Source organism: Microbacterium sp. GQ128 (assembly GCF_059758615.1).
In genome coordinates, this window is sequence record NZ_JCAXDY010000001.1 from 228,612 (window position 1) to 679,155 (window position 450,544).

The window sequence follows — 450,544 nt, forward strand, 5'->3', positions numbered from 1 at the left end:
GATGCCACGGAGGGCTGGAGCTTCGTCGGCACGGGGGAGCGCTCGTCCCTGCCACGGGAGGTGGCACTGGGTGGCGCTCCGGCCGATCGGACCGTTCCGCCGTTCTCCGGAGGATGGGTGGGCTGGCTCGACTACGAGTCCGGAGCCGCGGCCGCCGGTGCCCCGGTGAGCGGGCGCGTCGACGAGACCGGCGGCGCCTGGCTGCGGGCCACGCACGTGGTCGCCTTCGATCACGCCGCGCGGCGCGTCTGGGCGCTCAGCGCCGACGGCGACCTCCCGGCCTGGGCGGCTCGAGTCTCCGCTGTCGAGGACGCGCCGGACGAGACTGTCTTGCAGGCGCTACCCGACGGCGACTCCCGTGTCGCCGAGGGGCGACACGACCCGCAGGAGTACGCCGCGCTCATCGAACGCTGCCGTGATCTGATCCGCGCCGGCATCGCGTACCAGCTGTGCCTGACGACGCGGTTCACCGTGGTCGGCCCGCATGATGCCGTCGGCGTCTACCGTCGCCTGCGCGCTGCGACGCCCGCGCATCACGGCGGATTTCTCCGGATCGGCGACCGCACGCTGCTCAGCGCCAGCCCGGAGCAGTTCCTCCACGTCGACGGCGGCGTCATCCGCACCCGCCCCATCAAGGGCACCCGTCCCCGCAGTGACGACCCGGCGGAGGATGTCGCTCTGGCCGCAGAGCTCGCACTCGATCGGAAGGAGCGCGCGGAGAATGTGATGATCGTCGATCTGATGCGCAACGACCTCTCCCGCGTGTGCGAACCGGGAAGCATCCGGGTGGACGGGCTGTGGGTGGTCGAGAGCTATCCCGCCGTGCATCAGCTCGTGAGCACGGTGAGCGGTGTCGCTGCGGCCGGGACGACCGTCGGTTCTCTGCTCGACGCCGCCTTCCCCGCCGGCAGCATGACGGGTGCGCCCAAGCTCTCGGCGATGACGAGACTGCACGAGCTGGAAGGCGGGCCGCGCGGCGTCTACGCCGGCTGCTTCGGCTACATCGGGGCGGATGGTGCGCTCGACCTCGCGATGGTCATCCGCAGCGTCCTGATCGACGGGGAACGGGCGGTCGTCGGCGCCGGGGGAGGGATCACCTGGGGTTCCGTGCCGGCGGCCGAAGTCGCCGAGGTGGCGACGAAGGCGCGAGCGCCCCTCGCCGCGCTCGGTGCGGAAATGCCTGCGCTCTGGCGTTCCGATATCCTGAACTGATCCCGCTTTTTCCTTCAGATTGGTCGTGCGTTCGTTGTCTGAGAACCTGTCCACCGCTCCCGCCGACGACGAGGCCCCGTCGGCGCACGCCATCCAGACGAAGTGGCAGAAGTACTGGGCGGAGAACGGTACGTTCCTCACCGGCGGCGACGAGGACACCCGGCCGCGGCGATACGTCCTCGCGATGTTCCCCTACCCCTCGGGCGACCTGCACATGGGGCACGCGGAGAACTATCTCTACTCCGACATCGTGGCCCGTTTCTGGCGCCACCGCGGGCACAACGTGCTGAACCCGATCGGCTGGGACTCCTTCGGTCTGCCCGCCGAGAACGCGGCGATCCGCCGTGGCGCCGACCCCCGCGAGTGGACGTATCAGAACATCGCGCAGCAGAAGGAGGGGTTCCAGGCGTACGGAGTCTCGTTCGACTGGACCCGCGTGCTGCACACGTCCGACCCCGAGTACTACCGCTGGAACCAGTGGCTGTTCCTGAAGATGCACGAGCGCGGCCTGGCCTATCGCAAGAAGAGCCCGGTCAACTGGTGCCCCAACGACCAGACGGTGCTCGCCAACGAGCAGGTCGTCGACGGTCGCTGCGAGCGCTGTGGTGCCGAGGTCATCAAGAAGAAGCTCACACAGTGGTACTTCCGCATCACGGACTACGCCGATCGACTGCTCGACGACCTGAACCAGCTCGAGGGCTTCTGGCCGCACAAGGTGCTGCAGATGCAGCGCAACTGGATCGGCCGCTCGATCGGCGCGGACGTCGATTTCGTGATCGAGGGTCGCGAGGAGCCGGTGACGGTCTTCTCGACGCGCCCTGACACGCTGCACGGCGCCACGTTCTTCGTCGTCGCCCCGGACTCCGACCTGGCATCCGAACTCGCGGCCGACGCGCCCGACGAGGTGCGCCAGCGCTTCCAGACGTACCTGGAGCAGGTGCAGAAGGAGACCGACATCGACCGGCAGTCCACGGACCGCCCGAAGACCGGTGTCTTCCTCGAGCGCTACGCGATCAACCCGGTCAACGGCGAGAAGCTGCCGGTGTGGGCGGCCGACTACGTGCTGGCGGACTACGGTCACGGTGCAGTCATGGCCGTCCCGGCGCACGATCAGCGCGACCTGGACTTCGCCCGCGCGTTCGACCTGCCGGTCAAGGTCGTCGTCGACACGACCGCTCCCGTCACCGGCGCGATGCCCGTGATCGAGGTCGACGAGGAGGGCGTGCCGATCGACACGGGCGCCGCGCTCGAGGAGCAGAACCCGGCATCGACCGGCATCGCGTTGACCGGCGATGGCCGCATGATCAACTCCGGTGCGTTGAACGGTCTGTCCAAGCGCAACGCGATCGCCCGCGCGATCGAGCAGCTGGAGTCGACCGGAACCGGCCGTGCGGCGAAGAACTACCGGCTGCGTGACTGGCTGATCTCGCGCCAGCGGTTCTGGGGCACGCCGATCCCGATGCTGCACGCCGAGGACGGCAGCATCATCCCGGTCCCCGAGGACAAGCTCCCCGTGAAGCTGCCGAGCGTCGAGGGACTCGACCTCAAGCCCAAGGGCACGTCGCCGCTGGGCGGTGCCGAGAGCTGGGTGCGCACGACCGATCCGGCGACGGGTGACCCGGTGCTGCGCGATCCCGACACCATGGACACGTTCGTGGACAGCTCGTGGTACTTCCTGCGGTTCCTGTCGCCGAACAGCGACACCATGGCGTTCGATCCCGCTCAGGCGGCTCGCTGGGCTCCGGTGGACTCGTACATCGGCGGCGTCGAGCACGCGATCCTGCACCTGCTGTACGCGCGCTTCATCACCAAGGTGCTGTTCGACATGGGCCTGATCGACTTCACGGAGCCGTTCTCGAACCTGATCAACCAGGGCATGGTCATCCTCAACGGCACCAAGATGTCGAAGAGCAAGGGCAACCTTGTGCTGTTCCAGGACGAGCTCGATGCCCACGGTGCCGACGCGCTCCGGGTCGGACTGGCGTTCGCCGGTCCGGTCGAAGACGACAAGGACTGGGCCGACGTCTCCACGACCGGCGCTCAGAAGTTCCTGGCGCGGGCCATGCGCGTCGCCGGCGAGGTCTCGAGCCCCGTGGACGTGGTCTTCGACGGCGGCGATGCGGCACTGCGTCGTGCGACGCACAAGCTGCTCGCGGAGGCTCCCGCTCTGGTCGAGCAGACGAAGTTTAACGTGCTCGTCGCTCGCCTGATGGAACTCGTGAACGTCACCCGTAAGACGATCGACGGGGACGCCGGTGCTGCGGACCCCTCGGTGCGCGAGGCCGCCGAGACGATCGCCGTGATGCTCGACCTGATCGCCCCGCACACCGCGGAGGAGATGTGGGAGATGCTCGGTCACGAGCCCTCCGTCGGCCTCGTGACGTGGAGGTCCGCCGATCCCGCACTGCTGGTCGAGGACACGGTCACCGCCGTCGTGCAGGTGGGCGGCAAGGTCCGTGCACAGCTCGAGGTCTCGGCGCGTATCGGCGAGTCCGAGCTCGAAGCCCTGGCTCGTGCCGACGAGCGGGTGATCCGCTCGATCGGCGACCGCGAGATCGTGAAGGTCGTCGTGCGCGCGCCGAAGATCGTCAGCATCGTCGTGAAGGGCTGATCTCCTCTCGCCGCGGATGGCTTCCGGCCCCTGGTGCTCGCTTCGGTGAGCGCCAGGGGCCGTCGCCGTCATCCCCGTCGGCCGTGCTGCGGAAATGTGCGGGCCGGCCGCTCTGCACCCCCTGCACGGGGGTAGCGGTTGTCCACGACTCGGGTCTTCGGTGCCCGGGGAGTCCGTTTACCGCGCCTGGCTTGGCCGGATGGCATCCCCGCAGGCACCACCCCCGTCACGGCCTCGCATCCGTGCCGTTGCCGGATGAGAGGTCGACCGCCGGTGTTCCGGGGAGGACACGATCCGGGAAAGAAAAGTCGGTGCGCGAGTTGACAGGGATGGAGCGCCAGTGTCTAATCAGAGGGGAGATGAAACGTCTCATTTGCCTCGAGGGGCCAGGCTGTCGGTCGACGGCCGTGGCGCTGAAGCTCTGCACCCACACCTCTACAGACAAGGACGTGACGAAGTGGTCACAATGAAATCCCGCTGGGCACGGATCGCCGCCCTGAGCACGATCGTCGGTCTCACCGCGAGCATGGCGGCGTGCAGCGCCGACAGCGGCGAGGGGAGCACGTCGCCGGTGGTGATCGGCATGAACTCGGGTCTCGTTCCCCAGTTCGAGGCGTACGCGAAGGTGTACAACGCCACCAACCCCGAGGCGCCGGTCAAGGTCAAGGCCATCCCGGATGGACAGGACGACTACATCCAGCAGCTGGTGACCCAGGGTCTGTCGTCGACGCTGCCTGACATCGTCTTCAACTACGACAGCCTCAACCAGACTCTCGTCTCCAACAACCTGCTCCATGACCTCGGCCCCTGGCTCGACGAGGGCAAGGACGGCTTGAAGGGGGACAGCTTCATCCCCGCCTTCCTCAATCAGTACCAGGCAGAAGGCGCGGACGGCCCCACGACAGGCATCCCGGTGAGCGCGGACTCGACGATGCTCTTCTACAACAAGAGTCTCTTCGAGAAGGCAGGCGTCACCGAGCTGCCCACCGAGGAGTGGACGTACGACGATCTGTACCGTGTGGCCGAGCAGATCACGAAAGCGAGCGGCGGCGCCTACTGGGGTCTGCGAACACCCGCTGCAGCCGGCGGTCTGCTCTTCGTGGACTATCCCATCCTGAGTGCATACGGTTCGGAGATCTACGACGCCGAGGCGAACGAGTTCGTGTTCGCCGATGAAGCCGGCCTCGAAGCGTGGGAGACCATTCTGGCTCCGTACGTCGAGGGATGGGGGTCGCCGTACCCGACGGCGAGCGGGCAGGACGGGAACTACTTCGCGGCCGGCCAGGTGGCGATGTCGCTCGACACCCGCCCCGCGGTCTCGCGTTACCGCACCGACCTCGCCGACGACTGGGACGTCATGAACCTCCCGACCATCGATGGCAACCCGACGGTCGGCGGCGGTTCGTACGGTCTGTCGATCGCCGAGAAGTCGGACAACAAGGAGGGTGCGTGGAAGTTCATGGCCTGGTTCTACTCCAAGGACGGCGGCATGAAGGAAGCCGAGCCCAACGGGGTCATCCCGGCCACCGTCGACGGCCTCGAGAACGGTTCGTGGCTCGATGATCCCAACCCCGTGCCCGCCAATCTGATCCCGGCTACGCAGTACGCGGTCGCCAACGCTCAGCTGCCGAACGCCATCCCCAACGAGGTTCAGCCCAAGCTGGTGCCGGCTCTCGAGAAAGCCGCGCAAGAGGTGCTCGTCGGTGGGAAATCCATCGAAGAGGCATACACCGCAGCCCAAGATGAGCTGAACGCACTCCTCGAGAAATGAAAGGTGGGGAGGTCGGTGACGGAACGTGTCACCGACCCCCTCTGATCCATGAATACACACCGTCGTTTCTCTCTGCGTGACTCGCTCGCAGCCTGGGCGTTTCTCACACCAGCCCTTCTCCTCTTCGCCGTGTTCATCGTGGTGCCCACCATCGCAGGCATCGGACTGAGCTTCTTCTCCTGGAACTTCTTCAACACTCCGACCTTTCTCGGCATGGACAACTTCGCACGGTTCTTCTCCGATGCCGAAGCGTGGAAGGCACTCGGCGTCACGATGTCGTTCGTCGTGCTGGGCGTCATCCCGACCGTGTTCATCGGCTTCATGCTCGCCGTTCTCGTCAGCGCGAACCTTCCGGGGATGGGCGTCGCCCGCGTTCTCTACTTCGTGCCGGTCGTCCTGTCCGTGGCGGTATCGGCTGTGCTCTGGATCTTTCTTTACGACCCGAGGCAAGGACCGATCGCCGCGCTGCTGCGCGCCGTCGGAATCACCGCCCCCAGTTTTCTGCAGGACCCTGTCTACGCCTTGCCGGCCCTCGTCGTCATGATGATCTGGCTCGCTCTGCCGATCGTGATCATCCTCTACCTCGCCGCCCTCCAACGAGTGCCGGATGACATCTACGCTGCTGCGGCACTCGACGGTGCGGGGCCGTGGCGTCGCCTCTGGTCGATGACCTGGCCGAACGTGATGTCGACGACCCTCGTTGTGGGGGTGCTGCAGACGATCAACTTCGTCGCGGCGTCATTGGATGTCTCCTTGATCATGACCAACGGTGGCCCCATCAATGCGACGAGGTCGCTGAGTCTCTACGCGTACCAGCAGGCCTTCATCAATCAGGACGTCGGATACGCGAGCGTTCTCTCGGTGGTGCAACTCGTCGTCATCGTCGGAATCGTCGTCGTCGGCCGCGCCGTGACCAGCCGCTTGAGCAAATAGGAGACGCACATGAAACCGAATCGCCTCCGCCTCGGCCGGTACACGACCGTCATCGTGTTCGGCGCGATCATCGCGATCCCCCTGTTCTACCTGCTCTCGGGCTCGCTCATGTCGGCGCAGGAGATCGTGCAATATCCTCCCCGACTGTTGCCGAGCACCCCGGTGTGGGACAACTTCGTGAAAGCGATGGAGTACCTCGAGCCCCGCACGATCCTCAACACCTTCGTCTTCGTTCTCGGTGTGCTCGTCATCCAGCTCGCCATCTGCCTTCCTGCCGGATTCGCGCTCTCGAAGATTCCGTTCCGAGGAGCAGCGATCATCCTCGCGGTGTTCGTGGTCCCCATGTTCATGCCCACCAACCTGCTGCTGATCCCGACCTACGTCGTCACGTTCAAGCTCGGGCTCGTCGGGTCCTTCTGGGGCATGATCCTGCCGGTCGCGGGCCAGGCCTCGCTGGGAGTGCTGCTCTTCCGGCAGTTCTTCGCCACGCTGCCACCGGGGCTGATCGACGCCGGCCGCATCGACGGCGCCAACTGGTTCCAGATCTTCACCCGCATCTCCCTGCCGCTCGCGAAGCCGATCATCGCGTCGTATTCCGTGGTCACGTTCCTCACCGCATGGAACATGTACATCTGGCCGCTGCTGGCCGCACCCGGCGAGGATACGAAGGTTCTGACGCTCGCGCTGGCGCCCCTCGCAAGCGGTCAATTCGCCTACATCCCGCCTTCTGTGACGTTCGCAGCAGCGGTGATCGGCATGCTCCCCGTACTGGTCGTCTTCGTCGTGTTCCAGAAATGGTTCACGAAGGGCGTCGCGGGTTCGGGACTCGAGTAGATCGTGAGCGTGCCGCATACCACCGTGCAGGGGAGCGTTCGCGCGGAGCATCTGGCTCCGAACCTTCCCGGGGTGACGAACTCATCGACCCTCGTCGGCACCGATCGACCGCGCCTTTCCTGGCAGTACGCGTCGACTAACCCGCAGTGGCGTCAGCAACGGCGTGAGTTGCAGCTCACGCGGGCGAACGGGGCGGTCGAGACGCACACGGCAGCGGATGCCGAGCAGGTGCTCGTGGAGTGGCCGTTCGAGCCGCTTTCGTCGCGCGAGCGGGCGACCGTCCGAGTGCGGGGCGGGGATGCAGACGAGTGGACTCCTTGGAGTGAGCCGGCAACGATCGAGGCGGGGCTGCTCTCTCCCACGGATTGGAGCGCCTCATGGGTGACACCGACGGATATCGTCGGCGTCGACGACCCGGCGCCTGTGCTGGGCACGGATTTCGTCGTGGGCCCCGGCATCGTGACCGCTCGCCTCTACGTCTCCGCACTCGGGATCATGGTCACGCGCATCAACGGTGTTCCCGTGAGCGAGGACCACTTCGCCCCGGGGTGGACGTCGTACGATCACCGGATCCGATACCAGAGCTATGACGTCACCGTCCTGGTGAGCGAGGGGAACAACTCGTTCCGCACACTTCTCGGCAACGGGTGGTATCGAGGTCGAATAGCGTCGTTCGCGCTGCATCGTGGTCGGCCGTACGGCGACCGACTCGCCCTTCTCGCTCAGCTGGAGCTGCGTTATGCCGATGGCAGAGTCGAGCGCGTCGCCACGGACGGGTCCTGGAGAAGCGGCGCATCCGGGGTGCTGCTCAATGACTTCTACGACGGCCAATTCACGGATCTGCGGGTCGCCGACGACGCGGCGCTCGGCGGAGGCGTGACCGTCGTGCCCGCGCCCTCGGCGAGCCTCGCAGCCCCTGAAGCGCCCCCCGTGCGTGCGATCGAGACGACGGCTGCGGTGTCTGTGAACACGACGCTCGACGGCAGACACATCGTCGACTTCGGTCAGAACCTCGTCGGCTGGGTCAGGCTGCGCGCTCGAGGTCGCCGTGGCTCGGAGGTGGTCGTCCGGCACGCCGAGGTGCTCGAGGAAGGCGAGCTGTCTCTGCGACCCCTGAGGTCAGCCAAGGCCACCGATCGCTATCTGCTCGCCGGAACCGGCGTCGAGGTCCTGGAGCCCCAACTCGTGTTCCATGGCTTCCGCTACGCCGAGATCACGGGCGTGGCCGAACTGACGACCACCGACATCCAGGCGGTCGTCCTGGGAAGCCAGCTCGATCGCACGGGATGGTTCTCGTCATCCGACGCCGCTCTGAATCAGTTGCACGAGAACATCGTGTGGGGAATGCGCGGCAACTTCCTCGATCTGCCGACCGATTGCCCCCAGCGAGATGAGCGTCTCGGCTGGACCGGCGACACACAGGTCTTCGCCCCGGCGGCATCCACTCTCTTCAACGTCGCCGGGTTCCTCTCGTCCTGGCTCAGCGACCTCGCGGCTGACCAGCTGCCCGACGGGACGGTTCCTGCGGTGATCCCGCGGGTCTTCCGTGACGTCAAGGCCTTCGCCGGCTGGGGGGACGCGGCCGTGGTCGTGCCCTGGGTACTGTACGAACGATTCGGCGATGTCGGCATCCTCAGACGCCAGTACCGCAGCATGTGCCGGTGGGTCGATCGGGTGGCTGAACTGGCGGGCCCCACCCGTCTCTGGTCAACAGGGGAGCAACTGGGGGATTGGCTCGATCCTCTCGCTCCGCCCGACGACCCGGCAAGAGCGCAGGCCGATCCCGCGGTCGTCGCTACGGCCTATTTCGCCCGCTCCGCGCAATTGCTCGCGCGGGCGGCAGCCGTGGTCGGCGAGCCCGCCGACGCGCGTCGCTATGGGATCCTGGCCGAGCAGGTGAGGCAGGCGTTCTGTGCGGAGTACGTCTCATCGAACGGACTGATCCGCAGCGACTGCCAGACGGTGTACGCGCTGGCACTGCATTGGCGCCTCGTCCCCGAGGGGCCAACACGCACTCGTGCGGGATCTCGCCTCGCCGAACTCGTGCAGCAGCAGAGGTACACCGTGGCAACCGGCTTCCTGGGTACCGCGGTCATCCTCGATGCACTGTGTGCCTCCGGCCGTCGGGATGCGGCCTACCGCATGCTGCTGACGCATGAATTCCCGTCGTGGCTCCACGCCGTCGACCTGGGCGCGACGACGATCTGGGAACGCTGGGACAGCATGCTGCCGGACGGCAGAGTGAACGAAGGGGAGATGACGTCGTTCAACCACTATGCGTTCGGTGCGGTCGCAGACTGGATGCACCGTGAGATCGCAGGGCTTCAGCCGACCGCGCCCGGCTATCGGGAACTGCGTCTGGCACCAACGGTGGGGGGCGGCCTCACAGCCGGCAGCGCTCGTCACCTGTCGCCCTACGGCGAGATCGCGATCGAATGGCACCTCGATGGCTCTCGCTTCAGCCTCATGGCGCGGGTCCCCGTCGGTGTCACCGCGACGGTCGTGCTGCCCGACGGCTCCGAGATACCCGACGTCTCCCACGGCGAACACAGATTCGAGCTCGAGCGCTTCGTCACCGATGCCGCGATCGACGGCGATCGCGTGCACGTGAGAGCCGCGTCCGAGGCGCTGCGGGGCCACTGAGGGGGTGCTGTTCCGTCATGTACGCCGCGGCACGCGGTCTTGCGGGTCCATGCGGTGATCCTCACCACGTGCGCGCGCTGCTGGTCCAGCCGACCAGGCCGACCCGCATCGCGAGGAACCGCTGCATATCCGACAGGGGCACGAACGGTCCGCGCCCGACGTCGTGCTCGTCGTGCCAGCGAACCCCGACGTCGACGGCGACGACACTCGAGCGGCCGGCCCAGTCGGACAGTTCCACGCTCACACGATTCCAGGCGATGGGGAGCGGGCGTGCTTCCGCAACGACACTCGTGCCGTCCGACGAGGTCAAGCGCAGGAGCACCCGCACGACGCGACCGGTCAGGTAGGGGCCGTCGATGTCCACATGCGCGAAGGCGAACGAAGCGGCCCTCAGATCGAGGGGAGCATCGGGATGGAGGGTGACCCATCGTTCGTCGTCCGGCTTGAAGTTCGCGATCGATATCGAGAGCGTGGGCGCGGGTATCGGTTCGTGGAAGACGGGGGAGCAGACGACGACCTCGTGTTCCATCTCCACCGATGTATCGGGCCCGACCGGACGCCAGGCGGCAGATTTCCATATCTCTCCCGGGCGCGGGGCGCGGGGCTCGACCCTATTCACCACCGGAGTGAGGAAGGGGATCGCACGCCGCACGCGGTGGTGTCCGGAGTCGAGGGTCACGGTCTCTCCGCCCGGTACGACGATGTCGGCAGTGGTGCCGACGGGGACGGTGACGTCGCAGACGAACACGCTGTCGTGCGCGGTCCACGCGACGTCGATCATGCCGTGGCGGGTCATCCGTTGCACCGTCGCCGATGAAACCGACGCGGTGAGTCGGGGCTCGACCACAAACCGCCGAAAGCCGGGTTCCTTGGCACGAAGACCGGCCACGAACTGCCACGCCCACGCCGCGAAAGGAGCTCCGAGGCCGATGTGATCAAGCGAGGCGACGCCGACATTCTCGTCGTCTATCCACCAGGCCTCCCAGAAGGTGCCCGGTCCCTCGACCAGCATCGACCCGATTCCCGGCTGTTCCTCCTGGTGGACGGCAGCGAGCAGCGTGCTCCCGCCGTCGTACTCGGCCAGTGCGCGCACCACCGCCTTCGTCCCGGCGAAGCCGCTGCCGAGCCGGTTGCCGCGATCAACCACCTGCTGGGACAGTCGAGTCTGCAAGCGTACGCGTTCGTCGTCGGTCGCCAACCCTGTCACCAGGGCCAGGGCGATCGAGGCCTGCGAGTCGTTCGCCCAGGTGGCGTCGAGTTCATCGTGGAGGACCCGGGTCGCGGTCGCCGCCAGTTCGTCCGCCTGAGATCGCCTGATCATCGCCTCATCGGTGTGCCCGGCGGCTTCCTCGAGGTCTGCGAGCGCACGCAGCGATCGGATGACGGCTGCCGTCTGAAGCATCACCGGGGGAGTCTGCTGCAACGCGAGCCAGTCGGCACCGTAACTGATGTCCGCGTTGCGGACGACTCCGCCCTCGACGGTGCCGAGCTGCCAATCGGCCCACGCGCGCATCGCGGGGAGCAGCGCACGAACATGGCCGATGCCACCGGTGGCCCACCATTGCTGCCAGGGGATCTCGGTCAGGGCGGCTCCCCACACCGGATCAGAGGGCTGCAGGTGGCCTTCCGACTGGACATGAGGCGAGACGCCGAGGACTGCACCGTGGCGGGCATCGAGCGCGACGTCGACGAGCCAGTTGTTGTAGACCGGCGACAGGTCGAGGTGCGCCAAAGCTGCTTCGACCGATGCCGCGGCATCCCCGGTCCACCCGGCCTGTTCGCGGGTCGGACAATCCTCGGGCAGTCCATGCGTGTTGTTGAGTTGAGTGCGCATCGCTATATCGACGAGACGGTTCAGCTTCGGCTCGCTCGAGCGGAACCAGCCGGTCTGCTCGACTGCGGAGTGCAGCACGCCGGCGGAGACGGTGATCCTCTCGTTCGTGAGACCTCGCACCTCCACATAGCGGAAGCCGTGCACGGCGAACCACGGCGAGATGATCTCGGGTGATGCCGTCGAACCCGCAGTCGTCCAAGCCAGCAGTTGGCGTTCGCGGTCACGGTCGGAGGGCAGGCGGATGTTGGTGCTGTCGACACGTCCGTGACCGTCGAGCTTCTCGCCGTGCGCGACGACGATGCGTCGGTCGGCGTCGCCACTTTCCAAGACGACTCGCACGCGCCCCGCGAGGTTCTCGCCGAGATCGAACACCTTCACGCCAGGAGCCGGCTGGCCGATGAGCGCGGCTTCGACCTCCCGGACGACACGCACAGGGGGGCCGGCGTCCGGAGTCACGACTGGTGGTGTCGGGAGAGTGTCCTCAGCGAGCAGAGCGACGGGATCACCCCCGGCACGTCCGTACTCGTCGCGCCGCGCGTCGTGTTCCTCGAGATAGAAGGGTTCATCGGCGATGAGCTGGCTGGGTGAGCACCGCCACTCGCTCGACGTCGCCACGACGTGTGTCGAGCCGTCTTCGAGTTCGAGATGCAGTTCGGCCAGCACGCGCGGACGCTCGAGCACCTGTCCGTAATGCCCCAAGGTCGCGACCATGCTCCAGGTATGAATGGTCGCCGTGGGGTCGAGGAAGGGCGTGGCATCGTAGCTCCGCGACACGGCGCGCGTGAGCGACGAGTCCGTCGGGTCGAGCGCGTCCGGGTTGATCGCGGTGTCGTCGATCACGGCACGCACCACGCCCGCTGCGGCGAAATGCACAGTGGCACGGATGACGGCTCCGGGGATGCGGAAACGGGTGCTGGCGGAATAGGCAGGGGGAAAGGTGATCCATTCCCCCGTCCAGTCCGCCGCGGTGAGGGGACCGGTCACGAGCGGCGCAGGCGTCGCCCAGTCGGAGACGACGCCGAGTTCGTCGGTCGTCCGGACCGTCCACAGAGCGTGGGTGTGCGGCTGCAATGGAGCCCCGGCCCAGTCGACATCGGAGTTCGCGGAGGTCCCGACGGGACCGGAATCCCAAAGGTCCCCGCGCACACGCGGGTCACCGGTCGCGGAGGCTCGCACATGCCATGCCGTCTGGGCTTGTCCGGTGTGTTGGAGGGGGACCACCCACCCCAAGCGGGGAGTGGCGGAAGTGGCTACGGTGAGGGCGATCCCCGCAGGAGCGTCCTCCGCAAGACGGTCGTCCACCATGAGGCGAAACGGTGCAGCCAAGATGAAACCTTTCAGTTGCGTCGACTCTAACGACGTGTGGATTCGATGGCAAGCAATGAACATGATGAACAGTGGACGTAGACTCATGGCAAGCACTCACCCTCAGGAGCACGGTCGATGAAGAAGCCAATCGGTATCCGCGACGTGGCAGCGCATGCAGGTGTCTCCGTGGGGACTGTCTCTAATGTGATCAATCATCGACCGACCGTCACGCAAGCCAACCTCGAGCGTGTACATGCATCGATGGCCGAACTCGGTTTCGTGCGGAACGATCTCGCACGGCAACTGCGCATGGGAGGCGGGACCACGATCGGTCTCGTGGTGCTCAATGTCGCGAACCCCTTCTTCGCCGACCTCGCACACGCTCTCGAGGCGGAAGCGGAGATCAACGACCACACGATCATCCTCGGGTCGAGCGACCAGGATCCCGCACGCGAAGATCGTTACATCGATCTGTTCGAAGAGCAGCGAGTGCGGGGAATGCTGATTGCTCCGCTGGACGGGATCACCCCTCGACTCGCCCGTTTGAGATCCCGCGGAGTCCCGGTCGTGCTCTTCGACAGCACCATAGACCCTGAGCTTTTCTGTTCTGTGACGTTGGACGGCACGGCAGGGGGGTATATGGCGACCCGGCACCTCATCGAGACGGGGCGCCGGCGGATCCTCTTCGCCGGAGGCCCCCTGTCGCAGGTTGCCGAGCGGTTGGCCGGCGCCAGCCAGGCGGCGCGGGAGAGCGGCAGCGCCGCCTTGTCGCTGATGGAGACCGACGATCTCACCGTCGCCGAGGGGCGAGCCGTCGGCGACCACATTCTCGGACTGGCGCCCGGCGACCGACCAGACGCCGTCTTCGCTGCGAACGATCTGCTCGCGGTCGGAATACTCCAGTCACTGATACTTGCGACCGACCTGAAGGTTCCTGAGGACATCGCCATCATCGGCTATGACGACATCGACTTCGCGGCATCGACGATCGTGCCGCTGTCGACGATCCGTCAGCCGCGGGAGCTCATCGCTCGTGAAGCGCTGAGGCTGATGGAGGAGGAGGCGGCCTCTTCCGAGCACGTGCACGCGCGCCTCCTCTGCCCCCCCGAGCTCGTCGTGCGGGAGAGCACCCGGCCGGTCGTCCGGGTGTGAGTCGCCGGATCTGCTCCCGCCCCTGATGCGACATCGGGGTGAGCGATCGTTGACGACTCCGCGCGATCCGTGATAAGCAATGAGCGTCGATTTAACGTTTCATCAGGAGATGCAAAGGAGCATCATGACGACGAATGGCACCATGACGAAGAAGAGGAGCAGGAAGCGATCCACTGCGGTCGCCGCCGCAATCGCGGTGGTGCTCGGTATCGTCGCTCCCTCTCTCACGGCTACTGCGGCGGTCACCTCGTCCGGCCCCGTGTTCACCCACGCCGGGTACGACTACGCGCCGACGGTCATCGAGGAGAACGGCGTGCGCAAGATGTGGTGGTGCGGAGAGGCGACCACGGACGGCTACCTCTCGGATGCGATCTTCTACCGGGAGCAGAACATCTCCACGGGAAGCCTGTCGCCGATCCAGCAGGTACTCACGCCCAGGCCCAGCATCGCCACGTGGGACAAGTCGTATATCTGTGACCCGTCAGTGGTCAAAGGCTCTTTCACCAATCCGGACGATGGGAAGACCTACACATACGCCCTCTACTACACCGCGACTGATCGCGGTCCCGGCAACCCTGCGTACTACGGCACCCACCTCGATGGCACGAACAATCGCATCGGAGTGGCCTGGTCCAATGACGGGGTCATCTGGAAGAAATACTCGCAGAACCCCGTGATCTCCCCTCGTGTGGTCAACACGGACGCGTATGGTGCGGGGCAGGCGACGAGCTACAACGCGGGCGGGAGCTCCGTGCGGGTGACCTACCACGACAACTCCACAGCCGGGACCAGCCTCTACACGCGAACGAGTACGAACGGCCGCACGTTCGGCGCGGAGATGTTGGTGTCGCTGACAGGGCTGGCACCCTCGGGGCAGCTCAGCTACGGCTCGAACTTCGATGTGGCGTACAAGCCCAGCGAAGGCATGTGGTACGGAACCTTCCCGTTGCCCAGACGCGATGCGGGCGATCGTGAGACGTATCGCATGGTCATCGCGAAGATGCCTGCGGCGTCGTTTCCCTCCGGAACCTGGCAAAAGCTGGGCTTCATCGACTCCAACAGGACCGGGGCCTATCTCAATCACAGTCCGGGTATCGCTCGGACAGGGGCGGGCGAAGTGAGCACAGCCTCATCGGGACTGACCGTGTTGTACTCGGGCGGGGCGAACAGCCCGGGCACGTGGGATCTGCGGATCGCCAAATGGTCGGCGACACCGGCGACAGCTGCCCTCAATCGGTACTACAACGCTGCGGCGGTCCGCCATCAAGTCACCACGGGGCCGCCGACCGGCGGAGGCGTCTTCGAAGAGACTCTCGGCTACCTGCCGCAAGCGCCGACAGGCTCGGCGGTTCCGCTATACGGGTGCAAGTTCTTGGGTGAGGACTACTTCGTGGCGCTGGATGAGAACTGCGAGGGGCACAGCGAGCTCGGAATCAACGGTTACATCTACCCGACCGCGCCGGCGGGCGTCGCCTCCAAGCGCATTTACCGCTGCTACACGGGGCAGGACCACTTCGTCTCAGACGAGTCCAACTGCGAGGGCGTGAAGGTGGAAGCCGCTCTCGGCTTCATCCTGGTGAACCCCTGACCAGATGGTGGGTGCGGCGCGAGCCGTACCCACCATCTTCGCGTTGCCCGCTTGGCCCTGTGCCTCCCACGCTGAAACGCTCTGCACAGCGTGAACCTGATCGCGGTTGTCCACGGCTCAGGTGTCCGGTGCCCGGGGAGTCCGTTTCCCACGCCTAGCTTGGCCGGATGGCATCTCCGAAGGCACCACCCCCGCCACGGCGTCGACTGCGCCTGAGTATCGGAGCCGGGGTCGTTCTCGCGCTCGTCGTGCTGTCTGCCGCCGTTGGCCTCGGTCTTCTGCGCGGCCAGGCATCCCCGACCGCATCCGTGCCGTTACCGGATGAGACGTCGACCGCCGGTGGTTCGGGGGAGCTGTACGTGCACGTCCTGGGGGCGGTCGCCCACCCCGGCATCTACCTGCTGGACCTGGATGCACGTCTGGTTGACGCATTGGCGGCGGCGGGCGGCGCGAACGACGAAGCCGACCTGGCCGCTGTCAATCTCGCGAGGCTGCTGGAAGACGGCGAGCAGATCGTCGTCCCGACCGCGGGGTCGGCGGCCGCTGCGCCGGGAGCGGGACCGCCGGGAGACGACCGCGTCGACCTCAACACCGCCGATCAGGCCGCTCTGGAGACGTTGCCGCGCATCGGTCCGGCACTGGCCGAGCGCATCATCGCCTGGCGCGATGAGAACGGGCGCTTCGGCTCCGTCGACGACCTGCTCGCCGTGCCCGGTATCGGTGAGAAGCTGCTCGCCGGCCTGCGCGATGGGGTACGGGTGTGACGACGCGCTCGCTCGCGAACACGGTCTTTCAGTATTCTTCGAACATCGAAGCGCGATTCCTCCCCTTCTCGGTCGCGCCTTCGGTCGCTGAGCAGCGATGAGGATCCAAGCGAGGAGCGGTATGAGGAAGGCCGTCCGGAATGGTCGTACCGGCTCCACCATGTGAACGTGAGGGGACCATGCGGACGCGTCGATTCACCCCAGATGAAGTGCGTGTTCACGCATCGCACCTCCTTGAGCTTCAGCACGCGGCGTATGCCGTCGAGGCCCAGCTGATCGGTGATGACCGCATTCCGCCGCTCCACGAGACGGAGTCCGACTTGCTGTCGTCCGGCCTGGACTGGCTCGTCATCATCGATGAGAACCATCAGATCGCGGCGGCAGCGGGATACGCGATGGAGAACGACGTCGCCGACCTCGACCGTCTCATGGTCGGCCCCGCCCATCACCGACAGGGCCTCGGCACTGCGTTGGTGATGGAGGTCATGTCGCTTGCGCCCCAGACGGTCGTCGCGACCGGGCGCGACAATGCGCCGGCCCGAGCGCTGTACGAGTCCCTCGGCTTCGTGCACCAGTCGGATGCTGAGCCGGTTCCCGGCCTCTGGATCAGTCGATACTCTCGCGTCCGAGCGTGAGGCGAGCGGCGATCTTTCGTTCCGCCAGCCTTCGGCATGACGCCGTTCTGGGAGGACGGCATCCTCGCCGCGGTTGACGCTCATGAGTCACCGTTGCGGGCTACAGCGCCGTAATCTCGGTTCAGTCGGACAGGCGCTGGTGTCGAGAAGCCGCTCACCGTGCTGCTCAGCCCAGGCGGCCAGCGTCTGCAGCGGCCCGTCGTGGAAGCTGCGGCCCAGGGGAGTGAGCTCGTAGCGATTGATCGGCGACGACCCCGCGTCCTGCCGACGCGCGACGAGGTTCGCGGTCATCAGGCGGGAGAGCGCTTCGGTCAGCGGCTTGTCCTTGATCTGCCCGATGGCCGCAAGAAGCTCCACGCGACGTCGAGGTCCTGCGCCGAGAGCGGCGAGGACGACGCCGTCCCAGCGGTGGCTGAGGACATCGGTCGCCGCACGCACGCGGCAATCCGCCACGCGCTCATCGGCGTCTCCGGTTCTCGCGACCATCCCTCTATTGTCTCCGATCGGTACGCACCGTCCGGTGCGTAGGGGCCTGCGTACGGTCGAGACATGCCAGCTACGACCCCCGTTGACTCCTCCTCTCTCCGTATCGCGCTCATCGGCGCAGGCAACGTCGCGCGCGCCCTCGGCTCCAGGTGGGCTGACGCGGGGCACCAGATCATGATCGCCGAACGATCGAGCGGCAGCGCCCGGCACCTCGCTGATCAGATCGGTCAAGGGGTGACCGTGGTGGCGCCCTCTGACGCGATCCAGGCGGCTGACGTCGTCCTTCTCGCTGTGCCCTGGCGGAGCATCGACGATATGATCGCGCGCACCGGAGCCGTGGACGGCGCCCTGGCGGGCAAGGTCGTGATCGATCCGACGAACCCGGTCGAGCACGGCGTCGGACGTCACCTCCTCGACCGCGGATCGGCAGCCGAGCACATCGCACAGCGTGCTCCGGGAGCTCGCGTCGTGAAGGCGTTCAACGTGTACCCGGCCGATCGGTGGGAAGCAGCAACGGCACACGATGTCGTGGCGCTGGCCGGCGACGACGATCTCGCGCTCGATACCGTGGGCCGCCTCGTACGGGCCGTAGGAGCAACCCCGCACACTGTCGGCGGACTGCACCGTGCGCGTCAGATCGAGGAGCTGGCCGGCATGGTGATCGCGCTGGCGTTCGCGGGGATCGACCCCCGTTCAACCGTCCCAGGAATCGGCTGAAGCGGGGTCGGCTCGTCGCCGCCGACACCGTTCCGGGCTACGCGCGGTGTCGCCAGCGGTGGAGGCCGATGCCGACGAGGACGACGGCGGCGCCGAGGAGCAGGAGGGGAGATTCGAAGACGAGTATTGCTGCGGCGCCCGAGAATGCGGCGAGAAGCAGGCCGTCGATTGACCAGGCCAGTCGCACGGCGGCGCCGAGGTCGCCCATCGGCGACGGGATCGGGGTGAGCAGTGCGGGTGGCAGCGGACCCTTCATCGCGTCGCTGATTCGGGCGACGAGGGTGAGCAGCCCGAGTGCGATCGAACCCGTGATCGGTCCTGCCGCCGCGAGCCCCGCCGCGGCCGCGCATATGACGGACGCCGCGAGCAGCACGATGATCAGCACGGCCAGCGGGAAGAGCGCGTGCCTGGCGAGCAGCTGCTCGTCGCTGATCCCGTAGAGCGGGATATCGGACGCGATGCTCGCGGCGTGCCGGATGCCGTCGGTGAGGGGTCCGAGTCCGGCGAACAGGATCACTCCGGCCGCTGCACCCAGCGCCCAGCCGGGGGTGGCCGGGGAGAACGCGAGTGCGGTCAGTGCGCCAGCTGCGGCGAGAGTGAGGACACCGACGGCGAGGCGGCCGGGGGTTCGGACCGCTCCGATCGCATCGCGGACCAAGAAGGTCACCTCGTGTCGTCGGAGCGGTCGGACGGCGCGGAAGCGGCGACCGAGCTGAGGTCGCCGCTGGTAGATCGTCGCGGCAGCGCTGAAATCCATGCCCGTCGCGTGTGCGGTCGCGGAGTCCCACCGCGCGGCCTGGACCATCAGCTCGGCGAGGCCGAGCCGGTTCATCAGCACCGGCGTCGAGGTCACGAGCATCGCACTCAGCGCGATCAGCGCGATCAACGCGGCGGGTGAGTGCGGCGATCCGCTGCCCGGATAGGCGAGTCCGACCCACCCCCAGGGCGTGAACGCCAGCATCGCGGGGACGGAAGCGGTGATCACCCCCAGCGCGGAGACGCCGATGGCGAGCGCCACCGCAGCGCGAGAGAGCACCTGGCCGGCGAGCCAGGCGACGGTGGTGATCACGCCGACGAGCGCGCCGACGGCGACGAGCGCGACCGCGGCGAGGGGAGCCACCGTCCCGCTCGATGCGAGCGCCGCACCGATCAGCGCGGCGATCGCGGCGGTCGCCGCGGACACGAGTGAACCGGCGCGCAGCATCGGGCGCCGGAATGCGTCGCATCCGGCCAGTGCGCTCGTGGCGAGAGCATGCGTCAGGAACGGGGGATACAGAGCAGGACCGCGGTCGCGACCCAGCAGCAGCGCGCCCGACCACAGCCCCGCGGCGACGAGGACGGTGATCTCCGTCGAGGTGGGCGAGGAGAGGAGCGAGATGCCCTCCGTGCTCGTCACCGTCAGCCAGGCGGCTCGTACGACCGGCGCCACAGCTACCAGTGCGACCATCAGGAACATGTAGACCGCATAGCCCCGGTCGCCGCTCGTGCGGGTGTTCCTGGCACGCCAGATCCGGATCGCCGCGGACGCGCGACCGGTCATGCCGCGGTATCCAACCAGAGTGCGCGGTCGGCGAGTCCGTCGGCGAGGAGCGGGCTGTGGGTGGCCACGATGACTGCCGCGCCCTCGTCGCGTCGCGCGCGAAGCACCCGGATCACCGATTCGACATGCTCCGGGTCCAGACGCTGCTCCGGCTCATCGAGGATCAGCACGTCGAACGGCCGAGCGAGCACCAGGGCGATGCCGAACAGCTGGATCTGGCCCGACGACAGCTCGTGCGGGAACCGCTGCCCGAAGGCGGTCAAGTCCAACTCGGCGAGGACACGACGGGCGAGCGCGGTCGCCGCATCCGGATCGTCCAGCCAGGTCGTCGCCACCAGCAGGACGTGATCGGACACAGTGAGGTCCGGAGCCATCGGGGGCAGTCCGATCATGGCGGCGACGCGGCGCCGGAAAGCCCGGTCACGCGGAGCCACCGCTTCTCCGGCGATCCGAACCATCCCACTCGACGGCTTCTGTGCCCCGGCGAGCACCCGGAGCAGGGTCGACTTGCCGGTGCCGTTCCTGCCGCGGATCACCACTGCCTCACCCCGCGTGGCCGTCATCGTCACGGGACGCAGAAGCGTCACCTCGCCCGCGGACACCGTGACCTCATCCACCTCGATCATGCGAATCATCCTCGCAGGTCGCCACGGAAGAGGAGGCGTGTCGACCCGACCGCGTCAGCATCTGAAGTTGGACCACGAGGTCGCGCACCGTGCGTGCACTCAGGGCGGGAGTGCTTCACTGCACCAGCGGCGATTCGCTGCGGTTGTCCGCAGCTCGCGGGCTCGCGGTGATGTCTGGTCGTTGCGCGCTCGTAGCGTGGCGGGATGTCGCAGCCAGGGACCCGCGCGGAGGAGCCGAGACCGAGCCTGAAACGGCGCGATCTGCGGCTGCTGCCGTTGCTCGGGGCGGTGTGGGCGGCGGCCCTGCTGTGCGTCTTCGTGCCGCAGTGGTCGTGGTGGGTGGTGGGCGGCTGCGGCGCCGGCGCGGTGCTCGTGGTGCTCGCGATGTGTCGGGGACGGGCACTGCGGTTTCACGGCGGCGGGGGTCTCGCCGTGCTGCTCCTTGCGGCGATGGCAGCCACCGGCCTTGCTGTCGCACTCGCCCTTCCCGCGCGTGCGCAGGCCGCCGACTGGTCCGGGCGAGTGGCGGAGGTGAGTGCGGAGGTGACTTCGTCGGCGTCGATCGGTCGGGACGGACGACTGTGGTTCGATGCGCAGACGGTGACCATCGGCACCCGAGATCGACCAGCCGCGCTGTCTGCGCCGGTGCGCATAGGGGTCGAACCGGGTGACGGCTTCGATCTCGGTACTCGGGTTCGAGTGGTCGGTCAGGTGCAGGCGACCGATGCGGGTGAACGGTCGGCTCTCGTCGTCTTCGCGAGCGAGACCGAGGTCGTCCTGCCCGCCCCCGGCGTGTTCGCGGTCGCGGCTGCCCTCAAGCGCGCTTTCGTGGAGCGGTCGCTACGACTCCCCGAGCCCGGCGCGGGCCTTCTCCCGGGCCTCGCCGTCGGCGACACCCGCGCGGTCACGCCCGAGCTCAACGACGACATGCGCACCAGCGGCCTCAGCCACCTCACCGCGGTGAGTGGAGCGAACTGCGCGATCGTCGTCGGTGGTGTCTTCTGGTTCGCCGCGCTGTGCGGAGCCGGACGCGCACTGCGGGTGGTCCTCTCCGTGCTGGGTCTGGCCGGGTTCGTCGTCCTCGTCACCCCGGAGCCGAGCGTGATCCGCGCGGCGGTCATGGCGGCGGTCGGGATGCTCACCGTCCTGCTGGGCAGACCGAGTGCCGGCGCGGGCATGCTCTCGCTGTGCGCCGCCGGGATTCTCGTCGCCGACCCGTGGTTGGCGGCGACTCCGGGGTTCGCGCTGTCGGTCGCCGCGTCCGGTGCTCTGGTCCTGCTCGCGCGACCACTCGCCGGCGGGATGGCGCGGATCATGCCGGGACCTGTGGCCCTTGCGCTCGCGGTTCCGCTCGCTGCGCAGTTGGCGTGCGGGCCGATCATCGCCCTCTTCGCCGAGCAGCAGTCGCTCATCGGCATCGCCGCGAATCTCATCGCCGCACCCGCGGCGCCGATCGCCACCGTGGTCGGCCTGCTGGCCTGCCTGGCTGCTCCGCTGCCGCCTCTCGCGGATCTGCTGGCGTCGTCCGCCTGGCTGCCGTCAGCGTGGATCGCCACCACGGCGACCACCGCCGCACGGCTGCCGGGTGCGCAGCTGCTGCTGCCCGCGGGAATCGGCAGCGCACTGCTCGTGGGTCTCGTGAGCGTGTGTATCGTGGTCGTCGGCATCAGATCCGGTCGACAGAGCAGGGAAGCGGCGACCGGGCGTGGGGGACTCATCGTGCAGCGGGCCGCGGCCGCGGTCCTGATCGTCGTGCTCTCACTCGGCGGCGCCCGGGTGCTCCTCGACGGGCCCCTCGCGACGGCGACGACACCGGACGGATGGTCGATCGCGGCGTGCGACGTCGGGCAGGGCGACGCGCTGCTCGTGCGTACGGCGACGCGGGTGGCGCTGATCGACACGGGGCCGGCTCCGGAGCCTCTGGCGGCGTGCCTGAGATCGCTCGGAATCGGGCACATCGATCTCCTCGTCCTCACTCACTTCGACCTCGATCACGCCGGCGGCGTCGCCGCCGTCCGAGGGCGGGTCGACGCAGTGCTGCACGGTCCGGTCGCAGAGGAAGGCGATCGACGTCTCCTCGCCGACCTCGCCGGCTCGGGCGCACAGGTCGACGAGGCGTGGGCGGGGCAGCGCGGCTACCTCGGTGATGCCGCCTGGCGCGTGCTCTGGCCCGTGCGGGGTTCGGCCGCCTTCCCCGACGGCAACGATGCGAGCGTGGTCATGGAGTTCGACGGGGGAGAGGTGCCCCGCTCCCTCTACCTCGGCGATCTCTCTGCGGCCCCTCAGCGGATGCTGCTCCGCACGGCACGGCTGGGTCACTACGACGTCGTCAAGGTCGCCCATCACGGCAGCGCAGATCAGGATGCCGGAGTGTACGAGGCTGCGCAGGCTCGCGTGGCGCTGTTCAGTGTCGGAGCGGACAACGACTACGGGCACCCCCGCATCGAGACCCTCGACCTCGTCTCGGCGGGCGGAGCTCAGGCGCTGCGCACGGATCAGCACGGACGCATCCTTCTCGGCGTCGGAGACGGCGAGCTGCAGGTCTGGACCGACAAGGCCGCTCCGTGAGTGAGCGGGCAGCGGTGTCGGCGACCGCCGGTAGTCTGGATCCATGGCAGCTTCGCGTCCTCCTTCCCGCGGTGGTGCGAAACCCACGAAGATTCCTCAGGTCTCCTGGCGAGAGCCTCATCCCGCTCCCATCGTGCTCGTCGCCGGGCCGGAAGAGGTCTGCGCCGAGCGCGCGATCGCCGGCGTCCGCGACTACCTCCGTGCCGAAGACCCCGCCCTCGAGGTCAGCGACGTGCGGGCCGACGACTACGCGCCGGGGACCCTGCTGTCCCTCACGTCTCCATCCCTCTTCGGCGAACCGCGCCTCGTGCGCGTCTCCGGCGTGGAGAAATGCTCCGATGCTTTCATCCAGGAGGCGGTGTCGTACCTCGACAATCCTCAGGAGGGGGCGACGGTCATCCTGCGGCACACGGGGGCGAGCGTGCGGGGCAAGAAGCTGCTCGACGCCGTCCGAGCCGGAAACGGCGGGGGAATAGAGATCGCCTGCCCGGCGATCAAGCGCGATGGCGACCGCGTCGACTTCGCCGCAGGCGAGTTCCGCACGGCCAAGAAGCGCATCGCGCCGGCGGCCCTTCGCGCGCTGGTCTCCGCGTTCGCCGATGACCTCACCGAGCTGGCTGCGGCCTGCCAGCAGCTCATCGGAGACGTCGAGGGTGACATCTCCGAAGAAGTCGTCACCAAGTACTACGGTGGCCGGGTGGAGGTGTCGGCGTTCGTCGTGGCCGACACGGCGATCGCCGGCCGCTACGGCGAGGCACTCGTCGCACTCCGCCATGCGCTGTCGTCCGGAGCCGATCCGGTGCCGATGGTGGCGGCCTTCGCGATGAAGCTCCGCACCATGGCTCGGGTCGCCGGAAACCGGGAACCGAGCAGGCAGCTCGCCCAGCGCCTGGGCATGAAGGACTGGCAGGTCGATCGTGCCCGCCGCGACCTCGCCGGGTGGAACGAGCGTTCGCTCGGGATGGCGATCCAAGCCACGGCGCGCGCCGACGGTGAGGTCAAGGGTGCGGCCCGCGATCCGATCTTCGCGCTCGAGCGCATGGTCACGGTGATCGCCACTCGTCGTCCGTTCGGCGAGGAGTAGCCGCGCGTCCTCACTCCGCGGATCGCCCGGCGCTCCGGAGACACGAAGAAGGCCCGCCCCGATAACGGGACGGGCCTTTCTCAGAAGCTTCCGCTCAGAGAGAAGCGACCTGCTTGGCGAGAGCCGACTTGCGGTTCGACGCCTGGTTCTTGTGCAGGACACCCTTGCTGACGGCCTTGTCGAGCTTGACGGCGGCCTTCTTCAGCGCGGCCTCGGCTGCTGCCTTGTCGCCGGCGGAGACTGCCGTGCGAGTCGTGCGGATGACCGTCTTGAGCTCGCTCTTGACGGCCTTGTTGCGCTCGCGCGCCTTCTCGTTGGTCTTGTTGCGCTTGATCTGCGACTTGATGTTTGCCACGTGTGGACGCTTTCTGTACAGGAGTGTTCGGAATGCCGGCAGCAGAAGAGGGCTGCTGCACAGCGGTCGTGAGGGAAGAACCCACACGCAAGCCAAGAGTCGAGTCTACCAGCAGAGGGGGTGATCGCGCGAAACGGCCGACGGCTCACGATACTCCGTCGCGGATCTCCTGGAACCGGGTGCAGAATCATCTCTATCCCGACACCGCTGTCAAGGAGCCACATGACCCCCGAACACGTTCCTCCGTCCGTGCCCACAGGCCTCCGCTGGTCCGCAGCGACGTCCGCCTTCCAGATCGAGGGGTCGCGCCCGACTGGCGCCGTCGGCCGCTCCATCTGGGACGACTTCCTCGAGAGACCGGGCGCGATCATCGATGGGTCCACCGCGGATCCCGCATGCGACAGTTACCGGCATCCCGAGGCCGATGTGGCTCTCGCCGCCGGGTTGGGGCTGGACCGCTACCGGTTCTCCATCCCGTGGGCGCGCGTGCAGCCGGACGGCCGGGGTGCGGGGGACGCGGGCGCGCTCGACCACTACTCGCGGCTCGTGGACCTCCTGCTGGAGGCGGGCGTCGCACCGTTCCCGACCCTCTTCCACTGGGAGATGCCGAGTGCGATCGAGGCCGACGGCGGATGGCTCGAGCGCGACACCGCCGAGCGCTTCGCCGAGTACGCGACGATCGTGGCCGACCGTCTCGGCGATCGCGTGCGGCAGTGGTACACGATCAACGAGCCGGCGATGACGACGCTGCAGGGGTACGCGGTCGGCGCGCTCGCCCCGGGACGGCAGCTGCTCTTCGGCGCGCTGCCGACCGCCCACCACCAGCTGCTCGCCCATGCCCGCGCCGCCTCGGTGCTGCGGGAACGAGGTGCCTCCGCCGTCGGTCTCGCGAACAACCACACGTGGGTGCGGCCGCTGCACGATACGGCCGAGGACCGCGAAGCCGCCGCCATCTACGATCTGCTCCACAACCGAGTCTTCAGCGCACCGCTCCTCGACGGCGCGTACCCGGACCTCGAGTCGCTCGGGCTCCCCCCGATGCCGGTGCGCGACGGGGATCTCGAGGAGATCCGACAGTCGATCGATTTCTACGGCATCAACTTCTACAACCCCACGACCGTGACGGCTGCCGCTGCCGGGAGCCCCGTGCCGTTCGACATCGTGCCGACTCCTGGCGTTCCGGTCACCGGCTTCGGGCCGGAATGGCCGATCATGCCCGCAGCCCTCCGCGACCTCCTGATCGACCTGCAGGCACGGCATCCGCATCTTCCGCCGGTCGTCGTCGCCGAGAACGGAGCGTCTTTCCCCGAACCCGCTCGCGCGGGCCGCATCGACGACACGGACAGGATCGAGTATCTGGCCGGTCACCTCGCGGCTGTGGGGGAGGCGATGGACGCCGGAGTACCTGTGGAGGAATACACGGTGTGGTCGCTGCTCGACAACTGGGAATGGGCAGACGGCTACACCCAGAGGTTCGGGCTCGTGCACGTCGACTTCGAGACGGGCGAACGCACCCCTAAGGCCTCCTACGACTGGTATCGGGACGTGATCGCGAGTTCACGCGCAGCGACCGCGACGGCGGTGGCGAGTTGAGCGAGACCACCGGCACCCGCACCGTTCGAGCAGGAACACGATGGATGTCGCTGTTCACGCTGGCGTGGCTCGCGATCTGGACCGTGCAACTCACACCCGTGCAGCTGCTCCTTCCCCTGCAGCTCGACACCCCGGAAGACGACTGGATCCGCGGTGTCGTCTCGTCCGGGCTGGTGCTCGGAATCGGTGGGCTCGCCGGCATCATCGCCGGCCCTGCCGCCGGCGCGCTCTCCGATCGCGCGGCTGCGGGGCGCCACCGCCGCCGTCCGTGGGCGCTCGGCGGAGTTCTGTTCACCGCGGTCTGCCTCGTCCTGACCGGCTACGCCGGGGGTCCCTGGGCAGTCGGCGCCGGGTGGGTGGGAGTATCCATCGGCGTGGCCGTCTCGTCCGCAGCCTTCACCGCCCTCATCGCCGACCAGCTGCCGTCGACGCAGCGCGGTGCGGCCTCGGCGGCAGTCGGTTCCAGCCAGGCGGTCGGGATCGTGCTCGGGGTCGGACTGGTCGTCCTCCTCGGTCTCGGCATCCGCGATGGCTACCTGCTGCTCGCCGGAGTGATCGCGGTCGTCGGATCGGCGGCCGCGCTGCTCCTGCCCGACCCTCCGAGCATCGAGGTCGTACGACCGAAGTCGGCGGGTCGTCGTCGGCTGGCGTCCCTGCGCGACCGTGATTTCGCCTGGATGCTCTCCGGTCGCCTGGTGACGAACATCGGCAACGCGCTCGGGACGGCGCTCTTCCTGTTCTTCCTGCTGCACGGCCTCGGCCAGCCGAGTGCCGTCGCGCAGGACAACCTCCTGCTGCTCATCGTCGTGTACACCGTGTTCGTGGTGATCGCGTCCGTGGTCACCGGCATCGTCTCCGATCGCACGGGGAACCGGCGCACGCTCGCGGTCGCCGCCACCGTGGTGCAGGCAGCATCCGGCGTCGCGATCGCGCTGGTTCCGACGTTCGAGATGACGATGGTGGCCGCGGCCCTGATGGGCCTCGGCTACGGCGCCTTCTCGACGGTGGGCCTCGCATTCGCCGCCGATCTGCTGCCCGACGAACAGGACCACGCGCGCGATCTCGGGATCGTGAACGTCACGGCCGCCCTCGGCCAGCTGATCGGACCGGTCCTGGGGGCAGCGCTGGTCGCTCTGGTCGGCGGGTTCTGGCTGGTCTTCATCGCCGCGGCGGTGCTGTCGCTGGTCGGCGGGCTGCTCACCGCGTTCGCCCGGGAGCCGAAGCGCTCATGACCGTGGTGGCTGCTGCTCCACCGTCGCGATCGCCAGCTGCAGCACCGCGTTGAAGATCCGCGGTCGCATGGCCGTGACGAGATGCGTCGTGCGCGGGACGACGATCAGCTCGGCGTGCGGGGCGAGGCGACGGAAGACCGTCTCGTTCAGTCGCAGCTGGTCGTACTGACCGTTGACGAACCAGAGGGGGATCGTGATCCGGGGGACGGCCGTGGCGATGTCGAGGGTCGCGAGGCTGCGGAGCGCGGCATCCTGCGTGTCTAGTGCATAGCCGCCCGCGGCGAAGTCCGACCGCGTCTCGGCGGGGATGGTGGCCTCGAGCATCCGCGCCGTGAGCCACATTCCGCGGTCCGGCAGCGAGTCGACGGCCCTGGCGAACAGGCGGTAGGCCCGGAGGCCCGCGCCGCGGGGGAGCGAGGTGCACGCTGCGGCGACCAGAGCGGCGACCGGCGGCGTGTCCGCCCCGCCGGCATAGGCGAGGCAGAGCAGGCCTCCCATCGAGTGACCGACGAGCACGACGGGCCCCTTCTCGGCGGCGGCTCGAACCGCGGCGTCGATCGTGTGCAGCGCCTCATGGAGCGTGAAATCCTCGCCCATGCGGGTGCCGTGCCCGGGCAGGTCGACGGCCGTGGCGGCGTAACCGTGCGCCTCGAGATAGGCGAGTTGCGCGCGCCACATCGTGGCGGACGTGCGGATGCCGTGCACGAGGACGATCTGTGCGCTCACGCGTTCAGCATAGGATCTCGGGGTCCGCTCCGAGACTCTCCTTCAGAGAAGCAGTCCTGCGGCCGTCACCCCGAGGGCCAGGGCCAGGGCGAGGGCGAGGAGCGGTAGCCAGGCGATGCTCACGGTCCGCGAGTCGGTACCCGTCGGTGCACGGCCGACGTCGTCGCGCGCCCGGTCGATGGCCTCGACGACCCCGACGAAGGCGTGGGATCGGTTCGGCGTCGACGCGTCGGCTTCCCGGTCCCGGCGCGGCTGGACGGTGGGTGAACCCCAAGCGCGGATCGTGGTGCCGTCCGTCAGCTCGACCACGAGCTGGTATCGCACCTGCAGCTCGGCCACCTCGTGCCAGGGGATGGTGTGCGTGCGGAAGACGTTGACCACGGTGAGCGTGGAGGGCGCGACGATCAGGCAGGGCCGGATCAGCAGCATCCAGCACACCAGCAGGACGAGGCACATCCACGGCAGGGAGAGGAGGACGATCGTCCACTCCGCGCGAACGGCCGCGTCGATGAGGAGGTACGCGAACAGCGCTGCCAGCACACCGCTGATCCACCAGCCCGACGCGCCGCGGATGACGATGCGCTCCGTACCGCGCCCGCTGGCGCCACGACGACCGATCACGCGGTCTGCAGGATGTCCTGCTCCGCCCAGTGGCAGGAGACGTCGCGTCCCTCCACGGGCCGCAGCTCAGGCGACCTCGTCTCGCACTCGGCCTGCTGCTCCGGAGGGAGGATCGCGTAGAGCGGGCACCGTGTGCGGAACGCGCACCCCGTGATCGTCTCGGTCGGCGACGGCAGGTCTCCGGAGAGGAGGATCCGTTCGCGCGTCCGCTCGATCTGCGGGTCGGGGACCGGCACGGCCGACAGCAGCGCGCGCGTGTACGGGTGGCGCGGGTTGCTGAAGATCTCGTCGACGTCGCCGTACTCGATGATGCGCCCGAGGTACATCACCGCCACGTCGTCGGCGATGTGACGCACCACGGCGAGGTCATGGGCGACGAACAGGTACGAGAGCCCGAGCTGCTGCTTCAGGTCTTCGAGCAGGTTGATCACGCCGGCCTGCACCGAGACGTCGAGCGCCGAGACGGGCTCGTCGAGGACGAGGATCTTCGGCTCGACCACGAGGGCGCGGGCGATGCCGATGCGCTGGCGCTGACCTCCGGAGAACTCGTGCGGGTAGCGACGGGCGTAGCTCGGCTCGAGACCGACGAGCTCGAGCATCCGGCGCACGCGGCGCGAGATCTCCTTCGCCGGGACGTCGTGCACCGTCAGCGGTTCGCCGATGAGTTCCTCGACGGTCATGCGCGGGTCGAGTGAGGCCGCCGGGTCCTGGAACACGATCTGGATGTCGGTCCGGAGCGCGCGACGCTGGGCCGGAGAGAGCGAAGCCGTGTCGATGCCGTTGACGGCGACGCGCCCCGACTGCGGCTTCGCGAGCTCCATCACCTCCATGACGGTGGTCGACTTGCCACAGCCGGACTCGCCGACCAGGCCGAGGGTCTTGCCGCCCTCCAGCTCGAAGCTGACGCCGTCGACCGCACGGACTGTGCCGATACGGCGGCGGAAGACGGTGCCCTTGGTGAGCGGGAAGTGCCGCTTCAGGTCTTCGACCTTGAGCACGGTGCCGCGGGTCTCGACCTCGCGCACGACCTCTTCCACCGGCGCCGGCGGGGAGAAGACCTCGTCGCGGGGGAGCCGGCCGTCGACGATCTCGGTCGCGCGGATGCACGCTGCGGCCTGCATCGGGGCAACCGGAACCAGGTCCGGCTCGATGTCGTGGCACGCCGAGATCACCGCGGGGCAGCGATCGGCGAACGGACAGCCGGTAGGGATCTCGGTGAGCAGCGGCGGGCGTCCCTCGAGCGGTACCAGCCGCGCCGACCGCTGGTCGACCATGTTCGGCATCGACCGCAGCAGACCGATCGTGTACGGCATGGCCGGGCGGGCGAACAGGTCGTCCACGGGGGCGGTCTCGACGATCTTGCCTGCGTACATCACGGCCACGCGGTCCGCGTTGCCGGCGACGACGCCGAGATCGTGCGTGATGAGCACCACGGCGGCGCCGGTGATCTCCTTGGCGGTCTGGAGCACATCCAGGATCTGCGCCTGGATGGTGACGTCGAGCGCGGTCGTCGGCTCATCGGCGATGATCAGCTTCGGGTCGTTGGCGATCGCGATGGCTATCATCGCGCGCTGGCGCATGCCGCCCGAGAACTCGTGCGGGAACGACTTCACGCGTCGGCGGGGCTCCGGGATGCCCACGATGTCGAGCAATTCGACCGCGCGGGCCTCCAGAGCCTGGGTGCTGAGTCCCGGCTGGTGCAGCTTGAGGCCCTCGATGATCTGCTGACCGATCGTGTAGACCGGGGTCAGCGCCGAGAGCGGGTCCTGGAAGATCATCGCGATGTCGGAGCCGCGCATCTTCGACAGCTGTCGGTCGGTGGAGCCCAGGAGCTCGGTGCCGTCATAGGTGATCGAGCCGGTCACCTGGGCGGTGCTCGGGAGAAGGCCCATGACCGCCATCGACGACACGGACTTGCCCGAGCCGGACTCGCCGACGATCGCCAGGAACTCTCCCCGGTTGACCTCGTAGTTGACGCCGCGCACCGCGTGGACGGTGCGGGCCTTCGTCTCGAAGGTGACGTTGAGGTCGCGGACGCGAAGCAGGGGTTCAGGCACGGTTGTTCTCCGAGGTCGGGTCGACGGCGTCACGCAGGGCATCTCCGAGCAGACTCGACGCGAGCACGGTGGCGACGAGGATGATCGCCGGCGGGATGAAGAGCCAGGGACGGGTGGTCGCCGCGGCGCTTCCCGCAGCGAGCAGCGTGCCGAGCGACACGTCGGGCGGCTGGATGCCGAAGCCGAAGTAGCTGAGTGTGGTCTCGGCGAGGATCGCGGCGCCGACGCCCAGCGTCGCGTCGATGATCAGCAGCGAAGCCACGTTGGGGATGATGTGCCGGCGGATGATCGTGAAACCGCCGACACCCATGAAGCGCGCCGCCTTGACGTAGTCGCGCTCGCGCAGCGACATGGTCTGACCGCGGATGACCCTCGCGAGCACCATCCAGCCGAAGAGGGGGAGGAACACGACGAGCGCCACCCAGGCCAGGTCCTTGAAGAGCGGGCTCAGCAGCACCAGGATGTAGAAGCTCGGCAGCACGAGGAGCAGGTCGATGATCCAGACGATCACCCGGTCCCACACGCCGCCGACATACCCGGCGATCGCGCCGACGAGGCCCGCGATGATGGCAGTGAGTGGACCGACGATGAGGCCGATGAGCAGCGACTTCTGCAGTCCGGCCATCGACTGGGCGAAGATGTCCTGCCCGATCGTGTCGGTGCCGAACCAGTGGTCGAGGCTCGGACCCTTGTTGAACGACAAGTAGTCCTGGTCGGTCGCGGACCACGGGTAGAGCAGCGGGCCGACGTACGCCAGCAGGAACATCAGCACGAGCACGCCGGCGCCGATCCAGGCGCGCTTGGTCGAGAACGTGCGGACCAGGATCAGGCGCCACCGGGGGATCGACGGAGACTCCTCGTTCTCCGGCTCGAGCGGCGGAGCTTCGAGCTGTGTGGGATCGAGCGTCATGTCACATCCTCACTCGGGGGTCGAGGGCCGCGTAGAGGACGTCGGCCAGCGTGCCCGCGATGAGCACCAGGATCGCGGCGAACAGGATGGACCCGGTCGCGGCGTTGATGTCGTTGTTCGACACGGAGTCGATGAGATATTCGCCCATTCCGTGCCAGCTGAAGATCTTCTCCGTCACGGCCGCGCCCGCCAGGATGGTGCCGAACGAGTAGGCGAAGAAGGTCGACATGGGGATCAGCGCGACGCGCACGCCGTGACGCATGATGGCGGATCCGCGGGTCCGCCCCTTCGCGCGCGCCGTACGGATGAAGTCCGAGGAGAGCACGTCGAGCATCGCGCTGCGCTGGTACCGGGAGTAGGAGGCTGCCGCGGTCACGGTGAGCGCGATCGTGGGCAGCAGCAGATGCGCTATTCGATCGCCTATGACGGGCCAGAACCCGGTGACCCCGACGCTGTACTCGCCGGTGAAGTTGATGAGCTGCTGACCGGACGCGTTGTTGACCCAGGTCGCGCCGATCATGAGGAGCACCGCGATCACGAAGATCGGCGTCGCGAGCACCGTGAACGACGCGTAGGTGATGATCTGATCGCTTGCGCGGTACTGCCGGATGGCCCCCCACACACCGAGCAGGATTCCGAAGACCGCGCCGAGGATGGTGCCGATGATGAGCAGTCGGAGGCTCGTGCCGGCACGTTCGATGATGTCGGCCGTCACCTCGGTGCTGCGAGTGGAGATCCCCAGGGAGCCGGTGGTGACGAACTGCACGAGCCAGTCCCACATGCGCTGCAGCAGGGAGACGTCGGGGTTGACGCCCATCTTGTCGAGCGCCGCGTCGATGCTGGACTGCGGTACGGGGGGATTCTTGCCGAGGAATCGTGCCGCCGGCTGAAGAGTGGTGGAGACGAGTGCGTAGCCGGCCAGGGTGGCGATGACGGTGAGGATGAGATAGTTCACCAATCGCTTGGCGATGAATCCGATCATGGAGCTCCTTCGGCGCGGGATCGCCGCGCACCCGACATCTGTTGCGGCCTCGCTACTCTAGGCACCCGAGACCGTCTTTCCAAAACGCCGGCATATCCTCTTCGATCGCCGGCAGGCTCCCCATGTTGCCATGTTCACGGCGGTCGGGCCGACGCGACGCGATGTCAGCCGCGGCGCGACCCCGTTTCACCCCGCACGATGATGCGGTTTGAACGACAACTAGGTAACGATCCGGACAACACGGGCCTGACATGCCGGTGTACGGGGCGATCATCGATGATGTTGCTCCATAGCCGGTCGCTGTGTTTCGGTCTCCGGTTCGGACGAGTCCTGTGCAGTATGCACGAAACGATAGAAGGGGGAGATCGATGAAGTCGAACTCCAAGAAATGGGCGGGCCTCGCCGGGATCGCCGCGGTCGCGCTGGCGCTCTCTGCGTGCGCGCCCGCCACGAACGGCGGAACCGAGGGGGACGGCGGTTCCTCGCCCGAGGCACTTCCCGCGACCGGCTGGGTCGCCGCTGACCGCGACGCCATCAAGGACGGCGGCACGCTGAACCTGCCGCTCGACGAGACGCCGGCCAACTGGAACCTCTACAACCTCGATGCCGGAACCGTCGACGACAACACGATCTCGAGCCTGTTCACCCCCGGCTTCGTGGTCATCAAGGAAGACGGCAGCTGGGAAGCCGACCCGAACTTCGCCACGTCGGTCGAGCTGAAGAGCGAGGACCCTCAGGTCGTCGAGGTCAAGGTCAACCCTGACGCCGTCTGGTCCGATGGCACCCCCATCGGTGTTCAGGACTTCCAGGGCCAGTTCAACGCTCTCAACGGCAAGAACGAGGCGTACGCCCCGACCTCCACCAACGTCTGGTCGGACGTCGCCTCCATCGAGGCCGGTGAGAACGACCAGGACGTGGTGATCACGTTCGCGAACAAGAACGCCGACTGGCCTTCCATCCTCGGCACCGGCACGATCTACCCCCGCTGGCTCACTGCGACCCCGGAGAGCTTCAACACGGCGTGGGCGAACGGTCCGTTCGCTGCCGACGGCTCGACCTACGTCTCCGGCGGTCCGTTCATCGTGAGCAAGTTCGACGCGACCGGCAAGACGATCACGTTCGAGCCGAACCCCAAGTGGTGGGGCGACAAGCCGAAGCTCGACACGATCAACTACAAGGCCACGGACCGCTCGACGGTCGGCCAGGCGTTCGCCAACAAGGAGTTCGACGCGATCCCGATCAACTCCAGCGTCGACACGCTCGAGTCCGCGAAGGCACGCTCCGACTCCCAGATCCTGAACTCGAAGGGTGTGACGTACAGCCACGTCACGCTCAACGGCACGGCCGGCGTGTTCGAAGACGTCGCCGTCCGTCAGGCATTCGCGAAGTCGCTCGACCGCCAGATCATGGCTCAGGCCGTCATCGAGCCGCTGGGCGTCGAGCCCGAGGTGCTCAACAACCTCATCTTCCTCAACGGTCAGAACGGCTACGAAGACGACAGCGCGGACATCGCGTTCGACGTCGACGCCGCGAAGAAGCAGCTGGAAGACGCCGGCTGGGTCGAGGGCGACAAGGGCATCCGCGAGAAGGACGGCACCAAGCTGACCGTTCGCCTCGTGATCCCCTCGGAGACCCCGAACTCGGCGATCCTCTCGCAGCAGATCCAGCCGATGGCCGCCAAGGCGGGCTTCGACGTCAAGATCGACACCGTCCCGTCGGCCGACTTCTTCACGAAGTACATCACGACCGAGACGCGTGACTTCGAGGCGACGATCTTCGCGTGGCAGGGTACGCCGTTCCCGATCTCCTCGACGGAGTCGATCTTCAGCCCGGCGGACTCGGGCCAGAACTTCCCCGGCGTCGCGGATGAGCGTCTGGAGGGTCTCTGGACGGAAGCCAACGCTGAGCTCGACCCCGAGGCACGTCTCGAGATCGCCAAGGAGATCGACAAGATCATCATGAGCGAAGCCGTGACGATCCCGCTGGCGGCACGTCCGAACCAGTACGCGATCGCCGACGGTCTCGTGAACTACGGTCCTTCGCAGTTCGAGTCGACCACCGGCACGAACTTCTGGCAGAACGTGGGCTGGGCCAAGTAAGCCCCGTTCGCACCACACACTGGGCGGTCCCCTCGGGGGGCCGCCCAGTGTGCTTTCCCGGCGGAGCATCACGCGAATCGGGGTTTGCCGCCGCCTGACCGTAGAATCGAGGGGACATGTCCCCACGCGCTCTCACACCTCTTCAGCCTGCCTCGACGCCGGCTGCGCAGATCCGCAATTTCTGCATCATCGCCCACATCGACCACGGCAAGTCCACCCTCGCCGACCGGATGCTCCAGATCACCGGTGTCGTCTCGGATCGTGACATGCGGGCGCAGTACCTCGACCGGATGGACATCGAGCGCGAGCGCGGCATCACCATCAAGAGCCAGGCCGTGCGGATGCCGTGGGAACTCGACGGCCAGACCGTCGCCCTGAACATGATCGACACCCCTGGCCACGTCGACTTCACCTATGAGGTCTCGCGCTCGCTCGCGGCCTGCGAAGGCGCGATCCTGCTCGTGGATGCGGCGCAGGGCATCGAGGCCCAGACGCTGGCGAACCTCTACCTGGCGCTGGAGAACGACCTCCACATCATCCCGGTGCTGAACAAGATCGACCTTCCGGCCGCCGACCCCGAGAAGTACGCGAAGGAACTCGCCTCCCTCATCGGCGGCAAGCCGGACGACGTCCTCCGCGTCTCGGGAAAGACCGGGGTCGGTGTCGAGGAGCTGCTCGACCGGCTCGTTCAGGAGATCCCCGCCCCGAAGGGCGATGCGGATGCGCCGGCGCGCGCGATGATCTTCGACTCGGTCTACGACGCCTACCGCGGTGTGGTCACCTATGTGCGCATGGTGGACGGCAGCCTCTCGCCCCGCGAGCGCATCCAGATGATGTCGACCGGAGCGAATCACGAAGCGCTCGAGGTCGGTGTGTCGAGCCCGGAGCCGACCCCGACCAAGGGACTCGGCGTGGGCGAGGTCGGCTACCTGATCACGGGCGTGAAGGACGTGCGCCAGTCGAAGGTCGGCGACACGATCACCACATCGCGCAAGCCCGCCTCCGACGCCCTGCCCGGCTACACCGACCCGAAGCCGATGGTGTTCTCGGGTCTGTACCCGATCGACGGCAGCGACTACGCGGAGCTGCGTGAGGCACTCGACAAGCTGAAGCTCTCGGACGCGTCGCTCGTGTACGAGCCCGAGACGTCGGTGGCGCTCGGGTTCGGCTTCCGCTGCGGCTTCCTCGGACTCCTGCACCTCGAGATCATCACCGAGCGGCTCGCGCGTGAGTTCGATCTCGACCTCATCACGACCGCGCCCAGCGTGATCTACGAGGTCCTCACGAGTGACACCGGCGAGACCGTCACGGTGACCAATCCGAGCGAGTATCCGGACGGACGCATCGGCTCGGTCTCTGAGCCGATGGTGAAGGCGGCGATCCTGCTGCCCAAGGACTACGTCGGCACCGTCATGGAGCTGTGCCAGTCCCGCCGCGGAACGCTGCTCGGCATGGAGTACTTCTCGGAGGAGCGCGTCGAGCTGCGCTACAACATGCCGCTCGGCGAGATCGTGTTCGACTTCTTCGACCAGCTGAAGTCGAAGACGCAGGGGTATGCCTCGCTCGACTACGAGCCCTCCGGACAGCAGGAGGCCGACCTGGTGAAGGTTGACATCCTCCTCCAGGGTGAGAAGGTCGACGCGTTCAGCTCGATCGTCCACCGCGACAAGGCGTACGCCTACGGCACGATGATGGCCGAGCGGCTGCGCAAGCTCATCCCTCGCCAACAGTTCGAGGTTCCGATCCAGGCCGCGATCGGTGCGCGCATCATCGCCCGAGAGACGATCCGCGCGATCCGCAAGGACGTGCTCGCCAAGTGCTACGGCGGTGACATCACCCGCAAGCGCAAGCTCCTCGAGAAGCAGAAGGAGGGCAAGAAGCGCATGAAGATGGTCGGTCGCGTCGAGGTCCCCCAGGAGGCGTTCATCGCCGCGCTGTCGGGTGACGTCGAGGGCAAGGACAAGAAGTAGCACGTGCCGCTGCCGGCGTACGAGCGCGGGATGACACGTCATCCGCTGGTCGCGGTCCCGGACGGCATGCGATCCTCCGAGAATTCGATCGCGGTCGCGCCGGAAGCGCGCGACGCGGTCGCCGCGCTGGTGAGTTCGTGGGAGTTCAAGCGCCGCGCTGGGTTCGAGGTGCCTGACACTGCACCCGCGCCTGGGCTCGAGGGCACGCTCGCGAAGCGTCTCTTCGGCGTGCGCTTCGTCGAGCCGGTGAGGGTCGTCTGGGCGGATGAGAGCGGGTTCGGGTACGAGACGCGTCCTGGGCATCCGATCTACGGAGAGGAGTCGTTTTGGATCGATGAGAACGGCGTGTTCACTGCGCGATCCATCTCGTCTCCGTCGACCTGGTTCTGGAGTCTGCTCGGCCCGGCGCTGCGCATGGTGCAGCGGGCCACCCACGCGCGCTACGTGCAGATCGTCCGGGATGCAGCCGCCGCGTCCCCCTCCCTGGGGCGCTGAGCTTCCCCCTCCCTGGGGCGCTGAGCTTCCCCCTCCCTGGGGCGCTGAGCTTGTCGAAGCGTCAGGTCGCGTCCCTGGGCTGCTGAGTTTCCGTCTCCCTGTGTCGCTGAGCTTGTCGAAGAGTCCCGACTCCGGTTGACCTCGACAGGGCGGGTAAGTCATGCCCACGGTTTTCGATGAGGGCCAGCTTCTTGCGGCGACTCCATCCCTGGAGTTGTTTCTCCCGGAAGAACGCCGCATCGACCGTCTCGAAATGCTCTGCGTACACGAGCACGACAGGTCGCCTTCGTCGCGTGAACTCTGCGGCGAACTGATCGTCGTCGTTGTGCTCCCAGACGCGCGCTTCCAGATCGCCGTTGGTGCTCCCCGTATAGAAGCTGTCGTCAGTGCACCTGAGGATGTATGTCCACGCCATGATCCATGGTCGCGCGCACCGTGATTGCCCGCGACCGGGTGTGGATAACCGTGGCCCTTCGACAGGCTCAGGGACCCAGGGGCGACAGGCTCCGAGACCCAGGGGCGGGAGGGTCCGAGGCCCAGGGGCGGGAGGGTCCGAGACCCAGGGGTGGGAGGCTCCGAGACCCAGGGTCGGGAGGGGCAGGGGTCGAGGAGCGACGGGCTCGGGCCGACGATGTGTCGCCGTGCGGCGCGTGGGGGTGTTCGCCCAGGTAACGGGAAGTAGGCTGGAACTCATGCGGCGCGGGACTTTCCGAGACGACACGGTGGACTATGCGGCCGTGGGTGCGACCCACGCGCCCGATCTGATGCAGTACCCGCCGGAGCGCAGCATCCCGGCGGAGGAATCCTGGCGGATCGGCAGCGGCCTCGAGCGCTTCCAGACCGCCGGTGACGCGCTCCTGTCCTGGACGGCTCAGCGCGCGGCCGGACTCTCCGTCGAGGACGTGCGACCGGCGCCGGGTCCCGCCTATGCGGGGGTGAGCTTCGACGCCGAGGGCAACCCGATCGCGCCGAGCAAGCGCGACGTCGAGCCTCGCTACGACGCGGAGGGAATGCCGTACGTGGGCGCGGGGATGACGCTTCATCTGCGTGGCCGCGTCGGAAGCATGCGTGCAGACGCGGAGCTTCGCGTGATCTCCGTGACCGAGGAGACCCGCCGCATCGGCTTCGTGCTCGGAACGGTCGGCGGATCGGTCGTCCGCGGCGAAGAGTCGTTCGACGTCGACTGGCGGGAAGACAACGACGAGGTCTGGTTCACCGTCCGCGCGTTCGACGCTCCCCATGCGCTTGCTTATCGCCTGGTGCCTGCGCTCGTCAAACGCCGCCGTCGTGAGCTCTTCGCGCGCTACCTCCGCGCGATCTCCCCGCTGTACGCGACCCCCCTGTGATGGCGGGACCGCTTCCTCTGGGAGACCCTGCGCCGGCGGACGGGCATCTGCCTGACGACCTTCCCGTCGACACGAGCGTGCCGTTCTCGGCCTACCTGCACATCCCGTTCTGCACGGTGCGCTGCGGATACTGCGACTTCAACACGTACACCTCGACCGAACTCCGCGGCGCCAAACAGGAGGACTACGCGTCGACGCTGATCTCCGAGATCGGCCTCGCCCGCCGGGTGCTGGCAGACGCGGGAGCGCTACGGCCGATGGACACCGTCTTCTTCGGCGGAGGGACGCCCACGCTGCTGCCGGCCGGCGACCTGGCTCGGATGCTGGAGGCCGCGACCTCAGCCTTCGGATTGGCGGAGGGCGCGGAGGTCACCGTCGAGGCGAATCCCGATACGGTGACGCCCGCGGTCGCGCTCACGCTGGCCGCCGCCGGTGTCACGCGGATGTCGGTCGGCATGCAGTCGGCCGTGCCTCACGTGCTCGCCTCCCTCGACCGCACACATCGGCCTGAGAACGTGACCACCGCGGTCGCTGCGGCGAAGGATGCCGGTCTCGCCGTCAGCGTCGATCTGATCTACGGGGCGCCGGGGGAGACGCTCGCGGACTGGGAGGCCTCGCTCGACGCGGCGCTCGCGCTCGAGTCCGACCACATCTCCGCGTACGCGCTGATCATCGAGGACGGGACGAAGCTCGCCCGCCAGATCCGCCGCGGAGAGGTTCCGACCCCCGATGACGATCTGCAGGCCGACATGTACGAGCTCGCCGATGCGCGTCTCGCGGCGGGTGGCTTCGACTGGTACGAGGTCAGCAACTGGGCGCGTACGCCCGAGCAGCGCTCGCGACACAATCTCGCGTACTGGCGGGGGAGCGACTGGTGGGGGTTCGGCCCCGGTGCGCACAGCCACGTCGCCGGGCTGCGCTGGTGGAACGTGAAGCACCCCGCGGCGTACACACAGCGGCTCGCGGCGTCCGAGTCGCCCGCAGCAGGAACGGAGCGGCCGGATGCCGAGTCGCGGACGCTGGAGCGCATCCTGCTGCTGAGCCGCATCCGTGAGGGGATCGCGGTCGACGAGGTGCCCGCCGCGAACCGGAGTCGCGTCGCCGGGCTGATCGCCGATGGGCTCGTGGACCCGTCCGCCGCCATCCGGGGCCGTGTCCAGCTCACGCTGCGCGGTCGACTTCTCGCGGATGCCGTGGTGCGGGAGCTCACCGACTGATCCCCTGATCGGGGGCGGTTCAGCCCGGGAGCAGATCCATCCCCGTCGTTCGGCGCTGTGGCAGCGTCGCACTCGTGGCATCGAAGATCCGCGTCCGTCGGCCGGAGCCGTACACCGGCCAGCCCGGGTCGCCGTTCGTGACGAATCCGATCCAGGCCGCGTTCATCTCGTCCGCGAGCGCCTGTGGCGCGCCCGGGCCCGCCAACCGCACCGTCTCGTCGTCCGTGAGGCGATCGAACACGAACCCGAGCTCCAGTGCGTGCGCGGCGCGCAGATCGCGAACCGGGCTCGGCCACGCGAACTCGTACACGTGGGTGAGACCCGGCCGTGCGGCTGCCAGGCGGCTCAACGGCGCCCGCAGCAGCATGTCCGTGACGAGCTGCCCGAACACCTCGCCCGTGCTCGCTCCGGGGAAGGCCGAGCGGTACTCCCGCACCGCACGTCGCGGGATGCGGGAGAGGATCCGCGCGGCCTGCAGCTTCAGCTCGCCGATCCCGGCCAAGGCTTCGGGTGGGAACCACAGGCGGTACTCGTCGGTGTTGCTGCCGATCAGGATCGGTGTGTCGATCTCGCCGAGCACCTCCTGCGGAGAGCGGGGCAGGCTCTCCGGGTCGATGGCGAACTGGAAGCCGGGAGCTCCACCCAGCGGAGAGGATCCGGCGGACTGCGCCTTCCTGGCAGCGAGCAGCTGTTCGGGCGAGACCTCGGCGAACGCGGCGCGGTCGGCGCGGACCCCGAGTCTCTTCGCGAGCTGCGCGGTCACCCGGCCCGCCTTCTTCACCGGTTGCGCAGCGAGCGGCCCGGATTCGATGATGGCGCGATGGATCAGCGCGCGGGAATCCTCTCGCGCGAGAAGCCCGGCGACGATCGCCCCGCCGGCGGATTCTCCCATCGCGGTGATCTGCGCCGGATCGCCGCCGAAGGCGGAGATCTCGCGATGCACCCACGCCAACCCCGCGGCGGCGTCGCGCAGGCCCAGGTTCCTCGGCGCATCCTCGAGCACCGAGAATCCCTCCGATCCCAGACGGTAGTTGATCGAGACGAAGACGATCCCCGCCTTCGCGAACACCGTGCCGTCGTAGAGGGGCAGAGCGGCGGTGCCGCGCTCCAGCGCGCCGCCGTGGATCCACAGAAGCACCGGTGCCGCCGAAGCCCCGATCGGCGCCCAGACGTTGGCCGTGAGGATGTCGTCGCCGTCGATGCGCACCGAGCCGAGGAGCTCGCCGATCGCGCCGGCGTAGGGGAGCTGCGGAGCAGTGGGGCCGAACTGCGTCGCTTCACGGATGCCCTCCCACGCGCGTGCCGGCTGCGGCGCCCGGAACCTGTTCTCGCCGAACGGCGGTGCGGCAAAGGGGAGGCCGAGGAAACGGGCGACCCCCTCCTCTTCGGAACCGCGCACGGCGCCGGTCGACAGCGTGGTCTGAGGCGAGGAGGTCATGAGCGTCATCCTAGGGTCGGGTGTCCGCGGTACGGAGAATCCGGAGCTGCACGGGGTAGGATTGGCACTCTGAACGTCCGAGTGCCAGCGGAAGGGAAGGGCGATGGTCACAGAGCGAGGACTCCAGGTTCTCCGCGCGATCGTGCAGGACTACGTCGAGACCCACGAGCCCGTCGGCAGCCGCTCCATCGTCGACCGGCACTCCTTCGGCGTCTCAGCGGCGACGATCCGCAACGACATGGCGCTGCTCGAGGACGAGGAGCTCATCACGGCTCCGCACACCTCGTCCGGTCGGGTGCCGACCGACAAGGGCTACCGCGTCTTCGTGAATCACCTGGCGCAGTTGCGGCCGCTCTCGTCGGCCCAGCGCTCGGCGATCGAATCGTTCCTCGGTGAGCCCGCCGACCTCGACGATCTGATGGTGCGCACCGTGCGGGTGCTGACGCAGCTCACCGGTCAGGTCGCGCTCGCGCAGTACCCGTCGTTCGCGCGGGCTCATGTCACGCACGTCGAGCTGGTCGCACTGGCGCCCAACCGACTCCTCATCGTGCTGGTGACGGACGCCGGCGGTGTGTCGCAACGCGTGGCGCTGCTGCCGGAGGCCATCGACGAGGCCGAGATGGCGGTGCTGCGTGCACGCATGGCCGCCTTGATCACCGGCCACGGCATCGGCGAGGCCTCCGACCGGCTCCAGACCCTGCTGGCCGCGGAAGACGCTCCGAAAGACCTCGTGCTGCGCGCGATCGCGAGCGTCGTCATGGATGAGCTCGGCGGGTTCCGACAGGAGCGTCTGGTGATGGCAGGAGCGGCCACGCTGGCCCGCCGTGAGCAGGACTTCCGCGGCAGCATCCATCCGCTCCTCGAGGCCATCGAGGAGCAGGTGACGCTGCTGCGGCTGATGAGCGAGATGGTGACCGACGAGCACGGGCTCGCCGCCAGCATCGGCACCGAGAATGCGCCGTTCGGTCTGGGCGAGGCATCTATCGTCGCAAGCAACTACGCCGCACCCAGCGGCACCGCGCGCGTCGGCGTGATGGGGCCGACGCGGATGGACTACCCGAGCAACCTCGCTGCGGCGCGGGCCGTCGCCCGCTACCTGTCGCGGATGCTCGACGAAGACGAGGCCGGCCGCTGACGCGGTCGCGCCGGAAGACACACGCAGAAAGGCGATTGTGGCGGACCACTATGAGGTTCTCGGGGTGTCCCGAGACGCTTCCACCGACGAGATCAAGAAGGCGTATCGACGCCTCGCGCGACAGCTGCACCCGGACGTGAATCCCGGTGAGGATGCGGCGGAGAAGTTCAAGCTCGTCACGCACGCGTACGACGTGCTGAGCGACGACGAGTCACGGCGCCGCTATGACATGGGCGGGGGAGACGGCGCTGCCGGCAACTTCGGCGGATTCGGCGGTTTCGGCGACATCTTCGAGACGTTCTTCGGCGCGTCCCAGGGCGGCGGTCGCGGGGCGCGACCCCGCTCGCGCAGGGAGCGCGGCCAGGACGCGCTCGTCCGTGTCACGCTCGACCTCGGCGACGTCGTGTTCGGTGCGCACCGCGACATCGACGTCGACACCGCGGTGCTGTGCGAGACGTGCAACGGCTCCTGCTGCCAGGAGGGGACCTCCCCGGTCACCTGCGACATCTGCGGCGGCTCCGGTCATGTGCAGCGCCAGGTGCGCAGCCTGCTCGGCAACGTCGTCACCTCCCAGCCCTGCGGCACCTGCGAGGGCTACGGCACCACCATCCCGTTCCCGTGCGGCACCTGCGGCGGCCAGGGTCGCGTGCGTTCGCGTCGCACGGTCTCGCTCGACATCCCAGCCGGCGTCGAGACCGGTCTGCGCCTCCAACTGCCCGGCTCGGGAGAGGTCGGCAAGGCGGGCGGCCCCAACGGCGACCTCTACGTCGAGGTCACGGTCAACGCCCACCCCGCCTTCAGCCGGGAGGGCGACGACCTGCTGGCCACGCTCGAGGTGTCGATGACCGACGCGATCCTCGGCACCGAGACCACGATCCAGGGACTCGACGGCGAGGTCGATCTCGAGATCCGTTCCGGCGTGCAGTCCGGGGACGTCCTGACCATCAAGGGGAGGGGCATCACCCCGCTCCGCGGCACCCAGCGCGGAGACCTCCGCGTGGGCGTGCAGGTGCTGACACCGACCAAGCTCGACTCCGCGCAGCGCGCGCTGATCGAGGACTTCGCGAAGAAGACCAAGGCACCGGATCCGCAGCTCGCGCAGTTCCAGCCCGGGCTCTTCTCGAAGCTCCGCGACCGTTTCCGCAGCCACTGATCATGGCACTGCACTTCCTCGTGGAGTCCTCGGCGGGTGCCGGAGTCGGCGATCTCGTGTCGCTGACGGGCGCGGAGGCGAAGCATGCGGCCGTCGTGCGGCGGCTGCGCGTCGGCGAAGCGGTCACGGTCGGCGACGGCGCGGGTGTGTGGCTGACCGGTGCGGCCGAAGAGGTCTCTCCGACCCGTGTCGAGGTGCGCATCTCCGACCGCGTCGAGCATCCGGCTCCGAGCCCGCGAATCATCCTGATCCAGGCGCTCGCGAAGGGCGACCGCGATGAGCTGGCCGTGCAGGCGGCGTGCGAGCTCGGGGTCGACGAGATCGTGCCGTGGCAGGCGAGTCGCAGCGTGTCACGGTGGGAGGGTCCGAAGGCGGTGAAGGGCCGCGAACGGTGGGCGACCATCGTGCGCGAGGCCGCGAAGCAGGCCCATCGGGCCTGGGTGCCCGAGGTCACCGCCCCCGTCTCGACGAAGCAGCTCGCCGAACGGGCGGCTTCGCAGCGGATGCTGCTGCTCGATCCGACGGCCTCCGTGCGTCTCTCCGAGATCGAGGCTGACGGTCGTGATCTGGTGCTGGTCGTGGGGCCGGAAGGCGGGATCGCCGAGGAGGAGCTCGACCGGCTGACGGCGGCGGGGGCGGAACGCGTGCTCCTCGGAGACACGGTGCTGCGGACGTCCACGGCGGGCCCGGCGGCGATCGCCGTGCTGTCGGTGGCGCTCGGCCGCTGGTGAGCTCGGTTCCGGCTGTGGAGGCCCCAGGGCGCCACGGACGCCGCGATCAGTAGACTTGAGCGCATGACGGAACCCTCGATCTTCACGCGCATTCTGAACGGGGAGATCCCTGCCGAGATCCTCGGCGAGACCGATCGCCTGTTCGCGCTGCGCGACATCGCCCCGCAGGCGCCGGTGCATCTCCTCGTGGTCCCGAAGACCGCGGAGTACCGCGACGTCACAGAACTCGCCGCGGGGGATCCGTCGCTGCTGGCCGAGATGGTGGCATTCGCCGGGAAGCTGGCCCAGGAGCACACCGACGACGGCGACTTCCGCCTCGTCTTCAACACCGGCGCGAACGCCGGACAGACCGTTTTCCACGTCCATGCCCATGTGCTGGCCGGGGGATTGACCGAGAAGAGCGTCGGTGCCTGACAACAACGAACCGCAGGAGCGCAGCCTGGGCGGTCGACCGCCCGAGGCGGTCGAGAAGATCTATGCCGACGGCGTCGCCATGGTGCAGCTGCTCGGACCACAGGACCGTCTGCTGCGGATGCTCGAGAAGGAGCACCGCGATGTGCAGGTGCTCGTGCGCGGCAACGAGATCACCCTCGGCGGAGACGCGGCTGCGGTCGCGAAGGCGAAGGCCCTCGTCGAAGAACTGCTCGCCATGACGAGAGCCGGCCATGATCTGGCTCCGAGCGACGTCTCCAGCTCTGCGCGCATGCTGCGCCAGGAGGGCGGTCCGCGGCCGAGCGAGGTCCTGGGCGAGGCGATCCTGACCACGCGCGGCAAGGTGATCCGTCCGAAGACGCTCGGGCAGAAGGAGTACGTCGACGCGATCGAGGAGAACACGATCGTCTTCGGCATCGGCCCTGCCGGTACCGGCAAGACCTACCTGGCGATGGCGAAGGCCGTGCAGGCGCTGCAGCGCAAGGAGGTCACGCGCATCATCCTCACCCGTCCGGCCGTCGAGGCGGGCGAGCGGCTCGGGTTCCTTCCCGGGACGCTGACCGACAAGATCGATCCGTATCTCCGACCGCTGTACGACGCGCTCAACGAGATGATGGACCCCGAGATCGTGCCGCGCCTCATGGCGACGGGGACCATCGAGGTCGCGCCCCTCGCCTACATGCGCGGGCGCACGCTCAACGACTCGTTCGTGGTGCTCGACGAGGCGCAGAACACCACGCCCGAGCAGATGAAGATGTTCCTCACGCGCCTCGGCTTCGGCACGCGCATGGTCGTGACGGGAGACATCACCCAGGTCGACCTCCCGCAGGGCTCCTCCGGACTCCGTCTGGTCACGCGCGTGCTCGACGGAATCGACGACATCCACTTCTCCCGACTCACCAGCGACGACGTCGTCCGCCACTCGCTGGTCGGACGCATCGTCGACGCATACAGCGAGTACGACGAGAAGCGCACATCACAGCGATTCGAGCGCGAGCAGGCGGCGGAGTTCGCCAACCGCGCCGACCGCAGGGGAGCGCAGCGCCCCGGACCACGCGACCGCATGCCGAAACGAGGACTCTCATGATCGAGATCAACAACGAGTCGGCCATCGACGTCGACGAGACCGTGCTGCAGCGGCTCACGGACTACAACCTGGCGCAGCTGCACGTCAGCCCGGATGCCGAGGTCGCGATCGTCCTCGTCGACGAGGGTGCGATGGAGGCCCTCCACGTGCAGTGGATGGACGAGCCCGGTCCCACCGACGTGCTCAGCTTCCCCATGGACGAGCTGCGTCCGGGTACGGAGGACCGCCCCACCGCTCCCGGACTCCTCGGCGACATCGTGCTGTGCCCGCAGGTGGCGGAGGCGCAGGCTCAGGCCGCGCGTCACACCCTGATGGATGAGCTGATCCTGCTCACCACCCATGGTCTGCTGCACCTTCTCGGATTCGATCACGCCGAGCCCGACGAGGAGCGTGAGATGTTCGGACTGCAGAAGGAACTGATCCAGGGCTTCGCCGCGGCTGAACGTCGCCGATGACGGCCGCCCTCCTTCTCGTCGCCGCCGTCCTGTTGGTGGCGTTCGGCGGTCTCATGGCCGCGATCGATGCCGCCTACGGGGTCGCTTCCCGCGCGAATCTCGCGGACATGGCGACCGAGGGGCGCCGGGCCAAGGCACTGGGGCGCATCGCCGCCGACCTGGACGCGCATGTCAACGCGGTCGCGTTCATCCGCGTGCTCGCCGAGGTGACCGCTGCGGTGCTGGTCACCGTCGCTTTCACGATGCTCATCGACAACAACTGGTGGGCGATGCTCGCCGCCGCGCTGCTGATGACGGCGATCACGTTCGTGCTCGTCGGCGCGAGCCCTCGGTCTTTCGGTCGTCAGCACGCGGAGGGCATGATCCGCGGCACCGCCTCGATCGTCCGCGGACTCCGCATCTTCCTCGGACCGCTCGCCCAGGCACTCGTCGTGCTGGGCAACAGGGTCACGCCCGGCACGGGCCGCAGCTCCTTCGCCAGCGAGGACCAGCTGCTCAGCATGGTCGATGAGGCCGCGTCGAACGACCTCATCGAGGAGGACGACCGAGACCTCATCCACTCGGTGTTCGACTTCACCGACCAGTTCGTCCGCGCCGTCATGGTGCCGCGCACCGAGATGGTGACCGTCGATGCCACCGCGACCACGGACGAGGCGATGTCGCTGTTCCTGAACCGCGGCGTCTCCCGGATGCCCGTCGTGGACGATGACGCCGATGACGTCGTCGGCGTGCTCTACCTCAAGGACCTCGTGCAGTTCGCGTATCGCGACGACAGTGCCTGGCGCGCCGCGTCCATCCGGCCGATCGCGCGACCGGCGACCTTCGTGCCGGAGTCGATGCGGGCCGAGACGCTGCTGCAGCAGATGAAGCGCGACGCCGTGCACGTATGCCTGGTGATCGACGAGCACGGCGGCATCTCGGGCCTCGTGACGCTCGAGGATCTGATCGAGGAGCTCGTCGGCGAGATCTCCGACGAGTACGATCAGGTATCCGCAGAGTTCGTCGATCTCGGTCACGGACGTTACCGCGTGAGTGCCCGTCTCTCCCTGGAGGACGTGGGCGATCTCTTCGGCCTCGAGCTCGAGGACGAGGACGTCGACTCGATCGGCGGTCTGCTCGGCAAAGCGCTGGGACAGGTTCCGCAACCCGGGGCGACGGCGACGGTGGAGGGCCTGGTCCTCACCGGAGGAGCCTCTCGCGGCCGTGGTCGCGGGATCGCGACGGTGTTCGTGGAACGTGCGGCAGGAGACCCTGACGCTTCGCAGGATGAAGGAGATCGACACGATGACTGACGACACCCGAAGCGGATTCGTGACCTTCGTCGGCCGCCCCAACGTCGGAAAGTCGACGCTGACGAACGCGCTCGTCGGCGAGAAGATCGCCATCACCAGTGAGAAGCCGCAGACCACCCGTCGCGCCATCCGCGGCATCGTGAATCGCCCCGAGGGACAGCTCGTCATCGTCGACACGCCGGGCATCCACAAGCCGAGGACACTGCTCGGCGAGCGGCTGAACGACCTGGTGGAGCAGGTGCTCGGCGACGTCGACGTGATCGGCTTCTGCGTACCGGCGAACGAGAAGGTCGGACCGGGCGATCGCCGTATCGCCGCGTCGCTCGACGGCTATCCGCGCGCCAAGAAGATCGCGATCGTGACGAAGACCGATGTCGCGGCCCGCGACGAGATCACCGAGCGTCTGCTGGAGGTCGATGCGCTGCGCGAGGACTGGTCCGCGGTGATCCCGCTGTCCGCACTGACGAGGGATCAGCTCGACGTCCTGTCCGATGAGATCCTGCTGCTGATGCCGAAGGGCCCCGCCCTGTATCCGGAGGGCATCACGACCGACGAGTCGCAGGAGGACCGCATCGCCGAGATGATCCGCGAGGCGGCTCTCGAAGGGGTCCGCGACGAGCTGCCGCACTCGATCGCGGTCGTGATCGACGACATCGCGCCGCGCGAGGGCACCGATCTCACCGACGTGCACGCGTCGATCGTCGTCGAGCGCGACAGCCAGAAGGCGATCATCATCGGGCACAAGGGCAAGCGGCTCAGCGAGGTCGGCGCGCGTGCCCGCGTCGGCATCGAGGCGCTGCTCGGCACCCGTGTGTTCCTCGGTCTGCATGTCAAGGTCGCGAAGGAATGGCAGCGCGACCCGAAGCAGCTCGGCCGGCTCGGCTTCTGAGATGAGGCCCGGTCACACGTCGATGGCGGCGGGAAGGCTGCCGACCCCGCAGACATGAGCTTCCGCAGCGATGACCCGAATCCGCTGCGGAACGAGGTCTTCACACGAGTCTTCGACGCTCACTGGGCGGCGGTCCGGCACCACGTCGAGGGCGTCGTCGGCGACGAGGAGGAAGTCACCGAGATCGTCTCCGAGGTGTTCCTGCACGCCTGGTCGCGATTGCGACCGGCGCGACCGCCCGGTCGCGTCTGGCTGCTCCGCGCCGCTGATCGACGTCTGCGCTCTCGCTCGCGTCGTTCTTCGACGCCGAACTGCGCCGTCGACGCCGTGCACGGTGGAGTGACCGACGCCGACGAACAGCCGGGACCGGCAGGTCGCTCGGAGGTCGTTCGTGCTTTGGGTGTCCTCACTCCAGCCCAACGGCGTATCATCATGCTCACGTACTGGGATGGACTCGCGGTGGGGGAGATCGCGGAGTTGTTGCGCGCTTCTGAGTTCCGGGTACGCAAGACGCTGGGCATCGCGCAGAACCGTCTGCGCGATGAGCTGGGCCTGGAGGGGCTGATAACGGGTGATGACTGACAACGCCGTGCTCGAGCGGATGCTGATCGAAGCCGACCCTGCGCCGACGCCCCGTGATGCGCCACCCGATGCCCGTGCTCTCGCGACCCGCGACCGCATCCTCCGAAACGACGTGGCACCGAAGCGCCGGCGGGCGCAGACACTCGGCTGGGCCGGCGGGCTCACGGCCGTCGCCGCCTCCACCGCTTTGGTGATCGGGGTGCTCTCTCCGCAGGGTGCCGCCGTCGCGGGCACCCCCGCACCGCTCGAATTCAGTGGATCGAGCACGGTCGCTCAGATTGTCGACGACGCGGAGACAGCTCTCGCCGAGACGCCGGGGCCGACAGCGCCGATGCGAACAGTCAGGACTGCCTCCTGGGGCTTCCAGGTCGACGTCGACGCGAAGACGACGACGGTCGTTCCGCAGCTCTCGACCCTCGTGTGGGAACCGGACGGCTCCGGGCGGATGACCATCGTCGCGGGAGTGCCGTATGACCCTTCCGACGCGGTCGCCAGCAATGCCGCCGAGGTCTCGAGCAGCGGCGAGGTCGTCACCGATCTGGTGATGGAGCCGGGGGATTTCGATACTCCTTGGACGACGGTGCCCGGCGAGACACGTGACGACATGGTGGCGATGCTTGAGGCGTTCGGGATGCCGGCGGATCCCACCGCGTACGACGTCGGGCTGGCGCTCACGTCGGTCCTCGATCAGTGGACCCTGACCGACGCCCAGCACCAAGAGCTGCTTCTCCTGCTCGAGGAGGCCGCCTCCGGTGAGGCTCTCGGGAACACGACCGACCGACTGGGGCGTGCGGTGACCGGTGTCCGGGTCCAGTCCCCGGACGGCGCCGTGAGCGACCTCGTCCTGGTGTCGCGCGATACCGGGCGGATCGTGGGCGTCGAGCGCACGGTGTTGAAGGCCGATGACATGTTCCCCGCAGGCGCGATCATCTCGTATCAGATGTGGGATCTCGATGAGGAGACCGTGCGATGAGACGCAGCTCTCTGCTGGCGGTCGCCGTGCTCGGGATGGTCATGACGCTCGGGACAGTCCCCGCCATGGCCGCCGTTGAGGACGAGCGCGAGGTCGATCCCCTGGTCGCGGCGGTACTCGATGAGGTGCCGGGCGGGATCCTCATCGACGGGCGGCACGCGGTATGGCCCAAGCTCGGCATGGAACTCACCGTCCCCGCCTCGTCGGGGATGGCAGCGTGGTCGGTGGGCAGCTGCACCACCGGCAGGATCTGCGCCTACAACAGCACGTCGCTCGGTGGAGCGGCTCTCACGTTCGGCACCTGCGCCGTGCACACGATCCCGTCGAGTTTCGCGGTCAAGTCCGCTGCCAACGCGCGCAGCATCGGATACGTGCAGGTGCGCAACGGCTCGACCGTCCTGAAGACCGTGCCCGCCGGGAGCTGGAGCAACGTCTCCGGCACGGTCACCAACCTGCGCTGCCTCCTCTGAGCGGTGTCGCCGTCGATGTCGTCGGGAGAACTGCCGCTGGCGAAGCACTGGGTGGCGACCGCGCCGGGCCCGCCGGATTCGTGGGAGTTCGTCGAGGAGCGCCTGTCGGCACCCGGGCGCGGTGAGGTCACGATCCGGGTGTACGCGGCCGGCGTGAATCCTGCGGACGCGAAGCACGTCGCCTCCCGCCGCCCCGGCCTCGAGTTCCCTGTGCCGATCGGGTACGAGGTGTCCGGCGTGCTCAGCGCGGTCGGCCCGGACACCCGGATCGGCTCCGGTTCCGCGGCGATCGGAGACGAAGTCGTCGCGTTCCGGGTGCGCGGTGGTTACGCGACAGAGGTCACGGTCCCGGCGGAGAAGGTGTTCGCGAAGCCGTCCACGCTCACGCACCCGGAGGCGGCGAACCTGCTTCTCGTCGGCACCACTGCGGCCGAGATGCTGGCGGTCACCGGGGCAGCGCCGGGGGAGACCGTCATCCTCCACGGCGCCTCGGGGGCCGTCGGCGTGAGCGTCCTGCAGCAGGCTCGGCTCCGCGACATCCGGGTGATCGGCACCGCGAGCAGCGATCGGTTCGACGAGGTACGGCGGTTCGGGGGAGAGCCCGTCCGCTACGGTCCGGGGCTCGCCGACCGGGTCCGGATGGTCGCGGACGTGCCGGTCGTCGCGGCGCTCGATGCCGTCGGCACCGACGAGGCCGTCGACGTGTCCCTCGACCTCGTCGCCGATCGCCGTCGCATCGTCACGATCGCCGCGCTGGGGCGCGCAGAGGCCGAGGGGATCCTGGCGATCGCCGGGTCGATGCCCGCCAGTGCCCGGTTCCGCGACGAGGTGCGCAGCGAGCTGATCGCGCTCGCGCAGAACGGCGACCTCGTGGTGCCGGTCGCCCGGACGTTCCCCCTCACCGAGGCACGCGACGCCCATCGACTGCTGGCGTCCGGCCACCCCGGCGGAAAGCTCGCCCTGATCCCGTAGGTCAGTCGATCTCGCGCAGGGTCGACTCCACGACCACCACACCGTCGCCGTACTCGGCATCCATCGCATCCTGGATCGTGCCGTCGTCCCAGATGACCTGCAGCCAGACGTATCCACGCTCGGTCCAGACGGTGAGTGCATCCGCCCCGAGGCGGGCGGAGATGTCGTCCTGGACCCTGGTCAGCTCGTCCTCCGGCGTCGAGCCTTCGACGCCGCCCGTCGGATCCTCGGGAGCGACCGTGTCGTACAGCGCGAGCATGATCGGCGGGTCGGTCCGGGTGAGCCGCTCGCCGTCGTACGTGGCATAGACGGCGTATTCGCCCCACGTCGTGTCACCGCTGGTCTCGCTGCCATCCACACCGTCCCAGGTCCACTCGTCCAGCGGCACGCCGGAGCACTGCGGTGGGTAGGACTCCATGACCGCCCCCGTGCACAGCGCGACGTCGCCCGCGTCATCCAGCACGGTGCCCACCGCGATGACGCGCCCCTCCGGCGGCTCGGGATGCGCGTCCTCGAGGCGCTGGTCCGAGGGGACGGTCGTGCTCGTCGGGGCCGCCGAGCTGCCGGGTCCCGCCGTGCAGGCACTCAACGTGAGGAGTCCGACGGCGGATGCCACGGCGAGGATCAGGCGACGCTGCGATGTGCTCATACGGGGGAGTGTCTGCGAGCGCCTGATCGTCTCAGACACGTCGAAACCGCCCGCATATGCCTGCTAGCATGACCACATGCCTTTCGGCGGTCTGCTTCTTCTTAGCTGCCGCGACGAGTCCTAAAGCTAGGGCCTTCCTCGTCGCGGCGCTTGTGTTGGCCCGTTCATCTTGACGAAGAGAAGAAGCCCCATCATGCAGAACACTCAGCGCCCGTCCGCGATGCCGATCCACAAGTACCGGCCGTTCCACGAGCAGATCTCCGTCCACCTGCCTGACCGCACCTGGCCCGACGCCCGCATCACCGAGGCGCCGCGGTGGTGCGCCGTCGACCTCCGCGACGGCAACCAGGCTCTCATCGACCCCATGTCGCCCGAGCGCAAGCGGGTCATGTTCGAGCTGCTCGTCAGCATGGGCTACAAGGAGATCGAGGTCGGCTTCCCCTCGGCGAGCCAGACGGACTTCGACTTCGTGCGCCAGCTCATCGAAGAGAACCTGATTCCCGACGACGTCACCATCCAGGTGCTGACCCAGGCGCGCGAGCACCTGATCGAGCGCACCTACGAGTCCATCGCCGGCGCCAAGCAGGCCATCGTGCACCTGTACAACTCCACGAGCGTGCTGCAGCGCGAGGTCGTGTTCCGCACCGACAAGCAGGGCATCGTCGACATCGCACTCGAGGGCGCGCGCCTGTGCCGCAAGTTCGAGAAGACGATCCCGGACACGAAGGTCTACTACGAGTACTCGCCCGAGAGCTACACCGGCACCGAGCTCGAGTTCGCCGTCGACATCTGCAACCAGGTGATCGAGGTCTTCGAGCCGACCCCCGACCGCAAGGTGATCATCAACCTGCCGGCCACGGTCGAGATGGCTTCGCCGAACGTCTACGCCGACTCGATCGAGTGGATGAGCCGTCACCTGAACCATCGCGAGAACATCATCCTCTCGCTGCACCCGCACAACGACCGCGGCACCGCCATCGCCGCCGCCGAGCTCGGCTACATGGCGGGCGCCGACCGCATCGAGGGCTGCCTGTTCGGCAACGGCGAGCGCACGGGCAACGTCGACATCGTCGCGCTCGGCATCAACCTGTTCACCCAGGGCATCGATCCGCAGATCGACTTCAGTGACATCGACCAGGTCAAGCGCACGGTCGAGTACTGCAACCAGCTGCCCGTGCCCGAGCGCAGCCCGTGGGCCGGCGACCTCGTCTTCACCGCGTTCAGCGGATCGCACCAGGACGCCATCAAGAAGGGCTTCGAGGCGATGGAGGCCCGGGCGAGCGCCGAGGGCGTCACGGTCGACGAGATCGAATGGGCGGTCCCGTACCTGCCTGTCGACCCGAAGGATCTGGGTCGCTCGTACGAGGCGGTCATCCGCGTCAATTCGCAGTCCGGCAAGGGCGGCGTCGCGTACCTGCTGAAGTCGGATCACGCGATCGATCTTCCGCGCAAGCTGCAGATCGAGTTCTCCGGTGTCGTGCAGGCCAAGACGGATGCCGAGGGCGGCGAGGTGACGTCCGACCAGATCTGGTCGATCTTCAACGACGAGTACCTGCCCGCCGACGACTCTGCGGCCAAGTGGGGGCGGTTCGAGCTGCTCGCGACCCAGACCCGCAGCGACATGTCCGGTGACGTGGTGCTCGACGTGGTGCTGCGCGACGACGACCAGCAGGTCTCGGTGTCGGGCAACGGCAACGGCCCGGTGGCGGCGTTCGTCGAGGTGCTGCGCGGTCAGGGCTTCGACATCACGGTGTACGACTACGTCGAGCACGCTCTCAGCGCCGGCGGCGACGCGCAGGCGGCCGCGTACGTCGAGCTGCAGGTCGGCGTCCAGCGGCTGTGGGGCGTCGGCATCGACGGTGACATCTCGACGGCATCCCTCAAGGCGATCGTCTCGGGCGTCAACCGCTCGATCCGCGCGCGTCAGCCGGAGCTCGCAGCAGTCTGACGGTGCGCATGCGAACGCCCCCTCGGTGACGACCGAGGGGGCGTCCGTCGTCACCTGCTCACACCCACTGGACGAGCTGCCAGACGAGGCCGTTCGGGTCGGCGAACTGGCAGTAGCGCTCACCCCATGGCTCGGTCTCCGGCGGAGTGATGACGCGTGCGCTCGTCGCGATGCGGGCGAACTCCGCATCGATGTCCTCGACGACGAACACGAGCAGTGTGCCCTGCCCTGCCGAGCCGGCGATCTCCTGAGGCCGGAACGTCTGCAGCCCGGTCTGCAGGAAGATGAGGTTCGGCGCGTCCGGGTGCTGCAGGGAGACGAAGCCCTCGGCGGACATGGCCTCCTCGAATCCGAAGTGGGTCTTCGCGAAAGACGCCGAGGCGGCGACGTCGGGGACGTTGAGCGAGATGGCGGTCTGGATGATGTTCACGGTGTCTCCTGTCTAAACTACGTACAACGTACATGGTTAAGTCGCCGCGTGAGAGGATTATTCCGACATGGCCAAGAATCTGGTGGATCTCCTCTGGCGGGATGACTCGGCTGCCGCCGGCGGGCGGCGCGGTCCCCGGGCGCGGCATTCGACGGCGGAGGTCGTCTCGCGCGCGATCGAGCTCGCCGATCGCGGAGGCCTGGCTACCGTGACGATCCGCGCCCTCGCGCAGTCGCTCGAGCTCCCGCCGATGTCGATCTACACGCATGTCAACAGCCGCGATGACCTGCTGGTGCTGATGGTCGATCAGATGCACGCACGGATGATCGTGCGGCCGGTCGTGGGAGCCGGATGGTCCGATCGCGTGCGCGCCGTGGCCGAGGACAACCTCGATCTGTTGCGCGGGCACACCTGGTTGGTCGACATCGCGGACCAGCGTGCCGCGCTCGGACCCGGCACGATCGCGAAGTACGACCGCGAGCTGCACGCGTTCGATGAGACCGGGCTGGGGGACGTGGAACGCGACGCCGCCCTGTCGTTCGTCCTGGACTTCGTGCGTGCCGCGGCGAGCCGGATGCGGGAGAACTCCGAGAAGGAGCAGCTCGGCGCTTTCTGGGCGGAGGCGGGACCGCGTCTGTCGACCCACCTCGGGGAGGAGCACCCGCTCGCGCAGTCCGTCGGTCGGGCCGCGGGCGAATCCCTGGGCGCCGCCTACGACGCCGATGCCGCCTGGGAGTTCGGCCTGGCCCGGGTGCTCGACGGCCTCCGCACCCTCATCGAGGAGCGGACTGGGTCCTGATCCCGAGGCTCAGCTGTCGGCGCGGGGCTTGACGATCGCGATGGCGCCCGTCTCGGCCGCGACCTTGCGTCGATAGATGCGGCGCTGCTCCGGGAGGGAGACATCGAACGTGACGGCGAGGATGCGGATCACGGTCGTCACGGCGATGCCGACGACCGCGGCGATCGTGATGGGCATGCCCAGCGCCACGGCGATGACGATGAACGTGCACCCGGCACCGGCCGCGACGGCATAGAGGGAGCCGACGTGCATGATCGCGGTCGGCAGCCCCATCAGCATGTCGCGGAGCACGCTGCCGCCGACGGCCGCGCAGACCCCGATGAACACCGCGGGCACCTCGGGGATGCCGAAGGCCAGGGCCTTGCTGGTCCCGAACGCACCGAACATCCCGATGACCACCGCATCGAGGACGACGATCGCGGTGTTCAGGCGGGTGAACAGACCCGCGAGGAGCATGCCGAGGAGTGCCGCACCCGCCGCCGTGACGAGATACCACTGGTTCTGCAGGGTGGCCGGGGTCTGCCCGAGCAGGATGTCGCGGATGAGACCGCCGCCCATCCCGATCATGATGCCGATGATCGCGACGCCCAGCCAGTCGAGGCGTCGTTGGCCCTGGAACCCCGATGCGAACATCGCGCCCTGGACCCCGCCGAGGCCGACGCCGAGCAGGTCCGCCCACAGCGGAATGGTGAAGAGCGGTTCGGTCACCCGACCATTCTTCCGTACGGAGGATAATCGAGGGGTGCCCACCTACCGAGACGAAGCGGTGATCCTGCGCACTCACAAGCTCGGTGAGGCGGATCGCATCGTCACCATGCTCTCGCGGCGCCACGGCAAGGTCCGCGCGGTCGCGAAGGGGGTGCGCCGCACGTCGTCGAAGTTCGGCGCCAGGCTCGAGCCGTTCATGGTCGCCGACGTGCAGCTGTATCAGGGGCGCTCGCTCGACATCGTGCAGCAGGCGGAATCGCTCGGCTCCTACGGCACGGACATCGCGGCGCACTATGACCGGTTCACCGCGGCGAACGCGATGGTGGAGACCGCCGACCGGCTGAGTGACGCCGAGGCCACCCCCGATCAGTACCTGCTCCTCGTGGGCGGGCTGAGGGCGCTGTCGCGCGGAGAGCACGTCGCGCGCAGCATCCTGGACTCCTATCTCCTGCGGGTCATGTCCCTCTCCGGATGGGCGCCCTCCCTCGATGAATGCGCGCGCTGTGGCACGCCGGGCCCGCACTCCCGGTTCGTCGCGCAGCTGGGCGGGCTGGTGTGCACGAACTGCGCCCCGGCCGGCAGCCCGCGCGTCGCCGAGAAGACGCTGACCCTGCTCCGTGCCTTGATCTCGGGGGAGTGGGACGTCATCGACGCGTCCCCGCACGCCGACACGGCAGCCGCGTCCGGACTCGTCTCCGCCTACGCCCAATGGCACCTGGAGCGCGGCATCCGCTCGCTCGCCCATGTGTCGGACATCTCGTCGGAAGGACCACGATGAGCCCGAAGCCCTACACGCACAAGGATGCGGTGCCCTATCGCCCGCTGGATTGGACGGGCGTGCGCCCGCCGGCGTTCCGGGCCGTGCCTGAGCACGTCGCGATCGTGATGGACGGCAACGGGCGCTGGGCCAACCGTCGGGGGCTCAACCGGATCGAAGGGCACAAAGCGGGCGAGGAGGTGCTGCTCGACGTCGTCGCCGGTGCCATCCAGGCCGGTGTGAAGCATCTCTCCGTGTACGCGTTCTCGACCGAGAACTGGGCGCGCTCTCCCGAGGAGGTGCGCTTCCTCATGGGTTACAACCGCGATGTGCTGCACCGCCGCCGCGACCAGCTCAACGAATGGGGGGTGCGCATCCGCTGGGCCGGCCGCAAGCCCCGTCTCTGGGGCAGCGTCATCAAGGAGCTGCAGCACGCGGAGCAGCTCACCCGCGGCAACGACGTGCTCACCCTCACTATGTGCGTCAACTACGGCGGCCGGGTCGAGCTCGTCGACGCGATGCGGGCCATCGCCGAGGACGTCGCCGCCGGTCGGGTGAAGCCGAAGGCCATCACCGAGAAGATGATCCGCCGGAACCTGTACGTGCCGGACATGCCCGACGTCGACCTGTTCCTGCGAAGCTCGGGGGAGCAGCGCACCTCGAACTTCCTGCTGTGGGAGTCGGCGTACGCCGAGATGGTCTTCCTCGACACCCTGTGGCCGGACTTCTCGCGGGAGGAGCTCTGGCGCGCGATCGACATCTACCTGTCGCGGGACCGTCGCTTCGGCGGGGCGATCGACACCCCGGACGCTCCCGCCTGAACCCGGAGCCACCGCTCGGTCTCGCGGGGATCCCGGAGTCGGACGACCGTGAGGTGCGGGAAGCGCAGGGTGTAATCCGGCATCCGCTCGGCCCAATGCCCGAGGGTCTTGGTCTGCCACGCCAGGATGTTCTCCTCGGGATCTCCGCGGAACATCTGCCAGACGGGCTTCTCGACATTGCCGTTCCACATCCGCGTGCGGAGGATGCTGCGCCTCAGTGTGCGCCGCACCAGGCGGGACCGCACCACGCGGTACGGGTAGTCCAGCCAGATCGCGAGGTCGGCACGCGGCGTGATGATCTCGTCGGTGCCCTTGCTCGTGTACTGCCACTCGGTGACCCAGCGGTCCTCGGACGCGAAGGAGCGGACGTCGTCGAGGAACTCGGGCCGCGGAGTCCAGTCCGGCCCGTGGAACAGGCCGTCGATCTCGACGTGGCGCAGCCCCCACACTCCGGCGACGCGGCGCGCGAGAGTCGTCTTGCCGGAGCCCGTGACACCGGCGATCAGGACCCGCTCGGGCCGGAAGGGAAGCGGGTCGGCGGCGGTGAGCATCCGAGAATCCTACCGATGTCGCCCCCGCTGCCTCGGAATAGCTCGGAGGCGCATGCGGTTGGATGAAAGTGTGACTGAACCCATCTCCATCGACATCTGGTCCGACATCGCCTGCCCCTGGTGCTACATCGGCAAGCGCAACCTCGAGAAGGGTCTCGAAGCGGTCGCTGCCGACGAGGACGCGCCGCAGGTCAACATCACCTTCCACTCGTTCGAGCTGTCGCCCGACACCCCGGTCGACTTCGACGGAGACGAGATCGACTTCCTCGCTGGCCACAAGGGCATGCCGCGGGAGCAGGTCGAGCAGATGCTGTCGAACGTGACCGGTGTCGCGGCGAACGCGGGGCTCGAGTACCGTTTCGACATCCTGCAGCACACCAACACCGTGAAGGCGCACGAGCTGCTGCACTTCGCGAAGGCCGAAGGGCTGCAGCACGAGATGGAGGAGCGGCTCATGTCCGCCTACTTCACCGAAGGCAAGCACGTCGGGCGTATCGACGACCTCGTAGCCCTCGCGGCCGAGGTGGGGCTCGACGCCGACCGCGCCCGCACCGCGCTCGAGAGCGAGCAGTACCTCCCGGCCGTGCGTCAGGATCAGGCGCAGGCACGGGCCTACGGCATCCAGGGAGTGCCCTTCTTCGTCGTCGACGGCCAGTACGGCATCAGCGGTGCACAGCCGCCCGCCGCGTTCGAGAACGTGATCCGCGACCTGTGGGCCAAGAGGGACGAACCCGTCGAAGCCTGAGAGCCACGGCACGCTCCACACACGACGCCGGGGACCCGAACGGGTCCCCGGCGTCGTGTGTGTGAGGGTCAGACCCGCTGCTGGCGCGGGGCGAGGGGCAGTGGCTCCATGGGCTGGTCGTTCGCCGTGAGGTCGATGCCGAGTTCGCGCGCGTAGACGACGCGGGTGGCGATCGTCACCTCGTCACCCGCCTCCTTGAGCTCGAACACCCGACCGCCGCGCATGCGGTTGCGCTCTGCGCCATCGAGACCGTATGCGCCGAAACCGGTGCCGGGGGCATAGCCGAGCATGACGCCGTAGTAGTCGCCCACGTAGTCATTGATGTGGTCGTGGCCGACGAACACGCCCTTCACGTCGCCGCGCTCGAGGATCGCGTTGAACATCCCCGAGTTGAACGGACCGGGGCACTCGTCTTCGTTGCGCTCACCGACGATGGCGTGCCGGGCCCTGCCGCGCGCGGCATCGGCCTCCGTGCGGGTGTCCACGCCGCCCCACCACATGAAGCGGTGCTCCCACAACGCGATGTGCAGGAACATCAGCCCCGGCACCTTGCGCCCGCGACGCTGTTCGAGACGCTGCGACTGCTCGCGGTACCAGGCCACCTGGTCCATCCGCAGCCAGTCCCAGGTCGGGTATCCGGCGAAGTCCTGGCCATCGATCGTGCCGGGGGCGTAGCGCCCCGAGTCCATCAGCCACAGCGCGAAAGCCTCGCGGTTCTTCCGGGCGGCCGAGCCGATCGACACGATCGTGTTGCTCGTGCCCGTCACGCCCCGCGTGCTCTCGGCATTCACGTTGTACTCGTACGAGCGGTAGATCTTCAGCATCCCCGCCTCGTCCACGCCCGACTGCGGGAGCGAGTCCTCGTCGTGGTTGCCGTACGTGACCGCCCAGGGGATGCGCCGGGATTCCATCGGCGTGACGACGTTGTTGATCGCCTGCTTCACGGCGAGCCGGGTCTCGCAGCCGCCGGTGATCACATCGCCGTTGATGACGACGAAGTCGGGTTTCTCCTGATCGAGCACCTTCTCCATCAGTTCGACCGTGCGGCGGTCGGTGAGTTCATCGTCTTGCGTGTCGTTGAACTGCACCACCTTGAAGGTCCCGTCGGCGCGGAACCGCAGACCGCGGCCGGCTCCGGCGCCCGCCGGGGCGATGTCCGGGGCCGCGGCTGCGGAGGCGGTACCGAGGGGCAGGGCGGTTCCGAGAGCGCCGAGCGCTCCGGCGGTGAGGACGGTGCGCCGGCTGATCGGCAGACGGTCGGGCATGCGTGGTCTCCTTCGTCTTCGGGCGATGTTCGCCGCGGTGAGACTAGGGAGGCCAGATGGCGTCGGGCTGACGCGGAGGTGAACGAGCCCCGTGTTCGCCCGCAGATCAGGGGAGCGCGCGGCTTACGCGGAGGTGAACCGCGCCGACCCCGCTCTCGCTCCGTCGTGACTTAGCGGGTCAGTGCTGCTTCGATCGCGCTGACGATCTCGGGGGCGTCCGGCTTCTGCTTCGGACGGAAGCGCAGGACGTCGCCGTCGGGCAGCACGAGGAACTTCTCGAAGTTCCACTCGACCCGCCCGGCCTTGCCGCCCTGGTCCGGGGTCTCCTTGAGCGCCTTGTAGAGCTCTGACGCGTTCTTGCCGTTCACCTTGACCTTGTCGTTGACGGGGAAGGTGACGCCGTAGGTCGTCGAGCAGAACTCGAGGATGTCGTCGACGGAACCCGGCTCCTGGCCGAAGAACTGGTTGCAGGGGAAGCCGACGACGGTGAAGCCGCGGTCCCCGTACAGGCGCTGCAGCTCCTCGAGCTGCTCGTACTGCGGGGTGAGTCCGCACTTGGACGCCACGTTGACCACCAGCACCACGTCGGCGCCGAGATCGTCGAGCGTCTTCTCCTCGCCCTTGGCGTCGGTGAACGGGATCGAACGGAGCGCGGAATCGGTCATATTCACAGCTTAGGTCGCCGCATCCCTCCGGGCTCCGCGTCTGGGAGAATGGAGAGGACATGACTCTCGCCACCGCCCCCGCCCGCCCCCTTCGCATCGGCCCGATCGACCTCGACGTGCCGGTCGTCCTCGCACCCATGGCGGGTATCACCAACACCGCCTTCCGGCGCCTGTGCCGCGAGTACGGCGCCGGACTCTACGTGAGCGAGATGATCACCTCGCGCGCGCTGGTCGAGCGCAACGAGACGACCATGCGGCTGATCCGGCATCACGAGTCCGAGACGCCGCGGTCCATTCAGCTCTACGGTGTCGACCCGAAGACGATCGCCGAGGCCGTGCGCATCATCGTCGCGGAAGACCATGCCGACCACATCGATCTCAACTTCGGATGCCCGGTGCCGAAGGTCACCCGCCGCGGCGGGGGAGCAGCGCTGCCGTGGAAGTCGAAGCTGTTCGCCGACATCGTCGACCAGGCGGTCAAGGCAGCGGGTGACGTGCCGCTCACGGTGAAGATGCGCAAGGGAATCGACAAGGATCACCTGACGTTCCTCGACGCCGGGCGCGCGGCGGAGGATGCCGGTGCAGCCGCCGTGGCCCTGCACGCGCGCACCGCGGGCGAGTTCTACTCCGGGCACGCCGACTGGAACGCGATCGGCGAGCTGAAGCAGGCCGTCACGAGCATCCCCGTGCTGGGCAACGGCGACATCTGGTCCGCCGACGATGCCGTGCGCATGATGGCGCAGACCGACTGCGACGGTGTCGTGGTCGGACGCGGCTGCCTCGGACGCCCGTGGCTGTTCGGTGAGCTCGCCACCGCCTTCGGTGGCGAGGGCAAGACGGTCGACGCCACGCTCGGGTTCGTCGCGAACGCCTTCCGTCGGCATGCCGAGCTGCTGGTCGAGTTCTTCGAAGACGAAGATCGCGGGTGCCGTGACATCCGCAAGCACGTCTCCTGGTATTTCAAGGGATACCCGGTCGGTGGTGACATCCGCACCGGGCTCGCCACCGCGTCCAGCCTCGCGGAGATCGACGACTTCCTCGGGCGACTCGATCACACCGCTCCGTATCCCGGTGCGGATGCCGAGGGGCAGCGCGGACGTTCCGGGCACCCGAAGCGGACGGCACTGCCGGACAAGTGGCTGGAGTCGCGGGAGCTCGCCTCGTCGGCATCGGAGATGATGCGTGGAGCGGAGATCGAGAACAGTGGCGGTTGATCCTCAGGTCGGCCTGCGCGCCGACGGTTACGACGCGCGCGACGCCGAGCGCTTCTTCGCGGAGACCCATCGTTCGGAGCGCAACGACTTCGCGCGCGATCGTGCACGCGTGCTGCATTCCGCGGCTCTGCGTCGGCTCGCCGCGAAGACACAGGTGCTGAGCCCGGCCAGCACGGCCGACTTCGCCCGCAACCGCCTGACCCACTCGCTCGAGGTGGCGCAGGTCGGACGGGAGCTGGCGGTCGCTCTCGGCGTCTCGGCCGATGTGGTCGACACCGCCTGCCTGAGCCACGACCTGGGCCACCCGCCGTTCGGACACAACGGCGAGCGGGCGCTCAACGAATGGGCGGAGCCGATCGGCGGCTTCGAGGGCAACGCCCAGTCGCTGCGCATCCTCTCCCGGCTCGAGGCCAAGGTGCTCGACGACGATGACCGATCGGTCGGACTGAACCTGACCCGCGCCAGCCTGGACGCGACGTGCAAGTACCCGTGGACGGTCGACAGCCCGGTGCCCGACCCCGGCGGGCGGCTCAAGTTCGGCGTGTATCCCGAGGACGAGGCCGTCTTCCGGTGGATGCGCGAGGGAGCCCCCGGACGCCTGCGCTGCATCGAGGCCGAGATCATGGATCTCTCCGACGACATCGCGTACTCGGTGCACGACTTCGAAGACGCGATCGTCAACGGATACGTCGACGTGGCGCAGCTCGCCGATCCGAGCGCTCATGACGCGCTCCTCGGCCGCATCCAGCAGTGGGTGGGATACGACTTCACTCGCGACGAGCTGGCGGATGCGCTGTACCGCCTGTCGTCCCAGCCGATGTGGCTGGCGTCCTTCGACCGCTCGCGGCAGGCGCTCGCCCGGCTCAAGAACCTCACGAGCGACTTGATCGGCCGATTCGCCAAGGCCGCTGTCGCCGCCACCAAAGAGGCGTACGGAAGCACGGCTCTGGTTCGCTACAACGCCCACGTGATCGTGCCCCGGGTGATCGAGGTCGAGATCGCCGTGCTCAAGGGCATCATGGGGCAGGCCATCGTCACGATCGAGGCCCGCAAGGGGGTCTACAAGGAGCAGCGGCGTGTTCTGACGCGGCTCGCCGAGGCGCTCTGGTCGACCGACGCTCTGTGGTCCGCCGGATCCGACGTGCTCGAGCCCGCGTTCGCTGCCGACTTCATCGCGGCGGAGAGCGATGCCGAGCGTGCCAGGGTGGTCGTCGATCAGATCGCGAGCCTCACCGACCAGAGCGCGATCGACTGGCACAACCGGCTCGTGGGAGAGATCGATCCTGCCGAGGTCGGCATCTGGACTCCTCGTCATGCCCGACCCGGGGCTCGGGCGCACGCCGAGAGGCGGCCCGTCGCCGAAGGGGCGCACTGATGCCACGCATCCGGCAGGCCGACGTCGACGAGGTCAAGGCGCGCACGAACATCGCCGACATCGTCGGTGAGCGCGTCGCGCTGAAGTCGGCGGGCGTGGGTTCGCTCAAGGGGCTGTGCCCGTTCCACGACGAGAAGAGCCCGAGTTTCCACGTGCGCCAGCAGGTGGGGTACTACCACTGCTTCGGCTGCGGCGAGTCGGGTGACGTGTACTCGTTCCTGCGGGAGATGGACCATGTCAGCTTCACGGAGGCGGTCGAGCGTCTCGCCGGCCGCATCGGGTACACGCTGCACTACGAAGACGGGGGAGCGGCACCCGAGACCAGTGGGCGCAGTCGGCTCTATGCCGCGAACACCGCGGCCGCGGAGTTCTTCCGCGCGCAGCTGCTCACACCGGATGCCGAGGCCGGCCGCCGCTTTCTCGGGGAGCGCGGCTTCGATGCCGGAGCCGCCGCGCATTTCGGTGTCGGCTTCGCGCCGCGCGGCTGGGACGGCATGCTCAAGGCGCTCACCGCGCAGGGCTTCACACGTGAAGAGCTCAGCAACGCCGGCCTGGTCTCGACCGGACAGCGCGGCGTCTACGACCGGTTCCGCGGACGCCTGGTGTGGCCCATCCGCGACGTGTCGGGGCAGACGATCGGCTTCGGCGCGCGCAAGCTCTTCGACGACGACAACGGCCCGAAGTACCTGAACACCCCTGAGACCCCGATCTACAAGAAGGCTCAGGTGCTCTACGGGCTCGACCTCGCCAAGCGGGACATCGCGCGGGGCGACCCCCGCCGAGTCGTCGTGGTCGAGGGGTACACCGATGTGATGGCCTGTCACCTCGCCGGTCTCACCACCGCCATCGCGACGTGTGGCACGGCCTTCGGCACCGACCACATCAAGGTGCTGCGGCGTGTGATGGGTGATGACAACGCGTCCGGCGAGGTCGTCTTCACCTTCGACGGCGACGAGGCCGGCCAGAAGGCCGCGCTGCGAGCGTTTACGGAAGACGATCGGTTCAACGCGCAGACGTTCGTGGCGGTCGCGCCCGACGGGCTCGACCCGTGCGATCTGCGCCTCCAGCGCGGCGATGCGGCCGTGCGGGGTCTGATGGACACCAAACAGCCGATGTTCGAGTTCGCGATCGACCGCAAGCTGGGCGGTTTCGACCTCGCAACCGTCGAGGGGCGCGTCGGTGCGCTGAGGGCCGCGGCGCCGATCGTGGCCGAGATCCGCGATCAGCTTCTTCGTCCGGGGTACGAGCGTGTCCTGGCACGGCGACTCGGGATGGATCCGACGGAGGTGCGCAGCGAGGTCGAGCGGGCGGCGCGGGGCGGCTCCACGCCGCAGCATCCGCGTCGCGAAGTTCCGCAGGTCGATCCCGCGACCGGCGCGTCCGTCGTGGCGCCGGTCACCCTCGCGAGCCTTCCACGCACCCCCGATGTCGCCGTCGAGCGTGACGCGCTGATGGGCGCTCTGCAGTACGGGCATCAGGTCGATCAGGCACTCCTGAGCCGAGCGCTGGGCATGCCGTTCCGCACCCCCGGTCTCGACGCCGTGCGCGAAGCCGTGGCGTCGGCACCCGACCGCACCAGGGCCGGCTGGGTGACGGAGGCTGTCAACAGCGTCCGCGAGCCTTACCGTTCGCTGGCGGGTGAGCTGCTGATGACGCCTTTCCCCGCTCGCGACGAGGAGCGCGCCGTCGCTACCGTCGCCGACCTCGCCCGACGACTCGTCCTGCGTCAGCTCGAGCGTGACAAGCAGGAGCTTCTCGGCGCCGTGCAGCGGGTGCCGGCCGATTCCGACGGTGGCCGTGCGTTGCGGATGCGCCTGCGCGACATCGATGCCGAGCGCCAGAGGTTCGCCGAGTCGTAACGCCGACCGGCACCGCGAAGAAGGCAGGATGGACACATGTCCCGCAGGCCAGAATCCACGAACGCGATCGATTGCTCGGATCTGGTGATCGACCGTATCGGACACGGGATGCCGAACCGCGCCGTCGACGGCGTCACCTTCGCTCTCGCTCCCGGGGGACTGATCTGCGTCGCCGGTCCCACGGGATCCGGGAAGTCGACGCTGGTCGCCGCTCTCGCAGGTTCCACCGACCCCTCGGTGAAGGTCGTCGGCGGAAGCGCGCAGGTGTGCGGCGTCGATGTGCGCCGGCCGGGACGCAAACACCGCATCCTCACCTACCGCACCGGCTTCGTGCCGCAGGGGGCGGGGGCCGACCTGCCGCCGCGCTTGACCGTGAACGAGGTCATCGCCGAGCCGATCCTCGTCCGCGAGCGCAAGGTCAACACCAAGGCGCTCTCGATCCGTGTGGCGACGCTCCTGGACGAGTTGCACCTTCCCCTCGGCACCGCGGCCAAATTCCCGTACGAACTCAGCGCCGGGATGCGTCAGCGGGTCGCGATCGCGCGATCGTTCGTCCTGGAGCCGAAGGTTCTGATCGCCGACGAGATCCTCGCGAACCTCGATCTCGAAGTGCGGCCGGTGGTCTTCGACGCCATCACCCGACGCCGGAAGGAACAGGGGATGGCAGCGCTGCTCGTCACCAACGACGCGGACTTCATCCGCGAGCTCAACGCCGAGACGCTCATGCTGCGCGCCGGTCACGTGGTCGCCCGCGGCGTCGGACGCGACCTGCTGTGGGTGCCGAATGCGGAGTCGGATTCCCGCCGCTGAGAACGACACGCCCGGCATCCGCGAAGGGTGCCCCGGTGTCATGAAGTCGGTCCGGAGTTTGCTAAGCTTGTCGAGTTGCCCGCTGAGCGGGCACATTCCTCGGTAGCTCAATTGGCAGAGCAGCCGGCTGTTAACCGGCAGGTTCTTGGTTCGAGTCCAAGCCGGGGAGCCAACGAGAAAACCCCCTCCACGGAGGGGGTTTTCTCGTTCCCGGCGGGTCGAGCGGCCGATGCGACGAGAAGAGCCCCTTCGATCGAAGGGGCTCTTCTCGTCAGCGGAGAGGCGGGCTCAGCCCACGCCCTCCATCGCACTCGTCTCGGTGTTGCCGATCCGCGCGATCACGTCGGGCCGACGTCGCGCCAGGTAGAGGTACCGGGTCAGCGCGAGGGCGACGGTCGCGAGGAAGATGTACGGGATCACGTTGTACGGGAACGCCGGGACGGGCCAGACGTTGGCGAAGAACACGTACGCCATGGTGACGACCGCGATGGTCGCGCACACCTTGACGAGTCCGTTGCGCATCGTCGCCCGCTGCGTGTAGACGACGCAGGCGATCGCGACGAGGGCATAGGCGACCATGTAGCCGTATGTTCCCCAGGTGTTGACCCAGACGAGGATGTCGCCGGTGGCCGCGCCGGAGAGCAGCAGCACGATGTCCACGGTGATCGCGGCCGCGCCGGCGATGATCAACACGCGGTGCGGGGTCAGGTGCTGCTCATGGGTGCGGCCGAATCGCTCGGCGACCACGCCCTCCTTGCCCATCACGTACACGATGCGCCCGATGACGTTGAGTGGAGCGACGACGACCGCGAAGAACGAGGCCGAGACGCCGATCGTGAGGGCGGCGGCGAACCAGCCCGGCATGCCGATGAGAGCCGACATGCTCTCCAGCGGGGTGGCCGAGGTGGCGAGGTCGTCGCCGAGAACCGTGATCTGCGTGTACGCGGCGAACACGTACAGGACGCCGACGCCGAGCGCGCTCCACATGATCGCCCGCGGGATCGCCTTGTACGGCTCCTTGGCCTCGCGACCGAGTGCATCGGCCGAGGAGAACCCCACGAAACCGAGGATGCCGAGCACCATGCCCGATGCCACTCCCTGGAACGAGGAGCCGGTGGCGAGCACCTGCGCGGGATCCCACGCGGCCGGTCCTGCCCAGATGAGCGCCGCGACCAGCAGCACGAGGATGATGCCGACCGAGACGAGCTCGAGCACGAGCGAGACCCGAGCCGACAGACGGATGCCGCGGATGGTGAACAGCGTCGCCAGCCCGCCGAGGATCACGGCGAGGCCGATGTCCCATCCGAGTCCCTGGGCCGGAAGGCCGAGCATGCGGAGGAACTGCGCCATGTAGCTGACGGAACCGCTGAGGGAGGCGGCGGCGATGCCGAAGCACCCGATCAGCAGGGTGACGCCGGCGAGGAAGGCACCGAACGGTCCGAGCCCCTTCGAGACATAGGTGTACAGCGATCCGGCCGAGGCGTGCTTGCGAGCGAACACGACCACGCAGTAGCCGACGCACAGGATGACGATGGTCGCCAGAGCGAAGGCGTAGATGGTGCCGTTTCCTGCACCGAGGAAGATCGCCGCCGCGGTGAAGGCGATGACGGCGCTGGGGGCGATGTTGGCGATGGCCTGGGCCGCGAGTTCAGGCCCGCTCATGACGCCGGTGCGAAGACCGGCATCCTTGGGCGCGCCGGGTGGGGCGACGACGGTGTCAGACATGGGTTCTCCTGGATTCGGGTTTCAGGGGCGAGGGGCCGCGGTGCGCGGTCAGGGGATGAGGAGGGTGCGGAGTGCCGACCCGGTCTCGAGGTCGTCGAGCGCGGCCGCGGCCTCGGACAACGGGCGCCGTCCGGAGATCAGGGGGTCGATCTTGAGCTGACCGTCCATGTACCGGTCGACCAGAGCGGGAACGTCGATCGAGGGCCGCACGGATCCGTAGTTCGATCCGAGGATGCGCTGATCGGCCTCGGCGAGCACGAGGGGCTCGAACGAGGCGCGGGCGCCCGTCGGGGGGAGTCCCACGATCACGGCGGCGCCGCCGAGTCCGAGCATCTGGATCGACTGCTCCGTCGTGCTGGTGCGTCCGATGGCATCGAACGCATAGTCGACCCCGTCGGAGATCAGTTCACGGAGCTGCGCGACGGCGTCACCCTGCGAGGCGTCGATGCGATCGGTCGCGCCGAACTGCAGCGCCAGCTGGGTCTTCTCGGGTCGCACGTCGATCGCGACGATGCGTTCCGCGCCGGCGAGTCGCGCCCCCTGGACGACGTTGAGGCCCACGCCGCCGCACCCGATCACCGCGACGGTGGAACCGGGTTCGACCGCGGCGGTGTTGAGCACGGCGCCCACTCCCGTGGCCACGGCGCACCCGACGACGGCGACGACGTCGAGCGGTGCGTCGTCGCGGACCTTCACGGCACCCGACGCGGGTACGACGACCTCTTCGGCGAAGGAGGAGACGCCGAGATAGTGGTGCAGCGTCTCGCCGTCGCGGCTGAGACGCGAAGTTCCATCGAACAGGACCCCGAGCGGTGCGACCACCGTCGCGACCTTCTGGCACCGGGCCTCGTGGCCGGCGCGGCAGTACCGGCACTCGCCGCACGGCGGCACCCAGCTCAGAACCACGTGATCGCCGACAGCGAGCGTGGTCACGCCTTCGCCGAGTTCGGTGACGACACCGGATCCCTCGTGCCCCATGACCAGGGGAGCAGCGGCATCCCATTCGCCGCGCTTGACGTGCAGGTCCGAGTGGCACACGCCGGCGGCCGCGATTCGCACACGGACCTCGCCGGCGCGCGGCGGCGCGAGGTCGACGTCGACGAATTCGATCGGTGACTGCGGATCGCGGAAGACAACAGCTTTCATGACATCCTTCGGGTGGAGAGGGGATGCGCACGATGCTAGGAGAACGCACGCGCTCAGGGCATCCGACAAAAGTGTGAAGCGCGTCGCCCGCTCTCGACATTTCGTATGATCGAGACATGGTTCGTGATGTCGTCTCCGTGGCGCGGTACCTGGATGGCGAGCTCCTGCACGGGGAGGTCCCGAGCGCACGACACGTGAACTCGGTCGTCGCGATCGACGCGTTCGGCGTCCCGACCGACCGGCTCTTCACGACGCTGGTCACGACGGACGAGCGGGCGGTCCTCGCGCTCGTCGACGATCCGGAACGCATAGCCCTCCTGCGCGGCATCGTGCTCGTCACGAGCGCAGACACACCTCCTCTCCGCCAGGTGCTCTCCACGGCGCGGATCACCGCGATCGTCGGGGCGCGGACGACGCAGGAGCTGCTCATGCCTCGGCTCACGGCACTTCTCGCCGTCGACCAGGCTGCGGAGGCGCGGGCGATCACCTCCGCGATGCGGGTCCTCACCCTCGCGGCGCGACGCAGCGGCATCACGGGTGTCATCGCCGAACTCGCGCACCGGATCGACGGGTGGGCCGTGCTCCTCGACCGGCACGGCGAGGTGATCACGACTGCCGGTGCGGGGAGCCTCCACATCGACGACGCGATAGCGGTCGCGATCGGTCGGCCTGTCCGGGTTCGTCATCGAGCACTGCAGGTTCATCCCGTGGGCCCCGGACAGGACATCACCGCACAGCTCGTCACCGCTCCGCGCAACGACAGCTCCGGTCGGGGCCGGGAACTCAGCTCGCAAGCCGCAGCGCTGCTCGATCTGCTCATGAGGACGCGCGACAGCAGCCATCTCGAACGACTCGGCCGATCGATGATGCTCGAGACGGTGCTCGAGGGGGGCGACGGCGCCACGCGTCTGCTCCGCCGCTGGGGCGTGCACGAACGGAGTCTGGTCGGGTTTGCTCTGGCATCGCGCACGAGCGGCGTCGACGTCGAACATCTGCTCGCTGTCTGGCTGGACGAACTGGGTGCCGAGCATGTCTTCACCTCCCAGCGAGGGCTCTTCCAGGGCCTGCTGAGAGAAGAACACGCCGAGGAGATCGCGCATCGCGTCGAGGCGTTCGCATCGACGCTGTACCTCGGTCTGGGGCGCCCGGCCGCAACGGAGTCACTCGCCCGGAGCGTCGACGAGGCGCGTCAAGCGTGTGAGACGGCACGCACGGGTGGCGACCGCGTCGCTCGCTACACCGCGATACCGACCGTGTCCTTCGTGCTCGGTCAGCTCGATCGGGAGCAGGTGGGCAGAGTCGGGCGATTGCTCGATCCGCTCCGTGCGGGGGATCAGGGGACCGAGCTCATCGAGACGCTGCGGGTCTTCCTCGCAACGAACAGCGCGTGGGGGGAGAGTGCCAGCCGACTGCGGATCCATCGGCAGACCCTGACGGCACGCATCCGACGGATCGAGGATCTGATCGGTCTGTCGCTGGCGGACCCGGACGATCGTGTCGCCGCGTGGCTCGCGCTGCGCGCATCGGACGGCTGAGTGTCACCGACGACGGAGTTCGCTCAGCGCGCGGCGCCCTCCAGTGTTCCCTCGATCTGTCCGGCAGGGTCGAACAGCACGCAGGAGAGGACGCGCCCGTCGGGTCCGTCCCACGTCTCCTCCGTCGGGGGAATCTGGTACACGCCGAGCGCGGACTCCTCCCTGGCCACGCCGACGAAGGCCGTGAACGCATCGCCGACGCACTCGGCGGAGGAGGCTTCGACGGCCTCCTGCGAGTAGGCGCCCTCGGGCAGCTCGACCTCGTGGAAGATCTCTTCGTCGTGCGGTTCCGCGCAGGGGACGACCTCTGCGTCTTCGGGTAGGCCGCTGGAGGCTTCGAGGCGACAGTCACCGACGGCCACAGCGGGAGCCTCGCTCTTCGTGACACCGCCGCCATCGTCGGTCGGACTGCGTTCCGCCGCGGGCTCAGCGGTCCCGCAGCCGGCCAGGGCGACCGCGAGCGTCAGGGCGCCCGCGGCGAACAGCAGAGAGGGTCGTCGGTACAGCTCCATCGTGATCTTCCTTCGTGCCTTCGGGGACACGATCTCCAGTCGGGGTTCGGCTCAGCCTTCGAGGTCGTCCACGCCGGGCATCCAGCTCGCCCCCGGACGGCCCCATCCGCGCTTGCGTGCGATCTTCTGCACGGTCTTCCAGTCGCCGTCGGAGAGTCGGTCCACGTAGAGGATGCCGTCGAGGTGATCGAACTCGTGCTGCATGATCCGTGCGCGCCAGCCGTCGACGTCGATCGTGACCGGTCGACCGTCCAGGTCGGTCGCGGTCACGTGGACCCGCTCCGAGCGACGCAGCGGGAATCGTTCGCCGGGGAACGAGAGGCAGCCCTCTGACTCGAGGTCGGGGTCGGGGTCGCCCGGTTCGAGCGGCACCATCCAGAGCTCGGGGTTGATGAGCACCCCGCGCCACGGCTGATCGTCGTCGTCCACATAGGCGTAGGTGTAGATGCGCAGGGGGACGCCCACCTGCGGGGCGGCCAGCCCGACTCCCGGGGCGCTGTCCATGGTCTCGAACATGTCGGAGACGAGCGTGCGGATGTCGTCGGTGATCTCGTCGACGGGGGACGCGGGGGAGTGCAGGACGGGGTCGCCCATGATGCGAATCGGAAGTACAGCCACGTCACAACCCTAGTCGGCGGCGCTCGCCCGGTAGGCTCGTACCGTGACTGCTGGGGTATGGATGAACGGGGCCGAACAGGTCGGCGATCAGCTCGTCGGAGCCTTCCAGGACCCCGGCATCCTGCTCGGGATCCCGCTCGCCCTCGCCGGCGCGGTGTTCATGTCGCTCGGCGCGCAGTACCAGCACCGCGGCGTCGAGAAGGTCGAGCGTCTCAGCGGCGCAGATGGCGCGTCGGGACTGAGCTTCGACCAGCTGAAACGGCTGCTCACCCGGCCCTCCTGGCTCGTCGGCACGCTCATGCTCGGGCTGGCGGTGGTCTGTCAGCTCGCCGCGCTCGTCAAGGCCCCGCTGATCGTCGTCCAGCCCCTCGGAGCGATCGCCCTCGTCATCACGACCCTCCTGAACGCCAGAGTGTCGGGTCATGCCCCGACGAGACAATCGCTCACGGCTATAGCCTGCTGCGTCGGCGGCATCTTCCTCTTCGTCTTCTTCGCCGCGATCTACGCCACGGAGCAGGAGGTGACCGAACGCGAGCTCTTCGTGATCCTCGCCCTCCTGCTGGTGGTCATCATCGTGCTCGGGGCCTGCTGGCTGATACTCCGTCACCGCATGCGGGCGCTGTTCTACGTGGTCGGCGCCGGTGTGCTGTACGGCTTCGTCGCCACCCTCGCTAAGGTCATCATCAAGCGCATCGAGGCTGGTCAGTTCGAGTGGATCACCGCGATCTGCGTCGTCGCGCTCCTCGCGGCAGCCGCGGTCGGCGGGTACTTCGTGCAGACCGCGTACAGTTCGGGACCTCCCGACCTGGTGATCGCCGGCCTCACGGTCGTCGATCCGCTCGTCGCGGTTCTGATCGGCATGATCGTGCTCGGCGAGGCCGCAGCCGCGCCGCCGTGGGTCATGGTCATCTTCGCCATCGCCGGCGCCATCGCCGTGTGGGGAGTGGTGGGCCTCGCCCGCTACCACCCGCAGGTGCTCAGTGACAGCCAGGAGCTGGGAATCGAGCGTGGGAGCAGCCCGACCGCGCAGGACCAGGGACCTTCGGCAGAACCCTCCTCGCAGACGACGACCGTCGATGCTCCTGAACGTCCGGAGAACCCGGACGACGGGGACGCACCGCCGCGGCGCTCCGATCCCACACAGCAGCCGTAGCGGCTCGCGCGGGTTCAGAGCGACGCGACGGGTCAGTACGCCTGATCGATGAGGTCGGGTGAGACCTCGGAGGCGGCGGCCTCATCCACGAAGAACACGGTGCGCTTGCGGCCCTTGGCGCCGGCCGCGGGAACGCTCGTGTAGCTCGCGCCGGCGAGGGCGAGTCCGAGGGCCGAGGCCTTGTCGGCGCCGGTGAGCACGAGCCACACCCGCTTCGACGAGTTGAGCACCGGCCGCGTGAGCGTGACGCGCTCGGGCGGCGGCTTCGGAGAATCGCGCACCGCGAGCACAGCGGCATCCGTGACGGTGACCTCTTCGCGGTCCGGGAAGAGCGAGGCGATGTGTCCGTCCGGTCCGACACCCAGGAAGCAGACGGCGAAGGACGGCCACGGGTGCTCGTCGGTGCCGAATCGGGCGAGATCGGCAGCATAAGCAGCGGCCGCCTCGTCAAGCGTGACTCCGGTCTCCGGACCCGCCACCTCGTGCACGTTCTCGGCGGGCACGGGGATGTGGTCGAGGAGCGCCTGGCGCGACTGCAGCGAGTTCCTGTCGGCGTCGTCGCGTGGAACGAACCTCTCGTCACCCCACCAGAAATGCACCAGCGACCAGTCGATCGCGGCCGACCGCGGATCGTCGGCAGCAGCGCGGAGCACGGCACCGCCCATCGAGCCGCCGGTCAGGGCGATATGGGCCAGACGACCGTTCCGTGTGCGCGCGCGGACACGCGTGAGGAAACGATCTGCTACTCGGGCGGCGAGGGCGGCAGGTGTGGGTTCCACCACGACCCGCTTCTCTGCGGACGATACCGGCATCGACGTCACTCTCCAGTCTCGGGCGGACCCAGCTTCTCCCAGCCCTCGGTGATGACTCGACCGTACAGGACATCGGGGTCGAGCCTGCGCAGCTCCTCTGCGAGGCATTCGCGGAGGGTGCGGCGCGGCAGGTGGAGATCATGGTTCGGCTGATCCGGCTGCGTCAGAATGGCGATGCCGGGCGACGGGCGCTCGAGCAGGATGTCGCCGGAGGCACGGGTCAGACGGACCGACTTGATGCCCTCCTGCCAGTGCTCCGGATTCTCGTACGACCAGCGCACGCGAACCCCGAGAGCCATCTGCAGCCAGGCGGCGAGGAGCGCGGTCGACGGGGAAGCCGAGCCGCCGCGCACCTCGACGGCCGTGATGGGCTCGTACGGAGGCTGATCGAGCACGGCGGCGAGCTGCTCGCGCCAGTGCGTCAGGCGCGTCCAGGCGAGGTCTGTGTCGCCGGGCGCGTGGGTACGGCCGAGCAGCGCCAGCCGGTCGCGAACATCGGGGGAGGTCGCGGCGTCGGTGATGCGGCGCTGGGCGATGCGACCGAGCGGAGACGTCGCCGGCGAGGTGGGAGCGTCCTCCGGCCACCAGGCGACCACGGGTGCGTCGGGAAGGAGAAGGCCGGTGATCAGGCTCTCCTCGTTGCTCGCGGCGTCTCCGTAGGCGCGCAGCACGACGACCTCGCTCGCGCCGGCGTCGCCGCCCACGCGGATCTGGGCGTCGAGACGGGACTCGCCGTCGCCTGTGGTGATGACGATGACGCGCATCGGGTGTTCACGCGATGCGTCGTTCGCCGCGTCGATGGCCGCTTCGGCGACACCGTTGCGTGCGGCGATGACCAGGGTGAGCACACGACCGAGAGCGACGGCGCCGCCCTCCTCGCGCACCTTGACGAGCTGCTTGGCGACCTGACTGACGGTCGTGTCGGGAAGGTCGATGATCACGGGCGTCTCCAGACTCGTCCGTCGCGGGCCAGCAGGTCGTCGGCGGATGCCGGACCCCACGAGCCCGGAGCGTACTGCTCCACCGGGCCGCCGACGGCCGCCCAGTACTTCTCCACGGGGTCGAGGATCTTCCAGGAGAGCTCGACCTCCTCGTGCCGCGGGAACAGCGGCGGGTCGCCCAGGAGGACGTCGAGGATCAGACGCTCGTAGGCTTCGGGGCTCGCCTCGGTGAAGGCGTGACCGTAACCGAAGTCCATCGTGACGTCGCGCACGTTGGTGCCGCTGCCGGGCACCTTGGATCCGAAGCGGATCGTCACACCCTCATCCGGCTGCACGCGGATGACGAGCGCGTTCTGCCCGAGTTCGGAGGCGTTGCCGCGTCCGAACAGGTGCTGCGGGGCGCGCTTGAACACCACGGCGATCTCGGTCACGCGGCGTCCGAGGCGCTTACCGGTCCGCAGGTAGAACGGCACGCCGGCCCAGCGGCGGGTGTCGATCTCGAGCTTGATGGCCGCATACGTCTCGGTCGTGGAGTCGGGGTTCATGCCCTCCTCGTCCAGGAAACCGGTGACCTTGTCGCCGCCCTGCCATCCGCCGGCGTACTGGCCGCGAGCCGTGGCGAGGGAGAGGTCGTCCGGCACGTGCACCGCGGCGAGCACCTTCTCCTTCTCGGCGCGCAGGTGCTCCGCGGAGAGGCTGATGGGCTCCTCCATCGCGGTGAGCGCGAGCAGCTGCAGCAGGTGGTTCTGGATCACGTCGCGCGCCGCGCCGATGCCGTCGTAGTATCCCGCACGGCCACCCACGCCGATGTCCTCGGCCATGGTGATCTGCACGTGGTCGACGTAGTTGCGGTTCCAGATCGGCTCGTACAGCTCGTTCGCGAAGCGCAGCGCCAGGATGTTCTGGACCGTCTCCTTGCCGAGGTAGTGGTCGATGCGGAAGATCGAGTCCGCGGGGAACGCGACCTCGAGCGCCGCGTTGAGCGCGCGGGCGGACTCGAGGTCGTGCCCGAACGGCTTCTCGATCACGACACGGCGCCAGCGCTCGTCATCGTCGCTGTTCTCGCCGACGAGACCGGAGTCCTTCAGCTGCTTCGCGACGAGCGGGAAGTCCTTCGGCGGGATCGACAGGTAGAACGCATGGTTGCCCATCGTGCCGCGTTCCACGTCGAGCTTCTCGATGGTCTCGCGGAGCTTGCGGAACGAGTCGGGGTTGTCGAACTCGCCCGAGACGAACCGGATGCCCTGGAGCAGCTGCGTCCAGGTCTCCTCGCGGAACGGGGTGCGGGCGTGCTCCTTGACCGCGTCGTAGACGACCTGGGCGAAGTCCTGGTCCTCCCAGTCGCGGCGGGCGAACCCGACGAGGGCGAACCCCGGGGGGAGCAGGCCACGGTTGGCGAGGTCATAGACCGCGGGCATCAGCTTCTTGCGTGACAGGTCTCCGGTGACGCCGAAGATCACGAGGGCGCTGGGACCCGCGATCCGGTTGAGTCGGCGGTCATCGGGGTCACGCAGCGGGTTGTGCCCGCGCGAGATGGGAACAGACATGGGTGGGGGACTCTCCTGCTGTTACTTCTGTGCGGCTTCGAAGAGGGCGAGCACATCGTCCGAGGACTCGGTGATCGTCAGCGTGACGACCGGGCGGCCGTGCTCTGCGAGAACGGCGGCATCGCCGGCGGCTTGCGCCTGGATGAGCTGCCCGAACGTGAACGGGCGATCCGGGATCTCGAGATCGACGTCGGTGCGCTCCAGGATCTGGAGGAACACACCCTGCGCCGGTCCGCCCTTGTGGTACTGGCCGGTCGAGTGCAGGAACCGCGGACCCCATCCGAACGTGGTGGGTCGGCCCGAATCCGCTGCGACGAGTTCACGCAGGCCCTGGAGCTGAGGGACCTCGAGGCGGTTGACGTATGCCTGGATGGAGACGTAGCCGTCCGCGGGGAGTTGCGCCCAGAGAGCGTCCAGCACTCCTTCGACGGTGCCGGAGGCGGCGAGCGACGCGTCGGACACGCGAACCTCGACACCGTTCTCGACGAATGCCGGAGCGGTGGGTTCCGGGCGGGCGTCGAGGAGGCCGCGGGCGGCGATCTTCGCCGACTCGACGTCGGGCTGATCGAACGGATTGATCCGGAGCAGATGTCCGGCGATCGCGGTCGCGTACTCCCAGACGATGAGCTGCGCACCCAGGGTGCCGCTCACGAGGATCTCGCCCTCGTGGCGCTCGTGCAGGTGGAACTCGTTGGCGTCGTCGACCAGGCGGACGATCTGCAGGTCGGCGGGCACCGGGTCGAGCTCGGGAGAGACCGGGAGCAGCACCACCGGGAGGATGCCGGTGCCGTCCTTGCCGGTGGATTCGGCGATGAGCTGCTCGATCCAGTCCGGCAGACCCTTGATGTGCGTGCCGTCGGTGATCAGACCGAGCTTGTCGCGTCGCGGGTTCGTCGCGGCGATCGCTGCGCCGAGGCGAAGTGCGGGGTTCTCGGCGGAGTCGACGGCGACCTCGAGGGACGAGGCCTCGGCCTCGTTCAGCAGCTCGTCGATGTCGACGCCCGCGAGGCCCGAAGGGACCAGTCCGAACGCGGTGAGCGCCGAGTAGCGGCCGCCGACGTTCGGGTCGGCGTTGAAGATGCGGTATCCCGCCTCACGGGCCGAGACATCGAGCGGGGAGCCGGGGTCGGTGACGACGACGATGCGTTCCACAGGATCGATTCCGAGGTCGCGGAACGCGGCTTCGAAGGTGCGACGCTGCGAGTCGGTCTCGACGGTGGAGCCCGACTTCGACGAGACGACCAGCACGGTGTCCGTGAGGCCTTCGTCGAGCGCGGCGAGCACCTGGCCGGGGGCCGTGGAGTCGAGGATCGTCAGCGGCACACCGGCCGTCTGCGCGATGACCTCGGGTGCGAGGGAGGAGCCGCCCATGCCGGCGAGGACGACGCGGGTGACACCCTTGGCGTTCAGCTCGGCCCGCAGTGCGACGATCTCCGCGACGAGTGGGCGGGAGACCGAGACGGCCTCGACCCAACCGAGACGGACGGCGGCCTCGGCCTCGGCGGCCGCGCCCCAGAGGGTGGCGTCGCCGCCGGTGATGCGCGACGCGACGAGGTCGTGGACCAGGCTGGGCACGGTCTCATCGATGGCGGCTCGCGCCGCGCCGGACGTGTGGATCGAGAAGGTCATCGCTGGGACTCCAGAGCCTCGGCCACCTGACCCAGCAGGTCGTGCCAGGAGTCGATGAACTTCGAGACGCCCTCGTCCTCCAGCACCTGGGTGACGTCGGTGAGGTCGATGCCGACGGCGGCGAGGTCGTCGAACACCTGGTGCGCCTCGGCGTACCCGCCCGTGATCGTGTCACCGGTGATCACTCCGTGATCGAAGGTGGCCTCGAGGGTCTTCTCGGGCATGGTGTTCACCACACCGTCGGCGACGAGCTCCGTGACGTACAGGGTGTCGGGGAGGGCCGGGTCCTTGACGCCGGTGGAGGCCCACAGCGGACGCTGCAGGTTCGCTCCGAGCTTGATCAGGTCCTGTGCGCGCTTCTCCGCGAACTTCTGCTCGAAGAGCTCGTAGGCGAGGCGTGCGTTCGCGAGCCCGGCCTTGCTCTTGAGCGCCTCGGCCTCGGGGGTGCCGATCGCCGACAGTCGCTTGTCGGTCTCGGTGTCGACGCGCGACACGAAGAACGAGGCGACCGAGTGGATGCTCGACAGATCGAAGTCGGCGCTGTGCGCGCGCTCCAGACCGGTCAGGTAGGCGTCGATGACCTCGGCGTAGCGCTCCAGGCTGAAGATCAGCGTGACGTTGACGCTGATGCCGGTCGCGATCGCCTCGGTGATGGCCGGGAGTCCCGCCTTGGTGGCCGGGATCTTGACGAGGAGGTTGGGGCGGTCGATCTTCGCCCACAGCTCCTTGGCCTGCGCGACGGTGCCCGCGGTGTCGTGGGCGAGGTCGGGGGAGACCTCGATCGAGACGCGTCCGTCGACGTGCCCGGACGCCTCCCACACGGGCCGGAACACGTCGAGTGCCGCGCCCACGTCCTGGGTGGTGGCAGCGAAGACGGCCTCCTCGGCGCTCGCGCCGGAGGCGGCGAGCTCGGTGACCTGCGCGTCGTAGGACGTGTTGCTCTTGTCGGTGATCGCGTTCGCGAAGATGGTCGGGTTCGTCGTGACGCCGACGACGTTGCGCGACGAGATCAGCTCGGCGAGGTTGCCGGAGTCGATGCGGGTGCGGGAGAGGTCGTCGAGCCAGATGCTGACACCTGCGGCGGCGAGCTGTGCGGTGGGGGTGCTCATGCGTTCTCCTTGGTGCTGTTTGCGGCGATGGTCTCGCGTGCGGCCGCGATGACGGCCTCGGTCGTGATGCCGAACTTCTCGAACAGGGTCTTGTAATCGGCGGAGGCGCCGAAGTGGTCGATGCCGACCGAGCGGCCGCGGTCGCCCACGATTCCCCGCCAGGAGAGCACGGAGCCCGCCTCGACGGAGACACGAGCCGTGACGGAGGCGGGAAGCACGCTCTCGCGGTACTCCTCGTCCTGCTCGTCGAACCACTCCAGCGACGGAGCGGAGACCACGCGGACGTTGACGCCCTCGGCAGCCAGCGCCTCGCGGGCGTTCACGGCGAGCTGCACTTCCGAGCCCGTCGCGATGATGATGACGTCGGGCGTGCCGTTCGGCGCTTCGGCGAGGACGTAGGCGCCCTTCGTCGCGTTGTCCGCCGAAGCGAACGTGTCGCCGGAGGCTGCGCCCTCGCCGCGCTCGAACACCGGGATGTTCTGGCGGGTCAGGGCGATGCCGGCCGGTCCCTCGTGGCGGCGGAGGATCTCCAGCCAGGTGGCCGAGGTCTCGTTGGCATCGGCGGGGCGCACGACCGTGAAGTTCGGGATCGCACGGAGCGTCGCGAGCTGCTCGATCGGCTGGTGCGTCGGTCCGTCCTCACCGAGGGCGACGGAGTCGTGGGTCCAGACGAAGATGCTCGGGATGTTCATGAGCGCCGCGAGACGGACCGAGGGACGCATGTAGTCGCTGAAGATCAGGAACGTCCCGCCGAAGGCGCGCGTCTTGCCGTGCAGCACGATGCCGTTGACGATCGCGCCCATGGCGTGCTCGCGGATGCCGAAGTGCAGCACCCGTCCGTAGGGGTTGCCCGACCACTCATGGGTCGACCACTCGGCAGGGATGAACGACGGCGCGCCCTTGATGGTGGTGAGGTTCGACTCCGCGAGGTCGGCCGAACCGCCCCACAGCTCGGGGAGTTCGGCGGCGAGGGCGTTGATGACCTGGCCGGATGCGGCGCGGGTCGACACCTCCTTGCCGGATTCGAACACGGGGAGCGCGGCCGTGATGTCGGCGGGAAGCTCCTGCGCCTCGAGACGGTCGAGCAGCTCCTTCTTCTCGGGGTTCGCTGCGGCCCAGGCGTCGAAGGACTCCTGCCAGGTGGCCCGCGCCTCGGCGGCACGATCCGCGAGCCCGCGGGTGTGGGCGAGCACGTCGTCGGCGACCACGAAGCTCTGCTCGGGGTCGAAGCCGAGGACCTTCTTCGTAGCGGCGAGTTCGTCGGCGCCGAGAGCGGAGCCGTGGATCTTGCCGGAGTTCTGCTTGCCCGGCGACGGCCATCCGATGATCGTCTTGAGGATGATCAGCGAGGGCTTCGAGGTCTCGCCCTTGGCCGCCTCGATCGCGGCGAACAGCTCGGAGACGTCTTCGACGTACTCGCCGGTCTTCTTCCAGTCGACGACCTGCACCTGCCAGCCGTAGGCCTCGTAGCGCTTCGCGACGTCTTCCGTGAAGGCGACGTTCGTGTCGTCCTCGATGGAGATCTGGTTGGAGTCGTAGATCGCGATGAGGTTGCCGAGCTGCTGGTGACCCGCGAGCGAGGATGCCTCGCTGGTCACGCCCTCCTGCAGGTCGCCGTCGCCGGCGACCACGTAGACGAAGTGGTCGAACGGGCTGGTGCCCGGTGCGGCCTCGGGGTCGAACAGGCCGCGCTCGTAGCGGGCGGCGTAGGCGAAGCCGACGGCGGAGGCGAGGCCCTGGCCGAGCGGGCCGGTGGTGATCTCGACGCCCTTGGTGTGGCCGTACTCCGGGTGCCCCGGGGTGAGGGAGCCCCACGTGCGCAGCGCCTTGAGGTCGTCGAGCTCGAGTCCGAAGCCGCCGAGGTAGAGCTCGACGTACTGCGTGAGCGAGGAGTGTCCTGCGGAGAGGATGAAGCGGTCGCGGCCCAGCCAGTCGACGTCGGTCGGGTCGTGGCGCAGCACGCGCTGGTAGAGGAGGTACGCGGCCGGAGCGAGGCTCATGGCCGTGCCGGGGTGACCGTTGCCGACCTTCTCGACGGCATCGGCCGCCAGGATTCGGGCGGTGTCCACCGCGCGTCGATCGATCTCATCCCACTGCAATTCCGACACGTTCATGCCCTTTCCGACAGTTTCGAGGGCGCCCTTATTCCCTGGCGCATCCGCAACTTCCCTGGCGCATCCTGCACCGTCGCGGAGACAGGTGGAGGGGTGTGCGCAGCGCCGGGCGCGCGAGTGCTCTCAGCATAGCGAAGACGACTGTCGTGCCACGCGAGACGGCGGCGCGGACGACGTCATCCGGTGTCATAGACTGGAGAGGTTGTCCGGTCACATGTGCGGAGGAGGCGATCGAAATCTCGACGATGTCTGATCAGACCGTGAGGGAGTCGTCCGTCGGTCGCACGGTGAAGGCCTACATCACGCTCACCAAGCCGCGTGTCCTGGAGCTTCTGCTCGTCTCGACCGTTCCGGTGATGTTCCTGGCGCAGGGCGGCCTGCCGAACCTGTGGCTGGTGCTGGCGACCGTCATCGGCGGCTCGTTGAGCGCCGGTTCCGCCGCCGCGTTCAACATGTACCTCGATCGAGACATCGACGCGCACATGCATCGCACCGAGAATCGGCCGCTGGTCACGGGCGAGGTCAGCCCGCGCGGTGCGCTGATCTTCTCCTGGACGCTCGCGATCGTCTCGACGGTCTGGCTGCTGGCCACGACCAACTGGCTGACCGCCGCGCTGTCGGCGACGGCGATCTTCTTCTACGTCGTGATCTACACGATGATCCTCAAGCGGCGCACCGAGCAGAACATCATCTGGGGCGGCATCGCCGGGTGCTTCCCCGTTCTCATCGGCTGGGCCGCCGTGACCGGCTCCCTCGACTGGCCGGCGTTCATCCTCTTCCTCCTGATCTTCCTCTGGACGCCGCCGCACTACTGGCCGCTGTCGATGAAGTACAAGGACGACTACGAAGACGTCGACGTGCCGATGCTGGGTGTCACCCGCAACGCCTCGCAGGTCGGTCTCCAGGTCATCCTGTACGCGTGGGCGACCGTGGCGTGCTCGCTGCTCCTCGTCCCGATCGCGAACATGGGCCTGGTCTACACCGTCTCCGCGACGGTCTTCGGCGGATGGTTCATCTACGAGTCGCACCGGCTCTACAACCGCGCCGTCCGCGGCACCGAGCCGCGGCCCATGCGCGTGTTCCACGCCTCGATCACCTACCTGACGCTGATCTTCGTCGCGGTCGCGATCGATCCGCTGCTGCCTTTCTGACAAGACGCTTCTGAAACGACGGAGCGGCGCCGATTCCTCGGCGCCGCTCCGTCGTTCTTTTCCGCTCGGTAGATCAGCGGATGATCGTCGAGTCGTCCGGCTTCGCGTCGGAAGGGGCAGCTGCGTCGTCCGCGTCGGCGGCGGGCACCACGTCGACCGCGGCGGCCCCGGATGCCGGCGCTGCCGCGGAGGATGCGGCGGTCTCGGACGTTGCGGTCTCGAGCGGAGCCTGCTCCGGCGCCGCGGTCCAGTCGATGGCCTCGACGACGGCCGGGGCCGGGGCGGGCACGAGCGAGCGAGCGGCGACGAGCCCGAGAGTGAGCAGGATGCCGACGATTCCGGCCGCGAGGACGCCTGCGCCCACGACGACGAGCGACTGGCCGACATACACCTCGACGCCCGTGGCCGTGCCGTCGAGCAGCGTGGTCGTCATCGTCCCGATCTGACCGGAGATGAGCCATCCGCCGACTGCCGTCGTGGCGAGGGACACGACCAGGAGGAGCCAGAATCCGATGCTGCGTGAGAGTGACTTGTTCATGTCGTCCACGATCGCGGACGCGCTGATGAGTCGGCGATGTGCGAGCTGTGGATCGCCTGTGCGGGATCAGTCCTCGACGGGGACGGCGCGCTTCAGGTGCAGCACGACCACGGTGTATGTCGCGGCCGAGAGAGACGCGAGCACCATGTGGATGCCGACCAGCAGCGGTGGCAGTCCTTCGCGCGCCTGCCAGACCCCGACGCCGACCTGCACCAGGATCGCGAGCACGAGCACGAGCAGCCAGCGCCGCGGTTCCAGGCGCAGCGCCCAGGCGGCGACCGTGAGGAACAGCACCAGCGCAGCGAGGATGTAGCCGGGCCACGAATGCACATGGGCGAGCACGGTCGCGTCGAAGCCGTGCCGCAGCACATCCGCGTCACCGGAGTGGGGCCCCGATCCGGTCGTCAGCACACCGAAGACGATCGTCACGGCGAGTGCGAGGCCGGTCACGTGGGTGACGGCCGCGAACCACGCGGGAACCGCGCGCTCACGGCGTCCGCCGTCCTGCTTCAGGCGCACCAGGAACGCCGCCGTGATGCAGACGAGCAGCAGGGACGACGTGTAGTGGAAGCCGACGATGAAGGGGTTGAGACCGGTCAGCACGGTGATGCCGCCGACGAGCGCCTGTGCCACCACACCGATGAGCACGAGCCACGCGAGTAGGACGAGGTCGCGTCTGGAGGGAGTCGTGCGGACCGAGCGGACGGCCGCCGCGATGACGGCGATCAGGAGCACACCCAGCGCGATGGGGGAGGCCGGGAAGTGCAGGGGGGCGGCGATGGCGAACGCGGCGACGGCCGCGACGATTCCGCCGGCGGCGTACCAGAGCGCGGTGACCAGGCCACGCTTCCCGCTGAAGAGGTGCAGGACCAGCAGCACGACGGCCAGCGCGATGATCCCCACCACGCCCGTCATCAGCCGGTTGCCGAACTCGATGATCCCGTGGATGCCCTGCACCTCGAGGATCGGCACAAGGGAATCGGGCGTGCACAGCGGCCAGTCCGAGCATCCGAGACCGGAACCGGTGAGGCGCACGGCGCCGCCCGTGCCGATGATGATGGTCTCGCTGATGAAGGAGAGCCAGGCGAAGACCGTCAGCACCCGTCCCCACGGAGCAGAACGGGGTGGAGCCGTCCGCGTCGGAGTGGAGGCGGGGATCGTCGTCTCGGGCATTAGTCCTCCGGACCGCGCTGGAACCGGCGGGCATGGCCCGTCTGTCAGGCGGAACCTGTAGAATCGGATTGTTGCGATGAGCGCTGACAGCGCTGCAGCATCGTCAACAGTTTAGGCGCGATGGAAGCGCCGGTGATGAGGGCCCACCAACGGCACCCGCTCCCGCAGACTCGACGGGGATCAGGTGTGTCGGGGCGGATGACACCGTTTGGGACCTGTGAGGAGAGTGTTGGATGTCGGATGTACTGATCGACCGCCCGGAGCTTGACGGTCTGGGGGTGTACGAATTCGGCTGGCACGATGAGGACGCCGCCGGCGCCATCGCCAAACGCGGGATCTCGGAAGAGGTCGTGCGGGGGATCTCCGCCCTCAAGAACGAACCCGAATGGATGCTGAAGACCCGTCTCAAGGGATACCAGCTCTTCGGCCGCAAGCCGATGCCGACCTGGGGTGCAGACCTCAGCGAGATCGACTTCGACAACATCAAGTACTTCGTCCGCTCGACGGAGAAGCAGGCGCAGACGTGGGAAGACCTTCCCGCCGAGATCCGCGAGACCTACGAGCGCCTGGGAATCCCCGAGGCCGAGCGTCAGCGGCTCGTGGCCGGCGTCGCGGCTCAGTACGAGTCCGAGGTCGTGTACCACCAGATCCGCGAGGACCTGGAGCAGCAGGGCGTCATCTTCATGGACACCGACACGGCGCTACGCGAGCACCCCGAGTTCTTCGAGGAGTACTTCGGCACCGTCATCCCCGCCGGCGACAACAAGTTCGCGGCGCTGAACACGGCCGTCTGGTCGGGCGGCTCGTTCGTCTACGTCCCCAAGGGCGTGCACGTCGAGATTCCCCTGCAGGCATACTTCCGCATCAACACCGAGAACATGGGTCAGTTCGAGCGGACCCTGATCATCGCCGATGAGGACAGCTACGTCCACTACATCGAGGGCTGCACCGCCCCGATCTACAAGTCGGACTCGCTGCACTCGGCCGTCGTCGAGATCATCGTGAAGAAGAACGCCCGCGTTCGCTACACGACGATCCAGAACTGGTCGAACAACGTCTACAACCTGGTCACCAAGCGCGCCGTGGCATACGAGGGCGCGACCATGGAGTGGGTCGACGGCAACATCGGCTCCAAGGTGACGATGAAGTACCCGTCGATCTACCTGATGGGCGAGCACGCCAAGGGAGAGACCCTCTCGGTCGCCTTCGCCGGTCCGGGTCAGCACCAGGACGCCGGCGCGAAGATGATCCACATGGCTCCGTACACGCAGTCGTCGATCGTCTCGAAGTCGATCGCCCGCGGCGGAGGACGTGCCGGGTATCGGGGTGAGGTCCGAGTGGACGCTGCGGCCCACCACTCCGCGAACACGGTGCGCTGCGACGCTCTGCTCGTCGACACGAAGTCCCGCTCCGACACCTACCCGGCGATCGACATCCGCGTCGACGACGTGCAGCTCGGCCACGAGGCCACGGTCTCGAAGGTGAGCGAGGAGCAGCTGTTCTACCTGCAGTCCCGTGGCATGCCCGAGGACGAGGCGATGGCGATGATCGTGCGCGGCTTCATCGAGCCGATCGCGCGTGAGCTGCCGATGGAATACGCCATGGAACTGAACAAGCTCATCGAGATGGGCATGGAAGGATCGGTCGGCTAGTGACCGCCGCTACGACAGCGCCTGCCGAGGCGCAGCACACGAACGCGCACATCGACCCCGCAGCCCAGGTCGCCGCAGCCGGATTCGTCCCGGTGCAGACCCGCTCCGAGCGTCCGCACTCCTTCGAGCCGTCTGACTTCGGCGCCCCCACCGGGCGCGAGGTCAACTGGAAGCACACGCCGGTCGCGCAGCTCACCTCCCTGTTCGAGGTGGCCCCGCAGAACGACGGCGTGAGCTACACGGTCAACGCGGGGGAGCAGTACATCGCCGCTCCGCTCGCGATCGGCGCCGCCCCCCGCGGCGAGGTCTTCCTCGCGGAAGACGTCACCGCCGCCGTTGCCTGGCAGGGAGCTGCCGAGGCCCTGCACGTGCGGATCCCGCGCGAGGAGGAGGTCGCCGAACCCGTCTTCGTCTCGATCGCCGGTCTCGGCGCCGATCGCCGTGCGGACGCGCACATCGTGATCGAGGCGCTCGAGCACAGCTCGGCGACGGTCGTCCTGCAGCACACCGGGTCCGCCCAGTACGCGCAGAACGTCGAGATCATCGTCCGCGACGGTGCGAAGCTCACGGTCATCAGCCTGCAGCAGTGGGCGGATGACGCGGTGCACACGGCCGCGCACCAGGCGCGGGTCGGTGCGGACGCGACCCTCAAGCACTTCGTCGTCAGCTTCGGCGGCGGCGTCGTGCGCGTCAACCCAAACGTCGAGCTCGCCGGTGCCGGCTCCGAGGGCTACCTCTACGGCCTCTCCTATGCCGACGCCGGGCAGCACCTCGAGAGCCAGGTCTACCTGCACCACAAGGGACCGCACACCAAGGGCGACGTCCTCTACAAGGGTGCGCTGCAGGGTCAGGGTGCTCACAGCGTCTGGATCGGCGACGTGCTGATCGGAGCCGACGCCACGGGCACCGACTCCTACGAGGCGAACCGCAACCTGGTCCTCACCGAGGGTGCCCGCGCCGACTCGATCCCGAACCTCGAGATCGAGACGGGCGACATCCTCGGAGCCGGGCACGCCAGTGCGACGGGTCGTTTCGACGACGAGCAGCTGTTCTACCTGCAGGCGCGCGGTATCACCGAGGAGGAGGCGCGGCGACTCGTCGTGCTCGGCTTCCTCACCGACATCGTGCAGCGCCTCGGCATCCCCGCCCTCGAGACCGAGCTCCTGGCGGCGATCGAGGCGGAGCTGGCCGAGGTGAGTGCATGACCGCCGAACGCGTCTGCGGAGTCGCCGACCTCGAACAGGACATGCCGTTGCGTGTCGACCCGGGCGGCGTGCCCATCACGGTGATCAAGGACGGCGAGGGAGTCATCCACGCCATCGGCGACACCTGCACCCACGGCGACATCTCGCTGTCCGAAGGCTTCGTCGAGGGCGACACGGTGGAGTGCTGGGCACACGGCTCCGCCTTCTCGCTGCTCACCGGCAAGCCCCAGAATCTCCCCGCATATGAGCCCGTCCCGGTCTACGTCGTCCAGATCGACGGCGACGACGTGCTCATCGATCCGACTGTGATTAAGGAAGTTTGAAGAATGTCTGTTCTCGAGATCCGCGACCTGCATGTGACGGTCGAGACCGATGCGGGGACCACCCCGATCCTCAACGGAATCAACCTCACCATGAACACCGGTGAGACCCACGCCATCATGGGCCCCAACGGCTCGGGCAAGTCGACACTGGCCTACACGATCGCCGGTCACCCGAAGTACACGGTGACCTCCGGTTCCATCACGTTCGACGGCCAGGACGTCCTGGAGATGACGGTCGACGAGCGCGCCCGCGCAGGGCTCTTCCTCGCCATGCAGTACCCGGTCGAGATCCCCGGCGTGACGGTGACGAACTTCCTCCGCACGGCGAAGACCGCACTCGACGGCGAAGCGCCGGCGATCCGCGGCTGGACCAAGGACGTCAAGGCGGCCATGTCGAACCTGCGCATGGACCCGAAGTTCGCGCAGCGCAACGTCAACGAGGGCTTCTCCGGCGGTGAGAAGAAGCGCCACGAGATCCTGCAGCTCGAGGTGCTGAAGCCGAAGTTCGCGATCCTCGACGAGACCGACTCCGGTCTCGATGTCGACGCGCTCAAGATCGTCTCCGAGGGCGTCAACCGCGCGAAGGAGTCCACCGGACTCGGCGTGCTCCTGATCACGCACTACACCCGCATCCTCCGCTACATCCGCCCCGACTTCGTCCACGTGGTCGTCGCGGGCAAGATCGTCGAAGAGGGCGGCCCCGAGCTCGCAGACCGGCTGGAGAACGAGGGATACGACCGTTTCCTCGACCCTGCAGCCCCCATCGAGGCGTAGGCTGATCGCATGACAGCGACCCTCACGGACGAGAAGTACGATGCGGTCACCGAGGCTCTCAAGGACGTCATGGACCCCGAGCTCGGGATCAATGTCGTCGACCTCGGCCTCATCTACGACCTCGCCTGGGATGACGAGAACGATGCTCTCGTCATCCACATGACGCTGACCAGCGCGGGCTGCCCGCTCACCGACGTGCTCGAGGACCAGACCGCTCAGGCTCTGGACAGTGTGGTCGACCGCTTCCGGATCAACTGGGTGTGGATGCCACCGTGGGGTCCGGAGCGGATCACGGACGACGGGCGCGACATGATGCGTGCGCTCGGCTTCGCCATCTGACGAGCGCCAGATCGCTGCCGCAAGGCGGCACGACGATGCGCGCGTCGGAACGGATGACACGTCGACGGCGCGTGTCGGGACCTCGGGAGGTCGAATGCTTCAGGTGAAGGCCCTGCCTCTGGCGGAGCTTCGCGAGCGCAGCAGCGAGAAGTGGCGTGAGTACCCGGCCGATGTGCTTCCGCTGTTCGTCGCCGAGACCGACTTCCCGCTCGCGCCGGCGATCTCCGCCGCGCTGCGGCGGGCCGTGGAGATCGGCGATACCGGGTATGTCGCATCGCGGACGCCGCTCGCCGAGTCATTCGCTGCTTTCGCGGACCGCCGCTATGGCTGGCTGCCCGACCCCGCGAGAATGCGGAGCACCGCGGACGTGAGCATGGGGATCGTGGAGATCCTCCGCCGCGTGACCCAGCCGGGGGAGCGAGTCGTCGTGACCCCTCCGGTGTATCCGCCGTTCTACGACCTGGTCGCCGAAGCCGGGGCAGAGGTGGAGCGAGTTCCGCTGCGTGACACGGGGACACGCTGGGAGCTCGACCTCGACGGCATCCGTGCCGCCTTCGAAGACGGAGCGACGGCGATCCTGCTCTGCAACCCGCACAATCCGACCGGCACGGTGCATGACCGCGACACCCTCGCCGCTCTGGCCGAACTGGCGGATGAGTTCGGCGCGGCCGTCGTCTCGGACGAGATCCACGCCCCGCTCGCCCAGCCGGGGACCGGATTCACTCCGTTCCTCGCGGTGAGCGATGCGGCCGAACGCGTCGGCTATGCGGTCGTCAGCGCTAGCAAGGCCTTCAACCTCGCGGGTCTGAAGTGCGCCCTCATGGTCACCGCCGACGACGCGACGACCGAGGTCGTGCGTGGACTGCCCGTCGAGGTGGAGTGGCGCACCGGGCAGTTCGGTCTGCTCGCTGCCGTGGCGGCGTTCTCGGAAGAGAGCGACCCCTGGCTCGACGGGCTGCTGCGCACCCTCGATGAGAACCGTGTGCTGCTCCAGGACCTGCTGGCCGCGCACCTCCCGGGTGCCCGCTATCGCATCCCGGACGCCGGCTACCTCGCGTGGATCGACCTCTCCGCACTCGGCTGGGGCGACAATCCCGCGCGACGCATCCTGCGCGATGCGAAAGTTGCCCTGCACTTCGGACCTGCCTTCGGCACCGAGGGCGCGGGTCACGTGCGCCTGAACTTCGGCACCAGCCCGGAGATCATCACCGAGGCGATCGAGCGCATCGCGGCGCTCGTGGGTCGATGACGACTCCGGCAGACGCCGCGACGATCTGGGACCGCCAACGCATCTGGGTGACGCTCGGCGCGGTCGCGCTGATCTTCCTCGCCGCCGTCGAGGCGCTCGCGGTGACGACGGTCATGCCGATCGTCAGCGAGGCTCTGCACGGCGAGGCCCTCTACGCCGTGGCGTTCGCCGGCACCCTGGCGACGAGTGTGATCGGCATGGTCGCCACGGGCGCATGGTCGGACACCCGCGGACCGCGCGGGGCCCTGTACGTCGCCGTCACGCTCTTCATCCTGGGTCTGCTGATCTCGGGCTTCGCGGTGACGATGGACCAGTTCCTGATCGGTCGACTCGTCCAGGGCCTGGGTGCCGGCGGACAGACGGTCGCGCTCTACGTCGTCGTCGCGAGGCTGTATCCGCCGCACCTGCACGGGCGCATCTTCGCCGCGTTCGCAGCAGCCTGGGTCGTGCCTTCGATGGTGGGGCCGTTCCTCGCCGGCGCCGTCGCTGAGTACCTGGACTGGCGGTGGGCGTTCCTCGGTGTCGCCGTGCTCACGGCGGCCGCCTTCGTCATGATCGCGGTCCGACTGCGCGGTGTCGATCTCGGTGGAGGCGAGCCGCAGGACCGGCGCGCGCTCGTCGTCCGGCTGGTGCTGGCGGTGGTGGTGGCGGTGCTCGCCGTCGTGGTCGGCTTCTCGGCGAAGCTGGCCCCCTCGATCGGGTGGCCCGTGGCGCTCGGCGCCGTGCTGGCGATCGGCTTCGCGGTACTCCCGTTGCTGCCGCGACGCACCCTGCGGGCGGGCCAAGGACTGCCGAGCGTGGTGCTCATGCGCGGTATCGCGGCGGGCGCGTTCTTCGCGGCCGAGGCCTACATCCCATACCTGCTGATGAAGAAGTTCGACTTCAGCGCAACGTGGGCGGGGGTCGCTCTCATGCTCGCCGCGCTGGCGTGGGCGGGAGCCTCGGCGCTGCAGGGACGGTTCGGTGAGCGGCTGGGGAACCACCGCATCACAGTGATCAGTCTCGGCTCACTGCTCGTCGCGATGCTGTGCGTTCTCGTCGCCGCGCTCTTCGACGTCTCAGCGGCCGTCGTGGTGCTCGGCTGGGCGTTTGCCGGCGGCGGGATGGGACTGCTCTATCCGCGACTGACCGTCCTCACGCTCGCGTACTCGGACGAGACGAATCAAGGATTCAATTCCTCCGCGCTGTCCATCTCGGACGCCACGGGCTCAGCCGTCGCCATCGCGCTGGCCGGGCTCGCGGTGGCCTCTCTCGGGGGCCAGGCCAGCGCGTTCGGGGCGGTCTTCGCGTTCTGCATCGGGCTCGTCGTGCTCGCGTCGGTTCCGGGCCTCAGGCTCGGACACGCGGCGGAGTCGCCGGTGCGGTGAGTGTTCCCGCGAGCGCGGAGACCCCGAGGTCGAAGATGCGGTCGAGTCCGGCCGTGACGTCGATCTCGTCTGCGCGAGGGAGGGCGCCGTGGCTGTCGGCATGCATGCGCTGCTGCACGAGCGTGGCGTGGCCGAGGACGAAGTGCAGGATGGCGGCGGCCCTGTCCTCGGCGTCGGTCGCACCCTGCGTGCGCAATGCTGCGGTGAGCACCGACTGCGCGTGGGACGAACCGAGTTGCAGGGCATACGTGCTGAGCACCAGCTCGGCGCCGTCGCGGTAGGCGAAGAGGGCATCGCGGATGCTCCGAGCCGTGGTGAGGACGTCGGCGGTGTGCTGGGGGATCGAGGACGTGATCCGGTCGGCGAGTTCGGCGAGGAGCTCCTGCTTGCTGGAGAAGTGCCAGTAGAGGGCACTGGGCTGCACATCCAGCCGGGCCGCGATACGCCGCATCGAGAGATCGGCGAGCCCGACCTCGTCGAGGAGAGCGAGCGCGCTCCGGGCGACGCTGTCACGGTCGTGTCGTGCCTGATTCGTCTCCGGACTCATCCTCCGATTATAGTGAACGACGTTCAGGTGAACGGTGTTCAGGTCGCGTCGCTCGGAGGGATCCCGCATGGCAATCACCCGCGAGGCAGGTATCGGGACGATCGACGTGGATGCGGTCTCGGTGCTGCTCGACGGACGCCCTGTGCTGCGAGATGTCTCCGTGGCCCTGACGGCTCCGACGATCGCGGTGATCGGTGCGAACGGGTCGGGGAAGTCCACGTTCGCCCGGCTGCTGAACGGACTCATCCCCCCGAGCACGGGGAAAGTGGCGGTGCACGGCCTCGACACGGTGCGCGATCGTGCGGCCCTGCGTCGCCGGGTCGGATTCGTGTTCACGAACCCGGATGCGCAGATCCTCATGCCCACCCCGGCCGAAGACCTCGCGCTGTCCCTGCGTGGTCGGACGAAGGCGGAGGTCGCCCAGCGCGTCAGAGACACCCTCGCCGCCCACGGGCTGGCAGAGCACGCCGATGTGCCCGCATCCAGCCTCTCGGGAGGCCAGAAGCAGATGCTCGCCCTGGCCGCCGTGCTGATCGCCGAACCTCAGCTCATCGTCGCCGACGAGCCGACCACACTCCTCGACCTGCGCAATTCTCGGCGCATCGGCGACCTGCTTCTCGCGCAACCGACTCAGGTCGTCCTGGTGACGCATGACCTCGAGCTGGCCGGGCGGTGCGAGACCGCGATTCTGTTCGAGGAGGGGCGAGTCGCGGCCGCCGGAGAGCCGTCCGCCGTGATCGCCGCATATCGTCGAGCGTGCGGATGATCGCGCTCTACCGTCCGGGGAGCAGCATCCTCCATCGCGCGCCGGCCGGGCTCAAGCTCGCGGCGCTGGCGGTCGGCGCACTCCTCCTGTCGCTGTATCCCCATGACGCGGCGAGCATCGCCCTCTCGCTCCTGGGCGTTCTCGCGCTGTACTGGCTCGGGGCGATGCGCATCCGTGTGCCGTTGCTCGAGGTCTGGCGTCTGCGCTGGCTCATCCTCGTGCTCGCTCTGGCGCTCGTGATCTTCGTCTCGCCTCTCGCCGCGTGGATCAGCACCGGGCGCGTCGTGGCGATACTCCTGCTGGCGAGCCTGCTGACGCTCACGACCCGGATGGCGGATCTCGTGGCGGTGATGCAGCGGATCGTGCGGCCGCTCCGTCGATTCGGTCTCGATCCCGCCGCGGTGGCGCTGACGATCTCGCTCACGATCACGACGATCCCCGTGATCGCCGGATTCGCTGATCGCGTGCGGGACGCTGCACGGGCTCGCGGTGTGCGGTTGGGCGTGCGTGGGGTCGTGCCGCTGCTCGTCCTCTCCCTGCGGCACGCCGACGAGGTCGGCGACGCGCTGGCGGCACGGGGCCTCGGCTGACCCTACGCGGGAACAAGGGTGCGCGCGCCGACAGGCGGCAGCGGCATCGTGCGCGACGAGAGCCGGAGTGCCGCGAGGATCAGGGCGACCGCGATCAGGGCCGTCGCGACGGACGTGCCCAGCACCAGGAGCATCAGGACGCCGATCAGGCCGCTCAGTGCTCCGACGACGAGCCGCGGCACGGAACCGGTGGCCTGCGGCGCCGGCTGCGACTCGAAGCGGGTGAAGGCAACGGCGACGACCGCGGACAACGCGAGCGCCATCGCGAGCCAGAGCGGGCGGCCCGCCCACCAGTCCGCGCTGTCGAGCGCCGGCAGCGTGACGCCGGCGACGAGGGCGTAGACGGCGGTGGCGCCGGCCATCACCAGCAGGACAGGCATGTGCCACAGGTAGATCGTCATCGTGCGCACCGTCACGAACGCCGTGAACGCGGCGACACGCGGCCGACGGCTGAACCGCTCGATGCGTTCGCGGTGCAGGGAGAGCAGGCTGGTGTGCGCGACGCCGACGAGGAGGAGGGCCGCGGTCGGCGGGTTGATGTTCGCGATCAGATCGGGGGAGTAGACCCCGGTCAGGAACGTCGCGACGAGCAGGAGCAGAGCGGCGATGCCCGCTGCCGCACGCACGCGGCGGCTGAGACGCCCGATGCGTCCGTCGGCGAGGAAGAACCCGAGCTGCTGCAAGGTCATCCACACGAAGGCGAGATTCAGGAAGCCGAGTCCTTCGAGCCCGGTCGCGGCGCGCAGCACGTCGATGGCGATCGACGCGGCGACGAGAACGCCGATCGTGCGGTACGGGGCGCGCGCGTGGGCGGCGGCGAGTGCGGGCAGCAGCGCCTGGCACAGCAGGAAGACGCCGAGGAACCAGAGCGGCTGTCCGTACCGGAACCCCGCGGTCGCGATCAGATCGGCAGGCACGCCGAAGACCGTGAGCAGCGCGAGTCCGATGCCGACGATGGCGATCGTGAAGACGGCGGGCCGCAGCAGGCGATGCAGTCGTCCGGCCACGAAGCCGACAGCGGTCCCGCCGCGCTCCCGCATCCGTCGGTAGGCGAGGAGTCCCGAGAAGCCTCCGATCACGAAGAACAGCGGCATCACCTGCAGGAGCCAGCTGAGCGGCGCGATCCACGCTGTGCCGTCGCTGGCGTTCGTGAAGACGGGACCGGACGCGTCGACGGTGACGCCCACCATGATCGAGTGGAGCAGGACGACGCCCAGGACGCAGAGCGCCCGGACGAAGTCGATCCCGGTGTCGCGGGACGCGCGTTGCGGAGGCGCGATGATGCCGACAGTGGGTGCCTGGACGGTGGTCATGAGTCCTCCTCGGGAGCGGTGTCCCAGGAGACTATGGACGCGGTGTCCGCTGATGCATCACCCTCGGGTGCCGTTACGACCCCCTACGAGGGTGTGAGTCAGGAAGACGGCTCGACGAGTCCGGTGTCGTAGGCGAGGATCACGGCGTGCACGCGGTCGCGTAGGTTCAGCTTGGCGAGCACCTTGCCGACGTGCGTCTTGACGGTCTGCTCCGCGATGAACAGGTCGGCGGCGATCTCGGTGTTGGAGCGCCCCTTCCCGATCAGGACCAGCACTTCGCGCTCGCGGTCGGTGAGCTCGGCGAGCGTGGTGGCCGAGCGCGGTGCGCGGGGCCTGCGACCGGCGAACTGCTCGATCATGCGTCGGGTGACGCTCGGCGCGAGGAGTGCGTCCCCGTCCGCCACGACGCGAACCGCGTGCACGAGCTCCTCGGGCAGCGCGTCTTTCAGCAGGAATCCGCTGGCGCCGGCCTCGAGGGCGTCGTACACGTAGTCGTCGATGTCGAACGTGGTGAGCATCAGGATCCGGGGGACATGGGCGGCCGGATACGACGGACCGAGAATCCGCCGAGTGGCTTCGATCCCGTCGAGTTCCGGCATGCGCACGTCCATCAAGATCACGTCCGGATCCAGACGCGCCGCCAGGGTGACGGCCTCGGCGCCGTTCGCCGCTTGACCTGCCACCCGGATCCCGTCGTGGGCATCGAGCAGAGCGGCGAAGCCGGCACGCACCATGGCCTGGTCATCGGCGATGAGGACGCTGATTGTCACGGATTCTCCTTGTCGAGCGAAGTGGCCGTTTCTACGCCGGAGTCGTCGGCGCTCAGGGGGAGCACAGCCTCCACATCCCAGCCGTCATCGGATGCGGGGCCGGCCGAGAGGCTGCCGCCCAGGATCTCGGCACGCTCGCGCATGCCACGCAACCCGTAGCCGCCGCCGGGGCCGTCGGAGGCACGGGGCGGCGCTCCGTTGTGCACCTGGATGCGGATGCTGCGAGCCTCCGCGTGCAGCCGTACGGCGATGCGGGCACCGGGAGCATGTCGCACCGCGTTGCTCAGCGCCTCCTGGACGATGCGGAATGCGGCGATCTGCACCGAGGCCGTCGCGGCGGCAGCGGCTTCCCCACCCTCGAGCACGAGGCCGACCTCGACGCCGGCTCGACGGATGGTATCGACCAGCGCCGGGATGTCGTCGATGCCCTGCTGGGGAGCGAGTTCGGCGGTCTGATCCTCGGTGCGCAGCACGCCGAGCATGCGCCGCATCTCGGTCAGCGAGCTGCGGGCGGTCGCGGCGATGTCATCGAACTCGGCGGTCGCCGCGTCGCTGAGCGCCGGGATGCGGTACTTGGCGGTCGACGCCTGCACCTGGATCACGGACATGCTGTGCGCGACCACGTCGTGCAGCTCCCTCGCGATCCGCGTGCGTTCCTCCACGAGCGCACGACGGGCTTCCTCGAGAGCACTGTGCTCCTTCTCGCGCGTCAGCTCGGCCGCGACGCGGACACGCCCGGCGACGAGCGCGGCGATGAGGAAGGTCGCGGAGGCCACCGCGGTCGTGACGATGAGGTCGGCCGTGGCGCTGGCGGACGACGCGGGCACGGCCACCATGTCGGGGCGGAGCATGGGCGCCAGCAGAGAGGCGATCGCTCCGAGGATCAGTGCGAAGGCTCCGAGTCGAGCGCCGTGGAGGAACGTGACCACGCCGACGAAGAGGGCGAACGTGAGGAGTGCGGGGACGGACCAGGGCCACGGCGACTGGATCGCGAGTTCCGGCACGACCGTGAGCGGCAGGATGAGCGCCCCCGCGGTGAACAGCCCGATGGCCCATACCGGGCGGCTGATCGCGACAAAGGGCGAGAAGCACAGCACCGCGCCGAGGATGAACGACAGCGGCAGTGGAGTGCCGGACAGGATGGTCTGGAGCGGCACGAGGATCGAGTACAACGCCACGACCGCCCCACCCAGCGCCCAGAGGGCGAAGGTGCGGCGGCTGATCCGTTGGCGCAACGGTGTGCGCTGTCGTCGGCGTGCCATGCCTGTCATCCTGCCAGTTGCGGCTCGGGTGCGCGGCGGCGCCGGGCCGCGGCGATGCGGTCGATCACGAAGCCGATCACCAGTGCGATGACGATGCCGAGACCGGCGCTGAGCAGTGGCTGGTCCTTGATCCAGGCGCCGGCGAGCAGACCGATCGCCAGGCTGAAGATGCTCCAGCTCGCGCCGGCGATCAGGCTCAGAGGCAGGAAGCGCCGCCACGGGAACCCGAGCGCCCCGGCGGACATGTTGACGGCCACGCGTCCGACCGGGATGTAGCGGGCCCCGAGGATGAGGGTGGCGCTGCGCCGATCGAGGGCCTGCTGCGCGTACGCGAACGTCGCAGCCACGCGGGGGCGCCTCATCCAGGCGAAGCGGGTGGTGCCGAGACTGCGGCCGATCACAAACGCGATGTTGTCGCCGATCGTCGCGCCGATCGCGGCGACTGCGCCGAGGAGCAGGAGGTTCCCGTCGCCCGTCGATGCGGCGACGGCCGCGGCGGCCACGAGCACCGTCTCGCTCGGCACCGGCGGGAAGAAGCCGTCGATCACGGTGACCGCGAACAGGACCAGGTACAGCCATGGGGAGGCGATGGCCTGCATGATGAGCTCGTTGAGGATGTCCACTCCTGCACGCTATGCAGCGCGTACCCGGGCGGTCATCCCTCTGCGGTATCGCCCGCCTCACTCTCCGGGCTGATCTTGCTGACCGCCGCTCCCGGCCACGGCGCTTATACTGGGAGGCTGGCCGATCGGCCGAACACCCTCCCTGAAAGAACGGACGTCCGCTGTGCTTGCCGTGCACGACCTCGAGATCCGCGTTGGCGCGCGCCTGCTGATGGAGAACGTCTCGTTCCGCGTCGCCGACGGAGACAAGATCGGACTCGTCGGCCGCAACGGGGCCGGGAAGACCACGCTCACCAAGGTGCTCGCCGGTGATGTCCTGCCCTCCGGCGGCAGCGTGACGCGCTCCGGCGAGCTCGGCTACCTGCCGCAGGACCCGCGCTCCGGCAACCCTGAAGACCTCGCGCGCACGCGCATCCTCGATGCCCGCGGACTGGGACAGCTGAACCTCGGCATGACCGAGGCGGCACTCGCGATGGGCTCGGACGATCCCGCCGTCGCCGACAAGGCGATGAAGCGCTACGCCCGCCTCACCGAGCAGTTCGAGGCTCAGGGTGGATATGCGGCAGAGGCCGAAGCAGCCTCCATCGCGAACAACCTCTCACTCCCGGACCGCATCCTCGACCAGCCGCTGTCGACGCTCTCCGGCGGTCAGCGTCGCCGCATCGAGCTCGCCCGCATCCTCTTCTCCGATGCCGAGACGATGATCCTCGACGAGCCCACCAACCACCTCGACGCGGACAGCGTCGTGTGGCTGCGTGAGTTCCTCAAGGGCTACAAGGGCGGACTGATCGTCATCAGCCACGATGTCGAGCTGGTCGGTGAGACCGTGAACCGCGTGTTCTACCTCGACGCGAACCGCCAGATCATCGACACGTACAACATGAACTGGAAGAACTACCTGCGCCAGCGGGTGGCCGACGAGGAGCGCCGCAAGAAGGAGCGCGCCAACGCCGAGAAGAAGGCGACGACCCTGCAGCTGCAGGCGGCTCGCTTCGGCGCCAAGGCGTCCAAGGCCGCGGCGGCGCACCAGATGATCGCGCGCGCCGAGAAGCTGCTCGCCGGACTCGACGAGGTCCGTCAGGAAGACCGGGTCGCGAAGCTGCGATTCCCGAAGCCTGCGCCCTGCGGCAAGACCCCGATGATGGCGAGCGGCCTGTCGAAGTCGTACGGTTCGCTCGAGATCTTCACCGATGTCGACCTCGCCATCGACCGCGGCTCCAAGGTCGTCGTGCTCGGCCTCAACGGCGCGGGCAAGACCACTCTGCTGCGCATGCTCGCGGGCGTCGACAAGCCCGACACCGGGCAGCTCGAGCCGGGCCACGGCCTCAAGGTCGGCTATTACGCGCAGGAGCACGAGAACCTCGACGTGAACCGCTCGGTGCTGGAGAACATGGTCTCGGCCGCGCCCCACATCACCGAGACCGAGGCGCGCAAGGTGCTCGGCTCGTTCCTGTTCACCGGCGACGACGTGCTGAAGCCGGCGGGAGTCCTGTCCGGTGGCGAGAAGACGCGTCTGTCGCTCGCGACGCTCGTCGTCTCCTCGGCAAACCTGCTGCTGCTCGATGAGCCCACCAACAACCTCGACCCCGCCTCGCGCGAGGAGATCCTCGGTGCCCTCGCGCACTACGAGGGTGCTGTCGTCCTCGTCTCCCACGATCCTGGCGCGGTGCAATCGCTCAACCCCGAGCGCGTGCTGATCCTGCCCGACGGCGTCGAAGACATCTGGAGCCAGGAGTACCAGGACCTCATCGAGCTCGCCTAGCAGGGGGCGCGGGCGCGTGTCGGTGACCCGTTGTAGCGTGGCGGCACGAGTATGGGTCACATCCGCGCCGTGTGCTGGGACTGGAACGGCACGCTGCTCGACGACGCGGAGATCTGCCGTCAGGTGATGAACGCCGTGCTCGAGGAGCACGGTCTCGATCCGCTGACCGATGAGCACACGTACCGATCGGTGTTCCGGTTCCCGATCCGCGACTTCTACGGCTCCGTCGGACTCGGCGACGACAGGTTCGTGGCGGCCGCGACGACCTACCTCGACCTGCTGGCGTCGCGCGTCGGCGAGGCGCCGCTCCACGCCGAAGCGAGTGCCACACTCGAGGCGCTCCACGCACGCGGCATCCGCCAGGTCCTCGCCTCGGCGACCCTTCCCGAGGCGTTGGCGCAGCAGATGGCCCCGTACGGTCTGGTCGATGCCTTCGAGGACGTCCTGTCGATCGACGACCCGTATCGAGCGTCGAAGCACGACGTCATCGCGCGGTGGCTGACGGCATCCGGCCTCCCGCCGAGCGAAGTACTCATCATCGGTGACACCAACCACGACCGGGAGATCGCCGACGACCTCGGCACGGAGTTCGTCCACTTCGACGGCGGACACCAGAACTGGTCCGGCGACACCCGTCGGATCGCGACGCTCGGCGAGCTGCTCGACCTGCTGACCCCGATCGCCGATCATCGCGCACTGAGGGAACTCGCCTGAACGATCCGGCGCGTGACCGCTGGTCCCGTGGCATAGTCGGGAGCATGTCGACAGAGCGGGATCTCCTTTCGTCAGAGCTCAGCCGGTGGCTCCGGGCTCAGCCCGCGCTCACCGGCGCGGCTCCGCAACTGGCACTCGCCGATCTTCCTGACGATCCGGTGTCGCTCTTCCTCGACTGGATCGGGACGGCCGCCGGCGCAGGCGTTCCCGAGCCGCACGCCGCCACCCTGGCGACGGTCGATGACGACGGCGTGCCGGATGCGCGCACACTCATCCTCAAAGACGTCGATGAGCGTGGATGGGCCTTCGCCGGACCACGGTCGTCTCGAAAGGCTGCGCAGATCGCCGCGCAACCTGCGGCGGCGTTGAACTTCTGGTGGCAGCCGCTCGTGCGGGCGGTGCGGGTCCGCGGACGGGTCCAAGAGGGGTCAGCCGCGGAGAGCGCCGCAGACCTCGCCGCGCGCTCCGCGGCCGCCCGTGAGGGTGTCAGACCAGGGGAGTGGGTCCTCTGGCGGATCGTCGCCGCACGAGTCGAGTTCTGGCAGGGTTCGCCCGAACGCGATCACTCGCGGATCGTCTACGAGCGCACGGAGACGGGGTGGACCTGCGTGGTGACCGGGCGAGGGGCCGACAGGCGAGAGAACGTGAAGGAGCCCGCATGAGCAGTTATCAGGTGGTCGATATCGGAGCGCTCGATGAGTGGCGCACGCACCACGGCGGATTCGATGCGGCGCGGTCGCGGGATGGTCGCCGAGTCGTCGACCATGAGCTGACCATGCAGTACATCGGCATGACCGCGAATGCGCTCGAGCCCGGCGAAGAGGCCGGCTACTGGCACGTGCACCGGAAGATCGAAGAGGTCTACGTGTTCCTCGACGGTCGTGGCCAGATGGGGCTGGATGACGACGTCGTCGAGGTGGGACCGGGCACGGTGATCCGAGTGGGGCAGGGCGTCGCCCGCACCTGGCGTGCGCGGCCGGACAGCATCGGCGAGCTGCGGTGGCTGTGCATCCGCGCGGGCGGCGAGGAGCTGCCCCGCCTGCCGGACGACAGTTCCCGATTGCCCGAGCGGCCGATGCCCTGGACGGACTGACACCGCGCGAGTCGGTCAGCGGACGTCGAGCAGCTCGTCCTCGACGTCGGCGTCGTGGTCCTTGCGCCGCGGAGTCTTCACGGGGGCCGGCGCGCCTTCGACCTCCTCGCGGTGCTTCACGATCTCGGTACGGATGATGTAGCCGATGAAGATGAACCCCATCAGCGCGAACAGGATCCACTGGATCGCGTAAGAGAGGTGGGGGCCCGGGTCGTCGGTGGGGGAGTCGAAGCCACCCAGCGCGCCGGATCCGGCCGGCTCCTCGGACACGACGCGGCCGTAGGCGCTGGTGATCACATCCCCGTCGGTCAGCGCGGCGATCGAGGGCAGATGGATGGTCGGCACCTGTCCTTGCGGCGCGCCGCGACCGGATGCGGGCAGCTGTTCTCCGGGCCGCAGGCGCACCGTCACCTCGGCCTCGCCCGGCGGCGGCGACGGCACCGAGTCGGGCTCAGCACCCTCGCCCGGCGCCACCCAGCCGCGATCCACGATGAACACGCGTCCGTCGGCGTTGCGGAACGGCACCAGAACCTCGAAGGCGCTCGTCCCGCCGTGCGGGCGGTTGCGCACCAGGAGCTGCTGGTCGGCGAGGTACTCGCCCTGCAACGTGACCGGGCGCCATTCGTCGGAGGGATCGAGTGCACCGTCCTCGCCGATGACCTCGGCCAGCGGAACGGGATCCGCATCATAGTTCTGCTCGACGAGTTCGATTTGCGCGGCACGGGTCTCGTTCCGCTCGAACTGCCAGTTCGACAGGAACACGCACGCGATCGCGAAGCCGATCGCGATGAGCACATACACCGCCCACCGGGTCAGACGCCGGCTCATGCGGGAACACCGTCGCGGACGGTCACCGGGAAGTCCCGTGCGGCCAGGTAGTCGCGGAGGAAGTCGACGTGGTCGTCACAGGCCAGCCAGACCTTCTCGCGGTCGGCGGCATGGATGCGGGGATTTCGCCACACCACTTGTCTGGTCGCCGCGCTCCGGCAGCCGGCGCGCGAGCACTCGAGGTCTGTCATCGCTCTTTCGGGCCTTCGTGGATCGTGAACACCTGCGGGGCAGGTGCCTCGGACTCGATCGGGGCGGGCTCCGAAGCCTCCAGCTCGCGCAGAGGCGACTCCGCGGTGGTCTCGTTGCTGTCGCTTCCGGCGTTCGCGAAGACGACGGCGATGTACGGCAGCACGGCGGCCGCGATCCCGAAGACCCAGGTGTACCAGCCATACGGCTGCACGAGGACCATGAGCCCGAAGCACACGATGCGGATGGTCATCGTCAACGCGTAACGGCGCACACGATGATCAGCCTCATCCCGCGGAGACTGCGGCAGTGAGGTGACGGCCGGGACTTGACGCGCGTTCTTCACGATGCCCCAAGCCTACGCCGGTGCAGCCCTCCCGGCGTGCCGTTCGGTGACTCAGCTCGAGAACAGGAACGGCAGGCTGAAGACCCCGACGAACAGGAAGCTGATGATGGTGCTGACGATCGTGAACGCGCCGATCGCGACCACCGCGTAGCCGAGGATGAGCCCGGCGATGGCGAGTCCTCGTCCTCCGATCCCCGGCTGTCGCTTGATCTGCCCGAGAGCCATGTGGCCCGTGATGACGGCGGCGATCGATGCCAGCACCGGGATGATGGCCCAGATCAGGACGACCCCGGCGATGCCGCAGATGAGCGAGGCGACCGCCAGCGGGCTGGTGGGACGGGTCGCGGCGGCCGGAGACCCCGCGCTCGGGTAGGCGCCGTAACCGGGCTGCACAGGCGGCGGGGCATAGCCGGGCTGAGTGGGCGCCGCGCCGTAGCCGGGCTGTGCCGAGGGCGGAGCGTAGCCGGGCTGCGGAGAGGCCGGGGCGTATCCGGGCTGTGCGGGTGGGGGAGCGTATCCCGGCTGGGGCGCCGCAGGCGCCGGGGCGCCGGATGCCGGATATCCCGGAGGTGCGTAGGTCGGCGCGGCTCCCGGGTGGCTCTGCGTCGGCTGTGGGGCGGGCCGCACCGGGTCGGCGGGAAGTGCCGGAGTGGCCGCGGGCGCGGCGGGCGCGGACGGCGGTGTCAACGGCGGCTCGCCACCGGGAGAGGGGATGCGGTTGTCGCTCACGATGAAGCCTTTCGTCTCGATCAGGGTTCCAGCAGCGTTCCCGTCTGTCAAACGCCAAGACGCGGCCGACCCGGGCGCCCGGGAGCAGTCGGCGGCGGCATGGTCGATAGGATCGATGACGGCCCGGGACCGCGGGCCGACCGGCCAGATCAGGAGTGTCCCCCCATGAGTGCTGAGCGCGTCGTCCTCGTCACCGGCGGCAATCGCGGCATCGGCCGCGCCATCGCGGAGCGCTTCGTGCGCGACGGCTACCGCGTCGCCGTCACGGCCCGCAGCGGCGAAGGCCCGGAGGGGACTCTCACCGTCCGTGCCGACGTGACGGATGCCGCAGCTCTCGACGCGGCGTTCACCGAGGTGGAGCAGCAGCTCGGCCCGGTCGAGATCGTCGTCGCGAACGCCGGCATCACCAAGGACACGTTGCTCCTGCGCATGAGCGAAGACGATTTCGACAGCGTCGTCGCAACGAACCTCGGCGGCACCTTCCGGGTCGTCAAGCGGGCATCGAAGGGCATGCTCCGCGCACGTTTCGGCCGCATCATCCTGATCTCGAGCGTCGTCGGGCTGTACGGTTCCGCGGGGCAGGTCAACTACTCCGCGTCGAAGAGCGCGCTCGTCGGCTTCGCCCGTTCGATCACCCGCGAGCTCGGCGCGCGAGGCATCACAGCCAACGTCGTCGCCCCGGGGTTCATCGAGACCGACATGACGGCGGAACTCCCGGAAGAGACGCAGAAGCAGTACAAGGCGAACATCCCGGCCGGACGGTTCGCCACTCCCGATGAGGTCGCGGGTGTCGTGACCTGGCTCGCCGGCGACGACGCCGGGTACATCTCCGGAGCGGTCATCCCCGTGGACGGCGGCCTCGGGATGGGGCACTGACCCCACCCTGCACCGTCAGCGGGTGATCGCCCCGTCGAGCAGTTCGGCGAGACGATCGGGAACGGTGAACTGCGGCCAGTGGGCGGAACCGATCCGGATGACCTCGGCGTCTTCGATCGCGCGGTACTCCTCGGCGAACGGCCCCCACTGGTCGATCATGCCCTCGAATGTCGCCTGGTCGAGGTCTCCCATGAGCAGTGTCACCGGCACGCGGTAGCGCGCGGGGTCGGTGAGGGAGACGCCGTCGGTGGGCACTCGTGCGGGGACGCTGGATGTGAGCGGCGCCGTGCGCGCGCGTGTGGCCTCATCGAGGTCGTGCACGTCTTCGTCCTCGAAGAAATCCCAGCCGGGAAAGGGAACGACCCCGTCGACGATCGGGAACTCGCTGATCCCGTTTCCGGGCGGCGGGGGGACGGTGTCGACGAAGATCACTTGGCTCACGCGGTCGGGGCGCGCATCGGCGACACCCCATGCGACGTTGCCGCCTCCGCTGTGGCCGACGACCACGACATCGCCGTCGACCTCGTCGACCGCGGCGACGGCGGCGTCGACCCAGTCGGCGATGCCGATGTCGGAGGTGACAGCCGCGGGCTCACCGAGCCCCGGCATGGTGAGGGCGTGCACGCGGTGCCCCGACCGTTCGAGAGCGGGGATCACGTCGTCCCAGCTCGAGGCGTCGAGCCAGAGTCCGGGGATGAGGATGATGTCCATGTGCCGACGCTAGCGGCGGGGGCGGACATCCACCAGAGGCCCGGACGACGGCAGGAGTGCGATGACCTCGGACAGGTCCTGCGGTCCGATGACGAGACTCGCGGCCTCGCGGACGGCGGGCTTGGCGTTGAAGGCCAGACCGAGTCCGGCGACCCCCATCATCTGCAGGTCGTTCGCCCCGTCGCCGATCGCGATCGTCGCGTGCGGGGGCACGCCGAGTTCCGCTGCCCACTCCTGGAGTGAGGTGGCCTTGGCCGCCCCGTCGACGATCCCGCCGTCGACACGACCGGTGAGTTTCTCGTCGGCGATCTCGAGACGATTGGCGCGCCACCGGTCGACGCCGAGTCCCGGCGCGACATGGTCGAGGATCTCGTGGAAGCCCCCGGACACGACTCCGACGACGCCCCCGCGGTCGTGGACGGCCGCGGTGAGCTCGCGTACTCCGGGCGTCGGTTCGATCCGTGCACGCACCCGCTCGAACGCCGAGACCGGCACGCCCTGAAGAGCGGCGACGCGGGAGCGGAGGCTCGCGGCGAAGTCGACCTCGCCGCGCATCGCCGCCTCGGTCGCCGCCTGCACCTCGGCGCGGCGACCTGCCTCGTCGGCGAGCAGCTCGATCACCTCGTTGCGGATCAGGGTGGAATCGGCATCGAGGACGACGAGGAAGCGCGCGGCGGTCACCCGTCGAGCCTATCGATCACCGGGCGGTCCGAAGCGCCGCGTGACGCCGTCAGCGCTCGATGAAGACGCCCTTGCCGACGACCGTGATGCCGGAGTCCGTCACGGTGAAACCCCGTGCGAGGTCCCGCTCGCGGTCGACGCCCACCGTGGCCCCGTCGGCCAGCACCACGTTCTTGTCGAGGATCGCCCGGTGGATGCGCGCACCCTGTCCCACGTGGACGTGGTCGAAGACGACGGAGTCCGTGATTGTCGAGCCGCCGCCGGCGAGCGTCCAGGGGCCGACCACGCTGCGCTCCAGGTGGGTGCCGGACAGCACCGACCCGAGCGAGACGATCGAGTCGATCGCGTTGCCGATGCGGCCGACCGAGTCGCGCACGAACTTCGCGGGCGGGGAGTTGACCGCCTGCGAGTGGATCGGCCACTCCATGTTGTAGAGATTGAAGACGGGCAGAGTCGAGATCAGGTCGCGGTGCGCGTCGAAGAACGAGTCGATGGTCCCCACATCTCGCCAGTACGAGCGATCGCGCGGCGAAGACCCGGGGACGTCGTTCTGCTTCATGTCGTAGTAGCCGGCCTCGCCGCGGTCGACGAAGTACGGGACGATGTCGCCGCCCATGTCGTGCCCGGATGTCGGTGACTCGCCGTCGGCCTCGACGGCGGCGATGAGCGCGTCGGCGTCGAAGATGTAGTTGCCCATCGAGGCCAGCACCTCGTGCGGGGAGTCCTCGAGGCCGGCGATGTCGGTCGGCTTCTCCAGGAACTGCTTGATGCGCCCGGATTCGGCGTCGGCGTCGATCACCCCGAACTGCGAAGCCAGCGCGAGGGGCTGACGGATGCCGGCGACCGTCGCCTTCGCACCGGATTCGATGTGCGCCTCGAGCATCTGCCGGAAGTCCATGCGGTACACGTGGTCGGCGCCGATGACCACGACGATGTCGGGCTTCTCGTCGTTGATCAGGTTCATGCTCTGCAGGATCGCGTCGGCGGATCCGGAGAACCATCGCTTGCCGAGTCTCTGCTGCGCGGGGACCGAGGTCACGTACGAGTCGAGGAGTGCCGACATGCGCCAGGTCTGCGAGATGTGCCGGTCGAGGCTGTGCGACTTGTACTGCGTCAGCACGACGATCTGCCGGAGCCCGGAGTTGATGAGGTTCGAGATCGCGAAGTCGATCAATCGGTACTGTCCGCCGAAGGGCACTGCGGGTTTCGCGCGATCCGCCGTGAGCGGCATGAGGCGCTTGCCCTCGCCGCCGGCGAGGATGATCCCGAAGACCTTCTTTGGAGCGGACATGGCTCCACCATAGATGCGTTCGCGGCCGCTGTACTAGCGTTCAGACATGCGAGTCGAAATGATCACGAAGGAGTACCCGCCCGAGGTCTACGGCGGTGCCGGAGTGCATGTCGCGGAACTCGTCGCCGCGCTTCGAGAGCACGTCGACGTGCGGGTGCGCGCGTTCGGCGCGACCCGCGACGAGCCCGATACCTTCGCCTATCGCACGCCCGCGGAGCTCGCCGGAGCGAACCCCGCGCTGCAGACTCTGGGCACGGATCTCGAGATCGTGTCCGCCATCGCCGACGCCGACCTCGTGCACAGTCACACCTGGTACGCCAACTTCGCCGGTCACCTCGCCTCGCAGCTGCACGGCATCCCGCACGTGCTCACCGCGCACAGCCTGGAGCCCCTCCGTCCGTGGAAGGCCGAGCAGTTGGGCGGCGGGTACGCGATCTCCAGCGGCATCGAGCGCCTCGCGTACGAGAACGCCGCCGCTGTGATCGCGGTGAGCGCCGGCATGCGCGCCGACATCCTCCGCAGCTACCCCCAGGTCGATCCTGCGAAGGTCCGCGTGATCCACAACGGCATCGACGTCGAGCGCTGGCGTCCGGTGCAGGACGCGGCCTTCCTCCAGTCGATCGGGATGGACCCCGCGCGACCGTCGGTGGTGTTCGTCGGTCGGATCACGCGGCAGAAGGGGCTGCCGTATCTGCTGCAAGCTGCCCGGCTCCTGCCGCCCGAGGTGCAGCTGGTGCTGTGCGCGGGCGCCCCGGACACCCCGGAGATCATGGCCGAGGTGCAGGAGGGGGTGCGGTTGCTGCAGGAGACGCGTGACGGCGTCATCTGGGTGGAGCGGATGCTGCCGCGCGATGAGCTGTCGGCCATTCTCACCGCCGCGACCACGTTCGTGTGCCCCTCCGTCTACGAACCGCTCGGCATCGTGAACCTCGAGGCGATGGCGTGCGGTGCGGCGGTCGTCGGCACCGCGACCGGGGGCATACCCGAGGTCGTTTCCGACGGTGTCACGGGTCGGCTCGTGCCGATCGAACAGCTGCAGGACGGCACCGGTACGCCGGTGGATCCGGAGCGCTACGTGGCGGATCTGGCTACCGTGCTCACCGAGGTGGCCATGGATCCGGAGCGGGCACGGGCCTACGGCGAAGCCGGACGCGAGCGCGCACGGGACGACTTCAGCTGGGCCGCCATCGCGGAGACGACGCGCGCGCTCTACGCGGAGCTCACCGCCTGAGCCGATAGGCTGGAACCATGCCGAGCGCTCTGGAATTCACCGACGTCGTCGTGCGCCGTGAAGGACGCAACATCATCGATCACGTGACCTGGGAGGTCGACGACGATCAGCGATGGGTGATCCTCGGACCGAACGGGGCGGGCAAGACCACCCTCCTGCAGCTGGCCGACACGCTCATGCACCCGACCTCCGGCACCGTCACCGTGCTGGGGGAGACCCTGGGTCGTACCGACGTGTTCGAGGTGCGTCCGCGCATCGGCTTCGCGTCGTCCGCCATGGCCAAGCGCGTCCCCCGTGACGAGACGGTGCTCAACACCGTGCTCACCGCGGCGTACTCGGTCCTCGGCCGCTGGAACGAGAACTATGAGGACATCGACGAGCGCCGCGCGCTCCGCGTCCTGGCGGACTGGCGCCTCGACCACCTCGCGGACCGCACGTTCGGCACGCTCAGCGACGGCGAGCAGAAGCGCGTGCAGATCGCGCGCGCCGTGATGACCGACCCGGAACTCCTGCTGCTCGACGAGCCGACGGCCTCGCTCGATCTCGGGTCGCGGGAAGAGCTGCTGGCGCTGCTCAGCGGCTACGCGTCCTCGCCGACGACGCCCGCGATGCTGATGGTGACCCACCACGTCGAGGAGATCCCGGTGGGCTTCACGCACGTGATGCTGATTCGCGACGGCGCGATCGTCGCGGCCGGACCGATCGCCGAGACGCTCACGGCCGAAGCTCTCACTGACACGTTCGGCATGCCGATCGTGCTCAGCAGTGAAGACGGCCGCTACGCCGCCCGCGCAGCATCCTGATCCAGGTCTGATAGAATCGACCCTTGGTGCTTCCGCACCGCAGACTTCCCTCGTCCCTGGCACAATCCAGGGCAGCAACTAAGGAATCCCATGAAGACTGACATTCACCCCGAGTACAAGGCTGTCGTGTTCCGCGACCTCGGCTCGGGCGAGACGTTCCTCACCCGTTCGACCGTGACCGGCGACAAGACCATCGAGCTGGACGGCGTGGAGTACCCCGTCATCGATGTCGAGATCTCGTCCGCGTCGCACCCGTTCTACACGGGCAAGCAGCGCATCATGGACTCGGCCGGCCGCGTCGAGAAGTTCAACCAGCGCTTCAAGGGCTTCGGCGGCTCGTCCAAGTAACGACTGCCACGAAGAAGGCCCCATGCTCCTCGGAGCGTGGGGCCTTCTTCGTTCGTCTGGCGCTTGGCTGGCGGTCTCAGACGTCGATGACGATGCGACCGGCGTCGATGCGGCTCGGCGGGTCACCGGGCGAGGGCGCCGGCGCCGTCCGCTGCGTCTGCCGGTCGCGCTCGAGCGCGGCCTCATATGCTGACGGCATCCAGATCGCATCGAAGGAGCCGCCGAACCCGCCGCCTGCGCCGTCGTACTTCTCTTCTACGGGCTTCCGGGAGAACGTGTGCGCGATGCCGAAGGCGACGAGACCCGGCCCTGCGATGAGGACGATCGCCACATAGGTCCAGCCGAACACCTCGTTCATGACGACAGCGTAAGCCAGATTCAGCGAGAGTCCATCCCCCTCAGGGTGGACATGCTCAGCGGATGCGGCGGCCCTGTGCGAGGTCGATGAGGCGCGACAGCACCGGCCCCGAGCGCAGCCCGTTGTGCTCGTGCTCGCTGGTCACCCAGAGCTTCACGTCGGGGAGCAGGCGTGCCGTCTCGAGGGAGAACTCCATCGGCACGTACACGTCGTCGACGTAGACGGCGGCGGCGCCTGTCGCCCCGGACGCGGCGATCGCCTCCGCGTCGTAGATGCTCGGCCATTCGTGTTCCGCGAGCGCGAGGGTGACGTCGCGCCACGGCTGGAACGCGGGAACCGTCTCGGTCCACTCGCGCCGGATGTGCTCGCCGGTGAAGAGCGTCGGGTCGTCGCGGAAGTCGGAGGGCTCCGTGCGCTCCGCCGACCATCGCGTGGAGTGGCCATCGGCGTAGCTCGACTCGTGGAACGCGAAGTACAGCGGATTGCGGCCGCCGAAGGGCATCGCGTGCATCAGGTCGTACCGGAAGGCATTCGAGGACGGGTCGCGCTCGAGCAGCGTCCAGACGGTCTGCCAGCCGTCGTTCGTGCCGAGGGCTGAGCCCATCGACCGCAACCGCGATCGGGACACGACCTCGCCGTCGGGGAGCACGATGTCGCCGGCATCCGCCAGGTCGACGAGCCGTCGCATGGCGTCGCGGTGCTCCGGGAACCGACGGTAGTACCGCTCGGACGTCGTGCGCATCTTCTCGTAGCAGAGCGCATACACATCATCGGGGTGGCGTCCGATCGCGCTGAGGCCTCCCGTGATGAAGACGTCCTGCAGCGAGGACGCGTCCGTCGAGAGATAGGCCAGCGTCGTGAAGCCGCCGAAGGACTGCCCGAGCACGCTCCAGGTGGCAGCACCCAGGTGTTCGCGGATCGCCTCGCAGTCGCGCACGATGGAGTCGGCGCGCAGATGGGTCAGGTGCTCGGCCACGGCCTCGGCGCCGCGGGCGAGATCGTGATCGCCGACCGGGGTCGATTGCCCCGTGCCGCGCTGATCGAGGAGCACCAGGCGGTAGTGGGCGAGGGCTTCATCCAGCCAGGCCGGCGATGTCGAAGAGTGGAACGGGCGGGGAGCCTCGTGCCCCGGTCCGCCCTGCAGGAAGACCAGATAGGGGAGGGACTCACCGCCTTCGCGGGCGACCACGCGCGCGAAGATGTCGATGGTGCGGGAGTCGGCGGGGTCGTCCCAGACGAGCGGGACGGTGAGCGTGTGCTCTTCGACGGTGAGATCCAGCAGCTGGCGGACGACGGTGGTCATGGTCACATCACATTCCCGATGTAGGAGTATTTGACGAAGACCTCCGAGGCGATGCCCGACTCCTCGAGCACCCCCTGCACGGCGGTCATCATGTAGTTGGAGTCCCAGCCCATGTAGAGGAAGTGGGATTCGTCGAGCTCGTCCCACTGGCCCTTCCAGGCCATGTCCTGGTAGATCGGTCCGCCGTGGGCGGCGCAGTAGGCGAGTGCAGCGGCCCTCGTGTCGGTCCATGCGCGCCGGAAGACCCGGTTGAAGAGATACTTCACGTCGGGTACCTCCCACCGCTCACCGCGGTACTCGACGTAGTCGAACTCGCCTTCCCAGCCGGTGGGCCAGCCGCGCCGGCGCACGGCATCCAAGATCGGGGTCAGGCCGTCGTCGTCGATCTCCGGAAGCGCGGGGCGCGCCCAGATGCGGATCAGGTCGGACGTGAGTGCGACTGTGCGCTGCGTGATCGCCGACGTGTTCCACGCTGCGACCTCGGACAGCTCGCGGGTCGCCGGCACCGCGCTGCGGGCGTAGGCCTCTGCACGCTTGACCGGGAACGAGGCTCCGAAAACGCGCTCGGTGAGCGGTTGCTCGAGCAGGGTCAGGTTGCCGAGAGTCGGGGCGAGCGCCCGGTGGCTGTTCTGCTCGTCCTCGGAGTAATCGCTCCAGAAGCGCTCTCCATCGCCCGACCAGGCGTCGCCGGGGACGGTGGGCACGATGTGCTCGACGTCGAACTCGTCGACATCGTCGACGCCCTCCAGGCGACCGAGCACATACGCGGGGTGGGGGAGTTCGCTGTACTTCAGCACGGCGCTCACGCGCTCGTCGGAGGGGGTGATGCGGGCGAAGGCGCGCGCGAGCGAATCGCGACCCTCGCGTCGTGCGCGGCAGAGTCGGGCGATGAGCCGCTCGGCGGGAAGGTTGACCAGCGCGCGGCGGAGGTACAGAGCCTGGATCCACTCCAGCGTCTCGATAAGCTCGGCACGATCGATGACTCCCCGGGCGTGGTCGCTGTAGACACTCATCACGAGGGGGTACGACGAGCGCCCGAAGGTGTTCACGTGCCGCAGCTGTCGCGCGATCTCGGGATCCTTTTCCCGCGAGGGATCGAGGAGTATGCCGTACACCTCGGCGTAGTGGCGCCACTCGGCCGCATCCGCCTGCAGGTGGTTGACGTCGACGCGGGGGAACGACTGTCGGAACGCGCTGTACACGCCGTGCTCGCCGTTCGCGGCCACCTCCCGGCCCGTGACGAGCACGAGATAGTGCCGCCAGAAAGCGCCGATGGCCTCACCGGTGTGGTGCTCGATCGGCACCCAGAAGCGGGCTTCGACATCGACCTGCTCCGCGTGGCTGAGCCCCATCAGGATGTAGTTGTGGATGAGCTCGTGGTCACGCAGCGGCTCGCCCGTCGAGTTCAGGCTCTCGAAGATCTGCTGGGCGTTCGCCTGGGCTCCGAGGGTGATCGACACGTGCTCGAGCTTCTGCAGCCCGCGCCAGATGAGCGGGACCTCATCCACATGGATCTGGCTGCGGAAGAAGGCGTAGTTGTCGTCGAAGCGGGACTCGCGATCGGCGTCGTCCCGACGGTCGAGCACGACGGACTCGTACAGGTCGGCCCACGCATCGTGCGGACGCAGCTTGGTGCGGCCGGGTGCGTCGGCACGGACGAGAACTCGTTCCAGCGCAGCGGCGAGAGCGGCATCGGTGTCGCGGATCGCGTGGTGCAGCGCGGCGACCAGCAGCATCAGCGTGGTGATGCGCTGCTGGCCGTCGATGAGGATCAGGTCGGAATCGGCCGATGTGCCGTCTTCGGCGGAGAGGATCGAGCCGATGAAGTGGCGGTGTGCGTCGTCCTCCCGCGCGACGGCGCGGATGTCGGAGAGGAGGCGCTCGCACCCGCCGATGTCCCAGCGGTACTGCCGCTGATAGACGGGGACGACGATGGTGGTGGTACCCGCCGCGAGCCACTCGATCGTGTTGACTGCCGTCGCCTCGACGTTGGTCGCGGTGCTCATTCTGGTGTCTCGTCCTCCCATAGCGACGGGTGCCGAGGACTCGCCGGGCGCCCCGATCAGTCTATTCGGTTATCCACGGCCGACCTCCGAAGGGCTCGCGGGCTTCGCTGTTAGGCTTGCCTAATCAGGGCCTGTTAAAACGTGCTGGCCCCCGATGAAAGGAACATGACTCGATCATGGGTTACATCAAGTCCGCTGCCCTCGAGGAAAAGGGATTCGTCGTCCTCGACAGCTACAACCAGGAGCTCGACCCCAAGGAATGGCTCGACATCGAGTACAACGACTGGAAGTCGTCGGGTGACACCCGCTTCGCGCCGCTCGCCAGTGCCTTCGGTGACATCGAGTGCAACGGCTTCTGGAACCACAAGCCGCCGCGCACCGACAAGGACGGCGTCTGGATCGACTCGCAGATCGAGAAGGCTCCGAACCTGACGCGTCGCGCGCAGGAGCCCGGCGCCAACGTCGGACGCTGCCGTGTGATCGAGCTGCAGCCGACCCCGTACGGCGAATGCCTCTACAACCTCCACCAGGACGACAACAACCGTCTGAACCCCGACGGCACCGGCTGGGTGGTCCGCGGCTTCTTCAACCTGACGGACGACAAGGACAGCTACTTCGTCCTGCGTGAGAACCGCACCGACCCGAGCATCGAGTACCGCATCGCCCTTCCGGCCGGTGCGCAGCTCATCGTCGACACGCAGCGTCTGTGGCACGCCGCCACGCACAACGGCACCGAGCCGCGCTACTGCCTCATCACGTCGTGGACCTCGGGCCCCGAGCTCGACGCCTACATCGAGAAGTACAACGGCACCGACGACGTGCCCAACTACGAGGTCGACCAGGAGACGCTGGAGTTCGGCTACGCCGAGCAGGCGCGCAAGGATGCTGCTCGCGCGGCCTACTACGCGGCAAAGGGCCAGCAGGTCAAGCAGGCCATGAGCGAGGCCTGATCCTCCTCTGATCACATCGAAGGCCCCGGTCCCCGTGACCGGGGCCTTCGTCGTGGAATCACATGCTTGTGATTTCCGTCGAACTCCGCGAGAATGGGCCCACAACCGCATATTCTCGCCACTTCGTGGTTCAGGTCGTTGGGGAAGACGCACCTGATGAAACGGAGAGATCATGGCGACGGCTTACGCACGCGGAGTGGTGTTCATCCACTCTGCGCCTCGCGCGCTCTGCCCGCACCTCGAATGGGCGGTGGGTCGCGCTATCGGGCGTGCGGTGAATTTCGACTGGACCGAGCAGCCCGTCCTCGAAGGTGCCCGGCGCGCCGAGTTCTACTGGGACGGCCCCGTCGGCACCGGTGCTGCTCTCGCGACCTCCATCCGAGGGTGGGAGCACTTGCGGTTCGAAGTGACCGAAGACCCCACGCCGCGCAGTGATGGCGGGCGCTGGCTGCACACGCCCGACCTCGGCATCCACTACGCGCAGACGGATGCCGCCGGCAACATCGTCATCGGCGAGGACCGGATCCGCTACGCGATGGAGATCGCCGCGGGGAGTGCGATCGAGTTGCAGCGCGAGCTCGACATCGCGCTCGGGTCCGCCTGGGACGAGGAGCTGGAGCCGTTCCGTCATGCAAGCGATGACGCCAGGGTCGTCTGGCTGCACAAGGTCGGCTAGCCGACACCACAGACCGGGAGCGGGGGAGGCGTGAGTATCGGATGCCGGTGAATCATCCCGGACGCTGAGAAGACGTATCCCCGCTTCGCACGACGAGGACCCCGCCCCGGAAACGAGGCGGGGTCCTCGTCGCGCGGAGGTGGGCCGCCGGTCAGATGACCGCGGTGTGCTGCAACTCGTCGGTGTGGGACCGCGCGCCGCCGCGCACATCGTCCCAGGCCAGTGCCAGTCGTTGCATGGCCTCGGCTGTCCGCTCCGGCGGGAGGGTGATGGGGATGCGCAGGCGACGTTCGAGTACTCCTCCGGTGGTGAAGCGGGGGCCCGGGGGCAGGATGACACCGCGCTCACGCGCCGCGAGCGACAGTGAGGTCGAGAGTGGCGCGCCGATGTCGATCCATGCCGAGAGGCCGCCCGGGGTCGGCGGCATCCGGAAACCGGGAATTCCGGAAACGCCGCGCTCCACCGCCTCGCGTCCGGCGAGCAACCTGCGGCGGACATGAGACGTCAGTGCCGGCATGTCGTCGAGCAGTTCCACGGCGATGCACTGTTCGAGCAGCGCGGTACCCAGCTCGAAGGAGGGGCGCACGGCGAGCAGTCGTGCGATCACCGAGCGCTCCGCGCGGATCCAGCCGATACGCATCCCGCCCCAGGCGATCTTCGACATCGATCCGACGGTGATGACATTCGGTCCGCTCGCGGCCATCGGCGCGGGTGTCCATCCGCGATCGATGTCGAGTTCCGCAGTCGTCTCGTCGACGATGAGGTGGGCGCCGACGTTCCGGGCCGTCGTGACGATCCGCGAGCGCTCATCGTCGGGCAGCGTCGCGCCGGTGGGGTTGTGGAAGTCGGGGATGAGGTATGCGATGTGCGGACGCGACCCGAGGAGTGTCTCGTTCAGATGGCGGGTGTCCCAGCCGTCGACGTCGACGGGCGTGGGCACCAAACGGTAGCCGTGCCGATGCAGCGCTTCGAGCGCGTGCGGGAACGTCGGCTGCTCGACCAGCGCCCGCTCGCCCCGACGTCCGATGGCCGTCAGGATCAGGTTCACCGCGTTGAGTGCCCCTGAGGTGATGATGATCTCGTCTGCGGAGGTCGGGGCTCCGCGATCGCGGAAGCGCTGCGCGATGGCCTCTCGCAGTTCGGGGAGGCCTCGCAACGAGTAGCCGCTGGTGCCGCGCAGGGCAGCGAGGCGGGGAAGGGAACGTACTGTGGCGTCATACAGACCTGGCGTCGAATCCATCGAGGCGATCGAGAGGTCGATGGCGTCGTCATCGGGTTCCGTACTCCCCGCAGCCTGACCGTGGGGGAGCATCACCCGGGTGCTTCCTCCGTGCAGGCGGGAGACATAACCATCGGTCTCGAGCAGTCCGTAGGCGCGAGTGATGGTCGAACGCGAACGCCGCAGCTCCAGCGCGAGGGCTCGTTCACTCGGCAGACGCTCGCCGACCGTGAGTCGACCGTCGAGGATCAGAGCCCTGATGCGATCGGCCAGCGCCATGGCCGTCGCGCCTGCGACATTGTTCGCCCCGAGCTGCTCGACGAGTCGTGATCCCATGCCTCCATCCTGGCGCAAAGTGGTCTGATGTGCGCATGCCACTTTGCGGCGAGTGGATTCGCCTCGGAGTCGGAGCGACGGGCCAGAGTGGAAGGATGCTCCTCCGCTCTGTGTTCCTTCCTGTGGCCGCCGCCAGCCGGCGTGACCTCGTCGAGAGGCTCGTACAGCTGCTCGTCGGCCTCTTCCTCTATGGCGTGGCGCTCGGCTTCATGGTGCGCGGCGGCATCGGGGTGGCGCCGTGGGATGTGCTGGCGCTGGGGCTCGCCGGTCAGACCGGAGTCGGGTACGGCGTCATGACCGTGCTCGTCTCGATCGTGGTGCTGCTGCTGTGGATCCCGTTGCGTCAGCGGGTCGGGCTGGGGACCGTTCTGAACGCGCTCCTGGTCGGCCCCAGTGCCGATCTCGCGCTGTTCCTGATCCCGCAGCCGGCCTCGGTCTGGATCGGCGCCCCCATGTTCGTCTTCGGTCTCCTCCTCCTCGCCTTCGCGACGGGTCTCTACATCGCCGCCGACTTCGGTCCCGGTCCGCGCGACGGCCTGATGACCGGGTTGGTCCGACGCACCGGGTGGGCGGTGTGGCTCGTCCGCACGCTGATCGAAGGCGGCGTGCTGCTCGTCGGCTTCCTCCTCGGCGGTCCTGTGGGCGTCGGGACGGTGCTTTTCGCGTTCGGTGTCGGCCCGCTGATCGGGTGGTTCCTGCCGCGCATCACACGCATCCGCGAAGCGCGCTCGCGCCGGCTCGGGGCGCTGCGCGCCTGACCGCGATCGGAACCAGGTCACGGGCGATCGACGGCCTGCAGACACGAAGAGAGGCCCCCGGAATCCCGAGGGCCTCTCTTCTTGTCTGCAGCGTCAGTCCGCGCTGGCGACGACCAGCACGGCGTTGTGTCCGCCGAACCCGAACGAGTTGCTGATCGCGATCTGCGGACCGTCGCCGAGCGGCGTGGCCTCGCCGGAAAGGCGGAACGGGACCGCCGGGTCGGGCTCGGTCATGTTGATGGTCGGCGGAGCGACGCGGTCGCGCAGGGCGAGCAGCGAGAAGATCGCCTCCAGGGCCCCCGTACCACCGAGCAGGTGACCGGTGGAGGCCTTGGTCGCCGACACGGGAATCTCGTCGATCCGGTCGCCGAAGACCTTCTTGAGAGCGACATACTCGTTCGGGTCACCGACCGGTGTCGACGTGGCGTGCGCGTTGATGTGGGTGACCTGGTCGGCTGTGACGCCGGCCTCTGCGAGCGCCTGCGTGACGGCCCGTGCTGCGCCGTTGCCCTCGGGGTCGTTCCCGGTGATGTGGTACGCGTCGGCTGTGACTCCGCCGCCGAGCACGTAGCCGTAGATCTTGGCGCCGCGAGCCTTCGCGTGCTCCTCGGTCTCGAGGATCAATGCGGCTGCGCCCTCGCCCATGACGAACCCGTCACGGTCGATCGCGCCGGGGCGTGACGCGTGGGCCGGGTCGTCGTTCCTACGCGACAGCGCCTGCGCCGACGCGAACGAGGCCATCGTGATCGGGTGGATCGCGGACTCGGTGCCACCGGCGATCACGACGTCGGCGAGGCCGTCCTGCAGGTGGTGGAAAGCGTGGATGATCGACTCCGTGCTGGAGGCGCACGCGCTGACGACGGTCTGCGCATAGGCGCGAGCCTCGAACTGCAGCGAGAGGTTGCCCGCAGCGGCGTTCGGCATGAGCATCGGGACCGTCAGCGGCATGACCCGTCGCGGGCCCTTCTCGCGAAGCGTGTCCCAGGCGTCCAGGAGGGTCCAGAGTCCGCCGATGCCGGTGGCGAAGTCGATGCCGAGGCGCTCGGGAGCGACTTCGGGGGAGCCGGCGTCCGCCCACGCCTCGCGGGCCGCGATGAGAGCGAACTGCGACGACGGATCGAGGCGCTTGGCCTCGTGGCGGGGGAGCACCTCTTCCGGGCGCACGATCGCCTCGGCGGCGAAGGTGACGGGCAGCTCGTACTGCTGAACCCAGTCGTGTTCGAGCGTGCGGGTGCCGGACATGCCGGCCAGCAGGTTCGTCCAGTTCTCCGGGGCCGTGCCGCCGATGGCGGACGTGGCGCCGATGCCGGTGACGACGATGCGCTTGGTCATGGGGTGTGGTTCCTTGTCGAACGTCGAAGGGGATGAGAGGGCAGGGCGGAGGATGCCACTCCCGCGCGGTGCGGGGGTGGCATCCTGCCGGGATTACTCCTGGCCCGCGACGATGAAGTTGACGGCGTCGCCGACGGTCTTCAGGTTCTTGACCTCGTCGTCGGGGATGGTGACGCCGAACTTCTCCTCGGCGTTGACGACGATCGTCATCATCGAGATGGAGTCGATGTCGAGGTCATCGGTGAACGACTTCTCGAGGGCGACCTCGGAGGCGTTGATGCCGGTCTCGTCGGTGATCAGCTCTGCGAGGCCTGCGAGGACCTCATCGTTGGTGAAAGCCATGTGGTCTTCCTCTTTCTTGCGGGTTGTATTCGGAACCGTGGAACAGTCTAGAGAAGGTCAGCGCATTCTCAGGGAAGGACGACGACCTGTGCGGCGAACACGAGTCCGGCGCCGAAGCCGATCTGCAGCGCGAGACCGCCCGAGAGCTCGGGGTGCTCGGCCATGAGACGGTGACTCGCCAGCGGGATCGATGCCGCCGAGGTGTTGCCCGTGGTCTCGATGTCCCGGGCGATCACCGTGGTCTCCGGCAGCTTCAGCTGCTTCGCGAACTCGTCGATGATGCGCATGTTCGCCTGGTGGGGGATGAAGGCCGCGATGTCGGAGGGCTCGACGCCCGCCTTGTCCAGTGCCTCCCGTGCGACCTTGGCCATCTCCCAGACGGCCCAGCGGAAGACCGTCGGGCCCTCCTGGCGCAGCGTCGGCCACGGCACCACGCCGTCGCGGAAATCGGTGAGCGTGCCGTTCATCCCCACCGCGTCGGCCTTGGAGCCGTCGGACCCCCAGACGGCGGGGGCGATGCCCGGTGTCTCGCTCGGGCCGATCAGCGCGGCCCCCGCTCCATCGCCGAGGAGGAAGGAGATGCTGCGGTCGGTCGGGTCGACGACGTCGGAGAGCTTCTCGGTGCCGATGACCAGGGCGTAGCGGGCTGCTCCGGCCTTGATCAGTGCGTCGGCCTGGGCGATCGCGTAGGCGTAGCCGGCGCACGCCGCGTTGATGTCGTAGGCAGCGGCAGGATTCGCGCCCACGCGGTCGGCGACGATGGCCGAGACCGAGGGGGTCTGCTTCGGGTTGCTGATGGTCGCGACGATCACCAGGTCGACCTGATCGGCCGGCACGCCCGACTTCTCGATGGCCTCTGCTGCTGCCGTGGTGGCGAGGTCGATGGCGTCTGTGCCCCTGTCGGCCCGGGCGCGGGTGATGATGCCGGTGCGCTGGCGGATCCACTCGTCGCTGGAGTCGATCGGCCCGATCAGGTCTTCGTTCGGAACGGCATTCTCGCCACGTGCAGCACCGTACGAGTAGATGCGCGTGTAGGCGGGGCCGGTGACCTGGGCGAGGGTGACGCTCATGCGGCTTCTCCGTTCAGCAGCGCGACGGCTGCATCGAGGTCTTCAGGGGACTTCACTGCGACGGTCGGAACGCCGCGCAGGCCGCGCTTGGCGAGCCCGACGAGAGCACCAGCGGGCGCGAGCTCGATCACGCCGGTGACCCCGGCGTCGGAGAACGACTGCATGCACAGGTCCCAGCGCACGGGGGAGGAGACCTGGTCGACGAGATAGCTGAGCGCTTGTGTGCCGTCGGCGACAACGGAGCCGTCACGATTGGTCCACAGCGTGATGTCGGGGTTCGCGGGCGCGACGTCGGCGACCGCGTCGCGGAGGGCCGAGACCGCAGAGGCCATGTAGCGCGTGTGGAATGCGCCCGCGACCTGGAGCGGGATCACGCGCGTGCCCTTGAGAGGCTCCTCGGCGAGAGCTGCGAGGGCCGGAAGCGCGCCGGCGACCACGATCTGACCGCCGCCGTTGTAGTTCGCGGGGAACAGGTCGAGTTCGGCGAGCCGTGCGAGGAGCGCTTCTTCGTCACCACCGAGGACTGCGCTCATGCCGGTCTGCTCCTGCGCGGCGGCATCGGCCATGGCGCGACCACGGATACCGACGAGGCGCATGCCGGTCTCGGCATCGATCACGCTGCTCCCGACGAGCGCCGCGATCTCGCCCACCGAGTGTCCGGCGATTCCGTCGGCGCGCCGCCCGGCCTTCTGCACCAGGGCGTCACCGGCGATCAGGGAGGCCGCGACGATCAGCGGTTGCGCGATGCGCGTGTCGCGGATCGTGTCGGCATCCGACACCGTGCCGTGTTCGCGGAGATCGACCTCTGCGGCATCCGAGTACGCGGCGAGGCGCTCGGCCACTCCGTCGAGCTCGAGCCAAGGAGCGAGGAAACCGGGGGTCTGCGAGCCCTGACCAGGGCATACGACGACAATCACCCCCCCAGTCTGTCAACGATTGCGGCGGAGCGGTGGATGATCCATCACAAGATTGCGAGAAACCCTTGTGTGTGGCGTACAGATCCGCCGGTCTCAGCGCTGCGGGCGTCGAAGCGGGACCCGTCGCCGCACCTGTTCGGCGGTCCCGATCGAGCCGAGGATCAGCGCTGTCTGCAGGATGAGCGCCTCGCGGGGACCGGTGGCATCCCACCCGATGACCTCGCTCACGCGCTTGAGTCGGTAGCGCACCGTGTTCGGGTGCACGAAGAGCTCGCGGGCCGTCGCCTCGAGGGAGCGGCCGTTGTCGAGGTAGCTCCAGAGCGTCGTGACCAGGTCTGTGGAGTGCGCCTGCAACGGACGGAAGATGCGCTCGATCAGAGTCTGCTTCGCGAGCGGGTCGCCGGCGAGGGCTCGCTCGGGGAGCAGGTCGTCGGCCTCGACCGGGCGAGGAGCGCTGCGCCAGGCGCGGGCCACCGCGAAGCCGGCGAGAGCGGCGCGGGCGCTCTGACTCGCGTCGACGAGAGCCGCGACGGCGGGGCCGAGCACGACGTAGCCCGGTCCGAACGACGGCTCGAGTCGGGTCGCGATCTCCTGGAACCCGAGCTCCTCTTCCTCCCCTTCGGCCCCTTCAGCGCGCGCACGCCCGAGGACGAGGACGAGTCGAGAGCCCTGCACACCGATGAGGACGTCGACGGCGAGCTTCCTGGCGGTTCGGCGGACGAGATCCACATCGAACTGCGGGGGTGTGGTGCCGACCAGGACGGCGACCTCGCCGTGGCCGTGCCAGCCGAGTGCCGCGATGCGGCTCGGCAGTTCCTCGTCGGCTTCGCCGGTGAGGATGGAGTCGACGACGAGGGCTTCGAGCCGGGCGTCCCACAGGCCGCGCGCCTCGGCGGCCCTCGCGTACACGTCGGCCGCGGCGAAGGCGACATCGCGCGAATAGAGCAGGATCGCCTCGCGGAGATCGTTGCCTCTGCCGGCGACGCGTTCCTCGGTGACCTCGACGGTCACCCGGATCAGCTGCAGCGTCTGCTGGAGGCTGACGCTCCGCAGCAGCTCACGCGGAGCCGCCGCGAAGATATCGGCCGCGATCCATGGCGTGGAGGTGGGGTCTTCGTACCACTGGATGAACGACGTGATGCCCGCCTGGGCCACCAGCCCGACCGCGGAGCGGCGGGCTGGTGGCATGTCGGCGTACCACGGGAGGGTGTCCTCCAGGCGCTTGATCGTCACCGAGGCGATGTCACCGGAGATCCGGCGCAGCCAGGTGAGCGTCGCGGCCTTGTCCATGCCGGAAGGAGAAGAACCTGTCACCGAGGGCTCAGCTTTCGCCGCCCGCGTTGCCGCTGGTTCCGGCGTTCACATCGTGCAGACGGTACTTCTCGATCGCCTGAGCCGCGAGCGAGCGGTCGACCTTGCCGTCTTCGGCGAGCGACTGCAGCGTGCGGACCACGATCGACGGGCCGTCGATCTTGAAGAAGCGACGAGCGGCTGCGCGGGTGTCCGAGAAGCCGAAGCCATCGGCGCCGAGCGTGGCGAAGCGGTTCGGGACCCACGGGCGGATCTGGTCCTGCACGGCGTGCATGAAGTCGCTGACCGCGACGACCGGACCTTCGGCGCCCTGGAGCTTCTGAGTGAGGTACGCGGTGCGCGGCTCGGCTTCGGGGTGCAGGAAGTTGTGCTCGTCGGCGGCGAGGCCGTCGCGGCGCAGCTCGGTCCAGGAGGTCACCGACCACACGTCAGCGATCACGCCCCAGTCGTTCTTCAGCAGTTCCTGGGCCTCGAGAGCCCAGGGGAGTCCGACACCCGACGCGAACAGCTGTGCGCGGTGGCCCTCGCCCTCGCCGACCGAGACGCGGTGGATGCCGCGGACGATGCCGTCCACGTCCACGTCCTCCGGCTCGGCGGGCATCACGAGAGGCTCGTTGTAGAGCGTGATGTAGTACATCACGTTCGGGTCTTCGTGGTTGCCGCCGTACATGCGCTCGAGACCGGAGCGCACGATGTGCGCGATCTCGTAGCCGTAGGCCGGGTCGTACGAGATCGTCGCCGGGTTGGTGGCGGCGAGCAGGTGCGAGTGGCCGTCGGCGTGCTGGAGGCCTTCACCGGTGAGGGTGGTGCGACCGGCGGTGGCGCCCATGATGAAGCCGCGTGCCATCTGGTCTCCGGCAGCCCACTGAGCGTCGCCTGTGCGCTGGAAGCCGAACATCGAGTAGAAGATGTAGACCGGGATGAGCGGCTCGCCATGCGTGGCGTAGGAGGTTCCGGCGGCGGTGAAGGCCGCGAGTGCGCCGGCCTCGTTGATGCCGACGTGCACGATCTGGCCCTGCGGGCTCTCCTTGTAGGCGAGGAGCAGCTCACGGTCGACCGACGTGTAGTGCTGGCCGTTCGGGTTGTAGATCTTCGCCGAGGGGAAGTACGCGTCCATGCCGAACGTGCGCGCCTCATCCGGGATGATCGGCACGATGCGGTGTCCGAAGTCCTTCGAACGCAGCAGGTCCTTGAGCAGACGGACGAACGCCATCGTGGTGGCGATCTCCTGCGTGCCGGAGCCCTTCTTGGGAAGCGCATATGCGGTGTCGTCCGGCAGCGACAGGCCGACGTGCGTCGAGCGGCGCTCCGGCAGGTAGCCGCCGAGTGCCTGACGGCGCTCGAGCATGTACTGGATCGTCTCGTCCTGGGGGCCCGGGTTGTAGTACGGGGGCAGGTACGGGTTCTCTTCGAGCTGCGCGTCCGTGATCGGGATGTGCATCGCGTCGCGGAACGTCTTGAGGTTGTCCAGCGTCATCTTCTTCATCTGGTGGGTCGCGTTGCGGCCCTCGAAGTGCGGACCGAGGCCGTAGCCCTTGACGGTCTTCGCGAGGATGACGGTGGGCTTGCCCTTGTGCTCGGTCGCTGCCTTGAAGGCGGCGTAGACCTTGCGGTAGTCGTGGCCGCCGCGCTTGAGGTTCCAGATGTCGTCGTCGGAGTAGTCCTTGACGAGGGCGGCTGCGCGCTCGTCGCGGCCGAAGAAGTGCTCGCGGACGTATGCGCCGGACTCGGCCTTGTACGTCTGGTAGTCACCGTCGGGGGTGACGTTCATCAGGTTGAGCAGCGCGCCCTCGGTGTCGCGGGCGAGCAGGTCGTCCCACTCACGGCCCCAGACGACCTTGATGACGTTCCAGCCGGCGCCACGGAAGAACGACTCCAGCTCCTGGACGATCTTGCCGTTGCCGCGCACCGGGCCGTCGAGGCGCTGCAGGTTGCAGTTGACGACGAAGGTCAGGTTGTCGAGACCTTCGTTGGCGGCGACCTGCAGCTGGCCGCGGCTCTCGACCTCGTCCATCTCGCCGTCGCCCAGGAACGCCCAGACGTGCGACTGGGACGTGTCCTTGATGCCGCGGTTCTCGAGGTACTTGTTCGACATCGCCTGGTAGATCGCGTTGATCGGGCCGAGGCCCATCGACACGGTCGGGAACTGCCAGTACTCCGGCATCAGGCGCGGGTGCGGGTAGGAGGGGATGCCGTGCGGCGCGTGCGACTTCTCCTGGCGGAAGCCGTCGAGCTGGTCCTCGCTCAGGCGTCCTTCGAGGAAGGAGCGGGCGTAGGTGCCGGGGGAGGCGTGCCCCTGGATGAAGATCTGGTCCGCACCGCCGGGGTTGTCGGCACCCTTGAAGAAGTGGTTGAAGCCGACTTCGTACAGAGCCGCCGACGAGGCGTAGGTCGAGATGTGACCGCCGACGCCGATACCAGGGCGCTGGGCGCGGTGCACCGTGATGGCGGCGTTCCACCGGATCCAGGCGCGGTAGCGGCGCTCGATCTCCTCGTCACCGGGGAACTCGGGCTCGTTCTCGGGAGCGATGGTGTTGATGTAGTCCGTCGTCGGGACCATCGGCACGCCCAGGTGCAGCTCCTTCGAGCGCTTGAGCAGGCTGAGCATGATCTCGCGGCCTCGGCCGTGCCCCTTGGCATCGACCAGCTCATCGAGGGACTGCTGCCACTCGCCGGTCTCCTCCGGATCGCTGTCGAGGGGGCCCTGGGAATAAGGATCCTGGTCGTGCACGGTCACGGGGCGAACCTTTCGTCAAGCTGGCAGGTCATGCCAAGGAAACGGGAAGCGACACGGGCAGCCTTGTCAGCTGTGCACAACGCGCGCCGCAATCAGCCTATCCCTCTTCTACGACACGGGTGCGCATCGGGTGGCCGATACACTGGGTGCACCAGGGCCTTTAGCTCAGCTGGTAGAGCGCCACGTTTACACCGTGGATGTCGTCGGTTCGATCCCGGCAGGGCCCACATCCTCACCTCGACCCCTGGTGGTCGCCGCCCTGCAGTCCTAGGCTCCCCGCATGGGTACCCTGACCTTCTGCATCAACGTCACCCTCGACGGCTGCGTCGATCATCGGGAGGGGATCGCCGATGAGGAGACTCACCCCCTCTTCACGCAGCTCATGGATGAAGCCGGCGCGATGCTCTGGGGGCGCACCACCTACGAGATGATGGAGAGCGCCTGGCCGGCGGTCGCCCGGGGAGACGTGGAGGCGGACGCCACGATGCGCGAGTGGGCGGTCGCGCTCGACGCCAAGCCCAAGTACGTGGTGTCATCCACCCGCGAGGACTTCCCCTGGGCGAACAGTCACCGCATCACCGGTGATCTGCGCGAGGGCGTGCAGAAGCTCAAGGACGACACGCCGGCCGGAGTGCTTCTCGGCAGCGCCTCGCTGGCGACCGAACTCGACCGGCTGGACCTGATCGACGAGTACCGGTTCCTGGTCCATCCGCGGATCGCCGGGCACGGCCCGACCCTTTTCGAGGCCGGTCTGCCGAGTACTCGGCGACTCGAGTTGGTTTCCGCGACTCCGCTCCGCAACGGGGCGATCATGACGCACTACCGACGGGCTGATTGACTCCCCGCAGCGAGAAGTGACCCGTAGTCGACCTACCTCGACCGAGTCCTCAGCGCAAGGCCTGCGGGCGCTCGCGTCTCCAGCGCGTACCCTCGGATGCACGGCAAGACTCGATGATCGAGGGACGGGGAGGTCTCACACGTGGCGCGACGCATCGTCATCAGCGGAGCATCGGGACTGATCGGTTCGGCGCTCGTGTCTTCGCTCCGCGCTGATGGAATCGAGGTGACGACTCTCGTCCGACGCGCTCCGCGAGCGGAGAACGAGACGCAGTGGGAACCGGGGGAGCGTGCCCTCGATCCGGACGTCCTCGCCGGAGCCGAAGCGATCGTCGCACTGGGTGGTGCCAGCGTCGGCCGTCTGCCGTGGACCAAGCGGTACCGTCGTGAGTTGGTCGACTCGCGTCTGCAGGCGACCAGGACGATCACGACCGCTCTCCGTTCCCTGCGGTCCGACGCCCCCGCACTCGTCTCGGCATCCGCCGTGGGCTACTACGGCTCCGCCCCGGGGGAGATCCTCACGGAGGACTCCGCCGCCGGTCAGACCTTCTTGGCGGACCTCACGGTGCGCTGGGAGGCCGAGGCCCGTCAGGCCGAGGACCACACCCGGGTCGCTCTGCTGCGCACGGCCCCGGTCATCCACCGGCGCGGCGTCCTCAAGCCACTCATCCAGCTGACTCGGTTCGGTGTCTCCGGTCCGCTCGGACGAGGGACGCAGATGTGGCCGTGGATCTCGCTCGATGACGAGGTGGCAGCGATTCGTCATGTGCTCGATCACAAGATCACCGGACCCGTGAACCTGACCGGACCCGCACCGGCGTCCGCCAACGACATCGGCCGTGCCCTCGCCGCTCGCATGCACCGTCCGTTCTGGCTCCCTGCACCGGCGTGGGCGCTCCGCCTCGTGCTCGGTGACGCCGCGGAGTCGCTGCTGCTGCCCGACGCAGACGTGCGTCCCCAGGTGCTGGAGCGCACGGGGTTCCGGTTCGCGCACGCGACCGCGGCTGCCGCCGTCGCGGCGGCGCTCTGAGGTTCTCACGGGACCACCCCTCCCGGAGCGGGACCCTCCACTGCAAGACTGAGCGCATGGAGATCATCGAGAACTCGAAGCTCACGGTCGTCGGCGCGGGGAGCGTGGGATCGAGTGTCGCCTACGCGGCACTGATCCGCGGATCGGCGCGCCACGTCGCGCTGTACGACATCGCGACCGAGAAGGTCGAGGCCGAGGTGCTCGACCTCGCGCACGGGACGCAGTTCACCGGTTCGAGCGACATCATCGGCGGCAGTGACATCTCGGTGGCGGCAGGCTCGCACGTCGTGGTGATCACCGCCGGGGCGAAGCAGAAACCGGGTCAGACCCGCATCGAGCTCGCCGAGGTGAACGCGGGCATCATCCGCCGCATGATGCCGAATCTGCTCGAGGTCGCGCCGAACGCGATCTACGTGATCGTCACCAACCCCTGCGATGTGCTGACGGTGATCGCGCAGGAGGAGACCGGGCTCCCGCCGGAACGGATCTTCGCGTCAGGCACTGTGCTCGACACCTCCCGACTGCGCTGGAAGCTGGGGGAGCGCGCCGGAGTGTCGACCGCCAGCGTGCACGCGTACATCATCGGTGAGCACGGCGACACGGAGTTCCCGCTGTGGTCGCGGGCGACCATCGGCACGGTCCCGATCCTGGAGTGGGAGACGCCGGATCACCCGCGATTCACCCTCGATGAGCTGCAGGACATCGCTGTCGACGTGCGCGATGCCGCATACAAGGTCATCCAGGGCAAGGGCGCGACCAATTACGCGATCGGTCTGTCCAGTGCGCGGATCGTCGAGGCGATCCTCCGCGACGAGCACGCGGTGATGCCCGTGAGCACCGTGCTGCGCGACTTCCACGGAATCGACGGCGTTGCTCTGTCCGTCCCCTCGATCGTGAGCGCGAAGGGTGCGATTCCGATCCGGAACACCTCGTTCTCGAGCGACGAGCTGGCGCTGCTGCGTCAGTCGGCGGATGCGCTGCAGGCGGCCGCCGCGGATCTGCGTCGCTGAGAGGCACCGGCGCGAACCGGTGCCTCTCGCTCTCACCGGCCGTGCGGATCCGTGCGGTTGAGGGTGGCGACGACCTGGCCGTAGTCACCCCGGGCCTCGCCGTACCGGAGGAACTTCACGCGCTCGACCTGGATCTCCGCCGCATCCGGTTGCGACTCGAGCAGCCCCATCACCTCGTCGATGAACTCGTCGAGCGGCATCGCGGCCTCGTTCTCCTCATGCCCGGGCATGAGGGCGGTGCGCACCGCCGGCGGTTCCAGTTCGAGAACCGACACCGTCGTATCCGCGAGCTGCAGGCGCAGCGATTCGCTGAGCATGTGGATCGCGGCCTTGCTCGCGTTGTACGTGGGCGTCACCCGGAGTGGGGCGAAGGCGAGTCCGGAAGAGACCGTCATGATCGTCGCGTCCGGCTGCGCGCGCAGGTGCTCGATGAACGCGGCGATGAGGCGGATCGGCCCGAGGATGTTCGTGGTGACCGTCTCCTCAGCCGTGGCGAGGAAGCTCGACGGGGCTGTCCAGTCCTCGGTGCGCATGACACCGGCCATCGTGATGAGCACGTTCAGTTCGGGGTGCTCGGCGCGTACCGTGCGTGACGCGTCGTCGATGCTGCCCGCATCCGCCGTGTCGATCCGCACCGTGTGGATGCCGGGATGCTCGGTGGCGATCGCCGTGAGGCGGTCCTGGCGACGCCCGCCCACGATCACCGTGTTGCCACGGTCGTGGAGGCGCACGGCGAGCGCGAGCCCGATGCCGCTGGTCGCACCGGGGATGAAGATGGTGTTTCCGCTGATGTTCATGTCCCCAGCCTCGGCGCCGCCCGGCTGCTGCTCCAGAGAGCGGTCATCCAGGGATCGGCGGTCCCTGGAATGTGCGCCGATGCCGGTGGATACTTCAGGAATGGATCGAGATGCTCTCGCCGAGTTCCTCCTCCGTCGGAGGGAGTCACTGACCCCTGCGGACGTGGGGCTCTCCACGGGCGCGCGCCGTCGTATCGCGGGGCTGCGCCGCGAGGAGGTGGCCCAGCTGGCGATGATGTCGACCGATTACTACACGCGCCTCGAACAGCGGCGAGGACCGCAGCCCAGCGTGCAGATCCTCACCTCGCTCGCCCGTGCGCTGCGGCTGACCGAAGACGAGCGCGACTACCTGTTCCGGCTCTGCGGACACAGTGCTCCTAACCGCGCCCGCGTGACCGACTATGTGCGGCCCGGCATCCTGCGCGTGCTCGATCGGCTGCACGACACCCCCGCCTTCGTCGTCTCGCTGCTCGACGAGGTGCTCGTGCAGAACGATGCCTCCCGCGCGCTCGTGGGCGACGCGAGCGCGCTCACCGGTCTCGACCGCAGCGGCATCTACCGGTGGTTCGCCTATCCGGACGATGAGCGGCGCCGGTATCGCGAGGTCGATCACCCCCGACAGGCACGCGCGCTCGTCGGGTCGCTGCGTGCGGCCCACGGTGTGATGGGGGCTCGATCACGAGCGGGAGAGATCGTCGCAGAGCTGACGGCCCGCAGCCCGGAGTTCGTCGAGCTGTGGGACGCGCATGAGGTGAGCCGCCGGTTCGAGCAGCACAAGATCATGGTGCACCCCGAGCTCGGTGAGATCGAGGTCGACTGTCAGGCGCTCTTCACCGAAGACGAGTCGCAGGCGCTGATCGTGCTCACGGCGACGCCGGGCAGCGAGGCAGCGAGCAAACTCGAGTTCCTGCGGGTGCTGGGGACCCAGAACGTCTGACCCGACGCCGGTCAGGACTCCTCGTGGGTCCTCGGGTCGGCGTCGAACAGCCGGCCGTCGGGGCGGCCGAGTGCGGTGATCGCAGACACCTCGGCGTCATCGAGCACGATCTCGGCCGCCGCGAGGTTCGCCTCCTGGTGCTCCCGCGACGACGCCTTGGGGATCGATACCGTGCCCCGGGCGACGTGCCACGCGAGGACCGTCTGCGCCGGGGTCGCACCGTGTGCTGCGGCGACCTCATGGATCACCGCCTCGTCGAGCAGCTCCTTGGCACGCCCGAGAGGGCTCCACGCCTCGGTGAGGATGCCGTGCTCGCGGTGGTACGCGAGCTGCTCCTCCTGCGGGAAGTACGGGTGCGCCTCGATCTGGTTGACGACGGGGCGCACGCCGGTCTCGCGCTCGATGCGCTCCAGGTGCTCCGGCAGGAAGTTCGAGACGCCGATCTGCCGCACCACTCCACGGGCCTGCGCATCGACGAGTGCTGCCCACGCCTGGACGTACTCGTCCTGGCTCGGGTTCGGCCAGTGGATGAGGTGCAGGTCCGTCGCGTCGATCCCGAGGCGCGAACGGCTCTCCTCGATGCTGGTGCGCGCCTTCGCGGACGGGTGGTGGCGTCCGGGCAGTTTCGTGGTGACGATGATCTCCGAGCGGTCGACGCCGGACGCGGCGACGCCTCGGCCGACCGATCCCTCGTTCTCGTAGTTGAAGGCCGTGTCGATGAGGCGGTATCCCGCTCCGATGCCCCCGGCGACGGCGTCTGCTCCGGCATCGCCGTTGAGCGCATAAGTGCCGAGCCCGATCGCCGGGAGGGCGAAGCCGTTGTGGGCGGTGAAGGTGGGGACAGTGGTCATCGTGACTCCTCCGGTGCGTTTCCTCCGAGCGTACGCTGAGGGAATGACAGCGGAGGCGGACATGGCGTCGGATGACATCGTGATCGAGGATGCGGCGCGATGCCCGTGCTCGTCGGGCGAGGTGTTCGGATCCTGCTGCGGTCCGCTGCTGCAGGGCGCGCCGGCTCCGACCGCCGAGCGCCTGATGAGGTCGCGGTACACGGCGTTCGGTCTGCGCGACGCGACGCACCTGCTGCGCACATGGCACCCGACGTCGAGACCGCGCACGATCGACTTCGAGCCGGATCTCGAATGGCGGCGACTGCTGGTGCTCGATCGTCTGGCCGGCGGTCCGTTCGACGACCAGGGTGTCGTGGAGTTCGAGGCCCTCTGGCGCCAGGGCACCGAGCGAGGGTCTCTGCATGAGCGCAGCCGCTTCGTCCGCGAGGATCGGCAGTGGTACTACGTCGACGGCGACGTGCGCTGATGGGCGGATGTCGCCGCAGCGACTAGATTTGAGAGCGTGAACGCCAGCCCCGAGAACCAGCGCACCCTGCTCGACATCGCCGACCTCGACCGGCGCATCGCGCAGGCCGAGCGCGCCCGCACCAAGCCGAGCCAGGCGGGGCGGATCACCGAGCTCGTCTCCATCCGTCAGGAGCAGCTCCGCGAGCTCACGACACTCACCGGTACCCGCGACGACGTGCGCACCGAGCTGAAGCGGCTGGAGTCCGATGTGGCCGTGGTCGAGGCGCGACGCAACCGTGACGCCGAACGACTCGCCGCATCGACCAACTCGAAAGACGCGCAGGCGCTCGAGCACGAGCTCGCCAGCCTCGCCCGGCGGCAGAGCGACCTCGAAGATGCCGCGCTCGACGTCATGGGACGGCTCGAAGAGGCAGAGGCCGCGGTCGCAGCACAGCAGGCGCTCCTCGAGACGACCACTTCCGAGGGGTCGGCCTTGACCGCGCAGGCCAAGGCCGATGTCGCCGCGGCGACCGAATTGGGAGCGCAGCTCGCCCGCGATCGGGCAGCCGTGGCCGAGGGCGTCTCGCCGGAGCTCCTGGCCGAGTACGCGCGTCGCGCGACGAACAGTGCCGGCGCCGCACTTCTCACCCGCGGCACCTGCGAGGGCTGCCGCATCCTGCTTCCCAGCACCGATCTGAACGACATTCGCCGCGCGGCGGACGACCTCGTGGTCTCCTGCCCCGAGTGCGGCTGCATCCTCGTGCGCACCGAGGAATCCGGGCTCGCATGAGCGGTGCCTGCGCCCGCCACCGATGACAGCGCCGGCGTCGGGCATCGAACGACGAATCGCGCTCATCTCCGTCGGCCCGCAGGAGTACGTCGCGATCGAGCTCGACGCGGATGACGAGGAGCAGAACCGTACGTCTCTGCGTGCCGAGGAGCTCCCGGGATGGGTCCGCTCCGCCGAAGACGCCGATGCTCCGCGGTGGATCATTCGCACCGCTGCGGAGACCTATGCCCTCCTTCTCGGCGACGGCGTGCGCATCTCTCGCAGTCACGATCTGGTGCTGTGCCACGCGATCCTGCGCGACACCTCCGCCGTGCCCACCCCGCTTCCGGGAGCGCACGAGTGGGAACGGCGCGAACCGACCGTTGCCGCGCCGTCGCTGTTCGACGTGTTCGATGACGCGAGCGGAGACGATCCGATCGGCACGATGCTCGATCAGTACCGAGCCCAGCGCGAAGTGATGGCCGCAGCGCCGGATGGACGCCTCACGCTGCTGTGCGCGGCGGAGTCTGCGGGCGGACTCATCGCGGAGGAGATGCGGGCCGCGGGATTGCCCTGGGACGAGGGCGTGCACGATGCGATCCTGACCGAAACGTTGGGCACCCGCCCGGTCGCCGGCGGGACGCCGAGCCGCATGGTCGAGCTCGGCGATCGGGTGCGGGAGCTCCTCGGCGACCCCTCACTGCATCTGGACAGTCAGCAGAAACTGCTCAGAGCGCTGCATCGCGTCGGAGTGCAGGTGGAGTCCACGAGCCGGTGGGAGCTCGCCGAGCACGATCACCCGGTCGTCGAACCGCTGCTCGCATACAAGAAGCTCTCCCGTCTGCTCAGCGCCAACGGCTGGGCCTGGCTCGCTGAGTGGGTGCACGAAGGTCGCTTCCGTCCCGTGTACATCCCCGGCGGCGTGGTCACCGGGCGCTGGGCCTCTGCCGGCGGAGGCGCGCTTCAGCTTCCGCGGAGTCTGCGCCCCGCGGTGCGGGCCGACCCCGGATGGACTCTCATCGTGGCGGATGTCGCGCAGCTGGAGCCGCGGATGCTCGCGGCCATGGCCTCGGATGAGGCGATGGCCCGGGCGGCGCGGGGGAGCGATCTCTACGCCGGTGTCGTCGCCTCCGGAGCAGTCGCCACGCGGGAGGAGGCGAAGTACGCCGTCCTCGGGGCGATGTACGGTGCCACGACCGGTGACAGCGGGCGGCTCGTCCCGCGTCTGAGGAAGGTCTACCCGCGCGCCATGGCATTCGTCGACGCGGCGGCGCGCACGGGCGAGGATGGCGGCATCGTGTCCACCTGGCTCGGCCGGTCGTCACCCCGACCTTCGGTGGAGTGGATGCGTCTGCAGGCGGATGCCACCGGCGCCGATGCCGATCCGGCAGTGGTGGCACTCGCCCGCCGCCGGGCCCGCGACTGGGGCCGGTTCACCCGGAACTTCGTCGTGCAGGGCACGGCCGCGGAGTGGTCGCTGATCTGGCTCGCCGAGATCCGTCATCGCCTGCGGCAGATCCCCGAGGGGTACACCACGGCCGCAGCATCCGGTCCCTTCGCGCAGGCACCGCACCTGGCGTTCTTCCTTCACGACGAGGTCATCCTGCACGTGCCGCAGGAACACGCTGAGACTGCTGCCGACGCTGTGCGTGAAGCGGCCGCCGTCGCGACGACCCGTCTCTTCGGCTCGTTCCCGATCGACGTGCCCCTGGACCTCCGGATCGCAGAGTCCGCCGAGAAGTAGGAATGACCTCCCGAGAAGTAGACTGGGAGTGCGAATGGGTCGACTGGACGGCCGCGTGGCGGGTGACCGCACCGAGGAACGTCCGGGCTCCTCAGGGCAGGACGGTGGGTAACGCCCACCCGGAGCAATCCGCGAGAAAGTGCCACAGAGAGTAGACCGCCCCGCGAGGGGTAAGGGTGAAAGGGTGGTGTAAGAGACCACCGGGGGCCATGGTGACATGGCCCGCCAGGTAAACCTCGTCCGGAGCAAGGTCAGACAGAGGATGATGACGCGGCTCGCCGAGTCCTCGGGTAGACCGCTAGAGTGCCACGGCAACGTGTCGCCGAGAGAGATGGCCGTCGAAGGGGCGAAGAACCCCGGAACAGAACCCGGCGTACAGGTCGGCCCATTCGCCTCAGGCAGCAGAAGGCCCCGATGACGTCACAGTCATCGGGGCCTTCGTCGTCAGGAGTGGTCGTGGTCTCTCAGTCGCCGGCGAGCGATGCCGCGCCGATGATGCCGGAGTTGTTGCGGTGGATCGCCGGGACGATCGGGGTCTTGAGGTCGAGCAGAGGGAGGAAGTCCCCGGCGTTCTTCGACACGCCGCCGCCGACCACGAACAGGTCAGGGCTGAACAGGAACTCGATGTGCGAGTAGAACGCCTGCAGGCGCTCCGCCCATGCGGCCCAGCTGAGGCCCTCGCGCTCGCGCGCCGAGGTCGCGGCGTACGTCTCGACCGACTCGTACTCGCCGAAGTTGAGGTGACCGAGCTCGGTGTTCGGCAGCAGCACGCCGTCGTAGAGGAAGGCCGAGCCGATGCCGGTGCCCAGCGTGGTCAGCAGGGTGAAACCGCGCACGTCCCTGGCCGCGCCGTGGCGGGCCTCGGCGACGCCGGCGGCATCCGCGTCGTTCACGAACACGATGTTGCGGCCGAGCCCGTCGCGGAAGAAGCGCTCCGCATCGAAGTCGATCCATTCCTTCGACACGTTCGCCGCGGAGAGCGTCTTGCCGCGCTTGACGATCGCCGGGAAGGCGACCCCGAGCGGAAGGGTCGAGTCGTGCACGTCGAGAGTCTTCAGAACGGTCTGCACGGCGTTCAGGACATCCTGCGGCGATGCGCCTTCAGGAGTGGGGACACGCACCCGGTCGGATGCCATGATTCCGTGCTCGAGGTCGACGATTCCTGCTTTGATTCCCGTGCCGCCGATGTCGACGCCGATCGCTTTTGCCATGGGCGATAGCTTAGCGACAGCGGTGCACGCCAGTAGGATCGATGACACCACGTGAAGAAGGGGCAGACATGTCTGACGGCGACCACAAGTACTGGTACAACTCCGAGACCGGCGAGGTCGAATTCGGCATGATCTCGCCCTCCGTCGACCGGATCGGGCCCTTCGACACGGAGGCCGAAGCCCGCCGCGCGCCCGAGGTGCTCCAGGAGCGCTCGCGCGCCTGGGCCGAGGAGGAAGCCGTGGAGCAGGGCTGGGACGTCAAGGGCTCTCAGAACGCGGGCGACGCAAAGGGCCAGGGCGCAGAGTAGCCATGGACAAGCAGAGGGACTTCGTCCTCCGGACGATCGAGGAGCGCGGCGTCAAGTTCGTGCGGCTGTGGTTCACCGACGTCATCGGCACGCTCAAGTCCGTGGCGATCGCTCCGGCCGAGGTCGAAGGTGCATTCGCTGAGGGCATCGGCTTCGACGGCTCGGCGATCGAGGGACTGACGCGCACCTACGAGTCGGACCTGCTCGCGCAGCCGGATCCGACGACGTTCCAGACGCTGCCGTGGCGCGGCGAGATCGATCCGACGGCGCGGATGTTCTGCGACCTGACGACGCCCGACGGTCAGCCGGCGGTGGCCGACCCGCGGCACGTGCTCAAGCGCACGCTCGCGAAGGCCGCGGATGCCGGGTTCACGTTCTACACGCACCCCGAGATCGAGTTCTACCTGCTCAAGTCGTCGTCGTTCGGACCCGACGGTCCCGTCCCGGTCGACTCGGCCGGTTACTTCGACAACGTTCCCGGTGGAACGGCCCACGACTTCCGTCGACGGTCGGTGCGGATGCTCGAAGACCTCGGCATCTCCGTCGAGTTCAGCCACCACGAGGGTGGACCCGGCCAGAACGAGATCGACCTCCGCTATGCGGATGCCCTCACCACGGCCGACAACATCATGACTTTCCGCACGGTGATCAAGGAGGTGGCGATCGAGCAGGGCGTTTACGCGACGTTCATGCCGAAGCCGCTCAGCGATCAGCCCGGCAGCGGCATGCACACCCACATGTCGCTCTTCGAGGGCGACCAGAACGCCTTCTACGAGGAGGGCGCGAAGTACCAGCTCTCCAAGACCGGTCGACACTTCATCGCGGGTCTGCTGCGACACGCGAACGAGATCTCCGCCGTCACGAACCAGTTCGTGAACTCCTACAAGCGGCTCTGGGGAGGCGACGAGGCACCGAGCTTCGTCACCTGGGGGCATGCGAACCGCTCGGCCCTCATCCGCGTGCCGATGTACAAGCCGAACAAGAGCCAGTCGTCGCGCGTCGAGTACCGCGGCATCGACTCCGCCTCGAACCCGTACCTCGCGTACGCGCTGCTGCTCGCGGCAGGACTCAAGGGCATCGAGGAGGGCTACGAGCTGCCGCCCGAGGCGGAGAACAACGTGTGGTCGCTGAGTGACGCCGAGCGGCGTGCGCTGGGATACGAGGCGCTGCCCGCGAGCCTCGATCACGCCCTCGAGTACATGGAGGCGTCCGAGCTCGTCGCCGAGACGCTGGGGGAGCAGGTCTTCAACTACGTGCTGCTCAACAAGCGCAAGGAATGGGAGGCCTACCGCGGCCAGGTCACCCCGTTCGAGCTGAAGAGCAACCTCGAACTGCTCTGACCCGCGCCGATGGCCCGACCGGACGACTCCGTCTCCCTCTCCGCCCTGGCCAGGCTCGGTTTCGCCGAGTTGAGCGAAGCGGCGGCATCCCTGTCCGAGTTGGCGGCGGTGCTCGGAATCCCGCGATCGTCGCTTCTCGAAGGAGCGGATGCTGCCGACCCCGACGCCGCGGTGCGGGGCATGGTCCGTGTCGCGCGTCGGGACGCAGGCCCGCTGAAGGCCCTGCTCGACAGCGCTGAGACGCGTCACCGCGTGTGGCGGGTCTTCGGCGCCTCGGAGGGGCTGGCCGACTTCTTCCTCCGCCATCCCGATCAGCTCTCGGTGCTGGGGGAGCCCCTCGACACGTTGCCGTCGCCGGAGTCGCTCCGTGCGCAGCTGCTGGCCTCGGTCGGCACCCGAGACGGCTTCGCGAAGTCGGCGGACGACGCGGCGGTCGTGGCCGTGCGTGTCGCCTACCGCCGCAGCCTCGCCGCCATCGCCGCCTATGATCTGACCCACCCCGAGCCGAAGACGGTGGTTGCCGCGGTGTCCGCCGCGCTGTCGGATGCCGCCGGCGCGGCATTGGAGGCCTCGCTCGCGATCGCACGCGCGCGTCTGAGCGAGACCACCCCGAAGGAGCAGGTGGCGGCGACGCGGCTCTCGATCATCGGCATGGGAAAGGCCGGCGCCCGCGAGCTCAACTACGTCAGCGACGTGGACGTGATCTTCGTGGGCGGCACCAGCGATGAGGAGGTCGTGACGGAAGCGCGCGCGATCGACATCGCGACGCGGCTGGCGCGCGAGACGATGCGCGGACTCGACAGCATCGAGGTGGAGCCGCCGCTGTGGGAGGTCGACGCGAACCTCCGGCCGGAGGGCAAGCAGGGCGCGCTCGTCCGGTCGCTCGCGTCGCACCTCGCCTACTACGACCGCTGGGCGAAGAGCTGGGAGTTCCAGGCGCTGCTCAAGGCGAGACCCCTCGCGGGCGATGCCGAGCTCGGTGCGGAGTACGTCGCGGCCGTGCAGCCGAAGATCTGGTCGAGCGCTGCCCGTGAGGATTTCGTCGAGAGCGTCCAGCGGATGCGCGAGCGCGTGACCGAGCACATCGATCCGGACGACGCTCCCTATCAGCTCAAGCTCGGCGCGGGCGGTCTACGCGATATCGAGTTCACCGTGCAGCTGCTTCAGCTGGTCCACGGCCTCACCGACGAGTCGATCCGCACGCGCGGCACGCTGGAGAGTCTCGATGCGCTCGTCGCCGGCGGCTACATCGGACGAGCGGATGCCGCGACGTTCGCTGACGACTACCGCATCCTGCGACTCATGGAGCACCGCCTGCAGCTGCGCGAACTGAGCCGCACGCATCTGCTTCCGCGCACTCCCGCGGGCCTGCGCGTGCTGGCGCGCGGCACGGCCCTCGCCGAGAGCGGCGACGGTGTGTGGACGCGATGGGAGTCGGTGCGCCGCGAAGTGCGCGAGATCCACACTCGGCTGTTCTACCGTCCGCTGCTCAGCGCCGTGGCCAGTCTCCCCGAGGAGGAGCGCACGCTCTCCACGGCGCAGGCGCATGACCGCCTGGCGGCCATCGGGTTCCGCGATCCCGCGGGTGCCCTGCGGCACATCGGCGCACTCACGACCGGGCTCAGCCGCAAGGTGACGATCCAGCGGGCGCTGATGCCGATCATGGTGCGGTGGTTCGCCGATGGAAGCGATCCGGACTACGCGCTTCTCGCCTTCCGCCGGATCAGCGAACGCCTCGGCGACACACCGTGGTTCCTCCGGATGCTGCGGGACTCGTCCGGCGCCGCCGAGAGCCTCACCCGGCTGCTGTCCACGTCGCGCTACGTCGGGGAGCTGCTGGAGTGGATCCCCGAGTCGGTCGCGTGGCTCGACAGCACCGACCGGCTGCGTCCGCGCGGGGCGGCCGCGCTCGACGAAGAGGCACGGGCGATCCAGACCCGTCACGAGACCATCGGCGACGCCCTTCGCGCGGTGCGGGCTCTGCGCCGTCGGGAGCTGCTGCGCACCGCGATGGGTGCCGTCCTCGGCGTGCTGACGATCGAGGAGGTCGCGGTCGCGCTCACCGAGATCACGGAGGCGACGATCCAGGCGGCCCTGCGCGCCGTCATCCGCGAGGTCGTCCCCGACGACGCCGCAGAACTCGATTTCGCGGTCATCGCCATGGGGCGCTTCGGAGGCGCCGAACTCGGTTTCGGGTCGGACGCCGACATCCTCTACGTGTACGACGCGAACGGGGTCGACTCGCAACGGGCGCAGAAGCTCGCCACGCAGATCGTGGCGGGACTCCGCGAGCACCTGACCGATCACCGGGTCCCGCTCGATCTCGACGCCGACCTCCGGCCCGAGGGGCGCAACGGACCGGTCGTGCGGTCGATCGCGGCGTATGCCGAGTACTACCGGCGCTGGTCGCTCTCCTGGGAGGCGCAGGCCCTGCTTCGTGCGCGGGGTGTGGCCGGGAGCGCGAAGCTGATCGAGCGGTTCACGGCCCTCGCCGACACGATCCGCTACCCGGAATCGGTCGATCTTCAAGGCACGCGAGAGATCAAGCGGATCAAGGCCAGGGTCGAGGGGGAGCGGCTACCGCAGGGCGCTGATCCGCGGCGCCATCTGAAGCTGGGCCCCGGCACGCTCAGCGATGTCGAGTGGCTGGTGCAGTTGCTCCAGTTGCAGCACGCCTATGCGATCCCCGGCCTGCGCACGACATCGACCCTCGGCGCGCTCGATGCCGCCGTCGCCGCCGATCTCGTGGAGGAGGGCGACGCCGAGCGGCTGCGGGAGGCGTGGCGCCTGTCCAGCAGGCTCCGTTCCGCGATCACCCTGCTCACCGGGCAGACGAGTGACCTTCTCCCGGCGGATCGGCGCCAGCTGGACGCGATCGGCAGCCTGCTCGGGTACCCCGACCGCTCGGCGACCGAGCTCGAGGAGGACTACCTCGGGGTCACCCGCCGTGCGCGCAAGACGTTCGAGGACCTGTTCTACGGATAGTCCGCCCCGTCGGTTTGCAGTATCGGGCGAGGTGTCCCAAGCTGACGATATGACCCATACGCGCATCGGAATCGTCTGGAATCCCTCCAAGGTCGAGAAAGAGGTTCTCCAGGACGCCGTGAGCGACGTGTTCGACGAGCAGTACGACATCCGCTGGTGGGAGACGACGCCCGAGGACCCGGGCCGCGGCATGGCGCAGGAGGCACGTGAGGACGGCCGGGGCATCGTCATCGCCGTCGGTGGCGACGGCACCGTCCGTGCGGTCGCCGAATCGCTCGCAGGAACGGAGACCGCCCTCGGAATCGTCCCGCAGGGCACGGGGAACCTGCTCGCACGCAACCTGGAGGTCCCGCTCGCCGATATCCCCGCCGCGCTCGAGCGGGTGCGGGATGCGGAGCCCCGACGTATCGATCTCGGCTGGGTGTCGTACGACGGCACCGAGCACGCCTTCGCTGTCATGGTCGGCTTCGGGATCGACGCGCAGATGCTGGTCGAAACCGACGACGACCTCAAGTCGAAGGCCGGCTGGTTGGCGTACGTCGAGGCGATGGGTCGGGCCTTGGCCGGTACCGAGATGACCGACATCACTCTGGCGATCGACGGCGAGAAGGCGGTCGCGGTGCGCGGTCACACGATGCTGATCGGCAATTGCGGGATGGTGCAGGGCGGCATCCGCCTGCTTCCCGATGCGGTTCTCGACGACGGCAAGCTGGATGTGCTGATGATCAGCGCCGACGGCGCACTCCAGTGGCTCGACACCCTGCGGTCGTTCGTCTGGGACAACGGGATCCGACGCATCTTCGGGGCGACGGATGAGGCCGTCAGCACCGATTCCGCACGTCATCTGCCCGTCGAGCACATCTCGGTGCAGTTGGACACACCCCTGGTGTTCGAGATCGACGGCGAGGAGATGGGGGAGGTCTCGCAGTTCGACGTCCGCGTGCAGCCGGGGGCCCTGCTCATCCGCTGAGACGCGTCTGCACCGCGACCTCCGCCGGAATCATCGTCACGGTACGGTGATCACCGGCGGGGCCTTCTTGCGGTCCTGTGTGGGGAAGACCACCTTCTGCACGATGATGATGATGCTCGCGGCCACCGGGATCGCGACGAGTGCGCCGAGGATGCCGCCGAGTGCGCCACCGGCGACCGCGGCGATGACGACCAGGGCTCCCGGCACAGCCACGGCACGGCTCATGATGCGCGGCGAGAGGACGTACGCCTCGATCTGCATGTAGACGAGGTAGTAGCCGAAGGCGATGAGCGCCGTCACCGGCGAGACGAACAGACAGATCAGGGAGTTGATGATGGAGGCCGTCAGCGTGCCGACGAGCGGGATCATCGAGCCGACGAAGGCGATGAGCGCGAGGAGTGCGGGCACCGGTGCGCCGATGATCGACAGGACGATCAGACTGAGGACGCCGTTGATGAGTGCCAGGCTCGCCTGCCCCATCACGTAGCGTCCGACCGCACCGGACACATCCTCCAGAAGCTCGCTGAAGGTCTCGCGCTGGTACGCGGGCACGAAGCGGCCGGCCGTGCGCTTCATGCTGCGCAGCGAGGCCATGAAGTAGAGCGTGAGTATCAGGACGATCGTGATGCCGGTCAGGCCCCCGGCGATGCCGGCGCCCACGGCGAACACGCCGCCTCCGATGTCGAGGAAGTTGTCGGGGTTCTGGACGAAGTCGAGCACTCCCTGGGCCGCGTCCTTGATGGTCGTGCCGAACTGGCCGCTCACATCCTTGAACCACTGGCTCTCCATGAAGTCCTCCACCATCTTCGGACCGTCCTTGATGAGGTTGCCGATCTGCTCGACCAGCACCGGGACGATCGCGAGGATGATGCCTGCGAAGGCGAGGACGACGCCCGCGACGACGATCGTCACGGCCGCAGCGCGGGGGAGCCGCTTCTCGATGAATCGGACGATCGGATCGAGGCCGAGAGCGAGGAAAAGCGCGACGCCGACGTACACGAGCACTGTGGCGAGCTGATCCACGATCCCGCCGATGGCGAGGGCGACGAGCACGCCGAGAGCCCCGAGGAGCCCGAACATGAACGGATTGGCGCGCGCGGCGGCCGCGGCGGTGGTGGTGGATCTGCGCTGGGCCGGGACCGTCTGCGGCTCGTTGGGCGCGATCACTCTCTTGCGGCGCATGGGCCCTCCATCTTTCAGACTCAGTCGATCATCCTCCACACGGGGTGCCCACGTGCTGAGCGACACCCGGCGGAGCCTGCGCGCCTCGGCGGGCGGGAAGGCCGGTCACGTCATCGGGAGAGCTTCTCGAGCCGTCGCCCCGCCGAAACGTCACGGTGTCTTTCGCACACGACCGGGTCGTGCGCCCGTATCGCTCGGCGCAGCTCGCGTGCTCCCATGCCCGTGTACCGGAGCAGATGGCATCGCAGCGTCGACGGGTCGGAGAACCCCGCGGCGACGGTGAGGTTTGCGACCGGGGTCTCCGGGGCGGCGAGCATCAGCGCGACCGCTGAGGCGACCCGGGTTCGGGCGAGGAGTTCCGTGGGACTCACGTGACCTGCGAAGCAGCGGTAGAGCTGGCGGACCGAGAGGTGGAGCTCATCCGCCAGAGTCGCCACGCCGAAGCTCGGGTCCGGCGCGCGCTGTCGGATGATGGTCTCGGCCTGCTCTCGTCGCTGGCGCGCGATGTCATGGCGGGACGGGGCCCACGGGACGGTGAGGCTGCTCATTCGACTCCCTCCGGAAAGGGCCGTCGAAGCAAACCCCCTCACCCGGTCAGTCGAGCGGCGACGGGAATCCTTACATCACGGGTGCCGCTCTTCGTTCAGCAGTACACGTTCGTGATCGAGGATCGGTACGAGACCGGCACGTTCGCGTACGAATTGGAGCCCGCCGAGGCCCTCACCGTCGTTCCCTGCCGCGCAGAGAGCACACCGGAGCGTCCGTTGGCGATGGAACCGACGCTTGCGAGCGCGGCGGTCGACTTCGAACCGCACGATGACCATGTGAGCTTCACGCCGGCCTGACCGGCGGCCGAATACGCGCAGATCGCGCCCGTGGCGCAATCGCCCACCGCGCGAGCGGCGACGGAAGACGTCGAGCCGAGAACATCCAGGCGCATTCCGATCTCCGGCCACACCGCGCTCGTGTCGGAGACGACGACTCCGCCCGGGCTGGCTGCGAGGGCGTACTCGAGCGCAGGGTCGAGGTCGGCCTGCGCCTGTGCGGGTGCTGCCGCGAACGGGCTCGCGACCAGGCCGGCGGCCAGAACGAGGGCGCTGAGGGTGCGAATCATGTGTTGTCCTCCCAGAGGATGTAGGCGATGACCGTTCCAGCGGGAACGGTCAGGGGGTGGTCGGCGCTCGTCACGGCGGTCTCGACACCGAGGATCCGGCCTGTCTTCGCCGACAGGAGTAGCGTTGCGGTCTCGCCCGGTGTGCTCGTTCCCGCCTGCAGGCCGATCACGTCTCGCCCGAGTCGATCCTTCGTCGTCCCGAGCACCGTGAGCTCCGGATAGTCCAGCAGCGCGCTGAGAAACCAGGCGTGCTGCTCGTTCGACAGGGTCCATTCGCCGAACACGTCGACCAATGCCCAGACGGCGTCACCGGCCGGCGATCCGCTGTCGAGCGGTGCGTACGCGTCGAGGAGTCCGAGGATGTCGGTTTCGTCCATGCTGTCGGCGTCCGCCACGGCCACGGGGTACTCGCCGGGACCGAAACGAGTCGTATCGATGACCGTGCCGGCCTCGACGTCTTGTTCGGCCGCGATCTCTCCGTCCGACGCGACAGGTGCTCCGGCCGTCACCTGTCGTGTCCCGGACAGATCCGGGTGCCAGGTGAGCTCCGTGACGACGGGCTCGATGAACCGGACCGCCTGGGGCTCGCCATCGTCTTCGACCACGAGTCGCCACGAGGTCGACCTCGACATCCGCTGCGCAGCGGTGTGCGCAGACCCGGATGACTCCGACAGTCGCTGCTGTGCCGTGTCGACGACCTCCCGTGCCGAGAGGTTCGTCTCGGAATAGATGAGCGGTGGCGGACCAAACGCCGCCGCGGGCTGCTGACCGACAGGGCCGAGCACCGCGAACAGCATCATCACCACGGCACTCAGTGCGGCAACCGGCGCGGTCACCAGAGCCAGGACCCTGACCGGCTTGCGGCGGTCGGGCGTGGCGATGATGCGTTCGCGGATCGCCAGCTGCCGGGCGGTCAGTGGCGCATCCCGCGGTGTCCGCACCGGGTTCACGAGGCGGAGCATCTCGTCGAGTTCATCGTCGTTCATGGACATCACCGACTTTCTGCGGGACATCGAGAAATGTCCTCAACCTGTTGCGAGCGCGATGCAGACGTGTCCACACCGACCCGGGTCGGATGCGCAACGTCTCCGCCACCTCGCCCGCGGACATCCCGTCCCAGTACGTGAGCCGGATCAGGTGGAGGTCGTCCGGCGACAGCTGCCGCAGCGCCTCCTGCAAAGCGATGATCTCCAGAGCATCACGCGGCTCGGGCGCGACCTCGGCAAGCCGTATGACCGTGGCCATGGCGTCCTTCTTGCGGTACTCCCTGCGCTGGAAGTCGCGGACCTTGTGTATCGCGGTGCGGATGAGCCAGGGGAAGCCGAACGGGTCGTGGCGATCGAACTTCTGCCAGGCCACGCTGAACACGTCTGCGGCGATGTCCTCGGCGGCCGCACGGTCGGACACCTGGCCCTCGATGAAACGGAGGACGCGCACGAAGTTCAGGTCGAACATCTCGCGGAAGGCCTCGCCCTTGAGCCGCTGCTCCTCGCGGAGGCTCTTCCTTGTCACGCGAATCGACTCCCGGGCCGTCTGGTTGGGCTCTCCGGCTCACTGTACTGGCGGGTCCGATTCCGAATGTGCGGTTCGAGGCAGATGTAAGGACTTCACGGGATCGTCAACGGATAAGAGGAACCCTCGCGCTGCAACCGCCGCAGTGGCGAATCGGGGAATCTGTGCCATCCTCTGCGCGATCCGTTGAGCCCCTGTACCGGCTTCCCTAGCCTGCAAGCAGGCCGGAGGTTCATGGCCCTCGCATCAACGAAGGAGAAGCAATGTCGCGTTCACGTCGTCGTCTCAAGCTGGGTGTCGCAGCGTCGGGGGTCGCTGTCGCTCTGGGGTTGCTGGTGGCTCCCGCAGCGCAAGCAGCCTGGGAGACCGGTTCGGCCAACTGCCGGCAGCTGACCTCGTACACGTCCGCGGGGGGTACGCAGTCGGTGACGCACTACCACGAGCTTCCGGGCGAGTGGAAGCGCGTGACTCGCCCGGCCGGCTTCGGAAGCTTCTACGGGTTCTACAACGGCGGCCCGACGTGGATGGAGATCAGCAGCGCCGGCTACCTGTCCTCGCCGTACATGGGGTGCCGCCGGTAAGCTCGCGGACCATGAGGAGACGACCCGCACTGTTCGCCTGGACCGGAGCAGCGCTGCTCCTCGCTTCGCTGACGGCGTGCGCTTCGACACCGGATCCGAGCGAGGGAGCCGTGTCGTCCGGAACCAGTCAGTCACCCGCAGCCAATGTCGTCTATCAATGTCTCGTCGACAAAGGTTGGGATGTGTCGATCAGTTGGGACGGCGGTATCGAAGCGAACAGCAACGATATTCCCGACGCACAGGCCGACACGTATGACGAGGCCTCCGCAGAATGCTGGGCCGTGGTGGAAGACCGTGTCGCGGCATATGCACCTGAGCGGATCGCAGAGGTATATGACATGGAATTGGCCACGCGGGAATGCCTTATCGAACAGGGGCTCAATGTTGACGAGCCGCCGAGTGAACAGGCTTATATCGACACGTTCCACGGCGATCGATGGATGGCATATATGGCGTCGGATATCGACACCGTAGCGACCGATCAATCTCGCTACAAAGAGATTGCGACCGCGTGCCCCCAACCCGCATGGTCTCTGGGCGCTGAGGAGTAGAGCGGCCTCGAAGGAGAGCTCCGGGTCCTACGGGACCCGGAGCTCTCTTATCGGTTCCCGGCGGCTGGCGACGAACGCCGGAACCAGTGCCGCCAACAACGAGGTCGTCATCGTGAGCACGACGAGAGCGAGACAGAACGCGGGCCCCGGCAGCGGGTCGCCCGTGGCGAGCAGCGCTGCCGCAGAGATCACGAGCCCGCCGACCGCACCTATACCGGCGAGCACGGCCGTCTGCGTGAGGAGCAGCGCGATGATGAGGCGCTTTGTCGCGCCCAGCGCCCGACGCCTTCCGAAGTCCTTGCGGCGCATCATCACGAGCCCATAGAGCAGCACCGTCACCAGAGCCCCCGTCAACGCGAGCAGAGCCATCACGAGACCTCGGGAGAAGCTCCCCAGTTGGCCTTCGATGAGACCTCGAAGGTTCGCGAGCTTCTCGCTCGTCTCGACGCTCACCTTCGATGGGTCGGTCGCAGCGAGGACGGACAGTACCGCCTCGCTCACCGGAGTCACCAGCTCGGGGCTCGACGCGACGACCACGAGGAGCACGAGTTCTTCGCTGCCCATCGATTCCTGCCGTGGGAGGAGCACCACCGGCTCGAACGGCGCCAGGAAGGACGGAATGGCCAACGGCCCCGTCACCCCGAAGCTCTCGCCCGACAGGAGCCTGACTCCGCCTGTGCTGTCGGCCATGCCGAGGTCGCGGAGTGCGCGCGCCGATGCCCACGCGAGCGAACCATCCGTTGCGTCCTCCGGGATGCCGAGCTGAGCCACGTCCTCACCGTAGAGATAGCGGATGGGCACGCGGGTGCCGTCTGTGACCGCCGCGTTGGTGGCGTCGACCGCGGCCGAGAACCCGCCGATCCACTCGATTCCGCGGATGCCCGCTGCACGTTCGAGCACCTCGCTGGTGACGCCGGCGCCCGCGTCTGCGCGTATGACGATCGAGCGTGTGCCGGCGGAGTCGATGGAACCGAGGACGGCCTGCTCCGCCCCGACGGTGCGCCCCGTGGTGAGCATCACCGTGAGCACCATGCCCATGACCACGAGCACGGTCAGCAGAGAGGCGACGGGTTGGGACCGGGCCGATGCCCAGGCCTCCCGCAGGACGGCCGGGGTCACAGGCCGATCTCCACGTCGCACGCATCAGCCACGACCGGAGAGTGCGTGACCACGATGACCGCCGCGCCGGTACTCGCGTGTTCCCGCAGTGCATCGATCACGAGGCCGGTGGTGGTGGGATCGAGGTTCCCGGTGGGTTCGTCCGCAAGGAGCACCTGCGGGTCGTTCAGGAGTGCGCGGCACAGGGCGATGCGTTGCGCCTGTCCACCCGACACCTGCCCGGGGCGGCGATTCGGCGGAACGTCCACTCCGAACCTGACGAGCAGTTCGGTGGCTCGTCCCGCGGACTCGCGACGATCGAGTCCGCGGTACAGCGACGTCTCGGTGACGTTGTCGAGCACGGTGCGGGTCGGGTCGAGAGCCGCGTCCTGGAAGACGAACCCGAAGCGCTCCGCTCGCAGTCGTGCGCGGTCGCGGTCGGGGAGCGCACCGGCCGGGTCGCCGTCCACGAGGACATCCCCGCTGGCGGGGTGGAGCATGAGCCCGAGGAGATAGAGCAGCGTGGACTTTCCGCGACCCGACGGGCCCGTGAGCGCGGTCATGGTGCCGGGCATGAACTGCGCGGACCAGGATTCGAGAACCGGGCGGCCGCGCACGTATTCGAAGGTCACGTCGCGTGCTTCCAGGGCGGGATGACGCAATCGCTCAGCTGTCTCGACGCCCCGGCCGGCACTCTCACCTTCCATCGGCGTTTCCTTTCGCCGGGATGCGCACTTCGGTGCCCTCGGAGACGCCGGAGACCACGGACATGCCCTTCGCCGAAGCCTCGATGGTCACGGCATGTCGCTTCCCTTCCCTGTCCACCACGACCGTCGCACCGTCCGCCGTCGTGGTCAGGGCGGCGGACGGGACGACGAGGCCTGCTGCCGTCTCCACGGTGACGATCCGCGACACGAGTGACGATGGCCCCTCCACCGGGACCTGACTGCAGGTGTCGGAGCACACGGCGGCGCCCTTGTCGCCCGTCAGCGCGATGGATACGTCTCCCGAGTCGGCGTCACGCACCTGTTCGGTTGCCGTGCCGACCCACACCGCGCCGTCGGGCGCCGTCACCTCCACGCGTGTGCCCGTCGGAATCATGCTCGCCTGCGTGTCGGTCACGGGGACGGAGAACTCCGGGGCAGTCGGCAGGCCCTGTAGAACCTCCTCGCCGCCGCTGAGGCTCGCGCCGGTGCGGACGACCTTCGTGTCGAGTGCGACACGCGCGGGCAGGTCCGGGACGAAGATGAGGTCGCCCTCGTCGATGACCCCTGTCGGCTCCAGGTCGAGCGATTCCTGCCAGCGCTTGATCGCCGCGACAGTGCCGTCACCTGCTTCTCCGTCAGCCATGCCGCCGTAGTGGCCGAGCGCGCCGAGCATCCGTTGCGCCTGCGCGACATCCGGGCCTTGGGCTCCTTCGCCGATGGTCCGGAACATCGGGACCGAACCGGCGGCCGCCACGACGGGGCGGAGGTCGACGCTGTACAAGGTCGTGCCTTGGGCGACTTGCGCACCTGCCTGAATGCCCACGCCCGTGACGACGCCGGATGCCCTGTTCGCCGCGATCGGCACCTGCTTCCACTCGGCGACGGTGTTGAGCTTCATCGAGTCCCCCACTTCGCCTGGCGTCACCTCGACATAGGTGAATTCCGTTGCCTTGAGTGGGTCTTCTGCCGGTCGCAGAATCGTCATGGCTGCCCAGGCGCAGGCTGCCCCGACGGCGAGAGCTGCGATTGTCGACGTCACCCAGAGAAGCACCCGGTTTCTCCGGAGGCTCCCGTCTTTCGTGTCTTCTGTGACGCGCATACACCCAACCTATGCCACGCGCCCGGAGGAGTGGGAAGGAATGCCGAGTGCGGGTGCGAACATCTCTTTCGTCGGGTCTGAATTGTCTTCTCTGTCCCCCTAAAAGGGGACAGAACGCAAACTGCGTGCGTGATATCGCAACAACTCCGCAGACAGAACCGGCCCAATTCCTGCGATTCTCGCGGGAATTGGGCCGGATGCTGATCCGAAGCGGGTCAGACGCCGAAGTACAGCTCGTACTCGAAGGGATGCGGGCGCTGCGCCATCGGCAGGATCTCGTTCTCGTACTTGTAGGAGATCCAGGTCTCGATGAGCTCCTTGGTGAACACGCCGCCCTCGAGGAGGAACTGGTGGTCGGCCGCCAGGGCGTCGAGCGAGTCGAGCAGCGAGTTCGGGACCTGGGGGATGTCCTTGGCCTCCTCGGGCGGGAGCTCGTAGAGGTCCTTGTCCACCGGCTCGTGCGGCTCGATGCGGTTCTTGATGCCGTCGAGGCCCGCCATCAGCTGCGCAGCGAAGGCGAGGTACGGGTTGCCGGAGGCGTCGGGTGCGCGGAACTCGATGCGCTTGGCCTTGGGGTTCGAACCCGTGATCGGGATGCGGATCGCGGCGGAGCGGTTGCCGGCCGAGTAGACCAGGTTGACCGGGGCCTCGAAGCCCTTGACCAGACGGTGGTAGCTGTTCAGCGTCGGGTTCGTGAAGGCGAGGAGCGCGGGCGCGTGCGCCAGGATGCCGCCGATGTACCAGCGCGCGATGTCGCTGAGCTGACCGTAGCCGGCCTCGTCGTAGAAGAGCGGCTTGCCGTCGCTCCACAGCGACTGGTGCGTGTGCATACCCGAGCCGTTGTCGCCGTACAGGGGCTTGGGCATGAAGGTCGCAACCTTGCCCCACTCCTCGGCCGTGTTCTTGACGATGTACTTGAACTTGAGGATGTCGTCCGCCGCGTGGACCATCGTGTCGAAGCGGTAGTTGATCTCCTGCTGGCCGCCGGTGCCGACCTCGTGGTGCGAGCGCTCGAGGATGAAGCCGGCGTCGATCAGCTTGAGGGTGATGTCGTCGCGGAGGTCAGCGGTCTTGTCGACCGGGCTCACCGGGAAGTAGCCGCCCTTGTACGGGGTCTTGTTGCCGAGGTTGCCGCCCTCTTCTTCACGGCCGGTGTTCCAGGCGCCCTCTTCCGAGTCGACGCTGTAGAAGCTGGAGTTGGAGGTGACGTTGTAGCGGACGTCGTCGAAGATGTAGAACTCGGCCTCCGGCGCGAAGAACGCGGTGTCGGCGATGCCGGTGGAGGTGAGGTACTTCTCCGCCTTCTTGGCGACCTGACGCGGGTCCTTCGAGTAGATCTCGCCCGTGCGCGGGTTGTAGATGTCGAACAGCATCACGAGGGTGCTGGCCTCGCGGAAGGGGTCGACGTACGCCGTCGTGACGTCGGGGATGAGCTGCATGTCGGACTCGTGGATGCTCGCGAAGCCACGGATCGAGGAGCCGTCGAACAGCTGACCGTCGGTGAAGAAAGCCTCGTCGACCGTCGATGCAGGAATGTTGAAGTGCTGCTGCACACCCGGGAGATCGGTGAAACGGATGTCAAGGAACTTGACGTCGTTCTCCTTGATGTAGCTCAGTACCTCGGACGAATCTTTGAACATGTACGACTCCTGTAATGCGGATCGATGGCTTCACGGCCACTCTGCAGAGTACGGACGGGGGATTTCTCTACGGTATCCGCTTTGTTTCGGGCGTGTTACGGGAGCCGGGGACGAACGCGGTATTTCACGCTCGGTAGGCTGGGGGAGTGACGGATGCTGTGAACACATACCCCGGTGAGCGACTCGGACTCCCGGAGTCGGGTCCCGGCAGCATCGCCCGGCCCGGCCGCCGCATCGGGGCCCTGCTCATCGACTACCTCGCCGCGACCATCATCGCCACCGCCTTCCTCGGCTACGACCAGTTCGCGCTTCCCACCGAAGCCGGTCTCACGCAGTTCGCCCCGATGCTGGTGTTCGCCGTGCTGCAGATCCTCTTCATCCCGACCGCGGGAGGCAGTCCGGGTCACCGGATCCTCGGGATGCGCGTGGTGCGCCGCGACGGTGGCTGGGTCGGGCTGTGGCGCCCGATCGTCCGCACACTGCTGCTCGTCGTCGTCGTGCCGGCGGTGATCTGGGACGCCGACCAGCGCGGCCTCCATGACAAGGCGGTCGGCACCATTCTCATCCGGGCCTGAGCGCCGCGCTCAGATCTTGCCGCGGTTGCGGCGCCGCGCCTCCCGAGGTGCTCGCCCCCCGAGGAAGGATCGTGCGGGGTCGACCGAGAATCCCTGCCGCAGTGCTTCTCTTCCGATGAGCATCCGGAAGCCCATCTCGTCGCGGTTGCTCAGCGTCACCTCGGCGAGCACCTCGCGGTCCACGAGGCGGATCAGCAGCTCCACCACGAGGCGCTGCTGCGCGTGCCCGGACGAGCTGCGAACGGCGCGACGGTCGTGGACCGGGCACTCGACGACCACGGCGTCCTCCTGGCTGTCCTGCCAGGGTTTGACCTTGAAACGGACCCAGGGCTGATCGTCCTGTTCGAACTCCACGATGTCGAACGCGTGCAACGAGGAGGTGCGCGCACCCGTGTCGATCTTGGCCTTCAGCCAGTCGACTCCGAGATCGGGCAGGCTCACCCATTCTCGCCACCCCGTAAGGGTGTTTGAATGGGGGGTAGTCCTACTCACCTGATACATCCTGGCAGGAAAATTCCCCCGTGAAGATCGCAGTGCTCTCCCGTGCGCCTCAGGCGTACTCCACCCAGCGACTGCGCGCGGCCGCGCTTCAGCGCGGACACAACGTCAAGGTGCTCAACACCCTGCGCTTCGCGATCGATCTCACAGCCGATGAACCTGACCTCCACTATCGGGGCCGTCAACTCAGCGACTACGACGCGATCCTGCCGCGCATCGGCAACTCGATCACGTACTTCGGCACAGCCGTCGTCCGGCAATTCGAGCAGATGGACGTGTACACGCCGAACACCGCGAACGGCATCTCCAGCGCCCGCGACAAGCTGCGTGCGAACCAGATCCTGTCGCGGCACAACATCGCGATGCCGCCGACCGCGTTCGTGCGCAACCGGGCAGACGTGCGCCCGGCGATCGAGCGCGTCGGTGGAGCGCCGGTCGTGATCAAGTTGCTGGAGGGTACTCAGGGAATCGGCGTCATCCTCGCCCCCCAGGTGAAGGTGGCCGAGGCGATCATCGAGACGCTGCACTCCACCAAGCAGAACGTGCTGATCCAGAAGTTCATCTCGGAGAGTCGCGGACGTGATATTCGAGCGCTCGTGGTGGGCGACCGAGTGGTGGCGGCGATGCGCCGATCCGCTGCCGGCGACGAGTTCCGCTCGAACGTGCACCGCGGTGGATCGGTCGAGGCCATCGAGCTCGACCCCGTCTACGAGCGCGCCGCCGTCCGTTCCGCGCAGATCATGGGTCTGCGGGTCGCCGGCGTGGACATGCTCGAGGGAGACGACGGCCCGTTGGTCATGGAGGTCAACTCCTCGCCGGGGCTGCAGGGGATCGAGACGGCGACGAAGCTCGACGTGGCCGGCGCCATCATCGACTACATCGCCGGTCAGGTCGCATTCCCCGAGATCGATGTGCGGCAGCGCCTCACCGTGTCCACGGGATACGGTGTCGCGGAACTCATGGTGCACGGTGCGGTCGACCTGGTCGGCAAGACGCTGGGGGAGGCGGGCCTCTGGGAACGGGACATCACGGTCCTCACGCTCCACCGTGGGGTGAGCGTCATCCCCAACCCGCGCAAGCATGTCGTCCTGGAAGCCGACGATCGGCTGTTCTGCTTCGGCAAGCTCGACGAGATGCGCTCGATGGTTCCCGAGCGGCGTCGTCGCCGTGCGAAGGTCCGCCGCCTGCCCCGCCAGCCGCTCTCCGAATGAACGAGAGCGCGGCCGCCCTCCGAGGAGGACGGCCGCGCTCGTCGTTTCGGCGTGCGGGTCTCAACGAGGTCGCTGCGAGCGCACCTTCGTCGGGTCGATCCCCTTGGGGATCGGCAGCGAGGACAGCGACTGCGAGACAGAGTCAACGCGGCGGATGACCGCTGCCATGGTGGTCTTGTCGATGGCCTTCGGAAGCTTCTTGATCGTCTTCGCCAGGTCGGCGATCGCGACCTCGTCCTCGCCGTGTCCGACGTAGAGGACCGTGACGGGCACGCCGTGCGCGACACGCTGGGCCTTGCTGCGCTCCTCGTTGACGAGGCGGGTCAGGCGGCCGCGTGCACCTTCACCCACGACGACGATGCCGCCGCGACCGATGGTGCGGTACACCGCCTCCTGCGTCTTCGGGTTGATCCCGACGGGCGTCTCCGAAGCCTGCCAGCTGCGGCCGAGGCTGGTGCTGAGCACGTGGCCGGTGGCGCCGGGCATTCCGTCGATCTTCGTGTACATGGCCGACGTCGACAGGCGGGTCATGAGGAAAAGCGCGCCGAGGACGCCGAGCATGAGACCCGTGATGCCCCAGAGGACGAGGGTCCAGATCTGGAACGGCGGGATCAGATAGCCGGCGACGAGACCGAGGAGGACGCCGCCGACCAGGATCGCGAGCTGAGCCCACGGAAGCCATGAGTAGGCCTCACGGGTGAACCGGAAGAGGGACTTGATCTGGGAGAAGAACCCAGGACGCTTTTCGGGTTCAGGAGCACGCTTTGCCATGGAGACCAGCCTACCGAGTTCACAGCCGCTGTGATGCCGTCGTTCGCGTCAAGCGGAGTCGGATGCGACGGCACTGTTCCTGCACAATCGCGGCCTCGGTCGGAACCTGTTCGCTGTGGCCCCGATCACGGAGAATCCAGGCTGCGGTGGGCTGTGATGGAGGAATGACAGACATCGGCACCCGTGATGCCCGGGGGACGGCCCTCCTGCCGGGGGCGCATCGCGTGGTGCGGGTTCTCGACGCGGATGAGGGTCCGTTCGAGGGCGCGCTGGTCACTTCAGGGGACGCAGTGGCGGTGCGGATGGATGTCTCGGCCCTCGGCGGGTGGATCGGATGGCGGTACTCGGGCGCGGAGCATGTCGCCGCCCCGATCGACGTCATCCGACGCCGCGGCGGCCACGACGTGCTGCTCCCGTGGTGCACGGATCAGGTGCTGGGGTTCCTGATCCGTCGTTCGGCCACGGGGGCAGCGCTGAGGCCAGGGGAGTGCAGCACGCTCGTGGTCAGCCTGCTCCGCGGTCTCGACGAGATCGGCGAGGGCGGCGAGCCCGGCGAGGGTGTCGAGAGCACGCGCACGGGCATGTGGTGGGTGACCGACGGTGGGCGTCCGGTGTTCGTTTTCGGGCCGGGTCAGGATGCACGGGCCGGGGCCGAGGAGATCGTTCGACGCCTGGGCGAGGGCGCTTCGGACAAGGTGCTCAAGCGGGCGCTCAACACGGTCGCCAATGGCCTGGAGAAGGCATCCGTCCAACCTCGCATCCCACGAAGACTCCTCGACATCTGGGAGCAGGAGCTCCTGAAGGTCGCAGCCCCTCAACCCCTCGATCGAGGGGCGCATCCTCCGGAACGGGCGCAGGACGTCGCGCAGGTCGTCACGACGCGCGAGTCGATTCTGCCGTGGAATGGTCGGCGGCTGCGGTCGGATCGTCGCAGGAAGAGCCGCGGAATCGTGGCTGCCGTCGTGACCGTCGCCGGCGCGGGGAAAGAGCTCTTCGGGATCGCGGCCGCGCGGATCGCGGCGGTGATCCGGGGGCGGCGAGAGCGCAGAACGCGTGCAGCTGAAGATGCGGGTACTCGGTCGCACCCGCGGCGACGTCCGTTCATCGTGGCGGCAGTCGTGGCTGCCGTCGTGCTCTCCGCAGGGCTGCTCTGGCCCGAGGGCGGCGACCCGGGCGAAGCTGATGCCGGAGGGCGACGGGCCGGCGAAACGGCGTCGGTGATGTCAGGGGATGCGCCTTCGGCGACGCCCGTGCCGGAGGCTGCCGACGGGCGAGAGGCAGCCGAGGGGGCGGACACGAGGAAAGCGGCGGATGAGTCCAGGGCAGCGGAAGATGCGGACAGGAGCAGCACGTCGCTGGGAGACGATCCTGTGGCCGCAGCGGAGGCTCTGTTCACGACGATCACGGAGTGCCGCGTACGCGCGGATTCTGCCTGCCCTGACGCCGTGGCCCCCGGATCCGACGGTGTGGTCAACGAGCTCGTGGCGGCGGGGCAGGGGACAGCCGTCGAGTTGGTCGACGAATACGGGGACGTCGCCGTGGTGCGGCTCGACGTCGATGACGCGGACAGCGAGACGAAAGAGCTCGGAACCAGTCAACCGAGGCACCAGGTGGTCGTGCTCATCCGCACAGAAGAGAAATGGCTGGTCCGCGACGTCTATGACGTCGCGGACCAGCCATGAGGCGCTCTCTCGGGTCAGGCGCCGAGCTGAGCGGCGAACTGCGCCGACTCGAGGCGGGCCTTCACCGCGCCCAGGAACCGGGCCGCATCCGCACCGTCGATGATCCGGTGATCGTACGAGAGCGCGAGGTACACGTAGGAACGGATCGCGATGGCATCCGCACCGCCGACCTTCACGAGGCCGGGACGCTTGACGACCGTGCCGGTGCCGAGGATCGCGGACTGCGGAAGGAAGACGACCGGAGTGTCGAACAGCGCGCCCCGCGAACCGGTGTTGGTCAGCGTGAAGGTGCCGCCGGCGAGTTCGTCGGGCTTCAGCTTGTTGTCGCGCGTGCGAGCGGCGAGATCAGCGATCTCGTGTGCGATCTGAGCGATGTTCTTCGACGCCGCGTCGCGCAGCACGGGCGTGAGCAGGCCGCGCTCGGTGTCGACCGCGATCGACACGTTCTCGCTCGCCGGGTACACGATGTTCTCGCCGTCGACCGTCGCGTTCACGATCGGGAACGCCTGCAGCGCCTCAGCGGTCGCCAGCGCGAAGAACGGCAGGAACGACAGCTTGTCGCCGGTCTTCTCGAGGAACGAAGCCTTCACGCTGTCGCGGTAGTCGGCCAGCGCCGTGACGTCGACCTCGACCACCGTGGTCAGCTGGGCGGTCTGCTGCATGGACTCGACGGCACGCTTGGCCAGAACCTTGCGCAGACGCGACATCGGCTGCGTGGTGCCGCGCAGCGGGGAAACCTCGAGCGGTGCCGGTGCCGGCGCCGATGCAGCGGCCGCAGCGGGTGCCGTCGCGGTCTCAGCGGCCTTGAGGACGTCTTCCTTGCGGATGCGACCACCCACGCCGGTTCCGGTGACGGAGGCGAGGTCCACGCCCTGCTGTGCGGCCAGGCGCCGCACCAACGGAGTCACGTACAGGTTGTCGTTCTCGGTGGGCAGCGCGAGCTTCTGCGCGGCCGGAGCCGGAGCAGCGGCCGGAGCCGGAGCAGCGGCGGGTGCCGGAGCAGCGGCGGGTGCCGGAGCAGCGGCGGGTGCCGGAGCGGCGGCGGGTGCCGGAGCAGCGGCGGGTGCCGGAGCGGCGGCGGGTGCCGGAGCGGCGGCGGGTGCCGGAGCAGCAGGTGCTTCCGCTGCCGGAGCGGCAGGTGCCTCAGCCGGAGCAGCCGGAGCAGCCGGAGCAGCCGGAGCGGCGCCGGAGCCGACGCGAGCGAGTACTGCGCCGACGGCGACGGTCTCGTCTTCGCCGGCAACGATCTCCTGCAGCACACCGGCGACCGGCGACGGGATCTCGGTGTCGACCTTGTCGGTCGAGATCTCCAGAAGTGCCTCGTCAACGGCGATGCTGTCGCCGACCTGCTTGAGCCAACGGGTCACGGTTCCCTCGGTGACGCTCTCACCGAGTTCGGGAAGCACGATGTCGGTAGCGTCGCCGGCGGGAGCGGATTCCGCAGCCGGGGCCTCGGCGGCCGGAGCAGGTGCGGATTCGGCAGCCGGAGCGGGTGCGGCCTCGGCGGGTGCGGACTCGGCAGGTGCCGGCTCCGCGGGCGCGGCTTCGGCGGGTGCAGATTCGGTGGCGGCAGGAGCATCGCCGGCAGGAGCCGACTCGCTGCCGTCGCCGATTCGCGCGAGAAGCGCACCGACCTCGACGGTCTCGTCTTCGGCCACGAGGATCTCCTCGATGACGCCGGAAACGGGGGAGGGGATCTCGGTGTCGACCTTGTCGGTCGAGATCTCGAGCAGGCCCTCATCCGCCTGCACGGTGTCTCCCACCTGCTTGAGCCAGCGGGTGACCGTACCCTCTGTGACGCTCTCGCCGAGAGCGGGGAGGACGACGGATGTGCTCATGACTGAGTCTCCTTCAGGAAGTTGTATGACGCTTGTCTAGCTTAGTGACTCGGGCACCGGTTGGTGCTCAGAGGGCGTGCAGGGGCTTGCCGGCCAGTGCGAGGAAGGCTTCGCCGAGTGCCTCGCTCTGGGTGGGGTGAGCGTGGATCAGCGGCGCGATGTCCTCGGGGTGTGCTTCCCAGGCCACAGCGAGCTGCCCCTCGGTGATGAGTTCGCCGACTCGGTCGCCGAGCAGATGCACACCCAGGACCGGGCCATCTTTGAGGCGGACCACCTTGACCAGCCCGCTCGTCCCGATGATCTCGCTCTTGCCGTTGCCGGCGAGGTTGTACTCGTACGCGGCGATCGTGTCGGCGCCGTGCTCGGCGATCGCGGCCTCTTCGGTGACACCGACCGAGGCGACTTCGGGGCTCGAGTACGTGACCTTGGGGATCTGCACGTCGGGGATGTTCGCGGGAGACAGGCCGGCGATGCGCTCGGCGACGGCGATGCCCTGCTGGAACCCGCGGTGAGCGAGCTGGAGACCGGGAACGATGTCACCGACGGCCCACACTCCGGGAACGCCGGTGCGCAGGTTCTCGTCGACGGTCACGAATCCGCGGTCGAGGGTGACTCCCGCCTCTTCGAATCCGAGATCTGTGGTGACGGGGCCGCGACCGACGGCGACGAGGAGGTAGTCGGCCGTGAACTCCTTGCCGTCTTCGAGCGTGACGGTGACGGATGAGTCATCCTGTGTCGCCGTCTGGAAGCGGACACCGAGCGAGTACTGGATGCCACGACGACGGAACGCGCGCTCCAGGCCCTTGCTGAGGGCGATGTCCTCGTTCGGGACGAGGTGCGGCAGCGCCTCGATGATCGTGACTTCGGAACCGAAGGAGCGCCACACGCTGGCGAACTCGACGCCGATCACGCCGCCGCCGAGGATCAGGACGCGCTCCGGGATGACGTCGAGGGCGAGCGCCTGTTCGCTGGTGAGGACGCGGCCGCCGATGTCGAGGCCGGGAAGGGAACGGCTGTAGGAGCCCGTCGCGAGCACCACATCGGCGCCGACGTAGACATCCTCGCCGACGCTGACGCTGCGATCAGGGTTCAGGCGGCCGAGACCGGCGACCGTCGTGATGCCGCGGGCCTTCACGAGTCCCTCGAGTCCCTTGAACTTCTTCGCGACGATGCCCTCGCGGTAGGCGCGGACACCTGCCGGATCGATGCCCTCCAGCGTCGCGGTCACACCGACGGAGGCGGCGTCGCGGACATGCTCGGCGACCTCGGCTGCGTGCAGCAGCGCCTTGGTCGGGATGCAGCCGCGGTGCAGGCAGGTGCCGCCGACCTTGTCCTTCTCGATGAGCGCGACGGATTTCCCGAGCTCACTCGCTCGGAGAGCCGCGGCGTAGCCGCCGCTGCCGCCGCCCAGGACGACGACGTCGAAGGTGTGGGTTGTCATGTTTCATGCCTCCTTGTGGGATGCTGCGGCGAAGGCGACGATCGATCGGACCATCGCCCCCGTGGGGCCCTTCTCGGTGAAGCCGTACGGCGATCCGCCATGCTCGCCGGAACCGGCGATATCGAGGTGAACCCAGGGGATGCGGGGTGCGTCCTCGGCCTCGGACGTGCGGCCGACGAAGCGGCGAAGGAACAGGCCGGCGAACGACGCCCCGCCCATCCGGTCGCCCATGTTCGCGTTATGCAGATCGGCGATGGGGGACTCGAGCGACTCTTCCATGTAGCTCGGCAGCGGCATGTGCCAGGCAGGCTCGTCGACCTGCTCAGTGGCGGCGAGGAACTCCGCGACGGTGTCGTCGTCGCCGAAGACGCCCGTGTGCCGGTGTCCGAGGGCGGCGACGATCGCACCCGTGAGAGTGGCCACGTCGATGATCACGTCGGGATGCTCGCGGCTCGCGGCGACCAGGCCGTCGGCGAGCACGAGCCGGCCCTCGGCGTCGGTGTTCTGGACCTCGACGGTCGTGCCGTCGAGGATGCGGATGACGTCGCCGGGGCGAAGTGCGCGCCCGGACGGCATGTTGTCCGTGATGCAGAGCCACGCCGTCACGTGCACCGGGAGCTGGAGGGCGGCGATCGCGCGAAGCGCCGCGAGCGACGTGGCTGCCCCCGCCATGTCGAATTTCATCCCGACCATCGATGCCGCGGGCTTGAGCGAGAGCCCGCCCGTGTCGAAGGTGATGCCCTTGCCGACCAGGGCAATGTGACGCTTCGCGCCGGCGGGGGAGTAATCGAGGCGGACCAGCCGAGGCGGACGGTCGGAGCCCTGTCCGACGCCGAGGATGCCGCCGAAGCCCTGCTCCGCCAGCTCGTCCTCGTCGAGGATCTCGACCGTGACGTCGAGGTCGGCGACGCTGTCGGCCGCACTCTGCGCGAGCTGCGCGGGGCTCTGCCACTCAGCGGGGACGTTGACGAGGTCCTTGATCAGCGCCACCGCATCGCCGATGGTCTGGGCGTGGGCGGCCTCCGCGTCGGAGAGCGTCGCGTGGAGGGTGACGGCGGTGGCGCGGGTCTTGCCCTTCTCGGAGCGGTATCCGTCGAAGCGGTGGCCGCCGAGGACGGCTCCCTCGGCTGCGGCAGCGGCGAATCCCTCGAGGCCTTCGGCGAGACCGAGCGCGACGTTGTCGAAGCCCGTGAGGGATCGCAGCGCCGTGCCTGCCGCATTGCGGACGGAGGCGGCGTCCGGCTTGTCGCCTGCTCCCACGACCGCGAACGGCAGGGCGGTGACGCCGGGGAGGTGCACCCGGGTGAACGATCCGGCGGAACCGGTGAATCCGACACCGGCCAGCGCATCGGCCAGACCCGGGTACGCGGACAGCGAGTCCGCGGATTCGGGAACAGAGGCGACGACGAGCACTGCGGCATCTGCAGCGCTTCCGGGGAACTGAGCGGTGGTGTGCGAGAGCACGGGAAGCGTCATGCCCTCCATCCTAGGATCTCCGCCGCAGCACGGTCGCGCGCCCGCCGTGCGCGTGTTCGCTCTCAGCATGATGCTCCGCGCCCCGGCATCCGGACCTGCTCGTAGCATGGAGACATGCCCCTCTCCGGTGAGATCCACGAACGCGTCGCGAATGCGCCGACAGTGCCGCACGGCCTCCCTCTGGTGCTTCTGCTCACTGGCTTCACAGACGCGGGCAGCGCCGTCTCCGGTCTGATCGATCACCTGCGGGAGACCGCTTCGCCGGAGCCGATCGTCGTCTTCGACAACGACGTCCTGCTGGACTATCGCGCACGTCGTCCCGTGATCTCCTTCGATCAGGATCACCTCACCGAGTTCCGTCCGCCCCGGCTCGAGCTCTCCCTCGCGACGGATGCTCTCGGGCGGCCTTTCCTGCTCCTCGCGGGCTATGAGCCGGACTTCGCCTGGAATGCCTTCGCGAGCACGGTCCTCGATCTGGCCGCGGAGTTCGAGGTCTCCGGTCTGCACTGGGTGCACTCGATCGCCATGCCGGTGCCGCACACGCGTCCGATCGGTACGACGGTGAGCGGCAACCGCCGTGACCTCGCCGTTGCGCATTCGGTCTGGAGGCCGCGCACCCAGGTGCCGGCGACCGCCGGACACCTTCTCGAGTTCCGCTTCATCGAGCGCGGTGAGCGCGCTGTGGGATTCGTGCTGCTCGTGCCGCACTATCTCGCGGAGACCGAGAACCCCGATGCCGTGATCGCCGCCGCCGAGAAGCTCATGGCCTCGACGGGACTGGTGCTGATGCTCGATGCCGTCCAGGAGCGCCGCGAGGACTACCTGACGCGAGTGGGGGAGCAGGTCGCGGGGAACGACGAGCTGCAGCAGATGGTGCACAACCTCGAGCGCCGCTACGACGCCTATATGGCGGGCCGAAACCCTGACGACGACTCGTACGACGAGGGCGGATTCAGTGAGCGCGACCTTCCCAGTGCCGATGAGTTGGCGGCCGAGCTGGAGCGCTACCTCGCCTCCCGCCCTTCCGGCGACGAGGACAAGCCCGGTCGCGGTTGAGACCGATCGGGGAGAACTTCGTCGGAATGCATCCGCATCGCCACACGTGTGCGATACTAGGACTCTGACCCGTTGTCAATCAGTGTTTTCGAGCGCTGGACTTGACAAGGGTCTTACTAGTGTCCGAAATGTCCCGGGGCTACACAGCAGCCCCGTGAAAGGCGAAACGTGACTCCTGCCACGACGAAGAACACCCGGACGAAGAAGGCTGCCGAAGAGACGACCGCCGACGCTCCGGTCGAGGCCGATGCGCCCGAGAAGCCCGCGCCCCTGAGCGCGGCGAAGCGTGCTGCCGCGAAGCGCGCCCCCGTCAAGAAGAAGAAGTCCGAGGACGTCGTCGAAGAAGACGAGGCTCCTGCCGTGGCCGCTGTCGACGACGACGAGGACGAAGACGCCAAGCCGAAGTTCACCGAGCCGCTGCCGACCGGCGCGATCGTCATCTCGTCGAACGACGATGAAGACGTCCCGGTCTACTCGACGCAGATCACCGGTGCGACGGCCGACCCGGTCAAGGACTACCTGAAGCAGATCGGAAAGGTCGCGCTCTTGAACGCGGCCGAAGAGGTCGAGCTCGCGATGCGCATCGAGGCGGGTCTGTTCGCCGAAGAGAAGCTGTCGGCGATGTCGGCGGCCGAGAAGACGAGCCAGCTCGGACTCGACCTGCAGTGGGTCGCCCGCGACGGCCAGCGCGCGAAGAGCCACCTGCTCGGCGCCAACCTCCGTCTCGTCGTCTCCCTCGCCAAGCGCTACACCGGCCGCGGCATGCAGTTCCTGGATCTGATCCAGGAGGGCAACCTCGGTCTGATCCGTGCCGTCGAGAAGTTCGACTACACGAAGGGCTTCAAGTTCTCGACATACGCGACCTGGTGGATCCGTCAGGCCATCACGCGTGCGATGGCCGACCAGGCCCGCACGATCCGCATCCCGGTGCACATGGTCGAGGTCATCAACAAGCTCGCCCGCGTGCAGCGTCAGATGCTCCAGGACCTCGGTCGCGAACCCACCCCGGAAGAGCTCAGTCGCGAGCTCGACATGACGCCGGAGAAGGTCGTGGAGGTGCAGAAGTACGGCCGCGAGCCCATCTCGCTGCACACTCCGCTCGGTGAAGACGGCGACAGCGAGTTCGGTGACCTCATCGAGGACACCGAGGCCGTGGTTCCCGCGGACGCCGTGGGATTCACGATGCTGCAGCGTCAGCTCGAGCAGCTGCTCGACTCGCTCTCGGAGCGCGAGGCCGGCGTGATCCGCATGCGCTTCGGGCTGGGCGATGGTCAGCCGAAGACCCTCGACCAGATCGGTGACACGTTCGGGGTTACGCGTGAGCGCATCCGTCAGATCGAGTCGAAGACGATGGCGAAGCTGCGTCACCCGAGTCGTTCGCAGTCCCTTCGGGACTACCTCGAATGAGCCAGGCGAACGACGGCAAGGCGCTCGAGGCGAGTGTCGACGGCAAGAGCTATGCGCGCATCCCGCTGCGGACGCGCGTGGTCATGCCCGAGGACGACCTCGATGCGATCATCACCGAGTACGCCAAGGATGCGGTGCAGCCGGGCGACCTGCTGTTCGTGACCGAGAAGATCGTGGCGATCACGCAGGGGCGGTCGTACCGTCTCGATGAGATCAAGCCGCGCAAGCTCGCGCTGTTCCTGTCGAAGTACGTCACGCGCACGCCGTACGGCATCGGGCTCGGCATGCCGGAGACGATGGAGATGGCGCTGCGGGAGTGCGGTACGCCGCGCATCCTCTTCGCGTCCGCCGTCGCAGCGGTGACCAAGGCGTTCGGTCGCCGGGGCGACTTCTATCGCATCGCTGGCGACAAGGCGCGAGCGATTGACGGTCCCACCAAGCACACCATTCCTCCGTACAACGAGGCTGTCGTGCTCGGGCCGAAGGACCCCGACGGCGTCGCCGCACGGTTGAAGAAGCTCATCGGCGGTCACGCGGAGGTCGCCGTGGTCGACATCAACGATCTCGGCGGAAACATCCTCGGTTCGACGCTCGACAAGGACGGCGAGCGTCGTCTGGTGAAGATCCTCGGCGACAACCCGCTCGGTCAGGGCCTCGAGTCCACGCCGCTCGGCATCGTCCGCGCGAGCTGAACCCGCAGAACAACGAGAAAAGGCCCCGGATGCTCGCGCATCCGGGGCCTTTCGTCTTGTCTCAGAAGCCGATGACCGCGCGATAGCGAGGCTTGTGACCGGTGCGGATGCCGGTGACGCTGGGCTTGTTCTCATAGACACCGGCGCCCCAGTTGCCCTCGACCAGCACCGGACCGTCGGGGGACACGACGATGTCCCAGCCGACGTACTGCACCTGCGGCACGACACGGGCGACCTCGTCGATGAATGCCCGTACCTCGTCCATGTACGGCAGCTGGAAGTCGGCGATGCGGAAACCCGAGTCGGGGTGCGTCTCGTGCACGTGCCCGTGCGAGTCGTACCCGGCGCCGACGGCGTGGCCGTTCTCGTCGAGCATCGTGTAGAAACCGCCGAAGGTCATCTGGTCGCTGACCGCGCCGCGCCCGAACTTCTGCGCCATCGCGAGGATGTGCGCCTTCTCACCGTCGAAGAACGCGGTGATGCGGGTGGTGTTCACGGTGCCGGGGCACACGGCCGCGAGAGCGACATGCTGACGGATGACCTCTTCGATGAGGAGTTCACCGCGTGTGAGCAGTCCCTTGTGGAACTCGTCCCAATCGTCGATATCGGCAGCGTGGTAGCGGTGCACACCCGTTCCTGCCTGCCCCACCGGCTCCTTTGTCACGATGGTGCCCAGGCGTTCGGTGAGTTCGCGGACGGCCTGCGCGTTGCCCTCTTCGACGACCAGCCATTCGCGCTTCAGGAATGCGGAGAACTGCTTGTCGAATTCGACCTTGTCCTGGAAGATCCAGCGGTAATCCGGGTGGTCGTACCGCTGCGACAGCTGGTTCGACACCGGATGCGTCATGTATGTCTCGCGCTCTGCCTTGGTGAGCATCGCGAAGTCGTAGTCGATGTAGTCCTGGAAGCCGACGTTGTGGCGCGCGGCGGACCACAGCATGTCCACGACGATGCCGGGCACGGCCTTGTGGTGCTGCTCCGAGGCCTCTTTGGCCCGTTCCACCACCGATCCGACGTCGATGCGGCGAGCACGTCCCAGCAGGTAGCGGATGCGGGGCGCGAGGGAAAGACGAGACATATGGCTCCAGGGTCGGGGTCTCCTCCAGTCTACGGGGGCGTCGCAGGTCGACCTGGGAGCCGGCGGCTAGGCTGGAACCCGTGTGGGAAACGACTTCCAGCTCGCTGCCGCGGGCGATCATCTCCCGGTCAGCGCTGGCCGCCGGCGCTGCAGCGGCGGTCCAGGCGGGTGGCCGCATCGCCGACCTTCGCCGCGATGCCTGGGGTCACGGTGTCATCGCCGTCGCGCAGGCTGTGACCGCGGCGGGTGCGGACAGTGTGCGTGTCGACGAGCCGGGTGAGGTCGAAGCCCTCCAGTTGGAAGGGATCATCGGGGTGACGAGCGGGGAGCCCGACATCGATCCCGCGCTGCTGTACGGGCTGCCCGCCGAGCGGGGCCGTCCTTCGACGAGTCCGGTGATGCGGCTGACCGGCCGCGTGCTGTCGACCAAGCCTCTGCGCGCGGGGGATGCCGTGTCGTACGGGTACACGTTCCGCGCGGAGGCCGCGACGACGGTGGCGCTGGTGACCGGAGGATACGCGCAGGGAATCGTCCGGGCGCTCGGAAACCATGCCTACGTCGAGATCGACGGCTCGGCCAGGCCCATCGTCGGACGTGTGGCCATGGATGTCTGCGTCGTCGACCTCGAAGGATCGGACGCGGCGCCCGGGACCGAGGTCACCTACTTCGGCGGGAACGGCCCGCTCGCGGGTGGTGTCTCGCGGTGGGCCGAGGTCACCGGGATGGAGCCGGCGGAACTCATCACCGTCGCGGCATCGCACGCAGTCCGGGGGTGGGAGGCGTGACCCGCCCTGAACTCCGGCTGAGCACCGGCAGCCTCCGTGCGAACATCTCGGCCGTGCGTCGGCGCGTCTCGCCCTCGAGCCTGATGTTCGTTCTCAAGGACGACGCCTACGGGCACGGGCTCTCCTGGGCTGTCGACACCGCGCGGCAAGAGGGCGTGGAGTGGTTCGGCAGCTACGACATCCGCAGCGGACTCGCGATACGCCGGGTGGCGGGAGGGGACGCACGGATCTTCGCCTGGGTGACGTCGACCGATGACGAGATCGACGACGCGCTCCTGCACGACATCGACCTCGGCGTCGGCACGATCGACTACCTCCGGCGGATCAGCTCCCGCGCCTCCGCTGTGGGAGCGAGGGCACGCGTCCACCTGAAGATCGACACCGGACTGCACCGGAACGGCGTGCTCCCCGAGGACTGGGCGACGGCCGTGGCCGAGGCGCGACGGGCGGAGCAGGCCGGTCTGGTGGACCTCGTCGGCGTGTGGAGCCACATCGCCGAGGCGAGCGATGCCGAGGACGACGCCGCCCAGGCGGTGTTCCTCGAGGCCGTGCGAGTCGTGGAGGACTCCGGCTCCTCGCCTGCTGCGGTGCACCTGACAGCGTCGGCCGCCTCCTGGTGGAGGCCTGAGCTTCGCGGAACCATGTCACGCATCGGCGCGTTCTGCTACGGCATCCGCTCCGCGGACGGTCCGGAACTCGAGGGGATCGTGCCCGTCGCGAGCCTCGTCGCCACCGTCGATGAGATAACCGAGGGCAAGGTCTGGATCGGGATCGGAAGCTTCGACGGGCTTCCGTCGACCCTGTCCGGCGCGCTCGTCGGCACGCCGGGCGGCGCCAGGGAACTCCGCTCCGTGGGCCACACCGCGTCGTCTGTCGAGGAGTGGCCGGGCGCGCGTGTCGGCGACGAGGTCGTCCTGTTCGGAGCGGGGGCCCAGGGGGAGTCCTCGGCGACCTCGCTCGCCGAACGCATCGACACGGTGGGCGAGGAGATCCTCACCCGGCTGACGCCGCGGGTCCGCCGCGTCGTCCAGGACTGACGGGCCGCAGCGAGAGCTCAGACCGCTTCGATGAGGCGAGCGGTCTCGTCGTGCCAGCTGGTCGCGATGCTGCGCAGCTTCTCTTCGTACTTGCGGCCGTGATGGGCGCAGAAGAGGAGTTCGGAGCCGTTCACCTCAGCGGCGATGTATGCCTGAGCGCCACATGAATCACACCGATCCATGGCCGTCAGGCGGAACTCGACGGTGGAGGTGTCACGTTCGGTCGTTGCATTCATCTCGGCGCCTCCTCGGGTGTCGGCTTCGCTTGCTGATTTGGTCAATACAACCACGCACTACCTGTGGGCATGCCCGGTTTGCGGCGTGTTTCGCTCAGCGCGTACGGGAAGGCCACCGTCTCGGCCTCAGCGGGGAGTGTCTGCGGCTGGAGTGCGGGTGGCGAGAATAGACTCGGAGATTGTGAATGCCGAGTATTCTGCCCACCATCTCCAGGTGCTTGAGGGGCTCGAAGCTGTCCGCAAGCGCCCGGGCATGTACATCGGGTCGAACGGCTCTCCGGGCCTCATGCACTGCCTCTGGGAGATCATCGACAACTCCGTCGACGAGGCGGTGGCGGGCAACGGCTCGAAGATCGACATCATCCTGCACGCCGACGGCAGCGTCGAGGTCCACGACCGTGGCCGCGGTATCCCCGTCGACGTCGAGCCCCGCACCGGCCTGACCGGCGTCGAGGTCGTCTACACCAAGCTCCACGCGGGCGGGAAGTTCGGCGGTGGCTCGTACGCCGCGTCCGGCGGCCTCCACGGTGTGGGCGCGTCGGTCGTGAACGCGCTCTCGGAACGTCTCGACGTCGAAGTGGATCGGGGCGGGAAGACCTATGCGATGTCGTTCCATCGCGGCGAGCCCGGCATCTTCAAGGATTCCGGCGAGAAGCGCCCTGACGCCCCGTTCACGCCGTTCGAGGACAACAGTGAGCTTCGAGTCATCGGCAAGGCGCCGCGCGGGGTCACCGGAACACGCGTGCGCTACTGGGCCGACCGTCAGATCTTCACGAAGGACGCGGCATTCCAGCTGGCCGATCTCGAGACCCGGGCGCGCCAGACGGCCTTCCTCGTCCCGGGACTCGAGATCGTGGTCAAGGACGAGCGGGCTGCCGGTCAGGTCATCCCGGTTCCTGATTCCGACGGTGAGACCACCACGCTCGGCCCCGTCGAGACCTCGTACCTGTACGAGGGTGGCATCTCGGAGTTCGTCGAGTACCTAGCGATCGATCCTCCCGTCACGGACACCTGGCGCATCCAGGGCGAGGGGACGTTCAAGGAGACCGTTCCCGTTCTGCAGGCCGACGGCCACATGATCGCCACGGAGGTGGAGCGTGTGTGCGCAGTCGACATCGCGCTGCGCTGGGGCACCGGCTACGACACCCGCGTCCGCTCGTTCGTCAACATCATCGCGACGCCCAAGGGCGGTACGCATCAGCAGGGATTCGAGCAGGAGCTGCTGAAGGTGCTGCGCACGCAGGTCGAGCAGAACGCGCGCCGCCTCAAGGTCGGCAACGACAAGCTCGAGAAGGACGATGTCCTGGCCGGTCTGACGGCTGTCCTGACGGTCAACGTCCCCGAGCCGCAGTTCGAGGGCCAGACCAAAGAGGTGCTGGGCACGCCGGCCGTTCGATCGATCGTCGCCCAGGTGATCCGCAAGGACCTGGGGCAGCGTTTCAGCTCGACCAAGCGCGATGACAAGAACCAGGCCTCACAGCTGCTCGACAAGATCGTCTCCGAGATGAAGGCTCGCGTGTCGGCGCGAGCGCACAAGGAGACTCAGCGTCGGAAGAACGCGCTCGAGTCGTCGACGCTTCCGACCAAGCTCGTCGACTGCCGCACGAACGAGGTGGACCGCAGCGAGCTGTTCATCGTCGAGGGCGACTCCGCGCTCGGCACCGCCAAGAACGCGCGTAACAGCGAGTTCCAGGCGCTGCTGCCGATCCGAGGGAAGATCCTCAATGTGCAGAAGGCCTCGGTCGGCGACATGCTGTCGAACGCCGAGTGCGCGTCGATCATCCAGGTGATCGGCGCCGGCTCCGGCCGGACGTTCGATATCAACGCCGCCCGCTACGGGAAGATCATCCTGATGAGCGACGCCGACGTCGACGGTGCGCACATCCGCACGCTGCTGCTGACGCTGTTCTTCCGCTACATGCGGCCGCTCATCGAGGACGGCCGCGTGTTCGCCGCCGTCCCGCCGCTGCACCGGGTGATCGTGATGAACCCGGGGTCGAAGCCGAATGAGACGATTTACACCTACAGCGAGCAGGAGATGCATGCCCTGCTGACGAAGCTTCGCAAGGCCGGCAAGCGGTGGCACGAGCCCATCCAGCGGTACAAGGGTCTCGGTGAGATGGATGCCGAGCAGTTGGCGAACACCACCATGGACCGTTCCGGCCGTCTGTTGCGTCGAGTGCGCATGGAGGATGCCGAGGCCGCGGGGCGCGTCTTCGAGCTCCTCATGGGCAACGAGGTGGCGCCGCGACGCGAGTTCATCATCGACTCGTCCGACCGGCTGTCACGGGAGTCGATCGACGCCTGACCCGGACCGGGCGACGGAATAGGAGAGGGGCCGCGGCAATCCGCGGCCCCTCTCCCGTTCTCAGACGAGTGTGCGGCCGATGCTGCCGATCACGCCGTCGATGGGCTGGCCCGAGGCGTCACGTCGTGCTCCGGCCTCGGGGAGCTTGCGCACGGCGCCGGTGGGATCGACCGCCAGCGGCGGGTTCGGGCCCACCCAGGCGACGGTGAGTCGATCCTCGCCCTTCAAGAACGCGTGCGCGCGCACCCCGCCCGTGGCGCGGCCCTTGGCCGGGTACTCCGTGAAGGCCGACACCTTCGCTCGTCCGGGGTCGGTGCCCGGCAGGATGCTCTCGCCACCGGAGACCGTCGCGACGACAGCCTCCGTCGAGGGATCGATCGCGCCGAAGAACAGCACGGATGCCCCGGAGCCCAGCTTGACGCCCGCCATGCCGCCCGCAGGTGCCCCCTGGGGGCGCACGTTCGCAGCGGAGAAGCGGAGCAGTTGCGCGTCGGTCGTGACGAACACGAGATCGGCGTCGTCGGGGGCCTCTGCGGCTCCCACGACCGTGTCGCCGGGCTTCATCCCGATGACTTCGAGATCGGGACGCACCGGCAGCGCCGACGGGACGATCCGCTTCACCGTTCCCTGGGCCGTGCCGAGCGCGATCGGCGTCTCGCTGTCGAAACGCACGAAACCGAGGATCCGCTCGTTCCTGGTCGTGATGCCGAGGTAGTCGCGCAGCGGCGTTCCCGCGGCGAGCTGGACGGACGTCGAAGGAACGGAGGGCAGGTCGACGGGGGAGAAGCGCACGACACGGCCGAGGCTGGTGAGGGCACCGATCTCCGCGCGGACCGTCGTCTCGACCGTCGTCAGGATCGCGTCGTGCTTGCTGCGGCGTGTCGGAACCGTGAGCTCCTGCCCCTCGCCGAGGTCGACCCGCACGGCGCGGCCCGTGGTGGAGAGGACGAGAACCGTGGGGGCGTCGGCGATCTGCAGGTCGACCGCTCCCTTGGTCGCTCGGGGCTTCGGCGGAGCGGCGTTCATCAGTAGGGTCCGGCGCGGTGTGCCGTAGGCATCGGCGGCAGCATCCAACTCTTTGGCGACGACGGCGCGGAGGAGCACCGGGCTGCCGAGCAGCTCACGGAGCGAGGCGATCTCCGCCAGCAGCGCATCGCGCTCGGTCTCGAGCTCGATGCGAGAGAACTTGGTCAGGCGACGCAGTCGAAGTTCGAGGATGTACTCGGCCTGCAGCTCGCTCAGATCGAACACCGAGCGCAGGCGCGTGCGTGCCTGCTCCGAGTCGTCGGAGGAACGGATGACCTGGATGACCTCGTCGATGTCGAGGATCGCGATGAGCAGGCCCTCGACGAGGTGCAGGCGCTCTTCTCTGCGGGCGAGGCGGTAGCGGCTCCGCCGCGTGATCACCTCGAGACGATGGCCGACGTAGACGCTCAGCATCTCCTTGAGGCCGAGGGTGCGCGGCTGACCGTCGACGAGCGCGACGTTGTTGATGCTGAACGAGTCTTCCAGCGGAGTCAGTCGGTACAGCTGCTCCAGGACGGCGTTCGGGTCGAACCCCGTCTTGACGCCGATGGCGACGCGCAGCCCGTGGTTGCGGTCGGTCAGATCGGTGACGTCGCTGATCCCCTGCAGCTTCTTCGACTGCACGGCGTCGCGGATCTTCTCGATCAGGCGCTCGGGTCCGACCATGTACGGCAGCTCGGAGACGATGATGCCGGTGCGTCGGGGGCCCAGCGGCTCGATCGAGGTCTTCCCGCGGACCTTGAGTGCGCCGCGTCCGTTCGTGTAGGCGTCCTTGACGCCGTCGAGACCCATCAGGATGCCGCCCGAGGGGAAGTCGGGACCGGGGACGAACTCCATCAGCTCTTCGGTCGTGGCATCCGGGTTCTCGAGCAGATGCGTCGCAGCGGCCACGACCTCGATGAGGTTGTGCGGCGCCATGTTGGTCGCCATGCCCACGGCGATGCCACTCGCCCCGTTGACGAGGAGGTTCGGGAAGGCGGCCGGGAGCACGGACGGCTGCTGGAACTGACCGTCGTAGTTCGGGATGAAGTCGACGACGTCCTCGTCGAGGTTCTCCGTGAGAGCGAGGGCCGGGGCGGCGAGCCGCGCCTCGGTGTATCGGGCAGCGGCCGGACCGTCGTCGAGCGAACCGAAGTTCCCGTGGCCGTCGATCAGAGGAACACGCAGCGCCCACTCCTGCGCGAGACGGACCAGCGCGTCATAGATGGCGGAGTCGCCGTGCGGGTGGAGTTTTCCCATCACCTCGCCCACGACGCGTGCGCTCTTGACATGGCCTCGGTCGGGGCGGAGGCCCATCTCGGCCATCTGGTACAGGATGCGGCGCTGCACCGGCTTCAGACCGTCGCGCGCGTCAGGCAGAGCGCGCGAGTAGATCACCGAGTACGCGTACTCGAGGAACGAGCCCTGCATCTCGGTGGAGAGGTCGATGTCCTGGATGCGCTCCTCGACGGGCTCGGGCGGCGGGGTTTTCGGCATGGACTTCCTGAGGGCGTACGGGAGCCTGTGTCAGACTGGCTCGGATGTCCCTCATGCTACCGTCCGCGTCGCCCGGCGCCCGGAGCGTCGTCGGGGTGGCGGACGACCTGTTCGCCGCGCTCCGAGGCGAATCCGAGGTGCTGCCGCGTGCGGAGTCCGTCGTTCTCGTCGTCGTCGACGGCCTCGGGGCGATCAGCCTTCGGGCCCACGCGGGACATGCCCGCGCGCTCACGGCCGGGATGGCGAAGAAGGATGTCGCGCAGTCGGTGTTCCCCTCCACGACGGCCGCGGCGCTCACCAGCATCGTCACCGGCGTCTGGCCGGGTGAGCACGGCCTCGTCGGCTACCGGGTGCTCGACGCCGGCCGCGACGTGCTCGTCAACCAGCTCAGCGGTTGGGAGACCGACGGGATCGATCCGTTCACCTGGCAGCCGGCGCCGACCATCTTCGAACGTGCCGGTCGCGCCGGCCACGAGAGCTTCGCGGTCGGGTTCGCCGGCTACGCCCACAGCGGGTTCACGAAGGCCACGCTCCGGGGCGCCGAGTTCGTCGCCGCGACCACGGCGGAAGCGCGCATCGAAACCGCGTACACGCTCGCCCGGGAGCACCCGGGATCACTCGTCTACTGTTACCTGCCCGAGGTCGACAAAGCCGGCCACAAGCACGGGATCGCATCTGCCGAGTGGGTCGCCGCCCTCGAAGAAATCGATGCCGCCCTGGCGGTGCGGGTGCCGCCCGCAGTCGGCGTGCTCGTCACCTCGGACCACGGCATGGTCGATGTCGCAGTCAATCGGCAGGTCGTGCTCGACGAGGCACATCTGCGGGGCGTCCGGCATGTCGGCGGCGAGCCGCGGATGCTGCACGCCTACCTCGAGCCCGACGCCGACGCCGCCGCAGTGACCGCTCGGTGGCGCGCCGACCTCGAGGGGATCGCCGACGTCGTCACCCGGTACGAAGCCATTCGCGGCGGAATGTTCGGGCCGACCGTCACCACGGCGGCGTCCGCGCGGATCGGCGATCTGCTGGCCATCGCGCGTGGCACGTGGGCGGTCTACGACGGCACCGCGGCGGACCAGCGCGGGCGAGGAATGGTTGGGCAGCACGGGGCGCTCACTCCGGAGGAGCGACAGGTGCCGCTGATCAGGCTCGGAGCCTTCGCGCGCTGAGAGGTGCCCACCGGATGGGCGCCGGTCACCTGCTCGTGCCGGTCACACGTCGGTGCGGATCACTCGTCGGTGCGCGCTCCGAAGACGATCTCATCCCATGAGGGCATCGCGTTGCGGCGACGGCGGCGGCCGCCGGAGTCTCCGGAATCCGAAGGAGCAGTTTGTGCAGAAGGGCGTTCGGGCTCCGGCTCGTCGTCGGGCTGTTCGAGCGCGTCGAACAGCGAGATCGGGTCGGAGTGCTCGACGTCGTCGGTGTCTTCGAGCAGCGGAGCCGTTTCGCGCTGACCCCGACGACGGCGGAGAGCCTCGAGCAGGTCCGCTGTTTCAGGGCTCGTGTTCTGCGCAGAGGGCGCGCGATTGATCGCGGCATCCTGCGCGGCGACGTCGGAGCGCTCGGGGAGTGACGGGTCTTCGACCTCGGCCTCGGGTGCGGGAAGCAGACGCGGGCCGAAGGCGCCCGAATCGAACCGGCTCTCGTCTTTGTAAGGGGAGGTCGTGCGCTCCGCATCCACGGCGCGCAGGCGCGGGATGAGCCCCTCGGGCAGCGAGCCCTGGCGCGAGAGCTGAGTGGCATCCGCGTTCAGAGGCGAGAGGGCACTGCGACGCGGGTCGAAGCTCCACCGGGCATCGTGATCGACGTCGTTCGCGGTGAACTCGAGCTTGATCGTCCAGCCGGACTCCTCTTTCCAGCTGGCCCACCGCTCCGCGGTCGCTGCGACCTCGGCGAGCTTCGCGCGGACCGCGACGCCGAAGGTGGGCTGGGCGTCGGGTTCGACTTCACTTCCGATCAGCACCGGAACCGCGAGTGCCTGGCCGATGATGTGCTCGCGCTCGGCGAGGACCGGCCCCTCGAAGCGGGCGACGTCGTCGACGCTGATTCCCAGCAGTTCGGCGACCTCGGGCGCGGTGAGTCCGGCGCGGATCTGCGCCTGGATGTCGCGCGGGCTCGCGGCGAGTTTCTGGGCGGTGGGCTCGGCCTGCCGGGTGGCGCGACGGATCTCACGCTGCAGCACGTCGTCGATGGGCAGCGAGAACCGCTCGCCCGACTCTGTCGCGAGTACGAGGACTCCTGCTTCTGTGCCGACGATGGTGACGTTTTCCATGCGAATGCCCCTCTGATGGGTGTCCGTTCATGGTGTCACGCATGCGGCGTCCGGACCGGGAATACCCTGGGCGTGCCGTGAGTTTGCTCTGTCGCACCGACCGCATTTGCGTTATGTCTCCCGGTCGTGCAAACTATGGCCGCCGATACCCGACGGCGCACCACCCACTCGCACCATGAAAGTGGAGATCTACCGCATGGCAACCGATTACGACGCCCCCCGAAAGAGCGAAGACGACTCCGAGTCGATCGAAGCCCTCAAGGAGCGTGTGCCGGACAAATCTTCCGGCTCAAGCGGGGACGAAGACTCCGACAACCCGTCGAACTTCGACCTTCCGGGTGCCGACCTCTCCGACCTCGAGCTCGACGTCGTCGTGCTGCCCGCGCAGCAGGACGAGTTCACGTGCATGAGCTGCTTCCTCGTGAAGCACCGCTCTCAGCTCGACCACGAGGGCGCATCCGGGCCCATCTGCAAGGAGTGCGCTGCGTAAGCAGTCCTCCGAGCGACGTCTCACGCGCCCCCGACCGTCCGGTCAGGGGCGCGCTGTCGTATGTGGCAGCGCCCGTCAGGAACGGGCGGTGCCCCCGATGAACGGCGGGTGCGGTCAGGAACGGGCCGCCCTGATCGCCGCGACCAGGCGGTCGGGCGTGCGGGTCGAGATGGTCCACGTGTCGACCGGGTCGTCCACGTCGAGATTCGGGACGACGACGATCCCGTCGATCCCGCCGCGGATCAGGTGCCAGCCGCGCGCAGGGAGACCGGGGCCGCGTGCCTGGCGGGCTTCTTCACCGACGAGCGCGAGGGGTTCGCCGAGGTGCTCGACATCGATGTGTGCGCGTCCGGCGCGCAGGACGCGACCCTCCACCGACACGACCGGAGTCGCCGCGATGAAGCCGAGCACCAGGAGCGCGGAGACGGCGGCGCCGACGATGAGCGCGAAGGTCGATCCGATGGGCACGAAGACGAGGGACACCATCGGCCCTGCGACCGCGACGGTCACCAGCAGCCAGAGGCTGGGGGAGAGCCGTTCGCGATAGCGGGCACGTGCGTCTGTGGCGGGGTTCTGCATTAGCCTCATGGGGTGACCGATTCCGTTGATGTCCCCATTATCGCTGCAGTGGTGCCCGGATACGCGCATCCGGGCGACGCCGGCGCCGATCTGGTCGCGGCCGAGGCAGTGCATCTGGAACCGGGCGAGCGCGCTCTCGTCGCCACCGGAGTCCGGATCGCTCTTCCCGACGGCTATGCGGCCTTCGTGGTTCCGCGCAGCGGGCTGGCCGCCAAGCACGGGATCTCGATCGTGAACTCTCCGGGGACCGTGGATGCCGGCTACCGCGGCGAGATCAAGGTGAGCCTGATCAACACCGACATCAGGAGCGCGTACGATGTGGCGGTCGGCGATCGCATCGCACAGCTGATCATCATGCCGGTGACACGCGCCACGTTCATCTCGGTGGACGAGCTGCCGGACAGCGTCCGCGGCGACGGCGGTTTCGGCTCCACCGGGTACCAGGCGGGGCTCACGCAGAACGAAGCAGGGCAGAACAGATGACTGACAACAACGCGACTCCTTCCAAGTCGGCGCCCGCGAACCGCGCCACCGACGGACCCTTCGACGACTCCGAGGCGAACCCGGTCCGCCCGTACATCGACCTGGGCGGGATCAAGATCCTGCCGCGCGAGGGGCTCAATCTTCGACTCGAGGTGGAGGAGCAGACCAAGCGCATCGTCGCCGTCGGCCTCGACTACGCGGACTCCTCTCTGCAGGTGCAACCGTTCGCCGCACCGAGGTCCGGCGGACTGTGGGATGAGACGCGCGTGCAGCTGCGCGACCAGGTCAAGGCACAGGGCGGTCGCGTCGAAGAGCGGGACGGACCCCTGGGCAAGGAGCTTCTCGCCGAAGTGCCCGCAGCGGCCAGCGAAGGCTCGGGTCTGCGTCTCGCGCGGTTCATCGGCATCGACGGCCCGCGCTGGTTCCTCCGCGGCGTGATCGGCGGAGCCGGTGCGTCGGATCCTGAGGCCGGTGCCAAGGTCGAGGATCTGTTCCGTTCGATCGTCGTCGTCCGCGGCGGCTCTCCGATGCCGCCGCGTGATCTGATCCCGCTGAAGATGCCGGCGACCCCGGGCTCCGCGTGAGCACCCCGGACGCCGACCCGGAACGCGAGAAGAGCACCTCCGAGATCCTCGGGGAAGCTCTCGGAGGCGCCGCGCGCCGCGCCGGGCTCGACCCGTCGGAGAGTGCGAGCACGCACAAGGTCGTCTGGTCGGCGATCGGCGGGGTCCGCGGCGTCCTCGAGTCGGTGCTGCCGAGCCTGGCGTTCGTGATCATCTTCACGATCCGCCCCGAGCCGCTGATCCTGTCGTTGGGCATATCGGTCGGTCTCGCCGCGGTCTTCACGATGGTGCGCCTGCTGCAGAAGTCGCCGCCCTCCGCCGCGATCGGCGGGCTCGTCGCCGCGGCCGCCGCGGCAGCACTCGCATTGTGGACCGGACGCGGCGCCGACAACTTCGTTCCGGGGCTCATCACCAACGCGGTCTACGGAACGGTCATCCTGGTGTCGGCCCTGATCGGCTGGTCCCTGATCGGCCTCGCCGTCGGCTTCCTGATGGGGGAGGGCACCACCTGGCGCGAAGATCGCCGCAAGCGCCGCGCCTACTTCTGGCTCGGAATCGCGTGGGCCGCACTCTTCTTCGCCCGACTCGCCGTGCAGCTCCCGCTGTATCTCGCGGGCGACGTGACCGCACTCGGCACGCTCAAGCTCGTCATGGGACTCCCGCTCTTCGCGCCGCTGATCGCCGTCACCTGGCTCGTCGTGCGCGCTCTCCATCCGCGCGGACCGTCGCGCGAAGATGTCGCCGAGGCATGATAGATTTATCTTGACATCAAGATAAATCGCAGGCTTTCGCCGGTGAGCTGCGCGGAGCAGACTGGTTAGGTCCGCCTTGCTAGCCGCAGGGGCTCGCTGGCGAGCAAGATGGAGGCGCCTGTCGCTCCCATCCGAATAGAAGGAGACGGATTCGTGTCCACGGTGAACAGCTTCGGTGCCAAGAGCACCCTGACAGTCGGCAGCACCGACTACGAGATCTTCCGCATCGACACGGTGCCCGGTTTCGAGAAGCTCCCCTTCAGTCTCAAGGTCCTCCTGGAGAACCTGCTTCGCACCGAGGACGGCGCGAATGTGACGAAGGCGCAGATCGAGGCGCTGGGTTCGTGGGATGCCGCGGCAGAGCCCAACACCGAGATCCAGTTCACGCCGGCCCGCGTGGTCATGCAGGACTTCACCGGTGTGCCCTGCATCGTCGACCTCGCCACCATGCGTGAGGCCGTCACGGCGCTGGGCGGCGATGCGAACAAGATCAATCCGCTCTCGCCCGCCGAGATGGTCATCGATCACTCCGTCATCGCCGATCTGTTCGGCTCGGAGAACGCGCTCGAGCGCAACGTCGAGATCGAGTACGAGCGCAACGGCGAGCGCTACCAGTTCCTGCGCTGGGGCCAGACGGCGTTCAGCGACTTCAAGGTCGTCCCGCCGGGAACCGGAATCGTCCACCAGGTGAACATCGAGCACCTCGCCAAGGTCATCTACGACCGCAACGTCGACGGTGTGCTGCGCGCATACCCCGACACCTGCGTCGGCACCGACTCGCACACCACCATGGTCAACGGCCTGGGAGTGCTGGGCTGGGGCGTCGGTGGAATCGAGGCCGAGGCGGCCATGCTCGGCCAGCCCGTGTCGATGCTCATCCCGCGCGTCGTCGGCTTCAAGCTCTCCGGCGAGATCCCCGCCGGCGTCACCGCGACCGACGTCGTGCTCACGATCACCGATCTGCTGCGCAAGCACGGCGTGGTCGGCAAGTTCGTCGAGTTCTACGGCGAAGGCGTCGCCTCGGTGCCGCTCGCCAACCGTGCCACCATCGGCAACATGTCGCCCGAGTTCGGCTCCACGGCCGCGATCTTCCCGATCGACGACGTGACGCTCGACTACCTGCGCCTCACCGGTCGCAGCGAAGAGGCCGTCGCCCTGGTCGAGGCGTACGCCAAGGAGCAGAAGCTCTGGCACGATGCGAGCGTCGAGCCGACCTTCAGCGAGTACCTCGAGCTCGACCTCGGCACCGTCGTGCCGTCGATCGCCGGCCCGAAGCGTCCGCAGGACCGCATCCTGCTCTCCGAGGCCAAGGCCCAGTTCGAGCAGGACATCCTCGGCTACACGACCGCATCGACGTCCGACGACATCGTCGACCTCGAGTCGAAGCACTCCTTCCCGGCATCCGACCCGGGCTCGGTCCCCGGCGAAGAAGAGCCGACCACGCGGCCGGTGCACATCAACAGCGGCGCTCCGGCGAACGCCTCGAAGCCCGTGCCGGTCACGACGCCGTCGGGGGAGAAGTACATCCTCGACAACGGCGCCGTCACGCTGGCCGCCATCACCTCGTGCACCAACACGTCGAACCCGTCGGTGATGATCGCCGCCGGTCTCGTCGCACGCAAGGCGCTGGAGAAGGGGCTGAAGCAGAAGCCCTGGGTCAAGACCACGCTCGGACCGGGATCGAAGGTCGTCACGGACTACTACGAGAAGTCCGGGCTCGACAAGGACCTCGAGGGTCTCGGGTTCTACACCGTCGGCTATGGCTGCACGATCTGCATCGGCAACTCGGGTCCGCTGATCGAAGAGGTGTCGGAGGCGATCAACTCGCACGACCTCGCCGTCACGGCCGTCCTCTCGGGCAACCGCAACTTCGAGGGGCGCATCAGCCCCGACGTGAAGATGAACTACCTCGCCAGCCCGCCGCTGGTCATCGCGTACGCTCTCGCAGGGTCGATGCACTTCGACTTCGAGAACGACGCGCTCGGCAAGGGCAAGGACGGCGAAGACGTCTTCCTGAAGGACATCTGGCCCACGCCGGCCGAGGTGCAGGAGCTCGTCGACTCCTCGATCTCGCGCGAGCAGTTCATCAAGCAGTACGCGACGGTGTTCGACGGCGACGAGCGCTGGCGCAGCCTCCCCACCCCGGATGACGCCATCTTCCAGTGGGACGAGGACTCCACGTACGTCCGCAAGGCACCGTACTTCGACGGCATGACGATGGAGCTCACCCCGGTGAAGGACATCGAGGGTGCGCGTGTCATGGCGACGCTCGGCGACTCGGTCACCACCGACCACATCTCGCCCGCCGGAAACATCAAGGCCGGCACGCCTGCGGCCCAGTACCTCACGGAGCACGGCGTCGACCGCAAGGACTTCAACTCCTTCGGCTCGCGTCGCGGCAACCACGAGGTCATGATCCGCGGCACGTTCGCGAACATCCGCCTGAAGAACCTCATGGTCTCTGCCGTCAACGACGGGCAGGTGGTCGAGGGTGGTTTCACGCGCGACTTCACGCAGCCCGGCGGCCCGCAGTCGTACATCTACGACGCGAGCATGAACTACCAGGAGCAGGGCACGCCCCTCGTCATCTTCGGAGGCAAGGAGTACGGCTCGGGTTCGTCGCGCGACTGGGCGGCCAAGGGCACCAGCCTGCTGGGCGTCAAGGCCGTCATCACCGAGAGCTTCGAGCGCATCCACCGCTCGAACCTGATCGGCATGGGCGTCGTCCCGCTGCAGTTCCCCGCAGGCGAGAGCTGGGAGTCGCTGGGTCTCGACGGCACCGAGATCGTCTCGATCTCCGGCCTCGAGGAGCTCAACAACGGTGTCACGCCGAAGACCGTCAAGGTCACCGCCACCCCGAGCGAGCACTCGCCCGAGGGCAAGCAGCCGATCGAGTTCGACGCGGTCGTCCGCATCGACACCCCCGGTGAGGCCGACTACTACCGCAACGGCGGCATCCTGCAGTACGTGCTGCGTTCGCTGGTCTGATCGCGCAGACGAAGGGGCTCGGGTCTTCGGATCCGGGCCCCTTCATCGTGCCGCCCCTTCGTGTCAAGGGGGGCCGCGCTCACCGGCTTCTCTCCACCGGGCGCGGTAGGATCGACGGGCGCCCGCACCCTCGTCGGGCGCTTCTGGCGAAGCCTGTGAGGAGGCGCAGATGCCCATTCTTCCGAGCATCTCAGGACCCCGTGATCTGGACGCGCTCTCGGCCGATCAACTGGACGAGCTCGCCGCAGAGATCCGCGCGTTCCTGGTCGAGAACGTCTCGCAGACGGGTGGGCACCTCGGTCCGAACCTGGGCGTCGTCGAGCTGACCATCGCTCTGCACCGGGTCTTCTCGTCTCCGGATGACCCCTTCATCTTCGACACCGGACATCAGTCCTACGTGCACAAACTCCTCACGGGGCGGCAGGACTTCTCGGCGTTGCGGGTCCGCAGCGGACTCGCCGGCTATCCGCAGCGCGGCGAGAGCGCGCACGACGTCGTCGAGTCCTCGCACGCGTCGAGTTCGCTGAGTTGGGCTGACGGCATCTCCCGGGCGCTCACGGCGACCGGTCGCGCGGATCGGCACGTCGTGGCCGTCGTCGGCGATGGAGCGCTCACGGGCGGTATGACGTGGGAGGCGCTGAACAACATCTCCGACGACAACGACCGGAATCTCGTGATCGTCGTCAACGACAACGGCCGCTCGTACGCGCCCACGATCGGCGGCATGTCGCGCTACCTGAACCGCGTGCGCACCGCGGCGGCGTACAAGGATCTCCACCAGCGCTCGGATCGTCTGTTCCGCGCGTTCGGTCCCGTGGGGCGCGCGGTGTTCCGCGGCGTGCGCGGCGGAACCCACGGTTTCCTCTCGCGATTCACCAACAACGAGGCGCTCTATTCGAACCTCGACATCAAGTACCTCGGCCCGGTCGACGGACACGATCTTCCCGCCCTGCTCGAGACGCTCGAGCTGGCGAAGTCGTACGGCGCCCCGGTCATCGTGCACACGATCACCGAGAAGGGGCGCGGATATCAGCCCGCCCGCGACGACGAGGCCGACCAGTTCCACGCGGTCGGCAAGATCGATCCGACGACGGGTGAGACGCTGTCGTCGGGCGGTCGTGGATGGACCGACGTGTTCTCGGATGCCCTCGTCGCTGTGGGGGAGCAGCGCAGCGACGTCATCGCGATGACGGCCGCGATGCTGCGACCGACAGGTCTCGCGCCGTTCGCCGAGCGATTCCCCGATCGTGTGTACGACGTGGGGATCGCCGAGCAGCATGCGGTGGCTTCCGCAGCGGGGCTGGCGTATGGCGGACTGCACCCCGTGGTCGCCCTCTATGCGACGTTCATGGGCCGAGCGTTCGATCAGGTGCTGATGGATGTCGCACTGCACCGTGCGGGCGTCACGTTCGTGCTCGACCGTGCCGGCGTGACGGGCCCGGACGGCCCCAGCCACCACGGTATGTGGGATCTCGCCATGCTGCAGATCGTCCCGCACATCCGCATCGCCGCTCCGAGGGACGGAGCACGCCTGACCGAGGCCCTGGGCGAGGCGGTCCAGGTCGCTGATGCTCCGACCGTCATCCGCTTCCCGAAGGGTGAGGTCGCGGCCGACCTCCCCGCCATCGAGCGGCTGGAGGACGGCGTCGACGTGCTCGCCCGAGGGGAATCGGAGGACGTGCTGATCGTCGCCATCGGCCCGTTCGCCGAGCTGGCCCTCGACGTCGCAGACCGGCTCCGAGCGCAGGGTATCGGCGCCACGGTCATCGATCCGCGCTGGGCGATCCCGGTGCAGCCGTCGGTGATCGAGCTGGCTGCGCACCACCGTCTCGTCATCACCGTCGAGGACGGCATCCGCGTCGGCGGTATCGGCACCCGGGTGCGACAGGTCCTGCGGGAAGCCGGCATCGACACGGCGGTGGATGAGCTGGGTCTGCCCGACGAGTTCATCGATCATGCCTCGCGGGATCAGATCCTCGCGGATGCGGGCCTCACGGCGCCGAAGATCGCCCAGGACATCGTGTCGCAGGTCCTCGGGACCAGGATCCCGAAGGCGCGGGATGCGGGCGAGACGGGCACGATCGACCTGCCCCTCCGCGAACGCCACTGATCGCTGACGAGGCCGACGGTCCGAGCCGATGGACCGCGTCAGTTCAGTGCGTGCAGTGCGGCGACGGCCTGCGCGCCGCGATCCACGTCGCGGAGCGCCGTCGACATCAGATACCCGTCGGTCAGTGCGTCGCCCGTGACCATCACACGCACGAGCTCCACCCCGCAGGCGCGACGAACCTCTTCCGCGCTGGCGGCGATCACGCGCGCATTGATCTCGTCGTTGTGCGGCAGCTCGGTGCCGTCGAGGCCCCTGATCACGTCTCTCAGGGCCGCCCCGACGATGTTCGAGGCGCGCTCCTTGACGTTGACGACGTCGAGCTCGAACACCCGGAGATCGCGGCCCGTCGGTATCGGGCGCCATTCGAACGACGCATGCACGCGGTGTTGATGCCCGCTCGCGCCGCCCATCTCGCGGACGGGCAGGTCGGTCGCCCGGCAGCGCACATCGACCAGTCGATACCAGTAGAAGAGCGGGAAGGCGCCGTGAGAGCCGGGGTCGAGGACCACGACCTCCCCGACAGCCCCGCCGCGCGCGGTCGGCCGGCGCTGCGGACGGTTGCGGATGATGGGCTTGCCGTTGCGGGTCCGGATCGCGGCCCAGCCTTCATCGACTGTGACGACGAAGAGCTTGAGCAGCGCGGGAAGGACCAGGAGAGTGGTGAGGATCGCCGTGCCGGTCTTCAGCAGCCCCGACATCCCCTTGCCGCCCAGCATCGTGAAGAGCACGTCCATGACACCACTGTGCAGGGTGATGGCGCGCGAGGACGCCGGACGATGGCATCGACCGGGGGATTTCATGCGCTGTTCCCCGGTCGTTCCCCTGGGCGCCGTGCCGTGGATACGGGGCGACGCGGAACGGCCCCGCGGCCGGCTCAGCCGACGTCGGCGAGGGTGCGTGCGACGACCTCGTCGACGGCCGGAAGACACCGGTTCCGATCGGCGTCGACGAGCCCGACCCTGGTACGCCGATCGAGCACGTCCTCGACGGTCAGGGCACCCTCGGCCCGGACAGCGAACTCGACCTCCGCGCGCGTCAGCCCCGTCACGACATCGAGCACCTCGCCGGTGGTGGCGACCTCGCGGTCCACGAGGCGCAGTGAGGCGGTGCGACTGGTTGCCGCCCGCAGTCCACGCGCCTCCGATGCCAGATCCACGGCATCCTCGGCCATGCGACGATACGTCGTCAGCTTCCCACCGAGCACCGTCACGAAACCCGCGTCGGACACTGCCACGAGGTGTCGACGCGAGACGTCGGCCGTGGCGTCCGTCCCGCTGTCGACGAGAGGGCGCAGGCCCGCGAACGCGCCGCGCACCTGATCGCGTCGCATCGGTGTCGTGATCACCCGGTTGAGGCTTCGCAGGAGGAAGTCGATCTCCGGCTCGGTCGGCTTTGCCACAAGGGGCACGGCGCCCGGCGCGTCTTCGTCCGTGAGACCGACGATCACCCGCCCGTGCGCCTGCGGAAGAGCGAAGACATAGCGACTGACCGACCCCTCGTGGGGGATGGTGAGCGCCGCCGTCGGCGACCCCAGATCTGCGGCGTCGAGCACGATGTGGGTCCCCCGACTGGGACGTACACGGATGGCTTCGTCGAGCGATCCGGCCCATACGCCGGTGGCGTTGATCACGGAGCGGGCGGCGACCTCGAGCCGCTCTCCCGTGAGCACGTCCTCGGCGATCGCCCCGTCGCCCCGGAGCGCGATCGCGCGGACCCTGGTCAGGATGCGCGCACCGCGCGCCGCGGCGGTCCGTGCCACCGTGGTCACCAGCCGGGCGTCGTCGTCGAGCTGTCCGTCGTATGACAGCATGCCGCCCCGCAGACCGCGAGAGTCGAGGGCGGGTGCCAGTCGGGTCGCCTCCCTCGCGGACACGATCCGGGGTGCGGGCAGCACTGCCCGCGGCGTGTGCGCCCGCATCCGGAGCAGGTCGCCGAGCCCCATACCGGCGGCGCCCGCCACCCGCTGACGCAGTGTGACGTCGCGGCTGAAGGGCAGCAGCTGTCCGAGCTGTCGGATCAGGTGCGGAGCGATCGTCGTCATGAGCAGGTGCCGCTCCCGCGCGCTCTCCTTCGCGGTGGCGACGTCGCCCGTCGCGAGGTAGCGCAGTCCGCCGTGCACGAGCTTCGAACTGAAACGACTGGTGCCGAAGGCGAGATCCTCCGCCTCGATCAGGGTCACGCTGAGGCCGCGGGAGGCGGCGTCGAGCGCCACGCCGACTCCGGTGATGCCGCCGCCGATGACGAGCACGTCCACCCGTTCGTCGGCGGCGAGGGTCAGGTCGGTCCTTCGGCGTGCGACGTTGAGCGCGGATGACGGCGTGCTCATGGGCGCAGCAGCCCATCGAGCGCGGCGCGCAGTTCACGCTCCCACGCGGACTCGGAGATGAGGTCGGCGACCGTGCCGTGCGAGAGGACCGCGGACTGCGCGATGAGCATCAGCATGACTGCGATCTCCTGTGGTTCCCCCGGCCTGACCGACCCGTCGGCCTGCGCGGAGCCGATCGCGGTCGCCAGCCACTGCAGGATCATGCGCTGACTCGATCCGACGCGCTGCAGGGTGTAGCGCGTGAACGCCTCCGGTTCGTCGTCGAGCAGTCGCGCGTACAGCGGGTCGTTGCGGAAGAGGGAGGTGAAGCGCAGCACGTCGTCGACCAGCGCCGTCCGGGTGCGCGCGTCGGCGGAGAAGGTGCTCAGGATGCCGTCGACGCGGCGGAGCAGTGCGGCGCGGACGACGTCGTCGGCGTCGCTCCAGTTGCGGTAGATCGTGGGGCGGCTGAGTTCGGAGCGGCGTGCGAGCTCGGCGATCGTGACCCCGTGGACTCCCCGACGTTCGATCAGCGTGTCCGCGGCGTCGAGGATGCGCGCCTGCGTGGTGTCCCAGAGCGGTTGACGTTCTTCCATGATGTGTCACACTGTAACGCATGGGCCAAGACGATGGCAGGGTCGATGCCGACCCGTCGATGAGGTGGAACGGCTGGGGCGAACCGGACAAGGCGAAGGATCTGCCGCTCGCGGTGCGCACGCTGCTGCCCCTGCTGCTCGGACGTGTCCGCAAGCCCGAGCCTGCGGTCGAGCTCGCCCAGGTGCGGGTGTCGCCCTCGGTGCTCGATGACGAGGACCTCGTGGCGTTCGGCGCCGCCGTCGGCCCGCAGCACGTGGACGTCACCGCGGAAGCGCGTATCCGTCATGCCGGCGGACGCTCGACTCCGGACCTCCTCCGGCGCCGGCAGCGGGAGCAGGAGGTCCCGGACGCGGTGATCCGACCCGCGAGCCACGACGAGGTCCGCGCCTGCCTCGATGTCGCGGTCAGGCGTGGTGTCGCGATCATCCCCTTCGGTGGCGGCACGAGCGTCGTCGGAGCGCTGGACCCGGACAGGGGAGACCAGCATGCGGTCGTGAGCCTCGACCTGCGCCGCCTGAGCGGGCTGATCCGCCTCGACGAGGTCAGCGGAGAAGCGGTGCTCGAGGCCGGTACCACGGGACCGGAGGCCGAGTCGCTGCTCGCGGCTCACGGCTTCGAACTCGGTCACTATCCGCAGAGCTTCCGTTATGCGACGATCGGCGGCTTCGCGGCGGCCCGTTCCTCCGGCCAGAACTCCGCGGGCAACGGGCGCTTCGACACCATGGTGACGGGGATCCGTGTCGCGACGCCGACCGGCGACATCGACCTCGGGCGCTCACCAGGCTCCGCCGCCGGTCCGGATCTGATCCGGGTGTTCCTCGGCTCGGAGGGAATCTTCGGCGTGATCACCGAGGTGCGCGTGCGTGTGCACCCGGTCCCGCGGGAGCGCGTGTTCGAGTCGTGGTCGTTCCCGGATTTCGCCGCCGGAGCCGCGGGGCTGCGGAGCGTGGCGCAGCAGGGGTCCGGGCCCACCGTCATCCGCCTGTCCGACGAGACGGAGACCGCCGTGAGCCTGGCGCAGGTCGGCAAGATCGGCAAGGCGCTCGCGAAGGGCGCGAGTGTCGTGACCGTGTACGAGGGCGAGGGGATCGCCGAGCGTCGAGCCCGCACCAGCGCGCTGCTGTCGGCTGCCGGCGGCACATCGGCGGGGGAGGGCGCGGCGGAGGAGTGGCTGCAGGGGCGCTTCGACGGCCCGTACCTGCGCGATTCGCTGCTGGACGCCGGAGTGTTCTGCGAGACGCTCGAGACCGCGACGACGTGGTCGAACCTGCTCGAACTGCGTGCGGCCGTCGAGTCCGCCCTCAAGGAGGGATTCGCGGAGGCGGGCGCCCGGTCGTACGTGATGTGCCACGTGTCGCACATCTACCCCACGGGTGCGTCGCTGTACTTCACCGTCCTCGCCGGCATCCGCGCCGATCCGCTCTCGGTGTGGGGTCCGATCAAGTCGCGCGTGAACGACGCGATCATCGCGACCAGCGGCACCATCAGCCATCACCATGCGGTCGGACGTGACCACGCCGCCTGGCTGGAGCGGGAGATCGGCGAGACCGGCATCCGCATCCTCCGTGCGATCAAACGCGAACTCGATCCGGCGGGAATCCTGAACCCTGGCGCCGTGATCGTTCCTGAGCGGACGCGCTGACGTGGCCGAGCACATCGCCGTGCTCGCGAACCCGTTCTCCGGCAAAGGCCGGGGCGGGCGGGCGGCGGAGGCAGCCGTACGGGTTCTCCGGGAGCGCGGTGCCGAGGTGCGCGCCTACGCCGGTGGTTCCGCAGCGGACACCGCTCGGCTCGCCGTCGCGGCACTGGCGGACGAACCGCGTGTGCTGGTCATCGTGCGCGGCGACGGTACGCTCTCCGGCGTGCTCGACACGGTGTGCGCCGCGTCCGTCCCCGTCGTTCTGGTGCCCGCGGGAACGGGGAACGATCTCGCCCGTGCTCTCGGACTCCCGCGCGGTGACGCCCGGGCCGCCGCTGAGCTCGCCCTCACCGGTGTGCCGCGGTCGATCGACGTCGGCGTGGTGCGCACGGCGATGGGCAGCCGGAAGTTCCTGACCATCGCGGCGCTGGGCTTCGACGCGAAGGTCAGCGACCGTACCAACCGACTCCGCTGGCCGCATGGCGCACCTCGCTACTACCTCGCACTGCTCATCGAGCTCATCCGACTGCGCCCGATGGACTTCGTCCTCGCCGTCGACGGAGAGGCGACCAGGAGCGCGCCGGGCACTCTGATCGCGGCCGGCAGCACCTCCAGCTACGGCGGAGGGATGCCCACCTGCGCCGGGGCCGTTCCCGACGACGGGCTCCTCGACATCGTCCATGTCGCGCCGCTGGGCCGCTTGCGTCTGCTGCGACTGTTCCCGCTGCTGCTCCGCGGCACGCATCTCGCGCGCGGTGAGGTCGCGCATCGCCGTGCACGGTCGGTCACGGTGTCTGCCCCCGGCCTCGTGGTCTACGCGGACGGCGAGCGCATCGGCGAGGACGAGTGCACCATCTCGGTGCTGCCGGGGGCGCTCACGATGATGGGGCCGAGGGAGAGCGATGACTGAGTTCGACGAGGACGTCGTGATCGTCGGGTCCGGCTTCGGAGGTTCTGTAGCGGCTCTGCGACTGGCGGAGAAGGGCTATCGTGTCCGGGTCTACGAGGCCGGGCGCCGCTTCGAGGACGACGACTTCGCGAAGAGCAACTGGGATGTCCGCCGCTACCTCTGGGCGCCGGCGCTCGGATGCCACGGTGTGCAGCGCATCCACCGACTGCCGCACGTGATGATCCTGGCGGGTGCCGGCGTGGGCGGGGGATCGCTCAACTACGCGAACACGCTGTACCAGCCGGGGGCGGCGTTCTTCGAGGACCCGCAGTGGCGGAGCATCGCGCAGTGGGAGTCCGAGCTGGCACCGCACTACGCCACGGCGAAGCGGATGCTCGGCGTCGTCGATCACTACCCGCACACGGGGCCGGTGGAACGGATCATGGCCGGCGCGGCCGACGACCTCGGCGTCGGCTCGACGTTCCGGCACGCGCCGGTCGGAGTCTGGTTCGGGAGACCGGGGGAGCGCACGCCGGATCCATTCTTCGGCGGCGAGGGCCCCGATCGCACCGGCTGCACGCTCTGCGGCAACTGCATGGTGGGTTGCCGGGTCGGCGCGAAGAACACGCTCATGAAGAACTACCTGGCCCTCGCGGAGCGCCGTGGGGTCGCAATCGAGCCGCTGCGCACGGTGAGCGAGGTGCGGGAGCTCCCCGGCGGTGGGTTCGCGGTGACGACGCAGCGCAGCGGGGCGTGGTTCCGGCACGCGCGGAGGACAGTGACCGCAGAGCAGGTGGTCCTGGCGGCCGGTACCTGGGGCACGCAGCAGCTGCTGCACCGGATGAAGGAGTCCGGGGCACTGCCGCAGGTCTCGGCGTCCGTCGGCCGGCTCACGCGCACCAACTCCGAGGCGTTGGACGGCGCGGTCGCCACGAGCGTCCCGGAGTCGCTCCAGCTCGCCAGGGGCGTGGCGATCACGACCTCGTTCCACATCGACGACCGCACGCACGTCGAGAACGTCCGCTACGGCCCGGGATCGAACCTGATGGGTGCGCTGGCGACCGTCCTCGTCCCCGGCGACCGACCGCTCGGGGTGCGTCTGCGCTGCCTCGTCGCGAAGGTGCTCCGCTCTCCGTCGCGGCAGTTCCGACTCGGCAGCCTCCGTCGCTGGAGCGAGCGCGGGATCATCGCGCTGGTGATGCAGACGGCGGACAACTCGCTCACCCTCTCGCTGCGCCGTCGCTTCGGTCGCCTCGTGATGACGAGTGCCCAGGGACACGGCGAGCCGAATCCCAGCTACCTGCCACAGGCTCACACGGCGGCGGCGGCGATCGCCGCGCGGGTCGAGGCCGAAGGCGGGGTGCCCGCGGCCGCACGCGGATCCTGGCCGGAGGTGTTCGGCATCCCGCTGACCGCACACTTCCTGGGTGGCGCCGTGATCTCGGCGTCACCAGCGGACGGTGTCATCGATGCGTACCACCGGGTGTGGGGGCACCCCGGCCTGCACGTCGTCGACGGTGCGGCGGTTCCCGCGAATCCCGGCGTGAACCCCTCGCTCACGATCACCGCACTTGCAGAGCGGGCGCTGTCGTACTGGCCTCGACGTGGGGAGGACGACGGCCGGCCGGCGCAGTCCGCTGGCTGAGTCTCGGCGAGCCGGGTGCGTGGAGCCCATCACTCCTGGCTAGGGCATCGGCCGCGGTGGACGAGGAAGCGCCCCACCGGATCCGCAGGGAATCCGGTGGGGCGCTTCGCGTGAACTCCGTGGTCAGCGGTGCTCGACACCGCGGATCTGCGGAGTGTGGAACGAGCCACCGAACGCCCGCTCGGAGGCGCCCTCGCGATCGAGGTACGGCGAGGCCCCACCGTCGATGAACGGCCAGCCGGCACCGAGGATCAGGCAGAGGTCGATGTCTTCGACCTCGGGCACGACGCCCTCGTCGAGCATCAGCTTGATCTCCTGTGCCAGTCCGTCCTGCACGCGCTGGAGGATGGTCGCAGCCGCTGCCGGCGTCTTGCCGACGGCGGGCTTCAGGACCTTCTCGGCCTGCTTGCTCCAGCCGACGACGCGACCGCCCTTGTCCTTCTCCACGACCGTGTCGAGTTCGGCGAGTGCGTGGAAGTTCTCGTTGGCGTAGAACCGGTCCGGGAACGCCTGCACCATGGTGTCCTGCACGTGGGCGGCGACCTTCCAGCCGACCAGGTCGATCAGCTGGAACGGGCCCATCGGCAGACCGAGCGGACCGAAGGCCTTCTCGACATCGGCGATCGGCGTGCCCTCGTAGACCGCGCGAGCGGCCTCGCCCATGACCTTGGCGAGCAGACGGTTCACGACGAAGCCGGGCGCGTCGGCGGTGAGGACCGCGTTCTTGCCCAGGTTCTTCGCGACGACGAATGCAGTCGACAGCGCGGCCTCCGAGGTGGTCGGCGTCTTCACGATCTCGATCAGCGGCATGACGGCGACCGGGTTGAAGAAGTGGAAGCCGACCAGACGCTCGGGGTGCGCGAGCTTCGAACCGATCTCCTCGACCGACAGCGACGAGGTGTTGGTCGCGAGGATCGCGTCATCGGCGATGATCTTCTCGATCTCGCCGAACACCTGCTGCTTGACGCCGACCTCTTCGAACACGGCCTCGATCACGAAGTCGCAGTCCGCGTAGAGGCTCTTGTCGGTCGTGCCGGTGACGAGCGCACGCAGCTTGTTCGCCGAGTCGGAGTCCAGACGGCCCTTGGCCTCGAGCTTGCCGATCTCCTCGTGGATGTAGGCGACGCCCTTGTCGACGCGCGCCTGGTCGAGGTCGGTGATCAGCACGGGCACCTGGAGCTTGCGCACGAAGAGCAGCGCGAACTGGCTCGCCATGAGCCCTGCGCCGATGATGCCCACCTTGGTGACCTTCTTCGCGAGCTGCTTGTCGGGAGCGCCGACAGGTCGCTTGGCCCGCTTCTGCACCAGGTCGAAGGCATACATCGACGCGGCGAACTGATCGCCGGTCACGAGCTCTGCCAGCGCCTCGTCCTCACGGGCGAAGCCCTCGGCCTTGGTGCCGCTCTTCGCCTTGTCGAGCAGCTCGAGCGCGGCATAGGGGGACTTCGGCACGGTGCCGATCTTCGACTCGAGCATGCCGCGCGCCATCTTGATCGCGATAGGCCACTTGGTGAGGCGCTCGATCTTGCCCGGCTCGTTCTTGCGCTCGACCTTCTTGCCGCCGAGCACCGCGTCGGCCCACGCCAACGAGTTCTCGAGATAGTTGGCGGCGGGGAAGATCGCGTCGAAGATGCCGAGGTCGAACGCCTGCTGCGGCTTCAGCATCCGGTTCTGCTTGAGCGGGTTCGAGATGACCACCTCGAGCGCGTTCTCGACGCCGACCAGGTTCGGCAGCAGGTAGGCGCCACCCCAGCCGGGGATGATGCCGAGGAAGACCTCGGGCAGCGCCACCGCAGCCGCGGAGGCATCGACCGTGCGGTAGCTGGAGTTCAGTGCGATCTCGAGGCCGCCGCCCAGGGCGAGGCCGTTCACGAAGGCGAACGACGGCACACCGAGGTCGCCGAGCTTGCCGAGGACCTTGTGACCCAGCTGCGCGATGAGGCGTGCGTTGTCACGCGACCCCACCTTGCTGATGTCGGACAGATCGGCACCGGCCGCGAGGATGTACTGCTTGCCGGTGATGCCGACGGCCTGGATCTCGCCCGCGGCGGCACGTGCCTTCAAGCCGTCGAGGGTCTCGCCCAGCTGCGTGAGTGTCGCCGGACCCAGGGTGTTCGGGCGCGTGTGGTCACGACCGTTGTCGAGCGTGATGAGCGCGAGCACCTTGCCCGAGGCGAGTCGGATGTCGCGCACGGGCGACTGCGTGATGACCTCGCCCTCGGTGAGCGCCTGGATGGGGGAGAAGTCGATGTCGTCGTAGTTCGTCACGTTCGCGCTCACTTCTTCTTCTTGCCGTCGTAGTGCGGGTTCTCCCAGATGACCGAGCCGCCCTGGCCGAGGCCGACGCACATGGCGGTCAGACCGTAGCGGACATCGGGGCGCTCGGCGAACTGCGCCGCGAGCTGGATCATCAGACGCACACCGGATGCCGCGAGCGGGTGCCCCAGCGCGATCGCGCCGCCCCACTGGTTGACGCGGGGGTCGTCGTCGGCGATGCCGAAGTGGTCGAGCAGGGAGATCACCTGGATGGCGAACGCCTCGTTGAGCTCGAACAGGCCGATGTCGTCGATCGTGAGTCCGGCCTTCTTCAACGCCTTCTCGGTCGAAGGGATCGGGCCGATGCCCATGATCTCCGGCTGCACACCGGCGAAGGCGAACGAGACCATCCGCATCTTCGGGGCGAGGCCGAACTCCTTGACCGCGCCGCCGCCGGCGAGCAGCGACATCGTCGCGCCGTCGGTGAGGGGGGAGGAGGTGCCCGCCGTGACGCGCCCGTGCGGACGGAACGGCGTCTTCAGTGCGGCGAGGTCCTCCATCGTGGTCTGCGGACGACGGCCCTCGTCCTCGGTCGCGAGACCCCAGGCGCCATCAGCGCCCTTCGTGGCCACGGACACGAGGTCGGGCTGGATCTTGCCCGCGTCGTACGCGGCCTGCACCTTGTGCTGGCTCAGCATGCCGAACCGATCGGAGCGTTCCTTGGTGAGGTGCGGGAAACGGTCGAAGATGCGCTCGGCGGTGACACCCATGTTGAGGGCACCCGGGTCGACCATCTTCTCCGCGACGAAGCGCGGGTTCGGGTCGGCGTTGCCGCCGATCGGGTGGTGCCCCATGTGCTCGACACCACCGGCGAGGGCGAAGTCGTACATGCCGACGCCGATCGAGGCGCCCATGGTGGTGACGCTGGTCATCGCGCCGGCGCACATGCGCTCGACGGCGAGTCCGGGAACGGTCTGCGGAAGTCCGGCGAGGATCGCCACCGACCGGCCGAGGGTGAGTCCCTGGTCGCCGGTCTGGCTCGTCGCGGCGATCGCCACGTCATCGATGCGGTCGGCCGGGACGGCAGCGTTGCGCTCCATCAGGCCGATGGTCGCCTTCACGGCGAGGTCATCCGCGCGGGTGTTCCAGTACATGCCTTTTTCGCCGGCGCGCCCGAAAGGGGTGCGTACTCCATCGACGAAGAAGACGTCCGAGATCTCGGCCACTCTGCCTCCAAGTTAGTGCGTGGCCTCAGTCTATGAAGCCCGCGAAACGGGGAGGAATCGGTTGGATCGAACCTACGAAGCGTCCGCCGGGGTGGTGTCCGGCGATTGCGCCGCCTCTACAAAGGCGTCCGCGATCTTCTGTGCAGTCTGTGCAATCTGCCAGGGGCGAGCCCCGAGTGCGGCGAGAGCTGCGGCGATCTCTTCGGGCGTCTCACCGGGCAGGTCCCACGCGACACGTCGCAGGTACTCGGGCGTGAGCAGGTTCTCGGTGGGCATCCCCAGTTCTTCGGCAACCGCTTCGACGACAGGACGCGCTGCCTTCAGACGCGCATCGGCCTCCGGGTTCCGGTCCGCCCAGGCGCGCGGGGGCGGGAGGGTGTCGCTCGGCACGCGCTCGCGAGGAAGCTCCTCCGATGCGCGGCCGTCGACGATCGCCTGCCACCAGCGGTCGAGCTGGGTGCGGCTGGCGCGGCCCTGGAATTCCTTGACACCTGCGAGCGCCTGCTTCGACGTCGGATTCGCCATGACCGCTGCGACCAGCGAGCGGTCGGGCACGAGCCTGCCGGGGGAGACGTCCTGAGCCTGCGCGTAGGCCTCTCGGGCCTGCCAGAGCGAGCGCGCCACGGCGAGGTTGCGGGCACCGCGCACCTGGTGCAGTCCGCTGAGTCGACGCCACGGATCTTCGCGCGGCGGCTTCGGCGCGCGGGCGAGGGTCGCCGCGAACTCCTCGGCGGCGAACGCGGTCTTGCCCTGCTCCTCCAGCTCCTGGACCAGGATGTCTCGGACATCGATCAGGTGCAGCACGTCGAGCGCCGCATACTCGAGCCACGAGTCCGGCAGCGGACGCGTCGACCAGTCCGACGCGGAGTGCTCCTTCTTGAGGACGATGCCGAGCGTGTCCTCGACGACGGCGCCGAGTCCGACGCGCTCATGGCCGAGCAGTCGGGAGGCCAGCTCGGTGTCGAAGATCACCGGCGGCTCGAGGTGCAGCTCGCGCAGCGACGGCAGGTCCTGGCTCGCGGCGTGGAGCACCCACTCGACATCGCCGATCGCCTCCTGGAGCGGGGCGAAGTCGCCGATCGCCGGCGGGTCGAACAGGAAGACGCCCGCCTCGCGGCGGAAGACCTGCACGAGGTAGGCCCGCTGCGAGTAGCGGAAGCCGGAGGCGCGCTCGACGTCCACGGCGACGGGGCCGGTGCCGGCGGCGAGCACGGCGCACGCCGCGCGGAACTCCTCGGCATCCGAGATCACGGAGTATTCAGTCACGTACAGCCTTTCGCGCGCCGATCACGGCGATGCCCTCGGAGCCGGGCGGAAGTCCCGCCAGCATTCCGACCAGCTCGGCCCATGCTTCGACGTGCGGTCGGAACGGGCCCTCCGGAGTCCAGGACGCCCGCAATTCTATCTGGGCTCCGTCGCCTTCGACGGCGAGCCCTCCGAACCCCTTCGACAGCGTCTTGGTCGACGTGCCCGAAGCCGAGTGGTACACGGCCTCCCGGGAGTCGAGTGCATCGACCAGCCACGACCACGTCACGTCGGCCAGAAGCGGGTCGGTTCCGATCTCGGTCTCGAGCGGCGCCTGCGCGAAGATGACGATGCGCCACGATCCTCCCCATGCTCCCGGCTCGTCGGGATCATGCAGCAGGACGAAGCGGCCGGTGCCGTACACGGACTCCCCGTCGCTCTCCGGTCGAACGTCCGCGGCGAGCGCGAGGGCGAACGGAGCGAGGCCCTGGGGGGTGGCGATCTCGCGCACCGTGATGTCATCGCGGAACGCGGTCTCGCGCAGCTCGGCCACAGCGCTGTCGAAGGGCGTCCCGGCTTCGGGGTGTGCGGTCACGGCAACAGGCTAGAGTCAGGAAGCGATGAAGAGTCTCAGGCACGCCGTTACGCTCCTTGTCCCTGCCCTGCTCGCCTTCGGAGCGGCGTTCGCATTTCTCGTGTTCGCCGTCGCCCGGCGGGTGGTCACGCCGATGCGTCGCCCGACCGACACCCAGATCCTGGCCGTCGACACGGGAGCCCAGACGATCGAGTTGCAGCGCACCCTCGATACCGAGCTGCCCGGTCGCTACGGTCTCTTCACCACCGGGACGTACGGATACGTCAAGCTCGGTGCCGTGCTCAGTGCGGATGCGACGACGGTGCGCCGCAAGTTGCTGACCCAGATCGAACCCGGTTCACGCGTGGACCGGGCGGCCTCTTTCAGCGGGTACTACTACTCCTCGCCGAGTGAGCTCCATCTGCGCTGGGAGAACGTGCTGATCGGGTCCCCCGCGGGTCCCTGCCCCGCCTGGTACTTCCCGGCGTCGTCGTCGACCTGGGTGATCCAGGTGCACGGGCGCGGTGCCACGCGTGCGGAGTGTCTGCGGGCCGTGCCGGTGCTGCATGCAGCAGGCCTCCCGAACCTCGTCGTGTCGTACCGCAACGACGGCGAGGCGCCCCGCACCAAGGCCGGGGCTTACGCGCTGGGCGCGTCGGAATGGCGAGACGTCGATGCCGCCATCGCGTACGCGCTCCGCCACGGCGCCGAACGCGTGATCCTGATGGGCTGGTCCATGGGCGGCGCGGTGTCGCTGCAGGCGGCTGTCACCTCGGGGCATCGTGACCGCATCGCGGGGATCATCCTCGAGTCTCCGGTCGTCGACTGGCGGACGGTGCTGCGGTTCCAGGCGCAGATGGCAGGAGTGCGCGCGCCGCTGCCCGCTCTCGCCATGGGCGCTCTGCAGTCGCCGCTCACCGCGCGCCTCAGCGGAGCCGATGAGCCGATCCTGTTCGATCGCCTCGACATGGTCGCAAGGGCCGACGAACTGACCGCGCCGATCCTGATCCTGCACAGCGACGACGACGGATTCGTCCCTGCCGATTCCTCGCACGCGCTGCAGGAGGCACGCCCCGATCTGGTCACGATGCCGCGGTTCACGGTCGCACGGCACACCAAGCTCTGGAACTACGACGAGACCGGGTGGAGCACGGCGATCACCGACTGGCTCGACGCACAGGGGCTCAGCGCTTCTGAATGACCTGGTTCTTCGCGCGCATGAGCATTCCGGTCATTCCGCCGATGCGCAGCGGAGAGACCGCCTTGGTGAGACCGATCGACTGCGGGTAGTCGTTCGGGATCGCCAGGACCTCGTCTGCCGTGAGCCCGGTGAGGCCCTGCACCAGGATGCTCGCGAAACCGCGCGTGGTCGGGGCCTCCGGCGGAGCCGTGGCATGCATCGTGACGATGTCGTCGTCCACCTCGACGTGGATGTACACGGGCGACTGGCACTCGGCGACCCGCTCGTACATCTCGGGGTGGGCGGCGACCTCGTCGGAGACGTCGGGAAGCTCGTCCGAATACTCGAGCAGCAGCAGGAGGCGATCGGATTCCGGTGTCTCCAGGAAGCCGTCGCGGATCTCGGCCAGTGCCTCAGGAACTTCGCTCGCGCTCATCCCCGTCATTCTCCCACGTTCAGATGGAGCCCGGCTCTGCCCCGGTGACGATCGGCACCCGCACGGCGCTGCCCCATTCGGTCCAGGAGCCGTCGTAGTTGCGGACGTTCTCGAAACCGAGGAGGTGCTTGAGCACGAACCACGTGTGGCTCGACCGCTCGCCGATGCGGCAGTAGGCGACGACATCGTCGCCGTCGTTCAGGCCGGCGCCCTCGCGGTAGATCGCGTCGAGCTCGGCACGGCTGCGGAACCCGCCGTCCTCGGCCACCGCCTTCGCCCACGGCACGCTCTGCGCCGTCGGGATGTGCCCGGCGCGCAGCGCCCCCTCCTCCGGGTAGGCGGGCGCCGTGGTGCGCTCTCCGCTGTACTCCTCGGGGGAGCGCACGTCGATCAGCGGGTTGCCGATGTGGGCGAGCACATCCTCCTTGTAGGCACGGATGACCGAGTCGTCGCGCTCCACGACCGGGTACTCCGTCGCCGGACGGTTCGCAGCCTCGCGGGTCAGCTCTCGACCCTCGGCGATCCAGCGGTCGCGGCCGCCGTCGAGCAGACGGACGTCTTCGTGGCCGAAGAGCGAGAAGACCCAGAGCGCGTAGGCGGCCCACCAGTTGTTCTTGTCGCCGTAGATGACGACCGTGTCGTCGCGCGAGATGCCCTTGCGGCTCAGCAGTTCGGCGAAGCCCTCGCCGTCGACATAGTCGCGCACGACGGGATCGTTGAGCTCCGTGTGCCAGTCGACCTTGACGGCGCCGGGGATGTGGCCCGTCTCATACAGCAGCACGTCCTCGTCGGACTCGACGACCACGAGCCCGGGCGTTCCCAGCCGTTCGGCGAGCCACTGCGTGCTGACGAGCCGACCGGGCTCGGCGTACTCGGCGAACTTGGGGGAGGAGGAATCGAACTCGATGGCCATGGGATCTCCGAAGCGTTGAGCGGGCGAGGGTGCGGGTGCAGACGGCGTAGTGTTGATCCGTCCCTTCGACGATAGATCCCCGCCGAGCACCCTGCGCCCGATTCGTAAGACTTCGACACAGGCCAGCACCCGATTCAGGACCGTGATGACCGACCCGACCAGCCGCACCGGAATCGTGCACCTCACCGAGCGTCAGCCGACGGTCACCGGACCGGAGATGCTCGCGAGCCTGGTGCCGCCGCCCCAGTTCGACACGGCGACGTTCGACAGCTACCGGGCCGATCCTGCCTATCCCTCCCAGGAGGAGGCGAAGGAGACGCTGATGCGCTTCTCCGGTCGCGGAGCCCCGGTCAAGCGCGGTGGCTTCTTCAGCCGGGCGAAGAAGGAACCCGAACTCAAGCCCGGTGTCTATCTGGACGGCGGCTTCGGCGTCGGCAAGACCCACCTGCTCGCATCCATCTATCACGCGATGCCGGCACGTCGGAAGTACTTCGGCTCCTTCATCGAGTACACGGCCCTGGTGGGTGCGCTCGGCTACAAGAACACGGTCGACCTGCTCAAGGGCGCCGACCTCCTCTGCATCGACGAGTTCGAGCTCGACGACCCGGGCGACACGATGGTGATGACCCGCCTCATCGGCGAGCTCGTTCCGACGGGAACCCGTCTCGCGGCCACCTCCAACACGCCGCCGAACGCCCTCGGCGAGGGACGCTTCGCCGCGCAGGATTTCCTCCGCGAGATCCATGCCATGTCCGACAGCTTCCAGACGCTGCGCATCGACGGGGTCGACTTCCGTCAGCGAGCGCTCGACGGTCATGCCGTGGTGCTCGACGACGCCGCGTATGAAACCGCATCGACCGCGGCCGGTCAGGTCGGCGCTGCCTCCGACGACCGGTTTGAGGACCTGATCCGCCATCTGGCCCAGGTGCACCCGTCGCGCTACATCCGTCTCATCGAGGGACTCGGTCAGGTCGGGCTGCGCGGCGTGCGTCAGCTCACGGATCAGTCCGAGGCGCTGCGGTTCGTCGCGTTCGTGGACCGCGTGTACGACGCGCAGATCCCGATCATCGCGACCGGCCTCGGTCTCGACTCGGTGTTCTCCGAGGAGATGCTGGCCGGCGGATACCGCAAGAAGTACCTGCGTGCGGTCTCCCGCCTCAACGCGCTGACGCATTCTGCGTAAGCCCCAAGGCTCGCGTAACGCGATGTTCACACCCGGAGCCGCGCTGTAACCGCAGGGAAACAAACCTCACGCATGCGTGAAACGGCGCCTCGTCACACTGAAGCTCTCAATTACTTCGGATGTGAGGTTTTCCTATGGATGCTCCCGGCAACATCTCGTGGGCGATCACCGCGACAGCGCTGGTGCTGCTCATGACGCCCGGCGTCGCCTTCTTCTACGGCGGTCTCGTCAAGGCGAAGAGCGTCGTCAGCATGATGATGATGAGCTTCGGCTCGATCGGCCTTGTCGCCGTGCTGTGGATTCTCTTCGGCTTCTCGATGAGCGCCGTCGACAGCCCGACCGCCTTCGCCGGCAACCCGTTCGCCGACTTCGGACTCTCCAGCCTGGCGTCCGGTGAGGGATCGAACGTCGCGCTCCTCGGTGTCGCCTACGGTGCGACCTTCGCGATCATCACCGTCGCGCTGATCTCCGGCGCGATCGCGGACCGCGCCAAGTTCGGCAGCTGGCTGATCTTCGCCGGCATCTTCGCCACGGTCGGCTACTTCCCGGTCGCCGCGTGGGTCTGGGGTGGCGGCTGGATCATGAACCTCGGCACCACGCTCTTCGGTGAGGACAGCGGGATCGGCGTGATCGACTACGCCGGCGGCACCGCGGTGCACATCAACGCCGGTGCGGCCGCTCTGGCTCTGGCACTGGTCCTCGGCAAGCGCATCGGCTTCCAGAAGGGCATCCTCAAGCCGCACAACGTGCCGCTGACGCTGCTCGGTGCCGCACTGCTGTGGTTCGGCTGGTTCGGGTTCAACGCCGGCGCGGAGTGGCTGGCGGAGGACATGGGCGGCGTCGGACTCATCGGCCTGAACACCCTCGGTGCGACCGCGGCGGCCATCCTCGGCTGGATCCTGGTGGAGAAGATCAAGGACGGCAAGCCGACCTCGGTCGGCGCCGCTTCCGGTGCCGTCGCGGGTCTCGTCGCCATCACCCCGGCGTGCGCCAACCTGACGCCCGGCTGGGCACTGCTGCTCGGCACCCTCGCCGGTGTGGTCTGCGCCCTGGCGATCGAGCTGAAGTTCCGCCTCGGCTTCGACGACTCGCTCGACGTGGTCGGCATCCACCTCGTCGGCGGACTCATCGGCACCCTGTACCTCGGCTTCTTCGCGAGCGAGACCGGCCTGTTCGTCGGCGGCGACGCCCGTCAGCTCGCGGTGCAGGTCATCGCAGCGCTCGGTGTCCTGATCTACTCCTTCGTGGTCGCCTTCATCATCGGCTTCGCGATCGAGAAGACGATCGGGTTCCGCGTCACGAACGAGGACGAGATCGCCGGTGTCGACCAGGTCGTGCACGGCGAGGAGGGCTACGCACTCGCCGACGCATGATCTGCGGTTAGGGTGACCGTGTGAGCAAGACCAACGGCATCCTGACAGCACTCGTGGACATCCTGCTCAAGGCAGTGGGGTCCGGCCGGGCGTCTCGGACGACAGATCCGAGACGCCCGGACGCGCGTCTGCGCACCTCTCAGGAGCGCTCCCCATCCGTCCCATCGGCGGGGCCGGCGCACGGTCGCGGCACCGAGACCGTGCGCATCGATCCGAGCCGGATCCGCGACCTGCAGGTCGCATATTCACCCCAGAGGGACGGAGCTCCGGATGCGGGCGAGATCGTCTGGACCTGGGTCCCTTACGAGGAGAACGACGGACGCGGCAAGGATCGCCCTGTTCTCGTGATCGGCCGCGAATCGGCGGATCGCGTCTACGCCGTGCGCATGACCAGCAAGCCGCACGACGGCGACCGCGACTACCTGTCGATCGGCACCGGAGCGTGGGACTCGCAGGGGCGTGAGTCCTGGGTCGACGTGGAACAGCTGTACAGCGTGCACGAGCGAGGACTGCGGCGGGAGGCCGCCGTCCTCGACAGGCGCCGCTACGACCGCGTCGGAGCCGCTCTCACGCGGCTGTACGGGTGGTCTGTCGCGGGGTGAGAGCGGGGAACGCCTGGAGCACCATCTCGACGAGCTCCGACAGCGGTCGCGTCAGCGGATCGGTCGCCGGCAGACCCGTGTCGAGTTCGATCTCGTCGATCGCCGCGGCCAGCTGATGCGCCGAGAGGTTCTCGTGGTTCACGGTCACGCCGATCACGCGCGTGTCGGCGAAGGCCTCGATCAGCGCGATCTCGCTCGTCACGGTCGGCATCGCGACCATCGGGAAGTCACCCAGGACCGTTCGGCCCGGGGCATGCTGCACGATGACGCCCTCGGGCTGGCTTCCGCGAAGGATGTGCGCCGAGGTGATGTAGGCCGGATGGCTGAGCGCGCCCTGGCCTTCGACGATGATCACATCGGGGTGCTCGCCCTCGAACGCGGCGACCACCTGGTTCTCGACCTCGCCCGAGCAGAACTGCGGCACGAGTGCATCGAGCGCGACGCCGTAGCGACCGCCCTGGATGATCGTGGTCTGGCCTGTGCCCACCATGACGGCATGGATGCCGCGCTCATTGAGCGCCCGCACGAGGATCGTGGCCGTGGTGCGCTTGCCGATCGCGCCGTCGGTGCCCAGGATCGTGATGCGCGGGCAGGTCACGTCGAAGATGCGGCCGGAGAAGAGGTGGAGGTCCTTCTTGTCCTTGGGACGTCGGATGTCGGTGATGGTCACCCCGGCAAGCAGGGCGGCCGCCACGAACTCCGCGTCGTCGGTGAGGAACTCGTGCAGCCCGTTGATGATGTGCATGCCGCGGGCGATGCCGTCGAGCAGCACGGTCCGCTGGCCGGCGGAGAGCAGCCCGTCGGCGGGTGCGACGCCGCAGATCAGGTAGTCGGGGACGTGACCCGCGTGCGCGATCGCCGTGGCGAGGCTATCGAGGATCGGGATGCCGTTCGCGGAGCCGTCCAACAGCATCCCGGCGTCTGCGCCCGCATGCGTGCTGTCGATGACGCTGAGGATCTCGTACTTCTCGGAGTGGCGGACCAATCCGTTCGCGGTCTTGCCGTCCTGCTCGCCGAACTGGCCTTCGCAGTACACGATCGCCGTCGTGCCGGCCGGGAGCGCGATGGGCTCCGCCCAGGCGTGCGCAGGGTCGATGGAAGAGGGAATTGACGGGGTGGGCATGACGCTCCTCGGGCTCACACAGAGGAGGCGACGGAGAACGAAATGACCCAGAAGGCCCGTTGGTCGACGAGAAGTCTTCCCTGATGTCGGCACGATGCCGACTTCCTCACCGTAGCAGTGCTCGCTGGGACGGGGCCGTGGGGAGCCTCGGCCACGTCCCGCTCGACCGCGTTCGCCCCGGTGCCCGCCGCAGGCAGGGGAACAGCTGTGGCCGCTCGGCCAATCCGATCCGGCACGGGCTTCGAACCAGTGGTGAGTCGCGTTCAGCGGCGTCACACAAGGAGGAATCATGCGTTTCATCCCCACCAAGGTCCACGGAGTCCTCGACTACATCGTCGGCATCGCGTTGATCGCCGCGCCCTGGCTGTTCGGTTTCGCGAGCGTGGGCGGAGCCGCGGTGATCATCCCGATCGTCCTCGGCGTCGGGCTCATCGTGTACAGCCTGTTCACGAAGTACGAATGGGGCCCCTTCGGCTTCATCCCGATGCCCGTTCACCTCGTGTTCGACATCGTCGCCAGCCTGTTCCTGGCTCTCTCGCCGTGGATCTTCGGCTTCGCGGATGAGTCGCTCAACGTGTGGCTCCCGCACGTCGTCGTGGGTGCCGCGGTGATCGTCGTGGTGCTCTTCTCGCAGCCTCAGCCGGCGACCGCTCGGGGCCGCGTCGCCGCCGCCTGAGCGACACCCGGACGCGATGCCGGGCGACTGGACTTCCCGAAGCAGTCGCCCGGCATCGTCATGCTCCGGCGAAGACTCCGCCGCCCACGTTTCCCTCGTAGATCACGTTGAGCTGAGGCGGCGCGGAGGTCACCGTATAAGTGCTCCCCACCTCGAACGGGCCGGTGATCGAGAAACTGCCGAGATCGCCCGTCTCGCTCGGCGGCAGCGCGACGCCGTTCGAGATGGTGACCACATTGCCGCTGACCGCGACCACCCATCCGCCGGGAGCATTCACCGAGAAGTCCACGCCCTCCGGGAGCGTGAAGGTGAGCACGACCTCCCCGGGCGCGTACGTCTGCGTCGCACCGAAGCCGTTGTAATTGGAACCGCTGAGGAAGATACCCCCGCCCGCGCCGCCATAGGCGTTGCCGGTGACGTAGAGGGTCCCGCCGCCCGTGCTCGCGGCTGCGAGCGGTGTCGCGGCAGCCACGGCGATGATCGGGACGGACCAGGCTCCGGCTGTGATGACTGAGCGTCGGGAAAGTCCACGTTCGTTTTCCATATGGGCATCCTTTCGTCGTGGGCCGTCCGACCAGCGTATGAGGGTCTACCGCGAGTCGTCGAGACCGCGCAGTGTGCGACTCAGCCAGCGGGCGTACAGCAGCCAGGGGTCGCCTTCTCGACGGAGAGCGGCGATGTGCGCCCGCAGCTCCGGGGTGAGGGTGAACCACTCACCGCCCTCGCGCACGGTGGCGAACTCGCGATGGCGCTGCTGTTCGACGGATCGGTCGCCGCGTTCGAACGCGAGCAGCTCCTGGTGCCGGATGCTCGCGAGGCGCTGCCGTGGGCGCCAACTGGTGCCGATCTTCACTCGGTCGTCGTATCGGATGTAATAGACGACGTCGATGCGGGGGAGCGGGAGGTCGGGATCGGGAGCATCGCCGTAGCGCCATCCGCAATCGGCGCAGCACCATGCATCGCCTACCCGAACCCCGTGCATGCTGCCACAGAGCGCACAGGGGCTTGGTAGGGCGCGTTTCGTCGGCACCGAAGCAGACTACGCGCGCCCTCCGACACCCGGACCGGCCTCAGCCGGCGTGCACGAGGATCTTCGCGCCGGCACCTCCGCGCAGCGCGTGGATCGCTTCGACGACATTCTCGAGTGCGGTCTCCTGCACCCAGCCTGTCGTGTCGTAGGCGCCACGGGACATGGCCTCGATCACGGCGTCGAAGTCCTCGGGAAGATACGCCAGCGCACCCGCGATCTCGGTCTCGGCCATCACCAGCTGCGTGGGGAGGAAGTCCATCGTGCGCTCGTGGATGGCGACCACGACCACGCGACCACCGGGAACCAGGTTCGCCAGGGACGAGCTGACGGCTGCACCCACTCCGGCCGCATCGAAGGCGACCTCGACGCCTTCGCCGTCTGTCAGCGTCGCGACTGCGGCCGCGAGATCCTCGTTCACCGGATCGACCACCGTGGCCCCGAGGGCTGCGATGATCGCGCGACGCTCCGCGCTGGGCTCCGACACGAGCACGCGCTCCACTCCGCGCGCACGCAGTGCGAACCACACACCGATGCCGATCGGTCCGGCGCCCGCGATCAGAGCGGTGCCGCCCGCCTCGACGCCGCTGCGGGAGACCGCATGCCACGCGACCGACATCGGCTCGACGAGGGCACCCATGCGCAGGTCGACGTTCTCCGGCAGCACGTGCAGCTTCGTCGCGTCTACGGTGGTGTACTCCGCCATGCCGCCACCGTCGGAGCTGAGTCCGTGGAAGCCGATCTTCTGGCAAGCGTTGAACATGCCTCGGCGGCAAGCCGGGCATTCGCCGCAGTAGTAGATGGGCCAGACGGCCACCCGGTCGCCGACCGCGACGTCGCTCACTCCCTCGCCGAGCTCGACGACGGTCCCCGAGAACTCGTGGCCGAGGATCTGCGGCAGCGTGGCGCCGGTCACGGGGTGCGGATGATCGAGGTCGAGCCCGGCTGCCTCGGGGGAGTAGTACACGTGGAGGTCCGACCCGCAGATCCCCGCATACGCATTGCGCAGCTTGACCTGTCCGGGTCCGGGGGTGGGCTCGGGGACCTCTTCGATGCGCAGATCTTCCTTGGCGTGGAACAGTGCGGCCTTCATCTCTTCTCTCCTTCTTCTCCGGTGGCCGTCATCGCAGCCACCACTCCGGTGATGCCGCGAGGATCAGTCTCACGGCGCGGTCGATGTCGTCGTCGTCGTTCCGCAGCCACTCCTCGATGGCGCCCACGGTGCCCGCTGCGGCGTACGCGACGGCGATCCGCATGGCGGAAGCATCCTCCGCGAACACGGGCGGAACGATCTGCGTGTGCAGCTCGGCCCACAGCAGCAGTCCGGAGCGGATGGATGCCTCCAGGTTGCTGCGCACAGGCGCGGCCAGCAGGGGCTGCATCGCCCCGCGGTACACGGACGCCCGGCGTCGGATGTGCTCCAGCAGAGCTCGCTCCCCGTCGCCGATGGCATCCGTGTGCGGCAGGATCTCCATCGCGGCGTCGATCTCGGCGGACAGCGCGTCGGCGAGGAGCTGCACCGGACTCTCCGCGTGCCGGTAGAAGGTGTCTCTGGTGACACCCGCCGCTGCACAGATCGCGGAGACGGTGACATCGGCGATCGGCATCCGACCGGCCAGTTCGAGCACCGCGGCACGGAGACTCTCGCGTGAACGTCGCGACCTCGCATCCATGGGACCAGCCTATCTGACAGATGTCAGATAGGCGCCTCTTCTGTGTGGTCGATCACGCGCCTAGTCTCGGAAGGAGCGGTGCTCGCGTCGAGCGGCGACAGCGACGACCGAGGGAGCGGAGATGGTGATCAGGTCCCGGCGAGGTCCGGTCGCGTGGATCGTCCTGTCGGCCGCGTCGATCGCTCTCGTGGCGTGTGCGCCGACGACATCGGCCCCGTCGCCCTCGAGGCTTCCCGACGCGTCCGGATCGGTCTCCGCCGGAACCGAGACCACGATCGCCGAGAACCTGGCGGCGCCGTGGTCGATCGCCTTCCATGAGGGAGCAGCGCTGATCAGCGAGCGTGACAGCGCTCGGATCGTCGAGGTGTCGGACGAGGGTGATGTCCGAGAAATCGCGGTGATCGACGGCGTCGCATCCGGCGGCGAAGGCGGTTTGCTCGGGATCGCCGTGCGCGACGGGTATCTGTACGCGTACTCCACCGCCGCGGACGAGAACCGCGTGCAGCGCTTCCGCCTCACCGGTTCGCCTGGTTCCCTCGGTCTCGGCGCTCCGGAGACGATCCTGGACGGCCTGGCCGCCGCGTCGAATCACAACGGCGGCCGCATCGCTTTCGGTCCCGACGGAATGCTCTACGTGACGGTGGGGGATGCGGGCGACCGCGAGAGTGCTCAGGATCCGGCGTCGCTGTCGGGCAAGATTCTCCGCATCACACCGGAGGGTGCGGTCCCGGACGACAACCCCATCGACAGATCACCGGTCTACAGCCTCGGACACCGCAACCCGCAGGGGCTGGCCTGGGATGAAACCGGCACGCTGTACGCGAGCGAATTCGGTCAGGACACGTGGGATGAGCTGAACGTCATCGAGCCGGGCGGGAACTACGGATGGCCCGTCGTCGAAGGCGTCGCGGACCGTGCGGAGTTCATCGATCCGGTGCAGCAGTGGGCGCCGGATGCCGCCAGCCCGAGCGGCATCGCCATTGCGGAAGAGGCGGTGTTCATCGCGAATCTGCGGGGTGAACGACTCCGTGAGGTGCCGCTGAACGATCTCTCGTCGTTCGCCGAGCATTTCACCGACGCTTACGGGCGGCTTCGTGATGTGGTCGTCGCCCCTGACGGTGCCCTGTGGGTGCTCACCAACAACACCGACGGTCGCGGCGATCCCGGGGACGGGGACGATCGGGTCGTCCGCGTGTCGTTCGACGAGGGCCGATGAATCGCAAGCTCGGGGCCAGGAAATGTCAGCAGCCCCGCGCACCGAGAGGTGTGCGGGGCTTCTCTGGTGGGCGATACCGGACTCGAACCGATGACCTCTTCCGTGTGAAGGAAGCGCGCTACCAACTGCGCCAATCGCCCATACCCGTGGGGTACGTCAACCGATACTACCCGACGCTCAGAGGCAGTGCGGACCACTCTGTGAGACACGCGCGAGATTCGCTGCGGGTTTGGCGGAGGGCGAATCTTCGGCTAATGTTTCATGAGTGCCCGGGACAACCGGGAACGAAATGCGGATGTAGCGCAGTTGGTAGCGCACAACCTTGCCAAGGTTGGGGTCGCGAGTTCGAGTCTCGTCATCCGCTCGAGTGCAGAGGGTCTTCTTCGGAAGGCTCTTCGCACGTGGGGTCAATCCACACGGTGGCGTGGCCGAGCGGCTAGGCACCGGCCTGCAAAGCCGTTTACACGGGTTCGAATCCCGTCGCCACCTCACGGGAAAACTGAATAGCCCCAACGGGCGCGATTGGCGCAGCGGTAGCGCGCTTCCCTGACACGGAAGAGGTCACTGGTTCGATCCCAGTATCGCGCACAGACAAACCCCCGGTTTTCCGGGGGTTTTTTCGTGCCCTGGGGAGTGTGGGCAACATCCGGGCAATACGATCCGGCAATAGTGCGCCCTGAAAAAATCTTGGTTACAACTTGATCTCACCAGCGGGATCGTCCTGAAGCCCGCATGATCAAGGGGTAACCATGAGCAAACCGGCAGTAACAGTGGCCAAGGGGCCATCGGGCGAGACCGCGGAGTACGTCTTCGTGACACCTGAGATGGCAGTTGCGTGGCTTGCGGTAAACATCGACCGCAACCGCAACATGCGTAAGAGCCGTATCAACGGGTACGTCCGTGACATCCAGGGTGATCGTTGGGTGGTCACAGGGGAGGCGATCAAGTTTGATACTGCTGGCCGGCTGATCGACGGACAGAACCGGTGTCAGGCGATTGTGGCAGCGGGGAAGGGCGCTTGGGTGCTCGTCGTGCGGGGTATCAGTGAAGACGCTCTGGTCGTGTTGGACTCGGGCTCGGCGCGCAACACGGGGGACATGCTCGTGATCACCGGGCTCGCGGATCGGGCAGACGCCAAGGACGTAGGGGCGATCGCTCGTCTCTACACGGCTTTCAAGGCCGGGGACGTTAAGCATGCCGCGTCACAAATCGGCGGTCACTCGGGCCTGACAAAGAGTGAGATGGCGGATGCCGTGATGTCCATTCCCGACATCGAGTTCGCGGCGCGACATGCGCGGGGGATGTATCGCTACCTCCGCTTGCCGGTCAGCGCCCTCGGCGTAGCGTTCCTCGAGTTCTCGATGCTCGATGTCGATGACACCGCCGAGTTCTTCAACCGCATCCGCGACGGCATACAGAATGGTCCTGGTGACCCGTTCCTTACACTCTCTCGCCGCGTCTCTAACGACCTTCAGGCGGGGGCCTCGCGACGCATTCTCCCCGGACAGGCGCTCTTCTACCTGTTCCGCACCTGGAACGCCTTCCGCGAGGAGGAGCCGTTGGTGAAGCTCCAGGTCGGCTCGCCCCAAGCTGGCTTCACGCCGATTCCGATACTGAAATGAGCTGCGAGGCTTGTTGGCGCCTGGCGTGCTCACTAAGCACCGACTACAGAAGAGCTCCTGATTTGAGGTAGGCCTTGAAGTCGTCAAGCGTGGTGAGGAACGGTCCGTCGAAACGTCGCCGGGAAGGGCGAGGTGAACTCTGTCCTTCGTCTCTGGGCGACGGTGGTGGCGCTACCAGTCCTTGATCACGCAGCAGGCAGTGATGAACTCAGATTGCTCCATGCCGACAGGGGAACTCGCAAGGCTGATCTCTTTGAAGCCTGCGGGTGCGTACAGCCCGTTGAAGACAGGCCGCTGCGCATCGACGACGAGAAACCGGCCACCGATGAGACCCCGGGCCAGTTTGACGATCGTCTTCGCCTCGTCAAGCAGAACCGACCCGGGGAGCTGATCCTTGGAGTACCGGTCATGTCGAGCGAGTTCAGCGATGCTGAAAGCGCCGGTCTGCTCCACGGGGATGTTGCCCGACAACCGCGTTCGTAGTCGCTTGCTCGCTTCTCGCAGATCGAGCGTGGCCATGCCGATGGTGAAGAAAGCGGCTACGTCAGAAACGCCGTCTAGAGCTGTGACCAGAACGTATGTGCGACTGTGCCCGTGGCTCTCCCAGTTGTGCACCTTGCCGCGGGCGAACTCTTGGAGGTGCGAGGAACGCTCACAGTCAAAGCTCTCTAGGCTCGCATGGACCTGTTCCCTGACAGCCTCAAACCCCTCGCCTTCGAGTTCCGCTAGGGAGAAGACTTCTTAAGGGATAAGGGCTGGCTGTTGCGGAGTCAACGCCCGCTGTTGCGGTGCTTGACCAGCTCTTGGAGCGCAGACAGGCGATCGGAGCTACTGCCGGCGTACCGACTGGTGAAGCCAGGGGTCGACGAAGGAGCGCTGTCGCCTCCCGCCATAGCGGCAAGCTTGGCCACAGCATCGTTCGTTAGAACGTAAGCAGCACCTAGCGACTCAGAAGCCACACGATCACCCCATCCAGTAGCCCGGTTTCCCGGGATGCAGGTCATCGAAACAGTGATGCGAAAAATCATCTCGTTTCGTATAACGCAACCAGTGCTAGCTCAGCTTCGGATTCAAATCTGAATCTGAACTCAGAATCTAGTAAACGACTGATCAAAAATTGGATGCAATCGGCGATTGAACGATCACATCAATCGTAGCAACGGTGTACGTGCCAGCCGTCTTCGCCCTTGTAGACGTCGAACACGAGTGAGTTCCCGCTGTCGTCGGTTCCTTGGAATCGCCACCCGTACAGGCCGTGGTGTGGTTCGTCGAGGGGGACGGTCCAGGTGGAGTGTCGTAGCCGTGTTGGGGTGTCTGTGACGCGCCATCGTCGCCCGGCGTAGATCATCCGTGCGGGGATGTCGTTGGCCATCCATAAGGTTTCGACGTGTTCGATCGTTGGCGTGTCCATGAGTTAAGAGAATAGAACACGTGTTCGAAGGTTGCTACCTTGGGTGTTGGCCGGAGAAAGGGGTGCCGGCGTGGGGAATCCGGGTGCGACGTTGTCGGCTTACCGTGACATGCAGGCGCAAGCGCGAGCGGTGCTTGAGGCCGCGAAGCATGGTCCGTTGCAGTCGCTCACCGATCGTGAACTGGACGCGCGGGAACAGCCAATGACGGTCTACCCAAGACCGAAGCGGGTCCGCGCATGGGTCCGGTTCGGTCCCGAGGCCGTGCGCGTCGACGCGAAACTCATGCGCTCCACTCCCCTCGCCGCCGGCATCGAGTTCCGCGCCGAGGATCAGACGTTCCGGTGCTGGGTTTGGGGTAACGCTGTGCAGCTCGAGGCTGCCGACGGCTAGCTATAGGGAGATCGTGCGCCTCGTAACCGGTGGCTGAGATCATCTTGTGTAGAAGAGTTGCGGGGCGCTAGATTCCGTTCAGGAAGCGATGACGCTACCTCGATTGCTGTGCAGGATCGACCGAGAGTGGTCTAGTGCTATGAATCCGCAAGACGTTCTCCCTTTCCCTCCGACTCCCTCAGGAAGCATCGCGGGTCGCACGATGCAGGAATCGGTGTACAAGCCACGGGAGACGCCGCAGCGACTGCCCGCCGATGCACCAAACATCTTGATCATCCTGATTGACGATGCGGGGCCAGGATTGCCGGACACGTTCGGAGGCATGGTTCAGACTGATACCCTGTCCCGAGTGCTCGGCGAAGGAATTGGGTTCAACCGGTTTCACACGACTGCGATGTGCTCGCCGACCAGGGCATCGCTTCTGACGGGACGGAACCATCACCGTATCGGCAACGGACAGATTGCTGAGCTCGCGAACGACTGGGATGGCTATGCGGGTGAGATTCCGCGCTCGAGTGCCCTGTTCGCCGAGGTGCTAAAAGACTATGGCTACGCGACGTCCGCTTTTGGTAAGTGGCACAACACGCCGGCGCTGGAGACCGGAGTCACCGGCCCGTTCGAGAACTGGCCGACAAGCATCGGGTTTGAGTACTTCTACGGGTTCCTCGCCGGGGAGGCATCCCAGTACGATCCGAACCTTGTCCGCAACACCACGAGTGTCCTGCCCCCGAAGACCGCCGAGGAGGGCTATCACCTCAGCGAGGACCTCGCCGAGGACGCGATCGGTTGGCTTCGCAACCACAAGGCGCTCGAACCAGACAAGCCCTTCCTGATGTACTGGGCAACCGGATGCCTACATGGTCCGCATCACATCATGAAGGAGTGGGCAGACAAGTACGCCGGCCGGTTCGACGGCGGTTGGGATGAGTACCGCCAGGTGGTGTACGAACGCGCGAAGGAAAAGGGGTGGATCCCCGGGACCGCAGAATTGACTGAACGCGACCCTCGGATGCCTGCCTGGGATGACATCCCCGAGGACGAACGGGCTTTCCAGGCTAGGTTGATGGAGGTCGCTGCGGGATTCGCCGAGCACGCCGACGTGCAGGCGGGCCGGGTCGTCGACGAGCTCGAAGAATTGGGCTACGGCGACAACACGCTCATCCTGTATATCTGGGGTGACAACGGCTCCTCCGGTGAGGGCCAGAACGGGACGATCAGCGAACTTCTCGCGCAAAATGGAATTCCCTCCACCATTCCGATGCACATTCAGGCGATGAACGAGATGGGTGGCCTCGACGTCCTCGGATCCCCGAAAGCGGACAACATGTACCACGCCGGTTGGGCGTGGGCGGGCAGCACACCGTACAAGGGTCTGAAGCTCATTGCTTCGCACCTGGGCGGAACGCGAAACCCGATGGCCGTCCGTTGGCCGGCGAAGGTCGCACCGGACGCCACCCCTCGGTCTCAGTTCGTGCACTGCACCGACATCGCGCCCACCATCTATGACTTGATCGGAATCACGCCGCCGAGGGAAGTCAACGGCATACAACAGGACCCCATCGATGGTTCGAGTTTCGCCTCGGCGCTGACTGATCCGTCAGCGGAAGAGACGCACCTGACGCAGTACTTCGAGATTATGGGCAGCCGCGCGATCTATCACGACGGCTGGATGGCCTCCGCGTTCGGTCCCCGGGTGCCGTGGATTCCAGGGCTGCCGGATGGGATCCTTGACTGGACACCGGACAAGGACGAATGGGAGCTGTATCACCTCGCGGAAGACTGGACACAGGCCCACGATGTCGCCGCGGACAACCCGGAGAAGCTCGCTCAGATGAAGGAGCTCTTTGCCATAGAGGCCGCGAGGAACAGTGTCTTTCCGGTCGGCGCCGGCCTCTGGGTGCCCGTCTATCATCCGGAATTTCGTCTCTCAACGCCTTACCGAAGCTGGGACTTCACCGGTAGCCTGCGCCGAATGCCGGAGCTCATGGCACCGGGGCTGGGGAACCGCGCCAACACCGTCACGATCGACGCGGTGCTCCCTGAAAATGCCAGCGGGGTGCTGTATGCCCTAGGCGGGGCTGGCGGCGGTCTGACGTGCTACATGGACGATGGGTACCTCTGCTTCGAGTACAACATGTTCATCATCCAACGAACCAAGATTCGCTCCGAGAATCGGGTGAACTCCGGTGCGGTGACAATCGTGGTCGAAACCAACTACATCGAACCGAAGCCCGGGGGTCCGTTGAGCATCGCAATCTCCGTCGACGGCGATCAAGTCGCGGCAGGCACAGTGCCGATCAGCGTGCCCCTGTTGTTCACCGCGAACGACTGCCTTGACATCGGAATTTGCCTGGGCGGACCCGTATCCCTCGACTACTTCGACCGAGCCCCGTTCCCCTTCACGGGCGAGATCGGTAAGGTCAAAGTCCTGTACACGAACTAACCGACCGACGTCGGATCGATGACGAAACAAGCTGTTTGGCCCGAGAATCGAGTGCGCCGCGAACTAGTCACCCAGGCTGCTGACGGTCCGCGTGCTCTAAGAGGAGAGGCCCGTCCAGAAGTCCTGGGTGAGCAGCCCCAGACCGATACCCGCGACCGAACCGATGAACACGGCGACGACCCAAGCTGTCACCCGGTACGCGAGAGTGGCCCGAGGAGCTCGATTCTCTTCCATGAGTGCACACTACGGATTCCTGGGCTGCACCGCTATGCACCCCACAGGCCTAGTTGACTTATCGACTAGCCGCGTGTTTCACTCGGTGCATGACGCTCTCCCGCATCATCCTCGGCTTCCTCGCCGTCAGGCCCATGACGGGCTACGACCTCATGACGGCCTTCGCGGCCTCGGCAGCCTATTTCTGGCATGCCGACAAGGCTCAGATCTATCGCACTCTCGCAAGACTGGTGGAGGAGGGCCTCGCCCGCACGGAGATCGTGACCGGAACGAACGCGCCAGATCGTGTGGTCCACCACATCACCGACCAGGGATATGAGGCGATGCGGGCATGGCTCGTCTCTCCGCCCGCTCGACAGGTGCCGCGGGACGCTTTCATCGCCCGGATGTTCTTCGCCGGTGAGCTGGCCGATCCCGAGCTCGTCGCGGTGATCGACGCTCGCATGGCAGAGGCGACGGCGGCGCGAGACGCGCTCCGGGTGATTCGTGCGCAGACCCCGCGTCCGGACGTTCGGTCCGACCGCTCGGGCTGGCTGCGTTCCATGACGCTGGATCAGGGCCTCCGTGAGCACGACGATCACCTCGAATGGCTGGAAGCGCTCCGATCGGGGCTCGGGGCGGAGACGCGTTCATGACCCGCCCCGTCCTGTTCCTTCATGGTGGCACCGTCGGCGGCTGGAGCTGGGCGGGGCAGTTGTCCGCGTTCGACGACCGACTCACCCTCGCGCCCGACCTGCCGGGGTGCCTGTCCAGACGGGACGAACCCTGGACCGACTTCGACAGCGTGGCCGACCGGCTGGCGGCGTTCATCGACCGGGAGGCCGGCGCACCGGTCGACGTGGTCGGGCTCTCTCTCGGTGGGATGGTCGCGCTGCACCTCGCGGCCCGCCACCCCGCCAAAGTGGCAAGTGCTTTCGTGACCGGGGCGTCGGTACTCCCGTACCGTCCGTCGATGCGGCTGATGAACTGGGGGCCGCTGATGCTGTGGAACCGGCGCTTCTTCTGGGCCGTCATGGCACGTCAGTTCGGGCTATCGGGAGAGGAGGCGAAGCGGTTCGTGGTGAGCTGCCCCCCCATCTCCCGTGCGAAGCTGGCCGAGCAGCTGCATGAGGTCTATCCCGGAGGCGTGACTTCTCTGGCGGACGTCTCCGCTCCGCTCATGGCGATCGCGGGCGAGCGGGAGATGCGCTATTTCCACGACTGCCTGCAGGTCGTGCGCGCGGCGCGACCGGATGCGACGATCGGGCTCGCTCCCGGCATGCACCACGCGTGGAACGCCGAGGACCCCGAGCTCTTCAACCGCATCCTCCGTGTCTGGCTCGACGAGAGGGCAGCCCACGCCGACCTGCTTCCGCTCGGGCCGAGCGCTCGCTGACCGCGCTACGGCCGAGGAGCCCGCTTGACCACGTCGTACGCGGCGAGCGCCGCCTTGCGCGTCTCGCTCGGGTCGACGATCGGTTCGGTCGGCGCTTCCGAGGCCCACTGCGAGATGTAGAGCCCCTGCGGGTCGAACTTCTTCGCCTGGAGCTCGGGGTTGAACACGCGGAAGTAGGGCGCGGCGTCGGCGCCCGAGCCCGCCACCCACTGCCAGTTGAACGGATTGTTGGCCTCGTCGGCGTCGACCAACGTGTCCCAGAACCACTCCTCGCCGAGCCGCCAGTCGATGAGCAGGTTCTTGACGAGGAACGACGCCACGACCATCCGGACGCGGTTGTGCATGTAGCCGGTGTGCCAGAGCTCGCGCATCCCGGCATCCACCAACGGCACGCCCGTCTCGCCGTGCTGCCAGGCGTCCAGGTGCGAAGGATCGAGGGGCGGCCACGGGAAGGAGTCGAATTCACGACGGAGGTTCTTCGTCGCGAGATCGGGGGAGTGGTACAGCGTGTGCCAGGCGAACTCACGCCACCCGAGCTCGGAGAGGAAGCCACCGGCGCCGTCGACGCCGACGGACTCGTGCCAGACGGTGAACGGGCTGATCTCTCCCCATCGCAGCCGCGGGGAGAGCAGCGAGGTCGCGCCGGCGGCGGGTTCGTCACGGGCACGGTCGTAGGCGGGGAGATCATTCTCGAGGAATTCCGTGAGTCGTCGCCGAGCGGCGGGTTCGCCGGGCTCCCACGTCTCGCGCAGACCGCCGGCCCAATCCGGCCGGGTGGGCAGCAGGTCCCAGTCGTCGAGGCTGTCGGTGGCAGGCGCGGTCTTCGCTCCTGGAATGTCCCGTGGCTCGGGAAGAGGCGTGCGCGGCGCGGGAAGGGCCAGGCAGGCGCGCCAGAACGGCGTGAACACGGAGTAGTGGGTGCCGTTCCCCGTCGTGACCGTCCAGGGTTCGTGCAAGAGCGACGCCGCAAAGGAGGCCACCTCGACGCCATCGGCGCGCAAGGCGGCCTTGAGTCCGGCATCCACGTCTCGCTCGGGGCCGCCGTAACGACGATTCAAGAACACGGCACCGGCGTGGCTGTCCGCCACCAGTTCGCGCAGGACGGGATCGGCGGCGCCCCGACGCAGCACCAGGGGAACACCGTGGTCACGGAGACGGCCTTCGAGGGAGGCGAGCGAATGGTGCAGCCACCACCGCGCAGCTGCGCCGAGGGAGCGGATGCCGGGTGACTCCTCGTCGAGAACGAACACGGCGACCACGGGTTCGCCCCGCTCGACGGCCGCACGCAGCGCGGGGTTGTCGGCGAGGCGGAGGTCGTCACGGAACCAGACGAGCGAGGGGGAAGCCATCGCCTCATTCTCCCCGATGGGTCTCCCTCTGCGGTACGAGCAGAACACGATACCGGGGTATCTGGTCGGTATCGGTGCCCGAAACTAGGCTCGGACGCATGCGTTCACGTGCTTTCGGTCTTTTCGCCGGTCTGTTCCTCGTCGGGGCGAGCCTGGCGGGATGCGCCTCACTGGACCCGGGGCCGCGTGCGACCCAGCAGCGAGCGATCGACGACGTGTCGGTGGTCGAGCTCGCCACGGGCGGGTCGTTGAACGTCACTCGGGGGGACTCGCCGTCGCTGACGATCATCGCGGGGGAGAAGATCATCGACCGTCTCACCGCCGACGTCGAGTCGGGCGTGCTGCGCCTGGACATGACCGGTCCTTCCGCCGGCTACGCGGGCGAGATCCGCTACGAACTCGTCATCGGGGCCCTGACCTCGATCAGCGTGCTGGGCTCCGGTGACGCGACCGTCGATCTGTCGGGTGCCGCGGAACCGGTGATCGTCGTGAAGGGCTCCGGCACCGTCGAGGCCTCGGGCATCGACGCCGAACGGGCATCCCTCACGGTCGACGGTGCCGGCGACATCGACGTGGAGGATGCGGCTGCGACGCAGCTGACAGCTCGCATCGACGGTTCGGGCGATGTGCGCATCAGTGGCACGGTTACCGAGCAGGACGTGGAGGTGCGGGGAGCCGGCGACTACTCGGCATCCGCGCTGGACAGTGTGGATGCGCGCGTGACGGTCCTCGGATCGGGCGATGCGAGCGTGTCGGTGTCCGGAAGCCTCGACGTGCGGATCGAAGGCAGCGGACAGATCACCTATTCCGGTGACCCGCGGGTGACGAAGGAGATATCCGGCTCGGGCGAGCTGCACCGGGAGTGAGAGAGCACGCGGCCTAGGCGCGTCGCCGGCTTCGCGCAGGGGCACCTGCGGTCGCCCAGAGGGCCCAAGCGACCAGCAGGGGCTGCAGGAAGAGCCTTCCGAGCCGTCGGGCATCGGTGTCCAGACCTGGCGTCGAGCGCCGAGCGCGCCACTGATGGACATTTCCCGGGAAGACGGCGATGAAGAATGCGGCTGTCGCCCAGCCGATGCGCCGCTGCTCGCCGGGCAGAGCGACCAACCCGGCGGCGAGCGCGATCTCCGCCGCACCGGAGGCGAGGACGATCTCGTTCTTGTCGAGACGCGTCAGGCGGATCGCCCAGTCGGGCACGACGACGCGGAACCCGCGGGTGCTCACGAAATGCATGACGCCGATCGCTCCCAGTGCTGCGGCGAGGATCCATCGTGCGACTGCTCTGCTCATCCGCTCACGCTACAGGCCCTGAAGTCCGTCGTCCGCAGCTGCCGATCGGTCAGTCGGCGGAGGGGATCCGCGGTTGCTCCCACTCCCGGAACGCGTCGGCGATGTCGGCGGAGTGCGTGTGGTGGAGGTAGTGCGTTCCGTCGAGCGGCACGACCGTTCCATCCGCGACAGCCTCGGCCTGCTCCTCGTGCAGCTGCACCCAGGTGGGGACGGTCGGATTGTCCGCCACGACGAACAGCAGCAGGGGAAGGTCTTCGGGGAAGCTCGTGCCGAGCGCATCCTCGAAGTTCGCGTGCAGCAGGGACATCGCGTTCCGGTAGGTCGGGCTCAGCGTGTTCCGGTTGGTGAGCAGCGCGATCTGCTCCCGTGCCTCCTCCGAGTACACGGACTCGTCGTAGCCCGTGCCGCGGGAGGCTGCGATGAGTCGCACCAGCCCGAGGTCCTTCGCCGCGCCGAAGAGTCCGACGGGCAGTTCGGTGTCCGAGCCGGGCTGGCCAGGGACGCTGCTGTCGATCCCGACGAACGCCCGCACCTCATCGGGATAGCGGTTCGCGAACTGGATGCCGTAGATGCCGGCGATGGAATGTCCCATCAGCACGTAGTCGTCGACCCCGAGCTCCTGCAGGGCGGAGTGCGTCTCGGTCACGATGTTGTCGGTGGTGCGGGCGCGATCCGTGCCGTCGCTCAGGCCGTAGCCGAACGGCTCCACGACGATCACGCGATGGTCCTTGGCCAGCTCGGTGACGAGCGGCTCGAAGTCGAGCACGGGCGATACGGTGCCGAACCCCGGCAGGAGGACGATGTCCTCCGAGCCCTCACCGGCGATCAGGACGTTCATCTCCCGCCCGTCCACGGTGACCTTCTGCCCGTACGGCTCGATGCGATCCTGTTCGACCGCGGTCGCCACCGCATTGCCGACGGTGGTGGCTGTCAGCCCGATGGCGATCACGGCGACGACGGACGTGAGTGCGATGAGCACTCTCTTGACAGGCTTCTTCATGCCGACCTCTCTCGGCGCACGCGGTGTGCGCCCTCATCTCAGCGTGCCGCGCGGCACCCGCGGCCGCGTCGCCCTGCCGCAGACACTCCTGTACTGCGATCGCGGTACACGCAGCTCATCCCGGCGGGGGATCCGGGAGCCGTCGTCGCGGGCGATACTGGTGTGATGCCGGCCCCTCGTCCTCCAGGAATCGCGGCGCCGCTCGCCGACGTGATCGCCGTGGTCGTCGTGGTCGTGTTCGCCGTGTCGCCCTTCCCGGACGAGGCATTCCGCGCGACCGGATGGTTGCTCGTCGTCGCCCTCGTCCCCGCGGCGGCGATGGTGTTCCGTCGCCGGCTTCCGCTCGTCGCGCTCTTCGTCAGCCTGCTCTGCGCGGTGGTCCTGGCGTTCGCCGGGGTGCTGTCCCCGAGCGCGCTCATCGCCATGGCGATCAGCGCCTTCGCCGTCGTGGACCGCAGAGGACGATTCATCGGGGTCATCACCGTGAGTTCGGCGACGGCGATCGTCTTCTTCTCCAACGCGATCCCCCTCGATGGGGATCTCTTCGATCCGCGTGCGCTGCAGTTCCTCTTCATCATCGCGCTGGCCGGTGCGCTCGGGGATGCGACCCGGTCGCGGCGTGAGTTCGTCTCCGCGATGACGGAACGAGCGGAGCGTGCCGAGCAGGGCCGGGACGAGGAGGCGCGACGACGTGTCGCCGAGGAGCGGGTGCGCATCGCACGCGACCTGCACGATGTGGTCGCCCACCAGATCTCGGTGATCAGCCTCAACGCGGGGGTGGCGTCATCCGCACTGGAGACCCGCCCCGAGCGTGCGCGCGAGGCGCTGAGCACCATCCGCCGTTCCTCGCGCACGGTGCTGGCCGACATCGGCGGGCTGATGGCGCTGCTGCGCTCCGACGATCCGGATGATGTTCGCGACCTTCGTCCGCAGGTCGGCCTCGCCGGTCTCGACGACCTGGTCGTGCAGTTCCGTGAGGCGGGGTTGGACGTCGAACTGCAGGACCATCCCGATCGCCCTGTTCTGTCGCCGGCCAGTGATCACGTCGCCTACCTCGTGGTCCTCGAAGGCCTGACCAACGCGCACAAGCACGGAGCGGACGGCACCGCGATCGTCCGGCTGCGCGCCGACGACGGTTCGCTCCACCTCATCGTCGACAATCGGGCGGCGGCGGAATCGGACGCCGTGTCTGCCGCGGGCGGCCACGGGCTGCGCGGGCTGCGCGAGCGTGTGGTCGCGGTCCGGGGAGATGTGAAGGCCGGGCGGGACGGAAGCGCGTTCCGTCTCGAGGTGCGGATCCCCCTCGACGGAGGTGCACGATGATCCGGGTGCTCGTCGTCGATGATCAGCCTTTGGTGCGGCAGGCGGTCCGGGACATCCTCATCGACGGCGGCATCGAGGTCGTGGGCGAGGCGGCGAACGGGCGCGAGGCGGTCTCCGCGGTGCGCGCGTCGATGCCGGATGTCGTCGTGATGGACATCCGGATGCCGGAGCTCGACGGCATCGCCGCCACGGCGCAGATCCTGAACGCCCCGCTGTCCACGACGCCCCGCGTGCTCATCCTGACGACCTTCGAGGAGGACGACTACGTCGTGGCCGCGCTCCGCGCCGGGGCGAGCGGCTTCATCGGCAAGGGGGCGGAGCCGGACGACATCATCAGCGCCGTGCGTGTGGTTCACCGTGGCGAGGCGCTCCTGTCGTCGACCGCGACACGGTCGCTGATCGAGCGCTCGGTGCTGCCACAGCATCCGCGCGCCGATTCCTGGCAGAGTGAGCCGCTGCGACAGCTCACGGAACGGGAGCGCGAAGTACTGCTCCTGGTGGCGGGCGGGGCCTCGAACCAGGACATCGCGGACGGTCTCGTGATCTCACCCCATACCGCGAAGACCCATGTGAACCGCATCATGTCGAAGCTCCACGCGCGCGATCGGGCGCAACTCGTGATCCAGGCCTACGAGTCGGGGATCGTGATTCCGTCGCGCGGCGCCGACCAGCGCGGCTGAACGTGACCCGTTGCCGCACCGGGCACGGCATCCGACACCGTCGCAAAGCGGTCAGCACCGCGTGCTCATACGAGTAACCTGGACATCGACCCAGATGGAGAGTTTCTGTGCCTGAAAACGCCCGGCCGCACGATGGCTTCGCCCTGTTCACTGACCGAAACGTCGTCGCGATGCGCGTCAACGGCGATCTCAAGGATCTCGCCACGACCGTGACAGACGCCGACGAGGTCGAGCCGGTCACGATCGACAGTGCGGACGGGTTGAACATCCTCCGCCACTCCGCGGCCCACGTGCTGGCGCAGGCGGTGCAGCGCATCAACCCGCAGGCGAACCTCGGCATCGGCCCGCCCATCACCGATGGGTTCTACTACGACTTCGGCGTGGAGACGCCGTTCACGCCCGAGGACATCAAGGCCATCACCAAGGAGATGCAGCGCATCGTCCGCGAGGGGCAGCGCTTCGTGCGCCGCGTCGTGACCGACGACGAGGCGCGCGCCGAACTCGCGAACGAGCCGTTCAAGCTCGAGCTCATCGGTCTCAAGGGCCCTTCGGCAGGCTCAGGGACCCAGGTGGGCAAGGTCGAAGGCGCCTCCGTCGAGGTCGGCGAGGGCGAGCTGACGATCTACGACAACACCACGCGTGACGGCGAGGTGGTCTGGAAGGACCTCTGCCGCGGGCCGCACCTGCCCAACACGCGCATGATCGGCAACGGCTGGGACCTGACCCGCATCGCGGCCGCCTACTGGCGTGGCAGCGAGAAGAACCCGCAGCTGCAGCGCATCTACGGCACGGCCTGGCCGACCAAGGACGAGCTGCGCGCGTACCAGCACCGTCTGGAGGAGGCAGCCAAGCGCGACCACCGTCGCCTGGGCAAGGAACTCGACCTGTTCTCGTTCCCCGAGGAGATCGGCTCCGGCCTCTCGGTCTGGCACCCGCGCGGCGGCGTGATCCGCGGCGAGATGGAGCAGCACGCTCGCAAGCGCCACATCGAGGGCGGCTACACCTACGTGTACACGCCGCACATCTCGAAGGAAGATCTGTTCCTCACGTCGAACCACCTCGTGACGTACAAGGAGGGCATGTTCCCGCCGATCGTCATGGACGAGGAGCGCGACGACGAGGGCAACATCACCAAGCAGGGCCAGGACTACTACCTGAAGCCCATGAACTGCCCGATGCACATCCTCATCTACAAGGAGCGTGCGCGGAGCTACCGTGACCTGCCGCTGCGGTTCGCCGAGAACGGCACGGTCTACCGCAATGAGCTCTCCGGCGCCCTGCACGGTCTCACCCGCGTGCGCGGCTTCACTCAGGACGACTCGCACCTGTTCGTGACGCCCGACCAGCTCGAGGCCGAGGTCGCCAAGGTCCTCGAGTTCATCCTGTCGATGCTGCGCGACTTCGGTCTGACCGACTTCGAGCTCGAGCTCTCGATGAAGGACGACGAGAAGTCGAAGTGGATCGGCTCCGATGAGTTCTGGGAGTCGTCGACCGATGCGCTGCGTCGCGTGGCCGTCGCCTCCGGCCTCAAGCTGACCGAGGTCCCCGGAGAGGCCGCCTTCTACGGCCCGAAGATCGACCTCAAGACGCGCGATGCGATCGGCCGCACCTGGCAGCTCTCGACCGTGCAGGTCGACCCGAACCTGCCCGAGCGTTTCGACCTCGAGTTCATGGACAAGGACGGGCAGAAGAAGCGCCCGATCATGATCCACCGCGCACTCTTCGGCTCGATCGAGCGGTTCTTCGCGATCCTGCTCGAGCACTACGCCGGTGACTTCCCGGTGTGGCTGTCTCCCGTGCAGGTCGTGGGCATCCCGGTCGCCGACGACTTCGCCGACTACCTGGGCGACGTCATCGACACGCTGCGCTCCCAGGGCGTGCGCGCCGAGCTCGACACCTCGGACGATCGGATGCAGAAGAAGATCCGCACCCACACGACCGGCAAGGTGCCGCTGCTGCTGATCGCGGGGGAGCAGGACCGTGCCGCGGGCACCGTCTCGTTCCGCTACCGCGACGGCGCTCAGGAGAACGGGGTCCCGATCGCGGATGCCGTAGCTCGCATCCGTGCCGCCATCGACTCCCACGCCCTCGTGCAGACAGCAGGGGACCTGGCGTGACCCTTCGACACGCTCAGGGACCCAGCGATGGCTGAGCTGGAGGATGCCGGACGCCTGGCAGGCGTGCCGGACGAGTTCCAGCGGCTGTGGACCCCGCACCGGATGGCGTACATCCAGGCGGGGCCGGAGCCGCTGCGCGAGGAGTGCCCGTTCTGCGAGGCGCCGAAGTTCCCCGACGAGGAGCGGCTCGTCGTAGCGCGGGGCGAGACGGCCTACGTGCTGTTGAACCTGTTCCCGTACAACTCCGGGCACTTGCTCGTGTGCCCGTATCGTCACATCGGCACCTATGACCAGGCGACCCCCGAGGAGGTCGCCGAGATCGGGGCTCTGACGCAGACCGCGATGCGGGTGCTGCGGGAGGTGTCACGCTGCGACGGCTTCAACCTGGGCATGAATCAGGGCGCGGTGGCGGGCGCCGGCGTCGACGCCCACCTGCACCAGCACGTGGTGCCGCGGTGGACGTCGGACGCCAACTTCTTCCCCATCATCGCGAAGACCAAGGCGCTCCCGCAGCTCCTCGGCGAGGTGCGGGAGGCCGTGGCGAACGCCTGGCCGACGTCGGAGCCGGCTGCGGAGTAGTTCAGCGCACCTGACGGGCGGTGAACTGCATCTGCGGGTTCGCGTAGAACTCCTGCGCCTCGACGAGCTGCAGTTCGCGCTCACCGGACTCGAGAGTGGCCTTCAGCAGGTCGTAGACGCTGGATGCGGTGCGCTCCAGGGCGACCTTCGCGCTGCCGGTCTCGACGTAGTGCGCGGTGAACAGCGCGGCCGTCACGTCGCCGGAGCCGTTCGCCTTCATCGGCAGGTGCGGGGTCTGCACCAGCCAGGCGCCCTGCGCGTCGGCGGCGAGCATCTCGATGGTGCCCTCTTCGCGGTCGGGCCGCTCGACGCTCGTCACCAGCACGGTGCGCGGGCCCATCGCGTGGGCGAGGTCGACGGAGGCGAGTGTGGACTCGAGCGTGTCCGGCTCGGTGCCGGTGAGGAAGCCGAGCTCGAACTGGTTGGGCGTGATGATGTCGGCGACCGGGACGACGCGCTCCCGCAGCAGCACCGGGATCGCCGGAGCCACGAAGCACCCCGACTTGGCGTTGCCCATGACCGGATCGCATGCGTAGACGGCGTTCGGGTTGGCGGCTTTCACGCGGGCGACCGCGTCGATGATCACGTCGCCGATGCCTTCGCCGCCCTGGTATCCGCTGAGGATCGCGTCGATCTGGCCGAAGACGCCGCGCTCCTCGATGCCGGTGATCACCTCGCGGACGTCGTCGGGAGCGATCAGCGGGCCGCGCCAGGATCCGTAACCGGTGTGGTTGGAGAAGTTCACGGTGTAGACCGGGAGCACCTCGACGCCGATGCGCTGCAGGGGGAACACCGCGGCGGAGTTGCCGACGTGCCCGTAGGCGACGGCTGACTGGATGGAGAGGATCTTCATTCTCCGGCTCTTTCGTTCAAGGCAGGCTGGTGCCCGCGAGGGGTGGTCATCGTCCGGCGGCGACGAGGTCGGCGACGAGGGTCGCGGCATCGTCATCGGATAGGTCGTGCACGGTCAGGCGAAGGTGGTGCGACGGCTCTGCGCGGTCGTCGAGCGCGAAGTCGTCGCCGGTGCGGGCCAGCCATCCTCTGCGCATCAGCCGATCGGCGACGAGGCGCGCGGGCTGGGGCAGTTCGACCCAGAGGCTCATGCCGTCGGATGCGGTCGCCTCGATCCCACCGGCGCGCAGCCGCTCGGCGAAGGCGGCATTCCGCTCCGCGTAATGGGCGGCCGCTGCGGCGACCTCGCTCATCACGGCGTCGTCGGTCAGTTGGGTCAGTGCGAGACGCTGCAGCAGGTGGCTCACCCACGTGGTGCCGGGGCTCAGACGCATCGCGAGCCGATCGGCTGTCTCCGCATCGGTCGCCGCGATCGCGAGGCACATGTCGGGTCCGAGGAACTTCGACACGGAGCGCACGAGCGCGAAGCGGCGGTGGTTGGGACCGATGAGCGACTCGTACGGGCGCTGCGAGAGCATCGAGAAGTGGTCGTCCTCGATGATCAGGACGTAGGGGTGGTCGGCGAGCACGGCCCGCAGCTCTGCGGCTCTCGACGCGGTGAGGCTCGCTCCGGTGGGGTTCTGCGCGCGGGGTGTGCAGATGATCGCGCGGACTCCGGCGTCCAGTGCAGCCCGCAACCCGTCGACCGTCATGCCCTCGGAATCCACAGGCACCGGGACGGCGCGATATCCACCGAGGCGGACGGTGTGGATGCTCGCCAGGAAGCACGGGTCCTCGAGGGCCACGGCGTCGTCACGCATGAGCGCCTGAGCGAGCAGGCGTTCCACGGCGTCGACCGCACCGCTCGTGATCGTGATGCGGAAGTCGACGTCGTCCAGGTCGGCGGAGATCCACTGCCTGGCCCATTCCTCGAGCCCGCGATCGATCACGGGCTCGCCGTAGAGGACGGGGCGCGAAGCGATGGTCATGAGCGCAGGCGCAGGATCGGGGATGAGCCGGGGGTCCGGGTTGCCGGTGCCGATGTCGCGGAGCACGGTGTCAGGGGCATACCCCTCCTGTGCGACGGCTTCGAGACCCGCGACCACGGTGCCTGCGCGCCCGCGCGAGACCACCAGCCCCGCCTGAGCGAGCTGACGGTACGCGGCCACGGCGGTGTTGCGATTCACGCCGAGGGTGGCGGCCAGCTCGCGCACCGGGGGCAGGAGGCTCCCCGGCTGCAGGGATCCGCGGTCGCGCAGCGAGCGCACGCTGTCGGCGATCTCCTGTGCGGTGGTGCCTGTGATCTGGTCGCTCATGATCCTCCTCAGCGATTCTAGGTCGAATCGGACAGTGCTACGTTTGATCTAGATCAAACCCGACTTCGGTGCATCCGACAGGAGTTCCCCATGACCGAGCAGACAACCACCGGATCCTCGCGCGTCAAGCGCGGCCTCGCCGAGATGCTCAAGGGCGGCGTCATCATGGACGTCGTCACCGCTGAGCAGGCCAAGATCGCCGAAGACGCGGGCGCCGTGGCCGTCATGGCGCTCGAACGCGTGCCGGCCGACATCCGTGCGCAGGGCGGCGTGTCGCGCATGAGCGACCCCGACATGATCGACAGCATCATCGATGCGGTCTCGATCCCGGTGATGGCGAAGGCGCGTATCGGACACTTCGTCGAGGCGCAGGTACTGCAGGAGCTCGGCGTCGACTACATCGACGAGTCCGAGGTGCTCTCTCCGGCCGACTACGTGAACCACATCGACAAGTACGAGTTCACGGTGCCGTTCGTGTGCGGTGCGACCAACCTCGGCGAGGCGCTCCGCCGCATCAACGAGGGCGCCGCGATGATCCGCTCCAAGGGCGAGGCCGGAACCGGCGACGTCTCCGAGGCGATGAAGCACATCCGCAAGATCCGCGGAGAGATCGCGGCCCTCGCTGCGCTGCCCAAGGATGAGCTCTACGTCGCCGCCAAGGAGCTGCAGGCGCCCTACGAGCTGGTCGCGGAGATCGCCGAGACCGGCACCCTCCCCGTCGTGCTGTTCGTCGCCGGCGGCGTCGCGACCCCCGCGGACGCCGCGATGATGATGCAGCTCGGAGCAGAAGGCGTGTTCGTGGGCTCGGGCATCTTCAAGTCGGGCAACCCCGCCGAGCGCGCGAAGGCCATCGTCAAGGCCACCACGTTCTTCGATGACGCCAAGGTGATCGCCGAAGTCTCCCGCGGGCTCGGCGAGGCGATGGTCGGCATCAACGTCAGCGACCTCCCCGCACCCCACCGCCTCGCCGAGCGTGGCTGGTAACACCCGCGTCGGAGTCCTCGCGCTGCAGGGCGACGTGCGCGAACACGCCGCCCTGCTCGCGCACCTGGGCGCCGATGTCGTGCTGGTGCGCCGACCCGAAGAGCTCTCGTCCGTCGACGGCCTCGTGATCCCCGGCGGCGAGTCCAGTGTGATCGACAAGCTGTCCCGCATCTTCGGGATGCAGGAGCCGATCCGCGCCGCGATCGGTGCCGGGTTGCCGGTGTACGGCACATGCGCCGGACTCATCCTGCTGGCGGACACGGTGCTGGACGGGATCGACGGCCAGGAGTCGTTCGGCGGGATGGACGTCGACGTCCGTCGCAATGCCTTCGGGCGCCAGACCGAGTCGTTCGAAACGGAACTCGACGTCCCCGATCTCGGCCAGCCTCCGGTGCATGCGACGTTCATCCGCGCGCCGGTCGTGGAGCGAGTGGGCGCCGGTGTCGACGTCCTGGCGTCGCTCAGGGACGGCACGGTCGTCGCCGTCGAGCAGGGCAGCCTGCTCGGCACGAGCTTCCACCCGGAGGTCGACGGCGAGACGCGCTTCCACGAGCGGTTCCTCGCGAAGGCTCAGACCTTCGCTGCGTAAGTGCGTGCGCTAGCGACGGTGGGAGAGCAGCCATCCGTAAAGCTCGGGGTTGTCGTAGGTCTCGGTCCAGGAATCGTGGCCGACGCCCGCATAGCGCGTGAACCGCACCTCGGCGTCGAGCGACCGGAGTTCGGTGATGATCTCCTCCGAGGCGGAGATCGGTACGACATCGTCGGCGTCGCCGTGGAAAGCCCAGACCGGCACGTGACGAATCGGCGCGGCACTCTGCATCCAGAGCCCGCCGCAGATCGGCGCGATCGCGGCGAATCGATCGGGATAGCGCACCGCCAGGCTCCAGGTTCCGAAGCCGCCCATGCTGAGCCCGGTCACCGATACGCGGGCTGGATCGACGCGGAGCATCGAAACGACCTCGTCGACCAGCCCGGACAGCGTCGAGAGCTCCGCGACCCACTGGCTGGACTCACCGCACTGCGGGGTGACGAGGATGAAGGGGAACTCATGACCGGCATCCGCCAGCCGCGGCGGGCCGTGCACCGCGGCGAGGTCGAGGTCGGAACCGCGTTCGCCCGCACCGTGCAGGAACAGCACCAGGGGCCAGAGTTTGCCCGGATCGGCGTCGTAGTCATCCGGAAGATGGACCAGATACCGCAGCACATCTGGCGGGGTCGGCGCGTCGTCGCGCACGTCGGACAGGCGAGCGGCAGGAGTGATGTGTCGTGATCTGCGCATGCGTCCATCCTGCGCCATCCGTGCGGGTCGTCCGACGGTAGGGTCACTTGGTCACTCGCGCCCGATCGCTGCGGTCACCAACGGATACGCAGAAACTCCGCACGGAGTTTCTTGCCTCGCTGGGGGTTCAGGCTCTCGACCCACGAGATGCGGCCGAGCAGATGTGCACGGAAATCGTCGAGTCGGCGGTGATTCTGACTGCCCGGACCGTGCACGACGCAGTTGTGGATCGTCGCCTTGAGCCGGTCGTAGTCGTCCCGTGAGACATTCGTTCGCTGGTTGACGACGATTCCGGTCACGCTCTGCCTGCCGCCCTGGCGTCGGACCCTCGTCTTGTGCGGGTTGGCCACGTGCCCCTCGTCCTCGATGATCCGCTGCACACCACTGATGAACGCATCAGGTCGCTTCGCGAGTCGCGGACCGCCGCTGAACGCGAGGTCATCGGCGTATCGCGTGTAGGTCGCATCGACGGCATCGGCCCACCCCGTCAGCCGTGAATCGAGGCGCCGGATGGCGAGGTTGGCAAGCATCGGCGAGGAGGGAGCGCCCTGCGGCAGATGACTCGTGGCCAGAGCCCGACGCAGGGCGAACCGCTCGTCGGATGATCCGCCGGGTGGCATGGCAGCAAGCACGCGCGGAGGAACGGCGTTGGTGCACAGCCCGGTCACGACGTGCGCGACGGGTTCGGACAGTCCCGACTGACGAAGTGTTCCGTAGATGCGACCGCCGGTCACGCGGGAGAAGAACGTGGTGAGGTCGAGGGATATGACGATGTCGGCTCCCGTGTGGCGCGCGGCCCCTGTCGCCGCGCTGCGACCGGGCATGAAGCCGTGGGCGGCATCGTTCACGGCTATGAGGCCGAGCACCTGTTCCAGGAGACCGCGCTGCACGCGGCGCATCCGTTGCTCCGGGATCTCTAGCAACCTGGGGATCCGCCCGTGCCGTGTGCGCCACTCGTACCGGTAGTGGTGTAAGGCTCCTGAGCGTGCGCGCCGATTCCAATGTTTGGTGTCGGCGAGCCACTGGAGCTGGCCGACGTCCAGATCGAGCGTGGCGGCGAGATCCGGGATGCTGTCGATGCGGGGAAGAGCGCCCGAGGGCGGCTGCGACGCCGATGGACCGACTACGCGGTGGTGGATGCGCAGCGGCGAACGACGCTCGTCGGCCTTGCGCACGGCTTCTGCGAAATCGGGCGAACGGAGGATCACCGACGTCAGCAGCCGCGGGGCATCGACAGGCGGGCGGACGAAGGAGGTCAACACATCGCCGACGAGCGGAGAGAGCCAACGGCGACGCGCTCCCATGACGTACGCGCCGGCCTCGACGAGTTGCTCCTTCGCCCAGACCTCTGAGGCGAGGAAAGCATCGGCCAGCGAGGCGGCCACCAACGACGGCAACGGTCGAGGCGTGCGCCCGAGTACGCGTGATGCGGTGGAGGGCGCCATCAGTGGGCAGCCGCGGAGCGGGCGGCGGGCGTGCGATGGCCTGCATACGACTCGTCCATCAGTGCGGGCACCGGTCTGCGCGAAGCGCAGTAAGGCGCCTGCGGCGTTCGTTCCAGGTCAGACTGCGTACCCCGGGGTGACCCCGGAGAGAGCGGAACACGTCGTGAACCACTCGCCTCGTCCGCAAGCCATCGCACGCGGCCACGATAGCAAGGAACACCGACGTCCGGATGGCATCGACCGCAGCCGGGCGATTAGGCGCGACCGGAATCTGATGCCGCCGTGAGCACGCACATCGGCAACATCTTCACCAAGCTCGGCCTCGGACCCGTCGAGGAGAACCGCCGAGTGAGAGCGGTGCTGACCTACCTCGACGCCGCGCGTTCCTGAACCTGCAGCAGTGTGGCGAGCCATCGCAGCGCGGGGCCGGCTTGCGCCCGCTGGAATGCGCGGAGTCCGGGCAGCTGCGGTATCTCGGGTTGAGCCTGGGCAAACCAGAGGTAGGACGCGAAGCCGGAGATCACCGGCAGCATGTCGTGGACGGGCGGGGCTCCGTGCTCTTCGAACAGCGGCCATGCCTCTTCGCACGAGGGACCGCCCGAGGCCTCGACGCTCGGCAGCAGACACGGAAGATCGATCCACGGGGCTCCGCGGCGGGCGTGCGGCCAGTCCAGGAACCGAGCTCGCCCATCGCTGATGAGGATGTTGTCGGCGCGCACGTCGTCGTGTGCGAGGACGTCTCCGCCGACCGCAGCGCGGAAGTCCTGTTCGATGCGCAGCAGATCCGTAATGCGCTCTCGCACCATCGACGGGAGGCCTTCGAGCAGACGCTCATCGTGGGAGATATCCTCCCATCGGGTGAAGTCGGACATGCTGTCGGCCGCGTCCGGCAGGTCGAGCGGTGCTTTCGTCGAGGAGAGGATGCTGAGGGTCGCAGCGATCGATTGCAGATCTTCCACAGACCAGGGGCTGCCCGGGTGCCGCCCGTCGATCGCCTCGAGCACCAGCGCGACGCCGGCGGTCTCGTCGACCTCGCTCCACACCGCCGGAGCGATCGCCGGCGGCAGCAGCGTCAGGATCCGCATCTCGGCACGAAGGAAATGCAGAGAGTCGGGGTGCCAATCCCGCGCACATGCCTTCACGAAGGCCTTGCCCTTCGTGGTCGTGACGACGCCGGCGTATGCCGCACTGAACCCGCTCTGCGCCGGATCATCGCGGACGAATCGCCCGCCGATCGCGTCGACGATGCGCGCGCGGAGCACCAGGGGGAGTGCGGTCCACTCCGGTCGGAGGCGATCGGCGCCTGCGCTCATCGTGACGTTCCCTTCGCTCGCAGCATCGCGATATCCCCGGGGCACGGGTTCCTCGACGTTAGCAGCCGACGGCGGCACGACCGAAGGTCGCGGTCATTCGGCGCGCGAACCGGCGGCGACGAGACCGCGGACGGCCTGCACCGTGCGGTCGACGTCCTCCGTCGTGGTTGCCCACGATGACATCGAGCAGCGCAGAGCCGCACGCCCGCCCCACTCGGCCCCCGTCATCGCGGCTGTCCCCTCCGTGAGGATCGCTGCGCCGAGCGCGCGCGTCGCCTCGTCGGAGCCGAGACGGAACATCACCTGCGTGTAGTCGACGTCGTTGAGGATCTCCACCGTCTCCACCGACGCGAGCCCCGCCGCGATCGCGACGGCGTTCGCGTGCAGACGGTCCATGAGCTCGGCGATGCCCGAGCGTCCGAGACTGCGCAGCGCGGCCCAGGCGGGTACCCCGCGCGCGCGACGCGACAGCTCGGGGGTGACATCCCACGGATCGAGGCCCGAATAGATCAGGTAGTCGCCTCCCGTGCGGAACGCCGCGATGGAGTCAGCCGGATCGCGCACGATCGCCATGCCGCAGTCATACGGCACGTTCAGCGTCTTATGGGCGTCGGTCGCCCAGGAGTCGGCATCCGCCATGCCGTCGGTGAGGTGGCTGAGTGAAGGAGATGCCGCCGCCCACAGGCCGAACGCACCATCGATGTGGACCCATGCGCCGTGCCGGCGGGCGATCGGGATCAGCGCGGCGAAGTCGTCGAAGGCGCCGGTGTGCACCTCTCCCGCCTGCAGGCACACGATGAGCGGGCCGTCTCCTTCTGCCAGCGCGGCCTCCAAGGAGTCCGGACGCATCCTGCCCTGGTCGTCGGACGCGATGACGATCAGCTCCGCCCGGCCGATCCCGAGAAAGCGTGCGGCGCGGTCGATCGACCCGTGTCGGTCGGCCCCGACGACCAAACGCAGCGGGGGAGAACCGTGGAAGCCCTGCTCGGCGATATCCCATCCCGCGCGTGCCAGAACCGCGTGTCGTGCGGTGGCGAGGCAGGTGAAGTTGGCGAGCTGACCGCCCGTGACGAAACCGACGCTGGCGGTCGTCGGGAGGCCGAAGAGCTCGAGCATCCACTGTCCGGCGACGCGTTCCATCGCGACCGTGGCGGGTGTGAGGGTGGACGAACCCGAGTTCTGATCCCACGCCGAGACGAGCCAGTCGGCGGCCAGCGCGGCCGGATGTGTGCCGCCGATCACGAAACCGAAGAACCGACCGCCGGGGATCGCCACGAGCCCGGGATCGGCACGCACCGCCATCTCTTCGATGACTGCGGTGGGGTCGGCCCCGTGCTCGGGCAGGGACCCGCCGAACGCTCCCAGCATGTCCTCCAGGCTCGCGCGCGGCCACACCGGACGTTCGTCCAGAGTCCCCAAGAACTCCGTCGCGCTTCGGTGAGCGGCGTCGAGAGCACGCTCCCGATCCTCCATGCGCGCAAGTCTCCCACCGGGGTCGGCGTCGGACAAGGCGGTTCGGGATCGGGAACCGCGCGTGTTTCTATAGAATGGACGACGCCCTGGGCACGCTCCGGGGCGGATACGACGAGCGGAGACTTATGTCCGGGCATTCCAAGTGGGCGACCACGAAGCACAAGAAGGCCATCATCGACTCCAGGCGCGCGAAGTCCTGGGCCAAGCTCATCAAGAACATCGAGGTCGCCGCGAAGCTCGGCGGACCCGACCTGGCGGGCAACCCGACGCTCTTCGACGCTGTTCAGAAGGCCAAGAAGACCTCCGTCCCCAAGGACAACATCGACCGCGCGGTGAAGCGCGGTGCCGGCATCGGCGGCGAGGCCGTCGAGTACCTCTCGATCATGTACGAGGGATACGGGCCCAACGGCGTGGCGCTCATGATCGAGTGTCTGACCGACAACAAGAACCGCGCAGCCGCCGAGGTGCGCACCGCCCTCAGCCGCAACGGCGGGACCCTGGCCGACCCCGGCAGCGTCGCCTACAACTTCAGCCGCAAGGGCGTCATCGTCGTCGGCTCCGAGGGAACCACCGAGGACGACGTCATGATGGCGGCACTCGAGGCCGGCGCCGAGGAGATCGAGCCGCATGCCGAGGGCTTCGAGGTCATCACCGAGGCCACCGACCTGGTGGCCGTGCGCAGCGCGCTCCAGGAAGCCGGGATCGACTATGAGTCCGCCGACGTCGAGTTCGTGCCGAACCTCAAGGTCGAGATCGACGCCGACACGGCGCGCAAGATCTTCCGACTGATCGATGCGCTCGAAGACAGCGAAGACGTGCAGAACGTGTTCACCAACTTCGACCTGTCGGCCGAGGTGCAGGCCGAGCTCGAGAACGACGACGCCTAGGCGCGCCGGACGGTCCGTGCCTCCTCGGCCGCCTAGCCTGGGGGAGTGACCTCCTCTCTGCGCGTGCTCGGCATCGACCCCGGCCTCACGCGCTGCGGTGTCGGCGTCGTGGATGTCGATCGTTCGCGCCGCGGCACACTGGTGCACGTCGGAGTGATCCGATCGGCACCGGACGCCGAGATCGGCGATCGTCTGGCGATCGTCGCCGCCGGAATCCGTGAGGTGATCGCGGAGCATCGCCCGGACGCGGTCGCCGTCGAGCGGGTGTTCGCTCAGCAGAACACCCACACGGTGATGGGCACGGCACAGGCCAGCGGAGTCGCGCTGCTGATCGCTGCCGAATCCGGCCTGCCCGCAGCCACCCATACCCCGAGCGAGGTCAAGGCGGCCGTCACCGGCTACGGCGCCGCCGACAAACGGCAGGTGCAGACGATGATCGCGCGCATTTTGCGGCTGGACGCGCTTCCGCAGCCAGCCGACGCGGCCGACGCTCTGGCGATCGCGCTGTGCCACGCCTGGCGGCGCGGAGGGCCTGCGGCATCCGGATCGGGTGCGCTCACTCCTGCGCAACGGGCCTGGGCGGACGCCGAGAAGCGTGTCGCTCGAACATACGTCCGAACCACACCCTAGGCTGAGGGGATGATCTCCTCACTGCACGGCGTCGTCCTGCATGCGACGTCCGATCAGGTCGTCATCGACGTGGGTGGTGTCGGATTCGCCGTCGCCGTCCCCGCCGACGTCGCGCACACCGCGACCGTGGGGGAGAAGCTTCTTCTTCACACGAGCCTCATCGTCCGCGAAGACTCCCTCTCGCTGTTCGGCTTCGCCGACCGGAGCGAGCTGGAGATCTTCGGCCTCCTGATCAGCGTGACCGGCGTCGGGCCGAAGTCGGCGTTGGGAGTGCTCTCGCACCTCACGGGGGACCAGATCGCCGAGGCCGTGACAGCGGAAGACGACGCGCCGTTCCGGCGGGTCTCCGGGATCGGCCCCAAGACGGCGAAACTCATCGTGCTCCAGCTCGCCGGCAAGGTACAGGCCTTCGCCGCGCCGTCGAGGCCGGTGGTGTCGGGCAGCACCGATGTCGTCACCCAGGTGGCCGCGGCCTTGGTGGGCCTGGGCTGGTCGGAGAAGGTGGCCGCGGAGGCAGCGGCCCAGACGGCGTCCGAGGCGTCGGAGGCGGAGCGGGCGACGGTCGCCCTGCTGTTGCGGCGCACTCTCGCGCTCCTCGGCCCTGCGCAGGGAGGCCAGGCCCGTGTCTGATGCCCTCGACGCGACGGAACCCTCCGACCAGACGGAGCTCGCCATCGAGGGCGCGCTGCGCCCGACGAGCCTCGGCGATTTCGTCGGACAGCAGAAGGTGCGAGGTCAGCTGCAGCTGCTGCTCGACGCTGCACGCATCCAGAACCGACCTGCGGACCACATTCTCCTCGCCGGCCCTCCGGGGCTCGGCAAGACGACGCTGGCCATGATCGTGGCCCACGAGAGCGAGCGGCCGCTTCGCCTGTCCAGCGGCCCGGCGATCCAGCACGCCGGCGACCTCGCTGCCCTGCTCTCGAGCCTGGTGCCGGGGGAGGTGCTCTTCATCGACGAGATCCACCGCATGGCGCGCTCTGCAGAAGAGATGCTGTACCTCGCGATGGAGGACTACCGGATCGACATCATGGTCGGGAAGGGCGCGGGAGCGACCAGCATCCCGCTCGAGCTCTCGCCCTTCACGCTGGTCGGTGCGACGACGCGCTCCGGTCTGCTGCCGAATCCGCTGCGCGACCGCTTCGGGTTCACCGGACACCTCGAGTTCTACGACGAGTCCGAGCTCGAGCAGGTCATCGCCCGCTCGGCCGCAGTTCTCGGCGTCGATGTGCCGACCGATGCGCTCTCCGAGATCGCACGCCGTTCGCGCGGTACGCCCCGCATCGCGAACCGCCTGCTGCGCAGGGTCCGCGACTACGCGCTCGTGCACGGAGGCGGTGGGGCGACGATCCACGACGTGCGCGCGGCGCTCGAACTCTACGATGTCGACGCGATCGGTCTCGATCGGCTCGACCGTGCGGTGCTGGAGGCCCTGGTCCGCCGGTTCCGTGGGGGACCGGTGGGCTTGAGCACACTCGCCGTGGCGGTCGGCGAAGAGGGCGAGACCGTGGAGAGCGTGGTGGAGCCGTACCTCGTGCGCATCGGGTTCCTCGGGCGGACTCCGCGTGGTCGCGTGGCGACGCCGGAAGCGTACGAGCACCTCGGCGTCGCGCATCCGGACGGGATGCTTAAGTTGGATGACCTATAATCACTGAAGACTTCCCGGTTACCTTCGCGCGCCCAAAGGCTGGAGCGTGCACCTGAGAAAGGCGCTTCCCCCATGCCCATGGAATTCCTGCTCTTCGGCCTTCTCGCCGTCCTCCTCGTCTTCATGATCTTCAACACGCGCAAGCGCACGAAGCAGATGAAGGCCGAGCAGGAGGAGAAGGCGACCAAGACCGTTCCCGGCGCCAAGGTCCTTCTGCAGGGCGGCATCTACGGCACGATCGTCTCGTACGACCCCGAGGACCTCGACACGCCGGCACTCGTGGAGATCGCTCCCGGCACCATCATCGATGTCCACAGCCAGGCCATCCTCCGCGTCGTCGAGCCCAAGGACGCCGTCGTCGACGTGCCCGTCGACGTGGTCGAGGAGCCGGTCGTCGAAGAGGCGGCCGCCCCTGAGCTCGAGACCCCCGAGGAGACGCGCGCTCGCCTCGAGCGCGACGCCGACGACAAGTAATCTCCGCGGCCGGCGCGGCCCTTCGGATCTCCGTCCTCCCAGAAAGCTGAACACACGTGGCTTCATCCTCTCCCGTCCGTCACGCCTGGCGGGTCCTCCTCGGCCTGCTCCTCGTGACGGGTGTGCTCTTCGGCATCAACTCCCTGGGCGTGTACGTCATCAAGGACGCCGAAGGACAGCCGGTCAGCTCCTGGACTCCTGAGCTCGCGCTCGACCTCCAGGGCGGCACCCAGATCGTCCTCAGCGCCGAGACCGAGGACGGAGCTGCTCCCACGCAGGAGCAGCTCGACCAGGCCGCGGCGATCATCCGCCAGCGCGTCGATGCGTCGGGTGTGGCCGAGGCCGACATCACGACCGAGGGCGGACAGAACATCGTCGTCCAGATCCCGGGCGAGGCGGACGCGCAGACGCGTGAGCGTATTCAGGCGAGCGCGCAGCTCGAACTGCGACCCGTGCTGTACACGACGGCCGCGAGCACCGAGTTCGTCGGCGAGGACGGGAACTCCACTCCCTACCCCAGCCCGGACCCCTCACTCAATGCGACGCCGACCGCCGAGCCGACCGATGCGAGCGACCTGTCCTGGGTGACGGACAAGCTGGCAGCGGAGTTCCAGGCCTACGACTGCGAGAACCCCGACAACGACCCGGCGCGTGCTCCGAAGGATCAGCCGGTCGTCGCGTGCTCCCCGGACAAGACGCAGAAGTTCCTCCTCGGCCCGACGGAGCTCGACGGCACCGCGATCACCGACGCCTCCGCCGGTCGCGACCAGAAGTCCGGCGCCTGGATCGTGCAGTTGACCATGAACGGCGAAGGCGGCGACGCGTTCGGCAAGGTCAGCACGCGGCTCAACCAGAACCGTATCGACGGACTGTCGCCGCGCGATCAGTTCGCGTTCGTGCTCGACGGCGACGTGATCAGCGCTCCGCGGATGAACGGCGTCATCCTCGACGGCCGCCCCAGCATCTCGGGCAGCTTCACGCAGGAGACGGCGACGACCCTGGCCGACCAGCTGAAGTTCGGTGCCCTGCCGCTCAGCTTCGTCGTGCAGAGCTCCGACACCATCTCCGCGACGCTCGGAACCCAGCAGCTGCAGATCGGTCTGATCGCGGGCCTCATCGGTCTCGCCCTCGTCGCGATCTACTCGCTCATCGTGTATCGGGCACTCGGGTCGGTGATCATCGCCTCCATCGCGGTGATGGCCGTCCTGACCTACATCATCATCTGCATCCTCGCGTGGCGTCTCGGCTTCCGTCTCTCGCTCGCGGGCGTCGCCGGTCTGATCGTCTCGATCGGCTTCACGGCCGACTCGTTCATCGTCTACTTCGAACGAATACGAGACGAGCTCCGCGACGGGAAGTCGATCACCGCCGCGGTCGAAGACGGCTGGGGTCGCGCGAAGCGCACGATCTACATCTCAAAGTCGATCAACATCCTCGCCGCGGTCGTGCTCTACATCCTCGCGGACGCCACGGTGAAGGGCTTCGCGTTCACACTCGGCCTCACCACCCTCATCGACGTGTTCATCTTCGTGATCTTCACGCACCCGGTGATGCAGCTTCTCGCGCGCACCCGGTTCTTCGGCGGTGGGCACAAGCTCTCCGGCCTGGATCCCGAAGCGCTCGGCGCGGTGTATCGAAGCCGCTCCCAGTATCGGGAGGTCGCGACGGCATCGGCCGGTCGCGGGGCGAAGAACGCCCGCTCGCGCGCCGAGGCGGATCGCCGTCAGACCATCGCGGAACGCAAGCGTGCCGAGGCACTCGCGGGCGACAGACCCACCAAGCCCGGAAGTGAGGGAGACGCCTGATGCCTTCCATGAATGAGTTCGGAAACAACCTCTACTCCGGCAAGACCTCCTTCCCGTTCGTCGGCAAGCGTCGCCTGTGGTTCATCATCGCGATCGTGCTGGTCGTGGGTTCGGCCCTCGTTCCGCTCATCCGGCCCATCCAGTTCTCGATCGAGTTCACCGGCGGGTCCCAGTTCACGGTGCAGGCACCGGACACGGTCGACCAGGAGACGGCGAAGGAGGCCGTCCAGTCGGTCGTCCCGGGAGCTGCGACCAAGGTCGTCGTCGTCAACGAGAAGGACATCCGTGTCCAGACCGACCAGATGAGCGCCGCCGAGACGCAGGAGGTCGCGGAAGCACTCGCCGATGCCTACGGTGTCGATCCGTCCAACGTGGCGTCGTCGTTCATCGGCCCCGCCTGGGGCGAGAACGTCACGAAGCAGTCGCTCTGGGGCCTCGCGATCTTCCTGGCGCTCACCTTCCTCATCCTCGCGATCTACTTCCGCACGTGGAAGATGTCGGCGGCGGCGATCATCGGCCTGCTCGACGTGCTGGTGATCACGGTCGGCGTGTATGCGCTGGCCGGCTTCGAGATCTCGCCGGCTGCCGTCATCGGCTTCCTGACGATCCTCGCGTACTCGCTGTACGACACCACCGTCGTGTTCGACAAGATCAGGGAGAACACCACCGAAGACGGGGAGAAGTCTGCGCGCCTGTTCGGCGAATCGGTGAATCTCGCCGTGAACCAGACGCTCGTGCGCTCCATCAACACGTCTGTCGTCGCGGCGCTGCCCGTCGGCGCAGTGCTCTTCATCGGTGCCTTCTGGCTCGGCGCGGAATCGCTCACCGACATCTCGCTGTCCATCTTCGTCGGCATCCTCGTGGCGACCTACTCCACGCTGTTCGTGGCTGCGCCGCTGTACTCGCTGTTCCGCGAGAACGAGCCGCAGCTCAAGGAGCGCGACGCCCGCATCCGCGAGGCTCGCACCCGGGCATCGGTCGAGGCCTGAGGGGCGCCCGAGCGGAAGCTCGGCGCCCCCAGCACGCGTAGGATGAACTGATCGGGAGGTGAGTTGATGGCGGAACCGCAGACGTCATCGCAGGGTTCTAGTCTGCGACGACTGGTTCCCCGCATCTTCTCCCGCGCGTCCCGCATCAACGACCTCGACAACCTGATCCGCACGGTTCGAGCGAACCACCCCAAGGGCGACTTCTCCGTCATCGAACGCGCATACGCGGTCGCCAAGGAGAAGCACGAGGGGCAGAAGCGCCAAAGCGGCGAGCCGTACATCACGCACCCGCTGGCTGTCGCCCAGATCCTCGCCGAACTCGGCCTCGGACCACGAGCGATCGCCGCCGCACTCCTGCACGACACCGTCGAAGACACCGGCTACGCGTTGACCGATCTCACCGCCGAGTTCGGCGACGAGGTCGCGATGCTCGTCGACGGTGTGACCAAGCTCGACAAGGTCAAGTACGGCGAGAGTGCGCAGGCCGAGACGGTCCGGAAGATGATCGTGGCGATGTCGAAAGACATCAGAGTGCTGCTCATCAAGCTCGCCGACCGACTGCACAACGCGCGCACCTGGGGTTTCGTCCCGCCGGAGAAGGCCACGAAGAAGGCCAAGGAAACCCTCGAGATCTACGCCCCACTGGCGAACCGCCTCGGTATCCAGGCGATCAAGTCGGAGCTCGAAGACCTCTCGTTCGCCGTGCTGCACCCCAAGATCTACAACGAGATCCACAGCCTCATCGCGCAGCGGACCCCGCAGCGCGAGAAGTACCTCGCTCAGGTCGTCGAGGAGATCGACGAGGACCTACGCGATCTCCGCATCCGCGGCAAGGTCGTCGGGCGTCCGAAGCAGCTCTACTCGGTGTACCAGAAGATGGTCATCCGCGGACGCGAGTTCGATGACATCTACGATCTGATTGGCATCCGCGTCCTCGTCGCGTCTGTGCGCGATTGCTACGCCGTCCTCGGTGCGATCCACGCGCGTTGGACGCCGCTGCCCGGCCGGTTCAAGGACTACATCGCCACCCCGAAGTTCAACCTCTACCAGTCGCTGCACACCACGGTGATCGGCCCCGCCGGGCGCACGGTCGAGATCCAGATCCGCACGCACGAGATGCACCAGCAGGCCGAGTACGGTGTGGCCGCGCACTGGATGTACAAGGAGCGGATGAACGGCGGCGGCAAGACCGAGGTCCGCGCCTCCGACACCGACATGGCGTGGCTCGCGCACATCTCCGACTGGCAAGCCGAGACCGCCGATCCCGGGGAGTTCCTCGACTCGCTACGCTTCGAGATCGGTGCCAAAGAGGTCTACGTCTTCACGCCGAAGGGGCGGGTGATCGGCCTGCCCGCCAGCGCGACCCCCGTGGACTTCGCCTACGCGGTGCACACCGAGATCGGCCACCGCACCATGGGTGCGAAGGTCAACGGCCGTCTCGTGCCCTTGGAGTCGGAGCTCAAGAGCGGTGACGTGGTCGAGGTGTTCACCTCGAAGAACCCCGATGCCGGGCCCAGCCAGGACTGGCTCGGCTTCGTCGCGAGCACGCGAGCGCGGAACAAGATCCGCGGCTGGTTCACCAAGGAGCGTCGCGAAGAGGCCATCGAGCAGGGCAAGGAGGCCATCGCCCGCGCGATGCGCCGCCAGAACCTGCCCCTGCAGAAGCTGATGAGCCAGGACTCGTTCGCCGAAGTCGCTCGTGGGCTGCACTACGAAGACGTCTCCGCGCTCTATGCCGCGGTCGGCGAAGGACACGTGTCGACGCAGTCGGTGCTCGAGAAAGTCACGGCTCTCGTCGCGGCCAACGATCCGAGCACGGGCGCGATCGATCTCCCCGGCAGCGTCCCGACGCGTGAACCGCGTTCCGGCGACTCCGGTGTGCTCGTGCGCGGCGCCAACGACATCCTGGTGAAGCTCGCCAAGTGCTGCACGCCGGTTCCCGGTGACCAGATCGTCGGATTCGTGACGCGGGGCAGCGGGGTCTCCGTGCACCGGGCGGACTGCGTCAACGTCAAGGCGCTCAGCAACGAGCAGGACCGCTTCGTCGAGGTCTCATGGGCCCCGACGACGAAGAGCGTGTTCCGCGTGCAGATCCAGGTCGAGGCGCTCGACCGCTCGGGCCTCCTCTCCGACGTGACGCGGGTGCTGAGCGAGCACCACGTCAACATCCTCTCGGCGACCGTCACGACCACCGATGAGCGGTTGGCACTGAGCCGGTTCGTCTTCGAGATGGGCGATGCCGTGCACCTGGACCGCGTGCTGAACGCCGTCCGTCGGATCGACGCCGTCTACGACGTCTACCGGGTCACCTCCTCCTGACGGCGAGACGCTGCAGAGCAGCCGATCCCATGCGGCTGCCCGGCACTCGGCGCAGGTCCTGCAACGCCGTCATCGCCGCTTCCGGAGTGTCAGGGCATGCGACGGCGAGAAGGTCCATCCACGGAAGCACTCGCGGGTCGCGATGCAGCGTCGTCGCGAGGTCGAGCATCGTGCGCGCCGGGCTCGATACGGCGACGCCGCCCAGGACGCAGACGTCTTCTGCCGGGAGCAGAGTGTCGTGGAACACCACGCGCGAACTGGTGACCGGACGGATGCGACGTTCGACGCAGCGCTTGACGTGATGCACGACCGGGGGAGTGTCGCCCGAGCCGTGGATCCATGCGGCCGTCTGGTTGCAGGCGGCGGTGCCCGGCCGGACGAGGGCGGCGATGGTGCTCGCCCGTACGTCCGGGCCCTCCACGAGGTCTGCCGGGATGTACGCGTCGCCCACGTCGACGACATGACCGTCGATGCGGGCTGCGCTGAGTTCGGTCTGGCTCAACCGCTCGCCGGGGACATAGAGGAACGCGGGGTGCATCACGCCAGTCTGGCGCAGTGCACCCCGCGTTCGTGACGGTCGCGGAGACCTGTGGAGAAGAGTCAGCCGCCCAGAGCGCTCAGCCAGGCACGGCGAGCCTCGAGGGCGTCAGCGGCTTCCTTGGCCGCCTTCTTGTCGCCGGCCTTCTCGGCAGCGGCGACCTCGGCTTCGAGCTTCTCGATCGCCTCCAGCAGCTGCGAGCTCATGTCGTTCGCGCGCGCCTTCGTCTCGGGGTTGTTCTTCTTCCAGTCCACGTCTTCGCGGGCCTTCAGCCCCTGCTCGATCGTGCGGAGCTTGTCGTCGAGCGCTCGCTCCTTGTCCCGCGGGAAGATGCGGCCGATCTCATCCCACTGACGCTGGATGCGGGTCAGCAGCGCGCGAGCGCGCTTGATGTTCGACTCGTCGGCGACGGCCTTGGCCTCTTCGAGGAGAGCCTCGCGGGCCTCGATCTTCGGCGCGGATTCGGCTTCCTCGGCGGCGGACTGCTCGGCACGAGCCGCATACAGCGCGTCACCCGCGGCCTTGAACCGTGCCCAGAGCGCGTCGTCTGCCTTGCGCCCGGCGCGGCCGGCTGCCTTCCACTCGTCGAGCAGTGTGCGGTAGGCGGGGATCCCGTCGGTGCCACGCGGTGCGAGGGCCTCGGCACGCTCGACCAGGCGGGTCTTCACGTCGCGTGCGCTCTTGTGCGCGTCGTCGAGTTCGGAGTAGAAGGCTCGACGCTGCTTGTCGACCACGGCGCGCGCATCGCGGAATCGCTTCCAGAGCTGCTGGGAGATGCCCTTGGAGAGGCGAGGACCGCTCTGCTGCTGGGCCTGCCATGCGTCGAAGAGTTCGCCGAGCTCGGCGGTGACCTGCTTCCACTGCACCTTGCTGAGATCCCGCGCGGCGATGGCCTCGGCCTTCTCGACGAGCGCGGTGCGCTCGGCGATCGCCTTGTCGACGAGCTCCTTGGCCTGCTGGGCCTCCTGCTCGGTGGCCTCGGACAGCGAGGAGGTGAGGGCGTTCAGCCGGTCGCGGAGTCCGGCGAGGTCTCCCACAGCCGCGGCATCCGTCGCTTCGTCGATCAGGTGAGCGGCCTGCTTCGCGAGGTCGCTCGCCGAAGCGCCGCCCGCCTGGTGGCGCTGTTCGAGCGTGTGCACCTTGAAGGCGATGTCGTCGAACTTGCGCACGAAGTAGGCGAGCGCCTCTTCGGGCGTGCCGTCGGGGTACTGGCCGACGACCCGCCAGACGTCGCCTTCGCGCACCTCGACGGTGCCGTCGTCGGAGACGCGGCCCCATTCTGCGGAGGTCGAGGACGCGACGGGGGACGGCGCGGGAGCCGCGGGCGTCACCGCTGCCGGCTTGGGCGTCTTCGGCGGCATCGGCACAGCAGGCGGTGCGGGGACGGGGGGAGTCGGCTTCGAAGGCTCGGTGGCAGACACGTGATTCTCCTTGCGCGGTAGGGCCGCGGGAGGCGGAAAGGACGAGGCTCAGCCTAGTACGCCCCGCGCCGGGCCGTCGGACTCGGCCGTCGGGGGATCTCACAGGACTGTTATCGAGTTGTGAGGAGAACGTTCGATCGGCGTAACACCGCCCCGGCCTTTCGCGAAACACCGTGTCCCTATCGTCGAGTCCACGGACAGAGGAGGGCTCGTGATCGTTCGGGAGAGCACATCGTCGGATGTCGTGGTGGTGGGGGCCGGGATGGTCGCACACCGATTCGTCGAGAGCCTGCTCCGCGGAGCAGGCGCGGCGCCGACCGTCACCGTCATCGGCGAGGAGGCGCGAGCACCGTACGACCGCGTCGGCCTGACCTCTTTCTTCTCGGGCGCCGGCGCCGATGATCTCGCACTAGACGCGCAGACGCTGCGGGACGAACGGGTGCGCTTCATCGGCGACGATCGCGTCGTCGGAATCGATCGGGTCGGTCGCACGGTGCGCACGCGTTCGGGTGCGGTCCACGCCTACGGGACCCTCGTCCTCGCGACGGGCTCGTATGCCATGCGTCCGGCCGTCGACGGTGCGGACCTCCCGGGCTGCTTCGTCTATCGGACCCTCGACGATGTCGCCGCGATCGACGCGTTCGTCCGGCACCGCGCGACGGCACTCGGCCGTCCGTTGCGCGGGACGGTGATCGGCGGCGGGCTGCTGGGCCTGGAGGCGGCTGGCGCATTGCAGGGTCTCGACGTCGATTGCACGGTGGTGCAGTCATCCGACCGTCTCATGTCCGCCCAGCTCGATCTCGCCGGCGGCACCATCCTGCGTCGCCTCATCGAGTCGAAGGGCATCGACGTGCGGACGGGAACCCGGACGACTCGGTTGGATCCGGATGCATCGGGCTCGGTCTCGGCCCTGCAGTTCCAGGACGGCACGATGCACGAGACGGACATCGTGATCTTCACCGTCGGGGTGCGCCCGCAGGATTCCCTCGCCCGCCTCGCCCAGCTCGCCGTGCACCCCAGCGGTGGCGTGCTGATCGATTCGAGGTGTCGCACGGCAGACGAAGACATCCTCGCGATCGGCGAGGTCGCCAGCTTCGAAGGACGCTCCGTCGGTCTCGTGGCCCCCGGATACGCCATGGCGGAGGTGGCAGCCACTCGGCTTCTCGGCGGCGACGCGACGTTCCCCGGCTACGACGACTCGGCGAAGCTCAAGCTCTCGGGTGTCGATGTCGCGAGCTTCGGCGACGCCTTCGCCACCACACCGAATGCCTTGGACGTCGTGTACACCGACCCGGTCAACGGGGTCTACAAGAAGCTCGTCCTCTCGGACGACGCGAAGACACTGCTGGGCGGCATCCTGGTCGGGGACGCCTCGGCATACGGCTCGCTCCGACCTCTGGTGGGAGCAGCGCTGGGCGCGGATCCCGCCGCCTACCTGATGCCGGAGGGCGGCACGTCGCTACCCGACAGTGAGCTGCCGGCGGATGCGGTCGTCTGCTCGTGCTCGAACGTGACGGCCGGACGGATCCGCGAGGCGGTGCACACCGAAGGGTGCACGGACGCCGCCGCCGTGAAGACCTGCACCAAGGCCGGTGCCACGTGCGGCTCCTGCATCTTCGCGGTCAAGAAGATCGTCGGCCAGGAGCTGACGAAACTCGGGCAGGCGACGTCCGACGCCCTGTGCGAGCACTTCTCGATGTCGCGTCGCCAGCTCTTCGATGCGGTGCGGGTGGCCGAACTCACGACGTTCAGCGCGATCATCGACCGTTTCGGGACCGGCCGCGGCTGCGACATCTGCAAGCCGGCCCTCGCGAGCATCCTCTCGGTGCTCGTCGGAGCGCATGTGCTCGACGGCGAGAACGCCGCTCTGCAGGACACCAACGACCACGTGATGGCCAACATGCAGAAGGACGGTACCTACTCGGTGGTGCCGCGGATGCCGGGCGGAGAGGTCACCCCTGCGGGGCTGATCGCGATCGGGAACATCGCCGAGACATACGGGCTGTATACGAAGATCACCGGCGGGCAGCGGATCGACATGTTCGGCGCCCGCCTCGAGCAGCTGCCGCAGATCTGGCAGCGACTGGTCGACGCCGGGTTCGAGTCCGGACAGGCGTACGGCAAGGCGCTGCGCACGGTGAAGTCGTGCGTCGGCTCGACCTGGTGCCGCTACGGGGTGCTCGACGCCGTCGGCATGGCGGTGCGCCTCGAGCTGCGGTATCGCGGTCTGCGCGCGCCGCACAAGCTCAAGGTCGGCGTGTCGGGGTGCGCGCGCGAGTGCGCAGAGGCCCGTTCGAAGGACGTGGGTGTGATCGCCACCGAGACGGGCTGGAACATGTACGTCGGCGGCAACGGCGGCTTCTCGCCGCGGCACGCGGAGCTGCTCGCCGCCGACCTCGACGACGAAGGTCTCATCCGCGCGATCGACCGGTTCTTCATGTATTACATCCGCACGGCGGACCGCCTGCAGCGCACGGCGGGGTGGTGCGCCGAGCTCGACGGCGGGCTCGACGGCCTGCGCGAGGTGATCTTCGACGACAGCCTGGGCATCTGCGACGACCTCGACGCGGCCATGAGCGTGCACGTCGACCGCTATGAGGACGAGTGGGCGGCGACCCTGCGCGACCCGGTGAAGCTGCGGCGCTTCGAGTCCTTCGTGAACGCGACCGACACTCCCGACCCCTCTCTGGCCTATGTGCCCGAACGCGGTCAGGTGCGGCCGGCGACGACGGAGGAACGATCGGACGCGTCCGTCCTCATCGCGGGCACGACTCTGGAGGTGCGGCGATGACGCTCGGAGTCGAGACCGGCACGCGAGTCCGCGTGTGCGCGCTCAGCGACCTCGAGGTGGAGAGGGGCAGGGCGGCGCTGTTCGGCACGGTCCAGATCGCACTGTTCCTCCTCGCCGACGGCACGGTGCGTGCGGTGTCCAACCTCGACCCCTACAGCGGCGCCCACGTGATGTCCCGCGGGATCGTGGGCACGCGGGGCGATGTGCCGACGCTGGCATCGCCGATGCACAAGCAGGTCTTCGACCTGCGCACGGGCGAATGCCTGGACACGCAGGGCAAAGCACCGGCGGCATTGCGGGTGTGGGATGTCACCGTTCGCGAAGGTCAGATCGAGCTGAACATCGAGGAGACGCGATGACCGTGATGCTGGGAATCGACCTCACCGGACGCGATGTGCTCATGGTGGGCGGTGGGGCCGTGGCGGCGCGCAGGCTCCGACGCTTCCTCGAAGAAGGAGCGCGCGTGCGGCTCGTCGCCCCCGCACTGCACCCGGACACCGCGTTGCTGGTCGAGCGTTTCGGACTCGCCTGGCGTCCGGGTCGCTTCCGCGGATCGGATGTGACCGGCGCGTGGCTCGTGCACGCGGCTACGGGTGATGCTCACGTCGACCGCGAAGTCGCAGAGCGGTGCGAGCGCAAGCGGATCCTGTGCATCAACGCGTCGGACGGCGCCCACGGGTCGACCAGGCTCACCGCGCAGGCCGAGGTCGGCGACGTGACCGTCGCGGTGACCAGTACGGTCGGCGCGGATCCCCGTCGGTCCGTCGCCGTCCGGGATGCGATCGTCGACCTGGTGGGCGAAGGACGCCTGCCGCTCCGGCGGCGCCGTGCCGGTCGGAGCGGACGCGTCGACCTGGTCGGAGGCGGACCGGGGCCTATGGACCTGATGACGGTGCGTGCCCGGCGCCTGATCGCCGAAGCGGACGTCGTCGTGACCGACCGGCTGGGACCCGCTGCCGAGATCGTCCGTGGGCTCGATCCCGACGTCGAGGTGATCGACGTGGGGAAGGTCCCCGGTCGGCACCCGGTGCCGCAGGAGCAGATCAACCGGATTATCGTGGAGCGGGCAGCGGACGGCCGGCGCGTCGTCCGGCTCAAGGGCGGGGATCCGTTCGTCTTCGGACGCGGTGGCGAGGAGATGCAGGCGTGCCTGGCTGCGGGTATCCCGGTCGAGATCACTCCGGGTGTCTCGAGCGCCATCGCCGTTCCCCAGGCTGCGGGAATCCCGGTCACGCATCGAGGCACGGCGGCGGCGTTCCATGTCGTGAACGGTCAGGGCAGGATCGGCGAGGGCACGCTCGCGGCTCTGGCCGATGCGACCGTGACCACGGTCGTGCTGATGGGCGTGGCCGCCCTCGACCGTCTGGTGGCTGCGGCGCTCGCGCACGGTGTGCCGGCGGATCGGCCGATGGCGTTCGTCGAGAGCGGCCATACCGCTCAGCAGCGCACGACGCGAACCACCCTCGGGCGCGCCGTCGCCGACGCGCAGGTCGTCGGCCTCCGCAACCCTGCGGTGATCGTGATCGGAGAGGTCGCGGCCGAGACGTTGCGCCTCCCGTCCTCGGACTCGATCGGGGCTGTTCTGGCGTGACGATCCGTCCTCCACTGACTCCGGTACTGGCCGGATGCACCATCGTCGTGGCCGCAGACAGGCGTTCCGGCGACCTCGTCTCGGCGCTCGAACGACGCGGCGGTCAGGTCTACCGCGCCCCGGCCCTGAGCATCATCCCCAATGAGGACGATGAGGTCCTCATCGTTCGCACCCGCGATCTGATCGCGACCCCTCCCGACATCGTGATCGTGACGACCGGGGTGGGGTTCCGCGGGTGGATGGACGCCGCCCACGAGAACGATCTGGCCGAGGAGCTCACGGGCGCGCTGGCCGGCGCGCAGTTCATCGCACGAGGGCCCAAGGCGCACGGGGCGATCCAGCAGGCGGGATTCGTGGCCGATTGGGTGGCCGAGTCCGAGACCTCCGCAGAGGTGGGGGAGTACCTCGCCGCCGAAGGAGTGCTCGGGCGACGGATCGCGATCCAGCATCACGGCGCGGGCGCCGACGGGCTCGACACCCTCCTGTCGCGGCTCGGGGCGGACGTGGTCAGCATCACCGTGTATCGGTGGGGTCCGCCGCCGGACCCGCAGATCGTGCGCCGCTCCGTCGTGCAGGCGGGCGCCGGTGAAGTGGACGCCGTGCTCTTCACCTCCGCACCCGGTGCCGCAGAGTGGGTCAAGACGGCCGTCCGCGCTGAGGCGCTCGAATCGATCCGTCGCCGAGCCGCGTCCGGGCGCCTGCTGCTGGCCGCCGTCGGGCCGATCACGGCCGTCCCGCTCACGGATGCCGGGCTCAAGGCCACTCTGGCCGCGCGGGGGCGCCTCGGGTCTCTGGTGCGCTGCGTGGTCGACCACTACGCCTCGGGTGCCGCCCCGCAGCTGCACACGGCTCTGGGCGCGATGGAGATGCGCAGCGGCGGTGTCCTGATCGATGGCGAGTTCATTCCGCTCTCCCGCGCCGGCGCGAGCATCCTGAGCGAGCTCTTCGACGCGGCTGGTCGCGTACTTTCCCGGGAACAGCTGGGACTCGCATTGCCTCGAGGAGGCGAGAGCGCCCACGCCGTGGAGATGGCTGTGGCGCGGCTGCGCGAGGCGCTGGGCGGCGCTGCGGCGATCCAGACCATCGTCAAACGCGGCTACCGACTCACCGTGGAGGAACCCCGATGACCACTCTCGTCGCCTGCTCCCACGGCACGGATTCACCGGCCGGACGTCGCACAGTCGAAGAGATCGTCGACCTGGTGCGTGAGCGCATTCCGACCACGCGAGTCGTCCAGGCCTTCGTCGATGTGCAGGAGCCGGCGGTGTCGGAGGTCGTCGAACGGGAGCATCTCGACGATGACGTCGTCGTGGTGCCACTGCTGCTCTCGGTGGGGTTCCACACCGCGGTCGACATCGTGCGCGCCGTGAGTCCCTACGACGGGGTTCGGCAGGGAGCTCCTCTGGGCACCCACCCGCTGATCGCCGAGGTGCTGCGCGCGCGGCTGCGCACGGCCGTGCACGACCGCTGGCTTCCCGGCGATCACGTCGTGCTCGCGGCGGCCGGCTCCAGCAATCCTGCGGCGGTGGCCGATGTGACCGCAGCGGCGGCGCACCTCGCCGACCTGATCCCCGTGCCGGTCACGATCGGGTACGCGTCGGCGATCGAGCCCCGCATCGCCGATGCCGTCACCGTCGCGCGGCAGAACGGCGCATCCCGGGTGATCGCGGCGAGCCATGTCCTCGCGCCGGGGTACTTCGCCGGTCTCGTGGAGCGATCGGGAGCAGATCTCGTCTCCGCTCCGTTGGGGGCCGACCCGCGCATCGCCGAGGTGATCGTCGAGCGCTTCCGCTCCGCCTGATCAGGCGCAGGACACGGAAGGGGCGGATGCCGAAGCATCCGCCCCTTCCGTGCGTCTTCGGTCAGACCCGCGACGGCTCTCGCTCCGCCGTGGTGTTGTCGATGCCCTGCACCGGCTCCTCCGCTGCGGTCGTCGCGACGGCCGCCACGCGCGATCGGCGCTCGGTTCGACGCGCCTCGCGGGCGGCCCGAACCTTCGGGCGGCCGTGCGTGTAGTAGATCGGCAGACCGACGAAGAGCAGGCCGCCGACGAGGTTGCCCACGACCGTCGGGATCTCGTTCCAGACGAGGTAGTCCCAGACGGTGAAGTCGGCGCCCATCAGAAGGCCGGAGGGGAACAGGAACATGTTCACGATCGAGTGCTCGAAGCCCATGTAGAAGAAGAGCATGATCGGCAGCCACATCGCGACGATCTTGCCGATGGTGCTGTCCGACACCATCGCGAGGACCACGCCGGTGGAGACCATCCAGTTGCAGAGCACGCCGCGGATGAAGAGCGTCAGCATGCCGGCGGCACCGTGGTCCGCGTATCCGACCGTGCGCCCGTGGCCGATCTCGCTGATCGCCTCGCCCACGGCGCTGGGAGCGGTCGAGAACCCGTAGGTGAAGTAGATGGCCATCAGGATCGCCACCAGGAAGGCGCCTCCGAAGTTGCCGAGGAAGACGAGCCCCCAGTTGCGCATCAGCGCTCCGAACGTGGCACCGGGACGACGATCGAGCACGGCGAGCGGTCCGAGCGTGAAGACGCCGGTGAGCAGGTCGTAGCCCAGCAGATAGAGCATCACGAAGCCGACTGGAAAGAGCACGGCGCCCAGGAGCGGCTGTCCGGTCTGGGTGGAGACGGTGACGGCGAAGGCGGCGGCGATCGTGAGCAGTGCCGCGCCCATGAAGGCGCGGATCAGAGTGTCGCGGGTGGACAGCTGCAGTTTGTACGCGCCGGCATCGACCATGCGCGTGGCGAGCTCGGCGGGCTTGATGTAGGACACAGGACCTCCACGGGGACGGGAGCACGGATGCTCGACTGACTCGAGCATGCGCGAGCCGCGTTTCCGGGGGCAGCACCGGAAGTTACGACTGTGGAGCGAATCCCTCACTTCCCGTTCATCGCCGTGTGAGATGACTGTCGTTATCCATCCGTGATGCGATCGTTCGCGGCGCGAAACACGTCGCGTGACATCCGGGAAACACGGGCCGAATAGCGTCGCGGTTACGGCACGATCGCCGCCGACAGGAGCTGCACCGATGAATCATCCACTCGTCACCGAGATCGTCGTGGTCGGTGCGGGGATGGCGGCGCAGCGTTTCGTCGAGCAGCTCGTGCAGCGGGCCGGCGATGACGTGCGCGTCACAGTGATCGGCGATGAGGGCCGCCGACCTTACGACCGCACGCGCCTACGGGAGCTGTTCCTCGGTGGCTCGGCTGACGATCTCCCGCTGCCGTTCGCAGCGTTCGAGGACGACCGGGTCGAGTTGATCCTGGACGATCGTGTGCTGCACATCGACCGTCGGGCGCAGACGGTGCGGACCCGGTCGCGTCGCCTGCATCGGTACGACGTGCTGGTGCTCGCCACCGGCGCGGCCGCGGGCCGGGTCGCGGTGGATGGTGCGGCACTTCCCGGCTGCTTCTCGTATCGCACCGTCGAGGATGCGGAGGCGCTGCGGGCCTTCGTGGGCGCACGCGCGTCGGAGCTGGAGAGGGATCTGCGCGGGGTGGTCGTCGGCGGAGGCCCCATCGGACTCGAGGCTGCCGGTGCGCTGCAGGCGATCAGGGTCGACGCCACGGTGGTGCAGTACGCCGATCGGCTGATGGAGACGCAGCTCGACGGCACCGCGGGAAGCATCGTGAAGCGTCATCTGCAGGCGCGGGGGATCGCAGTGCGCACCGGGACGCGCGTCACACGGCTCGACCCGGACGAATCCGGCGTCGTCACGGCGATCGAGTTCCAGGACGGCTCCTTCCAGCGTGTGGACGTCGTCGTGTTCACGGTCGGGCTGCGAGCGCGCGACGAGCTCGCCCGCAACGCCGGGATCGCGGTTCATCCCTATGGAGGCGTCATCATCGACGACGCCTGCCGGACCTCGGATCCGGCGGTGCTGGCCATCGGCGAGGTCGCCAGTCTCGACGGACGTCGTTTCGGTCTCGTCGCTCCGGCCCGCGACATGGCCGACGTGGCGGTGGGGCGAATCCTCGGCCAGGAAACGAGTTTCTCCGGATTCGACGAATCCGCCGCGATCACGCTGGCCGGCGTCGATGTCGCGAGCTTCGGGGATGCACTCGCTCGGACGCCGGACGCGGTCGACGTGCTCTACGCGGATCCCGTCGCCGGGGTCTATCGGAAGCTGGTGCTGGCGGGGGACGCGCACACGCTGCTCGGGGGAATCCTGGTCGGCGACGCCTCTGCCTACCCGGCGCTGCACACTCTGGTCGGCGCCCGCCTCGAAGCGGATCCGTCGTCGTACGTGCTGCCGAGTCGCGGTTAGCGGTTTCCGACGGCCCGGGTGCTACTCGGCCGGGGTCTCCGAGGGGACCGGTGCCGGGCTCTCCGACGGTGCGTCGGTCGGAGCCGTCGTCGGCGAGTCGGTCGGCGTGGTCGTCGGCACGACGGTCGGAGTCGGTGTGGGTTCCGGTGCCGTCACCTGCGCGTGCACGACCTGGCTGCCGATCGCGGCGACGACGATGAGGCTGCCGACGATCGCGGCGATCGTGTTGTCGCGGACGCGGCGGCGGATCTGCCCCTCGTGCCACTGGGTGCGCGCGGTGTGCAGTCGCGCGCGCTCTGCGGCGGTGCGTGACTGAGAGTTCTTGGAACCGCGTGCGGCCATGCCTGGATCTCCTGTTCCGACACCGGTGCGCGGCGTCGCTGAGAGCCTACCGGGGCGAGCGCGCCCGCCCGAAGTGTCAGGGGCCGCCGGTAGCCTGGAGGGATGACCTCCCCTGCCGCGCTGCTCTCCGGGCAGACGCCTCTCGCCGTGCGCATGCGCCCGATCTCGCTCGATGAGGTCGCGGGCCAGCGGCATCTGCTGCGTGCAGGGTCTCCCATCGTCGCCCTCGCCGATCCGGATGCGGCGTCGCCGGGTGCGGTGTCGATCATCCTGTGGGGTCCGCCGGGCACCGGGAAGACCACCCTCGCGCAGGCGATCGCCCGCTCCTCGGGTCGGCGCTTCGTCGAGCTGTCCGCCATCACGGCGGGTGTCAAGGACGTGCGCGAGGTCATGCAGGAGGCGATCACGCAGCGAGACCTCTACGGTCAGACGACTATCCTCTTCCTCGACGAGATCCACCGGTTCACGAAGGCGCAGCAGGACGCTCTGCTGCCCGGCGTCGAGAACGGGTGGGTGATCCTGATCGCCGCGACCACCGAGAACCCGTCGTTCTCCGTGATCTCTCCGCTGCTGTCACGTTCGCTGCTGCTCACTCTTCAGCCGCTCACCGACGACGACATCGGCGTGCTCGTGGATCGCGCCGTCGTCGATGCGCGGGGGCTGAACGGTGCCGTCGCCCTGAGCGCCGAGGCGCGGGCTGCGCTGATCCGCCTCGCTTCGGGAGACGCCAGACGCGCGCTCACCGGTCTCGAGGCCGGCGCTGCGGTCGCCCTCTCGCATGCTTCCGCTGCGGTGGATCAGCCGGACGAGGCCGCGGAAGACGATTCGGACGACACGGCGACGGTGCCCGAGGTCTCGGCCGACGACGTCGCCCAGGCGGTCGACAAGGCGCTGCTGCGCTACGACCGTCAGGGCGACGAGCACTACGACGTCATCAGTGCGTTCATCAAGTCGATCAGGGGCTCCGACCCCGATGCCGCGCTGCACTACCTCGCGCGAATGATCGAAGCGGGGGAGGACCCGCGGTTCATCGCGCGACGCCTGGTGATCTCGGCGTCGGAAGACGTCGGTCTCGCCGATCCTCAGGCCCTCATCATCGCGGTCGCCGCCGCCGATGCCGTCGCGTTCATCGGCATGCCCGAGGGGCGCATCCCGCTTGCCGAGGCGACGGTCTATCTCGCGACCACCGCGAAATCCAACGCCGCCTACGTCGGGATCGACGCCGCGATCGCCGACATCCGCTCCGGGGGCTTCGGACGTGTGCCGCTGCACCTGCGCGACGCGCACTATCCGGGGGCCAAACGCCTCGGGCACGGCCGCGGTTACGTCTACTCCCACGACAGCGAGTACGGCGTCGTGCCGCAGCAATACCTGCCGGACGAGCTCGACGGCAAGCACTACTACGAGCCGAAGAATCTGGGTGCCGAGCGCGACATCGGTTCGCGACTGGAGCGCATCCGCCGCATCCTCGGCGACCGGTGATCCGCACGATCGGGCGCGGAGCCGCGATCTGTTAGACTTGAGCGGCTCGAAACCGTGTTTTCGGGCATCTCCTCGTTCACACCACACCTTGCTGGCGCCCCGGCGTGCGCTCCAAGGCAGAACGCGGACGATACGTCCGTGAGTCGTGAAAGTCGCGACCACGTCATCGGAAGGACAACTTCGTGACCACGAAGTCCCAGGACCGCCGCAAGGTGCGTCTGAGCCGTGCCCTCGGCATCCCGCTCACCCCGAAGGCCGCCCGCTACCTCGAGAAGCGTCCCTACGCTCCGGGTGAGCACGGCCGCACCAAGCGCAAGGCAGACAGCGACTACGCCGTCCGTCTGCGTGAGAAGCAGCGTCTGCGCGAGCAGTACGGCATCCGCGAGAAGCAGATGCGCAACACGTTCAACGAGGCCCGTCGTCACGACGGTCTGACCGGTGAGAACCTGGTCGAGCTCCTCGAGATGCGTCTCGACGCACTCGTGGTGCGTTCGGGCTTCGCCCGCACCACCGCACAGGCTCGCCAGCTCGTCGTGCACCGTCACATCCTCGTCGACGGCCAGCTCGTCGACCGCCCGTCGTTCCGCGTGAAGCCGGGTCAGCTCATCCACGTCAAGCCCAAGAGCGAGGGCACCGAGCCCTTCCAGGTGGCAGCAGCCGGCGGTCACGCCGAGGTCCTGCCTCCCGTTCCCGGCTACCTCGAGGTCGAGCTCGACAAGCTCCAGTCGCGTCTGGTTCGTCGTCCGAAGCGCGCCGAGGTCCCCGTGACCTGCGAAGTGCAGCTCGTCGTCGAGTACTACGCGGCTCGCTGAGCATCGCTCACGCTGCTCTCTGAGAGCATCAACGCAAGAGGCGTCGGGGTGACCCGACGCCTCTTGTCGTTTCGGCATACGATGGTGACACCGCGCCTTCGCGGGTCAAGGGCAAGGATGACGACATGAAGAGCTTGCAGTGGTTCCTGATCGGTGTGATCGGCGGCTTCGTCGCGGCTCACTTCATGAACAAGGACCCGCGCGGTCACGACATCCTCGCCGAGGTCGACGCCCGCATCAACGGCTTCACAGCGATCATCGGCGACGCCTACCGCGAGCAGGAGGCACGGCTCACGGAGCCGGGCAAGAACTGAACCACCGCAGCAGCGCTCCGGCGCGGCATCTTCACGCAAGGACACCCGGAACTCTATGAAAACTGCGGAGATCGCGCAGCGTTACCTCGACTTCTTCGAGAAGAACGACCACCTCATCGTCCCCTCGGCCTCGCTGGTCAGCGACGACCCGTCGCTGCTGTTCACGGTCGCCGGCATGGTGCCGATGATCCCGTATCTCACGGGCGTCGTTCCTGCGCCTCACCCGCGTATCGCCGACGTGCAGAAGTGCATCCGCACGAACGACATCGAAGAGGTCGGCCGGACCGCGCGTCACGGCACGTTCTTCCAGATGCTCGGCAACTGGTCGTTCGGCGACTACTTCAAGGAAGGCGCGATCCGCTACGCCTGGGAGCTGCTGACGAGTTCCGAGTCCGACGGCGGTCTCGGCTTCGACGAGAAGGACCTCTGGGTCACCGTCTACGAGACCGATGACGAGGCCGAGGCCATCTGGCGCGACATCATCGGACTGAAGCCCGAGCGCATCCAGCGGTTGGGGCGAGCGGATAACTACTGGAACACCGGACAGCCCGGTCCTGGCGGCCCCGACTCCGAGATCTTCTTCGATCGCGGTCCGGCATACGGCAAGGACGGCGGCCCCGCCGTCGACGACTCGCGGTTCCTGGAGATCTGGAACCTCGTGTTCATGCAGGACCTCCTCGAGAACATCCGCAGCAAGACGGAGTTCGACATCGTCGGCGAGCTGCCGATGAAGAACATCGACACCGGCATGGGACTCGAGCGCGTCGCCTTCCTCAAGCAGGGCGTCGAGAACATGTACGAGTCGGACCAGGTGCGTCCGGTTCTCGACCGCGCCGTCGAACTATCCGGACGCCCCTACGGTGTGCAGCACGAAGACGACGTGCGCTTCCGCGTCGTCGCCGACCACGTGCGCTCCTCGCTCATGCTCCTCTCCGACGGAGTGCGTCCGTCCAACGAGGGGCGCGGGTACATCCTCCGCCGCCTCATGCGCCGTACGGTCCGCTCCATGCGTCTGCTCGGCGTCGACGAGCCGGTGTTCCCCGAGCTGTTCGCCGCATCGCGCGACGTCATGAAGACCACGTATCCCGAGCTCGAGACCGACTGGTCCGTGCTCTCCGCGTCGGCATTCGCCGAAGAGGAGACCTTCCGACGCACCCTCGTCGCTGGTTCGACGATCCTCGACCTCGCGCTGGACGAGACGAAGAAGGGCGGCGGGAAGACCCTCAGCGGCCCCGAGGCGTTCCTGCTGCACGACACCTACGGCTTCCCGATCGACCTCACGCTCGAGGTCGCCGAAGAAGCGGGGCTCGAGGTCGACCGCACAGCGTTCGACACTCTCATGCAGGAGCAGCGTCAGCGCGCCAAGGACGACGCCCGCAATCGCAAGCGTCAGCTCGCTGACGTCTCGGTCTACCGCGACCTGCGCGCCCTGGGCGAGACCGGCTTCGACGGGTACACGGCCCTCGAGGTCGAGTCCCGTGTGATCGGGCTCCTCGTCGACGGGGTGCCGGTGCGCAGCGCCGCCGAGGGGCAGATCGCCGAGGTCGTGCTCAGCGAGACCACGCTGTATGCCGAGTCGGGCGGTCAGGTCGCCGACAAGGGCACCATCGTCGGTCCGGGCTATGAGCTCGAGGTCCTCGACGTGCAGAAGCCCGTTCCCGGGCTCATCAGCCACACCGTCGAGGTCGCCCGCGGAAGTGTCGCGGTCGACGACGTCGCGACGACCGTCGTCGACGCCGCCAACCGTCGCGCGGCACGGCAGGCGCACTCGGCCACGCACCTCGTGCACGCCGCTCTCCGCGACACGCTCGGACCGACTGCTACGCAGGCGGGGTCGTTGAACCGCGCCGGCTACATGCGGTTCGACTTCTCGTGGTCGCAGGCGCTCTCCGCCGACACCCGCAGCGAGATCGAGGAGATCACCAACCGCGCGGTGCAGGACGCCCTCGAGGTGACCACGCGCATCGTCTCGCTGGACGAGGCGAAGGAAGCCGGCGCGATGGCTCTGTTCGGCGAGAAGTACGGCGACGTCGTGCGTATGGTCGACATCGGCGGCCCCTGGTCGCGTGAGCTGTGCGCAGGCACGCACGTGGGTACCAGTGCCGAGATCGGGCTGGTCAGCCTGGTCGGAGAATCGTCCGTCGGCGCGTCCAACCGTCGCATCGAGGCCCTCGTGGGCGCTGATGCCTTCCGCGAGCTCGCGGCCGAGCGGGCCATCGTCTCCCAGCTCACCAGTTCGCTGAAGACGCCCCGTGAGCAGCTGCCCGAGCGCATCGCCGATCTCACCGCGAGTCTGAAGGCGGCGGAGAAGCGCATCGCGCAGTTCGAGTCCAAGGAGCGGGCGGGGCAGATCCCGGCCATCGTCGAGGCGGCGAAGCGTGTCGGATCCTTCCGACTGGCGGCGCAGAACCTCGGCGACGTCGCTTCCGCGGATGACGTGCGCGACCTCGTCAACGGGGTTCGCGATCGCCTCGGCTCCGATGCCGCTGTCGTCGCTCTCGGCGCGGTCGTCAACGGTCGCCCGGTCGTGGTCGTCGCGACGAACGACGCCGCTCGGTCCGCCGGCGCGAAGGCGGGGGCACTGGCGAAGCGTGCCGCAGGTGTGCTCGGCGGCGGTGGCGGCGGCCGCGATGACGTCGCCCAGGGCGGAGGCGCGGATGCGTCGGCTCTTCCCGCGGCGCTCGACGCCATCTCACAGGAGCTGCACGTCGCGTGAGCGGCTTCCGCCGTGGTGTGCGGCTCGGCATCGACGTGGGTCGGGCGAGGGTCGGCGTTGCCCGCTGCGACCCCGACGGCATGCTCGCCGTGCCGGTCGAGACGGTGGCTCGTGATGAGGCGTCGATCGATCGTCTCATCCAGCTGGCGGGGGAGTACGAGCCCTTGGAGTTCGTGGTCGGACTGCCGGTGAACATGCAGGGCACCGACACGCCATCGACGACCGATGCACGGGAGTTCGCAGCCGCTCTCCAACAGCGCAGCGGCATCGTCGTGCGGCTCGTGGACGAGCGGCTGAGCACCGTTTCCGCGCACGCCGCCCTGCGCAGTTCCGGGAGATCTCAGAAGAAGTCTCGTAGCATTGTGGATCAGGTCGCCGCCGTGGTGCTTCTGCAGCAGGCGATCGACATGGAGAAGAGCACCGGAAACCCGGCCGGTGCCGCCATCTCGCCCGACGAGGAGCACGCCTGACGATGTCCGAACGCGACAGCGGAACGCCGCGGCACGACGCCGACTCCCGCCTGGGGGAACTGTTCGAGAACCTTCCCGAGCCGACCAAGCAGATCCCCACGGTCGACAACAGCGCGCCCGCCCCCGGTTCGCGTCGTGCAGCCCGTGAGGCCGCATCCGGGGATGGCGCCGCCGCTCCCGGTACGGGCGCATCGGGCATCCCCTTCCCGCCATCGACCGTTCCGGTGCGCGCTTCCGCCGACGAGGTGGTCGCTTCCGGCGGCGAAGCTCCGTCGCCGATCCCGGTGCGTGCGTCCGCCGACGCTGCCGACACACCGACGCGGGCCGTCCCCGTGGTCACACCGCCGTCGGCGACCGCCGCACCCGAACCAGTGATCGGCGGAGGTCTCGACGACCTCTTCGCCCCGCACGACGATCACGTCGACGCGAAGCCGAAGAAGAAACGCCGCAAGGGATGCCTGATCGCGCTGATCATCGTCCTCGCGATCATCGGCGGGCTCGCTGGAGCGGGCGTCTGGGTGGCGAACACCTACGGTGACAAGATCAGCGAGGCGATGGGCTGGGGCGAGCCGAAGGATTGGGAACCCGGGCAGGCGAGCGGCGAAGCCCTGGTCACGATCAAGGACGGCGACACCGGCGGTCCGGTCTCCGTCGCCCTCCATGAAGCGGGCGTCACGAAGACCGAGGATGTGTTCTACGACTACTTGGTGGACGAAGGCCTCAACCCGACGTTTTACCCCGGGGTCTACCGCCTGCAGGAGAAGATGACGGCCGAGGCGGCCCTCGCCGCTCTCGAGGACGAGGCCAACAAGCTCGAGAACACGGTGTCGGTCGGCGAGGGCGCCACGATCGTCTCGTCACTGCCCGGCATGGCGGAGACGCTCGGTCTTCCGCTCGCCGATTTCGAGGCCGCGGTGAAGGACCCGGCGCAATACGGAGTCGACGCCCGGAGCCTCGAGGGCTGGCTGTTCCCTGCCGTCTACACGTTCGATCCCGAGGTCACCCCGACGCAGGTCATCCAGCGGATGGTCGACCGCACCCGCCAAGCGCTCGATGAGGCCGGAGTGCCACCCGAAGACGCACAGCGCGTGCTGACGATCGCCTCCATCATTCAGCGCGAAGGCAGGTTGGACGACTTCCCGAAGGTGTCGAGAGTGATCCAGAACCGTCTGGACATCGACATGCTGCTGCAGATGGATTCGACGGCCCAGTACGGCTACGGATCGCTGCACGAGGGTGTCGTATCGAGCTCCAAGGAGGCGCTCGAGAGCGACAACGAGTGGAACACCTACAAGCGCGAAGGACTCCCCGCGACCCCGATCGCGAGCCCGAGCGATGCTGCCATCGATGCAGCGATGCATCCGGTGGACGGCCCCTGGCTGTACTTCGTCACGATCAATCTGGACACCGGAGAGACGCAGTTCTCGGAGACCATGTCCGAGCACGAGCAGGGGATCGAGAAGTGGCGCGAATGGTGCCGGGCGAACCCCGACGCTGGTTGCTGAGACGGTGACCGGTACCCGCCTGGCGGTCTGGGGAGACCCGATCGCGCACTCCAAGTCGCCCGACCTGCACGCCGCGGCCTACCGGGTGCTCGGCGTGGACTGGGAATACGGACGCCGTCAGGTCGCAGCCGACGCCTTCCCGGGCGCTCTCGCGGGACTCGACGACTCCTGGCGCGGTCTCTCGCTGACCATGCCGTTGAAGGAAGAGGCGTTCCGCGCGGCGGCGACGCGCGACGCCCACGCCGAACTCACCGGCGCCGTCAACACGCTGCTGCTCGGGGACTCGCCGGCGGGCTACAACACGGATGTCGGCGGGATCGTCGATGCGCTGGCCGAGGCGGGCGTCACCGAAACAGGAGCGGTGCGCATCCTCGGAGCCGGCGCCACGGCAGCCTCCGCCCTCGTGGCGGCATCCGAGATCGGTGCGAGCCGGGTGTTCGTGCATGCCCGTCGACCCGAACGGGCGGCGGGGCTCGTGGCTCTCGGGGCGCGCATCGATGTCGCGGTGGAGGCGCAGCCGCTCGATGCGAAGCCCTCGCGCGCCGATCTCACGATCGCGACTCTGCCCATTGGGACCACGCTCCCTGCCCACATCTCGACAGCACAGGCCGAGAGCGGGGGAGCGCTGTTCGATGCCGCGTACGCTCCGTGGCCCTCGGCTCTCGCGGCGAGCTGGGGCGACGGGGCCGTGATCTCGGGACTCGGCATGCTGTTGCATCAGGCCGTGCGTCAGATCCGGATCTTCCATCACGGCGACCCCGCGATCGCGCTCCGGGACGAGGGGTCGGTCATCGCCGCCATGCGCGCGGCACTCTGACGCGCTCGCACGACGAAACGCGGCGCAGCGGGGGTCCGAACCCGTGGGAGACTGGAGCAATGCTCCGCGTGCTCACGGCCGGCGAATCCCACGGCCCAGAACTCATCGCCGTCATGGAGGGTCTGCCCTCCGGCGTCCCTGTCTCCTCCGAGGCCATCCAGGCCGATCTCGCCCGCCGCAAGCTGGGCTATGGCCGCGGCTCCCGCATGAAGTTCGAGCAGGACGAGCTGACCATCTCGGGCGGCGTCCGACACGGCAAGAGCCTGGGAAGCCCGATCGCCCTGCGTATCGGCAACACCGAGTGGCCGAAGTGGATCGAGGTCATGAACCCCGAGCCCGTCGAGCTCACGGACAAATCCCGCGGGCGCAGCGCTCCGCTGACGCGTCCGCGTCCGGGGCATGCCGACCTCGTGGGCATGCAGAAGTACGACTTCGACGAGGCGCGTCCTATCCTCGAGCGCGCGAGCGCGCGTGAGACGGCCGCGCGCGTCGCGCTCGGCGCCATCGCCCGTTCGTTCCTCGGCGAGCTCGGCATCCGTCTGGTCAGCCACACGCTCTCGATCGGGCCGGTCCAGGTTCCCCCGGGGTCTGTTCTTCCCACCCCGGACGACGTGGACGCCCTGGATGCCGATCCGCTCCGCTGCTTCGACGCCGCGACGTCGGCGCTCATGGTCGCCGAGGTCGACGATGCGAAGAAGGACGGCGATACGCTCGGCGGCATCGTCGAGGTGCTGGCATACGGCCTCCCGCCCGGGCTGGGTTCGCACGTGCACTGGGACCGCCGTCTGGATGCCCGGCTCGCGCAGGCTGTGATGAGCATCCAGGCGATCAAGGGTGTCGAGGTCGGCGACGGTTTCGAGACCACTCGGCGCCGCGGATCCGCGGCGCACGACGAGCTGTTCGCCACGGCGGACGGCATCACCCGCGGCTCCGACCGCGCCGGCGGCACCGAGGGCGGCATGTCCACCGGAACCGTGCTGCGCGTACGCGCCGGCATGAAGCCGATCGCCACGGTGCCGCACGCGCTGCGCACCATCGACATCGCGACCGGCGACGATGCGACCGCTCACCACCAGCGCTCGGACGTGTGTGCCGTCCCCGCTGCGGGTGTGGTCGCCGAGGCCATGGTCGCGGTCGAGCTCGCGAACGCCGTGCTGGAGAAGTTCGGCGGCGACAGCATCCGCGAGACCCGGCGCAACCTCGACGGGTACCTCGAGGGCATCCCGGCGGAGCTGCGCACGACGCCCGCGTCAGAAGCAGCGCTCATCGCGCATGACGAGCGAGGCTGACCCTCTGACGCTGGTGCTGGTCGGCCCGATGGCCGCCGGCAAGACCAGTGTCGGTCGGCGCGTCGCGCGTCGACTGGGAGTCGCTTTCGTCGACACAGACAAGCGCATCGTTGCGGCTCACGGGCCGATCCCCGACATCTTCGCCGAGCACGGAGAGCCGCACTTCCGCGAGCTCGAGCGTGCGGCCGTGGCCGAGGCCCTGTCCGAAGGCGGCGTGATCTCCCTGGGCGGCGGAGCGGTGACGCAGGCAGCCACGCGTGATCTGCTGAAGGATCAGCCGGTCGTCTTCCTGACCGTGAGCGCTGATGCGGTGGCCGGAAGGATCCGCGGCAGCAATCGTCCCCTGCTTGCGGGTGAGGAGGATCCGGTGGAGCGCTGGACAAAGATCTTCGAGGAGCGCCGGAGGTGGTACGCCGAGGTCGCCTCGACGACCTTCGACACCTCACGTCGTCCGATGCAGAAGATCGCGGACGACATCGTGGCATGGAGGAGAGAGCAGCGATGAGCACGACGACCATCAGCGTCACCGGGAATGACGCCTACGACATCACGATCGGGCGAGGAATCCTCGACCAGGTCTCCGCCGCGCTCGCGCCGGGTGTGCGCAAGATCCTGGTCGTGCACCCGCCGACGCTCGCCGCGCGTGCGGCCGAGCTGCGCGACCGGCTCCTCGCCGACACGGCGGATGGGCGCCGCGACGTTCTTCTCGCGGAGATCCCGGACGCGGAGCAGGGCAAGCGCATCGAGGTCGCCGCGTTCTGCTGGCAGGTGATGGGGCAGGCCGACTTCACCCGCAGCGACGCCGTCGTGGGCTACGGCGGCGGTGCCGTGACCGACCTCGCCGGGTTCGTCGCGGCGACCTGGCTGCGCGGTGTGCAGCTGGTCCAGGTGCCCACGACCGTCCTCGGGCTGGTCGATGCCGCGGTCGGCGGGAAGACCGGGGTCAACACGGCCGAGGGGAAGAACCTCGTCGGCGCGTTCTGGGCGCCCAGCGCAGTGATCGGCGACCTCGACGAGCTCGCCAGCCTGAGCCCGAACGAGGCGACGGCGGGGTACGCCGAGGTCGTGAAGGCGGGGTTCATCTGGGTGCCGGAGATCCTCGACATCGTCGAAGCCGACCCCGTACGCGCCGTCGACACGACGACCGAGGAGTTCCGTCGAACGATCGAACTCGCGATCGACATGAAGGCGAAGGTCGTCTCGGACGACTTCCGTGAGGCAGGTTTGCGCGAGATCCTCAACTACGGCCACACGCTCGGGCACGCGATCGAGCATGCCGAGCGCTACCGCTGGAGGCATGGCGCGGCGATCTCCGTGGGCATGCTGTACGCCGCGGAACTCTCCCGCCTCGCGGGACGACTCTCCGATGCCGCGGCCGAGCGCCACCGCACCATCCTCGAGTCCCTGGGGCTTCCCACGTCGTACCGCGCCGGAGCGTGGCCGCAGCTGCTCGCCACGATGCAGCGCGACAAGAAGAGCCGCGGCGGGATGCTCCGCTTCATCCTGCTCGACGACATCGCGAAGCCGACCGTGCTGCAGGCCCCCGACGAGTCGCTGATGTTCGCCGCCTACCAGGAGGTGGGCGCGTGAGTCGCCGCATCCTCCTGGTCAACGGACCGAACCTGAATCTGTTGGGCACGCGCGAACCCGAGGTCTACGGCACAGCGACGCTCGCCGACGTGGAGCGGATCACCGCCGCTGCCGCCGCGGAGTTCGACTTCGAGGTGCGCGCGGTGCAGAGCAACCACGAGGGCGTCCTGATCGACGCCATCCATGCCGCGCGGGAGGACTGCGCGGCGATCGTGATCAACCCCGGCGGGCTCACGCACACGTCCGTGGTGCTGCGGGACGCTCTGACCGGTGTCTCGCTGCCGTTCGCCGAGGTGCACATCTCCGACGTCTACGCTCGCGAGGAGTTCCGCCACCACTCCTATCTGCATGATGTCGCGGCGGTGCGCGTCATCGGCCGCGGCGTCGACGGATACGCCGACGCCGTCCGCGAACTGGTCGCGCACCTCTGACCGAAGGGTCCTCAGCGCGCCAGCGGGGTCCAGACGATCATCACGCAGATCACCATTCCGACGAGTGCGATCAGCGCCATCGTCAGGAAGCAGCCTGCCAGCGCGCGCAGCCGGGGCGGTCCCTCACGCACCGTCCACCGGATCACCAGCATCGCGAGGAGAAGTCCGATCACGAGCGTCGCGGTCACCAGGGCGACGGAAGCCGCTCGACCCGCGTCCAGCACGATCGCCACCAGGGGCACGAGACTCATGACGGCGAACAGCGCTGCGACGACGAGCCAGACCGTTCCGGAGGATGTGCGCAGCGCCGGCTGACTGGCCACCAGCGTCGGATCCCATCCGGCGTCCGGACGTCCGCTCCGTCTGCGCGCTGCTCTTCCGGGCATGAGCGGCCCTCCTTCCGCCTCCAGGTTGAGCGTCGCGCGCGTGCGAGTCAACGGGGGTGCGCGGGCCGGAGCTGCGGGCGTATGTTCGGGTGCGACGGGCCGATTCGCCGCCCGCCCCCACTGGCGCACGATGGACCGTACGGCAGACAGAGTGCGGGGGTCATGCCGGTCATCCCTTAGACTCGACTGTCGGCCTCGTCCGAACCCGCAGACACACGAACGGAACTCGCAGCGCATGGCATCTACCGCAGACATCAAGAACGGCGTCGTCCTCAGCATCGACGGGCAGCTCTGGAGCGTCATCGAGTTCCAGCACGTCAAGCCCGGCAAGGGTGGCGCGTTCGTGCGTACCAAGCTGAAGAACGTCGTGTCCGGCAAGGTCGTCGACCGTACGTACAACGCGGGCGCGAAGATCGAGATCGAGAACGTCGACCGCCGCGACTACACGTACCTGTACACCGATGGTGACGGCTACGTCTTCATGGACCAGACCGACTTCGACCAGATCACGGTCGGTGCGGCGACGGTCGGCGACGCGAAGAACTTCCTGCTCGAGAACCAGGCCGTGACCATCGCCCTGAACAACGGCAACCCGCTGTACATCGACCTCCCGGCGTCCGTGATCCTCGAGATCACCTACACCGAGCCGGGCCTGCAGGGCGACCGCTCGTCGGCCGGCACCAAGCCCGCGACTCTCGAGACCGGCTACGAGATCCAGGTGCCGCTGTTCGTCGAGACCGGCACCAAGGTCAAGGTCGACACCCGCACGGGTGACTACCTCGGCCGCGAGAAGTAAGGCGTGAGCGCCCGGACGAAGGCGCGCAAGCGCGCTCTCGACATCCTGTTCTCCGCCGATGTGCGCGGGGACGACCTCGCGGTGACCCTGGCCGCCGAGGCGAAGCGCGCGGCGAGCGAGCCGGCCCGCGAGGCCTCCTGGCTCTATGCGCGCGAGATCGTCGACGGCATCATCGACCAGCGCGATGAGATCGACGAGCAGATCACGACCCACAGCCGCGACTGGAAGCTCGAGCGGATGCCCGCGGTAGACCGCGCGCTGCTCCGCATCGCCGTGTGGGAGGTCCTCTACAACGACGAGGTGCCGACGGCCGTCGCGATCGATGAGGCTGTGGAGCTCGCGAAGGAGTTCTCGACCGACGACTCCGGCGCGTTCGTGCACGGCGTCCTGGCGCGGGTGGCCCGCTCCGCCTGACCTGCCCCGCGCGAGGCACTGTCGGGGGTGCCGGAGAGGATGGGGGCATGTCCCTTGCGTCCGATCCGTCCCGCTCCGATGGGTCATCATCGGCGGACTGGCGGTCCATCCTCGGTTTGCCGCGCGACGACGCCGAGACTCCGCTCGCACTCGGTGTCGAACTTCGGTTGCGTGACGGCCGAGGCGCGAACCCGTGGGCGTCCCGTCCGCAACGCACGGCGACCGCTCGCGATGTGGCCAAGCGCACCGGTGAGATCCTGCTCGGAATCCGACCGCTCGAGAAGAGCGCGGCGACGGGGGCATGGGTGCAGGGCACCGCGACGTGGGACGCGGTTCGCCGCTCGCCCACGCAGTACGGTCGCGATCGGTCGCGGTGGTTCGCCGACCTGCTCAGCATCGCGCGCGACACGCTCCTCTCCGGAACGGCCGGCGACTGGCTGGTGGTCGACCTGATCGAGTCCGGCCTGCTCTGGGGGCACCTTCGTGCTGCGGCCGCCGTCGGGATCCCCCTGGTCGCCACCCAGAAGAGCACGACCGTCGTGCTCGCGGAGCACGCGTCGATCGGTGCGACCGTCGGACGCGGCGACGGCGGACTCATCGTGCAGACGGCTGTCACGATCGACGGCCGCGAGGTGGAACCCTCCGCCGTGCGGCCCATCGGGCACAGCGGGGTGTACGAGGTCGCGCAACGCGGGACGACGCTCCGCGTGACGCTGGCGGAGGTGTCGATCAGCCGACCCGTCCACGCTCTGCTCGGCGCCCGAGACGGCCTCGAGGTGCCCGCTCACGACGAGGCGGCGTTCTTCCGTGACGCCTATCCGCTGTTGGCGCGTCGCATCGACGTTCGCCCGGTCGGCCGGATCGAGCTGCCGCCGCTTCCCGCGCCGCGCGCCGTGCTGGCCCTGTCCTTCCAGCGGGGCGACACCGTGAAGTACACGTTCGAGTGGGACTACCACGGGTTCGGACTGGTTCCCTTCGCGCCGAGTGCCGATGCAGTACGCGACATCCCCGGTGAGCAGGCGATCCTGGGCGCTCTCCAAAGCGTGTGGACGGAACGGCTGGGGGAGGAGCTCGCACCAACGGGCGCGTTCCACGACGTCGCCGCCGCCGAGTTCGTCAGCCGTGTGGTGCCGGCGCTGGAGGCCGAGGGCGTCACGGTCACCGTGACGGGTCGCACCAAGAGCTATCACGAGCTGACGGGCGAGCCGGAGATCACGGTCACCACCGTCGAGAGCACCGACCCCGACTGGTTCGATCTCGGCATCCTGGTGACGATCGACGGTCGGACGATCCCGTTCGGTCCACTCTTCACGGCGTTGAGCACGGGGAAGAGGAAGCTCCTCCTCTCCGACGGGGGCTATTTCTCGCTGAGTCACCGCGCGCTGGATCGTCTCCGTGAGCTGATCGAGGAGGCTGGCGAGCTCGAGGAGTGGGAGACCGGTCCTCGCATCAGCCGGCACCAGACCGACCTCTGGGAGGAGTTCGAGGATCTCGCTGATGAAGCGCTTCCCGCTGTGACGTGGCGGGCCACGGCCGACGGCCTGCGTCGGGCGAGCTCGGTACCGGCGGTGACGGTGCCGCAGGGGATCACGGCCGAACTCCGCCCGTATCAGAAGGAGGGACTCGACTGGCTCTCCTTCCTGTGGGCTCACCGGCTGGGCGGCATCCTCGCCGACGATATGGGCCTCGGCAAGACGCTGCAGCTGCTGGCCCTCATCATGCACGCGCGCGAAGCGGGGGAGCGGCGACCGTTCCTCGTCGTCGTTCCGACGTCTGTCCTCGCGACCTGGCGTGGTGAGGCCGCACGATTCGCGCCGACGCTGCGCGTGCTGGTCAGAGCGAGCACGCAGGGTCCGGCGCTGACCGACTCGCTTCACGACATCGACCTGGTGATCACGACCTATGCGGTCGCACGGCTCGACGAAGACGTGTACGCCGGTGTCGAATGGGCCGGTCTCATCCTCGACGAGGCACAGTTCGTCAAGAACCCGGAGACCAAGCTGCACCGTGCGGTCGCGACCTTCCGCGCCGACGTCACCTTCGCGGTCACCGGGACCCCGATGGAGAACAGTCTGAGCGAGTTGTGGGCGCTGCTCAAGCTGACGGCGCCCGGTCTCTTCGCCTCGGCCCGGAAGTTCCGTGAGGACTACATCCAGCCGATCGAGCAGGGCAAGGTTCCCGAGAACGAGGAGGGTGGCGAGTATCGCCAGCGCCGCCTCGAGCGGCTGCGCCGCCGCATCCGTCCACTTTTGCTGCGACGCACGAAAGAGCTCGTCGCCCCGGAGCTGCCGGCGAAACAGGAGCAGATCCTCGAGGTCGAGCTGAGCTCTTCCCACCGGGCGCTCTACGAGGTCGTCCTTCAACGCGAGCGGCAGAAGGTGCTGGGGCTGCTGGAAGACCTCGACCGCAACCGCTTCATCGTGTTCCGCTCCCTGACGCTGATGCGCATGCTCAGTCTCGCTCCCGGCCTGATCGATCCCGAAGACGCGAAGATCGGCTCCCGCAAGCTCGATGTTCTGCTCGAGCGCGTGATCGAACTGCAGGCGGAGGGGCATCGGGCTCTGGTGTTCAGCCAGTTCACGTCGTTCCTCGACATGGCCGCGGCGCGCCTCGATGCCGCAGGCATCCCGTATGCGCATCTCGACGGTTCGACGCGACACCGCCAGAAGGTGGTCGACGGCTTCACGTCGGGGGAGCAGCCGGTGTTCCTCATCAGCCTGAAGGCCGGAGGTTTCGGACTCACCCTCACCGAGGCCGACTATGTCTTCCTGCTCGACCCGTGGTGGAACCCGGCTGCCGAGGCGCAGGCCGTCGACCGCACGCATCGCATCGGTCAGGACAGCCAGGTGTTCGTCTATCGAATGATCGCCACCGGCACGATCGAGGAGAAGGTGCTCGAACTCCAGCGCCGGAAGGCGCGCCTGTTCACGGCGGTCCTCGACGACGAGGCGCTGTTCGCGCAGTCCCTCTCCGCCGACGACATCCGCGGACTGTTCGACGCCTGACCGGATTACTCACGGAGCGTTTCAATGGAGGACGAGTGTAGGCGCGTCGTCTGGAGCTCGACCCTGAGGGGGTGGGTGGGGCGCACTACGAGAAGTTCGACGTGCAAGCGCTCGCAACCCGTGCGCAGCTAGAGTGTTACCGGTTAGCGGGAATTGAATAGAGAAGAGACGAAGATGCACATGAGAACGCACCGGACAGTAGGAATCGTCATCGCGGGAGCGTTGGCAGCAACTTTGGTGACGGTCACACCGGCTCTCGCCGAGGAAGGAACGCCCTCGTATAGGGAGGGGGATCAGGCGGTCGCAAGCGCTCTAGACAACCTGGATGAAGGTCTGCTCCAGCACCCCGTCGGCTCCCAGTCGCCAGCGCGGGACAATTCCGCTGCTGTCACGGGCGACGCCCATTTGGACGTGATCATCCCGGCCAATGCCGGAGATGGCGTTTCCATGACCGTAGGGGAGTTCTCGCTCGGGATATCTCTCCCCAATGCCGCAACCGCAGGACCCGCCAGCACGCTGGAGAACGGCGCCATCGCGTTTGCGTCCGGCGGCGAGAGCTCCAACGCCGTCGTTCCGACGGAGGGCGGCGTACAGCTCCTCTCCGTCATCGAAAACGAACGGGCGTCCGAGTCCTACGCGTATGAACTGTCGATTCCCGCAGGGCACATGCTCGTGGCGACTGACGAGGGCGGGGCGCAGATCATTGATGCGCAAGGTGCGACCAAGGTGGTCTTTGAGCCGGCTTGGGCCCGCGACGCCGATGGCGAGGCAGTACCAACGCATTACGACGTCGAGGGAACCACCTTGACGCAGATTGTCGAGCATCAGGCCCTGAGTGATGTGGCGTACCCCGTCGTCGCCGACCCTCTCCCCTTGGTCGTTATCGTCGTGACGACGATCGCGATGATCGTCGTTGCCGCAGCGGTACTCGGTGTCGCTACTTGGATCGTTGTCAGCTGGTGGAACACGTGCCGGGCAATGGGGAAGTATCCCGAGCTGTCTACGAAGAACGGCTTCACTGCCAGGTGCGTACGATGACGAGCACTGAAGCGGTGATCGGAATGCGTGGCTCGGCTTCGCCGACGGTTGGCTATTGCCTGGTCGTTCTTCATTCACTCCTCATCTCGGCCGGGATCGTGCTCGTGGGATGGATGCTATGCGCGGCCGCGGCATTCGGCGGCGGGACGACGATCTCTATTCCATTTGTGGCGACGTTTCGCGGCGCTGGCGGATGGGAAGATGCTCCGGCCGTGACGATCACCGGATCCCTAGGTGCCACTACTCTCCTGATAGCCGCACTGGCAGCGCTCATCAGTTTGTTGATCATCGGCTCGTCCCGGCAGCGATTCCCCCACGGCTCCAACGTCTGACGTGCGGCGCGGCGGCCTCGCGCGGCGATACGTCGGCGAGGCCGCCGCGGCATTCGACGCCTGACCGGATTACTCACGGCGGGGTCGACCGGTCCCACAGGGAGCCCTCGGTACAATCGAACGGTTCACTTTCGGGAGGAATGCAATGCGGATCACGGGACTCGGCCACGCCGGGATGTTCATCGAGACTTTGGGCGGGAACATCATCTGCGACCCGGTCCTCGGGCCGTCGTTCTACGGTTCCTGGTTCCCATTCCCCGACAACCGCGGCCTCGACTGGGAGCGCTTCGGCCGCGAAGCCGACTTCCTCTGGATCTCGCACCGCCACCGCGATCACTTCGACCCGAAGCTCCTCGAGCGGTACATCCGCAAGGACATCGAGGTGCTGCTTCCGGAGTACCCGACCGATGACCTCGAGAAGGACATCCGGGCACTCGGATACACGAACATCACCTACGCACCGGCCGGTCAGGTGATCCAGCGCGGCGAGCTCAAGATGATGATCACGCCGCTGCGCGCGCCCAGCGACGGCCCGATCGGCGACTCCTCGCTGAGCGTCGACGACGGCACCGGCTCGGTGCTCAACCAGAACGACTCGCACCCGCTCGACCTCGAGAAGCTGCTCGACTTCGGCAAGCCCGATGCCTACTTCACCCAGGTGTCGGGTGCCATCTGGTGGCCCATGGTCTACGACCTGCCGCTCGACGCCAAGCAGAACTTCGCCCGACTCAAGCGCGAGGCGCAGAACAAGCGCGCCATGTACTACATCGAGAAGGTCGACGCCCCGCACGTCTTCCCGATGGCCGGCCCGCCCATGTTCCTCCGCGACGACCTCTTCGACTTCAACGGGCTCGGCAACAACGGCGAATCGATCTTCACGGATCAGAAGCAGTTCCTCGCGCACATGAAGGAGCTCGCGCCGCAGTACGACGGCCAGCTGTTCATTCCCGGCACCGTGGTCACGGTCGACGGGGGAGCGGTCACGACCGAGCAGACCCTGTACACCGAGGCCGAGATCGCGCACATCTTCGATGAGAAGTGGGACTACCTCGAGGGACAGCGCGCGAGCCGTCAGCAGGAGATCCGCGACGAGGAGGCCTCTCGCGCCGAGATCATCCCGCCGGCGGAGATGCTCGAGGCGATCAAGAACTGGTGGGAGCCGCTGCTGAAGAAGTCCCGCACGATCCGGCTCGGGGTCGGCGGCTGCGTGCGCTTCCGCATCGGCGAGCTCGACATGGTCGTGGACTTCCCGCGGGCCAAGGTCCGCGAGTATGCGGGCGAGGAGTGCGTGTACTGGTACACGATCCCCGCCGACCTCGTCTCGACCAACATCGTCGACCACGAGATCGACTGGTCGAACTCGATCTTCCTCTCCATGCAGTTCTCCGTGGGACGAAGCGGCAAGTTCAACGAGTTCCTCACCACGTTCCTCAAGTGCCTCTCGGTCGACCGCATCGAGTACGTCGAGAACTGGTACCAGGAGCAGACCGACCAGACGGAGGATGCCGAGATCGGCGACTGGGTCGTGCAGCGCCGCTGTCCGCACCTGCGCGCAGACCTCACCCGTACGGGAACGGTCGACGAAGACGGCATCCTCACGTGCAGCATGCACGACTGGAAGTGGGACCTGAAGACCGGGCGCTGCCTCTCGACCGCCGGGCACGCGATCCGTTCGTCGAAGATCGACGACGTCACCGACCCGGTGCTGCAGGAGGCGAGCTGACCTGTACCACCTCGGCATTGCGGTGGTACTCTGACGGCATGCCCACAGCCTTGACGCGGATTCAGGTCACCCAGACCGCGCAGCTCCGAGATGCTGTGGAGCTCGCGGAGCAGGAGTGGCCCGGCCTGCCGAAGTCCGAACTCGTCGCGAGGCTGGCGGTGCTGGGCGCCGAGGCTCTCGCCAGCAGGCGTTCGGCAAAGCGGGCAGCGCGACGCGCCGCGCTGGAGGCGACGAGAGGAACGGTCGCGTATCCACCGGGGTATCTCGAAGAACTCCGGAAGGACTGGCCGGAGTGATCGTGCTCGACGCCGGTGTGCTCATCGCGCACCTCTCGGTGGATGACATCCATCAGGACGCGGCGTTCGAGATCCTCGACACAGAGGAGGATCTGCTGATCCACCCGCTGACGCTGGCGGAAGCCCTGGTGCACCCCGCTCGCATGGGCACGGAACTCGCCGACCTCGCGAAGATCGATTCCCTCGGGCTCTTGCGGCGCGAGGAGACGGTGGACGAAGCGGTCCACATCGCACGTCTGCGAGCAACATCGTCGCTGAAGCTGCCGGATTGCGCCGTCCTCGTCACAGCGGAAGAGTTCGGCGCCACGCTCGCCACCTTCGATCGTCGACTCGCGAGCGTGGCCCGCGAACGCGGCGTCGCTGTCGTGGGTGCCTGAAGGCTCCGATACACTGGCATGACAAGCAACCTTTAACACCGTCCTGTGAGGCGGAGAAGGGAGCGGCCGATGAGCATGCGCACCGTGCTGCACGAAGCCGACATCTCACGAGCGCTGACCCGTATCGCGCACGAGATCCTCGAATCCAATCGAGGCGCCGAGAACCTCGTCCTGCTGGGTATCCCGACCCGCGGAGTCACCCTCGCACATCGCCTCGGCCTGCTGATCAGCGAGATCGCACAACGGTCCGTCCCGGTCGGATCACTCGACGTCACGCTGTTCCGCGATGACCTCGCCAAGCACCCGACCCGATCGCCGCAGCCCACCGAGATCCCGGTGGGCGGCATCGACGGCAAGACGGTGGTGCTCGTCGACGACGTGCTCTTCTCCGGTCGCAGCATCCGGGCCGCACTCGACGCGATCCAGTCGATCGGCCGCCCCGCGGTCGTGCGCCTGGCGATCCTCGTCGATCGTGGGCACCGCGAGCTTCCGATCCGTCCCGACTTCATCGGCAAGAACATCCCCTCCGCCCGCACCGAGCGGGTCAACGTGCGTCTCTTCGAGAACGACGGCGCCGAGGAGGTGACGATCGGCGAATGAGACACCTCCTCGACACCCGCACGCTCGACCGAGCGACCGCCCTGCGTATCCTCGACGTCGCCGAAGACATGTCCGACACCCAGTCGCGCGAGGTCAAGAAGCTCCCGACACTGCGCGGTAAGACCGTCGTGAACCTCTTCTTCGAGGACTCGACCCGCACGCGCATCTCGTTCGAGGCCGCGGCCAAGCGCCTCTCCGCCGATGTCATCAACTTCGCTGCGAAAGGTTCGAGCGTCTCGAAGGGCGAGAGCCTGAAGGACACCGCGCAGACGCTCGAGGCCATCGGCGCCGATGCGGTCGTGGTGCGACACCCCGGCTCCGGTGCGCCGCAGACCCTCGCGACGAGCGGCTGGATCTCGGCCGGAGTCGTGAACGCCGGCGACGGCACGCACGAGCACCCGACCCAGGCGCTGCTCGATGCCTTCACGATCCGCAAACGCCGGTTCGGCGCCGACAGCCGCGGCCAGGACCTGAGCGGGATGCGCGTCGTGATCGTCGGCGATGTCCTGCACTCGCGGGTCGCCCGCTCGAACGTCTGGCTGCTCACCACGCTCGGGGCCGAGGTCACCCTGGTGGCACCGCCCACGTTGGTTCCGCAGAACGTCTCGCTCTGGCCGGTGCGGGTCGTCTACGACCTCGATCAGGCTCTGGCGGACGAGCCGGATGCGGTGATGATGCTGCGCATCCAGCTGGAGCGGATGAACGCCGCGTATTTCCCGACTGAGCGGGAGTATTCCCGACGCTGGGGTCTGGACGCACGGCGTGTGGCCACTCTTCCGGGCGGTAGCATTGTGATGCACCCCGGACCCATGAACCGGGGACTGGAGATCTCCTCGGAAGCTGCCGATTCCCCCCGCTCGACGGTGCTGGAACAGGTCACGAACGGGGTGTCCGTCCGCATGGCGGTGCTGTACCTGCTGCTGGCAGGAGAACGAGACGACGAACGAGGGGGAGACCTGTGAGCGAGACCCTCGTCATCACCGGTGCACAGCTGATCGGTGCCGAGAGCGCCGACATCATCATCGAGGACGGTCGGATCGCTGAGATCGGCAGCGGGCTGAGCCGTTCGGGCGCTCGCGTCATCGACGCGGCGGGCCTCGTCGCGCTGCCGGGTCTGGTCGACCTGCACACCCATCTGCGCGAGCCCGGCTACGAGGCATCCGAGACGATCCTCACCGGCACGAGGGCTGCAGCCGCCGGTGGCTTCACGGCCGTCTTCGCCATGCCCAACACGTCACCGGTCGCCGACACCGCGGGCGTGGTCGAGCAGGAACTCGCGCTCGGCGAGGCTGCCGGCTACGCCACCGTGCAGCCCATCGGCGCGGTGACCGTCGGCCAGAAGGGCGAGCGCCTCGCCGAGCTGGGCGCGATGGCGACCTCGCGCGCGCAGGTCCGCGTCTTCAGCGACGACGGCTTCTGCGTGTTCGACCCGCTGATCATGCGCCGCGCGCTGGAGTACGTGAAGTCCTTCGGGGGCGTCATCGCCCAGCACGCGCAGGATCCCCGCCTCACCGAGGGCGCCCAGATGAACGAGGGCACCGTCTCGGCAGAACTGGGCCTCGCTGGCTGGCCCGCTGTCGCCGAGGAGTCGATCATCGCCCGCGACGTGCTGCTCGCCGAGCATGTCGGCTCGCGCCTGCACGTGTGCCACCTCTCGACCGCGGGCTCGGTGGACATCATCCGGTGGGCCAAGAAGCGCGGCATCGACGTGACGGCCGAGGTCACCCCGCACCACCTGCTGCTGACCGACGAGCTCGTGCGCGGATATGACGCACGGTACAAGGTGAATCCTCCTCTGCGTCGCGAAGAGGACGTGCTCGCCGTGCGCGAGGGCCTCGCCGACGGCACGATCGACATCGTCGCCACCGACCACGCCCCGCACCCGAGCGAGCACAAGGCATGCGAGTGGCAGGCAGCGGCGAACGGCATGGTCGGGCTCGAGAGCGCGCTGCGGGTGGTGCACCAGTCGATGGTGCAGACCGGGCTGCTCGAATGGTCAGACGTGGCACGCGTGATGAGCGCCACGCCGGCGCGCATCGGCCGGCTCGCCGGCCACGGCACGCCGCTGGAGGTCGGTCAGCCCGCCCAGATCACCCTGTACGACGCCTCCGTCGACGGCGTCTTCACGGAGGCGGACCTGCACGGTCGCAGCGTGAACTCGCCGTACCTCGGCCGCGCTCTTCCCGGACGCGTCGAGTACACGATCCACGGCGGCATCCTCACGGTCGACGGCGGCAGCGTCGTCGAGGAGCTTCGCGCATGAGCGCTCGGGACCTCGCTGTCGCGATCACGATCGCGGTCGCGCTCCTGGTGCTGCTCGCGATGCTGTTCGCCTGGCGACGACGAATCCGCCGCGACTCTGTGTTCACGGCCCCGCTGGGGGTTCCGGAGCACGCGGAGGTCTCCCGCCGCGACGAGGTGCTGTACGTGTCGACGACACGGCACGAGCAGCCGCTCGAGCGTCTGGCGGTCTCGCCTCTCGCGTACCGGGCCCGCGGTGAACTCGCCCTCACGGATCGCGGCATCGCCCTCTGCCTCGACGGCGCGCCGACGGTGTTCCTCGCGAACGCCCGGCTCGTGGCCGTCGACCGCGCAACGGTCACGATCGACCGGGTCGTCGAGCCCGGCGGCCTCGTGCGCATCGCCTGGAACATCGACGACGACACGATCGTCGACAGCTACCTGCGGCTCGCCACCGGCGACCCGCAGACTCTCATCTCCGACCTGCAGCGGCTCGTCCCCGCCGCCCCCGACACAGGAGCAACGTCATGACACTCTCGACACCCCCCGGACAGGCCGCTGCGGCCCAGCTGCCCGATCCCGCCGTCCTCGTCCTGGAAGACGGTACCCGCCACACCGGACGCGCGTACGGCGCCCGCGGCCGCACCCTGGGCGAGGTCGTCTTCGCGACCGGCATGTCCGGCTACCAGGAGACGATCACCGACCCCTCGTACGCGGGGCAGATCGTCCTGCAGACCGCGCCGCACATCGGCAACACCGGCATGAACGACGAGGACGCGGAATCCCGCCGCATCTGGGTCGCCGGCTACATCGTGCGCGACCCTTCGCGCGTGGTCTCCAACTGGCGGGCGAACGCCTCGCTCGACGACGTGCTCGTCGCAGACGGCGTCGTGGGCATCAGCGGCATCGACACCCGTTCGATCACCCGCCACATCCGCTCGGCCGGCTCCATGCGCGGCGGGATCTTCTCCGGCGCGGACGCCGCCCTCGACTCGGAGGAGCAGGTGCGCATCGTCCGCGAAGCGCCCGAGATGGCGGGTCGCAACCTCTCCGCCGAGGTCTCCGTCGACGTCGCGACCATCACGACGGCCATGGGGAACCGGATCGGCAACCTCGCTGTGCTCGACCTCGGTGTGAAGCAGGCGACGATCGACAACCTGGCCGCCCGCGGCTTCGAGGTGCACGTGCTCCCGCAGGACGTGACGATCGACGAGATCCGCGCGATCGACCCCGTCGCCGTCTTCTACTCGAACGGCCCCGGAGACCCGGCGGCCTCCGGCGACCACGTCGAACTTCTCCGTTCGGTGCTGGACGACGGCCTCCCGTTCTTCGGGATCTGCTTCGGCAACCAGCTGCTGGGTCGCGCGCTCGGCCTCGGCACCTACAAGCTGCCCTTCGGCCACCGCGGCATCAACCAGCCGGTGCTCGACAAGGAGACCGGGAAGGTCGAGATCACGGCCCACAACCACGGCTTCGCGGTCGAGGCGCCCCTGGAGGGCTCGTTCGACAGCCCGAACGGCTACGGCAAGGTCGAGGTCAGCCACGTCGGCCTCAACGACAACGTCGTGGAGGGACTCCGCGCCCTCGACATCCCCGCCTTCTCGGTGCAGTACCACCCCGAGGCGGCGGCCGGCCCGCACGACGCCAACTACCTCTTCGACAGGTTCCGCGACCTGGTCATCGCAAGCCAGAAGGACTCCAAGTAATGCCCAAGCGCGACGACATCAACTCCGTCCTCGTCATCGGCTCCGGCCCGATCGTCATCGGCCAGGCCTGCGAGTTCGACTACTCCGGCACCCAGGCGTGCCGCGTGCTCCGCGAGGAGGGCGTCCGGGTCATCCTGGTCAACTCCAACCCGGCCACCATCATGACCGACCCGGACTTCGCCGACGCGACGTACATCGAGCCGATCACATGGCAGGTCATCGAGACGATCATCGCGAAGGAGCGCCCCGACGCGATCCTCCCGACGCTCGGGGGTCAGACCGCGCTGAACGCCGCGATCGAGCTGCACAATCACGGCATCCTGGAGAAGTACGACGTCGAGCTCATCGGCGCCAACTTCGAGGCGATCAACAAGGGCGAGGATCGTCAGATCTTCAAGCAGCTGGTCCTCGATGCCGGTGCCGACGTGGCGGACTCCCGCATCGCCCACACGATGGACGAGGTCCTGGCGGCCGCCGACGAGCTCGGCTACCCGTTGGTCGTCCGCCCGAGCTTCACGATGGGCGGCCTGGGCTCCGGGTTCGCGTACGACGAGAGCGACCTGCGTCGCATTGCCGGCGCGGGCCTGCGCGACTCGCCCACGACCGAGGTACTCCTGGAGGAGTCGATCCTCGGCTGGAAGGAGTACGAGCTCGAGCTCATGCGCGACACCGCCGACAACACGGTCGTGGTCTGCTCGATCGAGAACGTCGACCCGGTCGGCGTGCACACGGGCGACTCGATCACCGTCGCACCCGCGTTGACCCTCACCGACCGCGAGTACCAGAAGATGCGCGACATCGGCATCGACATCATCCGCGCCGTGGGCGTCGACACCGGCGGCTGCAACATCCAGTTCGCGGTGGACCCGTCGAACGGCCGCATCATCGTCATCGAGATGAACCCGCGCGTCTCGCGGTCCAGCGCTCTGGCGTCGAAGGCGACGGGATTCCCGATCGCGAAGCTCGCGGCCAAGCTGGCCCTGGGCTACCGTCTCGACGAGATCCCGAACGACATCACCGGTGTGACGCCGGCGAGCTTCGAGCCCACGCTCGACTACGTCGTCGTCAAGGTGCCGCGCTTCGCGTTCGAGAAGTTCCCGGCAGCCGACGCGACGCTGACCACCACCATGAAGTCGGTGGGCGAGGCGATGGCGATCGGCCGCAACTACGCGACCGCCCTCCAGAAGGCCCTGCGTTCTCTGGAGAAGCGCGGATCGAGCTTCCACTGGGGCGCCGAGGAGCGCTCGGTGGAGGAGCTGCTCGAGATCTCGAAGATCCCGACCGACGGTCGGATCGTGACGCTGCAGCAGGCCCTGCGCAAGGGCGCGACCGTCGAGCAGGCGTTCGATGCGACGGCCATCGACCCGTGGTTCCTCGACCAGATCGTGCTCATCAACGAGGTCGCCGAGATCGTGCGGACGGCTCCCGAGCTGGATGCCGCGACCCTCCGCTACGCGAAGGAGCACGGATTCTCCGACGCGCAGCTCGCCGAGATCCGCGGCACGAACGAGGCCGAGGTGCGCGGTGTCCGCCACGGCCTCGGCATCCGCCCGGTGTACAAAACGGTCGACACTTGCGCCGGCGAGTTCCCGGCCCTGACGCCGTACCACTACTCGAGCTACGACTTCGAGACCGAGGTCGCGCCGTCCGAGCGGACCAAGGTCGTCATCATCGGATCGGGCCCGAACCGCATCGGTCAGGGTGTGGAGTTCGACTACTCCTGCGTGCACGCCTCGTTCGCGTTGTCGGACGCCGGGTTCGAGACCGTGATGGTCAACTGCAACCCGGAGACCGTGTCGACCGACTACGACACCTCCGACCGCCTGTACTTCGAGCCGCTGACGCTCGAAGACGTGCTGGAGGTGCTGGACGCGGAGGCGGCGAGCGGAACGATCCTCGGAGTCGTGTGCCAGCTGGGCGGTCAGACGCCGCTCGGGCTCGCGAAGGGCATCGAGGCCGCCGGGTACACGGTGCTCGGCACCAGCCCCGAGGCGATCGACCTGGCCGAGGAGCGCGAGCTCTTCTCCCGTCTGCTCGACGATGCAGGCCTCGTCGCGCCGCGCAACGGCACCGCGATCGACGTCGAGGGCGCCGTGCGCATCGCCGAGGAGATCGGCTACCCGGTGCTGGTGCGCCCGAGCTTCGTCCTCGGCGGCCGGGGCATGGAGATCGTCTACGACACCGCATCGCTGCGTGACTACTTCGTGCGCACCGCGGGCGAGGTTGTCATCGAGGAGGGCAAGCCGCTCCTGGTCGACCGCTTCCTCGACGATGCGATCGAGCTCGACGTGGACGCACTCTACGACGGCACCGATCTGTACATCGGCGGCGTCATGGAGCACCTGGAAGAGGCGGGCATCCACTCGGGCGACTCCAGCTGCACGCTGCCGCCGGTCTCGCTCGGCCGCACCGACGTCGACCGCGTGCGCGAGGCCACCCTCGCGATCGCGAAGGGCGTCGGCGTGCGCGGACTGCTGAACGTGCAATTCGCCATCAGCGCCGGCGTGCTCTACGTCATCGAGGCGAACCCTCGCGCCAGCCGCACCGTGCCGTTCGTGTCGAAAGCTCTCGGCATCCCGATGGCCAAGGCGGCCAGCCGCATCATGACCGGATCCACGGTCGCCGAGCTGCGTGCCGAGGGCATGCTCCCGGAGCAGGACGGATCCCGCGTGCCCCTCGACGCTCCGGTGTCGGTCAAGGAGGCCGTGCTCCCGTTCAAGCGCTTCCGCACCGCAGACGGCAAGACGGTCGACTCCATTCTCGGCCCGGAGATGCGCTCGACCGGAGAGGTCATGGGCATCGACCGCGACTTCCCGACGGCTTTCGCGAAGAGCCAGGCAGCGGCCTACGGTGGCATGCCCACCTCGGGAACCGTGTTCATCTCGGTCGCCGACTCGGACAAGCGCGCCGTGATCCTGCCCGCGCACCGTCTGCAGCAGTTGGGCTTCAACATCGTCGCGACCGAGGGCACCGCCGAGATCCTCTCCCGCAACGGCATCGCCGTGACCCTGGTCGAGAAGTACAGCGCGACGCAGGAGTCGGGGGCGAAGAATATCGTCGACCTCATCAACGAGGGAGCGATCGACATCGTCGTGAACACCCCTTCGGGTGGGGCCGCTCGTGCCGACGGCTATGAGATCCGCGCGGCGGCCGTCGCCGCGGACAAGGCCCTGTTCACGACCATGGCCGTGCTCGGCGCGGCCGTGAGCGGCATGGACGCGGCCCACGAGGGCTTCCAGGTGAAGAGCCTGCAGGAGTACGCGTTGGACCGGAAGGCGGCACTGTGAGCGAACGCTTCGGCGAGCGGGTCCGCGCGGCGCTGCACGCGCGCGGACCGCTCTGCGTCGGCATCGACCCCCACGCCGCGCTGCTCGCGGCGTGGGGGCTGACCGACGACGCGCAGGGCGTGCGTGAGTTCGGTCTGCGCACGGTCGAGGCTGCTTCCGGGCGGGTAGGCATCGTCAAGCCGCAGATCTCGTTCTTCGAGCGCTTCGGTTCGCAGGGCATCGCTGCGCTCGAGGACGTCCTCGCGGCAGCGCGTGCAGCCGGCCTCCTCGTGATCGCCGACGCCAAGCGGGGCGACATCGGATCGACGATGGATGACTACGCGCGCGCGTGGCTCACCCCGGGTTCCCCGCTCGAAGCCGATGCGCTCACGGTCAACCCGTTCCTCGGCGTCGGCGCTCTCGACGGGGCATTCGCCCTGGCCGCCGACCACGGCAAGGGGCTCTTCGTGCTCGCAGCGACCAGCAACCCGGAAGCCGAGTCGCTCCAGCGCTCCGTGAACGCGTCCGGCGACACCGTGTCCGCGTCGGTCATCGCCGAGGTGACGGCCCGCAACGTCGAGTCGTCTCCGGCAGGGGAGTGGGGCAGCTTCGGCTTCGTCATCGGTGCGACGGTCGACTGGGCTCTGGCGGGAATCTCCGCATTCACTCCGGCCGCCCCCATCCTCGCCCCGGGCTTCGGCGCGCAGGGAGCGACGCCGGCAGACCTCCGCGCCCGCTTCGGCGCGATGACCGACGCGGTGATCGCGAGCGAGAGCCGCAGCCTGCTCTCCGCCGGTCCCGTCGACCTGGCCGAGGCGATCACCGCACGCGCCGCCGAGTACCTCGAGGTGGCCGGTGTCTGACGCGCAGCGCACGGTTCCCGAGGTCGACAGGGCCGCGGCGGCACGACGCGCCGTGGAGCGCCGACGCGCCAGGGCTTCGGTCAAGCGCGACCTCACGATGCGGGTGGTGACCCCACAGACGGTGCTGCATCGAGCCACGGCGGACGCCGACTCGGTCGAGGGATCGATGCGCATCACCGATTTCCTCCTCGCTCTCCCCGCGATCGGGGCCGGCAAGCGCGACCGCGTGCTGGACGAGCTGCAGATCTCGCCCGTGAAGCGCCTCGGTGGGCTCGGAGCTCGGCAGCGCCGAGTGCTGGAGGAGTGGCTCGACTCACGCTTCCCGGTGCCGACCCCGCGCGGTGCACGCAGCCGCCTGCTGGTGCTCGCCGGACCCACCGCCGTGGGCAAGGGCACCGTCGCCGCGCACATCCGCGAGCACAACCCGGAGATCCACCTGTCGGTGTCGGCGACCACGCGGCCTCCGCGCCCGGGCGAGATCGACGGCGTGCACTACTACTTCGTGGACGACACGGAGTTCGACCGGCTGATCGCCGAGGACGAGCTCCTCGAGTACGCCGTGGTCCACAACCGTTCCCGTTATGGAACGCCCCGTGCGCCGATCGACACCGCGCTGGCCGAGGGCAAGACCGTCCTGCTCGAGATCGATCTGCAGGGCGCACGTCAGGTGCGGGCCGCGGAACCCGCGGCGACACTCATCTTCCTGCTGCCTCCGAGCTGGGATGAGCTGGTGCATCGGCTGGTCGGCCGCGGCACCGAGGATGCCGAGGAGCGCGCCCGCAGATTGCGCACCGCGAAGGGTGAACTCGCCGCTCAGAACGAGTTCGATCACCTCATCGTGAACGAGGACGTCGCCACGGCGGCCCGCGAGGTCGTAGAATTGTCTTCAAGCTCTGCGCGCTGAGCGTCTTCGCGCGCCATTTCGCACCGACTTCGCGACGATCCCGTCGCCTGACCAGGAGGTCTCACCATGGCCGGACACAACAACGGCATCATCGATCCCCCCATCGACAACCTGCTCGACCGCGTCGACTCCAAGTACGAGCTCGTCATCTACGCCGCGAAGCGCGCGCGCCAGATCAACGACTACTACTCGGACCTGCACGAGGGCAACCTGTTCGACAACGTGGGTCCGCTCGTCGACTCCTCCGTCGAGGACAAGCCGCTCACCATCGCGCTGCACGAGATCAACGAGGACAAGCTCCGCCTGCGTCACGCAGAGTGATATTCGAGGCCGCGCCTCCCTCCTGTCGGAGGCGCGGTCCAGAATGGGTGCAACACCCTCCCTCTGTCCATCCCGTTCTGGAGTTTCGATGAGCGCCCTGCGTCTGTTCACGTCCGAGTCCGTCACCGAAGGGCACCCGGACAAGATCTGCGATCAGATCTCAGACAGCATCCTCGACGGGCTCCTCACCAAAGACAGAGGCTCCCGCGTCGCGGTCGAGACGCTCGTCACGACCGGCCTCGTGCACGTCGCCGGCGAGATCCGCACCGAGGCTTACGTCGACATCCCCACGATCGTCCGCCAGGTCGTGAACGGCATCGGCTACACGTCCAGTGAGACCGGCTTCGACGGCGACTCCTGCGGTGTCAGCGTCTCGGTGGGCGAGCAGTCGACCGACATCGCCCACGGCGTCGACAGCGCTCAGGAGCATCGCGACGGGTCGTCCGTGGACCCGCTCGACGCCCTCGGCGCGGGCGACCAGGGCATCATGTTCGGCTTCGCGACGAACGAGACGCCGCAGCTCATGCCGATGGCTGCCTGGACCGCGCACCGGCTCGCCGAGCGGCTGACCGAGGTGCGCCGCTCCGGCGTGCTGCCGTTCTTGCGCCCCGACGGCAAGACGCAGGTGACGCTCGGCTACGACGGCTTCACGCCGAAGACCGTCGACGCCGTCGTGGTCTCGACCCAGCACCACCCCGATATCTCGCAGGAAGACCTCCAGGCTCAGGTTCGCCAGCACGTGATCGACCCGGTGCTCGCCACGACCGGCCTCGACCTCGACGACGTCACCCTCTACATCAATCCGGCCGGTCCTTTCGTGACCGGTGGTCCCAAGGGAGACGCTGGGCTCACCGGCCGCAAGATCATCATCGACACGTACGGCGGAGCCTCTCGCCACGGCGGGGGAGCCTTCAGCGGGAAGGACCCGTCCAAGGTCGACCGCTCCGGCGCGTACGCGACCCGATGGGTGGCGAAGAACGCGGTGGCGGCGGGACTTGCAGACCGCCTCGAGGTGCAGATCGCCTATGCGATCGGCGTCGCCCGTCCGGTCGGCCTGTACGTCGAGACGTTCGGCACCGGGAAGGTGTCCGACGAAGTCATCACGCAGGCGATCACCTCGGTGTTCGATCTGCGCCCTCAGGCGATCATCGAGCAGCTCGATCTGCTGCGCCCGATCTACGCCCAGACGGCGGCATACGGCCACTTCGGGCGGGAGCTGCCTGATTTCACCTGGGAGCGCACCGACCGCGTCGAAGAGCTGCGCCGCGCTGCCGGCCTCTGATGGGACCGCGGTCCTGATGTCTCCGGCGAGCCGGCGCATCGCGCGCGTGCTCCTCGATTCCCCTCTTCCTCAGCTCGATCGGCTCTTCGACTACGCCCTCCCCGCCGAACTGGGGGAGGTGCCGCTCGGCGTTCGCGTCCGAGTGCCGCTGCGCACCGCCGGGCGCGTGATCGACGGCTACGTGGTCGAGATCGGCACCGAAGACGACGCCGACCGCGCGCTGTCCGAGGTCGAGAGCGTCGTGTCCGAGGTGTCCGTGCTCCCGGAGCGCCTACACACGCTCGCGCGCCGGGTCGCCGACCGTGCGGCAGGATCGGCGTCCGACGTGCTGCGCCTCGTGATCCCCAAGCGCCAGGTGCGCGTCGAGAAGGCGTGGACCGCCGACACCCCGGTCGAGACACCGGATGCGGAGGCGCGCGAGGCGGCGGAGAGCACTGTCGGACTGTACGAAGGCCTCGGCGCCGTCCTTGACACGGGCGGTCGCGCCGCGGTGGAGGCGATACCCCAGCTCGTCGACGGTGTGCAGGGGTGGGCTCGACTGCTGGCATCGTCCGCAGCCCGGATGCTCGCCGCGGGGAAGTCATCGATCATCGTCGTCCCCGACAGTCGTGATCTCGACCGGCTCCTCGCTGCGCTCGACACTCTCGTCCCTCCCGGAGCGGTCGTGCGTCACGACTCCCGGCAGACGAACCCCGATCGCTACCGCGGATTCCTGCGCACGCTCGAAGACGCCCCGTGCATCGTGGTGGGCAACCGTTCGGCGGTGTACTCCCCGGTCGTGGCCGGGCTGGTCGCGATCTGGGACGACGGTGATCCGCTTCTGGGGGAGCCGTTGGCCCCGTACGTCAACGCGCGAGACGCGGCTCTCCTCCGCCAGGAGCTCGAGGGGTCGGCGCTGCTCTTCACCGGTCACACGCGGACGACCGATGTGGAAAGGCTCGTCGTCATCGGCTGGCTGCAGGATGTCCGGGCGGCGCGTCGCGTGCTCCCGCGTGTCGTGCTCAGCACGCCGCAGGAGATGGAGCAGCCGACGGCCCAGCGGATGCCGTCCTCCGCGTTTCTCGCTGCCCGCACCGCGGCGGCTGAAGGACCGGTGCTCGTCCAGGTCTCGCGACCCGGTTTCTCCCCGTCACTGGTGTGCGCCGAGTGCCGGGCGCCGGCGCGATGTGCCCACTGCGGCGGGCCGCTCGGCGCGAAGCACCGGGGTGCCGTGCCGGTGTGCGGCTGGTGCGGCCGCGCCGCCAGCGCCTGGACGTGTCCTGCCTGCTCCTCGACCAAGCTGAGACTCGCCTCCTCGGGGAGCGAGCGCACCGCCGATGAGCTCGGGCGCGCGTTCCCGGGGGTACGGGTGATCGTGGCCGACGGTGCGCACCCGGTCGAACGCGTGCCGGCCAAACCCGCGCTGGTGGTCGCGACCAGAGGCGCCGAGCCGATCGCCGAGGGCGGGTACCGTGCGGTCGTGCTGCTCGACGGCCCTCGAATGCTCCAGGCGCCCGATCTCCGTGTCGCGGAGTCGTGTCTGCGCTGGTGGTCGAACGCGGCCGCGCTGGCGGCACCCGGCGCGCCCATCCACCTGGTCGGGGTGAACGGGGCGGCGGCGAAGGCGTTCGCGACGTGGAACCAGGCGGGCCATGCCCGCTCGGAGCTGGAGAGTCGGGCACCGCTGCACATGCCCCCGACGACAAGGGTCGCTCTGGTGCAGGGCTCGGTTCCGGCGGTCGCGAACGCTCTCGCCGCGCTCACCGAGCTCGCCTTGCCCGCCGACGCGGTGCTCGGCCCTGTCCCCGTCGAGTCCGATGACATCCCGCCACGGGTGCGGGCGCTCGTGAGGTTCGACTACGGCTCCGGCTCCCGCGTCGCGACCGCTCTGCGCGCCGCCGTCGTCGCCGAAGCGGTGAGCGGCCGCCGCCGAAAGGGGCGTGCGACCAAGAGCACGCTCTCCGTCCGCCTCGATATCCTCGAACCAGAGCTCTGACCCATCCGGAGAACCTTCATGCGCCTCGTCTTCGCCGGCACACCCGCTGCCGCCGTGCCCACCCTGCGACGTCTCGCGACCTCGCATGACATCGCCGCGGTCGTCACGCGGCCCGATGCCCCACTCGGCCGACGGCGGGTGCTGACGCCGTCCCCGGTCGCCCAGGCTGCCGTCGAGCTCGGTCTCCCCGTGATCAAGACGGCCCGGCTGGATGATGCCGCGACGGCCGAGATCTCGGCGCTGCAGGTCGAGCTCGGAGTGATCGTCGCGTATGGCGGGCTGGTGCGCGAGCCGCTGCTCTCCGCCCCGACCGCCGGGTGGATCAACCTCCACTTCTCGCTGTTGCCCGCATGGCGAGGAGCCGCCCCTGTGCAGCGGGCGCTCATCGCGGGGGATCGGGTACTCGGAGCGAGCGTGTTCCAGCTCGTCGCCGAGCTCGATGCCGGCGATGTCTTCGCCACCCGCGAGGTCGATGTTCCCGAGACGGCGACGGCGGGAGAGGCTCTCGAGGCGCTCGCGCTGGACGGAGCAGAGCTCACCGCCGATGTGGTCTCCTCGATCGCGGCGGGTACGGCTCGGGCGGTGCCCCAGGAGGGGACGCCGACCTTCGCCGCCAAACTCACGCTCGCCGACGGGCTGCTCGACTGGGACCAGGCGCTGGAGGCCGTGTTCGCGCGGTTCCGTGGTGTGACCCCCGAACCGGGAGCGCACACGACGATCGCCGGTCAGCCCCTCAAGGTGCTCGAGGCGGTTCCCGCGCCGGAGGCCGATTCGCTGCCGCCCGGGCATCTCCGGGGCACCAAGACGGCGCTCCACATCGGCACGGGCACCGCGCCACTCTCCGTCACCAGGGTGCAGCCCGCGGGCAAGGGACCGATGAACGCGGTCGACTGGTGGCGCGGTCTGCGCGGGGGAGATGATCTGGTGGCCGGATCATGAGCGACGAGCGACGGGACCGTCGACGCCCGCCATCGAACGGTCGCCCGCGTGGTGCGCAGGGCTCAGCAGAGGGGCATCGCGGCGGTCAGCGCGGCCCCGCCCGCACCGTGCAGCCCGCGAGAAGGGTGGCATACGACGTGCTGCGTGCGGTCTCCGAGACCGATGCGTACGCGAACCTCGTGCTTCCTTCGGCCATCGCCGAGGCGAAACTCACCCCTCAGGACGCGGCGCTCGCGACCGAACTGACCTACGGCACCCTGCGACGGCTCGGAACCTATGACGCGATCATCGCCTCGGCGGCCGATCGCTCGACCGACAGCATCGATCCCGCGGTTCTCGATGCGCTCCGGCTCGCCGTGCACCAGCTGCTCGCGACACGTGTCGCCTCGCACGCTGCGGTGAACGAATCCGTGAATCTGGTCGCCGTGGAGTCCGGTCGGGGAGCATCGAGTTTCGCGAACGCGGTTCTGCGGCGCATCACCCGGGATTCGGCCGAGGCCTGGCAGGAGCGCGTCGAAGAGCACGCCCGCTCCGACGACGAGCGTCTGGCGCTGCGCTCCGCACACCCGGTCTGGGTCATCCGGGCGCTCCGTCGAGCTCTCGCGGCGGAAGGCCGCGACGCCGAGCTCGACGCCCTCCTCGAAGCCGACAACGCCTCGCCCGAAGTGACGCTCGTCGCGCTACCCGGTCTCGCGGAGCCCGGCGAGCCCCGTCTGCCCTACGCACCGACCGCGTTCGCGTCTCCCGGTGGCGATCCGCGTCTGTCGGTCGAGGCCTCAGGCGGCACGGTCCGGGTGCAGGACGAGGGCTCGCAGCTCGTCGCGCTCGCCCTGGCCGGAGTCTCGCCCATCGCGGCGGGGGAGCGCTGGCTCGATCTCTGCGCCGGCCCGGGAGGGAAGACCGCGCTCCTGGCGGCGATCGCGCTCCGGGAAGACGTCATCCTCGAGGCCAACGAGGTCGTTCCCGTCCGAGCGCGCCTGGTGCGCAAGGCGCTCCGCGCCGTTCCCGGCGAGATCGTGGTGCACGAGCAGGACGGTCGCGCCCTCGCGGCTTCTCGGCCCGGTGAGTTCGACCGGATCCTCGTGGACGCGCCGTGCACGGGACTCGGCGCGCTGCGTCGTCGCCCCGAGGCGCGCTGGCGCAAGTCGCCCGCCGACGTCGCCGAGCTCGTGCCGCTCCAGGTGGAGCTGCTCTCGGCCGCCCTCGACGCGCTCGCCCCGGGCGGGATCGTCGCGTACGTCACGTGCTCGCCGCATCTGGCCGAGACCACGGGGGTCGTGCAGGAGGTGCTGCGCGGCCGCGGCGACATCGTCGAGCTCGACGCCCGTGCAGCGATCGCCGATGTCTCCCGGTCGCCGATCGACCTCGCGACCGAGGGGCGATCCGGTTCCGGCAGCGCTCAGCTCTGGCCGCACCGACACGGCACCGATGCCATGTTCCTCGCGCTCCTGCAGCGTTCCGCAACCGTCCCCACCGCAGAGAAGGAAGACTAGGACCGTGGATCTCCCTCGCGCACCGCGCATCAATCCGAGCATCCTCGCCGCCGACTTCGTGAACATGCAGGCGGATCTCGCCCGCATCGCGACAGCGGACTTCGCGCACGTCGATGTGATGGACAATCACTTCGTCCCGAACCTGACGTTCGGGCCGCAGATGGTCGAGCGCATTCAGGCGACCAGCCCCATCCCGCTCGACGTGCACCTGATGATCACCGATCCGGAGCGTTGGGCACCGGAGTATGCCGAGATCGGAGCCGCGAGCGTCACGTTCCACCTCGAGGCCGCCGACGATCCGGTGGCCCTCGCGCGCCGACTGCGCGACATCGGCTCCCGCGCCGGTGTCGCCGTGAAGCCGGGAACCCCGGTCGAACCGCTGTTCGAGGTGCTCGACGAATTCGATCAGATCCTCGTGATGACGGTGGAGCCGGGATTCGGCGGCCAAAGTTTCATGCCTGAGACGATGCCGAAGCTCCGGTCTCTCGCCGAGGAGGCGCGTCGGCGCGGCTCGTCCGTCTGGCTCCAGGTCGACGGCGGAATCTCGGACAGCACGATCGAGTATGCCGCCGCCGCCGGGGCCGATACCTTCGTGGCCGGTTCGGCAGTGTACGGCGCCGACGACATCGAAGCGGCCGTCACCCGGCTGAGAGACCTCGCCCGAGCCGGTAGCCTGGAAGCGTGAAGACTTTCGACGAGCTGTTCGCCGAGCTCAGCGTCAAGGCCGAGACCCGTCCCGAAGGATCGGGTACGGTCGCGGAGCTCGACGGCGGCGTGCACACGATCGGCAAGAAGATCGTCGAAGAGGCCGCCGAGGTGTGGATGGCTTCGGAGTACGAGTCCGACGAGGCCGCCGCCGAGGAGATCTCGCAGCTGCTCTATCACGTCCAGGTGATGATGCTCGCGAAGGGTCTCAGCCTGCAGGACGTCTACCGACATCTGTGATGCGCTCCGTTCCTCTCCTCTCGAACTGAAAGCACTCCATGCTGCGCATCGCCGTTCCCAACAAGGGCTCGCTCTCCGAGACCGCCGCCGACATGCTCGCCGAGGCGGGCTATGCGGGCCGTCGCGACCCCAAGACCCTCCATGTCATCGACGCCGATAACGACGTCGAGTTCTTCTTCCTCCGCCCCAAGGACATCGCGACCTACGTCGGCTCCGGTGCGATCGATGTGGGCATCACCGGTCGTGACCTGCTGCTCGACGCCCGCATGCCGGGCGCACGCGAGATCGAGGCGCTCGGGTTCGCCGGCTCCACGTTCCGCTTCGCGGCGCCCACCGGACGCTACACCGACGTGGCCGAGCTCGACGGGTTGCGCATCGCCACCTCCTATCCCGGGCTGGTCGACGCGTTCCTCGACGAACGCGACATCGCGGTCGACCTCGTTCCGCTCGACGGAGCGGTCGAGTCGGCCGTCCGTCTCGGTGTCGCCGACGCGGTGGCCGATGTCGTCGAGACGGGGACCACACTCCGTCAGGCCGGACTCGAGGTCTTCGGCCCGGTCATCCTGCAGTCCGAGGCCGTGCTCATCGCCGGCCCCGCCGACGCCGAGGGCGCCGAGACGCTTCTGCGCCGGCTTCGCGGTGTCATGGTGGCTCGCCGTTTCGTCATGATCGACTACGACCTGCCGGTGGCACTCCTCGACGAGGCCGTGAAGATCGCGGGCGGCGTCGAATCGCCGACCGTTTCACCGCTGCGGGATCCGGAGTGGGTGGCCGTGCGTGTCATGGTCGCGCGCACGCGTGTGAATCCCGTCATGGACGCGCTCTACGCGCTCGGCGCTCGCGCCATCCTGGTCACCGCCATCCACAACGCGAGGCTCTGATGACACTCGCCAGCCGTGTCATCCCGTGTCTGGATGTCGCCGAGGGCCGTGTGGTCAAGGGCGTGAACTTCGAGAATCTGCGTGACATGGGCGACCCGGTCGAACTCGCCAGGCACTACGCGGCGCAGGGCGCCGACGAGATCACGTTCCTCGATGTGACGGCAACGGTCGACGCCCGCGCCACGACCTACGATGTCGTGCAGCGCACGGCGGAGCAGGTCTTCGTGCCACTGACGGTCGGCGGGGGAGTGCGCAGTGCCGAAGACGTCGCGCGGCTCCTCTCGGTCGGCGCCGACAAGGTCGGAGTGAACTCGGCCGCCATCGCGCGCCCCGAGCTGATCGGAGAGATCGCCGACCGGTTCGGCGCGCAGGTGCTCGTCCTGTCGCTCGACGTGAAGCGGGCGGGGACCACGCCCTCCGGCTTCGTCGTCACGACGCACGGTGGTCGCACGCAGACCACCCTCGACGCGGTGGCCTGGGCGCGAGAGGCCGTCGAACGGGGGGCCGGCGAGCTGCTGGTGAACTCGATCGATGCCGACGGCACGCGCGACGGCTTCGACCTCGAGCTCGTGCGGCTCGTGCGGGAAGCGGCCTCCGTTCCCGTCATCGCTTCGGGCGGTGCAGGTCAGGTGTCCGACTTCGCTCCTGCCATCAAGGCCGGGGCCGATGCCGTCCTCGCGGCGAGCGTCTTCCACACGGGGGCACTCACCGTCGGCGACGTCAAGGACGCTCTTCGCGCAGAGGGAGTGGTGGTCCGATGACTTCCGTGGAGGAGCGCATCGCGCAGGTCGCATTCAATGCCGACGGACTGGCACCGGTGATCGTGCAGCAGTTCGACACGCACGAGGTGCTGATGCTCGCGTGGGTGGATGCCGAGGCGCTGCGGCGCACGCTGACGTCGGGGCGGGCCACGTACTGGTCGCGGTCCCGCCAGGAGTACTGGCGCAAGGGCGACACGTCCGGGCACATTCAGGTGGTGCACGAGGCGCGCCTCGACTGCGACGGCGATGCCATCCTGCTCCTGGTCGCCCAGACCGGCCCCGCCTGCCACACCGGCACGCGCACCTGTTTCGACACGACCGACCTCGAGGCGACGACCGGAACGGCTCAGGCATGACCTTCGCTCAGCGCGGTCGGTCGCTCTCCGTCTCCGGCTTCCTGCTCGCCGGTGCCATCGGCATCATCTCGTCGACCCAGACCTGGCTGACGGTCGAGCGTGCGGATGCGGGCGAGGCGATCCTGGTTCCTGGGGCGTCAGCTCTGGTGCTGCTCGCCCCCCTCAGCCTCGCGGTGCTCGCCCTCGGAGCGGCCCTCGCCATTTCCGGCAAGGTCGTGCGCCTCATCTTCGGCGTGCTGGCGGCTGCGACGGCGTTGTTCCTCGGCTGGTCGACCGTCCAGCTGCTCCTGACCGAGCCCTTCGACGCCGTCGCCGCTACCGTGACCGAGGTCACGGGGCTCGCCGGTGGCGGTGCGGTCCACGAGGTCGTCACGAGCATCGTCCCCTCGGCCTGGCCGTACATCGCCCTCGTCGGATGGGTGATCCTGCTCGCCGCGTCCGTGGTGGTCCTCACGACCTGGCGGGGGTGGAAGGCCGGTGGGCGACGCTACCGCACCGACCACGTCGAGGCCGCCCATGACGGGCCCGTGGACGCGGTCGATTCCTGGGACGAGCTGTCCCGCGGAACCGATCCGACGCGTTGACCCCGATAGACTGATTTCGAACTGCACGTCGTCCCCCCGGAGGAGAACATGACCAACCCGATCGCCGACCCCGGCCACGGACACTCGCCTGCAGCCTGGACCGCCGTCGTGATCATGCTGGTCGGCGTCGCCGCCGCCACCGTCGCATTCTGCTTCGAGCAGCCCACCCTCGTGATCATCTCGGTCGCGCTCGTCCCGATCGGTGCGATCGTGGGCTGGGCACTGGCCAAGGCCGGCTACGGCGTGAAGGGTCCGAAGTACGCTCCGAAGGCGCACTAATGGTCCTCGCCGACCTGACGGCCGGCGCAGTCGCAGACGCTGAGCGTCGCGCTCTGTCGCGCCCGCTGGAGGCCGTCGAGCGGGCAGCACTCGCGCGCCCCGCCGCCAAAGACGCCCTTTCGTTCCTCGCTCCCGCCGACCGGGTCAAGATCATCGCCGAGGTCAAACGCGCGAGCCCCTCTCGTGGAGCACTCGCTGAGATCCCCGACCCCGCTCTTCAGGCATCCCTGTACGAGACGGGTGGAGCCTCCGCGATCAGTGTGCTCACCGAGGAGCGTCGCTTCGGCGGCAGCCTGGCCGACCTCGAGGCCGTCACGGCCCGCGTCTCGCTGCCGGTGCTGCGCAAGGACTTCATCGCCACCCGCTATCAGGTGCTCGAAGCTCGCGCTGCGGGTGCCGATCTGGTGCTGCTGATCGTCGCCGGCCTCGAACCCGATGTCCTCCGCGACCTGTTCGGATTCATCGGCGAGCTGGGCATGACGCCGCTCGTCGAGACGCATTCGGCCGACGAGCTCGAAGCCGCGATCGACCTGGGAGCGCCGCTGATCGGTGTGAACGCGCGCGATCTGAAGACCCTCGAGCTCGACCGCGACCTCTTCGGACGCCTGGTCGAGCGCATCCCGGAGACCGCGGTCAAGATCGCCGAATCCGCGGTGCTCACGCCCGCCGACGTCGTGCACTACCGCTCCGCCGGTGCCGACGTCGTCCTGATCGGCGAGGCACTCGTGACCGGCGATCCCGTCGCCACCCTCAAGAGTTTCCTGGAGGCATGATGAGCCTGCGCGATCAGCACGGCCCCTTCTTCGGCGAGTTCGGCGGGCGCTACATGCCCGAGTCGCTCATCGCCGCGATCGACGAGCTGACCGTCGCGTACGAGGAGGCGATCGCCGATCCAGCCTTCCGGGACGAGCTCGCACACCTTCTGAGCTCGTACGCGGGCCGCCCGTCGGCGATCACCGAGGTGCCGCGGTTCGCCGAGCACGCCGGTGGTGCGCGCGTCTTCCTCAAGCGTGAAGACCTGAACCACACGGGGTCGCACAAGATCAACAACGTGCTCGGCCAGGCGCTGCTCACCAAGCGACTCGGCAAGACCCGTGTGATCGCCGAGACCGGTGCCGGACAGCACGGTGTCGCCACGGCGACCGCCGCAGCGCTCTTCGGCCTGGACTGCACGATCTACATGGGCGAGGTCGACACGGAACGTCAGGCGCTCAACGTCGCCCGCATGCGCCTGCTCGGCGCCGAGGTCATCCCGGTCACCTCGGGTTCGCGCACTCTGAAAGACGCGATCAACGACGCCTACCGCGACTGGGTGGCGTCGGTCGAGACCACCAACTACATCTTCGGCACCGCTGCGGGCCCGCACCCGTTCCCGGCGATGGTCCGCGATTTCCAGAAGATCATCGGCGAAGAGGCCCGCGCGCAGCTGCTCGACGAGGTCGGTCGGCTTCCGGATGCGGTCGTCGCCTGTGTGGGCGGCGGTTCCAACGCGATCGGTATGTTCGATGCGTTCCTCGACGACGAGGGCGTCAAGCTCTACGGCGTGGAGGCGGCCGGCGACGGCGTCGACACCGAGAAGCACGCCGCGTCGATCGAGCGCGGGCGACCGGGAGTGCTGCACGGCGCCAAGACCTATGTGCTGCAGGACGAAGACGGCCAGACGATCGAGTCGCACTCGATCTCCGCCGGCCTCGACTACCCGGGCGTCGGACCCGAGCACTCGTGGCTCGCCGACATCGGCCGCGCCGAGTACATCCCGGCGACCGATGACGAGGCGATGCAGGCGCTGCGACTGCTCAGCCGCACCGAGGGCATCATCCCGGCCATCGAGTCGGCCCACGCCCTCGCCGGCGCCCTGCGGATCGGACGCGAACTCGGCTCGGACGGACTCATCGCGATCTGCCTCTCCGGCCGCGGGGACAAGGACATGGACACCGCCGCGCGCTACTTCGAGCTCTACGACGAAGCCGCCCTCGCGCACGACGTCGCCGAGGAGAGCGAGGCCGAAGACACGGCCTCGAAGGGGGAGCCGCAGCTATGAGTCGCGTCGAACAGGCGATCCAGCGCGCACAGGATGCCGGTCGCAGCGCCTTCGTCGGCTACCTTCCCGTCGGGTTCCCCGATCTTCAGACGAGCATCCAAGCCGCCATCGCCCTGGCCGAGAACGGCGTCGACATCATCGAGCTGGGCCCGCCCTACAGCGACCCGGTGATGGACGGCGCGATCATCCAGGAGGCGACCACCACGGCTCTCGCCGCAGGGTTCCGGATGGCCGACCTGTTCACGGCGATCCGTGCGATCACGGCCGCGACCGACGTTCCGGTGCTCGTTATGACGTACTGGAACCCGGTCATGCAGTACGGGGTCGACCGCTATGCCGACGACCTGCTCGCCGCGGGCGGCGCGGGGCTCATCACGCCCGATATCACGCCGGAAGCGGCAGGGGAGTGGATCGCGGCCAGCGAGCGGACGGGTCTCGACCGCGTGTTCCTCGCAGCCCCCACCTCCTCCGACGAGCGCCTCGAACTCGTCGTGAAGTCGTCCACCGGCTTCGTCTACACCGTCTCGACCATGGGGATCACGGGGGAGCGCGCCGAACTCGACCGCGCCGCCCGCACCCTGGTCGGCCGCCTCCGCGCGCACGGGGCTCACCGCGCCTGTGTGGGCATCGGCATCTCCACCGCCGAACAGATCGCCGGAGTGTCCGAGTACGCCGACGGCGCGATCGTCGGAACCGCACTGGTCCGCGCCCTCCGTGACGGCGGCGTCCCCGCCCTCGCCGAGGTCACCCGAAACCTGGCAGCCGGCACCTCGTCGGCCCGCCCCGATACCGAGAACTAGAATCGCACTCATGTCACTCGCGTTCCCCAGCACCGTCACCAGCGTGCTCGCCAGCATCCCGAGCCCTCCGGTGTCGTACTTCGACCTCGGACCCGTACGGATCCACTTCTACGCGCTGTGCATCATCGCGGGCATCATCGCGGCGACGATCCTGACCAATCACCGCCTCACCAAGCGTGGAGCGGAGCCGTGGGTCGTGATCGACATCTCGATCCTCGCGGTGCCGCTGGCCATCATCGGTGCCCGCATCTTCCACGTGCTGACCCACCCGAACTTCTACTTCGGTGAGGGCAAGAACACCTGGAACCCGTTCGAGCCCGGCTCGGTGTGGGCCATCTGGGAGGGCGGGATCGCGATCTTCGGCGCCCTCATCGGTGGGGCGATCGGCGCCTACCTCGGCTGCCGCTGGACGGGCATCCGCTTCTGGACGTTCGCCGACGCTCTGGCGCCGGGTCTGCTCCTGGCTCAGGCCATGGGCCGCTTCGGCAACTGGTTCAACCACGAGCTCTTCGGCCTTCCCACCGACCTGCCGTGGGGGCTGGAGATCGAGTCGACGAACTCGGCATTCCCGGCGGGCCTGCCGGAAGGCACGCTGTTCCATCCGACCTTCCTGTACGAGGTGATCTGGAACGGCCTGGGCGTGCTGGTGCTCCTGTGGCTCGGTCGCAAGCTCTTCTTCCAGTGGGGCCGCCTGTTCGCGATCTACCTCATCTGGTACAGCGCCGGTCGCATCGTCTGGGAGTCGATCCGCATCGATCCGAGCGAGATCATCCTGGGGCTGCGCAGCAACGTCTGGGCCGCGATCATCGGCGTCGTCGTCGGACTCGTGATCCTCGTCGTGCAGACGCGTCGTCACCCCGGTCTCGAGCCGTCGCCCTACCAGCCTGGCCGCGAGAAGGTCGACGCCGACGCTGATGTACAATCGCAGAACAATCCCTCTGACTTCGTGGACGTGAGCGAGCCTCCGACCGAGGAAGTCACCGCAGGAGCCACTGCCACAAGCACTGCTTCCACGAGCGAGGACGGCTCCCGATAACAACGCCACCTCGTGGCGGGAGAACCATTGCACTGAACGAGCGGGCCGACGTCGTCCCCGGGTTTCACTGAAGATCTGAGGACGGTAACTGGTGTACTTCCAGCCACCCTACGGCGCGTCCGGCGCCTACCCCCCGAAGCAGGGCATGTACAACCCGGCGTTCGAAAAGGACGCCTGCGGCCTCGCCATGGTCGCGACCCTGCGCGGCGAAGCCGGGCACGACATCATCGCGTTGGCCCTCGAGGCCCTGCGCAACCTGGAGCACCGCGGAGCCATCGGCTCCGACGCGGGCACCGGGGACGGCGCCGGCATCCTGACGCAGATGCCCGATGCATTCCTCCGCGCAGTCGTCGGCTTCGAACTGCCGCCCGTGGGGGAGTACGCCGCTGGATTGGCCTTCCTGCCTCGCGATTCGAGCGAGCGCCGCCAGCAGAAGGCCGGGATCGAGAAGATCGCCCGTTCCGAGGGACTCCGCGTCCTCGGCTGGCGAGAGGTCCCCACCGCCAACGAGAACCTCGGCAAGCTCGCCGACGAGGCGCGTCCCGCCTTCGAGCAGCTGTTCGTCAGCGCCGGCGGAGCGACCCACACCGATGCACCGCTCACGGGCATCGCCCTCGACCGGGTCGCCTACCGGCTGCGCAAGCGCGCCGGCCACGAGCTCGGCGCCTACTTCGTCTCGCTCTCGGCCCGCACGCTCGGGTACAAGGGCATGGTCACGACTCTGCAGCTCGAGCCGTTCTACCCCGACCTGCAGGATGAGCGCTTCGCCTCCGAGCTGGCCGTCGTGCACTCCCGCTACTCGACCAACACGTTCCCGTCGTGGCCGCTCGCACAGCCGCTGCGGATGCTCGCCCACAACGGCGAGATCAACACGGTCGGCGGAAACCGCAACTGGATGCGCGCCCGGCAGTCGCAGCTCGAGTCCGAACTGCTCGGCGACATCGCACCACTGCTCCCGATCTGCACCGACGGCGCCAGCGACTCCGCCTCGTTCGACGAGGTCCTGGAACTGCTGACCCTCACGGGCCGGAGCCTGCCGCACGCCATCATGATGATGGTCCCGGAGGCGTACGAGAAGCAGGCCGACATCACGCCGGAGCTGCGTTCTTTCTACGAGTACCACTCCAACCAGATGGAGCCGTGGGACGGTCCGGCAGCCCTCATCTTCACCGACGGCACACTCGTCGGCGCCACGCTCGACCGCAACGGCCTCCGCCCCGGGCGCTGGACCGAGACGACCGACGGCCTGGTCGTGATCGGCTCCGAGACCGGCGTGCTGCAGTTCGAGCCCGAGCGCATCAAGCGTCGCGGCCGCCTGCAGCCCGGGAAGATGTTCCTGGTCGACACCTCGCAGCGTCGCATCGTCGAAGACAGCGAGATCAAGCACGACCTCGCCACGATGCACCCGTGGCAGGAGTGGCTGGATGCCGGCGCCGTGCGGCTCGCGGAGCTCCCCGAGCGCGAGCACATCGTGCACCCGCCGGCATCGATCACGCGTCGTCAGCGCACGTTCGGATACACCGAGGAAGAGGTCCGCATCCTCCTCACCCCGATGGGGCAGAACGGTGTCGAGCCGCTCGGGGCGATGGGGTCCGACACCCCGATCGCCGTGCTCAGCAAGCGTCCGCGCCTGCTGTTCGACTACTTCACGCAGCAGTTCGCGCAGGTCACGAACCCGCCGCTGGACTCGATCCGCGAAGAGGTCGTCACGAGCCTCAAGCTGGGTCTCGGCCCCGAGAGCAACCTGCTCTCCTGGGGTCCGGAGCACACGCGCACCGTCTCGCTCGACTTCCCCGTGATCGACAACGACGAGCTCGCGAAGATCCGTCACATCGACAAGGCCATGCCCGGTCGGTCGAGTGCGACGATCCGCGGTCTCTACCACTTCGACGCGGGCCCCCAGACGCTGCAGGACCGGCTCACCGAGATGTGCGCGGAGGTCGACGAAGCGATCGAGAACGGCACCGAGTTCATCATCCTGTCCGACCGGGACTCGAACAAGGACCTGACGCCGATCCCGTCGCTGCTCATGGTCTCCGCGATCCACCACCACCTCATCCGGCGCGAGAACCGGATGAAGGTCGGCCTGATCGTCGAAGCCGGCGATGTGCGCGAGGTGCACCACGTCGCGACGCTGATCGGCTACGGCGCCTCCGCCGTCAACCCGTACCTGGCGATGGAGTCGGTCGAGCACCTGGTGCGCACCGGCTACATCACCGGGATCTCTCCGGAGAAGGCCGTCAAGAACCTGATCTACGCGCTCGGCAAGGGTGTGCTCAAGATCATGTCGAAGATGGGCATCTCCACGGTGTCTTCGTATGCCGGGGCTCAGGTGTTCGAGGCGATCGGTCTCAGCCAGGAGTTCATCGACGCCTACTTCACGCGCACCGAGTCCAAGCTCGGCGGCATCGGCATCGAAGAGATCTTCGCCGAGAACCAGGCGCGTCACGACTACGCCTACCCGGAGGATGCCGCTGCCCGCGCGCACGAGCGTCTGTGGACCGGCGGCGAGTACCAGTGGCGGCGCGACGGCTCCCCGCACCTCTTCAACCCGGAGACGGTGTTCAAGCTGCAGCACTCGACCCGCACCCGGCGCTACGACATCTTCCGCGAGTACACGAAGCTCGTCGACGAGCAGGCTGCCGAGCTGAAGACGCTGCGCGGCCTGTTCCAGCTGCGCACCGGTACCCGCAAGCCCGTGCCCCTGGACGAGGTCGAGCCCGTCTCCGCCATCGTCAAGCGCTTCTCCACGGGCGCGATGAGCTACGGCTCCATCTCGCGCGAGGCGCACGAGACGCTCGCGATCGCGATGAACAGCATCGGCGGCAAGTCGAACACCGGCGAGGGCGGCGAGGATCCGGACCGGCTGCTCGACCCGCAGCGCCGCAGCTCGATCAAGCAGGTGGCCTCCGGACGCTTCGGCGTGACCAGCCTGTACCTCACCGAGTCGGACGACATCCAGATCAAGCTCGCCCAGGGCGCCAAGCCCGGCGAGGGCGGTCAGCTGCCTCCGACCAAGGTGTACCCGTGGGTGGCGCGCACCCGTCACGCGACGGCCGGTGTGGGGCTAATCTCGCCGCCGCCGCACCACGACATCTACTCGATCGAAGACCTCAAGCAGCTCATCTTCGACCTGAAGCGGGCGAACCCCGAGGCGCGCATCCACACGAAGCTCGTGAGCCAGTCGGGTATCGGTGCGGTGTCGGCGGGTGTGGCCAAGGCGCTCAGCGACGTCATCCTGGTCTCCGGCCACGACGGCGGTACGGGTGCGAGCCCGTTGAACTCGCTCAAGCACGCGGGAACGCCGTGGGAGCTCGGTCTCGCCGAGACGCAGCAGACGCTCATGCTCAACGGCATGCGCGACCGCGTCGTGGTGCAGGTCGACGGACAGCTCAAGACGGGCCGCGATGTGATCATCGGCGCTCTACTGGGTGCGGAGGAGTTCGGCTTCGCCACGGCTCCGCTCGTGGTCAGCGGCTGCATCATGATGCGCGTCTGCCACCTCGACACGTGCCCTGTGGGCGTCGCGACCCAGAACCCGGTGCTGCGTGAGCGGTTCACCGGCAAGCCGGAGTTCGTCGTCAACTTCATGGAGTTCATCGCCGAAGAGGTGCGGGAGCTGCTCGCGGAGCTCGGCTACCGCTCGCTCGACGAGATCATCGGCCGTGCCGACCTCATCGAGGTGAACGCCGCGGTCGAGCACTGGAAGGCCGAGGGCCTCGACCTGACGCCCGTGCTCGAGGGCCCCGTGTTCCCGGCGGGCGAGCCGCGTCGCAGCGGCCGCACGCAGGATCACGAGCTCGAGAAGCACTTCGACGTACAGCTGATCGACATCGCGAAGGGGGCGCTGCTCAACGGCGACCCCGTCGTGGTCGAGCTTCCCATCGCCAACACCGAGCGTGCGGTCGGCACCATGCTGGGCCATCAGGTGACTTCGCGGCACGGCGCCGCCGGTCTGCCCGAGGGCACCATCGACGTCACGCTTCACGGCACGGCCGGACAGTCGCTCGGCGCCTTCCTCCCGCCGGGGATCGTGCTGCGCCTGGAGGGCGACGCGAACGACTACGTCGGCAAGGGACTCTCGGGCGGCGACATCACGATCCGTCCGCCGCGCGGTTCCGCGATCGCTCCGCACGAGAACGTGATCGCCGGCAACGTGATCGGGTACGGCGCGACCTCCGGGACGATGTTCATCTCGGGTGTCGTCGGCGAGCGGTTCCTCGTCCGCAACTCGGGTGCGACCGCTGTCGTCGAGGGGGTGGGCGACCACGCGCTGGAGTACATGACCGGCGGGCTCGCCGTGATCCTGGGCTCGACCGGACGCAACTTCGGCGCCGGGATGTCCGGGGGAGTGGCCTACGTTCACGCGCTCGACACCAGCAAGGTGAACGCGCAGTCGCTCGGCAGCGGAGAGCTCCTGCTCGAACCGCTCGACCGTGCCGACCTCGAGGTGCTGCGCAGCCTGCTGGTCGCTCACGTCGAACGCACGGCCTCGCCGCGAGCGTCCGCGCTGCTCGAAGGGTTCGAGCAGACGGCTGCCGAGTTCGTGAAGGTGCTGCCTCGTGACTTCGCCGCCGTGCGGAGCATGCGCGAGGAGGCGCTGGCCGAGGGGATCGACCCCGACGGCGACATCGTGTGGAACCGCATCCTGGAGGTGACCGGTGGCTGACCCCAAAGGCTTTCTGAAGGTGACCGAGCGGGAGCTTCCCGCCCGTCGTCCCGTGCCCGTGCGCATCATGGACTGGAAAGAGGTCTATGAGCCCGGCGACAAGCAGGTGCTGCGTCGCCAGGCCGGTCGCTGCATGGATTGCGGTGTGCCGTTCTGCCACCAGGGCTGCCCGCTGGGAAACCTGATCCCCGAGTGGAACGACCTGACGTGGCGTGGCGAGGGTCGCGAGGCGATCGAGCGGCTGCACGCCACGAACAACTTCCCGGAGTTCACGGGGCGCCTGTGCCCCGCACCGTGCGAGAGCTCGTGCGTGCTCGGCATCAACCAGCCCGCCGTGACGATCAAGCAGATCGAGGTCTCGATCATCGACGAGGCCTTCGCGAAGGGCTGGGTCGAGGCGGAGCCGCCGGAGCGCCTGACCGGCAAGACGGTTGCGGTCGTCGGCTCGGGGCCCGCGGGTCTCGCCGCCGCTCAGCAGCTGACCCGCGCCGGTCACACCGTGGCGGTCTTCGAGCGCGACGACCGCATCGGCGGACTGCTCCGCTACGGCATCCCGGACTTCAAGATGGAGAAGTCGCAGCTCGAGTCGCGCCTGCGTCAGATGCAGGAGGAGGGCACCCGCTTCCGCGCGGGGGTCGAGATCGGCAAGGACATCTCGTGGGCCGACCTGCGGGCGCGCTACGACGCGGTCGTCATCGCGACCGGCTCGACCGTGCCGCGTGACCTCGCGATCCCCGGACGCGACCTTGACGGGGTCCACTTCGCGATGGAGTACCTGGTCGAGTCCAACCACGCAGTTGCCGGCGACAAGGTCCCCGACCAGATCTCAGCCGAAGGCAAGCACGTCATCGTGATCGGCGGCGGCGACACCGGAGCCGACTGCATCGGCACCGCGCACCGTCAGGGCGCGCTCAGCGTCACGAACCTCGCGATCGGCAAGCAGCCGGGTGACACGCGGCCGGACCACCAGCCGTGGCCGATGATGCCGACGCTCTTCGAGGTCTCCTCGGCGCATGAGGAAGGCGGAGAACGGGTCTTCCTCGCGTCGACCGTGGAGTTCCTCGGCAACGAGGTGGGAGAGGTCCGTGCGTTGCGCGTGGCCGAGACCGAGTACATCGACGGACGCCGGGTGCCCAAGAGCGGCACGGAGCGCGAGATCCCGGCCGACCTGATCCTGATCGCCATGGGCTTCACGGGGCCGGAGCAGGACGGTTACACGGAGGAGACGCTTCCGCAGGTCACCGACCGTGGCGCTTTCCGTCGCGATTCCAGCTACGAGTCGACGGTGCCCGGCGTGTTCGTCGCCGGCGACGCAGGACGTGGGCAGTCGCTCATCGTCTGGGCCATTGCCGAGGGACGCGCAGCCGCCGCGAACGTCGACCGGTTCCTGATGGGCACCACGGTTCTTCCCGAGCCGGTGCGCCCGAGCGATGTCGCGATCGGTCTCCAGCCCGCGTAGGCTGAGGCCGGCACCGTCGCCTGATTCACCTTCCCCACTTCTACCCTGGAGAATTCTTTGAGACGCGCGAAAATCGTCGCCACCCTGGGCCCCGCCACCTCCACCTATGAGACGGTGCGTGCACTGATCGACGCGGGGGTGGATGTCGCTCGACTGAACCTCAGCCACGGTGACTACTCCGTGCACGAGAACAACTACGCCAACGTGCGTCGTGCCGCAGAGGACGCCGGCCGCGCCGTCGCCATCCTCGTCGACCTGCAGGGACCGAAGATCCGCCTCGGCAAGTTCGAGGGCGGCCCGTACGAGCTCGCCAAGGGCGACATCTTCAAGATCACCACCGAAGACATCATCGGCAACAAGGAGATCTCCGGGACCACGTTCAAGGGGCTCCCGCAGGACGTCAAGCCAGGCGACTTCCTCCTCATCGACGATGGCAAGGTGCGCGTCGAGGTCGTCGAGACCGATGGCGTGACCGTGACGACGAAGGTCATCGTCGCCGGTGCCGTGTCGAACAACAAGGGCATCAACCTGCCCGGCGTGGCGGTGAACGTTCCCGCGCTGAGCGAGAAGGATGAGGACGACCTTCGCTGGGGCCTGCGCATCGGCGCCGACCTCATCGCCCTGTCGTTCGTCCGCAACGCCTCCGACGTCACCCGCGTGCACGAGATCATGGCGGAGGAGGGCGTTCGCGTCCCCGTCATCGCCAAGGTCGAGAAGCCTCAGGCCGTCGACGCGCTCGAAGAGATCGTCGACGCGTTCGACGCGATCATGGTCGCCCGTGGCGACCTCGGTGTCGAGCTTCCGCTCGAGGCCGTGCCGATCGTCCAGAAGCGTGCCGTCGAGCTCGCACGCCGCAACGCCAAGCCGGTCATCGTCGCGACGCAGATGCTCGAGTCGATGATCAGCAGCCCCGTCCCCACGCGTGCCGAGACCTCGGACGTCGCGAACGCCGTCCTCGACGGTGCGGACGCGGTCATGCTCTCCGGTGAGACCAGCGTCGGAGACTACCCGGTCGTGGTCGTCGAGACCATGGCGCGGATCATCGCCTCCACCGAGGAGCACGGTCTGGAGCGCATCGCGCCGCTGACGACCAAGCCCCGCACGCAGGGTGGTGCGATCACCCTCGCAGCGCTCGAGGTCGCCGAGTTCGTCGACGCGAAGTTCCTGTGCGTGTTCACGCAGTCCGGTGACTCCGCGCGCCGCCTGTCGCGTCTGCGTTCGCGCATCCCGATGATCGCGTTCACGCCGGAGCCCGACATCCGCCGTCGCATGGCGCTCACGTGGGGCATCCGCTCGACCCTGGTCGACATGGTGCAGCACACAGACTTGATGTATCACCAGGTCGACGAGTATCTGCTCGGCAACAAGCTTGCCGAGGAAGGGGACAAGGTCGTCGTGATCTCCGGGTCCCCTCCTGGAATCATCGGATCGACGAACGACCTTCGCGTGCACAAGGTCGGCGATGCGATCCGCGGTGCAGCACCGATCTACAAGGCCGGCGTCTGACACACAGCATTGAGAGGGGGCGGGACTTCGGTCTCGCCCCCTCTGTCGTGCGGCTGTGCAGCAGTCAACCCCGTGCTGCATATCCACGCGTTGCGGTAGCTTCACAGCATGAGCCCTTCCCGTCGTCGCGTCGTCGTCGACCGGATGACCTTCGGGCTCTGGGAGAGCCCACGGCCGCCCGGCACGGATTCGCCTGCGATCGTGCTCGTGCACGGAATCGGGATGTCGCATCGCTACCTTTCACGGTTGCAGGGCGTGTTCGCTGATTTCACACGTGTCGTGTCCGTGGATCTGCCGGGATTCGCGGGGCTGCCCAAGCCCTCCGGCGATCCCTACGTGGGGCGGATGGGACGAGCGCTCTCGGAGGTGATCGCCTCGCTGGGGGAGGAGCGCATCATCGTGGTCGGGCATTCGATGGGCGCGCAGTGGGTTGCTGAGGCCGTCCTGCATCGTCCGGAGCGCGTGCAGGCGGTCGTCGCGATCGGCCCTGTGGTGGACCAGCGCCATCGCAGCCTCATGGCTCAGGCCAGGGCACTTGCCGTCGACACGCTCGGCGAGACGCCTCTCATCAACCTGATCGTGTTCGCCGACTATCTGCGCTGCGGAATCCCGTGGTACCTGAAGCAGGCGCGGCACATGGTCGCGTATCCGACCGAGCAGCGTTATGCCGAGCTGCAGCCGCCCGTGCTGGTGATCAGGGGCGGGGATGACCCGGTGGCAGGTCGCGCATGGTGTCGTCGATTGCGCGATGCCGCGCGGGATGCGCGGCTCGTGGAGGTGCCGGGGCGTCACCACGTCGTGCAGCATTCCGCTCCTCGCGCTGTCGCTGCCGCCATCATGGCGAACACGGCGGGGCCGTGGCCGCCGAGCGCGCAATCCTCGGCGCGTCGAACGACCGGGAGCACATCATCGGCGTGCTGAGGAAGGCCGCCTGGTGGATCGCCGATTACGCATACGCGGGTTACTGGCAGTTGCGCGCGACGTTCGATCGCACCGATCCGGCGAGCTTCACCTCAGGGAGCGGGGCGCACATCGTCGTTCTCCCCGGAGTGTACGAGACGTGGAAGTTCATGCAGCCCCTCGTGGAGCAGATGCGCGCGAAGGGGCACGCCGTGCACATCGTCGACACGCTTCATCGGAACGAGCGACCGGTCGCCGACATCGCTGCCGCTGTGGCGGAGTTCCTGGAGCGACGCGAGCTCACCGACGTGATCCTCGTCGCGCATAGCAAGGGCGGGCTCGCGGGGAAGCTCGTCATGACCGGCGCGGCGGGGGAGCGGGTGCGGTCGATGCTCGCCATCGCGACGCCGTTCGGTGGCTCGCGCTACGCCCGCCTGATGCTGTCCCGTACCCTGCGGGCCTTCTCCCCGGAAGACCCGTCGATCGTGGACATGGCCCGGCAGCTCACGGTCAATGAGCGGATCGTGTCGATCTATGCGGTGTTCGACCCCCACATCCCGGAGGGGAGTGAGCTGGCGGGCGCGAAGAACGTCCGACTCGAAACGGGCGGGCACTTCCGGATCCTCGCCCACCCTCGCGTCCTGGCCGAACTGGCCGTGCTCGCCGAATAGCCCGGGGACGTTCTAGCGCGAGGCAACCACTGCGGCGGGAACGAGCAGCACGCCCCAGCCCCAGCCCGCGATCCAGCGCTGGATCTCTCATCGTGTGCCGGCGGTGGGACTCGAACCCACACGCCCTTTCGGACAAAGCATTTTGAGTGCTCCGCGTCTGCCATTCCGCCACGCCGGCTCGTGTGTCGCGTCTACGACTTTAGCGCAGGGGAGGGGCTCGATCCTCCGCACCGAGCACCTACGGCCTGCTCACAGAGCTCTCCACTAGGATGGTTCTGTGACAGAGCAAGAAGAGCAGGCCGAGCAGCCCACGTCATCCGCCCCGCGACGCGTCGTCGTCGCCGAGGATGAGTCGCTGATCCGCCTCGACATCGTCGAGATCCTCCGCGACAACGGCTTCGATGTCGTCGGTGAGGCCGGTGACGGAGAGACCGCGGTCGCACTCGCGACCGAGCTGCGTCCCGACCTCGTCATCATGGACGTGAAGATGCCTCAGCTCGACGGCATCAGCGCCGCCGAGAAGCTGCACAAGGGCAACATCGCGCCGGTCGTCCTCCTCACGGCGTTCAGCCAGAAGGAACTCGTCGAGCGGGCGAGCGAAGCGGGCGCACTCGCCTACGTCGTGAAGCCGTTCACGCCGAACGACCTCCTCCCCGCGATCGAGATCGCCCTCGCCCGTCACGAGCAGATCATCACACTCGAGGCCGAGGTCGCCGACATGGTCGAGCGTTTCGAGACCCGCAAGCTCGTCGACCGGGCCAAGGGTCTGCTCAACGAGAAGATGGGCCTGAGCGAGCCCGAGGCGTTCCGCTGGATTCAGAAGGCGTCCATGGACCGCCGCCTGACGATGCAGGACGTCGCCAAGGCGATCATCGAACAGCTCGCCCCCAAGAAGTAACGGTGAGCGCCGGAGTCCTCCGGCTGGATGGCGAGCACATCCTGCGACCCGTCCGCGTCGGCGACGGTGCAGCGCTTTCGAGGGCGTACCTGTCGAACCGGGATCACCTCGCGCCGTGGGAGCCGCTCCGAGACGAGTCGTTCTTCACCGTCGCCTCGCAGGAGCGTCACGCTCAGGAGAGTGTGTCCGACGCCGAGTCAGGGCGCAGCATCCGTTTCGTGATCGAGTCGGACGACGGTGAGATCCGTGGTCGGATGAACATCAACAACATCGTCCGCGGCGCGTTCTGGAGCGCCGACCTCGGCTATTGGGTCGATGCCGCGAGGCAGCGCAGACGATTGGCGAGCCGTGCTGTCGCACAGGTCCTGGAGTACTCGCGCACCGAGCTGCGTCTGCACCGCATGCAGGCCGCGACGCTGCTGCACAACGTCGGGTCCCAGCGGGTGCTGCTCGGAAACGGCTTCGAACGGATCGGACTCGCTCCGAAGTACCTCCGCATCGCGGGGGAGTGGCAGGATCACCTGCTGTTCCAGCGGCTGTTGGAGGAACCGCTCAGCGCGCGGCGGGAACGTCCTTGATCATGTTCGTGATGCGGATCGTCGAGCAGCGGCGCCCCTGATCGTCCGTCACGACGATCTCGTGCACCGTGATGCTCCGACCCAGGTGCACGGGTGTGCACACGCCCGTAACGACGCCCGAGGTCGCTGAACGCGTGTGGGTGGCGTTGATGTCGACGCCGACCGCCAACCGACCGGCGCCCGCGTGGAGGTTCGCAGCCATCGAGCCGAGCGATTCTCCGAGCACCACATACGCGCCGCCGTGCATGAGCCCGACGGGCTGAGTGTTGCCCTCGACGGGCATCGTCGCGACGCAGCGATCGACGCTGAACTCGACGAACTCCATGCCCATCTTCTCGGCCAGAGCCCCCATCCCGCGGGCCGTGGCCCAGTCGAGACCTTCGCTCGTCGCGACGTCGCTCATGCATCCTCCTCAGCGGGTGTCTGTCGTCCTCGTTAGGCTGACAGGGTGACGGACTCCGCAAAGCCTACCCTCATGGTCGTCGACGGCCATTCGCTCGCCTACCGTGCCTTCTTCGCCCTTCCGGTCGAGAACTTCACGACGAAGGACAACCAGCACACGAACGGCATCTACGGCTTCCTATCGATGCTGGTGAACCTCATCAAGGCCGAGCAGCCGACGCATCTGGCCATCGCCTTCGACACCTCACGGCACTCGTTCCGCACCGACGAATACCCGGAGTACAAGGCCACGCGCTCGGAGTCGCCACAGGAGTTCAAGGGGCAGATCCCGCTTCTGCAGGACTGCCTCGCCGCCATGTCGATCCCGGTCCTGACGAAAGAGGGGATCGAGGCCGACGACATCCTGGCTACGCTTGCCTCCCAGGGCGCGGAGCAGGGCTACGAGGTGCTCGTCGTCTCGGGCGACCGTGACACCATCCAGCTCGTCAACGACGATGTCACGCTGCTGTACCCGTCGGTTCAGGGCGTGTCGCAGCTCAAGCGCTACGACCCGACGACCGTCCAGGAGCGGTACGGTGTGCGTCCGGAGCAGTACCCCGACATCGCGGCCCTCGTCGGCGAGACCAGCGACAACCTGCCGGGTGTGCCGAAGGTCGGTGAGAAGACCGCGGTCAAGTGGCTCACGCAGTTCGGCTCACTCGACGAGCTGATCGCACGGGCCGACGAGATCAAGGGTGTGGTCGGTGGCAATCTCCGCGATCACATCGACGACGTGCGCCGCAACCGCAAGCTCAACCGTCTGCTCACCGATGTGGAGCTTCCGGTCGGGCCTGCCGACCTCGCGGTCGCGCCGATCGATGCGCAGGCCGTGCGCGACATCTTCGCGCGTCTGGAGTTCCGCACGCTTCTACCGCGAGTCTTCGAAGCTGTCGGAGCCGGCGAAGTCGCCGACGACCCCGCCTCCGTCGTCGTCCTTCCCGTCCCTGCCGAGGTCTCGCCCACCGACCTCGCGGCCTGGGCTGCAGCGCAGAGCGGCGATGTCGCACTTCGCGTCGCCACCCAGGGCGGCGTGCCGGTGCGCATCGGGGTCGCCACGCTGACAGAGCTCCGCGAGGCCGACTGGACGGATGCCGCCGCAGAAGCCCTGCGCGACTGGATCGAATCCGACGCACCGAAGGTCCTGCACGATGCGAAGCCGCAGGTGAAGGCACTGATCCGTCAGGGCATCCGGCTCCGTGGCCTCGCCTACGACACGAGCCTGGCCGGCTGGCTGCTGCGCCCGAGCTTCCCCGACAAGACCCTCGCCGACCTCGTCGAGCGCTATCTGGGCGAGAAGCTGCCTGAGGCCGACCCGTCGCAGCTCGTGCCCGAGACCGAGGGCGCGACGCCGTCCCAGGAGGCGTGGTTCGCCCTGCGCGTCGCCGATGCGCTGCGGGAAGACATCCCGGAGTCGGTCGGCAAGGTCCTCGTCGACATCGAGCTGCCGACGCTGCTCACCCTCGCCGACATGGAGGTCGCCGGTGTGGCGGTCTCCCACGAGGTGCTCTCGACCTTCTCCGGCGAGCTCGCCACGCGCGCCGAGGGGCTCGCGCAGGAGGCGTTCTCCGTCGTCGGGCGCGAATTCAATCTCGGCTCGCCCAAGCAGCTGCAGGAGGTCCTTTTCGAAGACCTCCAGCTCCCGAAGACCCGCAAGACGAAGACGGGTTACTCGACGGATGCGGCGGTGCTCGCCGACCTTCAGGAGAGCCACCCGCATCCTTTCCTGAGCCTGCTCCTGCAGCACCGCGAAGCGACCAAGCTGCGTCAGATCATCGAATCGCTCGACACGGCGATCGGCGACGACCACCGTGTGCACACGACCTACGTACAGACCGGCAGCCAGACCGGGCGCCTCTCCAGCACCGACCCCAACCTGCAGAACATCCCGGTTCGCACGGAGGAGTCGCGCCGCATCCGCAGCGCGTTCGAGGTCGGCGAAGGGTATGAGGCTCTTCTCACCGCCGACTACTCGCAGATCGAGATGCGCATCATGGCGCACCTGTCGGGTGACGAAGGACTGATCGAGGCGTTCAACAGCGGCGAAGATCTGCACCGCTTCGTGGGTGCGCGGGTCTTCGGCGTCGAGCCGAGCGAGGTGACGCCCGCCATGCGCACCAAGGTTAAGGCGATGTCGTACGGCCTGGTCTACGGGCTCTCGGCGTTCGGGCTCTCCAAGCAGCTGCGCATCGAGCAGGCCGAGGCCAAGCAGCTCATGGTCGAGTACTTCGCGCGTTTCGGCGCGGTGCGCGACTACCTGCGCGCCTCGGTCATGAAGGCCAAGGAAGTCGGCTACACCGAGACGATCTTCGGCCGCCGTCGCCCGTTCCCCGACCTCGCGAGCCCCAACCGTGTGCTCCGTGAGAACGCGGAGCGTGCGGCGCTCAACGCGCCGATCCAGGGCAGCGCCGCCGACATCATGAAGATCGCCCTGCTGCACATCCACGACGATCTGCGGTCCGAACAGCTCTCCTCGCGGGTGCTGCTGCAGATCCACGATGAGCTCGTGGTCGAAGTCGCTCCGGGGGAGTGGGATGCCACCGAGCGCATCGTCCGCGCGCGCATGGGCGATGCGGCCGAGTTGTCCGTGCCGCTCGATGTGCAGGTCGGTCGTGGTCGCGACTGGAACGAAGCCGCGCACTGACCTCCGGCGGGGGAAGGGGCCCGGGGATTAGGCTGGCAGTTATGACTTCAGCTCCCCGCACCCCCTCCGCCATCGACGCCGTCGCCGATGAATGGGTCGACAAGATCGCGGTTCTGGCGCCCACTCTCGGCACCTACATCGGCCGCGACGAGGTGAACGATCGTTTCGGCGATCTGAGCCCGGCCGGCCATGAGGAGATCGCCGCGGCGACCCGGTCGACCCTCGACAAGCTGTCTGCGCTAACTCCTGTCGACGCGATCGATGAGGTCACCAAGACCGATCTCAGCGCGGAACTCCGCCTCGATCTCGAGCTTCACGATGCGAAGTGGCATCTGCGCGATCTCAACGTCATCGCTTCGGCCGCTCAGGATGTGCGTTCGGCGTTCGACCTGATGCCGACGTCGACGGTCGAGGACTGGGACGTGATCGCGACTCGCCTCGCCGCCGTCCCCGGGGCGCTCCGCGGCTACGTCGAGACGCTCCGCACCGGCATCGCGGAGGGCGTCACGCCCGCGCGCCGCCAGGTGGTCGAGGTCGCGACCCAGATCGACCGCTACACCGCCGATGACGGCTTCTTCGCTGCGTTCGTGGCGCACGCCGACCCCGACGAGGGGCAGCTTCCCGCCTCCCTGGCGCGGACGCTCGCCGACAACTCCGCCGCCGCACGGGTCGCCTACGACGAGCTGCGTCGCTTCCTCGCCGAGGAGCTCGCCCCGGCGGCCGGCGATGTCGACGCCGTGGGTCGCGAACTGTACGCGCTCAACTCCCGCCGATTCCTCGGTGCGACGATCGATCTCGATGAGACCTACGAATGGGGCCGTGAAGAACTCTCACGCATGGTCGAGGAGCAGACCGCGATCGCGAACGAGATCCTTCCCGGAGCCTCGGTCGAGGAGGCGGTGGCTCATCTCGAGGCCGATCCCGCCCGCAAGCTCGTCGGCACGGATGCGCTCCAGAAGTGGATGCAGGAGACCAGCGATCGTGCCGTCGCCGAGCTCGGTACCTCGCACTTCGACATCCCCGAGGCGATCCGAACCCTGGAGTGCATGATCGCCCCCACGCAGGAGGGTGGGATCTACTACACCGGCCCGACAGACGACTTCTCCCGTCCCGGTCGTATGTGGTGGTCCGTTCCCGAGGGCGTCACGGAGTTCGACACCTGGCGCGAACTCACCACCGTCTTCCATGAGGGCGTCCCCGGTCACCACCTTCAGATCGCGCAGGCGGTCTACAACCGCGCCGAGCTCAATTCCTGGCGCCGTCTGCTCGCGGGCACCTCGGGGCATGCCGAGGGATGGGCGCTCTATGCGGAGCGTCTGATGGAGCAGCTCGGCTACCTCGACGATCCCGCCGACCGTCTCGGAATGCTCGATGGGCAGCGGATGCGGGCAGCCCGGGTCGTGCTCGACATCGGTGTGCACCTCGGCAAGCCGCGGCTCGACGGTGACGGCGTCTGGGATGCGGACTACGCCCTCGAGTTCATGCGCCGCAACGTGAACATGTCCGATCAGTTCGTGCAGTTCGAGGTGAACCGCTACCTCGGCTGGCCGGGTCAGGCGCCGTCGTACAAGGTGGGTCAGCGCATCTGGGAGCAGGTCCGTGACGGTGTGCGGGCTGCCGAAGGTGACTCTTTCTCCTTCAAGGACTTCCACAAGAGGGCCCTCGACATCGGCGGCGTCGGCCTCGACACGCTGCGTACGACGCTGCTGCCGCGCTGACGGGAATGCTGTCCGGCCCTCGCGTGTTCATTCACGCGAATAGGAAGGGATGACATGAGCATCGAATTCGGGCTGGACACCTTCGGCGACATCACGAGGGATGCGGACGGAGAGCTCCTCACCGGGGCGCAGACGATCCGCAACATCGTGGCGCAGGCGGAGCTCGCCGACACGGTCGGTGTGAACTTCTTCGGGGTGGGGGAGCACCACCGCACGGAGTTCGCCGTCTCCGCACCGGAGATGGTGCTCGCCGCCATCGCTGCGCGCACCGAGCACATCCGACTCGGTACAGCGGTCACAGTGCTGTCCTCGGACGACCCGGTGCGCGTGTTCGAGCGGTTCTCGACGCTCGATGCGCTCTCGAACGGGCGGGCCGAGGTCGTGCTCGGACGCGGCTCCTTCATCGAGTCCTTCCCGCTGTTCGGCTACGATCTGCGCGACTACGACGCCCTGTTCGAGCAGAAGCTCGAGCTCTTCGTCGAGCTGCTCAAGGAGGAACCCGTCACCTGGTCCGGCACCATGCGAGCTTCGCTGGAGAACGCCAACGTGTTCCCGAAGACCGAGAACGGATTGCGCACCTGGGTCGGCGTCGGCGGCAGTCCGGAGTCGGTCGTGCGGGTTGCCCGCCACGGTCTGGGTCTGATGCTGGCGATCATCGGGGGACCGGCCCACCGCTTCAAGCCGTTCGTCGATCTCTATCACCGTTCGGTCGCATCCTTCGGAACGACGTCGCACCCGATCTCCGTACACTCTCCGGGGCACATCGCCGAGACCGACGCCGAAGCGTGGGATGCCGCCTACTCGGGCTTCGAGGCCATGAACAACACCATCGGGCGTGAGCGCGGATGGCCCGCGTACAGCCGCGCGCGATTCCAGAACGACGTCGGACCGGAGGGTGCGATCTACGCCGGCTCCCCGGACCGCGTCGCGGCGAAGATCGCCGATACCATCACCACTCTCGGCCTCGGACGCTTCGACCTGAAGTACGCCACCGGCACCCTGTCGCATGAGTCGATGATGCGCAGCATCGAGCTCTACGGCACCGAGGTCATCCCGCGGGTGCGCAGGATCCTCGCCGAGCGCGATTGAGACGTCATCCGGGGCAGGGCGGTCTTGGCGCGGCTCTACGATGAGGAGCATGGCCAACACCGCCCTGCCGAGCCGCGACTCGCTCGCTGAACGCCTGGACGGGCTCCCGTTCACGCGTCGCCACCTCCGCCTGCTGACCGGGTCCGGGCTCGGTTGGGCGCTGGATGCGATGGATGTCGGTCTCATCTCGTTCATCCTCGCGGCGCTCACGCAGCAGTGGGACCTCAGCAAGAGCGATGCCGGCTGGATCGCCTCCATCGGTTTCGTCGGCATGGCCATCGGCGCCACCCTCGGCGGGCTCCTCGCCGATCGCTTCGGACGACGACAGGTGTTCGCGCTCACGCTGCTCGTCTACGGCGTCGCGACCGGTGCGAGCGCACTCGTGGGCGGACTCGCCGCGCTTCTCGTCCTGCGGTTCCTGGTCGGTCTAGGCCTCGGCGCCGAGCTCCCCGTCGCCTCGACGTATGTGAGCGAGTTCGCTCCGGCCCGCATCCGCGGTCGTCTGATCGTCGTGCTGGAGGCCTTCTGGGCTCTCGGGTGGACTGCCGCGGCGGTGATCGGGTTCCTCGTCATCCCCACCTCCGACGCCGGATGGCGATGGGCCTTCGCACTCGGCGCCATCCCCGCGGTGTACGCACTGTTCGTCCGTTGGCGGATGCCCGAATCACCCCGCTGGCTCGCTTCTCGGGGCCGCATCGCAGAAGCGGACCGCATCGTGTCGACGTTCGAGGCGGATGCGGGAGTCCTCTCGGCACCGGCCATCCGGAAGGAGCCGCCCTCTCGAGCCATCGCGATCACGGCGCGCGCACGCCTCGCAACCCTGTGGAATCCGGAGTTCCGACTGCGGACGCTATGCCTGTGGCTGGTCTGGCTCGGAGTGAACTTCGCCTATTACGGTGCCTTCATCTGGATCCCCAGCATCCTCGTGGATGCCGGCTTCGACCTCGTCAAGTCCTTCGGGTTCACCCTCATCATCACACTCGCCCAGCTCCCCGGATACGCCGTCGCCGCCTGGCTTATCGAGGTCTGGGGGAGACGTCTGACCCTCTCAGTGTTCCTCGTCGGCTCTGCCGTGTCGGCCGTGGTCTTCGGCACGGCTTCCACCGAGGGAGCGATCATCGGCGCGGGAATGGCGCTGTCCTTCTTCAATCTCGGCGCGTGGGGAGCGCTCTACGCCGTGACACCGGAGATCTACCCCACGTCTCTGCGGGGGACCGGAGCGGGATGGGCGGCCGGAATCGGTCGGATCGCCTCGATCGTGGCGCCGCTGTCCGTCCCCGTCCTGCTTCTAGCCGGAGGAGCACCCCTGCTATTCGCGGTGTTCGGCGTCTGCTTCCTCGGCGCGGCCGCCGCCGCCTGGGGCCTCGTCGATCGAAGAGGCCAGGCTCTCGACGATCGTTGAAGCCCGGTGTCGTCGGGCCGCAATAGGCTGGGAGGATGGCAGATGTGCGTTTCGTGGCTATCGGCGACTCGTTCACAGAGGGCGTCGGCGACGTGCTCCCGAACGGGCAGGAGCGCGGGTGGGCCGATCTCGCGGCGCAGGGCTGGGCCGACGCCGCAGGACACCCCATCCAATACGCGAACTTCGCCATCCGCGGCAAGCTGGCCTGGCCGATCGTCGAGCAACAGCTCGAGCCCGCGCTCGCCCTGCGCCCCACACACCTGTCGTTCAACGGCGGCGGCAACGACATGCTGCGCCCTCGTACCGACGTCGAGCACATCGCGGATGCGTTCAGCCGGGTGCTGCGCCGTTGCGACGAAGAGGGGGTGACCATGATCCTCCTCTCCGGTGCGAACCCCAGTGGGCAGCTTCCGATGGGATCGCTCGTACAGCGTCGAGGAGATCTGCTCTCCGAGGCGGTGATGCGGCGGATCGAAGCGCGCCCCGATGTCATCCGAGCCCTCAACTGGCCGGATCGGGAGCTCTCCCGAGGCGCGTATTGGGCCGACGATCGCCTGCACATGAACGCCGCGGGGCACCATCGCGTGGCCGCCCGCGTGCTGCACGCGCTGGGCTTCGAACCTCCGGAGACCTGGTGGGCGCCGAACGATCGTCTGGGTACCGGTCCGTCCGGCCTGGCCTACTACCGTGAGTTCGTCGGCCCGTGGGTGCGGCGTCGCGTGACGCGCACGTCGTCCGGTGACGGCCGCACCGCGAAGTACCCCACGTGGGTCGAACGGGTTCCCTCGTGAGGCTCGCGCGGACGCTGCGGGTGGGTGCGTGAGCGACCTCGAACTCGCTCGCATCCCTGCGGGTGTCGTGACCCTGAACGATGCACGCCGCAGAGAGCAGCGTGTGGTCGAGCTCGAGCCGTTCGAGATCGGCGTCTACCCGGTCACACAGGAACAGCTTGCCGACGTCCTCGGTGTCCCGGTCCGGCATCCACGGCGCCCCGCATCGGATCTTTCCTGGCTGCGGGCTGTGCATTTCTGCAATGCCGCGTCAGAGTGGGAGGGCCTCGACCGGGTCTACCTGTTCGACGGCGAGGAGGTGACATGGGACACCACGGCCGACGGCTACCGGCTGCCGACCGAGGCGGAATGGGAGTTCGCGTGCCGCGCCGGATCGACCGGCCCCCACTATGCGCCCCTCGCCGACGCCGCGTGGACGAGCGCGGACGGTGTGTCTTCTCCACAGGACATCGGCGGCAAGCTCCCGAACCTCAACGGTCTCTTCGACACGCTCGGCAACGTCTGGGAGTGGTGCTGGGACCTCCTGGACCCCGCCCGCTACGACGGCTATCGCGTGTTCCGCGGCGGCGGATTCGCCGACGACGCGTGGAGCGTCCGGGCATCGGTTCGTCGTGGGGGAGCGCCGCGCATGCATCACGACGACGTGGGACTCCGTCTCGCGCGAGGGGCGTTCGATACGCCCGGTCAGGCGCAGGGCTGGTCGGCTCAGGGAGACCGCGAACGTGCAGTGCAAGACGGTCCGCTGCCTTCGGGCTGGACGCCGCGGAGGCGGTAGTCACACGCACGCCCCGCGTCCGCCGGTCACTGAGCGCGTGTGATCGGTCGCCAGTTTTGTCCGTCGTCACCCGGATGGAAAGCTGGATCCATGGCATCCGCATACTCGCTCATCGTCTCCCAGGGTCGCGTCGCCGACCGCACCGACGGGGCCCTCGTCGGCGCCCGCCGAGTCGGCGAGGCGGTGGCGTCATTGCTCGATCTCGAGCCACAGGTCGTCGGAACACCCACGGCGAGCACGGTCGATGACTGGTCCGTCGCGCTCCCGCAAGCGGAGGAGACCTTGACCGGTCTGCGCGATGCGTTGCGCAGCGCGCTGGGCGCCGGAACGACACCGCTGCTCATCACCAACACGTGCGCGGCGAGTCTCGGCACCCTTCCGACCGTCGCCGAGCGTCACCCCGACGCAGTGCTGTTGTGGATCGACGCGCACGGCGACTTCAACACCCCCGAGACGACGGAGTCCGGCTACCTCGGGGGAATGGTCCTCGCGGCCGCCTGCGGACTCTGGGACAGCGGGCACGGCTCAGGATTCGATCCTAAGCAGGTCGTCGTGGTCGGCGGACGCGATATCGATCCGGCCGAGGGGGAGCTGCTCGCCGGCGCCGGCGTGACGGTGCTGGCCCCATCGGACAGCACGCCGGAGCGGGTGCGGGAGCTCGTCGCCGGTCGCCCTGTGTGGATCCACGTCGACTGGGACGTGCTCGAGCCAGGGTACATCCCGGCTGCTTACCGGGTCGGGGGCGGATTGCTGCCGCACCAGATCGCCGCGATCTTCTCCGCGCTTCCGCAGGACTCCGTCCGCGGTGTCGAGCTGGCGGAGTTCGAAGCAGGCGACGCCGAGGTGCCCGAGCGCGTGAGTGTCGAGCTGATCGTCGAGACGATTCAGCACCTTCTTCGCTGAACCTCCGTATCCCCGATCGCGGAACAGTCAGCGACGGCGCTCCGGATCGAGGCCCATGCGGATGCGTGTGCGCTTGCGCTCGATGAGAATGAACGCCGTACCGATGATCCACAGCGGGATCGGCATGAGGAAGGCGATGCGGAACGCTTCGAGCGTGTATGTCTCGGGAGTACCGGCGCCTTGCATGTCGAGGACGAGTCCGATCAGGAAGATCGCGATGAGCGCGGCGATGAACCCACCCGCGTTGGTGACACCTGTCGCCGTGCTCAGTCGGTGGCTCGGGTTGTGCGTACGGGCATGGTCGAACGCGATCATCGATGCCGGGCCGCCGGTCGCGAGTGCGATCGCCAGTACGTAAAGCAGCCAGAGCGGAGCGGTGTCAGGAAGGGCGATGACGGCGATCCACGCCGCCATCTGCACGCCCACAGCGGGGAGGACGAGCGCCAGGGACCGGTGGTTCGGCAACCTTCGCGAGAGGTCGCCGATGATCGGTCCCAGAAGCATGCCAGCAACGACATATACCGAGATGATCCCCGCCGCATGTGCCGTATCGAGCCCTTCGGCTGCGGTGAGGAAGGGCATTCCCCAGAGCAGGACGAACGCGGTGCCCGCGAACGGCGTCGTGAAATGGGACCAGAAGGCGAGGCGAGTGCCCGGATGGGCCCAGGCGGCGCGGATGCCGACGCCCGTGTCGATCGCCGATGTGACGACGCGGATGACGCCCGTGTCGGTGTTCACCGTGACGTCGGCGCCGCGCTCTGCGGGGTGGTTGCGGATGACGAGCGCCACGAGGATGGTGAACAGCACTCCGAGGCCGGCGATGCTGCCGAAAGTGATGGTCCAGGTCGTCGCATGAAGCAGTGCCGCGAGCGGGACCAGGGCGATCAGCTGACCGGTCTGCCCGATGATCCCGGTGAACTGCACCATGATCGGACCACGCTGTGCGGGAAACCACGTCGCGACCAGACGCAGCACGGCGGGGAAGATCGCCGCGTCACCCGCACCGAGCAGAACACGCGCGAAGATCGCGATGCCGATGCTGGGGGAGAGGGCCATGGTGAGCTGCCCCGCCGCCATGAGCAACATGCCGATCGTCATGATGGGGCGGGAGCCGAAGCGGTCGAGCAGGATCCCGATCGGGATCTGCATCCCGCCGTAGACCGCGAGCTGCACGACGGCGAACAGCGCGAGTGTCGATGCGTCCGCCTGGAACCTGTCGGCCGCCTCCACTCCGACCGCGCCGAGGGAGGTGCGGTTCGTGATCGCCAGCACGTAGGCCGCGACGCCGACGGACCAGATCACCCCTGCGCGAAATCCTGGCGTGGACACGGGGGAGTGGGGGACCTGCGGCACATGTCAACGCTACTCCTGCGGCAGCGTCACCCGACCCGCAGCCGATGTCGGACGTGGCGGCTAATGTGACGCCATGACCAGTTCCCCTCTGCATCACTCCCTCGACTACGTCGAACTCGTGGTCACCGATCTCGAAGCATCGAGGCGATTCTTCGCCGAGGCGTTCGGGTGGACCTTCAACGACTACGGACCCGGTTATTCGGGCATCGTGTCCCCGCGTGGTGACGGCAGCGAGGTCGGCGGACTCATGCTCGCCGACGAGCCGCGTCCGGTCGGCGGACCGCTGGTGCTCCTGTACTCGGACGACCTCGACGCGACGATGAGTGACATCGTCTCGGCAGGTGGCACGATCCTGCAGGCGCCTTACGAGTTCCCCGGCGGGCGACGCCTGCACTTCTCCGACCCGACCGGCAACGAGCTCGGCGTCTGGTCCGCGCAATAGGTCCGGCTCAGACGCGGCTCAGGGCGGGACGCCGCGTTTGTCGTCGAACAGGATGACCCCCACAGTCTGCTCGGCCCCAAAGTTGGTGAAACGTCCTTCTTCCCGACGGACGTTGTCATGGCGGGGGTACCACTGGTCGGTCACCCGGCCGATGAACCCGTAGAAATACTCGAAGCCGTTGCCGGGCGTCGGCCATCCATCGAACGGGCCGATGGGGCTGGCCTGCCAGACCGGGACCTCGTGGCACTTGTCGAACGCGTGATTTTCGGGCACAGGTAGTGACAAGCTGCCACGACGGCCGTACCCTGCTCACACGACTGGTCTCTCGGGGGGGTATCCGATGGCTGCACAGTTCGGCGCGGCTTTGTCGGCGAGAATGACATCATTCTCGGTGATCGCAGTGGTGGTGATGACGACGCTGGCGCCTACGATGGCGCGTGCCGATGAGCTTCCGCCGCCACCACCTGTCACCAGCTCAGATGCAACAACGGCACATTCAGGCGTTGCTGATCCGTCCGGCGACGAGGGTTCAAGCGATGTTGCTGAGCCAAACCCGGAAACCTCGCCCCCGACGCCGGAGCCGCAGCCCGATCCGTCTCCGAGCGGAGTTCCCGACACTCCGGAGGAGCAAGGCACGGACGTTGGAGAAGCAGCGCCGGCACCGGCGCCGCGGTCTAACGAACCAGCCTCCGCGGCTCCTCCCGTGGCTTCACGCGAGGCAGCGGCTGCACCTGTCATCGCCGCGGTCACCCCTTCACCGCCTGCTGCGGCGTCGGACACTGCCCTGATCGCATGGTTGGGAGCCACGGAGCCAGCAACGAAGACAACGCTGCAAGCAGCCCTGAACGCTGTTCCCGACGGCGGTACAGTGGGGATCGTCCCGGGTTCATACAAGTTCACCTCGCTATTGACTGTTGCACGGTCGACCTCCATCGTCGCGTCAGGGGCGACGACTCTCTATGGTCGGGTCACGGTGAATGCCGGCGGTCTCTCGACGACTGGGTTGACCCTGAGCCCGGCGGCCAACAGCCAGGTCGTCGTCACCGTGCCCAGCGCGGCTGTGGGTGTTGTTCTCACCGATCTCCTCGTCGCAAACTCGACCTCCGACGGCACCACCCCGTTCACCCGTACGACAGGGATCGGGTTCACCGGGTCAACCGGCACGCAAGTGCTGGAAACGACTATCACCGACGTCGACACCGCACTCGCACTGGCGGGCTCCAGCGGCGCACGGATCGAAGGCATCGCCGTGAGTGCCGTCTCCACCGGCGCGTCGATCACCGCAGCGAACGCGAACCCAGGGCCGACGTTCGTCGGCGGATCGATGAACGTGACAGGCAATGCGGTGGCGCTAGGTAGTACCAGCGCACCGTCCGTGACGGGAATGACTCTGAGCGGGGCCGGTGCCGGAACCGCGGTGAACGTGAATCTCGCGACAGCCGCGAAGGTGGCATCCACCACCGCAGATGGCTTCGTGAACGGTGTGCTCGTCGCCGCGTCGAACACAGGAGCGGGCCCGAACCTCGAGGGCAGCTCTTTCGGCGCTTCTCTCACTGGCGTCGACCTCGGTGCCACGTCTGATGCTCGGCTGAGTGATCTCGACGTCCTTCGCACGGGTCCGGGCACAGCAGCGAGCAACTCCACCGGCGTGAACCTTCGACGCTCGTCCGGCGTCCAGGTGAGCGGCTCGGACGTCTCCGGCTTCGCCCGCGGCATCCACGCCGACGATGTCAACGCAGCCGCAGGGCCGGTGATCAATGGCGGCACCGTTTCGGCACGCACAATCGGCATCAGCCTCGGCGCGACAGCGTCTCCCTCGGTCACCGGCACCCAGGTTCAGGGCCAGGGGGCGACCGGCATCACCGACGGCATCAGAGTGCTCATGGCAAGCGACGCGGAAATCGCGGATGCGACCATCACGGGATTCACCCGCGGCATCTACGTCGACGGTCTGAACACGGGGGCAGGTCCCGAGATCACCGGTTCCACGATCAGCGTCGTGAACGTGAAGGCGTTCGGCATCACCCTTGGCGCCACCACCGGAGCGACGGTGACCGATGTCGACGTCTCAGGGACCAATGAACTCCCGCAGACGGGCATCACCGTCGCGAGGGCACCGGGTGCCGTCGTCACCGATGCGCGAGTGTCGAACGTGACCGTCGGGATCGGGGCGACCCGGGTCGCCCCGGAGCTGAACCTGCCCCTGATCGCAGGGCCGCAGATCATTCGCCCCGTCGTCACGGACTCCGGCAGCGGCATCCAACTTGCAAGCTCCGCCGACGCTCTCATCGAGGACGCCCGACTCGACGTTCGAGGCGACGGCATCAACGGCTGGGAAACCGAGAACGCACGCATCACCTCGCCCCACATCACCGGAGTCCCCGGACCCGGACCGACAGATGGCACTAACGCGATCCGCTTCTACACCTCCCGGGACGTCTTCGTCTCTGACGCTCTGCTGGTCGGTGGGGCCACCGGTCTCTACTGGGACATGACGTACGACGTGGTCATCGAGAACGCGGACATCTCCGGTATGGAGTGGTATGCCAGCTACACCGAGGGGGTGACGGGGTACGAGCTGCGAGACAGTGAAGTCCACGACAACGCGGCGATTGCCAACCTCACCATTAATCCCTCCGACGTCCCCGTGAACAATCTCCGTCAGGTGAGTAGCGGCATCGACTGGCACGACAACACGTTCACCAACAATCCCGCCGGCATCTACCTGCCTCAGGGTGTGGAGGACTTCGCATTCGAGAACAACGCCGTCACCGGCAGCGACCAGTTCGTGATCCTCGCCACCCCGGTGCACGGATTCGTCGTCGAGAACAACGCGATCCAGTTCGACTCTGCAACTCCCACCGCCGCCGCGATCAGCGTGACGACGTTCTGGGAAGACCTCGACGAGCCCGGCTCGTACTCCTCGAGCGACCTGTCCGTCACGCGCAATCAGTTCACAGGAGCCGGCCCGTTCATCCGCGTGGGTGCGGTAGAGAGTGTCCCGGACGCCACTCCTGTGGCGATCGAACTCGCAGCTGCGGAGCCTCCAGATGCGTCTACGCCATCGCCGGAGGTGCCTCAACCGCCGGATGAAGCCGAGGCTGCACAAGCGTTCGCTGTCGCGCCATTCCAGGCTCCCGCAGACCGGCGCGCGCTTCGCACCACGATGAGTGTGACCGAGAACTCTTTCCCGCAGGATTCCACCGCGATTGTGACACTTCCGAATGCTGAAGCCGGCGAAGACAGCAACACGGGGAACGAGCTGATCGACGGAGTGGTCGCCGTCGACGCCCGCGAGGAGACGCTTCCCGGACAAAACGACTGGGGCTCCGCATGCGGGCCCCGGGTCGCTGCAACCGGGTATGACGGTGGCGGCGCATTCATCACCGAGGGGCTGACCACACAGGTGCTGTACCCGGAGCTGTGCCTGTCCAGCGTGACGGTGGTCGCGAGCACGGTCTGCCGGGCGGACGTCGGATACCTGGAGTACGACGTCGCCCTAGAGGGAGTCGCCGCAGACCCGACACCTGTCGTCGCCGCGATCTGGTGGGGACCGGACGTCTACCCGACCCATGACGACTCCATCCCGGCCGCCGCCGAGCAGGCCATCCTCGACGATGGTGCGGACGCCGTACAGTATCTCCGAGTACCACCAGACTGGGAAGCGGGCGACCCGCTCACCGGGGAGGTCCAGGTGCCCGATGCAGTAATCGACGACGCGGGCATGGCCACACGCGACACCTGGACGCTCGAGGTGCGAGTGAACCCGTCTGCTGCCATCACCATCGACCCGCCGACGAACCTCGCCTCGTGCCCGACGCCCTCGCCCACCCCGACGGCCGCGCCGCCCGCGCCGCCAGCGAGCGGTCTCGCTGGCACGGGCGGGACGTTCTCTCCGCATCTACTGGCCCTCGCCGCTCTCCTCGTGCTCCTGGGAAGCGTCGCATTTGCCGATACAGCGCGGCGCCGGGCGGGTCGGTGACGGTGAGCTCGACAGGTGGTATCGAGCTCGTCGACGAGGTACTCGACACGCCCACGGAGTAGTGGCCCGGACCTGCAAGCACCCCAGCGCTGCGGGGGAGGAGCCGGGGCCCATGACCGGCGTCACTTGGATCGCTCCGCCAGCTCGCGCTGCCATCTTTCGCCCAACGCACAGTCCCCGTACGCCTCCAGGAGACGACTGTGAAGGGCGGCGGTTCCGGTTTCGAGAAATGCGGAGTACCTCCGTCAACCCACCCGCTTCCCGTCGATGAGCTGGAACGACGGGGAACAGCAAGACGCCGCCTTCGGCGAGGAGCAGACGCCGGCGCGGTATCTGTTCGGTGCCTAAGCGCGGGGAATGCCGATGCCCTCATTACGAACTGACATAATGTGCATTATCGGTTAATCGTCAATCACTAAGATTTGGCCGATCTCGCTTGTTCGTAGCGTTGGATCGCGCTGCAATAGGAAGAAGGCCGAGGTGCGATCGTGGGCCTTCTTCGTATTGCTGGTCAGCGGCGACGTGTCGACGTTCAGCCGGGACGATCTTGCCTCGCTCGACTTCCGCTGATGCGGACTCGAGTGCGTGGACGAGCGTCTTGTTCGAGAGCAGTCGTCGTTCGTAGTCCGAGATGACGGTGACGGGTTCGAGGGTGACGGGCCAGCTCGCGGTTCAGTGCAGCGATTGCTCACCGCGTCATGAGATCAGACAGTTCTTTAGCCGCACTGGAGCTTGTAATCGCCGGAGCTGAGCTGAGCTGACGCAGCGGTGACATCCTTGGCCCCAGAGGCTTTGAAATACGAGACAACGCGGAACGTGTGCTGCCCGGTCCCATTGCATTTGTACTGGACACTTTTTTGCACCATGTTCCACGTGCCAAAACTCTCGAAGGCTTTAGTAACGGGAACCCAGAGCCACCCGTTATGCATGAAAACGATGGACCTGATGTGCGTCTTGGTGACGGCTCCCCAAACTAGAGATTGCTGGCTTCGCGCCCACTGAACCGGAGGGGAACCCCTGTCCGGATGATCTCTTCCACATTTGCCCCACCGCAAACTTACAATTTCCTACTACCGTCGCTCTCGTGGTCGCACCTGGCCTCGATTCAGGAGCGCCGATGCTCGTGTCCGACCCAAGTGCATCCATCTCCGCGTCCGTCATCACCACCGCATCAGCAGGAAGTGGTGTTCCATCCGGGTAGACGAGGTACTCATCGGGAACGTCCGCCGAGCTCACCGCTGTGAGTGGCGGGAGGTCGGGCGCGTCGTTCCCTGATGATGCCGCGTAAGCCGGGCCGCTAGACACTCGAGCCGCTTGACGCGCGGGAGGAGAGTCGTAGCGTCTACTGCGAATAAAGAGGCCCATCTGTTCCTGCGACCCGATAAGGCACAGAGACGGGGGTAAGCAGAACTGAGAGTCCGCTATCAGCCGCATACTTTTCCTGGAATTCGTACGCGTCGCTTTCGACGTCAAAAAAGCCGATGAAACCAGGAGTTTCTTCCAAGTACACGATCCACACCATCATAAATGAAATGTATCACTTTCGACCTGGTGACCGTCCTCGGCTATCAGCGCCTTCGCCCCGCGTGACGATACTGTCAAGAACTTCTTCGTCATGAGCTATCTCCCTGAGTAACTGGAAGCTGTAGCATCGCCGACCCGCAAGCTCCGTGTCTGTAGGACGTTCGGCCGACAGACAAAGCCCTGCCAACCGACTAAGGTCTCTTGGCTGCTCCGTCCATCGATCGAAGCCAGCCTGATGCACTCGGCACACTGACTTCGTCCGACCCCGCAGCGTCCGACTGGAGTGAGTCCGCCACCTTCACGGTCGCCGACGGCACCGTCGCGATCAGCCTGGAGAATCCGGTGGCGGCGGTGCCGCCCAGCGAGCCGCCCGTCGCACCCGATACCCCGAGTGTGCCCGGGACGCCGAATGTGCTGACCGCAGCTGATGGGTCACTCGCCGTCACCGGTGCGGACTCCGGTCGCCTGTTGCTCATCGCTGCAGGCACGCTGCTGACGGGGACTCTGCTTCTAGTGGTGCGCAGAGTTGGCCGGAGGGACTGAAAGGCGAGGAGGCCTACGGAAACCGATCGGTTTCCGTAGGCCTCCTCCTCTACACGTCAGGCGCCGACGTACTCGGCGAGGTGCTCCCCTGTCACGGTCGACTTCTGGGATACCAGATCGCTCGGCGTTCCCTCGAACACGACCTTGCCGCCATCGTGGCCCGCACCGGGTCCGATATCGATGATCCAGTCGGCATGCGCCATGACCGCCTGGTGGTGCTCGATGACGATCACGGTCTTTCCGGAGTCGACCAGTCGGTCCAGGAGTCCGAGGATCTTGTCGACATCCGCGAGGTGGAGGCCCGTCGTGGGTTCGTCGAGGACGTAGACGTCGCCCTTCTCCCCCATCTGTATCGCGAGCTTGATGCGCTGGCGTTCACCGCCCGACAACGTGGACAGCGGCTGTCCGAGCGACAGGTAGCCGAGCCCCACATCTTCCATGCGCCCGAGGATCGCCGTGGCTGCGGGGAGCTTGGCCTCGCCCTCACTGAAGAACAGCCGCGCCTCAGCGACCGGGAGGTCGAGCACCTCGGTGATGTCCTTGCCCGCGAGCTTGTACTCCAGGACGCCCGCCTGGAAGCGCTTGCCGCCGCAGTCCTCGCACGGCGTCTCGATCGTGTCCATGAAACCGAGTTCGGTGATGATGACGCCCGCACCCTTGCAAGAAGGGCAGGCCCCCTCGGAGTTGGCGCTGAACAGAGCCGGCTTCACGCCGTTGGCCTTCGCGAACGCCTTCCTGATCGGCTCGAGCAGCCCCGTGTACGTCGCAGGATTGCTGCGCCGTGAGCCCTTGATCGCCGCCTGGTCGATCGCCACGACACCCTCGCGCTTCGACACCGAGCCGTGGATGAGTGAGCTCTTGCCCGACCCGGCGACACCGGTCACCACGGTGAGAACGCCGGTGGGAATGTTGACGTCGATGTTCTGCAGGTTGTTCGCCGTAGCGCCGCGCACCTCGATCGCACCAGACGCCGAGCGCACCGCATCCTTCAGCCGCGCCCGGTCATCGAGATGGTTGCCCGTCTTGGTGCCGCTCGTCTTCAGCCCCTCGACCGTGCCCTCGAAGCAGATCTCCCCGCCGGCGCTTCCCGCTCCGGGACCCAGATCGATCACGTGATCGCCGATCGCGATCGTCTCCGGCTTGTGCTCGACGACCAGGACGGTGTTGCCTTTGTCCCGCAGTTGGAGCAGCAGTCCGTTCATGCGCTGGATGTCGTGCGGGTGGAGGCCGATGGTCGGCTCGTCGAACACGTAGGTGATGTCGGTGAGGGACGAGCCGAGGTGACGCAGCATCTTGATCCGCTGCGCCTCTCCCCCGGACAACGTCCCCGACGGCCGCTCGAGGCTCAGGTATCCGAGGCCGAGCGTCACGAACGCGTCGAGGTTGGCGCTGAGCGCCTGCAGCAGCGGTCCGGCTCCGGGCAGGTCGAGCCCACGAACCCAATCGGCAAGATCCGTGACCTGCATACGGCATGCATCGGCGATGCTGATGCCATCGATCTTTGAGGAGCGAGCCCCCTCGGTCAGTCGCGTGCCGTCGCACTCCGGGCACACGGCAAAGGTCGCCACACGCTCCACGAAGGAGCGGATGTGCGGTTGCAGCGCGTCGAGGTCCTTCGAGAGCATCGCCTTGGTGATCTTCGGGATCAGACCCTCATAGGTCATGTTGATCCCCGAGATCTTCACCTTCGTCACCTCGCCGTAGAGGAAGAGGTGACGCTGCTTCTCCGTGAACTGTGCGATCGGCTTGTCGGCCGGGTAGAACCCGGACTGAGAGAAGCCCTTCACCATCCAGCCGTCCGCGGTGTATCCCGGCACCATGATCGCGCCCTCGTCGAGTGACTTCGATTCGTCGACGATCTGCGCCAGATCGAGGTCGGACACCGCTCCCCTACCCTCGCACCGCGGACACATGCCGCCGAGGTAGATCGCATCCTTGACGATCTTCTTCTCCCCGCCCGCGCCGGTCATCACGCCGCTCGCCTTCTGCGTGGGGATGTTGAAGGAGAACGCCGTCGGGCCGCCGATGTACGGCTGGCCGAGCTTGCTGAACAGGATGCGAAGCATCGCGTTGGCATCGGTGACCGTGCCGACCGTCGACCGCGGGTTGGCGCCGAGGCGCTCCTGATCGACGATGATCGCCGTGGTCAGCCCCTCCAGGACGTCGACGTCCGGGCGCGGCACCGACGGCATGAATCCCTGCACGAATGCGCTGTAGGTCTCGTCGATCATGCGCCGGGACTCGGCAGCGATCGTGTCGAAGACGAGCGAGCTCTTCCCCGAGCCGGAGACACCGGTGAAGACCGTCAGTCGCCGCTTCGGAATGTCGACGCTCACGTCCTTCAGATTGTTCTCACGCGCGCCCTGCACGCGGATCAGGTCATGGGTGTCGGCGGGGTGCTGATCGACGGTCATCTGCGTCCTTCGCGGATCGGTGGGTGTTCAGGCTGCCTGGTTGATACGCAGCAGGTTGCCTGCGGGATCGCGGAAGGCGCAGTCGCGCACGCCGTACGGTTGATCCATCGGCTCCTGCACGACGTCGGCACCGCCTTCGACGAGGCGCTCGAACAGGGCGTCGACGTCGTCGCTCGCCAAAGTGAGCGCCGCGTAGCTGCCCTTGGCGATGAGTTCGAGGATCGTCTGCCGCTCGGCATCCGTGATGCCGGGGTCGGTTGCCGGCGGATGCAGCACGATCGACGTCTCAGGCTGTCCCTCAGGACCGACCGTGAGCCAGCGCAGACCGTCGTACCCGACGTCGTTGCGCACCTCGAACCCGAGAGCATCTCGGTAGAAGGCGAGGGCTGCGTCAGCGTCGGTGTGTGGGAGGAAGGCGTAGTGGATGCTGATGTTCATGGTGTTCACGTTAGGTGCGCATGGGTGCGCGGTGCTTCTTGATTCCTGATCGGTCGGGTGACCTGTTTCGCCTGAAAGGACGGAATCCCTTCGACGTTCGCGGCGCGTTCACGGTACACGCTGGGTGCGACACCCACCAGCTCCGAGAACCTCATGCTGAACGTGCCGAGCGACGAGCAGCCCACCTCGAAGCAGACCTCGGTCACGGTCAGGTCGCCCCTCCTCAGCAGCGCCATCGCTCGCTCTATCCGGCGGGTCATCAGATAGGAGTAGGGCGATTCGCCGTAGGCGTCCCGAAACTGCCGGCTCAGGTGCCCCGCCGACATGTGCACTCCGCGCGCGAGCGCCTCGACGTCGAGAGGCTTCGCGTACTCCCGGTCGATGCGGTCCCTGACCTTCCGCATCACCGCGAGTTCGCGCAGTCGCGCATCATCCAGGGCTGTCACGACTCGATTTTGCCATGACGCTGCGAGTCCTGGGATGACTTCGAGAAACGCGGGTGAGGTCTCCTCCCCCATCGTGTGCCGCGAGGGCGCTACCCTGAGGGGGCATCCTCACAGGATCTTCTCAGAAAGGGGTCCCCACCATGTCTGAACCACTCACCCAGGCGAAGTCGCTGTTCAAGTCGATCCGGGTCACATTGGCCGTCGCCGGCGTCCTCGCTCTCATCGCCGGAATCGTCCTGCTGGTCTGGCCGGTGAAGTCCGCTGTCATCGTGACTGCGATCTTCGCGTCGTACCTGGTCATCGCCGGTCTCGTCTACATCGGGCTCGGAATCTTCTCGGGCGCGAAGGGCGGATGGGCCCGTGTGGGGCACATCGTCCTCGGCCTGCTCTACGTCGTCGCCGGCGTCATCGCGTTCTTCAACCTGAGCGCGGCTGCAGCCACCCTCGCCTTCGTCGTCGTGATCTTCATCGGCGTCAGCTGGATCGTCGACGGTGTCGTCGCCCTGACGCTCCTCGGCAGCGATGGCTCGCGTGTATGGACCGTTCTGTACGCGATCCTCAGCATCATCGCGGGAATCATCGTGCTGTTCTCGCCGCTGATCGCCGGTTTCGCCTTCTGGCTGCTCCTCGGCATCTCGCTGATCGTGCTCGGGATCATCCAGATCGTGCGTGCGATCACGCTCGGCAAGGACGAGAAGGAGTACGTCGCAGCCGTCAAGGGAGAGCCCGTCAGCTGACGACTCCCGATCGCCGAATCGGCCCCGCTCTGCAACAGCAGAGCGGGGCCGATTCTCGTCTACGGCTACTCGGCGACGAACGCGCTCACATCTCCGACGAGGCGCGTGTTGTCGGCGGGTACCGGATCCACCGCCGCCTTGGCGACCTCGGCCGCGAACTCGGAGACGTTGTAGAGCTTGCCGGCCGACTCGCGACGCTCGGCGATCGCGCCGGGGTTTGCGCGCTCGAGCAGGGTGGCCGTGATGGTCCCTTCGATCATGTCGCCGGAGACGACCGTGAAGCCGATCCCCTTCTCAGCGAGCCCGGGGATGAGCTCGCGCAGGGCATCCTCGCCCGCTCGCTTCGACAGCGCGACCGGCTCGTACTCGGGCATCGTCGGCGTCGTGCGGATGAAGTGCGCCTGGTGGCTCGTGACGAACACGACACGCGCCCCGTCACCGAGCAGGGGGATCGCAGCGTTCAGCACGTTGAGCTGCGCATCCCGGTTGAGAGTGAGGGCGTAGTCCTCGGCCATCCCCGACTCCATGCCGCCGGAGGCGTTGAGCACGAGGACGTCCAGACGTCCGTACTCGGCGCGGATCGCGTCGAACATCTCCGCCACGGATGCGGGATCGGTGAGATCAGCCCCCACCACAAGCGCCCGACGACCGAGCTCGCGCAGCTGAGCGGCGAGCTTCTCGGCGCGCGGGGCCTTGTTGCGGAAGTTGATGACGACATCGGCGCCGGCCTCGGCGAGATAGCGGACGGTGTCTGCGCCGATCCCGCGTGATGAGCCGGTGACCAGTGCCACCTTGCCGTCCAGGGAACCTGCGGGAAGAACGTCGGTCACGGTGACTCCTCATGATGCGCGAAAAGGCCGTGATCGCACGGCCCACTCACACTATCAAGGGAGCGCAGTGGCACCCGGATCGGCGGTCCCCCGCGTGATACGTTGACCACAAAGGAGGCCGCATGGACAACTTCACGACTTTCGTCACGTTCATCGACCAATGGGCTTGGATCGGCTGGCTGGTCCTGATCGCCGTGTTCCTCGTCATCGAGATGCTCTCGCTGGACTTCACGTTCCTCATGCTCAGCTTCGGCAGCGTCGTCGGGCTGGTGACCGACCTGCTCGGCGTGCCGGTCTGGGTGCAGGTGATCATCGCGGCCGCGGCGGCTGCGGTCTTCATCCTCTTCCTCCGACCACCGTTGCTCAAGCGCCTGCAGCGCGGGGAAGATCCCACCAAGTCCAATGTGGATGCTCTCGTCGACCTGCGCGGCATCGCGCTGGTCGAGATCACGCAGATCTCCGGCCAGGCGAAGCTCGCCAACGGCGACACCTGGACCGCGCGCGCCGCCACCCCGGTCCCCATCCCGCAGGGAGCACCGATCGCCGTGAGCGCGATCAACGGCGCGACCGCCATCGTCCGACCCGTCAACGACTAGGAGAACCCCGTGGACGACGCATCGTTCATCCCCGCAGCGATCGGCTGGATACTCGCCATCGCCGTGATCATCTTCGTGGTGGTCACCGTCGCGCGCGCCATCCGGATCATCCCGCAGGCGACCGCCGGCGTGGTCGAGCGCCTCGGCCGGTATCACAAGACCCTCACTCCCGGACTCAACATCCTCGTGCCGTTCATCGACCGTCTCCGGCCGCTGATCGACATGCGCGAGCAGGTCGTCTCCTTCCCCCCTCAGCCGGTCATCACCGAGGACAACCTGGTCGTCTCGATCGACACGGTGGTGTATTTCCAGGTGACGGATGCCCGGGCGGCGACCTACGAGATCGCCAACTATCTCGGCGCGGTCGAGCAGCTCACCACGACGACGCTGCGAAACGTCGTCGGTGGCCTCAACCTCGAGGAAGCGCTCACCAGCCGTGACAACATCAACGGCCAGCTCCGCGTCGTGCTCGATGAGGCGACCGGCAAGTGGGGCATCCGCGTGGGACGAGTCGAACTGAAGGCGATCGATCCGCCCATCTCCATCCAGGACTCCATGGAGAAGCAGATGCGCGCGGAGCGGGATCGCCGCGCCGCGATCCTGACCGCGGAAGGCACCAAGCAGTCGGCGATCCTCGAGGCAGAGGGCGCCCGTCAGGCCGAGATCCTCCGGGCAGAGGGAGACAAGCAGGCCGCCGTGCTCCGCGCACAGGGCGAGGCCGAGGCCATTCAGAACGTCTTCACCGCTATCCACCAGGGTGCGCCCGACGACAAACTCCTGGCTTACCAGTATCTGCAGATGCTGCCGAAGATCAGCGAGGGGCAGTCCAACAAGCTGTGGATCATCCCGAGCGAACTGACCGAGGCGCTCAAGGGCATCGGCAGCGCGTTCACCCCGAAGCCGGGCCAGGCCCCGACGAACACCCTTCCCGGCGCGTGACGCACCCGTACTTCACGAAGGCGCGGCATCCCCGAGTCCTCGCTCATCGCGGTCTGATCACCGCGGAGGGCGAGGACTCGGGCATCTGGGAGAACTCCGCCGTGGCATTCGCCGCCGCCCATGCTGCGGGCGTCGAGTACATCGAAACCGACTGTCAGGTGACGGCGGACGGCGACGTGGTGCTGTTCCACGACTCGACGCTCGAGCGGCTCGTCGGCGACACCCGAGCGGTACGTGAGGTCCGCACGCGAGAACTGCGAGAGATCTTCTCTGCCCACGGCGGGCTGCTCACTGTCGCGGAGGCGCTCGACTCCTTTCCCGAGGTCCGCTTCAACATCGATGTGAAGACGCCGACTGCCGTCGACCCACTCGGGCCGATCCTCGCCGAAGACACCCACCGCGTGCTCGTCACGAGTTTCTCGGACGCGAACCGCCGCGCCGCCGTCGCCGCCGTGCTGCGGGCCGGTGCCTCGCTTCGGCCTGCGACATCCGGCGGGAGCCGCACGATCGCGGCACTGCGTGCGCTGTCCGCACTCCGCCTCTCCCCCGCGCGTGTCCTCCGCGAAATCGACGCGCTGCAGATTCCCGAGCGACACGGAGCGCTCACGGTGCTCACCCCCGCGCTCGTCCGCGCGGCCCACCGCCTCGGCGTCGAGATACATGTCTGGACCGTCAACGACGCCGGCGACATGCGCCGCCTCGTGGCTGCGAGAGTCGATGGCATCGTCTCAGATCGTGCTGACGTCGCACTTCGGGCCCTCGCTGCGGAATAGCACCCGACGCGCCCCATAACCTCCGGCGCTGGGATTCCGCTGTGAATCGCGCCGAGAAGTCGCCCGCGTGGATGAAGCGCACAGGCTGGAGCGTTATACCTGACAGCGACGAGAGGACCACAAAATGGCAGATCGCAGCCTGCGCGGCATCCGACTCGGCGCCCAGAGCCTACAGAGCGAAGAGGGCGTCGTTTTCATGGAGCGCCGTGAGACCACCTACACCTGTGACACCTGCGGCCACGTAACGAACCTCATGTTCGCGGCGGACGCCGAACCGCCCCAGACCTGGGAGTGCCGCGCCTGTGGCGCCGAAGCACGCCTGAACGTCGACGGCCAGGCCGTCACGCTCGAAGCGAGCGACGAGAAGGCCGCTCGCACCCACTGGGACATGCTCATGGAGCGCCGTACCCGCGCGGAACTCGAGGAGTTGCTCGAAGAGCGCCTCGCCTTCATCCGCGCACGCCGAGGCGCCGGCGAAGACCCTACCCGCGAGAAGATCGGGGCATAACGCCCCGGGCGCGCCACCACCCGAGGAGCAGCGCGCCCAGACCGCCCCACAGCAGGAACTGCTGGATCCAGGGGCCCAGGACAACCCCCGCCGTGAGGCCGGAACGCAGCTCGACATCCTCGAGCAGTGCTCCGGCCTCTCCTGCGTCCAGGCTCGTGACGGTAGACCCGTTCGCCCGGATGACCTGGCTGGTGCCGACGGTCGACACGTTGACGACGCTGCGCCCTGTCTCGATGGCGCGCATCCTGGCGAAGGACAGCTGCTGGAGGTTCTCGTCGGTGCCCCGGAAGTCGGCGTTGTTGGTCTGGAAGACCAACACCTCGGCGCCGTCGTTCAGGCCTTCTCGGATCACATCGTCGTAGATGACGTCGAAGCAGATGGCGAGTCCGACCGGCACTCCCCCCACCTCGACGATCGGCGGATTCGAACCGGGCGTGTACTCCCGCTGGATCAGGCCGATCAGATCGGGCGCGAGGGCGTTGAAGAACGGCCGATCCGGCACGTACTCGCCGAACGGAACGGGGTGCCTCTTGTCGTGGATCTGGGTGGCCGTGCCGTCGGCCGTCCACAGCATCGAGGTGTTGAAGTAGAGACCGTCCCGCGCCGTCGCCGCGTTAGCGAGCAGCGGCGCATCGATCCGATTCGACACGAGAGTCATCCTGCGGGCGATCGCCTCGTTCTCGAAGGGGTCAGCGTCCAGCGAGCCCTCAGGCCACACCACGAGATCGACGTCTTCACCGTAGAGCGGCGCCGTCGCCTCCGTCTGCGCCTGGATCACGGAGAACGGCTCGCGCTCGTCGAAATAGCCGGTCGGCCCGTTGCCCTGAACCGCGGCGATCGTCATCGACCCCGAAGACGCGGTCGGGAAGAGCGGGGTGAAGAGCATCATGACCGCGAGTCCCGTCGGTACCAGCAGGACGAGCCGACGACGCCATGCCCGGAGGCGGACCACCTCGATCAGGATCGCCACCAGCAGCACCATGACGAAGCTGAGACCACTCACTCCCAACCACGATGAGATCGGCGCCAGAGGGCTCTCGGCCTGACTCATCCCGATGCGCGCCCAGGGGAACCCTCCGTACGGCCAGGAGCCGACGAACAGCTCCCGCCCGACCCACAGCGCCGCGACGACCAGGGGAAGCCCCAGAATGCGTCCTGCAGTGCCGGGAAAGGCGCGAGGCAGCCATCGGTAGGCCAGCGCGATCGGCACGAGGGCCACGCCGGTGAGGCCGCCTTCGACGACGCTGAGCGCTGCCCAGGGAATCGGGCCGAGGTAGCGGGACGTCCACGAGACCAGAAGCGCGAAGAAGAGGATGCCGTAGACCAACCCGATCAGAAGCGCACCCCAGAAACGACGGCCGATCAGGGCGACGAGCAGGAGTGCGGTCGCGGGAAACGCGAGAGCCCAGACCGCGGCACCCGGGTACGAGAAGTTCATCAGCAGAGCCCCGAGCGCGGCGGCGAGGGCCGCTGCCCATAGAGGCAAGGGGGCGCGCTCGGGCGCAGCGGCTTCCGCGGATGTCGGTGCCATCATCACATCGATGAGTAGGCGACGATGCCGCGGCGCACGCCGTCGAGAGCACTGCGGGCGGTGCGGGCGACAGCCGCATCCTCAGCCACGATGGACAGCTGATCGAGGAGGTCGATGGTCTGCTTCGCCCAGCGCACGAAGTCTCCCGCGGCCATGTCCGCGTCGATCAGCACCCGGTCGAGCATGCCGCCGCGAGCCCACGCATGCATCGCACCCGCGAGTCCGGCCGCGAGCGGTTCGCTTCCCGGCAGACGATGATCCTGCTCGAGGTCGTCGAGTTCGGCCCAGAGCGTGGTCGTCTTCTCATATGCCACTCGGAATGCACCGCGTGGGAGGCCGCGCTCCCCCGAGTTCGCTTCGTCACGTCGCGGCTCGTACACGAGGCAGCACGCCATCGCTGCGAGAGAGGGGGCATCGAGACCCGCCCAGAGTCCTTGCCGCAGCGATTCGGCGACGAGCAGATCGCGTTCTCCGTAGATCCGACGCATCGTGCGGCCGGCCTCCGTCAGTGTCGTCTCGCCGTCCACCTCCGTCAGATAGTCGAGTGTCTCCAGCACCTCGACGACACGGTCGAAAACGCGCGCCACCGTCCCGGTACGAGTCTCGATCTGGCGCCGGATCCGGTCGGTCTGTCGCTTGAGCTTCCAGTAGCGTTCCGCCCAGCGCGCGTGCGCTTCCCGATCGGGGCAGCGATGGCACGAGTGGCGCTGCATCTGCGTGCGCAGAGTCTGGATGCGCTTCATCCGCTTGTCGCGCGACGCCCGCGGCGCCTGGGAGTCCTGGCGATTCTTCTTCTCGAGATCGCTGAGTTCCCGGCGAATCGCGGCGTACTCGGCGAAATCCCCGTGCTCGCAGGTCATCGAACTCAGGTAGCCCGCCAGCGACTCCTCGGCCTCACGCACCTGGCGCGCCAGCCCGACGACCGAGCGATCGGCCTGGAACTGTGCGAAGGACGACTCGAGGATCTGTCGGGCCCTGGCCTTGCCGAACATGTCGATCAGATTCACGGCCATGTTGTAGGTGGGCCGGAAACTCGAATTCAGTGGATAGGTGCGTCGCGACGCCAGCGCGGCGACGGCCTGCGGGTCCATCCCCTCGGTCCACTGCACGACCGCGTGACCCTCGACGTCGATGCCCCGTCTGCCGGCGCGGCCGGTGAGCTGGGTGTACTCCCCCGAGGTGATCGCGACCCTGGCCTCGCCGTTGAACTTCTCCATCTTCTCGAGAACGACCGTTCGGGCGGGCATGTTGATGCCGAGCGCCAGAGTCTCCGTCGCGAAGACGACCTTGATGAGCTTGCGTCGGTACAGCTCTTCGACGACCTCCTTGAACGCCGGCAGCAGACCCGCGTGGTGCGAGGCGACGCCGCGCTCGAGGTTGTCGAGCCACTCCCAGTAGCCGAGCACGTCGAGGTCCTCGTCCTGGAGGGTGCGCGTCCGGTCCTCTACGAGGGAGCGAATCTCCGCCCGCTCCTCGGGGGAGGTCAGCCGAAGGCCGGAGCGCCGTACCTGCTGCACCGCGGCGTCGCACCCCACGCGGCTGAAGATGAAGAAGATCGCCGGGAGGAGGTTCGCCCGCTCGAGGAGATGCACGACCTCGGGGCGATCCATCCGCTCGATCCGGCGGGCATTGGAGGCGCGGACGGGTCGTCGCCCGCCGCGCGGCGGGCGCTTCGCCTGACGCCCGGCGTGACGATCGCTGCGATACGACTGCGCCTGCCGGTTGTTGTCGTAGTTCGACCCGGTCGACGAACGGATCCGCATCAACTCCTGGTTCACCTGCGCGGTCGCGATACCCGCGCGATCGTCGAACAGTGGGAGAAGATCATCGCGGACGAGGACGTGCTGCTCCAGGGGCACCGGCCGGATCTCGGAGACGATGACGTCGGTGTCACCCCGCACCGTGTCGAGCCAGTCGCCGAACTCCTCGGCGTTGGAGACCGTGGCGCTCAGCGAGACCAGCCGCACCCGCTGAGGCAGGTGGATGATGACCTCTTCCCACACGGCACCCCGGAAACGGTCCGCGAGGTAGTGGACCTCATCCATGATCACGTAGCGCAGATCGTCGAGCGCGGCGGAGTCGGCGTAGATCATGTTCCGCAGCACCTCGGTGGTCATGACCACGATGCGCGCATTGCCGTTGATGTTGGTGTCGCCCGTGAGCAGACCCACCTGATCTGCTCCGTACACCTCGACCAGCTCGCGAAACTTCTGGTTCGAGAGCGCCTTCATCGGCGTGGTGTAGAACGCCTTGTCGTTCGGCGTCCGCATCGCGAGATGGATCGCGAACTCGCCGACGATGGTCTTCCCTGCCCCCGTCGGCGCCGCCACCAGCACGCTGCGGCCGTTCTCCAGTGCGTGGCATCCCGCGACCTGGAACGGATCGAGCTGGAACTTCTGCAGCGCGGCGAATGCCGAGGACTCCGGGTGCTCCGCTGCCTGCTGCGCCTGCGCGTACCGATCGGAGGGCGAGCTCATACCGGGTCCGGCAACAGCCCGGTCGCCTCGTCGCGCTTACGCTTGCGTCGGTCGAACAGCAGGGAGAGGCCGGCGGCGGCGAAGAACAGGACGATCAGGATGCCGGCGAGCATCAGCATGCTGACCACGTCGGCGGCCGGGGTCGCGAGCGCCGCGAAGACCGTCGCGATGATGATCGCGATGCGCCACCCCTTGAGGATCGCCCTGCCCGACATGACGCCGGCGAGGTTCAGCGCGACGAGGAACACCGGCAGCACGAACGAGACACCGATGACGATCATCAGCTTGAAGACGAAGTCGTAGTACTCCTGCGCGTAGTAGAAGTTGGTCGCGCCGTCCGGCGTGAAGCTCCACATCAGCTCGATCACGTGCGGCATGATCATGACGCCCAGATAGCAACCGGCGAAGAACAGAGGGACTGCGGCGACGACGAAACCGACGGTGTACCTGATCTCCTTGCGGGTCAGGCCGGGCATGATGAACGCCCAGACCTGCCACAGCCAGACCGGCGCCGAGATGAACAAACCGATGGAGAAGGCGATCCGCATCCGCATGTCGAACGCGGCGGTCACCGTGCCGAAGTTGAGCGCACTGAAGTCATCACCGCGCTTCTCGGTGATGATGCGGATGGGCTCCGTGATGAAGTGGATGACCGGGTCGGCGACGATGAACGCCACGACCATGCCCACGACCAGAGCGAGCGCTGCGTACATCAGACGCTTGCGCAGTTCGACGAGATGCGCGCCGAGCGACATCCGCCGATCCCGATCCGCCTTCGGCATCACGGTCGGTTCGATGGCTGCCACGGCCGGTCAGGCGCGAGGCGGAGTCTCAGGGTCTGCGCCCGAGTCCTTGACCGACGTGGGTTCGGCGACGGTCGAGTCGGCGCGAGACGCGTCTTCGTCCTTCATCGCCTTCATCTCGCCCTTGAAGACGCGGGCGGACTGGCCCATGCTCTTCGCCAGAGCCGGCAGCTTGGCGGCACCGAACAGAAGGAGGATCACGGCGAGCACGATGAGGAGGTGCCAGCCTTGCATTCCAGCGAACATGTCAGGATTCCCGTCGTCGATGAGCGTTCGGTTCAGTCTACAGATCTCTGAGATATATCGGGTCGGCGATACAGCGCGAGTCCCGACGCGGCCCAATCCTTGGTCGCGGATCGGGCGATCCCCGGCTCCAGCACCTCCATCGCGCCGCCGAATCGCCCGGCGAGCCGCTTGACGCCACGAGGATCGGCGAGGTGCAGCGTGGTGGTCACCGCGCCGTCGACCACATCGGGCTGCCCGGTGGGAACGAAGCCGCTCAACAGGGGCTCGAGCCGCTCCGGCACGCGCACGGTGACTTCGCGCTCGTCGTCGAGACCGGCGAACGCCTCAGGGACGTGTTCGCCGCCGTGGGTGATCGGAATCTCGGTGAGGGTCGGCGCGCTGACGCGGTCGAGGTGGAACGTCCGCATCGCCCGCCGCATGTGGCACCAGCCCTGCAGGTACCACTGGCCGTTGGTGATGAGGATCTGCATCGGATCGACCGTTCTGGTCGTCGGCGCGGCATCGGGGGCCTGATAGGTGAACGCGATCGCGACGCCGTCGTGCAGGCCTCGCGCGACCGCTTCACGGACCTCGTCGACGGCGCTCGGGGCGACGACGACCTCGGCGGGCGCATCGGCTGCGCCGCGGGACAGCTTGGAGATGAGGCCGGCGACGAGGCCCGAGTCGGAGACCGCCGGCACTGCTGCGACCATCTGCAGTCCGGCCAGCAACGCTGCCGCCTCTCGCGCGGTGAAGCGGGGGACTCGACGCAGGGCCACGTCGTTCGTGATCTCGATGACGTCTTCGAGGTCGAGCAGGTCCCAGTTGATGTCGAACATCTCCTGCGGCTGCTGCCAGTAGCCGGACTCCCCGGGGAGCCCGATCACGGTCAGCTTCTCGACCATCCCGCGCATCTCCTGCGGCGTCACACCGAACTCCTCAGCAGCCTCGGCAAGGGAAACCTGACCGTGCTCGAGCAGGTACGGCACGAGAGTGAGGTAGAGACGGACACGATCGGCCGCGAGCAGCGGCTTGGACTTCGCACTCATGATGCCTCCGCCCGATCTGTGTGCGCGTCGACGACCGCCCGGAGCCGGTCGATGACCGCGTCGCGCAGCGCGGCCGGTTCGACCACCCGGACCTCCGGTCCGTAGGAGGCGAGCTCGTCGGCGAAGATGTGCAGGTCCACGAATGGCACATGGATCCCCTGCGGCGCAGCTGTCGCACGTCGTCCGAGCCGCAGCGCAGCTTCGGTGCCGGGCGTCACTTCCAGCAGTGCCGAGTTCGCAGCAGCGACTCGCTCCAGACCGGCAAGGGCCCGCTCCCCCGCTCCGTCTCGGAGCGCGGAGTCGAAGGTCGTCGTGCTCACCTTGACGGCGCCCACGATCCGGCTGAGCAGGAACGTGCGGTCCTCCTCGACATCCACATCGATGCCGAACACATGCCATCGGGCCTCGTAGTCGACCAGCGCCAACGGGCGGATCCTTCGTCGCCGTGGTGCGTCCTCGCCCGGCTTCAAGTAGTCGAAGGTGACGACGCGACTCCTCTCGATCGCGTCCTGGAGAGGTGTGAAAGCGGCGTCGCGGGCGGTGATCCGCGGAGCGAATCCGATGATCGGCTCGTCGCCATCGATCCCCAGCGCACGGATCTTCCGAACCCCCGACTGCGCATCGCCCGAGACGGACTCCGCACTCCACACGCTGCCCGCCAGCCGCAACACCGCGAGTTCGGCGGCGGAGAACTCGATGTCGCTGGGCAAGTCGTATTCCGCCTGCGGAATACGGTAACGAGCTTCTCTGAGGTCATTCGGATCGGCGGCATCCCCGATCGTCTCGATCGGCACGCCGAGGGTGCGCAGCTCGTCCTTGTCGCGCTCGAACATCTTCTCTAGCGCGTCGGATCGGGTGCCCGCGTCCGCCCGCTGCCGATATCCCGAGACGTTGTCGAGGATCTGCTGCTTGGTCAGCCCGATCTCCGTGGCCATCAGCGCCACGACGAGATTCGTCAGGCGCTCCTCCGCGGGGATCCGGCTGGCCATCACTGCGTCGGCGCCGTGACTGCGCCCAGGATGTCGACCACGTAGGCGACGGCAGGGCCGCCGTCACCGGCGGGAGTCACGACGAGGATCTGCGAGCCCACGGTCTTGCCGACGAGAGCCTCCGCAACGGTCGGAGCCGAGGTCGAGAGATCGCCCGTCGGTCCCTGGCCCCAGGTGCTGTTGATGACCTTCTTGTCGTCCCAGCCCACGGCCATCACGTTCAGAAGGGGGATCTGGCCCGCTTCGACCTCTTCACCATCACCCTTGATGAGGGTCTGCACCACCTGCTCCGTCGGTGCAGCGCTGTCGGGAATGATGACCCCGGGCGTGCCATCGGGGGCGCGCACCACCGTCGGCATACCCTTCGCATCGTTGAACTGGAGGGAACCCTCGGCGCGGGAGAGGAAGACATCGACCACGTCGATGACGAACACCGCGTTGTCGTCGGCCTCGAGACCGAAGCCCTGGAGGTTGTTGGCGCCGAAGTCTTCCGGGGTGAGGGCCGCGATGATCCGGGACCCCGCGGTCGCGCACGAGAACACCGACTCGAGTCCGGGCGACTGCGTCGCCCAGTAATCGGCCGTGGAGACCTGCCCCTTGGACTCGTCGTAGGAAGTCGCGTAGACCTGCTTGCCGGTCTCACCGCTGAAGATCGAGAGCTCCACCACGAGTGCCTGCGAGTTGTCGAGGATCTTCCGACCATCGCCCACCGTCGCGTCGGCGAACGCCGTCTTCGTGAGGTGCAGCGGGCTGAAGACGCTGACATCCGGAGTCGACCCTACGTCGCCCTCGACGGTCACCGCGTCGCGGATATCGGTCGACCCGGCCCCGCGATCGCAGGCGGCGTCGCTCTCGGGCGCCACGGCGGTGCAGCCGGTCAGAGCGAGGACGGCAAGGCTGAGGGAGGCCAGAACGGCGGACGTTTTACGCACGCGCTCCAGTCTATTCCGTCGCGTGCCCGGAATCGCGCGAGGCCGCAGCAAGGCGCGCCCCTTCGGCGGCCTTCTCGGCTTCTCGCGCGCGCTTGCGCAGGTTCTTGTCGCTGATCTCGCGATCACCGACGGCTCCGGGGGTCCACGCCTCGACATCCTCGTCGCCGTAGCTGCTCTTGGAGGCACGCCGCTTGACCGAAGGCGCGATGGCCCCGGGCGCGAGCCGCCGCGCCGTCAGCAGGAACCCGGTGTGAGCGACCATGCGGTGGTCGGGGCGCACGGCGAGCCCCTCGACATGCCAGCCCCGGACCATCGTCTCGGAGGCATCGGGATCGGTGAAGAGTCCGGTACCGCGGATGTACTCCGCCACGCGGGAGAGCTGCGTCGCGGTGGCCACGTAGCAGAGGACCACGCCGCCGGGGGTGAGCGCATCGGCGACGGCGTCCATGCACTCCCAGGGAGCGAGCATGTCCAGCACCACACGATCGACGGTGCCAGGCTGCACCTCGCTCGGGAGCGATTCGACGAGGTCGCCCACGACGACGCGCCAGGTGTCGGGGTGCTCGCCGAAGAACGTCTCGACGTTGCCGCGAGCCACATCGGCGAAGTCCTCGCGTCGCTCGAACGAGATCAGGTTGCCCGCCGGGCCGACGGCCCGCAGGAGGGAGAGGGAGAGCGCGCCGGAGCCGACTCCGGCCTCGACCACTGTCGCTCCGGGGAAGATGTCGGCCTGCATCACGATCTGCGCCGCGTCCTTCGGATACACGATCGCCGCGCCCCGCGGCATCGACATCGCGAAGTCCCTCAGCAGCGGACGGAGAGCCAGGTAGTCGTGGCCGGAGCTGTTGGCCACGACGGAGCCGTCGGGAAGGCCGATCAGGTCACGATGGCGCAGCACGCCCTGGTGGGTGTGCAGTTCTCCGTCTTCGCGAAGCGTCACCGTGTGCAGGCGGCCCTTGGGGCCGGTCAGCTGCACGCGATCGCCCGGACGGAACGGACCACTCGGCCTCGGAGCGCGGCTATCGGTCATCAGCATGCTCCCGTCGCGACGTTGATGCTGTCGAAGAGGTCGGTGAGGTCACCGGCGTTCCTGCCGGCGAGGGTCGGCCACAGCTCGTGGGCGCCCAGATGGTCGAGCGGCACGATGTGCGGAACGGCGAGAGTCAGCGCGCCCGACGCGAGGCCGGCGCGGACGCCCGTCGGCGAATCCTCGATGACGATGACGTCGGCGATGTCGACGTCGAGGAGTGCCGCCGCCTGCAGATAGGGCTCCGGATGCGGCTTCGGGTTGTCGACATCGTCCCCGGCGACGACGATGTCGAACGCGTCGAACTCGATCAGATCGACGACGCTCAGCGCCATCCTCCGCAGCGACATCGTGACGAGACCCGTCGGGATGCCGACCTCTCGGAGGTTTCGGAGGAGTTCGCGGGCGCCTGGCCGGAACGGGACGCCCTGGCTGCGGAGCGATTCCTGAACGGCATCGGTGAGGTGGTCGACGATCGCCTCCGCCTCCATCGCGACACCGGCGCCCTGCAGGATCACCGCGCTGTCGAGCAATCCGCTTCCGACAAGCTGCAGCGCATCCTCGTGGCTCCACGATCCGCCGAAGGATTCGACGAGTGCCGTCTCGGCCGCCATCCAATACGGTTCGGTGTCGACGAGTGTTCCATCCATGTCCCACAGGACCGCGCTGGGCTTTCTGCTCACTGAACCCATGCTAGCCGGGGTGCCGCCCGCATCCCGCCGTCGCGGACTAGCCTGGAGGGATATCGTCCACGATCTCGAAGGGAGCCCTCGATGGATGTTCTCGGTCAGCGCATCGTCATCGCCGCCTTCGACGGCTGGAACGATGCGGGTGAAGCGGCGAGCGGCGCCATCGAGGCGCTGCGGGCGTCGTCGGAGTACGACCTCGTGCATTCCGTCGATCCCGAACTCTTCTTCGACTACCAGTACACGCGCCCGTCGAGTCGGATGGATGCCGAGGGCCGCCGTCAGCTGACGTGGCCGGAAGCGGGCCTCTGGCGCCCGCGCGACCCGGGGCCAGGACCCGAGTTCTGGCTGCTCACGGGCGCCGAACCCGCCCGCACCTGGCAGGCGTTCGCCTCGGAGTTCATCGACGTGGCTCTGCGCGATGACATCACCGGACTCGTCACCCTCGGCGCGATGCTCTCGGACGTCCCGCACACGCGGCCGATCTCGATCTTCGCCTCCAGCCAGAACGAGCAGGTGCGGGAAGCACACGACCTCGAGCGCTCGCTCTACGAGGGGCCCGTCGGCATCCTGTCCGTGATCGAGCACTTCGCCGAGAACGCAGGGATCCCCACCGCCAGCCTGTGGGCCAGCGTGCCGCACTACGTCGCGTCCGCCACGCCATCGCCGAAGGTGACGCTCGCACTGCTCGACCGGCTCGAGGAACTGACCGGCGCCGACGTGGACCGCCAGACGCTGCGCACCGAGGCCGCCGCCTGGGAGGCTTCCATCGACGCGGCCGCGTCGGAAGACGAAGACATGGCCGAGTACATCCGTCAGCTCGAGCGCACGCGCGACACGTGGGATTCCCCCGAGGCGTCGGGCGATGCGATCGCGCAGGCGTTCGAACGGTATCTCCGCCGCCGTGACGACGGCCCGGGAGATCGCAAACGCTGAGCCGGGTCAGGCCGCGATCACACCGGTGCCGAGCAGGACCAGGAGCACCGTGCCGAGCAGGATCCGGTAGATCACGAACGGCAGGAAGCTGCGCTTCGAGATCCAGTTCATGAAGAACGCGATGACGCCGAGCGCCACGACGAACGCGATGCCGGTCGCTGCGAGAGTGTCGCCGAACGAGAAGAACGACGGCTCGTCCCAGCTCTTGAAGACCTGGTAGAAGCCGCTGCCGAACACGGCGGGGATCGCGAGCAGGAAGGCGTAGCGCGCAGCAGCGGCGCGCTCATAGCCGAGGAACAGACCCATCGTGATCGTGCCGCCGGATCGGGAGACCCCGGGAATCAACGCCAGCGCCTGCGCGAAACCGAAGGCAACGCCGTGCGGATAGGTCAGATCGTCGAGCTTGCGGCGCTTCGCCCCCACGTAGTCGGCGACGCCGAGCAGGATGCCGAAGACGATGAGCATGATCGCGACGATCCACATCGAGCGGAGCACGGTCTCGATCTGGTCCTGGAAGAGCAGCCCGAGCACCACGATCGGGATGCTGCCGATGATGATCATCCAGCCCATCCGCGCATCGGGGTCGTTGCGGGGGGCTTTGCCGACGAGCGAGCGGAACCACTGGCCGATGATGCGCACGATGTCACGCCAGAAGAAGACGACCACCGCCGCCTCGGTGCCGATCTGCGTGATCGCGGTGAACGCCGCCCCGGGGTCTTCTCCCGACGGGAGGAACGTGCCGAGGATGCGCAGGTGGGCGCTGGAGGAGATGGGGAGGAACTCGGTGAGTCCCTGGACGATGCCCAGGATCAGTGCTTCGAGCAGGTGCATGAAGAGGCTTTCGGTGTTGTGAGGGCACGGAGCGGGCGGCGCTCAGTACGTGCGAAGCAGATCGGCCAGCACGCGCTGGCCGAAGACAAGCGATTCTACGGGGACGCGCTCATCTACTCCGTGGAACATTCCTGTGAAGTCCAGTTCGGCGGGGAGCTTCAACGGGGCGAACCCGTAGCCGGTGATGCCCAGGAAGGCCAGTGCCTTGTTGTCTGTGCCGGCGCCCAGCAGGTACGGGATCACGGGAACCCCGGGGTCGTGACGGCCGATGCTGGCGACCATCGCTTCCACGAGCTCACCCTCGAACGGCGTCTCCATACCGATGTCGCGGACGACCGTCTCGATGACGATCTCATCGCCCACGATCTGCTGGAGCTCGGCCAGGACATCGTCTTCGGTGCCCGGGATGACCCGCACGTCGATGAGCGCCTCGGCACGCTCTGGGATCACGTTGTGCTTGTAGCCGGCGGTGAGGGCGGTGGGGTTCGTCGTCGTTCGGAACGAAGACCGCAGGAAGGCCTCGGCGGGCCCCGCGGCGGCGGCGAGGGCATCGGGATCGTCCGCGCTGCGCCCGCTGAGCGCGCTGAGGCCCTCCAACAGTGCTGTGGTCGTCGGCGTGAGACGGATCGGCCAGCGCGTGCGCCCGATCGCTGCGACGGCCTCTGCGAGCTTCGTCACGGCATTGTCGTCGTGCAGGCGGCTGCCGTGACCCGCACGCCCCTTCGCCACCAGGCGGATCCAGATCAGCGCCTTCTCGCCGACCTGCAGCAGGTACGCGCGCCGGTCATCCACGGTGATCGAGTAGCCTCCGACCTCGCTGATCGCGGCTGTCGCCCCTGCGAACCACTCCGGGCGGTTCTGCACGACGAGCGCCGAACCCTCGACACCGCCGTTCTCCTCATCGGCGAAGAACGCCAGGATCAGGTCGCGCTCCGGCTGCTCCCCCGCCCGGAGGATCTCCGCGACGGAGGTGAGGATCATCGCGTTCATGTTCTTCATGTCCACGGCGCCGCGCCCCCACAGCATCCCGTCCTGGACGACACCGGCGAACGGGTCGACGCTCCAGTCGTCCGCCATCGCCGGCACGACGTCGAGGTGTCCGTGCACGACGAGTGCCGGTTTGCTCCGATCACGGCCCGGAACACGAGCCATCACGTTGGTGCGGCGCTCGATCGGCTCGTAGTACTCGACCTCCAGCCCGAGCTTCTCGAGGTAGGCGCCCACGTACTCCGCGGCCTCGCGCTCGCCCTTCGCATTCCCTCCACCGAAGTTGGATGTGTCGAAGCGGATGAGGTCGCTCGCGATGCGCACGACCTCGGGAAGAGAGGGATCGGTCATGTGCTCAAGGCTATCGAAACGGCGAGCCACGCCCGGGCGTACCGCTCGGTTCGAGAGGCCGCAGGGAACGTGGTAATGTCATTCTTCGGTCGGCAACGATCATCCAAAACCTGCGCGGGTGGCGGAATGGTAGACGCGCTACGTTGAGGTCGTAGTGCCCGTAAGGGCGTGGGGGTTCAAGTCCCCCTCCGCGCACAAGAAGAAGAAGGCCCCGGATCCATGGATCCGGGGCCTTCTTCGCTGCATGGGGCAACCCCGCGGGGCCGGATCGTCGGCCGGCCCCGGGGTGTGCGCTCCGGACTCAGACCGCGCCGACGCCGAAGACCAGGCCCAGGACGTAGGTGATCGCTGCGGCACCGAAACCGATCGCGAGTTGGCGGAGAGCTCGGCGCAGAGGCGGGCCGCCCGAGAGCACGCCGACCATCGCCCCGGTGCTCAACAGTGCGATGCCGACCAGGACCAGGGCGACGATGATCGCCGTGGCGCCCTGGAGGCCGAAGATCCAGGGCAGGACCGGGATGATCGCTCCAGAGGCGAACAGAAGAAAGCTCGAGATCGCGGCTGTCCAGTCGCTTCCGACGATCTCGTGATCGTCTCCGGCCTGAATGTTCACAGGTCCGGTCGCCGCACGACTGACGCCCGCCTGCGCTGCCGAGACGATGCGTCGCGCGCGCGACAGCGATTCCTCCTGGTCCATGCCGCGCGCCCGGTACACGAGCGCGAGTTCGTTCTCGTCGATGTCGAGGTCACCGGCTGCGGCATGAGCGTCCTCATTCGCCTCCGTCGCGGCCAGCAGCTCACGCTGCGAACGCACCGACACGAACTCCCCGGCCCCCATCGACAGCGCGCCGGCCAACAGCCCTGCGATCCCGCTGAAGAGGACGAATCCGGAACTGACCCCGGTCGCACCGATGCCGAGCACCAGCGCGAGGTTGCTCACGAGACCGTCGTTGGCACCGAAGACCGCGGCGCGGAAGGACCCGGAGAGGCGTCTCCGCCCGCGCGCTGCGAGTCCGCGGACGACCTCGTAGTGCACCTTCTCGTCGGCACGCATCGCCGGGGTCGCGTACTGCTCGGAATCGTAAGGCGAACGCGCCTCGGCGCTCTGCGCGAGCGCGAGCACGAAGATGGATCCGAAGCGGCCCGCCATCCACCCGAGCAGCCGGGAGCGGACGCCGGCACGCGGCAGCCGTGGAGGCTCCGTGCCGAGAAGGTCGAGCCAGTGCTGCTCATGGCGGCGCTCGGCATCGGCGAGCCTCAGGAGGATGTCCCGCTCCTCCCCCGTGCGGCGCGCCGCGAGCTTCTGATAGACCGCGCCCTCGGCGCGCTCCTCCACGAGATAGCGAGCCCAGCGCCGGCGATCGGCGGGGGTCGGGTCGGCAGCAGCGGGCGCTGTCATGGATCCTCCAGGTGTACGGTGCCCGATGCGCGGGCAACCGTTCAACGCTAGCCGCGGCGGCTCGACGAGACCTCGCTCAGACGCGGATTGACAGCATTTCGGGGATCCGAAGCACCGCCGACGGGCGGGACCGCGGACGATCGCTCAGGAGCGTACGCGCTTACGCAGGACCTCGATACGCGACTGCAGCTGCGTCACGGTCGCCTGAGCAACAGCCGGTCCCCCGCAGATGCGCCGGAGTTCTGCGTGTACGGCGCCATGCGGCTCGCCCTTCTGCCGGGCATAGAGGCCGACCAGACTGTTCAGGAGCTGCCGCTGCTCCTTGAGCGTGCGGTGCAGGGGCGGAGGAAGCGTCGTCGTCTCGGTCGGCCCGGTGGAGGCTTCGCGCGCCTCTCGCAGCCGGGACTGTCGCGACTGGCGCTGCATGAGCAGCTCGTGCACGTGCTCGGGCTCGAGGAGGCCCGGAAAACCGATGAACTCCTCCTCTTCGGGGGTTCCGGGCTCGGCCAGTTGCCCGAACTCCTGGCCCTCGAAGACGACGCGGTCGAAGTGCGCGACCGAGGAGAGTGCCTGATAGCTGAACTCCTGCGTCAGCGCATCCGAGGTCTCCTCTTCGCGGTTGGCGCTCTCGAGCAGGGAGTCGTCGAGTCCGTCCTCTTCCTTCGACTGCCGGTCGAGCGCATGGTCGCGCTGCTTGTCCATCTCGTTCGCCAGGCCCATGAGCACGGGCACCTGAGGCAGGAACACGCTGGCAGCCTCGCCCCGACGACGGGCCCGCACGAATCGACCGATCGCCTGTGCGAAGAAGAGCGGGGTCGACGACGATGTCGCGTAGACGCCGACGGCGAGACGCGGCACGTCGACCCCCTCGGACACCATGCGGACCGCGACCATCCATCGGGAGTCGTTCGCGCTGAACTTCTCGATGCGCTCCGAGGCGGTCGCGTCATCGGAGAGCACGATCGTCGGCTGCTGCCCCGTGATGCTGTGCAGGATCTTCGCGTACGCGCGCGCAACGGTCTGATCGGTGGCGAGCACGAGGCCGCCGGCATCCGGAACGTGGTGGCGGATCTCGGTCAGACGGCGATCGGCGGCCGACAGCACGGCCGGCATCCACTCGCCTTCGGGATCGAGCGCGGTGCGCCAGGCCTGCGACGTCACGTCTTTCGTGTTGTCCTGACCCAGGTGCGTCTCGAGTTCGTCGCCGGTGGTGGTGCGCCAGCGCATCTTGCCCGCGTACATGTGGAAGAGCACGGGGCGAACGACCCCGTCGGCGAGGGCACGACCGTAGCCGTAGTTGTAGTCGGTGCGCGAGACGCGAGCACCGGATTCGTCGGGGTGGTACTCGACGAACGGGATCGGCGCCGTGTCGCTGCGGAACGGCGTTCCGGAGAGCAGCAGTCGGCGTTTCGCGGGGCCATAGGCGTCGCGGATGGCGTCGCCCCAGCTCAGCGCGTCCCCACCGTGGTGGACCTCGTCGAGAACCACGAGTGTCTTGGCGTCTTCCGTCAGATGCCGATGCACCGACGACTTCGCTGCGACCTGCGCGTAGGTGACGACGGCACCGTGGTAGTGACGTGCGGGCGCCCAGTCGCTGTTGCGGAATCGCGGGTCGAGCCGGATGTGCACGCGCGCCGCAGCATCCGCCCACTGCGTCTTGAGGTGCTCGGTCGGCGCCACCACGATGATGCGGTTCACTTCGCCGATGCGCATGAGCTCCACGGCGAGGGTGAGGGCGAAAGTGGTCTTGCCTGCACCGGGTGTCGCGGCGACGAGGAAGTCCCGCTGATCGGCTTCGAAGTACTGTTCCAGCGCCTCCTGTTGCCAGGCGCGCAGCTTGCTTGCGGTTCCCCAAGGGGCACGCTGGGGAAAGGACGGAGAGAGCATCGACTCCACGATAATCGGTGCTGCGGACACTGTCGCACGTACGGCGCTTCTCGCGCGTGCCCCTCCCCCGGGACCTCACCTGCGGGTAGGCTCGATCACTGCGCTGCGGCCATCGCCGCCCCGCAGACGTTCGCGAAGGAGAGCTGGATGACCGACCAGGATTCGACTCGGACCCCGTACATTCCCAACGAGACCGCCCACCCGTGGCGCCGTTTCGTCGCCGTCGGAGACTCGTTCACGGAGGGCATCGGAGACCCGGATCCGGCGCACCCGGGCAGCCACCGCGGCTGGGCCGATCGGGTCGCGGAGGTGCTCGCCGCCCAGGTCGACGACTTCGCCTACGCCAACCTCGCCGTCCGCGGGAAGCTCATCGCGCAGATCGTCGCCGATCAGATCGAACCGGCCGTCGAACTGCGTCCCGACCTCGTCTCGATCTGCGCCGGCGGAAACGATGTGATTCGCCCGGGCACCGACCCCGACGCCATCGCGAGTCAGCTGGAGGATGCCGTGGCGCGCCTGTCATCGACGGGAGCGGCCGTCCTCCTGTTCACCGGCATCGATACGGGTTTCACGCCGGTGTTCCGTGCCTTCCGCGGGAAGGTCGCGATCTACAACGAGAACATCCGCGCGATCGCCGAGCGCCACGACTGCATCGTCGCGGATCAGTGGGCCCTGAAGGTCGTCCAGGACATGCGGTTCTTCGACGACGACCGGCTGCACTACAACGCGCTCGGCCACCACGAGGTCGCGCGCATGGTGCTCCGTGCCCTGAACGTGCCGAACGACCTCGAGGCCATGCAGCCGGAGCCCTACCCGATGCGGACCTGGCGCGAGGCGCGGAGCGAGGACCTCGGGTGGGCGCGCGAGCACCTGATGCCCTGGGTTCTGCGGCGGCTGCGCCACCAGTCGTCGGGCGACAACGTGGCCGCGAAGCGTCCCGAGCCCTCCCCGATCATCTTCCCGGAGCGCGACTGACCACGGGTCAGACCTTCACCGCCCACAGCGCGACGGCGGCGGCGGAGGCGACGTTGAGGGAGTCGACGCCGCCGGACATCGGAATCGTGACGATCGTGTCGGCGTGGTCCATCACCGTTCGGGAGAGCCCGTCACCCTCCGAGCCCATGACGAGTGCGACACGCTCGGGGCGGTCGGCCACATAGGCATCGAGTGACACGGCGTCGTCGCGCAGAGCCAACGCGGCGATGTCGAAGCGCGCGGCATGGAGGTCTGCGACGGCCTCATCCCAGTCGGTGATGCGCGTCCACGGAACCTGGAAGACGGTCCCCATGCTGACTCGAACGCTGCGCCGGTAGAGCGGGTCGGCGCCGCCCGGCGACACCAGCACGGCATCCGCGCCGAGGCCCGCCGCCGCACGGAACGCGGCACCGACGTTGGTGTGATCGCCGATGTTCTCGAGGATCAGCACCACGGAGGCGCCCTCGATCACTTGTCGAACCGTCGGCAGCTCCGGCCGATGCATCGACGCGATCGTGCCGCGGTGCACGGCGAAACCCGTCACCGCCTCGGCCACATCATCCGGGACGACGTACACCGGGACCTCGAATTCGCCGACGATCCCGCGGATGTCGTCCACACGGCGCTCCTGCACCAGCACGGAACGCGGACGGTGCCCGGCTGCCACCGCACGGGCGATGACCTTCGTCGACTCCGCGATGTACAGCCCGCCCGCCGGTTCCCGGACTGTGCGCAGCGCCGTGTCGGTTAGGCCGCGGTAGTCGTCGAGGCGCGGATCGTCGGCTTCGGTCACAGGCACCAGTCGCATGCATCCACTCTGCCATTGCCCGCACCTGCCTCGACGACGACCGCGCGCTGCAGGGGGCTGCGCGGGGGCCCGGCCCCACCCCCACGCCGTAGACTGCTCGAGGAGGTCCTGTGAGCGTCTCGAACACCGCCGAGCTGTCGGCCACCATCGCCCACGCCGCCGAGCTGCTGCGCGACAGGCGCATCGCCCTCTTGACCGGCGCCGGCATCTCCACCGATTCGGGGATACCCGCCTACCGCGGCGAAGGTGCCAGAACCCGCAGCGACCCGATGACGATCCAGACTTACCTCGGCGACGAGGCGGCACGACGACGCTACTGGGTCGGCGGCCACCTCGGCTGGCGCGCGTTCGCGCGGGCCGAACCCAACGCGGGACACCTCGCGCTCGCGCAGCTCGAGGCCGCCGGAAAGGTGTCGGGCGTCATCACCCAGAACGTCGACGGGCTTCATCTGCGGGCCGGGAGCTCGCACGTGATCGAAGTGCACGGCACGATGCGTCGCGTGTTCTGCCTGCAGTGCGGGCAGGTCTTCGACCGCCGCGACATCGCGGTGCAGATCGAGGAGCGGAACCCCTGGATCACCATCCCGGAGAACGTGGCACTCGCCCCGGACGGCGACGTCCTCCCCGAATCCACCGAAGGGTTCATCGTGCCCGAGTGCACCGTGTGCGGCGGCATGCTGAAACCCGACGTCGTCTTCTTCGGCGAGTACGTCCCGCTGGACCGATTCCGTGCGGCGGAATCGCTCCTGCGCTCCAGCTCCGCCCTCATCGTCGCCGGCTCCTCCCTCGTCGTGAACTCCGGCGTGCGCCTGGTCGAGCGCGCCAGACGCCGCAACATCCCTCTGATCATCGTCAACCGCGAGCCGACGCGTGCGGACCCCTGGGCCGATGTCACCATCGCCGCAGGCACCAGCGACGTGCTCCCCGCACTCCAGGAACTGCTCTCGTGACCCACCTCACCCTCATCCGCCACGGCCAGACCGATTGGAACCTCGCTCGACGAATCCAGGGATCGACCGACATCCCGCTGAACGAGACCGGGCGAGAAGACGCGCGAAGGGCAGCAGAGAGCCTTGCCTCGAGCACGCACCACGCCGTCTACACCAGCCCGCTGCTGCGCGCCAAGGAGACGGCGGAGATTATCGCCGGCAGACTCGGGCTCGAAGTCGTCGGCGTTGTCCCTGACATCCGGGAACGCGAGTTCGGTGACGGCGAGGGCATGCTCGTCGAGGACTACATCTCCACATACGGCGACTGGCACGCCGAGGTCCCGGGTGCGGAGTCGCTGGAGCAGGTCGGCGAACGTGCCATCACGGCGCTCCACGCGATCGCCCGTGAAGCGCGACGCCGCTCGGCCCCACAGGCGGAATCGGTGCTCGTGGTGGCGCACGGTGGCGTGATCCGAGCCGTGATCGATCATGTCTCCGCTGGGACGCTTCCCCGCGACGGCGAGGTCCTGCGCAACGGCTCCGCACACCGCTTCGTGGCGGCGCCCGGCTATCTGCGACTGCTCGAAGAGTCGCAGGTCCTCTGATCAGCTGACGCGGGAGACGACCGATCGCGCGTGCCGGAGCACCGGTTCGTCGATCATCCGTCCCTCGAAACGGAACACACCGCGCTCCGTCGCCGCAGCCCCGAGCACCGCGCGTGCCCAAGCCACCGTGTCGTCGTCCGGACGATAGGCGGCCCGGATCGCCGCCACCTGGTTCGGATGAATACAGGCCGTGGCACGGAACCCCGATGCGATGGCGTCCATCGCCTCGCGCTGGAGCCCCTCGGCGTCGTCGATGTCGATGTGCACGGCATCGATGGCCGCCTTGCCCTGAGCGCCCGACTCGAGGAGGACACGAGCACGGGCATAGCGGGCGATATCCCGATAGCCGCCCTCCGCATTCCGAGACGAGGTTCCGCCGAGGGAGGCCACGAGATCCTCGGCGCCCCACATCATCGCGGTCACCCGGGGGTGCGCGGCGATCCGATCGGCGGCATGGATGCCGCGCGCGGTCTCGCACAGCGCGATCAGCGAGTACCGCTCATCGAACGCATCGAGGCTCTCGGCACTCTCCGTCTTCGCCACCATCACCGTGTGGAAGTCCGTCGCGGCGAGTGCGTCGAGATCGGCCGTGAACGCTTCGGTCCCCGGTGCGTTCACGCGCACGACGACCCGTGCGGCATCGATGTCCGCGGCGATCACGTTGCGGCGTGCCGCAGCCTTCTCCTCCGGCAGGACGGCATCTTCGAGATCGAGGATGATCGCGTCCGCCCGTTCCAGCGCCTTCCCGAAGCGCTCCGGTCGGTCCGCAGGGCAGAACAGAAGCGCCGGCCCGAGATCGAAAGTCACTTTGCGAGTCCTTCCGGGAGGCAGTGGACGAGAACGGACCGCACCGCTGTCGCCACGACGGTGCCGTCCTGATTGCGTCCGGTGTGGGCGATCTTGACGATTCCCTGGCCGGGGCGTGAGGATGACAACCGCTTCTCGACGATGACGCTCTCGGTATAGAGGGTGTCACCGGCGAAGAGCGGGTGCGGGAAGACGATGTCGCCGAACCCGAGCTGCGCGACCAGCGTGCCCTGCGTCAGTTGTGCGACCGAAGCGCCGACCATCGTCGACAGCGTCCACATCGAGTTCATGAGCCGCGCACGGAACGGGTCCTGCGCATCCGCGAATGCCGCGTCGAGGTGCAGCGCCTGCGTGTTCATCGTGAGCGTCGTGAAGAGCACGTTGTCGGCTTCTGTCGCCGTGCGCCCCGGTCGGTGCAGATAACGGGCGTCGACGACGAACTCCTCGTAGTACAGCCCCCTCTGGAGGATGTCATGCGTGGTCATATCGCCACGTTACCCGGCGAGTCCGAGTCCGCGGGCGATGACCAGCAGCTGCACCTCGGTCGTGCCTTCGCCGATCTCGAGGATCTTCGAATCGCGATAGTGGCGGGCGACCGGGAACTCGTTCATGAACCCGTTTCCGCCGAAGATCTGGGTGGCATCCCTGGCGTTGTCCATCGCGGCCTCCCCGCCGACGAGCTTGGCGATCGCCGCCGCCTCCGCGAACGGCTTCCCCGCATCCCGCAGCCGCGCTGCGTGATGCCAGGCGAGCCGCGCGGTGTGCACCCGAGCCCGCATGCGGGCCAGGGTGAACTGCGCGTTCTGGCGTGTGCTCAGCGCAGCGCCGAAGATCGTCCGACTCTTCGCGTACTCGACGGCGGCCTCCAGACAGCCCTCGGCCGCGCCCGTGGAGAGTGCGGCGATCGCGATCCGGCCCTCATCGAGGATGCTGAGGAAGCTCCGGAAGCCGCTCCCCCGCTCCCCCAGCAGGTTCGACGCCGGAACCCGCGCCCCCTCGAACGTCAGGGGGTGGGTGTCCGACGCGTTCCAGCCGACCTTGTCGTAGGGAGCCTCGACCGTGAAGCCGGGCGTACCGTTCGGGACGATGATCGTGGAGATCTCCTTGCGACCGTTCTCGTTCCCGGTCACCGCGGTGACCGTGACGAAGCGGGTGATCGGGGTTCCCGAGTTGGTGATGAACTGCTTGGAGCCGTCGATGACCCACTCATCGCCCTCCAGGCGCGCGGTGGTCCTGGTCGCCCCCGCGTCGCTGCCGGCTTCCGGCTCGGTGAGGCCGAAGCCCGCCAGCGCTCGCCCCGCCAGCAGATCGGGAAGCAGCTCCTGGCGCTGCTCCTCGGTGCCGAAACGGTAGATCGGCATGGCGCCGAGGCTCACTCCGGCCTCGAGCGTGATCGCGATCGACTGGTCCACCCGCCCCAGCGCCTCGATCGCGATGCCGAGCGCCATGTAATCGCCGCCCTGCCCGCCGTACTCCTCGGGGAACGGCAGGCCGAACAGGCCGAGATCACCCATCTGCGAGACGACGTCCATCGAAAGCGTGTGCGTGCGGTCGGCCTCGTACGATTGCGGCGCGACCACCGTGTCGGCGAACTCGCGCACCATCGACGCGAGCTCGCGCTCCTCCTCGGTCAGGTCTTCCATGTTCAGCTCTCCTCCGTCGTCACGCGGGCGACCGGTTGGTCACGCCGTACCTGGTCTCCCACTGCAACCAGCAGATGCACCACGCCATCGCGCGGTGCCAGCACCTGGTGCTCCATCTTCATCGCCTCGATCGCGACGAGCGGGTCCCCGGCCGCGACCGGATCCCCGTCCGCGACGAGCACGGCGACGACGCTGCCCGGCATGGGCGCGCGTCCCTCGGGTTCGGTCGTCGCCGACCCCGACTCGTGGGCGGCGAGCCGCCGCCGCATCCGCTGCCGCCGGTCGATGGGGCGGAGTCGGACCGTGCGGCCCTCCTCGGAGACCCACACCGCCCCGTCGGCGTCCACTGCGGCACGCAGGGGATTCCGGGCAGTCGCGCCGGCAGCCGATTGCGCCTCCACCATCTCGTCGTCGTCCGTGAGTGCGACGAAGTCTCCCGGAGCCGCGCTCTCGGCCCCGAGCCGCCAGCCCGGAAGCTCGCGCCACAGATCGCTCGTGCGTCTCGGCTCGCTCGGCACCTCGACGGCATCGGCCGCAGCCGCGAGCTGTGCCGGCGAGGGGCGTACGACGGCGAGCGGCAGCAGCGTTTCTATGAGGCCCGTGTCGAGGTCGCCCGCGACGACCCGGGGGTCGCAGCAGAGCGTGCGGAGGAAGGCGATGTTCGTCTCGACGCCCAGAACCACCGTGCGGGCGAGAGCCTCGTCGAGCCGGGCGAGTGCGGTTTCACGATCATCAGCGAAGGCGATCACCTTCGCGATCATCGGGTCGTAGAACCCGGTCACCTCGCTCCCCGTCTCGACGGTGGAATCCACGCGCACGCCGGGCGGCGGATCGAACAGGAGGATCGTGCCCGTCGAGGGCAGGAAGCCGCGTTCGGGTGACTCGGCGTACACGCGCGCTTCGACTGCGTGCCCCCGCAGTCGCGGCGTGACGTCCACGGGGAGCCCCGCGGCCACGCGCAGCTGCAGCGCGACCAGATCGAGCCCGGTGACCTCCTCTGTGACGGGATGCTCCACCTGAAGGCGTGTGTTCATCTCGATGAAGAAGACCTCGTCGGGCGCATCGGCGTCGATGAGGAACTCCACGGTGCCGGCGCCGACGTACTCGACGCTCTCCGCGGCGAGCACCGCGGCGGACAGCAGGCGCTCGCGGGTATGCGCGGGGATCCCCGCGGACGGCGCCTCCTCGATGACCTTCTGATGACGACGCTGCAGGGTACACTCGCGCTCGCCGAGGGCGACGACCGTCCCGTGCGCATCGCCGAACACCTGCACCTCGATGTGACGGGGGCGGCGGATGAGCCGCTCGAGGATCAGGGAATCGTCCCCGAACGCGGATGCCGCGACCCGACGCGCCGACGCGAGTGCGGCCCGGAGACCCGAGGCGTCCGCGACGACCTCCATGCCCTTTCCGCCACCGCCGGCGCTCGGCTTGACGAGGAGCGGGTACCCCACCCGATCAGCCTCCTCGGCGATCTCGAGATCGGACAGCCCTTTGGCGTCGAAGCCGGGGACGACGGGAACCCCGTAGCGCAGCACATGCTCACGAGCACGTGCCTTGTCCCCCATGATCTGCAGGGCGTCGACGGACGGACCGATGAAGACGATGCCGCTCTCGGCGCAGGCCTCGGCGAGACCGACGCTCTCGGACAGGAACCCGTATCCGGGATGGATCGCCTGCGCGCCGGTGGCTCGGGCGGCGGCGATCACGGCATCGATGTCCAGGTACGACTCGACCGCAGGAGCGGGACCGATCCGCACGGCGACATCCGCGTCGCGCACGTGGGGAGCGGATACGTCCGCATCGCTGTACACGGCGACGCTGCGGATTCCGAGGGTGCGCAGAGTGCGGATGACGCGGCGCGCGATCTCACCGCGATTAGCGACGAGGACGGTCTGGAAGGAAACGGTCGGTGACGACATGGCACTCACATCCGGAAGACGCCGAAGCGCGGTTCGGGCAGCGGACTGCGGGCGACGACGTCGAGCGCCAGCCCCAGCAGATCGCGGGTCTGCGCGGGATCGACGATGCCGTCGTCCCACAACCGCGCTGTGGCGTAGTAGGGCTCGCCCTGGTGCTCGTACTGCTCGCGGATCGGCGCTTCGAACTCGCCTCGCTCCCCGGCGCTCCACGACTCGCCGCGTGCGGACAGCTGGTCCTCCTTCACCGTGGCGAGCACGGATGCGGCTTGCGCGCCGCCCATCACGGAGATGCGACTCGCGGGCCAGGTCCACAGGAACCGCGGCGAGTAGGCGCGCCCGCACATGGAGTAGTTTCCCGCCCCGAAGGAGCCGCCGATGATGACCGTCAGTTTGGGCACCCTCGTCGTCGCGACCGCGGTGACCATCTTGGCCCCGTCCTTCGCGATGCCGCCCGCTTCGGCGTCGGACCCCACCATGAAGCCGGTGATGTTCTGCAGGAACAGCAGGGGGATGCCGCGCTGATCGCACAGCTCGATGAAATGCGCACCCTTGAGCGCGGATTCGCTGAACAGGACCCCGTTGTTCGCGACGATGCCGACCGGATGCCCGTGCAGACGGGCGAACCCCGTGACCAGGGTCGCGCCGTACTCCGGTTTGAACTCGAAGAACGTGTCGCCGTCGACGAGCCGCGAGATGACCTCGTGCACGTCGTATGACGCGTTCACGTCGACCGGAACCGCATCGTAGAGCGACGTCGTCTCGGAGGGCGGTCGCGTCCTCGCGACCTCCCACGCCGGGGCCGCCGGTGGCGGAAGTGTGGCGACGATGTCGCGCAGGATCTCGAGCGCGTGCTCATCGTCCTCCGCGAGATGGTCGACCACACCGCTCCGCCGTGCGTGCAGCTCTCCGCCGCCCAGCTCTTCGGCGGTCACGATCTCGCCGATCGCCGCCTTCACCAGGGGCGGCCCGCCGAGGAAGATGGTTCCCTGGCCGCGCACGATGACCGTCTCGTCGCTCATGGCCGGCACGTAGGCGCCGCCCGCGGTGCAGGAGCCGAGGACCGCGGCCAGCTGCGGGATCCCCTCGGCCGACATCCGCGCCTGGTTGAAGAAGATCCGTCCGAAGTGGTCGCGGTCGGGGAACACCTCGTCCTGTTTCGGAAGGAAGGCGCCGCCTGAATCGACCAGGTAGAGGCACGGCAGCCGGTTCTCGAGCGCGATCTCCTGTGCGCGCAGGTGCTTCTTGACCGTGAGCGGAAAGTACGTGCCGCCCTTCACCGTCGCGTCGTTGCAGATCACCATGACGTGGCGGCCGTGGACGAGTCCGATGCCGGCGATGACTCCGGCTCCCGGAGCGTCTCCCCCGTACAGGCCGTCGGCGGCCAAGGGAGCGATCTCGACGAACGGGCTGCCCTCGTCGAGCACCCGTGCGACCCGGTCTCGCGGCAACAGCTTTCCGCGGGCCACATGGCGTTCGCGCGACGCGGTGGGTCCGCCTCGCGCGGCGGTCGTGAGACGCTCGCGCAGCTCGTGCGCGAGGGACTCCTGCGTTGCGGGCATCGTGATGTCCTCCTCGACTCACGTCCGCGCGGGCGATGCCCTGGCGCGGTGCAGGCATTTTCGGTTAGTGTGCACTAACCCGTTGCTTCAGGTTAGCGAGGATTAACTGAGATGACAAGCCCGGTCACCGCCCGAGACCGCGCCAAGGCCGAACGGTCCGATGCGATCCTGCACGCCGCCGCCCGGCTCTTCGCCGCGCGCGGATACAGCGGTGTGAGCCTGGAAGACATCGGTGCCGCCGTCGGCGTGTCCGGACCGGCCGTCTACCGACACTTCGCCGGCAAGCAGGCATTGCTGGGCGCCGTGCTGGTCAAAGTGAGCGAGGACCTGGTCAGCGGCGGGCGGCAGGTGGTGGAGAACACCCCGACTCCGGACGAGCGGATGCGCGGACTGATCGACTTCCACGTCGACTTCGCCCTCGGGAACGCCGAGGTGATCCAGGTGCAGGACCGCGACGTCGCCCATCTGTCCGAAGCGGATCGGGCCGCCGTCCGCCGCCTGCAGCGTGCTTACATCGAGCTGTGGGTGGACACCCTGTCTCCCCTGCACACGGCGGGCGAGAGCGGGGCGGATCAGGAAGAGCTGCGCCTTCGAGTCCAGGCCTGCTTCGGCCTCATCAACTCCACGCCGCACAGCACACGCGCGGCGGCACGACGGCACTCCGCCACCGCGACCGTGCTGGCCGCGATGGCGGAAGCCGCGTTGCGCGCGACTACCTGAGCAGCATCGCCCGACCGGGTTCCTCGAGGATGTCCGCGACATCCTTGAGGAAGCGCGCACCTTCTGCGCCGTCGACGAGCCGGTGGTCGAACGAGAGGCTGAGCGTCATGACCTGACGGAGGGCGATCTCTCCTCGGAACTCCCACGGCTGACGACGCACCGCACCGACCGCGAGGATTCCGGACTGTCCCGGCGGCAGGATCGGGGTGCCGGCATCGACACCGAACACGCCGATGTTCGAGATCGAGAAGGTACCTCCGGCGAGCTCGGCCGGCGAGGTCTTCCCCGAGCGCGCGACCTCGGCGAGATTCCTCACGGCGTCCGCCAGCTCGATCAGAGTCAACTGCTCCGCGTCGCGGATCATCGGGACGATGAGTCCACGATCCGTCGCGGCCGCGATCCCGAGGTCGACGTAGTGATGCTGGACGATCTCGCCGGCGGCCTCATCCCAGCGGGAGTTGAGTCCCGGAGTACGACCGAGCCCGAGACACACGGCCTTCGCCACGACCGCGAGCGGTCCGATCCGATGCTCGCTGAGCGAACGATCGTCCCGCAGGCCCGCCAGCAGATCCATGGTCGCCGTCACGTCTACTGTGTGGAAGACCGTCACGTGAGGAGCCGTGAAAGCGCTCTGCACCATCGCCGCGGCCGTATGCTTCCGCACGCCGCGGATCGGTATGCGGGTCTCGCGGGTCTCGTCGCCGGTAGCCGAGGAGCGCGACGGGGCAGCTGCGCGGTCGTCAACGGATGCGGGACCTCGAACGCCGACCCTGTCGGCGTACGCGTCGATATCGGCGCGCGTGATGAGTCGGTCGCCGACCTCTGCCGCCACCAGGACGAGGTCGATCCCCAGACGCTTCGCATGTGCGCGGACGGGAGGCGTGGAGCGCGGTCGCTCCACCACGGACTCGACCGCGGCCGACGGGGTGGCGTCGTGCGGCGCGGCCTCGAGCACGGCTGTGTCGACCTTCGCCGGAGTCGCTCCGGCACGGCGCGCGCGTCGGGCGGGTCGACCGGCCGAGGTGGGGGCAGCCCCGTATCCCACGAGGTTCGGCTGGGCCTTCTCGGCTGCCTCCGGGATCGGCGCGGGTGTGGTCTCCTCATCACCGACGACCTCGAAGTCGATCAGCGCAGCCCCCACGGCGACGGTCTCGCCGGCTTCCGCGTGCAGAGTCGCCACGGTCCCTTCGTACGGCGACGGCAACTCGACCACCGCTTTCGCGGTCTCCACCTCGGCCAGGGTCTGGTTGAGGGCGACCGAGTCCCCCGGGGCGACCAGCCATTGCACGACCTCAGCCTCGGCCAGCCCTTCTCCGAGGTCCGGAAGCCGGAACTCCGCGATCATGCCTCTGCTCCCGTCAGACTGTTCGGCCGATCCAGCACCCGATCGACGGCGTCGAGTAGCCGGTCGAGATCCGGAAGGTGATACTTCTCGAGCTTCGCCGGCGGATAGGGCACATCGTGGCCGGTGACCCGCAGGGGTGCGGACTCGAGATACTCGAAGCAGCGCTCCGTGATGCTCGCGATCACCTCGGCCGCGACGCCGGCCTCGCGAGATGCCTCGTGAGCGACGACGACCCGTCCGGCCTTGCGGACCGATGCGGCGACCGAGTCGTAGTCGACGGGCGAGAGCGACCGCAGATCGATGACCTCCAGGGATACGCCCTCGTCTTCGGCGGCCTCTGCTGCCTGCAGTGCGGTGGAGACCATCGCTCCGTACGTGATCAACGTCGCGTCCGTCCCGGTTCGCACCACACGCGCCAGGCCCATGGGCGGCGCATCCGCGAGGGGCGCCTCGAGATCGACCTCTCCCTTGTGGTGGTACAGCCGCTTCGGCTCGAAGAAGACCACGGGATCATCGGAGGCGATCGCCTGACGCAGGCTGCGGTAGGCGTCTTCGGGATTCGATACCGCGATCACGCGGATGCCCGCCGTGTGCACGAAGTACGCCTCCGGCGACTCGGAGTGATGCTCGGCAGCGCCGATGCCTCCCGCCCAGGGGATCCGAATCGTGATCGGCATCTTGACGCGCCCCTGTGTCCGGTAGTGGAGCTTCGCCACCTGAGCGACGATCTGGTCGAAGGCGGGGTAGACGAAGCCGTCGAACTGGATCTCGACGACCGGACGATAGCCGCGGAAGGCGAGCCCCACAGCTGTGCCGACGATGCCGGACTCGGCGAGCGGGGTGTCGATCACCCTGGCCGCGCCGAACTCCTCGAGAAGTCCGTCGGTGATGCGGAAGACACCGCCCAGCTTGCCGATGTCCTCGCCGAGGAGGACCACCTTGTCATCGTCGCGCATCGCTTGCCGGAGACCGGCGCCGAGCGCCTTTCCGAGAGTGAGCTCTGTCATGTTCACGCCTCGCTCTCGAAGGAGGCGAGGTACGCCGCATACTCGTCACGCTGACGCTCGAGACCGGTGTGAGGTTCGGCGTAGACGCCGTCGAAGACCGCGAGCGGCGGACGGGTGACCATTCCGAGGCACGCAGCCCGCATCTCCTTCGCGACCGCGTCCGCGGCGGCCTGTGTCTCGGCCACGTGCTCATCGGTGAGCTCGCCGCTCGCCCGCAGGTGTGTCTCCAGCCGTGCGATCGGGTCACGGCGACGCCAGGAATCGAGCTCCTCGGCGTCGCGGTAGCGCGTCGGGTCGTCGGCCGTGGTGTGCGGTCCCATGCGATAGGTCACCGCTTCGATGTACGCAGGCCCCTTGCCGGAGCGTGCGTGCTGCAGTGCCCATCGCATGGCGGCCATGCAGGCGAGCACGTCGTTGCCGTCCACACGGAGGCTCGGAATACCGAAACCCGGAGCCCGGCCCGCGATCGGGTATTGCGACTGCACGGCGACCGGCTCGGAGATCGCCCAATGGTTGTTCTGGCACACGAAGACCACAGGTGCCTGGTACGACGCCGCGAAGATCATCGCCTCGTTGACGTCGCCCTGACTGGTCGCTCCGTCACCGAAATACGTCACCGCGACCTCGTCGGCACCGTCGCGCTGAATGCCGAGCGCGTACCCCACCGCATGCAGCGTCTGTGCGCCGATGATGATCTGCAGAGGGGCGACCCCCAGCGCCGCGGGGTCGTAGGCGGCACCCTCTTCTCCGCGCCACATGCGCACGTAGTCGCCCGGCTGAGCGCCGCGGGCGTAGATGACGCCGGTCTCGCGGTAGCTGGGGAACACGTAGTCCTCGGGAGCGAGCGCCCGTGCCGTACCGATCTGCGTCGCCTCCTGACCCTGACATGGCGCCCAGAGTCCCAGCTGCCCCTGCCGCTGAAGTGCGACACCCTCGGCATCGATACGACGGAGGATGATCATGTCGCGGAGCAGGGATCGCAGTTGCGCGGCATCGACGTCCGCGACGAGAGGGTCCAGACGGGGGTTCGGGACGCGGTGTCCGTCCGGGTCCAGTATCCGCTCCGAGAGCTCGAGATCCTGGGCGGTGTCTGCGATGGGGGTGATCTGCGGTGACATCGTCGTCCTCCTCGTCGGCGGCCCTCGTGAGGCTCCGCGCGCTGATGCCGGCGTCATCACCGACATGCTCTGAGGGTACGTCTGCTGAACACCTCGCTCAAGCATTCTCGTGGTGCTTGAGCATGTTGCTCAATTTGACGGGAGGGGCCCCTGCTAAGGTTTGGCACTATGCCAGGAATGGACCGCATCGATCTCGAGCTTCTCGCTGCCCTCGCCGACGATCCGAGGATCACCATCGTCGCCCTGGCGGAGAATCTCGGACTATCCCGCAATACGATCCAGGCGCGGATGGCGCGCCTCGAGCAGAGCGGAATCTTCCTCTCCTACGAGCGGTCCTTCTCACCGGACGTCCTGGGTTTCCCCCTGCAGGCGTTCGTGAGCATCGGAGTCCGCCAGACCGAACTGCCGCGCATCATCAACGAGCTCGCTCGGATTCCCGAAGTCGTGCAGGCACACGGTCTGAGCGGCTCGATCGACCTGCTCGCTCGTGTCGCGTGCAGGGACGCACGTCACCTCTTCGACACCGACGCCCGCATCCTCTCGATCGAAGGCGTCGAACGCACCGAGACCTCGCTGGCGATGGGTGAGGTCATCCCGTTCCGCGTCGCAGGCCTCATCGGCCTCGCGCGACGGGAATCCTGAGGAACTGCCGCACAGCGCCCGCAGCCTCGGCCGGCGTCTCGTAATGGATGAGATGCCCCACGTCGGCGATCTCCACGAGTTTCGCGTCGGGGAACAGAGTCGCGAGCTTTCGTTCCGCCTCGATCGGGGTGATGTCGTCGCGCTGTGCAGCGACGAGCAGGGTCGGAACATCGATCGCGGGAGCGAACTCCCGGACGTCGTGCGAGACACTCGCGACGAAGGCGTCGCGGAGCACATCTCGGTCCGAGAATCGCGAGAAGTACGTGTCGTGCTGGTCGTGGACGAAGCGTCGGAGTTCGGGATCCCTGGTCTTCGCCATCGTGATGCTCATCACGCGGACGATGACGCGGTTGCGCAGCAGAGCGGTGCCGAGTCTCACCGGAAGACGGGCACCGAGGGCGTAGTACACGACGGCCAAGCGAGTCATGACGCCCTTCGGCCCTTCCAGCGCCGGAGCGCCGATCGGGTTCAGCAGGACCAGTCGCGGAGTCCGCAGCCCTCGAGCGACCGCCGCCGAGGTCACGATCGACCCGAAGGAGTGGCCCAGGATGACGGCGCCGGGAGCGACTTCCATCGCGAAGTCGCTGAGCCAGCCGGCGTACTCGTCCAGGTCGTGCCGGCGCCCGGGCAGGGGCGCTGATTCCCCGAACCCCGGAAGATCCGGCGCGATCACACGCACTTCGGGGAGGTAGGCCAGCACGGGCTCGAGGCCATGATGATCGCCGCGGAAGCCGTGCACCGCGATGACCGTCGTCTCGGCCTTCTCCGGACCGTACACCCAATACGCCGTGGTCGCTCCGCGCACCTCGACCTCATGGCGCTGCACGGGAAGGCGGTGGAGGCGGTCCGCATAGGGGGAAGGCACGGTCATGCTCCGAGTCTACGAGTCGCCGTGCGCCTCCCCCTGGATGTCCGCGGCCGCGCATAGCGTGAAGGCATGCCATCCGGTCCCCCGCTTCCTGCGTGGCTCACCCGCGTCGGGGTGTTCGACCTGGAGACGACTGGCGTCGATGTCGAGTCGGATCGAGTGGTCACCGCGTACGTCGGCGTCCTCGATGCCGCAGGACGCCAGATCGCTGCACGCTCGTGGCTCGCGGATCCGGGAGTACCGATCCCGGAGGGCGCCACGGCGGTGCACGGCATCACCACGGAGTATGCCCGAGGGCACGGGCGATCGTCCCGGGAAGTCGTCGCAGAGGTCACGGCGGCCCTGCGTTCACTGCTGGAGCAGAACGTACCCGTGGTCGCCTACAACGCCGCGTACGACTTCTCTCTCCTGGCGCATGAGGCGGCCAGACACGGAATCGTCCCGCTGACCGATCCCTCCCCCGTCATCGACCCTCTCGTGATCGACAAGGCGTACGACCGATACCGCCGCGGGCGACGCACACTCGAAGTCGTCGCAGCCCACTACGCGGTCGTGCTCGAAGACGCTCACGAGGCGTCCGCGGATGCGATCGCCGCCGGCCGCGTGGCGCAAGCCCTCGCTCGTCGTTTCACCCTCCCCGCGACCCCGGCGGAGCTGCACACGAATCAGATCGGCTGGGCGCGCTCCCAGGCGGCCAGCCTCACCGAGTACTTCGTGAGCATCGGCCGTCTCGATCCGCAGGAGACGCTCGACGGCGGCTGGCCGGTGCGATCGAGTCGAACCGGTGCGGAGTGACGATGCCGCCAGCCGTCCAGCGGCTTTCGAGCTGGAGTACCGTTCACTGAGCTACGCTCCTGGAAGGCGTCGTCGAGTGGGATCGCGACGCGAAGAACAAGGAGCACCCATGCAGTTCACGTCCACCGACCTCGAGCAGGTCGAGTCCACGTGGCAGCAGTTCGTTCCCTCCTCGTCGCTCCAGGATGCGGACCCTCGCCGCTTCCGGTTCGACTGGCGTTCCGAAGAGCTGGGAAGCACCTCGCTGGTGAACTATCGGCTTGCGGCAAAAGTGCATTCGAGAGCAGAACCAGTGGACCAGATTCTGGTGTGCCGCGTCGACGCCCCGGATGCCCGTGTCTGGTCCGCGCGCGACACCCTGACCCCAGGAGCGCCGTGGATCTCCGACGGCACCCGAGTGGAGGCGAGGTGGGACCGATCCGCTGACGTCCGGGCCTTCGTGTTCGATCGACTCGCAGCCGAAGCGCGGGCACGGCAGTTGACCGGCGATGACACGCTGAAGCTGCGCACGACGGGACTCGCCCCGCACACAGCGGTCGACGCACGGCGCTGGGAGGCGATGTTCGCCTACGTGGACCAAGCACTCGCCCTCTCCGGGTCCGACCCGCTGATCGCCGCCGAGCTCGAACGTCATGCCCTGATGATGACGCTCTCCGCATTCCCCAACACCTTCACCGAGGCGATGCGCCGCCCGGCCCAGCGTGCGGGAGCGCCCGTGGCGGTCCGCCGGGCGCTTGCATACATCGACGAGAACGCGCACCGGCCCATCACCGTCGACGACGTCGCAGCGGCGGCCTACATCTCGACGAGGGGACTCCAGTACGCGTTCCGTCGCGCTCTCGACATCACACCCACCCAGGCCCTCCGTCGGGCACGACTCGAAGGGGCCCGCAGAGACCTGCAGAGCGGAGAAGGACGCTCCGTCGGCGAAGTCGCCCGCCGCTGGGGATTCACCCACCCGACCCGTTTCGCCTCGGCGTACCGAGACGCGTTCGGCACACCGCCGTCGCTGACCTCCATGTGACACCGGGCGAAGATTCTGTTCGCATTCCGCGGCGGGTCATTACGCCAGTGCGGTACGTGCTGCCGTCGTTGACTAGAGTTCGAGTACCCGGATACCCCCATCCGCGGCCACGCCGTCGAGGAGTCGCATGATCCCTGCCCCCCATCCCATCGCGATGATCGTTCGCTGATGGGGAGCCTCTATTACGGCGACGCGCAGACCCCGATCCAGATCGACGATCGCGCCCTCGCACACCTGAAAGTCGTCATCGCCACCAAGCTGCGACGCAATGAGAGCTTCACGCTCTCCTGGCGGCACCCGGAGGGTGACGCTCCCGGACGCTCGACCCTCTGGCTGCACCCGTCGATTCCGCTGCGGTTCGTCTTCCAGGAACCTGAGACGCCCGACCTGAGCCGGAAGTGGATCGAGGATCTCGCGCACTCGGCGAGTTCCAGCGGAGGAATCACACTCGTCGAGGAGCATCTCGAGAGCAGCCCCGCAGAGTGATGGCATCCGACGAACTCGATCGTCGGATGCCATCCGCATGACTCACACCGCTTCGTCGCCGCTGGAGCTGACGGATCGACGAGTGGTCGGTTCGCCCGTCGCCGGATCGACGAATGTGCGCGAGACCGTCTCCGTCCTGCGCCGCCGCGCGAGCAGCACGATCCCGATGAGGAAGATGACGACGCCGGCGCCCATCAGGATGTAGCCGACCATGTCGAGATCGACCCATTGGACGTCGACGTTCACCGCGAAGACGAGGATCGCTCCGATCACGAAGAGCGCGATTCCGCTGCCGATGCTCATGGTGCCTCCCGTTCTGCGGCGCGGTGCCGCACGTGGGAAGAATGGCGTCTACGGCGAGGTCCGGGGAGGGGCTTGACAGCGACCGCATCGCTCTGCGGCCGCTGTCGGGGTCGGGGCTCAGGCTGCTTCGGGCTTCGGCTGCTGTGCCCAGAGGTCCGGGCCGAACACCTCGTAGGAGATCCGCTCCGACGGCACGCCGCGTGCCAGAAGCGTCGATCGAGACGTGCGCATGAAGTCGAGCGGTCCGCACATGAACACCTCCGCGTCGTCAGGCAGGTGGACGTCGGCGAGGTTCATCCGGCCTGAGCGCGCGGGGTGGAGCGTCGGCGCGGATTCCGCTTCCTCCCGATACCAGTTCTGGGCACGGGCGTCGTCCATCGCCAGCACCTGCCTCCGCAATGATCCGTAGAGCGCATGGCTGGAATGCGAGCGATCGGCATGGAACAGTCGGACCGTGCGCGCCGGGGCACGACGGGAGAGGTCCTCGACGATCGCCGCGACCGGGGTGATGCCGATGCCGGCCGACACGAGGACGAGCGGTCGCTCGGAATCCTCGATGGTGACGTCACCGGCCGGCTGGGACACGTCGATCAACTGTCCCGGATGCGCGTTCTCATGCAACCACGTGGACACCTGGCCTTCCGGGGCGTCTCCGTTCGCGCGCACACGCTTGATCGTCACGCGCAGCGAATCACCACGGGGCCCGGACGAGATCGTGTATTGCCGCGGTTGGCGCGAACCGTCCGGCAGGTCGACGGCGATGGCCACGTACTGTCCGGCCCGGTATGACCCCACGTCTCCTGAGACGGGAGCGAGCACGAGTGAGACGACGTCGGAGGACTCCTGGATCCGCTCCACCACCCGGTGCTTCCTCCAGGGGAACTCCGGGTCGGTGCCGCCGAGCGCATACAGTTTCGCCTCTTCCGCGATCAGGGAGCATCCGAAGAGCCAGTAGACCTCGTCCCACGCCGCTCTCACCTCCGGCGTGACCGCGTCCCCGAGGACTGTTCCGACCGCGTCGAGGAGGTGGTGCCCCACGATCGTGTACTGGCGCGCCTTGACGCCCAGCGATACATGCTTGTGCGCGATGCGACGCATCACGGGGGCGAAGTCGGGTGCCGCGGGGTCGATGAGCTGCACTGCGAAGGCGACGATGGATGCGGCCAGGGCCTTCGGCTGCTCTCCGATCGCCTGATTCGCCCGGTTGAATACGCGGAGCAACTCCGGATGCGCCTCGAACATGGCGCGATAGAAGAGCGTGGTTATCTCGTCTGCGTGCTCGGCGACGACGCTGGCGGTCGCCCGCACGACGTTCTCGGATTCGGCTGTGAGCCTCATGGCTTCCCGCCCCTCGTGGTCATGGTGGTTCCACCATCCCGAGCCCTCGCGCACATCGCATTCCGTTCTACCGGTTTATTTCCGGTCCAACCGCAGGTACGCGACCTCTTCCGCGTCTACTCTCGCCACATGCCCCGCCGCGCACACGATTTTCGCGGGCTGACACAACCCCGTCGGCTCCAGTTGCTCCACGCCATCCAGCAGACGCCGGGATGCTCAGCAGGCGAGCTCGCCTCGCAATGCGGAATTCCCCTCAACACGGTGCGGGATCACCTCCGGGTTCTCGAAGATGAGGGGCTGATCCGCAGCGAGACTCTCGTCCTCGGCAGACGCGGCCGGCCCCCGGTCGTGTTCCACCCCGTCCGCGACGTCGCATCGAGCTCCGTGGCGCGCGCTCGAGTCGAAGGAGCAGTCTCACGGGGGCGAATGCTGCGGGCGATGTCGCGTGAATCGCCGCTCGGCCTCGAGGCCGATGCGCTGCGACAAGTCGACGTGCTCTACGAACACCTCGACGATGCGGGCCTCAACCCCGTCGTCGATGAGACCTCCCTGCGGTTCGACCTCACGCCGTGCAACTATCACGATCTGCTCGACGCGGATCAGGAACTCGTCTGCGGTGTTCACGCTCAGCTGGTGCGTGATGTCCTCCGCCACAGTGACGGCCCGCTCGAGGTCGAACGACTCGAACCGTTCGTGACGAGCCACGCGTGTCACCTGTTCCTCGCAAGAGGCGACTCCCGGGCAACTGCAGACGAAGAGTAGGGCGGGCGGGACTTGAACCCGCGATCGTTGGGTTATGAGCCCACTGCCTTAACCAGCTTGGCCACCGCCCCGTACCTGACTCAGCCTATCGGTCAGCGCCTTCAGGCCGACGTCGCGGCCTCATGGGTACGCGAGTGGGCGAGGTAGACGGCGGCGTTCGCGATCAGGCCGGACCGCTCATCCTCGTCGAGCGTGCGACGCACCTTCGCGGGAACACCCGCGACCAGCGATCCCGCAGGGATGTCCGCATCGCCGAGGACCACCGCGCCGCCGGCGATCAGACACCCGGCTCCGATCTTCGCTCCGCTGAGGATCACGGCCCCCATGCCGACGAGCGTGCCGTCTCCGATCGTGCAGCCGTGCACGACCGCGTTGTGGCCGATCGAGACCTGGGCGCCGATGGTCACCCCGTGCTCGGGATCCACGTGGATCGAGACGTTGTCCTGGACGTTCGAGTCCGATCCGATGCTGATTCCCGCAGAGTCACCTCGAAGCACCGCGTTGTACCAGACGCTGACGCCTGCCGCGAGTGACACATCCCCGACGATGCGGGCACCATCCGCCACGAACGCCGTGTCGTCGATGGACGGTGCGCTGTTCGACAGGGCGAGGACAGAGGCTCCGGCGGCGATGCTCATGAGGCGAGGCTACCCGAATCACCGCGGAATCACGCGGAAGTGAGCCCAGCCTCAGCTTGGTTGCGGAATGTCTGAGCCCGAGTAGCGTTGTCTACAACAGGTACGAGAAATCCATCCGGAGGAGCACAAGATGAGCAAGGCACAGACCGTTTCCACCACCGCCATCGACCCGACCGTGGCTGCAGGGGCGGCCCAGTTCCTCTCCCCTGTGGTGCTCGGCCTCCAGGCGCTGACCGTCAACGGCAAGCAGGCGCACTGGCACGTCCGAGGAGCCAACTTCGTCGGCGTCCATGAGCTTCTCGACACGGTCGTCGCGCACGCGGGCGATTTCGCCGACACCGCCGCAGAGCGGATCGTCGCCCTCGGACTGCCGATCGATGCGCGTGTGAGCGCCGTGGCAGAGAAGGCCGGCGCGACCACCGTCCCCGCGGGCTTCACTCAGTCGGACGAACTGATCCGCGCCGTGATCGCCGACATCGACGCGATCCTGGTCGATGTCAAGGCTGCCGTCGAAGGACTCGACGAGGTCGATCTGACGAGCCAGGACGTCGCGATCGAGATCCAGCGCGGGCTCGAGAAGGACCGCTGGTTCCTCGTCTCGCACATCGCAGCCTGATCGGTCCCGTCTGACCTCAGAAGGGGCGGCTCTCGGTTCTCCGAGGGCCGCCCCTTCTTGCGTTCGTTACGGGGATCACGCGGTGTGCGTGACGTACCCCGCGAGAAGCGTGGAGAGGACAGGCATCGATCGCAGCAGCTCCCCCGTAGCCGTTCGAGGATCCGCGCCGCACAGGACGATGTCCGCGGGCTCGCCGGGTCGCAGCGACGAACGGACACTCGCCTCGAGCGCCTGGTCAAGCGTGAGCCGCTCTTCCGGATGCCACGCGGCCCGCTCGTCGTCGGTGCGCGACACCGCGGCGGAGATGGCCTGCCACGGGTCGAGCTCGGCGACCGGTGCGTCCGATCCGAAGCGCAGCCGCGCACCCGCGTCCCGCAGCGATGCGAGCGGGTAGCCGATCGCGGTCTGCTCCGCCCAGTGGCGGTCCACCAGATCGCGGTCGTCCACCGCGTGCTGCGGCTGGACACTGGCGATCACGTCGAGACGGGCGAATCGTGCGAGGTCGGTATGCCGCACGAGTTGCACGTGCTCGATAGATCCGACGGCGCCCGTGGTGGCGAAGGCGTCCAGAGCCGAGGTGATCGCCCTGTCACCGATCGCGTGCACGGCCGCGGCCAGGCCCGCACCGGTCGCGCGGGTCAGCAGGGCGACGAGCTCGTCCGAAGGGACGGTCAGCACCCCGAAGTTGCCCGGATCTCCGGGATAGGCGTGCGAGCAGGCGGCAGTTCGTGTGCCCAGCGACCCGTCGGTGATGACCTTCAGCGGTCCGACGTGCACGAGACCCCTGCCTGCGGCCGGGACATCGGGCATCTCCCGCAGCTCGCCTGTGCGCAGCCCCTCTCCGATGGCCCTGTCGAGGTCGAAGGGGTACACCGCGAACTCGACGCGATGCGAGGCGAAGCCGGCGTGCACACGCCGGGGCCAGGCCTCCGCACTCCACGCCATGTCGAAGTCGACGAGGCCGGTGATGCCGCGCGCCGCGGCTTGCTCGCCTGCCCGCATCATCGCACGGTCGCCATGAGCGGCGTCGACGGCGTTCAGGCGGCGCGAGATCTCGAACGCCTCGGTCTCCCGAAGCACACCGTCGTCGCTCCGGAACCTCTCGCGAGCAAGAGCAGCGCTGTTCAACCAGACGCTGTGGACGTCGGCGTTGATGAGGTACGTCGGGACGTCCCCGGTCGCGGCATCCAAGAGATCCAGCGATGGACGATCCGACCACAGGGCGTCACGAAAACCGGTGCCGACGCGGCGCCCATCCGGCAGCGGGGCGACACCGCTCATCGCCGCGGCCGCCGAAGCAGCGGAGTCCGCGCGGCCGAGCGGAGCACGTTCGGACGTCAGTGCCCATTGGACGGTGTGGACATGGTTGTCCCAGAGCCCGGGAACCGCCCAGGCACCATCTGCTTCGATGACCTCGCCGCGTGCAGGCAGAGCCCCGGTCGGGGCGATATCGACGATCTGCCCGTCGGCGATGAAGATGTCGACGGGCTCCTCATCCATCAGGAACTCGCGCCCAGGGCCCGCGATCCGCGCAGCCGTGATGGTGTCGATGGCCGTTCCGCGCTCGGTCACTGCTGTCGTCCTTCTCTGCGCGCATCCTGAGCGCGCCGCATCTCCGCGGCGAGAGCCGGGTTCGAATAGGGGCCGTCGGTCGAGAGGGCCGCGATCACCGTCTCGATCGTCTCCGGCGGTTTGTTCTGGCTGAGCTTCCGCTTGGCGACGACGCGGGTCGGGGTCAACCGGAAGCCGACCGTTCCTGAGGCGAGGCGCTGGACGTAGGCCTGATCGTTCGGGCGTTCCCACATGCGTCGCGGCTCCGGCATCCGGGTTTCGAAGTGCGCGACGAGCTGGTCGAGCACGACGAGGTTCTCCTCGTCGGTCAAGAGCTCGGGCACGCCGGCGATGTGCACCGCGGTGTAGTTCCACGTCGGCACCGCCGGGACATCGCCGTACCACCCGGGCGAGACATAACCGTGGGGCCCCTGGAACACGACGAGCAGTTCGCGCTCCCCCAGTCCGTGGATGAGGTCGTCCGGGCGACCGACATGCCCGACGATGGTGAGGTCGTGCCGTCCCTCGTCCAGAAGCACCGCGTAGTGTGAAGCGACGAGACCGTCGTCCCCGGCACTCATGATCGTCGCCCACGGATTCATCTCGATCACCCGGCGGATCTCGCCCACGTCGGCGAGAGTGAAGCTCGGATTCTGTCGCATGCGATCAGCCTAGAACGGATGCGATGCCACGGCGCCCGGTCACGCCTGACAGCGCGGGCACCAATAGAGCTTCCGGGCGCCGATCTCCTCGAGGGCGATCTCGGTGCCGCAGACGCGACACGGCAGACCGGCGCGGTGGTACACCCAGTGCCGGTCGTCGCGGTTCGCCATCGCCGCACGGTAGTCCGCTCCCGTGAGGCCGTCCATGGTCATCATCTGGCCGGTCTCGACACCGATGGCCAGAAGCCGGACCCAATCGTGCCAGAGCGCCCGCACGACCTCCTCCGGGACATCTCGGCCCGGAGTGTGCGGGTTCAGCCGCTGCCGGTAGAGCATCTCGGCGCGGTAGACGTTGCCGATGCCGCTGACGACGGACTGGTCCATCAGGAGCAGCGCGATGACCGTCGACTTCTTCCTGACCGCGCGGACGAACCGCTCCTCGTTCTCGACCGGGTCGCCGACCAGCGGGTCGGGACCGAGCTTGGCGATCGTCGCCAGCATCTCCTCCGGCGTCTGCAGAACACAGGCGGTCGGGCCACGCAGATCGGCGGCGGTGATGTCTGTCATGAGGCGGAGACGAACCTGTCCGACGACCGGCGGCGGCCATTCGAGCCCCTCATCGACGAGGCCCTTCGTCTGCTCCGACATGCGCACGTGCACCCGCGTGCGCCGAGGCGCCCCGATGGATGCGAGGGAGTTCTCACCGGCGTCATCGAGGATCTCCTCGTCGATCACGGTGCCGCGCTGGTTCGTCTGCCCCATCCGCCCATTGGCCGAAGCGATCGTGGGATCGACGAGGATCTCCCCGGCGAAATCCCACGCGCCGTAGAGACCCAGGTGCACTCTCAGCCAGAGGTCACCCTCCGCCTCGAGGAACATCTGCTTGCCGACGGCCTGCACACTCACCGCCGCACGTCCGTCCAGAACGGCGGCTCCCTCGGCGAACCGTCCCTGCGGGCTGGACGCGCTCAGCGTCTTGCCGACGAAGTTGCGATCGAACTGCCGCGCGATCCGGTGGACGGAGTGGCCCTCGGGCATGTCAGGCCCGCGGGTCCGGGAGCAGGGAACCGTCGCGCTCGAAGTCGGCGATCTGGCCGATCCTCCGCACGTGACGCTCATCGCCCGAGAACGGCGTCTGGATGAACCGATCGATGAACGACGTCACCTCGTCGAAGGTGTGCTGCCGCGCTCCGATGGAGATGACGTTCGCATCGTTGTGCTCGCGGGCGAGCTCAGCCGTCGAGAGATTCCAGACCAGCGCGGCCCGCACACCCTCGACCTTGTTGGCTGCGATCTGCTCACCGTTCCCCGAACCGCCGAAGACCACACCGAGTGCCTCGACACCGGCGCGCTGGTCGGCGATGACCGCCTGCGCCGCGCGGATGCAGAACGCGGGGTAGTCATCGACCGCGTCGTACTCGATCGGGCCGTGGTCGACCACGTCGTGCCCCGCAGCACGCAGGTGATCCTGCAGCTGCGTGGAGAAGTCGAGTCCCGCGTGGTCGGTGGCGATGTGGATGCGCATGGCTCCCATCCTAGAAGCGGCGTCGGTCGAGTCCGAGGTCACGGGGCGATGCCCGCGGCAGCAGGCTTGAACCCCGCGCGGACGTTCTCGCAGCATCCGGGACGGCAGACATCGAAGCCGCCGGGGAGCGACGTGACATGCGCGCGCTCCTCGTTGGGGCGACCCTGAAGACGCTCCTGGATCAGATCGACGATGCCGTCGACGAATGCCGGAGAGACACCGGGGGTCGGGGTACGAGTGAAGACGAGTCCGGCTTCTTCCGCTGCCTCGGCCGCCTCGGTGTCGAGGTCCCACAAGACCTCCATGTGGTCGCTCATGAAGCCGACGGGGACGACCGCGACTGCCTTGCGACCGCGGTCGGGCAGCTCGCCGATCACGTCGCAGACATCGGGCTCGAGCCACGGCTGCGAGGCGGGGCCCGAGCGGGACTGGTAGACCAGCTCCCACGAGACGTCGGCAGCTGCGGGAACCGTCTGCCGCACGCGATCCATGACCCACGCGGCCACGGCGAGATGCTGAGCCGCATATGCGCCGCCCTCGCCCCAGTCGATGTCTCGCGCTCCGGAGCGCTCGGCGTCGGCCGTCGGGATGCTGTGGGTGGAGAACAGGATCTGGATGTCCGCCGCTGCGATGCCGGCGGCCAGGAAGCCCTCCACCGCCTCGCGGACGCCGGTCTCGAAGGCCTCCACGAAGCCGGGGTGATCGTAGAAAGGCCGAATCTTGTCGATCGTCACCGTGTCGCCCAGCCCCGTCTCCTCGAGGATGCGGGCGAAGTCCTCACGGTACTGACGGCAGCTGGAGAACGAGCTGTAGGCGCTGGTGGCGAAGGCCAGCAGCGTGTTGTGGCCCTTGCTCGAGGCCTCGGTGACGACCTCTTCGAGATAAGGGGCCCAGTTCCGGTTGCCCCAGTACACGGGGAGCGTGATCCCGCGTTCGGCGAGGGCGTTCTCGAGCGCTTCCTTCAGCACGCGGTTCTGTCCGTTGATGGGACTCACGCCGCCGAAGTGCCGGTAGTGGTGCGCGACCTCCTCGAGCCGTTCATCCGGAATTCCTCGGCCGCGGGTCACATTCCGGAGGAAGGGGATGACGTCGTCCTGCCCCTCTGGTCCACCGAACCCGGCGAGGAGGATCCCGTCATAGGCCACCGGCGTGGTCACGAAGGGTGCACCGCCGGCGGCAGCAGGCGAGGCAAAGGGGACGACATTCGGCTCGATCGCAGTCACCCCTCCATCCTTTCACTTCGACGGAGCATCGAGGTCCCCACCGCTCCGTTTCTATCCCTCCGTCCTCCCCCTTCGATGCGAGGAGACACCCACCGCACTGGCGTAGGCTGTCAGGGTTGCCGTCGGCGCCAACTGCGCCGACCCCGGTGACATCCCCTCACCCCTGGGAGTAAAGCTGTGCCTGGAGAGAACCTCACCCGCATCGAAGCGCAGGAGCGCCGCGACGTCATCGACACTCAGTCCTATGAAGTCGCCCTCGATCTGACCAAGGGTGCCGAGGTCTTCGGCTCCCGGAGCGTGGTGCGCTTCACCGCGACTCCGGAGAGCTTCACCTTCATCGACCTGATCGCCCGCGACGTGCGCGAGATCTCCCTCAACGGCGAGCAGCTCGACCCGAACGAGGTCTTCGCCGACTCTCGCATCGCGCTCAGCGGGCTGCAGGCCGAGAACGTGCTGGTCGTCGACGCCGACTGCCTCTACACGAACACCGGCGAGGGTCTGCACCGATTCGTCGACCCGGTCGACGGGGAGGTCTACCTCTACTCGCAGTTCGAGGTCCCGGACTCGCGTCGTGTGTTCGCCGTGTTCGAGCAGCCCGACCTCAAGGCGACGTTCCAGTTCACCGTGACGGCACCGGCCGCGTGGAAGGTCATCTCCAACTCCCCCACGCCCGAGCCCATCGTGCACGACGACGACACGACGGCGACGTGGGGCTTCGAGCCGACCCCGCGCATCTCCTCGTACATCACGGCGCTCGTGGCCGGGCCCTACGAGTCCACGTTCTCCGAACTCACCAGCGCCTCGGGCCGCGTGATCCCCCTCGGCGTGTACGGCCGCAAGAGCCTGTGGCAGCACCTCGACGCCGACTACATCTTCGACAAGACCCGCGAGGGCTTCGCCTACTACGAGTCGAAGTTCGGGGTTCCGTACCCGTTCGCCAAGTACGACCAGCTCTTCGTCCCCGAGTTCAACGCCGGCGCGATGGAGAATGCGGGAGCCGTCACCTTCACCGAGACCTATGTCTTCCGCAGCAAGGTGACCGACGCCGTCAAGGAGCGCCGCGTCGTCACCATCCTGCATGAGCTCGCGCACATGTGGTTCGGCGACCTCGTCACGATGAAGTGGTGGAACGATCTCTGGCTGAACGAATCGTTCGCCGAGTGGGCATCCACCATCGCCACTGCCGAAGCCACCGAGTGGACCGAAGCCTGGACGACCTTCAACGCCATGGAGAAGACCTGGGCCTACCGGCAGGACCAGCTTCCCTCGACGCACCCGATCGTCGCCGAGATCAACGACCTGGAAGACGTGCAGGTCAACTTCGACGGCATCACCTATGCCAAGGGCGGATCTGTCCTGAAGCAGCTCGCCGCCTGGGTGGGCATCGAGGCGTTCTTCGCCGGAGTGTCCCAGTACTTCCAGAAGCACTCCTGGGGCAACACCGAGCTGAGCGATCTGCTCTCGGAGCTGGAAGCGACCAGCGGTCGTGACCTGAGCACCTGGTCGAAGAAGTGGCTGGAGACGGCGGGCGTCAACACGCTCGAGCCGGTCATCGCCGAGGACCATGACGGCACGATCTCGCGCTTCGCCATCACCCAGACGGCCCCCGCGGACTACCCGACCATCCGACCGCACCGACTGGGCATCGGCTTCTACACGCTGACCGACGGTGCGCTCACGCGCACGCACTACCTCGAGGTGGATGTCGACGGCGACCGCACCGAGGTGCCGGAGCTGCAGGGAATCGCCCGCCCCGACCTCGTGCTGCTCAACGACGAGGACCTCGCCTACGCGAAGATCCGCCTCGACGAGAAGTCGCTCGCCACCGCGATCGCCCACCTCGCCGACATCCACGATCCGCTCGCCCGCTCCCTGGTGTGGGGCGCCGCGTGGGATCAGACCCGGGATGCGGAGACGGCGGCGTCCGCCTACATCGACCTCGTGCTGGGGAACATCGGCCGGGAGACCGAGTCGACGACCGTGCGCACCACGCTCGCTCAGCTGCGGACGGCCGCCACGCTCTACGTCGCTCCGACCGAGCGCGAGGCGGCGCGTCTCAGGATCGCCGATGGGCTGTGGAACCTGGCGGAGGCGGCAGAGCCGGGCAGCGACAGCCAGCTGCAGTTCGTGACCGCCTTCGCGAATGCGCTGGTGACCCAGGAGCACGCCGGCATCGTCGGCCGTCTGCGCTCCGGGGAGGACACGCTTCCGGGCCTGGAGATCGACGCCGACCTGAATTGGCAGCTGCTCGTCGGTCTGGCCACCATCGGCGCCACGGATGCGGCGAGCATCGATGCGGCCCTGGCTGCGGACAACACCGCCAAGGGTGGGGAGTTCGCGGCGCAGGCCCGGGCCTCACTGCCGGACTCGGCTTCCAAGAAGGCCGCGTGGGCTTCGCTCATCGAACGCGACGATGCCCCCAACACGATCGTCCGCTCCGCCGCGCTCGGTTTCACGCATCCTGCCGGCGCCGCTGTGCTGGGCGAGTTCGTCCCCGCCTACTTCGACATGTTGCTTCCCGTCTGGGAGTCGCGCACCTACCAGATCGCCCAGTACCTTATCGTCGGTCTCTTCCCGACCGCCCTCGCCGACGCGGCGCTTCGCGATGCGACGCGCGCGTGGCTGGCTGCCAACCAGGAGGCGGCACCGGCTCTTCGACGCCTGGTCCTCGAGAACCTGGCCGACGTCGAGCGCGCACTCGCCGCACAGGCACGCGACGCGGAGGACTGAGCGCGGCCGCCGGCGTCACCACCGGCCGCCTCTCGAAACGGAGACCATCCACCCCGCCTTCGGTGTGTTCTGCTCGGACACGCCGGAGCGGGTGTGGATGGTCTCCGTTTTGGCACGGCACGTCCGTCCAGCCTGCACAGAGACCCGCTCGCTAGGATCGTGACTGATGATGCTCCCCTTCACGACAACCACTCCCCCCACCCCCGCTGAGCTTCCCGATTGGGTGACGAAGCTCCTCGCCTGGCTGGGCGCGGCCGGTATGAAGGCACTCACCGTCGCGATCATCATCGCGAGCTGCATCGTGATCGGGCTCATCCTCCGCCTCGTCATCCGACGGGTCGTGCACCGCATCGTCGACAGCGCGAAGAGCAAGGCATCGGTCGACGACACCCAGGCGCTGGAGCGATCCCCCCTCGCTGACATGCGACTGGTGCAGCGCACCAGGACGCTCGGCACCATCCTGCAGAACATCGTCAACGTGATGCTCGTCGTCATCGCGATCGTGCTCATCGTGAACGCTCTCGACCAGAGCCTGCTCGGTTCTTTGACTCTCCTCACCGCCGCGGTCGGCGCCGGTCTCGGTTTCGGCGCCCAGAACATCGTCAAGGACGTGCTCAACGGCATGTTCCTCGTGGCCGAGGACCAGATCGGCATCGGCGACGTCGTCGACCTCGGGCTCGCGAGCGGCGTCGTTGAGTACGTCAGCGTGCGCATCACCCAGGTCCGTGACGTCAACGGCACCCTCTGGTATGTGCGAAACGGCGAGGTCACCCGCATCGGCAACATGTCTCAGGGATGGGCGCGATCGATCATCGACCTCGGGGTCCCGGCCGACTCCGACCTCGAGCAGGTGGAGCACATCATGCTCGAGACCGCACAGGGGTTGGCGAAGGATCCCAAGTGGCGCACGCGCATCATCGAGAAGCCCGAGCTCTGGGGCCTGGAGTCGATCGACGGCGATGCTCTCGTCGTCCGCATCGTGATCAAGGCACGCGCCAATGCGAAGGACGACGTGGCGCAGGAGCTGCGTCGCCGTCTGCGCGCCGCGCTCCTCGAGAAGGAGATCAGCGTGCCGCGCATGGTCGATGTCGTGCCGACGGGGCTCGACGGCGCCCGTCGGGTTCGTGGCGCGAATCCTCCCCGGACGCGACCGAATGCGGTGACCGGCGTGCCGGTGATCCCTGATCGCGGGATCTGGCGGCGCAAGAAGCCGAACGACGACGGGAGTCCCCAGAAGTGACGTTCTACGACGAGATCGGCGGACACGACACGTTCGCGAAGATCGTGTCGGTCTTCTACCGCGAGGTCGCCCTCGATCCCGTGATGAAGCCGATGTACCCCGAAGAGGACCTCGGGCCCGCCGAGGACCGGCTCCGGATGTTCCTCGAGCAGTACTGGGGCGGCCCGACGACGTATGGCGACACCCGCGGGCACCCTCGGCTCCGTATGCGGCACATGCCCTTCCACATCGATGCGGACGCGCGCGATCGTTGGCTTCGTCACATGCGGACCGCCGTGGACGAGGCGAGGTTGTCTCCTCTGCACGAAGCGACGCTCTGGGACTACCTCGAGCGGGCGGCATATGCCATGGTGAACACATTCGAGCCTTCGGGGATCGGTGCCGCTCCCGGCGGTCGCCCCACGCTCGAGACCCGATCACGTCAGGAATCAACGGAGAACTCATGACGACCAAGCCCCTGTCCACGGATGTCCTGGTGATCGGATGGGGGCTGGCAGGGCTGGTGGCCGCTGCCGAGGCTCTCGACGCCGGCCGACGCGTCATCCTGGTCGACCAGGAGCCGCGGACGAACCTCGGCGGTCAGGCCTGGTGGTCGTTCGGCGGGCTCTTCTTCGTGGACTCCCCCGAGCAGCGCCGGCTCGGCATCAAGGACTCCCTCGAGCTCGCGACGCAGGACTGGTTCGGCAACGCCGGTTTCGACCGGCCGGAAGACGAATGGCCGAAGCGCTGGGCCGAGGCCTATCTGCAGTTCGCCGCTGGCGAGAAGCGCTCCTGGCTGCGCGAGCGCGGCGTCGGCTTCTTCCCGGTCGTCGGCTGGGCGGAACGCGGTGGCTACGGCGCCATCGGACCGGGCAACTCGGTCCCGCGATTCCACATCACCTGGGGCACGGGGCCGGGCATCGTCGCTCCCTTCGCCTTCGCCGTCGAGCAGGGCGAGCGGGAAGGACGCCTGACGGTCCTCCCTCGACACCGGGTCTCCGAGCTCGTGGTGACCGATGGCGCGGTCACTGGAGCGCGTGGAAACATCCTCGCCTCGTCGGGCGCGCAGCGTGGTGCCGTGTCCTCGCGCGAGATCGTCGGCGAGTTCGAGATCGAGGCCGGGGCGACCATCGTCTCCTCGGGCGGCATCGGCGGGAACCACAACCTCGTACGTGCAGCGTGGCCGGAACGCCTCGGCACTCCCCCCGAGCACATGCTCACGGGGGTGCCGGCCTATGTCGACGGATCGATGTACAGCGTCAGTGCAGCCGCCGGCGCGCGATTCATCAACGGCGACCGGATGTGGCACTACGTCGAAGGCATCACGAACTGGGATCCGGTCTGGCCGTCTCACGGCATCCGCATCCTCCCCGGGCCGTCGTCGCTCTGGCTGGACGCCACGGGCAAGCGCCTCCCGGTTCCGCTGTTCCCGGGTTTCGACACGTTGGGGACGCTCGCCCACCTCCGGACGACCGGCCACGATCACTCCTGGTTCGTCACCTCGCGGCAGATCGTCGAGAAGGAGTTCGCTCTCTCGGGCAGCGAGCAGAATCCTGACCTCACCGGCAAAGACGTCCAGCTGCTGCTGAAGTCGAGGCTCGCCAAGGGTCCGACCGGACCGGTGCAATCGTTTCTCGATGAGGGCGAGGACTTCATCGTCGAGAACGACCTCGAGTCGCTGCTCGAGCAGATGCAGCGCCACCCCGGGGGCGAGTTCCTCGACATCGAGAACGTCCGCCGCGAGGTGGTCGCCAGGGACCGTGAGATGGACAATGACTTCACGAAGGATGCACAGATCGGCATGCTTCGTTCGATGCGCAGCTATCGGGGTGACAAGCTGATCCGCACGGCAGCGCCGCATCGTCTGCAGGACCCGAGCGCAGGACCACTGGTGGCGGTCAAACTCCACGTCCTCACACGCAAGTCGCTCGGCGGCATCAACACCGACCTCGAGGGCCGCGCCCTCGATGCGACCGGCGATCCGATCCCCGGGCTCTACGCCGCGGGCGAGGCGAGCGGTTTCGGCGGCGGCGGGGTTCACGGCTATCGCGCGCTCGAGGGCACCTTCCTCGGAGGATGCCTGTTCTCCGGCAGAACCGCCGGCCGCGCTGCCGCAGCCGCGGGCTGACGCTCGAGAAGACGAGGTGTCAGCGCGCCGGGAACCGCGCGGCGCCCATGCGGCGGGTTCTCCCCCAGGCTAGAGGGCAGAGCCGGTCGTACGCACGCTCGTCAGTCCCGTGGCCACGGGACCGCGCACCAGCACGTGACCGCGGCGGAACGTCAGACGCGTCCACCTGCCGGATCGCGCAACGCGAACCTGCTCCTCGCCCGAGATGAAGCCCATCGCATCCGCGGCGAACGCCACGCCGCGGGGCAGCCCTCCGAGTTCCTCATCCGGCTCACCCCAGATCGCGGCGCGGAGTGCACGGACCGCTTCCTCACCCGAGCCGGGTCCCGCGCCTCGCGCGACGGCCGAGATACCCCATTGCGCGCGCTGCGCGATCACGGATGCGACCAGCGTCGTCTCGGGCGCCCAGGCGCTCCGAGGCGGCGCGACACCTGCCCATGCCGGGGCGAGCCCTGTTTCGGGGAGAGTCAGGCGGTCGGCCTCGTCCGTCTTCGAAAGCTGATCGACGACGACATCGCATTCGAGTTCGGGGTCGGCATGCACGATGCGCATCGCGAGGATGGTCGGCGTCTGATCGAACAGCGTCTGCGGCGCGAGCACGGCGGTGGTCAGCGCGAGCACGCCGTTCGCCGCCTGTAGTCGCACACCGTCGTCCGTGATCCTGGTCGCTCGACCGACGAAGGTCAGAACGTCCTTCGCGGTCTCGGGGTCGGCGAGGAGGAGGTGATGCGGCACGCGTTCTAAACTACCAACGGTGCGGCATGCGGGGTCGCGGAGAGGAACACATGAGCGCGGAGCAGCACGCCATCCAGACCGTCGAGCGACTTCTCGAGGTCCTCGATCTCGACGCGGCTCAGGCCCGCACGACGGAGGACATCTTCACCGGCTCGTCGCACCCGATGCCGAGTGGCCGCATCTACGGCGGCCAGGTGCTCGCCCAGGCTCTGCTCGCGGCAGAGCGGACGCTCCCGGAGGACCGCGCGGTGCACTCGATGCACGGGTACTTCCTGCGCCCAGGAGACGCGAGCCAGGGAATCACGATCGCCGTCGATCGGATCCACGACGGCCGATCATTCTCGACGCGGCGGACACAGGCCTACCAGAACGGTGTGCCGATCTTCTCGATGATCGCCTCGTTCCAGGATGCCGATCCCGGCGTGGAGCATGCACAGCCGATGCCGGCGGGAATTCCCGATCCGGACGACCTCACCCCGGATGAGGAGCGTGTGCACGGCCTGCCAGAAGGCACGACGCGGATGCTCAGCGAACGGGCTGCCGATGTGCGACACGTCGACTCTCCGATGTATCTGCCCAGCGACGATGCGCACGTACCGCGCCAGGCTGTGTGGATGCGACTGCGTGCGCCGCTCCCCGACGACCAGCGCCTGCACAGGGCGGCTCTCGCCTACCTGAGCGACATGACTATTCAGGAGTCGATCCTCCGGGCGCACGGCGTCTACTGGGCGCTCCCCGGCTTGAAGGTCGCGAGCCTCGACCATGCGATGTGGTGGCATCGACCCGCGCGCGTGGACGAATGGCTGCTCTACGTCCAGGAGTCGCCGAATGCGCGCGGAGGTCGAGGCCTTGCCACCGGGCGCATTTACACGCGCGACGGCGCGCTGGTCGCGAGTGTCGCCCAGGAGATCATGATCCGCGTCCCCGAAGAGGCGCGCTAGGGACGGACGCTCATCGCGTCGTCGGCTGTAGACGCCAGATCAGCGGTGGCTGTACTCGATCGAGTCACCCACGTACGGCTCCCACGCATCGCGCATCTCCTGCGTGAGCCGGGTGGGACGCCCGGTCTGAGCATCGACCAACACGATGATCGCGGTGGACCGAGCGTAGATCTGTCGCGGTTCGGCAGCCGGATCGTTGTGCACCTCGTAGCAGACTTCGACGCTCGAGCCGCCGAGCTTGCCGAACCACATCTGCACCTCGAGAGGACGTCGCTGATAGGGCACGGGTGCGAGGTACTCGATCTCCTGGCGCGCGATGAGGGTCAGGATGCCCTCGTCGATACCGGAGTCGAGCACCGCCGTCGACGGCGCCTCCTCGCCGGGGCCGGCACGCCAGAAGGCTCTGACTCGAGCCTCCTCGAGCAGTTTCAGCATCGACGTGTTGTTGACGTGATTGAACGCATCCAGGTCACCCCAGCGGAGGTGGATCGGGATGTGCAGACGCGGCCCCGGCGAAGCGGACATCGCGGCCTCAGTCGCGCGTCAGCTTGCGGTGCGTCGAGCGGTGCGGCTTCGCGGCATCCGGTCCGAGGCGCTCGATCTTGTTCTCCTCGTACGCCTCGAAGTTGCCCTCGAACCAGTACCACTGGCCGGGATTCTCGTCGGTGCCCTCGTATGCGAGGATGTGCGTCGCGATGCGGTCGAGGAACCACCGGTCGTGGGTGATGACCACGGCGCAACCGGGGAACTCGAGCAGAGCGTTCTCGAGCGAGCTCAGGGTCTCGACGTCGAGGTCGTTGGTCGGCTCGTCGAGGAGCAGCAGGTTGCCACCCTCCTTGAGCGTCAGCGCGAGGTTGAGACGGTTGCGCTCACCACCGGAGAGCACACCGGCCTTCTTCTGCTGGTCCGGGCCCTTGAAACCGAACTTCGACACGTAAGCGCGGGACGGGATCTCGGTCTTGCCGACGGTGATGTAGTCCAGGCCGTCGGACACGACCTCCCACAGGGTCTTGTTCGGATCGATGTTGGAACGCGACTGGTCGACGTAACTGATCTTGACGGTCTCACCGATCTTCAGATCGCCGCCGTCGAGCGGCTCCAGACCCACGATCGTCTTGAAGAGCGTGGTCTTACCCACACCGTTGGGACCGATCACGCCGACGATGCCGTTCGGCGGCAGGCTGAAGCTGAGGTTATCGATCAGCACACGTCCGTCGAAGCCCTTCTGCAGCTTCTTGGCATCGATGACGATGCCTCCCAGGCGCGGACCCGCGGGGATCTGGATCTCATCGAAGTCCAGCTTCCTGGTCCGCTCCGCCTCCGAAGCCATCTCCTCGTAGCGGGCGAGACGCGCCTTCGACTTGGTCTGGCGGCCCTTCGCGCTGGAACGGACCCACTCCAGCTCCTCCTTGAGGCGCTTGGCCAGCTTCGCGTCCTTCTTGCCCTGGACCTCGAGGCGTTCGCCCTTCTTCTCCAGGTAAGTCGAGTAGTTGCCCTCGTAGCCGATGAGACGGCCTCGGTCGACCTCGGCGATCCACTCGGCGACGTGGTCGAGGAAGTACCGGTCGTGGGTGATAGCGATCACGGCACCCTTGTACGCCTGCAGGTGCTGCTCGAGCCAGAGCACGCTCTCGGCGTCGAGGTGGTTGGTGGGCTCGTCGAGGAGCAGGAGGTCGGGCTTCTGCAGAAGCAGCTTCGCGAGCGCGACACGACGCTTCTCACCACCGGAGAGCGGGGCGATCGCGGCGTCGGCCGGAGGTGTGCGCAGCGCGTCCATGGCCTGATCGAGCTGCGAGTCGAGGTCCCAGCCGTCGGCGGCATCGATCTCCTCCTGCAGCGTGCCCATCTCGGCGAGCAGGGCGTCGAAGTCGGCGTCCGGCTCGGCCATCAGCAGCGAGATCTCGTTGAAACGGTCGACCTTCGGCTTGATCGCGATGCCGTCCTGGATGTTCTCGATCACCGTCTTGGACTCGTCGAGCTCCGGCTCCTGCATCAGGATGCCGACCGTGTAGCCCGGTGAGAGCTTCGCCTCGCCGTTCGACGGAGTGTCGAGACCGGCCATGATCTTGAGGATCGTCGACTTTCCGGCGCCGTTCGGACCGACCATGCCGATCTTCGCGCCGGGGAGGAACGCCATGGTGACGTCGTCGAGGATGAGCTTCTCGCCCACTGCCTTACGCGCACGCACCATCGAGTAGATGTACTCAGCCATACCGTTTAAACACCTTTGCTGATCAGAATCGAACCTGCCGTCGCACTGCTGAAGCGGTGCGGAAATCTACCTAAGACTACCTCCGGGTCGGCGGTCAGACGATTCCCCGGCGCCTGGACTGATCTCCGCCGTCTGCCGGGCTCCATGCGCGTCCGAGGTCATCGACGAGTTCGGTCGCGAACCCGCGGATCTTCCGCACACCTCGGATGACGGACTCGACCTCCTCTGGCACATCCTCCGGTCGTGCGCACTCCGTAGAGAACGCGCCCTCGGGCGCATCGATGACAGCAACCCAGCGCCGTGCCTCAACCGGAAACACCTCAACGCGCAACAGCATGTGCTCACCAGTCGATCGGACGTGTGGTGCCGACCAGGCAGCGCCCCTCGGCGAGTTGCGGCATCACGACCGTGACGACACGTCCGGTGGACGGGCCCACTTGACCGACGAGGCACTCGTTGTCGCCCCATCGCACGGAGAACTGCAGGCTCTCAGCCGGGTTGCCCACCGTCGACTGGTCTTGTGTCACCTGCATGGCTTTCCGATCGAATCCCGCTGTGACCAGAGCGTCGATGTACGCACGCCCGGCCCCGCGCTGATCAGTTGCCCAGACGCGCTCCGCGACCGCGGTGAAGACCGGGAGGTTCTCCTCCGCAGTGCCGTCGGGCACGAGCGTCGGTTCCGCAGGAGTCGTCGTCTCGGGCGTCGGCGACGCAACAGCCGTGGGAGAGGCAGAGGGGGCGGGAGTCGGCGCGCAGGCGGAGAGCACCAGGAGCGCGGCGATCGAAGCCGCGAGGGCACCGGCCGCGCGCGGCGACGAGAAGACCGAACGACGAAGCACATGCCGAGTCTACGTCGCCGCGCAATCGGTCCCTGCGCGCCGCCGGCGCCCCGCACACCCTGATCGGGCGCGGAGCCGGACCACCGTCAGGACATGGCACCCGCGGCCGGGCCCGGTGCGGCCCATGACAGGTCCAGCGGCTCAGAATCCTGCATCGCCTGCTCCGACCCGGGATCGTCATCCACCTCTTCCTCCGGGCTGTTCCCCTCGGCAGTCGACGTCGCATCGAGGCCCGCCGCAGCCGGACGTGACTGCGGTCGATAAGCCGTCGTGCCCCACCGAAGGTCGTGTCCGATGGCATCCGCGTCGATGTCGACGCTCGTGCCGTGCTTGCCGTTGCTCTCCCAGTTGCGGATCTTCAGCCGGCCGGTGACGATCACGCTGTCGCCGGTTCGCAACGATGCCTTCGCGTTCTCGCCGAGGCTTCGGAACGCGGCCACCGAGAACCAGTTGGTCCCGGCATCCGTCCACTCCTGCGTGGCGGCGTCGAAACGGCGATGGGTGCTCGCGAGACGGAAGTTCGTGACCGGCACTCCTCCCCCGGTCTGACCCTGGGTCGGATCCGTGGCGACTCTTCCCACGATGGTGACCATGTCGATCATGTGCTGTCCTTTCGTCGACCGGAGCGGTACTCGTCCGGATCGCTCCAGCCTGTCTCTCGCCGCACCCGGCCACCCACAGGAAAACCACGAAACGTGGACAGCCCTCGTTATCGCCGTCCTGTGCAGAAAGGGCAGATCACAGCGCGTGTCGCGACGGCCACTCGAATGTCGGTGGTCGGTCATAGCTTCGAATCATGAAAGGAGTTCCGATGTCCGAAAGCTTGACCACCTCTCTCCCCGACGTCCCGTACGCGACGCCTCGGCTCTCTTCTCCCCGCGAGCACCTGGTCCGCGCAGCCGATCACCTCTGGCGGGTGCAGGATCGGCGGGAGCATGTCCTGGGCCACCTGCGCGTCGTCGCCGATCCGCTCGGGCTCCGCTATCGCGCCGAGCGTCTGCACCTCGCCACCGGTGTCTTCCGCGTCGTCGGCGAGTTCTGGCGCGTGGACGACGCGGTCGCTGCCCTTCGCTACTCCTGAGTTGGGCGCACTTCGCCCCGCCGACGGGGTGACTCAGGAGCGACGTACTCGCGTCCCGTCCGACGCAGATCCGGTAAGGGTGCCCCCGGCAGGATTCGAACCTGCGACCAAGAGATTAGAAGGCTCCTGCTCTATCCCCTGAGCTACGGAGGCGCACTCTTCTAGAGTATCGCGGACCCGACGATGCTCGCGGAACGGCGTCACGGCGGACGATGTCCGACCCGTCGATAGGATGGCGGCATGGTATCTGCGTCCGAGAACGATCGTCTCGTATGGATCGACTGCGAGATGACGGGACTCGATCTCTCGGTCGATGAGCTCGTGGAGATTGCTGTCGTCATCACCGATTTCGAGCTCAATCCCATCGACCCGGGTTTCCAGGTGGTGATCCGTCCCGGCACCGCGGCACTCGAGCACATGAACGACTTCGTGACGAAGATGCACGAGACCTCCGGCCTGATCCAGGAGATACCGCACGGTGTCTCCCTCGAAGAGGCAGAGGCGCAGACTCTGGCATATATCAAGCGGTTCGTACCGCTCGAACGCAAGTCTCCCCTCGCGGGCAACACGATCGGCACCGACCGGATGTTCCTTGCGAAGTACATGCCTCAGGTCGACCAGTGGCTGCATTACAGGAACGTCGACGTCTCCAGCATCAAGGAGCTCTCGCGCCGCTGGTACCCGCGCGTCTTCTTCCAGGCACCTCTCAAAGACGGCGGACACCGAGCGCTCGCCGACATCCTGGAGTCGATCCGCGAACTCCGTTACTACCGCGAAGCCGTCTTCGTCGACGAGCCCGGGCCGTCGAGCGACGACGCTCGCGAGATCGCCACCCGCACGGTGTCCGAGTTCACTCCGAACATGTAATAGACTCGTATGGTTGCCTGCTCCGGCGGGCACATGGTGGGTATAGCTCAGCTGGTAGAGCGCTGGCTTGTGGTGCCGGATGTCGCGGGTTCGAGTCCCGTTACTCACCCTCTGGAAGAAGGCCCGAACCGTATGGTTCGGGCCTTCTTCGCGTCCCACGGCGGACGGCCCATTCACGACGACGCCGTAGACTTGCGTGGTGTCGCTCGCGGTCTGGTTCTCCCTCCTCACCGCGTCGGTGGTCATCAGCTTCACCCCAGGAGCCGGCGCCATCAACACGATGTCGAATGCGCTGAACCAGGGCTGGAAGCGCTCGATCTGGGGAATCATCGGGCAGCAGATCGCTTTGGTCGTGCATGTGGCGATCGTCGCCGCGGGGGTCGGTCTTCTCGTCTCGCGCTCGGAGTTCCTATTCAACGCCATCCGATACGCCGGGGCGGCCTATCTCGTGTTTCTCGGCATCCGCCTGATCCTCGCGAAACCCGCAGCCGCCCTCGATGATGCGCCGGTGCCGATCGACGACCGAGAGAGTCACTGGTCGATGATCCGCCGAGGATTCTGGGTCAACCTCTTGAACCCGAAGGCGATCGTGTTCTTCCTGGCATTCATCCCTCAGTTCATCCGTCTCGACGAGCCTCCGGTCCCGCAGTACCTGACCCTGATCGCCACGGTGATCGTGGTCGACGTGATCGTGATGTGGGGGTTCTTCGCAGCGGCGGCCCGCCCGTTCCGGCGGTTCACGCGGTCCCTGCGCGGCCAACGCATCCTCAACCTGGTGTTCGGCGTGCTGTTCATCGCCGTGGCCGGCGTGCTCGTCCTGCTGCACTGATCCGACGCGAGAGCCCGCGCGCCTCTAGGCTGGACAGGATGGACATGGATGCCGCGGCCTTCGAAGAACTGGTGATCGACGAGCTCGACCTCCTGCCCGATGACATGGTCGAGGGACTGGAGAACGTCGTGTTCGTCGTCGAAGACCGGCCCGAGGACGGAAGCCTGGACCTGCTGGGCCTCTACGACGGTCTGGCGCTCACCGAACGCACGCAATACGGGATGGGTGAGCTTCCCGACCGGATCGTGCTCTATCGCGAGCCGCATCTCGCCCAATGCGAGACCGAGCACGAGCTTCGAGACGAGATTCACACCACCCTGGTCCACGAGATCGCTCACTTCTACGGCATCGACGATGAGCAGCTGCACGAGATGGGCTGGGCATGATGCCATCTGCGGCACATCCCGAGCTCGATGAGATCGCCGACCTCAGCGCTGCACCGCTCGAACCGTGGCAGGTCGTGGTGTGGAACGACCCTGTCAACCTCATGAGCTATGTGGTCCGCGTGTTCCGGACGTACTTCGGGTACTCGCTCGACCACGCCACCGCCCTGATGCTCGCCGTGCACAACGAAGGGCACGCGATCGTCTCCACAGGACCGCGCGAGACGATGGAGGTGCATGCGCAGGCCATGCATGACTTCGGACTCTGGGCCACCGTCAGGAAGGCCCCGCTGTGAGCGCCGACATCATCGTCGTGCCCATCACCGTGATCGAGGAGTTCCACCTCGCCCGGCTCGTCGAGGACTTCATCGAACTCGTCGGCGAATCACGAGGCACCGACGACCCGGCCATCGCCCGACTGACCCCGAATCCCTACCCCGAAGACTCCGACGCCGCCGCCGAGTTCACCGATGCCACGCGAGACGACCTCCTCGATCGTCGTCTCGCCGACGCGCGCATCGTCCGCGCTGCACTGGCCGAGTATTCGACCGACGTCGACTCCCTCTCCCAAGAAGAGGCGCTCGACGGGCGAGAGATCCTCATCTCGATGGAGAGCCTCGACGCCTGGCTCCGAACCCTCACGGCGATCCGGCTCGTCATCGCCAGCAGACTCGGAATCACCTCTGACGACCAGAGCAGCGAAGACGGCCGTCACGACGTCTACGAGTGGGTCGGCTATCGACTCGAGCTGATCATCCAGGCCGCCGACGAGGCCGAGTCCGCCTCCAACGCCTGACCTACGGAATTTCGACGATCCGAGTGGCCAGTGCGCGAGGGTCGTCCCGATCGATGTGACGGCGTTCCTGAGCTGCCCAACGATCCCAATGCGGGCGGTAGGTGTCGCCGTCCCGGTTCAGCGCCCGAGCCTTGCGCGATTCCTCTGCAGACTCGACCCAGACCCGGACGTCGGCGAGAGCGGCTGTCGACGGCCGCAGGATTCCGCTGCCCTCGATGATGACACCGAGTGCCGGATCGACCGCGTGGCTCTCCGCCTCGGTCTCCGCCTCCCAATCCCAACGCCGCCAGGTGCCCAGGTAGCCGCGACCGTGCGGCCGCAGGATCCACTCGAGCGCACGTGCGGCCCCGTCGTCGAGCCCGTCCCACCCGGGGTAGATCGAGTCGAGGCCGATGAGCTGCACGTGACCGAGCACAGGCCAGTGCCGGACGAGTCGTGCGGCGAGGGAGGACTTCCCTGCGCCGCTGCCTCCGTCGATCAGCACGACAGGGTTTGCTGCCGCAACCGCACGAACGTCGTGTTCGATCAGGGACGCGGCGCGCTCCAGAGCCGTCGCGACGGGATCGTCACTTCTTGAGGGCACGGATGATACGTACGAGGGCCCGCCCGGTCACCCAGACGAACGGCACCGCCACGAGGAGCAGTGTGACGATGTTGGGCTCGAACCGGAGACCCTCTTCTCGCCGGACGTAGACCCCGACCGGAACGGAGACGCCACCACCGCCGCCACCCTCGGCGCCGTCTCCGCTGCCCCCGCCGAATCCGGAGTAGGTGAAGGCGACGGGAGTGATGCTGACTCCGTCGACGTCCTGCGGCTCTCCGTACGCGCTCTTCACGCCGAAGGACGCTGCTTGCTTTCCGAGTTCCAGTGCGATGTTCGGCATACCTCCACGGTAGCCGAGGAACGCGGCCCGCGTGAGATCAATCCAGACCGTGCGCCTTCGGATGCTGCGCGGCACCTCGGCTGCCTGCGCGACCGATGTGTCGTGCACGGCTGATCGTCGCCGTGCCGAAGCGCGCGACGGCCTCGTCGACGGCACCTTCGACCTTGCGCCAATCCTCGTCGTCGTCCCAGAGTCCCAAACCACCGCCACCGGCCGGGCGCAGGTTCTCGGCACGGACGCCGACGAGTCGCACCGGATCCCGGCGATCGATCTGCTCGAACAGCGTCTGGGCGGCCTCGCCGATCCGCTGGCCGACGGCCGTGGGCTCGCTCAGTGTCTGGGATCGGCTCAGCGTTCGGAAGTCGTCGAACCGGATCTTGATGGCTACAGTCGACGTCTCCCACTGTGCGCGACGCAGCCGGGCCGCCACCCGGTCTGCGAGGCGGAGCAGCTCGGCACGGAGGAACGCGCGGTCGAGGATGTCCGTCTCGAACGTCTCCTCGTGACCGATGCTCTTCTCCACGCGCTCGGTGTCGACGGCTCGGGCATCCTGCCCCATCGCGAGCTGCGCGAGTCGGTCACTCAGGGCTGGACCCACAGCGCGTTCGATCATCTCGCGTGGAGCATCACGGACATCCTGTACCGTCCGAATGCCTCGCGCCTCCAGCGCCTCTGCGGCCTTCGGGCCGACGCCCCACATCGCACGGACCGGTCGCGGCGCGAGGAAGTCGAGCGTGTCGTGCGCCGCGACGACGAGCATGCCGTCGGGCTTGGAGATCGTCGAGGCCATCTTGGCGACGTGCTTGGTGGCAGCGACACCCACGCTGCAGGTGATTCCGACCTCGTCGAGGACCCGTTCCCGGATGAGTTCAGCGATTCGAGCGGGACTCCCCCAGAGTCGGCGCACGCCCTGCACGTCGAGGAAGGCCTCGTCGACCGACAGCGGCTCCACGAGCGGTGTGAACGACTCGAAGATCGCCATCACCTGCCTCGAGACCTCCTGATACCGGTGGAAATGAGGGGGCACGATACGAGCCGAAGGACACAGTCGGAGTGCCTGCGACACGGGCATCGCCGCGCGGACGCCGTAACGGCGGGCCTCGTACGAGGCGCTCGAGACGACCGAGCGGCCGTCCGGTGCACCGATGATCAGAGGAAGCCCACGCAGGCCGGGGTCGTCGAGAACCGCGACGGCCGCGTAGAACGCGTCCATGTCGACATGGAGAATACGCGTTCCGGTGTCGTCAGCGTCGGAGGCGGAGACGATCCGCCCCCTGCCGTCACCGTGTCCCATACGACCATTCTCCCCCGGGCCTCCGACAGAAGGCCCGGGGGGCACGCGCTACTGGGCAGCGCGCTCGAGGATGAGTTCGCGGACGCGGGCGGCGTCCGCCTGACCCCTCATCGCCTTCATGACGGCTCCGATCACGGCGCCGGCAGCTTGTACCTTGCCGTCCTTGATCTTCGCCATCACGTCGGGCTGTGCGGCCAGTGCCTCGTCGATCGCCGCGATCAATGCGCCATCGTCCGACACCACGGCGAGCCCGCGAGCGTCGACGACCTCCTGCGGCGTGCCCTCGCCGGCGATGACACCCTCGAGAACCTGACGCGCAAGCTTGTCGGTGAGCGTCCCCGCGTCGACGAGCTGCTGCAGAGCGGCGACGTTCTCCGGGCTGATCAGCTCGGTGGCGTCCTTCTCCTGCGCGTTCGCGAGCCGAGAGATCTCCCCCGTCCACCACTTGCGTGCGGTGGCCGGCGTCGCGCCGGCCACGATCGTCGCCTCGACGACCTCGAGCAGTCCGCCGTTGCGGACGTCCTGAAACTCCAGGTCGGTGAAGCCCCACTCGGTCATCAGACGGCGACGACGGGCGACCGGCTGCTCGGGGAGAGCCGCGCGCAGTTCCTCGATCAGCTCGGCGGCCGGCTCGACGGGCAGCAGGTCCGGCTCGGGGAAGTACCGGTAGTCGTCCGCATCCGACTTCGGACGACCCGGCGAGGTGGTGCCGGTGTCCTCGTGCCAGTGCCGCGTCTCCTGCGTGATCGTTCCACCGTCGGCGAGGATCTGCGCCTGCCGCTGGATCTCGTACTTCACGGCCCGCTCGACGGAGCGCATCGAGTTGACGTTCTTCGTCTCGGTGCGGGTGCCGAGCTTGTCCGTACCCCGCGGACGCAGCGAGACGTTCGCGTCGCAGCGCAGGTTGCCGCGCTCGAGCCGAGCCTCGGAGATGCCCAGTCCGCGGACGATGTCGCGGATCGCCTGCACGTACGCCTTGGCGACCTCGGGTGCGCGGTGCTCGGTGCCGTAGATGATGTTCGTCACGATCTCGACGAGCGGCACTCCCGCGCGGTTGTAGTCGACCAGCGAGTACTCGGCGCCCTGGATGCGTCCGGTCGCTCCACCCATGTGGGTGAGCTTGCCGGCGTCCTCCTCCATGTGCGCGCGTTCGATCGGGATGGTGATGAGCGTCCCGTCCTCGAGCTCGACCTCGACCGACCCGTCGTACGCGATCGGCTCGTCGTACTGCGAGATCTGGTAGTTCTTGCCCAGGTCGGGGTAGAAGTAGTTCTTCCGGGCGAACCGGCTCGACTCCGCGATCGAGCAACCGAGAGCGAGGCCCAGGCTGATCGACGAGCGGATCGCGGTCTCGTTGACGACCGGCAGCGATCCGGGCAGGCCGAGGTCGACCGGCGCGATCAGCGTGTTCGGCTCGGCGGCGTGATAGGCCTCGTTGGCCGGGTTCGGCGCGTCGGAGAACATCTTCGTGTTCGTGTTGAGCTCGACGTGCACCTCGAATCCGAGGACCGGCTCGAACAGCTCGAGTGCCTTGTCGAAGTCCATGAGCTTGGCGGCGGCCATCAGCGGTTCCCTCCTGCGAGCTGCGGTGCGCGGGTGAGCAGCGGCGCACCCCACGAGTCGACGAGCAGCGTCTCGAGCGCGGCACCGACCTTGTAGAGACGGGCGTCCTCGCGTGCCGGAGCGATGAACTGGATGCCGACGGGCAGGCCGTCGTCGTCCGCCAGACCGCTCGGGATGGAGATACCCGGGACGCCGGCGAGGTTCACCGGGATCGTGGTGATGTCGTTGAGGTACATCTGCAGCGGGTCGTCGATCTTCTCACCGAGCTTGAACGCCGTGGTCGGGGCCGAGGGCGTCGCGATGACGTCGACCTCGGCGAACGCGTTCGCGAAGTCCTGCTGGATGAGCGTGCGGACCTTCTGCGCGCTGCCGTAGTACGCGTCGTAATACCCGGCCGACAGCGCGTAGGTGCCGAGGATGATGCGGCGCTTGACCTCGTCGCCGAAGCCGGCGTCGCGGGTCGCGGACATGACGTCCTCGACCGTGGGGTTGCCGTCGGGCGTCACCCGCAGACCGAACCGCACCGAGTCGAACTTCGCCAGGTTGCTCGATGCCTCGGCGGGAAGGATCAGGTAGTAGGCGGCAACTCCGTACTCGAAGTGCGGAGCACCGATCTCGACGATCTCGGCCCCCTGAGCCTCCATGAGAGCGAGAGCGCTGCGGAACGACGCCGCGACGCCGGGCTGGAAGCCACTGTCCGGCAGCTCACGGATCACGCCGACCTTGAGGCCCTTGAGCACGTCGCCCCGTGCGCCCTCACGGGCGGCTTCGGCGAACGACGGCCAGGCATCACGCAAGGACGTGGAGTCCTTCGGGTCGTGCCCGCCGATGGCGTCGTGCAACAGACCGGAGTCGAGGACCGTCCGGGAGACGGGACCGACCTGGTCGAGGCTGGAGGCGAGAGCGATCGCGCCGTAGCGGCTCACGCCGCCGTAGGTCGGCTTCACACCCACCGTGCCGGTGACGTGGGCGGGCTGACGGATCGAGCCGCCGGTGTCGGAGCCGAGCGCGAGGGGCGCTTCGAAGGCCGCGACGGCCGCAGCCGAACCGCCGCCGGAGCCGCCGGGGATCCGGTCGAGGTCCCAGGGGTTGCGCGTGGGGCCGTACGCCGAGTGCTCGGTCGACGAACCCATGGCGAACTCGTCCATGTTGGTCTTGCCGAGCGGGATGAGTCCCGCGGCACGCGAACGCGCGACGACCGTGGCGTCGTACGGAGAACGGTAGCCCTCCAGGATGCGCGAGCCGCTGGTGGTCGGCTGGTCCGTCGTGACGAGCACGTCCTTGATCGCGAGCGGAACGCCGGCGAGCGGGCCGAGGTCCTCCCCTGCGGCGCGTCGGGCATCGATCGCGGCAGCAGCCTGGAGGGCCCCCTCGTTGACGTGCAGGAAGGCGTGCACGTCAACATCGACGGCGGCGATGCGATCGAGGTGAGCCTGCGTCGCCTCAACGCTCGACACCTCGCGGGAAGCGAGCTTGGCGGCGAGATCCGCCGCGTTCAGCCGGATGATGTCGCTCACTGCTCTTCTCCCAGGATCGCGGTGACGCGGAAGCGGCCGTCGGCGGCATCCGGGGCGTTCTGGAGCACCTGCTCGTGCGTGAGCGTCTGCCCGACCACGTCGGGCCGGAAGACATTGCTCAGCGGGATCGGGTGGCTCGTCGCGACGACATCGTCGGTCGCGACCTCCGAGACCTTCGCGATGTTGTCGACGATCGCGTCGAGCTGGCCCGTGAGCCGCGACACCTCGTCGTCGTTCAGCTGGATGCGTGCGAGCACACCGAGATGGCGCACGAGTTCAGGGGTGATTTCAGACACTCCCCCAGTCTAGTTGGCGCGCTCCGAACTCCTCCGCCCCGCGAGCCGCGCGACATATGCTGGGCGGGTGAGCACGTTCCTGCCCCCTCGCCCGTGGACCGCCAGCTATGCCGCAGGTGTCCCGGAAGACTTGTCTCCCGTCGACGGATCGCTCGTCGACATCGTCGCCGCTTCCGCGCGCGACTATCCGGAGGCACCCGCCCTCCAGTTCTTCGGCCGCGAGACGACCTATGCCGAGCTCCAGGCGGCGATCGACCGCGCCGCAGCAGGCCTTCGCGACCTCGGGGTCCGCGCCGGCGACCCGGTCGCCATCGTGCTGCCGAACTGCCCTCAGCACATCGTCGCGTTCTACGCCGTGCTCCGTCTCGGTGCCGTCGTCGTCGAGCACAATCCGCTCTACACGCCGCGCGAGCTGCGGAAGCAGTTCGAGGACCACGGCGCGAAGCACGCGATCGTGTGGAACAAGGTCGTCTCGACGGTGCAGGAGTTCCCGGCGGATCTGGCCGTCACCAACCTCGTCTCCGTCGACGTGACGCGTGCCATGCCGTTCCTCACCCGGTTCGCCCTCCGGCTCCCCGTCGCCAAGGCCCGCGAATCGCGTGCGGCGCTCACCGAGAAGGTGCGCGGCACCGTCGCGTGGGATTCCCTCCTGACCTCGGAGCCGATTCCCGCCTCGCATCCAGCGCCGCGCACCGACGATCTCGCGATCATCCAGTACACATCCGGCACCACGGGAACGCCGAAGGGTGCCGCGCTCACGCACCGCAACCTGCTGGCCAACGCCGCACAGGCGCAGGCCTGGGTGCCCTCGATCCGACGCGGCAACGGATGCGTCGTCTATGCGGTCCTGCCCATGTTCCACGCGTACGGGCTCACGCTGTGCTTGACCTTCGCGATGTCGATGGGCGCCAGACTCGTGCTGTTCCCCAAGTTCGACCCGGACCTGGTGCTCGACGTCGTCAAGAAGCACCCCGCGACGTTCCTGCCGCTCGTGCCGCCCATCGCGGACCGCCTCCTCGCCGCGGCGAAGGACAAGGGTGTGTCCCTCGACGGCATCGAGGTCGCGATCTCCGGAGCCATGGCACTGCCGCACGAGCTGGTCGTGCCGTTCGAGAAAGCCACCCACGGCTACCTCGTCGAGGGCTACGGGCTCAGCGAGTGCTCGCCGGTGCTGATGGCGAATCCGGTCGCGGACAACCGCGTACCCGGGACCGTCGGGCTCCCCCTGCCCGGGACCGAATGCCGCGTGGTGGATCCGGAGAACCCGAGCGAAGACGTGCCGGCGGGCTCAGCCGGAGAGCTCGTCGTTCGGGGGCCGCAGGTGTTCTCGGGGTACTACGGCAAGCCCGAGGAGACCGAAGCCGCCTTCGTCGACGGGTGGTACCGCACGGGCGACATCGTCACGATCGACGACGCCGGTTTCGTGCGCATCGTCGATCGCATCAAGGAGCTCATCATCACCGGCGGCTTCAACGTGGCCCCCACCGAGGTCGAGAACGCGCTGCGTCAGCACCCGCAGGTCGCCGACGCCGCTGTGGTCGGCCTGCCGAGCGAGCACTCCGGCGAAGAGGTCGTCGCGGCCATCGTGGTCGATGCCGACACCGATGTCGACGTGGAGGCGATCCGTGACTTCGCCCGCAGCATCCTCACTCCGTACAAGGTCCCGCGACGCGTGTTCGTGGTCGACGAGCTTCCGAAATCGCTGATCGGCAAGGTGCTCCGACGCCAGGTGAAGGAGAAGCTGGTCGCGCTGAACACCGGCGCCTGAGGCCGCCTTCACAGGCACCGGGGGCTGCGGCGCGCTACCCTTGGGAAGTGACCCCTGAAGATGCAGTGCTGACCGACGCCCCCGAGGACTCCCCCGCGACCCCCGGATTCGAGGAGCTCGGCATCACCGGGCCCGTCCTCAAAGCCATCAAAGACCTCGGCTACGAGACCCCATCGCCCATCCAGGCGGCGACCATCCCCACGCTCCTCGCCGGCCGTGACGTCGTCGGCATGGCGCAGACCGGTACCGGCAAGACCGCGGCGTTCGCACTCCCCGTGCTCGAGCGCCTCGACGTCTCGCAGAAGACCCCGCAGGCTCTCGTGCTCGCTCCCACCCGTGAGCTCGCGCTCCAGGTGTGCGAGGCATTCGAGTCGTACGCCTCCAAGATGAAGGGCGTCCACGTCCTCCCCGTCTACGGCGGACAGGGCTACGGCGTGCAGCTGTCGGCTCTGCGCCGCGGCGTCCACGTCATCGTCGGCACTCCCGGCCGCATCATGGACCACCTCGCCAAGGGCACGCTCGACCTGTCGCAGCTGCAGTACCTCGTGCTCGACGAAGCCGACGAGATGCTGAAGATGGGCTTCGCGGAGGACGTGGAGCAGATCCTCGCGCAGACCCCCGAGGAGAAGCAGGTCGCGCTGTTCTCGGCGACCATGCCGCCGCAGATCCGCCGCCTCGCGCAGAAGTATCTGCGCGACCCGGAAGAGATCAGCATCAAGTCCAAGACCGCGACCGGCACGAACATCACGCAGCGTTACCTCGTGGTGTCGTATGCGCAGAAGGTCGACGCCCTCACCCGCATCCTCGAAGTCGAGAACTTCGACGGGATGATCGTGTTCGTCCGCACCAAGAACGAGACCGAGACGCTGGCCGAGAAGCTGCGCGCCCGCGGATACTCCGCAGCTGCCATCAACGGCGACGTGCCCCAGGTGCAGCGTGAGCGCAGTGTCAACCAGCTCAAGGACGGCAAGCTGGACATCCTCGTCGCGACCGATGTGGCCGCCCGCGGTCTGGACGTCGAGCGCATCAGCCACGTCGTCAACTTCGACATCCCCACCGACACCGAGTCGTACGTGCACCGCATCGGACGCACCGGACGCGCCGGACGTTCCGGCGACGCGATCAGCTTCATCACCCCGCGCGAGCGCTACCTGCTGAAGCACATCGAGAAGGCCACACGTCAGCAGCCCGCTCAGATGCAGCTGCCCAGCACCGAAGACGTGAACACCACGCGTCTGAACCGCTTCGACGACGCGATCACCACCGCGCTGTCCGAGACCGGCCGCATCGATGCCTTCCGCGACATCGTCGCCCACTACGTCCGTCACCACGACGTTCCCGAGGCCGACGTGGCAGCAGCTCTCGCCGTGGTGGCTCAGGGCGACAAGCCTCTGCTCCTCGATCCGGCCAACGACCCACTGACGAAGGCCGTCGAAGCAGACAATCGTCCCCCGCGCGAGCGCACGGGACGGGACACGCGTGAGTCCCGCGAGCCCCGCGAGCGTCGGGGTCGTGGCGACTACACGGCCTACCGCATCGAGGTGGGTCGCCGGCACCGCGTCGAGCCCCGCCAGATCGTCGGTGCCCTCGCGAACGAAGGCGGCCTCGGCCGTGACGACTTCGGTGCGATCAACATCCGTCCCGATTTCTCCGTCGTCGAGCTTCCGGCGAACATGAGCCCGGCCGTCCTGGAGAAGCTCCGCGACACTCGGATCTCGGGCCGACTGATCGAGATCAAGCCCGACCGCGGCCCCGCCGGTGCCCGCCGCAACGGCGCTCGCGAGGGTGGCCGCGATGCGGGAGACCGGTTCGAGCGTCGCGACCGCGACGACCGTCCGGCACGCGACAGCCGCGACGAGAAGCCGTTCCGCAAGCCCCGCCACAAGAGCTGACACCGCATCGCGCGCGGTTCGGACTATTCCGTTCCGCGCGCGAGTTGCGCCGCGACGTCTATCAGGGGCTCGGGGTGAGCCAACAACGCTCGTTGTTCCGGGTTCGCGATGAGGTGAGCGATCAGTCGATGCGCCCCCGCCACCGTCGGCTGCCAGTATCCGCCGACATGATGGCGGCTCAGCGGGAGCGTGGTGGCCTCCCCATCCACCGTGAGTGTCACCGCCCCATCGTCGGGATCGATGCCGGGGTCGCTGAGCATCGACGCCGTCAGCGCACCGAGCAGCAGAGTGCTCACCAGACCGGGCAACCGGAACCGTGTCGTCGGCACGTCGAGAGCGATCTCCTCCAGCCCATCCCACGGCACGATGCCACGGTTCTCGATGCCCTCACGGATGATGACGGCGTCGGGTGTGAGTCGAAGGTGGTGCCGCCCGGGGTCGCCGACAGCCAGAGCATCCGGGACGACGATCAGTGGTCCGTAGCGCTTCACGAACCGTCGCTCACGGGCGGGAGCCCCGCCGGCCCCTCCGTCACGAGGATGTGGAACTGAGCCGCGTCGAGGATCCGGATGCCGAGCTCCTCGGCCTTCGCGAGCTTCGACCCCGCTCCCGGCCCGGCGGCGACGAAGTCGGTCTTCTTCGACACACTGGACGCAGCCTTGCCGCCCGCGTTGATGATCGCCTCCTGCGCACCGTCGCGGGTGTAGCCATCGAGCGATCCGGTGGCGACCACCGTGAGTCCTTCGAGCACGCCCCCCGCCGCGACTGCCGCACCCGGTCCGGGGTGGCCCGGAGTCGACCACTGCACCCCTGCGTCGGCCCACTGCCGCACGATCTCCTGGTGCCAGTCGACCTCGAACCAGGCGAGCAGCGAGTCGGCGATGATGCCGCCCACGCCCTCGACGGCGGCGAGCTCGTCGCGCGATGCCGCACGGATCGCGTCGAGGGAGCCGAACCACTGCGCGAGCGCCCGGGCGGCGACGGGGCCGACGTGGCGGATGTTGAGCGACACCAGCAGCCGCCACAGGTCTTTGGTCTTCGCCTTCTCGAGCTCGGCGAGCAGCGTGAGCGCCTGAGAGGACGGCTGGGGACCGTCGAGTCCTGACTTCTTCTCGGCAGCGGTGGGGTTGCGTCGGAAGGGTGCGCGCGTCTTGACGATCCCGTCCTCATCCTCCTTCGGGAGCCCGGTCTCGGAATCTCGCACGAAGAGCTCGATGGGTACGAGCTCTTCGAGCGTCAGCGCGAACAGCCCTGCCTCGGTCTCGAGCGGGGGAACGGCAGGTGAGGTCGGCTGCGTGAGCGCGGCAGCCGTCACCTCGCCCAGCGCTTCCACGTCGAGGGCACCGCGGGAGCCGATGTGCTCGACGCGGCCGCGGACCTGAGCAGGGCACGAACGCGCGTTCGGGCACCGGAGGTCGATGTCGCCCTCTTTCATCGCGCGCAGCGGGGTGCCGCACTCCGGGCATTCCACGGGCATCACGAACTCCCGCTCGCTGCCGTCGCGCTTCTCGACGACAGGGCCGAGAACCTCGGGAATCACGTCGCCGGCCTTGCGCAGTACGACGGTGTCGCCGATCAGAACGCCCTTGGCCTTGACGACGTCCTTGTTGTGCAAGGTCGCCTGTCGGACCACGGAACCGGCGACGTGCGCGGGCGCCATGACGGCGAACGGCGTGGCGCGTCCGGTGCGTCCGACCGACACGACGATGTCGAGGAGCTTGGTCTGGACCTCTTCCGGCGGGTACTTGTAGGCGATGGCCCAGCGCGGGGCTCGGCTCGTCGCGCCGAGCTCGTCGTGCAGCTCGAGCTCGTCGACCTTGACCACGATGCCGTCGAGCTCATGCTCGATGTCGTGACGGTGCTCACCGAAGTACTCGACGAACGCGACGACCTCGTCGACGGTGTGGCAGACCTTCGTGTGCGGGCTCGTGGGCAGGCCCCACTCGGAGAGCAGGTCGTACACCTCGCTCTGCGCGGCGACGGGAGGGTTCGTCCACGCGCCGATGCCGTGCACGTAGAGCGCGAGCGACTCGATGCGCAGGAGCCCGGCCTCGAGTTCGAGACCGTTCTTCTTGTCGATCTGCTGGCGGAGCCCCCCGCTGGCGGCATTGCGCGGATTCGCGAACGACGGGAAGCGCCTGGCGGCCGCCGTCTGCGCCTTCTCCTCATCGAACGCCTTCTTGGCCCCGCCTCGGGCCTCCCAGCGCGCGAGAGCATCGGCGTATGCGCGGTCGCGGAAGGCGGCCTGCGCGGCGTTGAGGCGCTCGAAGGCCGCGACGGGGATGAACACCTCGCCGCGCACCTCGACGATCGACGGATGGCCCTCGCCGCTCAGACGCTGCGGGATCTCGGGCAGCCGGAGCGCGTTCTCCGTCACGATCTCGCCGACACGACCGTCGCCGCGAGTCGCCGCAGAGGTGAGGACGCCGTTCTCATAGCGGAGGTTTATCGCGAGCCCGTCGATCTTCAGCTCGGTGAGCCACGCGACCTCGCGCCCGGCGGCGGCCCTGGTCTTCGCGGCCCACTCCCGCAGCTCGTCGACGGAGAAGACGTTGTCGAGGCTGAGCATGCGCTCGGCGTGCTCGATCGTCGCGAGACCGGTCGCCTCGGCGGCTCCGACCATCTGCGTGGGCGAGTCCTGCCCCTGCAACTCGGGGTGCAGCCGCTCCAGTTCCTCGAGCCGATGCATCCATCCGTCGTAGGTGAAGTCGTCGACGACCGAGGTGTCGCGACCGTAGTAGGCCTCCTTGGCCTCGAGGATGCGAGCCGTCAGCTCGTCGGCTTCGGTTCGGGCGTCTTCCAGCGAGATGTTCTCCGGCACCCCGCCAGTCTACGAGCGGGCACCGACACCGGAAGCGCCTACGCGCCGACGGGAACCGCCGAGACCGTGGTGTCGATGGTGAACTGCCCGAGTACCCGTGTGCCGACGTAGAGCACGGCGGTCTGTCCCGGCGCGACGCCGTCGATCGGCGTCTCCGGCGTCACCCGCACCCCGTCGTCCGAGACCACGGCACGCGCGGCGACCGGCTCGGAGTGCGCACGGATCTGCACGTGACAATCGAACGAGGACTCCGTCGGTGCGGCACCGGCCCAGCTGAACCGCTCCCCCGCGATCTCCGCGATCGCCAGGGCTTCCTTGGGTCCGACCACGACGGTGTTCGACACCGGTCGGACCTCGAGCACGAAGCGAGGCTTGCCGTCCGCCGCGGGGACACCCAGCTTGAGGCCGCGTCTCTGACCCACCGTGAACGCATGCGCCCCCTCGTGCGATCCGACGACCTCTCCACTGCGATCGACGATCTCGCCCGTGGCAGTGCCGACCTTCTCGGCAAGCCATCCGCGGGTGTCGCCGTCGGGGATGAAGCAGATGTCGTGGCTGTCCGGCTTCTGGGCGACGGTCAGGCCGCGTGCTGCCGCCTCGGCGCGCACGATCGCCTTCGAGGGGGTGGACCCGAGCGGGAAGTAGGTGTGCGCGAGCTGCTCCGCGGTCAGCACGCCCAGGACGTAGGACTGATCCTTGGCATTGTCGGAGGCACGATGCAGCTCCAGTCCGTCGGCACCGTCCACGAGCGTGGCGTAGTGCCCGGTGCACACGGCGTCGAAGCCGAGCTCGATCGCGCGTTCCAGGAGGGCCGCGAACTTGATCTTCTCGTTGCACCGCATGCAGGGGTTGGGGGTGCGCCCCGCCTGATACTCGGCGATGAAGTCGTCGATCACGTCATCGCGGAATCGCTCCGAGAAGTCCCACACATAGAACGGGATGCCGAGCAGATCGGCAGCTCGCCGCGCGTCGAGGGCATCTTCGATGGTGCAGCATCCGCGACTGCCCGTGCGGAGCGTTCCGCCGGCTCTGGAGAGTGCCAGGTGCACACCGACGACGTCGTGCCCCGCCTCCACGGCTCTGGCTGCCGCGACGGCGGAGTCGACGCCGCCACTCATCGCCGCAAGAATCCGCATGGGAACAGTCTACGAGCGTGTGCCTGTACCGGCGCCGGATGCCCGCGTGTACGCGTCGGCGATCGCGGCGAGAACTGCGTCGACATCGGCGTCGGTCGAGGTGCGCCCGAGCGAGAACCGGAGAACACTGCGCGCATCGCGTTCGCTCCGCCCCATCGCCATCACGACGTGCGACGGTTCGGCGACGCCCGCCTGACACGCCGATCCGGTCGACGCCGCGACCCCGGCGACGTCGAGGAGGAACAGCAGGCTCTCCCCCACCGCACCGGGGAAGAGCAGATGCGCGTTGCCTGGCAGACGATCGACCGGGTCACCCAGGAGTTCCGCCGCTGGAACTGCGGCGCGGATCCCGGAGACCAGACGGTCGCGCAGTGCGCGGAGTCGTGCGGCCTCCTCGACCCGCTGGGCTTCGGCGAGCTCGAGCGCGGTGGCGAACGCCGCGGCCCCGGCGACGTCCTGGGTTCCGGCGCGGAGTCCTCGTTGCTGCGCGCCGCCGCGCAGGAGGGCCGTCATGCGCGCGGTACGGGCCGTGACGAGCACCCCGACGCCGACGGGAGCCGCGATCTTGTGCCCGGCGAGGCTCATGGCCACGAGGCCGACTCCCCCGGCTGCACCCCCACGCAGACCACGGAACGACAGCGGTACATGTCCGAGCGCAGCGACCGCATCGAGGTGGAGCGCCACTTCGGCCGTGGCGGCAGCGGCGGACAGCGCTGCGGCGTCGTTGATCGTACCGGCCTCATTGTTGGCGACGAGCGCGGTGGCGAGAGCCGCCTCCGGAAGCTGCAACGCGAACTGCTCCGGCTCGATGCGCGCGCGGTCGGTCACCGGCACCCGGCGCAGTTCGGCGCCATCCTCCACGAGTGCGGCCACGGTGTCCATCGTGGCGTGGTGCTCGGCTTCGGGCATGACGATCGCCGATGTGCCCTCGGGGCGGGACCGCCACAGGCCCTGCAGCGCGAGATTGATCGACTCGGTGCCCCCCGAGGTGAACACGATCTCGATCGGGTCGGCATCGAGGCTCGCGGCGACGCGCTCGCGGGATTCCTCGAGCAGTCGGCGGGCGTCCTGGCCGGCGCCGTGCGTGGACGACGCGTTGCCGACGGTCTCCGTGGCGGCCAGCCAGGCGTCGCGCGCTTCGGGGCGCAGAGGCGTGGTCGCCGCATGATCGAGATAGTGCCGCATCCTTCGATTCTCTCGCGAAACGCGCCCTGCCGGGTCTGCGGCCATGGAACCCGGTACGCCCTGACATGAGACTGCAACACATCGCGCCTAGTGTGTACTCATGCCCGCGTCCCGAGACCTCACCGTGCCCGGCGGCACCACCCTCGACAACCTCGGCGTCCGTCTGCACGACGGCGTCGGCACACTGCGCGTCTGGTCCCAGAACGCCTCGTCGATCGAGCTGGTCGTGTTCGATGCCACCGACCTGGACTGGGCGACCGACGAGGTCCCGCTCGAGCGACTGGCCGGAGGTGTCTGGGAGGTCACCACGGAACTCCTGCAGCCGGGCGTCCGCTACGCCATCCGTGTCGGCGGCCCTCACGGCCCCGGAAACACCTTCAACCCGGAGACGCTCCTGCTCGACCCGTATGCGCGCGGTCTCGCCCAGGGCGACGGGTACGAGGAGTGGCGTTCCGTCGTGATCGTCGACGGATTCGACTGGGGCGACTCCCAGAAGCCGCGTATCCCCCTCGACCGCACCGTGATCTACGAGGGACATCTCAAGGGACTCACCAAGCGGCACCCCGATGTCCCTCCTGCACTGCACGGCACGTATGCCGGCCTCGCGCATCCCGCGATGATCGAGTACTTCCACTCGCTGGGCATCACCTCCATCGAGCTCCTCCCCGTGCACGCCTTCGTGCCGGAGCCGCGGTTGCTCGAACGCGGGCTCACCAACTACTGGGGCTACAACACCCTGAACTTCTTCACTCCGCACACCGCCTATGCGACGGAGGACGCGCGCAAGGAAGGCCCGGAGGCCGTGCTCGCGGAATTCAAGGGGATGGTGCGGCTGCTGCACGAGGCCGGCCTCGAAGTGATCCTCGACGTCGTCTACAACCACACCTCGGAAGAGGGCATCGGCGGACCCCGTTCGAGCCTGCGCGGCATCGACAACGCCGTCTACTACCGTCAGGACGAGGCCGGCGTCTACGTCGACACCACCGGGTGCGGCAATACGCTGAACACCGCGACCGACGCCGGGGCCAGACTCGTGCTCGACTCGCTCCGCTACTGGGCGCAGGAGATGCAGATCGACGGTTTCCGCTTCGATCTCGCCACCGCGATCGCACGGGACGAGTCCCACGCGTACACACCGGAGCATCCGCTTCTGACCGCTATCGCCGACGATCCGATCCTCGCGGACACGAAGCTCATCGCAGAGCCGTGGGATGTGGGCCTCGGCGGGTGGCAGACGGGGAACTTCCCCTCGGGGTGGCACGAGTGGAACGATCGCTACCGCGACCGCGTGCGCAACTTCTGGCTGAGCGACATCGACTATGCACGCCGTGCGTCGGCACCGGTGGGCATCGGGGGGTTCGCGACGCGTCTCGCCGGTTCCTCGAACACCTTCAGCGAAGATCGGGGTCCGCTCGCCAGCGTGAACTTCGTCACCGCCCACGACGGTTTCACCCTGCATGACCTCGTCTCGTACGACGTCAAGCACAACGAGGCCAACGGCGAGCAGAACCGCGACGGCGCTGACACCAACCGTGCGTTCAACCACGGTATCGAGGGGCCGACGGACGACCCGACGATTCTCGCCGCGCGTCGCAAGGCCATGCGCAACCTGCTCGGGACTCTGCTGCTTTCCGCCGGCATCCCGATGCTCACCGCCGGCGACGAGGTCGGCCGCACCCAGCGCGGCAACAACAACGCCTACGCTCAGGATTCCGCTCTCACCTGGCTCGCCTGGGAGTTCGAGCCCTGGCAGGAGGACCTGCGTGCGCATGTCTCCCACCTGATCCGGTTGCGGCAGGATAATCCGGCGCTCCGCCCGAGTCGCTATGCACGGCTCGGCGAGCACATCCCCAACGCCTCGGTCATGGACTGGTACGACCAGAACGGCGAGACGATGGAGCAGGGGCAGTGGGCAGATCCCGGGAACAGGACGCTGCAATACGTCGCCGCGTCCACGCCCGACACCGAGGCGTACAACCGGATCCTGCTCATCGTGCACGGGACGGAGGCGCCGATCGACGTGCGTCTCCCCGAGGAGATCGAAGGCGCGACCCGCTTCGTGTCCCTGTGGTCGAGCGCTCAGGAGCGGCCCTCCGATGAGGAGGAGGTCTTCGCACCCGGCGATGTGCTGCCGGTGTCCGGAACGTCGATGAGGCTGTTCCGCGTCGAATGAGCCCCGCTACCGACGCACCACGCGGCGCGCTACCCGCGACCACGTCCGCGCGGTACATTCGGGATGTGGCTGCACGCGCTGGTACCCGGTCCTCGGCTCTCCGGAGCCCCGCTCAGATCCCGACGCGCGTCTTCGTCGACGCGGATGTTCCGGGCTCCCTCCGCACCACGCGGATCCCCCTGCTCGATCCCAGTCCGGCGGTTCCCGGCGGCTTCGCGCCGAAGGCGTTCGTGGGCGAGGTGGTCCCGTTCAGCGTGGTCTCGTTCCGCGAGGGGCACGACATCATCGGCGTGCACGTCCGCCTCACTTCGCCGTCCGGCGAGGAGAGCCTCCACCGGTTGACCGCCCGGAACGACGGCACGGACCGGTGGTCGGCCGAGATCGCGCTCGATGAGCAGGGCGCATGGCGCTATCGGTTCGAGGCCTTCTCGGACGACTTCGCGACCTGGGCCCATGCCACGGAGCTGAAGGTCGCGGCCGGGGTCGACGTGCCGGTGATGGCTGCGCTCGGAGCAGAGCTGCTCGCGAGAGCCGCCACTGAGAAGGAGCGTCCCGCTGCGCAGCGAAAGCGTCTGCTCGCGGATGCGGAGTCACTGGAGGGCGGGGACGGTGCGACGGCGCTCGCGCTTTCCACGGATCCCGGATTGGCCGACCTCTTCCGCGCCCGCCCCCTGGTGACCCTGTGCTCCGCGACCGAGAGACACACACTCGACGTCGAACGGCATGCTGCGGGCGTCGGTGCCTGGTACGAGTTCTTCCCCCGATCGGAGGGGGCGAAGCGGCTCAAGGACGGCACGGTGAAGAGTGGGACGTTCCGCACGGCGGCCAGACGCCTGCCGGAGGTCGCCGCGATGGGTTTCGACGTGGTCTACCTGGTTCCGATCCATCCGATCGGAACCACCAACCGCAAGGGACGCAACAACACCCTCACCGCCGAGTCGGGTGACCCCGGCTCGCCGTATGCGATCGGCTCCGCGGAGGGCGGCCACGATGCCATCCACCCCGACCTGGGTTCGTCCGCCGACTTCCGCTCCTTCGTCCGGGCGGCGCACGGGGTGGGCCTCGAGGTCGCCCTCGACCTCGCACTCCAAGCCTCCCCGGATCATCCCTGGGTGAGCGCGCACCCGGAGTGGTTCACGACTCTCCCCGACGGGACGATCGCGTACGCGGAGAACCCGCCGAAGAAGTACCAGGACATCTACCCCCTCAACTTCGACAACGACCCCGACGGCATCGCGGCCGAGATGCTGCGCGTCGTGCAGCACTGGGTTGCCCAGGGGGTGAAGATCTTCCGGGTCGACAACCCCCACACCAAGCCGCTGCAGTTCTGGGAGTGGTTGATCCGCGAGGTCAACACCGTGGACCCGGATGTGATCTTCCTCGCCGAGGCGTTCACCCGTCCGGCTGTCATGCGTGCCCTGGCCGCCGTCGGGTTCCAGCAGAGCTACAGCTACTTCACCTGGCGGAACACCAAGAGCGAACTGGAGGAGTTCCTCACCTCCGTGTCGCAGGAGACGTCCGACTACATGCGGCCCAATCTCTTCGTGAACACGCACGACATCCTGACCGAGTACCTGCAGTTCGGCGGTCGCGCGGCGTACCGCATCCGTGCCTGCATCGCCGCCACCGCTGGTCCGGTGTACGGGGTGTACGCCGGTTACGAGCTCTTCGAGAACGTGGCGCGGCCCGGCTCCGAGGAGAACATCGACAACGAGAAGTACGAGTACAAGTTCCGAGATTGGTCGGGCGCCGAGGCTCGCGGAGAATCCCTCGCTCCGCTGCTTCGACGGCTCAACGAGATCCGCACCGCCCACCCGGCACTCCGTCAGCTCAGGAACTTCCGGGCGCACTGGAGCGATGACGATGCCGTCCTCGTCTACAGCAAGCACCTGGCCGCCCCGTTCACCGGCACGGGCCACGCGGACACCATCATCGTGGTCGCGAACGTGGACCCGCACTCGGTCCGCGAGACGACCGTGCATCTCGACAGCACCCAGTGGGGCGTTCCGCTCGGCGAGTCGTTCGAGGTCGAAGACCTGCTCACCGGCGCCGTCTGGACCTGGAGCGACCACAACTACGTGCGACTCGACGCCTTCGCCGAGCCGGTGCACATCCTGAAGGTGAGGGAGCGAGCATGAGCTACGCAGAAGATGTCACGGCGTCCACCGAGTGGGAGGCCATCTCCTCGGCCACGCACCACGATCCGCATGCCGTTCTCGGCGCGCATCCCCGCAAGGATGCGGCCGATCGCACGGTGACGGTCATCCGCGTCCGACGGCCCCTGGCCAGCAGCGTGGCCGCGGTCTTCGGCGACGGCAGTCGGCTCGAGCTCGTCCATGTCGCGCACGGCATCTGGGAGGCGCAGCATGTCGGTCCCCCGCTCCCCTATCGCGTCGCCACGCGATATGCGGACCACGAAGAGACGCTGTCCGGAGATCCGTACCGACACCACCCGACCCTCGGAAACCTTGATCTCCATCTGATCGCAGAGGGCCGCCACGAACGCCTCTGGGAGATGCTCGGGGCGCACCCGCGCACCCTGGGGGGCGAACAGGGCGTCTCGTTCGCCGTCTGGGCGCCCAACGCCACAGCCGTGCGCGTCGTGGGAGATCACAACGACTGGAACGGCGAAGCCCATGCCATGCGCTCGATGGGCGTGAGCGGGGTCTGGGAGCTCTTCATCCCCGATCTCCCGCTGGGCACGCGGTACAAGTATCAGCTCCGCACCCGCGAGGGCGCCTGGATCCTCAAGGCCGACCCGATGGCTCTCGCCGCCGAGGTGCCGCCGGACACGGCATCGGTCGTGACCTCATCCTCGTACGAGTGGGCGGACGGCGCATGGATGACCCGGCGCGCCGCGACACACGCTGTCGCGCAGCCGCTGTCGGTCTACGAGATCCACGTCGGCTCCTGGCGCGAGGGACTCGGATACCGGGACATCGCCGAGCCGCTGATCCAGCACGTCACGGATGCCGGATTCACCCATGTGGAGTTCATGCCCCTGGCGGAGCACCCGTTCGGAGGCTCCTGGGGCTACCAGGTCAGCGGGTACTACGCGCCCACGAGCCGGTTCGGCACCCCCGACGATCTGCGGTACCTGATCGACAAGCTGCACCAGGCCGGTATCGGCGTGATCATGGACTGGGTCCCCGGGCACTTCCCCAAGGACGCCTTCGCACTCGCCCGCTTCGACGGCCAGCCGCTCTACGAGCACCCGGACCCGCGTCGCGGCGAGCACCAGGACTGGGGCACGCTCATCTTCGATTACGGCCGTCCCGAGGTGCGGGGATTCCTCGTCGCCAACGCGCTGTACTGGCTCAGGGAGTTCCACGTGGACGGGCTGCGCGTCGACGCGGTCGCCTCGATGCTCTATCTCGACTACTCCCGCGAAGCCGGCGAATGGGAACCGAACATCCACGGCGGTCGCGAGAACCTCGAGGCGATCCGGTTCCTGCAGGAGGTGAACGCCACGGCGTACCGCCTGCACCCCGGCATCATGATGATCGCCGAGGAGTCGACCAGCTTCCCCGGCGTCACGGCACCCACTGATCACGCGGGGCTGGGATTCGGGTTCAAGTGGAACATGGGTTGGATGAACGACTCGCTCCAGTACATCTCCCGCGACCCGATGTACCGGGCGCACCACGAGGGCGAGATGACGTTCTCGTTCGTGTACGCATTCGGGGAGAACTATCTGCTGCCGATCAGCCACGACGAAGTCGTGCACGGGAAGGGCAGCCTGATGGCGAAGATGCCCGGCGACCATTGGCACAAGCTCGCCAACGTCCGCGCCTACCTCGCCTACATGTGGGGACACCCCGGCAAGAAGCTCCTGTTCATGGGGCAGGAATTCGGTCAGCTCGCCGAGTGGTCGGAAGGGCGTGAGCTGGACTGGTGGCTCCTCGAACAGCCGTCGCACGCGCAGCTGCAGGACTTCGTCGGAGCGATGAACCGTGCCTACAGGTCCCAGTCCCCTCTCTGGGCGCGCGACAACGATGGATCGTCGTTCCACCGCCTCGGTGCACCCAGCTGGGACCCGAACGTGATCGCCTTCGAGCGGCGGGATTCCCATGGAGGCCGTCTGGTCGTCGTGAGCAACTTCGCCGGCGTGGAACGCGCGGGATATCGACTCGCACTTCCGCAGGACGGCGTCTGGCAGGAGGTGCTCAACACCGATGCTGCCGAATACGGCGGACGAGGGTCAGGAAACCTGGGCATGGTCTTCGCGTCGGGCGAGGATGGTGGCGCCCCCACCGCGACGATGACGCTTCCCGCGCTTTCGACGCTGTGGCTACGCCACCAGTCCGACCCGCACGTACCCACCGTCAGTCACGGATGACGGTGACCCGCCCCGAACCCTCCAAGGGCTAGAACAGCAGCGACGAAAGCCGGTTCCGGGCGGCCACGACTCGCGGGTCACCCGTCCCGATGAGGCCGAACAGCTCGATCAGGCGCTCCCGCACAGGGGTGCGCTGGTCGGACGGCAGCTGCGCGAACAGGTCGAGCAGTCGCGCGAAAGCGTCTTCGACATGCCCGCCGGCAAGATCGAGGTCGGCCACATCGAACTGCGCCTGAACATCGAGCGGTCCCTCCGCGGCCGCTGCGCGCGCCGTCTGCAGATCGAGTCCCTGCACGCGGTCAAGCAGACGCACCTGGCCGAGGCCCGCGATCGCCTCCTCATCGCGAGGGTTCTCGGCGAGGGCCTTCTCGTACGCGCGGATCGCGGCTGTGTAGTCGCCTGCCTCGATCGCAGCGAACGCTTCGGCGTGCAGCGGCGGCAGCTCCGGCTCCTCCGGGGTCGCCGGTGCTTCGGCATCCGCATCGACCGAGAGCGATCCGGTGACGCCGTTCTGCGCGGCCACCTGCAGAAGCTGGGCGAAGACCTCGCGCACCTGCTGCTCCGGCACCGCGCCTGTGAACATCGGTACCGGCTGGCCGGCGATCAACGCCACCACCATCGGGATCGACTGCGCGCGGAAGCTCTGCGCCAACTGCGGGTTCGCGTCGACATCGACCTTGGCGAGCAGCACCCGGCCGCCGAGCTCACGAGTCACCTTCTCGATGATCGGGCTCAGCTGCTTGCACGGTCCACACCACTCGGCCCACAGGTCCACGACGACGGGAACCGTGCGTGAGAGTTCGAGGATCTGCCCGAACGTCTCGTCGGTCGCATCGACGACGACATCGACCACACCGGGAGCAGGAGCGCCCTCGGGCGGCGACGCCGGGCGGTTGCGGAGGGTCGACAGGTCCACCGCGCCGCGCAGCGCGGACGGAGAGATTTCACTCACTTGATCACCTTCACGGAAAGGAGGTCCTGGTGGACTGCCAGGAGCCTGATCTGCTCCGTCGACCCCTGAGCGGGGACCGAGAAGAACAGTTGGAACTCATAAGTCGTCTCGACGCCCTTCGCGGACTCGGTCGCACCGGTGAGCGCCTTCGCCTGAGCGTTGTCCCCGAACCGGATCACCACGTCGGACGACACGGGCGTCACCGTCTCGGTATCGGTCAAGGAGACCGCGACGATCGCACCGCTGTCGAGCGTGGTCATCGAGATGGGCTCGTCCGTCGTCGGCGCCATGTCGAATGCCGCCTCGGATGTCTTGGAGGCGCCCTTGTCGGCGAGGCCCTTGACCACGGCCTGCCGACTGTCGGTGATCGACGTCGCAAGGTTCAGCGCCAGATCATCGAACAGGCCGTAGAACTCGCTCTTCTCCCCCGAGTCGACGACATCGGCGAACGCCGGGGCGAGTTCGGCGGGAGGGAGCGTGAGGAACGCGGAGTCCGATGGGACGAGCGACGTACCGAGCCAGGCAGCCGCGACGTCGGGGAACACCGCATCCGCGGACATCTCGGCCATATTGCGGACCTTGTAGTTCGACCACGGGTCGGCCTGGGTCATCGTGAGCACGACGGGCGGCTCGGTGTCGTCGCCCTTGGTCTTCGCAAGCATGAGCACGGTCCTCGGCCATGCGTCGGTCGCCTCCGGAAGCACGACCTCGACATCATCGGTCGGGATCGCCGCAGGAACGGCCATGTCCGTGAGCTTGGTCCGCAGCGCGTACTCGGTCGTGCGAGCAGCGAGAGCCGGTCCGGCCAGACGGGTGGACGCCAGGTCGAGGTCGAGTGCGGTGTCTGCCTCCACCACCGTGTCGGAGACGGACTTCAGGATTCGCTTCGCCTGGGACTCGGTCACGGCCGGCGGCTTCTGGTTCTCCGGAGCGATCACCGTCGGGCTGGGCGAGGGCGAGACAGAGGCACCGCCGAACTGCGGCCAGGAGTCTGCGGAACACCCGGCAGCGAGAAGAGCAGTGAGCCCGAGCGCGGGAATCGCAAGCAGCCGGCGACGACGAGCGGGGGTCTTCGCGCGCATCGACGTCTTCGAGTCGTTCTCCTTGGGGTCCACGATCTCCCCCTCTTCGATCTCGGTATCCGCGGTGTCGGCGGAGGGCCTCGGGTCGGCGGAGGTCGGTGTTTCCGCCGAGCCTTCGATCGCCGCGCGCTCCTCCGGAGGAAGCACCGCGATGTCGATCGGCTCGGTCGCAGGAAGCGGGCCGGGGCCCTTGCGGCGCGGCCCACGGCCACGACGCTGGTGGCGGATCCCGAGCACGTACAGGACGAGTCCGATCAGCAGGACGACGCCACCGGCGACCATGAGGGGCCCCGCCAGGGGGGTCGAGGTGTCGAGCGGCCAGGAGACGACGATGTCATCAGGAGCATCCTGCGTGCCGTCGTAGGCGACCAGCATGCTCGTTCCCTCGGGGAGCTGCATGTTGTCGGCGACGAGGCGGTTCTCTTTCTCGAAGGAGTCCAGCCACAGGTCGGATCCCCGGGGGTCACGGCCCGTAGCCGCCTCGCCCTCCTCACCTGCGCCGCCGTCCGCCTCGTCCGCATCTTCGGCCGCCGACACGTGCTCGACCGCGAAGCCGCCGTCGTCGTCCACCGTGACGTGGTTGTAGTCGGAGTCTGCGAGCCAGGCCTCCATGTCGGCGGTCCTGCCGTAGCTGCCGAAGATGTCGCCCTGCCCGCGGACGATCAGGGTCTGAACACCCGGGTTCGTCCGGAGCACGTCTCCATCCAGGAGGACGAACGGCGCGGGCTCCTCGATCTCGACGGGCGTCTGCTGCGAGTCGGGGCCAACGAAGGTGCGCTGGGCGATCCCCGCCCCGATCAGCACGGCGGCAAGAACGAAGGCCACCACGGCCCATACGAAACGCACGAATAGTCTCCTCACGCATCACCGGCATCTGCCCGCGACGCAACACTCGACATTTCAGACTAGCGAAATCAGCTGTGTGTTGCCCACGTACACGTGCAGTGCAGGCTGGACCGGCACGTCGCGCGCGGCGTTGCGCGGCGTCTGGATACCCTTGCTGCAGCCGTTTCGAGGAGTCGTCGCATGAAGATCCACAATCCGTTCCGCACCGCCCTCGTGGCGACGCTCGGCGTTGGACTGGGGATCCTCCTGATCAACAGCGTGGAGACTCTCTCCAGCGTCCTGCTCTACGTCGGCACGGCGCTGTTCCTGAGCCTGGGGCTCGATCCGCTCGTGTCCTTCCTCGAGCGCCGTCGACTCCCCCGCTGGCTGGCCGTGCTGGTGACGATCCTCGCCGTCCTCGCGATCTTCAGCGGGATCGTGCTGATCATCCTTCCCGTGCTCGTGGATCAGATCTCCCAGCTGATCGCCCAGATCACTGCCATCCTTTCGCGAGGGGACCTGATCCCGGATCTCAAGGAGTGGATGCAGGACACCTTCCCGAATCTGCAGGTCGATGTCGTCTTCACCTACGTCACCGACTGGCTGACGACGAACCTCGCCGAGATCGGCGGGTCCATCGGCCAGGGCGTCCTCGTCGCCAGCGGCGCCCTTGTCAGCGGACTGTTCGGCGCGTTCATCATCCTCATCCTGACGATCTATCTCACCGCCTCGACGCCGTCGCTCAAGCGCGCCGTGTACCAGCTCGCCCCGTCCTCGAAACGCGACCGCTTCATCGACCTTTCGGAACAGATCACCGACTCGGTGGGGTATTACGTCATGGGGCAGGTGTCCCAGGGCGTGATCAACGGCGTCCTCAGCGCGATCTACCTCTCGATCATCGATGCGCCGTTCCCGGCGGTTCTCGCGATCATCGCCTTCTTCTTCTCGCTGATCCCGCTCGTCGGGACCCTGACCGGCTCGACGATCATCGTCCTGGTATGTCTGATCCCCGGGCTCGGGTCGCCAGGGATCGCGATCGCCGCGGCGATCTACTACCTCATCTACATGCAGATCGAGGCGTATGTGATCTCGCCGCGCATCATGAGCCGTGCAGTCGCCGTCCCCGGGGCAGTGGTCGTCGTCGCAGCCCTCGCAGGTGGAAGCCTGCTCGGTCTGCTGGGTGCGCTCATCGCGATTCCGGTGGCGGCAAGCATCCTGATCATCTATCGACAGGTGCTCATCCCGCGGATGAACGAACTCTGAGCGTCCGGCCCTCGATCAGTCCGCCGGCGGCCAGTGCGTGGCGAGGGGCAGCGCCGACGGGTTCACCGCGGCCACGATCTCGGTGAGCACGCGCCGCGTCTGCGTCTCGCCGACCCACAGGTGCTTCCCGCCCTCGACAGCGATCAGCTGCGCGTGCGGTATCGAAGCGAATCGTTCCCGTGCCTCGTCGGGCCGCAGGTAGTCGTCCAGCTCCGGCACCAGCACGACGAGCGGGACATCGGTGGCAGCCCAGGCGGCGACCTCTGCTTCCGTCGCCCGATGCAGCGGCGGAGACAGGAGGATCACACCGGCGATGTCATGGTCGCGCCCGTACTTGAGCGCGAGTTCGGTGCCGAAAGACCATCCGAGGAGCCACGGTCGCGGGAGCGCCCGTGCACGGACGAAGTCCATGGCCGCCGCGACATCGAACTGCTCGGCCGCACCCCCGTCGAACGCGCCGTCACTCGTGCCGCGGGGCGACGTGGTTCCTCGCGTGTTGAACCTCAGGACCGCCAGGTCAGCCAGTGCGGGAAGCCTGGCTGCCGCCTTGCGGATGATGTGGGAGTCCATGAAGCCGCCGGCTGTCGGCAGCGGATGCAGGGTGACGAGCGTCGCGACGGGCGGCACGCTCTCCGGGAGGGCGAGCTCTCCGACCAGCGTGAGACCGTCCGCCGTCTTCAGCTCGATGTCCTCCCGCTCGGCGGGAAGCTCCAGCGGCCCTCGAATCTCCATGCTCACGCGATCCTCCAACAGTGTGTGTGCCAGTGCCGGCGCGCGGCGAGATCAGCGGCATCGCCGAGGACGCCGTCAGCCCGCCAAGCGACCAGGTGTGCGGTTCCCGCCACGATCGGCTGCGCACAACCAGGGCAGACGTAGTCCTTCTGGGCCTGTGCGGACGAAACCGGCTGCACGGTCCATTCGTTGCCGCGACGGATCTCGGAGCGCTTCCATCCGGCGAGCAGCCGCTCGAACGAGTCGTCGGCTTCCGGGCGCGCCGGAGGGCGTCTGCGTGAGCGAGGCATCGCTCCTGCTCACCACCAGTGGTTGTTCGTCCAGAAGGTGTAGGCCCCGGCCCAGCTGCCGTAACGACCCGTGGCGTAGCCGGTTGCCCAGCGCAGGTTGTCCACCGGGTCGTAGCCGTTACCGGGCACCTTGCTGCAGGGAAGGGCTTGAACCAGGCCGCACGCGCCCGAGGACGAGTTCGTCGCGTTCGGGTTCCAACCGCTCTCGCGCGACACGATGTAGTCGACGTACTGCCAATCGCTCTGCGCGATCCCGGCGGCGGCCATCCAGTCCGCGGGAGCGCCACCTCCCGAGTACGGAGGCAGAGTGCCCCCGGAGGATCCACCCTGCGAGCCCGTGGAGACAGTGGCAGCCGGCTTGGGTTTCGGCTTGGGCTTCGGCTTCACGTACACCTCGAACGTGCCGCGCTCGATCGGCGTGATGGCAGCACCGCTGACGGTGACCGTGAGGTTCTGCGTGTCGGCGAGAGCCAGCGAATAAGCCGAATCCGGGGTGTCGGACTGCACGGGTTCGGCCAGAGCGACCCCGGTCGGTGCCACGAGTGCCCCCGCGAATCCGACCACGGCGAGAGCGCTGACCACGCTGACGACGCCGCGTCGGCGAGACGCTCGACGAGAGCCCGTGCGCGCGGATCCGACCCTCGCTGCGGGCATCAGCGAAAGGTCGCGTCGTTGGGGGTTCATGTCGTTTCGGGAGTTCACGATGAAGGACAGTCTACGCAAAGGCGCCTGTGACGACCATCAGGAACTCAGCGAACGGCCAGAATCACGTCGATCGTGGCGTCGAGGAGCGCATCGACCTGCTCCTCGCGGTAGCCGCCCCGCTGCATCCGAAACGCTGCCGATCGCAGCTGCTCGGCGGAGAGCGGGTCGCCATCCCGGAGATAGCGGATGATCCTGGTCGAGACATGGTCGACCTCGTCGATGCGGTAGCCGAATGTGAGCACCCCGGTGCGGGCGAAGCGCCGGCGTCGAGGTCGCGCCAGGTGGTCCAGGATGACCTGCGCGTCGGCTCTCGCCTGCTCGACCCACACCTCGGCTCCCTGCGCGCGCACCACACGCTCGCGCTCACGCGCGGCGAAGGCGTCTTCCACGCGACCGAGCGCCGCGTCGACGTCGGCCACGACATAGCCGCCCTTGACAAGCGGAAAAGACGCCGCGCGCACATCATCGGCGCCCAGCTCATCGGTACCGGACTCGAACGCTCGTCGAGCGGACGCGAGGAACGCGTCGACGGCAGCACGGTGATATCCGCGCTCGCGCCCGGATGTCAGTGCGAACGCCGGCAGAGCATCCGCCGTCCGTTCCGCGATCTGCTCTTCGTTCATCACAGCACCACCCAGGGAGAGAGGAGGAAGTAGAGGCCGAGCGCCGGGATCGTCGAGGGCAGGATGCTGTCGAGCCGATCGAGAAGACCGCCGTGCCCGGGAAGCCAGGAACTCATGTCCTTGATGCCGAGGTCACGCTTGAGCATGGACTCACCGAGATCGCCCAGTGTCGCCGACAGCAGGATCGAGACGCCGAAGACCACACCGGCCCACCAGGGCAGCTCGAGAAGGAGGATGGCCAGCAGCACGCCGGCGACCAGGGAGGCGAGCACGGCACCGCCGAACCCTTCCCACGTCTTCTTGGGGCTGATCTTCGGGGCCATCGGGTGCCGCCCGAACGCGAGACCCGCCGCATACGCACCCGTGTCGGCGGCGACCGCGATGGCGATGAAGCTCAGAACCCACCATTGGCCGCCCTCCTGTTCAAGGAGGATGAGGGCGACGCCGGCGAGGAAGGGAACGTAGACCTGGACGAATCCGCTGATGACCGCATCCGCGAGAACGTCTCCGTAGGTGCGGCCGTCTTTCGCGACCATCTGCGCGATGAGTCGCCACACGATGACGAACGCGACGGCGACGAAGAGCATGACCCAGGACAGCCACGGCTCGGCGAAGTAGGCCGAGAGCACCAGGAAGGCGCCGGCAACGAGCTGAGGAATGACGTCGATCCGGCGGCCGGACGCCCGAAGCGCCCGGGAGAGTTCGTACACGCCCAGCAGCGCCGCAGCGAGAGCGAACGGCACGAACAGCGCCTTGACGAAGAGCAAGGATGCGAGCAGCGCCGCTCCGAACGCCAGACCGATCAGGATCGCGAGGACGAGATCACGTCCCGTGCGCTGCTTGATCCGTTCATTCGCCTGATCGATCTGATCCCGTGCATGGGAGACATGGTTCTCGAGCTCGTCCCTCGCCGCCCGCCATTGCTCGCGGATCGCATTGTGGTCCGCCGTATCCAGCGGACCACCGACGACGGATGTCCCGCCGCCCGCCGACGCCGGAAGGGGTGGACGAGGCGGGATGGCTTCCGCATCGAACGTCGGGAAGGCCGCGTCTGCGAGCGGGACGCCGTCAGCAGGCGTGCCGTCACGCGCGTCTCGGCGCGTCAGCGGCTGCCTGTCCTCCTCGGCGTCACGCGTTTCGTCAGACATCCCGACTACACCTCGAGGAGTTCGGCCTCTTTGCGCTTCAGCGCGTCGTCGATGAGGTCGACGTGCTGACGCGTCAGGCCGTCCAGCTCCTTCTCGCCGCGGGCGATCTCGTCCTCGCCGAGCTCGCTCTTGAGCGCATCCAGCTCGTCCTTCGCCTTGCGGCGGATGCCACGGACATGGACCTTCGCATCCTCGGCCTTGGTCTTGACGAGCTTGACGTACTCCTTGCGACGCTCCGCCGTGAGCTCGGGCATCGTCACACGGACGAGGTTGCCGTCGTTCGTCGGGTTGACACCGAGGTTCGGCATGTCGCGGATGGCCTGCTCGATCGCCTTCAGGGCCGACTTGTCGTACGGCGTGATGATGAGCGTGCGTGCCTCCTGGTTCGCGAGCGAGGCCAGCTGCGCGATCGGGGTCGGCGTGCCGTAGTAGTCCACGAGGACCTTCTGGAACATCTGCGGGTTCGCACGCCCGGTGCGCACCGTGGAGAAGTCCTCCTTGGCAGCTTCGACCGCCCGGTTCATACGAGTGGTGGTTTCAGCGAGGACGTCCGCGATCACGGTGGCTCCTATCGTCGGGGTGTTCTGCAAATTCTATCGGGCGAAGCAGTCTCCGCCGTGTCACACGCTCAGGCGGTGACGAGGGTTCCGATGGGCTCTCCGAGCAGGGCCCTGGTCACATTGCCCGCCGGCTCCATCCCGAAGACGCGCATGTCCATGCTGTTGTCCATGCACAGGCTGAACGCGGTCGAGTCGACGACCTTCAAGCCGCGCTGCAGCGCATCGCGATACGTGACACGCTCGATGCGCTCCGCGTCGGCGTGCTTGTTCGGGTCGGCGGTGTAGATCGCATCGACGCCGTTCTTGGCGACGAGGACCTCGTCGGCCCCGATCTCGAGGGCACGCTGCGCAGCCACGGTGTCAGTGGAGAAGTAAGGGAGTCCTGCGCCGGCGCCGAAGATGACGACCCGCCCCTTCTCCAGGTGACGCTCGGCGCGACGCGGGATGTACGGCTCGGCGACCTGTGTCATCGAGATCGCCGACTGCACGCGGGTGGCTGCGCCGGCCTGCTCGAGGAAGTCCTGGAGAGCGAGGGCGTTCATCACCGTGCCCAGCATGCCCATGTAATCGGCACGGCCTCGATCCATGCCGCGCTGGCTGAGTTCCGCGCCACGGAAGAAGTTGCCACCGCCGACGACGATCGCGACCTCGACCCGATCGACGGCCGCGGCGATGTCGCGGGCGATCTGCGAGACGACATCGGGGCTGACACCCAGCTGCCCCGCTCCGAAGGCCTCTCCGGAGAGCTTGAGAAGGACGCGTCGGCGTCCGGTGCGTTCAGTCATGGGTGGGTGTCCTCTCGTCCCGATTCAAGATAGTGCCTCGTGGGCATGAAGAAGGGGTTCGGATCATGGCGATCCGAACCCCTTCGACCTTGCTACGCGCCGACCTTGAAGCGCGCGAAGTCCGTCACGGTGATACCGGCGTCCTTCGCCACCTGGGCGACAGAGAGCTTGTTGTCCTTGGCGTAGTCCTGCTCGAGCAGGGCGACCTGCTTGATGAACGCAGAGACGCGACCTTCGACGATCTTCGGGAGCGCCGCTTCCGGCTTGCCCTCGTTGCGAGAGATCTCGGTGACGATCTCGCGCTCCTTCTCGACAGCGTCCGCCGGCACGTCCTCGCGGGACAGGTACGACGGGTTCGCGAACGAGATGTGCTGGGCGATGCTGCGCGCGGTCTCGGCGTCATCACCCGAGTAGGCGACGACGACGCCGATCTGCGGCGGCAGGTCCTTGCTCGTGCGGTGCAGGTAGACCTCGACCTTGTCGCCGGCGATCGTGCGCACGCGGCGCAGTTCGACCTTCTCGCCGATGATCGCGGCCTCTTCGGAGATGACCTGCTCGACGCTCTTGTCGCCGGCGGATGCGGCGAGGGCAGCATCGACCGAGTCGGCCTTGACCGCTGCTGCGGCGTCGGCGACCTTGTCGGCCAGCGCGATGAAGCGCTCGTTCTTCGCGACGAAGTCGGTCTCGCATGCGAGCTCGATGAGCGTCACAGCGCCGTCCTGCTCGCGAGCGACGATCAGTCCCTCGCTGGTCGAACGGTCGGCGCGCTTCGCGTTGCCCTTCGCACCCTTGAGACGCAGGATCTCGGTGGCCTTCGCGACGTCTCCGTCAGCCTCCTCGAGCGCCTTCTTGGTGTCGACCATTCCCGTGCCGAGCTGCTCACGCAGGGCCTTGAGGTCAGCGATGGTGAAGTTGGCCATGTGTGGTGGCTCCTTGCTTCGTTAGGTGTGTGTACGAGGGGATTACTTGGCGTCAGCTGCCTCGGCGGCGGCGACCTCAGCGGTCTCCTCACCGGAAGCGGCGGCGATCGCCTCGTCGTGAGCCTCAGCACCGGCCTCGTCGGCAGCGGTCTCGTCGGCAGCGGGCGTCTCGGCGACCGCAGCAGCGTCGCCTGCGTCGGCGACCTCAGCGGCGTCAGCGGACTCCTGGACCTCCTGGGCCGGAGTCTCGAGGAGCTCCTTCTCCCAGTCGGCGAGCGGCTCGGCGTCACCCGTCTCCGGGTTGTGCTTCTGCTGCAGGCCCTCGGCCGCGGCGTCGGCGATGATGCGGGTCAGCAGCGAGACGGAGCGGATCGCGTCGTCGTTGCCGGGGATCGGGTACTGGAAGTCGTCGGGGTCGGCGTTGGTGTCGAGGATGCCGATCACCGGGATGCCGAGCTTCTTGGCCTCATCGATCGCGAGGTGCTCGCGCTTGGCGTCGACGACCCAGATGGCCGACGGCGTCTTGGTGAGGTTGCGGATACCGCCGAGGGACTTGTGCAGCTTGTCGAGCTCACGCTTCTTGAGCAGGAGCTCCTTCTTCGTGAAACCACTGTTCGCCGGGGTCTCGTAGTCGAGCTCCTCGAGCTCCTTCATGCGGGCGAGACGCTTGGAGATCGTCTGGAAGTTGGTGAGGAGTCCACCGAGCCAGCGCTGGTTCACGAAGGGCTGGCCGACGCGCGTCGCCTGCTCGGCGAGGATCTCCTGCGCCTGCTTCTTGGTGCCGACGAAGAGGATCGTGCCACCGTGGGCGACGGTCTCCTTGACGAAGTCGTAGGCCTTGTCGATGTAGCCCAGCGACTGCTGGAGGTCGATGATGTGGATGCCGCTGCGCTCGGTGAGGATGAAGCGCTTGACCTTCGGGTTCCACCGACGGGTCTGGTGTCCGAAGTGCACGCCGCTGTCGAGCAGCTGGCGGATGGTGACCACAGCCATGGTCGTCTCCTGGTTCTGGCGCGTTTCTGCGCCGTTGAGGTTGTCAAGCCGATCGGATGATCGGACTTCCTGGTGCCCGGCGCACACCCGCCCTCTGGTGAGAAGGACCTGTGGATGTGGATGCCGCGGATGAACCGCTCTGGGCACGCGTAGTCACCCCGATATCGAGGTGCTCCTCCAGCATACAGGATGCCGCGACGACACCCACCCTGCACCGGGGGCGCTTCAGCGGAATCGTGCACGGCTGCCGCTGAACCTGCCGAGACCTCGCGACCGCCGTTCGGTCGAGAGGAGACACTCTGCTCATGCGCCCTCTTCTCCGAGTGGTTTCCGGAACGACCACGGCCCTGCTCATCTTGCTCGCCCTGTACACGGCCGACGCCTCGGCGACATCAGGCGATCCTGCCGAGTCGCCGCACTGGCGATGGCCACTGACCGGCGTGAGGGCGGTCGTCGAACCGTTTCGCGCACCGGCGCACGAATACGGTGCGGGTCATCGCGGCGTCGACCTGGCCTCGCCGATAGATGCGCCCGTGACAGCTCCTGCGGATGGCACTGTGGCATTCCGCGGAACCGTCGTCGACCGCCCGCTCCTGACGATCCAACACGCCGACGGGCTCGTCAGCACCTTCGAGCCCCTCCGAACGACACTCGATCCGGGCGATGCCGTGTCGGCCGGGCAGGAGATCGGATTCGTCGACCTGGGCGGTCACAGCCCGGCAGGAGCGCTGCACCTCGGCGTGCGACGAGATGGCAACTACATCAACCCGATGCTCCTGTTCGGCAGCGTCCCTCGGGCCGTCCTGCTCCCCTGCTGCGACAGCCTGTGACCGATTCCCCGAGACCAGGACCGACCGCGTTCAAGCATGCCGGGGGCATCAGGCGCGGGGATGCGCCAGCCGATAGGTAGCGGTCAGGCGTTCGGCCGAGACGTGTGTGTATATCTGGGTCGTGCCGAGGCTGGCATGACCCAGTATCTCCTGGACCGCTCGCAGGTCGGCGCCCCCGTCGAGAAGGTGCGTGGCGGCCGTGTGCCGTAGTGCGTGCGGGCCGATCGTCTCCGCACCGACGACGGGTGCCAGCACCCTGGCCACCAGCTCGTAGACCGCGCGCGGTCCGATGCGGGCGCCTCGGCTCCCCAGCATCACCGCCGGTGTGAAGGTTCGCCCCCTGGCCACCAGGACGGGCCTGCCGCGACGGAGATACGCTTCCAGCGCGTCCCTTGCCGGAGCACCGTATGGCACGACCCGCTCCTTGGCTCCCTTCCCGAGCACACGGGCTGTGCCTCTGTCGAGGTCGAGGTCGTCGACGTCCAGCCCGCACAGTTCGGAGACGCGGATGCCGGAGCCGTAGAGCAGCTCGAGGATCGCGTGATCGCGCAACGCGATCGGATCCCCCGCCCCGGCCGCCGCGCGATGCGAATCGAGCAGCCCAGTCATCGCGTCCCTGGACGCGACCGTCGGCAGCGTACGACCCTTCTTCGGTGCGATCAGCCGGAGGCTCGGATCATGGGCTATGAGCTCACGCTCGTGCGCCCAACCGAAGAACGACCGGGCAGCAGCGGCTCGCCGGGCGAGCGTCGATCTCGCATCCCCGCGCTGCGTTGCACGCCAGAGCCAGTCTCTGAGCACCTCGAGGTCGACGTCCTCGAGGTCGACACCACCCGCCGACGTCCGGAGGTCTCGGAGATCCGACCGATACGCCTTCACGGTCGCCGGCGAGAGCCGACGCACCCGCTCCAGGTGGTCGACGAACGCCTCGGTGGCGACCGAAAGATCCATGACTTCAGCATGCCGCTGTGCGGGGTATCCCCTCTTGAGCCTCGCCGAGCCCTCCGCGGATGTCGCTCACGTGCTCTGCGACGACTGCGCCCGGTGCCACCCCTTTTCATCGAGTACAACATCGCCTTCCAGGTGCAGCAGCCCGAGGCAAGACCGCACCCGGTCCGGAGACAGACCCGACCTTCGGGCGATCTCCTCGACCGAGAGCCGAGACCTCGTACTCATCGCGTCGAGGACTCGCGTGCGATTCGGGTCGTGCTCTTCGCGCTCGGCGCGCGGCTGCTCGATCGGCCCCCACAGCTCTCGCACCTCTCGCGCCGAGGTGACGCACTGTGCGTCGTACTCTCTGAGCAGCCGGTGGCACCCCGCAGATGAGGCCGATGTCACCGGTCCGGGAACCGCGCCGAGCGGGCGGCCGAGGGCGGCTGCGTGCCCCGCGGTGTTCAACGAACCGCTGCGCCACCCGGCCTCGACCACCACAGTCGCCTGCCCGAGCGCCGCGATCAGTCGGTTCCGCGCGAGGAAGCGCCATTTAGTCGGGGCTGCTCCGCACGGGGGTTCGCTCACCACAGCGCCCTCGACCGCAATCTGCTGCAGGAGCGTCTGATGACCGATCGGGTAGGCGCGGTCGACCCCTCCGGCCAGGAAGGCCACGGTTGCTCCGCCCGCACCGAGGGCAGCGCGGTGCACGGCACCATCGATTCCATACGCGCCCCCCGAGACGATCACCGCTCCCGAGGCCGCCAGATCTCCGCTGAGTTCCGCCGCGACATGTTCGCCGTAGCTGCTGGCAGCCCGCGCTCCGACCATGGACACGCGCGGCTCCCTCACGAGCAGATCGACGTGCCCGCGCACCCACAGCGCGCTCGGCGCATGGGGCCCGAGGTCATCGAGGCTCACCGGCCACTGCACATCGCCCGGGATGACCAGCCGCGCTCCGACATCACGGGCGCTGTGAAGGGCTTGCCGCACCGCTCGAGGATCTGCTCGCGGGCGCCACCGGGCCCTGGCCGCCGCCAACGCCCGAGACGCCTGCCCACTCCCCGCGCCTGAGGGGATCAGCGCAGAGCCATCTCCCAGAGCTGCCGACAGCGCCTCACCGGCGCCCAGTGCCTCGATCAGCGCGCCCGCGACCGCATCGCCGGGCTCGGCGATGACACTCCATGCCGCGCGAGCCACGCACTCCGCGACGGCATCGCCCGGGTGGATGCGGCGGACCGCGGCGACGGTCTCAGGGTCGTCCAACAGTTCGTCCATCATCATGAAAGCCCTCTCCGCAGATGCAGCGCACGGCCGATCTCGTCTGATCCGGGTCGGTCGATCCCTCCCAGGTCGGCCATGGTCCACGCGACTCTGAGCACGCGGTCATAGCCCCGCAGCGTCAGTGCTCCGCGTTCCAACGCACGATCGAGCGGCGAGCGGATCGCTGGCGAGAGTCGCTGAGCCCCCTGACGGAGCCACGTCCCCGGCACATCGGCGTTGCGCTGCCAGGGCGCGCCTTCCCACCGCTGGGCCGCACGCTCGCTTGCCGCGAGGACACGAGCCCGCGCCTGAGCAGTCGTGGTCCTCACCCTCCGCTCGTCCGTCGCGTAGGACGAAGCCACCCGGGCGACGTGCAGGTCGATGTCGATCCGATCGCGGAGCGGTCCGGACAATCGTGTCGAGTACCGCCGGATCGCCATGGGTGGACACACGCACTCGCCTCCCCGTACGCCGTGATTCCCGCACGGACAGGGATTCATCGCGAGCAGCAGCCGGAACTTCGCGGGAAATCGGGCCGTGAACCCCGCGCGGTGCACCTCGATGACCCCCGCTTCGAGCGGCTGGCGCAGTGCATCAAGGGCGACACGAGAGAACTCCGCAGCCTCGTCGAGGAAGAGCACGCCGCAGTGCGCCCGCGCGATGGCCCCCGGACGCGCGGTGCGCGACCCGCCTCCGATCAGCGCTGCAACGGATGCACTGTGGTGCGGGGCCTCCAGCGGTGGAGTCCGGTTGAGCGCCGGGATGAGGTCGCCACTGAGCGAGCGTATCGAGGCGACCTCGAGTGCCTCCTGCTCCGCCAATGGCGGCATGATTCCGGGGAGCCGTCGGGCCAGCATCGTCTTTCCCGCACCAGGAGGGCCGCTCAGGAGCATGTGATGCCCACCTGCGGCCGCGACGACGAGCGCTTCGATCGCCTCTTCCTGTCCGACGACGTCGGACAGATCCAGGACGGTCGGTTCCTCGACCACCGGCGAGGCCATGTCGACGGCCTCGACCTCCGGTGTTTCGACATCGGCCCCGTGCCACACCGCGACCTCGGCGAGGGAGGCGGCAGCGCGCACGTCGATCCCGGGTACCAGCCTCGCCTCCGCTTCATTGGCATGAGGAACGATCACCGTTTCGAACCCCGCACGCGCGGCGGCGAACACGGCCGGGAGCACACCCGGTACGGGGCGGATCCGCCCGTCGAGTCCGAGTTCCCCGACATGCACCGTGGCTGCGATCGAGCGCGGTTCGATCGATCCACCAGCAGCCAGAGCTGCCACGGCGATCCCGAGGTCGAAACCCGCTCCGTGCTTGGGGAGACTCGCCGGAGACAGGTTGACCGTGAGCCGTCGACGAGGCAGGTCGAGTCTGGCGTTCTTGCACGCGTTGTGCACCCGCTGGACCGCCTCGGCGAGCGACTTGTCGGGTAGTCCGATGATCCGGAACTCGGGCGTCTGGTTCGAAAGGTCGGCCTCGACTTCGACGAGATGTCCATCTACACCGGTGAGCGCGACGGCCCATGTTCGCGCTGTGCTCATGCGATGTCCACGAGATGCTCGAGCGAGCCCAGAAAAGGGTCCGGGCCGATGATCCCGATGACCTCGAGACGCACGGCGCGGGCGCGAGCCACGTCGGGATGTGCGGCGACCCACGCCTGCGCGAGCTGCCAGAGCCGGCGGCGCTTTCGTCGATCGACGGCTTCGAACGGGTGACCGAATGCTGCTGTGCGCCTCGTCTTCACCTCGATCATCGCCAGCTGATCGCCCATTGCGGCGACGATGTCGATCTCTCCCTGCGCACACCGCCAGTTCCTGTCGAGCACGGTGTAACCGTTGCCCGTCAGGTACTGCGCTGCGCGCTCTTCTCCCGCTCGGCCGAGGTCATCTTTTGCTGCCATGCCCTCAGCATCGCGATCCCCTTCGCGGCCTGAGAGGTGCCTTCACGCACTCGCGCTGGACTGGGGACTATTCAGGGACGCCGCATCATGGTGCAGGAGCAGCACCGCGACCGAGGTTCGACAAAGCGGCTCACTCCCCGTCGAGCGACAGTTCCTGCGGGAGCTCGAACTCTCGACGCTGGAGCTCCTCGACGTTCACGTCCTTGAACGTGAGCACGCGCACGGCCTTCACGAAGCGGTCCGCACGGTAGATGTCCCACACCCACACATCGCTCATCGAGATCTCGAAGTAGAAATCGTGCTCGGTATCGCGGCGAACGACGTTGACCTCGTTCGCGAGGTAGAAGCGGCGCTCGGTCTCGACGACGTATTGGAACTGCGACACCACATCCCGGTACTCCCGGAACAGTGCCAGCTCGAGCTCGCGGTCGTAGTCGTCGAAGGCTTCCTCATCCATGATGACTCCATCCTAGAGTCGCGGCGCACCGGGCGCGGCATCGCCGACCAGAGCTGGCCCCGTCAGAACAGGGTCGGGGCGTCGGTGATGGCCCACGATGCACGGTGGAAAGGAGACAGTCCGTTGCTCCGGATGGCATCGCGGTGCTCGGGGCTCGCGTAGCCCTTGTTGCGGTTCCACTGATACGCAGGATGGCTCTCGTGGAGTTCGGCCATGTACCCGTCGCGGGCGACCTTCGCGATCACCGAGGCTGCCGACACGGAGGCGCAATCGCGGTCGGCCTTGATCACCGGTCGCACGCGCAACGGCGACGAATGCACCCGTGAGACGTAGTCGTGGTTGCCGTCGAGCAGGATTAGTGCCTCGTCCATCGCCGCACCCTGGGCAGCGATCGCCGAAACCGCCCGCGATGCGGCGAGTCCGAGGGCTCGCATGATGCCGACCTGGTCGACTTCTTCGGCACTCGCCCATCCGACGGCGGAGGCCTGCACCCAGGCTGCTGCGCGAGCGGCGACCTCGGGGCGACGCTTCTCCGTCACGAGCTTGGAGTCGCGCAGACCTTCCGGCACGCGACGTCGCGCGCCTGCGGCATCCATCAACGCCGCGCCGACGGCGACCGGTCCGGCAAGCGCTCCTCGGCCGACCTCATCCAGCGCGATGATCACGCCGCACTCCCCCAGGAGCTTGCGTTCCAAGGTCAGCTTCGGAGTGATCACGGTCATTCGGGGTCCGGAACTCCGTTGAAGGTGTCGTGATGCCCGTCGATCGGACCCATCCGATCCAGGGGCCACGTCGTCAGGAACGCCTTCCCGACGATGTTCTCCATCGGGACGAAGCCGCCGCTCGGAAGATCCTGATGCGCGCGCGCATCACGTGAGCGATCGCGGTTGTCGCCCAGCAACCAGACCGAGCCCTCCGGCACGACGACGTCGAACGGCTCGTTCGAGGCGGCGGTGTCGCCCTCCGGGAGATTCAGGTAGCTGAGTTCGTCGATCGGGGCGCCGTTGATCGTGATCTGGCCGAGAGCGTTGCAGCACACGACATGATCACCCGGCAACCCGATCACGCGCTTCACGAGGTGGTCCTGCGAGTCCGTCGCCGAGATGCCCACGAAGTTCAGCACCCAGTCGACCGCCTGCACGAGCGGGGGCTGTGCGGGCGTCTGCGGCTGTGGGTCGAGCCAGCCGCCCGGGTCCTTGAAGACGACGACATCGCCGCGTTCGTAGTCGGTCCACCGAGGGGTCAGCTCGTCGACGAGAATCCGATCCTTCACGAGAAGCGTGCGCTCCATCGACGCCGACGGAATGTAGAAAGACCTCACGACGAAGCTCTTGACCACGAAGGACACGAGAGCGGCGATCACGATGATCACCAGCACGTCGCGAAGGAAGACCAGGAACCCGCGTCGTCTGGAAGTGCGCGTGGCCGGCGAATCAGTCATCAGGTTCCTTCTCGAGTCATACACCGCTCTGGCGCGACGGTATCAAGGTTCGCACACCGGGGACAGAACACAGCACCCCAGGACATCGTGTCCTGGGGTGCTGTGGAGAACCTGCGACTCAGCGGTCGCGCTTCTCCTTGATCTTCGCCTTCTTGCCACGCAGCTGGCGGAGGTAGTAGAGCTTCGCGCGACGCACGTCACCGCGGGTGACGACCTCGATGTGGTCGATCACCGGGGAGTGCACCGGGAAGGTGCGCTCGACGCCCACCTGGAAGCTGATCTTGCGGACCGTGAAGGTCTCGCGCACGCTGTCGCCCTGGCGGCCGATGACGACGCCCTGGAAGACCTGGATACGAGAGCGGCTGCCCTCGGTGATGTTGACGTGAACCTTGACGGTGTCACCGGGGAAGAAGTCCGGGATGTCCGAACGAAGGGAAGCCGCGTCGACGGCGTCGAGGATCTGCATGATCATCTCTCTCTGCACCCGCCACAGGTCGCATGCATGTTTTCAAAGGAACAAGAAGGGAGTGAGCTGTACGAAACGGTGAACGTCCGCGGGCTCCCCTGTGGCAGAGCCGGTCACAGCACAAACACCCATTCTGCCATGGATGCCGCGCCCGGCCAAAACGCTGACGTCAGTCGCGTGTATCGGTCTCCCGCACCACGATGACCTCGTGCGCTCGTGTAGGTGGCGCCGGTTCGTCGACGCTCGGGATCGTGGACCACGTGATGGTCTCGCGAAGTCGGGTCCCGCTCCCCTTCGCCTCGTTCCACAACTGCCACAGCTGCAACCAGATCAGGGCGATGCCGGCGACGATCGCACCGGTCAGCAACCACGGGAACGCACCGTCGATGAAGAAGCCGACGGCGATCGTGAGTCCGTTCCAGATCGTGAAGCCGACGACATCCCACCACGACACGGCACGTTCGATGCGAACGGATGGGCGCGAGCGCGTGAGAAGAGTGAGCAGGAGCTGACCGACGAAGACGGACGGCATCGCGATGAGCAGTACCCAGAGGATGGACCAGCCGCCCTGGAAGACTCCCCAGCCGATCAGCAGCCAGAGCGGCAGGAGGAAGGCCGCCGGAAGGAGCCAGCGGAAGAAGGCCTGTCGCAACCACATGCTCAGATCGTACGACGACATGCGCCGCCACGGCCCGGTGTTCGCTGAGAGCGGTCGGGCACCCTGCCGCGCAGGATCAGGGAGAATGGAGACGACGAGAGGACACCCGATGATCGAACTGCGCACCCCTGCCGAGATCGACGAGATGCGCGCCGCAGGACGTTTCGTGGCCGAGACGCTGGCGACCCTGCGCGACGAGACGAAGGTCGGGACCAATCTCCTCTCGATCGATCGCCGTGCACACGACATGATCCGCAAGGCCGGGGCAGAGTCCTGCTACATCGACTATCACCCCTCGTTCGGAGCGAGTCCCTTCGGCAAGGTGATCTGCACTTCCGTCAACGATGCCGTGCTGCACGGCCTCCCCCACGACTACACGCTGCGCGACGGCGACCTCGTCACCCTCGACTTCGCGGTATCGGTCGACGGCTGGGTCGCCGACTCGGCGGTGTCGTTCGTCGTCGGCGCAGCGCGTGACGAGGATCTCCGACTCATCGACACGACCGAGCGCGCGCTGACCGCGGCGATCGACTCCGCGACGATCGGAAACCGCATCGGCGACATCTCCGCGGCTGTCGCCGCCGTCGCGCACGGTGACGGCTATTCGATCAACACCGACTTCGGCGGTCACGGGGTCGGACGCACGATGCACGGGGACCCGCACGTACCGAACGACGGCCGCGCCGGCCGAGGCTTTCCCCTGAGGGCGGGACTGGTGCTCGCACTCGAGCCCTGGTTCCTCGCCACGACCGATGAGCTGGTCACCGACCCCGACGGATGGACTCTGCGCAGCGCCGACGGTTCCCGCGGTGCCCACTCGGAGCACACCATCGCGATCACGGAGGACGGCCCGATCATCCTGACCGACCGGTCCTTCCTCGGCGTCGACTGACCGCTGCCACGAGCCGAAACGTGACGGCTTATGCCATTCTGAGTCCATGATTCCGCAGGACCGTCACGTGCCGGAGCGTCTCCTCCTCGCTCGGCATGGGCAGACGGTCTGGAACGTCGAACACCGGCTGCAGGGGCAGCTCGACTCCCCCCTCACCGACGAGGGCATCGCCCAAGCCCATGCGATCGCCGACCGTATCGGTCATGTCGGCGTGCTCACCGTGTGCTCCAGTCCGCTCGGCAGGGCGCTGCGCACCGCCGTCATCATCGCCGACCGGCTCGGAGCCGAGGTGATCGAGGTGCCGGAGCTCGCCGATCTCGACCATGGCGCACTGGCCGGGATGACCTGGGACGAGATCGACGCGGAGTATCCCACGGCCAGAGAGGAGCGCGCCGCCAATCGCTACGGCTGGGCGTTCCCCGGCGGTGAGAGCTATGCGCAGGCCAGGTCCCGGGCGCGAAAGGCCCTCAGCAGCTGCGGATGGGCGTCCGAGGGGACACCGCTGGTCGTGAGCCACGAGATGATCGGGCGGATGCTGCGCGCCGAGCTCCGCGGACTCGATGCGTCCAACGCACTCGGTCTCCGGCATCCGCACGGAGTGGTGTTCGAGATCGACGGCACCTCGGAGCGGATGCTCTGACGCGTGCGCCGGATCTCGTACCGATCCCGACCTCGGTCAGGACCGGGAGGTCTCGTCGCCCGGGAGCAGATCAGGGCGACGCGCCCTGGTGCGTTCGATCTGCTGCTCACGGCGCCACGCGGCGATCGCCCCGTGGTTTCCGCTGAGCAGGACGTCCGGCACCGGACGGTCGCGCCACGAAGCGGGCTTCGTGTACGACGGGTACTCGAGAAGTCCGTCCTCATGTGATTCCTCGACGAGGCTCTCCGGGTTGCCGACGACGCCCGGGATGAGCCTCCCGATGGCCTCGATCATCGCCATCGTGGCGACCTCTCCCCCGTTGAGGACGTAGTCCCCGAGGCTGATGAGGCGCACCTCGCCGAGCTCGGCGGCGTACTCGAACACGCGTTCGTCGATGCCCTCATACCGTCCGCACCCGAAGACGAGGTGCTCGCGGGTCGCCAGCGCACGCGCCGTCTTCTGCGTGAAGACCTCGCCGGCGGGCGAAGGGAAGATGATGGTCGGCCGCTCGGCACCGGACGACTCGGAAGGGCGGGCGACATCGTCGAGGGCGAGGCCCCAGGGGTCCGGCTTCATGACCATGCCGGCGCCGCCGCCGTACGGGGTGTCATCGACGGTGTTGTGGCGATCGGACGTCCAGGCACGGAGATCATGGACGCGAAGGTCGATGATGCCGGCGGCCTGTGCCTTCCCCAGGAGGGAGAGCGTCAGCGCGTCGAAGTAGGACGGGAAGATGGAGAGGACGTCGATGCGCACGGGGGAACCGTATCAGCGGTCACTCAGGCGCTTCGGCGTCCGAGCCCGACGGCTGCTCGACATCCGCGGCGTCAGGGAGTTCTTCGAAGAGTCCGGGCGGCGGCGTGACGATCACGCGCCCGCCGGGGACGTCGACGGTGGGGACGATAGCGGCCACGAAGGGCACCATCACCTCCTGCTCGCCGGACTTCACGATGAGCAGATCCTGCGCCGGGAAGTGCTCGACGCGGATGACGCGACCGATGACCGCGTCGTCACGGACGACATCGAGACCGACCAGCTGGTGATCGAACCACGCGTCGTCCTCGACCTCGTCGACATCCTGATCGATCCAGAGGATCGCCTTGACGAGACTCTCGGCGGCTTCGCGGTCATCGACGTCTTGGAAGAAGACGACCGGATTTCCGTTCATCAAGCGATACTCGCGAACGGTGATGTCCTTGCCATGCCACGGCGATGCCTCGGGCACCTGCACCGTGAAGCCGGCACCGGGGGTGAAACGACCCGCGGGATTGTCGGTGTACAGCTCGAGCTTGAGCCCGCCCTTGAGGCCGTGCGCCTTCACGAGACGCCCGACGCGCAGCTGATTCTTGCCCTGGTTGCGGTCCTTCGGCACCACGTCAGTCGTCCGCGACGTCGACGCGGACCCGACGCCCGTCAGCGAGAGCGCTGACGAGGGTGCGAAGGGCCTTGGCTGTGCGGCCGCCGCGCCCGATCACGCGTCCACGGTCATCGGGGTGCACGCGCACCTCGAGGAGGTCGCCTCGCGGCGACGTGGATTCACTGATGCGGACATCTTCCGGGTGATCGACGATCCCCTTGACGATGTGTTCGAGCGCGGCGGCGAGCACGGCGGATTACTCTGCGTCGGCGGCGGGAGCCTCAGCGGCCTCCGCGTCGGCCGCGGCGGGAGCCTCCTCAGCGGGGGCCTCCACCTTCTTCTCGGCCTTGGGCTTCACGACGGACTTCTTGGATGCGTCGATCTCGAAGGGGACCTTCGGCTCGGCGACCTTGAGCGTGGACTTCGCGTCCTTGTCGCCCTTGAACTTGCCCCAGTCACCGGTGATCTTGAGGATGGCGGCGACCTGCTCGGTCGGCTGCGCGCCGACGGAGAGCCAGTACTGCGCACGCTCGGAGTCGACCTCGATGAACGAGGGCTCCTCGGTGGGGTGGTACTTGCCGATCTCCTCGATCACGCGACCATCGCGCTTGGTCTTCGAGTCGGCGACGACGATGCGGTAGTACGGCGCACGGATCTTGCCCAGGCGCTTGAGACGAATCTTGACAGCCACGATTCTCCTGAATTGTGTGGAAGGAAACGAACTGATCGCCTGGAGAGTGGGGTGCACACCCGGCGGAAGCTCAAATGAGTGTGGACACCTGCTGGATAGAGGGTCGAGCAGGTGGTCCGACCCTCTATTCTGCCAGATCCTCGCGCCCGGCGCGAAACGTGGCGAAACCGCCGTTGTCGTGTCGCCCCGCCCGCATGTCAGACTGTGCGGGTGAAGCTCGAGTTCGCCTCTTCCGCCCGTTCCACCGTCGGCCTCGAATGGGAGATCATGCTCGCGGATCCCGCGAGCGGTGACCTCGTCGGACGCGCCCCGGAACTGCTCGCCGCGCTCGAAGCGCAGAGTGAGGACGAGCGCCACACCGTCACCGGCGAGCTGCTGACGAACACGATCGAGGTGACCAGCGGCATCGGCGATTCGGTGGCGCACGCGGTGGATGACATCGCGAACGCCATCACGGCCGTGCGCACCGCGACGGATCCGGCGGGGATCGAGCTGCTGTCGGCGGGCAGCCATCCGTTCGCGCAATGGTTCGACCAGGAGATCACCGACAAGTCCCGGTACCACACACTGATCGAGCGCACCCAGTGGTGGGGTCGCAACATGATGATCTGGGGAATCCACGTGCACATCGGCGTGGAGGACCACCGCAAGGTCTTCCCCATCATCAACGCGCTCTCGGCATACCTCCCCCACCTGCAGGCTCTGTCGGCATCGAGCCCGTTCTGGGCCGGCGAGCGCACCGGGTACGCCTCGAACCGCGCCCTGGTGTTCCAGCAGCTTCCGACGGCCGGGCTCCCCTGGCCGTTGCGCGACTGGTCCCAATACGAGTCCTACCTCGATGACATGGTCCGCACCGGCGTGATGGCCGACGCCACAGAGGTGCGCTGGGACATCCGTCCCGCTCCGCGCTGGGGAACCATCGAAGTGCGCGCCTGCGACGGTCTCTCGACGCTGCCGGAGCTGGCATCGGTCGCGGCGCTCGTGCAGGTGCTCGTCGAACACTTCTCGCGTCAGCTCGACGAAGGTCGGACCCTCCCGGAGCTTCCCGCCTGGTTCCATCGGGAGAACAAGTGGCGAGCGGCGCGATACGGACTCGATGCACGCGTGATCGTCGATGCCGCCGGAACGCAGCGTCCGGTGCGTGAGCATCTCGCCGAAGTCCTCGATGAGCTGGCCCCCGTCGCGGTGGAGCTCGGCTGTGTCCGGGAGTTCGGCAGCAACGCCCTCACTCTCGAGAACGGGGCAAGCTACGAGCGCCAGCTCGTCATCGCCAACGCGACGGCCGGGGATCTCACCGCCGTCGTGCAGCACCTCATCCGCGAGTTCCGCTCCGGGCCGGAGTCCTCGACGGAGGGCGACTAGCCCGAAGACGTCGGGGGCTGCGGGTCAATCGTCGACGAGACGCCGCGCGAGTCCCTCGTCCAGGACGACGTCGGTGATGAGACCCGCCGAGAGTGCGGCCCGCAGGCTCACCAGCTTCGGGATACCCGACACGACGCAGATCCGTCGCGGGACACGGCGCAGGCGATCGAGCCCGGGACCGGTCGCCCTGGCGTTGACGCGGATGTCCCGCCACGACCCGTCGGAACGGAAGAACACGGTGGCGACGTCGCCGATCGCGTGGTCCTCGCGCAGGCTGCGGTAATCGTCGCGTCCGAGATAGCCGCCGACGTACACGCGGCTCGGGACCTCGGCAGCGGGGGAACCGAGGCTGAAGACGGCCACGTCCATCTTCGCCTGCAGGTCGAGAACGCGGCGGGTGCTGCGCTCGCGCCACATCGCCTCGCGGGTCGCCGGGTCGTCGAAGAACGCGGGCACGGGGAACTGCTGCACCTGCGCGCCGAAGGCACTGCCGAATCGCTGCAGGATGTCGCTCGAGTACTCCACACCGGTGGTCTGGGTGTTGCCCGCCCCGTTGAGCTGCACGAACGTCGTGTTGTGCGTCTCCTTCTGCGTGAGGCCACGGCTGACGGCGCTGATCGTCGATCCCCACGCCACACCGATGATCATGTTGGAGTCGACGAACTGCGACAGCAGACGGCCGGCTGTGAGCGCGACGCGCTCGAGACGTTCCACCTCGCTGAGGATCTCGGGCATCGGCACGACGTGTGCCGCGACCCGGTGCCGATCGCGGATGCGCTGCTCGAGCATGCCCAGCCGCTCCAGCGGCGAGTTGATGCGGATATCGACCAGACCGCTCTCCCGTGCGAAGCTCAGGAGGCGGGAGACCGAGGAGCGGGATGTGCCGAGCTCCTGCGCGATCACCTCCATCGTCTTGTCCTGCATGTAGTAGAGCTGCGCGGCTGTGAGCGCCGCGATCAGCTTGCTGTCGCGGGTTTCCGCGCTCTGACCGACCATCGTGACCTCCTCGACCTCGATCCTTGCACATATGTGCAGTGAGCTTGCGCGGGATGCCACACAGGTCGATGCTGGTTGGCAAGTAAGGAAGAGAGGGTCGACGATGATCGATTCCACACACTCGTCAGCGGAGCGCGCAGAGGTTCGCGCCGTCCGCGAATCCGGACGCACCGGCGTGCTCGTCATCGGTGGCGGTATCAACGGCATCTCCACATTCCGCGACCTGGCACTGCAGGGCGTCGATGTGGTGCTCGTCGAGCGCGGCGACTTCGCCTCCGGCGCATCCGCGGCATCGAGCCACATGATCCACGGTGGTATCCGCTATCTCGAGAACGGCGAGTTCCGACTCGTGCGGGAGTCCGTCGAGGAGCGCAACGGACTGCTCAAGATCGCCCCTCACTACGTGAAGCCGCTGCAGACGACCATCCCGATCTACTCCACCTTCTCCGGCATCCTCTCCGCTCCCCTGCGATTCCTGACGCACAAGAGCGGCAAACCGCAGGAGCGCGGCGCCTTCCTCATCAAGGTCGGCCTGACGATCTACGACACGTTCTCGCGCGACGGCGGCATGGTTCCCCGACACCGCTTCCTCGGTCGGAAGAAGTCGCTCGCCGAGTTGCCCTCGCTCGACCCGCACATCAAGTACACCGCGACCTACTACGACGCCTCGATGCACGACCCGGAGCGCCTCGCGCTGGACGTGCTCCAGGACGGTCGCGCCGCTCACCCCGAAGCGCATGCGCTCAACTACGTCGAAGCGATCGCACGCGACGGTGACGAGGTCGTCCTCCGGGATAGGGAGAGCGGCACCGAATTCCGCGTTCACGCGGATGTGGTCGTGAACGCCTCCGGCCCCTGGACGGATCTCACGAACGACGCGCTCGGCGAGGACACCCGCTTCATGGGCGGCACCAAGGGCTCGCACATCGTGCTCGACCACCCCGAGCTGCTCGAGGCGACGCAAGGCAGGGAGATCTTCTTCGAGCACTCCGACGGCCGCATCGTCCTCATCTACCCGCTCAAGGGACGCGTCCTCGTCGGCACCACCGACATCGACGCCGACCCGCGCGAGGTCCCGGTGTGCACCGAGGAGGAGGTCGACTACTTCTTCGACCTGATCCACCACGTGTTCCCGACGATCCCGGTCACCCGCGATCAGATCGTCTACAAGTTCTCCGGAATCCGCCCGCTGCCGCGCCACGAGGACACCGCCCCCGGTTTCGTGTCCCGCGATTACCGCATCGAGGTCGACGAGAAGGGTGCCGTCCCCCTGGTCAGCCTCGTCGGCGGCAAATGGACGACGTTCCGCGCGCTCGGCGAATCGCTCTCCGACGTCGTGCTCGGCCTCATCGGTCGCACCAGGACCGTCTCGACGACCGGACGAGCGATCGGCGGCGGCCGTGAGTTCCCGCGCACCGAGAAGGCACGCCGGATCTGGATCCAGGAGAACCTCCCGGGCGCCGGAGCGCGGGCAGACCAGCTGCTGGCCCGATACGGAACCCGCGCGGCAGATGTGTGGGCGTACGTCGAGCAGGGACCGGACGCGTCCCTCGCCGGCGGCGACCTCTCCACGCGCGAGCTCGAGTGGATGGTGCAGAACGAGATGGTGGCGCGCCTCGAGGACATCGTGCTCCGCCGCACCAGCATCGCCTTCACCGGCAACGCGGACGCCGAGGTGCTCGATGAGATCGCCGACGCGCTCGCACCGATGCTCGGCTGGGATCGCGCGCGCCACGACGCCGAACTCGACCAGACCCGCCAGTTGCTGAACGAACGACACGGACTCGATATCCGCTCCCGCACCCGCGGCTGACAGGACTTCGAACTGCCGCCCTCCTCGCGGTGCAATCCCTCATAACGTGTCGGGGCAGAGGGGCCTCGACACACAAGAAAGGTCAAAGAAGACATGGCTGATGTGAATCTCGGTCTCTATTTCCTCTCGGAGCTGGTCGGCACGGCGATGCTGATCATCCTCGGATGTGGTGTCGTCGCCAACGTGGCTCTTGCGAAGAACAAGGGCTTCGGCGGCGGCTTCCTGATGGTCAACTGGGGATGGGGCCTCGCGGTCTTCGCCGGTGTGCTCGTCTCCGCGTACTCCGGTGCGATCCTCAACCCCGCCGTCGGCATCGGCCTCCTGGTGGCCGGCAAGATCAGCTTCGTGATGTTCCTCACCGCGACGGCTGCCGAACTCGTCGGTGCGATCCTCGGTGCGATCATCGTCTGGCTCGCCTACAAGCAGCACTTCGATGAGGAGCCGGATGCCGCCAACAAGCTCGGCGTCTTCTCCACCGGTCCCGCCATCCGCTCCTACGGATGGAACCTCGTGACCGAGATCATCGGCACGTTCGTGCTGGTCTTCGGCATCTTCGCGTTCGCGGACTACGGCGACATCGAGATCGGCGTTCCCGGGGGCCTCGGCCCGCTCACGGCGCTCCCGGTGGCTCTGCTCGTGGTCGGCATCGGCGCCTCGCTCGGTGGACCGACCGGCTACGCCATCAACCCCGCCCGTGACCTCGGTCCGCGCATCGCTCACGCGATCCTCCCGATCAAGGGCAAGGGCGCCAGCGACTGGTCCTACTCGTGGGTTCCCGTCGTCGGTCCCCTCATCGGTGGTGTGATCGCCGCCCTCGCCGCACCCGTGCTGCTCGGCCTCGCCGCCTGACGCACATCTCATCGCACTGAATTCAAAGGAGAGCACAAGTGGCTGACTACATCATCGCCATCGACCAGGGAACGACGTCGAGCCGAGCGATCATCTTCGACAAGAAGGGCAGCATCGTCGCGACCGGCCAGAAGGAGCACGAACAGATCCTTCCGAAGGCCGGTTGGGTCGAGCACGACGCTGCCGAGATCTGGCGCAACGTGCAGGAGGTCATCGGTCTGGCCCTCGGTCGCGCCGATCTGACCCGCCATGACATCGCCGCCGTCGGCATCACGAACCAGCGCGAGACGGCTGTCGTGTGGGACAAGAAGACCGGCAAGCCGGCATACAATGCGATCGTCTGGCAGGACACCCGCACTCAGGACATCGTCGACCGCCTGGCAGCCGACGGCGGCGTCGAGCGGTTCAAGCCGGTCGTGGGCCTGCCGCTGGCGACGTATTTCTCGGGCACCAAGATCGCGTGGATCCTCGAGAACGTCGAAGGTGCGCGCGAGAAAGCGGAGGCGGGCGACCTGATCTTCGGCACCACCGACAGCTGGGTGCTCTGGAACCTCACCGGTGGCGTCGACGGCGGAGTGCACGTCACGGACGTCACCAACGCCTCGCGAACGATGTTCATGGACCTCGAGACGCTCGAGTGGCGCGACGACATCCTCGAGGCGTTCGGCGTGCCTCGCTCGATGATGCCGGAGATCCGCTCCTCCTCCGAGGTGTACGGCACCGCCGAGAGTTCGTCACTGCTGCGCGAGACGCCGATCGCCGGAATCCTGGGTGACCAGCAGGCGGCGACGTTCGGACAGGCAGCGTTCCAGACCGGCGAGAGCAAGAACACCTACGGCACGGGCTGCTTCCTGATCTTCAACACGGGCGAGGAGATCGTCCACTCGAAGAACGGGCTGCTGACCACCGTCGGCTACAAGCTCGGCGACCAGCCCACGCATTACGCGCTGGAGGGATCGATCGCCGTCACCGGATCGCTCATCCAGTGGCTGCGTGACCAGCTCGGCATCATCTCCTCGGCTCCCGAGGTGGAGAAGCTGGCCGAGCAGGTCGACGACAACGGCGGCGTGTACATCGTCCCCGCGTTCTCCGGTCTGTTCGCACCGTACTGGCGCTCCGACGCCCGTGGCGCGATCGTCGGCCTCACCCGATACGCGAACAAGAACCACATCGCGCGCGCCGCGCTGGAGGCCGTGGCCTTCCAGACCCGTGACGTGCTCGATGCGGTCAACGCCGACGCCGGAGTGGATCTGACCGAGCTCAAGGTCGATGGCGGCATGGTCGCGAACGACGCGCTCATGCAGTTCCAGGCCGACGTCCTCGGGGTTCCGGTCGTACGTCCGGTCGTCGCGGAGACCACGGCGCTCGGTGCTGCCTACGCGGCCGGTCTCGCTGTCGGATTCTGGAACGGTCTGGACGACCTGTCCGCGAACTGGCAGGAGGACAAGCGCTGGGAGCCGTCGATGGACGGGGATGAGCGCGACCGCCAGCTGCGCCTGTGGCGCAAGGCCGTCACCAAGTCGATGGACTGGGTCGACGACGACGTCAAGTGATCTGACGTCAGTCGGAAGCGGGTCCGGAGTTCTTCTCCGGGCCCGCTTTCGCGTTCCCGGGAACGAAGTGGTCGATGACGGCGAGGAAGGCTCTCGCCACATTCCGCGGTGCCGCGCCGTCCCATGCCAGGTACTCCACGCGTACGGGGCCGTCACGGACCTCCGCGGTCGCCACATCCGCCGCTGACCGTGCGATCGTCCCCGGCGCGAGCAGAGTCACCGCCAGACCGGCGGCGACCAGGCCGAGGAGAAGGGTCGCGGAGTCCGCCTCGAAGGCGACATCCCGCGTCAGTCCAGCGGCGGCGAAGGCGGCATCACTCTGCGCGCGCCCCGATGTGCCTGCCGGGAAATCGGCGAAGGTCGCACCGGCGAGATCGTGGAGAGCCACGACGTCCCTCTCCGACCGCTCGTCTCCACGCGGAAACGCCGCCACCAGCCGGTCCCGCGAGAGGACGCGCGATGCCACTCCGCTCGGCTCCACCCCTTCACGCAGGCCGAGCAGGGCGACATCGAGCTCACCATGACGGAGGTGCGCAATCAGCACGTCGCTGTTCCCCACCTGCAGCTCCACTCGTGCGAGCGGGTGCGCGGCACGGTATGCGACCAGCGCCTCCGGGATGTCGACAGCGGTGACCGTCGGGATGACTCCGATCCGGAGCGTGCCGGTCACCACGCCCGCGGCCGCGGCCGCTCCCTCACGCGCCTGTTCCGCCGCCCGGAGCGCGATTCGTGCGTGACCGAGGAACGCCTCCCCTGCCTCGCTCAGCCGGACGCTGCGACTCGATCTCACGAACAGCCGCTGACCGAGCTCACGTTCGAGAGCGGCGATCTGGTGGCTCAACGCCGACTGCGTGACGAAGCAGCGTTCGGCTGCCCGGGTGAAGCTGGACGTCTCGGCCACCTCGACGACGTACCGGAGCTGTTGGAGTTCCATTCGCCGATGATCTCACTTCATGAATATGGTGACAAGGATGCGTTGGACTCATGCGAGAGGGCGGCGCACGCTGGAGACATGAACCGCCTGGTGCTCGTGCTGCTGACCGCACTCGCCCCCATCGCGTGGGGAACGACGTACCTCGTGACCACGGAGCTGCTTCCGCCGGGGCACCCGCTCTTCGCCGGACTGCTCCGCGCCCTCCCGGCCGGCCTGTTGGCCGTGCTCATCAGCCGCCGCCTGCCGCACGGCTCATGGTGGTGGAAGTCCTTCGTGCTCGGGGCGCTCAACATCGGCGCGTTCTTCCCCCTCCTCTTCCTCGCGGCCGAGCGGCTTCCCGGCGGAGTCGCGGCGGCGGTCGCGGGGGCTCAGCCCCTTATCGTGCTGGCGCTCGGTGCCCTCGTCCTGCAGGAGAAGATCAGACCCCTCACCGCAGCGGCCTCCGTCATCGGAGCGGGCGGGGTGGCGCTCGTCGTCCTGGGGCCGGCTGCAGAGCTCGACTTCTGGGGGGTGCTGGCCGCGATCGGCGGCGTCACGGCCACGGGAGCGGGCATGATCCTCACCAAGCGCTGGGGACGACCGGCCGGGGTCGGTCCGGTCGCGTACGCCGGATGGCAGTTGTCGGCCGGGGGCCTGCTGCTCCTCCCGCTCACGCTCGCTGTCGAAGGCGTGCCCGCTGAGATCGATGGTGGCGCCGCGCTCGGGTATCTGTGGCTCGGCACAGCCGGTGGGATCGTCGCCTACACGCTGTGGTTCCGCGGTGTCCAACAGCTCCCCGTGATCGCACCGGGCCTGCTCGCGCTGCTCTCCCCCATCGTCGCGACCACCCTCGGTGTGCTGGTGGCGGGCGAGCGCTTCACCGGAATCCAGGCGATCGGCCTCGCGCTGACGATCGGCGCGCTCGTCCTCGGACAGATCGTCGCCCGGCCGTCGGCCGCGGACGCCAGGAGATCGCGGAAGACCTCGTCCGCAGCCCTGGCCGCTCCGCGCTGAGAGCGATCAGCCCTTGCCGAACAGCTTCTGGATCTCGGCCAGGTCCGCTTCGCTCGGCGCCTGACCCGCGCCTCCGCCGAGGCCGAAGCCGGAGCCGGTCGGCGTCGAGGTCGCGGTGATCCCCGCGTTCTCCGCCGCACGCTTTGCCGGGTTGCCCGAACGGGAGCCCTTCGATGCCTTGCCCTTCTTGCCACGCTTCGAGGAGGCTCCCGGGCGGCCCATCCCGGGTACCGCGCCCATGCCGGGAATGTTCGGGGTGCCACCGCGCGCAACCGTCTTCATCATCTTCGCGGCCTGCTCGAAACGCTGGACGAGCTGGTTGACGTCGGTGACGGTCATGCCGGAACCGCGCGCGATGCGCAGACGACGCGAGCCGTTGAGCACCTTGGGGTTGCGACGCTCCCCCGGGGTCATCGAACGGATGATGGCCTCGGTGCGGTCGATCTCGCGCTCGTCGAAGTCCTCGAGCTGCTGCTTCATCTGCCCCATGCCCGGGAGCATCCCGAGCATCTTCTTCATCGAGCCCATCTTCTTCATCTGCTGAAGCTGGTCGAGGAAGTCCTCCAGGGTGAAGGCCTCGGTGGCGAGCTTCTCGGCCATCTTCATGGCCTCTTCCTCGTCGAAGGCCTGCTGGGCCTGCTCGATGAGGGTCAGGATGTCGCCGAGGTCGAGGATGCGACTCGCCATGCGGTCCGGGTGGAAGGGTTCGAGGTCTTCGAGACGCTCACCCGTCGAAGCGAAGATGATCGGGCGGCCGGTGACCGAAGCCACCGACAGCGCCGCACCACCGCGGGCGTCGCCGTCGAGCTTCGAGAGGACGACGCCGGTGAAGTCGACGCCCTCCTGGAAGGCCTTCGCCGTGTTGACGGCATCCTGACCGATCATCGCGTCGATGACGAACAGGACCTCATCGGGGTCGACGGCCTTGCGGATGTCGGCGGCCTGCTTCATGAGCTCGGCATCGACGCCGAGACGACCCGCCGTGTCGATGATCACGACGTCGTGCTGCTGACGGCGCGCGTACTCGACGCCCTCGCGCGAGACCTTCACGGGGTCGCCGACGCCGTTGCCGGGCTCGGGCGCGTAGACCGCGGCACCCGCCTGCTCGGCCACCACCTGCAGCTGGTTGACGGCGTTCGGGCGCTGGAGGTCGGCCGCGACCAGGAGGGGGGTGTGCCCCTCCCCCTCGAGCTGCTTAGCGAGCTTGCCCGCGAAAGTCGTCTTACCGGAACCCTGCAGACCCGCGAGCATGATGACGGTCGGCGCGGTCTTCGCGAACTGGAGACGCCGCTGCTCGCCGCCGAGGATCTGCACGAGTTCCTCGTTGACGATCTGCACGACCTGCTGCGCGGGGTTCAGCGCCTTGTTGACCTCGTCACCGAGGGCGCGTTCGCGCACCTTCGCGGTGAACTCCTTGACGACGACGAGCGCGACGTCGGCGTCGAGCAGAGCGCGACGGATCTCGCGCACGGTGCCGTCGACGTCGGCAGCAGTGAGCTTTCCCTTCGTGCGCAGGTTGCGGAAGGTCTCGGTGAGTCGATCGGAGAGCGTGCCAAAGGTAGCCATGGTGCTGTCGATTCTACGCGAGTGGAGCCTCCACACTCAGCGCGGCACGGAGTTCCGCCTTCGCCCTCTGGTAGCGCCCTCGCGCCGTCGAGGCAGGAATACCCATCAGCTCCGCCGCATCCGTCAGCGAGAAGCCGTCCCAGTGCACCAGACGGACGAGTTCGGACAGGTCGGGGTCGAGTCGAGCGATGGCGTCGCGCACCTCGCTACCGGTATCGGCCGGTGCCGCTGACAGCTCCTCCACGGTGTGGGAGCGGATGCGGTCAGCCAGTGCCCACCGCCTCCGCTCCCCCCGTGCGTGGTTGAGCAGCGTTCCGCGCGCGACGCCGAAGAGCCACATGCGTGCACGCTCCGAGTCGGTCGGAAGCTGGCGGACTCGCCGCCACGCGACGACCATGGTCTCCCCCAGGAGGTCTGCGGCGTCGTCAGGGCCGACTCGTCGAGACAGGTACGCGAGCAGGTCCGACGCGTTCGCCTCGAAGACGGCGATGAGCGCCGCGTCCTCCGGGTGCCGGCTCACAGCGCACCACCCTCGCCGCCCCAGTCCTCACCCTCGCAGTGCAGCTGACTGTGCGCGTCCGAGCCTTCCAGGTCACCGCGTCCGGTATCGAAGCCGTTCGCCTTCAGCTCCTCGTGGAGCGCCATGGAGAGGGCCTGATCGTGCGCCCGCCACGCATTCAGGTCGGCAGACCGCGGATCCGAGATCGCCTCCTCCGAACCGGCCATGTCCGCCTCGACGGCGGCGAGATACTCCGCCACGTAGGGTGCTGCGGCCGCCTCGACGTCCGTGTTCGCGAACCACTCGTCGATGATCCGATCGACCTGGGACTGCGTGAGCGGGTCGTGTGTATCCCAACCGCTGTAACGGATCTCGCACTCGCCCCAGGTGGGTGACGTGTAGGAGTAGCTGCGGTCGGGGTTTTCCAGCCCCGCATTCCAGAGCCAATCCGACGACGCGGTCGCGATACCAGCTCCGCCGGCGAGGAGGAGCCCCAGCGCTCCGCTCAGCACCGCGGTGCGACGCTTCTTCCGTGGCGGACGCACGACGGTCTTCGCTTCGGCGAGCATCGCGCGCAGGTCCGCCCGTTCGATCGCCGCGTGGGGCGCCGGGGCCGACGACGCCAGCAGTTCGTCCAGATGGTCTCGCATCATGAGTTCCTCCTCAGGGGTGGGTTCACTCATGACCTGTCCGGTTCGCGACGTTTCGTCCGCGGAGTCACTCTCGCCAAGGAAGGTCGTTGATCACCTGGAGCGCGTCGTGCAACACCGCCTCCGGCGTTCCTCGCCCCGCACCCTGCTCGGCCCAGACACGCAGGGCCGACAACACCGCTGCGGCATAGGCCGCGCCGAGGATGTCGGCACGGATGACGTCGATCCCCGCAGTCCGCGCCGCGGCGGCCACGGCATCGGACAGCCTCGCCAGGCGGAGCCCCGTGTCCCGCACGAGCTCATCCTGCAATCCCATCGCCGTGGCGTTGCGGAGCGCGAGGGCGAGCGGGTCCGGCTCGAAGCCGTGCACGACGAGCAGCAGGATCCGGCGCACCGTATCGCCGGATGCCCCACCCCCCAGCGCGCCGAGCGACCGGATCGCCTCGCCGATGCGCTCGTCCACGCCGGACCAGAGGACGTCGCTCTTCGATGTGAAGTAGTTGAAGAAGCTCGACCGGCTCACTCCGGCGCGCTGGGTGATGTCCGCCACCGAGGTCGAGTCGTACCCACGCTCCAGGAAGAGCTCACACGCCGCCTCGGCGAGCGTCTCTCGCGATGACGCCTTCGGGCGCCCCGCCCTACCGGTGGAATTCATGCCCTCACGCTACCGCGGCGCGGCCCGAAGGCCCCTCGATGACCAACCGAGGAGTATTGTTGCCCTCAGTCCATTTATAGAGAAGGAGAGCGTGATGCTCGACATCCTCACTCCGGGGTTCGCTCCGACACCCGTGCCGTACGTCGAAGGGTGGGAGCTGCAGAGACGCGTCCATGCCGACGTGGTCGCGGGCATCCGTCCGGACACGCTGATCCTCCTCGAACACGAGGCCGTCTACACCGCGGGCAAGCGGACCGAGCCTCAGGAGCGGCCGCAAGACGGCACCCCTGTGATCGACGTGGACCGCGGGGGCAAGATCACCTGGCACGGCCCCGGCCAGCTGGTGGGATACCCCATCGTCCGACTCATCGAGCCCATCGACGTCGTCGCGCATGTGCGCCGACTCGAGCGGATTCTGATCGATGTGCTGCGACCCTTCGGCGTCGAGGGGTACCAGGTCGACGGCCGGAGCGGCGTGTGGGTGCGCCGCCCGCTGGCGGAGGACAAGGTCGCGGCAATCGGCGTGCGCGTCCAACAGGGCGTGACCATGCACGGCTTCGCGATCAACTGCGACAACTCCCTCGCCGGATTCCGCGGCATCATCCCGTGCGGCATCACCGACGCCGGGGTCACGACTGTGAGCGAGGTGACGGGGTCGAGCGTCTCCCCGATCGACATCGTCGAGGCCGTGCGGGAGGCGTTCATCCTCGAATACGCGGGAACGACACTGGCGGGAGCACGCGCATGACCGCCGCCCCTGAGGGGCGCAAGCTCCTCCGTCTCGAGATCCGGAATGCCGAGACGCCGATCGAACGCAAGCCGGAGTGGATCAAGACCAAGGCGAAGATGGGTCCGGAGTACACCGCACTCCACTCCCTCGTGAAGAGCGAGGATCTGCACACCGTCTGTCAGGAAGCCGGCTGTCCGAACATCTACGAGTGCTGGGAGGATCGCGAGGCGACATTCCTCATCGGCGGCTCGCAGTGCACCCGTCGATGCGACTTCTGCCAGATCGACACCGGCAAGCCCGACGCCTACGACACCGACGAGCCTCGCCGCGTCGCCGAGAGCGTGGCCCGGATGAACCTGCGTTATGCCACGGTGACGAGCGTCGCCCGCGACGACCTGCCCGACACCGGCGCCTGGCTCAATGCGGAGACCGTGCGGAAGATCCACGAACTCAACCCGAACACCGGAGTCGAGCTGCTGGCGAACGAGCACAACGCCGACCCTGCCTTCCTCGGCCAGATCTTCGCCGCCCGTCCCGAGGTGTTCGCCCACAATGTGGAGACGGTGCCCCGCATCTTCAAGCGAATCCGTCCCGCGTTCCGCTACGAGCGCTCGCTGAACGTCCTCACCCAGGCACGCGACGCCGGACTGATCACGAAGTCGAACCTGATCCTCGGCATGGGCGAGGAGCCGGAGGAAGTCGTCCAGGCCCTGAACGATCTGCACGAGGCCGGGTGCGACATCATCACGATCACGCAGTACCTCCGACCCACGCCGCGCCACCTTCCGGTCGCGCGATGGGTGAAGCCGGCGGAGTTCGTCGAGTTCAAGGAGGAGGCGGAGCGAATCGGCTTCCTCGGCGTGCTGGCAGGTCCCCTGGTTCGGTCGTCGTACCGCGCGGGACGCCTGTGGGCGCAGTCGATGGTGTCCAAGGGACGAGAGATCCCCGAGCACCTGTCGCACATCGCGGAGAGCGCCGACCTCGGGTTCGCGCAGGCCGTCTGATCGACCGCCGTCCCGGGTGCGCCCCGGGGCGGCGGCTCAGTCGGCGCTCATCACCGACTGCACGGTGCCGTCCGAGCCGAGGTTCACGAGCAGGACATCATCGGATGAGCTGTCGTCCAGGGCGTATTCGAGGACGGCGAACGGCTCCGAGCCGCCGTGCTCGTCGGCGAGGATCGTCATGCTCATCAGTCGCAGCGAGCGGATGATGTCCACGGCCGCATCCCCCGACACATCGACGAGGACCTCGGGGAGATCATCGCCGTATGCCTCCTGCTGCTGGAGGATGTACTCGGTCACCTCGCTCGTGCGGTCATCGACCTCGGCGAGCATGCCGCGACGTGCGGTGTCGTCGACGTTCTCCAGTCCGGCGATCAGACCCGCGGCGATGTCCAGTGCGTCCGACGACACGTCGTCCTGGTCCGGAGCGGTCAGGTCGACGGTGACGCTCTGGTCTCCGAGCTCAACGGTCTCCGACCAGAAGATCGAGCCGTCAGGGCCCGAGGACAGGAGTCCGAAGTAGTCGTGTTCGATCGCCATAACGCTATGAAACCAGCCTCGTGCTCACGGCGGTAGTCCCGTCATCAACCGACCAGCGATTGGACGAACACATGGGGGGTGAATCCGGTGAGATCATCGATTCCCTCGCCCTGGCCGAGCAGCTTGACCGGGATACCCGTGCGCTCCTGCACCGCGAGCACGAAACCGCCCTTGGCCGACCCGTCGAGCTTCGTGAGGACGAGGCCCGTGACACCCGCGTGCTCGAGGAACGCCTCGGCCTGCATCACGCCGTTCTGGCCCGTCGTGGCATCGAGGACGAGCAGCACCTCGCTGATGGGAGCCTGCTTCTCGATGACGCGCCTGACCTTGGAGAGCTCGTCCATGAGCCCGCCCTTGGTGTGCAGACGCCCGGCCGTGTCGATGATCGCGATCTCGATGCCCTCGCGTTTGGCGTACTCGACGGTCTGGAAAGCCACGGATGCCGGGTCCTGGCCCTCCTGCTGCGGGCGCACGATCGCCGCTCCCCCGCGGTGCGCCCAGGTGGCGAGCTGATCGACAGCTGCCGCACGGAATGTGTCCGCGGCGCCGACGACCACACTGCGCTGATACCCACGCAGGAACTTCGTGAACTTTCCGATGGTCGTCGTCTTGCCGACGCCGTTGACGCCGACGACCAGCACGACTGCGGGACGCTCCGTGAGCTTGAGCGTCGTGTCGAACTTCGCGAAGTGCTCCTCGAGAGTCTCGCGGAGCATGCGCTGGAGGTCCCGAGGATCGGTCGTGCGGTACTTGTCGACCTTGGCCCGTAGTTCGTCGACGACGCGCTCACTGATGTCGGGGCCGAAGTCCGCGGTGATGAGGGCGGTCTCGAGGTCCTCCCACGTCGTCTCATCGATGGTGGGCTTGACGAACATGCCGCGCAGTGCGCGACCGAGAGACCAGGACTTCTCCGCCATCCCTCCAGCCTACGGGTAGCGCGGGCCGAACAACGCCTCCCCGAGCGAGGCGGGTCAGACGGCAGCTGCGGCGCGATCCCCCACACGCTGTCCCACGACCGCGGACACGCCGTCCTGGCGCATCGAGACACCGTAGAGCGCGTCGGCGATCTCCATCGTGCGCTTCTGGTGCGTGATGATCAGGAGCTGCGAGCTCTCGCGCAGCTGCTCGAACACCGTGAGCAGGCGACCCAGGTTCGCATCATCGAGCGCGGCCTCGACCTCGTCGAGGATGTAGAACGGGCTCGGCCGCGCTTTGAAGATCGCCACGAGCAGGGCGACCGCGGCAAGTGAACGCTCGCCGCCGGAAAGCAGCGACAGCCTTTCGATCTTCTTCCCGACCGGGCGCACCGACACCTCGATACCCGTGGTCAGCATGTTCTCGGGATCGGTCAGGGAGATGCTCCCCGTGCCGCCAGGGAACAGCAGCGGGAAGACCTGGCCGAAAGCCTCCTTCGTGTCCTCGAAGGCGCTCGCGAAGATGGTCTGCATGCGCTCATCGAGGTCGGCGATGATCGTCAGCAGGTCCTGGCGCGTCTGCGTGAGGTCGGCCAGCTGCTCGGTGAGGAAGGCATGGCGCTGCTCGAGCGCGGCGAACTCCTCGAGCGCCAGCGGATTGACGCGCCCGAGCTGGGCGAGCTTGCGCTCGGCGTCGGCCAGCCGGCGCTGCTGGATGCGGCGGTCGAACGGGATCGCCGTGTCGTCGATCAGCTCATCCGCCGGGGGTTCGACTCCCGGATCACGAGGTACCAGCTGATCCGGGCCATATTCCGCAACGAGAATATCTTCGTCGAGGGAGAGCTCCGACGACACGCGCTCGAGCAGACTGTTGAGGTGCAGCTTCTTCTCGTGGATCTGCAGCTCGAGGCCGTGCACGCTTTCGGTCAGACCCGCGAGGCGCTCCCGCAGCGACGTCTCCTGAGCGCGGAGCCCGACGAGCTCCTCGTTCTGGGCCGAACGCGCGGCCTCCGCCTCGGCCAGGGCCACGCGGGCCTCTGTGACCGATCGGTCGAGGGAGTCGAGGATCCGCGGCAACTCCTCCGCGACGCCCGACGCCGCTTCGCGCTGAGCACGACGGATGACGGCTCGCCGCGCCGCTTCGGCCGCGGCGTCGCGCTCCTGCTCGCGCTGCCGTTCGAGGCTCGTGACCCGCGCCTGAGCCGCACGCACGCGTTCACGGAGCGTCTCGATCTCCAGCCTCGCCCGCACCTCACCCTCGCGCGCCAGCTCCAGTGTTTCGAGCAGCCCGTCTCGCGCAGAGGCGTCGAGGACGGGACGCGGAGCCGCGATCGCCTCGTCCAGCGCTGCCTTGGCAGTCTCCGCCTTCGCCTCGGCATCGGACACGGCGGCCTGCGCCTGTGCGAGTCCGGTCTCGAGCCGCTCGCACTCGGCCACCGCTGATTCGTGGCGGACGGTGACCCGGTTCACCTGCTCGGCGTGGGTGGCGAGGGCCGCATCGTGCTCGCGCAGTGCGCGGAGCGCTTCCTTGGCCTGTCGTCTGGTCGTCTCGACCGCTTCGTTCGCGTCCTCACGCGCCTCGCGCAGCGAGTCCACCACGATCTGGATCTCTGCCAGCCGCTCAGCCGCCGCATCCCTCTCGGCCGCGAGCTCCAGACGAGATCGCTCGCCCCCGGAGCCGGTGCGCAGCGTCTGGGCGGTGATCACGTCTCCGCCGACCGTCACGATCGTCGTGGAGGTATCCCCTGCATCGTCGAGTGCGGTGCGCGCGGCACGGGCGGAGTCCAGGTCGACCGCGATCAGCACGTGCGACAGGATGCCCAGCACACCATCGGGGGCCGTCACGGTCTCGACCGCGGGTGTGACCCCTTCGATCGGAGCGGCCACCGGCTCCGGACGCCGTGCGTCGGCGACGACGAAGTCGACCACTCCCCGGCGGTTCTCCGCCGCCTCCGCCGCCTGGGCGAACGCATCGGCCTCGGTGTCGATCAGTACGCCCTCGGTGAGCGGACCGAGCACAGCGGCGATGGCCGCTTCGAAGCCGGCGCGGACCTGAACGGCGTCTCCGACGAGTCCGCGAACGCCCTTTCCGCCGGCCTTGACGATCTCGGCGGCGCCGCCCGACAGCGCCAGAGCACTGCTCAGGGCTGCGGCCTTCGCGGTCAGTGAGTCGACCTCGCGCTCAGCCGCGTGCAGCCGTTCCCGCAGAGTCTCCCGCTCGGCCTCCGCGGCCGTCGCCGCCCGCTGCGCACTGTCATAAGCGGCTGCGTGTTCGACGGCGGTGCCCTCGGGCGCTTCGGCATCGTCGATCGCCTCGAGCGCCTCGGCCGCCTCGCGCCTGCGCGCGTTCGCCGCCTCCAGTGCGTTCTCCTGGCGAAGCACCGCGCCGCGCACGGCGGCGAGAGCCGATGCCGCAGCGTCGGCCGTACCGCGCAGCGTCGAGAGACGCATGTCGTACTCCGACACGAGCGCGCTCTGTTCGGCGATGTCCACATCGAGCGTGTCGAGCTCGGCCCTGGCATGGACGACGTCCCGGCTCGCCGACGCGGCGGCATCCTGCGCATCGCCGAGGCCGGCGGAGATGACGTCGATCTCCTCCTTCGCCTCGTCGATCGTGGCCTGGGTCACGGTGACGGCGGTGACGGCGGCGTCATCGTCTTCGGAGCCGAGGAGCGCCAGGCGCTGGTTCGCGAGCGTGTACAGCCCGCGCATACGCTCCTGCACCTGCTCCAGACCGAAGGTCACGCTCCGGGCCTGATCGACGGCGACCGAGTTCTGATCCTGTTCGAGCCGGGCGATGCTCGCTCGCACCGTCTCCGCCTGGTCGGAGAGGACGAGCCGCTCCGTGTGGCGTTCGTGCTCGGTGCGGGTGTGGTCGGCGAGGGCGGTGCGCAACGCGACGACGTCGTCCGCGAAGATCCGCGCCTTCGCATCACGCACGACGGCAGCGATCGTCTGCGCCTCCCGCGCGATCTCGGCCTGGCGACCGAGCGGCTTGAGCTGACGGCGGATCTCCCCCGCCAGGTCGCTGAGGCGCGTGAGGTTCGCCTCCATCGCGTCGAGCTTGCGGAGGGTCTTCTCCTTGCGGCGGCGGTGCTTGAGAATCCCCGCCGCCTCTTCGATGAAGCCTCGTCTGTCCTCCGGAGACGCCTGGAGCACCGTGTCGAGGCGCCCCTGGCCGACGATCACGTGCATCTCCCGACCCAGTCCCGAGTCACTGAGCAGCTCCTGCACGTCGAGGAGTCGGCATCCTTCGCCGTTGATCGCGTACTCGCTCGACCCGTTGCGGAACAGCGTGCGACTGATCGTCACCTCGGCGAACTCGATCGGGAGGGCACCGTCGGCATTGTCGATCGTCAGCTGCACCTCGGCACGACCCAGAGGACCGCGCGTCGAGGTACCCGCGAAGATGACGTCCTCCATCTTGCCGCCGCGGAGCGTCTTCGCGCCCTGCTCACCCATCACCCAGGCGAGGGCGTCGACGACGTTCGACTTGCCGGATCCGTTCGGACCGACGATGCAGGTCACGCCGGGTTCGAAGACGAAGCTCGTCGGCTGCGCGAACGACTTGAACCCTTTGAGCGTCAGGCTCTTCAGATGCATGCGGGCACCGCTCGTCCGGGGAGAATCACGCCGCTACGCTACCGGAATCCCGGGCCTCAGCCGTCATCCCGCGCGGGCGTTCATCGAACCGGTACCGCTCGGCGACACGCCGTGCGAGAGGAAAATGCTTGACGCTGCCCGACGGAGTTCGCTACCGTGTCCTCCGGATCGACGCACGAAAGGAGGTTACCGATGATGATGATTCAGCTCAACGCACAGGCCACTGGCCTCAAAGCGCCAGCGCACTTCGCGCCGCGCCCTGCGTTCTCGGTAACCGCCGGCGTCCGCTTCAGCGCGCTCTCGTAGCAGCGCACCCCGAGAATCTCGGCCCGTAGTGGGCCTTCTCCGGTCGGTGCACCCGCGCCCCACCCTCTGATCCGCGTCCGGATCACGGATCTCGCCGCCTTCGGTGCCCACGTCCCGTGGCCCGAATGCTGCTGGCTCTCGCACCCACGCGTCACGCGCCCCACCGGCGCGCGACGCCTCCTGCTCTTGCACTCCCTCACCTCTTTCAAAGGACTCTCTCGTGAACACCACGTTGCGCCGCAACATCACCCACCCGCCCGATACCGAGGACCGCGAGGTCTTCCAGATCCCCCGCGACGACGAGCTCCGCCGATTGGCGCTCTCAGATCGCATCTCCCTCCGGATCGGCCTCTGGCTGCTCCAGCGATCTCAGCGCCCGCGGCGGCAACGTCGCACCGTGCACATCGAGTCGGCGGAACTGCTGATCACCGAACAGCGTCGCCGCGCCGAGCATGAACTGGGCGTCCTCACGGCATTCGCCCTGCAGCGCGGGATCCGCTGATTCTCGGAACCAGCGGACGACGCCCCCCCCCTTCCCGTTGAACCCCCACAGTAAGGACTGACATGACCATCGTTGAACCGACGATCACTCCCCTGATCGTGCCGGCCTCGATCGACGACGACACGGCAGCGGAGTTCCGCGCATACGGCGAGCTCAACCGTCAGATCTGTGATGAGCAGGTCGGACTTCCCGGACTCGCTCTGGAGGCCGCACAGGTCCTGCCTGGTTGGCAGGACGACACCGATTCGCTGGACCGCGGCTTCGTCGCCCGCGTCGACGGTGAGATCGTCGGCATGGTGACCATCTCCTTCGCGCAGGAGGAGGAGGCGAACGCCGGCGAGATCGACATGCTGGTGCCCGAGGCGAACTGGGGCCGCGGAATCGAGAATGCGCTGCTCGCGCACGCCGAGGACGAGGCCCGGGCGCGCGGTCGCAGCGTCGTGCAGCTGTGGAGCCTGCACCGACCGGAGGAAGCCGAGCGCATGCTCGAGCCGCGGACGGGGTGGGGCCGGATTCCGGCCACACCCCTGAGCGATCTCGCCGAATCCGCCGGGTACACGCTCGAGCAGGTCGAACGGAACAGCGAGTTCGACCTGCATTCCGACCCGACGCTCCTGCGCACGGCGTTGGCGGAGGCGAACGCTCACGCCGGTTCGGAGTACCGCACCCTCGAATGGATGCTTCCGACGCCGCCGGAACTGCGCGCGGCATACGCCGACATCCTCGCGCGGCTGTCGACGGACGCCCCGAGCGGCGAAATGGACTTCGTCGCCGAGGTGTGGGACGCGGATCGCGTGGCGCGGCGAGATGCACGGATCATGGAGTCCGGGCGCGTCGTCTCGGTCGTGGCGGTGCAGCACGTCCCCACCGGGGACATCGTCGCCTACAACGAGCTGCTCATCGGGACCGACCCCACCGGCGTCACCCATCAGTACGGTACCCTGGTGTCGAAAGACCACCGAGGCCATCGGCTCGGGACGGTCGTGAAGTGCGCCAACCTTCTCCGGTGGAAGGAGTTGATGCCGGAATCGCCCGTCGTCTCCACGTTCAATGCGGAGGAGAACCGCCCCATGCTCAGCATCAACGAGAAGATCGGGTTCCGTCCGGTCTCGTACGCGGGAGCGTGGCAGAAGAAGCTCTGATGGGCGTGCGGACCCGATCTCATTCTGGAGGATGAGGCCGGGTCCGCATCCTCATCCGCCGGAGCGACGACACCCGCCGGCGCGGTGACGAGAGTGGAGACATGAACATCCCAGTGATCGAAGCCCATGCCCTGACCAAGACCTTCGGGATGACGCGCGCTCTCGCCGGAGTCGATCTCGCGATCCACCGCGGCGAGTCCGTCGCGATCATGGGCGCCTCGGGTTCGGGCAAGACGACCCTCTTGCACGTGCTGGCCGGAATCACCGCACCCGATGCGGGCAGCGTGCTCTTCCGCCCCGCAGAAGGCGCACCGATCGAGATCACCGCACTCAACGAGTCAGCGCGTTCCCGTCTGCGCCGCGAGCGGTTCGGATTCGTGTTCCAGCAGGGACTGCTCATCCCGGAGCTGACGGCAGTGGAGAACGTCGCCCTCGCTTCGATGATCAACGGTATCCGTAGGCAGGACGCCATCCAGCACGCGGCGTCCTGGCTCGCCGCGCTCGGCCTCGCGGGCATGGAGGATCGCCGGATCGGCGAGCTCTCCGGCGGCCAGGCGCAGCGCGTCGCGATCGCCCGCGCGCAGGCGACCGGCGCGGAGCTCGTCTTCGCCGATGAACCGACCGGTGCGCTCGACTCGCACACGTCGTCCGAGGTCATGGATGCCCTGCTGTGGTCGACCACGAGCCAGGGTCGGACCCTCGTCGTGGTCACCCACGACCCCGAGGTCGCCAGCCGCTGCACGCGCACGATCTCCGTCCGCGACGGACGCATCGTCTCCTCGGCGGTGGCCGCGTGAACCGCAACGTCCTCGCGCTGCTGCTGCGCCCCGCCCCCGGGCAGAACAGCGTTCTCGCCCTTCCCGTCGTCGCGTTCGGCGTGGTGACCACCCTGGTGTTGACGGTGATCGGCGGCGCCCAGTCGTTCTGGGGCTGGACCGATCCTGAGGCCCCCGTCTACCAGGCGCTCGCCGCGATCGCGCTCGTCCTCCTGGTCGTTCCGCTGATGTCGCTCGGCGGCGCAGCCGCCCGACTCTCTGCCCGGCGACGAGATGAGCGCCTCTCGACCCTGCGTCTGCTCGGGGTCTCCCCCGCAGGGGTCACGGGCGCCACCGTCGCCGAGTCCGTTCTGGTGGCCGCAGTCGGAGCCCTCGCCGGTGTCGTCGGCCACCTCGCGCTGAGTCCGCTCATCGGGCTGATCCCGTTCCGCGGTGAGGCTCTCGGCTTCGGCGCGGTCGTGCTGCCCCCGGCTCAGATCGCGATGGTTCTCGCGAGCGTGCTCCTCCTCGCCTCGGCGAGTGCGGTCGTCGGCCTTCGTCGTGTGGTGATCTCCCCGCTCGGAGTCCGCACCCGTGCCACGACCAGCAACGTGCACTGGATCCGCGCACTGATCGCGGCCGGAGCCATCGCGATCGCCGTGGTGCTCATCAAGGTCTTCCCTTCCATCGGAGGGTTGGTCACGACCATCGTCGTCCTGGCCGGGCTTTTCGGTGCCGCGCTCGCCGTGCTCAACGTCGTCGGTCCGTGGGTCCTCAAGGTGACGGCGACACGCCAGCTTCGCCGCGCCGAACAGCCGGAACGGCTGCTCGCCGCACGCCTGGTCTTGGACTCCCCGAAAGCCGCGTGGCGACAGGTGGGCGGCATCGCGATGGCGAGCTTCATGGCTGTCTTCGCCGGCACGGGCGTGGCGTTGATGAACGTGATGACGGGGCCGGAGGCGTCGGAGTCCGACTTCGCCCTCGCCGGCGACATCCGCACCGGGCTCATCATCACCCTGATCGGCTCGTTCCTCATGGTGGCGGCATCCGTCGGAGTCAACCAGGCGTCCGACGTGCTCGATCAGCGCGAGCTGCACCGCAGCCTCCACCATCTGGGCATGCCGCTGGACACCGTGGACCGAGCACGGAGGCGTGCGATCATGTCACCGCTACTGGTGACGGCGATCGGCTCGGCGCTGGTCGCGGCCGTCCTCGTGATCCCCCTGATCGGGATCGCGCTGATCACGGCTCCGCTCTCGCTCCTCACGATCGCCGCCGTGGTCGCTGTGGGGATCGGCACCGTCTGGGCGAGCACCTGGGCGACCCGTCCGCTTCTCCGTGGAGCGTTCCAGACGGCGTGACCGACCTCGACGCCGTCGACCCGCTCCGTCGGAAGCAGGTCAGCGGCGTCGTTGGCAGGACGGGCAGAAGTGCGAGCCCCGGTTCATGAAGCTCTCGCGCACGATGGCGGTTCCGCAGCGCGGGCAGTGCTTTCCTTGTCGCCCATAGGCATTGAGAGAATGTGCGAAGTACCCCGCCTGCCCACCATCTGTCACAGTCATGTTCGCGTCAATGACGACTTGCATGATTCTCAGGCTCGTCTCGATCGCTTTCGGCTTCACCGTCCTCGTACCCAACGTCGGTTTCATCCTCGGTATCATCGCGCTACGCTGCGCACTAGCCCGACGCGGCATAGCAGTTGCCGGACTCGCACTCGACGAACTGTTCGTCATCGGATGGGCTCTCGTCGCGCTGCTCTTCCTCGGCATCATCGGTCGGCCGCAACCACGGCGCCCCTCAGCGCGCTTTAAGGTGCGAGCACGCCACCGATCGAATGGCCGACTCGAACGAGCATGTGAACAGAGAGGTCTAGAACTAGCTGGCCGTCTCGCCGCACCTTGGCTCAAAGCGTTCCATGCATCAGCTGGATGAGCACCGGCATCGCACTCGATGGATCCGGACCTTTCCTGTTGGCAGCAAGATCCGGATCTGCTCTGTAAGCGTTCTTTACAGCGCGGTCGACACCATCGAACGGGAAGTTCTGAGCGAGGTGCTTCTCCTTCTGGAAGAGCGAGTGCGTCTCCATGAGTGCGTCGAGCTCGTGCGAGGTCTTGGCTCCCAAGCTGTCATTGACGTGCCAGAGGAGCCAGACCTCGAACTTCAGGTTCGTGACGATGAGTTGGATGCCGTGTTCGCCGGCCAGGGCGATCGCATCGTCAAGATGAGCGTGGGAGTCCACGTCAACAAGGCACACACAGTGATCGAACGGTTCCCGCCGGGACTTCTTCTCACGCTCGCGCTCGTCGATGCACTTCTCGACGACCGAGACCGGATCAGATGCTCCGTGAACGGTCGAGACGGACACGTTGACGTCTTTCGAGCGCAGGATCTGGCTCAACCGCTGAACATACTGCTTCTCCGTGATCTCACCTTCACTAGCGACGAGAATCCTGCGGTACATCTGCCGTTTCAGCCTGCTGGAGCGCCCGTATGAGCCCGACCGTCGCGACCCTGCTCCCTTCGACTTACCCGCCAATTCAGGCATCCTTGGTCACGAGAAGCGACGCCAACATGCTCGGCGCCAACTTTGGCGTCCCGCCGTAGCGGCCGGCCAGGTAGCGCTTCGCGACGTTCGCGTCCGCGTGCCGTGGGAAGTCGGCAAGGCACGTCAGCTCAGTCACTCCCTCATAGCTCTTGTCGGTGAACCAGACCTGCTCCGGCGCGAGCTGCGTACCGCTCAGGGGCGAGAGTATGTATGTCTCATGACTGGTGAAGAGCAACTGTGCATGGTTTCCATTCAGCGCCGGATCCGTGAAGAGGCCGAGAACCACGTCGAGTAGGTGTGGATGCAGACTGGAGTCGAGTTCGTCGACGAGCAGCAAGCCCCCCTTCCGGAGTGTGTCGATAACCGGAACCATGAGTGCGAGCCAGGCGATCGTTCCGTCGCTCTCCCGGGCCACCGAGAACGGTTTAACGTCGCTAGATTCGCCGCGGTGCGTGAACAGCAGGTTCCGGACGATCTGCTTGGAGTCTTCCTCGTCTAGCTCACTCGAGTCGATGGCGGCCC

428 protein-coding genes, 11 tRNA genes, 1 other RNA gene and 2 pseudogenes (2 of these 442 only partly in view) are annotated in these 450,544 nt (G+C 67.9%); 243 read left to right on the plus strand and 199 right to left on the minus strand.

Annotated elements, in window-relative coordinates:
* The 6 genes from AC6CHX_RS01125 to AC6CHX_RS01150 form a co-directional block, all read left to right on the plus strand.
* Positions 1-1,212, plus strand: the 3' portion of a protein-coding gene (locus tag AC6CHX_RS01125) for an anthranilate synthase component I family protein (RefSeq protein WP_498271327.1). Its footprint begins 111 nt before the window's first position; the window shows 1,212 of its 1,323 coding nt (coding positions 112-1,323); its start codon lies beyond the left edge, outside the window; its stop codon occupies positions 1,210-1,212.
* 34 nt (positions 1,213-1,246) lie between these two features.
* The gene (gene leuS / locus AC6CHX_RS01130) at positions 1,247-3,823 is read left to right on the plus strand and encodes a leucine--tRNA ligase (protein WP_498271328.1); all 2,577 of its coding nucleotides are present in this window, start codon (positions 1,247-1,249) and stop codon (positions 3,821-3,823) included.
* A 466-nt stretch (positions 3,824-4,289) separates the two neighbouring features.
* Positions 4,290-5,594, plus strand: a complete 1,305-nt coding sequence (locus tag AC6CHX_RS01135; protein ID WP_498271329.1) for an ABC transporter substrate-binding protein — start codon at positions 4,290-4,292, stop codon at positions 5,592-5,594.
* Between the two features lie 48 nt (positions 5,595-5,642).
* Positions 5,643-6,527, plus strand: a complete 885-nt coding sequence (locus AC6CHX_RS01140) for a carbohydrate ABC transporter permease (RefSeq protein ID WP_498271330.1) — start codon at positions 5,643-5,645, stop codon at positions 6,525-6,527.
* A 9-nt stretch (positions 6,528-6,536) separates the two neighbouring features.
* A complete protein-coding gene (locus AC6CHX_RS01145; RefSeq protein WP_498271331.1) occupies positions 6,537-7,361 on the plus strand; it encodes a carbohydrate ABC transporter permease in 825 nt (274 codons plus the stop codon).
* Between the two features lie 72 nt (positions 7,362-7,433).
* Positions 7,434-10,004, plus strand: coding sequence for a family 78 glycoside hydrolase catalytic domain (locus tag AC6CHX_RS01150; RefSeq protein ID WP_498271332.1), 2,571 nt, complete (start codon positions 7,434-7,436; stop codon positions 10,002-10,004).
* Between the two features lie 61 nt (positions 10,005-10,065).
* Here the strand turns inward: AC6CHX_RS01150 and AC6CHX_RS01155 are convergent, their stop codons facing one another.
* Positions 10,066-13,251, minus strand: a complete 3,186-nt coding sequence (locus AC6CHX_RS01155; RefSeq protein ID WP_498271333.1) for a family 78 glycoside hydrolase catalytic domain — start codon at positions 13,249-13,251, stop codon at positions 10,066-10,068.
* Between the two features lie 30 nt (positions 13,252-13,281).
* On the opposite strand from AC6CHX_RS01155, the gene AC6CHX_RS01160 reads away from it, so the two are divergent.
* From AC6CHX_RS01160 to AC6CHX_RS01175, 4 genes are all read left to right on the plus strand, one after another.
* Positions 13,282-14,298, plus strand: coding sequence for a LacI family DNA-binding transcriptional regulator (locus tag AC6CHX_RS01160; RefSeq protein WP_498271334.1), 1,017 nt, complete (start codon positions 13,282-13,284; stop codon positions 14,296-14,298).
* Between the two features lie 124 nt (positions 14,299-14,422).
* A complete protein-coding gene (locus AC6CHX_RS01165; protein ID WP_498271335.1) occupies positions 14,423-15,886 on the plus strand; it encodes a hypothetical protein in 1,464 nt (487 codons plus the stop codon).
* Between the two features lie 167 nt (positions 15,887-16,053).
* The gene (locus AC6CHX_RS01170) at positions 16,054-16,650 is read left to right on the plus strand and encodes a ComEA family DNA-binding protein (RefSeq protein ID WP_498271336.1); all 597 of its coding nucleotides are present in this window, start codon (positions 16,054-16,056) and stop codon (positions 16,648-16,650) included.
* Between the two features lie 209 nt (positions 16,651-16,859).
* Entirely contained in the window at positions 16,860-17,285 is a 426-nt protein-coding gene (locus AC6CHX_RS01175; protein WP_498271337.1) for a GNAT family N-acetyltransferase, read from the plus strand.
* 87 nt (positions 17,286-17,372) lie between these two features.
* Here AC6CHX_RS01175 and AC6CHX_RS01180 read toward each other — a convergent pair whose 3' ends face one another.
* Complete coding sequence (locus tag AC6CHX_RS01180; protein ID WP_498271338.1) at positions 17,373-17,771, minus strand: winged helix-turn-helix transcriptional regulator; 399 nt, start codon at positions 17,769-17,771, stop codon at positions 17,373-17,375.
* Positions 17,772-17,834: 63 nt separating this feature from the next.
* Here AC6CHX_RS01180 and AC6CHX_RS01185 point away from each other — a divergent pair, with 63 nt between their 5' ends.
* Entirely contained in the window at positions 17,835-18,488 is a 654-nt protein-coding gene (locus AC6CHX_RS01185; protein ID WP_498271339.1) for an NADPH-dependent F420 reductase, read from the plus strand.
* Positions 18,489-18,525: 37 nt separating this feature from the next.
* Here the strand turns inward: AC6CHX_RS01185 and AC6CHX_RS01190 are convergent, their stop codons facing one another.
* Together AC6CHX_RS01190 and AC6CHX_RS01195 are read right to left on the minus strand one after the other, a co-directional pair.
* Entirely contained in the window at positions 18,526-20,028 is a 1,503-nt protein-coding gene (locus tag AC6CHX_RS01190) for a hypothetical protein (protein WP_498271340.1), read from the minus strand.
* Positions 20,025-20,654, minus strand: coding sequence for an ABC transporter ATP-binding protein (locus AC6CHX_RS01195; protein WP_498271341.1), 630 nt, complete (start codon positions 20,652-20,654; stop codon positions 20,025-20,027). The genes AC6CHX_RS01190 and AC6CHX_RS01195 overlap by 4 nt, the downstream gene beginning before the upstream one ends.
* A 204-nt stretch (positions 20,655-20,858) precedes the next feature.
* On the opposite strand from AC6CHX_RS01195, the gene AC6CHX_RS01200 reads away from it, so the two are divergent.
* The gene (locus AC6CHX_RS01200; RefSeq protein ID WP_498271342.1) at positions 20,859-23,222 is read left to right on the plus strand and encodes a ComEC/Rec2 family competence protein; all 2,364 of its coding nucleotides are present in this window, start codon (positions 20,859-20,861) and stop codon (positions 23,220-23,222) included.
* Between the two features lie 43 nt (positions 23,223-23,265).
* Entirely contained in the window at positions 23,266-24,306 is a 1,041-nt protein-coding gene (gene holA / locus AC6CHX_RS01205) for a DNA polymerase III subunit delta (RefSeq protein ID WP_498271343.1), read from the plus strand.
* Between the two features lie 94 nt (positions 24,307-24,400).
* Here holA and rpsT read toward each other — a convergent pair whose 3' ends face one another.
* Complete coding sequence (gene rpsT / locus AC6CHX_RS01210; protein WP_017830351.1) at positions 24,401-24,661, minus strand: 30S ribosomal protein S20; 261 nt, start codon at positions 24,659-24,661, stop codon at positions 24,401-24,403.
* A 222-nt stretch (positions 24,662-24,883) separates the two neighbouring features.
* Between rpsT and AC6CHX_RS01215 the strand changes: the two genes are divergently transcribed.
* Both AC6CHX_RS01215 and AC6CHX_RS01220 read left to right on the plus strand, forming a co-directional pair.
* Complete coding sequence (locus AC6CHX_RS01215) at positions 24,884-26,254, plus strand: GH1 family beta-glucosidase (protein ID WP_498271344.1); 1,371 nt, start codon at positions 24,884-24,886, stop codon at positions 26,252-26,254.
* A gap of 44 nt (positions 26,255-26,298) precedes the next feature.
* Positions 26,299-27,486, plus strand: a complete 1,188-nt coding sequence (locus AC6CHX_RS01220; protein ID WP_498271345.1) for an MFS transporter — start codon at positions 26,299-26,301, stop codon at positions 27,484-27,486.
* Here AC6CHX_RS01220 and AC6CHX_RS01225 read toward each other — a convergent pair.
* The 5 genes from AC6CHX_RS01225 to AC6CHX_RS01245 are packed head-to-tail and all read right to left on the minus strand — an operon-like array spanning position 27,481 to position 32,782.
* Positions 27,481-28,212, minus strand: coding sequence for an alpha/beta fold hydrolase (locus tag AC6CHX_RS01225; protein ID WP_498271346.1), 732 nt, complete (start codon positions 28,210-28,212; stop codon positions 27,481-27,483). The two genes, AC6CHX_RS01220 and AC6CHX_RS01225, sit on opposite strands and share 6 nt — an antisense overlap.
* A 42-nt stretch (positions 28,213-28,254) precedes the next feature.
* Positions 28,255-28,833 carry a PH domain-containing protein gene (locus tag AC6CHX_RS01230; RefSeq protein ID WP_498271347.1) on the minus strand — a complete coding sequence of 193 codons (579 nt, stop codon included), beginning with the start codon at positions 28,831-28,833 and terminating at the stop codon, positions 28,255-28,257.
* The gene (locus AC6CHX_RS01235; RefSeq protein ID WP_498271348.1) at positions 28,830-30,932 is read right to left on the minus strand and encodes an ABC transporter ATP-binding protein; all 2,103 of its coding nucleotides are present in this window, start codon (positions 30,930-30,932) and stop codon (positions 28,830-28,832) included. Before AC6CHX_RS01235 ends, AC6CHX_RS01230 begins: the two co-directional genes overlap by 4 nt.
* A complete protein-coding gene (locus AC6CHX_RS01240; protein ID WP_498271349.1) occupies positions 30,883-31,800 on the minus strand; it encodes an ABC transporter permease in 918 nt (305 codons plus the stop codon). Before AC6CHX_RS01240 ends, AC6CHX_RS01235 begins: the two co-directional genes overlap by 50 nt.
* 1 nt (position 31,801) lies before the next feature.
* Positions 31,802-32,782 carry an ABC transporter permease gene (locus AC6CHX_RS01245; protein ID WP_091036971.1) on the minus strand — a complete coding sequence of 327 codons (981 nt, stop codon included), beginning with the start codon at positions 32,780-32,782 and terminating at the stop codon, positions 31,802-31,804.
* 368 nt (positions 32,783-33,150) lie between these two features.
* On the opposite strand from AC6CHX_RS01245, the gene AC6CHX_RS01250 reads away from it, so the two are divergent.
* The 3 genes from AC6CHX_RS01250 (at position 33,151) to AC6CHX_RS01260 (ending at position 37,346) form a co-directional block, all read left to right on the plus strand.
* Positions 33,151-34,881, plus strand: a complete 1,731-nt coding sequence (locus tag AC6CHX_RS01250) for an ABC transporter family substrate-binding protein (protein ID WP_498271350.1) — start codon at positions 33,151-33,153, stop codon at positions 34,879-34,881.
* Positions 34,882-34,997: 116 nt separating this feature from the next.
* The gene (lepA, locus tag AC6CHX_RS01255) at positions 34,998-36,851 is read left to right on the plus strand and encodes a translation elongation factor 4 (RefSeq protein ID WP_498271351.1); all 1,854 of its coding nucleotides are present in this window, start codon (positions 34,998-35,000) and stop codon (positions 36,849-36,851) included.
* 30 nt (positions 36,852-36,881) lie between these two features.
* Positions 36,882-37,346, plus strand: coding sequence for a DUF1990 family protein (locus AC6CHX_RS01260; protein WP_498271352.1), 465 nt, complete (start codon positions 36,882-36,884; stop codon positions 37,344-37,346).
* 61 nt (positions 37,347-37,407) lie between these two features.
* Here the strand turns inward: AC6CHX_RS01260 and AC6CHX_RS01265 are convergent, their stop codons facing one another.
* Positions 37,408-37,761, minus strand: a complete 354-nt coding sequence (locus AC6CHX_RS01265; protein ID WP_498271353.1) for a GIY-YIG nuclease family protein — start codon at positions 37,759-37,761, stop codon at positions 37,408-37,410.
* Positions 37,762-38,038: 277 nt separating this feature from the next.
* Between AC6CHX_RS01265 and AC6CHX_RS01270 the strand changes: the two genes are divergently transcribed.
* Entirely contained in the window at positions 38,039-38,692 is a 654-nt protein-coding gene (locus AC6CHX_RS01270) for a DUF1990 domain-containing protein (protein WP_136041993.1), read from the plus strand.
* Positions 38,692-39,909: a radical SAM family heme chaperone HemW gene (gene hemW, locus AC6CHX_RS01275; protein WP_498271354.1), complete on the plus strand. Its 1,218-nt coding sequence runs from the start codon at positions 38,692-38,694 to the stop codon at positions 39,907-39,909. Before AC6CHX_RS01270 ends, hemW begins: the two co-directional genes overlap by 1 nt.
* A gap of 19 nt (positions 39,910-39,928) precedes the next feature.
* On the opposite strand, the gene AC6CHX_RS01280 is transcribed toward hemW, so the two are convergent.
* On the minus strand, positions 39,929-41,347 hold the full coding sequence (locus AC6CHX_RS01280; protein ID WP_498271355.1) for a carboxylesterase/lipase family protein: 1,419 nt from the start codon (positions 41,345-41,347) through the stop codon (positions 39,929-39,931).
* Between the two features lie 103 nt (positions 41,348-41,450).
* Here AC6CHX_RS01280 and hrcA point away from each other — a divergent pair, with 103 nt between their 5' ends.
* The 12 genes from hrcA to AC6CHX_RS01340 all read left to right on the plus strand — a co-directional run bounded on the left by hrcA (position 41,451) and on the right by AC6CHX_RS01340 (position 51,518).
* Entirely contained in the window at positions 41,451-42,482 is a 1,032-nt protein-coding gene (gene hrcA, locus AC6CHX_RS01285) for a heat-inducible transcriptional repressor HrcA (protein WP_136041996.1), read from the plus strand.
* Between the two features lie 37 nt (positions 42,483-42,519).
* Complete coding sequence (gene dnaJ, locus AC6CHX_RS01290; protein WP_498271356.1) at positions 42,520-43,635, plus strand: molecular chaperone DnaJ; 1,116 nt, start codon at positions 42,520-42,522, stop codon at positions 43,633-43,635.
* A 2-nt stretch (positions 43,636-43,637) separates the two neighbouring features.
* Positions 43,638-44,366 carry a 16S rRNA (uracil(1498)-N(3))-methyltransferase gene (locus AC6CHX_RS01295; RefSeq protein ID WP_498271357.1) on the plus strand — a complete coding sequence of 243 codons (729 nt, stop codon included), beginning with the start codon at positions 43,638-43,640 and terminating at the stop codon, positions 44,364-44,366.
* A gap of 63 nt (positions 44,367-44,429) precedes the next feature.
* Positions 44,430-44,780: an HIT domain-containing protein gene (locus AC6CHX_RS01300; protein WP_498271358.1), complete on the plus strand. Its 351-nt coding sequence runs from the start codon at positions 44,430-44,432 to the stop codon at positions 44,778-44,780.
* Between the two features lie 79 nt (positions 44,781-44,859).
* Positions 44,860-45,885, plus strand: coding sequence for a PhoH family protein (locus AC6CHX_RS01305; protein WP_498272012.1), 1,026 nt, complete (start codon positions 44,860-44,862; stop codon positions 45,883-45,885).
* Positions 45,882-46,340 (plus strand): rRNA maturation RNase YbeY, encoded by a 459-nt coding sequence (ybeY, locus tag AC6CHX_RS01310; RefSeq protein WP_029261717.1) that lies wholly within the window; start codon positions 45,882-45,884, stop codon positions 46,338-46,340. The genes AC6CHX_RS01305 and ybeY overlap by 4 nt, the downstream gene beginning before the upstream one ends.
* Positions 46,337-47,632, plus strand: coding sequence for a hemolysin family protein (locus AC6CHX_RS01315; RefSeq protein ID WP_136042000.1), 1,296 nt, complete (start codon positions 46,337-46,339; stop codon positions 47,630-47,632). The genes ybeY and AC6CHX_RS01315 overlap by 4 nt, the downstream gene beginning before the upstream one ends.
* On the plus strand, positions 47,625-48,521 hold the full coding sequence (era, locus tag AC6CHX_RS01320; RefSeq protein ID WP_168429529.1) for a GTPase Era: 897 nt from the start codon (positions 47,625-47,627) through the stop codon (positions 48,519-48,521). Before AC6CHX_RS01315 ends, era begins: the two co-directional genes overlap by 8 nt.
* Before the next feature lie 54 nt (positions 48,522-48,575).
* Complete coding sequence (locus AC6CHX_RS01325) at positions 48,576-49,103, plus strand: RNA polymerase sigma factor (protein WP_498271359.1); 528 nt, start codon at positions 48,576-48,578, stop codon at positions 49,101-49,103.
* The gene (locus tag AC6CHX_RS01330; RefSeq protein ID WP_498271360.1) at positions 49,096-50,076 is read left to right on the plus strand and encodes a hypothetical protein; all 981 of its coding nucleotides are present in this window, start codon (positions 49,096-49,098) and stop codon (positions 50,074-50,076) included. The genes AC6CHX_RS01325 and AC6CHX_RS01330 overlap by 8 nt, the downstream gene beginning before the upstream one ends.
* The gene (locus AC6CHX_RS01335; RefSeq protein ID WP_498271361.1) at positions 50,073-50,546 is read left to right on the plus strand and encodes a hypothetical protein; all 474 of its coding nucleotides are present in this window, start codon (positions 50,073-50,075) and stop codon (positions 50,544-50,546) included. Before AC6CHX_RS01330 ends, AC6CHX_RS01335 begins: the two co-directional genes overlap by 4 nt.
* A 15-nt stretch (positions 50,547-50,561) precedes the next feature.
* Positions 50,562-51,518 (plus strand): quinone oxidoreductase family protein, encoded by a 957-nt coding sequence (locus AC6CHX_RS01340; protein WP_498271362.1) that lies wholly within the window; start codon positions 50,562-50,564, stop codon positions 51,516-51,518.
* Between the two features lies 1 nt (position 51,519).
* Here the strand turns inward: AC6CHX_RS01340 and AC6CHX_RS01345 are convergent, their stop codons facing one another.
* Positions 51,520-52,167 (minus strand): hypothetical protein, encoded by a 648-nt coding sequence (locus tag AC6CHX_RS01345; protein WP_498271363.1) that lies wholly within the window; start codon positions 52,165-52,167, stop codon positions 51,520-51,522.
* Between the two features lie 193 nt (positions 52,168-52,360).
* Between AC6CHX_RS01345 and leuA the strand changes: the two genes are divergently transcribed.
* Positions 52,361-54,115, plus strand: a complete 1,755-nt coding sequence (gene leuA / locus AC6CHX_RS01350) for a 2-isopropylmalate synthase (RefSeq protein ID WP_498271364.1) — start codon at positions 52,361-52,363, stop codon at positions 54,113-54,115.
* 58 nt (positions 54,116-54,173) lie between these two features.
* On the opposite strand, the gene AC6CHX_RS01355 is transcribed toward leuA, so the two are convergent.
* Positions 54,174-54,545 carry a VOC family protein gene (locus tag AC6CHX_RS01355; protein WP_498271365.1) on the minus strand — a complete coding sequence of 124 codons (372 nt, stop codon included), beginning with the start codon at positions 54,543-54,545 and terminating at the stop codon, positions 54,174-54,176.
* A gap of 67 nt (positions 54,546-54,612) precedes the next feature.
* Here AC6CHX_RS01355 and AC6CHX_RS01360 point away from each other — a divergent pair, with 67 nt between their 5' ends.
* Positions 54,613-55,344, plus strand: a complete 732-nt coding sequence (locus AC6CHX_RS01360) for a TetR/AcrR family transcriptional regulator C-terminal domain-containing protein (protein ID WP_498271366.1) — start codon at positions 54,613-54,615, stop codon at positions 55,342-55,344.
* Between the two features lie 9 nt (positions 55,345-55,353).
* Here AC6CHX_RS01360 and AC6CHX_RS01365 read toward each other — a convergent pair whose 3' ends face one another.
* Positions 55,354-56,052 (minus strand): trimeric intracellular cation channel family protein, encoded by a 699-nt coding sequence (locus tag AC6CHX_RS01365; RefSeq protein ID WP_136042010.1) that lies wholly within the window; start codon positions 56,050-56,052, stop codon positions 55,354-55,356.
* Between the two features lie 34 nt (positions 56,053-56,086).
* On the opposite strand from AC6CHX_RS01365, the gene recO reads away from it, so the two are divergent.
* A complete protein-coding gene (gene recO / locus AC6CHX_RS01370) occupies positions 56,087-56,830 on the plus strand; it encodes a DNA repair protein RecO (protein ID WP_376106438.1) in 744 nt (247 codons plus the stop codon).
* Positions 56,827-57,630: an isoprenyl transferase gene (locus AC6CHX_RS01375; RefSeq protein ID WP_498271367.1), complete on the plus strand. Its 804-nt coding sequence runs from the start codon at positions 56,827-56,829 to the stop codon at positions 57,628-57,630. The genes recO and AC6CHX_RS01375 overlap by 4 nt, the downstream gene beginning before the upstream one ends.
* Here the strand turns inward: AC6CHX_RS01375 and AC6CHX_RS01380 are convergent.
* The gene (locus AC6CHX_RS01380; RefSeq protein ID WP_498271368.1) at positions 57,570-58,181 is read right to left on the minus strand and encodes a P-loop NTPase family protein; all 612 of its coding nucleotides are present in this window, start codon (positions 58,179-58,181) and stop codon (positions 57,570-57,572) included. The genes AC6CHX_RS01375 and AC6CHX_RS01380 overlap by 61 nt on opposite strands.
* Positions 58,182-58,251: 70 nt before the next feature.
* Between AC6CHX_RS01380 and AC6CHX_RS01385 the strand changes: the two genes are divergently transcribed.
* The gene (locus tag AC6CHX_RS01385) at positions 58,252-58,926 is read left to right on the plus strand and encodes a DsbA family oxidoreductase (protein ID WP_029261732.1); all 675 of its coding nucleotides are present in this window, start codon (positions 58,252-58,254) and stop codon (positions 58,924-58,926) included.
* Positions 58,927-58,994: 68 nt separating this feature from the next.
* Here the strand turns inward: AC6CHX_RS01385 and AC6CHX_RS01390 are convergent, their stop codons facing one another.
* Positions 58,995-60,191, minus strand: a complete 1,197-nt coding sequence (locus AC6CHX_RS01390; RefSeq protein ID WP_498271369.1) for a metallophosphoesterase family protein — start codon at positions 60,189-60,191, stop codon at positions 58,995-58,997.
* Positions 60,192-60,361: 170 nt separating this feature from the next.
* The gene (locus AC6CHX_RS01395; protein ID WP_400858419.1) at positions 60,362-60,856 is read right to left on the minus strand and encodes a glutathione peroxidase; all 495 of its coding nucleotides are present in this window, start codon (positions 60,854-60,856) and stop codon (positions 60,362-60,364) included.
* Between the two features lie 59 nt (positions 60,857-60,915).
* Between AC6CHX_RS01395 and dusB the strand changes: the two genes are divergently transcribed.
* From dusB to AC6CHX_RS01420, 5 genes are all read left to right on the plus strand, one after another.
* Positions 60,916-62,070, plus strand: coding sequence for a tRNA dihydrouridine synthase DusB (gene dusB / locus AC6CHX_RS01400; RefSeq protein ID WP_029261735.1), 1,155 nt, complete (start codon positions 60,916-60,918; stop codon positions 62,068-62,070).
* Positions 62,060-63,445 (plus strand): deoxyguanosinetriphosphate triphosphohydrolase, encoded by a 1,386-nt coding sequence (locus tag AC6CHX_RS01405; protein ID WP_498271370.1) that lies wholly within the window; start codon positions 62,060-62,062, stop codon positions 63,443-63,445. The genes dusB and AC6CHX_RS01405 overlap by 11 nt, the downstream gene beginning before the upstream one ends.
* A complete protein-coding gene (gene dnaG / locus AC6CHX_RS01410) occupies positions 63,445-65,304 on the plus strand; it encodes a DNA primase (RefSeq protein ID WP_136042017.1) in 1,860 nt (619 codons plus the stop codon). Before AC6CHX_RS01405 ends, dnaG begins: the two co-directional genes overlap by 1 nt.
* Positions 65,305-65,340: 36 nt before the next feature.
* Complete coding sequence (locus AC6CHX_RS01415) at positions 65,341-66,114, plus strand: ATP-binding cassette domain-containing protein (protein WP_136042018.1); 774 nt, start codon at positions 65,341-65,343, stop codon at positions 66,112-66,114.
* Positions 66,115-66,210: 96 nt separating this feature from the next.
* Positions 66,211-66,286 (plus strand) — tRNA-Asn (locus AC6CHX_RS01420).
* 116 nt (positions 66,287-66,402) lie between these two features.
* Here the strand turns inward: AC6CHX_RS01420 and AC6CHX_RS01425 are convergent.
* Together AC6CHX_RS01425 and AC6CHX_RS01430 are read right to left on the minus strand one after the other, a co-directional pair.
* A complete protein-coding gene (locus tag AC6CHX_RS01425; protein ID WP_498271371.1) occupies positions 66,403-67,839 on the minus strand; it encodes an APC family permease in 1,437 nt (478 codons plus the stop codon).
* Between the two features lie 48 nt (positions 67,840-67,887).
* Positions 67,888-68,985, minus strand: coding sequence for an alcohol dehydrogenase catalytic domain-containing protein (locus tag AC6CHX_RS01430; RefSeq protein ID WP_498271372.1), 1,098 nt, complete (start codon positions 68,983-68,985; stop codon positions 67,888-67,890).
* A 116-nt stretch (positions 68,986-69,101) separates the two neighbouring features.
* Between AC6CHX_RS01430 and AC6CHX_RS01435 the strand changes: the two genes are divergently transcribed.
* Positions 69,102-70,520, plus strand: coding sequence for a PucR family transcriptional regulator (locus tag AC6CHX_RS01435; RefSeq protein ID WP_498271373.1), 1,419 nt, complete (start codon positions 69,102-69,104; stop codon positions 70,518-70,520).
* A 23-nt stretch (positions 70,521-70,543) separates the two neighbouring features.
* Here AC6CHX_RS01435 and AC6CHX_RS01440 read toward each other — a convergent pair whose 3' ends face one another.
* Positions 70,544-71,032, minus strand: a complete 489-nt coding sequence (locus tag AC6CHX_RS01440) for a hypothetical protein (protein WP_498271374.1) — start codon at positions 71,030-71,032, stop codon at positions 70,544-70,546.
* Between the two features lie 51 nt (positions 71,033-71,083).
* Positions 71,084-71,650, minus strand: coding sequence for a peptide deformylase (def, locus tag AC6CHX_RS01445; protein WP_498271375.1), 567 nt, complete (start codon positions 71,648-71,650; stop codon positions 71,084-71,086).
* A 61-nt stretch (positions 71,651-71,711) separates the two neighbouring features.
* Here def and AC6CHX_RS01450 point away from each other — a divergent pair, with 61 nt between their 5' ends.
* A complete protein-coding gene (locus AC6CHX_RS01450) occupies positions 71,712-72,803 on the plus strand; it encodes a DMT family transporter (RefSeq protein WP_498272013.1) in 1,092 nt (363 codons plus the stop codon).
* Between the two features lie 32 nt (positions 72,804-72,835).
* Here AC6CHX_RS01450 and pgl read toward each other — a convergent pair whose 3' ends face one another.
* The 6 genes from pgl to tkt are packed head-to-tail and all read right to left on the minus strand — an operon-like array spanning position 72,836 to position 80,949.
* Positions 72,836-73,615 carry a 6-phosphogluconolactonase gene (gene pgl / locus AC6CHX_RS01455; RefSeq protein WP_498271376.1) on the minus strand — a complete coding sequence of 260 codons (780 nt, stop codon included), beginning with the start codon at positions 73,613-73,615 and terminating at the stop codon, positions 72,836-72,838.
* Positions 73,616-73,620: 5 nt separating this feature from the next.
* The gene (locus AC6CHX_RS01460) at positions 73,621-74,556 is read right to left on the minus strand and encodes a glucose-6-phosphate dehydrogenase assembly protein OpcA (RefSeq protein WP_498271377.1); all 936 of its coding nucleotides are present in this window, start codon (positions 74,554-74,556) and stop codon (positions 73,621-73,623) included.
* Positions 74,553-76,103 carry a glucose-6-phosphate dehydrogenase gene (gene zwf / locus AC6CHX_RS01465; protein WP_136042026.1) on the minus strand — a complete coding sequence of 517 codons (1,551 nt, stop codon included), beginning with the start codon at positions 76,101-76,103 and terminating at the stop codon, positions 74,553-74,555. Before zwf ends, AC6CHX_RS01460 begins: the two co-directional genes overlap by 4 nt.
* 21 nt (positions 76,104-76,124) lie before the next feature.
* The gene (locus AC6CHX_RS01470) at positions 76,125-77,732 is read right to left on the minus strand and encodes a glucose-6-phosphate isomerase (RefSeq protein WP_498271378.1); all 1,608 of its coding nucleotides are present in this window, start codon (positions 77,730-77,732) and stop codon (positions 76,125-76,127) included.
* Positions 77,729-78,841 (minus strand): transaldolase, encoded by a 1,113-nt coding sequence (gene tal, locus AC6CHX_RS01475; RefSeq protein ID WP_136042028.1) that lies wholly within the window; start codon positions 78,839-78,841, stop codon positions 77,729-77,731. Before tal ends, AC6CHX_RS01470 begins: the two co-directional genes overlap by 4 nt.
* A complete protein-coding gene (gene tkt, locus AC6CHX_RS01480) occupies positions 78,838-80,949 on the minus strand; it encodes a transketolase (RefSeq protein WP_498272014.1) in 2,112 nt (703 codons plus the stop codon). Before tkt ends, tal begins: the two co-directional genes overlap by 4 nt.
* Before the next feature lie 236 nt (positions 80,950-81,185).
* Here tkt and AC6CHX_RS01485 point away from each other — a divergent pair, with 236 nt between their 5' ends.
* Positions 81,186-82,106, plus strand: coding sequence for a heme o synthase (locus AC6CHX_RS01485; RefSeq protein WP_498272015.1), 921 nt, complete (start codon positions 81,186-81,188; stop codon positions 82,104-82,106).
* 73 nt (positions 82,107-82,179) lie between these two features.
* On the opposite strand, the gene AC6CHX_RS01490 is transcribed toward AC6CHX_RS01485, so the two are convergent.
* Together AC6CHX_RS01490 and AC6CHX_RS01495 are read right to left on the minus strand one after the other, a co-directional pair.
* Entirely contained in the window at positions 82,180-82,644 is a 465-nt protein-coding gene (locus tag AC6CHX_RS01490; RefSeq protein WP_498271379.1) for a hypothetical protein, read from the minus strand.
* Between the two features lie 66 nt (positions 82,645-82,710).
* Positions 82,711-83,817: a COX15/CtaA family protein gene (locus AC6CHX_RS01495; RefSeq protein ID WP_498271380.1), complete on the minus strand. Its 1,107-nt coding sequence runs from the start codon at positions 83,815-83,817 to the stop codon at positions 82,711-82,713.
* Positions 83,818-84,050: 233 nt separating this feature from the next.
* Between AC6CHX_RS01495 and sufB the strand changes: the two genes are divergently transcribed.
* The 7 genes from sufB (at position 84,051) to AC6CHX_RS01530 (ending at position 90,726) form a co-directional block, all read left to right on the plus strand.
* On the plus strand, positions 84,051-85,469 hold the full coding sequence (sufB, locus tag AC6CHX_RS01500; protein ID WP_136042033.1) for a Fe-S cluster assembly protein SufB: 1,419 nt from the start codon (positions 84,051-84,053) through the stop codon (positions 85,467-85,469).
* Entirely contained in the window at positions 85,469-86,674 is a 1,206-nt protein-coding gene (gene sufD / locus AC6CHX_RS01505; protein WP_498271381.1) for a Fe-S cluster assembly protein SufD, read from the plus strand. The genes sufB and sufD overlap by 1 nt, the downstream gene beginning before the upstream one ends.
* Positions 86,671-86,997: a non-heme iron oxygenase ferredoxin subunit gene (locus AC6CHX_RS01510; RefSeq protein ID WP_017830403.1), complete on the plus strand. Its 327-nt coding sequence runs from the start codon at positions 86,671-86,673 to the stop codon at positions 86,995-86,997. Before sufD ends, AC6CHX_RS01510 begins: the two co-directional genes overlap by 4 nt.
* 3 nt (positions 86,998-87,000) lie before the next feature.
* The gene (gene sufC, locus AC6CHX_RS01515; RefSeq protein WP_136042035.1) at positions 87,001-87,771 is read left to right on the plus strand and encodes a Fe-S cluster assembly ATPase SufC; all 771 of its coding nucleotides are present in this window, start codon (positions 87,001-87,003) and stop codon (positions 87,769-87,771) included.
* 9 nt (positions 87,772-87,780) lie between these two features.
* Positions 87,781-88,110, plus strand: a complete 330-nt coding sequence (locus AC6CHX_RS01520) for a metal-sulfur cluster assembly factor (RefSeq protein ID WP_021200756.1) — start codon at positions 87,781-87,783, stop codon at positions 88,108-88,110.
* Between the two features lie 94 nt (positions 88,111-88,204).
* Positions 88,205-89,359, plus strand: coding sequence for a MalY/PatB family protein (locus tag AC6CHX_RS01525; protein ID WP_498271382.1), 1,155 nt, complete (start codon positions 88,205-88,207; stop codon positions 89,357-89,359).
* A complete protein-coding gene (locus AC6CHX_RS01530; RefSeq protein ID WP_498271383.1) occupies positions 89,356-90,726 on the plus strand; it encodes an MFS transporter in 1,371 nt (456 codons plus the stop codon). Before AC6CHX_RS01525 ends, AC6CHX_RS01530 begins: the two co-directional genes overlap by 4 nt.
* Here the strand turns inward: AC6CHX_RS01530 and AC6CHX_RS01535 are convergent.
* On the minus strand, positions 90,689-91,273 hold the full coding sequence (locus AC6CHX_RS01535) for a TetR family transcriptional regulator (RefSeq protein ID WP_498271384.1): 585 nt from the start codon (positions 91,271-91,273) through the stop codon (positions 90,689-90,691). The genes AC6CHX_RS01530 and AC6CHX_RS01535 overlap by 38 nt on opposite strands.
* A 67-nt stretch (positions 91,274-91,340) precedes the next feature.
* Between AC6CHX_RS01535 and AC6CHX_RS01540 the strand changes: the two genes are divergently transcribed.
* On the plus strand, positions 91,341-92,039 hold the full coding sequence (locus tag AC6CHX_RS01540) for an energy-coupling factor ABC transporter ATP-binding protein (protein WP_498271385.1): 699 nt from the start codon (positions 91,341-91,343) through the stop codon (positions 92,037-92,039).
* Positions 92,036-92,629 (plus strand): energy-coupling factor transporter transmembrane component T, encoded by a 594-nt coding sequence (locus tag AC6CHX_RS01545; protein ID WP_498271386.1) that lies wholly within the window; start codon positions 92,036-92,038, stop codon positions 92,627-92,629. Before AC6CHX_RS01540 ends, AC6CHX_RS01545 begins: the two co-directional genes overlap by 4 nt.
* Before the next feature lie 2 nt (positions 92,630-92,631).
* On the opposite strand, the gene AC6CHX_RS01550 is transcribed toward AC6CHX_RS01545, so the two are convergent.
* The 4 genes from AC6CHX_RS01550 to AC6CHX_RS01565 all read right to left on the minus strand — a co-directional run bounded on the left by AC6CHX_RS01550 (position 92,632) and on the right by AC6CHX_RS01565 (position 96,597).
* On the minus strand, positions 92,632-93,942 hold the full coding sequence (locus AC6CHX_RS01550) for an acyltransferase family protein (RefSeq protein WP_498271387.1): 1,311 nt from the start codon (positions 93,940-93,942) through the stop codon (positions 92,632-92,634).
* Between the two features lie 98 nt (positions 93,943-94,040).
* Positions 94,041-94,712 carry a response regulator gene (locus AC6CHX_RS01555; protein ID WP_498271388.1) on the minus strand — a complete coding sequence of 224 codons (672 nt, stop codon included), beginning with the start codon at positions 94,710-94,712 and terminating at the stop codon, positions 94,041-94,043.
* Positions 94,709-95,974 carry a sensor histidine kinase gene (locus AC6CHX_RS01560; RefSeq protein WP_498271389.1) on the minus strand — a complete coding sequence of 422 codons (1,266 nt, stop codon included), beginning with the start codon at positions 95,972-95,974 and terminating at the stop codon, positions 94,709-94,711. The genes AC6CHX_RS01555 and AC6CHX_RS01560 overlap by 4 nt, the downstream gene beginning before the upstream one ends.
* 5 nt (positions 95,975-95,979) lie before the next feature.
* A complete protein-coding gene (locus AC6CHX_RS01565) occupies positions 95,980-96,597 on the minus strand; it encodes a DedA family protein (protein ID WP_136042044.1) in 618 nt (205 codons plus the stop codon).
* 163 nt (positions 96,598-96,760) lie between these two features.
* Here AC6CHX_RS01565 and abc-f point away from each other — a divergent pair, with 163 nt between their 5' ends.
* From abc-f to AC6CHX_RS01585, 4 genes are read left to right on the plus strand one after another with little or no spacing between them, the layout of a single operon-like run.
* The gene (abc-f, locus tag AC6CHX_RS01570; RefSeq protein ID WP_376106346.1) at positions 96,761-98,359 is read left to right on the plus strand and encodes a ribosomal protection-like ABC-F family protein; all 1,599 of its coding nucleotides are present in this window, start codon (positions 96,761-96,763) and stop codon (positions 98,357-98,359) included.
* 51 nt (positions 98,360-98,410) lie between these two features.
* The gene (locus tag AC6CHX_RS01575) at positions 98,411-99,073 is read left to right on the plus strand and encodes an HAD family hydrolase (RefSeq protein WP_498271390.1); all 663 of its coding nucleotides are present in this window, start codon (positions 98,411-98,413) and stop codon (positions 99,071-99,073) included.
* 44 nt (positions 99,074-99,117) lie between these two features.
* Positions 99,118-99,735 (plus strand): pyridoxamine 5'-phosphate oxidase family protein, encoded by a 618-nt coding sequence (locus tag AC6CHX_RS01580; protein WP_498271391.1) that lies wholly within the window; start codon positions 99,118-99,120, stop codon positions 99,733-99,735.
* The gene (locus AC6CHX_RS01585) at positions 99,732-100,166 is read left to right on the plus strand and encodes a cupin domain-containing protein (RefSeq protein ID WP_498271392.1); all 435 of its coding nucleotides are present in this window, start codon (positions 99,732-99,734) and stop codon (positions 100,164-100,166) included. Before AC6CHX_RS01580 ends, AC6CHX_RS01585 begins: the two co-directional genes overlap by 4 nt.
* Positions 100,167-100,181: 15 nt before the next feature.
* Here AC6CHX_RS01585 and AC6CHX_RS01590 read toward each other — a convergent pair whose 3' ends face one another.
* The 4 genes from AC6CHX_RS01590 to AC6CHX_RS01605 are packed head-to-tail and all read right to left on the minus strand — an operon-like array spanning position 100,182 to position 102,258.
* On the minus strand, positions 100,182-100,994 hold the full coding sequence (locus tag AC6CHX_RS01590; RefSeq protein WP_498271393.1) for an SURF1 family cytochrome oxidase biogenesis protein: 813 nt from the start codon (positions 100,992-100,994) through the stop codon (positions 100,182-100,184).
* The gene (locus AC6CHX_RS01595) at positions 100,991-101,185 is read right to left on the minus strand and encodes a hypothetical protein (RefSeq protein WP_498271394.1); all 195 of its coding nucleotides are present in this window, start codon (positions 101,183-101,185) and stop codon (positions 100,991-100,993) included. Before AC6CHX_RS01595 ends, AC6CHX_RS01590 begins: the two co-directional genes overlap by 4 nt.
* Positions 101,182-101,529, minus strand: a complete 348-nt coding sequence (locus AC6CHX_RS01600) for a DUF3099 domain-containing protein (RefSeq protein WP_498271395.1) — start codon at positions 101,527-101,529, stop codon at positions 101,182-101,184. The genes AC6CHX_RS01595 and AC6CHX_RS01600 overlap by 4 nt, the downstream gene beginning before the upstream one ends.
* 51 nt (positions 101,530-101,580) lie before the next feature.
* Positions 101,581-102,258 (minus strand): DUF4190 domain-containing protein, encoded by a 678-nt coding sequence (locus tag AC6CHX_RS01605; protein WP_498271396.1) that lies wholly within the window; start codon positions 102,256-102,258, stop codon positions 101,581-101,583.
* Between the two features lie 165 nt (positions 102,259-102,423).
* Here AC6CHX_RS01605 and AC6CHX_RS01610 point away from each other — a divergent pair, with 165 nt between their 5' ends.
* Positions 102,424-103,134: a beta-ketoacyl-ACP reductase gene (locus AC6CHX_RS01610; protein ID WP_029261772.1), complete on the plus strand. Its 711-nt coding sequence runs from the start codon at positions 102,424-102,426 to the stop codon at positions 103,132-103,134.
* A 15-nt stretch (positions 103,135-103,149) separates the two neighbouring features.
* Here the strand turns inward: AC6CHX_RS01610 and AC6CHX_RS01615 are convergent, their stop codons facing one another.
* Genes AC6CHX_RS01615 through glgC form a run of 3 tightly spaced genes read right to left on the minus strand, consistent with a single transcriptional unit; the run spans position 103,150 to position 105,817 of the window.
* Positions 103,150-103,845: an alpha/beta fold hydrolase gene (locus AC6CHX_RS01615; protein WP_498271397.1), complete on the minus strand. Its 696-nt coding sequence runs from the start codon at positions 103,843-103,845 to the stop codon at positions 103,150-103,152.
* Positions 103,846-103,854: 9 nt separating this feature from the next.
* Positions 103,855-104,526 (minus strand): phosphoserine phosphatase SerB, encoded by a 672-nt coding sequence (gene serB, locus AC6CHX_RS01620; protein WP_498271398.1) that lies wholly within the window; start codon positions 104,524-104,526, stop codon positions 103,855-103,857.
* Positions 104,527-104,575: 49 nt separating this feature from the next.
* On the minus strand, positions 104,576-105,817 hold the full coding sequence (gene glgC, locus AC6CHX_RS01625; RefSeq protein ID WP_498271399.1) for a glucose-1-phosphate adenylyltransferase: 1,242 nt from the start codon (positions 105,815-105,817) through the stop codon (positions 104,576-104,578).
* A gap of 46 nt (positions 105,818-105,863) precedes the next feature.
* Between glgC and glgA the strand changes: the two genes are divergently transcribed.
* The 3 genes from glgA (at position 105,864) to AC6CHX_RS01640 (ending at position 108,199) form a co-directional block, all read left to right on the plus strand.
* A complete protein-coding gene (gene glgA, locus AC6CHX_RS01630) occupies positions 105,864-107,048 on the plus strand; it encodes a glycogen synthase (protein ID WP_498271400.1) in 1,185 nt (394 codons plus the stop codon).
* A gap of 17 nt (positions 107,049-107,065) precedes the next feature.
* Entirely contained in the window at positions 107,066-107,851 is a 786-nt protein-coding gene (locus tag AC6CHX_RS01635; protein WP_029261777.1) for an ABC transporter ATP-binding protein, read from the plus strand.
* A 90-nt stretch (positions 107,852-107,941) separates the two neighbouring features.
* Positions 107,942-108,199 carry a type B 50S ribosomal protein L31 gene (locus AC6CHX_RS01640; protein ID WP_028501712.1) on the plus strand — a complete coding sequence of 86 codons (258 nt, stop codon included), beginning with the start codon at positions 107,942-107,944 and terminating at the stop codon, positions 108,197-108,199.
* Positions 108,200-108,275: 76 nt separating this feature from the next.
* Here AC6CHX_RS01640 and AC6CHX_RS01645 read toward each other — a convergent pair whose 3' ends face one another.
* The 3 genes from AC6CHX_RS01645 to AC6CHX_RS01655 are packed head-to-tail and all read right to left on the minus strand — an operon-like array spanning position 108,276 to position 111,866.
* Positions 108,276-108,557: a hypothetical protein gene (locus tag AC6CHX_RS01645; protein ID WP_136042058.1), complete on the minus strand. Its 282-nt coding sequence runs from the start codon at positions 108,555-108,557 to the stop codon at positions 108,276-108,278.
* 55 nt (positions 108,558-108,612) lie between these two features.
* Positions 108,613-109,866, minus strand: coding sequence for an alpha/beta fold hydrolase (locus AC6CHX_RS01650; protein ID WP_498271401.1), 1,254 nt, complete (start codon positions 109,864-109,866; stop codon positions 108,613-108,615).
* Positions 109,863-111,866: a DUF262 domain-containing protein gene (locus tag AC6CHX_RS01655; RefSeq protein ID WP_498271402.1), complete on the minus strand. Its 2,004-nt coding sequence runs from the start codon at positions 111,864-111,866 to the stop codon at positions 109,863-109,865. Before AC6CHX_RS01655 ends, AC6CHX_RS01650 begins: the two co-directional genes overlap by 4 nt.
* Before the next feature lie 176 nt (positions 111,867-112,042).
* Between AC6CHX_RS01655 and AC6CHX_RS01660 the strand changes: the two genes are divergently transcribed.
* Positions 112,043-112,816: a hypothetical protein gene (locus AC6CHX_RS01660; protein WP_376106306.1), complete on the plus strand. Its 774-nt coding sequence runs from the start codon at positions 112,043-112,045 to the stop codon at positions 112,814-112,816.
* Between the two features lie 172 nt (positions 112,817-112,988).
* The gene (locus AC6CHX_RS01665) at positions 112,989-113,492 is read left to right on the plus strand and encodes a DUF3145 domain-containing protein (RefSeq protein WP_136042062.1); all 504 of its coding nucleotides are present in this window, start codon (positions 112,989-112,991) and stop codon (positions 113,490-113,492) included.
* Between the two features lie 151 nt (positions 113,493-113,643).
* On the opposite strand, the gene yczR is transcribed toward AC6CHX_RS01665, so the two are convergent.
* On the minus strand, positions 113,644-115,047 hold the full coding sequence (gene yczR, locus AC6CHX_RS01670) for a MocR-like transcription factor YczR (RefSeq protein ID WP_498271403.1): 1,404 nt from the start codon (positions 115,045-115,047) through the stop codon (positions 113,644-113,646).
* Between the two features lie 95 nt (positions 115,048-115,142).
* Here yczR and yczE point away from each other — a divergent pair, with 95 nt between their 5' ends.
* Complete coding sequence (yczE, locus tag AC6CHX_RS01675) at positions 115,143-115,805, plus strand: membrane protein YczE (protein ID WP_136042064.1); 663 nt, start codon at positions 115,143-115,145, stop codon at positions 115,803-115,805.
* A gap of 93 nt (positions 115,806-115,898) precedes the next feature.
* On the opposite strand, the gene AC6CHX_RS01680 is transcribed toward yczE, so the two are convergent.
* The 6 genes from AC6CHX_RS01680 to aceE form a co-directional block, all read right to left on the minus strand.
* Positions 115,899-117,137, minus strand: coding sequence for a beta-ketoacyl-[acyl-carrier-protein] synthase family protein (locus AC6CHX_RS01680; RefSeq protein ID WP_498271404.1), 1,239 nt, complete (start codon positions 117,135-117,137; stop codon positions 115,899-115,901).
* A 93-nt stretch (positions 117,138-117,230) separates the two neighbouring features.
* A complete protein-coding gene (locus tag AC6CHX_RS01685; RefSeq protein ID WP_017202249.1) occupies positions 117,231-117,479 on the minus strand; it encodes an acyl carrier protein in 249 nt (82 codons plus the stop codon).
* Between the two features lie 68 nt (positions 117,480-117,547).
* A complete protein-coding gene (locus tag AC6CHX_RS01690) occupies positions 117,548-118,549 on the minus strand; it encodes a beta-ketoacyl-ACP synthase III (RefSeq protein WP_498271405.1) in 1,002 nt (333 codons plus the stop codon).
* On the minus strand, positions 118,546-119,466 hold the full coding sequence (locus AC6CHX_RS01695) for an ACP S-malonyltransferase (protein WP_498271406.1): 921 nt from the start codon (positions 119,464-119,466) through the stop codon (positions 118,546-118,548). Before AC6CHX_RS01695 ends, AC6CHX_RS01690 begins: the two co-directional genes overlap by 4 nt.
* Positions 119,467-119,559: 93 nt before the next feature.
* Positions 119,560-120,756 carry a PucR family transcriptional regulator gene (locus AC6CHX_RS01700; RefSeq protein ID WP_136042067.1) on the minus strand — a complete coding sequence of 399 codons (1,197 nt, stop codon included), beginning with the start codon at positions 120,754-120,756 and terminating at the stop codon, positions 119,560-119,562.
* Positions 120,757-120,787: 31 nt separating this feature from the next.
* A complete protein-coding gene (gene aceE / locus AC6CHX_RS01705; protein ID WP_452327585.1) occupies positions 120,788-123,514 on the minus strand; it encodes a pyruvate dehydrogenase (acetyl-transferring), homodimeric type in 2,727 nt (908 codons plus the stop codon).
* 154 nt (positions 123,515-123,668) lie between these two features.
* On the opposite strand from aceE, the gene AC6CHX_RS01710 reads away from it, so the two are divergent.
* The 4 genes from AC6CHX_RS01710 (at position 123,669) to AC6CHX_RS01725 (ending at position 126,391) form a co-directional block, all read left to right on the plus strand.
* A tRNA-Val gene (locus AC6CHX_RS01710) sits at positions 123,669-123,741 on the plus strand.
* 53 nt (positions 123,742-123,794) lie between these two features.
* A complete protein-coding gene (locus AC6CHX_RS01715) occupies positions 123,795-124,352 on the plus strand; it encodes a dihydrofolate reductase family protein (RefSeq protein WP_498271407.1) in 558 nt (185 codons plus the stop codon).
* Between the two features lie 141 nt (positions 124,353-124,493).
* Positions 124,494-125,381: a TIGR01777 family oxidoreductase gene (locus AC6CHX_RS01720; protein ID WP_498271408.1), complete on the plus strand. Its 888-nt coding sequence runs from the start codon at positions 124,494-124,496 to the stop codon at positions 125,379-125,381.
* Between the two features lie 56 nt (positions 125,382-125,437).
* The gene (locus AC6CHX_RS01725) at positions 125,438-126,391 is read left to right on the plus strand and encodes an L-lactate dehydrogenase (protein WP_498271409.1); all 954 of its coding nucleotides are present in this window, start codon (positions 125,438-125,440) and stop codon (positions 126,389-126,391) included.
* Between the two features lie 32 nt (positions 126,392-126,423).
* Here AC6CHX_RS01725 and AC6CHX_RS01730 read toward each other — a convergent pair whose 3' ends face one another.
* Positions 126,424-127,188 (minus strand): SDR family oxidoreductase, encoded by a 765-nt coding sequence (locus AC6CHX_RS01730; RefSeq protein ID WP_498271410.1) that lies wholly within the window; start codon positions 127,186-127,188, stop codon positions 126,424-126,426.
* 100 nt (positions 127,189-127,288) lie between these two features.
* On the opposite strand from AC6CHX_RS01730, the gene AC6CHX_RS01735 reads away from it, so the two are divergent.
* Positions 127,289-128,125 (plus strand): helix-turn-helix transcriptional regulator, encoded by an 837-nt coding sequence (locus AC6CHX_RS01735; RefSeq protein ID WP_498271411.1) that lies wholly within the window; start codon positions 127,289-127,291, stop codon positions 128,123-128,125.
* Between the two features lie 11 nt (positions 128,126-128,136).
* On the opposite strand, the gene AC6CHX_RS01740 is transcribed toward AC6CHX_RS01735, so the two are convergent.
* Positions 128,137-128,976, minus strand: coding sequence for an aldo/keto reductase (locus AC6CHX_RS01740; RefSeq protein ID WP_498271412.1), 840 nt, complete (start codon positions 128,974-128,976; stop codon positions 128,137-128,139).
* A 43-nt stretch (positions 128,977-129,019) separates the two neighbouring features.
* Here AC6CHX_RS01740 and AC6CHX_RS01745 point away from each other — a divergent pair, with 43 nt between their 5' ends.
* The 4 genes from AC6CHX_RS01745 to rnpB all read left to right on the plus strand — a co-directional run bounded on the left by AC6CHX_RS01745 (position 129,020) and on the right by rnpB (position 132,328).
* Positions 129,020-129,442: a YchJ family protein gene (locus AC6CHX_RS01745; RefSeq protein WP_498271413.1), complete on the plus strand. Its 423-nt coding sequence runs from the start codon at positions 129,020-129,022 to the stop codon at positions 129,440-129,442.
* A 36-nt stretch (positions 129,443-129,478) separates the two neighbouring features.
* A complete protein-coding gene (locus tag AC6CHX_RS01750) occupies positions 129,479-130,213 on the plus strand; it encodes a zinc ribbon domain-containing protein (protein ID WP_498271414.1) in 735 nt (244 codons plus the stop codon).
* A gap of 22 nt (positions 130,214-130,235) precedes the next feature.
* A complete protein-coding gene (locus AC6CHX_RS01755; RefSeq protein WP_498271415.1) occupies positions 130,236-131,936 on the plus strand; it encodes a bifunctional 3'-5' exonuclease/DNA polymerase in 1,701 nt (566 codons plus the stop codon).
* Between the two features lie 35 nt (positions 131,937-131,971).
* Positions 131,972-132,328, plus strand: an RNA gene (gene rnpB, locus AC6CHX_RS01760) — RNase P RNA component class A.
* A 72-nt stretch (positions 132,329-132,400) separates the two neighbouring features.
* Here rnpB and ppgK read toward each other — a convergent pair.
* The gene (gene ppgK, locus AC6CHX_RS01765; protein ID WP_029261802.1) at positions 132,401-133,147 is read right to left on the minus strand and encodes a polyphosphate--glucose phosphotransferase; all 747 of its coding nucleotides are present in this window, start codon (positions 133,145-133,147) and stop codon (positions 132,401-132,403) included.
* A gap of 68 nt (positions 133,148-133,215) precedes the next feature.
* On the opposite strand from ppgK, the gene AC6CHX_RS01770 reads away from it, so the two are divergent.
* From AC6CHX_RS01770 to AC6CHX_RS01785, 4 genes are read left to right on the plus strand one after another with little or no spacing between them, the layout of a single operon-like run.
* Positions 133,216-133,455 carry an SPOR domain-containing protein gene (locus tag AC6CHX_RS01770; protein ID WP_498271416.1) on the plus strand — a complete coding sequence of 80 codons (240 nt, stop codon included), beginning with the start codon at positions 133,216-133,218 and terminating at the stop codon, positions 133,453-133,455.
* Between the two features lie 2 nt (positions 133,456-133,457).
* The gene (gene glnA, locus AC6CHX_RS01775) at positions 133,458-134,795 is read left to right on the plus strand and encodes a type I glutamate--ammonia ligase (RefSeq protein ID WP_029261804.1); all 1,338 of its coding nucleotides are present in this window, start codon (positions 133,458-133,460) and stop codon (positions 134,793-134,795) included.
* Positions 134,796-134,804: 9 nt separating this feature from the next.
* The gene (locus AC6CHX_RS01780) at positions 134,805-137,780 is read left to right on the plus strand and encodes a bifunctional [glutamine synthetase] adenylyltransferase/[glutamine synthetase]-adenylyl-L-tyrosine phosphorylase (protein ID WP_498271417.1); all 2,976 of its coding nucleotides are present in this window, start codon (positions 134,805-134,807) and stop codon (positions 137,778-137,780) included.
* Between the two features lie 49 nt (positions 137,781-137,829).
* Positions 137,830-138,750 (plus strand): diacylglycerol/lipid kinase family protein, encoded by a 921-nt coding sequence (locus tag AC6CHX_RS01785; protein ID WP_498271418.1) that lies wholly within the window; start codon positions 137,830-137,832, stop codon positions 138,748-138,750.
* Between the two features lie 36 nt (positions 138,751-138,786).
* Here AC6CHX_RS01785 and AC6CHX_RS01790 read toward each other — a convergent pair whose 3' ends face one another.
* The 5 genes from AC6CHX_RS01790 to AC6CHX_RS01810 all read right to left on the minus strand — a co-directional run bounded on the left by AC6CHX_RS01790 (position 138,787) and on the right by AC6CHX_RS01810 (position 142,558).
* Entirely contained in the window at positions 138,787-139,932 is a 1,146-nt protein-coding gene (locus tag AC6CHX_RS01790; protein WP_136042082.1) for an AI-2E family transporter, read from the minus strand.
* 110 nt (positions 139,933-140,042) lie between these two features.
* Entirely contained in the window at positions 140,043-140,480 is a 438-nt protein-coding gene (locus AC6CHX_RS01795) for a helix-turn-helix domain-containing protein (RefSeq protein WP_498271419.1), read from the minus strand.
* 95 nt (positions 140,481-140,575) lie between these two features.
* A complete protein-coding gene (locus tag AC6CHX_RS01800; protein WP_498271420.1) occupies positions 140,576-141,046 on the minus strand; it encodes a hypothetical protein in 471 nt (156 codons plus the stop codon).
* Positions 141,043-142,032: a hypothetical protein gene (locus AC6CHX_RS01805; RefSeq protein ID WP_498271421.1), complete on the minus strand. Its 990-nt coding sequence runs from the start codon at positions 142,030-142,032 to the stop codon at positions 141,043-141,045. The genes AC6CHX_RS01800 and AC6CHX_RS01805 overlap by 4 nt, the downstream gene beginning before the upstream one ends.
* On the minus strand, positions 142,019-142,558 hold the full coding sequence (locus AC6CHX_RS01810) for an RNA polymerase sigma factor (protein WP_498271422.1): 540 nt from the start codon (positions 142,556-142,558) through the stop codon (positions 142,019-142,021). Before AC6CHX_RS01810 ends, AC6CHX_RS01805 begins: the two co-directional genes overlap by 14 nt.
* Positions 142,559-142,821: 263 nt before the next feature.
* Between AC6CHX_RS01810 and AC6CHX_RS01815 the strand changes: the two genes are divergently transcribed.
* Positions 142,822-143,139, plus strand: coding sequence for a hypothetical protein (locus tag AC6CHX_RS01815; protein ID WP_498271423.1), 318 nt, complete (start codon positions 142,822-142,824; stop codon positions 143,137-143,139).
* Between the two features lie 11 nt (positions 143,140-143,150).
* Positions 143,151-143,690: a hypothetical protein gene (locus tag AC6CHX_RS01820; protein WP_498271424.1), complete on the plus strand. Its 540-nt coding sequence runs from the start codon at positions 143,151-143,153 to the stop codon at positions 143,688-143,690.
* Positions 143,691-143,717: 27 nt separating this feature from the next.
* On the opposite strand, the gene AC6CHX_RS01825 is transcribed toward AC6CHX_RS01820, so the two are convergent.
* From AC6CHX_RS01825 to glnA (AC6CHX_RS01840), 4 genes are all read right to left on the minus strand, one after another.
* Positions 143,718-144,809, minus strand: coding sequence for an ABC transporter permease (locus tag AC6CHX_RS01825; RefSeq protein ID WP_498271425.1), 1,092 nt, complete (start codon positions 144,807-144,809; stop codon positions 143,718-143,720).
* A complete protein-coding gene (locus AC6CHX_RS01830) occupies positions 144,806-145,420 on the minus strand; it encodes an ABC transporter ATP-binding protein (RefSeq protein WP_498271426.1) in 615 nt (204 codons plus the stop codon). The genes AC6CHX_RS01825 and AC6CHX_RS01830 overlap by 4 nt, the downstream gene beginning before the upstream one ends.
* Positions 145,421-145,484: 64 nt before the next feature.
* A complete protein-coding gene (locus AC6CHX_RS01835) occupies positions 145,485-146,393 on the minus strand; it encodes a peptidoglycan-binding protein (protein WP_498271427.1) in 909 nt (302 codons plus the stop codon).
* Between the two features lie 416 nt (positions 146,394-146,809).
* Positions 146,810-148,234: a type I glutamate--ammonia ligase gene (glnA, locus tag AC6CHX_RS01840; RefSeq protein ID WP_021200702.1), complete on the minus strand. Its 1,425-nt coding sequence runs from the start codon at positions 148,232-148,234 to the stop codon at positions 146,810-146,812.
* A 146-nt stretch (positions 148,235-148,380) separates the two neighbouring features.
* Between glnA (AC6CHX_RS01840) and AC6CHX_RS01845 the strand changes: the two genes are divergently transcribed.
* Entirely contained in the window at positions 148,381-148,809 is a 429-nt protein-coding gene (locus AC6CHX_RS01845; protein ID WP_136042084.1) for an RDD family protein, read from the plus strand.
* Between the two features lie 9 nt (positions 148,810-148,818).
* Here AC6CHX_RS01845 and AC6CHX_RS01850 read toward each other — a convergent pair whose 3' ends face one another.
* Positions 148,819-149,310 carry an ATP-dependent zinc protease family protein gene (locus AC6CHX_RS01850; RefSeq protein ID WP_205820314.1) on the minus strand — a complete coding sequence of 164 codons (492 nt, stop codon included), beginning with the start codon at positions 149,308-149,310 and terminating at the stop codon, positions 148,819-148,821.
* A 20-nt stretch (positions 149,311-149,330) separates the two neighbouring features.
* Between AC6CHX_RS01850 and AC6CHX_RS01855 the strand changes: the two genes are divergently transcribed.
* Positions 149,331-150,518, plus strand: a complete 1,188-nt coding sequence (locus AC6CHX_RS01855; protein WP_029265073.1) for a RimK family alpha-L-glutamate ligase — start codon at positions 149,331-149,333, stop codon at positions 150,516-150,518.
* A gap of 60 nt (positions 150,519-150,578) precedes the next feature.
* On the opposite strand, the gene AC6CHX_RS01860 is transcribed toward AC6CHX_RS01855, so the two are convergent.
* Positions 150,579-151,289 (minus strand): DUF4191 domain-containing protein, encoded by a 711-nt coding sequence (locus tag AC6CHX_RS01860; RefSeq protein ID WP_136042085.1) that lies wholly within the window; start codon positions 151,287-151,289, stop codon positions 150,579-150,581.
* A 164-nt stretch (positions 151,290-151,453) separates the two neighbouring features.
* Between AC6CHX_RS01860 and AC6CHX_RS01865 the strand changes: the two genes are divergently transcribed.
* Positions 151,454-152,971 carry a hypothetical protein gene (locus tag AC6CHX_RS01865; protein WP_498271428.1) on the plus strand — a complete coding sequence of 506 codons (1,518 nt, stop codon included), beginning with the start codon at positions 151,454-151,456 and terminating at the stop codon, positions 152,969-152,971.
* 14 nt (positions 152,972-152,985) lie between these two features.
* On the opposite strand, the gene sucB is transcribed toward AC6CHX_RS01865, so the two are convergent.
* The 3 genes from sucB to AC6CHX_RS01880 form a co-directional block, all read right to left on the minus strand.
* Entirely contained in the window at positions 152,986-154,809 is a 1,824-nt protein-coding gene (sucB, locus tag AC6CHX_RS01870; RefSeq protein ID WP_498271429.1) for a 2-oxoglutarate dehydrogenase, E2 component, dihydrolipoamide succinyltransferase, read from the minus strand.
* Between the two features lie 67 nt (positions 154,810-154,876).
* Positions 154,877-156,250, minus strand: a complete 1,374-nt coding sequence (gene lpdA / locus AC6CHX_RS01875) for a dihydrolipoyl dehydrogenase (RefSeq protein WP_498271430.1) — start codon at positions 156,248-156,250, stop codon at positions 154,877-154,879.
* Between the two features lie 3 nt (positions 156,251-156,253).
* Complete coding sequence (locus AC6CHX_RS01880) at positions 156,254-157,726, minus strand: leucyl aminopeptidase (protein ID WP_498271431.1); 1,473 nt, start codon at positions 157,724-157,726, stop codon at positions 156,254-156,256.
* Positions 157,727-157,840: 114 nt separating this feature from the next.
* On the opposite strand from AC6CHX_RS01880, the gene AC6CHX_RS01885 reads away from it, so the two are divergent.
* From AC6CHX_RS01885 to AC6CHX_RS01895, 3 genes are all read left to right on the plus strand, one after another.
* On the plus strand, positions 157,841-158,782 hold the full coding sequence (locus tag AC6CHX_RS01885; protein WP_498271432.1) for a proteasome assembly chaperone family protein: 942 nt from the start codon (positions 157,841-157,843) through the stop codon (positions 158,780-158,782).
* A gap of 168 nt (positions 158,783-158,950) precedes the next feature.
* Positions 158,951-160,189 carry an RNA polymerase sigma factor gene (locus AC6CHX_RS01890; RefSeq protein WP_136044027.1) on the plus strand — a complete coding sequence of 413 codons (1,239 nt, stop codon included), beginning with the start codon at positions 158,951-158,953 and terminating at the stop codon, positions 160,187-160,189.
* Entirely contained in the window at positions 160,186-160,881 is a 696-nt protein-coding gene (locus AC6CHX_RS01895) for a coenzyme F420-0:L-glutamate ligase (protein ID WP_136044026.1), read from the plus strand. The genes AC6CHX_RS01890 and AC6CHX_RS01895 overlap by 4 nt, the downstream gene beginning before the upstream one ends.
* A 61-nt stretch (positions 160,882-160,942) precedes the next feature.
* Here AC6CHX_RS01895 and AC6CHX_RS01900 read toward each other — a convergent pair whose 3' ends face one another.
* On the minus strand, positions 160,943-161,959 hold the full coding sequence (locus AC6CHX_RS01900; RefSeq protein ID WP_498271433.1) for a sugar-transfer associated ATP-grasp domain-containing protein: 1,017 nt from the start codon (positions 161,957-161,959) through the stop codon (positions 160,943-160,945).
* 80 nt (positions 161,960-162,039) lie between these two features.
* Here AC6CHX_RS01900 and AC6CHX_RS01905 point away from each other — a divergent pair, with 80 nt between their 5' ends.
* Both AC6CHX_RS01905 and AC6CHX_RS01910 read left to right on the plus strand, forming a co-directional pair.
* Entirely contained in the window at positions 162,040-162,744 is a 705-nt protein-coding gene (locus tag AC6CHX_RS01905) for an alanine racemase C-terminal domain-containing protein (protein WP_498271434.1), read from the plus strand.
* A complete protein-coding gene (locus AC6CHX_RS01910; RefSeq protein WP_498271435.1) occupies positions 162,741-163,781 on the plus strand; it encodes an alanine racemase in 1,041 nt (346 codons plus the stop codon). The genes AC6CHX_RS01905 and AC6CHX_RS01910 overlap by 4 nt, the downstream gene beginning before the upstream one ends.
* Before the next feature lie 17 nt (positions 163,782-163,798).
* On the opposite strand, the gene AC6CHX_RS01915 is transcribed toward AC6CHX_RS01910, so the two are convergent.
* Complete coding sequence (locus tag AC6CHX_RS01915) at positions 163,799-164,017, minus strand: DUF7455 domain-containing protein (protein ID WP_136044023.1); 219 nt, start codon at positions 164,015-164,017, stop codon at positions 163,799-163,801.
* Positions 164,018-164,195: 178 nt separating this feature from the next.
* Here AC6CHX_RS01915 and AC6CHX_RS01920 point away from each other — a divergent pair, with 178 nt between their 5' ends.
* Positions 164,196-166,325 (plus strand): DNA gyrase/topoisomerase IV subunit B, encoded by a 2,130-nt coding sequence (locus AC6CHX_RS01920; protein ID WP_498272016.1) that lies wholly within the window; start codon positions 164,196-164,198, stop codon positions 166,323-166,325.
* A gap of 60 nt (positions 166,326-166,385) precedes the next feature.
* Here the strand turns inward: AC6CHX_RS01920 and AC6CHX_RS01925 are convergent, their stop codons facing one another.
* Complete coding sequence (locus AC6CHX_RS01925) at positions 166,386-168,827, minus strand: DNA gyrase/topoisomerase IV subunit A (protein WP_498271436.1); 2,442 nt, start codon at positions 168,825-168,827, stop codon at positions 166,386-166,388.
* A 44-nt stretch (positions 168,828-168,871) separates the two neighbouring features.
* On the opposite strand from AC6CHX_RS01925, the gene AC6CHX_RS01930 reads away from it, so the two are divergent.
* Positions 168,872-169,993 (plus strand): alkaline phosphatase family protein, encoded by a 1,122-nt coding sequence (locus AC6CHX_RS01930; protein WP_498271437.1) that lies wholly within the window; start codon positions 168,872-168,874, stop codon positions 169,991-169,993.
* A gap of 59 nt (positions 169,994-170,052) precedes the next feature.
* On the opposite strand, the gene sepH is transcribed toward AC6CHX_RS01930, so the two are convergent.
* Complete coding sequence (gene sepH / locus AC6CHX_RS01935) at positions 170,053-171,096, minus strand: septation protein SepH (RefSeq protein ID WP_498271438.1); 1,044 nt, start codon at positions 171,094-171,096, stop codon at positions 170,053-170,055.
* Positions 171,097-171,292: 196 nt separating this feature from the next.
* Between sepH and AC6CHX_RS01940 the strand changes: the two genes are divergently transcribed.
* Positions 171,293-171,586, plus strand: a complete 294-nt coding sequence (locus tag AC6CHX_RS01940) for a DUF4193 domain-containing protein (RefSeq protein ID WP_105725536.1) — start codon at positions 171,293-171,295, stop codon at positions 171,584-171,586.
* 114 nt (positions 171,587-171,700) lie between these two features.
* Here the strand turns inward: AC6CHX_RS01940 and AC6CHX_RS01945 are convergent, their stop codons facing one another.
* Entirely contained in the window at positions 171,701-172,165 is a 465-nt protein-coding gene (locus tag AC6CHX_RS01945) for a DUF3093 domain-containing protein (protein WP_498271439.1), read from the minus strand.
* Between the two features lie 12 nt (positions 172,166-172,177).
* Here AC6CHX_RS01945 and dut point away from each other — a divergent pair, with 12 nt between their 5' ends.
* From dut to dxs, 5 genes are all read left to right on the plus strand, one after another.
* On the plus strand, positions 172,178-172,648 hold the full coding sequence (gene dut / locus AC6CHX_RS01950; protein ID WP_498271440.1) for a dUTP diphosphatase: 471 nt from the start codon (positions 172,178-172,180) through the stop codon (positions 172,646-172,648).
* Positions 172,645-173,232 (plus strand): DUF3710 domain-containing protein, encoded by a 588-nt coding sequence (locus AC6CHX_RS01955; RefSeq protein ID WP_136044018.1) that lies wholly within the window; start codon positions 172,645-172,647, stop codon positions 173,230-173,232. The genes dut and AC6CHX_RS01955 overlap by 4 nt, the downstream gene beginning before the upstream one ends.
* Complete coding sequence (locus AC6CHX_RS01960; protein ID WP_498271441.1) at positions 173,229-173,963, plus strand: DUF3159 domain-containing protein; 735 nt, start codon at positions 173,229-173,231, stop codon at positions 173,961-173,963. The genes AC6CHX_RS01955 and AC6CHX_RS01960 overlap by 4 nt, the downstream gene beginning before the upstream one ends.
* Before the next feature lie 153 nt (positions 173,964-174,116).
* Positions 174,117-176,951, plus strand: a complete 2,835-nt coding sequence (locus tag AC6CHX_RS01965) for an aconitate hydratase (RefSeq protein ID WP_498271442.1) — start codon at positions 174,117-174,119, stop codon at positions 176,949-176,951.
* Between the two features lie 169 nt (positions 176,952-177,120).
* On the plus strand, positions 177,121-179,061 hold the full coding sequence (gene dxs, locus AC6CHX_RS01970) for a 1-deoxy-D-xylulose-5-phosphate synthase (protein WP_498271443.1): 1,941 nt from the start codon (positions 177,121-177,123) through the stop codon (positions 179,059-179,061).
* Positions 179,062-179,099: 38 nt separating this feature from the next.
* Here dxs and AC6CHX_RS01975 read toward each other — a convergent pair whose 3' ends face one another.
* From AC6CHX_RS01975 to AC6CHX_RS01985, 3 genes are all read right to left on the minus strand, one after another.
* On the minus strand, positions 179,100-179,795 hold the full coding sequence (locus AC6CHX_RS01975; protein ID WP_498271444.1) for an SPFH domain-containing protein: 696 nt from the start codon (positions 179,793-179,795) through the stop codon (positions 179,100-179,102).
* Positions 179,796-179,935: 140 nt separating this feature from the next.
* Positions 179,936-181,387: a glycerol-3-phosphate dehydrogenase/oxidase gene (locus AC6CHX_RS01980; protein WP_498271445.1), complete on the minus strand. Its 1,452-nt coding sequence runs from the start codon at positions 181,385-181,387 to the stop codon at positions 179,936-179,938.
* Positions 181,384-181,962: a TetR/AcrR family transcriptional regulator gene (locus AC6CHX_RS01985; RefSeq protein WP_498271446.1), complete on the minus strand. Its 579-nt coding sequence runs from the start codon at positions 181,960-181,962 to the stop codon at positions 181,384-181,386. Before AC6CHX_RS01985 ends, AC6CHX_RS01980 begins: the two co-directional genes overlap by 4 nt.
* Positions 181,963-181,982: 20 nt before the next feature.
* Here AC6CHX_RS01985 and AC6CHX_RS01990 point away from each other — a divergent pair, with 20 nt between their 5' ends.
* Genes AC6CHX_RS01990 through AC6CHX_RS02000 form a run of 3 tightly spaced genes read left to right on the plus strand, consistent with a single transcriptional unit; the run spans position 181,983 to position 186,136 of the window.
* Entirely contained in the window at positions 181,983-183,605 is a 1,623-nt protein-coding gene (locus tag AC6CHX_RS01990) for an FAD-binding oxidoreductase (RefSeq protein ID WP_498271447.1), read from the plus strand.
* Position 183,606: 1 nt separating this feature from the next.
* On the plus strand, positions 183,607-184,512 hold the full coding sequence (locus AC6CHX_RS01995; RefSeq protein ID WP_498271448.1) for a YegS/Rv2252/BmrU family lipid kinase: 906 nt from the start codon (positions 183,607-183,609) through the stop codon (positions 184,510-184,512).
* Positions 184,505-186,136: a GMC oxidoreductase gene (locus AC6CHX_RS02000; RefSeq protein WP_498271449.1), complete on the plus strand. Its 1,632-nt coding sequence runs from the start codon at positions 184,505-184,507 to the stop codon at positions 186,134-186,136. The genes AC6CHX_RS01995 and AC6CHX_RS02000 overlap by 8 nt, the downstream gene beginning before the upstream one ends.
* Positions 186,137-186,259: 123 nt before the next feature.
* Here AC6CHX_RS02000 and AC6CHX_RS02005 read toward each other — a convergent pair whose 3' ends face one another.
* From AC6CHX_RS02005 to AC6CHX_RS02020, 4 genes are all read right to left on the minus strand, one after another.
* Positions 186,260-188,404, minus strand: a complete 2,145-nt coding sequence (locus AC6CHX_RS02005; RefSeq protein ID WP_498272017.1) for a 3-hydroxyacyl-CoA dehydrogenase NAD-binding domain-containing protein — start codon at positions 188,402-188,404, stop codon at positions 186,260-186,262.
* 8 nt (positions 188,405-188,412) lie between these two features.
* The gene (locus tag AC6CHX_RS02010; RefSeq protein WP_136044009.1) at positions 188,413-189,618 is read right to left on the minus strand and encodes a thiolase family protein; all 1,206 of its coding nucleotides are present in this window, start codon (positions 189,616-189,618) and stop codon (positions 188,413-188,415) included.
* Between the two features lie 72 nt (positions 189,619-189,690).
* A complete protein-coding gene (locus AC6CHX_RS02015; protein ID WP_498271450.1) occupies positions 189,691-190,884 on the minus strand; it encodes a ribonuclease D in 1,194 nt (397 codons plus the stop codon).
* Positions 190,877-191,458, minus strand: coding sequence for a DUF3000 family protein (locus tag AC6CHX_RS02020; RefSeq protein ID WP_136044007.1), 582 nt, complete (start codon positions 191,456-191,458; stop codon positions 190,877-190,879). The genes AC6CHX_RS02015 and AC6CHX_RS02020 overlap by 8 nt, the downstream gene beginning before the upstream one ends.
* A gap of 25 nt (positions 191,459-191,483) precedes the next feature.
* On the opposite strand from AC6CHX_RS02020, the gene AC6CHX_RS02025 reads away from it, so the two are divergent.
* Positions 191,484-192,638 (plus strand): alpha/beta hydrolase family protein, encoded by a 1,155-nt coding sequence (locus AC6CHX_RS02025; protein ID WP_136044006.1) that lies wholly within the window; start codon positions 191,484-191,486, stop codon positions 192,636-192,638.
* Here the strand turns inward: AC6CHX_RS02025 and AC6CHX_RS02030 are convergent.
* Both AC6CHX_RS02030 and AC6CHX_RS02035 read right to left on the minus strand, forming a co-directional pair.
* Positions 192,622-193,053 carry a SufE family protein gene (locus tag AC6CHX_RS02030; protein ID WP_029263280.1) on the minus strand — a complete coding sequence of 144 codons (432 nt, stop codon included), beginning with the start codon at positions 193,051-193,053 and terminating at the stop codon, positions 192,622-192,624. The two genes, AC6CHX_RS02025 and AC6CHX_RS02030, sit on opposite strands and share 17 nt — an antisense overlap.
* A 19-nt stretch (positions 193,054-193,072) precedes the next feature.
* Positions 193,073-193,966 (minus strand): sulfurtransferase, encoded by an 894-nt coding sequence (locus AC6CHX_RS02035; RefSeq protein ID WP_498271451.1) that lies wholly within the window; start codon positions 193,964-193,966, stop codon positions 193,073-193,075.
* A gap of 145 nt (positions 193,967-194,111) precedes the next feature.
* Here AC6CHX_RS02035 and zapE point away from each other — a divergent pair, with 145 nt between their 5' ends.
* The 3 genes from zapE (at position 194,112) to AC6CHX_RS02050 (ending at position 197,124) form a co-directional block, all read left to right on the plus strand.
* A complete protein-coding gene (gene zapE / locus AC6CHX_RS02040) occupies positions 194,112-195,149 on the plus strand; it encodes a cell division protein ZapE (protein ID WP_498271452.1) in 1,038 nt (345 codons plus the stop codon).
* Between the two features lie 134 nt (positions 195,150-195,283).
* Positions 195,284-196,522 carry an ammonium transporter gene (locus AC6CHX_RS02045; RefSeq protein WP_498271453.1) on the plus strand — a complete coding sequence of 413 codons (1,239 nt, stop codon included), beginning with the start codon at positions 195,284-195,286 and terminating at the stop codon, positions 196,520-196,522.
* 20 nt (positions 196,523-196,542) lie between these two features.
* Positions 196,543-197,124 (plus strand): type II toxin-antitoxin system PemK/MazF family toxin, encoded by a 582-nt coding sequence (locus tag AC6CHX_RS02050; RefSeq protein ID WP_498271454.1) that lies wholly within the window; start codon positions 196,543-196,545, stop codon positions 197,122-197,124.
* Here AC6CHX_RS02050 and AC6CHX_RS02055 read toward each other — a convergent pair.
* On the minus strand, positions 197,090-198,247 hold the full coding sequence (locus AC6CHX_RS02055) for an N-acetyltransferase DgcN family protein (RefSeq protein WP_498271455.1): 1,158 nt from the start codon (positions 198,245-198,247) through the stop codon (positions 197,090-197,092). The two genes, AC6CHX_RS02050 and AC6CHX_RS02055, sit on opposite strands and share 35 nt — an antisense overlap.
* A 289-nt stretch (positions 198,248-198,536) precedes the next feature.
* Between AC6CHX_RS02055 and AC6CHX_RS02060 the strand changes: the two genes are divergently transcribed.
* Complete coding sequence (locus AC6CHX_RS02060) at positions 198,537-198,923, plus strand: SPW repeat domain-containing protein (RefSeq protein ID WP_498271456.1); 387 nt, start codon at positions 198,537-198,539, stop codon at positions 198,921-198,923.
* Positions 198,924-198,981: 58 nt separating this feature from the next.
* Here AC6CHX_RS02060 and AC6CHX_RS02065 read toward each other — a convergent pair whose 3' ends face one another.
* The 4 genes from AC6CHX_RS02065 to AC6CHX_RS02080 all read right to left on the minus strand — a co-directional run bounded on the left by AC6CHX_RS02065 (position 198,982) and on the right by AC6CHX_RS02080 (position 201,623).
* Positions 198,982-199,467 carry a hypothetical protein gene (locus AC6CHX_RS02065; RefSeq protein ID WP_498271457.1) on the minus strand — a complete coding sequence of 162 codons (486 nt, stop codon included), beginning with the start codon at positions 199,465-199,467 and terminating at the stop codon, positions 198,982-198,984.
* A gap of 45 nt (positions 199,468-199,512) precedes the next feature.
* Positions 199,513-199,905, minus strand: a complete 393-nt coding sequence (locus AC6CHX_RS02070; RefSeq protein WP_376106110.1) for a GIY-YIG nuclease family protein — start codon at positions 199,903-199,905, stop codon at positions 199,513-199,515.
* 88 nt (positions 199,906-199,993) lie between these two features.
* Positions 199,994-201,043, minus strand: coding sequence for a 2,3-butanediol dehydrogenase (locus AC6CHX_RS02075; protein ID WP_498271458.1), 1,050 nt, complete (start codon positions 201,041-201,043; stop codon positions 199,994-199,996).
* 28 nt (positions 201,044-201,071) lie between these two features.
* The gene (locus AC6CHX_RS02080) at positions 201,072-201,623 is read right to left on the minus strand and encodes a TetR/AcrR family transcriptional regulator (protein WP_498271459.1); all 552 of its coding nucleotides are present in this window, start codon (positions 201,621-201,623) and stop codon (positions 201,072-201,074) included.
* Between the two features lie 121 nt (positions 201,624-201,744).
* Between AC6CHX_RS02080 and AC6CHX_RS02085 the strand changes: the two genes are divergently transcribed.
* A complete protein-coding gene (locus AC6CHX_RS02085; protein WP_498271460.1) occupies positions 201,745-202,839 on the plus strand; it encodes a PQQ-dependent sugar dehydrogenase in 1,095 nt (364 codons plus the stop codon).
* A 64-nt stretch (positions 202,840-202,903) separates the two neighbouring features.
* Here AC6CHX_RS02085 and AC6CHX_RS02090 read toward each other — a convergent pair.
* Positions 202,904-202,979: transfer RNA gene (locus tag AC6CHX_RS02090), tRNA-Val, on the minus strand.
* Between the two features lie 151 nt (positions 202,980-203,130).
* Here AC6CHX_RS02090 and AC6CHX_RS02095 point away from each other — a divergent pair.
* The 4 genes from AC6CHX_RS02095 (at position 203,131) to AC6CHX_RS02110 (ending at position 204,461) form a co-directional block, all read left to right on the plus strand.
* Positions 203,131-203,203, plus strand: a tRNA-Gly gene (locus AC6CHX_RS02095).
* Between the two features lie 54 nt (positions 203,204-203,257).
* A tRNA-Cys gene (locus tag AC6CHX_RS02100) sits at positions 203,258-203,328 on the plus strand.
* Positions 203,329-203,355: 27 nt separating this feature from the next.
* A tRNA-Val gene (locus tag AC6CHX_RS02105) sits at positions 203,356-203,427 on the plus strand.
* 161 nt (positions 203,428-203,588) lie between these two features.
* Positions 203,589-204,461, plus strand: coding sequence for a hypothetical protein (locus AC6CHX_RS02110; protein ID WP_498271461.1), 873 nt, complete (start codon positions 203,589-203,591; stop codon positions 204,459-204,461).
* A 171-nt stretch (positions 204,462-204,632) separates the two neighbouring features.
* On the opposite strand, the gene AC6CHX_RS02115 is transcribed toward AC6CHX_RS02110, so the two are convergent.
* Both AC6CHX_RS02115 and AC6CHX_RS02120 read right to left on the minus strand, forming a co-directional pair.
* On the minus strand, positions 204,633-204,980 hold the full coding sequence (locus AC6CHX_RS02115; protein ID WP_498271462.1) for a hypothetical protein: 348 nt from the start codon (positions 204,978-204,980) through the stop codon (positions 204,633-204,635).
* A 628-nt stretch (positions 204,981-205,608) separates the two neighbouring features.
* Complete coding sequence (locus AC6CHX_RS02120; protein ID WP_498271463.1) at positions 205,609-205,833, minus strand: hypothetical protein; 225 nt, start codon at positions 205,831-205,833, stop codon at positions 205,609-205,611.
* Between the two features lie 148 nt (positions 205,834-205,981).
* On the opposite strand from AC6CHX_RS02120, the gene AC6CHX_RS02125 reads away from it, so the two are divergent.
* Together AC6CHX_RS02125 and AC6CHX_RS02130 are read left to right on the plus strand one after the other, a co-directional pair.
* Positions 205,982-206,263 carry a hypothetical protein gene (locus tag AC6CHX_RS02125; RefSeq protein WP_498271464.1) on the plus strand — a complete coding sequence of 94 codons (282 nt, stop codon included), beginning with the start codon at positions 205,982-205,984 and terminating at the stop codon, positions 206,261-206,263.
* A gap of 202 nt (positions 206,264-206,465) precedes the next feature.
* Positions 206,466-208,706: an arylsulfatase gene (locus tag AC6CHX_RS02130; protein ID WP_498271465.1), complete on the plus strand. Its 2,241-nt coding sequence runs from the start codon at positions 206,466-206,468 to the stop codon at positions 208,704-208,706.
* 96 nt (positions 208,707-208,802) lie between these two features.
* Here the strand turns inward: AC6CHX_RS02130 and AC6CHX_RS02135 are convergent, their stop codons facing one another.
* Positions 208,803-208,940 carry a hypothetical protein gene (locus tag AC6CHX_RS02135; protein WP_498271466.1) on the minus strand — a complete coding sequence of 46 codons (138 nt, stop codon included), beginning with the start codon at positions 208,938-208,940 and terminating at the stop codon, positions 208,803-208,805.
* 89 nt (positions 208,941-209,029) lie between these two features.
* Between AC6CHX_RS02135 and AC6CHX_RS02140 the strand changes: the two genes are divergently transcribed.
* On the plus strand, positions 209,030-209,575 hold the full coding sequence (locus tag AC6CHX_RS02140; RefSeq protein WP_498271467.1) for a PadR family transcriptional regulator: 546 nt from the start codon (positions 209,030-209,032) through the stop codon (positions 209,573-209,575).
* Positions 209,572-210,315: an alpha/beta fold hydrolase gene (locus AC6CHX_RS02145; RefSeq protein WP_498271468.1), complete on the plus strand. Its 744-nt coding sequence runs from the start codon at positions 209,572-209,574 to the stop codon at positions 210,313-210,315. The genes AC6CHX_RS02140 and AC6CHX_RS02145 overlap by 4 nt, the downstream gene beginning before the upstream one ends.
* A 5-nt stretch (positions 210,316-210,320) precedes the next feature.
* On the opposite strand, the gene AC6CHX_RS02150 is transcribed toward AC6CHX_RS02145, so the two are convergent.
* On the minus strand, positions 210,321-211,664 hold the full coding sequence (locus tag AC6CHX_RS02150; protein ID WP_498271469.1) for a cryptochrome/photolyase family protein: 1,344 nt from the start codon (positions 211,662-211,664) through the stop codon (positions 210,321-210,323).
* Between the two features lie 98 nt (positions 211,665-211,762).
* On the opposite strand from AC6CHX_RS02150, the gene AC6CHX_RS02155 reads away from it, so the two are divergent.
* On the plus strand, positions 211,763-212,530 hold the full coding sequence (locus tag AC6CHX_RS02155; protein WP_498271470.1) for a GIN domain-containing protein: 768 nt from the start codon (positions 211,763-211,765) through the stop codon (positions 212,528-212,530).
* 13 nt (positions 212,531-212,543) lie between these two features.
* On the opposite strand, the gene AC6CHX_RS02160 is transcribed toward AC6CHX_RS02155, so the two are convergent.
* The gene (locus tag AC6CHX_RS02160; protein WP_498271471.1) at positions 212,544-212,951 is read right to left on the minus strand and encodes a DoxX family protein; all 408 of its coding nucleotides are present in this window, start codon (positions 212,949-212,951) and stop codon (positions 212,544-212,546) included.
* Between the two features lie 49 nt (positions 212,952-213,000).
* A complete protein-coding gene (locus tag AC6CHX_RS02165; protein ID WP_498271472.1) occupies positions 213,001-213,951 on the minus strand; it encodes an alpha/beta fold hydrolase in 951 nt (316 codons plus the stop codon).
* Between the two features lie 165 nt (positions 213,952-214,116).
* Here AC6CHX_RS02165 and AC6CHX_RS02170 point away from each other — a divergent pair, with 165 nt between their 5' ends.
* The 4 genes from AC6CHX_RS02170 to AC6CHX_RS02185 all read left to right on the plus strand — a co-directional run bounded on the left by AC6CHX_RS02170 (position 214,117) and on the right by AC6CHX_RS02185 (position 218,650).
* A complete protein-coding gene (locus tag AC6CHX_RS02170; RefSeq protein WP_498271473.1) occupies positions 214,117-215,274 on the plus strand; it encodes a histidine kinase in 1,158 nt (385 codons plus the stop codon).
* Positions 215,271-215,954, plus strand: a complete 684-nt coding sequence (locus AC6CHX_RS02175) for a response regulator transcription factor (RefSeq protein ID WP_498271474.1) — start codon at positions 215,271-215,273, stop codon at positions 215,952-215,954. Before AC6CHX_RS02170 ends, AC6CHX_RS02175 begins: the two co-directional genes overlap by 4 nt.
* 170 nt (positions 215,955-216,124) lie before the next feature.
* Positions 216,125-218,071, plus strand: a complete 1,947-nt coding sequence (gene thrS / locus AC6CHX_RS02180; protein ID WP_498272018.1) for a threonine--tRNA ligase — start codon at positions 216,125-216,127, stop codon at positions 218,069-218,071.
* Between the two features lie 27 nt (positions 218,072-218,098).
* Complete coding sequence (locus AC6CHX_RS02185) at positions 218,099-218,650, plus strand: HIT family protein (protein ID WP_498271475.1); 552 nt, start codon at positions 218,099-218,101, stop codon at positions 218,648-218,650.
* A 1-nt stretch (position 218,651) separates the two neighbouring features.
* Here AC6CHX_RS02185 and pdxY read toward each other — a convergent pair whose 3' ends face one another.
* Both pdxY and AC6CHX_RS02195 read right to left on the minus strand, forming a co-directional pair.
* Positions 218,652-219,503 (minus strand): pyridoxal kinase PdxY, encoded by an 852-nt coding sequence (gene pdxY / locus AC6CHX_RS02190; RefSeq protein WP_498271476.1) that lies wholly within the window; start codon positions 219,501-219,503, stop codon positions 218,652-218,654.
* Positions 219,504-219,549: 46 nt separating this feature from the next.
* On the minus strand, positions 219,550-220,857 hold the full coding sequence (locus tag AC6CHX_RS02195; protein ID WP_498271477.1) for an aminotransferase class I/II-fold pyridoxal phosphate-dependent enzyme: 1,308 nt from the start codon (positions 220,855-220,857) through the stop codon (positions 219,550-219,552).
* 90 nt (positions 220,858-220,947) lie between these two features.
* On the opposite strand from AC6CHX_RS02195, the gene pdxS reads away from it, so the two are divergent.
* Both pdxS and pdxT read left to right on the plus strand, forming a co-directional pair.
* Positions 220,948-221,841 carry a pyridoxal 5'-phosphate synthase lyase subunit PdxS gene (gene pdxS, locus AC6CHX_RS02200; protein ID WP_498271478.1) on the plus strand — a complete coding sequence of 298 codons (894 nt, stop codon included), beginning with the start codon at positions 220,948-220,950 and terminating at the stop codon, positions 221,839-221,841.
* Positions 221,831-222,430: a pyridoxal 5'-phosphate synthase glutaminase subunit PdxT gene (gene pdxT, locus AC6CHX_RS02205; protein WP_498271479.1), complete on the plus strand. Its 600-nt coding sequence runs from the start codon at positions 221,831-221,833 to the stop codon at positions 222,428-222,430. Before pdxS ends, pdxT begins: the two co-directional genes overlap by 11 nt.
* A 9-nt stretch (positions 222,431-222,439) precedes the next feature.
* Here pdxT and AC6CHX_RS02210 read toward each other — a convergent pair whose 3' ends face one another.
* From AC6CHX_RS02210 to AC6CHX_RS02225, 4 genes are all read right to left on the minus strand, one after another.
* Positions 222,440-223,120 (minus strand): carboxylesterase family protein, encoded by a 681-nt coding sequence (locus AC6CHX_RS02210; protein WP_498271480.1) that lies wholly within the window; start codon positions 223,118-223,120, stop codon positions 222,440-222,442.
* A gap of 74 nt (positions 223,121-223,194) precedes the next feature.
* Positions 223,195-224,565, minus strand: coding sequence for a reverse transcriptase family protein (locus AC6CHX_RS02215; protein WP_498271481.1), 1,371 nt, complete (start codon positions 224,563-224,565; stop codon positions 223,195-223,197).
* A 365-nt stretch (positions 224,566-224,930) separates the two neighbouring features.
* The gene (locus AC6CHX_RS02220) at positions 224,931-225,878 is read right to left on the minus strand and encodes a phosphotransferase (RefSeq protein ID WP_498271482.1); all 948 of its coding nucleotides are present in this window, start codon (positions 225,876-225,878) and stop codon (positions 224,931-224,933) included.
* A 93-nt stretch (positions 225,879-225,971) separates the two neighbouring features.
* A complete protein-coding gene (locus AC6CHX_RS02225) occupies positions 225,972-227,351 on the minus strand; it encodes a pyridoxal phosphate-dependent decarboxylase family protein (protein WP_498271483.1) in 1,380 nt (459 codons plus the stop codon).
* Positions 227,352-227,476: 125 nt separating this feature from the next.
* Here AC6CHX_RS02225 and AC6CHX_RS02230 point away from each other — a divergent pair, with 125 nt between their 5' ends.
* The 8 genes from AC6CHX_RS02230 (at position 227,477) to AC6CHX_RS02265 (ending at position 236,103) form a co-directional block, all read left to right on the plus strand.
* On the plus strand, positions 227,477-228,238 hold the full coding sequence (locus tag AC6CHX_RS02230) for a YebC/PmpR family DNA-binding transcriptional regulator (protein ID WP_136044057.1): 762 nt from the start codon (positions 227,477-227,479) through the stop codon (positions 228,236-228,238).
* Positions 228,239-228,283: 45 nt separating this feature from the next.
* On the plus strand, positions 228,284-228,868 hold the full coding sequence (gene ruvC, locus AC6CHX_RS02235; protein WP_136043977.1) for a crossover junction endodeoxyribonuclease RuvC: 585 nt from the start codon (positions 228,284-228,286) through the stop codon (positions 228,866-228,868).
* A 9-nt stretch (positions 228,869-228,877) separates the two neighbouring features.
* On the plus strand, positions 228,878-229,498 hold the full coding sequence (gene ruvA / locus AC6CHX_RS02240; RefSeq protein WP_498271484.1) for a Holliday junction branch migration protein RuvA: 621 nt from the start codon (positions 228,878-228,880) through the stop codon (positions 229,496-229,498).
* Positions 229,491-230,516, plus strand: coding sequence for a Holliday junction branch migration DNA helicase RuvB (gene ruvB / locus AC6CHX_RS02245; protein ID WP_498271485.1), 1,026 nt, complete (start codon positions 229,491-229,493; stop codon positions 230,514-230,516). The genes ruvA and ruvB overlap by 8 nt, the downstream gene beginning before the upstream one ends.
* Positions 230,517-230,588: 72 nt before the next feature.
* Positions 230,589-230,990, plus strand: coding sequence for a preprotein translocase subunit YajC (locus AC6CHX_RS02250; RefSeq protein ID WP_446724536.1), 402 nt, complete (start codon positions 230,589-230,591; stop codon positions 230,988-230,990).
* 56 nt (positions 230,991-231,046) lie between these two features.
* Positions 231,047-232,795, plus strand: a complete 1,749-nt coding sequence (secD, locus tag AC6CHX_RS02255; RefSeq protein WP_136043974.1) for a protein translocase subunit SecD — start codon at positions 231,047-231,049, stop codon at positions 232,793-232,795.
* Entirely contained in the window at positions 232,795-233,784 is a 990-nt protein-coding gene (gene secF, locus AC6CHX_RS02260; RefSeq protein WP_498271486.1) for a protein translocase subunit SecF, read from the plus strand. Before secD ends, secF begins: the two co-directional genes overlap by 1 nt.
* Before the next feature lie 66 nt (positions 233,785-233,850).
* Entirely contained in the window at positions 233,851-236,103 is a 2,253-nt protein-coding gene (locus AC6CHX_RS02265; RefSeq protein WP_136043972.1) for a RelA/SpoT family protein, read from the plus strand.
* On the opposite strand, the gene AC6CHX_RS02270 is transcribed toward AC6CHX_RS02265, so the two are convergent.
* Positions 236,090-236,641 carry a type IV toxin-antitoxin system AbiEi family antitoxin gene (locus AC6CHX_RS02270; RefSeq protein WP_498271487.1) on the minus strand — a complete coding sequence of 184 codons (552 nt, stop codon included), beginning with the start codon at positions 236,639-236,641 and terminating at the stop codon, positions 236,090-236,092. The two genes, AC6CHX_RS02265 and AC6CHX_RS02270, sit on opposite strands and share 14 nt — an antisense overlap.
* A gap of 62 nt (positions 236,642-236,703) precedes the next feature.
* Positions 236,704-238,062, minus strand: a complete 1,359-nt coding sequence (locus AC6CHX_RS02275; RefSeq protein ID WP_498271488.1) for a DUF349 domain-containing protein — start codon at positions 238,060-238,062, stop codon at positions 236,704-236,706.
* A 262-nt stretch (positions 238,063-238,324) separates the two neighbouring features.
* Here AC6CHX_RS02275 and nirB point away from each other — a divergent pair, with 262 nt between their 5' ends.
* From nirB to AC6CHX_RS02300, 5 genes are read left to right on the plus strand one after another with little or no spacing between them, the layout of a single operon-like run.
* Positions 238,325-240,853, plus strand: coding sequence for a nitrite reductase large subunit NirB (gene nirB, locus AC6CHX_RS02280; protein WP_498272019.1), 2,529 nt, complete (start codon positions 238,325-238,327; stop codon positions 240,851-240,853).
* A complete protein-coding gene (gene nirD / locus AC6CHX_RS02285; protein WP_498271489.1) occupies positions 240,850-241,212 on the plus strand; it encodes a nitrite reductase small subunit NirD in 363 nt (120 codons plus the stop codon). The genes nirB and nirD overlap by 4 nt, the downstream gene beginning before the upstream one ends.
* A complete protein-coding gene (cobA, locus tag AC6CHX_RS02290) occupies positions 241,209-242,444 on the plus strand; it encodes a uroporphyrinogen-III C-methyltransferase (protein ID WP_498271490.1) in 1,236 nt (411 codons plus the stop codon). Before nirD ends, cobA begins: the two co-directional genes overlap by 4 nt.
* Positions 242,441-243,571, plus strand: coding sequence for a uroporphyrinogen-III synthase (locus AC6CHX_RS02295; RefSeq protein ID WP_498271491.1), 1,131 nt, complete (start codon positions 242,441-242,443; stop codon positions 243,569-243,571). Before cobA ends, AC6CHX_RS02295 begins: the two co-directional genes overlap by 4 nt.
* A complete protein-coding gene (locus AC6CHX_RS02300; RefSeq protein ID WP_136043966.1) occupies positions 243,568-244,245 on the plus strand; it encodes a sirohydrochlorin chelatase in 678 nt (225 codons plus the stop codon). Before AC6CHX_RS02295 ends, AC6CHX_RS02300 begins: the two co-directional genes overlap by 4 nt.
* Before the next feature lie 61 nt (positions 244,246-244,306).
* On the opposite strand, the gene AC6CHX_RS02305 is transcribed toward AC6CHX_RS02300, so the two are convergent.
* Positions 244,307-245,230 (minus strand): formate/nitrite transporter family protein, encoded by a 924-nt coding sequence (locus AC6CHX_RS02305; protein ID WP_240745195.1) that lies wholly within the window; start codon positions 245,228-245,230, stop codon positions 244,307-244,309.
* A 256-nt stretch (positions 245,231-245,486) separates the two neighbouring features.
* Between AC6CHX_RS02305 and AC6CHX_RS02310 the strand changes: the two genes are divergently transcribed.
* Entirely contained in the window at positions 245,487-246,725 is a 1,239-nt protein-coding gene (locus tag AC6CHX_RS02310; protein ID WP_498271492.1) for an NAD(P)/FAD-dependent oxidoreductase, read from the plus strand.
* Between the two features lie 21 nt (positions 246,726-246,746).
* Here the strand turns inward: AC6CHX_RS02310 and AC6CHX_RS02315 are convergent, their stop codons facing one another.
* Complete coding sequence (locus tag AC6CHX_RS02315; protein ID WP_498271493.1) at positions 246,747-247,067, minus strand: hypothetical protein; 321 nt, start codon at positions 247,065-247,067, stop codon at positions 246,747-246,749.
* Positions 247,068-247,169: 102 nt separating this feature from the next.
* Here AC6CHX_RS02315 and AC6CHX_RS02320 point away from each other — a divergent pair, with 102 nt between their 5' ends.
* From AC6CHX_RS02320 to aroQ, 11 genes are all read left to right on the plus strand, one after another.
* Entirely contained in the window at positions 247,170-248,549 is a 1,380-nt protein-coding gene (locus tag AC6CHX_RS02320) for a replication-associated recombination protein A (protein WP_498271494.1), read from the plus strand.
* A gap of 182 nt (positions 248,550-248,731) precedes the next feature.
* Positions 248,732-249,361, plus strand: a complete 630-nt coding sequence (gene rpsD / locus AC6CHX_RS02325) for a 30S ribosomal protein S4 (RefSeq protein ID WP_029263334.1) — start codon at positions 248,732-248,734, stop codon at positions 249,359-249,361.
* A 125-nt stretch (positions 249,362-249,486) separates the two neighbouring features.
* Positions 249,487-249,675 (plus strand): hypothetical protein, encoded by a 189-nt coding sequence (locus AC6CHX_RS02330; protein ID WP_105721276.1) that lies wholly within the window; start codon positions 249,487-249,489, stop codon positions 249,673-249,675.
* 55 nt (positions 249,676-249,730) lie between these two features.
* A complete protein-coding gene (gene alaS / locus AC6CHX_RS02335) occupies positions 249,731-252,391 on the plus strand; it encodes an alanine--tRNA ligase (RefSeq protein WP_498271495.1) in 2,661 nt (886 codons plus the stop codon).
* On the plus strand, positions 252,388-252,861 hold the full coding sequence (gene ruvX, locus AC6CHX_RS02340) for a Holliday junction resolvase RuvX (RefSeq protein ID WP_136043961.1): 474 nt from the start codon (positions 252,388-252,390) through the stop codon (positions 252,859-252,861). The genes alaS and ruvX overlap by 4 nt, the downstream gene beginning before the upstream one ends.
* Before the next feature lie 2 nt (positions 252,862-252,863).
* Positions 252,864-254,366, plus strand: coding sequence for an endolytic transglycosylase MltG (mltG, locus tag AC6CHX_RS02345; RefSeq protein ID WP_498271496.1), 1,503 nt, complete (start codon positions 252,864-252,866; stop codon positions 254,364-254,366).
* Between the two features lie 4 nt (positions 254,367-254,370).
* Positions 254,371-255,183 carry a shikimate dehydrogenase family protein gene (locus tag AC6CHX_RS02350; RefSeq protein WP_498271497.1) on the plus strand — a complete coding sequence of 271 codons (813 nt, stop codon included), beginning with the start codon at positions 254,371-254,373 and terminating at the stop codon, positions 255,181-255,183.
* A 59-nt stretch (positions 255,184-255,242) separates the two neighbouring features.
* Positions 255,243-256,472, plus strand: coding sequence for a chorismate synthase (aroC, locus tag AC6CHX_RS02355; RefSeq protein WP_498271498.1), 1,230 nt, complete (start codon positions 255,243-255,245; stop codon positions 256,470-256,472).
* Entirely contained in the window at positions 256,456-256,977 is a 522-nt protein-coding gene (locus AC6CHX_RS02360; RefSeq protein WP_498271499.1) for a shikimate kinase, read from the plus strand. Before aroC ends, AC6CHX_RS02360 begins: the two co-directional genes overlap by 17 nt.
* The gene (aroB, locus tag AC6CHX_RS02365) at positions 256,974-258,062 is read left to right on the plus strand and encodes a 3-dehydroquinate synthase (RefSeq protein ID WP_498271500.1); all 1,089 of its coding nucleotides are present in this window, start codon (positions 256,974-256,976) and stop codon (positions 258,060-258,062) included. Before AC6CHX_RS02360 ends, aroB begins: the two co-directional genes overlap by 4 nt.
* Positions 258,059-258,493, plus strand: coding sequence for a type II 3-dehydroquinate dehydratase (gene aroQ / locus AC6CHX_RS02370; protein WP_498271501.1), 435 nt, complete (start codon positions 258,059-258,061; stop codon positions 258,491-258,493). The genes aroB and aroQ overlap by 4 nt, the downstream gene beginning before the upstream one ends.
* An 11-nt stretch (positions 258,494-258,504) precedes the next feature.
* Here aroQ and AC6CHX_RS02375 read toward each other — a convergent pair whose 3' ends face one another.
* Positions 258,505-258,879 carry a hypothetical protein gene (locus AC6CHX_RS02375; RefSeq protein ID WP_452325570.1) on the minus strand — a complete coding sequence of 125 codons (375 nt, stop codon included), beginning with the start codon at positions 258,877-258,879 and terminating at the stop codon, positions 258,505-258,507.
* 235 nt (positions 258,880-259,114) lie between these two features.
* Here AC6CHX_RS02375 and efp point away from each other — a divergent pair, with 235 nt between their 5' ends.
* From efp to AC6CHX_RS02560, 37 genes are all read left to right on the plus strand, one after another.
* The gene (gene efp, locus AC6CHX_RS02380) at positions 259,115-259,675 is read left to right on the plus strand and encodes an elongation factor P (protein WP_029263344.1); all 561 of its coding nucleotides are present in this window, start codon (positions 259,115-259,117) and stop codon (positions 259,673-259,675) included.
* A 3-nt stretch (positions 259,676-259,678) separates the two neighbouring features.
* On the plus strand, positions 259,679-260,089 hold the full coding sequence (gene nusB / locus AC6CHX_RS02385) for a transcription antitermination factor NusB (RefSeq protein ID WP_136043954.1): 411 nt from the start codon (positions 259,679-259,681) through the stop codon (positions 260,087-260,089).
* Between the two features lie 47 nt (positions 260,090-260,136).
* Positions 260,137-263,094 carry a DEAD/DEAH box helicase gene (locus AC6CHX_RS02390; RefSeq protein ID WP_498271502.1) on the plus strand — a complete coding sequence of 986 codons (2,958 nt, stop codon included), beginning with the start codon at positions 260,137-260,139 and terminating at the stop codon, positions 263,092-263,094.
* Between the two features lie 180 nt (positions 263,095-263,274).
* The gene (locus tag AC6CHX_RS02395; RefSeq protein WP_498271503.1) at positions 263,275-264,132 is read left to right on the plus strand and encodes a hypothetical protein; all 858 of its coding nucleotides are present in this window, start codon (positions 263,275-263,277) and stop codon (positions 264,130-264,132) included.
* Complete coding sequence (locus AC6CHX_RS02400; RefSeq protein ID WP_498271504.1) at positions 264,129-264,464, plus strand: hypothetical protein; 336 nt, start codon at positions 264,129-264,131, stop codon at positions 264,462-264,464. Before AC6CHX_RS02395 ends, AC6CHX_RS02400 begins: the two co-directional genes overlap by 4 nt.
* Positions 264,465-264,609: 145 nt before the next feature.
* Positions 264,610-266,187 (plus strand): Rieske 2Fe-2S domain-containing protein, encoded by a 1,578-nt coding sequence (locus AC6CHX_RS02405; RefSeq protein ID WP_498271505.1) that lies wholly within the window; start codon positions 264,610-264,612, stop codon positions 266,185-266,187.
* A 38-nt stretch (positions 266,188-266,225) separates the two neighbouring features.
* Positions 266,226-266,483, plus strand: coding sequence for a hypothetical protein (locus tag AC6CHX_RS02410; RefSeq protein WP_498271506.1), 258 nt, complete (start codon positions 266,226-266,228; stop codon positions 266,481-266,483).
* Positions 266,480-266,860, plus strand: coding sequence for a type II toxin-antitoxin system VapC family toxin (locus tag AC6CHX_RS02415; protein ID WP_498271507.1), 381 nt, complete (start codon positions 266,480-266,482; stop codon positions 266,858-266,860). The genes AC6CHX_RS02410 and AC6CHX_RS02415 overlap by 4 nt, the downstream gene beginning before the upstream one ends.
* Before the next feature lie 69 nt (positions 266,861-266,929).
* Positions 266,930-267,460 (plus strand): bifunctional pyr operon transcriptional regulator/uracil phosphoribosyltransferase PyrR, encoded by a 531-nt coding sequence (pyrR, locus tag AC6CHX_RS02420; protein ID WP_498271508.1) that lies wholly within the window; start codon positions 266,930-266,932, stop codon positions 267,458-267,460.
* Positions 267,457-268,422: an aspartate carbamoyltransferase catalytic subunit gene (locus tag AC6CHX_RS02425; RefSeq protein ID WP_498271509.1), complete on the plus strand. Its 966-nt coding sequence runs from the start codon at positions 267,457-267,459 to the stop codon at positions 268,420-268,422. The genes pyrR and AC6CHX_RS02425 overlap by 4 nt, the downstream gene beginning before the upstream one ends.
* Entirely contained in the window at positions 268,419-269,723 is a 1,305-nt protein-coding gene (locus tag AC6CHX_RS02430; RefSeq protein WP_498271510.1) for a dihydroorotase, read from the plus strand. The genes AC6CHX_RS02425 and AC6CHX_RS02430 overlap by 4 nt, the downstream gene beginning before the upstream one ends.
* Positions 269,720-270,232 (plus strand): PH-like domain-containing protein, encoded by a 513-nt coding sequence (locus AC6CHX_RS02435; RefSeq protein WP_136043947.1) that lies wholly within the window; start codon positions 269,720-269,722, stop codon positions 270,230-270,232. The genes AC6CHX_RS02430 and AC6CHX_RS02435 overlap by 4 nt, the downstream gene beginning before the upstream one ends.
* Entirely contained in the window at positions 270,229-271,407 is a 1,179-nt protein-coding gene (gene carA, locus AC6CHX_RS02440) for a glutamine-hydrolyzing carbamoyl-phosphate synthase small subunit (protein ID WP_498271511.1), read from the plus strand. The genes AC6CHX_RS02435 and carA overlap by 4 nt, the downstream gene beginning before the upstream one ends.
* The gene (gene carB, locus AC6CHX_RS02445) at positions 271,407-274,694 is read left to right on the plus strand and encodes a carbamoyl-phosphate synthase large subunit (RefSeq protein ID WP_498271512.1); all 3,288 of its coding nucleotides are present in this window, start codon (positions 271,407-271,409) and stop codon (positions 274,692-274,694) included. The genes carA and carB overlap by 1 nt, the downstream gene beginning before the upstream one ends.
* Positions 274,691-275,536 (plus strand): orotidine-5'-phosphate decarboxylase, encoded by an 846-nt coding sequence (gene pyrF / locus AC6CHX_RS02450; RefSeq protein ID WP_498271513.1) that lies wholly within the window; start codon positions 274,691-274,693, stop codon positions 275,534-275,536. The genes carB and pyrF overlap by 4 nt, the downstream gene beginning before the upstream one ends.
* Positions 275,529-276,440 (plus strand): guanylate kinase, encoded by a 912-nt coding sequence (gene gmk, locus AC6CHX_RS02455; RefSeq protein ID WP_498271514.1) that lies wholly within the window; start codon positions 275,529-275,531, stop codon positions 276,438-276,440. The genes pyrF and gmk overlap by 8 nt, the downstream gene beginning before the upstream one ends.
* Positions 276,441-276,506: 66 nt before the next feature.
* Entirely contained in the window at positions 276,507-276,761 is a 255-nt protein-coding gene (rpoZ, locus tag AC6CHX_RS02460) for a DNA-directed RNA polymerase subunit omega (protein WP_017204385.1), read from the plus strand.
* 88 nt (positions 276,762-276,849) lie between these two features.
* On the plus strand, positions 276,850-278,043 hold the full coding sequence (metK, locus tag AC6CHX_RS02465) for a methionine adenosyltransferase (protein WP_498271515.1): 1,194 nt from the start codon (positions 276,850-276,852) through the stop codon (positions 278,041-278,043).
* A gap of 16 nt (positions 278,044-278,059) precedes the next feature.
* Positions 278,060-280,018 carry a primosomal protein N' family DNA-binding protein gene (locus AC6CHX_RS02470; protein ID WP_498271516.1) on the plus strand — a complete coding sequence of 653 codons (1,959 nt, stop codon included), beginning with the start codon at positions 278,060-278,062 and terminating at the stop codon, positions 280,016-280,018.
* Between the two features lie 18 nt (positions 280,019-280,036).
* Positions 280,037-280,957: a methionyl-tRNA formyltransferase gene (gene fmt / locus AC6CHX_RS02475; RefSeq protein ID WP_498271517.1), complete on the plus strand. Its 921-nt coding sequence runs from the start codon at positions 280,037-280,039 to the stop codon at positions 280,955-280,957.
* Entirely contained in the window at positions 280,954-282,450 is a 1,497-nt protein-coding gene (locus AC6CHX_RS02480; protein ID WP_498271518.1) for an RsmB/NOP family class I SAM-dependent RNA methyltransferase, read from the plus strand. Before fmt ends, AC6CHX_RS02480 begins: the two co-directional genes overlap by 4 nt.
* Before the next feature lie 4 nt (positions 282,451-282,454).
* Positions 282,455-283,135, plus strand: coding sequence for a ribulose-phosphate 3-epimerase (gene rpe, locus AC6CHX_RS02485; RefSeq protein ID WP_498271519.1), 681 nt, complete (start codon positions 282,455-282,457; stop codon positions 283,133-283,135).
* Positions 283,132-283,395, plus strand: a complete 264-nt coding sequence (locus AC6CHX_RS02490) for a phosphoribosyl-ATP diphosphatase (RefSeq protein WP_017202142.1) — start codon at positions 283,132-283,134, stop codon at positions 283,393-283,395. Before rpe ends, AC6CHX_RS02490 begins: the two co-directional genes overlap by 4 nt.
* A gap of 38 nt (positions 283,396-283,433) precedes the next feature.
* Positions 283,434-284,276 carry an ATP phosphoribosyltransferase gene (gene hisG / locus AC6CHX_RS02495; protein WP_498271520.1) on the plus strand — a complete coding sequence of 281 codons (843 nt, stop codon included), beginning with the start codon at positions 283,434-283,436 and terminating at the stop codon, positions 284,274-284,276.
* Complete coding sequence (gene hisF / locus AC6CHX_RS02500) at positions 284,276-285,037, plus strand: imidazole glycerol phosphate synthase subunit HisF (protein ID WP_498271521.1); 762 nt, start codon at positions 284,276-284,278, stop codon at positions 285,035-285,037. The genes hisG and hisF overlap by 1 nt, the downstream gene beginning before the upstream one ends.
* Positions 285,034-285,393 (plus strand): phosphoribosyl-AMP cyclohydrolase, encoded by a 360-nt coding sequence (hisI, locus tag AC6CHX_RS02505; RefSeq protein WP_136043936.1) that lies wholly within the window; start codon positions 285,034-285,036, stop codon positions 285,391-285,393. The genes hisF and hisI overlap by 4 nt, the downstream gene beginning before the upstream one ends.
* Positions 285,390-285,977, plus strand: a complete 588-nt coding sequence (locus AC6CHX_RS02510; protein ID WP_452325578.1) for a Trp biosynthesis-associated membrane protein — start codon at positions 285,390-285,392, stop codon at positions 285,975-285,977. Before hisI ends, AC6CHX_RS02510 begins: the two co-directional genes overlap by 4 nt.
* Positions 285,978-286,025: 48 nt before the next feature.
* Entirely contained in the window at positions 286,026-286,256 is a 231-nt protein-coding gene (locus tag AC6CHX_RS02515; protein WP_136043934.1) for an HGxxPAAW family protein, read from the plus strand.
* On the plus strand, positions 286,256-287,029 hold the full coding sequence (gene trpC, locus AC6CHX_RS02520) for an indole-3-glycerol phosphate synthase TrpC (RefSeq protein WP_498271522.1): 774 nt from the start codon (positions 286,256-286,258) through the stop codon (positions 287,027-287,029). Before AC6CHX_RS02515 ends, trpC begins: the two co-directional genes overlap by 1 nt.
* On the plus strand, positions 287,029-288,297 hold the full coding sequence (gene trpB / locus AC6CHX_RS02525) for a tryptophan synthase subunit beta (protein ID WP_498272020.1): 1,269 nt from the start codon (positions 287,029-287,031) through the stop codon (positions 288,295-288,297). The genes trpC and trpB overlap by 1 nt, the downstream gene beginning before the upstream one ends.
* Complete coding sequence (gene trpA / locus AC6CHX_RS02530; RefSeq protein ID WP_498271523.1) at positions 288,294-289,097, plus strand: tryptophan synthase subunit alpha; 804 nt, start codon at positions 288,294-288,296, stop codon at positions 289,095-289,097. Before trpB ends, trpA begins: the two co-directional genes overlap by 4 nt.
* Before the next feature lie 10 nt (positions 289,098-289,107).
* Positions 289,108-290,133 (plus strand): prolipoprotein diacylglyceryl transferase, encoded by a 1,026-nt coding sequence (lgt, locus tag AC6CHX_RS02535; RefSeq protein ID WP_452325581.1) that lies wholly within the window; start codon positions 289,108-289,110, stop codon positions 290,131-290,133.
* A 145-nt stretch (positions 290,134-290,278) separates the two neighbouring features.
* Positions 290,279-294,802 carry a glutamate synthase large subunit gene (gltB, locus tag AC6CHX_RS02540; RefSeq protein WP_498272021.1) on the plus strand — a complete coding sequence of 1,508 codons (4,524 nt, stop codon included), beginning with the start codon at positions 290,279-290,281 and terminating at the stop codon, positions 294,800-294,802.
* On the plus strand, positions 294,795-296,261 hold the full coding sequence (locus tag AC6CHX_RS02545) for a glutamate synthase subunit beta (protein ID WP_498271524.1): 1,467 nt from the start codon (positions 294,795-294,797) through the stop codon (positions 296,259-296,261). Before gltB ends, AC6CHX_RS02545 begins: the two co-directional genes overlap by 8 nt.
* A gap of 57 nt (positions 296,262-296,318) precedes the next feature.
* Positions 296,319-297,767: a pyruvate kinase gene (gene pyk / locus AC6CHX_RS02550; RefSeq protein ID WP_136043929.1), complete on the plus strand. Its 1,449-nt coding sequence runs from the start codon at positions 296,319-296,321 to the stop codon at positions 297,765-297,767.
* 108 nt (positions 297,768-297,875) lie between these two features.
* Entirely contained in the window at positions 297,876-298,688 is an 813-nt protein-coding gene (locus tag AC6CHX_RS02555; protein ID WP_498271525.1) for an alpha/beta fold hydrolase, read from the plus strand.
* The gene (locus AC6CHX_RS02560; protein ID WP_498271526.1) at positions 298,625-299,338 is read left to right on the plus strand and encodes an esterase/lipase family protein; all 714 of its coding nucleotides are present in this window, start codon (positions 298,625-298,627) and stop codon (positions 299,336-299,338) included. Before AC6CHX_RS02555 ends, AC6CHX_RS02560 begins: the two co-directional genes overlap by 64 nt.
* 95 nt (positions 299,339-299,433) lie before the next feature.
* On the opposite strand, the gene AC6CHX_RS02565 is transcribed toward AC6CHX_RS02560, so the two are convergent.
* Positions 299,434-299,516 (minus strand) — tRNA-Leu (locus AC6CHX_RS02565).
* Between the two features lie 99 nt (positions 299,517-299,615).
* Here AC6CHX_RS02565 and AC6CHX_RS02570 point away from each other — a divergent pair.
* Positions 299,616-300,236, plus strand: a complete 621-nt coding sequence (locus tag AC6CHX_RS02570; protein ID WP_017830602.1) for an ANTAR domain-containing response regulator — start codon at positions 299,616-299,618, stop codon at positions 300,234-300,236.
* 2 nt (positions 300,237-300,238) lie between these two features.
* Positions 300,239-300,814, plus strand: a complete 576-nt coding sequence (locus AC6CHX_RS02575; RefSeq protein ID WP_498271527.1) for a GNAT family N-acetyltransferase — start codon at positions 300,239-300,241, stop codon at positions 300,812-300,814.
* On the opposite strand, the gene AC6CHX_RS02580 is transcribed toward AC6CHX_RS02575, so the two are convergent.
* The gene (locus tag AC6CHX_RS02580; protein WP_136043926.1) at positions 300,789-301,217 is read right to left on the minus strand and encodes a hotdog fold thioesterase; all 429 of its coding nucleotides are present in this window, start codon (positions 301,215-301,217) and stop codon (positions 300,789-300,791) included. The two genes, AC6CHX_RS02575 and AC6CHX_RS02580, sit on opposite strands and share 26 nt — an antisense overlap.
* 45 nt (positions 301,218-301,262) lie before the next feature.
* On the opposite strand from AC6CHX_RS02580, the gene polA reads away from it, so the two are divergent.
* The 7 genes from polA (at position 301,263) to AC6CHX_RS02615 (ending at position 310,574) form a co-directional block, all read left to right on the plus strand.
* Positions 301,263-303,896, plus strand: coding sequence for a DNA polymerase I (gene polA, locus AC6CHX_RS02585; protein ID WP_498271528.1), 2,634 nt, complete (start codon positions 301,263-301,265; stop codon positions 303,894-303,896).
* Between the two features lie 41 nt (positions 303,897-303,937).
* Positions 303,938-305,614 carry a DUF885 domain-containing protein gene (locus AC6CHX_RS02590; protein ID WP_498271529.1) on the plus strand — a complete coding sequence of 559 codons (1,677 nt, stop codon included), beginning with the start codon at positions 303,938-303,940 and terminating at the stop codon, positions 305,612-305,614.
* Between the two features lie 54 nt (positions 305,615-305,668).
* Positions 305,669-306,703, plus strand: a complete 1,035-nt coding sequence (locus AC6CHX_RS02595; RefSeq protein WP_452325587.1) for an LLM class flavin-dependent oxidoreductase — start codon at positions 305,669-305,671, stop codon at positions 306,701-306,703.
* Positions 306,704-306,752: 49 nt separating this feature from the next.
* Positions 306,753-308,105: an MFS transporter gene (locus AC6CHX_RS02600; protein WP_498271530.1), complete on the plus strand. Its 1,353-nt coding sequence runs from the start codon at positions 306,753-306,755 to the stop codon at positions 308,103-308,105.
* A gap of 35 nt (positions 308,106-308,140) precedes the next feature.
* Entirely contained in the window at positions 308,141-308,896 is a 756-nt protein-coding gene (locus tag AC6CHX_RS02605; RefSeq protein WP_498271531.1) for an SGNH/GDSL hydrolase family protein, read from the plus strand.
* A gap of 28 nt (positions 308,897-308,924) precedes the next feature.
* Positions 308,925-309,671, plus strand: coding sequence for a formylglycine-generating enzyme family protein (locus AC6CHX_RS02610; RefSeq protein WP_498271532.1), 747 nt, complete (start codon positions 308,925-308,927; stop codon positions 309,669-309,671).
* Positions 309,672-309,761: 90 nt separating this feature from the next.
* Positions 309,762-310,574: an arginase family protein gene (locus AC6CHX_RS02615; RefSeq protein ID WP_498271533.1), complete on the plus strand. Its 813-nt coding sequence runs from the start codon at positions 309,762-309,764 to the stop codon at positions 310,572-310,574.
* A gap of 27 nt (positions 310,575-310,601) precedes the next feature.
* Here the strand turns inward: AC6CHX_RS02615 and AC6CHX_RS02620 are convergent, their stop codons facing one another.
* The gene (locus tag AC6CHX_RS02620; RefSeq protein ID WP_240745191.1) at positions 310,602-311,876 is read right to left on the minus strand and encodes an MFS transporter; all 1,275 of its coding nucleotides are present in this window, start codon (positions 311,874-311,876) and stop codon (positions 310,602-310,604) included.
* A 124-nt stretch (positions 311,877-312,000) separates the two neighbouring features.
* Between AC6CHX_RS02620 and AC6CHX_RS02625 the strand changes: the two genes are divergently transcribed.
* The gene (locus AC6CHX_RS02625; protein WP_498271534.1) at positions 312,001-312,369 is read left to right on the plus strand and encodes a VOC family protein; all 369 of its coding nucleotides are present in this window, start codon (positions 312,001-312,003) and stop codon (positions 312,367-312,369) included.
* Positions 312,370-312,387: 18 nt separating this feature from the next.
* On the opposite strand, the gene AC6CHX_RS02630 is transcribed toward AC6CHX_RS02625, so the two are convergent.
* A complete protein-coding gene (locus tag AC6CHX_RS02630) occupies positions 312,388-312,642 on the minus strand; it encodes a hypothetical protein (protein WP_498272039.1) in 255 nt (84 codons plus the stop codon).
* A 634-nt stretch (positions 312,643-313,276) separates the two neighbouring features.
* Between AC6CHX_RS02630 and AC6CHX_RS02635 the strand changes: the two genes are divergently transcribed.
* On the plus strand, positions 313,277-316,351 hold the full coding sequence (locus AC6CHX_RS02635; RefSeq protein WP_498271535.1) for a beta strand repeat-containing protein: 3,075 nt from the start codon (positions 313,277-313,279) through the stop codon (positions 316,349-316,351).
* A 1,725-nt stretch (positions 316,352-318,076) separates the two neighbouring features.
* Positions 318,077-318,418 (plus strand): hypothetical protein, encoded by a 342-nt coding sequence (locus AC6CHX_RS02640; protein WP_498271536.1) that lies wholly within the window; start codon positions 318,077-318,079, stop codon positions 318,416-318,418.
* A 56-nt stretch (positions 318,419-318,474) separates the two neighbouring features.
* On the opposite strand, the gene AC6CHX_RS02645 is transcribed toward AC6CHX_RS02640, so the two are convergent.
* From AC6CHX_RS02645 to AC6CHX_RS02655, 3 genes are read right to left on the minus strand one after another with little or no spacing between them, the layout of a single operon-like run.
* Positions 318,475-320,832: an ATP-binding cassette domain-containing protein gene (locus AC6CHX_RS02645; protein ID WP_498271537.1), complete on the minus strand. Its 2,358-nt coding sequence runs from the start codon at positions 320,830-320,832 to the stop codon at positions 318,475-318,477.
* 27 nt (positions 320,833-320,859) lie between these two features.
* Entirely contained in the window at positions 320,860-321,270 is a 411-nt protein-coding gene (locus tag AC6CHX_RS02650) for a VOC family protein (RefSeq protein WP_136043915.1), read from the minus strand.
* A 5-nt stretch (positions 321,271-321,275) separates the two neighbouring features.
* Positions 321,276-321,674: a helix-turn-helix transcriptional regulator gene (locus tag AC6CHX_RS02655; protein ID WP_498272022.1), complete on the minus strand. Its 399-nt coding sequence runs from the start codon at positions 321,672-321,674 to the stop codon at positions 321,276-321,278.
* A 182-nt stretch (positions 321,675-321,856) separates the two neighbouring features.
* Here AC6CHX_RS02655 and AC6CHX_RS02660 point away from each other — a divergent pair, with 182 nt between their 5' ends.
* Positions 321,857-322,453, plus strand: a complete 597-nt coding sequence (locus tag AC6CHX_RS02660) for an HdeD family acid-resistance protein (protein WP_136043913.1) — start codon at positions 321,857-321,859, stop codon at positions 322,451-322,453.
* A gap of 65 nt (positions 322,454-322,518) precedes the next feature.
* On the opposite strand, the gene AC6CHX_RS02665 is transcribed toward AC6CHX_RS02660, so the two are convergent.
* A complete protein-coding gene (locus AC6CHX_RS02665; protein ID WP_498271538.1) occupies positions 322,519-323,283 on the minus strand; it encodes an SDR family oxidoreductase in 765 nt (254 codons plus the stop codon).
* A 122-nt stretch (positions 323,284-323,405) separates the two neighbouring features.
* Here AC6CHX_RS02665 and AC6CHX_RS02670 point away from each other — a divergent pair, with 122 nt between their 5' ends.
* The 4 genes from AC6CHX_RS02670 to AC6CHX_RS02685 all read left to right on the plus strand — a co-directional run bounded on the left by AC6CHX_RS02670 (position 323,406) and on the right by AC6CHX_RS02685 (position 326,099).
* Positions 323,406-323,879 carry an NfeD family protein gene (locus AC6CHX_RS02670; protein WP_498271539.1) on the plus strand — a complete coding sequence of 158 codons (474 nt, stop codon included), beginning with the start codon at positions 323,406-323,408 and terminating at the stop codon, positions 323,877-323,879.
* Positions 323,880-323,888: 9 nt separating this feature from the next.
* Positions 323,889-324,818: an SPFH domain-containing protein gene (locus AC6CHX_RS02675; RefSeq protein ID WP_498271540.1), complete on the plus strand. Its 930-nt coding sequence runs from the start codon at positions 323,889-323,891 to the stop codon at positions 324,816-324,818.
* Complete coding sequence (locus AC6CHX_RS02680; protein WP_498271541.1) at positions 324,815-325,591, plus strand: glycerophosphodiester phosphodiesterase family protein; 777 nt, start codon at positions 324,815-324,817, stop codon at positions 325,589-325,591. The genes AC6CHX_RS02675 and AC6CHX_RS02680 overlap by 4 nt, the downstream gene beginning before the upstream one ends.
* Before the next feature lie 124 nt (positions 325,592-325,715).
* Positions 325,716-326,099: an RNA polymerase-binding protein RbpA gene (locus AC6CHX_RS02685; protein ID WP_029263398.1), complete on the plus strand. Its 384-nt coding sequence runs from the start codon at positions 325,716-325,718 to the stop codon at positions 326,097-326,099.
* Here AC6CHX_RS02685 and lnt read toward each other — a convergent pair.
* Genes lnt through AC6CHX_RS02730 form a run of 9 tightly spaced genes read right to left on the minus strand, consistent with a single transcriptional unit; the run spans position 326,074 to position 335,824 of the window.
* Complete coding sequence (lnt, locus tag AC6CHX_RS02690; RefSeq protein WP_498271542.1) at positions 326,074-327,630, minus strand: apolipoprotein N-acyltransferase; 1,557 nt, start codon at positions 327,628-327,630, stop codon at positions 326,074-326,076. The genes AC6CHX_RS02685 and lnt overlap by 26 nt on opposite strands.
* Before the next feature lie 2 nt (positions 327,631-327,632).
* On the minus strand, positions 327,633-330,107 hold the full coding sequence (locus tag AC6CHX_RS02695; RefSeq protein ID WP_498271543.1) for a DEAD/DEAH box helicase: 2,475 nt from the start codon (positions 330,105-330,107) through the stop codon (positions 327,633-327,635).
* Positions 330,104-330,862 carry a twin-arginine translocase subunit TatC gene (gene tatC, locus AC6CHX_RS02700; RefSeq protein WP_376107208.1) on the minus strand — a complete coding sequence of 253 codons (759 nt, stop codon included), beginning with the start codon at positions 330,860-330,862 and terminating at the stop codon, positions 330,104-330,106. Before tatC ends, AC6CHX_RS02695 begins: the two co-directional genes overlap by 4 nt.
* 57 nt (positions 330,863-330,919) lie before the next feature.
* Entirely contained in the window at positions 330,920-331,156 is a 237-nt protein-coding gene (tatA, locus tag AC6CHX_RS02705) for a twin-arginine translocase TatA/TatE family subunit (RefSeq protein WP_498271544.1), read from the minus strand.
* Positions 331,157-331,188: 32 nt separating this feature from the next.
* Positions 331,189-332,184, minus strand: a complete 996-nt coding sequence (locus AC6CHX_RS02710) for a helix-turn-helix transcriptional regulator (protein ID WP_498271545.1) — start codon at positions 332,182-332,184, stop codon at positions 331,189-331,191.
* Entirely contained in the window at positions 332,181-333,173 is a 993-nt protein-coding gene (locus AC6CHX_RS02715) for a helix-turn-helix transcriptional regulator (RefSeq protein ID WP_498271546.1), read from the minus strand. Before AC6CHX_RS02715 ends, AC6CHX_RS02710 begins: the two co-directional genes overlap by 4 nt.
* Positions 333,173-334,105 (minus strand): FKBP-type peptidyl-prolyl cis-trans isomerase, encoded by a 933-nt coding sequence (locus AC6CHX_RS02720; RefSeq protein ID WP_136043903.1) that lies wholly within the window; start codon positions 334,103-334,105, stop codon positions 333,173-333,175. Before AC6CHX_RS02720 ends, AC6CHX_RS02715 begins: the two co-directional genes overlap by 1 nt.
* 10 nt (positions 334,106-334,115) lie before the next feature.
* Positions 334,116-335,135, minus strand: a complete 1,020-nt coding sequence (locus tag AC6CHX_RS02725; protein WP_498271547.1) for a tRNA (adenine-N1)-methyltransferase — start codon at positions 335,133-335,135, stop codon at positions 334,116-334,118.
* Positions 335,135-335,824 carry an HAD family hydrolase gene (locus AC6CHX_RS02730; RefSeq protein ID WP_498271548.1) on the minus strand — a complete coding sequence of 230 codons (690 nt, stop codon included), beginning with the start codon at positions 335,822-335,824 and terminating at the stop codon, positions 335,135-335,137. The genes AC6CHX_RS02725 and AC6CHX_RS02730 overlap by 1 nt, the downstream gene beginning before the upstream one ends.
* An 81-nt stretch (positions 335,825-335,905) precedes the next feature.
* On the opposite strand from AC6CHX_RS02730, the gene AC6CHX_RS02735 reads away from it, so the two are divergent.
* Positions 335,906-336,754: a PAC2 family protein gene (locus AC6CHX_RS02735; protein WP_376105826.1), complete on the plus strand. Its 849-nt coding sequence runs from the start codon at positions 335,906-335,908 to the stop codon at positions 336,752-336,754.
* Positions 336,755-336,760: 6 nt separating this feature from the next.
* Here the strand turns inward: AC6CHX_RS02735 and AC6CHX_RS02740 are convergent, their stop codons facing one another.
* Together AC6CHX_RS02740 and AC6CHX_RS02745 are read right to left on the minus strand one after the other, a co-directional pair.
* The gene (locus AC6CHX_RS02740; protein WP_376105823.1) at positions 336,761-337,585 is read right to left on the minus strand and encodes an undecaprenyl-diphosphate phosphatase; all 825 of its coding nucleotides are present in this window, start codon (positions 337,583-337,585) and stop codon (positions 336,761-336,763) included.
* A 42-nt stretch (positions 337,586-337,627) separates the two neighbouring features.
* Positions 337,628-338,923 (minus strand): M20/M25/M40 family metallo-hydrolase, encoded by a 1,296-nt coding sequence (locus tag AC6CHX_RS02745; RefSeq protein ID WP_498271549.1) that lies wholly within the window; start codon positions 338,921-338,923, stop codon positions 337,628-337,630.
* A 112-nt stretch (positions 338,924-339,035) separates the two neighbouring features.
* Between AC6CHX_RS02745 and AC6CHX_RS02750 the strand changes: the two genes are divergently transcribed.
* A tRNA-Leu gene (locus AC6CHX_RS02750) sits at positions 339,036-339,118 on the plus strand.
* A gap of 106 nt (positions 339,119-339,224) precedes the next feature.
* Here the strand turns inward: AC6CHX_RS02750 and AC6CHX_RS02755 are convergent.
* Together AC6CHX_RS02755 and AC6CHX_RS02760 are read right to left on the minus strand one after the other, a co-directional pair.
* Positions 339,225-340,322, minus strand: a complete 1,098-nt coding sequence (locus AC6CHX_RS02755) for a VIT1/CCC1 transporter family protein (RefSeq protein ID WP_498271550.1) — start codon at positions 340,320-340,322, stop codon at positions 339,225-339,227.
* A 144-nt stretch (positions 340,323-340,466) separates the two neighbouring features.
* The gene (locus AC6CHX_RS02760) at positions 340,467-342,209 is read right to left on the minus strand and encodes a DEAD/DEAH box helicase (protein ID WP_136043897.1); all 1,743 of its coding nucleotides are present in this window, start codon (positions 342,207-342,209) and stop codon (positions 340,467-340,469) included.
* 147 nt (positions 342,210-342,356) lie between these two features.
* On the opposite strand from AC6CHX_RS02760, the gene AC6CHX_RS02765 reads away from it, so the two are divergent.
* The gene (locus tag AC6CHX_RS02765; protein WP_498271551.1) at positions 342,357-343,184 is read left to right on the plus strand and encodes an SGNH/GDSL hydrolase family protein; all 828 of its coding nucleotides are present in this window, start codon (positions 342,357-342,359) and stop codon (positions 343,182-343,184) included.
* 7 nt (positions 343,185-343,191) lie between these two features.
* Here the strand turns inward: AC6CHX_RS02765 and AC6CHX_RS02770 are convergent, their stop codons facing one another.
* Positions 343,192-343,992, minus strand: coding sequence for a TrmH family RNA methyltransferase (locus AC6CHX_RS02770; RefSeq protein ID WP_498271552.1), 801 nt, complete (start codon positions 343,990-343,992; stop codon positions 343,192-343,194).
* 110 nt (positions 343,993-344,102) lie between these two features.
* Between AC6CHX_RS02770 and AC6CHX_RS02775 the strand changes: the two genes are divergently transcribed.
* Positions 344,103-344,942, plus strand: a complete 840-nt coding sequence (locus AC6CHX_RS02775) for a Sir2 family NAD-dependent protein deacetylase (protein WP_136043894.1) — start codon at positions 344,103-344,105, stop codon at positions 344,940-344,942.
* Positions 344,939-345,526 (plus strand): histidine phosphatase family protein, encoded by a 588-nt coding sequence (locus AC6CHX_RS02780; protein ID WP_498271553.1) that lies wholly within the window; start codon positions 344,939-344,941, stop codon positions 345,524-345,526. Before AC6CHX_RS02775 ends, AC6CHX_RS02780 begins: the two co-directional genes overlap by 4 nt.
* On the opposite strand, the gene AC6CHX_RS02785 is transcribed toward AC6CHX_RS02780, so the two are convergent.
* From AC6CHX_RS02785 to AC6CHX_RS02805, 5 genes are read right to left on the minus strand one after another with little or no spacing between them, the layout of a single operon-like run.
* Complete coding sequence (locus AC6CHX_RS02785) at positions 345,527-346,333, minus strand: HpcH/HpaI aldolase/citrate lyase family protein (RefSeq protein WP_498271554.1); 807 nt, start codon at positions 346,331-346,333, stop codon at positions 345,527-345,529.
* On the minus strand, positions 346,330-346,818 hold the full coding sequence (locus AC6CHX_RS02790) for a MaoC family dehydratase (protein WP_498271555.1): 489 nt from the start codon (positions 346,816-346,818) through the stop codon (positions 346,330-346,332). The genes AC6CHX_RS02785 and AC6CHX_RS02790 overlap by 4 nt, the downstream gene beginning before the upstream one ends.
* 9 nt (positions 346,819-346,827) lie before the next feature.
* Entirely contained in the window at positions 346,828-347,976 is a 1,149-nt protein-coding gene (locus AC6CHX_RS02795) for an acyl-CoA dehydrogenase family protein (protein WP_498271556.1), read from the minus strand.
* A 2-nt stretch (positions 347,977-347,978) separates the two neighbouring features.
* Positions 347,979-349,898: an acetyl/propionyl/methylcrotonyl-CoA carboxylase subunit alpha gene (locus tag AC6CHX_RS02800; RefSeq protein WP_498271557.1), complete on the minus strand. Its 1,920-nt coding sequence runs from the start codon at positions 349,896-349,898 to the stop codon at positions 347,979-347,981.
* Positions 349,899-349,903: 5 nt separating this feature from the next.
* Entirely contained in the window at positions 349,904-351,457 is a 1,554-nt protein-coding gene (locus tag AC6CHX_RS02805) for a carboxyl transferase domain-containing protein (RefSeq protein ID WP_498271558.1), read from the minus strand.
* 111 nt (positions 351,458-351,568) lie between these two features.
* Between AC6CHX_RS02805 and AC6CHX_RS02810 the strand changes: the two genes are divergently transcribed.
* Positions 351,569-352,177 (plus strand): TetR/AcrR family transcriptional regulator, encoded by a 609-nt coding sequence (locus AC6CHX_RS02810; RefSeq protein WP_498271559.1) that lies wholly within the window; start codon positions 351,569-351,571, stop codon positions 352,175-352,177.
* Here AC6CHX_RS02810 and AC6CHX_RS02815 read toward each other — a convergent pair.
* The 3 genes from AC6CHX_RS02815 to pdhA are packed head-to-tail and all read right to left on the minus strand — an operon-like array spanning position 352,170 to position 355,647.
* Entirely contained in the window at positions 352,170-353,522 is a 1,353-nt protein-coding gene (locus AC6CHX_RS02815) for a dihydrolipoamide acetyltransferase family protein (RefSeq protein WP_498271560.1), read from the minus strand. The two genes, AC6CHX_RS02810 and AC6CHX_RS02815, sit on opposite strands and share 8 nt — an antisense overlap.
* Positions 353,519-354,529: an alpha-ketoacid dehydrogenase subunit beta gene (locus AC6CHX_RS02820; RefSeq protein ID WP_498271561.1), complete on the minus strand. Its 1,011-nt coding sequence runs from the start codon at positions 354,527-354,529 to the stop codon at positions 353,519-353,521. The genes AC6CHX_RS02815 and AC6CHX_RS02820 overlap by 4 nt, the downstream gene beginning before the upstream one ends.
* Positions 354,530-354,531: 2 nt before the next feature.
* Entirely contained in the window at positions 354,532-355,647 is a 1,116-nt protein-coding gene (pdhA, locus tag AC6CHX_RS02825) for a pyruvate dehydrogenase (acetyl-transferring) E1 component subunit alpha (RefSeq protein WP_498271562.1), read from the minus strand.
* Positions 355,648-355,815: 168 nt separating this feature from the next.
* On the opposite strand from pdhA, the gene AC6CHX_RS02830 reads away from it, so the two are divergent.
* Complete coding sequence (locus tag AC6CHX_RS02830) at positions 355,816-356,289, plus strand: Lrp/AsnC family transcriptional regulator (protein WP_136043883.1); 474 nt, start codon at positions 355,816-355,818, stop codon at positions 356,287-356,289.
* Here AC6CHX_RS02830 and AC6CHX_RS02835 read toward each other — a convergent pair.
* Entirely contained in the window at positions 356,261-357,160 is a 900-nt protein-coding gene (locus AC6CHX_RS02835) for an alpha/beta fold hydrolase (protein ID WP_498271563.1), read from the minus strand. The two genes, AC6CHX_RS02830 and AC6CHX_RS02835, sit on opposite strands and share 29 nt — an antisense overlap.
* Before the next feature lie 66 nt (positions 357,161-357,226).
* Between AC6CHX_RS02835 and AC6CHX_RS02840 the strand changes: the two genes are divergently transcribed.
* The 3 genes from AC6CHX_RS02840 (at position 357,227) to AC6CHX_RS02850 (ending at position 359,462) form a co-directional block, all read left to right on the plus strand.
* On the plus strand, positions 357,227-357,952 hold the full coding sequence (locus AC6CHX_RS02840; protein ID WP_498271564.1) for a 3'-5' exonuclease: 726 nt from the start codon (positions 357,227-357,229) through the stop codon (positions 357,950-357,952).
* A gap of 109 nt (positions 357,953-358,061) precedes the next feature.
* Positions 358,062-358,976 (plus strand): helix-turn-helix transcriptional regulator, encoded by a 915-nt coding sequence (locus AC6CHX_RS02845; RefSeq protein WP_498271565.1) that lies wholly within the window; start codon positions 358,062-358,064, stop codon positions 358,974-358,976.
* A gap of 168 nt (positions 358,977-359,144) precedes the next feature.
* Positions 359,145-359,462: a DUF7882 family protein gene (locus tag AC6CHX_RS02850; protein ID WP_136043879.1), complete on the plus strand. Its 318-nt coding sequence runs from the start codon at positions 359,145-359,147 to the stop codon at positions 359,460-359,462.
* A gap of 42 nt (positions 359,463-359,504) precedes the next feature.
* Here AC6CHX_RS02850 and AC6CHX_RS02855 read toward each other — a convergent pair whose 3' ends face one another.
* Both AC6CHX_RS02855 and AC6CHX_RS02860 read right to left on the minus strand, forming a co-directional pair.
* Positions 359,505-359,765: a DUF6458 family protein gene (locus AC6CHX_RS02855; protein WP_136043878.1), complete on the minus strand. Its 261-nt coding sequence runs from the start codon at positions 359,763-359,765 to the stop codon at positions 359,505-359,507.
* Between the two features lie 117 nt (positions 359,766-359,882).
* On the minus strand, positions 359,883-361,103 hold the full coding sequence (locus tag AC6CHX_RS02860; RefSeq protein ID WP_498271566.1) for a globin domain-containing protein: 1,221 nt from the start codon (positions 361,101-361,103) through the stop codon (positions 359,883-359,885).
* A gap of 129 nt (positions 361,104-361,232) precedes the next feature.
* On the opposite strand from AC6CHX_RS02860, the pseudogene AC6CHX_RS02865 reads away from it, so the two are divergent.
* Positions 361,233-361,400: pseudogene (locus tag AC6CHX_RS02865) on the plus strand (winged helix-turn-helix domain-containing protein); the annotation flags it as partial.
* Between the two features lie 117 nt (positions 361,401-361,517).
* Here the strand turns inward: AC6CHX_RS02865 and AC6CHX_RS02870 are convergent.
* From AC6CHX_RS02870 to AC6CHX_RS02880, 3 genes are all read right to left on the minus strand, one after another.
* Positions 361,518-361,808, minus strand: a complete 291-nt coding sequence (locus AC6CHX_RS02870) for a hypothetical protein (protein ID WP_498272040.1) — start codon at positions 361,806-361,808, stop codon at positions 361,518-361,520.
* A gap of 54 nt (positions 361,809-361,862) precedes the next feature.
* Positions 361,863-361,936 (minus strand) — tRNA-Ile (locus tag AC6CHX_RS02875).
* 30 nt (positions 361,937-361,966) lie between these two features.
* Positions 361,967-362,503 carry a gamma carbonic anhydrase family protein gene (locus AC6CHX_RS02880; RefSeq protein WP_498271567.1) on the minus strand — a complete coding sequence of 179 codons (537 nt, stop codon included), beginning with the start codon at positions 362,501-362,503 and terminating at the stop codon, positions 361,967-361,969.
* 130 nt (positions 362,504-362,633) lie between these two features.
* On the opposite strand from AC6CHX_RS02880, the gene AC6CHX_RS02885 reads away from it, so the two are divergent.
* Positions 362,634-363,119: a Dps family protein gene (locus tag AC6CHX_RS02885; protein WP_136043874.1), complete on the plus strand. Its 486-nt coding sequence runs from the start codon at positions 362,634-362,636 to the stop codon at positions 363,117-363,119.
* A 75-nt stretch (positions 363,120-363,194) separates the two neighbouring features.
* Here the strand turns inward: AC6CHX_RS02885 and AC6CHX_RS02890 are convergent, their stop codons facing one another.
* From AC6CHX_RS02890 to AC6CHX_RS02910, 5 genes are read right to left on the minus strand one after another with little or no spacing between them, the layout of a single operon-like run.
* Positions 363,195-364,691, minus strand: a complete 1,497-nt coding sequence (locus tag AC6CHX_RS02890) for an amidohydrolase (RefSeq protein ID WP_498271568.1) — start codon at positions 364,689-364,691, stop codon at positions 363,195-363,197.
* Positions 364,688-365,332 (minus strand): FMN-binding negative transcriptional regulator, encoded by a 645-nt coding sequence (locus AC6CHX_RS02895; RefSeq protein ID WP_498271569.1) that lies wholly within the window; start codon positions 365,330-365,332, stop codon positions 364,688-364,690. Before AC6CHX_RS02895 ends, AC6CHX_RS02890 begins: the two co-directional genes overlap by 4 nt.
* 39 nt (positions 365,333-365,371) lie before the next feature.
* Positions 365,372-366,370 carry an Fpg/Nei family DNA glycosylase gene (locus AC6CHX_RS02900; RefSeq protein ID WP_136043871.1) on the minus strand — a complete coding sequence of 333 codons (999 nt, stop codon included), beginning with the start codon at positions 366,368-366,370 and terminating at the stop codon, positions 365,372-365,374.
* A gap of 1 nt (position 366,371) precedes the next feature.
* Positions 366,372-366,857, minus strand: coding sequence for a ribose-5-phosphate isomerase (locus tag AC6CHX_RS02905; RefSeq protein WP_498271570.1), 486 nt, complete (start codon positions 366,855-366,857; stop codon positions 366,372-366,374).
* Between the two features lie 38 nt (positions 366,858-366,895).
* The gene (locus AC6CHX_RS02910) at positions 366,896-368,080 is read right to left on the minus strand and encodes a ferrochelatase (protein ID WP_498271571.1); all 1,185 of its coding nucleotides are present in this window, start codon (positions 368,078-368,080) and stop codon (positions 366,896-366,898) included.
* Between the two features lie 177 nt (positions 368,081-368,257).
* Here AC6CHX_RS02910 and pepN point away from each other — a divergent pair, with 177 nt between their 5' ends.
* The 4 genes from pepN to AC6CHX_RS02930 all read left to right on the plus strand — a co-directional run bounded on the left by pepN (position 368,258) and on the right by AC6CHX_RS02930 (position 374,157).
* Entirely contained in the window at positions 368,258-370,810 is a 2,553-nt protein-coding gene (gene pepN / locus AC6CHX_RS02915; protein WP_498271572.1) for an aminopeptidase N, read from the plus strand.
* A gap of 166 nt (positions 370,811-370,976) precedes the next feature.
* Complete coding sequence (locus AC6CHX_RS02920; RefSeq protein WP_498271573.1) at positions 370,977-372,050, plus strand: mechanosensitive ion channel family protein; 1,074 nt, start codon at positions 370,977-370,979, stop codon at positions 372,048-372,050.
* On the plus strand, positions 372,047-372,496 hold the full coding sequence (locus tag AC6CHX_RS02925; protein ID WP_376105737.1) for a globin: 450 nt from the start codon (positions 372,047-372,049) through the stop codon (positions 372,494-372,496). The genes AC6CHX_RS02920 and AC6CHX_RS02925 overlap by 4 nt, the downstream gene beginning before the upstream one ends.
* Positions 372,493-374,157 (plus strand): FAD-binding dehydrogenase, encoded by a 1,665-nt coding sequence (locus AC6CHX_RS02930; protein ID WP_498271574.1) that lies wholly within the window; start codon positions 372,493-372,495, stop codon positions 374,155-374,157. Before AC6CHX_RS02925 ends, AC6CHX_RS02930 begins: the two co-directional genes overlap by 4 nt.
* A 69-nt stretch (positions 374,158-374,226) precedes the next feature.
* Here the strand turns inward: AC6CHX_RS02930 and AC6CHX_RS02935 are convergent, their stop codons facing one another.
* A complete protein-coding gene (locus AC6CHX_RS02935) occupies positions 374,227-374,892 on the minus strand; it encodes a DUF8185 domain-containing protein (protein WP_498271575.1) in 666 nt (221 codons plus the stop codon).
* Positions 374,893-374,942: 50 nt separating this feature from the next.
* Here AC6CHX_RS02935 and AC6CHX_RS02940 point away from each other — a divergent pair, with 50 nt between their 5' ends.
* Positions 374,943-375,833, plus strand: coding sequence for an acyl-CoA thioesterase (locus AC6CHX_RS02940; protein WP_452325632.1), 891 nt, complete (start codon positions 374,943-374,945; stop codon positions 375,831-375,833).
* A gap of 39 nt (positions 375,834-375,872) precedes the next feature.
* Here AC6CHX_RS02940 and AC6CHX_RS02945 read toward each other — a convergent pair whose 3' ends face one another.
* The 4 genes from AC6CHX_RS02945 to AC6CHX_RS02960 all read right to left on the minus strand — a co-directional run bounded on the left by AC6CHX_RS02945 (position 375,873) and on the right by AC6CHX_RS02960 (position 379,486).
* Positions 375,873-376,358: an acyl-CoA thioesterase gene (locus AC6CHX_RS02945; RefSeq protein WP_136043862.1), complete on the minus strand. Its 486-nt coding sequence runs from the start codon at positions 376,356-376,358 to the stop codon at positions 375,873-375,875.
* Between the two features lie 7 nt (positions 376,359-376,365).
* Positions 376,366-378,045 carry an energy-dependent translational throttle protein EttA gene (gene ettA, locus AC6CHX_RS02950; RefSeq protein WP_136043861.1) on the minus strand — a complete coding sequence of 560 codons (1,680 nt, stop codon included), beginning with the start codon at positions 378,043-378,045 and terminating at the stop codon, positions 376,366-376,368.
* A gap of 341 nt (positions 378,046-378,386) precedes the next feature.
* Complete coding sequence (locus AC6CHX_RS02955; RefSeq protein ID WP_498271576.1) at positions 378,387-378,884, minus strand: DUF6993 domain-containing protein; 498 nt, start codon at positions 378,882-378,884, stop codon at positions 378,387-378,389.
* Positions 378,885-378,970: 86 nt separating this feature from the next.
* The gene (locus AC6CHX_RS02960) at positions 378,971-379,486 is read right to left on the minus strand and encodes a single-stranded DNA-binding protein (RefSeq protein ID WP_498271577.1); all 516 of its coding nucleotides are present in this window, start codon (positions 379,484-379,486) and stop codon (positions 378,971-378,973) included.
* Positions 379,487-379,695: 209 nt separating this feature from the next.
* On the opposite strand from AC6CHX_RS02960, the gene AC6CHX_RS02965 reads away from it, so the two are divergent.
* Positions 379,696-379,965: a hypothetical protein gene (locus tag AC6CHX_RS02965; protein WP_136043860.1), complete on the plus strand. Its 270-nt coding sequence runs from the start codon at positions 379,696-379,698 to the stop codon at positions 379,963-379,965.
* An 80-nt stretch (positions 379,966-380,045) separates the two neighbouring features.
* Here AC6CHX_RS02965 and AC6CHX_RS02970 read toward each other — a convergent pair.
* A tRNA-Arg gene (locus AC6CHX_RS02970) sits at positions 380,046-380,118 on the minus strand.
* Between the two features lie 87 nt (positions 380,119-380,205).
* Between AC6CHX_RS02970 and orn the strand changes: the two genes are divergently transcribed.
* From orn to AC6CHX_RS03000, 6 genes are all read left to right on the plus strand, one after another.
* On the plus strand, positions 380,206-380,832 hold the full coding sequence (gene orn / locus AC6CHX_RS02975; protein WP_498271578.1) for an oligoribonuclease: 627 nt from the start codon (positions 380,206-380,208) through the stop codon (positions 380,830-380,832).
* Between the two features lie 36 nt (positions 380,833-380,868).
* Positions 380,869-380,941: transfer RNA gene (locus tag AC6CHX_RS02980), tRNA-His, on the plus strand.
* 90 nt (positions 380,942-381,031) lie between these two features.
* Positions 381,032-381,661, plus strand: a complete 630-nt coding sequence (locus AC6CHX_RS02985) for a LysE family transporter (RefSeq protein WP_498271579.1) — start codon at positions 381,032-381,034, stop codon at positions 381,659-381,661.
* Positions 381,662-381,699: 38 nt separating this feature from the next.
* A complete protein-coding gene (locus AC6CHX_RS02990; protein ID WP_091036179.1) occupies positions 381,700-382,047 on the plus strand; it encodes a metallopeptidase family protein in 348 nt (115 codons plus the stop codon).
* On the plus strand, positions 382,044-382,340 hold the full coding sequence (gene clpS, locus AC6CHX_RS02995) for an ATP-dependent Clp protease adapter ClpS (RefSeq protein ID WP_498271580.1): 297 nt from the start codon (positions 382,044-382,046) through the stop codon (positions 382,338-382,340). Before AC6CHX_RS02990 ends, clpS begins: the two co-directional genes overlap by 4 nt.
* On the plus strand, positions 382,337-382,840 hold the full coding sequence (locus AC6CHX_RS03000) for a DUF2017 family protein (protein ID WP_498271581.1): 504 nt from the start codon (positions 382,337-382,339) through the stop codon (positions 382,838-382,840). The genes clpS and AC6CHX_RS03000 overlap by 4 nt, the downstream gene beginning before the upstream one ends.
* 1 nt (position 382,841) lies before the next feature.
* On the opposite strand, the gene AC6CHX_RS03005 is transcribed toward AC6CHX_RS03000, so the two are convergent.
* Genes AC6CHX_RS03005 through gatC form a run of 6 tightly spaced genes read right to left on the minus strand, consistent with a single transcriptional unit; the run spans position 382,842 to position 388,394 of the window.
* Positions 382,842-383,423 (minus strand): nucleoside/nucleotide kinase family protein, encoded by a 582-nt coding sequence (locus AC6CHX_RS03005; protein WP_452325636.1) that lies wholly within the window; start codon positions 383,421-383,423, stop codon positions 382,842-382,844.
* Positions 383,407-383,724 carry a hypothetical protein gene (locus tag AC6CHX_RS03010; RefSeq protein WP_029263459.1) on the minus strand — a complete coding sequence of 106 codons (318 nt, stop codon included), beginning with the start codon at positions 383,722-383,724 and terminating at the stop codon, positions 383,407-383,409. The genes AC6CHX_RS03005 and AC6CHX_RS03010 overlap by 17 nt, the downstream gene beginning before the upstream one ends.
* Before the next feature lie 37 nt (positions 383,725-383,761).
* Positions 383,762-385,018, minus strand: coding sequence for a DNA polymerase IV (gene dinB / locus AC6CHX_RS03015; RefSeq protein ID WP_498271582.1), 1,257 nt, complete (start codon positions 385,016-385,018; stop codon positions 383,762-383,764).
* A 48-nt stretch (positions 385,019-385,066) separates the two neighbouring features.
* Complete coding sequence (gene gatB / locus AC6CHX_RS03020; protein WP_498271583.1) at positions 385,067-386,581, minus strand: Asp-tRNA(Asn)/Glu-tRNA(Gln) amidotransferase subunit GatB; 1,515 nt, start codon at positions 386,579-386,581, stop codon at positions 385,067-385,069.
* Positions 386,581-388,098 carry an Asp-tRNA(Asn)/Glu-tRNA(Gln) amidotransferase subunit GatA gene (gene gatA / locus AC6CHX_RS03025; RefSeq protein WP_498271584.1) on the minus strand — a complete coding sequence of 506 codons (1,518 nt, stop codon included), beginning with the start codon at positions 388,096-388,098 and terminating at the stop codon, positions 386,581-386,583. The genes gatB and gatA overlap by 1 nt, the downstream gene beginning before the upstream one ends.
* A complete protein-coding gene (gene gatC, locus AC6CHX_RS03030; RefSeq protein ID WP_029263463.1) occupies positions 388,095-388,394 on the minus strand; it encodes an Asp-tRNA(Asn)/Glu-tRNA(Gln) amidotransferase subunit GatC in 300 nt (99 codons plus the stop codon). The genes gatA and gatC overlap by 4 nt, the downstream gene beginning before the upstream one ends.
* Before the next feature lie 67 nt (positions 388,395-388,461).
* Here gatC and AC6CHX_RS03035 point away from each other — a divergent pair, with 67 nt between their 5' ends.
* Both AC6CHX_RS03035 and AC6CHX_RS03040 read left to right on the plus strand, forming a co-directional pair.
* Entirely contained in the window at positions 388,462-390,162 is a 1,701-nt protein-coding gene (locus AC6CHX_RS03035) for a long-chain-fatty-acid--CoA ligase (RefSeq protein ID WP_498271585.1), read from the plus strand.
* 65 nt (positions 390,163-390,227) lie between these two features.
* Complete coding sequence (locus tag AC6CHX_RS03040) at positions 390,228-392,054, plus strand: DEAD/DEAH box helicase (RefSeq protein ID WP_498272023.1); 1,827 nt, start codon at positions 390,228-390,230, stop codon at positions 392,052-392,054.
* A gap of 23 nt (positions 392,055-392,077) precedes the next feature.
* Here AC6CHX_RS03040 and AC6CHX_RS03045 read toward each other — a convergent pair whose 3' ends face one another.
* The 4 genes from AC6CHX_RS03045 to AC6CHX_RS03060 are packed head-to-tail and all read right to left on the minus strand — an operon-like array spanning position 392,078 to position 397,196.
* Complete coding sequence (locus AC6CHX_RS03045) at positions 392,078-392,545, minus strand: hypothetical protein (protein WP_136043850.1); 468 nt, start codon at positions 392,543-392,545, stop codon at positions 392,078-392,080.
* Positions 392,542-394,875, minus strand: a complete 2,334-nt coding sequence (gene ligA, locus AC6CHX_RS03050; RefSeq protein WP_498271586.1) for an NAD-dependent DNA ligase LigA — start codon at positions 394,873-394,875, stop codon at positions 392,542-392,544. The genes AC6CHX_RS03045 and ligA overlap by 4 nt, the downstream gene beginning before the upstream one ends.
* A gap of 38 nt (positions 394,876-394,913) precedes the next feature.
* Positions 394,914-396,011 (minus strand): tRNA 2-thiouridine(34) synthase MnmA, encoded by a 1,098-nt coding sequence (mnmA, locus tag AC6CHX_RS03055; RefSeq protein ID WP_498271587.1) that lies wholly within the window; start codon positions 396,009-396,011, stop codon positions 394,914-394,916.
* Positions 396,012-396,020: 9 nt separating this feature from the next.
* Positions 396,021-397,196, minus strand: coding sequence for a cysteine desulfurase family protein (locus tag AC6CHX_RS03060; RefSeq protein ID WP_498271588.1), 1,176 nt, complete (start codon positions 397,194-397,196; stop codon positions 396,021-396,023).
* 100 nt (positions 397,197-397,296) lie between these two features.
* Between AC6CHX_RS03060 and glgX the strand changes: the two genes are divergently transcribed.
* From glgX to glgB, 3 genes are all read left to right on the plus strand, one after another.
* Positions 397,297-399,369 (plus strand): glycogen debranching protein GlgX, encoded by a 2,073-nt coding sequence (glgX, locus tag AC6CHX_RS03065; protein WP_498271589.1) that lies wholly within the window; start codon positions 397,297-397,299, stop codon positions 399,367-399,369.
* Between the two features lie 65 nt (positions 399,370-399,434).
* Complete coding sequence (locus tag AC6CHX_RS03070; RefSeq protein ID WP_498271590.1) at positions 399,435-401,507, plus strand: alpha-1,4-glucan--maltose-1-phosphate maltosyltransferase; 2,073 nt, start codon at positions 399,435-399,437, stop codon at positions 401,505-401,507.
* Positions 401,504-403,708, plus strand: a complete 2,205-nt coding sequence (gene glgB, locus AC6CHX_RS03075; RefSeq protein ID WP_498271591.1) for a 1,4-alpha-glucan branching protein GlgB — start codon at positions 401,504-401,506, stop codon at positions 403,706-403,708. The genes AC6CHX_RS03070 and glgB overlap by 4 nt, the downstream gene beginning before the upstream one ends.
* A 28-nt stretch (positions 403,709-403,736) precedes the next feature.
* On the opposite strand, the gene AC6CHX_RS03080 is transcribed toward glgB, so the two are convergent.
* Together AC6CHX_RS03080 and AC6CHX_RS03085 are read right to left on the minus strand one after the other, a co-directional pair.
* The gene (locus AC6CHX_RS03080) at positions 403,737-404,660 is read right to left on the minus strand and encodes a tetratricopeptide repeat protein (RefSeq protein ID WP_136043844.1); all 924 of its coding nucleotides are present in this window, start codon (positions 404,658-404,660) and stop codon (positions 403,737-403,739) included.
* Positions 404,657-406,588 (minus strand): DUF8094 domain-containing protein, encoded by a 1,932-nt coding sequence (locus AC6CHX_RS03085; protein WP_498271592.1) that lies wholly within the window; start codon positions 406,586-406,588, stop codon positions 404,657-404,659. The genes AC6CHX_RS03080 and AC6CHX_RS03085 overlap by 4 nt, the downstream gene beginning before the upstream one ends.
* A 180-nt stretch (positions 406,589-406,768) precedes the next feature.
* Between AC6CHX_RS03085 and AC6CHX_RS03090 the strand changes: the two genes are divergently transcribed.
* Complete coding sequence (locus AC6CHX_RS03090) at positions 406,769-407,830, plus strand: AI-2E family transporter (protein ID WP_498271593.1); 1,062 nt, start codon at positions 406,769-406,771, stop codon at positions 407,828-407,830.
* A 15-nt stretch (positions 407,831-407,845) separates the two neighbouring features.
* Here AC6CHX_RS03090 and AC6CHX_RS03095 read toward each other — a convergent pair whose 3' ends face one another.
* From AC6CHX_RS03095 to rpsB, 9 genes are all read right to left on the minus strand, one after another.
* Complete coding sequence (locus tag AC6CHX_RS03095) at positions 407,846-408,562, minus strand: alpha/beta hydrolase (RefSeq protein ID WP_498272024.1); 717 nt, start codon at positions 408,560-408,562, stop codon at positions 407,846-407,848.
* Between the two features lie 2 nt (positions 408,563-408,564).
* Positions 408,565-408,852, minus strand: a complete 288-nt coding sequence (locus AC6CHX_RS03100; RefSeq protein ID WP_136043841.1) for an Rv1322 family protein — start codon at positions 408,850-408,852, stop codon at positions 408,565-408,567.
* Positions 408,853-408,861: 9 nt separating this feature from the next.
* A complete protein-coding gene (locus tag AC6CHX_RS03105) occupies positions 408,862-409,506 on the minus strand; it encodes an aggregation-promoting factor C-terminal-like domain-containing protein (protein ID WP_498271594.1) in 645 nt (214 codons plus the stop codon).
* A gap of 95 nt (positions 409,507-409,601) precedes the next feature.
* A complete protein-coding gene (locus tag AC6CHX_RS03110; protein WP_498271595.1) occupies positions 409,602-410,180 on the minus strand; it encodes a DivIVA domain-containing protein in 579 nt (192 codons plus the stop codon).
* Positions 410,180-411,328: a phosphatidate cytidylyltransferase gene (locus AC6CHX_RS03115; RefSeq protein ID WP_498271596.1), complete on the minus strand. Its 1,149-nt coding sequence runs from the start codon at positions 411,326-411,328 to the stop codon at positions 410,180-410,182. Before AC6CHX_RS03115 ends, AC6CHX_RS03110 begins: the two co-directional genes overlap by 1 nt.
* A 5-nt stretch (positions 411,329-411,333) precedes the next feature.
* A complete protein-coding gene (gene frr / locus AC6CHX_RS03120) occupies positions 411,334-411,888 on the minus strand; it encodes a ribosome recycling factor (protein WP_029263480.1) in 555 nt (184 codons plus the stop codon).
* Positions 411,889-411,956: 68 nt separating this feature from the next.
* A complete protein-coding gene (gene pyrH / locus AC6CHX_RS03125) occupies positions 411,957-412,673 on the minus strand; it encodes a UMP kinase (protein ID WP_017830711.1) in 717 nt (238 codons plus the stop codon).
* 92 nt (positions 412,674-412,765) lie between these two features.
* A complete protein-coding gene (gene tsf / locus AC6CHX_RS03130; RefSeq protein WP_021200481.1) occupies positions 412,766-413,593 on the minus strand; it encodes a translation elongation factor Ts in 828 nt (275 codons plus the stop codon).
* Positions 413,594-413,635: 42 nt separating this feature from the next.
* Entirely contained in the window at positions 413,636-414,586 is a 951-nt protein-coding gene (gene rpsB / locus AC6CHX_RS03135) for a 30S ribosomal protein S2 (RefSeq protein WP_498271597.1), read from the minus strand.
* 305 nt (positions 414,587-414,891) lie between these two features.
* On the opposite strand from rpsB, the gene AC6CHX_RS03140 reads away from it, so the two are divergent.
* Complete coding sequence (locus AC6CHX_RS03140) at positions 414,892-415,416, plus strand: murein hydrolase activator EnvC family protein (RefSeq protein WP_498271598.1); 525 nt, start codon at positions 414,892-414,894, stop codon at positions 415,414-415,416.
* Positions 415,417-415,464: 48 nt separating this feature from the next.
* Here the strand turns inward: AC6CHX_RS03140 and AC6CHX_RS03145 are convergent, their stop codons facing one another.
* The 9 genes from AC6CHX_RS03145 to AC6CHX_RS03185 form a co-directional block, all read right to left on the minus strand.
* The gene (locus AC6CHX_RS03145) at positions 415,465-416,367 is read right to left on the minus strand and encodes a tyrosine recombinase XerC (protein ID WP_498271599.1); all 903 of its coding nucleotides are present in this window, start codon (positions 416,365-416,367) and stop codon (positions 415,465-415,467) included.
* Positions 416,368-416,433: 66 nt separating this feature from the next.
* Entirely contained in the window at positions 416,434-417,630 is a 1,197-nt protein-coding gene (gene dprA / locus AC6CHX_RS03150) for a DNA-processing protein DprA (protein ID WP_498271600.1), read from the minus strand.
* Positions 417,627-419,153 carry a YifB family Mg chelatase-like AAA ATPase gene (locus AC6CHX_RS03155; RefSeq protein ID WP_498271601.1) on the minus strand — a complete coding sequence of 509 codons (1,527 nt, stop codon included), beginning with the start codon at positions 419,151-419,153 and terminating at the stop codon, positions 417,627-417,629. Before AC6CHX_RS03155 ends, dprA begins: the two co-directional genes overlap by 4 nt.
* Positions 419,150-419,512, minus strand: a complete 363-nt coding sequence (locus tag AC6CHX_RS03160) for a YraN family protein (RefSeq protein WP_136043833.1) — start codon at positions 419,510-419,512, stop codon at positions 419,150-419,152. The genes AC6CHX_RS03155 and AC6CHX_RS03160 overlap by 4 nt, the downstream gene beginning before the upstream one ends.
* Positions 419,513-419,642: 130 nt before the next feature.
* Positions 419,643-419,969 carry a DUF2469 family protein gene (locus tag AC6CHX_RS03165; RefSeq protein ID WP_017204525.1) on the minus strand — a complete coding sequence of 109 codons (327 nt, stop codon included), beginning with the start codon at positions 419,967-419,969 and terminating at the stop codon, positions 419,643-419,645.
* Between the two features lie 62 nt (positions 419,970-420,031).
* Positions 420,032-420,691, minus strand: a complete 660-nt coding sequence (gene rnhB, locus AC6CHX_RS03170) for a ribonuclease HII (RefSeq protein ID WP_136043832.1) — start codon at positions 420,689-420,691, stop codon at positions 420,032-420,034.
* Positions 420,688-421,410, minus strand: a complete 723-nt coding sequence (gene lepB, locus AC6CHX_RS03175; RefSeq protein WP_498271602.1) for a signal peptidase I — start codon at positions 421,408-421,410, stop codon at positions 420,688-420,690. Before lepB ends, rnhB begins: the two co-directional genes overlap by 4 nt.
* A 118-nt stretch (positions 421,411-421,528) precedes the next feature.
* Positions 421,529-421,876 (minus strand): 50S ribosomal protein L19, encoded by a 348-nt coding sequence (gene rplS / locus AC6CHX_RS03180; protein ID WP_017830722.1) that lies wholly within the window; start codon positions 421,874-421,876, stop codon positions 421,529-421,531.
* A 169-nt stretch (positions 421,877-422,045) separates the two neighbouring features.
* Complete coding sequence (locus AC6CHX_RS03185; RefSeq protein WP_452325651.1) at positions 422,046-422,534, minus strand: MFS transporter permease; 489 nt, start codon at positions 422,532-422,534, stop codon at positions 422,046-422,048.
* 109 nt (positions 422,535-422,643) lie between these two features.
* Here AC6CHX_RS03185 and map point away from each other — a divergent pair, with 109 nt between their 5' ends.
* Together map and AC6CHX_RS03195 are read left to right on the plus strand one after the other, a co-directional pair.
* On the plus strand, positions 422,644-423,426 hold the full coding sequence (gene map, locus AC6CHX_RS03190) for a type I methionyl aminopeptidase (protein ID WP_136043829.1): 783 nt from the start codon (positions 422,644-422,646) through the stop codon (positions 423,424-423,426).
* Between the two features lie 46 nt (positions 423,427-423,472).
* Positions 423,473-424,066 (plus strand): histidine phosphatase family protein, encoded by a 594-nt coding sequence (locus tag AC6CHX_RS03195; protein ID WP_498271603.1) that lies wholly within the window; start codon positions 423,473-423,475, stop codon positions 424,064-424,066.
* Between the two features lie 36 nt (positions 424,067-424,102).
* Here the strand turns inward: AC6CHX_RS03195 and trmD are convergent, their stop codons facing one another.
* From trmD to rpsP, 4 genes are read right to left on the minus strand one after another with little or no spacing between them, the layout of a single operon-like run.
* A complete protein-coding gene (gene trmD, locus AC6CHX_RS03200; protein WP_498271604.1) occupies positions 424,103-424,822 on the minus strand; it encodes a tRNA (guanosine(37)-N1)-methyltransferase TrmD in 720 nt (239 codons plus the stop codon).
* Positions 424,823-424,841: 19 nt separating this feature from the next.
* Entirely contained in the window at positions 424,842-425,441 is a 600-nt protein-coding gene (gene rimM, locus AC6CHX_RS03205) for a ribosome maturation factor RimM (RefSeq protein WP_452325654.1), read from the minus strand.
* A gap of 1 nt (position 425,442) precedes the next feature.
* Positions 425,443-425,673 carry an RNA-binding protein gene (locus tag AC6CHX_RS03210; protein WP_136043826.1) on the minus strand — a complete coding sequence of 77 codons (231 nt, stop codon included), beginning with the start codon at positions 425,671-425,673 and terminating at the stop codon, positions 425,443-425,445.
* Between the two features lie 6 nt (positions 425,674-425,679).
* Positions 425,680-426,114, minus strand: a complete 435-nt coding sequence (gene rpsP, locus AC6CHX_RS03215; RefSeq protein WP_376105600.1) for a 30S ribosomal protein S16 — start codon at positions 426,112-426,114, stop codon at positions 425,680-425,682.
* Between the two features lie 210 nt (positions 426,115-426,324).
* On the opposite strand from rpsP, the gene AC6CHX_RS03220 reads away from it, so the two are divergent.
* A complete protein-coding gene (locus AC6CHX_RS03220) occupies positions 426,325-427,476 on the plus strand; it encodes a glutamate--cysteine ligase (RefSeq protein ID WP_136043824.1) in 1,152 nt (383 codons plus the stop codon).
* 24 nt (positions 427,477-427,500) lie between these two features.
* On the opposite strand, the gene AC6CHX_RS03225 is transcribed toward AC6CHX_RS03220, so the two are convergent.
* Entirely contained in the window at positions 427,501-428,472 is a 972-nt protein-coding gene (locus AC6CHX_RS03225) for a sugar-binding transcriptional regulator (RefSeq protein WP_376105594.1), read from the minus strand.
* A gap of 103 nt (positions 428,473-428,575) precedes the next feature.
* Here AC6CHX_RS03225 and AC6CHX_RS03230 point away from each other — a divergent pair, with 103 nt between their 5' ends.
* From AC6CHX_RS03230 to glpK, 3 genes are all read left to right on the plus strand, one after another.
* On the plus strand, positions 428,576-430,285 hold the full coding sequence (locus AC6CHX_RS03230) for a glycerol-3-phosphate dehydrogenase/oxidase (protein ID WP_498271605.1): 1,710 nt from the start codon (positions 428,576-428,578) through the stop codon (positions 430,283-430,285).
* A gap of 93 nt (positions 430,286-430,378) precedes the next feature.
* Positions 430,379-431,134 (plus strand): MIP/aquaporin family protein, encoded by a 756-nt coding sequence (locus tag AC6CHX_RS03235; RefSeq protein WP_498271606.1) that lies wholly within the window; start codon positions 430,379-430,381, stop codon positions 431,132-431,134.
* Between the two features lie 38 nt (positions 431,135-431,172).
* Entirely contained in the window at positions 431,173-432,687 is a 1,515-nt protein-coding gene (gene glpK / locus AC6CHX_RS03240; RefSeq protein WP_136043820.1) for a glycerol kinase GlpK, read from the plus strand.
* A gap of 7 nt (positions 432,688-432,694) precedes the next feature.
* Here glpK and AC6CHX_RS03245 read toward each other — a convergent pair whose 3' ends face one another.
* The gene (locus AC6CHX_RS03245) at positions 432,695-433,621 is read right to left on the minus strand and encodes a LysR family transcriptional regulator (RefSeq protein ID WP_498271607.1); all 927 of its coding nucleotides are present in this window, start codon (positions 433,619-433,621) and stop codon (positions 432,695-432,697) included.
* A gap of 78 nt (positions 433,622-433,699) precedes the next feature.
* Here AC6CHX_RS03245 and AC6CHX_RS03250 point away from each other — a divergent pair, with 78 nt between their 5' ends.
* Positions 433,700-434,614, plus strand: coding sequence for an EamA family transporter (locus AC6CHX_RS03250; protein WP_498271608.1), 915 nt, complete (start codon positions 433,700-433,702; stop codon positions 434,612-434,614).
* Positions 434,615-434,620: 6 nt separating this feature from the next.
* Here the strand turns inward: AC6CHX_RS03250 and ffh are convergent, their stop codons facing one another.
* From ffh to AC6CHX_RS03270, 4 genes are all read right to left on the minus strand, one after another.
* Positions 434,621-436,180, minus strand: a complete 1,560-nt coding sequence (gene ffh, locus AC6CHX_RS03255; protein ID WP_136043817.1) for a signal recognition particle protein — start codon at positions 436,178-436,180, stop codon at positions 434,621-434,623.
* 13 nt (positions 436,181-436,193) lie between these two features.
* A complete protein-coding gene (locus tag AC6CHX_RS03260) occupies positions 436,194-436,700 on the minus strand; it encodes an RNA polymerase sigma factor (protein ID WP_498271609.1) in 507 nt (168 codons plus the stop codon).
* On the minus strand, positions 436,697-437,332 hold the full coding sequence (locus tag AC6CHX_RS03265) for a hypothetical protein (RefSeq protein ID WP_498271610.1): 636 nt from the start codon (positions 437,330-437,332) through the stop codon (positions 436,697-436,699). The genes AC6CHX_RS03260 and AC6CHX_RS03265 overlap by 4 nt, the downstream gene beginning before the upstream one ends.
* 64 nt (positions 437,333-437,396) lie before the next feature.
* Complete coding sequence (locus AC6CHX_RS03270) at positions 437,397-437,984, minus strand: TetR/AcrR family transcriptional regulator (RefSeq protein ID WP_498271611.1); 588 nt, start codon at positions 437,982-437,984, stop codon at positions 437,397-437,399.
* Between the two features lie 94 nt (positions 437,985-438,078).
* On the opposite strand from AC6CHX_RS03270, the gene lipB reads away from it, so the two are divergent.
* Both lipB and lipA read left to right on the plus strand, forming a co-directional pair.
* The gene (lipB, locus tag AC6CHX_RS03275; RefSeq protein WP_498271612.1) at positions 438,079-438,732 is read left to right on the plus strand and encodes a lipoyl(octanoyl) transferase LipB; all 654 of its coding nucleotides are present in this window, start codon (positions 438,079-438,081) and stop codon (positions 438,730-438,732) included.
* A complete protein-coding gene (lipA, locus tag AC6CHX_RS03280) occupies positions 438,729-439,718 on the plus strand; it encodes a lipoyl synthase (RefSeq protein ID WP_498271613.1) in 990 nt (329 codons plus the stop codon). The genes lipB and lipA overlap by 4 nt, the downstream gene beginning before the upstream one ends.
* 36 nt (positions 439,719-439,754) lie before the next feature.
* Here the strand turns inward: lipA and AC6CHX_RS03285 are convergent, their stop codons facing one another.
* From AC6CHX_RS03285 to smc, 3 genes are read right to left on the minus strand one after another with little or no spacing between them, the layout of a single operon-like run.
* On the minus strand, positions 439,755-440,255 hold the full coding sequence (locus AC6CHX_RS03285; protein WP_452325661.1) for a DUF2004 domain-containing protein: 501 nt from the start codon (positions 440,253-440,255) through the stop codon (positions 439,755-439,757).
* 44 nt (positions 440,256-440,299) lie between these two features.
* Positions 440,300-441,172, minus strand: a complete 873-nt coding sequence (gene ftsY / locus AC6CHX_RS03290; protein ID WP_498271614.1) for a signal recognition particle-docking protein FtsY — start codon at positions 441,170-441,172, stop codon at positions 440,300-440,302.
* A 54-nt stretch (positions 441,173-441,226) separates the two neighbouring features.
* A complete protein-coding gene (gene smc, locus AC6CHX_RS03295; RefSeq protein ID WP_498271615.1) occupies positions 441,227-444,772 on the minus strand; it encodes a chromosome segregation protein SMC in 3,546 nt (1,181 codons plus the stop codon).
* A gap of 526 nt (positions 444,773-445,298) precedes the next feature.
* On the opposite strand from smc, the gene AC6CHX_RS03300 reads away from it, so the two are divergent.
* From AC6CHX_RS03300 to AC6CHX_RS03315, 4 genes are all read left to right on the plus strand, one after another.
* A complete protein-coding gene (locus AC6CHX_RS03300; protein ID WP_136043803.1) occupies positions 445,299-445,580 on the plus strand; it encodes a hypothetical protein in 282 nt (93 codons plus the stop codon).
* Positions 445,581-445,642: 62 nt separating this feature from the next.
* Entirely contained in the window at positions 445,643-446,722 is a 1,080-nt protein-coding gene (locus AC6CHX_RS03305; RefSeq protein ID WP_498271616.1) for a GNAT family N-acetyltransferase, read from the plus strand.
* Positions 446,723-446,823: 101 nt separating this feature from the next.
* Complete coding sequence (locus tag AC6CHX_RS03310) at positions 446,824-447,519, plus strand: ABC transporter ATP-binding protein (protein ID WP_498271617.1); 696 nt, start codon at positions 446,824-446,826, stop codon at positions 447,517-447,519.
* On the plus strand, positions 447,516-448,838 hold the full coding sequence (locus AC6CHX_RS03315; RefSeq protein WP_498271618.1) for an FtsX-like permease family protein: 1,323 nt from the start codon (positions 447,516-447,518) through the stop codon (positions 448,836-448,838). The genes AC6CHX_RS03310 and AC6CHX_RS03315 overlap by 4 nt, the downstream gene beginning before the upstream one ends.
* 39 nt (positions 448,839-448,877) lie before the next feature.
* Here AC6CHX_RS03315 and AC6CHX_RS03320 read toward each other — a convergent pair.
* The 3 genes and pseudogenes from AC6CHX_RS03320 to AC6CHX_RS03330 form a co-directional block, all read right to left on the minus strand.
* A pseudogene (locus AC6CHX_RS03320) lies at positions 448,878-449,021 on the minus strand (zinc finger domain-containing protein); the annotation flags it as partial.
* A gap of 359 nt (positions 449,022-449,380) precedes the next feature.
* Positions 449,381-450,022, minus strand: a complete 642-nt coding sequence (locus AC6CHX_RS03325) for an RloB family protein (RefSeq protein WP_498271619.1) — start codon at positions 450,020-450,022, stop codon at positions 449,381-449,383.
* Positions 450,015-450,544 carry the end of an AAA family ATPase gene (locus AC6CHX_RS03330; protein WP_498271620.1) on the minus strand. Its footprint extends 844 nt past the window's final position, so the window shows 530 of its 1,374 coding nt (coding positions 845-1,374); the start codon falls outside the window, past its right edge — the gene reads right to left on this strand; it ends in the stop codon at positions 450,015-450,017. The genes AC6CHX_RS03325 and AC6CHX_RS03330 overlap by 8 nt, the downstream gene beginning before the upstream one ends.

Bases quoted from the DNA above. Each gene is read 5' to 3' on its own strand.
- AC6CHX_RS03155 (WP_498271601.1), bottom strand. From the start codon at position 419,153: ATGAGCACAGCGCGAACATGGGCCGTCGCGCTCACCGGTGTAGATGGA.
- sepH (WP_498271438.1), bottom strand. From the start codon at position 171,096: ATGGAAAACGTCACCATCGTCGGCACAGAAGCAGGAGTCCTCGTACTC.
- AC6CHX_RS03100 (WP_136043841.1), bottom strand. From the start codon at position 408,852: ATGCCTCGCTCACGCAGACGCCCTCCGGCGCGCCCGGAAGCCGACGAC.
- AC6CHX_RS02990 (WP_091036179.1), top strand. From the start codon at position 381,700: ATGGACATGGATGCCGCGGCCTTCGAAGAACTGGTGATCGACGAGCTC.
- secF (WP_498271486.1), top strand. From the start codon at position 232,795: ATGCCTTCCATGAATGAGTTCGGAAACAACCTCTACTCCGGCAAGACC.
- pdxY (WP_498271476.1), bottom strand. From the start codon at position 219,503: ATGAAGATCCTCTCCATCCAGTCAGCCGTCGCCTACGGGCACGTCGGC.
- AC6CHX_RS02435 (WP_136043947.1), top strand. From the start codon at position 269,720: ATGAGCGCTCGGGACCTCGCTGTCGCGATCACGATCGCGGTCGCGCTC.
- ppgK (WP_029261802.1), bottom strand. From the start codon at position 133,147: ATGGCAAAAGCGATCGGCGTCGACATCGGCGGCACGGGAATCAAAGCA.
- AC6CHX_RS01925 (WP_498271436.1), bottom strand. From the start codon at position 168,827: ATGCCGAAAACCCCGCCGCCCGAGCCCGTCGAGGAGCGCATCCAGGAC.
- AC6CHX_RS02710 (WP_498271545.1), bottom strand. From the start codon at position 332,184: ATGAGTGCGAAGTCCAAGCCGCTGCTCGCGGCCGATCGTGTCCGTCTC.
- AC6CHX_RS02025 (WP_136044006.1), top strand. From the start codon at position 191,484: ATGAAGAGTCTCAGGCACGCCGTTACGCTCCTTGTCCCTGCCCTGCTC.
- AC6CHX_RS02725 (WP_498271547.1), bottom strand. From the start codon at position 335,135: ATGACCGATAGCCGCGCTCCGAGGCCGAGTGGTCCGTTCCGTCCGGGC.
- gltB (WP_498272021.1), top strand. From the start codon at position 290,279: ATGTACAACCCGGCGTTCGAAAAGGACGCCTGCGGCCTCGCCATGGTC.
- holA (WP_498271343.1), top strand. From the start codon at position 23,266: ATGGCAGCTTCGCGTCCTCCTTCCCGCGGTGGTGCGAAACCCACGAAG.
- AC6CHX_RS01560 (WP_498271389.1), bottom strand. From the start codon at position 95,974: ATGGCACGCCGACGACAGCGCACACCGTTGCGCCAACGGATCAGCCGC.
- AC6CHX_RS02080 (WP_498271459.1), bottom strand. From the start codon at position 201,623: ATGGATGCGAGGTCGCGACGTTCACGCGAGAGTCTCCGTGCCGCGGTG.
- AC6CHX_RS02795 (WP_498271556.1), bottom strand. From the start codon at position 347,976: ATGGAAGACCTGACCGAGGAGGAGCGCGAGCTCGCGTCGATGGTGCGC.
- AC6CHX_RS02745 (WP_498271549.1), bottom strand. From the start codon at position 338,923: ATGACCGATCCCTCTCTTCCCGAGGTCGTGCGCATCGCGAGCGACCTC.
- AC6CHX_RS01820 (WP_498271424.1), top strand. From the start codon at position 143,151: ATGAGGAGACGACCCGCACTGTTCGCCTGGACCGGAGCAGCGCTGCTC.
- AC6CHX_RS02390 (WP_498271502.1), top strand. From the start codon at position 260,137: ATGTCCCTTGCGTCCGATCCGTCCCGCTCCGATGGGTCATCATCGGCG.
- lipA (WP_498271613.1), top strand. From the start codon at position 438,729: ATGACCGCCGCCCCTGAGGGGCGCAAGCTCCTCCGTCTCGAGATCCGG.
- AC6CHX_RS01260 (WP_498271352.1), top strand. From the start codon at position 36,882: ATGACACGTCATCCGCTGGTCGCGGTCCCGGACGGCATGCGATCCTCC.
- AC6CHX_RS02065 (WP_498271457.1), bottom strand. From the start codon at position 199,467: ATGGAAAACGAACGTGGACTTTCCCGACGCTCAGTCATCACAGCCGGA.
- AC6CHX_RS01525 (WP_498271382.1), top strand. From the start codon at position 88,205: ATGCTTCAGGTGAAGGCCCTGCCTCTGGCGGAGCTTCGCGAGCGCAGC.
- AC6CHX_RS01945 (WP_498271439.1), bottom strand. From the start codon at position 172,165: ATGCAGAACCCCGCCACAGACGCACGTGCCCGCTATCGCGAACGGCTC.
- AC6CHX_RS01835 (WP_498271427.1), bottom strand. From the start codon at position 146,393: ATGAAGCTCAACACCGTCGCCGAGTGGAAGCAGGTGCCGATCGCGGCG.
- tatA (WP_498271544.1), bottom strand. From the start codon at position 331,156: ATGTTCGCTGGAATGCAAGGCTGGCACCTCCTCATCGTGCTCGCCGTG.
- AC6CHX_RS02170 (WP_498271473.1), top strand. From the start codon at position 214,117: ATGCCGGCCCCTCGTCCTCCAGGAATCGCGGCGCCGCTCGCCGACGTG.
- AC6CHX_RS03270 (WP_498271611.1), bottom strand. From the start codon at position 437,984: ATGAATTCCACCGGTAGGGCGGGGCGCCCGAAGGCGTCATCGCGAGAG.
- AC6CHX_RS02800 (WP_498271557.1), bottom strand. From the start codon at position 349,898: ATGTCGTCACCGACCGTTTCCTTCCAGACCGTCCTCGTCGCTAATCGC.
- AC6CHX_RS02000 (WP_498271449.1), top strand. From the start codon at position 184,505: ATGACTGAGTTCGACGAGGACGTCGTGATCGTCGGGTCCGGCTTCGGA.
- AC6CHX_RS01375 (WP_498271367.1), top strand. From the start codon at position 56,827: ATGAGCCCGAAGCCCTACACGCACAAGGATGCGGTGCCCTATCGCCCG.
- nirB (WP_498272019.1), top strand. From the start codon at position 238,325: ATGGTCGCACACCGATTCGTCGAGAGCCTGCTCCGCGGAGCAGGCGCG.
- dnaG (WP_136042017.1), top strand. From the start codon at position 63,445: ATGCCACGCATCCGGCAGGCCGACGTCGACGAGGTCAAGGCGCGCACG.
- AC6CHX_RS03185 (WP_452325651.1), bottom strand. From the start codon at position 422,534: ATGTGGTTGCGACAGGCCTTCTTCCGCTGGCTCCTTCCGGCGGCCTTC.
- AC6CHX_RS02945 (WP_136043862.1), bottom strand. From the start codon at position 376,358: ATGTCCGCTTCGCCGGGGCCGCGTCTGCACATCCCGATCCACCTCCGC.
- AC6CHX_RS01235 (WP_498271348.1), bottom strand. From the start codon at position 30,932: ATGCCCTGCGTGACGCCGTCGACCCGACCTCGGAGAACAACCGTGCCT.
- AC6CHX_RS02655 (WP_498272022.1), bottom strand. From the start codon at position 321,674: ATGCGGAAGGTCAGGGACCGCATCGACCGGGAGTACGCGAAGCCTCTC.
- AC6CHX_RS03325 (WP_498271619.1), bottom strand. From the start codon at position 450,022: ATGCCTGAATTGGCGGGTAAGTCGAAGGGAGCAGGGTCGCGACGGTCG.
- lepA (WP_498271351.1), top strand. From the start codon at position 34,998: ATGTCCCCACGCGCTCTCACACCTCTTCAGCCTGCCTCGACGCCGGCT.
- gatB (WP_498271583.1), bottom strand. From the start codon at position 386,581: ATGGCCGCCGCCAAGCTCATGGACTTCGACAAGGCACTCGAGCTGTTC.
- AC6CHX_RS02140 (WP_498271467.1), top strand. From the start codon at position 209,030: ATGACGCTCTCCCGCATCATCCTCGGCTTCCTCGCCGTCAGGCCCATG.
- AC6CHX_RS01880 (WP_498271431.1), bottom strand. From the start codon at position 157,726: ATGACGCTTCCCGTGCTCTCGCACACCACCGCTCAGTTCCCCGGAAGC.
- AC6CHX_RS02145 (WP_498271468.1), top strand. From the start codon at position 209,572: ATGACCCGCCCCGTCCTGTTCCTTCATGGTGGCACCGTCGGCGGCTGG.
- AC6CHX_RS01435 (WP_498271373.1), top strand. From the start codon at position 69,102: ATGGTTCGTGATGTCGTCTCCGTGGCGCGGTACCTGGATGGCGAGCTC.
- AC6CHX_RS02885 (WP_136043874.1), top strand. From the start codon at position 362,634: ATGAGCAAGGCACAGACCGTTTCCACCACCGCCATCGACCCGACCGTG.
- AC6CHX_RS02070 (WP_376106110.1), bottom strand. From the start codon at position 199,905: ATGCACGGGGTTCGGGTAGGCGATGCATGGTGCTGCGCCGATTGCGGA.
- AC6CHX_RS02175 (WP_498271474.1), top strand. From the start codon at position 215,271: ATGATCCGGGTGCTCGTCGTCGATGATCAGCCTTTGGTGCGGCAGGCG.
- AC6CHX_RS02085 (WP_498271460.1), top strand. From the start codon at position 201,745: ATGGTGATCAGGTCCCGGCGAGGTCCGGTCGCGTGGATCGTCCTGTCG.
- AC6CHX_RS01805 (WP_498271421.1), bottom strand. From the start codon at position 142,032: ATGAACGACGATGAACTCGACGAGATGCTCCGCCTCGTGAACCCGGTG.
- AC6CHX_RS02045 (WP_498271453.1), top strand. From the start codon at position 195,284: ATGGATGCTCCCGGCAACATCTCGTGGGCGATCACCGCGACAGCGCTG.
- AC6CHX_RS02400 (WP_498271504.1), top strand. From the start codon at position 264,129: ATGACGAGCACTGAAGCGGTGATCGGAATGCGTGGCTCGGCTTCGCCG.
- glgA (WP_498271400.1), top strand. From the start codon at position 105,864: ATGCGAGTCGAAATGATCACGAAGGAGTACCCGCCCGAGGTCTACGGC.
- AC6CHX_RS03235 (WP_498271606.1), top strand. From the start codon at position 430,379: ATGGCTGATGTGAATCTCGGTCTCTATTTCCTCTCGGAGCTGGTCGGC.
- AC6CHX_RS02555 (WP_498271525.1), top strand. From the start codon at position 297,876: ATGAGCCCTTCCCGTCGTCGCGTCGTCGTCGACCGGATGACCTTCGGG.
- AC6CHX_RS01665 (WP_136042062.1), top strand. From the start codon at position 112,989: ATGGCGACGGCTTACGCACGCGGAGTGGTGTTCATCCACTCTGCGCCT.
- AC6CHX_RS02230 (WP_136044057.1), top strand. From the start codon at position 227,477: ATGTCCGGGCATTCCAAGTGGGCGACCACGAAGCACAAGAAGGCCATC.
- AC6CHX_RS02695 (WP_498271543.1), bottom strand. From the start codon at position 330,107: ATGAGCTCGCCCTCCGATCGGTACGCGCAGGCGCAGCAGGCAGCGGAG.
- AC6CHX_RS02360 (WP_498271499.1), top strand. From the start codon at position 256,456: ATGACGAGCGAGGCTGACCCTCTGACGCTGGTGCTGGTCGGCCCGATG.
- pdxS (WP_498271478.1), top strand. From the start codon at position 220,948: ATGACCGAGCAGACAACCACCGGATCCTCGCGCGTCAAGCGCGGCCTC.
- AC6CHX_RS02835 (WP_498271563.1), bottom strand. From the start codon at position 357,160: ATGACCGTGCCTTCCCCCTATGCGGACCGCCTCCACCGCCTTCCCGTG.
- AC6CHX_RS03165 (WP_017204525.1), bottom strand. From the start codon at position 419,969: ATGGATGAGGAAGCCTTCGACGACTACGACCGCGAGCTCGAGCTGGCA.
- AC6CHX_RS02120 (WP_498271463.1), bottom strand. From the start codon at position 205,833: ATGGCCAACGACATCCCCGCACGGATGATCTACGCCGGGCGACGATGG.
- era (WP_168429529.1), top strand. From the start codon at position 47,625: ATGACTGACGACACCCGAAGCGGATTCGTGACCTTCGTCGGCCGCCCC.
- lepB (WP_498271602.1), bottom strand. From the start codon at position 421,410: ATGACTGATTCGCCGGCCACGCGCACTTCCAGACGACGCGGGTTCCTG.
- AC6CHX_RS02930 (WP_498271574.1), top strand. From the start codon at position 372,493: ATGACGACCAAGCCCCTGTCCACGGATGTCCTGGTGATCGGATGGGGG.
- AC6CHX_RS01850 (WP_205820314.1), bottom strand. From the start codon at position 149,310: ATGTATCAGGTGAGTAGGACTACCCCCCATTCAAACACCCTTACGGGG.
- AC6CHX_RS01305 (WP_498272012.1), top strand. From the start codon at position 44,860: ATGGTGCAGCTGCTCGGACCACAGGACCGTCTGCTGCGGATGCTCGAG.
- AC6CHX_RS02375 (WP_452325570.1), bottom strand. From the start codon at position 258,879: ATGCCCGGAAGAGCAGCGCGCAGACGGAGCGGACGTCCGGACGCCGGA.
- zwf (WP_136042026.1), bottom strand. From the start codon at position 76,103: ATGTCTGTTCCCATCTCGCGCGGGCACAACCCGCTGCGTGACCCCGAT.
- pyrR (WP_498271508.1), top strand. From the start codon at position 266,930: ATGAGCATGCGCACCGTGCTGCACGAAGCCGACATCTCACGAGCGCTG.
- AC6CHX_RS01215 (WP_498271344.1), top strand. From the start codon at position 24,884: ATGACCCCCGAACACGTTCCTCCGTCCGTGCCCACAGGCCTCCGCTGG.
- AC6CHX_RS01680 (WP_498271404.1), bottom strand. From the start codon at position 117,137: ATGACCAAGCGCATCGTCGTCACCGGCATCGGCGCCACGTCCGCCATC.
- AC6CHX_RS01690 (WP_498271405.1), bottom strand. From the start codon at position 118,549: ATGAGCGTCACCCTCGCCCAGGTCACCGGCCCCGCCTACACGCGCATC.
- AC6CHX_RS01315 (WP_136042000.1), top strand. From the start codon at position 46,337: ATGACGGCCGCCCTCCTTCTCGTCGCCGCCGTCCTGTTGGTGGCGTTC.
- AC6CHX_RS02605 (WP_498271531.1), top strand. From the start codon at position 308,141: ATGGCAGATGTGCGTTTCGTGGCTATCGGCGACTCGTTCACAGAGGGC.
- leuA (WP_498271364.1), top strand. From the start codon at position 52,361: ATGCAGAACACTCAGCGCCCGTCCGCGATGCCGATCCACAAGTACCGG.
- AC6CHX_RS01640 (WP_028501712.1), top strand. From the start codon at position 107,942: ATGAAGACTGACATTCACCCCGAGTACAAGGCTGTCGTGTTCCGCGAC.
- mltG (WP_498271496.1), top strand. From the start codon at position 252,864: ATGTCCGAACGCGACAGCGGAACGCCGCGGCACGACGCCGACTCCCGC.
- trpA (WP_498271523.1), top strand. From the start codon at position 288,294: ATGAGTCGCGTCGAACAGGCGATCCAGCGCGCACAGGATGCCGGTCGC.
- AC6CHX_RS02030 (WP_029263280.1), bottom strand. From the start codon at position 193,053: ATGAGCGCGAGCGAAGTTCCTGAGGCACTGGCCGAGATCCGCGACGGC.
- AC6CHX_RS03090 (WP_498271593.1), top strand. From the start codon at position 406,769: ATGAAGATCCACAATCCGTTCCGCACCGCCCTCGTGGCGACGCTCGGC.
- AC6CHX_RS02840 (WP_498271564.1), top strand. From the start codon at position 357,227: ATGCCATCCGGTCCCCCGCTTCCTGCGTGGCTCACCCGCGTCGGGGTG.
- hisG (WP_498271520.1), top strand. From the start codon at position 283,434: ATGCTGCGCATCGCCGTTCCCAACAAGGGCTCGCTCTCCGAGACCGCC.
- glgB (WP_498271591.1), top strand. From the start codon at position 401,504: ATGAGCTACGCAGAAGATGTCACGGCGTCCACCGAGTGGGAGGCCATC.
- hisF (WP_498271521.1), top strand. From the start codon at position 284,276: ATGACACTCGCCAGCCGTGTCATCCCGTGTCTGGATGTCGCCGAGGGC.
- AC6CHX_RS02810 (WP_498271559.1), top strand. From the start codon at position 351,569: ATGACAAGCCCGGTCACCGCCCGAGACCGCGCCAAGGCCGAACGGTCC.
- AC6CHX_RS01335 (WP_498271361.1), top strand. From the start codon at position 50,073: ATGAGACGCAGCTCTCTGCTGGCGGTCGCCGTGCTCGGGATGGTCATG.
- AC6CHX_RS01985 (WP_498271446.1), bottom strand. From the start codon at position 181,962: ATGGAAGAACGTCAACCGCTCTGGGACACCACGCAGGCGCGCATCCTC.
- AC6CHX_RS01535 (WP_498271384.1), bottom strand. From the start codon at position 91,273: ATGAGTCCGGAGACGAATCAGGCACGACACGACCGTGACAGCGTCGCC.
- map (WP_136043829.1), top strand. From the start codon at position 422,644: ATGATCGAACTGCGCACCCCTGCCGAGATCGACGAGATGCGCGCCGCA.
- AC6CHX_RS02685 (WP_029263398.1), top strand. From the start codon at position 325,716: ATGGCAGATCGCAGCCTGCGCGGCATCCGACTCGGCGCCCAGAGCCTA.
- trpB (WP_498272020.1), top strand. From the start codon at position 287,029: ATGAGCCTGCGCGATCAGCACGGCCCCTTCTTCGGCGAGTTCGGCGGG.
- AC6CHX_RS03010 (WP_029263459.1), bottom strand. From the start codon at position 383,724: ATGCCGAACATCGCACTGGAACTCGGAAAGCAAGCAGCGTCCTTCGGC.
- pdhA (WP_498271562.1), bottom strand. From the start codon at position 355,647: ATGTCACCGCAGATCACCCCCATCGCAGACACCGCCCAGGATCTCGAG.
- AC6CHX_RS03110 (WP_498271595.1), bottom strand. From the start codon at position 410,180: ATGAACGAAGAGCAGATCGCGGAACGGACGGCGGATGCTCTGCCGGCG.
- AC6CHX_RS01895 (WP_136044026.1), top strand. From the start codon at position 160,186: ATGAGCCAGGCGAACGACGGCAAGGCGCTCGAGGCGAGTGTCGACGGC.
- AC6CHX_RS01270 (WP_136041993.1), top strand. From the start codon at position 38,039: ATGCGGCGCGGGACTTTCCGAGACGACACGGTGGACTATGCGGCCGTG.
- AC6CHX_RS02895 (WP_498271569.1), bottom strand. From the start codon at position 365,332: ATGCGACAGAATCCGAGCTTCACTCTCGCCGACGTGGGCGAGATCCGC.
- AC6CHX_RS01295 (WP_498271357.1), top strand. From the start codon at position 43,638: ATGGCACTGCACTTCCTCGTGGAGTCCTCGGCGGGTGCCGGAGTCGGC.
- orn (WP_498271578.1), top strand. From the start codon at position 380,206: ATGGTATCTGCGTCCGAGAACGATCGTCTCGTATGGATCGACTGCGAG.
- AC6CHX_RS02405 (WP_498271505.1), top strand. From the start codon at position 264,610: ATGCGGATCACGGGACTCGGCCACGCCGGGATGTTCATCGAGACTTTG.
- AC6CHX_RS02580 (WP_136043926.1), bottom strand. From the start codon at position 301,217: ATGAGCGACGTCGCGACGAGCGAAGGTCTCGACTGGGCCACGGCCCGC.
- AC6CHX_RS01755 (WP_498271415.1), top strand. From the start codon at position 130,236: ATGACAGCGCCGGCGTCGGGCATCGAACGACGAATCGCGCTCATCTCC.
- clpS (WP_498271580.1), top strand. From the start codon at position 382,044: ATGATGCCATCTGCGGCACATCCCGAGCTCGATGAGATCGCCGACCTC.
- AC6CHX_RS01245 (WP_091036971.1), bottom strand. From the start codon at position 32,782: ATGATCGGATTCATCGCCAAGCGATTGGTGAACTATCTCATCCTCACC.
- aroB (WP_498271500.1), top strand. From the start codon at position 256,974: ATGAGCACGACGACCATCAGCGTCACCGGGAATGACGCCTACGACATC.
- AC6CHX_RS01185 (WP_498271339.1), top strand. From the start codon at position 17,835: ATGCCAGCTACGACCCCCGTTGACTCCTCCTCTCTCCGTATCGCGCTC.
- AC6CHX_RS02315 (WP_498271493.1), bottom strand. From the start codon at position 247,067: ATGGCCGCACGCGGTTCCAAGAACTCTCAGTCACGCACCGCCGCAGAG.
- hrcA (WP_136041996.1), top strand. From the start codon at position 41,451: ATGGTCACAGAGCGAGGACTCCAGGTTCTCCGCGCGATCGTGCAGGAC.
- AC6CHX_RS02805 (WP_498271558.1), bottom strand. From the start codon at position 351,457: ATGCCCGCAACGCAGGAGTCCCTCGCGCACGAGCTGCGCGAGCGTCTC.
- AC6CHX_RS01265 (WP_498271353.1), bottom strand. From the start codon at position 37,761: ATGGCGTGGACATACATCCTCAGGTGCACTGACGACAGCTTCTATACG.
- AC6CHX_RS01860 (WP_136042085.1), bottom strand. From the start codon at position 151,289: ATGGCAAAGCGTGCTCCTGAACCCGAAAAGCGTCCTGGGTTCTTCTCC.
- AC6CHX_RS03115 (WP_498271596.1), bottom strand. From the start codon at position 411,328: ATGTCTGACGAAACGCGTGACGCCGAGGAGGACAGGCAGCCGCTGACG.
- tsf (WP_021200481.1), bottom strand. From the start codon at position 413,593: ATGGCCAACTTCACCATCGCTGACCTCAAGGCCCTGCGTGAGCAGCTC.
- glgX (WP_498271589.1), top strand. From the start codon at position 397,297: ATGCCCGCGTCCCGAGACCTCACCGTGCCCGGCGGCACCACCCTCGAC.
- AC6CHX_RS03095 (WP_498272024.1), bottom strand. From the start codon at position 408,562: ATGGAGATTCGAGGGCCGCTGGAGCTTCCCGCCGAGCGGGAGGACATC.
- AC6CHX_RS02410 (WP_498271506.1), top strand. From the start codon at position 266,226: ATGCCCACAGCCTTGACGCGGATTCAGGTCACCCAGACCGCGCAGCTC.
- trpC (WP_498271522.1), top strand. From the start codon at position 286,256: ATGGTCCTCGCCGACCTGACGGCCGGCGCAGTCGCAGACGCTGAGCGT.
- AC6CHX_RS02320 (WP_498271494.1), top strand. From the start codon at position 247,170: ATGACCTCCCCTGCCGCGCTGCTCTCCGGGCAGACGCCTCTCGCCGTG.
- AC6CHX_RS01425 (WP_498271371.1), bottom strand. From the start codon at position 67,839: ATGTCTGACACCGTCGTCGCCCCACCCGGCGCGCCCAAGGATGCCGGT.
- AC6CHX_RS01865 (WP_498271428.1), top strand. From the start codon at position 151,454: ATGACAGACATCGGCACCCGTGATGCCCGGGGGACGGCCCTCCTGCCG.
- AC6CHX_RS01900 (WP_498271433.1), bottom strand. From the start codon at position 161,959: ATGTCTCGTCTTTCCCTCGCGCCCCGCATCCGCTACCTGCTGGGACGT.
- rpsB (WP_498271597.1), bottom strand. From the start codon at position 414,586: ATGGCTGTGGTCACCATCCGCCAGCTGCTCGACAGCGGCGTGCACTTC.
- AC6CHX_RS01590 (WP_498271393.1), bottom strand. From the start codon at position 100,994: ATGAGCCGGCGTCTGACCCGGTGGGCGGTGTATGTGCTCATCGCGATC.
- AC6CHX_RS01490 (WP_498271379.1), bottom strand. From the start codon at position 82,644: ATGAACAAGTCACTCTCACGCAGCATCGGATTCTGGCTCCTCCTGGTC.
- AC6CHX_RS01250 (WP_498271350.1), top strand. From the start codon at position 33,151: ATGAAGTCGAACTCCAAGAAATGGGCGGGCCTCGCCGGGATCGCCGCG.
- alaS (WP_498271495.1), top strand. From the start codon at position 249,731: ATGAAAACTGCGGAGATCGCGCAGCGTTACCTCGACTTCTTCGAGAAG.
- AC6CHX_RS01135 (WP_498271329.1), top strand. From the start codon at position 4,290: ATGAAATCCCGCTGGGCACGGATCGCCGCCCTGAGCACGATCGTCGGT.
- AC6CHX_RS03195 (WP_498271603.1), top strand. From the start codon at position 423,473: ATGATTCCGCAGGACCGTCACGTGCCGGAGCGTCTCCTCCTCGCTCGG.
- AC6CHX_RS01725 (WP_498271409.1), top strand. From the start codon at position 125,438: ATGGAGATCATCGAGAACTCGAAGCTCACGGTCGTCGGCGCGGGGAGC.
- sufC (WP_136042035.1), top strand. From the start codon at position 87,001: ATGTCTGTTCTCGAGATCCGCGACCTGCATGTGACGGTCGAGACCGAT.
- AC6CHX_RS03140 (WP_498271598.1), top strand. From the start codon at position 414,892: ATGCGCCCTCTTCTCCGAGTGGTTTCCGGAACGACCACGGCCCTGCTC.
- AC6CHX_RS02330 (WP_105721276.1), top strand. From the start codon at position 249,487: ATGAAGAGCTTGCAGTGGTTCCTGATCGGTGTGATCGGCGGCTTCGTC.
- AC6CHX_RS01380 (WP_498271368.1), bottom strand. From the start codon at position 58,181: ATGCTCACCGCCGCCGACCCGCTTCCCTTCCGGCCCGAGCGGGTCCTG.
- pyrH (WP_017830711.1), bottom strand. From the start codon at position 412,673: ATGACTGAACGCACCGGACGCCGACGCGTCCTTCTCAAGCTCTCCGGA.
- ybeY (WP_029261717.1), top strand. From the start codon at position 45,882: ATGATCGAGATCAACAACGAGTCGGCCATCGACGTCGACGAGACCGTG.
- AC6CHX_RS01190 (WP_498271340.1), bottom strand. From the start codon at position 20,028: ATGACCGGTCGCGCGTCCGCGGCGATCCGGATCTGGCGTGCCAGGAAC.
- AC6CHX_RS02250 (WP_446724536.1), top strand. From the start codon at position 230,589: ATGCCCATGGAATTCCTGCTCTTCGGCCTTCTCGCCGTCCTCCTCGTC.
- AC6CHX_RS03250 (WP_498271608.1), top strand. From the start codon at position 433,700: ATGAACCGCCTGGTGCTCGTGCTGCTGACCGCACTCGCCCCCATCGCG.
- AC6CHX_RS01955 (WP_136044018.1), top strand. From the start codon at position 172,645: ATGACTGACAACAACGCGACTCCTTCCAAGTCGGCGCCCGCGAACCGC.
- AC6CHX_RS02860 (WP_498271566.1), bottom strand. From the start codon at position 361,103: ATGAGGCTCACAGCCGAATCCGAGAACGTCGTGCGGGCGACCGCCAGC.
- AC6CHX_RS02770 (WP_498271552.1), bottom strand. From the start codon at position 343,992: ATGCGACTGGTGCCTGTGACCGAAGCCGACGATCCGCGCCTCGACGAC.
- AC6CHX_RS02265 (WP_136043972.1), top strand. From the start codon at position 233,851: ATGGCGGAACCGCAGACGTCATCGCAGGGTTCTAGTCTGCGACGACTG.
- lgt (WP_452325581.1), top strand. From the start codon at position 289,108: ATGTCACTCGCGTTCCCCAGCACCGTCACCAGCGTGCTCGCCAGCATC.
- carB (WP_498271512.1), top strand. From the start codon at position 271,407: ATGCCCAAGCGCGACGACATCAACTCCGTCCTCGTCATCGGCTCCGGC.
- AC6CHX_RS01740 (WP_498271412.1), bottom strand. From the start codon at position 128,976: ATGACCACTGTCCCCACCTTCACCGCCCACAACGGCTTCGCCCTCCCG.
- tatC (WP_376107208.1), bottom strand. From the start codon at position 330,862: ATGTCGCTCGGCGCGCATCTCGTCGAACTGCGCAAGCGTCTGATGTAC.
- AC6CHX_RS02225 (WP_498271483.1), bottom strand. From the start codon at position 227,351: ATGGAGGATCGGGAGCGTGCTCTCGACGCCGCTCACCGAAGCGCGACG.
- AC6CHX_RS01340 (WP_498271362.1), top strand. From the start codon at position 50,562: ATGTCGTCGGGAGAACTGCCGCTGGCGAAGCACTGGGTGGCGACCGCG.
- AC6CHX_RS02395 (WP_498271503.1), top strand. From the start codon at position 263,275: ATGAGAACGCACCGGACAGTAGGAATCGTCATCGCGGGAGCGTTGGCA.
- AC6CHX_RS02185 (WP_498271475.1), top strand. From the start codon at position 218,099: ATGGCTGAGCTGGAGGATGCCGGACGCCTGGCAGGCGTGCCGGACGAG.
- AC6CHX_RS01530 (WP_498271383.1), top strand. From the start codon at position 89,356: ATGACGACTCCGGCAGACGCCGCGACGATCTGGGACCGCCAACGCATC.
- AC6CHX_RS03265 (WP_498271610.1), bottom strand. From the start codon at position 437,332: ATGATGCGAGACCATCTGGACGAACTGCTGGCGTCGTCGGCCCCGGCG.
- AC6CHX_RS02740 (WP_376105823.1), bottom strand. From the start codon at position 337,585: ATGCACCTGCTCGAAGCACTGATCCTGGGCATCGTCCAGGGACTCACC.
- AC6CHX_RS02035 (WP_498271451.1), bottom strand. From the start codon at position 193,966: ATGGCCATCGAGTTCGATTCCTCCTCCCCCAAGTTCGCCGAGTACGCC.
- AC6CHX_RS01730 (WP_498271410.1), bottom strand. From the start codon at position 127,188: ATGAACATCAGCGGAAACACCATCTTCATCCCCGGTGCGACCAGCGGC.
- AC6CHX_RS02765 (WP_498271551.1), top strand. From the start codon at position 342,357: ATGACCGACCAGGATTCGACTCGGACCCCGTACATTCCCAACGAGACC.
- AC6CHX_RS02820 (WP_498271561.1), bottom strand. From the start codon at position 354,529: ATGACAGAGCTCACTCTCGGAAAGGCGCTCGGCGCCGGTCTCCGGCAA.
- AC6CHX_RS02425 (WP_498271509.1), top strand. From the start codon at position 267,457: ATGAGACACCTCCTCGACACCCGCACGCTCGACCGAGCGACCGCCCTG.
- AC6CHX_RS01170 (WP_498271336.1), top strand. From the start codon at position 16,054: ATGGCATCTCCGAAGGCACCACCCCCGCCACGGCGTCGACTGCGCCTG.
- AC6CHX_RS02215 (WP_498271481.1), bottom strand. From the start codon at position 224,565: ATGGCGCCCTCCACCGCATCACGCGTACTCGGGCGCACGCCTCGACCG.
- AC6CHX_RS02155 (WP_498271470.1), top strand. From the start codon at position 211,763: ATGCGTTCACGTGCTTTCGGTCTTTTCGCCGGTCTGTTCCTCGTCGGG.
- AC6CHX_RS01815 (WP_498271423.1), top strand. From the start codon at position 142,822: ATGTCGCGTTCACGTCGTCGTCTCAAGCTGGGTGTCGCAGCGTCGGGG.
- ffh (WP_136043817.1), bottom strand. From the start codon at position 436,180: ATGGCTACCTTTGGCACGCTCTCCGATCGACTCACCGAGACCTTCCGC.
- metK (WP_498271515.1), top strand. From the start codon at position 276,850: ATGAGCGCCCTGCGTCTGTTCACGTCCGAGTCCGTCACCGAAGGGCAC.
- AC6CHX_RS02310 (WP_498271492.1), top strand. From the start codon at position 245,487: ATGAATCATCCACTCGTCACCGAGATCGTCGTGGTCGGTGCGGGGATG.
- AC6CHX_RS02965 (WP_136043860.1), top strand. From the start codon at position 379,696: ATGTCCGAAAGCTTGACCACCTCTCTCCCCGACGTCCCGTACGCGACG.
- AC6CHX_RS01450 (WP_498272013.1), top strand. From the start codon at position 71,712: ATGAACGGGGCCGAACAGGTCGGCGATCAGCTCGTCGGAGCCTTCCAG.
- AC6CHX_RS01145 (WP_498271331.1), top strand. From the start codon at position 6,537: ATGAAACCGAATCGCCTCCGCCTCGGCCGGTACACGACCGTCATCGTG.
- AC6CHX_RS02110 (WP_498271461.1), top strand. From the start codon at position 203,589: ATGAGCAAACCGGCAGTAACAGTGGCCAAGGGGCCATCGGGCGAGACC.
- AC6CHX_RS02855 (WP_136043878.1), bottom strand. From the start codon at position 359,765: ATGAGCATCGGCAGCGGAATCGCGCTCTTCGTGATCGGAGCGATCCTC.
- AC6CHX_RS01575 (WP_498271390.1), top strand. From the start codon at position 98,411: ATGGGTCACATCCGCGCCGTGTGCTGGGACTGGAACGGCACGCTGCTC.
- yczR (WP_498271403.1), bottom strand. From the start codon at position 115,047: ATGGGATCACGACTCGTCGAGCAGCTCGGGGCGAACAATGTCGCAGGC.
- AC6CHX_RS02135 (WP_498271466.1), bottom strand. From the start codon at position 208,940: ATGGAAGAGAATCGAGCTCCTCGGGCCACTCTCGCGTACCGGGTGACA.
- AC6CHX_RS02645 (WP_498271537.1), bottom strand. From the start codon at position 320,832: ATGACCGTCGATCAGCACCCCGCCGACACCCATGACCTGATCCGCGTG.
- smc (WP_498271615.1), bottom strand. From the start codon at position 444,772: ATGCATCTGAAGAGCCTGACGCTCAAAGGGTTCAAGTCGTTCGCGCAG.
- AC6CHX_RS01885 (WP_498271432.1), top strand. From the start codon at position 157,841: ATGCCCCTCTCCGGTGAGATCCACGAACGCGTCGCGAATGCGCCGACA.
- AC6CHX_RS02150 (WP_498271469.1), bottom strand. From the start codon at position 211,664: ATGGCTTCCCCCTCGCTCGTCTGGTTCCGTGACGACCTCCGCCTCGCC.
- AC6CHX_RS01685 (WP_017202249.1), bottom strand. From the start codon at position 117,479: ATGGCTTTCACCAACGATGAGGTCCTCGCAGGCCTCGCAGAGCTGATC.
- AC6CHX_RS01615 (WP_498271397.1), bottom strand. From the start codon at position 103,845: ATGGACATCATCCTCATCCCCGGACTCTGGCTCGACGCCTCGAGCTGG.
- glnA (WP_021200702.1), bottom strand. From the start codon at position 148,234: ATGTTCAAAGATTCGTCCGAGGTACTGAGCTACATCAAGGAGAACGAC.
- AC6CHX_RS01745 (WP_498271413.1), top strand. From the start codon at position 129,020: ATGACAGCGGAGGCGGACATGGCGTCGGATGACATCGTGATCGAGGAT.
- AC6CHX_RS01390 (WP_498271369.1), bottom strand. From the start codon at position 60,191: ATGCCCGACCGTCTGCCGATCAGCCGGCGCACCGTCCTCACCGCCGGA.
- cobA (WP_498271490.1), top strand. From the start codon at position 241,209: ATGACCGTGATGCTGGGAATCGACCTCACCGGACGCGATGTGCTCATG.
- AC6CHX_RS01790 (WP_136042082.1), bottom strand. From the start codon at position 139,932: ATGCGCCGCAAGAGAGTGATCGCGCCCAACGAGCCGCAGACGGTCCCG.
- AC6CHX_RS01345 (WP_498271363.1), bottom strand. From the start codon at position 52,167: ATGAGCACATCGCAGCGTCGCCTGATCCTCGCCGTGGCATCCGCCGTC.
- AC6CHX_RS01300 (WP_498271358.1), top strand. From the start codon at position 44,430: ATGACGGAACCCTCGATCTTCACGCGCATTCTGAACGGGGAGATCCCT.
- AC6CHX_RS02670 (WP_498271539.1), top strand. From the start codon at position 323,406: ATGGACAACTTCACGACTTTCGTCACGTTCATCGACCAATGGGCTTGG.
- AC6CHX_RS01520 (WP_021200756.1), top strand. From the start codon at position 87,781: ATGACAGCGACCCTCACGGACGAGAAGTACGATGCGGTCACCGAGGCT.
- AC6CHX_RS02115 (WP_498271462.1), bottom strand. From the start codon at position 204,980: ATGGCCACGCTCGATCTGCGAGAAGCGAGCAAGCGACTACGAACGCGG.
- AC6CHX_RS02165 (WP_498271472.1), bottom strand. From the start codon at position 213,951: ATGAAGAAGCCTGTCAAGAGAGTGCTCATCGCACTCACGTCCGTCGTC.
- AC6CHX_RS01545 (WP_498271386.1), top strand. From the start codon at position 92,036: ATGATCGCGCTCTACCGTCCGGGGAGCAGCATCCTCCATCGCGCGCCG.
- AC6CHX_RS02595 (WP_452325587.1), top strand. From the start codon at position 305,669: ATGAGCATCGAATTCGGGCTGGACACCTTCGGCGACATCACGAGGGAT.
- AC6CHX_RS02470 (WP_498271516.1), top strand. From the start codon at position 278,060: ATGTCTCCGGCGAGCCGGCGCATCGCGCGCGTGCTCCTCGATTCCCCT.
- AC6CHX_RS01975 (WP_498271444.1), bottom strand. From the start codon at position 179,795: ATGGACGTGCTCTTCACGATGCTGGGCGGCAAGGGGATGTCGGGGCTG.
- AC6CHX_RS03160 (WP_136043833.1), bottom strand. From the start codon at position 419,512: ATGGCAGCAAAAGATGACCTCGGCCGAGCGGGAGAAGAGCGCGCAGCG.
- AC6CHX_RS02270 (WP_498271487.1), bottom strand. From the start codon at position 236,641: ATGCACCCCGCGTTCCTCTATGTCCCCGGCGAGCGGTTGAGCCAGACC.
- AC6CHX_RS01785 (WP_498271418.1), top strand. From the start codon at position 137,830: ATGACCCATACGCGCATCGGAATCGTCTGGAATCCCTCCAAGGTCGAG.
- AC6CHX_RS01580 (WP_498271391.1), top strand. From the start codon at position 99,118: ATGTCGACAGAGCGGGATCTCCTTTCGTCAGAGCTCAGCCGGTGGCTC.
- AC6CHX_RS01660 (WP_376106306.1), top strand. From the start codon at position 112,043: ATGGGTTACATCAAGTCCGCTGCCCTCGAGGAAAAGGGATTCGTCGTC.
- AC6CHX_RS03305 (WP_498271616.1), top strand. From the start codon at position 445,643: ATGACCATCGTTGAACCGACGATCACTCCCCTGATCGTGCCGGCCTCG.
- glnA (WP_029261804.1), top strand. From the start codon at position 133,458: ATGGACAAGCAGAGGGACTTCGTCCTCCGGACGATCGAGGAGCGCGGC.
- AC6CHX_RS02600 (WP_498271530.1), top strand. From the start codon at position 306,753: ATGGCCAACACCGCCCTGCCGAGCCGCGACTCGCTCGCTGAACGCCTG.
- AC6CHX_RS01770 (WP_498271416.1), top strand. From the start codon at position 133,216: ATGTCTGACGGCGACCACAAGTACTGGTACAACTCCGAGACCGGCGAG.
- AC6CHX_RS03145 (WP_498271599.1), bottom strand. From the start codon at position 416,367: ATGGATCTTTCGGTCGCCACCGAGGCGTTCGTCGACCACCTGGAGCGG.
- aroC (WP_498271498.1), top strand. From the start codon at position 255,243: ATGCTCCGCGTGCTCACGGCCGGCGAATCCCACGGCCCAGAACTCATC.
- AC6CHX_RS01510 (WP_017830403.1), top strand. From the start codon at position 86,671: ATGACCGCCGAACGCGTCTGCGGAGTCGCCGACCTCGAACAGGACATG.
- AC6CHX_RS01735 (WP_498271411.1), top strand. From the start codon at position 127,289: ATGGATCGAGATGCTCTCGCCGAGTTCCTCCTCCGTCGGAGGGAGTCA.
- thrS (WP_498272018.1), top strand. From the start codon at position 216,125: ATGCGCGTCAACGGCGATCTCAAGGATCTCGCCACGACCGTGACAGAC.
- ftsY (WP_498271614.1), bottom strand. From the start codon at position 441,172: ATGGCGGAGAAGTCCTGGTCTCTCGGTCGCGCACTGCGCGGCATGTTC.
- AC6CHX_RS01440 (WP_498271374.1), bottom strand. From the start codon at position 71,032: ATGGAGCTGTACCGACGACCCTCTCTGCTGTTCGCCGCGGGCGCCCTG.
- AC6CHX_RS02845 (WP_498271565.1), top strand. From the start codon at position 358,062: ATGCAGTTCACGTCCACCGACCTCGAGCAGGTCGAGTCCACGTGGCAG.
- AC6CHX_RS01655 (WP_498271402.1), bottom strand. From the start codon at position 111,866: ATGAGCACCGCGACCAACGTCGAGGCGACGGCAGTCAACACGATCGAG.
- AC6CHX_RS02055 (WP_498271455.1), bottom strand. From the start codon at position 198,247: ATGCCCACCCCGTCAATTCCCTCTTCCATCGACCCTGCGCACGCCTGG.
- AC6CHX_RS01325 (WP_498271359.1), top strand. From the start codon at position 48,576: ATGAGCTTCCGCAGCGATGACCCGAATCCGCTGCGGAACGAGGTCTTC.
- AC6CHX_RS01160 (WP_498271334.1), top strand. From the start codon at position 13,282: ATGAAGAAGCCAATCGGTATCCGCGACGTGGCAGCGCATGCAGGTGTC.
- AC6CHX_RS02220 (WP_498271482.1), bottom strand. From the start codon at position 225,878: ATGAGCGCAGGCGCCGATCGCCTCCGACCGGAGTGGACCGCACTCCCC.
- AC6CHX_RS02900 (WP_136043871.1), bottom strand. From the start codon at position 366,370: ATGCCCGAGGGCCACTCCGTCCACCGGATCGCGCGGCAGTTCGATCGC.
- AC6CHX_RS02760 (WP_136043897.1), bottom strand. From the start codon at position 342,209: ATGCTCTCTCCGTCCTTTCCCCAGCGTGCCCCTTGGGGAACCGCAAGC.
- AC6CHX_RS01700 (WP_136042067.1), bottom strand. From the start codon at position 120,756: ATGGACAAGGCCGCGACGCTCACCTGGCTGCGCCGGATCTCCGGTGAC.
- AC6CHX_RS01915 (WP_136044023.1), bottom strand. From the start codon at position 164,017: ATGAATGCAACGACCGAACGTGACACCTCCACCGTCGAGTTCCGCCTG.
- AC6CHX_RS01180 (WP_498271338.1), bottom strand. From the start codon at position 17,771: ATGGTCGCGAGAACCGGAGACGCCGATGAGCGCGTGGCGGATTGCCGC.
- AC6CHX_RS02160 (WP_498271471.1), bottom strand. From the start codon at position 212,951: ATGAGCAGAGCAGTCGCACGATGGATCCTCGCCGCAGCACTGGGAGCG.
- rplS (WP_017830722.1), bottom strand. From the start codon at position 421,876: ATGCAGATCCTCGACGCCGTCGACGCGGCTTCCCTTCGTTCGGACATC.
- AC6CHX_RS01220 (WP_498271345.1), top strand. From the start codon at position 26,299: ATGTCGCTGTTCACGCTGGCGTGGCTCGCGATCTGGACCGTGCAACTC.
- AC6CHX_RS02515 (WP_136043934.1), top strand. From the start codon at position 286,026: ATGACCAACCCGATCGCCGACCCCGGCCACGGACACTCGCCTGCAGCC.
- AC6CHX_RS02060 (WP_498271456.1), top strand. From the start codon at position 198,537: ATGCGTTTCATCCCCACCAAGGTCCACGGAGTCCTCGACTACATCGTC.
- AC6CHX_RS02790 (WP_498271555.1), bottom strand. From the start codon at position 346,818: ATGACCACGCATGACATCCTCCAGAGGGGGCTGTACTACGAGGAGTTC.
- tal (WP_136042028.1), bottom strand. From the start codon at position 78,841: ATGAGCACCCCCACCGCACAGCTCGCCGCCGCAGGTGTCAGCATCTGG.
- lnt (WP_498271542.1), bottom strand. From the start codon at position 327,630: ATGGCACCGACATCCGCGGAAGCCGCTGCGCCCGAGCGCGCCCCCTTG.
- hemW (WP_498271354.1), top strand. From the start codon at position 38,692: ATGGCGGGACCGCTTCCTCTGGGAGACCCTGCGCCGGCGGACGGGCAT.
- AC6CHX_RS02850 (WP_136043879.1), top strand. From the start codon at position 359,145: ATGGGGAGCCTCTATTACGGCGACGCGCAGACCCCGATCCAGATCGAC.
- rpoZ (WP_017204385.1), top strand. From the start codon at position 276,507: ATGGCCGGACACAACAACGGCATCATCGATCCCCCCATCGACAACCTG.
- AC6CHX_RS01240 (WP_498271349.1), bottom strand. From the start codon at position 31,800: ATGACGCTCGATCCCACACAGCTCGAAGCTCCGCCGCTCGAGCCGGAG.
- AC6CHX_RS01550 (WP_498271387.1), bottom strand. From the start codon at position 93,942: ATGACCACCGTCCAGGCACCCACTGTCGGCATCATCGCGCCTCCGCAA.
- lpdA (WP_498271430.1), bottom strand. From the start codon at position 156,250: ATGACAACCCACACCTTCGACGTCGTCGTCCTGGGCGGCGGCAGCGGC.
- AC6CHX_RS01715 (WP_498271407.1), top strand. From the start codon at position 123,795: ATGGGTACCCTGACCTTCTGCATCAACGTCACCCTCGACGGCTGCGTC.
- AC6CHX_RS01395 (WP_400858419.1), bottom strand. From the start codon at position 60,856: ATGACCGATTCCGCGCTCCGTTCGATCCCGTTCACCGACGCCAAGGGC.
- AC6CHX_RS02960 (WP_498271577.1), bottom strand. From the start codon at position 379,486: ATGATCGACATGGTCACCATCGTGGGAAGAGTCGCCACGGATCCGACC.
- AC6CHX_RS02905 (WP_498271570.1), bottom strand. From the start codon at position 366,857: ATGCGCATCCACATCGCCACCGACCACGCGGGACTCGACTTCTCCACG.
- AC6CHX_RS02730 (WP_498271548.1), bottom strand. From the start codon at position 335,824: ATGGGTTCAGTGAGCAGAAAGCCCAGCGCGGTCCTGTGGGACATGGAT.
- AC6CHX_RS03060 (WP_498271588.1), bottom strand. From the start codon at position 397,196: ATGCGGCACTATCTCGATCATGCGGCGACCACGCCTCTGCGCCCCGAA.
- AC6CHX_RS01595 (WP_498271394.1), bottom strand. From the start codon at position 101,185: ATGACAGACCTCGAGTGCTCGCGCGCCGGCTGCCGGAGCGCGGCGACC.
- AC6CHX_RS02510 (WP_452325578.1), top strand. From the start codon at position 285,390: ATGACCTTCGCTCAGCGCGGTCGGTCGCTCTCCGTCTCCGGCTTCCTG.
- AC6CHX_RS02920 (WP_498271573.1), top strand. From the start codon at position 370,977: ATGATGCTCCCCTTCACGACAACCACTCCCCCCACCCCCGCTGAGCTT.
- zapE (WP_498271452.1), top strand. From the start codon at position 194,112: ATGACCGACCCGACCAGCCGCACCGGAATCGTGCACCTCACCGAGCGT.
- AC6CHX_RS02815 (WP_498271560.1), bottom strand. From the start codon at position 353,522: ATGATCGCGGAGTTCCGGCTTCCGGACCTCGGAGAAGGGCTGGCCGAG.
- efp (WP_029263344.1), top strand. From the start codon at position 259,115: ATGGCATCTACCGCAGACATCAAGAACGGCGTCGTCCTCAGCATCGAC.
- AC6CHX_RS01415 (WP_136042018.1), top strand. From the start codon at position 65,341: ATGTCCCGCAGGCCAGAATCCACGAACGCGATCGATTGCTCGGATCTG.
- AC6CHX_RS01610 (WP_029261772.1), top strand. From the start codon at position 102,424: ATGAGTGCTGAGCGCGTCGTCCTCGTCACCGGCGGCAATCGCGGCATC.
- AC6CHX_RS02480 (WP_498271518.1), top strand. From the start codon at position 280,954: ATGAGCGACGAGCGACGGGACCGTCGACGCCCGCCATCGAACGGTCGC.
- AC6CHX_RS01930 (WP_498271437.1), top strand. From the start codon at position 168,872: ATGTCCCTCATGCTACCGTCCGCGTCGCCCGGCGCCCGGAGCGTCGTC.
- AC6CHX_RS01635 (WP_029261777.1), top strand. From the start codon at position 107,066: ATGCCGAGCGCTCTGGAATTCACCGACGTCGTCGTGCGCCGTGAAGGA.
- AC6CHX_RS01585 (WP_498271392.1), top strand. From the start codon at position 99,732: ATGAGCAGTTATCAGGTGGTCGATATCGGAGCGCTCGATGAGTGGCGC.
- nirD (WP_498271489.1), top strand. From the start codon at position 240,850: ATGACGCTCGGAGTCGAGACCGGCACGCGAGTCCGCGTGTGCGCGCTC.
- AC6CHX_RS02735 (WP_376105826.1), top strand. From the start codon at position 335,906: ATGGATGTTCTCGGTCAGCGCATCGTCATCGCCGCCTTCGACGGCTGG.
- dxs (WP_498271443.1), top strand. From the start codon at position 177,121: ATGCCCATTCTTCCGAGCATCTCAGGACCCCGTGATCTGGACGCGCTC.
- AC6CHX_RS02830 (WP_136043883.1), top strand. From the start codon at position 355,816: ATGCCAGGAATGGACCGCATCGATCTCGAGCTTCTCGCTGCCCTCGCC.
- AC6CHX_RS01780 (WP_498271417.1), top strand. From the start codon at position 134,805: ATGGCCCGACCGGACGACTCCGTCTCCCTCTCCGCCCTGGCCAGGCTC.
- pgl (WP_498271376.1), bottom strand. From the start codon at position 73,615: ATGCCGGTATCGTCCGCAGAGAAGCGGGTCGTGGTGGAACCCACACCT.
- AC6CHX_RS03105 (WP_498271594.1), bottom strand. From the start codon at position 409,506: ATGCCCGCAGCGAGGGTCGGATCCGCGCGCACGGGCTCTCGTCGAGCG.
- AC6CHX_RS02715 (WP_498271546.1), bottom strand. From the start codon at position 333,173: ATGGCCAGCCGGATCCCCGCGGAGGAGCGCCTGACGAATCTCGTCGTG.
- AC6CHX_RS03225 (WP_376105594.1), bottom strand. From the start codon at position 428,472: ATGGTCGGTCAGAGCGCGGAAACCCGCGACAGCAAGCTGATCGCGGCG.
- AC6CHX_RS01430 (WP_498271372.1), bottom strand. From the start codon at position 68,985: ATGAAAGCTGTTGTCTTCCGCGATCCGCAGTCACCGATCGAATTCGTC.
- AC6CHX_RS01940 (WP_105725536.1), top strand. From the start codon at position 171,293: ATGGCAACCGATTACGACGCCCCCCGAAAGAGCGAAGACGACTCCGAG.
- yczE (WP_136042064.1), top strand. From the start codon at position 115,143: ATGCTCCTCCGCTCTGTGTTCCTTCCTGTGGCCGCCGCCAGCCGGCGT.
- AC6CHX_RS01140 (WP_498271330.1), top strand. From the start codon at position 5,643: ATGAATACACACCGTCGTTTCTCTCTGCGTGACTCGCTCGCAGCCTGG.
- AC6CHX_RS03285 (WP_452325661.1), bottom strand. From the start codon at position 440,255: ATGGCGATCGAACACGACTACTTCGGACTCCTGTCCTCGGGCCCTGAC.
- AC6CHX_RS01200 (WP_498271342.1), top strand. From the start codon at position 20,859: ATGTCGCAGCCAGGGACCCGCGCGGAGGAGCCGAGACCGAGCCTGAAA.
- dinB (WP_498271582.1), bottom strand. From the start codon at position 385,018: ATGGGACACGGTGACGGCAGGGGGCGGATCGTCTCCGCCTCCGACGCT.
- sucB (WP_498271429.1), bottom strand. From the start codon at position 154,809: ATGAGCACATCCGTCGTCCTCCCCGCTCTCGGCGAGAGCGTCACAGAG.
- rnhB (WP_136043832.1), bottom strand. From the start codon at position 420,691: ATGACCGTGATCACTCCGAAGCTGACCTTGGAACGCAAGCTCCTGGGG.
- AC6CHX_RS01330 (WP_498271360.1), top strand. From the start codon at position 49,096: ATGACTGACAACGCCGTGCTCGAGCGGATGCTGATCGAAGCCGACCCT.
- AC6CHX_RS02755 (WP_498271550.1), bottom strand. From the start codon at position 340,322: ATGACAGCGCCCGCTGCTGCCGACCCGACCCCCGCCGATCGCCGGCGC.
- AC6CHX_RS01540 (WP_498271385.1), top strand. From the start codon at position 91,341: ATGGCAATCACCCGCGAGGCAGGTATCGGGACGATCGACGTGGATGCG.
- AC6CHX_RS02300 (WP_136043966.1), top strand. From the start codon at position 243,568: ATGACCACTCTCGTCGCCTGCTCCCACGGCACGGATTCACCGGCCGGA.
- AC6CHX_RS02650 (WP_136043915.1), bottom strand. From the start codon at position 321,270: ATGAACATCAGCATCCACTACGCCTTCCTCCCACACACCGACGCTGAC.
- mnmA (WP_498271587.1), bottom strand. From the start codon at position 396,011: ATGCGGATTCTTGCGGCGATGAGTGGCGGCGTCGACTCCGCCGTCGCG.
- AC6CHX_RS03245 (WP_498271607.1), bottom strand. From the start codon at position 433,621: ATGGAACTCCAACAGCTCCGGTACGTCGTCGAGGTGGCCGAGACGTCC.
- AC6CHX_RS02625 (WP_498271534.1), top strand. From the start codon at position 312,001: ATGACCAGTTCCCCTCTGCATCACTCCCTCGACTACGTCGAACTCGTG.
- AC6CHX_RS01495 (WP_498271380.1), bottom strand. From the start codon at position 83,817: ATGCCCGAGACGACGATCCCCGCCTCCACTCCGACGCGGACGGCTCCA.
- AC6CHX_RS02880 (WP_498271567.1), bottom strand. From the start codon at position 362,503: ATGAGCATCGCCGCCGGAGCCTCTGTCCTCGCCCTGTCGAACAGCGCA.
- AC6CHX_RS02660 (WP_136043913.1), top strand. From the start codon at position 321,857: ATGTCTGAACCACTCACCCAGGCGAAGTCGCTGTTCAAGTCGATCCGG.
- glgC (WP_498271399.1), bottom strand. From the start codon at position 105,817: ATGTCCGCTCCAAAGAAGGTCTTCGGGATCATCCTCGCCGGCGGCGAG.
- sufB (WP_136042033.1), top strand. From the start codon at position 84,051: ATGTCGGATGTACTGATCGACCGCCCGGAGCTTGACGGTCTGGGGGTG.
- AC6CHX_RS01155 (WP_498271333.1), bottom strand. From the start codon at position 13,251: ATGAGTCTACGTCCACTGTTCATCATGTTCATTGCTTGCCATCGAATC.
- AC6CHX_RS01360 (WP_498271366.1), top strand. From the start codon at position 54,613: ATGGCCAAGAATCTGGTGGATCTCCTCTGGCGGGATGACTCGGCTGCC.
- AC6CHX_RS02590 (WP_498271529.1), top strand. From the start codon at position 303,938: ATGACTTCAGCTCCCCGCACCCCCTCCGCCATCGACGCCGTCGCCGAT.
- AC6CHX_RS01795 (WP_498271419.1), bottom strand. From the start codon at position 140,480: ATGAGCAGCCTCACCGTCCCGTGGGCCCCGTCCCGCCATGACATCGCG.
- ettA (WP_136043861.1), bottom strand. From the start codon at position 378,045: ATGGCTGAGTACATCTACTCGATGGTGCGTGCGCGTAAGGCAGTGGGC.
- AC6CHX_RS01645 (WP_136042058.1), bottom strand. From the start codon at position 108,557: ATGAACGAGGTGTTCGGCTGGACCTATGTGGCGATCGTCCTCATCGCA.
- AC6CHX_RS02130 (WP_498271465.1), top strand. From the start codon at position 206,466: ATGCAGGAATCGGTGTACAAGCCACGGGAGACGCCGCAGCGACTGCCC.
- AC6CHX_RS02195 (WP_498271477.1), bottom strand. From the start codon at position 220,857: ATGAGCGACCAGATCACAGGCACCACCGCACAGGAGATCGCCGACAGC.
- fmt (WP_498271517.1), top strand. From the start codon at position 280,037: ATGCGCCTCGTCTTCGCCGGCACACCCGCTGCCGCCGTGCCCACCCTG.
- AC6CHX_RS01165 (WP_498271335.1), top strand. From the start codon at position 14,423: ATGACGACGAATGGCACCATGACGAAGAAGAGGAGCAGGAAGCGATCC.
- dusB (WP_029261735.1), top strand. From the start codon at position 60,916: ATGACTCTCGCCACCGCCCCCGCCCGCCCCCTTCGCATCGGCCCGATC.
- AC6CHX_RS01195 (WP_498271341.1), bottom strand. From the start codon at position 20,654: ATGATCGAGGTGGATGAGGTCACGGTGTCCGCGGGCGAGGTGACGCTT.
- AC6CHX_RS01990 (WP_498271447.1), top strand. From the start codon at position 181,983: ATGGGCCAAGACGATGGCAGGGTCGATGCCGACCCGTCGATGAGGTGG.
- AC6CHX_RS02940 (WP_452325632.1), top strand. From the start codon at position 374,943: ATGAGCGCGGAGCAGCACGCCATCCAGACCGTCGAGCGACTTCTCGAG.
- AC6CHX_RS02125 (WP_498271464.1), top strand. From the start codon at position 205,982: ATGCAGGCGCAAGCGCGAGCGGTGCTTGAGGCCGCGAAGCATGGTCCG.
- AC6CHX_RS02615 (WP_498271533.1), top strand. From the start codon at position 309,762: ATGGCATCCGCATACTCGCTCATCGTCTCCCAGGGTCGCGTCGCCGAC.
- AC6CHX_RS01800 (WP_498271420.1), bottom strand. From the start codon at position 141,046: ATGATTCGCACCCTCAGCGCCCTCGTTCTGGCCGCCGGCCTGGTCGCG.
- AC6CHX_RS01980 (WP_498271445.1), bottom strand. From the start codon at position 181,387: ATGAGCACGCCGTCATCCGCGCTCAACGTCGCACGCCGAAGGACCGAC.
- AC6CHX_RS01280 (WP_498271355.1), bottom strand. From the start codon at position 41,347: ATGACCTCCTCGCCTCAGACCACGCTGTCGACCGGCGCCGTGCGCGGT.
- lipB (WP_498271612.1), top strand. From the start codon at position 438,079: ATGCTCGACATCCTCACTCCGGGGTTCGCTCCGACACCCGTGCCGTAC.
- AC6CHX_RS03230 (WP_498271605.1), top strand. From the start codon at position 428,576: ATGATCGATTCCACACACTCGTCAGCGGAGCGCGCAGAGGTTCGCGCC.
- ruvA (WP_498271484.1), top strand. From the start codon at position 228,878: ATGATCTCCTCACTGCACGGCGTCGTCCTGCATGCGACGTCCGATCAG.
- AC6CHX_RS03310 (WP_498271617.1), top strand. From the start codon at position 446,824: ATGAACATCCCAGTGATCGAAGCCCATGCCCTGACCAAGACCTTCGGG.
- dprA (WP_498271600.1), bottom strand. From the start codon at position 417,630: ATGATGATGGACGAACTGTTGGACGACCCTGAGACCGTCGCCGCGGTC.
- carA (WP_498271511.1), top strand. From the start codon at position 270,229: ATGACACTCTCGACACCCCCCGGACAGGCCGCTGCGGCCCAGCTGCCC.
- AC6CHX_RS01470 (WP_498271378.1), bottom strand. From the start codon at position 77,732: ATGACCTTCTCGATCCACACGTCCGGCGCGGCGCGAGCCGCCATCGAT.
- hisI (WP_136043936.1), top strand. From the start codon at position 285,034: ATGACTTCCGTGGAGGAGCGCATCGCGCAGGTCGCATTCAATGCCGAC.
- AC6CHX_RS02210 (WP_498271480.1), bottom strand. From the start codon at position 223,120: ATGCGCAGATCACGACACATCACTCCTGCCGCTCGCCTGTCCGACGTG.
- AC6CHX_RS02075 (WP_498271458.1), bottom strand. From the start codon at position 201,043: ATGAAGGCCGCACTGTTCCACGCCAAGGAAGATCTGCGCATCGAAGAG.